The organism is Nonomuraea sp. NPDC023979 (assembly GCF_040639085.1).
Classification (GTDB): domain Bacteria; phylum Actinomycetota; class Actinomycetes; order Streptosporangiales; family Streptosporangiaceae; genus Nonomuraea; species Nonomuraea ceibae.
In genome coordinates, this window is sequence record NZ_JBEZZG010000005.1 from 1 (window position 1) to 417,089 (window position 417,089).

Annotated in this window: 401 protein-coding genes, 1 tRNA gene and 1 riboswitch; of the genes, 210 read left to right on the forward strand and 192 right to left on the reverse strand. The window is 73.3% G+C overall.

The window, feature by feature from the left end:
* Positions 1-95: 95 nt before the first annotated feature.
* The 5 genes from AB0G11_RS11555 to AB0G11_RS11575 form a co-directional block, all read right to left on the reverse strand.
* Complete coding sequence (locus AB0G11_RS11555) at positions 96-716, reverse strand: response regulator transcription factor (protein ID WP_219502830.1); 621 nt, start codon at positions 714-716, stop codon at positions 96-98.
* Positions 713-1,921, reverse strand: a complete 1,209-nt coding sequence (locus AB0G11_RS11560) for a sensor histidine kinase (RefSeq protein ID WP_357585434.1) — start codon at positions 1,919-1,921, stop codon at positions 713-715. Before AB0G11_RS11560 ends, AB0G11_RS11555 begins: the two co-directional genes overlap by 4 nt.
* Before the next feature lie 36 nt (positions 1,922-1,957).
* Complete coding sequence (locus AB0G11_RS11565; protein WP_357585436.1) at positions 1,958-3,778, reverse strand: hypothetical protein; 1,821 nt, start codon at positions 3,776-3,778, stop codon at positions 1,958-1,960.
* Positions 3,763-4,530 (reverse strand): ABC transporter ATP-binding protein, encoded by a 768-nt coding sequence (locus AB0G11_RS11570; RefSeq protein ID WP_219502821.1) that lies wholly within the window; start codon positions 4,528-4,530, stop codon positions 3,763-3,765. Before AB0G11_RS11570 ends, AB0G11_RS11565 begins: the two co-directional genes overlap by 16 nt.
* Positions 4,531-4,628: 98 nt before the next feature.
* Positions 4,629-5,927, reverse strand: a complete 1,299-nt coding sequence (locus AB0G11_RS11575) for a tetratricopeptide repeat protein (protein ID WP_357585438.1) — start codon at positions 5,925-5,927, stop codon at positions 4,629-4,631.
* Between the two features lie 122 nt (positions 5,928-6,049).
* On the opposite strand from AB0G11_RS11575, the gene AB0G11_RS11580 reads away from it, so the two are divergent.
* Positions 6,050-6,646, forward strand: coding sequence for a hypothetical protein (locus AB0G11_RS11580; protein ID WP_219502817.1), 597 nt, complete (start codon positions 6,050-6,052; stop codon positions 6,644-6,646).
* Here the strand turns inward: AB0G11_RS11580 and AB0G11_RS11585 are convergent.
* Positions 6,643-6,930 carry a Fe-S cluster assembly protein HesB gene (locus AB0G11_RS11585; protein ID WP_219502815.1) on the reverse strand — a complete coding sequence of 96 codons (288 nt, stop codon included), beginning with the start codon at positions 6,928-6,930 and terminating at the stop codon, positions 6,643-6,645. The two genes, AB0G11_RS11580 and AB0G11_RS11585, sit on opposite strands and share 4 nt — an antisense overlap.
* A 135-nt stretch (positions 6,931-7,065) precedes the next feature.
* Here AB0G11_RS11585 and AB0G11_RS11590 point away from each other — a divergent pair, with 135 nt between their 5' ends.
* The gene (locus tag AB0G11_RS11590) at positions 7,066-7,278 is read left to right on the forward strand and encodes a hypothetical protein (RefSeq protein WP_357585440.1); all 213 of its coding nucleotides are present in this window, start codon (positions 7,066-7,068) and stop codon (positions 7,276-7,278) included.
* Positions 7,279-7,284: 6 nt separating this feature from the next.
* On the opposite strand, the gene AB0G11_RS11595 is transcribed toward AB0G11_RS11590, so the two are convergent.
* On the reverse strand, positions 7,285-7,902 hold the full coding sequence (locus AB0G11_RS11595; protein WP_357585442.1) for a helix-turn-helix domain-containing protein: 618 nt from the start codon (positions 7,900-7,902) through the stop codon (positions 7,285-7,287).
* A 68-nt stretch (positions 7,903-7,970) separates the two neighbouring features.
* On the opposite strand from AB0G11_RS11595, the gene AB0G11_RS11600 reads away from it, so the two are divergent.
* A complete protein-coding gene (locus tag AB0G11_RS11600; RefSeq protein WP_219502807.1) occupies positions 7,971-8,735 on the forward strand; it encodes an SDR family oxidoreductase in 765 nt (254 codons plus the stop codon).
* A 16-nt stretch (positions 8,736-8,751) separates the two neighbouring features.
* Here AB0G11_RS11600 and AB0G11_RS11605 read toward each other — a convergent pair whose 3' ends face one another.
* Both AB0G11_RS11605 and AB0G11_RS11610 read right to left on the reverse strand, forming a co-directional pair.
* Positions 8,752-9,912, reverse strand: coding sequence for an alpha/beta fold hydrolase (locus AB0G11_RS11605; RefSeq protein WP_357585444.1), 1,161 nt, complete (start codon positions 9,910-9,912; stop codon positions 8,752-8,754).
* A 55-nt stretch (positions 9,913-9,967) separates the two neighbouring features.
* Positions 9,968-10,123: a hypothetical protein gene (locus AB0G11_RS11610; RefSeq protein ID WP_357585446.1), complete on the reverse strand. Its 156-nt coding sequence runs from the start codon at positions 10,121-10,123 to the stop codon at positions 9,968-9,970.
* A gap of 90 nt (positions 10,124-10,213) precedes the next feature.
* Between AB0G11_RS11610 and AB0G11_RS11615 the strand changes: the two genes are divergently transcribed.
* On the forward strand, positions 10,214-10,396 hold the full coding sequence (locus AB0G11_RS11615; RefSeq protein WP_357585448.1) for a hypothetical protein: 183 nt from the start codon (positions 10,214-10,216) through the stop codon (positions 10,394-10,396).
* Here the strand turns inward: AB0G11_RS11615 and AB0G11_RS11620 are convergent.
* A complete protein-coding gene (locus AB0G11_RS11620) occupies positions 10,370-10,852 on the reverse strand; it encodes a carboxymuconolactone decarboxylase family protein (protein WP_308125683.1) in 483 nt (160 codons plus the stop codon). The two genes, AB0G11_RS11615 and AB0G11_RS11620, sit on opposite strands and share 27 nt — an antisense overlap.
* Before the next feature lie 219 nt (positions 10,853-11,071).
* Between AB0G11_RS11620 and AB0G11_RS11625 the strand changes: the two genes are divergently transcribed.
* Positions 11,072-11,506: a hypothetical protein gene (locus AB0G11_RS11625; RefSeq protein WP_357585450.1), complete on the forward strand. Its 435-nt coding sequence runs from the start codon at positions 11,072-11,074 to the stop codon at positions 11,504-11,506.
* Positions 11,507-11,572: 66 nt separating this feature from the next.
* Here AB0G11_RS11625 and AB0G11_RS11630 read toward each other — a convergent pair whose 3' ends face one another.
* From AB0G11_RS11630 to AB0G11_RS11640, 3 genes are all read right to left on the reverse strand, one after another.
* Entirely contained in the window at positions 11,573-12,067 is a 495-nt protein-coding gene (locus AB0G11_RS11630; protein WP_246644403.1) for a GNAT family N-acetyltransferase, read from the reverse strand.
* A 197-nt stretch (positions 12,068-12,264) separates the two neighbouring features.
* Positions 12,265-12,999: a hypothetical protein gene (locus AB0G11_RS11635; protein WP_357585452.1), complete on the reverse strand. Its 735-nt coding sequence runs from the start codon at positions 12,997-12,999 to the stop codon at positions 12,265-12,267.
* A gap of 144 nt (positions 13,000-13,143) precedes the next feature.
* Entirely contained in the window at positions 13,144-13,584 is a 441-nt protein-coding gene (locus tag AB0G11_RS11640) for a MerR family transcriptional regulator (RefSeq protein WP_357585454.1), read from the reverse strand.
* A gap of 70 nt (positions 13,585-13,654) precedes the next feature.
* On the opposite strand from AB0G11_RS11640, the gene AB0G11_RS11645 reads away from it, so the two are divergent.
* The 6 genes from AB0G11_RS11645 (at position 13,655) to AB0G11_RS11670 (ending at position 19,663) form a co-directional block, all read left to right on the forward strand.
* Positions 13,655-14,281: a methyltransferase domain-containing protein gene (locus tag AB0G11_RS11645; protein WP_357585456.1), complete on the forward strand. Its 627-nt coding sequence runs from the start codon at positions 13,655-13,657 to the stop codon at positions 14,279-14,281.
* 257 nt (positions 14,282-14,538) lie between these two features.
* Positions 14,539-15,159 carry a dihydrofolate reductase family protein gene (locus tag AB0G11_RS11650; RefSeq protein WP_219502789.1) on the forward strand — a complete coding sequence of 207 codons (621 nt, stop codon included), beginning with the start codon at positions 14,539-14,541 and terminating at the stop codon, positions 15,157-15,159.
* Positions 15,160-15,202: 43 nt separating this feature from the next.
* On the forward strand, positions 15,203-15,532 hold the full coding sequence (locus tag AB0G11_RS11655; protein WP_357585458.1) for a YciI family protein: 330 nt from the start codon (positions 15,203-15,205) through the stop codon (positions 15,530-15,532).
* Positions 15,529-16,770: a DUF6596 domain-containing protein gene (locus AB0G11_RS11660; protein WP_219502783.1), complete on the forward strand. Its 1,242-nt coding sequence runs from the start codon at positions 15,529-15,531 to the stop codon at positions 16,768-16,770. The genes AB0G11_RS11655 and AB0G11_RS11660 overlap by 4 nt, the downstream gene beginning before the upstream one ends.
* Positions 16,771-16,909: 139 nt before the next feature.
* Positions 16,910-18,799: a sialidase family protein gene (locus tag AB0G11_RS11665; protein ID WP_357585460.1), complete on the forward strand. Its 1,890-nt coding sequence runs from the start codon at positions 16,910-16,912 to the stop codon at positions 18,797-18,799.
* 174 nt (positions 18,800-18,973) lie between these two features.
* On the forward strand, positions 18,974-19,663 hold the full coding sequence (locus AB0G11_RS11670) for an FCD domain-containing protein (protein WP_219502776.1): 690 nt from the start codon (positions 18,974-18,976) through the stop codon (positions 19,661-19,663).
* Between the two features lie 36 nt (positions 19,664-19,699).
* Here the strand turns inward: AB0G11_RS11670 and AB0G11_RS11675 are convergent, their stop codons facing one another.
* The 3 genes from AB0G11_RS11675 to AB0G11_RS11685 are packed head-to-tail and all read right to left on the reverse strand — an operon-like array spanning position 19,700 to position 22,660.
* The gene (locus AB0G11_RS11675; RefSeq protein WP_357585462.1) at positions 19,700-21,280 is read right to left on the reverse strand and encodes a heparinase II/III family protein; all 1,581 of its coding nucleotides are present in this window, start codon (positions 21,278-21,280) and stop codon (positions 19,700-19,702) included.
* Between the two features lie 53 nt (positions 21,281-21,333).
* A complete protein-coding gene (locus tag AB0G11_RS11680) occupies positions 21,334-22,095 on the reverse strand; it encodes a CU044_5270 family protein (RefSeq protein ID WP_219502773.1) in 762 nt (253 codons plus the stop codon).
* Positions 22,088-22,660: an RNA polymerase sigma factor gene (locus tag AB0G11_RS11685; RefSeq protein WP_219502770.1), complete on the reverse strand. Its 573-nt coding sequence runs from the start codon at positions 22,658-22,660 to the stop codon at positions 22,088-22,090. The genes AB0G11_RS11680 and AB0G11_RS11685 overlap by 8 nt, the downstream gene beginning before the upstream one ends.
* A 123-nt stretch (positions 22,661-22,783) precedes the next feature.
* On the opposite strand from AB0G11_RS11685, the gene AB0G11_RS11690 reads away from it, so the two are divergent.
* Entirely contained in the window at positions 22,784-23,740 is a 957-nt protein-coding gene (locus tag AB0G11_RS11690) for a cyclase family protein (protein WP_357585464.1), read from the forward strand.
* A gap of 176 nt (positions 23,741-23,916) precedes the next feature.
* On the opposite strand, the gene AB0G11_RS11695 is transcribed toward AB0G11_RS11690, so the two are convergent.
* The 3 genes from AB0G11_RS11695 to AB0G11_RS11705 form a co-directional block, all read right to left on the reverse strand.
* Positions 23,917-25,191 carry an alpha/beta hydrolase gene (locus AB0G11_RS11695; protein ID WP_357585466.1) on the reverse strand — a complete coding sequence of 425 codons (1,275 nt, stop codon included), beginning with the start codon at positions 25,189-25,191 and terminating at the stop codon, positions 23,917-23,919.
* Between the two features lie 46 nt (positions 25,192-25,237).
* Positions 25,238-25,642, reverse strand: a complete 405-nt coding sequence (locus AB0G11_RS11700; RefSeq protein WP_357585468.1) for a hypothetical protein — start codon at positions 25,640-25,642, stop codon at positions 25,238-25,240.
* A gap of 86 nt (positions 25,643-25,728) precedes the next feature.
* A complete protein-coding gene (locus AB0G11_RS11705) occupies positions 25,729-26,724 on the reverse strand; it encodes a hypothetical protein (RefSeq protein WP_357585470.1) in 996 nt (331 codons plus the stop codon).
* A gap of 214 nt (positions 26,725-26,938) precedes the next feature.
* On the opposite strand from AB0G11_RS11705, the gene AB0G11_RS11710 reads away from it, so the two are divergent.
* On the forward strand, positions 26,939-28,201 hold the full coding sequence (locus tag AB0G11_RS11710) for an FAD-dependent monooxygenase (RefSeq protein WP_357585472.1): 1,263 nt from the start codon (positions 26,939-26,941) through the stop codon (positions 28,199-28,201).
* A 78-nt stretch (positions 28,202-28,279) separates the two neighbouring features.
* Positions 28,280-28,990: a helix-turn-helix domain-containing protein gene (locus tag AB0G11_RS11715; protein ID WP_357585474.1), complete on the forward strand. Its 711-nt coding sequence runs from the start codon at positions 28,280-28,282 to the stop codon at positions 28,988-28,990.
* Here AB0G11_RS11715 and AB0G11_RS11720 read toward each other — a convergent pair.
* From AB0G11_RS11720 to AB0G11_RS11730, 3 genes are read right to left on the reverse strand one after another with little or no spacing between them, the layout of a single operon-like run.
* Positions 28,977-30,248: a SpoIIE family protein phosphatase gene (locus AB0G11_RS11720; protein WP_357585476.1), complete on the reverse strand. Its 1,272-nt coding sequence runs from the start codon at positions 30,246-30,248 to the stop codon at positions 28,977-28,979. The genes AB0G11_RS11715 and AB0G11_RS11720 overlap by 14 nt on opposite strands.
* Positions 30,249-30,254: 6 nt before the next feature.
* Entirely contained in the window at positions 30,255-31,058 is an 804-nt protein-coding gene (locus AB0G11_RS11725; RefSeq protein ID WP_357585478.1) for an alpha/beta hydrolase, read from the reverse strand.
* Positions 31,059-31,084: 26 nt separating this feature from the next.
* On the reverse strand, positions 31,085-32,035 hold the full coding sequence (locus tag AB0G11_RS11730) for a helix-turn-helix domain-containing protein (RefSeq protein ID WP_357585480.1): 951 nt from the start codon (positions 32,033-32,035) through the stop codon (positions 31,085-31,087).
* A 70-nt stretch (positions 32,036-32,105) separates the two neighbouring features.
* On the opposite strand from AB0G11_RS11730, the gene AB0G11_RS11735 reads away from it, so the two are divergent.
* Complete coding sequence (locus tag AB0G11_RS11735) at positions 32,106-32,486, forward strand: cupin domain-containing protein (RefSeq protein WP_219502750.1); 381 nt, start codon at positions 32,106-32,108, stop codon at positions 32,484-32,486.
* Here AB0G11_RS11735 and AB0G11_RS11740 read toward each other — a convergent pair.
* The 3 genes from AB0G11_RS11740 to AB0G11_RS11750 form a co-directional block, all read right to left on the reverse strand.
* Positions 32,435-33,595 carry a hypothetical protein gene (locus tag AB0G11_RS11740; RefSeq protein WP_219502749.1) on the reverse strand — a complete coding sequence of 387 codons (1,161 nt, stop codon included), beginning with the start codon at positions 33,593-33,595 and terminating at the stop codon, positions 32,435-32,437. The genes AB0G11_RS11735 and AB0G11_RS11740 overlap by 52 nt on opposite strands.
* 88 nt (positions 33,596-33,683) lie before the next feature.
* The gene (locus tag AB0G11_RS11745) at positions 33,684-34,778 is read right to left on the reverse strand and encodes a serine hydrolase domain-containing protein (RefSeq protein ID WP_357585482.1); all 1,095 of its coding nucleotides are present in this window, start codon (positions 34,776-34,778) and stop codon (positions 33,684-33,686) included.
* 30 nt (positions 34,779-34,808) lie between these two features.
* A complete protein-coding gene (locus AB0G11_RS11750) occupies positions 34,809-35,213 on the reverse strand; it encodes a hypothetical protein (protein ID WP_219502745.1) in 405 nt (134 codons plus the stop codon).
* Positions 35,214-35,348: 135 nt separating this feature from the next.
* On the opposite strand from AB0G11_RS11750, the gene AB0G11_RS11755 reads away from it, so the two are divergent.
* Together AB0G11_RS11755 and AB0G11_RS11760 are read left to right on the forward strand one after the other, a co-directional pair.
* Positions 35,349-35,828, forward strand: a complete 480-nt coding sequence (locus AB0G11_RS11755) for an ATP-binding protein (RefSeq protein ID WP_357585962.1) — start codon at positions 35,349-35,351, stop codon at positions 35,826-35,828.
* Between the two features lie 109 nt (positions 35,829-35,937).
* Positions 35,938-36,396: a hypothetical protein gene (locus AB0G11_RS11760; protein WP_219502741.1), complete on the forward strand. Its 459-nt coding sequence runs from the start codon at positions 35,938-35,940 to the stop codon at positions 36,394-36,396.
* 6 nt (positions 36,397-36,402) lie between these two features.
* Here the strand turns inward: AB0G11_RS11760 and AB0G11_RS11765 are convergent, their stop codons facing one another.
* Complete coding sequence (locus AB0G11_RS11765) at positions 36,403-36,792, reverse strand: helix-turn-helix domain-containing protein (protein ID WP_219502739.1); 390 nt, start codon at positions 36,790-36,792, stop codon at positions 36,403-36,405.
* A gap of 78 nt (positions 36,793-36,870) precedes the next feature.
* Between AB0G11_RS11765 and AB0G11_RS11770 the strand changes: the two genes are divergently transcribed.
* Complete coding sequence (locus tag AB0G11_RS11770) at positions 36,871-37,245, forward strand: STAS domain-containing protein (RefSeq protein ID WP_219502737.1); 375 nt, start codon at positions 36,871-36,873, stop codon at positions 37,243-37,245.
* Here the strand turns inward: AB0G11_RS11770 and AB0G11_RS11775 are convergent.
* On the reverse strand, positions 37,223-39,364 hold the full coding sequence (locus AB0G11_RS11775) for a GAF domain-containing SpoIIE family protein phosphatase (RefSeq protein ID WP_357585484.1): 2,142 nt from the start codon (positions 39,362-39,364) through the stop codon (positions 37,223-37,225). The two genes, AB0G11_RS11770 and AB0G11_RS11775, sit on opposite strands and share 23 nt — an antisense overlap.
* 201 nt (positions 39,365-39,565) lie before the next feature.
* Here AB0G11_RS11775 and AB0G11_RS11780 point away from each other — a divergent pair, with 201 nt between their 5' ends.
* Entirely contained in the window at positions 39,566-40,795 is a 1,230-nt protein-coding gene (locus tag AB0G11_RS11780) for a cellulose binding domain-containing protein (protein WP_357585486.1), read from the forward strand.
* Positions 40,796-40,843: 48 nt separating this feature from the next.
* Here the strand turns inward: AB0G11_RS11780 and AB0G11_RS11785 are convergent, their stop codons facing one another.
* The 5 genes from AB0G11_RS11785 to AB0G11_RS11805 all read right to left on the reverse strand — a co-directional run bounded on the left by AB0G11_RS11785 (position 40,844) and on the right by AB0G11_RS11805 (position 51,083).
* Positions 40,844-44,890, reverse strand: a complete 4,047-nt coding sequence (locus AB0G11_RS11785; protein ID WP_357585488.1) for a S8 family serine peptidase — start codon at positions 44,888-44,890, stop codon at positions 40,844-40,846.
* A gap of 210 nt (positions 44,891-45,100) precedes the next feature.
* On the reverse strand, positions 45,101-47,968 hold the full coding sequence (locus tag AB0G11_RS11790; RefSeq protein WP_357585490.1) for an AAA family ATPase: 2,868 nt from the start codon (positions 47,966-47,968) through the stop codon (positions 45,101-45,103).
* 61 nt (positions 47,969-48,029) lie between these two features.
* Positions 48,030-48,512 carry a CoA-binding protein gene (locus AB0G11_RS11795; RefSeq protein WP_357585492.1) on the reverse strand — a complete coding sequence of 161 codons (483 nt, stop codon included), beginning with the start codon at positions 48,510-48,512 and terminating at the stop codon, positions 48,030-48,032.
* Positions 48,509-49,846 (reverse strand): O-acetylhomoserine aminocarboxypropyltransferase/cysteine synthase, encoded by a 1,338-nt coding sequence (locus AB0G11_RS11800; RefSeq protein WP_308126191.1) that lies wholly within the window; start codon positions 49,844-49,846, stop codon positions 48,509-48,511. The genes AB0G11_RS11795 and AB0G11_RS11800 overlap by 4 nt, the downstream gene beginning before the upstream one ends.
* A gap of 19 nt (positions 49,847-49,865) precedes the next feature.
* Positions 49,866-51,083 carry a homoserine O-acetyltransferase gene (locus tag AB0G11_RS11805; RefSeq protein WP_357585494.1) on the reverse strand — a complete coding sequence of 406 codons (1,218 nt, stop codon included), beginning with the start codon at positions 51,081-51,083 and terminating at the stop codon, positions 49,866-49,868.
* A 72-nt stretch (positions 51,084-51,155) separates the two neighbouring features.
* Here AB0G11_RS11805 and AB0G11_RS11810 point away from each other — a divergent pair, with 72 nt between their 5' ends.
* From AB0G11_RS11810 to AB0G11_RS11825, 4 genes are all read left to right on the forward strand, one after another.
* On the forward strand, positions 51,156-51,707 hold the full coding sequence (locus AB0G11_RS11810) for an OsmC family protein (protein ID WP_357585496.1): 552 nt from the start codon (positions 51,156-51,158) through the stop codon (positions 51,705-51,707).
* A gap of 36 nt (positions 51,708-51,743) precedes the next feature.
* Complete coding sequence (locus tag AB0G11_RS11815) at positions 51,744-52,961, forward strand: NAD(P)-binding domain-containing protein (protein WP_357585964.1); 1,218 nt, start codon at positions 51,744-51,746, stop codon at positions 52,959-52,961.
* Between the two features lie 76 nt (positions 52,962-53,037).
* On the forward strand, positions 53,038-56,043 hold the full coding sequence (locus AB0G11_RS11820) for a BTAD domain-containing putative transcriptional regulator (protein ID WP_357585498.1): 3,006 nt from the start codon (positions 53,038-53,040) through the stop codon (positions 56,041-56,043).
* A gap of 89 nt (positions 56,044-56,132) precedes the next feature.
* Positions 56,133-56,633 carry a hypothetical protein gene (locus AB0G11_RS11825; protein WP_219517863.1) on the forward strand — a complete coding sequence of 167 codons (501 nt, stop codon included), beginning with the start codon at positions 56,133-56,135 and terminating at the stop codon, positions 56,631-56,633.
* Here AB0G11_RS11825 and AB0G11_RS11830 read toward each other — a convergent pair.
* The 5 genes from AB0G11_RS11830 to AB0G11_RS11850 all read right to left on the reverse strand — a co-directional run bounded on the left by AB0G11_RS11830 (position 56,623) and on the right by AB0G11_RS11850 (position 63,148).
* On the reverse strand, positions 56,623-58,245 hold the full coding sequence (locus tag AB0G11_RS11830; protein WP_357585500.1) for a thiopeptide-type bacteriocin biosynthesis protein: 1,623 nt from the start codon (positions 58,243-58,245) through the stop codon (positions 56,623-56,625). The genes AB0G11_RS11825 and AB0G11_RS11830 overlap by 11 nt on opposite strands.
* Positions 58,246-58,263: 18 nt before the next feature.
* Positions 58,264-60,147, reverse strand: a complete 1,884-nt coding sequence (locus AB0G11_RS11835) for a TOMM precursor leader peptide-binding protein (RefSeq protein WP_357585502.1) — start codon at positions 60,145-60,147, stop codon at positions 58,264-58,266.
* Complete coding sequence (locus tag AB0G11_RS11840) at positions 60,147-61,724, reverse strand: hypothetical protein (RefSeq protein ID WP_357585504.1); 1,578 nt, start codon at positions 61,722-61,724, stop codon at positions 60,147-60,149. Before AB0G11_RS11840 ends, AB0G11_RS11835 begins: the two co-directional genes overlap by 1 nt.
* The gene (locus tag AB0G11_RS11845; protein WP_357585506.1) at positions 61,721-62,881 is read right to left on the reverse strand and encodes a hypothetical protein; all 1,161 of its coding nucleotides are present in this window, start codon (positions 62,879-62,881) and stop codon (positions 61,721-61,723) included. Before AB0G11_RS11845 ends, AB0G11_RS11840 begins: the two co-directional genes overlap by 4 nt.
* Before the next feature lie 90 nt (positions 62,882-62,971).
* Positions 62,972-63,148 carry a thiazolylpeptide-type bacteriocin gene (locus AB0G11_RS11850; protein WP_219519431.1) on the reverse strand — a complete coding sequence of 59 codons (177 nt, stop codon included), beginning with the start codon at positions 63,146-63,148 and terminating at the stop codon, positions 62,972-62,974.
* A 220-nt stretch (positions 63,149-63,368) separates the two neighbouring features.
* Here AB0G11_RS11850 and AB0G11_RS11855 point away from each other — a divergent pair, with 220 nt between their 5' ends.
* From AB0G11_RS11855 to AB0G11_RS11895, 9 genes are all read left to right on the forward strand, one after another.
* Positions 63,369-64,322 carry an ABC transporter ATP-binding protein gene (locus tag AB0G11_RS11855; protein WP_357585508.1) on the forward strand — a complete coding sequence of 318 codons (954 nt, stop codon included), beginning with the start codon at positions 63,369-63,371 and terminating at the stop codon, positions 64,320-64,322.
* Positions 64,319-65,110 (forward strand): ABC transporter permease, encoded by a 792-nt coding sequence (locus tag AB0G11_RS11860; RefSeq protein ID WP_357585510.1) that lies wholly within the window; start codon positions 64,319-64,321, stop codon positions 65,108-65,110. Before AB0G11_RS11855 ends, AB0G11_RS11860 begins: the two co-directional genes overlap by 4 nt.
* A gap of 77 nt (positions 65,111-65,187) precedes the next feature.
* The gene (locus tag AB0G11_RS11865) at positions 65,188-65,349 is read left to right on the forward strand and encodes a thiazolylpeptide-type bacteriocin (RefSeq protein ID WP_219519441.1); all 162 of its coding nucleotides are present in this window, start codon (positions 65,188-65,190) and stop codon (positions 65,347-65,349) included.
* Positions 65,350-65,372: 23 nt separating this feature from the next.
* Complete coding sequence (locus AB0G11_RS11870) at positions 65,373-65,534, forward strand: thiazolylpeptide-type bacteriocin (protein ID WP_219519446.1); 162 nt, start codon at positions 65,373-65,375, stop codon at positions 65,532-65,534.
* 59 nt (positions 65,535-65,593) lie between these two features.
* Entirely contained in the window at positions 65,594-68,143 is a 2,550-nt protein-coding gene (locus tag AB0G11_RS11875) for a lantibiotic dehydratase (RefSeq protein WP_357585512.1), read from the forward strand.
* Positions 68,140-69,252 (forward strand): hypothetical protein, encoded by a 1,113-nt coding sequence (locus AB0G11_RS11880; protein ID WP_357585514.1) that lies wholly within the window; start codon positions 68,140-68,142, stop codon positions 69,250-69,252. The genes AB0G11_RS11875 and AB0G11_RS11880 overlap by 4 nt, the downstream gene beginning before the upstream one ends.
* A 5-nt stretch (positions 69,253-69,257) precedes the next feature.
* Positions 69,258-71,069: a hypothetical protein gene (locus AB0G11_RS11885; protein WP_357585516.1), complete on the forward strand. Its 1,812-nt coding sequence runs from the start codon at positions 69,258-69,260 to the stop codon at positions 71,067-71,069.
* Positions 71,066-72,886, forward strand: a complete 1,821-nt coding sequence (locus tag AB0G11_RS11890; RefSeq protein ID WP_219516694.1) for a TOMM precursor leader peptide-binding protein — start codon at positions 71,066-71,068, stop codon at positions 72,884-72,886. Before AB0G11_RS11885 ends, AB0G11_RS11890 begins: the two co-directional genes overlap by 4 nt.
* A gap of 11 nt (positions 72,887-72,897) precedes the next feature.
* Positions 72,898-74,070 (forward strand): hypothetical protein, encoded by a 1,173-nt coding sequence (locus tag AB0G11_RS11895; protein WP_357585518.1) that lies wholly within the window; start codon positions 72,898-72,900, stop codon positions 74,068-74,070.
* A gap of 43 nt (positions 74,071-74,113) precedes the next feature.
* Here AB0G11_RS11895 and AB0G11_RS11900 read toward each other — a convergent pair whose 3' ends face one another.
* The 5 genes from AB0G11_RS11900 to AB0G11_RS11920 all read right to left on the reverse strand — a co-directional run bounded on the left by AB0G11_RS11900 (position 74,114) and on the right by AB0G11_RS11920 (position 77,472).
* Complete coding sequence (locus AB0G11_RS11900) at positions 74,114-74,554, reverse strand: VOC family protein (protein ID WP_246646630.1); 441 nt, start codon at positions 74,552-74,554, stop codon at positions 74,114-74,116.
* 111 nt (positions 74,555-74,665) lie between these two features.
* Entirely contained in the window at positions 74,666-75,961 is a 1,296-nt protein-coding gene (locus tag AB0G11_RS11905; RefSeq protein WP_357585520.1) for an MFS transporter, read from the reverse strand.
* Positions 75,958-76,530, reverse strand: coding sequence for a helix-turn-helix domain-containing protein (locus tag AB0G11_RS11910; protein ID WP_357585522.1), 573 nt, complete (start codon positions 76,528-76,530; stop codon positions 75,958-75,960). The genes AB0G11_RS11905 and AB0G11_RS11910 overlap by 4 nt, the downstream gene beginning before the upstream one ends.
* 64 nt (positions 76,531-76,594) lie before the next feature.
* Positions 76,595-76,993, reverse strand: coding sequence for an ATP-binding protein (locus AB0G11_RS11915; RefSeq protein WP_219516703.1), 399 nt, complete (start codon positions 76,991-76,993; stop codon positions 76,595-76,597).
* Positions 76,994-77,106: 113 nt separating this feature from the next.
* Complete coding sequence (locus AB0G11_RS11920) at positions 77,107-77,472, reverse strand: DUF4267 domain-containing protein (RefSeq protein ID WP_219516704.1); 366 nt, start codon at positions 77,470-77,472, stop codon at positions 77,107-77,109.
* Between the two features lie 91 nt (positions 77,473-77,563).
* Here AB0G11_RS11920 and AB0G11_RS11925 point away from each other — a divergent pair, with 91 nt between their 5' ends.
* From AB0G11_RS11925 to AB0G11_RS11945, 5 genes are all read left to right on the forward strand, one after another.
* Positions 77,564-78,142, forward strand: a complete 579-nt coding sequence (locus AB0G11_RS11925; RefSeq protein WP_357585524.1) for a TetR/AcrR family transcriptional regulator — start codon at positions 77,564-77,566, stop codon at positions 78,140-78,142.
* 153 nt (positions 78,143-78,295) lie between these two features.
* Complete coding sequence (locus AB0G11_RS11930; protein WP_357585526.1) at positions 78,296-79,210, forward strand: RNA polymerase sigma-70 factor; 915 nt, start codon at positions 78,296-78,298, stop codon at positions 79,208-79,210.
* Positions 79,211-79,221: 11 nt separating this feature from the next.
* Positions 79,222-79,593, forward strand: coding sequence for a hypothetical protein (locus AB0G11_RS11935; protein WP_357585528.1), 372 nt, complete (start codon positions 79,222-79,224; stop codon positions 79,591-79,593).
* Positions 79,594-79,669: 76 nt separating this feature from the next.
* Positions 79,670-80,038 carry a nuclear transport factor 2 family protein gene (locus AB0G11_RS11940; protein WP_219516725.1) on the forward strand — a complete coding sequence of 123 codons (369 nt, stop codon included), beginning with the start codon at positions 79,670-79,672 and terminating at the stop codon, positions 80,036-80,038.
* 37 nt (positions 80,039-80,075) lie between these two features.
* The gene (locus AB0G11_RS11945; RefSeq protein ID WP_219516728.1) at positions 80,076-80,432 is read left to right on the forward strand and encodes a DUF1330 domain-containing protein; all 357 of its coding nucleotides are present in this window, start codon (positions 80,076-80,078) and stop codon (positions 80,430-80,432) included.
* A gap of 8 nt (positions 80,433-80,440) precedes the next feature.
* On the opposite strand, the gene AB0G11_RS11950 is transcribed toward AB0G11_RS11945, so the two are convergent.
* Complete coding sequence (locus AB0G11_RS11950; protein WP_308126144.1) at positions 80,441-80,992, reverse strand: CGNR zinc finger domain-containing protein; 552 nt, start codon at positions 80,990-80,992, stop codon at positions 80,441-80,443.
* 132 nt (positions 80,993-81,124) lie between these two features.
* On the opposite strand from AB0G11_RS11950, the gene AB0G11_RS11955 reads away from it, so the two are divergent.
* Positions 81,125-82,351, forward strand: coding sequence for an MFS transporter (locus AB0G11_RS11955; protein WP_219516736.1), 1,227 nt, complete (start codon positions 81,125-81,127; stop codon positions 82,349-82,351).
* 31 nt (positions 82,352-82,382) lie between these two features.
* Here the strand turns inward: AB0G11_RS11955 and AB0G11_RS11960 are convergent, their stop codons facing one another.
* Entirely contained in the window at positions 82,383-83,027 is a 645-nt protein-coding gene (locus tag AB0G11_RS11960) for a response regulator transcription factor (protein WP_219516749.1), read from the reverse strand.
* Entirely contained in the window at positions 83,024-84,115 is a 1,092-nt protein-coding gene (locus AB0G11_RS11965; RefSeq protein ID WP_357585530.1) for a histidine kinase, read from the reverse strand. Before AB0G11_RS11965 ends, AB0G11_RS11960 begins: the two co-directional genes overlap by 4 nt.
* Positions 84,116-84,336: 221 nt before the next feature.
* On the opposite strand from AB0G11_RS11965, the gene AB0G11_RS11970 reads away from it, so the two are divergent.
* The 11 genes from AB0G11_RS11970 to AB0G11_RS12020 all read left to right on the forward strand — a co-directional run bounded on the left by AB0G11_RS11970 (position 84,337) and on the right by AB0G11_RS12020 (position 96,966).
* On the forward strand, positions 84,337-85,428 hold the full coding sequence (locus tag AB0G11_RS11970) for a hypothetical protein (RefSeq protein ID WP_357585532.1): 1,092 nt from the start codon (positions 84,337-84,339) through the stop codon (positions 85,426-85,428).
* Complete coding sequence (locus tag AB0G11_RS11975) at positions 85,415-86,125, forward strand: ubiquinone/menaquinone biosynthesis methyltransferase (RefSeq protein WP_357585534.1); 711 nt, start codon at positions 85,415-85,417, stop codon at positions 86,123-86,125. The genes AB0G11_RS11970 and AB0G11_RS11975 overlap by 14 nt, the downstream gene beginning before the upstream one ends.
* 34 nt (positions 86,126-86,159) lie before the next feature.
* On the forward strand, positions 86,160-87,155 hold the full coding sequence (locus AB0G11_RS11980; RefSeq protein ID WP_357585536.1) for a hypothetical protein: 996 nt from the start codon (positions 86,160-86,162) through the stop codon (positions 87,153-87,155).
* 13 nt (positions 87,156-87,168) lie between these two features.
* Positions 87,169-87,405: a hypothetical protein gene (locus AB0G11_RS11985; RefSeq protein ID WP_357585537.1), complete on the forward strand. Its 237-nt coding sequence runs from the start codon at positions 87,169-87,171 to the stop codon at positions 87,403-87,405.
* Positions 87,406-87,526: 121 nt separating this feature from the next.
* On the forward strand, positions 87,527-88,663 hold the full coding sequence (locus AB0G11_RS11990; RefSeq protein ID WP_357585539.1) for a hypothetical protein: 1,137 nt from the start codon (positions 87,527-87,529) through the stop codon (positions 88,661-88,663).
* A complete protein-coding gene (locus AB0G11_RS11995; protein WP_357585541.1) occupies positions 88,660-89,931 on the forward strand; it encodes a hypothetical protein in 1,272 nt (423 codons plus the stop codon). The genes AB0G11_RS11990 and AB0G11_RS11995 overlap by 4 nt, the downstream gene beginning before the upstream one ends.
* Positions 89,928-90,314, forward strand: coding sequence for a hypothetical protein (locus AB0G11_RS12000; RefSeq protein ID WP_357585543.1), 387 nt, complete (start codon positions 89,928-89,930; stop codon positions 90,312-90,314). The genes AB0G11_RS11995 and AB0G11_RS12000 overlap by 4 nt, the downstream gene beginning before the upstream one ends.
* A 72-nt stretch (positions 90,315-90,386) precedes the next feature.
* Entirely contained in the window at positions 90,387-92,174 is a 1,788-nt protein-coding gene (locus tag AB0G11_RS12005; RefSeq protein WP_357585545.1) for an ATP-binding protein, read from the forward strand.
* Positions 92,175-92,189: 15 nt separating this feature from the next.
* Positions 92,190-93,329 carry an exonuclease SbcCD subunit D gene (locus AB0G11_RS12010; protein WP_357585547.1) on the forward strand — a complete coding sequence of 380 codons (1,140 nt, stop codon included), beginning with the start codon at positions 92,190-92,192 and terminating at the stop codon, positions 93,327-93,329.
* Positions 93,329-96,025 carry an SMC family ATPase gene (locus tag AB0G11_RS12015; protein WP_357585549.1) on the forward strand — a complete coding sequence of 899 codons (2,697 nt, stop codon included), beginning with the start codon at positions 93,329-93,331 and terminating at the stop codon, positions 96,023-96,025. Before AB0G11_RS12010 ends, AB0G11_RS12015 begins: the two co-directional genes overlap by 1 nt.
* Positions 96,022-96,966, forward strand: a complete 945-nt coding sequence (locus AB0G11_RS12020; protein WP_357585551.1) for a hypothetical protein — start codon at positions 96,022-96,024, stop codon at positions 96,964-96,966. Before AB0G11_RS12015 ends, AB0G11_RS12020 begins: the two co-directional genes overlap by 4 nt.
* Positions 96,967-96,973: 7 nt before the next feature.
* Here the strand turns inward: AB0G11_RS12020 and AB0G11_RS12025 are convergent, their stop codons facing one another.
* Positions 96,974-97,942 carry a rod shape-determining protein gene (locus AB0G11_RS12025; protein WP_357585553.1) on the reverse strand — a complete coding sequence of 323 codons (969 nt, stop codon included), beginning with the start codon at positions 97,940-97,942 and terminating at the stop codon, positions 96,974-96,976.
* A gap of 43 nt (positions 97,943-97,985) precedes the next feature.
* Positions 97,986-98,429: a CBS domain-containing protein gene (locus tag AB0G11_RS12030; protein ID WP_357585555.1), complete on the reverse strand. Its 444-nt coding sequence runs from the start codon at positions 98,427-98,429 to the stop codon at positions 97,986-97,988.
* 95 nt (positions 98,430-98,524) lie between these two features.
* Here AB0G11_RS12030 and AB0G11_RS12035 point away from each other — a divergent pair, with 95 nt between their 5' ends.
* From AB0G11_RS12035 to AB0G11_RS12045, 3 genes are all read left to right on the forward strand, one after another.
* Positions 98,525-98,725: a DUF5302 domain-containing protein gene (locus AB0G11_RS12035; RefSeq protein WP_219513739.1), complete on the forward strand. Its 201-nt coding sequence runs from the start codon at positions 98,525-98,527 to the stop codon at positions 98,723-98,725.
* A 166-nt stretch (positions 98,726-98,891) separates the two neighbouring features.
* A riboswitch (cyclic di-AMP (ydaO/yuaA leader) is annotated at positions 98,892-99,023 on the forward strand.
* A 168-nt stretch (positions 99,024-99,191) separates the two neighbouring features.
* A complete protein-coding gene (locus AB0G11_RS12040) occupies positions 99,192-99,986 on the forward strand; it encodes a hypothetical protein (protein WP_246646451.1) in 795 nt (264 codons plus the stop codon).
* A gap of 130 nt (positions 99,987-100,116) precedes the next feature.
* Positions 100,117-100,965, forward strand: coding sequence for an alpha/beta hydrolase (locus AB0G11_RS12045; protein ID WP_357585557.1), 849 nt, complete (start codon positions 100,117-100,119; stop codon positions 100,963-100,965).
* Positions 100,966-101,009: 44 nt separating this feature from the next.
* Here AB0G11_RS12045 and AB0G11_RS12050 read toward each other — a convergent pair whose 3' ends face one another.
* From AB0G11_RS12050 to AB0G11_RS12065, 4 genes are all read right to left on the reverse strand, one after another.
* Complete coding sequence (locus tag AB0G11_RS12050) at positions 101,010-101,381, reverse strand: hypothetical protein (protein WP_357585559.1); 372 nt, start codon at positions 101,379-101,381, stop codon at positions 101,010-101,012.
* A 42-nt stretch (positions 101,382-101,423) separates the two neighbouring features.
* Positions 101,424-102,203 (reverse strand): hypothetical protein, encoded by a 780-nt coding sequence (locus tag AB0G11_RS12055; RefSeq protein WP_357585561.1) that lies wholly within the window; start codon positions 102,201-102,203, stop codon positions 101,424-101,426.
* Positions 102,204-102,207: 4 nt separating this feature from the next.
* Complete coding sequence (locus AB0G11_RS12060) at positions 102,208-102,585, reverse strand: roadblock/LC7 domain-containing protein (RefSeq protein ID WP_219513725.1); 378 nt, start codon at positions 102,583-102,585, stop codon at positions 102,208-102,210.
* Positions 102,586-102,696: 111 nt separating this feature from the next.
* Positions 102,697-103,911 carry a DUF4032 domain-containing protein gene (locus AB0G11_RS12065; RefSeq protein ID WP_357585563.1) on the reverse strand — a complete coding sequence of 405 codons (1,215 nt, stop codon included), beginning with the start codon at positions 103,909-103,911 and terminating at the stop codon, positions 102,697-102,699.
* A 22-nt stretch (positions 103,912-103,933) separates the two neighbouring features.
* Here AB0G11_RS12065 and AB0G11_RS12070 point away from each other — a divergent pair, with 22 nt between their 5' ends.
* A complete protein-coding gene (locus tag AB0G11_RS12070; protein ID WP_357585565.1) occupies positions 103,934-105,520 on the forward strand; it encodes a DUF885 domain-containing protein in 1,587 nt (528 codons plus the stop codon).
* On the opposite strand, the gene AB0G11_RS12075 is transcribed toward AB0G11_RS12070, so the two are convergent.
* Both AB0G11_RS12075 and AB0G11_RS12080 read right to left on the reverse strand, forming a co-directional pair.
* Positions 105,492-106,124, reverse strand: coding sequence for a class II aldolase/adducin family protein (locus AB0G11_RS12075; protein ID WP_357585567.1), 633 nt, complete (start codon positions 106,122-106,124; stop codon positions 105,492-105,494). The genes AB0G11_RS12070 and AB0G11_RS12075 overlap by 29 nt on opposite strands.
* Positions 106,125-106,157: 33 nt before the next feature.
* Positions 106,158-106,742: a TetR/AcrR family transcriptional regulator gene (locus tag AB0G11_RS12080; protein ID WP_219513712.1), complete on the reverse strand. Its 585-nt coding sequence runs from the start codon at positions 106,740-106,742 to the stop codon at positions 106,158-106,160.
* 65 nt (positions 106,743-106,807) lie between these two features.
* Here AB0G11_RS12080 and AB0G11_RS12085 point away from each other — a divergent pair, with 65 nt between their 5' ends.
* Together AB0G11_RS12085 and AB0G11_RS12090 are read left to right on the forward strand one after the other, a co-directional pair.
* Positions 106,808-107,725 carry a sugar kinase gene (locus AB0G11_RS12085; RefSeq protein WP_357585569.1) on the forward strand — a complete coding sequence of 306 codons (918 nt, stop codon included), beginning with the start codon at positions 106,808-106,810 and terminating at the stop codon, positions 107,723-107,725.
* Between the two features lie 10 nt (positions 107,726-107,735).
* Positions 107,736-108,965, forward strand: a complete 1,230-nt coding sequence (locus AB0G11_RS12090) for an aminotransferase class III-fold pyridoxal phosphate-dependent enzyme (protein WP_357585571.1) — start codon at positions 107,736-107,738, stop codon at positions 108,963-108,965.
* On the opposite strand, the gene AB0G11_RS12095 is transcribed toward AB0G11_RS12090, so the two are convergent.
* Positions 108,942-110,174 (reverse strand): alkyl sulfatase dimerization domain-containing protein, encoded by a 1,233-nt coding sequence (locus tag AB0G11_RS12095; RefSeq protein ID WP_357585573.1) that lies wholly within the window; start codon positions 110,172-110,174, stop codon positions 108,942-108,944. The two genes, AB0G11_RS12090 and AB0G11_RS12095, sit on opposite strands and share 24 nt — an antisense overlap.
* 159 nt (positions 110,175-110,333) lie before the next feature.
* Between AB0G11_RS12095 and ngcE the strand changes: the two genes are divergently transcribed.
* The 5 genes from ngcE to AB0G11_RS12120 all read left to right on the forward strand — a co-directional run bounded on the left by ngcE (position 110,334) and on the right by AB0G11_RS12120 (position 114,453).
* Positions 110,334-111,782, forward strand: coding sequence for an N-acetylglucosamine/diacetylchitobiose ABC transporter substrate-binding protein (gene ngcE, locus AB0G11_RS12100; protein WP_219513692.1), 1,449 nt, complete (start codon positions 110,334-110,336; stop codon positions 111,780-111,782).
* Between the two features lie 4 nt (positions 111,783-111,786).
* Positions 111,787-112,701, forward strand: a complete 915-nt coding sequence (locus tag AB0G11_RS12105) for a sugar ABC transporter permease (RefSeq protein ID WP_357585575.1) — start codon at positions 111,787-111,789, stop codon at positions 112,699-112,701.
* The gene (locus AB0G11_RS12110) at positions 112,701-113,561 is read left to right on the forward strand and encodes a carbohydrate ABC transporter permease (RefSeq protein ID WP_219513688.1); all 861 of its coding nucleotides are present in this window, start codon (positions 112,701-112,703) and stop codon (positions 113,559-113,561) included. The genes AB0G11_RS12105 and AB0G11_RS12110 overlap by 1 nt, the downstream gene beginning before the upstream one ends.
* Positions 113,562-113,570: 9 nt before the next feature.
* A complete protein-coding gene (locus AB0G11_RS12115; RefSeq protein ID WP_219513680.1) occupies positions 113,571-113,846 on the forward strand; it encodes a 4a-hydroxytetrahydrobiopterin dehydratase in 276 nt (91 codons plus the stop codon).
* Positions 113,847-113,919: 73 nt separating this feature from the next.
* The gene (locus AB0G11_RS12120; RefSeq protein ID WP_219513678.1) at positions 113,920-114,453 is read left to right on the forward strand and encodes a superoxide dismutase family protein; all 534 of its coding nucleotides are present in this window, start codon (positions 113,920-113,922) and stop codon (positions 114,451-114,453) included.
* Here AB0G11_RS12120 and AB0G11_RS12125 read toward each other — a convergent pair.
* From AB0G11_RS12125 to AB0G11_RS12135, 3 genes are all read right to left on the reverse strand, one after another.
* The gene (locus tag AB0G11_RS12125) at positions 114,446-114,901 is read right to left on the reverse strand and encodes a hypothetical protein (RefSeq protein WP_357585577.1); all 456 of its coding nucleotides are present in this window, start codon (positions 114,899-114,901) and stop codon (positions 114,446-114,448) included. The genes AB0G11_RS12120 and AB0G11_RS12125 overlap by 8 nt on opposite strands.
* A 66-nt stretch (positions 114,902-114,967) precedes the next feature.
* Entirely contained in the window at positions 114,968-115,933 is a 966-nt protein-coding gene (locus AB0G11_RS12130) for a pirin family protein (protein ID WP_219513668.1), read from the reverse strand.
* Positions 115,934-115,988: 55 nt separating this feature from the next.
* A complete protein-coding gene (locus tag AB0G11_RS12135) occupies positions 115,989-117,344 on the reverse strand; it encodes a serine hydrolase (protein ID WP_357585579.1) in 1,356 nt (451 codons plus the stop codon).
* A 157-nt stretch (positions 117,345-117,501) separates the two neighbouring features.
* On the opposite strand from AB0G11_RS12135, the gene AB0G11_RS12140 reads away from it, so the two are divergent.
* Both AB0G11_RS12140 and AB0G11_RS12145 read left to right on the forward strand, forming a co-directional pair.
* On the forward strand, positions 117,502-119,214 hold the full coding sequence (locus AB0G11_RS12140) for a histidine kinase (RefSeq protein ID WP_357585581.1): 1,713 nt from the start codon (positions 117,502-117,504) through the stop codon (positions 119,212-119,214).
* Positions 119,207-119,875, forward strand: coding sequence for a response regulator transcription factor (locus AB0G11_RS12145; protein ID WP_246646449.1), 669 nt, complete (start codon positions 119,207-119,209; stop codon positions 119,873-119,875). The genes AB0G11_RS12140 and AB0G11_RS12145 overlap by 8 nt, the downstream gene beginning before the upstream one ends.
* Here AB0G11_RS12145 and AB0G11_RS12150 read toward each other — a convergent pair.
* The gene (locus AB0G11_RS12150; protein WP_308126101.1) at positions 119,872-120,720 is read right to left on the reverse strand and encodes a fused MFS/spermidine synthase; all 849 of its coding nucleotides are present in this window, start codon (positions 120,718-120,720) and stop codon (positions 119,872-119,874) included. The two genes, AB0G11_RS12145 and AB0G11_RS12150, sit on opposite strands and share 4 nt — an antisense overlap.
* 25 nt (positions 120,721-120,745) lie before the next feature.
* Between AB0G11_RS12150 and AB0G11_RS12155 the strand changes: the two genes are divergently transcribed.
* The 4 genes from AB0G11_RS12155 to lat all read left to right on the forward strand — a co-directional run bounded on the left by AB0G11_RS12155 (position 120,746) and on the right by lat (position 124,890).
* Positions 120,746-122,278 (forward strand): penicillin-binding transpeptidase domain-containing protein, encoded by a 1,533-nt coding sequence (locus AB0G11_RS12155; protein ID WP_357585583.1) that lies wholly within the window; start codon positions 120,746-120,748, stop codon positions 122,276-122,278.
* Positions 122,279-122,298: 20 nt separating this feature from the next.
* On the forward strand, positions 122,299-122,943 hold the full coding sequence (locus AB0G11_RS12160; protein WP_219513640.1) for a hemolysin III family protein: 645 nt from the start codon (positions 122,299-122,301) through the stop codon (positions 122,941-122,943).
* A gap of 51 nt (positions 122,944-122,994) precedes the next feature.
* A complete protein-coding gene (locus AB0G11_RS12165) occupies positions 122,995-123,537 on the forward strand; it encodes an HdeD family acid-resistance protein (RefSeq protein ID WP_219513632.1) in 543 nt (180 codons plus the stop codon).
* Between the two features lie 66 nt (positions 123,538-123,603).
* Positions 123,604-124,890, forward strand: coding sequence for an L-lysine 6-transaminase (gene lat, locus AB0G11_RS12170; protein ID WP_357585585.1), 1,287 nt, complete (start codon positions 123,604-123,606; stop codon positions 124,888-124,890).
* Here lat and AB0G11_RS12175 read toward each other — a convergent pair.
* From AB0G11_RS12175 to AB0G11_RS12210, 8 genes are all read right to left on the reverse strand, one after another.
* Positions 124,876-125,097, reverse strand: a complete 222-nt coding sequence (locus AB0G11_RS12175) for a LuxR C-terminal-related transcriptional regulator (RefSeq protein ID WP_049556178.1) — start codon at positions 125,095-125,097, stop codon at positions 124,876-124,878. The two genes, lat and AB0G11_RS12175, sit on opposite strands and share 15 nt — an antisense overlap.
* 158 nt (positions 125,098-125,255) lie before the next feature.
* Positions 125,256-125,328 (reverse strand) — tRNA-His (locus AB0G11_RS12180).
* 67 nt (positions 125,329-125,395) lie between these two features.
* A complete protein-coding gene (orn, locus tag AB0G11_RS12185; protein WP_219513622.1) occupies positions 125,396-125,989 on the reverse strand; it encodes an oligoribonuclease in 594 nt (197 codons plus the stop codon).
* A gap of 71 nt (positions 125,990-126,060) precedes the next feature.
* Positions 126,061-127,158, reverse strand: a complete 1,098-nt coding sequence (locus AB0G11_RS12190) for a DUF2510 domain-containing protein (protein WP_219513612.1) — start codon at positions 127,156-127,158, stop codon at positions 126,061-126,063.
* Positions 127,159-127,219: 61 nt separating this feature from the next.
* Entirely contained in the window at positions 127,220-128,764 is a 1,545-nt protein-coding gene (locus AB0G11_RS12195; RefSeq protein WP_357585587.1) for a hypothetical protein, read from the reverse strand.
* A 24-nt stretch (positions 128,765-128,788) separates the two neighbouring features.
* Complete coding sequence (locus tag AB0G11_RS12200; protein ID WP_357585589.1) at positions 128,789-130,450, reverse strand: serine/threonine-protein kinase; 1,662 nt, start codon at positions 130,448-130,450, stop codon at positions 128,789-128,791.
* 113 nt (positions 130,451-130,563) lie between these two features.
* The gene (locus tag AB0G11_RS12205; RefSeq protein WP_357585591.1) at positions 130,564-132,903 is read right to left on the reverse strand and encodes a serine/threonine-protein kinase; all 2,340 of its coding nucleotides are present in this window, start codon (positions 132,901-132,903) and stop codon (positions 130,564-130,566) included.
* Positions 132,904-132,989: 86 nt separating this feature from the next.
* Positions 132,990-133,628, reverse strand: coding sequence for a pyridoxamine 5'-phosphate oxidase family protein (locus AB0G11_RS12210; protein WP_219517422.1), 639 nt, complete (start codon positions 133,626-133,628; stop codon positions 132,990-132,992).
* 71 nt (positions 133,629-133,699) lie between these two features.
* On the opposite strand from AB0G11_RS12210, the gene AB0G11_RS12215 reads away from it, so the two are divergent.
* Complete coding sequence (locus AB0G11_RS12215) at positions 133,700-135,079, forward strand: PLP-dependent aminotransferase family protein (RefSeq protein ID WP_219517421.1); 1,380 nt, start codon at positions 133,700-133,702, stop codon at positions 135,077-135,079.
* Here AB0G11_RS12215 and AB0G11_RS12220 read toward each other — a convergent pair.
* Both AB0G11_RS12220 and AB0G11_RS12225 read right to left on the reverse strand, forming a co-directional pair.
* Positions 135,066-136,172, reverse strand: a complete 1,107-nt coding sequence (locus AB0G11_RS12220) for a DegT/DnrJ/EryC1/StrS family aminotransferase (protein ID WP_219517420.1) — start codon at positions 136,170-136,172, stop codon at positions 135,066-135,068. The two genes, AB0G11_RS12215 and AB0G11_RS12220, sit on opposite strands and share 14 nt — an antisense overlap.
* A complete protein-coding gene (locus AB0G11_RS12225; protein WP_357585593.1) occupies positions 136,169-137,251 on the reverse strand; it encodes a GNAT family N-acetyltransferase in 1,083 nt (360 codons plus the stop codon). The genes AB0G11_RS12220 and AB0G11_RS12225 overlap by 4 nt, the downstream gene beginning before the upstream one ends.
* A 144-nt stretch (positions 137,252-137,395) precedes the next feature.
* On the opposite strand from AB0G11_RS12225, the gene AB0G11_RS12230 reads away from it, so the two are divergent.
* From AB0G11_RS12230 to AB0G11_RS12240, 3 genes are all read left to right on the forward strand, one after another.
* Entirely contained in the window at positions 137,396-138,427 is a 1,032-nt protein-coding gene (locus AB0G11_RS12230; RefSeq protein ID WP_219517416.1) for a phosphotransferase family protein, read from the forward strand.
* A gap of 7 nt (positions 138,428-138,434) precedes the next feature.
* Positions 138,435-139,184, forward strand: coding sequence for an SDR family oxidoreductase (locus tag AB0G11_RS12235; RefSeq protein ID WP_357585595.1), 750 nt, complete (start codon positions 138,435-138,437; stop codon positions 139,182-139,184).
* An 87-nt stretch (positions 139,185-139,271) separates the two neighbouring features.
* Entirely contained in the window at positions 139,272-140,663 is a 1,392-nt protein-coding gene (locus tag AB0G11_RS12240) for a xylan 1,4-beta-xylosidase (RefSeq protein WP_308126174.1), read from the forward strand.
* Here AB0G11_RS12240 and AB0G11_RS12245 read toward each other — a convergent pair.
* The 11 genes from AB0G11_RS12245 to AB0G11_RS12295 all read right to left on the reverse strand — a co-directional run bounded on the left by AB0G11_RS12245 (position 140,620) and on the right by AB0G11_RS12295 (position 154,627).
* A complete protein-coding gene (locus AB0G11_RS12245) occupies positions 140,620-141,840 on the reverse strand; it encodes a DUF418 domain-containing protein (RefSeq protein WP_357585597.1) in 1,221 nt (406 codons plus the stop codon). The genes AB0G11_RS12240 and AB0G11_RS12245 overlap by 44 nt on opposite strands.
* 42 nt (positions 141,841-141,882) lie before the next feature.
* Complete coding sequence (locus AB0G11_RS12250; RefSeq protein ID WP_357585599.1) at positions 141,883-144,633, reverse strand: hypothetical protein; 2,751 nt, start codon at positions 144,631-144,633, stop codon at positions 141,883-141,885.
* Between the two features lie 92 nt (positions 144,634-144,725).
* The gene (locus AB0G11_RS12255) at positions 144,726-146,045 is read right to left on the reverse strand and encodes a hypothetical protein (RefSeq protein WP_219517410.1); all 1,320 of its coding nucleotides are present in this window, start codon (positions 146,043-146,045) and stop codon (positions 144,726-144,728) included.
* A complete protein-coding gene (locus AB0G11_RS12260) occupies positions 146,038-146,841 on the reverse strand; it encodes a polysaccharide deacetylase family protein (RefSeq protein ID WP_357585601.1) in 804 nt (267 codons plus the stop codon). Before AB0G11_RS12260 ends, AB0G11_RS12255 begins: the two co-directional genes overlap by 8 nt.
* On the reverse strand, positions 146,838-147,779 hold the full coding sequence (locus AB0G11_RS12265) for a glycosyltransferase family 2 protein (protein WP_219517406.1): 942 nt from the start codon (positions 147,777-147,779) through the stop codon (positions 146,838-146,840). The genes AB0G11_RS12260 and AB0G11_RS12265 overlap by 4 nt, the downstream gene beginning before the upstream one ends.
* Before the next feature lie 24 nt (positions 147,780-147,803).
* On the reverse strand, positions 147,804-148,637 hold the full coding sequence (locus AB0G11_RS12270) for a glycosyltransferase family 2 protein (RefSeq protein WP_219517404.1): 834 nt from the start codon (positions 148,635-148,637) through the stop codon (positions 147,804-147,806).
* 166 nt (positions 148,638-148,803) lie between these two features.
* A complete protein-coding gene (locus AB0G11_RS12275; RefSeq protein WP_219517403.1) occupies positions 148,804-149,916 on the reverse strand; it encodes a GNAT family N-acetyltransferase in 1,113 nt (370 codons plus the stop codon).
* A complete protein-coding gene (locus AB0G11_RS12280) occupies positions 149,913-150,281 on the reverse strand; it encodes a hypothetical protein (RefSeq protein WP_219517401.1) in 369 nt (122 codons plus the stop codon). Before AB0G11_RS12280 ends, AB0G11_RS12275 begins: the two co-directional genes overlap by 4 nt.
* Before the next feature lie 226 nt (positions 150,282-150,507).
* Complete coding sequence (locus tag AB0G11_RS12285) at positions 150,508-152,058, reverse strand: sigma factor (protein ID WP_357585604.1); 1,551 nt, start codon at positions 152,056-152,058, stop codon at positions 150,508-150,510.
* 101 nt (positions 152,059-152,159) lie between these two features.
* A complete protein-coding gene (locus AB0G11_RS12290) occupies positions 152,160-153,839 on the reverse strand; it encodes a substrate-binding domain-containing protein (RefSeq protein ID WP_357585606.1) in 1,680 nt (559 codons plus the stop codon).
* Positions 153,840-154,072: 233 nt separating this feature from the next.
* Entirely contained in the window at positions 154,073-154,627 is a 555-nt protein-coding gene (locus AB0G11_RS12295; RefSeq protein WP_308126271.1) for a cation transporter, read from the reverse strand.
* 227 nt (positions 154,628-154,854) lie between these two features.
* Between AB0G11_RS12295 and AB0G11_RS12300 the strand changes: the two genes are divergently transcribed.
* Genes AB0G11_RS12300 through AB0G11_RS12310 form a run of 3 tightly spaced genes read left to right on the forward strand, consistent with a single transcriptional unit; the run spans position 154,855 to position 156,725 of the window.
* Positions 154,855-155,637: a DUF4184 family protein gene (locus AB0G11_RS12300; RefSeq protein WP_357585608.1), complete on the forward strand. Its 783-nt coding sequence runs from the start codon at positions 154,855-154,857 to the stop codon at positions 155,635-155,637.
* Positions 155,630-156,439 (forward strand): RNA methyltransferase, encoded by an 810-nt coding sequence (locus AB0G11_RS12305; RefSeq protein WP_219510250.1) that lies wholly within the window; start codon positions 155,630-155,632, stop codon positions 156,437-156,439. The genes AB0G11_RS12300 and AB0G11_RS12305 overlap by 8 nt, the downstream gene beginning before the upstream one ends.
* A gap of 28 nt (positions 156,440-156,467) precedes the next feature.
* Positions 156,468-156,725 carry a DUF4235 domain-containing protein gene (locus AB0G11_RS12310; RefSeq protein ID WP_219510249.1) on the forward strand — a complete coding sequence of 86 codons (258 nt, stop codon included), beginning with the start codon at positions 156,468-156,470 and terminating at the stop codon, positions 156,723-156,725.
* Between the two features lie 9 nt (positions 156,726-156,734).
* On the opposite strand, the gene AB0G11_RS12315 is transcribed toward AB0G11_RS12310, so the two are convergent.
* The 5 genes from AB0G11_RS12315 to AB0G11_RS12335 form a co-directional block, all read right to left on the reverse strand.
* Positions 156,735-157,517, reverse strand: a complete 783-nt coding sequence (locus tag AB0G11_RS12315; protein WP_219510248.1) for a neutral zinc metallopeptidase — start codon at positions 157,515-157,517, stop codon at positions 156,735-156,737.
* Between the two features lie 43 nt (positions 157,518-157,560).
* Positions 157,561-158,286, reverse strand: a complete 726-nt coding sequence (locus AB0G11_RS12320) for a ThuA domain-containing protein (RefSeq protein WP_357585610.1) — start codon at positions 158,284-158,286, stop codon at positions 157,561-157,563.
* Positions 158,287-158,305: 19 nt separating this feature from the next.
* Positions 158,306-159,400 (reverse strand): Gfo/Idh/MocA family oxidoreductase, encoded by a 1,095-nt coding sequence (locus AB0G11_RS12325; RefSeq protein ID WP_357585612.1) that lies wholly within the window; start codon positions 159,398-159,400, stop codon positions 158,306-158,308.
* A gap of 2 nt (positions 159,401-159,402) precedes the next feature.
* Positions 159,403-160,209 (reverse strand): sugar phosphate isomerase/epimerase, encoded by an 807-nt coding sequence (locus tag AB0G11_RS12330; protein ID WP_219510244.1) that lies wholly within the window; start codon positions 160,207-160,209, stop codon positions 159,403-159,405.
* Between the two features lie 135 nt (positions 160,210-160,344).
* Entirely contained in the window at positions 160,345-161,391 is a 1,047-nt protein-coding gene (locus tag AB0G11_RS12335) for a LacI family DNA-binding transcriptional regulator (protein ID WP_357585614.1), read from the reverse strand.
* A 74-nt stretch (positions 161,392-161,465) separates the two neighbouring features.
* Here AB0G11_RS12335 and AB0G11_RS12340 point away from each other — a divergent pair, with 74 nt between their 5' ends.
* On the forward strand, positions 161,466-161,654 hold the full coding sequence (locus tag AB0G11_RS12340; protein ID WP_219510242.1) for a hypothetical protein: 189 nt from the start codon (positions 161,466-161,468) through the stop codon (positions 161,652-161,654).
* Here AB0G11_RS12340 and AB0G11_RS12345 read toward each other — a convergent pair.
* Both AB0G11_RS12345 and AB0G11_RS12350 read right to left on the reverse strand, forming a co-directional pair.
* Complete coding sequence (locus AB0G11_RS12345) at positions 161,647-162,486, reverse strand: serine hydrolase (protein ID WP_357585616.1); 840 nt, start codon at positions 162,484-162,486, stop codon at positions 161,647-161,649. The two genes, AB0G11_RS12340 and AB0G11_RS12345, sit on opposite strands and share 8 nt — an antisense overlap.
* 75 nt (positions 162,487-162,561) lie before the next feature.
* A complete protein-coding gene (locus AB0G11_RS12350) occupies positions 162,562-163,071 on the reverse strand; it encodes a VTT domain-containing protein (RefSeq protein WP_246646103.1) in 510 nt (169 codons plus the stop codon).
* 149 nt (positions 163,072-163,220) lie between these two features.
* On the opposite strand from AB0G11_RS12350, the gene AB0G11_RS12355 reads away from it, so the two are divergent.
* Positions 163,221-163,751, forward strand: a complete 531-nt coding sequence (locus AB0G11_RS12355; RefSeq protein ID WP_357585618.1) for a hypothetical protein — start codon at positions 163,221-163,223, stop codon at positions 163,749-163,751.
* Here the strand turns inward: AB0G11_RS12355 and AB0G11_RS12360 are convergent.
* From AB0G11_RS12360 to AB0G11_RS12370, 3 genes are all read right to left on the reverse strand, one after another.
* Positions 163,720-167,094, reverse strand: a complete 3,375-nt coding sequence (locus AB0G11_RS12360; RefSeq protein WP_357585620.1) for a BTAD domain-containing putative transcriptional regulator — start codon at positions 167,092-167,094, stop codon at positions 163,720-163,722. The genes AB0G11_RS12355 and AB0G11_RS12360 overlap by 32 nt on opposite strands.
* Positions 167,095-167,157: 63 nt before the next feature.
* Positions 167,158-168,216, reverse strand: a complete 1,059-nt coding sequence (locus AB0G11_RS12365; protein ID WP_219510237.1) for a lysylphosphatidylglycerol synthase domain-containing protein — start codon at positions 168,214-168,216, stop codon at positions 167,158-167,160.
* 25 nt (positions 168,217-168,241) lie between these two features.
* Positions 168,242-169,060 (reverse strand): PIG-L family deacetylase, encoded by an 819-nt coding sequence (locus AB0G11_RS12370; protein WP_357585622.1) that lies wholly within the window; start codon positions 169,058-169,060, stop codon positions 168,242-168,244.
* 38 nt (positions 169,061-169,098) lie between these two features.
* Here AB0G11_RS12370 and AB0G11_RS12375 point away from each other — a divergent pair, with 38 nt between their 5' ends.
* From AB0G11_RS12375 to AB0G11_RS12385, 3 genes are read left to right on the forward strand one after another with little or no spacing between them, the layout of a single operon-like run.
* Complete coding sequence (locus AB0G11_RS12375) at positions 169,099-170,205, forward strand: glycosyltransferase family 4 protein (RefSeq protein ID WP_357585624.1); 1,107 nt, start codon at positions 169,099-169,101, stop codon at positions 170,203-170,205.
* A gap of 14 nt (positions 170,206-170,219) precedes the next feature.
* Positions 170,220-170,462: a hypothetical protein gene (locus AB0G11_RS12380; protein ID WP_219510235.1), complete on the forward strand. Its 243-nt coding sequence runs from the start codon at positions 170,220-170,222 to the stop codon at positions 170,460-170,462.
* Positions 170,459-170,920, forward strand: a complete 462-nt coding sequence (locus AB0G11_RS12385; protein WP_357585625.1) for a hypothetical protein — start codon at positions 170,459-170,461, stop codon at positions 170,918-170,920. Before AB0G11_RS12380 ends, AB0G11_RS12385 begins: the two co-directional genes overlap by 4 nt.
* Before the next feature lie 2 nt (positions 170,921-170,922).
* Here AB0G11_RS12385 and AB0G11_RS12390 read toward each other — a convergent pair whose 3' ends face one another.
* Positions 170,923-172,413 carry a DUF2079 domain-containing protein gene (locus AB0G11_RS12390; RefSeq protein ID WP_357585627.1) on the reverse strand — a complete coding sequence of 497 codons (1,491 nt, stop codon included), beginning with the start codon at positions 172,411-172,413 and terminating at the stop codon, positions 170,923-170,925.
* A 37-nt stretch (positions 172,414-172,450) separates the two neighbouring features.
* Positions 172,451-172,828 carry a hypothetical protein gene (locus AB0G11_RS12395; protein ID WP_219510233.1) on the reverse strand — a complete coding sequence of 126 codons (378 nt, stop codon included), beginning with the start codon at positions 172,826-172,828 and terminating at the stop codon, positions 172,451-172,453.
* A 120-nt stretch (positions 172,829-172,948) separates the two neighbouring features.
* Between AB0G11_RS12395 and AB0G11_RS12400 the strand changes: the two genes are divergently transcribed.
* Both AB0G11_RS12400 and AB0G11_RS12405 read left to right on the forward strand, forming a co-directional pair.
* On the forward strand, positions 172,949-174,043 hold the full coding sequence (locus tag AB0G11_RS12400; protein ID WP_357585629.1) for an NAD(P)/FAD-dependent oxidoreductase: 1,095 nt from the start codon (positions 172,949-172,951) through the stop codon (positions 174,041-174,043).
* A 61-nt stretch (positions 174,044-174,104) separates the two neighbouring features.
* Positions 174,105-175,217, forward strand: coding sequence for an aromatic ring-hydroxylating dioxygenase subunit alpha (locus tag AB0G11_RS12405; protein WP_357585631.1), 1,113 nt, complete (start codon positions 174,105-174,107; stop codon positions 175,215-175,217).
* Here AB0G11_RS12405 and AB0G11_RS12410 read toward each other — a convergent pair.
* Positions 175,184-175,741: a DUF1707 domain-containing protein gene (locus AB0G11_RS12410; protein ID WP_246646102.1), complete on the reverse strand. Its 558-nt coding sequence runs from the start codon at positions 175,739-175,741 to the stop codon at positions 175,184-175,186. The two genes, AB0G11_RS12405 and AB0G11_RS12410, sit on opposite strands and share 34 nt — an antisense overlap.
* A gap of 180 nt (positions 175,742-175,921) precedes the next feature.
* Here AB0G11_RS12410 and AB0G11_RS12415 point away from each other — a divergent pair, with 180 nt between their 5' ends.
* Positions 175,922-176,875 carry an anti-sigma factor RsbA family regulatory protein gene (locus tag AB0G11_RS12415; RefSeq protein WP_219510229.1) on the forward strand — a complete coding sequence of 318 codons (954 nt, stop codon included), beginning with the start codon at positions 175,922-175,924 and terminating at the stop codon, positions 176,873-176,875.
* Here AB0G11_RS12415 and AB0G11_RS12420 read toward each other — a convergent pair.
* A complete protein-coding gene (locus AB0G11_RS12420; RefSeq protein WP_219510228.1) occupies positions 176,860-177,834 on the reverse strand; it encodes an aldo/keto reductase in 975 nt (324 codons plus the stop codon). The genes AB0G11_RS12415 and AB0G11_RS12420 overlap by 16 nt on opposite strands.
* A gap of 279 nt (positions 177,835-178,113) precedes the next feature.
* Here AB0G11_RS12420 and AB0G11_RS12425 point away from each other — a divergent pair, with 279 nt between their 5' ends.
* The 9 genes from AB0G11_RS12425 to AB0G11_RS12465 all read left to right on the forward strand — a co-directional run bounded on the left by AB0G11_RS12425 (position 178,114) and on the right by AB0G11_RS12465 (position 184,992).
* On the forward strand, positions 178,114-178,740 hold the full coding sequence (locus tag AB0G11_RS12425; protein WP_357585633.1) for a DUF998 domain-containing protein: 627 nt from the start codon (positions 178,114-178,116) through the stop codon (positions 178,738-178,740).
* Between the two features lie 81 nt (positions 178,741-178,821).
* Positions 178,822-179,280, forward strand: a complete 459-nt coding sequence (locus AB0G11_RS12430; protein WP_219510226.1) for a universal stress protein — start codon at positions 178,822-178,824, stop codon at positions 179,278-179,280.
* 176 nt (positions 179,281-179,456) lie between these two features.
* Positions 179,457-180,734, forward strand: a complete 1,278-nt coding sequence (locus AB0G11_RS12435; protein ID WP_357585635.1) for an APC family permease — start codon at positions 179,457-179,459, stop codon at positions 180,732-180,734.
* Positions 180,735-180,853: 119 nt separating this feature from the next.
* Positions 180,854-181,366 (forward strand): TrmH family RNA methyltransferase, encoded by a 513-nt coding sequence (locus AB0G11_RS12440; protein WP_219510224.1) that lies wholly within the window; start codon positions 180,854-180,856, stop codon positions 181,364-181,366.
* A 45-nt stretch (positions 181,367-181,411) separates the two neighbouring features.
* Positions 181,412-182,035, forward strand: a complete 624-nt coding sequence (locus tag AB0G11_RS12445; RefSeq protein ID WP_357585637.1) for a DsbA family oxidoreductase — start codon at positions 181,412-181,414, stop codon at positions 182,033-182,035.
* A gap of 103 nt (positions 182,036-182,138) precedes the next feature.
* Complete coding sequence (locus AB0G11_RS12450) at positions 182,139-183,116, forward strand: phosphotriesterase-related protein (protein WP_219510222.1); 978 nt, start codon at positions 182,139-182,141, stop codon at positions 183,114-183,116.
* Positions 183,117-183,157: 41 nt separating this feature from the next.
* The gene (locus tag AB0G11_RS12455; RefSeq protein ID WP_219510221.1) at positions 183,158-183,544 is read left to right on the forward strand and encodes an STAS domain-containing protein; all 387 of its coding nucleotides are present in this window, start codon (positions 183,158-183,160) and stop codon (positions 183,542-183,544) included.
* Between the two features lie 10 nt (positions 183,545-183,554).
* Complete coding sequence (locus AB0G11_RS12460; RefSeq protein ID WP_219510253.1) at positions 183,555-184,448, forward strand: sigma-70 family RNA polymerase sigma factor; 894 nt, start codon at positions 183,555-183,557, stop codon at positions 184,446-184,448.
* A gap of 97 nt (positions 184,449-184,545) precedes the next feature.
* Positions 184,546-184,992 (forward strand): hypothetical protein, encoded by a 447-nt coding sequence (locus AB0G11_RS12465; protein WP_219510220.1) that lies wholly within the window; start codon positions 184,546-184,548, stop codon positions 184,990-184,992.
* 650 nt (positions 184,993-185,642) lie between these two features.
* Here the strand turns inward: AB0G11_RS12465 and AB0G11_RS12470 are convergent.
* The 5 genes from AB0G11_RS12470 to AB0G11_RS12490 all read right to left on the reverse strand — a co-directional run bounded on the left by AB0G11_RS12470 (position 185,643) and on the right by AB0G11_RS12490 (position 190,313).
* Entirely contained in the window at positions 185,643-186,701 is a 1,059-nt protein-coding gene (locus tag AB0G11_RS12470; RefSeq protein ID WP_357585639.1) for a hypothetical protein, read from the reverse strand.
* A 113-nt stretch (positions 186,702-186,814) separates the two neighbouring features.
* Complete coding sequence (locus tag AB0G11_RS12475; protein ID WP_357585641.1) at positions 186,815-189,424, reverse strand: Tex family protein; 2,610 nt, start codon at positions 189,422-189,424, stop codon at positions 186,815-186,817.
* A 27-nt stretch (positions 189,425-189,451) separates the two neighbouring features.
* Positions 189,452-189,601: a hypothetical protein gene (locus AB0G11_RS12480; RefSeq protein ID WP_219510218.1), complete on the reverse strand. Its 150-nt coding sequence runs from the start codon at positions 189,599-189,601 to the stop codon at positions 189,452-189,454.
* 39 nt (positions 189,602-189,640) lie between these two features.
* Entirely contained in the window at positions 189,641-189,865 is a 225-nt protein-coding gene (locus AB0G11_RS12485) for a hypothetical protein (protein ID WP_219510217.1), read from the reverse strand.
* Positions 189,858-190,313: an RpiB/LacA/LacB family sugar-phosphate isomerase gene (locus AB0G11_RS12490; protein ID WP_357585643.1), complete on the reverse strand. Its 456-nt coding sequence runs from the start codon at positions 190,311-190,313 to the stop codon at positions 189,858-189,860. The genes AB0G11_RS12485 and AB0G11_RS12490 overlap by 8 nt, the downstream gene beginning before the upstream one ends.
* A gap of 122 nt (positions 190,314-190,435) precedes the next feature.
* Between AB0G11_RS12490 and AB0G11_RS12495 the strand changes: the two genes are divergently transcribed.
* The 7 genes from AB0G11_RS12495 to AB0G11_RS12525 are packed head-to-tail and all read left to right on the forward strand — an operon-like array spanning position 190,436 to position 198,173.
* Positions 190,436-191,509, forward strand: coding sequence for a DUF917 domain-containing protein (locus AB0G11_RS12495; protein ID WP_219510216.1), 1,074 nt, complete (start codon positions 190,436-190,438; stop codon positions 191,507-191,509).
* On the forward strand, positions 191,502-193,049 hold the full coding sequence (locus tag AB0G11_RS12500) for a hydantoinase/oxoprolinase family protein (RefSeq protein ID WP_357585644.1): 1,548 nt from the start codon (positions 191,502-191,504) through the stop codon (positions 193,047-193,049). The genes AB0G11_RS12495 and AB0G11_RS12500 overlap by 8 nt, the downstream gene beginning before the upstream one ends.
* Before the next feature lie 18 nt (positions 193,050-193,067).
* Positions 193,068-194,705 carry an ABC transporter substrate-binding protein gene (locus AB0G11_RS12505; protein WP_357585646.1) on the forward strand — a complete coding sequence of 546 codons (1,638 nt, stop codon included), beginning with the start codon at positions 193,068-193,070 and terminating at the stop codon, positions 194,703-194,705.
* Positions 194,706-194,708: 3 nt separating this feature from the next.
* Positions 194,709-195,725, forward strand: coding sequence for an ABC transporter permease (locus AB0G11_RS12510; RefSeq protein WP_357585648.1), 1,017 nt, complete (start codon positions 194,709-194,711; stop codon positions 195,723-195,725).
* Complete coding sequence (locus tag AB0G11_RS12515) at positions 195,722-196,567, forward strand: ABC transporter permease (RefSeq protein ID WP_357585650.1); 846 nt, start codon at positions 195,722-195,724, stop codon at positions 196,565-196,567. The genes AB0G11_RS12510 and AB0G11_RS12515 overlap by 4 nt, the downstream gene beginning before the upstream one ends.
* Complete coding sequence (locus AB0G11_RS12520) at positions 196,564-197,301, forward strand: ATP-binding cassette domain-containing protein (RefSeq protein ID WP_357585652.1); 738 nt, start codon at positions 196,564-196,566, stop codon at positions 197,299-197,301. Before AB0G11_RS12515 ends, AB0G11_RS12520 begins: the two co-directional genes overlap by 4 nt.
* Positions 197,298-198,173, forward strand: a complete 876-nt coding sequence (locus AB0G11_RS12525; protein WP_219510210.1) for an ABC transporter ATP-binding protein — start codon at positions 197,298-197,300, stop codon at positions 198,171-198,173. Before AB0G11_RS12520 ends, AB0G11_RS12525 begins: the two co-directional genes overlap by 4 nt.
* A gap of 32 nt (positions 198,174-198,205) precedes the next feature.
* Here AB0G11_RS12525 and AB0G11_RS12530 read toward each other — a convergent pair whose 3' ends face one another.
* Positions 198,206-198,562 carry a DUF742 domain-containing protein gene (locus tag AB0G11_RS12530; protein WP_219510209.1) on the reverse strand — a complete coding sequence of 119 codons (357 nt, stop codon included), beginning with the start codon at positions 198,560-198,562 and terminating at the stop codon, positions 198,206-198,208.
* Entirely contained in the window at positions 198,555-200,453 is a 1,899-nt protein-coding gene (locus AB0G11_RS12535) for a nitrate- and nitrite sensing domain-containing protein (RefSeq protein WP_357585654.1), read from the reverse strand. Before AB0G11_RS12535 ends, AB0G11_RS12530 begins: the two co-directional genes overlap by 8 nt.
* A 162-nt stretch (positions 200,454-200,615) precedes the next feature.
* Here AB0G11_RS12535 and AB0G11_RS12540 point away from each other — a divergent pair, with 162 nt between their 5' ends.
* Positions 200,616-202,178 carry an ABC transporter substrate-binding protein gene (locus tag AB0G11_RS12540; protein ID WP_357585656.1) on the forward strand — a complete coding sequence of 521 codons (1,563 nt, stop codon included), beginning with the start codon at positions 200,616-200,618 and terminating at the stop codon, positions 202,176-202,178.
* Here the strand turns inward: AB0G11_RS12540 and AB0G11_RS12545 are convergent.
* Positions 202,154-202,318 carry a hypothetical protein gene (locus AB0G11_RS12545; protein ID WP_219510205.1) on the reverse strand — a complete coding sequence of 55 codons (165 nt, stop codon included), beginning with the start codon at positions 202,316-202,318 and terminating at the stop codon, positions 202,154-202,156. The genes AB0G11_RS12540 and AB0G11_RS12545 overlap by 25 nt on opposite strands.
* Positions 202,319-202,338: 20 nt before the next feature.
* Between AB0G11_RS12545 and AB0G11_RS12550 the strand changes: the two genes are divergently transcribed.
* Complete coding sequence (locus AB0G11_RS12550; protein ID WP_219510251.1) at positions 202,339-202,983, forward strand: hypothetical protein; 645 nt, start codon at positions 202,339-202,341, stop codon at positions 202,981-202,983.
* Here AB0G11_RS12550 and AB0G11_RS12555 read toward each other — a convergent pair.
* Entirely contained in the window at positions 202,937-204,277 is a 1,341-nt protein-coding gene (locus AB0G11_RS12555; RefSeq protein ID WP_219510204.1) for an NAD(P)/FAD-dependent oxidoreductase, read from the reverse strand. The genes AB0G11_RS12550 and AB0G11_RS12555 overlap by 47 nt on opposite strands.
* Positions 204,278-204,336: 59 nt before the next feature.
* Here AB0G11_RS12555 and AB0G11_RS12560 point away from each other — a divergent pair, with 59 nt between their 5' ends.
* Together AB0G11_RS12560 and AB0G11_RS12565 are read left to right on the forward strand one after the other, a co-directional pair.
* A complete protein-coding gene (locus AB0G11_RS12560) occupies positions 204,337-205,239 on the forward strand; it encodes an inositol-3-phosphate synthase (RefSeq protein WP_357585658.1) in 903 nt (300 codons plus the stop codon).
* A 41-nt stretch (positions 205,240-205,280) separates the two neighbouring features.
* The gene (locus AB0G11_RS12565) at positions 205,281-208,622 is read left to right on the forward strand and encodes a BTAD domain-containing putative transcriptional regulator (RefSeq protein WP_357585660.1); all 3,342 of its coding nucleotides are present in this window, start codon (positions 205,281-205,283) and stop codon (positions 208,620-208,622) included.
* A 147-nt stretch (positions 208,623-208,769) separates the two neighbouring features.
* Here the strand turns inward: AB0G11_RS12565 and AB0G11_RS12570 are convergent, their stop codons facing one another.
* Complete coding sequence (locus AB0G11_RS12570; RefSeq protein ID WP_357585662.1) at positions 208,770-209,483, reverse strand: AfsR/SARP family transcriptional regulator; 714 nt, start codon at positions 209,481-209,483, stop codon at positions 208,770-208,772.
* Positions 209,484-209,615: 132 nt separating this feature from the next.
* On the opposite strand from AB0G11_RS12570, the gene AB0G11_RS12575 reads away from it, so the two are divergent.
* Together AB0G11_RS12575 and AB0G11_RS12580 are read left to right on the forward strand one after the other, a co-directional pair.
* A complete protein-coding gene (locus tag AB0G11_RS12575; protein ID WP_357585664.1) occupies positions 209,616-210,413 on the forward strand; it encodes a hypothetical protein in 798 nt (265 codons plus the stop codon).
* Positions 210,414-210,535: 122 nt separating this feature from the next.
* Positions 210,536-211,942, forward strand: a complete 1,407-nt coding sequence (locus AB0G11_RS12580) for an MFS transporter (protein ID WP_357585666.1) — start codon at positions 210,536-210,538, stop codon at positions 211,940-211,942.
* Position 211,943: 1 nt separating this feature from the next.
* Here the strand turns inward: AB0G11_RS12580 and AB0G11_RS12585 are convergent, their stop codons facing one another.
* Positions 211,944-212,957, reverse strand: a complete 1,014-nt coding sequence (locus tag AB0G11_RS12585; RefSeq protein WP_219519780.1) for a LacI family DNA-binding transcriptional regulator — start codon at positions 212,955-212,957, stop codon at positions 211,944-211,946.
* Positions 212,958-213,154: 197 nt separating this feature from the next.
* Between AB0G11_RS12585 and AB0G11_RS12590 the strand changes: the two genes are divergently transcribed.
* The 5 genes from AB0G11_RS12590 to AB0G11_RS12610 are packed head-to-tail and all read left to right on the forward strand — an operon-like array spanning position 213,155 to position 219,642.
* Positions 213,155-215,476: a glycoside hydrolase family 3 N-terminal domain-containing protein gene (locus AB0G11_RS12590; protein WP_357585668.1), complete on the forward strand. Its 2,322-nt coding sequence runs from the start codon at positions 213,155-213,157 to the stop codon at positions 215,474-215,476.
* Complete coding sequence (locus AB0G11_RS12595) at positions 215,473-216,387, forward strand: ABC transporter permease subunit (protein ID WP_219518242.1); 915 nt, start codon at positions 215,473-215,475, stop codon at positions 216,385-216,387. The genes AB0G11_RS12590 and AB0G11_RS12595 overlap by 4 nt, the downstream gene beginning before the upstream one ends.
* Complete coding sequence (locus AB0G11_RS12600) at positions 216,384-217,259, forward strand: carbohydrate ABC transporter permease (protein WP_357585670.1); 876 nt, start codon at positions 216,384-216,386, stop codon at positions 217,257-217,259. Before AB0G11_RS12595 ends, AB0G11_RS12600 begins: the two co-directional genes overlap by 4 nt.
* A 35-nt stretch (positions 217,260-217,294) precedes the next feature.
* Positions 217,295-218,950: an extracellular solute-binding protein gene (locus AB0G11_RS12605; RefSeq protein WP_357585672.1), complete on the forward strand. Its 1,656-nt coding sequence runs from the start codon at positions 217,295-217,297 to the stop codon at positions 218,948-218,950.
* Positions 218,951-218,952: 2 nt separating this feature from the next.
* The gene (locus tag AB0G11_RS12610) at positions 218,953-219,642 is read left to right on the forward strand and encodes a hypothetical protein (RefSeq protein ID WP_357585674.1); all 690 of its coding nucleotides are present in this window, start codon (positions 218,953-218,955) and stop codon (positions 219,640-219,642) included.
* 48 nt (positions 219,643-219,690) lie between these two features.
* Here the strand turns inward: AB0G11_RS12610 and AB0G11_RS12615 are convergent, their stop codons facing one another.
* From AB0G11_RS12615 to AB0G11_RS12635, 5 genes are all read right to left on the reverse strand, one after another.
* The gene (locus AB0G11_RS12615) at positions 219,691-221,658 is read right to left on the reverse strand and encodes an alpha-glucuronidase (RefSeq protein WP_357585676.1); all 1,968 of its coding nucleotides are present in this window, start codon (positions 221,656-221,658) and stop codon (positions 219,691-219,693) included.
* A 64-nt stretch (positions 221,659-221,722) separates the two neighbouring features.
* A complete protein-coding gene (locus AB0G11_RS12620; RefSeq protein ID WP_357585678.1) occupies positions 221,723-222,997 on the reverse strand; it encodes a cytochrome P450 in 1,275 nt (424 codons plus the stop codon).
* A gap of 1 nt (position 222,998) precedes the next feature.
* Positions 222,999-223,190 (reverse strand): ferredoxin, encoded by a 192-nt coding sequence (locus AB0G11_RS12625; protein ID WP_219518247.1) that lies wholly within the window; start codon positions 223,188-223,190, stop codon positions 222,999-223,001.
* Positions 223,187-223,804, reverse strand: coding sequence for a TetR/AcrR family transcriptional regulator (locus AB0G11_RS12630; RefSeq protein ID WP_219518249.1), 618 nt, complete (start codon positions 223,802-223,804; stop codon positions 223,187-223,189). The genes AB0G11_RS12625 and AB0G11_RS12630 overlap by 4 nt, the downstream gene beginning before the upstream one ends.
* A gap of 89 nt (positions 223,805-223,893) precedes the next feature.
* The gene (locus tag AB0G11_RS12635) at positions 223,894-224,937 is read right to left on the reverse strand and encodes a DUF5937 family protein (protein ID WP_357585680.1); all 1,044 of its coding nucleotides are present in this window, start codon (positions 224,935-224,937) and stop codon (positions 223,894-223,896) included.
* 60 nt (positions 224,938-224,997) lie between these two features.
* Here AB0G11_RS12635 and AB0G11_RS12640 point away from each other — a divergent pair, with 60 nt between their 5' ends.
* Together AB0G11_RS12640 and AB0G11_RS12645 are read left to right on the forward strand one after the other, a co-directional pair.
* Entirely contained in the window at positions 224,998-226,215 is a 1,218-nt protein-coding gene (locus AB0G11_RS12640; RefSeq protein WP_357585682.1) for an MFS transporter, read from the forward strand.
* Positions 226,216-226,438: 223 nt separating this feature from the next.
* On the forward strand, positions 226,439-228,082 hold the full coding sequence (locus tag AB0G11_RS12645; protein ID WP_357585684.1) for a GMC family oxidoreductase N-terminal domain-containing protein: 1,644 nt from the start codon (positions 226,439-226,441) through the stop codon (positions 228,080-228,082).
* 9 nt (positions 228,083-228,091) lie between these two features.
* On the opposite strand, the gene AB0G11_RS12650 is transcribed toward AB0G11_RS12645, so the two are convergent.
* Genes AB0G11_RS12650 through AB0G11_RS12660 form a run of 3 tightly spaced genes read right to left on the reverse strand, consistent with a single transcriptional unit; the run spans position 228,092 to position 230,747 of the window.
* Entirely contained in the window at positions 228,092-228,580 is a 489-nt protein-coding gene (locus AB0G11_RS12650) for a hypothetical protein (protein WP_357585686.1), read from the reverse strand.
* The gene (locus AB0G11_RS12655; RefSeq protein ID WP_357585688.1) at positions 228,577-230,076 is read right to left on the reverse strand and encodes a HAMP domain-containing sensor histidine kinase; all 1,500 of its coding nucleotides are present in this window, start codon (positions 230,074-230,076) and stop codon (positions 228,577-228,579) included. The genes AB0G11_RS12650 and AB0G11_RS12655 overlap by 4 nt, the downstream gene beginning before the upstream one ends.
* Positions 230,073-230,747 carry a response regulator transcription factor gene (locus tag AB0G11_RS12660; protein WP_219518256.1) on the reverse strand — a complete coding sequence of 225 codons (675 nt, stop codon included), beginning with the start codon at positions 230,745-230,747 and terminating at the stop codon, positions 230,073-230,075. The genes AB0G11_RS12655 and AB0G11_RS12660 overlap by 4 nt, the downstream gene beginning before the upstream one ends.
* A gap of 202 nt (positions 230,748-230,949) precedes the next feature.
* Between AB0G11_RS12660 and vanY-N the strand changes: the two genes are divergently transcribed.
* Both vanY-N and AB0G11_RS12670 read left to right on the forward strand, forming a co-directional pair.
* On the forward strand, positions 230,950-231,513 hold the full coding sequence (vanY-N, locus tag AB0G11_RS12665) for a D,D-peptidase/D,D-carboxypeptidase VanY-N (RefSeq protein WP_357585690.1): 564 nt from the start codon (positions 230,950-230,952) through the stop codon (positions 231,511-231,513).
* A gap of 129 nt (positions 231,514-231,642) precedes the next feature.
* Positions 231,643-232,305, forward strand: a complete 663-nt coding sequence (locus AB0G11_RS12670) for a hypothetical protein (RefSeq protein ID WP_357585692.1) — start codon at positions 231,643-231,645, stop codon at positions 232,303-232,305.
* Here the strand turns inward: AB0G11_RS12670 and AB0G11_RS12675 are convergent.
* On the reverse strand, positions 232,228-232,842 hold the full coding sequence (locus AB0G11_RS12675) for a DedA family protein (RefSeq protein ID WP_308126244.1): 615 nt from the start codon (positions 232,840-232,842) through the stop codon (positions 232,228-232,230). The two genes, AB0G11_RS12670 and AB0G11_RS12675, sit on opposite strands and share 78 nt — an antisense overlap.
* Positions 232,843-233,012: 170 nt before the next feature.
* Between AB0G11_RS12675 and AB0G11_RS12680 the strand changes: the two genes are divergently transcribed.
* Positions 233,013-233,300, forward strand: coding sequence for a hypothetical protein (locus tag AB0G11_RS12680; protein ID WP_357585694.1), 288 nt, complete (start codon positions 233,013-233,015; stop codon positions 233,298-233,300).
* Positions 233,301-233,326: 26 nt separating this feature from the next.
* On the opposite strand, the gene AB0G11_RS12685 is transcribed toward AB0G11_RS12680, so the two are convergent.
* Complete coding sequence (locus AB0G11_RS12685) at positions 233,327-236,545, reverse strand: BTAD domain-containing putative transcriptional regulator (protein ID WP_357585696.1); 3,219 nt, start codon at positions 236,543-236,545, stop codon at positions 233,327-233,329.
* A gap of 133 nt (positions 236,546-236,678) precedes the next feature.
* Here AB0G11_RS12685 and AB0G11_RS12690 point away from each other — a divergent pair, with 133 nt between their 5' ends.
* Together AB0G11_RS12690 and AB0G11_RS12695 are read left to right on the forward strand one after the other, a co-directional pair.
* The gene (locus tag AB0G11_RS12690; protein ID WP_357585698.1) at positions 236,679-237,557 is read left to right on the forward strand and encodes an alpha/beta hydrolase; all 879 of its coding nucleotides are present in this window, start codon (positions 236,679-236,681) and stop codon (positions 237,555-237,557) included.
* A 31-nt stretch (positions 237,558-237,588) separates the two neighbouring features.
* Entirely contained in the window at positions 237,589-238,479 is an 891-nt protein-coding gene (locus tag AB0G11_RS12695) for a hypothetical protein (RefSeq protein WP_357585700.1), read from the forward strand.
* Here the strand turns inward: AB0G11_RS12695 and AB0G11_RS12700 are convergent.
* From AB0G11_RS12700 to AB0G11_RS12725, 6 genes are all read right to left on the reverse strand, one after another.
* Positions 238,449-238,676 (reverse strand): DUF4276 family protein, encoded by a 228-nt coding sequence (locus AB0G11_RS12700; protein WP_357585702.1) that lies wholly within the window; start codon positions 238,674-238,676, stop codon positions 238,449-238,451. The genes AB0G11_RS12695 and AB0G11_RS12700 overlap by 31 nt on opposite strands.
* Positions 238,607-239,014: a DUF4276 family protein gene (locus tag AB0G11_RS12705; RefSeq protein WP_357585704.1), complete on the reverse strand. Its 408-nt coding sequence runs from the start codon at positions 239,012-239,014 to the stop codon at positions 238,607-238,609. Before AB0G11_RS12705 ends, AB0G11_RS12700 begins: the two co-directional genes overlap by 70 nt.
* A 5-nt stretch (positions 239,015-239,019) precedes the next feature.
* Positions 239,020-240,123: an AAA family ATPase gene (locus tag AB0G11_RS12710; protein ID WP_357585706.1), complete on the reverse strand. Its 1,104-nt coding sequence runs from the start codon at positions 240,121-240,123 to the stop codon at positions 239,020-239,022.
* A 48-nt stretch (positions 240,124-240,171) separates the two neighbouring features.
* Entirely contained in the window at positions 240,172-241,098 is a 927-nt protein-coding gene (locus tag AB0G11_RS12715; protein WP_357585708.1) for a hypothetical protein, read from the reverse strand.
* Complete coding sequence (locus AB0G11_RS12720) at positions 241,095-241,865, reverse strand: hypothetical protein (protein WP_357585710.1); 771 nt, start codon at positions 241,863-241,865, stop codon at positions 241,095-241,097. Before AB0G11_RS12720 ends, AB0G11_RS12715 begins: the two co-directional genes overlap by 4 nt.
* A 78-nt stretch (positions 241,866-241,943) precedes the next feature.
* Positions 241,944-242,687 (reverse strand): SDR family oxidoreductase, encoded by a 744-nt coding sequence (locus AB0G11_RS12725; RefSeq protein ID WP_357585712.1) that lies wholly within the window; start codon positions 242,685-242,687, stop codon positions 241,944-241,946.
* An 81-nt stretch (positions 242,688-242,768) separates the two neighbouring features.
* Between AB0G11_RS12725 and AB0G11_RS12730 the strand changes: the two genes are divergently transcribed.
* From AB0G11_RS12730 to AB0G11_RS12740, 3 genes are read left to right on the forward strand one after another with little or no spacing between them, the layout of a single operon-like run.
* Positions 242,769-243,239: an Rrf2 family transcriptional regulator gene (locus AB0G11_RS12730; RefSeq protein WP_357585714.1), complete on the forward strand. Its 471-nt coding sequence runs from the start codon at positions 242,769-242,771 to the stop codon at positions 243,237-243,239.
* A 46-nt stretch (positions 243,240-243,285) separates the two neighbouring features.
* The gene (locus AB0G11_RS12735; RefSeq protein WP_357585716.1) at positions 243,286-245,373 is read left to right on the forward strand and encodes a molybdopterin-dependent oxidoreductase; all 2,088 of its coding nucleotides are present in this window, start codon (positions 243,286-243,288) and stop codon (positions 245,371-245,373) included.
* Positions 245,370-245,942, forward strand: a complete 573-nt coding sequence (locus AB0G11_RS12740; RefSeq protein WP_219518908.1) for a hypothetical protein — start codon at positions 245,370-245,372, stop codon at positions 245,940-245,942. The genes AB0G11_RS12735 and AB0G11_RS12740 overlap by 4 nt, the downstream gene beginning before the upstream one ends.
* Before the next feature lie 380 nt (positions 245,943-246,322).
* Here AB0G11_RS12740 and AB0G11_RS12745 read toward each other — a convergent pair whose 3' ends face one another.
* The gene (locus tag AB0G11_RS12745; protein ID WP_357585718.1) at positions 246,323-247,099 is read right to left on the reverse strand and encodes an alpha/beta hydrolase; all 777 of its coding nucleotides are present in this window, start codon (positions 247,097-247,099) and stop codon (positions 246,323-246,325) included.
* 49 nt (positions 247,100-247,148) lie between these two features.
* Between AB0G11_RS12745 and AB0G11_RS12750 the strand changes: the two genes are divergently transcribed.
* Entirely contained in the window at positions 247,149-247,607 is a 459-nt protein-coding gene (locus AB0G11_RS12750; RefSeq protein WP_357585720.1) for a MarR family winged helix-turn-helix transcriptional regulator, read from the forward strand.
* A 12-nt stretch (positions 247,608-247,619) separates the two neighbouring features.
* Here the strand turns inward: AB0G11_RS12750 and AB0G11_RS12755 are convergent, their stop codons facing one another.
* Positions 247,620-249,767, reverse strand: coding sequence for a transglycosylase domain-containing protein (locus AB0G11_RS12755; protein ID WP_357585722.1), 2,148 nt, complete (start codon positions 249,765-249,767; stop codon positions 247,620-247,622).
* A 149-nt stretch (positions 249,768-249,916) separates the two neighbouring features.
* Between AB0G11_RS12755 and AB0G11_RS12760 the strand changes: the two genes are divergently transcribed.
* Positions 249,917-250,840, forward strand: coding sequence for an NAD-dependent epimerase/dehydratase family protein (locus tag AB0G11_RS12760; RefSeq protein ID WP_219518897.1), 924 nt, complete (start codon positions 249,917-249,919; stop codon positions 250,838-250,840).
* Positions 250,841-250,872: 32 nt separating this feature from the next.
* Here the strand turns inward: AB0G11_RS12760 and rph are convergent, their stop codons facing one another.
* Positions 250,873-253,509, reverse strand: coding sequence for a rifamycin-inactivating phosphotransferase (gene rph, locus AB0G11_RS12765; protein ID WP_357585724.1), 2,637 nt, complete (start codon positions 253,507-253,509; stop codon positions 250,873-250,875).
* Between the two features lie 83 nt (positions 253,510-253,592).
* Here rph and AB0G11_RS12770 point away from each other — a divergent pair, with 83 nt between their 5' ends.
* The 4 genes from AB0G11_RS12770 to AB0G11_RS12785 all read left to right on the forward strand — a co-directional run bounded on the left by AB0G11_RS12770 (position 253,593) and on the right by AB0G11_RS12785 (position 256,821).
* Positions 253,593-254,402, forward strand: coding sequence for an oxidoreductase (locus tag AB0G11_RS12770; protein ID WP_357585726.1), 810 nt, complete (start codon positions 253,593-253,595; stop codon positions 254,400-254,402).
* Between the two features lie 7 nt (positions 254,403-254,409).
* Complete coding sequence (locus tag AB0G11_RS12775; RefSeq protein ID WP_219518888.1) at positions 254,410-255,018, forward strand: TetR/AcrR family transcriptional regulator; 609 nt, start codon at positions 254,410-254,412, stop codon at positions 255,016-255,018.
* Positions 255,019-255,042: 24 nt separating this feature from the next.
* A complete protein-coding gene (locus AB0G11_RS12780; RefSeq protein WP_357585728.1) occupies positions 255,043-256,347 on the forward strand; it encodes a hypothetical protein in 1,305 nt (434 codons plus the stop codon).
* Between the two features lie 66 nt (positions 256,348-256,413).
* On the forward strand, positions 256,414-256,821 hold the full coding sequence (locus AB0G11_RS12785; RefSeq protein WP_219518882.1) for a hypothetical protein: 408 nt from the start codon (positions 256,414-256,416) through the stop codon (positions 256,819-256,821).
* Here the strand turns inward: AB0G11_RS12785 and AB0G11_RS12790 are convergent.
* Positions 256,804-257,190 carry a hypothetical protein gene (locus AB0G11_RS12790; protein ID WP_357585730.1) on the reverse strand — a complete coding sequence of 129 codons (387 nt, stop codon included), beginning with the start codon at positions 257,188-257,190 and terminating at the stop codon, positions 256,804-256,806. The two genes, AB0G11_RS12785 and AB0G11_RS12790, sit on opposite strands and share 18 nt — an antisense overlap.
* On the reverse strand, positions 257,187-258,119 hold the full coding sequence (locus AB0G11_RS12795; RefSeq protein ID WP_357585732.1) for an NAD(P)-dependent oxidoreductase: 933 nt from the start codon (positions 258,117-258,119) through the stop codon (positions 257,187-257,189). Before AB0G11_RS12795 ends, AB0G11_RS12790 begins: the two co-directional genes overlap by 4 nt.
* 187 nt (positions 258,120-258,306) lie before the next feature.
* On the opposite strand from AB0G11_RS12795, the gene sigJ reads away from it, so the two are divergent.
* The 4 genes from sigJ (at position 258,307) to AB0G11_RS12815 (ending at position 261,315) form a co-directional block, all read left to right on the forward strand.
* Complete coding sequence (sigJ, locus tag AB0G11_RS12800; protein WP_357585734.1) at positions 258,307-259,191, forward strand: RNA polymerase sigma factor SigJ; 885 nt, start codon at positions 258,307-258,309, stop codon at positions 259,189-259,191.
* Positions 259,192-259,210: 19 nt separating this feature from the next.
* Positions 259,211-259,759, forward strand: coding sequence for a hypothetical protein (locus tag AB0G11_RS12805; protein ID WP_219514993.1), 549 nt, complete (start codon positions 259,211-259,213; stop codon positions 259,757-259,759).
* Between the two features lie 65 nt (positions 259,760-259,824).
* Positions 259,825-260,343: a hypothetical protein gene (locus AB0G11_RS12810; protein WP_357585736.1), complete on the forward strand. Its 519-nt coding sequence runs from the start codon at positions 259,825-259,827 to the stop codon at positions 260,341-260,343.
* Between the two features lie 111 nt (positions 260,344-260,454).
* Positions 260,455-261,315, forward strand: coding sequence for an alpha/beta hydrolase (locus AB0G11_RS12815; protein WP_357585738.1), 861 nt, complete (start codon positions 260,455-260,457; stop codon positions 261,313-261,315).
* 6 nt (positions 261,316-261,321) lie between these two features.
* On the opposite strand, the gene AB0G11_RS12820 is transcribed toward AB0G11_RS12815, so the two are convergent.
* Both AB0G11_RS12820 and AB0G11_RS12825 read right to left on the reverse strand, forming a co-directional pair.
* On the reverse strand, positions 261,322-262,488 hold the full coding sequence (locus AB0G11_RS12820; RefSeq protein WP_246646554.1) for a cytochrome P450: 1,167 nt from the start codon (positions 262,486-262,488) through the stop codon (positions 261,322-261,324).
* A complete protein-coding gene (locus AB0G11_RS12825) occupies positions 262,485-263,903 on the reverse strand; it encodes an MFS transporter (RefSeq protein ID WP_357585740.1) in 1,419 nt (472 codons plus the stop codon). Before AB0G11_RS12825 ends, AB0G11_RS12820 begins: the two co-directional genes overlap by 4 nt.
* A 116-nt stretch (positions 263,904-264,019) precedes the next feature.
* Between AB0G11_RS12825 and AB0G11_RS12830 the strand changes: the two genes are divergently transcribed.
* Positions 264,020-264,490: a MarR family transcriptional regulator gene (locus AB0G11_RS12830; protein WP_219515009.1), complete on the forward strand. Its 471-nt coding sequence runs from the start codon at positions 264,020-264,022 to the stop codon at positions 264,488-264,490.
* Between the two features lie 310 nt (positions 264,491-264,800).
* Here AB0G11_RS12830 and AB0G11_RS12835 read toward each other — a convergent pair whose 3' ends face one another.
* From AB0G11_RS12835 to AB0G11_RS12845, 3 genes are read right to left on the reverse strand one after another with little or no spacing between them, the layout of a single operon-like run.
* Positions 264,801-265,172 carry a hypothetical protein gene (locus tag AB0G11_RS12835; protein ID WP_357585742.1) on the reverse strand — a complete coding sequence of 124 codons (372 nt, stop codon included), beginning with the start codon at positions 265,170-265,172 and terminating at the stop codon, positions 264,801-264,803.
* A gap of 5 nt (positions 265,173-265,177) precedes the next feature.
* Positions 265,178-266,968, reverse strand: coding sequence for a discoidin domain-containing protein (locus AB0G11_RS12840; protein WP_357585744.1), 1,791 nt, complete (start codon positions 266,966-266,968; stop codon positions 265,178-265,180).
* 44 nt (positions 266,969-267,012) lie between these two features.
* Complete coding sequence (locus AB0G11_RS12845; RefSeq protein WP_219515024.1) at positions 267,013-268,179, reverse strand: ROK family transcriptional regulator; 1,167 nt, start codon at positions 268,177-268,179, stop codon at positions 267,013-267,015.
* A 141-nt stretch (positions 268,180-268,320) separates the two neighbouring features.
* Here AB0G11_RS12845 and AB0G11_RS12850 point away from each other — a divergent pair, with 141 nt between their 5' ends.
* Genes AB0G11_RS12850 through AB0G11_RS12870 form a run of 5 tightly spaced genes read left to right on the forward strand, consistent with a single transcriptional unit; the run spans position 268,321 to position 274,164 of the window.
* A complete protein-coding gene (locus tag AB0G11_RS12850) occupies positions 268,321-269,565 on the forward strand; it encodes a Gfo/Idh/MocA family oxidoreductase (protein WP_357585746.1) in 1,245 nt (414 codons plus the stop codon).
* Positions 269,562-271,208, forward strand: coding sequence for a beta-N-acetylhexosaminidase (locus AB0G11_RS12855; protein ID WP_357585748.1), 1,647 nt, complete (start codon positions 269,562-269,564; stop codon positions 271,206-271,208). The genes AB0G11_RS12850 and AB0G11_RS12855 overlap by 4 nt, the downstream gene beginning before the upstream one ends.
* A gap of 21 nt (positions 271,209-271,229) precedes the next feature.
* Positions 271,230-272,474: a sugar ABC transporter substrate-binding protein gene (locus tag AB0G11_RS12860; protein WP_357585750.1), complete on the forward strand. Its 1,245-nt coding sequence runs from the start codon at positions 271,230-271,232 to the stop codon at positions 272,472-272,474.
* A gap of 3 nt (positions 272,475-272,477) precedes the next feature.
* On the forward strand, positions 272,478-273,356 hold the full coding sequence (locus AB0G11_RS12865; protein ID WP_357585752.1) for a sugar ABC transporter permease: 879 nt from the start codon (positions 272,478-272,480) through the stop codon (positions 273,354-273,356).
* Positions 273,349-274,164, forward strand: a complete 816-nt coding sequence (locus AB0G11_RS12870) for a carbohydrate ABC transporter permease (RefSeq protein ID WP_219515031.1) — start codon at positions 273,349-273,351, stop codon at positions 274,162-274,164. The genes AB0G11_RS12865 and AB0G11_RS12870 overlap by 8 nt, the downstream gene beginning before the upstream one ends.
* 3 nt (positions 274,165-274,167) lie before the next feature.
* Here the strand turns inward: AB0G11_RS12870 and AB0G11_RS12875 are convergent, their stop codons facing one another.
* Complete coding sequence (locus tag AB0G11_RS12875) at positions 274,168-274,596, reverse strand: VOC family protein (protein ID WP_219515032.1); 429 nt, start codon at positions 274,594-274,596, stop codon at positions 274,168-274,170.
* Between the two features lie 86 nt (positions 274,597-274,682).
* On the opposite strand from AB0G11_RS12875, the gene AB0G11_RS12880 reads away from it, so the two are divergent.
* The 6 genes from AB0G11_RS12880 (at position 274,683) to AB0G11_RS12905 (ending at position 281,823) form a co-directional block, all read left to right on the forward strand.
* Positions 274,683-275,660 carry a WYL domain-containing protein gene (locus AB0G11_RS12880; RefSeq protein WP_219515035.1) on the forward strand — a complete coding sequence of 326 codons (978 nt, stop codon included), beginning with the start codon at positions 274,683-274,685 and terminating at the stop codon, positions 275,658-275,660.
* 27 nt (positions 275,661-275,687) lie between these two features.
* Positions 275,688-277,721 carry a right-handed parallel beta-helix repeat-containing protein gene (locus AB0G11_RS12885; protein ID WP_357585754.1) on the forward strand — a complete coding sequence of 678 codons (2,034 nt, stop codon included), beginning with the start codon at positions 275,688-275,690 and terminating at the stop codon, positions 277,719-277,721.
* Positions 277,718-278,572 carry a hypothetical protein gene (locus AB0G11_RS12890; protein ID WP_357585756.1) on the forward strand — a complete coding sequence of 285 codons (855 nt, stop codon included), beginning with the start codon at positions 277,718-277,720 and terminating at the stop codon, positions 278,570-278,572. The genes AB0G11_RS12885 and AB0G11_RS12890 overlap by 4 nt, the downstream gene beginning before the upstream one ends.
* Positions 278,569-279,888 carry a hypothetical protein gene (locus tag AB0G11_RS12895; RefSeq protein ID WP_219515051.1) on the forward strand — a complete coding sequence of 440 codons (1,320 nt, stop codon included), beginning with the start codon at positions 278,569-278,571 and terminating at the stop codon, positions 279,886-279,888. Before AB0G11_RS12890 ends, AB0G11_RS12895 begins: the two co-directional genes overlap by 4 nt.
* A 98-nt stretch (positions 279,889-279,986) precedes the next feature.
* Complete coding sequence (locus tag AB0G11_RS12900) at positions 279,987-281,156, forward strand: FAD-dependent monooxygenase (RefSeq protein ID WP_246646555.1); 1,170 nt, start codon at positions 279,987-279,989, stop codon at positions 281,154-281,156.
* 88 nt (positions 281,157-281,244) lie between these two features.
* Positions 281,245-281,823: a dihydrofolate reductase family protein gene (locus AB0G11_RS12905; RefSeq protein WP_219515053.1), complete on the forward strand. Its 579-nt coding sequence runs from the start codon at positions 281,245-281,247 to the stop codon at positions 281,821-281,823.
* Here AB0G11_RS12905 and AB0G11_RS12910 read toward each other — a convergent pair.
* Positions 281,820-283,121, reverse strand: coding sequence for a family 43 glycosylhydrolase (locus AB0G11_RS12910; protein ID WP_357585758.1), 1,302 nt, complete (start codon positions 283,119-283,121; stop codon positions 281,820-281,822). The two genes, AB0G11_RS12905 and AB0G11_RS12910, sit on opposite strands and share 4 nt — an antisense overlap.
* Positions 283,118-284,500: a hypothetical protein gene (locus tag AB0G11_RS12915; protein ID WP_357585760.1), complete on the reverse strand. Its 1,383-nt coding sequence runs from the start codon at positions 284,498-284,500 to the stop codon at positions 283,118-283,120. The genes AB0G11_RS12910 and AB0G11_RS12915 overlap by 4 nt, the downstream gene beginning before the upstream one ends.
* Positions 284,501-284,704: 204 nt before the next feature.
* Between AB0G11_RS12915 and AB0G11_RS12920 the strand changes: the two genes are divergently transcribed.
* Positions 284,705-285,058, forward strand: coding sequence for a hypothetical protein (locus AB0G11_RS12920; RefSeq protein ID WP_219510585.1), 354 nt, complete (start codon positions 284,705-284,707; stop codon positions 285,056-285,058).
* Positions 285,059-285,118: 60 nt separating this feature from the next.
* Here AB0G11_RS12920 and AB0G11_RS12925 read toward each other — a convergent pair whose 3' ends face one another.
* Entirely contained in the window at positions 285,119-285,277 is a 159-nt protein-coding gene (locus AB0G11_RS12925; protein WP_357585762.1) for a hypothetical protein, read from the reverse strand.
* A 12-nt stretch (positions 285,278-285,289) separates the two neighbouring features.
* Positions 285,290-285,862: a dihydrofolate reductase family protein gene (locus tag AB0G11_RS12930; RefSeq protein WP_219510589.1), complete on the reverse strand. Its 573-nt coding sequence runs from the start codon at positions 285,860-285,862 to the stop codon at positions 285,290-285,292.
* Positions 285,863-285,934: 72 nt separating this feature from the next.
* On the opposite strand from AB0G11_RS12930, the gene AB0G11_RS12935 reads away from it, so the two are divergent.
* A complete protein-coding gene (locus AB0G11_RS12935) occupies positions 285,935-286,507 on the forward strand; it encodes a TetR/AcrR family transcriptional regulator (RefSeq protein ID WP_219510591.1) in 573 nt (190 codons plus the stop codon).
* A 50-nt stretch (positions 286,508-286,557) separates the two neighbouring features.
* Positions 286,558-287,286 carry a glyoxalase gene (locus tag AB0G11_RS12940; RefSeq protein WP_357585764.1) on the forward strand — a complete coding sequence of 243 codons (729 nt, stop codon included), beginning with the start codon at positions 286,558-286,560 and terminating at the stop codon, positions 287,284-287,286.
* Positions 287,287-287,299: 13 nt separating this feature from the next.
* Here AB0G11_RS12940 and AB0G11_RS12945 read toward each other — a convergent pair whose 3' ends face one another.
* The 4 genes from AB0G11_RS12945 to AB0G11_RS12960 are packed head-to-tail and all read right to left on the reverse strand — an operon-like array spanning position 287,300 to position 291,132.
* Positions 287,300-288,349: an iron chelate uptake ABC transporter family permease subunit gene (locus tag AB0G11_RS12945; protein WP_357585766.1), complete on the reverse strand. Its 1,050-nt coding sequence runs from the start codon at positions 288,347-288,349 to the stop codon at positions 287,300-287,302.
* Positions 288,346-289,329 (reverse strand): iron chelate uptake ABC transporter family permease subunit, encoded by a 984-nt coding sequence (locus tag AB0G11_RS12950; protein ID WP_357585768.1) that lies wholly within the window; start codon positions 289,327-289,329, stop codon positions 288,346-288,348. Before AB0G11_RS12950 ends, AB0G11_RS12945 begins: the two co-directional genes overlap by 4 nt.
* Complete coding sequence (locus AB0G11_RS12955; RefSeq protein ID WP_357585770.1) at positions 289,319-290,134, reverse strand: siderophore-interacting protein; 816 nt, start codon at positions 290,132-290,134, stop codon at positions 289,319-289,321. Before AB0G11_RS12955 ends, AB0G11_RS12950 begins: the two co-directional genes overlap by 11 nt.
* Complete coding sequence (locus tag AB0G11_RS12960; protein ID WP_357585772.1) at positions 290,131-291,132, reverse strand: ABC transporter substrate-binding protein; 1,002 nt, start codon at positions 291,130-291,132, stop codon at positions 290,131-290,133. The genes AB0G11_RS12955 and AB0G11_RS12960 overlap by 4 nt, the downstream gene beginning before the upstream one ends.
* Positions 291,133-291,215: 83 nt before the next feature.
* On the opposite strand from AB0G11_RS12960, the gene AB0G11_RS12965 reads away from it, so the two are divergent.
* The 8 genes from AB0G11_RS12965 to AB0G11_RS13000 all read left to right on the forward strand — a co-directional run bounded on the left by AB0G11_RS12965 (position 291,216) and on the right by AB0G11_RS13000 (position 300,218).
* Entirely contained in the window at positions 291,216-292,028 is an 813-nt protein-coding gene (locus tag AB0G11_RS12965; RefSeq protein ID WP_357585774.1) for a helix-turn-helix transcriptional regulator, read from the forward strand.
* Between the two features lie 53 nt (positions 292,029-292,081).
* Entirely contained in the window at positions 292,082-292,891 is an 810-nt protein-coding gene (locus tag AB0G11_RS12970) for a glutamate ABC transporter substrate-binding protein (RefSeq protein WP_357585776.1), read from the forward strand.
* A gap of 67 nt (positions 292,892-292,958) precedes the next feature.
* Entirely contained in the window at positions 292,959-294,689 is a 1,731-nt protein-coding gene (locus AB0G11_RS12975; RefSeq protein ID WP_357585778.1) for an FAD-binding protein, read from the forward strand.
* Between the two features lie 84 nt (positions 294,690-294,773).
* Positions 294,774-295,514, forward strand: coding sequence for an SDR family oxidoreductase (locus AB0G11_RS12980; RefSeq protein ID WP_357585780.1), 741 nt, complete (start codon positions 294,774-294,776; stop codon positions 295,512-295,514).
* Positions 295,515-295,715: 201 nt separating this feature from the next.
* Entirely contained in the window at positions 295,716-296,741 is a 1,026-nt protein-coding gene (locus tag AB0G11_RS12985) for a sigma-70 family RNA polymerase sigma factor (protein WP_357585782.1), read from the forward strand.
* A gap of 52 nt (positions 296,742-296,793) precedes the next feature.
* The gene (locus AB0G11_RS12990) at positions 296,794-298,191 is read left to right on the forward strand and encodes a DHA2 family efflux MFS transporter permease subunit (protein WP_357585784.1); all 1,398 of its coding nucleotides are present in this window, start codon (positions 296,794-296,796) and stop codon (positions 298,189-298,191) included.
* Positions 298,192-298,209: 18 nt separating this feature from the next.
* On the forward strand, positions 298,210-298,977 hold the full coding sequence (locus tag AB0G11_RS12995) for an isocitrate lyase/phosphoenolpyruvate mutase family protein (RefSeq protein WP_357585786.1): 768 nt from the start codon (positions 298,210-298,212) through the stop codon (positions 298,975-298,977).
* Between the two features lie 53 nt (positions 298,978-299,030).
* Positions 299,031-300,218, forward strand: coding sequence for an MFS transporter (locus AB0G11_RS13000; protein ID WP_357585788.1), 1,188 nt, complete (start codon positions 299,031-299,033; stop codon positions 300,216-300,218).
* On the opposite strand, the gene AB0G11_RS13005 is transcribed toward AB0G11_RS13000, so the two are convergent.
* The 3 genes from AB0G11_RS13005 to AB0G11_RS13015 form a co-directional block, all read right to left on the reverse strand.
* Entirely contained in the window at positions 300,184-300,630 is a 447-nt protein-coding gene (locus AB0G11_RS13005; RefSeq protein WP_357585790.1) for a DUF6463 family protein, read from the reverse strand. The genes AB0G11_RS13000 and AB0G11_RS13005 overlap by 35 nt on opposite strands.
* Positions 300,631-300,712: 82 nt before the next feature.
* A complete protein-coding gene (locus tag AB0G11_RS13010) occupies positions 300,713-300,841 on the reverse strand; it encodes a hypothetical protein (RefSeq protein ID WP_357585792.1) in 129 nt (42 codons plus the stop codon).
* Between the two features lie 60 nt (positions 300,842-300,901).
* Positions 300,902-301,297 carry a hypothetical protein gene (locus AB0G11_RS13015; RefSeq protein WP_357585794.1) on the reverse strand — a complete coding sequence of 132 codons (396 nt, stop codon included), beginning with the start codon at positions 301,295-301,297 and terminating at the stop codon, positions 300,902-300,904.
* An 82-nt stretch (positions 301,298-301,379) separates the two neighbouring features.
* On the opposite strand from AB0G11_RS13015, the gene AB0G11_RS13020 reads away from it, so the two are divergent.
* Positions 301,380-301,808: a MerR family transcriptional regulator gene (locus tag AB0G11_RS13020; RefSeq protein WP_246646204.1), complete on the forward strand. Its 429-nt coding sequence runs from the start codon at positions 301,380-301,382 to the stop codon at positions 301,806-301,808.
* Between the two features lie 7 nt (positions 301,809-301,815).
* On the opposite strand, the gene AB0G11_RS13025 is transcribed toward AB0G11_RS13020, so the two are convergent.
* Positions 301,816-302,748, reverse strand: coding sequence for a VOC family protein (locus tag AB0G11_RS13025; protein ID WP_357585796.1), 933 nt, complete (start codon positions 302,746-302,748; stop codon positions 301,816-301,818).
* Positions 302,749-302,825: 77 nt separating this feature from the next.
* Here AB0G11_RS13025 and AB0G11_RS13030 point away from each other — a divergent pair, with 77 nt between their 5' ends.
* Complete coding sequence (locus AB0G11_RS13030) at positions 302,826-303,404, forward strand: TetR family transcriptional regulator (protein ID WP_219510609.1); 579 nt, start codon at positions 302,826-302,828, stop codon at positions 303,402-303,404.
* A gap of 28 nt (positions 303,405-303,432) precedes the next feature.
* On the opposite strand, the gene AB0G11_RS13035 is transcribed toward AB0G11_RS13030, so the two are convergent.
* Positions 303,433-303,954 carry a GNAT family N-acetyltransferase gene (locus tag AB0G11_RS13035; protein WP_219510610.1) on the reverse strand — a complete coding sequence of 174 codons (522 nt, stop codon included), beginning with the start codon at positions 303,952-303,954 and terminating at the stop codon, positions 303,433-303,435.
* 117 nt (positions 303,955-304,071) lie between these two features.
* Here AB0G11_RS13035 and AB0G11_RS13040 point away from each other — a divergent pair, with 117 nt between their 5' ends.
* Entirely contained in the window at positions 304,072-304,911 is an 840-nt protein-coding gene (locus AB0G11_RS13040) for an alpha/beta hydrolase (RefSeq protein WP_357585798.1), read from the forward strand.
* 9 nt (positions 304,912-304,920) lie between these two features.
* Here the strand turns inward: AB0G11_RS13040 and AB0G11_RS13045 are convergent, their stop codons facing one another.
* Positions 304,921-305,631 carry a DJ-1/PfpI family protein gene (locus AB0G11_RS13045; RefSeq protein WP_219510612.1) on the reverse strand — a complete coding sequence of 237 codons (711 nt, stop codon included), beginning with the start codon at positions 305,629-305,631 and terminating at the stop codon, positions 304,921-304,923.
* Positions 305,632-305,700: 69 nt separating this feature from the next.
* On the reverse strand, positions 305,701-306,657 hold the full coding sequence (locus AB0G11_RS13050; protein WP_357585800.1) for a helix-turn-helix domain-containing protein: 957 nt from the start codon (positions 306,655-306,657) through the stop codon (positions 305,701-305,703).
* Positions 306,658-306,755: 98 nt separating this feature from the next.
* Between AB0G11_RS13050 and AB0G11_RS13055 the strand changes: the two genes are divergently transcribed.
* The 3 genes from AB0G11_RS13055 to AB0G11_RS13065 all read left to right on the forward strand — a co-directional run bounded on the left by AB0G11_RS13055 (position 306,756) and on the right by AB0G11_RS13065 (position 309,999).
* The gene (locus AB0G11_RS13055; RefSeq protein ID WP_357585801.1) at positions 306,756-307,967 is read left to right on the forward strand and encodes an MFS transporter; all 1,212 of its coding nucleotides are present in this window, start codon (positions 306,756-306,758) and stop codon (positions 307,965-307,967) included.
* A 45-nt stretch (positions 307,968-308,012) separates the two neighbouring features.
* Positions 308,013-308,300, forward strand: coding sequence for an antibiotic biosynthesis monooxygenase (locus AB0G11_RS13060; protein ID WP_357585803.1), 288 nt, complete (start codon positions 308,013-308,015; stop codon positions 308,298-308,300).
* Positions 308,301-308,433: 133 nt separating this feature from the next.
* Positions 308,434-309,999, forward strand: coding sequence for a phosphodiester glycosidase family protein (locus AB0G11_RS13065; RefSeq protein WP_357585805.1), 1,566 nt, complete (start codon positions 308,434-308,436; stop codon positions 309,997-309,999).
* Here AB0G11_RS13065 and AB0G11_RS13070 read toward each other — a convergent pair.
* Positions 309,982-310,827, reverse strand: a complete 846-nt coding sequence (locus AB0G11_RS13070; RefSeq protein WP_357585807.1) for an acyl-CoA thioester hydrolase/BAAT C-terminal domain-containing protein — start codon at positions 310,825-310,827, stop codon at positions 309,982-309,984. The genes AB0G11_RS13065 and AB0G11_RS13070 overlap by 18 nt on opposite strands.
* An 88-nt stretch (positions 310,828-310,915) precedes the next feature.
* On the opposite strand from AB0G11_RS13070, the gene AB0G11_RS13075 reads away from it, so the two are divergent.
* The 10 genes from AB0G11_RS13075 to AB0G11_RS13120 all read left to right on the forward strand — a co-directional run bounded on the left by AB0G11_RS13075 (position 310,916) and on the right by AB0G11_RS13120 (position 322,570).
* Positions 310,916-312,196, forward strand: coding sequence for a PQQ-binding-like beta-propeller repeat protein (locus AB0G11_RS13075; RefSeq protein ID WP_357585809.1), 1,281 nt, complete (start codon positions 310,916-310,918; stop codon positions 312,194-312,196).
* A gap of 90 nt (positions 312,197-312,286) precedes the next feature.
* Entirely contained in the window at positions 312,287-313,369 is a 1,083-nt protein-coding gene (locus AB0G11_RS13080; protein ID WP_357585811.1) for a sensor histidine kinase, read from the forward strand.
* Positions 313,366-313,959, forward strand: a complete 594-nt coding sequence (locus AB0G11_RS13085) for a response regulator transcription factor (protein ID WP_219510621.1) — start codon at positions 313,366-313,368, stop codon at positions 313,957-313,959. Before AB0G11_RS13080 ends, AB0G11_RS13085 begins: the two co-directional genes overlap by 4 nt.
* 46 nt (positions 313,960-314,005) lie before the next feature.
* Positions 314,006-314,977 (forward strand): hypothetical protein, encoded by a 972-nt coding sequence (locus tag AB0G11_RS13090; RefSeq protein ID WP_357585813.1) that lies wholly within the window; start codon positions 314,006-314,008, stop codon positions 314,975-314,977.
* 212 nt (positions 314,978-315,189) lie between these two features.
* Complete coding sequence (locus AB0G11_RS13095) at positions 315,190-316,221, forward strand: ABC transporter substrate-binding protein (protein ID WP_357585815.1); 1,032 nt, start codon at positions 315,190-315,192, stop codon at positions 316,219-316,221.
* Positions 316,222-316,230: 9 nt separating this feature from the next.
* A complete protein-coding gene (locus AB0G11_RS13100; RefSeq protein WP_219510627.1) occupies positions 316,231-317,259 on the forward strand; it encodes an iron ABC transporter permease in 1,029 nt (342 codons plus the stop codon).
* 2 nt (positions 317,260-317,261) lie between these two features.
* Positions 317,262-318,311, forward strand: a complete 1,050-nt coding sequence (locus tag AB0G11_RS13105; RefSeq protein ID WP_219510628.1) for an iron chelate uptake ABC transporter family permease subunit — start codon at positions 317,262-317,264, stop codon at positions 318,309-318,311.
* A complete protein-coding gene (locus AB0G11_RS13110; protein WP_219510630.1) occupies positions 318,308-319,081 on the forward strand; it encodes an ABC transporter ATP-binding protein in 774 nt (257 codons plus the stop codon). Before AB0G11_RS13105 ends, AB0G11_RS13110 begins: the two co-directional genes overlap by 4 nt.
* Before the next feature lie 125 nt (positions 319,082-319,206).
* Positions 319,207-320,877 (forward strand): ABC transporter ATP-binding protein, encoded by a 1,671-nt coding sequence (locus tag AB0G11_RS13115; RefSeq protein ID WP_357585817.1) that lies wholly within the window; start codon positions 319,207-319,209, stop codon positions 320,875-320,877.
* A 10-nt stretch (positions 320,878-320,887) separates the two neighbouring features.
* Positions 320,888-322,570: an ABC transporter ATP-binding protein gene (locus AB0G11_RS13120; RefSeq protein ID WP_357585819.1), complete on the forward strand. Its 1,683-nt coding sequence runs from the start codon at positions 320,888-320,890 to the stop codon at positions 322,568-322,570.
* Between the two features lie 54 nt (positions 322,571-322,624).
* Here the strand turns inward: AB0G11_RS13120 and AB0G11_RS13125 are convergent, their stop codons facing one another.
* Together AB0G11_RS13125 and AB0G11_RS13130 are read right to left on the reverse strand one after the other, a co-directional pair.
* Positions 322,625-323,395, reverse strand: a complete 771-nt coding sequence (locus AB0G11_RS13125) for an SAM-dependent methyltransferase (RefSeq protein ID WP_357585821.1) — start codon at positions 323,393-323,395, stop codon at positions 322,625-322,627.
* A 154-nt stretch (positions 323,396-323,549) separates the two neighbouring features.
* Positions 323,550-324,677, reverse strand: a complete 1,128-nt coding sequence (locus AB0G11_RS13130) for an alpha/beta hydrolase (RefSeq protein WP_219510633.1) — start codon at positions 324,675-324,677, stop codon at positions 323,550-323,552.
* A gap of 165 nt (positions 324,678-324,842) precedes the next feature.
* On the opposite strand from AB0G11_RS13130, the gene AB0G11_RS13135 reads away from it, so the two are divergent.
* Together AB0G11_RS13135 and aspT are read left to right on the forward strand one after the other, a co-directional pair.
* On the forward strand, positions 324,843-326,456 hold the full coding sequence (locus tag AB0G11_RS13135) for a bifunctional aspartate transaminase/aspartate 4-decarboxylase (protein WP_357585823.1): 1,614 nt from the start codon (positions 324,843-324,845) through the stop codon (positions 326,454-326,456).
* Positions 326,453-328,147: an aspartate-alanine antiporter gene (gene aspT, locus AB0G11_RS13140; protein WP_357585825.1), complete on the forward strand. Its 1,695-nt coding sequence runs from the start codon at positions 326,453-326,455 to the stop codon at positions 328,145-328,147. Before AB0G11_RS13135 ends, aspT begins: the two co-directional genes overlap by 4 nt.
* On the opposite strand, the gene AB0G11_RS13145 is transcribed toward aspT, so the two are convergent.
* Positions 328,137-330,383, reverse strand: a complete 2,247-nt coding sequence (locus AB0G11_RS13145; RefSeq protein ID WP_357585827.1) for an Orn/Lys/Arg decarboxylase N-terminal domain-containing protein — start codon at positions 330,381-330,383, stop codon at positions 328,137-328,139. The two genes, aspT and AB0G11_RS13145, sit on opposite strands and share 11 nt — an antisense overlap.
* Positions 330,384-330,453: 70 nt before the next feature.
* A complete protein-coding gene (locus AB0G11_RS13150) occupies positions 330,454-330,822 on the reverse strand; it encodes a hypothetical protein (protein WP_357585829.1) in 369 nt (122 codons plus the stop codon).
* A 288-nt stretch (positions 330,823-331,110) separates the two neighbouring features.
* Here AB0G11_RS13150 and AB0G11_RS13155 point away from each other — a divergent pair, with 288 nt between their 5' ends.
* Positions 331,111-332,901, forward strand: coding sequence for a discoidin domain-containing protein (locus AB0G11_RS13155; RefSeq protein ID WP_357585831.1), 1,791 nt, complete (start codon positions 331,111-331,113; stop codon positions 332,899-332,901).
* Position 332,902: 1 nt separating this feature from the next.
* Here the strand turns inward: AB0G11_RS13155 and AB0G11_RS13160 are convergent, their stop codons facing one another.
* On the reverse strand, positions 332,903-333,808 hold the full coding sequence (locus AB0G11_RS13160) for an RNA polymerase sigma-70 factor (protein WP_219514834.1): 906 nt from the start codon (positions 333,806-333,808) through the stop codon (positions 332,903-332,905).
* Positions 333,809-334,024: 216 nt separating this feature from the next.
* Between AB0G11_RS13160 and AB0G11_RS13165 the strand changes: the two genes are divergently transcribed.
* Positions 334,025-335,374: an FAD-binding oxidoreductase gene (locus AB0G11_RS13165; RefSeq protein WP_357585833.1), complete on the forward strand. Its 1,350-nt coding sequence runs from the start codon at positions 334,025-334,027 to the stop codon at positions 335,372-335,374.
* Here the strand turns inward: AB0G11_RS13165 and AB0G11_RS13170 are convergent.
* Positions 335,362-336,285, reverse strand: a complete 924-nt coding sequence (locus AB0G11_RS13170; protein ID WP_357585835.1) for an RNA polymerase sigma factor — start codon at positions 336,283-336,285, stop codon at positions 335,362-335,364. The two genes, AB0G11_RS13165 and AB0G11_RS13170, sit on opposite strands and share 13 nt — an antisense overlap.
* Positions 336,286-336,359: 74 nt before the next feature.
* On the opposite strand from AB0G11_RS13170, the gene AB0G11_RS13175 reads away from it, so the two are divergent.
* Complete coding sequence (locus AB0G11_RS13175; protein ID WP_357585836.1) at positions 336,360-336,992, forward strand: TetR/AcrR family transcriptional regulator; 633 nt, start codon at positions 336,360-336,362, stop codon at positions 336,990-336,992.
* A 64-nt stretch (positions 336,993-337,056) separates the two neighbouring features.
* Positions 337,057-338,067 carry a BtrH N-terminal domain-containing protein gene (locus AB0G11_RS13180; RefSeq protein ID WP_357585838.1) on the forward strand — a complete coding sequence of 337 codons (1,011 nt, stop codon included), beginning with the start codon at positions 337,057-337,059 and terminating at the stop codon, positions 338,065-338,067.
* On the opposite strand, the gene AB0G11_RS13185 is transcribed toward AB0G11_RS13180, so the two are convergent.
* Entirely contained in the window at positions 338,036-338,989 is a 954-nt protein-coding gene (locus AB0G11_RS13185; RefSeq protein ID WP_357585840.1) for an endo alpha-1,4 polygalactosaminidase, read from the reverse strand. The two genes, AB0G11_RS13180 and AB0G11_RS13185, sit on opposite strands and share 32 nt — an antisense overlap.
* Positions 338,990-339,070: 81 nt before the next feature.
* Positions 339,071-339,967, reverse strand: a complete 897-nt coding sequence (locus AB0G11_RS13190) for an LLM class flavin-dependent oxidoreductase (protein WP_357585842.1) — start codon at positions 339,965-339,967, stop codon at positions 339,071-339,073.
* Positions 339,968-340,247: 280 nt separating this feature from the next.
* Between AB0G11_RS13190 and AB0G11_RS13195 the strand changes: the two genes are divergently transcribed.
* From AB0G11_RS13195 to egtD, 6 genes are all read left to right on the forward strand, one after another.
* The gene (locus AB0G11_RS13195) at positions 340,248-341,393 is read left to right on the forward strand and encodes an amidase domain-containing protein (protein ID WP_219514810.1); all 1,146 of its coding nucleotides are present in this window, start codon (positions 340,248-340,250) and stop codon (positions 341,391-341,393) included.
* 108 nt (positions 341,394-341,501) lie between these two features.
* A complete protein-coding gene (locus tag AB0G11_RS13200) occupies positions 341,502-341,912 on the forward strand; it encodes a hypothetical protein (protein WP_357585844.1) in 411 nt (136 codons plus the stop codon).
* Between the two features lie 94 nt (positions 341,913-342,006).
* The gene (gene egtA, locus AB0G11_RS13205; protein ID WP_357585846.1) at positions 342,007-343,188 is read left to right on the forward strand and encodes an ergothioneine biosynthesis glutamate--cysteine ligase EgtA; all 1,182 of its coding nucleotides are present in this window, start codon (positions 342,007-342,009) and stop codon (positions 343,186-343,188) included.
* A complete protein-coding gene (gene egtB / locus AB0G11_RS13210) occupies positions 343,185-344,492 on the forward strand; it encodes an ergothioneine biosynthesis protein EgtB (RefSeq protein ID WP_357585848.1) in 1,308 nt (435 codons plus the stop codon). The genes egtA and egtB overlap by 4 nt, the downstream gene beginning before the upstream one ends.
* Positions 344,493-345,248 carry an ergothioneine biosynthesis protein EgtC gene (egtC, locus tag AB0G11_RS13215; protein ID WP_357585850.1) on the forward strand — a complete coding sequence of 252 codons (756 nt, stop codon included), beginning with the start codon at positions 344,493-344,495 and terminating at the stop codon, positions 345,246-345,248.
* Complete coding sequence (egtD, locus tag AB0G11_RS13220) at positions 345,233-346,228, forward strand: L-histidine N(alpha)-methyltransferase (protein ID WP_219514785.1); 996 nt, start codon at positions 345,233-345,235, stop codon at positions 346,226-346,228. Before egtC ends, egtD begins: the two co-directional genes overlap by 16 nt.
* A gap of 12 nt (positions 346,229-346,240) precedes the next feature.
* Here the strand turns inward: egtD and AB0G11_RS13225 are convergent, their stop codons facing one another.
* From AB0G11_RS13225 to AB0G11_RS13235, 3 genes are all read right to left on the reverse strand, one after another.
* On the reverse strand, positions 346,241-346,858 hold the full coding sequence (locus tag AB0G11_RS13225; protein WP_357585852.1) for a GNAT family protein: 618 nt from the start codon (positions 346,856-346,858) through the stop codon (positions 346,241-346,243).
* Positions 346,859-346,915: 57 nt separating this feature from the next.
* Complete coding sequence (locus AB0G11_RS13230) at positions 346,916-347,056, reverse strand: hypothetical protein (protein WP_219514781.1); 141 nt, start codon at positions 347,054-347,056, stop codon at positions 346,916-346,918.
* Positions 347,057-347,132: 76 nt separating this feature from the next.
* Positions 347,133-348,389 carry a hypothetical protein gene (locus tag AB0G11_RS13235; protein ID WP_357585854.1) on the reverse strand — a complete coding sequence of 419 codons (1,257 nt, stop codon included), beginning with the start codon at positions 348,387-348,389 and terminating at the stop codon, positions 347,133-347,135.
* Between the two features lie 163 nt (positions 348,390-348,552).
* Here AB0G11_RS13235 and AB0G11_RS13240 point away from each other — a divergent pair, with 163 nt between their 5' ends.
* Positions 348,553-349,389 (forward strand): SDR family oxidoreductase, encoded by an 837-nt coding sequence (locus tag AB0G11_RS13240; RefSeq protein WP_357585856.1) that lies wholly within the window; start codon positions 348,553-348,555, stop codon positions 349,387-349,389.
* 25 nt (positions 349,390-349,414) lie between these two features.
* On the opposite strand, the gene AB0G11_RS13245 is transcribed toward AB0G11_RS13240, so the two are convergent.
* Positions 349,415-350,581, reverse strand: coding sequence for an MFS transporter (locus AB0G11_RS13245; protein WP_357585858.1), 1,167 nt, complete (start codon positions 350,579-350,581; stop codon positions 349,415-349,417).
* Between the two features lie 100 nt (positions 350,582-350,681).
* Between AB0G11_RS13245 and AB0G11_RS13250 the strand changes: the two genes are divergently transcribed.
* Complete coding sequence (locus tag AB0G11_RS13250) at positions 350,682-351,263, forward strand: TetR/AcrR family transcriptional regulator (RefSeq protein ID WP_219514773.1); 582 nt, start codon at positions 350,682-350,684, stop codon at positions 351,261-351,263.
* On the opposite strand, the gene AB0G11_RS13255 is transcribed toward AB0G11_RS13250, so the two are convergent.
* Entirely contained in the window at positions 351,264-354,263 is a 3,000-nt protein-coding gene (locus AB0G11_RS13255) for a glycoside hydrolase family 38 C-terminal domain-containing protein (protein WP_357585860.1), read from the reverse strand.
* A gap of 321 nt (positions 354,264-354,584) precedes the next feature.
* On the opposite strand from AB0G11_RS13255, the gene AB0G11_RS13260 reads away from it, so the two are divergent.
* The 8 genes from AB0G11_RS13260 (at position 354,585) to AB0G11_RS13295 (ending at position 362,882) form a co-directional block, all read left to right on the forward strand.
* On the forward strand, positions 354,585-356,189 hold the full coding sequence (locus AB0G11_RS13260) for an ABC-F family ATP-binding cassette domain-containing protein (RefSeq protein WP_219514770.1): 1,605 nt from the start codon (positions 354,585-354,587) through the stop codon (positions 356,187-356,189).
* A gap of 246 nt (positions 356,190-356,435) precedes the next feature.
* Positions 356,436-357,044 carry a hypothetical protein gene (locus AB0G11_RS13265; RefSeq protein WP_308126123.1) on the forward strand — a complete coding sequence of 203 codons (609 nt, stop codon included), beginning with the start codon at positions 356,436-356,438 and terminating at the stop codon, positions 357,042-357,044.
* A 30-nt stretch (positions 357,045-357,074) separates the two neighbouring features.
* Entirely contained in the window at positions 357,075-357,830 is a 756-nt protein-coding gene (locus AB0G11_RS13270; RefSeq protein ID WP_219514768.1) for a glycosyltransferase family 2 protein, read from the forward strand.
* Positions 357,830-358,960, forward strand: a complete 1,131-nt coding sequence (locus tag AB0G11_RS13275) for a 2-phospho-L-lactate transferase CofD family protein (RefSeq protein WP_357585862.1) — start codon at positions 357,830-357,832, stop codon at positions 358,958-358,960. The genes AB0G11_RS13270 and AB0G11_RS13275 overlap by 1 nt, the downstream gene beginning before the upstream one ends.
* Positions 358,957-359,640: an HAD family phosphatase gene (locus AB0G11_RS13280; protein WP_357585864.1), complete on the forward strand. Its 684-nt coding sequence runs from the start codon at positions 358,957-358,959 to the stop codon at positions 359,638-359,640. The genes AB0G11_RS13275 and AB0G11_RS13280 overlap by 4 nt, the downstream gene beginning before the upstream one ends.
* Positions 359,633-360,385, forward strand: a complete 753-nt coding sequence (locus AB0G11_RS13285) for an NTP transferase domain-containing protein (RefSeq protein WP_357585866.1) — start codon at positions 359,633-359,635, stop codon at positions 360,383-360,385. The genes AB0G11_RS13280 and AB0G11_RS13285 overlap by 8 nt, the downstream gene beginning before the upstream one ends.
* The gene (locus tag AB0G11_RS13290; protein WP_357585868.1) at positions 360,373-361,638 is read left to right on the forward strand and encodes a hypothetical protein; all 1,266 of its coding nucleotides are present in this window, start codon (positions 360,373-360,375) and stop codon (positions 361,636-361,638) included. The genes AB0G11_RS13285 and AB0G11_RS13290 overlap by 13 nt, the downstream gene beginning before the upstream one ends.
* Positions 361,635-362,882: a glycosyltransferase family 4 protein gene (locus tag AB0G11_RS13295; protein ID WP_357585870.1), complete on the forward strand. Its 1,248-nt coding sequence runs from the start codon at positions 361,635-361,637 to the stop codon at positions 362,880-362,882. Before AB0G11_RS13290 ends, AB0G11_RS13295 begins: the two co-directional genes overlap by 4 nt.
* On the opposite strand, the gene AB0G11_RS13300 is transcribed toward AB0G11_RS13295, so the two are convergent.
* The 3 genes from AB0G11_RS13300 to AB0G11_RS13310 all read right to left on the reverse strand — a co-directional run bounded on the left by AB0G11_RS13300 (position 362,863) and on the right by AB0G11_RS13310 (position 367,947).
* Entirely contained in the window at positions 362,863-363,843 is a 981-nt protein-coding gene (locus AB0G11_RS13300) for a glycosyltransferase family 2 protein (RefSeq protein WP_357585872.1), read from the reverse strand. The genes AB0G11_RS13295 and AB0G11_RS13300 overlap by 20 nt on opposite strands.
* An 80-nt stretch (positions 363,844-363,923) precedes the next feature.
* A complete protein-coding gene (locus tag AB0G11_RS13305) occupies positions 363,924-366,254 on the reverse strand; it encodes a polysaccharide lyase 8 family protein (RefSeq protein WP_357585874.1) in 2,331 nt (776 codons plus the stop codon).
* A gap of 151 nt (positions 366,255-366,405) precedes the next feature.
* Entirely contained in the window at positions 366,406-367,947 is a 1,542-nt protein-coding gene (locus tag AB0G11_RS13310; RefSeq protein WP_357585876.1) for an amidohydrolase family protein, read from the reverse strand.
* An 85-nt stretch (positions 367,948-368,032) separates the two neighbouring features.
* On the opposite strand from AB0G11_RS13310, the gene AB0G11_RS13315 reads away from it, so the two are divergent.
* Positions 368,033-368,497 (forward strand): MarR family transcriptional regulator, encoded by a 465-nt coding sequence (locus tag AB0G11_RS13315; RefSeq protein WP_357585878.1) that lies wholly within the window; start codon positions 368,033-368,035, stop codon positions 368,495-368,497.
* Between the two features lie 28 nt (positions 368,498-368,525).
* Here AB0G11_RS13315 and AB0G11_RS13320 read toward each other — a convergent pair whose 3' ends face one another.
* Positions 368,526-369,428 (reverse strand): SDR family NAD(P)-dependent oxidoreductase, encoded by a 903-nt coding sequence (locus AB0G11_RS13320; RefSeq protein WP_357585880.1) that lies wholly within the window; start codon positions 369,426-369,428, stop codon positions 368,526-368,528.
* 25 nt (positions 369,429-369,453) lie between these two features.
* Positions 369,454-370,284 carry an SDR family NAD(P)-dependent oxidoreductase gene (locus AB0G11_RS13325; RefSeq protein ID WP_357585883.1) on the reverse strand — a complete coding sequence of 277 codons (831 nt, stop codon included), beginning with the start codon at positions 370,282-370,284 and terminating at the stop codon, positions 369,454-369,456.
* Positions 370,285-370,390: 106 nt separating this feature from the next.
* Between AB0G11_RS13325 and AB0G11_RS13330 the strand changes: the two genes are divergently transcribed.
* Positions 370,391-370,957 carry a helix-turn-helix domain-containing protein gene (locus AB0G11_RS13330; RefSeq protein WP_357585884.1) on the forward strand — a complete coding sequence of 189 codons (567 nt, stop codon included), beginning with the start codon at positions 370,391-370,393 and terminating at the stop codon, positions 370,955-370,957.
* A gap of 9 nt (positions 370,958-370,966) precedes the next feature.
* Here the strand turns inward: AB0G11_RS13330 and AB0G11_RS13335 are convergent, their stop codons facing one another.
* The gene (locus AB0G11_RS13335; protein ID WP_357585886.1) at positions 370,967-371,599 is read right to left on the reverse strand and encodes a DUF1345 domain-containing protein; all 633 of its coding nucleotides are present in this window, start codon (positions 371,597-371,599) and stop codon (positions 370,967-370,969) included.
* A 140-nt stretch (positions 371,600-371,739) separates the two neighbouring features.
* Between AB0G11_RS13335 and AB0G11_RS13340 the strand changes: the two genes are divergently transcribed.
* Both AB0G11_RS13340 and AB0G11_RS13345 read left to right on the forward strand, forming a co-directional pair.
* Positions 371,740-372,111: a DUF1622 domain-containing protein gene (locus AB0G11_RS13340; RefSeq protein ID WP_308126223.1), complete on the forward strand. Its 372-nt coding sequence runs from the start codon at positions 371,740-371,742 to the stop codon at positions 372,109-372,111.
* 73 nt (positions 372,112-372,184) lie between these two features.
* Complete coding sequence (locus AB0G11_RS13345) at positions 372,185-372,562, forward strand: hypothetical protein (protein WP_357585888.1); 378 nt, start codon at positions 372,185-372,187, stop codon at positions 372,560-372,562.
* A 49-nt stretch (positions 372,563-372,611) separates the two neighbouring features.
* Here AB0G11_RS13345 and AB0G11_RS13350 read toward each other — a convergent pair whose 3' ends face one another.
* On the reverse strand, positions 372,612-373,490 hold the full coding sequence (locus AB0G11_RS13350; RefSeq protein ID WP_219518334.1) for an MBL fold metallo-hydrolase: 879 nt from the start codon (positions 373,488-373,490) through the stop codon (positions 372,612-372,614).
* 112 nt (positions 373,491-373,602) lie between these two features.
* Here AB0G11_RS13350 and AB0G11_RS13355 point away from each other — a divergent pair, with 112 nt between their 5' ends.
* Positions 373,603-374,028 carry a MarR family transcriptional regulator gene (locus AB0G11_RS13355; RefSeq protein WP_357585890.1) on the forward strand — a complete coding sequence of 142 codons (426 nt, stop codon included), beginning with the start codon at positions 373,603-373,605 and terminating at the stop codon, positions 374,026-374,028.
* Positions 374,029-374,149: 121 nt separating this feature from the next.
* On the opposite strand, the gene AB0G11_RS13360 is transcribed toward AB0G11_RS13355, so the two are convergent.
* On the reverse strand, positions 374,150-375,025 hold the full coding sequence (locus AB0G11_RS13360; RefSeq protein ID WP_357585892.1) for a hypothetical protein: 876 nt from the start codon (positions 375,023-375,025) through the stop codon (positions 374,150-374,152).
* A 217-nt stretch (positions 375,026-375,242) separates the two neighbouring features.
* Between AB0G11_RS13360 and AB0G11_RS13365 the strand changes: the two genes are divergently transcribed.
* Positions 375,243-378,425, forward strand: a complete 3,183-nt coding sequence (locus AB0G11_RS13365) for a DUF6493 family protein (RefSeq protein ID WP_357585894.1) — start codon at positions 375,243-375,245, stop codon at positions 378,423-378,425.
* 103 nt (positions 378,426-378,528) lie between these two features.
* The gene (locus AB0G11_RS13370) at positions 378,529-378,810 is read left to right on the forward strand and encodes a hypothetical protein (protein WP_357585896.1); all 282 of its coding nucleotides are present in this window, start codon (positions 378,529-378,531) and stop codon (positions 378,808-378,810) included.
* A gap of 27 nt (positions 378,811-378,837) precedes the next feature.
* Here the strand turns inward: AB0G11_RS13370 and AB0G11_RS13375 are convergent, their stop codons facing one another.
* Both AB0G11_RS13375 and AB0G11_RS13380 read right to left on the reverse strand, forming a co-directional pair.
* Complete coding sequence (locus tag AB0G11_RS13375) at positions 378,838-380,247, reverse strand: MFS transporter (protein ID WP_219503633.1); 1,410 nt, start codon at positions 380,245-380,247, stop codon at positions 378,838-378,840.
* 11 nt (positions 380,248-380,258) lie between these two features.
* Positions 380,259-381,401, reverse strand: coding sequence for a serine hydrolase domain-containing protein (locus AB0G11_RS13380; RefSeq protein WP_357585898.1), 1,143 nt, complete (start codon positions 381,399-381,401; stop codon positions 380,259-380,261).
* Between the two features lie 217 nt (positions 381,402-381,618).
* Here AB0G11_RS13380 and AB0G11_RS13385 point away from each other — a divergent pair, with 217 nt between their 5' ends.
* The 3 genes from AB0G11_RS13385 (at position 381,619) to AB0G11_RS13395 (ending at position 384,247) form a co-directional block, all read left to right on the forward strand.
* A complete protein-coding gene (locus AB0G11_RS13385) occupies positions 381,619-382,719 on the forward strand; it encodes a 5'-nucleotidase (protein ID WP_357585900.1) in 1,101 nt (366 codons plus the stop codon).
* Between the two features lie 39 nt (positions 382,720-382,758).
* On the forward strand, positions 382,759-383,331 hold the full coding sequence (locus tag AB0G11_RS13390; protein WP_357585902.1) for a DUF6461 domain-containing protein: 573 nt from the start codon (positions 382,759-382,761) through the stop codon (positions 383,329-383,331).
* Positions 383,332-383,458: 127 nt separating this feature from the next.
* Positions 383,459-384,247: a hypothetical protein gene (locus tag AB0G11_RS13395; RefSeq protein ID WP_357585904.1), complete on the forward strand. Its 789-nt coding sequence runs from the start codon at positions 383,459-383,461 to the stop codon at positions 384,245-384,247.
* Between the two features lie 91 nt (positions 384,248-384,338).
* Here AB0G11_RS13395 and AB0G11_RS13400 read toward each other — a convergent pair whose 3' ends face one another.
* The 3 genes from AB0G11_RS13400 to AB0G11_RS13410 form a co-directional block, all read right to left on the reverse strand.
* Positions 384,339-384,635, reverse strand: a complete 297-nt coding sequence (locus AB0G11_RS13400) for a hypothetical protein (protein WP_357585906.1) — start codon at positions 384,633-384,635, stop codon at positions 384,339-384,341.
* Between the two features lie 92 nt (positions 384,636-384,727).
* On the reverse strand, positions 384,728-385,513 hold the full coding sequence (locus tag AB0G11_RS13405) for an LLM class flavin-dependent oxidoreductase (RefSeq protein WP_357585908.1): 786 nt from the start codon (positions 385,511-385,513) through the stop codon (positions 384,728-384,730).
* 120 nt (positions 385,514-385,633) lie between these two features.
* Positions 385,634-386,236 (reverse strand): NAD(P)H-dependent oxidoreductase, encoded by a 603-nt coding sequence (locus tag AB0G11_RS13410; RefSeq protein ID WP_357585910.1) that lies wholly within the window; start codon positions 386,234-386,236, stop codon positions 385,634-385,636.
* 109 nt (positions 386,237-386,345) lie between these two features.
* Here AB0G11_RS13410 and AB0G11_RS13415 point away from each other — a divergent pair, with 109 nt between their 5' ends.
* Positions 386,346-386,963, forward strand: coding sequence for a TetR/AcrR family transcriptional regulator (locus AB0G11_RS13415; protein ID WP_357585912.1), 618 nt, complete (start codon positions 386,346-386,348; stop codon positions 386,961-386,963).
* 10 nt (positions 386,964-386,973) lie between these two features.
* On the opposite strand, the gene AB0G11_RS13420 is transcribed toward AB0G11_RS13415, so the two are convergent.
* Together AB0G11_RS13420 and AB0G11_RS13425 are read right to left on the reverse strand one after the other, a co-directional pair.
* Positions 386,974-387,513 carry a DUF892 family protein gene (locus AB0G11_RS13420; protein WP_219503665.1) on the reverse strand — a complete coding sequence of 180 codons (540 nt, stop codon included), beginning with the start codon at positions 387,511-387,513 and terminating at the stop codon, positions 386,974-386,976.
* Positions 387,514-387,602: 89 nt separating this feature from the next.
* The gene (locus AB0G11_RS13425; protein ID WP_357585914.1) at positions 387,603-389,321 is read right to left on the reverse strand and encodes a SpoIIE family protein phosphatase; all 1,719 of its coding nucleotides are present in this window, start codon (positions 389,319-389,321) and stop codon (positions 387,603-387,605) included.
* Positions 389,322-389,440: 119 nt separating this feature from the next.
* Between AB0G11_RS13425 and AB0G11_RS13430 the strand changes: the two genes are divergently transcribed.
* Positions 389,441-390,070: a DUF4184 family protein gene (locus AB0G11_RS13430; RefSeq protein WP_357585916.1), complete on the forward strand. Its 630-nt coding sequence runs from the start codon at positions 389,441-389,443 to the stop codon at positions 390,068-390,070.
* Between the two features lie 226 nt (positions 390,071-390,296).
* Positions 390,297-391,199 carry an aminoglycoside phosphotransferase family protein gene (locus AB0G11_RS13435; RefSeq protein ID WP_357585918.1) on the forward strand — a complete coding sequence of 301 codons (903 nt, stop codon included), beginning with the start codon at positions 390,297-390,299 and terminating at the stop codon, positions 391,197-391,199.
* Between the two features lie 16 nt (positions 391,200-391,215).
* Here AB0G11_RS13435 and AB0G11_RS13440 read toward each other — a convergent pair whose 3' ends face one another.
* Positions 391,216-392,139: an RNA polymerase sigma-70 factor gene (locus AB0G11_RS13440; RefSeq protein WP_357585920.1), complete on the reverse strand. Its 924-nt coding sequence runs from the start codon at positions 392,137-392,139 to the stop codon at positions 391,216-391,218.
* A 205-nt stretch (positions 392,140-392,344) separates the two neighbouring features.
* Here AB0G11_RS13440 and AB0G11_RS13445 point away from each other — a divergent pair, with 205 nt between their 5' ends.
* The 3 genes from AB0G11_RS13445 to AB0G11_RS13455 are packed head-to-tail and all read left to right on the forward strand — an operon-like array spanning position 392,345 to position 394,838.
* Positions 392,345-392,842: a carboxymuconolactone decarboxylase family protein gene (locus tag AB0G11_RS13445; protein ID WP_219503680.1), complete on the forward strand. Its 498-nt coding sequence runs from the start codon at positions 392,345-392,347 to the stop codon at positions 392,840-392,842.
* Between the two features lie 14 nt (positions 392,843-392,856).
* Positions 392,857-393,612, forward strand: coding sequence for an NAD(P)H-binding protein (locus AB0G11_RS13450; RefSeq protein ID WP_357585922.1), 756 nt, complete (start codon positions 392,857-392,859; stop codon positions 393,610-393,612).
* Positions 393,613-393,647: 35 nt separating this feature from the next.
* A complete protein-coding gene (locus tag AB0G11_RS13455) occupies positions 393,648-394,838 on the forward strand; it encodes a cytochrome P450 (protein WP_357585924.1) in 1,191 nt (396 codons plus the stop codon).
* Between the two features lie 27 nt (positions 394,839-394,865).
* On the opposite strand, the gene menC is transcribed toward AB0G11_RS13455, so the two are convergent.
* From menC to AB0G11_RS13500, 9 genes are all read right to left on the reverse strand, one after another.
* On the reverse strand, positions 394,866-395,978 hold the full coding sequence (menC, locus tag AB0G11_RS13460; protein WP_357585926.1) for an o-succinylbenzoate synthase: 1,113 nt from the start codon (positions 395,976-395,978) through the stop codon (positions 394,866-394,868).
* Positions 395,975-396,757, reverse strand: a complete 783-nt coding sequence (locus tag AB0G11_RS13465) for a GNAT family N-acetyltransferase (RefSeq protein ID WP_357585928.1) — start codon at positions 396,755-396,757, stop codon at positions 395,975-395,977. The genes menC and AB0G11_RS13465 overlap by 4 nt, the downstream gene beginning before the upstream one ends.
* Before the next feature lie 54 nt (positions 396,758-396,811).
* The gene (locus AB0G11_RS13470) at positions 396,812-398,380 is read right to left on the reverse strand and encodes a helix-turn-helix domain-containing protein (protein ID WP_357585930.1); all 1,569 of its coding nucleotides are present in this window, start codon (positions 398,378-398,380) and stop codon (positions 396,812-396,814) included.
* Positions 398,377-399,921 carry a D-aminoacylase gene (locus tag AB0G11_RS13475; RefSeq protein WP_357585932.1) on the reverse strand — a complete coding sequence of 515 codons (1,545 nt, stop codon included), beginning with the start codon at positions 399,919-399,921 and terminating at the stop codon, positions 398,377-398,379. The genes AB0G11_RS13470 and AB0G11_RS13475 overlap by 4 nt, the downstream gene beginning before the upstream one ends.
* A gap of 14 nt (positions 399,922-399,935) precedes the next feature.
* The gene (locus AB0G11_RS13480; RefSeq protein ID WP_357585934.1) at positions 399,936-401,624 is read right to left on the reverse strand and encodes an ABC transporter ATP-binding protein; all 1,689 of its coding nucleotides are present in this window, start codon (positions 401,622-401,624) and stop codon (positions 399,936-399,938) included.
* Entirely contained in the window at positions 401,621-402,415 is a 795-nt protein-coding gene (locus tag AB0G11_RS13485) for an ABC transporter permease (RefSeq protein WP_219503693.1), read from the reverse strand. The genes AB0G11_RS13480 and AB0G11_RS13485 overlap by 4 nt, the downstream gene beginning before the upstream one ends.
* Positions 402,412-403,365 carry an ABC transporter permease gene (locus AB0G11_RS13490; RefSeq protein ID WP_219503696.1) on the reverse strand — a complete coding sequence of 318 codons (954 nt, stop codon included), beginning with the start codon at positions 403,363-403,365 and terminating at the stop codon, positions 402,412-402,414. Before AB0G11_RS13490 ends, AB0G11_RS13485 begins: the two co-directional genes overlap by 4 nt.
* Before the next feature lies 1 nt (position 403,366).
* Positions 403,367-404,914: an ABC transporter substrate-binding protein gene (locus tag AB0G11_RS13495; RefSeq protein WP_357585936.1), complete on the reverse strand. Its 1,548-nt coding sequence runs from the start codon at positions 404,912-404,914 to the stop codon at positions 403,367-403,369.
* Between the two features lie 123 nt (positions 404,915-405,037).
* Positions 405,038-406,522 (reverse strand): serine hydrolase domain-containing protein, encoded by a 1,485-nt coding sequence (locus AB0G11_RS13500; RefSeq protein WP_357585937.1) that lies wholly within the window; start codon positions 406,520-406,522, stop codon positions 405,038-405,040.
* A 119-nt stretch (positions 406,523-406,641) separates the two neighbouring features.
* On the opposite strand from AB0G11_RS13500, the gene AB0G11_RS13505 reads away from it, so the two are divergent.
* On the forward strand, positions 406,642-407,718 hold the full coding sequence (locus AB0G11_RS13505) for an alpha/beta hydrolase (protein ID WP_357585938.1): 1,077 nt from the start codon (positions 406,642-406,644) through the stop codon (positions 407,716-407,718).
* Between the two features lie 9 nt (positions 407,719-407,727).
* Here AB0G11_RS13505 and AB0G11_RS13510 read toward each other — a convergent pair whose 3' ends face one another.
* Positions 407,728-408,687 carry a GntR family transcriptional regulator gene (locus AB0G11_RS13510; protein ID WP_357585940.1) on the reverse strand — a complete coding sequence of 320 codons (960 nt, stop codon included), beginning with the start codon at positions 408,685-408,687 and terminating at the stop codon, positions 407,728-407,730.
* Between the two features lie 171 nt (positions 408,688-408,858).
* Here AB0G11_RS13510 and AB0G11_RS13515 point away from each other — a divergent pair, with 171 nt between their 5' ends.
* The gene (locus AB0G11_RS13515; RefSeq protein WP_357585942.1) at positions 408,859-410,214 is read left to right on the forward strand and encodes a carotenoid oxygenase family protein; all 1,356 of its coding nucleotides are present in this window, start codon (positions 408,859-408,861) and stop codon (positions 410,212-410,214) included.
* A gap of 17 nt (positions 410,215-410,231) precedes the next feature.
* On the opposite strand, the gene AB0G11_RS13520 is transcribed toward AB0G11_RS13515, so the two are convergent.
* Positions 410,232-411,203: a phosphotransferase gene (locus AB0G11_RS13520; RefSeq protein ID WP_357585944.1), complete on the reverse strand. Its 972-nt coding sequence runs from the start codon at positions 411,201-411,203 to the stop codon at positions 410,232-410,234.
* Positions 411,204-411,276: 73 nt separating this feature from the next.
* Here AB0G11_RS13520 and AB0G11_RS13525 point away from each other — a divergent pair, with 73 nt between their 5' ends.
* On the forward strand, positions 411,277-412,155 hold the full coding sequence (locus AB0G11_RS13525) for an aminoglycoside phosphotransferase family protein (RefSeq protein ID WP_357585946.1): 879 nt from the start codon (positions 411,277-411,279) through the stop codon (positions 412,153-412,155).
* On the opposite strand, the gene AB0G11_RS13530 is transcribed toward AB0G11_RS13525, so the two are convergent.
* Positions 412,146-412,670: a MarR family transcriptional regulator gene (locus AB0G11_RS13530; protein ID WP_357585948.1), complete on the reverse strand. Its 525-nt coding sequence runs from the start codon at positions 412,668-412,670 to the stop codon at positions 412,146-412,148. The two genes, AB0G11_RS13525 and AB0G11_RS13530, sit on opposite strands and share 10 nt — an antisense overlap.
* A 103-nt stretch (positions 412,671-412,773) precedes the next feature.
* On the opposite strand from AB0G11_RS13530, the gene AB0G11_RS13535 reads away from it, so the two are divergent.
* The gene (locus AB0G11_RS13535) at positions 412,774-413,283 is read left to right on the forward strand and encodes a cupin domain-containing protein (protein ID WP_357585950.1); all 510 of its coding nucleotides are present in this window, start codon (positions 412,774-412,776) and stop codon (positions 413,281-413,283) included.
* Between the two features lie 170 nt (positions 413,284-413,453).
* On the opposite strand, the gene AB0G11_RS13540 is transcribed toward AB0G11_RS13535, so the two are convergent.
* The 3 genes from AB0G11_RS13540 to AB0G11_RS13550 all read right to left on the reverse strand — a co-directional run bounded on the left by AB0G11_RS13540 (position 413,454) and on the right by AB0G11_RS13550 (position 415,071).
* The gene (locus AB0G11_RS13540; RefSeq protein WP_357585952.1) at positions 413,454-414,092 is read right to left on the reverse strand and encodes a DsbA family oxidoreductase; all 639 of its coding nucleotides are present in this window, start codon (positions 414,090-414,092) and stop codon (positions 413,454-413,456) included.
* Positions 414,089-414,478 (reverse strand): RidA family protein, encoded by a 390-nt coding sequence (locus AB0G11_RS13545; protein ID WP_357585954.1) that lies wholly within the window; start codon positions 414,476-414,478, stop codon positions 414,089-414,091. Before AB0G11_RS13545 ends, AB0G11_RS13540 begins: the two co-directional genes overlap by 4 nt.
* 146 nt (positions 414,479-414,624) lie before the next feature.
* Positions 414,625-415,071, reverse strand: a complete 447-nt coding sequence (locus AB0G11_RS13550) for a hypothetical protein (protein WP_357585956.1) — start codon at positions 415,069-415,071, stop codon at positions 414,625-414,627.
* 419 nt (positions 415,072-415,490) lie between these two features.
* Here AB0G11_RS13550 and AB0G11_RS13555 point away from each other — a divergent pair, with 419 nt between their 5' ends.
* Positions 415,491-416,528, forward strand: coding sequence for a WD40 repeat domain-containing protein (locus AB0G11_RS13555; protein WP_357585958.1), 1,038 nt, complete (start codon positions 415,491-415,493; stop codon positions 416,526-416,528).
* Between the two features lie 222 nt (positions 416,529-416,750).
* Here AB0G11_RS13555 and AB0G11_RS13560 read toward each other — a convergent pair.
* Positions 416,751-417,089 (reverse strand): glycoside hydrolase family 18 protein (locus AB0G11_RS13560; protein ID WP_357585960.1); only part of this gene is annotated, 339 nt, incomplete at its 5' end.

Sequence of the window (417,089 nt, forward strand, 5' to 3'; positions counted from 1 at the left end):
CGCTGTCATCTGGCACAACTGGAACATCGGCGCACCCGTGAAACGATCCCTGATCGCCTACGATCACTAACCCAAATTTCACATCAGCGATCTAGCTAGCCGAGCAGGCCGCGGCGGTAGCCCTCGCCGACGGCGGCGGCGCGGTCGCGGACGCCGAGCTTGTCGTAGATGTGCAGCAGATGGGTCTTGATGCTGGCCTCGCTGATGAAGAGCTTGGCGGCAGCCTGGCGGTTGGTGGCGCCGTCGGCGACGAGGGTGAGGACCTGGAGTTCGCGGTCGGTGAGCGCGGCCTTGGCCGGTCGGCGTACCTGGCCCATCAGGCGGCCGGCGACCGAGGGGGACAGGACCGGCTCGCCCGCGGCGGCGGCGCGGACGGCGCGCAGGAGCTCGTCGGTGGGGGCGTCCTTGAGGAGGTAGCCGGTGGCGCCGGCTTCGATGGCGGGCAGGACGTCGGAGTCGCCGTCGAAGGTGGTCAGGACGAGGGCCTTGATGTGCGGGTGGGAGCGGCGCAGGGCGGTGATGGCGCTGACGCCGTCCATCTCGGGCATGCGCAGGTCCATGAGGACGATGTCCACGTCGAGGGCGGCGGCGCGTTCGAGTCCTTCGCGGCCGTTGGCGGCCTCGCCGGCGACGTCGATGTCCGGTTCGGCGTCGAAGGCCGCGCGCAGGCCGTCGCGGACGATGGGGTGGTCGTCCACGATGAGGAGGCGGATCATCGCCGATCCCCCTGGATGGCGGGGACGGTGGCGCTGACGGCGGTGCCCTCGCCGGGCGTGGTCTCGAATTCGAGGGAGCCGCCGACGCCGCGTACGCGTTGTCTCATGCTGCTGAGTCCGAATCCTTCGCTGTTGGGGTGGTGGATGCCGGTGCCGTTGTCGCGGATGTCGAGGAGCACGACCGGTCCGGTGTAGGAGAGGGTGAGGCCGGCGCGGGTGGCGCCCGAGTGCTTGGCGACGTTGGTGAGGGCTTCCTGCGCGACGCGGAACAGGGTCACCTCGATGGCGGGGCTGAGGGGGACGCGGTCGCCGGTGACCTCGACGTGGAGGTCGACGCCGGTGCTCTCGGACCAGCCGCGGGCCAGGGTGGTCATGGCCTCGGGCAGGTGGGCGTCCTCTAGCTGGTGGGGCTGGAGGGCGGAGACGGAGCGGCGCGCTTCGGTGAGGCTGTCCTGGGCGAGGGTGAGCGCACGGGCGATGTGGGCGTCGGAATCCTCGACGCGCTGGGCGGCGCGGAGCTGGGTGATGATGCCGGTGAGGCCCTGCGCGAGGGTGTCGTGGATCTCGCGCGCCATGCGCTGGCGCTCGTCGAGTATCCCGGCCTGGTGGGCCTGGGCCAGGAGCTGGGCGTGGAGGTCGGCGTTCTCCGCCATGGCGGTCTGCAGGTCGCTGGCGGCCTTCCGGTACTTGCGCTGCCGCTCCTCGATCTTGAGGCCGGCGATGGAGCCGCCGCCGATGGCGATGGTCTGCACGGCGATGATCACCAGGTAGAAGGCGATGAGCTGGAGGGTGGCCTGGCTCCAGTCGAGCGTCGACCCGTACAGGATGCAGGAGGTGGTGGCGACGGCGGCGAAGGTCCACCTGGAGGGCGCGAAGTGGGCGGCGAGGAAGAAGCCGGAGATGCAGTAGATGACGAAGATGGGGTCGTGGAAGGTCAGCAGCGCGGCGGTGGCCAGGACGCCGAGGAAGTGAACGGTGACGTAAATCCGGCGCCGGCGCACGGCGGCGGGGAGAAGGGTGCGGGTCCCGACGATCCAGGCGAGGGCCAGGGCGGCGAGCCCGAGGGTGCGGGCGATCCCGCCTGGAGGCTGGTCGGGGGAGGCCAGGCTGATGACGAGGGAGACGGCGAGGGTGACGTAGGGGACGATCTCGACGGCGTTCTCGAAGCGTCGTTCCCAAGGGGAGAGCGGGAAGGGGTCGTTCATCCGGAGCATGCCCTCCTCTCGGGAAACGTACGGATTTCAGCTGGTAGGGGCCGTTGAGGAAGAGCTTAGGCGCATGGGGATCAGGAAGGCGTAGCCGTACATGAGCAACCCGGTGGCGATCATGGCGATGATCGTGGGCCACTGCCACATCGACGGGAGATGAAGGGCGAGGAACCATGAGGGGCCCTCGACGCCGAAGATCTTCATGAACAGGGGCGCGACCCCCTGGGGGAACAGGGGAAGCCAGGCGATGAGGTGGCAGATCATGACGCCGATGCGGTGCTGGACGGGGAGGTCCGCGGTGGTGGGCTTGTCGGGCGTGGGCGCCGGGCCGTGCTTCATGAGGTTGAGCAACTCGATCCCGCGGGACTCGAGCCTGCGGTAGGCGATCCTGCCGAATCCCCACATGCTGAGGGCGCCGGTCAGCAGACCGGCGGCGATGCCGGCCAGCGGGTGATACAGGATGGCCCCGGCCGCGGGCAGGGCGGTGGTGGGGACCGCGATGAGCACGAGCCAGGCGATGCCGGTCTCGGCGGATTCGTCGGCGCCGGTGCTGAGCGGGTTGCCGCCGCGCTTGTGCGGGTCGGTGCCGGGGACCAGCGAGGTGACGCCGAGCAGGACGATGAGCCCGGCCCCGCCGCCGAGGAGGGCGGGGAGCAGGCCGAGCACCCACGGCCAGGCCCAGCTCTCGCCGCTGACGAGCGTGCCGGCCAGGGAGAGGAGCACCGCGGGCGGCCCGACGGCGAGGAGCCAGGCGAGCTGGCGTCCGCGGACGTCGGAGCGCTCCGCGCCCGGGGTCATGAGGGTGAGCCAGAGGGCGGTCCCGTCGGCGCCGTAGAGGTTGGCCGAGGACGAGGCGGCCATCACGATCGCGATGAGCCCGGTGAACGGGACCATGATCCACGCGTCGATGGCGAGAAGCAGGAGAGGCGTGACGATCGCGTAGGAGAAGGCGGTGGCGAGGAGCTGGATGCGGACGAGGTCGCGCCACCAGGCGCGCAGTTCCTTGGCGGCGGTGATCCGGGCGCCGCTGGTGGTGGCGGGGAGGGGCCGGGGCGTGCCGCGGCGGGACGGCACACCGCCGCGCACGGCTGAGACGACACGCCGCGACAGCAGCCGGGCCCAGACGGCCAGGAGGAGGCCGATCACGCCGGCGCCCGCGACGAGGATGGCGAGGGCGAGGGGCCACGAGGCTTCGACGGCGGCCACGCCCCATCCGGACGGCAGGACGCGGAAGACGGTCTCGAACCACGCGGCGGTGTCGGTGCCGCCCAGCGCCGCCGCGAGCGCCCAGCCGTTGCTGCACAGGGCGATGGCGGTGCCGATCAGCACGCCGACGGTGGTCGCCGTGAGCCGGGACCTGACGAACAGCCCGATGAGCGCCACGAAGACGCGGGAGATCATCACCATGGTGATCAGTGTGCTGACCGCGGCCACCAGGCCGACGAGCACTCCGACCGGGCCGAAGCGCCACCCGTACACGGGCAGGGACATCAGGGCGAGGAGGTTGACGGCGGGCGCGGGGCCGGCGAAGGCCCCGGCGAGCAGCGCCACCGCGACCTGGCGCGGCGTGGCCGGGAGCATGGAGAAGTACTCGGGGCGGAGAGCCTCGCTGCCGCCCCCGAAGAGGAGGGGGCCGAAGATCCAGCCGGAGAGCCAGCCGGCCAGCGTGAGAGGCAGGTAGGGGGGCCACAGGACGGCGACGGCGATCGTTCCGATGGCCAGGAGCACCCCGAGCGAAACGCCGGCGGTGAGGTTGGCGGCGTCGTCACCGCGCAGGGAGTTGCGCATGATCGCCAGCCGCATGCGGACCATGTGCTGGGCGGCCACCGGGGCCGGGGTCAGGAGGTGAGCCATGCCAGCCCCTCCGCTCCTCCGGTGCGGGCGCCGACGAGATCGACGAAGGCGTCGTCCAGGCTCCCGCCGCCGCGTACGTCGGCCAGCGGCCCGGCGGCCACGACGCGGCCGTCGGAGATGACGCCCACGTGGTCGCAGAGCTGTTCGACGAGGGCCATGACGTGGCTGGAGATGATCACCGAGCCGCCGTTGCCCGCGAACCTGCGCAGAATGGTCCTGATCGTGGCCGCGGAGACGGGGTCGACGGCCTCGAAGGGCTCGTCCAGGACGAGTAGGCGGGGCGCGTGCAGGAGGGCGATGGCCAGGCCGATCTTCTTGCGCATGCCGGTGGAGTACTCGATGACCAGCGTCCGCTCCGCGGAGTCCAGCTCCAGGACCCGGAGCAGCTCGTCGGCGCGCTCGGCGACGACGGCCGGCTCCATGCCCCGCAGCAGCCCGAGGTAGGTGAGGACCTCACGGCCGGTGAGCCGTTCCGGCATGGCGTTGCCGTCGGGCAGCACGCCGATCAGCTCCTTGGCGCGCACGGTGTCACGCCAGACGTCGACGCCGAAGATCTCGGCGCTGCCGGCGTCGGGGCGCAGCAGGCCGACGGACATGGCCAGGGTGGTGGTCTTGCCGGAGCCGTTGGGCCCGACCAGACCGTAGAACGATCCGGCGGGCACGGTGAGGTCGACGTCGTCGACGGCCACGTGGTCGCCGAAGACCTTGCGGAGTCCGGTGGTGCGGAGAGCGGGCTCCCGGGTGGTTGGCATGACTCGAGCTTCGCCCGGATGCCGGGGCGGCGGATCGTCCGGGCGGAGAGCGGGGTGGTGGATTCCGGCATCAACCGATCGGTTGATGCCGGGCCCGTTCACGGTGTGGCGCGGCCCCGGGCGACGTAGGCGGTCATGCCGGTGAAGTCGAGGGTGACGTGGTAGGGCTTGAAGAAGCTGTGCGAGAAGCTTGCGTGCACGTCGAAGCCCTCTCGGCCGAGCGCAGGCCGGTCGTCGGCGTAGCAGTAGACGTCGTGGGCGGCGGCGCTGCCGAGGCGGACCTCCTCCGGGTAGCAGGGATGGCTGACAACCGGCTGCCCGCCGGCGAAAGCCTCCACCGGGCGGTCGTGGTCGGTACGGATCCGCAACCGTTCGACCGTGTCCGCGGGCATGCTCACGGCCATCTCGCCGGTCCCGCCGAGGTTCAGGGCCACCACGCGCGGGCCGGAGCCGATGGCGCCGGTGATGCTGCCCCGGGTGAACAGCAGGTGCTCGGGGGCCAGCCACAGCGGCAGCGGCTCGGCGCCGGACCGTGCGGCGGCGGCGCGGGCCGCCCTGGCCGTTTCGGGGGTCCTGCGGCGCAGGATCAGCGACCGGCCGGCGTAGTCGACGGTGGTCAGGAAGTGGTACAGGATCCACGTGCCGATCAGTCCGTCGCCGATGCCCGGGCCGTCGTCGTCCGACCAGCCCACGGGGATGTTGCGCAGCTCGATGCCGCCCAGCCGGAAGGAGTCCAGGATCCCGGACCAGATCGTCATGGTCCTGCCCTCGTACTCCAGCTTGTCCTCGGTCACGGCGCGGATCCCGGCGTCCTCCGCCGCCTTCTGCGACACGCCCAGTTGCGCGACGCGCGTGTAGAACGACAGGTTGATCGGCGGTCCGCCGTTGAGCGACGCCTGCAGCATCGGCGCCGGGTCGAGCTGCCGCCACGGCACCCGGCCGACGTCGCCGTGGATCTGGTACGGCTCGCCGCGGAACGCCGCGAACAACGTGGCGTAGCCTTCCTCACCGGCGGCCCGCCATCGCGGCACGGCGAGAGAGAACTTGTCCTGCCGGGTGTAACAGTCGGCCAGGAAATGGTTGGCCTCCTTGTCGTCGGGCGCCAGCTCGACGGCTCTCCTGAGATATTTCTCCGCGTCTTGGAACTGGTTGGACAGCAGCGCGACATAACCGCGCCGGCGGGCCGCGTGCACATTCACCGGGTCTTTCTTCAGCATTTCCTCGTACGCGCGGCCGGCCCTTTCGAACTCCCCGGCCCGGAACAGCGCATCCGCGTCACCGCCGTCGGCCAGCGCCGGCGCCGCGCCGCCCGCCAGTGGCGCGGTCGCCGCAGCACCGGCCAGTACGGCGGCGCCCCGCAGCAGCGAACGCCGGTCCCATTCTCGGCCATTGCGCAAGGCATTCTCCTTTTTCGATTCAGGCCCCTTCACTATCGACCGGCCTTGTGCGCGCCGGGTCAGCGCCGTGTCATCGTCATGTCACGGCGCACGCGAAGCCGCACCGCTTGTAGCCTTGCGTCGTGACCGGCGAACTGTTGCGCGAACAGAGGGAGCTGCAGGCCGCGGCGGACGCCGCCTATGACGATCTGGGCCTGGCCGCGGCCCTCGGGAAGATCGGCGCGCCGGCGCGGGTGGGCAGCGCGGCGCTGGGCCTGATGGTCACCCGCGACCTCGACATCGACGTGACCTGCGCGGCACTCGACGAGCACACCATCGCGGACATCTCACGCCTCGGCGCAGGCCTCGTCCTGCACCCCCGGGTACGGCAGGTGCAGATCCGCGACGACACGGGCGCGTGGAACGTCGATCCGCTCTATCCCGACGGGGTCTATCTCGGCGTGCACTACCGGGCCCCGGACGGCAACGACTGGAACCTGGACGTGTGGTTCATCGACCAGCCCGACCGCCAGCCCAGCACCGTCCACCTGCGCACGCTGCGACCCCGCCTCACCGACGAGAGCAGGGCCGCGATCCTGCTGATCAAACGTGCCCTGGCGGCTCGGGGCGGGCCGCGTGTCAGCAGCTACGACATCTACACGGCGGTCCTGGACGACGGCGTCCGCACGCCCGACGAGTTCGACAGGCGCGGGACGGGCTCGCCTGGGCCGCGCTCTTAGGTCCGGGGGATGATCCGGAAGGACGGCCGGTCGTCCTCCATCTCCGCGTCGAGGGTCTTGTCGTCCAGGAACGAGGCGGCGCTCGGTTCGAGGTACACCCGTACGCCCTCCGCCTCGAGGATCTGATCCTCCGGGTGCGGGCCGCCCGAGACCGACAGCTCCAGAGATCTGTCGGAGCCGTTGGTGGAGGAGGCCGCGATGCGCAGCCCGGTGTCCGGCGGAGTTTCGGGTTGTGTGGTCAGATCGCGGATCGCCGCGACCGCGTCGGTGGTCAGCGTGAGCACGGCCACTCCTCCCGGGTTGTCCGCTCGCTACTGCTTCTGAAGCCCTGCCCGCACAGGAGAGCCCAATAACCCCAAGTGGGTGCAAATGGTGTCAATTACGACACGCGAGCCTGGGGCGCCCGCAGGTAGCGGGCCATGCGCCAGGGCCGGCACGGCGGGTGGGTGGTGCTGGCGACCGCCTTCCAATGGCGGTTCGCTGTCGCGGAGATGGAGACCACGCTGGCGGTGACAGCCGTCTATCTGGCCTGGATCAGGTGCGAAGGGCGGGCGGACACCCGGGAGATCGCCCTCGCCCTCCTGCTGGGGACGCTCATCGCCGCCGCGGCGGTCGGCTTCCTGTTCCTGTGAGGCCGGTCATCGTGCTGGGCTGACGACGTCGTCGCCGAAGACGGCCGCGAGGGCCCTGCCGATCAGGGCGGGCAGATCGGTCCGCCCGTCGTCCTCGGCCCAGCGCACCATCGCCGTGTGGAGGGCGGCCAGGCAGGCGCTCGCCGCCGCCTGGGCCCGGAACGCCGCGTCGGGGTCGGCGGGATCGTTCGCCAGGGCGCCGATGATGGCCTGCTGGAGGGCGTACTGGTTGTCCAGGTGCCTGGCCCGCAGGGCGGGCGTGGAGATCATGAGCTGGAGGCGGGCGAGCAGGAACTGCCGGTCCGCTGCCATGTCGTCGCCGGTCAGGGCCGTGGCGGCGTCGACGAGCGCGCCGCCGATGCGGCGGACCAGGGGCAGGCCGGCGGGCGACGCGGCGATCCGCTCGGCGATGAGCCTGCCGTGCTCGTCGACGAGCACGAGGTCTTCCTTGGTGGGGAAGTGCCGGTAGACGGTCATGGGCGAGACTCCGGCCGCGTCGGCGACGTCGTTCATGGTCGTGGCGTCGTAGCCGCGTTCGCTGAACAGCCGTATCGCGTGCCCCTGGATCGTGCGCCGCGTCTGGGCCCGTCGTCGTGCTCGCAGGGTTGAGTGCTGCTCCGGCATGTGTTAGACACTACCATCGTGATAGTCACTACCAAATCGGTAGTCGCTAACAGTCAGGAGTGGTGGACATGAGTGATCTCATCGGCAGGACGGCCCTGGTGACCGGCGCCTCGCGCGGCATCGGCCAGGCGATCGCGACCCGGCTGGCGGGCAGGGGAGCGATGGTGATCGTGCACTACGGCACGGACGCGGACGGCGCGACGGCGACGGCCGGCCGGATCGAGCGCGACGGCGGGACCGCTGTCACCGTCCGGGCCGAGCTGGGCGTGGACGGCGACGTCGACGAGCTCTTCGCGGGAGTCGAGGCCGTTCTGGCCGGGCGGCCCCTCGACATCGTGGTCAACAACGCGGCAGCGCAGCCGGCCGGTCCGCTCGGCGCCACGACGCGGGCCGAGTTCGACCACCTGTTCGCCGTGAACGTACGGGCGCCGTACTTCATCATCCAGCGCGCCCTGCCCCTGATGCGCGACGGCGGCCGGATCGTCACGATCTCGTCCGTCGCGACCCGCATGGCCAACCCCGCCCAGACGTCCTTCGCCATGACCAAGGGCGCGATCGAGACCATGAGCCTGACCCTGGCCAACGAGCTCGGCGTCCGGGGCATCACCGTGAACGCCGTCGCCCCCGGCGCCACCCGCACCCCCGCCAACGCGGCCGTCTTCGACGCGCCCGGCCTGGCCGGCTTCATCGCCGGATCCACGGCCCTCGACCGCCTCGGCAGCGCCGACGACGTCGCCGACGTGGTCGCCTTCCTCGCCTCCGACGCCGCCCGATGGATCACCGGCCAGGTCGTCGACGCCAGCGGCGGCCTGTTCCTGGGGCCGCGCGCCTGACCTCGCCGCGCCGGCCTCAGGCGCTTCCGGCCAGCATGAGGTTCATCAGCGGGCCGGCGAGCGCCGCCTTGCCTCGGCCGGGGAGGGCGGCCAGGCGAGCCGTCCGCGCGGGCAGCAGACGCAGGTCCTCCTCCGTCACCGTGCGGGCGACGGCCAGCGCCGCGGCGGGATGGTTGTCCAGGATGCTGTGCGCCAGCCCGTCGAAGGGCACGAGCACGCCGTGGGGAGTCAGCTCGCTGATCCGCTGCGCGACGGCCGGTATGGACCGCAGGTCCCTGGCTCCGGACACCACGGCGACAGGCCAGGTGAAGCTCCGCAGAGCGGCGGGCGCGTCGACGGGCTCACCGGTGAAGGCGGGGAACCGGCCGGCGATGGAGGCGTACGGCAGGGCGGGGTCCAGGGGCAGGCCGTCCGGCTTCAGCGCGTAGGCCTCACGGAAGTTGATCACCCCGGCGAGGTCGAACTCCATCACGTACGGGCGCACCCGGGTCGTCTCGCCGGTGACCAGGGCGGCCAGCCGGTCCCAGAGCCCGCGCCTGCCCTTGTCCACCGCCATGAGCAGCTTGGACAGCAGCGGAACCCCGCCGAGCTCGTAGGCGAGCGGGACCACGACGGCCGTGTCCTCGTCCGTGACCTTGCCCGACTCCACCAGGGCGCGCAGCGCCGCCGCCACGCCCCTGGTCTCGGGCTCGTCGCCGTCCCACAGCAGCCTTCGCAGGTACGCCCGGCAGAGGTCGAAGTCGTCGGCCGAGGCGTAGGTGGAGTCGAGCACCATGCCGGACACGCGCTCCGGGTGGGTGGCGCCGAGCACCTGCGCGAGATAGCCGCCGTAGGAGGTGCCGTAGACGACGGCCCGGTCCACGCCGCACGCGTCGAGCACCGCCACCAGGTCCTCGACCGCCGCCGTGACGGTGAGATCCTCCCACCGCAGATCCATGCCGGTACGGTCACGCCGGGAGAAGCCGACGCCCCGGTGCTCGACCATGATCACGTCGAATCCCCGGTGGGCGGCCAGGCGCCTGAGCCGGCGATACGGGACGACCGAGCCCAGCCCCGGCCCTCCCGGGATCACCAGCAGCGGCGTCGCCCCCCGCCGCCCCGCACGCACGTAGGCCAGATCGAGGCTGCCCCGCGGGACACGCCGGACGCCGTGGCGCCGATCAGAGCGGATCTTCATGGCCTCATGAAAGACCTTGACGTTACGTCAAGGTCAAGAGCCCCGCGCCCCGGGCTCAGGCGGGCGGGTCCGTGGGGCCGGTGAGGCCGTGGAGGAGCAGGTCGGCGACCAGGCGCATCCTCGACCCCGGCGCCCCCGAGCCGGCGTACGCGGGCCTGTACTCGGCCTCCGGCGTGGCCGACGGCCCCGACGTCGAACCCGGGACGTTCAACCTGGTCTCCTGGCCCGCGCGCTCGAGCGCGCCGACGTCCCCGACGCCCTGGCCGACTACGCCCGGCGGCGCCGGGCCCGCATCGCCAAGATGGTCAGGTCCGCCGCCGCCAACCGCGACGCCAAGATCGCCGGTCCCGTCGCCCGCCGGCTGCGCAACCTCCTCATGCCGGTGGCCCTACGGCACTTCTACGAACGCGGCACCTCCTGGCTGAACACCACGACGTCACCGCCTAGGGTCCGGGCGCTACTGCCGCCACTGCTCCGCCGGTGACACGCCGGGCAGGGGCTTGCCGATGAGGGCGAGCGGGAGGAAGAAGCAGACCTGGCCGATGGCCATGATGAGCGTGGCCAGAGCCTGGTCGTCGTAGTGCTCGGACGCCCTCGCGTACAGCTCGTCGGGGACGCGCTCGCCGGCCGGGTTCGGCGTGAGCACGGCTTCGACCAGCTCCAGCGCGACGCGCTCGGCGTCGGTGAAGTAGGGCGCGTCGCGCCAGGAGGCCACGGCGGTGATGCTCTCCTCGGCGGCGCCGGCCTTGCGGAGGTTGCCGGTGTGCAGGACCGTCAGGTACGTGCTGCCGGCGAGCTGACCGGCGCGCAGCTGGACCAGGCTGATGGTCGTCTGCGGGATCGTGCCGTTGCCGGTGGCCTTGTACAGGGCGCCGCCGATGTCCTTGAGCTCGGGGACGAGCACGGCGGGGTTCGGCAGACGCGACTGGGTGGTGGTCACGGGGTTGTCCCTTCTCGGTTCCAATGCTGGATCACTGCTGCACTGACGGAGCGCAGGGGACGAAGGTGACCGCTCGGCCCAAGAATGTGCGCGCCGCGGCCCCCGCCGCCACCCACCGGGCGTCACGAGGACAAGGGCGCTTTCACGATCGCCGGGATTCCCCCCTCGGCACAGCGGAACTAAAGTCGATCCAAAGCGGTCATCCGTAGCTTCATCCGCATGACTCTTCGACGCATCATCAGCATCGCCGCCGCCGGAGCGACCGCCGCCGCTCTGGGCCTCGCGATGGCGCCCGCCGCAAGCGCGGACGACGCCGGCGACTGCAACTACCGCTACGTCTGCTTCTACAGCGGCTCCGGCCAGACCGGCACGCTCAAGCTGGAGAAGGCGGGCAACTGGAGCGGCAACGTCTCGGGCATCCGCTCCTTCTTCAACAACGGCGAGTCCGAGCCGAACGGCGCCGACCACGTCATCGTCACCTACCAGTACTACACCGACAGCGGCAGCGGCCCCGAGCTCAGCAGCAAGCAGCGCAAGTGCCTGCACTACGGCCTCGCCGACGCCGGCTCGATGCCGGGCGGCTGGCGCAACTGGGGCTCGGTGGTCACCAACATCGAGTGGGTGAACCGCTGGCACAGCCTGTGCGGCGGCTGATCAGCCATCTGGGGGATGCAGGCGAGACCCCGCCGGCAGGCGCCGGCGGGGTCTCGCCCAATCGCTCTACCGGCCCTGGTCAGGGGCGGTGAACGAGATCCACACGTCCGGAGGGACGGCCGCGGGCTCCTCCTTCCACGCGTCACCGGCGATCTCCGTGGCGACGCGACGCCAGAACGCCGCGCCCGCCGTGTTGGCCTCCTGGAAGGCGATCCTCCAAGGCCCCGGATGCCGGGAGATCACGTCTCGCACGACTTCCATCCCGACCCCGGAACGGCGCGCGCCGCGTACCACGAAGAAGCTGTTGAGCACGCGCGCCGGGCCGGACAGCGCGCGCACGAACGCGAACCCGACGGGCCGGTCCCCGCTGGTGAACAGGTACGCCGTCCACTCGTCGTCCTCGAGCGCCGTGCGCAGCCGGTCGCTGTGATAGGTGCCGTCGGGGCTGGGCAGCCCGCCCTGGAAGTCCGCCATGTCGTGGCGGAACATGAGCCAGAGGCGTTCGATGATGGGGCGGTCCGCGGCGTTGATGGGCCGCACGGTTGCCTTGATAGTGGTCATACATAGACCTTCCGGCCGGAATCAACATCCGACCGGAAAGCAGACACTAGCAGATTCGATCATGGCCCGCCCACCGCGGCCGGACCATGACGGACGTGCCTTGGGGGAGATCGGGGCTGGTGCTGGTGATCCCGCCCTGCCTGCTCCTCGTCCCCGGCATGAGCCACCTGCGCGGCACCCGTACGCCGAGGAGAACGTCATGACTGCACGCGAAGCGGCCGGACGGCGACAGAATCGGCGGAGAGCGTCACCTCGATGGTGATGCGGGGATTGTCCGGCCGGGGGAGCCGAAGCCCGCGCTCGAACTCCTCTTCGTCGTCCGGCATCGCCTTTGGCTGGATCGTGACCTTGACCTTGCCGGTCTCCTCATCCGTGTGCGAGGTCATCGTGGCCACCTCGGGCCGGGAACGGAGCCAGCTGACGACCGTGTCGTGGGCCTGCTGGAGGTCGGCGGACGAGAATCCCTTGCCGCCGATCAGCGTGACCTCCGTGGGAAGGGTCCTGGCCAGCTCGATCGCGCGAGCCGGGACGCGCCCCTTGAAGCCGATGCGCAGCCCTCGGTGGTCGTCGACGTACCTGATGCCGGAGAGCTCGCCGGGGAACTCCTTGTGGAGCTTGTCGAGCACCCGGTTGTTGGCCGTCTGTGAGCCGAAGCGGTCGATGGCCTCCTCGTAGGAGATGCCCTGCGATCTGGCGACGTTCACGAGGTCGGCCAGTTCGGCGTAGGGGATGCCGTCGATCGTCACGTCCGGCTCGGTCACCGCGGGGTCGTACCCGTCGAAGTCCGTCGGCCTGGGCGACGAGGTGGCGGCCAGCCGGGTCGCGTACCGTTTGACGACCTCCTCCAGGGGCCGGCCCGACGACGCCGCCTCTCGTTCGAGCCGTTCCAGAGTGGGCCGATGCGGTGCGGGCTGATCGGCCCTCGGTAACACGATCGTCTCGGTCCCGGCCGCCGTGGGCGCCGCGCCGGCACCGGGTTGACCGCAGGCGCACAACGCCGCGAGCAACGCGATGACGGTCCAACGTGATCCCTTCATATCTGAGGGACGCGCCGACGGCCTGAAGGGTTCATCCGGTCAGGGGTGCGAGTGGATCTCGTCGTGTGCCTCTTCGAGCGAGGATCCCGACAGGAGCGCCGCGATCCCGCCGGTGAAGTTGGCGCACGCGAAGAGGTCCTCGTGCGGGCAGGCCAGGCCGTGCGCGATGGCGGTGCGCGCCACCTGGGCCTGGGCGATCCGCCGGTCCAGCTCGGCGAGCTTGCGCCGGTAGAGCTCGCGCCATCCGTCGTCGGACGGTGCGCGTGACGCGACGAACGCCCTGATCTCCCGCAGCGTGAAGCCGGCGTCGCGCAGCAGCAGGACCACGCCGACCAGCTCGACCGCCGACGGCGGGTAACGCCGCCGGCCCGAGATCCGGGCCGGCGCCGGCAGGAGGCCGAACTCCTCCCAGTAGCGCAGGGCGGAGGTGGCGACACCCGTGCGGCTCGCCAGCTCGCCGATCGTCAACTGCTCGCCCATTGACTTCAAGCATACTTGAAGCCATTGACTGGCGATCATGCGAACAGCGGATACGTCTTTCAAGCAGCGCGTGATCAGATACCTGGTGGGCCAGGCCCATCGCCCCCGAGGCGTCGTCGGGTGGGCGACGAGCTGGATGTTCGCCCTTCGCCCCTCCAACCGGCAGCGCAACAGGTGGGCGGTGTCGCTGCTGGACGTGCGGCCCACCGACCGGGTGCTGGAGATCGGGTTCGGTCCCGGCATCGCCATCGCCGAGCTCGCCCGCCGGGCCACCCACGGCCAGGTCTTCGGCGTCGACCACTCCCTGACCATGGTCCGGCAGGCCGCCCGCCGCAACGCCGCCGCCGTCCGCGCCCGCCGGGTGCGCCTCACACAGGCCTCCGTGGAGCGGCTGCCGAGCTTCGGCGACCCGCTCGACGCCGTCCTCGCCGTCAACTCCGCGGGGTTCTGGCCGAACCCGGTGGAGCGGCTCGCCGAGCTGCGCCGCCTGCTCCGCCCCGGAGGCCGCATCGCGCTCGTCAGCCAGCCGCGCAGCCCGGGCGCCAACCGGGACACCACGGCCCGGGCCGCCCAGGAGCTCCAGGACCTGCTCACCCAGGCCGGCTTCACCCGCCTCCGGGTCGAGACCCTCGACCTCGACCCGCCCGTCGCCTGCGTGCTCGCCGACAACCCGGCCGGCGCCGGCCGTCACCCATGACGGCCGCGGCCCGCCGTACGAGGTGGACCAGGGGAGGGACGCCGTGCGGGCGGATGGTCCGCCACTCCACGCCCGAGACCGCGCCCAGCTCGTGATCGCCGCCTACCGGTCCGGCCTCGCCACGGTCACCGCGGAGTGAGAAACCCGGAGATTCAGAGAAACGTCCCTGTCGGATCGGGCCGGGGCTGTTCGTTGAAGGTGTGAGAGGGCGCCCACGAGGGATGTCCCCAGGGCCGAGGAAGAGAAGGATGACGAGCATGAAGCTGACGACCATCACGAACGTATCCGTCGACGGCGTGATGCAGGGACTCGGGCAGTCGGACGAGGACCGCAGGGGCGGGTTCGAGCGCGGCGGCTGGGCCCTGCCGTTGTTCGACGGTGAGGCCGAGGCGTTCCTCGGGCAGATCTACCAGCGCGCCGACGCGTTCCTGTTCGGCCGGCGGACGTACGAGATCTTCGCCGGTTCCTGGGGCGTGATGCCGGATCCGGAGAGCAACCCCATCGGCGGCCCCCTGCACGCGCGGCCCAAGTACGTGGCCTCCGCCACGCTCACCGACCCGGGATGGGCGGGCACGACCGTCCTGTCCGGCGACGCCGTGGACGCCGTGCGGGAGCTGAAGGCCGAGCGGGACGGTGAGCTGCAGGTGCACGGCAGCGGTGCGCTGGTCCGCCGGCTGCTCGACGAGGGCCTGGTCGACGAGATCACCCTGTTCACCTATCCCGTGGTCGTCGGCCAGGGCACGCGGCTGTTCCCCGCCACGGGCCCGGACCTGGCGCTGGACCTGGTCGGCTTCCGGGCGTTCGCGAGCGGCATCACGTGCCAGGTCTACCGCCCTGCCGGGCGCCCGCGGTACGCCGGCCCGGACCTCGCGTCATAGCCGCCCCTCGTACGACCGACCGTCACGCAGGAGATGACCTGAGATGCAGTACCTGGTTTCCGTGATCGACGACAGGACCGCCTCGGCCACGCCGGACGAGATGTCCGCCATCAACGCGTTCAACGACCGGCTGGTGGCCGAGGGCCACTGGGTGTTCGCCGGCGGCCTGGCCTCGCCCGGCACGGCCACCGTGATCGACAACCGGGGCGGGGAGGCGATGCTCACCGACGGGCCCTTCCTGGAGTCGAAGGAGTACCTCGCCGGCCTCTGGATCATCAGGGCTCCCGACCTCGACGTGGCGCTCAAGCTCGCCGCCGAGGGGTCCAAGGCGTGCAACCGGAGGGTCGAGGTACGGCCGTTCCTGGGCGGGTGACCGTGGCCGGCGTCCGTGAGGCGATCACCAGGGCCCACCACGAGGAGTGGTCGCGCGTGGTGGCCGCGCTGGCCAGGCGGTTCGGGGACCTCGATGTCGCCGAGGAGGCGGCGGCGGAGGCGTTCGCGGCCGCTGTCGAGCGGTGGCCGGCCGACGGCGTGCCTCCCAGCCCTGGCGCCTGGCTGGCCACCACGGCCGGCCGCAAGGCCATCGACCGGGTCCGGCGCGAGAGCAAGCGCGCGGACAAGCAGAAGGAGGCCCAGCTGTTGTACGACGACGACCCGGCCGAGCCTCTCGGAGCCATCGACGACGACCGGCTCCGGCTGATCTTCACCTGCTGTCATCCGGCGCTCGCGATGGAGTCCCGCGTGGCGCTGACGCTGCGACTGGTCGGCGGCCTGACCGTCGCCCAGATCGCCCGTGCCTTCCTGGTGCGGGAGACCGCGATGGGGCAGCGGATCACCCGGGCCAAGGCCAAGATCAAGGCGGCTCGCATCCCCTACCGGGTGCCGTCCGCCGAGGACCTGCCGGCACGCGTCTCCGGCGTGCTCGCCGTCCTCTTCCTCGTCTTCAACGAGGGCTACCTGGCGACCGGCCCCGACACCGATCCCGTACGCCCCGACCTGACCGCCGAGGCGATCCGGCTCGGCCGCCTGCTCCGCACCTTCATGCCGGAGGACGGCGAGGTGGCCGGGCTGCTGGCGCTGATGCTCCTCACCGAGGCGCGCCGCACCGCCCGGGTCTCGGCGGGCGGCGAGCTGGTCGCCCTCGACGAGCAGGACCGGGGGGCCTGGGACGCGGCGCTGATCGCCGAGGGCCATCAGCTGGTGCGCGAGCGTCTCGCCGCTGCCGCCGCCGGGGCGGCTCCGGGCCGCTACCAGATCCTCGCGGCGATCAACGCCGTGCACACCTCCGCCAGGGACGTGCGCGACACCGACTGGTCGCAGGTCGTCGCCCTGTACGACCAGCTCGTCCGCCTCGACCCCTCGCCGGTCGTCGCCCTCAACCGGGCCATCGCGGTCGCCGAGCTCGACGGCCCGGAGGTGGCGCTGGCGGCCGTCAACCGTCTTGAGCCCGAGCTGGCCGGCTACCACGCCTACCACGCGACCCGCGCCGACCTGCTGCGCCGGCTGGGCCGGGGCCGGGAGTCGCGCGCGGCGTACGACAGGGCCATCGAGCTGGCGGGCAACACCGCCGAGACCGCGGCCCTGACCCGCCGCCGCGACCGGCTCCGGTAGCGCCCGCGGGCGCTGTGCCGGCGCCTGGAGATCCGGCCCGTTTTCTGGCGGACATTCTACGTTAACCATCTGTTGTGACATCCGACGTTGGACGTAGGATGTCTTCTCCCCCAGCTACTCCAGCCAGAAGGGCGAAGACATGCACGATGGCTATCCCCCGGAGAGCCGTACCGGGCGCTTCCTGCGGCGCCGGGCGGGCGCCGTGATGGCGCTCGCAGGCTTACTCGTCGGCGCGTTCGCCGCGCCGGCCGCCGCGACCGGCGACAGCGCGCCGTTCGTGGACGAGCAGGTGATCTACAACCGGGGCGACTCCGGCTACAGCTGCTTCCGGATCCCCGCCGTGGTGCGGGCGGCGAACGGCATGGTCCTGGCGTTCGCCGAGGGGAGGGTGAAGGACTGCGGCGACGACGAGGACATCGACCTCGTGCTGCGCCGTTCCGCCGACGGCGGCCGGACCTGGGGACCGATCCAGGTGATCTCGGAGGGCAACGGCACGACCCACGGCAACCCGGTGCCGATCGTCGACGGGCGCACCGGCCGGGTCGTGCTCGTGAGCACCCGCAACGGCGCCGAGCCGTGCCCGAACGGCTGTGACCGCGACCCGTGGGTCCAGTTCAGCGACGACCACGGGGCCACCTGGTCGGCCGCCAGGGAGATGACCGAGGGCAAGCGCCCGGAGTGGAACTTCTGGTACGCCACCGGCCCGATGCACGGCATCCAGCTCACCTCCGGCCCGCACGCCGGCCGGCTGGTCGTCGGGGCCAGCTTCGAGAGCTGGGACCGCGTCGGCAAGCACGTGTACGGCACCCACCTGCTCTACAGCGACGACAGCGGGGTGACCTGGAACATCGGCGCCGAGACGGCCCGCGACGACGGCACGGTCATCGCCCAGGAGGTCACCGTCGTCGAGCTCGCCGACGGGCGGATCTACGCCTCGGCCCGCGAGCGCGGCACCGACGAGGGCAGCCGGGCGTACGCGACCAGCAGCGACGGCGGCAGGACGTGGGACGCGCCGTTCCGCACCGTGCCGGCGCTGGCGACGACCGACGTCCAGGGGTCGCTGCTGCGCTTCGACGACGAGCGCATCCTCTTCTCCTCGCCGATGCACCCGGGCGCCCGGGAGGCGATGGGCATCAAGTCGTCCTACGACGAGGCCCGCAGCTTCGAGACGTGGGACGAGGGCAAGGTCTTCCACTGGGGACCGTCGGCGTACTCGGACATGGTGCGGCTGGACGGTGACGAGGCGGCCCTGATGTACGAGGCGGGCAGCGTCTCGCCGTACGAGCAGATCCGGTTCGCGCGGTTCAACGAGGCGTACCTGGAGACGCCGAACGGCACCCCGCCCGGCATCCCCGGCCCGCCGGAGCCCGGCCCGACGACGCCGGACACCTCGCCGCACCGCAACGCGGCGTACGTCCGGGGCGGCGCGCAGCCCGCCGACGGGCGCTTCGGCGGCGGGCTGGCCCTGGACCGGGTGGACGACCGGGTGGAGGTGGCCTTCGACGACTCCATCGACCTGGGCGGCAAGGACTTCACGCTGACCACCTGGGTCCGCTACACGGAGAAGACCGGCTCGCACGCGATCCTCTGGTTCCACCGGGTGGACCGGGGCACCAACCCGCCGGGGCTGTGGCTGCGGGCCGAGCCTGCCAGCAACCGCATCCGGGCGGTGCTCTCCGTCGACCGGTACGACGTGACCGTCCAGTCGCCGAGCGCGTACAACGACGGGCAGTGGCACTTCGTGGCGCTCCAGCGGGCCGGCGGCGAGCTGCGGCTCATGGTGGACGGCGTGCAGGTGTCGGCGGCGGCGGCGCCGGCCGGCTCGCTGACTCTCGGCAAGGAGTTCGGGATCGGCGGAATCCACGTCGGCCAGCGGATGGACGGCGCGGACCGCTTCCGCGGGACGCTGGACGAGCTGCGGGTCTACCGCCGCGCCCTCAGCGGCACGGAGCTGGACCTGATCCGCGAGCGGAACCTGCCGATCGGCGGCCGGCTCGGGCTGCGGCTCCCGTTCGACCACGTGAACTGAGAAAACGAGTCATCGCCCCGCGCAGGACATCCCATGTCCTGCGCGGGTGGTGAACGACCGAGGCTCATCCGGTGGCCAGGCCGTGCAGTCGTCGTAAACTTTCCGTACCGCCTGGCCGTCCGGGACCGAGAGGTGGGATGTTCGACCACAACGTCTTCCGAGCCTGGAGGCAGCATGCCTGCGCGTGACGGCGCGTCGCTTCAGGAGCGCATCGTCGCCCTGATCCACGAACGCGGGCTGGCCCCCGGATCGCCGATGCCGACCGAGGTGCAGCTGATGGAGCTGCTCGGCGCGAGCCGCAACAGCGTCCGCGAGGCCGTACGGGCGCTGCGGGCCCTGGGCATCGTCGAGATCCGGCACGGCCACGGGACGTTCGTCGGGCACGCGTCGCTCGACGTGCTGACGCCGTCGCTCGCCTTCCAGGTGCGCTCGGGGCCGGGCGGCGGGATCGACGCGCTGCGCGATCTGGTCGAGGTCCGCGAGCTGCTGGAGACGGGGCTGATCGGCCAGGTGGCCCGCACCGCCAGCGCCGCCCGGCTCGCCGCGCTGGACGCCCTGGTGAACGGCATGGACCGCGACCGGGAGGCCGATCGGGCCTTCCACGCGCTGCTGTACGAGTCGAGCGGCAACGAGCTGGTGCTGCAGCTGATCGGCCTGTTCTGGGACGTCTACCACGAGGTCGAGCCGACGCTCGGCCCGCCGGAGGAGCGGACCGAGGAGATCGTCGTCAACCATCGCCGGATCGTGACGGCGCTCCGGGCGCGGGACGCCGAGGCCGCCCGGGAGGCGATGCGGCTGCACTTCCGCGACGTGAAGGCGCGCATCGCGCGGGCGAAGGCGCCGCCGTCACCCGCGCCGACCTGACCCCCAAGGCCGCCCGCCGCCCCGCCGCCGGGCGATTCAGCGGATAGCTCGACGAAACGCGAGTCGTCTTCCCCTCCCGCCGTCGATCGTGACCGGGCCGCCGGGCGTCCCGACGGTCAGCTCGGAGCCCGAGATCGTGACCTCGGGGGCGGCGGCGCCCGGCACGATCAGGGTCAGGACGTCGGCCGCCTCCGCCGACTCCACGGTGACGGTCCCGGCGGTGCGCAGATAGCCGGGCGAGACCGTCCCGGTGCGCAGCCGCAGGCCATCGGCGGGGAACTGCAGGAGCGTCACCCGCCAGTCCCCGTCGCCCAGCACCACCGCGCCGCCGGTCCGGGAGACGAGCGTGAGCGCGGGATCGAAGTGCCACAGGCTGCGCAGGGACCTGGCGGGCACGCTGTCGTGCACGGCCAGCAGGTCCGGCGCGTGGCTGACCAGGACCCGCCTGGTTCTGGGCACCCCGTAGGCGTCGTCGGACAGCTCGAAGCACTGGCGGGCGGGCCCGATCGACGACTCCAGGAGATGGGTGCGCGTGCCCGGCCGGAAGACACCGGTGACGACGGGCACGTTGTGCGCCTCCGGCGAGCGCGTCCAGTCCACGTACGGAGTCCGCTCGTAGGAGTGGAAACCGGCCTCCACCAGGATCCGGTGCCCCTGGGCGCTGTAGGTGACGCCCAGGTGGTCCTCGTGCCCGTGCAGCGCGCGTCCCGGCCCGAACCGGATCGAGTAGTAGGCCGACTCTGGATCGTTCCAGGCCGTGCGGCCGAAGACGTACCCGGCGTCGAACACCCGCACCACCGGCCCCTCCTGCGCGAACCCGGTCGCGCGGGCGTCGGCCGGGCTGTCCCCGATGGGGACGAGGCGGCCGTCGGGCTGGGTGGCGTGGGCCACGTACGCCTCCAGCGCGGACCTCCTGGCCACCAGCCGCGGGGGCGGTTCGGCGCCGCTCTCCCTGATGGCCCGCAGCGCCACGCCGAGCCGCCGGTGCACGTACAGGCCGTAGCGGGGAGCCTGCTCGTGCAGCGCGCCCTGGTCGTCGACGGCGAGCTCGGCGGAGGCGGTCATCCTGTGTATGGCGAGGTCCCGCCACTTCGCCCGGCCGAGGCGGCAGCCGACGACCAGGAGCGCGATGTCCTGGTCGAGGCCGTGGTTGTGGCCCGCGCGGTAGAGCGCCGGATCGGCCAGGACCTCGCCGTGCTCGGCCAGGCAGTCCAGGAGCCACCGGGCCCGGACGTGCTCGCTCAGGCAGACGAGCACCGGGGCGCGCAACGCCACCGGATGCTCGGCCCAGGCCCACGGGCTGACCCCGCGGCCGCCGCGCGGGTTCGCCCGCGCCCACTGCCCGGCCAGGTCGGTGGCCCGTCGCAGGTACGCCGCTTCCCCCGAACGCTCGTACTCGGCGATCAGGCGGCCCGCCCAGCGCAACGCGTGCAGGTTCAGCGCCCAAGAGCGGTTGCCGTGCGGGTTCGCCGTCCAGTCGACGACCGCGCCGAGATCGACCGGCGGCTGCCCGGCGAACGTGACGCGCCCGAGCATCACCTCCTCCACGTTGCTCAGCGGGAACTGGTCGCTCAGGCAGATGGCCTTGCCTGAGGTCGTGCGGGCATGCCAGAACACGTCATGGCTCCTGATTTCGGGCACGCGGCAGCCACGCGCCGCGCGGGGATGAGTCAGCGGGGGCCTTGGTCCGTCCAGCCGGCCACCAGGACGATCTCGGAACGTCCCGCCCGGTCGTCCGTGCTCGACAGCACCTGCGAGGTGGCCGGGTCGATGATCAGCGTGCGCCGGGCGCCCGACGGCAGCCCGAAGGAGAACGCCGCACCGCGACGCCCGCGCGCGTCCGCACGCTCGCCCAGGTAGCGGACGCCGGGCAGGTCGGCGAGCGCGCGGTAGGCGGCGGCGCGGACCTGCGGCGGCGACGGCTTGGTCCAGAGCAGCCCGCCGAGCGCGTCGGCGAGCAGCCCCGCGTCCGGCAGCATCGCGGCCACCCGCTCCCGCAGCGCCGCCGGGTCGGCCGGCAGGTCCCGGATCTGCGCGTACGTCATGGCCCGCCCCGCCATGCTGAACGGTGACCCGCCCTCGACCCGGGTCACCCGGCCGCCCTCCGAGATCCACGCCCGGCCGTCCCTGGTCGCCCAGAGCTCGGTCTCCCTCGTGCCGTCGCGCAGCTTCCTGACGTGCCAGTACGTGCCCTCCGCCGACGTGGACGCCGCCGTGGTGGCCGCCGCGAGCAGGATCGACCGGCCGGGCAGCGGCTGCTCGGGCGCGCCAGGGACGATCAGGAACAGCGCGAGCGCCGCCGCCACGACCGGGACCGCCAGCCACGGCAGCCGCCTGCGCCTGCGCCGGGCCGCCAGCTGCCGCCACACCCTGGCCTGGGCCTGCGGGTCCGGGCGAGGCTCGCCGTACAGATCGCGTACGAGGTCATCCACGGTCGGCCACCCCGCCCAGCCGGGCCCGCAGCTTCTTCCTCGCCCGGTTCAGGCGGGAACCGACGGTGCCGTACGGGATGCCGAGCGCGTTGGCGACCTCCTCGTGGCTCAGCCCGGCCAGGGCGACCAGCAGCAGCGCGTCGCGGTCACGCAGAGCCAGCTCGGCCAGGGCGGCGGCCAGCTCCGGGCGCAGGCTCTGGGCGCTGACGCGGACGGCCACGGAGTCCTCGTGCCCCGGGGAGTCGGCCTCGGGACCGAGCCGGCCCAGGGCGCGCAGGGTGCGGGCCTCCAGGCGGCGGTGCTTGCCGATGAGGTTCGTGGCGATGCCGTACAGCCAGGCCCGGACGCTCGCGCGGTCCGGGTCGTACTGCGCCCGCTTGCGGTACGCCGTGAAGAACGTCTCCGCGACGATGTCCTCGGCGTGGTCCTGGCCGAGCCGCTGGGCGACGTACGTGTGGATCTCCCCGTAGTACGTGCCGAACACCTCCTCGAACCGTTCAGCGTCGAGCGCCCCTCGCGCGCGGGCCGCCCAGGGCACAGGGGTCAGGATGGCCTCCGCCGTCATGTGCTGCCTTCCGATGCATCAATGGTCATCGTTTATCACCCGATGCCCCGGGTTCCTTTCACGCGGGTCGCTTCATGTGCCGATCACCGGGACTCGGGAGGACGGGCGGGATAGCCTGCCGGGATGACGGCAGAGCGACCGATGCCCACACAGGACGACGTACTCGGCTACTTCGACACGCTGTCGAACTGGGGCCGGTGGGGCGACGACGACGAGCTCGGCACCCTGAACCACATCACCGACGACGTCCGGCTGGCGGCGGCCCGGGCCGTGCGCCACGGCAGGAGCGTGTCATGCGCATGGGACGTCGCCGTGCCCGAGGACATGGAGCGGGCGACGACCGCGTGCCCGTGCGCCGCCGACATGCCGGGCGCCGAGAACATGCCGGCGCCCGGATTCCGCAACGACCGGCGCTGGGGCTTCTCCACCGAGCGGCTCGGCCTCATGTTCCACGGCAACACCATCACCCACGTCGACTCGCCGTGCCACATCCTCTGGGACGGCACGATGTACAACGGGCGCCCGCACGCGCTGGTCGACGCCGCGACCGGATCGGCGTGGGCGTCCGTCACCGCGGCGGCGAACGGGATCGTCACCCGCGGCGTCCTGCTGGACGTCGCCGCCGTCCGCGACGTGCCCTGGCTCGAACCCGGCCAGGGCGTCTTCCCCGACGACCTCGAGGCGGCCGAGCGTCGCCAGGGCGTGCGCGTACGAGCCGGCGACGCGGTGCTCCTGCGGACCGGCTACGGCCGCCTCCGCCACGAGAGCGGCGTGGCCGGAGGCTTCACGCAGGCCGGATGGCACGCCGCCAGCCTGCCGTGGCTGCACGAACGGGAGGTCGCGCTGATCGGCGCCGACACCCCCCAGGACGTGCAGCCGTCGGGGTACGACGACGTGCTGATGCCGGTTCACGCCGTGAGCCTGGTCGCGATGGGGCTGTGGATGCTCGACAACTGCGACCTGGAGGCGTGCGCGGCCACGGCCGCCGAACTCGGCCAGTGGGACTTCCACCTCGCCGTCGCCCCGGTCCGCTTCGCCGGCACCTCCGGCAGCCCGGTCAACCCGATCGCCACCTTCTGACGCCGCCCTCCCACAGCCCGACGACCACACCACTTCTGCGGGGATGAGCCGTGGGCGGCTACGTCGTCAGCCTCCTGGAACACCCGGTCTACTTCGACGTGCACACCGAGACTTCGGGGACGGGGGATGGTCGCCGCGCGGGGTTCTCGTGCGGGGACGTTCGGCTGTCGCCGGGGTTAGGCGCAGGTCTTCTTTTCCGGGGTGCAGAACGTGACCTCGGGGTAGCTCGCCGAGGGCTTGTCCAGCAAGGGCTGCGGCTTCTTGCGCAGGTGCTGGTCGAAGAAGGCCGCCACGTACTGACGGGTGATGGCCAGGGCGCGGACGCCGGAGATGTCGGAGCCGTCGTCGAAGCCGATCTGGTCCGCCAGCACGCCGAGGTCGGTGAAGGACGTGTGGGCGGCGCCGGTCACGAGCAGCCAGCGCTTCCAGCCGTGCAGCCCCGCCCAGACGCGCTCCCAGCTGGCGGCGGAGCCGGGCTGTCCGGGCGTGAACGTGGCGGGCTTGCCCAGTAGGAGGAACGGCCGGGACAGTCCCGCCTTGGGGAGCACGGTCTCCACGCTGCCGTCGACGTCGATGCCGGCGCGCAGCCGGCGGTCGGCGGCCAGGGCCGCGAGTGCGCTCGCGCCGCCCACGGACTGGCCGGACATGGCGATCCTGGAGGTGTCGATCAGGCGCGCCCTTTTCCACTTCGGGCGTGCCCCGGTCAGCTCGTCGAGGACGAAGGAGACGTCGGCGGCCCGTCCCTTCCCCAGCTTCTGCCAGACGGCCGGGTCCTTCTTCATCTCGCAGGTGACGCAGGTGGTGACCCGCCCGTCGGGGAAGGTCTGGGCGACGTTCTCGTACGTGTGGTCGACGGCGGCCACCACGTACCCCCGGCTGGCCAGGTCCTCGGCCAGGGCCGTCAGCTCGGACCTGGGCTTGCTGTGCCCGGGGGACAGCACGACGAGGGGCAGGCTGCGGGCGCGTCCCGCGGGGCGGGCGTCGGTGAAGGCGTTGGTGCGCACCTTGCTCAGCGTGTCGGCGGGGATGCTGGTGAGGCCCCCGTCCTTGAGAAGCAGTTCGGACTCCTTGGGCGTCATGTACCGCGCGCGATGGCGGCCCGGCGCCTTGGCCGGGTACCACAGCGAGACCATGAGCTCGCGGGCCTTGGCGCTGGGGACCCAGGGGTCGGCGCGCGAGGTGTCCTTGAGGTGCAGGGACGTGGTGCCGACCGGCCGGGAGCCGGTGGGCGCTGGCAGGTGCGGCTCGGCGGCGCTCGCGGCCCTGCCGGCGAAGGCGCTGCCGGCGAAGGCGGGGCCGGTTAGGGCGAAGGCGGGGGCGGGGGCGGCCGGGCCGACTCCGAGACCGGTGGCGGTGATGGCGAGGACGAGCCCGGCGGCAGCGGTGAGCCGCCAGGGCCGGCGCGCCGCGCGGGGGGTGGCCCGGGTCTGGCGGTGGATCATCTGACTCATGCCGAGCGACTATACCTCAGGGTTATACACTCAATGTATAGACCCGCTAGTTGGGCCAGCGGCCGGTGGCCTTGGCGGCCTCGATCGCGGCGCGGCCCGCCGGGCGCATCCGGCCGGCGGCCGTCAGCGCCTCGGCCTTGGCGACGTTGATGCGGGACCACGGGCTGTGGCGGGCGCGCGGCGAGTAGCGCTGCAGGTAGTAGTCGCCGTCGTAGGCCCGGCGGTGGCTGTCGATCCAGCCGTGGCACAGCGCCTCGTCCAGCGCCTCGTCGAGGGTGACGGTCCTGGCGCGGCTGTTCTTCTTGGCGATCAGCAGCCAGACGTCGCGGGCGCTGTCGTGGTGCTCGGCGAGCCAGGCCCGCCAGGCGGCGGCGTCGTCCAGGATCAGGGCGTTCAGCGTCGGGGCGTTCAGCGTCTGGGCGGTGTCGGTCATCGTGGTCAGCCCTTCCATCCCGTGAGGACGTCCGTTCGGCGGCTTGTGAGATCCATGCTTCCAGGCAAAGTGCTCAACGAGTGAGCACTTTGCCTGGGCGAATCTCAGGAGCAGCGCCAGACGGCCGCGGCCGGCAGGTGGTTCGGGCCGGTCGTCGCGCCGCCGATGGTGTCGTCGTCCCCGACCGTCGTGACGGAGGCCGCGCCGGGCAGCTCGCCCACCGGCGTCCCGAACCGCCAGACCTGGTACGGCGTGGCCGTCAGCGCGCTGACGACGAGCCCGTTCCTGTTGATCTGCTCGGCCCGCGCGCCCTCGGGCATCAGGTGCGGCTGCCCGTCCCGGTCCCAGTACGCCGGGCGGTTCGGCTCGGAGCCCACCCGGAGCGACCCGGCCACGAGCCCGTCGGAGATCGTCAGGGCGTACCCGAACTGCAGGTCCGGCGGCTCCGACAGGCGGATGAGCCGGCCGTCACGCCACAGGTGCGGCCACGGATCGGCCGAGCTGCGCTCCATCAGCAGCGTGCCGTCGTGGTCCACGCCGACCACCCTCATGTCCTCGGGCAGGCCCGTCACCTCCTCGACGACGCCGGGCCGGTCGTACGGCCAGCGCACCACCACGTGGGTCATGGTCCTGCCCTCCCAGACCACGGCGCGGCCGTACACGTCGCCGTTGCCGGTGATCCCGAAGGCCCGGCTGTTCAGCTCCGCGCCGGGCAGCGGGGTCAGCCGCTCCCGCCGGCCGTCGCGGATGCGGAAGGAGATCGCCGAGGCCTGCCACAGGCCCGTCACGGACAGTCCCGCGATGGTGCCGTCGCCGTTCTGGGCCACGACCCGGTCGGCGCCGTGGCCTGACGACCCGTAGTCGATGACCTGGCCGTTCTTCCAGGAGATGATGTGCCAGCCGGAGTCGGGGAAGTAGGCGCTGCCGGAGTAGCCGCCGTGGTGGTCGGTGGCCTGGACCTGGTGCTGCGTCGAGCCCGCGGGCGCCGGAAGGGCCTGCATCCGCCAGGTGCACGCCGATCCGGCCGCCGCCGCTGCCTGGGGCGTGGCGACGAACGCGGCGACGACCAGCATCGCCGCCATCACGATTCTGCCTGTCATGACACCAGTCGATCGCGATCGGCGGGGGCGGGCATCTCCCTGAATGCGCCGATCTCGTGGCCGGATGTCGAGAACCCGGCGGCGGCTCCGTCCCTGAGCCGGACGTGGCCGCGGCATCCCGGACGAGGCGCGGGCCCGCGACGCCCGATGGACGTGGCGCACATCACATTCTGACCGAATGAGCGAAATGGTCAGTCGGTCGTACCGTGGAATCATGGACATCACGAAGCAAGATCGCCGGGTCCTGGTCGTCGGGCTGGGCATCAGCGGGATCGCGACCGCGCTGCGGCTGCGGCAGATCGGCTGGAAGCCGGTCATCGTCGAGCGCGCCCGGGAAAGGCGGCAGGGCGGGCACTTCATCGCGCTGTTCGGCGCGGGCCGGGCCGCCGCCGGCCGCCTGGGCGTCCTGGACGCGATGACCGATCGCGGCGCCGACGGCGCCAGCTACGACATCGACCGCTCCGGCAGGCGGCGGCCCGGGCTGAGCTTCAAGGACTTCCCCGGCCGGCCGTGGGTGATGACGCGCGGCGACGTGGAGGAGGCCGCGTTCGCCGCGCTGCCGCCGGACGTGGAGATCCGCTACTCCACCGTCCCAGCGCGGATCGAGCAGGACGCCGGCGGGGTGGACGTGACGCTGACCGACACCGTCACGGACACCTCGACCGTCGAGCGCTTCGACCTGGTCGTCGGCGCGGACGGGCTGCGCTCCACCGTGCGCCGGCTGGTGTTCGGGCCGCACGAGGCGTATCTGCGCCGGATGAACTACATGGCCGTCGCCTTCCAGCTGACCGGCCCGCTCCCGGGGTTCGGCCAGGGCGACTCCGTGGTCCTGACCGAGCCGGGGCGGTCCATGTGGATCTTCCCGTTCCGGCACCGGCCGCCGATGGTGCTGCTGAGCTACCGTACCGACGACGTGGACGCCGAGTTCACCTCGACGGTCGCCGAGCGCGTACGCGCGGCGTTCGGCCCGGAGCCCGCCGGCCCCGCGCTGGGAGCGGCCCTCGACAGGCTGGAGTCGGCCGATCAGGTGCTGTTCGACTCGGTCGAGCAGGTGCGGATGGACCGCTGGCACCGCGGCCGGGTGGTGCTCGTCGGCGACGCGGCCTGGTGCGTGAGCCTGTACGCAGGGATGGGGGCGTCGGCCGGGATGGCGGGGGCCGACCTGCTGGGCACCATGCTGTCCCGCCACCCCGGCAGCGTCACCGAGGCGCTGACCCGCTGGGAACGGCGGCTGCGTCCCACGATCGAGTACTTCCAGGGCAACGGGATGCAGATGCGCAGCCTGTTCGTCCCCGCCACCCGGTACGAGCTGGCGCTGCGCCGCGTGATGCTGCGGGCGAGCAAGCTGCCGGTGACCTCCTCGCTGTTCGTCCTGTGGCAGTCCAGGGGCAAGGCCGCCCGGACGAAGGAGACGGACTTCGCCCACCCCGGCCTCGTCCGGCAGCCCCTCGGCGGGCGACGACCCGCGCGGGTGTGACGCCGATGGCGTGCGAGCGCGTGCCGGCACGGCACAATCGTTCGCACACCCCTTCGGCAGCGGCAACGGGAGCGAACGATGAAACGCCCGGCGGACCACGACTCGGACAAGGCCGCCCGGATCCTGGCCGTCACCCGGGACCTGGTGCTCCGGCGCGGCGTCAAGGGCGTGACCGTGGCCGAGATCGCGGAGAAGGCGCACGTCGGCAAGGGCACCGCGTACCTGTACTGGGCGACCAAGGAAGACCTGCTCATCGACCTGTTCGCCCGGGAGTTCCTGGAGGTGCTGGAGGCCGACATCGCGGCCCTGAGCGCCGATCCGGACCTGGCCCGGCCGCAGCGCTTCTGTCCCCGCCTGATCCGCAACGCCGTCGAACGCCCGTTCATGCGCGCCCTCCAGGCGAACGACGGCGACCTGCTCGGCGTGCTGGCCGGGCATCCGCGTACCAAGGAACTGCTCGTCCACGTGGGCCCGGCCGCGCTGATGTTCACGGTGCTGCCGGTGTGGCGCGAGCACCGCCTGGCCCGCGCCGACTGGGCGCTGGACGCGCAGGCGTACGCGCTGCGGGCGGTCATGGCCGGGTTCCTGGACTCGGCCACCAGCGGGGGCGCCCCGGGCGGCATCACCGTCGCCGACGCCGACGCCGTCATGGCCGCGACGGTGACGGCCCTGCTGGGAGGCGAGCGGGCGAGCGCGGCCGACGTCCACGCGACCGCCGCGGAAGGGCTGCGGCTGCTGCGCGAGAAGCGCGAGATCCTGCTCTCCCTGCTCGCCGTCAAGCGCGAGTAGGCGCGTCCCGGTCCGGCGCCACGCCCAGGGCCAGCAGCGCGGTGTCGTCGTCGACGCCCTCGCCCAGCTCCTCCAGCAGCCCCGTCATGGCCGCGATGGCCGCAGCGGGCGTGGCCGGGGCGATGCGCCCGGCGAAGGCGAGCAGGGCCTGGTCGCCGTAGCGGCCGTCGTCGCCGGAGCCGTCGGCGGTGCGCGCCTCGATCAGCCCGTCGGTGTAGAACAGCAGCGTGTCGCCCGGCCGCAGCTCGGCGTGCACGGTGACCGAGGGCGCCTCGGGCAGCAGGCCGATGAGCACCCCGCCGGTCGTCGGCAGGTAGTCGGCCCCGCCCCCGGCACGCAGCAGGATCGGCGACGGGTGACCGCCGCCCGCGAAGGTCACCGCGAACCCGTCGCCGGTGCGCGTGAGCATGCCCGCGATGACCGTGCAGTAGTACGTCTCCTCGTCGACCTGGCGGTCGTACATGGCGGTGTTGAGGATGGCCAGGAGGCTCGTGGGGTCGGGGTCGTGCATGGCGGAGGCCCGCAGCGTGTAGCGGGCCAGCGACGCGACGGCCGCGGCGCCGGGGCCGTGACCGCTCACGTCGCCGAGGAAGAACCCCCAGCGCCCGTCCCCCAGCGGGTAGAGGTCGTAGAAGTCGCCGCCCAGGTCGTCGGGCGAGGCCGTGTGGTAGTGGGCGACGGCCTCCAGCCCCGGCACGTCCGGCAGCGCCGGCGGCACCAGGCTGCGCCGGAGCGTGGCGAGCACGTCCTGCAGCCGCCGCCGCTCGGCCTGGGCGGCCTCGCGCGCCCGGTCGGCGAGGGCGCGGGCGGTCTCGGCCTCCTCGCGGGCGCGCAACAGCTCGATCTCGTACGCACGCCGGTCGCCCCCGTCGAAGACGGTGCTGCGGATCAGCAGCGGCCTGCCGTCGGGGCCCACCCTGACCTTGGAGGTCACCAGGACCGGCAGCCGCTCCCCGGCCGCGGTCCTGAGCTCCAGCGCGATGCCGCCGATCTCCCCCTGCATGCGCAGCAGCGGGGCGAAATGGGTCTCGTGGTAGAGCTTGCCGCCGACGGTGAGCAGGTCGGCGAAGCGCATCCGGCCGACGACCTCGTCACGGGCGCGGCCGAGCCAGGTCAGCAGCGTTTGGTTGATCTTGACGATCCGGCCGTCCATCAGCGTGGACACGTAGCCGCAGGGGGCGTTCTCGTACAGGTCCACGGGGCTGTCCTCCAGCAGCGCCGCGAACTCCGGTTCTTCCGGATGGTCTTTCGCCGTCACACCGCGTCACATGCTTTCACGGGTGAAGGCGGCGATGGCGGCAGCGGTGGCGTCGGGGGCGCTGAGCTGCGGGCAGTGGCCGGTGGCCGCCAGCGTGACGAGCCGGCTGCCGGTGATCGCCTGGTGCACGTACGCGCCCACCTCGCGCGGGGCGATCATGTCCTCGGCGCAGTCCAGGATCAGCGTCGGCACCTGGACGCCGGCCAGGTCGGCGCGGCTGTCGCTGAGGAACGTGGCGCGCGCGAACGCCCGGGCGATGTTCGGGTCGGTGCGGCAGAAGCTGTTGGTCAGCTCTTCCCCCAGCTCCGGCCGGTCCGGGTTGCCCATGATCAGCGGCGCCATGGTGGCCGACCAGCCCAGGTAGTTGGCCTCCAGGGAGGCGAGCAGCTCGTCGATGTCCTCGGCGCTGAACCCGCCCCGGTAGCCCTCGTCGTCGACGTAGCGGGGTGAAGGGACGAGCAGCACCAGGCCCGCGAACCGGCCGGGCTCACGCGCCGCGCTCATCACGCCGACCATGGCGCTGACCGAGTGGCCGACGAACACCAGGTCGCGCAGGTCGAGATCGCGGCAGATGTCGAGCACGTCGGCGGCGTAGCCGTGGAGGGTGGCGTACCGCTCCTCGCTCCAGGCGGACAGGTCGGAGCGGCCGGAGCCCACGTAGTCGAACAGCACCACCCGGAACTCCTGGGCGAGGACGGGCGCGACCAGCCGCCACAGGTTCTGGTCGCAGCCGAATCCGTGGGCGAGCATGACGACCCGCCCGTCCTGCGGTCCGATGATCCGGACGTTGTTCCTGCTCCGCACGTCCATAACCCGAATTATCACATCCGCGCACGTCAGAGCCCGCGGAAGGAGCGCCGGTAGGCGGCCGGGGTGGTGCGGACCAGGGCGTGGAAGCGCCTGCGGAGGTTGGCGGCCGAGGAGAGGCCGACGCGGGCGGCGATCGTCTCCACGGGCAGGTCGGTCTCCTCCAGCAGCGTCCGGGCGGCCGTGACGCGCTGCTGGAGCAGCCAGCGGCCGGGGCTGACGCCGAGCTGGCCGGCGAACCTGCGGGCCAGCGTCCGGGGCGCGATCCCGGCCTGTCCGGCCAGGTCGTCGAGGGTGAGGGGCTCGTGCAGGCGTTCGGCGGCCCAGTCGAGGACGGGGGCCAGCGACTGCGACGGGGGAGCGGCGGGCGGCACGGTGCTGTACTGGAGCTGCCCGCCTTCGCGGTGCGGGGGCATGACCATGTGCCGGGCGAGGTGCGTCGCGTAGGCGGCGCCGTGGTCGGTCCGCGCCAGGTGCAGGCACAGGTCGATGCCCGCCGCGGTGCCGGCGCTGGTGGCGACGTCGCCCAGGTCGACGTAGAGCGTGTCGGGCTCGACCCGCACGTCGGGGAAGCGGGCGGCGAGCGCGCCGGCGAGCCTCCAGTGCGTGGTCGCCCTGCGGTGGTCCAGCAGCCCGGCCTCGGCCAGGAGGAAGGCGCCCGAGCAGATCGCCACGATCCGGGCGCCACGCCGGTGCGCGCCGCGCAGCGCGTCGAGCACGGCGGGCGGGGCGGGCTCCCGGTGGCGGTGCCAGCCCGGGACCACCACCGTGTCCGCCGCGCCGAGTGCCGACAGGTCCTGGCCGACGACCATGTCGTAGCCCGCCAGGGTCGGCACCGCCCCGGGCCGTTCGGCGCACACGGTGAACGCGTACCGCCCCGGCAGGCCGGGGCGCGACAGGCCGAACACCTCCGCCGCGCACGCCAGCTCGAACGTGGACTGCGGCGGCAGGACCAGCGCCACCACCCGATGCATCCGCATGGCAAGAAAATACCTGTAGGAGACAATCGTGACACTGGCCCCGTACGGTTGCCTTCACCACGATGGGGACATGACGCACGACTCCCCTGACATGCAGGTCCTGAACGTCGACGAGGTCGAACCCGTCGAGGTCGTCCCCGGCATCATCCGGCGGCGGCTCCCGGCGACCGCCTGGGCCCGCGGCTGGATGTACGACTTCGCCCCCGGCGCCGAGTGGCCCGAGGTCGACGTCCACGAGAGCGAGGAACGCTACTACGTGATCTCGGGAGAGTTCGTCGACCGAGGCCGGCGGCTCGGGCCGGGCAGCTACGTGGTGTTCGCGCCGGGCAGCACGCACCGCCCCCGCACCGAGACGGGCGCCCGCATGCTGGGCATCAGCATCCTCGCCGGCCCCCTGGATCAGGCGGGCGTGAGCGGCCTCGACTCCGGCGCCAGCCGGCCTCCGGCGTAGCGGGCGGGCAGGATCAGCAGCGGGTTGTCGTCGAGAAGCACGTCCGGCGGGCCGAACCGGGCGGCGACCTCCCGCAGGTCCGGATCGTCGAGGAGGAGCAGGCGTCCCCGGTCCACGAACGGCTCGCCGTCGAGGTGGACCGTCGGCCGGTCGATCTGGCAGTCGCAGTGCGCGAACCCCGGAGCGGTGGTCTCCGCCACCCCGCCGGTCAGGGCGTCGAGGCCGCAGTAGAACGCGCCCGCGTGCTTCTCGCGCTCGAACTGGGTGCCGCCGGCGATCCGCACCTTCGGGTTGAGGCCGATGAGCGCGTGCCGCATGTAGTAGCCGCCCGGCGCGCGGCGGCGGATCTGCTCGGCCGCCGCCCCGCCCTCGATCGCGCTGACCCGGTTGTCCCGCAGCGTCACCCGTACGGGCTCGTCCGGGACCCCGGTGAAGGTGGAGTCCTCGACGACGAGCACGCCCTCGGTGTGGGTCGGCCAGAAGTTGGCGCCGCCGTACGGGAAGGGCTGCCAGGTGCCCGTCTGGATCGGGCCGCCGTCGGGGGCGAAGGTGAGCCCCGACATGGTCAGGTCCGTGCCCGAGGCGGAGGTCACCCGGATCGTCCCCGCCTCGGTGAGTCGGCTCAGCGCGCGCTGCTTGAGCGCGTAGAAGAGCTCGTTGGGGAACCGGGCCCCGGTGAGGAACGCCCCCGCGGTGGCGGCCATGTGCAGCGACGCGAAGCGCACGGGCATGGCCATGACCTGGTCGAAGAAGAGCGGCGCTGTGTGCACCTCGGCCCACCAGGTGGCGCTGATGACCACGTCGGCCTGGCCGACCGCGGCCACCTCGACCTGCAGCGAGGGCTCGGCGTCCCACCCGCCGGGGCTGAACGGCGGCACCGACAGGATGCGCACGTCCGCGCCCTCGTAGGCGGCGCCGGCGGCGACGGCCTGGATCACGACCGGGTCGGCGGTGTGCTCGGTCAGGATCAGGACCCGGTCGTCCGGCCGGAGCTGGACGTGCCGCAGCAGGTTGCGGACCCCCGGCATCAGCTCCGCGATCGCGTTGGGGGCGGCGGGCGGCTCGGAGACATAGCTGAACGGCGACGATGCGTACGGAGTCGTGGTCACCCGGGTTTCCCCTCTTCGCGGCCGGTCCGGTGGTGGCGGGGGAAGCCCGGCGAAACTACTCTTCGTGGTTGTCATCTTACGGTACGCGTTAGGGAGCCGGGGTGCCGAAGACCTCGGTGACCAGGCGCTGGGTCGCCTGCTGGAAGGCCGGGCCGAGCGACAGGGCGGCGTCGTCCACGTAGTTGAGGGCGGCGGTGAGGGTCGTGCCGCCGTCGGGGGTGCTGTACATCAGCGCCGCGTGCCCGGCCATGCCGCCGTTGTGGGTGATGACGGTGCCGCCGCCCGGCACCTCCTGGACGAACACGCCCAGGCCGTAGCCGGCCTTGGACTCCGGCGTCAGCATCTCGGCCAGCAGCTCGGCGGGCAGGAGCCTGCCGCCGACCAGCGCGGAGATGAACGTGTGCAGGTCGGCGGTGGTGGAGATCATGTCGCCGCCGCTGGAGATCCACGACGGGTTCTGCGCGGTGACGTCGACGGTCCGGGCCTGGCCGTCCTCCTCGTAGCGGTAGTAGGCGTGGGCGTGCGGGGCGGGGACGCCGGTCTCGGCGGTCGGCTGGAGGGTGCCGGTCAGGCCGAGCGGGTCCAGGATCAGCCGCCGCATCTCCTCGGCCACCGGGCGGCCGGTGACCTGCTCGATCAGCAGCCTGGCCAGCACGTAGTTGGTGTTGGAGTAACTCCAGCCGGCGCCCGGCTCGAACCGGGCCGGCTTGGCCAGCGCCACCCGTACCAGCTCCTCGGGCGCGTAGGTGGTGAACCGGCCCTCCACCCACTCCTGGCCTGCGGTGGTGGCGGGGATCCCGGGCACGTACGTGCCGTCGGGGTCGAAGTCGCCGGTGAAGTTGAAGATCCCGCTGGTGTGCTGGAGCAGCATCCGCACCGTGATGCGCCGGTCGAGCCCGAACTCCGGCAGGTGGTCGTCGACCGGGGTGTCGAGGGCGATGCGGCCCTCGGCCACCAGTCCCAGCACCACGGTGGCGGTGAAGGTCTTGGTGTTGCTGCCGATCCGCACGTGTCCGCCGGCGGGCGGCCGGGCGGTGCCGCCCAGCTCGCTCGCTCCGGCGCTGCCGGTCCACGTGCCCCGCTCGTCGTGTACGCGCAGCGACACTCCGACGAATCCGGAATCGACCATCTCCTGGATGACCTTCCGCAGCTCCGGGCGGTCCTGCTGGATGGGGGAAGACATGGCGGTGTGGCTCCTTCGCGTGGGGTGAAGTCAGGCGGCGTCGAGGGCTTGGGTGATCTTGCGGGCCATGTCCGCCAGGGCGGGGCTGGGCGTGCCCTTGTGGATCTGGGCCGCCGCGTCCACGGCGACGAGGACGGTGCCGCGGAAGTTGGCCGCCTCGGCCGGGTCCTGCCGGTCGAGCAGGCGCATCGACTCCGTCAGCGCGGGCAGCACCTGGTCGGCCAGCTCGGCGACGGTCCTGCCGTACTTGACGCCCTTGGGGGCCTTGGCGAGCACGTGCCCGACCGGGCCGGTCGCCGAGGTCAGCGCGATGGAGCCCTCGGTGGCGACCCTGTGGGCCGAACCGGCGGCGCCGGCGGCGGACATCAGCGAGACGGCGCCCCAGGCGGCGACGCGGAGGGTGAGCTGGTCCTGGTCGGTGAGGGTGATCGACATGGTGGCGGGTTCCTTTTCCTGGAGTGGTTCCGGGTGATGGCTCAACCATCGCGGGCCGCCCTGATAGCGGGCCGCCTTCGCGCTGACACGGCCGCTGACACCCGGGATCGCTGCCATGCTGTCGGTGTGGTGCCGATGGACACGGGCCCGGGGCCCAGGCTGATCCTGCTGTGCGGGCTGCCCGGCGCGGGGAAGACGACGCTGGCCAGGCGGCTGGCGCGGGAGATCCCGGCGGTGCGGCTGTGCCCGGACGAATGGCTGGCCGATCTGGGAGTGGACCTGTTCGACGAGGCCGTGCGCGAACGGCTGGAGCGGCGGTTCTCGCGGCACGCCGAGGAGTTGCTGAGGCACGGGCAGACCGTGGTGCTGGAGTTCGGCTTCTGGACGCGGGCCGAACGCGAGGAGAAGCGGCTGCGCGCGCGTGCGCTCGGCGTCCCCGTCGAGCTGCGCTACCTCGCCGCGCCGCTCGACGAGCTGTGCCGCCGCCTGGAGGCCCGCGTCAGGGAGGGCGCGCCGGCGACGGTCCCGATCGGCCGCGAGCTGCTGGAGGCGTACGCGAAGCTCTTCCAGGCCCCCGACGCTGACGAGCTCGCCCTTTACGACCCGGCCGCCTGACGCTTCATGCGGGCTGCAGGCGGCGCGCAAGCGACGGCTGGTCCACTGCCGGTGTCGGATCGGACAGGGCCGGCCCCCGGGCCCCGCCCTTCAACGTGAGGGATGGACGATGGCGTCGACCGTCTTCGGGATGTTCGCCGTGATCGCGGTGATCGTCGCGGTGGTGATGTTCCTCGTGCTGAGGCGGCGTCCGCAGACCCGGGTCGGCGCGTACGTCACGGCCCTGTTCTCGCTGCTGGCCGCGGGGATCCTGGCCCTGGGGCACTTCTCGTTCGCGAGCCTGGAGTCGGCCGCGCTGAGCGCCTTCACGGCGGAGGAGCGCGTGGCGGCGCTGCCGTGCGAGGCGGCGGTGCTGCGGGCCGACCAGACCGACAACAAGCTCAACGGGCGCTACATCTGGTGGCTGCGGCTGCGGGTCACCCCTCGGAACGGCAGCCCGTACGAGATCGACCGGACGGCCCGGCTCACCTCGTCGACGGGGGAGCGCCTGGAACGGGGGAACGTCGTGCTGCCGTGCCTGACGGCGCCCGCCGACCGCACCCGGATCGAGATCGCCGCCCTCGCCTGAACCCCGTCAGGCGGCGCCGGGGGAGAGCGGGCCGGCGACCTGGTGCAGCTCGGAGCGCATCGTCCGCTGGTGGTCGTCGCGCATCGTCCGCTGGTCGTCGTCGCGCTGGGTGAACATGTCGATCAGCGCCTGGACGGGCATGCCTGCCTCGGTGGGGTGCCGGAACTGCCGCTCGGGCCTGAGCCGGTAGTGGTTGCGGCGGCCGACCCGGATGCGCTCCAGGTAGCCGCCGTCCTCCAGGTCGCTCACGATGCCCTGCGCGGCCCGTTCGGTGATGCCGATCCGGGCGGCGATGTCGCGCATGCGAAGCTCTGGGTCCGCCGCTATCGCCAACAGCACGCGGGCGTGGTTGGTGAGGAACGTCCAGGAGGAACGCCTGCCAGCATCGTGGTCCATCGCCAGAACATGGTACAGGAGGAAGCTCCAACGACAGAAGGATGTCTACGGAAAATTTTTTCCGGTAAACTTCTCCCTATGACGGTGAACGGAATCGGCGAGCCAACGCGGTCTGGCGAGTGCGTTGCCGTCCGTTCCCTGGTCCCGCCCGAGCAGGTGCTGTACGTCGACCACCAGCTGCGCATCACGTGCAGCCTGACGCCCGAGTCGACGGTGATCCGGCTCGCCGGCGAGATCGACGTCACCAACAGGCGCGAGGCGATGTCCACGCTGACCCAGGCCCGGCGCATCGACGACCAGCTCATCGTCGACCTCGGCCGGGTGACGTTCGCCGACATCTCGGTCGTCAGGGCCCTGACCGCTTTCGCCGCCGACGGCGCGGCCCACATCCGCAACGTCCCCGCCCAGATAGCCAGGCTGCTGGACCTGCTCAACCTCCCCGCCTTCGACTGACCCCCTCCGGGGCGCTGCGGAGCAGGAGGAGGGCGGTGTCGTCCGTGCGGGGTCTCGTGACCTGGCCGATGAGCGATTCGGCCAGGCTGTGCAGGGGCCGGCCGGGCGCCGGGGTGAAGCGGGCGGCCAGGGCGGCGATGGCGTCGCCGAGGTCCTGGCCGGGCTCCTCGACGAGGCCGTCGGTGTAGAGGGTCAGCGTGGAGCCCGGCGGCACGTGCAGGTCCAGGGTCGTGTACTCGGCGTCGGGGTCGATGCCGAGCAGAAGGCCGGGTGGGGCGTCGATCACCTGGGTGGGGGCGCCGGGGCGGCTGATCAGGGGCGGCGGGTGCCCGGCGCTGGCCAGGCAGGCGATGTGGCGGTCGAGGTCGAGCGTGAGGTAGAGGCAGCTGGTGAAGCGGTCGGGGGCGAGCTCGGTCATCATGCGGTTGGTGTAGGCGAGCACGTCGCCGCAGGTGGCGCCGGCGGTGCCATGGGTGCGGATGGCGGTGCGCACCTGGCCCATGAGGGCGGCGGCGGTCATGTCGTGGCCCTGGACGTCGCCGATGACGGCGGCGGCCTGGGAGTCGCCGAGCCGGATGAGGTCGTAGAAGTCGCCGCCGATGTCCATGCCGGGGGTGGCGGGCACGTACCGGGCGGCCACGTCCAGCCCGGGGATCCTGGGCAGCGCGTGCGGCAGCAGGCTGGCCTGCATCGACTGGGCGAGCTGATGCTTGTTGTCGTAGAGCCAGGCGCGCTCGAACGCCTGGGCGATCAGCCCGCCGAGCGCGGTGAACGCCGCCCGCTCCTCCTCGCTGAACCGGTGCGGACGGTCGAAGGCCAGCACGCAGGTGCCGATGGGGCGGCCCGAGGTGACCAGCGGGAGCACCGCCCAGGCTTCCATGACGGCGGACTCGGGCAGGTCCGGGTACGCCTGGAAGAGCTCGTCCCTGGTCGCGTAGAAGGACGGCCTGCCCGGGTCGGAGCCGCCTGGCGGGCTGACACGGCGCAGCGCCGGGCGGCCGTCGAACTCCTCGATGAGCTGCCGGGTGTAGCCGCGCGCGGCGACCACGCGCATGCGGCCGCTCTCCCAGGTGATGATGGCCAGGCCCTGCGCCCCGTAGACGGGCACGACGTGGTCGGCGACGAGGTCGATCACGTCCTGGGCGCTCGTCGCCTGGGCCAGGCTGGTCGCCAGGTGCAGCAGCTCGTGCAGCCCGGCCGTGCGCAGCGGCTGCCCGCCGCCGGCGGCCGGGGGCAGCGCGGCCGCCGCGGTCGGCGTGATGCGCAGGGTCATGCCCGGCACGCTCGGGAACCACTGCAGCAGCAGTTGCCTGCCGTCGGGGCGGCGGGCGGTGACCCGGGTGGGCTGGTGGCTGACGACCGCGAGGCGGTACTGCTCCTCGTAGACCGGGTCGCCCAGCCAGGGCACGGCCACGCCCAGCCGCCGGCCCACCAGCTCCGACGGGGTCGCGTCGAGCAGTTGCGCGCCCTGCGCGGTGACGAACGCCACGCGCGCCTGGGCGTCGAGGTGGCAGTAGCCCTCGGGCAGGGCGTCGAAGGCCCGCAACGCGGCCTGCGCGGCACGCGGTTCGCGCTGGTGGGCGCGTACCGGGTCGAGGATCCGGGGATGGTCCCCAGCGGTGATCGGACGGCCGCGCTCGCTCGCCCGGCGCAGCAGGTCGCCCATCGCGCCGCAGCAGTCGTCGATGACCTTGAGCTGGCGCACGGTGAGGTCGGCCGGGTGACCGGCGGGCCAGGCGAGGACGATCCCGCCCCACACGGCGCCCCCCGAGCCGAGCGGCGCGGTCGCCATCGCGAACGGGTACGGCAGCGTCAGCGCCACCCCGGGGAACCCCCTGGCCAGCGCCTCCCGGTCGCCGAACCACAGCAGCCGCCGGTCGCGCACCGACACCGAGACCGGCGCCGCGTCGTTGAGCCTGATGCTCGCCCACACGCGGGCGATGGAGACCGGCAGCCCCATGGCCGACACCATCCGCAGGACCTGGCCGTCCTCGTCGAGGACGTACGCGATGCCGATGTGGGCTCCCGCGCCGAAGACCGTCTCGATCAGCACCTCGTCCAGGCGGGACGCCTCGGTCGCCGCACCCGGAGCCGGGCCGTCGCCATCGTGCCGCGTCACGGCCAGCCGGGTTCATTCCACCGCATACCGCCAGGTTAGGAGGATGTGGGCATTGGGCTCTTTAACGCCGGGTTCGGATTCCCCCACGAGCCGGACGGCGAGCACCAACCACACGTCCGCTATCCCCGAAATCGTATCTATGCCCGATGCCGGAAATGCCGCAGAATCACCGCGGGGGGACACGATGCGATAGGGGAAGTCATGCGCACCGGAAGCCGGTCTGCGGGAGCGGTCCTCCTCACCCTCGGGTTCGTCACGCTGGCGCTGCTCGTCGCCTTCCTGGCGATCGGCCCGGCAGGCCAGGCCGCCGCCGCCCCGCCCCACCTGGCCGCTGCCGCACCGGCGCCCACCGGCGCGCAGCCCGGCCCGGCCGCCGGGGAAGCCGCTGACGGGGAGGCCGCCGACGGGGAGGCCACTGGCGGGGGAGCCGCTGACGGGGAGGCCGTCGACACGACGCCGCCGACCCGGCCGGCCGGGGAGCGGCCGTGCCCGGTGCCGCTCGCGCCGTCCCCCACCGGCTACGCCTCCATCTGCTGGAACGCCTCCTCCGACGACGCCGGCGTCGTCGCGTACGACCTCTACCGGCTGGACCCCGACGGGTTCACCCGCGCCGCCACCACGACCGGCACGGTCGGCGGCTTCTCCGGCGAGCTCGGCCGCGCCTACACGATGTACGTCGTCGCCAGGGACGCCGCGGGCAACGTCAGCCGCCCCTCCGGCCTGATCACGGTGACCGCGGTGACCGGCATGTCGCCCACCTCGACGCCCACCCCGCCGCCCGGCGACCGCCTGCCGCCGAGCAAGCCGACCGGCCTGCGTGACGCCTGCCTCCAGGACTACCACGGCGTCACCTTCTGCTGGCAGCCGTCGACCGACAACGTGGCGGTGACCGCGTACGACGTCTACCGCGAGAGCGCCACCGGGTACGTCAAGGCCGGCACGCTCGCCGCCTCGACGTTCCCGAACTTCGCCGAATCCGGCCTCGTCACCGGGCAGCGCTACACGTACGTGGTGGTGGCGAGGGACGCGGCCGGCAACCTCAGCGCGCCGTCCGACCCGCTGTCGGCGCTGGCCAGGCCGGGCCTGCCCTCGCCCACCTCGTCACCCGGCCTGGAGTGCGCGGTGTCCTACCGGGCGGCGACGTGGGGTCCGACGCTGAGCGCCGAGATCACCGTGCGCAACACCGGCACTGCGGTGATCGACGGCTGGACGCTGACCCTGGACTACCCGGAGCCGGCCCCGCGCCTGGTCGCCGGCTGGTCGGCCGACTGGACCCAGAGCGGGGCGCGCTTCTCCGGCGCCGCGCGGTCGTGGAACAAGGTGCTGCGCCCGGGCTCGTCCACCCAGGTCGGCTTCACCGCCTCCCACACCGCCCCGGCCCCGGCCCCGGTGAGCTTCACCCTCAACGGCAGGCCCTGCGCCACGGCCTGACCGCGGCCGCCCGGTCAGGCGGCCGCGGTCAGGCCGCGGGAGGGCTGGTCAGCGCAGGGTGAAGGCGCGGAGGGTGGTCTGCTTGACGCGATTGCCCGCCGCGTCCCACGCCTCCGCCTTCAGGCTCACCGCGCCCTTGGTGGCGTGGTGGGCCGGGTACTTCACCCGGGCGGTGTGGACGCCGTCCCGGCCTCGCTTGAGGTCGGCCGGCTGCCAGGTGGCGCCGTCGTCGGTGCTGGTCCACAGCCGCACGCCCGCGATCGCCGGCATCTTCGCCGCCGACGGCCCGTGGTAGGCCTCCACCTCGAACGTGTGCCTGCGCCCGGCCGCCACCGTGTTGTCAGCGGACAGGCTGTCGCCGAGGTCGTAGCTGACGTAGACCGCCGGGGTGGTGCGGCACTGCTCGAGCGGCCCGTCGACGAACCAGGCGTAGCAGTTGGAGCCCGGCAGCACCTGGTCCCTGGCCGGCGGGGCGGTGAACGTCCACTCGATGTCCTGCAGCTCGTTCTTGGCCGTCAGCCGGTAGCCGCCCTGCCCCTCGGGCAGCGGGTAGCGCGGCAGCTTGTCGAACCCGGCCACCGGGGCGTTCGGGATCTCCTTGCCGTCGCGGTAGAGGTGCAGGTCGTACCGGGGTGCCAGGTCGCCGAACGCGACGCCGTCGTCACGCCGCTCCCCGACCCCGTTGACCATGGACGGGGTCACCCACAGGTTGCCGTCGTGCACGCAGATCGCGCACGGCAGCCCGATCACGAGCTTCTCCAGCGGGACGTCGTCCGGGCCGCCGCCGAGCGCGTACAGCTTGCCGGAGGCGGTCGCGGCCCCGGGCGTGCTCGGGGTGGCGAACCACTGCTGGCGGGTGCTGCCCGGCCGGTCGAACACGTCGGTGCGGTAGCGGGTCTCCTCCACCTCCGCGCCCGGCTCGGACGGCAGGAGCGCGGAGATCCCGGCCTGGCTCACGATCGTGGGGTCCAGCGGCCAGACCCACTGCGGCCTGCGCTCGGGCATCGGGGACGACCAGTGCAGCATGTTGGTGCCGGTGCCCGTGTAGGTGATGTCGTCGGTCCGCCACGTGCTGCGCCAGTTCATGTACTTCGTGTACGGCCCGGCGTGCACGTCGAGGTCGACCCGGTGGAGCTGGCGCTCGGTCACCTTGTAGCGCATCGACGCCGGGATGCGCCCGTCGGCGTACGGCTTGAAGACGTACGAGTACGGGGTGTTCGGCGTGCCCTCGGCCCGTACGGTCACCTCGCCGCGGCCGGCCGCCTCGCGGATCTTCTGGCCTTCGGCGTTGGAGACGTAGGCGACGGGGATGTTGACCGGCTTGAACGGGCCGCTGAACGGCTTCTGCGTGATCGGCAACGGGATCGGGCAGATGGACGCCCGCTCGTTGAAGGCGAGGACGCCGGCGGCGCCCGCGTCCCTGATCGGGCCCACGCGCTCGATCTGGAGGCCGCACGCCGTGCCGAAGATGCCCTCGGCGGGCTCCGCGTCGATCAGCACGAGCGCGCCGCGCAGGTCCTTGCCCGCGAGGTCCTCGGGTCGGCCCTTGCCGGCGTCGACCACCCGCAGGTCCTTGACGCCGTCGAACGGGACGTACCCTCCGTGCACCTCGCCCGCGTCGATCATGTGGACCCGGGAGACCGGGTGCAGGGTCGTGCGCTTCGCCGCCCGCCCGGAGGCGCGCATGGTCATGGTGACCTCGGGGACGCCGAGCTCCCACTGGCCGGTGAACCGGAAGCCGCCCTTGGTGACCTTCTTCGTGGGCAGCGCCCACACCTTCTCCCATCCGCCGAGCGGGCGGCTCGACAGGAGTGAGCCGCCGAAGACCTCGCCGTTCGGCAGCGTGCGCTGGAAGAAGAGGTCGTAGGTGTTGTTCAGCGGCTGCGCGGTCTTGGGAGCGCTGAAGCTGATCTCGGTGGCCTTGCGGGCGTCGAGGGTGACCTCGGTGTCGCCGGTGATGGTCAGCTCGGGCTCGAACAGCCAGGCCCGGTTGGCGCGGTCGTCGCCGTCCACCCAGTCGAGGACCTGCAGCAGGCTGACGGTGCCCGCCGGGACGCGGGTGACGACCAGTCCGACGTCGTCGATGCGGTGCGGGCCGAGCTCGCCCTTGGCGCCGTCGACGTCCACGACGCTCATGGCCGTCGGCGTGCGCGGCTTGCCGTCCCGGTCGAGCGTGCGGATGGCCAGGTCGTACTTGGGAACGTCGCGGACCGCGCCGAGCGGCGTGGTGAGCCGGACGCCGTCGGCCTCGGCCGTCACCGCGCCGCTGTAGGTTCCGATGGGGAGCTCGGCCGGGTCGAGTGTGACGGTGGTGCCGGCCGTGCCTCCGGCGGGGACGGTCAGCGTCGTGTCGGCGAGCACCGGCTCGGCGTCGCCGCTCATCGCCGCCTTGAGCGTGAGCGTGACGGGCGCGTCGCCCAGGTTGCGGTAGGAGATCTGGCCGGTCTTCGGCGCGCTGCCGGTCTCCAGCAGGCCGAAGTCCACGCCGCCGCTGTCGGCGAACACCTGCTGCCGGGTCGCGCGGTCCAGGTCCACCCGGCCGGCGCCCTGCTCGTAGACGGTGAAGCCGTCGTCCTTGGCGGTGGACATCAGCGCGGCCTTGAGCTGCCGCGCCGTCCAGTCCGGGTGCCGCTGCGCCATGATCGCGACGGCGCCGGCGACGTGCGGCGTGGCCATCGAGGTGCCGGAGGAGCCGGTGTAGTGCTCGTCCACCGGGGTGCCCATGGCGGTGCCTGCCGCCCGCGCGGCCACGATGTCCACGCCCGGCGCGGCGATGTCGGGCTTGAGCCCGCCGCCGGGGCGCGGGCCGCGGCTGGAGAACCCGGCGAGCTGGTCCTGCTTGTCCACCGCGCCCACGGTCAGCGCGGCGTCGGCGGCGCCGGGCGTGCTGATCGTCTCGGCCTCGTACAGGTTGCCCGCGGCGATCACGAACAGCGCGCCGGTCTCGGCCGTCAGGTCGTTCACGGCCTGGCTGAGGGGGTCGGTGCCGTCGCTGGGCGCGCCGCCGAGGCTCATGCTGACGGCCTTGGCGCCGCTGCGCGCCGCCCACTCCATGCCTTCGATGATCCACGACTCCTGGCCGGAGCCGCTGTCGTCGAGGACCTTGCCGACGACGAGCTGCGCGCCGGGGGCGACGCCCTTGTGCTTGCCGCCCGAGGCCGCGCCGGTGCCGGCGATGGTCGAGGCGACGTGCGTGCCGTGCCCGTGCCCGTCCTGCACGGCCTGGCCGGGGACGAACGACCGGCTGTCGGCGATCTTCCCGGCCAGGTCGGGGTGGCCGGTGTCGGCGCCGGTGTCGAGAACGGCGATCTTCACGCCGGTCCCGTCCTGGCCGCGCTCCCACGCCTGGTGGGCGCCGATCATCGGGACGCTCACGTCCAGGTCGGCCTTGACCTTGGCGTCCAGCCAGAGCTTGGCGATGCCGCCGCCCAGTGTGGCGGGCGCCTTGGCCAGGCCCTGCCCGGAGTCCTGCCCGGCGCGTACGGCCTGCCAGAACGTGCCCGCCTCGGCCTTGGCGACGTCGAGGGCGGAGGCGTGGATGCTCTCCAGCGTGCGGGTCGGCTCGGCGGCGGGGACGGCGGCGGCCGAGCGCTTGACCTCGGCCTCGGCCTGGGTGCCGGGGTACTGCACGATCACGGGCAGCCGCTTGGCCACGTCGTCGGCGTAGCCGTTCTCGGCCAGGTACTTGACGTCGAACAGCCGCCGGTCGACCAGCCCCGCCTGGACGGCGGCGACCGCGTCGTCCGGCAGCACGAAGACGCCGTCCGGGGTGAACTGGGTGAACAGGTTGATCCGGCGGCCGTCCTGGCGGGTGCCGGGGGCAGGCTCGACGCGGTAGCGGCCGGCGGGGGAGCGGGTGAGCTGGACCTTGTCGCCGGTGATCAGCGTGACGACGAGCTTCCGGGCGCGCACCCCGGACAGGGCGACGTCCTTGGCGGGCTGCGCTTCAGAGGCCGGCGAGCCGGTGGGGGATGCGGCGGGGGTGTCCGGCGGCGTGGCGGTCGCCGGGCCGGCGGTCAGCACGCCGGCGAGCGTGGTGACCGCGGTCAGCAGGACCGCTGTCCGGCGCGCCAGCGGGGGGCGGGGCAGTGCCATGGTGGCCTTTCTGGCGGGGGGAGTGAGGGATCAGACGGGTTCGAAGCCGTCCGGCGGGCGGGGCGGCTCCTGGGGCTCGCCGGTGTCGGAGGGGTCGTCCGGATCCGGCTGCCCGGGTTCGTCGATGGTTTCGGACATGCCGAAAGTGTCGTGCAGCGGGATGGGGTGGGGTATGGGGTGCCCTATGGGGAAAAATCCCCAATTCGTGGGTCAGTCGCTGGGGAGGAGGTGGCGGGCCAGCTCGGTACGCGACCGCGCCCCGACCTTCCGCATGGCCGCGCTCACGTGCTTGTCCACCGTCTTCGGCGACAGGAAGAGCTGCCTGGCGATCTGCTGGTTCGTCAGCCCCTCGGCCGCCAGCCGGGCCACCTGCTCCTGCCTGGCCGACAGCGCGTGGTCGCCGCCGCCCGGCGCGGGCGCGCCCTGCGCCGCCGCCCGGACGCCCCACCTGCGGCCCAGCCCGGTCGCGCGGTCCAGGTCCCAGCGCGCCCCGAGATCCGCGTACGCCGCGACGGCCCGGCCGAGCCGGACGGCGGCCTCGGGGTCGTCGAGGGCGAACAGGCAGGCGGCCGCCTTCTCGTGGGCCTGCGCGGCCTCGTAGCGGGCCGGGACCAGCTCGAAGGCGTCGGCGGCGGCGGCGAACTCCGCGGCGGCCCGCCCCCACTCCTCGCCCGCCTCGGCCAGCAGCCCGCGGGCGTGCGCGAGCGCGGGCGCGGCCAGCGGCGCGTCGAGCCCGGCCAGCCGGGCGGCGTGCCGGGCGACGACGCCGGCCGCCTCGTCCGGACGGCCCGCCGCCAGCAGCGCCTCGGTCAGCGCGGGCAGCGCCCGGACCGCCACCGGCCACAGCTCGCTCGCCTCCCAGTGGTGGCCCGCCTCGACGGCCGCCTCGATCGCCGGCTCCGGCTCGCCCCGTGCGGCGGCCAGCCTGAGCAGCATCGCCAGCGGCACCACGAGGTCGTCGAACTGCCCCCGGGCCCGGGCCTCGGCGGCGGCGTCGAGCAGCGGCGCCAGCGCGGCCTCCTGGCGGCCCTGCACCGCGGCCAGGCAGGCGGTCACGATGTCGACGAGGATGCGCTCGTGCGGCTCGTCGCCGAACTGGTCGCGCAGCTCCTGCATCCGGTCCGGCAGCCCGCGCCAGGAGCCCTCGAAGTAGTCGGCCGCGGCCAGGTTGACCAGGCAGCGCAGTTCGAGCCGCCCGCGCAGGTCGGGCTCGGCGCCCTCCTCGACCGCCGCGGTCAGCAGCCGGCGGCCCTCCCGGTGGTGCCCGCTGAACAGGGCGGCGCCGCCGATCGAGCGGTACGCGTTCACCTCGCGGCGCAGCAGCCGCCGCCCGCCGGTCTCCCGCAGCAGGTCACCGGCCAGCGCGGCCCAGCGCGGGTCGCCCATCACCACGAAGATCATCGCGATCTTGCCGAGCACCAGCATGCGCATGGCCGGATCGGCCACGGCGGGCAGGGTCGCGAGCGCCCGCTCCAGCCACGACCGGCTCTCCTCGGGCGGCAGGCCGCTCGGCGGGCGGCCCACCCCGGCCATCGCCCACGCGGCCAGCCCCGGCTCCCCGGCCAGGTCCTCGGCGGCCCGGGCGAACGCCTCGCCGATGCGGGCGCCGTCGGTGCGGGTCCGCTCCAGGTGCAGCGCCAGCAGCATGCGCAACTGGCCGCGCAGCGGGGGCGGCACGTCCTGCTCCAGCGCGCCGGTGACCAGGTCGGCGACCGGCGGCGGGCGCAACAGCTCCAGGGCGGCCCAGCCGAGCTTCACCGTCAGCTCCGCCCGCCGCGCCGCCGGCAGGTCGGCGTCGCGCAGCACCTCCTCCAGCAGGCGCGCGGCCTCCGCGTCGTCGCCCAGCCGCGATGCCTGCTCGGCCGCCTCGATGGCGGCCTCGACCCACTGCCCGGCCCGGCCCGCCCGGCGCAGGTGGTGGGCCAGCCGGCCCAGCGGCACCGGCCGCAGCCCCCGTACGGTGTCGGCGGCGGCGGCGTGCAGCGCCTGACGGCGGCCCAGCGGGATCGCCTCGTAGACCGCCTGCGCCGCCAGCACGTGACGGAACCCGACCAGCCCGCCGGTGTCGGCGAACAGCCCCGAGCCGAGCACCTCGTCGATCGCCCCGACGTCGTCCGGCCCCGACAGCAGCGCGAGCGGCACCGGGAGCTGCAGCACGGCGGCGCGCTCGGCCACCTCCTTGGCGCCGGGGGACAGCCGGGCCACCCGCTCGCGCACCGAGGCGCGCACGCCGCTCGGCACGTCCAGCTCCTCCAGCGCCCGCCGCGCCCAGCCGCCCTCCCAGCGGATGAGCGTGCCGCGGTCGCGCAGCAGCGCCAGCAACTCCTGCACGGCCAGCGGCAGGCCGGAGGCCCGCAGGCACAGATGCTCGGCGAACTCGGCCGTCACCTCCTCGGCCCCGAGGATCGCCGAGGCCATCACCCGCGTCTGGGCGGCGTCGAGCGGCGGCAGCACCAGATGCTCGGCCCTGATCGTGTCGGGGGCGCGCGCCGTGATCGCCCGCACCGCCTCCGACGCCTCCTCGCCCCGGTACGTCAGCACCACCCGCAACGTGCCGGGCAGCACGGACATCAGGTACGTCAGGAACTCCACCGTCTGCCCGTCGGCCCAGTGCAGGTCCTCCACCACCAGGACGGCCGGACCCAGCGCGGTCAGCACCTCGGCCAGCCCCCGGAACACCCGGTGCCGCTCGGCCGCCCGGTCGTCGAGCGGCGGCGGCGTCGGCGGCAGCTCGGCGGCCAGCTCCGGCAGCAGCTCGCGCAGCGCCCCGGTGACCGGCGACAGCGCCGCCCCGGCCAGCTCGGACGCGCGCCCGCGCAGCGCCTCGACGACGGGGCCCAGCGGGAACGGCTCCCTGATCTGCACGCAGGCCCCGGCCAGCACCCGCAGGCCCGCCACCGCGGGACCGCCCAGCAGCTCGGCCGTCAGCCGCGACTTCCCGATGCCGGCCTCGCCCTCGACGACGGCGACGGCGGGAGCCCCCTCGACCAGCGCGACGAGCCGGGCGAGCTCCTTCTCCCGCGCCACCAGAACAGGGGAGACCACCCGCCCACCACGCACCCGCTCATTCAACTGCACGCCCAGTCATAGATCAACGTCACCCCCGGCCGCTTCCACGTCGGCCGGGCGGGGGCGTGGACTACTGGAGGCCGCCGCGCACGGAGGTGATGCGCCGGGTGTTGAAGCCGAGCCAGTGCATCCGGCCCGCGTAACGCGCGTGCTCGACCTTGAGGCAGCGGTCCATGATCACGGTGACGCCGCCGTCCTCGGCGATCCGCGCGGCCTCCTCGTTGACGACGCCGAACTGGCCCCAGAGGGCCGCGGCGCCGATCTCCACCGTGTCGCGGGCGATCTCCGGCAGGGCGTCCGGCGCGCGGAAGACGTTGACCAGGTCGACCGGGACGGGCACGTCGAGCAGGCTCGGGTAGCTGGGCTCGCCGAGGACCTCCGTCTCGCGCGGGTTCACCGGGACGATCCGGTAGCCGTGCCGCTTGAGGTAGTAGCCGACGAAGTGGCTGGCCCGCAGCTCGTTGCCCGACAGGCCGACGATCGCGATCGTCCGGGTGGCGTGCAGGACACGCTGGATCGTCAGGGCGTCCTGGTAGCGGCCGGGCGCGGTCATGCCGAGGCCGCCTTCACGCCGATCGTGGCCGCCACCTGGGCCAGGCCCTGTTCCAGGTCCCAGATCAGGTCGTCGGCCGACTCGGTGCCGACCGACAGCCGCACGGTGCCTGGGCCGACCCCGGCCGCCCGCAGCTCCTCGTCGCCGAGCTGGCGGTGTGTCGTGCTGGCGGGGTGGATGACGAGGCTCTTGGCGTCGCCGACGTTCGCCAGGTGGGACCAGAGCGTCAGGCCGCGGATGAGGCCCTGCCCGCCCTCCCGGCCGCCGGCGCAGTCGAACGAGAACACCGCGCCGGCGCCGCGCGGCAGGTACTTGTCCGCCAGCGGACGGTAGCGGCTCTCCGGCAGGCCGGGGTAGGTCACGCCGGAGGCCAGCTCGTGCGACTGCAGGAACGCCGCGACCGCCCGCGCGTTGCCGACGTGGCGGTCCATCCGCAGCGACAGCGTCTCCAGGCCTTGCAGCAGCAGGAAGGCGTTGAACGGCGACAGCGCCGCGCCCAGGTCGCGCAGGGTCTCGGCGCGCAGTTTCATCAGGAAGCCGTACTCGCCGAACGTCTCGTGGAAGCGCAGCCCGTGGTAGGCGGGCGACGGCTCCGCGATCACCGGGAAGCGCCCGTTCGACCAGTCGAACGTGCCCGCCTCGACGACGACGCCGCCCATGCTGGTGCCGTGGCCGCCGATGAACTTGGTCGCCGAGTGGATGACGACGTCGGCGCCCCACTCGATCGGCCGGCACAGGTACGGGGTGGCGAACGTGTTGTCCACGATCAGCGGCAGCCCGTGCTCGTGCGCGATGCCGGCCAGCGTCTCGATGTCGAGCACGTTCCCGGCGGGGTTGCCGATCGTCTCGCCGAAGAACGCCTTCGTCCCCGGCCGCACCGCCCGCCGCCAGGCGTCCGGGTCGTCTGGGTCGACCCAGGTCAGGTCCACGTTCATCTTGCGCAGCAGGTGCTTGAGCTGGTTCACCGTCCCGCCGTAGAGGGCCGAGGACGACACGACGTGGTCGCCCGGCTGGAGCAGCGTGAACAGCGTCGCCGCCTGCGCGGCGATCCCGCTGGCGAACGCCACCGCGCCGGACCCGCCCTCCAGGTTCGCCACTCGCTCCTCGAACACGGCGACGGTCGGGTTCATGATGCGCGAGTACGTGTTGCCGTACTCCTGGAGGTTGAAGTACGCCGCCGCGGACTCGGGGTCCTCGAAGACGTAGCTGGTCGTCTGGAAGATCGGCACCGCGCGGGCGCCGGTGTTGGGGTCCGGCCGCTGCCCGGCGTGCAGCTGCCGGGTCTCGAAGCCGAACTCGCGGTCGTGTTCCGTACGGGGGATCCGGTCGTTCACCTGGGCCTCTTCCTAGACATCAAGCGGCCCCTCCGGGGGCCAGGAACCGGCGGATGACGGGCGTCTGCCGCGCCTCCTCCAGCAGGAAGCAGTCGTGGCCGTACGGCGCGTCGATGACCTCGAGCTCGACCGGCTTGCCGAGCGCGCGCAGCGCCTGCTCGATCTCCTGCGACGCCGACGGCGGGTAGAGCCAGTCGGAGCTGAAGGCGATCAGCAGCGTGCGCGCCGACACCCCGTCGAGCGCCCGCGTGAGCTGCCCGCCGTGCTGCCTGGCCAGGTCGAAGTACGTCAGCGCGCGCGAGGTGTAGAGGTAGGTGTTGGCGTCGAAGCGCTTGACGAACGCGTCGGCCTGGTGGCGCAGGTAGCTCTCCACCTCGAACTCCGGCTCGCTGATCGTGTAGCGCAGGTCGTCGGCGAACTGCAGCCGCCGGCCGAACTTGGTCTCCAGCGCGGGCGCGGACAGGTAGGTGACGTGGCCGACCATCCGCGCCACGCCCATGCCGGCGTCGGGCGCGCGGCCGGTGCCGTAGTAGCGGCCGCCCTGCCAGGCCGGGTCGCGCATGATCGAGTCGCGGGCGATCGCGTTCCAGGCGACGCCCTGCGGGTGCAGGGCGTGTGTGCTGGCGATCACCACGACCGCGTCTACCTGGCCGGGGTAGCGGACGGCCCACTCCAGCGCCTGCATGCCGCCGAGCGAGCCCCCGGCCACCGCCGCGAGCCGTTCGACGCCCAGGGCGTCGAGGAACGCGCGCTGCGTGCGCACCATGTCCGCGACCGTGATCACGGGGAAGTCCGGTCCGTACGGCCGCCCGGTCGCCGGGTCGATCGACGACGGCCCGGTCGTCCCCCGGCAGCCGCCGAGCAGGTTGGTGCACACGACGAAGAAGCGGTCGGTGTCGAACGCCTTGCCGGGGCCGATCATGCCGTCCCACCAGCCGAGCCCCTTGCCACCCGCGCTGTCGCGGTCCTGGGCGCCGAACCCGTCGCGCGTGCTCTCCGGCGGCGGCGCCTTGGCCAGGCCCGCCGCGTGGGCGTCACCGCTGAGGGCGTGGCACACGAGGATCACGTTGTCACGCCGGGGCGACAGCACGCCATAGGTCTCGTACGCGACCCGTACGGGATGCAGCTCCCGGCCGCAGTCGAGGGGCACCGGTCGCGGCAGGTCGAGGTACCGGGTCTCCACGGTGCCGACGCTGCCGGCCTGGTCGGCCGCGAACGTCGTGGCTGGCTGCGACATGGGGCTTATCCAACCGCCACCGGGGGTGTATGGTCAAATCCCTACCGGTAATACAGGGAGTGAGGGCGGGACATGACGACCACGGTCGCCAACGGAGTGAACGTGCAGGCACTGCTGGACGCGCGCGAGGCGCTGAAGGACGCGCCCGAGGCCGCGCAGTTCGTCTGGCGGGCCTCGTCCACCTGGCGCAACGGCGTCCACAGCACCACGACTGTCAAGGAGTTCTACGGTCTCGGGCAGGAGCGCGCCCACAAGAGCGAGGCCGTCTTCGACGCCGATCACCCCGAGGTCTTCGCCGCCGAGGACAACGGCGTCACGCCCATCGAATACCTCCTCGTCGGCCTGGCGAGCTGCCTGACGGCCGGCGTCGCGTCCGTCGCTCAGAACCGCGGCATCCAGCTCCGCTCGGTCGAGGCGACGCTCGAAGGCGCGCACGACATCCGCGGCATCCTCGGCGTCGACCCCGACGTCCGCAACGGCTTCAACGACATCAAGGTGACGTTCCACATCGACGCGGACGCCTCGAAGCAGGACATCGAGGCGCTGGTGGCCCAGTCCCAGAAGCGCTCGGCCGTGTTCGACGCCCTGACGAACCCGACGAACGTCACCGTCGACGTCGCCTGAGAGGGCCGAGCCATCGAGCACGTCACCACCGTCGTCATCGGCGCGGGGCACGCGGGCCTCGCGGCGAGCCACTTCCTCGGCGCGCGGTCGATCGACCATCTGGTGATCGAGCGCGGCGAGGTGGCCAACTCCTGGCGGCGCGAACGCTGGGACTCCTTCCGGCTGCTCACCCCCAACTGGCAGAGCCGCCTGCCCGGCCTCGCCTACGAAGGCCCGGACCCCGACGGCTACATGACCGCGAAGGAGGTGACGCAGTTCGTCGAGGGCTTCGCCGCGCTCACCCGGGCTCCCGTGCGGACCGGGACGGACGTCACGTCCGTACGGCAGTCCGATGACGGCTACCGGGTGACGACCAGCCACGGCGAGATCGCCTGCCGGACGGTGGTCATCGCCAGCGGCGCGTGCAACCTGCCGTCGGTGCCGCCGTTCGCCGAGGCGGTGCCGCCGTCCGTCGAGCAGCTCACGCCGTACGACTACCGCGAGCCCGGCCGGCTCCCCGACGGCGGCGTGCTCGTCGTGGGCGCGTCGGCGACCGGCGTGCAACTCGCCGCCGAGCTGCGCCGGTCCGGCCGGCCGGTGATCCTCTCGGTGGGCGAGCACGTACGGCTGCCCCGCACCTACCGGGGGCGCGACGTGCTGTGGTGGATGGACGCCTCGGGAGTGTGGGACCAGCGGCACGACGAGGTGCCGGACCTCGCGCGGGCCAGGCGGCTGCCCTCGCCCCAGCTCGTCGGCGGCCCCGGCCGCACGACGCTCGACCTCAACGCGCTCACCTCGATGGGCGTCGAGCTGGTGGGCCGCTGGGCCGCCGTCCGCGACGGCCACGCGCTGTTCTCCGGCGGGCTGCGGAACGTGTTCTCGCTCGCCGACCTCAAGATGGAACGCCTGCTCGACACGTTCGACGCCTGGGCCGGCGCCCACGGGCCCGACGTCGGCCCGCCCGAACGGTTCGAGCCGACGCGGGTGCCCGAGTCGGCTCGCCTGCGGCTGGACCTGCGCGGCGGCGAGATCGGCGCCATCGTGTGGGCGACCGGCTTCCGCCCCGACTACCGGTGGCTCGACGTCCCGGTGCTCGACGGGAAGGGGCGGCTGCGGCACGACGGCGGCGTCGCCGACAGCCCCGGGCTGTACGCGCTCGGGCTGCCGCTGCTGCGGCGGCGCAGGTCCACGTTCATCCACGGGATCGAGGCCGACGCCCGCGAGGTGATCGACCACCTGGCCGGTCACCTGGCCGGACGGGAGGCGGGCGGCTGAACCCCGGCCCTGGCGGGGCGGACCGATAGGGCCCAGGCATTGGATCTCCGGTGCCGGGCCGCCATACTTGCCTGGCGTGACTCTACGGATGGCGATCCTCGGACCCCTCGTCGCCTCGAGAGCGGGGGTCCCCGTCGATCTGGGCTCCACCCGGCAGCGCTGCGTGCTCGCCAGCCTCGTCCTCGCCGAGGGCAGGCCGGTGCGGATCCAGGAGCTGGCGGGCACCCTGTGGGGCGAGGAGGTCCCGGCGAGCGCCGTCAACGTCGTCCAGACCTACGTCAAACGATTACGCCACGCGCTGGAGCCCGATCGGGCCAGCCGGGCGTCCAGCCCGCTGCTGCCCCGGGTCGGCGACGGCTACGCCCTGGACCCGGGCCTGGTCGAGGTCGACGTGGCGCGGTTCCGTGAGCTCGCCGCGCACCCGGCCGGCTACGACCAGGTGGCGCGGGCGCTGGCGCTCTGGCGGGGCGAACCCCTGGCCGAGCTGCCCCTGCTGGCCGGGCATCCCCGGCTGACCAGCCTGGCGGGGGAGCTGGTCGACGCGCTCGGCCGCTTCGCCGGCGTGGCCGTGCGCGAGGGCAGAGCGGCCGACCTCCTGCCGTTCGCCGAGGACATCGCCCGCATGCTCCCGCTGGACGAGCGCGTCCACAGCGTCCTCATCCGGCTCTGCCTCGAAGGCGGCCGGCGCACCGACGCCCTGCTGCACTACCGGGAGATCAGCCGGCGCCTGGAGCGGGAGCTCGGCGTCCGCCCCGGCCCCGAGCTGACCGCGGTCCACGCCACGGCGCTCCACGACGAGCCGGCCGCCCCGCCCGGCCCCGCCCGGCTCCCCGCGCCCGCCCAGCTCCCTCCCGACATCAGCGACTTCAGCGGCCGGCTGGAACAGGTGTCGGCGCTGACCCGCATGCTCGGCCCGGGGGAGCGGACCGCGATGCCGCTGGTCGTCATCACCGGCATGGGCGGGGTCGGCAAGACCACGCTGGCCGTGCACGCCGGTCACCGGCTGCGCGAGAGCCACCCCGACGGCCAGCTGTACGTGGACCTGCACGGGACCGACGGCAACGCGGTGGACCCCGCGTCCGTGCTGAACCGCATGCTGCTCGCGCTGGGCGTGGACGGCTCGGTGATCCCCGCCGAGCTGGACGAGCGCGCGACGCTCTACCGCAGCCGCCTGGCGGGCCGCCGGGTGCTCGTCGTGCTGGACAACGCCCTCGACGAGGCGCAGGTGCGCCCGCTCCTGCCCGGCGCGCCCACCTGCGCGACCATCGTCACCAGCAGGTCCAGGCTGCGCGGCCTGAGCGGCGGCCACCACGTCGACCTGGACGTCTTCCACCCTCAGGAGGCGCTTGACCTGCTCATCCACCTGGTCGGCGAGTCCAGGGTCCGGACCGACCAGGCGACCGCCCGGGCGATCGTGGAGGCGTGCGGCCACATCCCGCTCGCGGTCCGGGTGACCGGCGCCCGGATCGCCGCCCAGCCCCGGCTCAGCCTGGGCCGGTTCCACCGGGAGCTGGGCGACGAGCGGCGCCGGCTCGACCAGCTCGCCGCAGGAGACCTGGCCGTGCGCGCGTCCTTCCGGCTCAGCTACGCCTCGCTGCCGGCCGCCGCGCGGCGCGGGTTCCGGCTGCTCGGGCTGCTGGACGTGCCCGACTTCGCCGACTGGGTGCTCGCGACCCTCCTCGACGCGCCGCCGGGCGAGACGGCGAAGATCCTCGACCTGCTCGTGGACGCCCACCTGGTGACCGTGGCCGGTGAGGACGAGACGGGCGAGTCGCGCTACCGCATGCACGACCTGATCCGGCTGTACGCCAGGGAGCGCACCGAGGCGGAGGACAGCGCCGAGGACCGCCGGGCCGCGCGGCGGCGCGCCTTCGCCACCTGGCTCGCGCTCGCCGAGGACGCCGACCGGCTGCTCGCCTACCGGACGCTGCTCCCGCTCCAGGGCGAGGCGCCGCGCAGGCGGCTGCCGGGAGGCAGGGCGGAGGCCATGCTCGCCGACCCCGTGCGCTGGTTCCAGAGCGAACGCGCCAACCTGGCGGCGGCGATCGCGCAGTGCGCCGACGACGGCCACCCCGACCTCTGCTGGAACCTCGCCGAAGCCTGCGTCGGCTTCTACGAGATGCGTGACCTGCTCACCGAGTGGCGCGCCGTGCACACCGTGGCGCTGTCCGCGTGCGAGCCGGAGCCGCGCGGGCGGGCGGTCCTGGCCCGCAGCCTCGCCTACCTGTCGTGCCTGCCCGTGGTGCGACCGCAGGTCATGCGCGAGCACGCCGAGCTGTCCTTGCGGCTGTTCAGGGAGGTGGGCGACCGGCACGGGGAGGTCGACGCGCAGGTGCTGCTGGGCACCGCCCTGGTCGCCGGCGGGCTGGGCGAGGAGGGGCTGGAGCAGCTCCGGCGGGCCGAGGCGCTGGCCGTGACCCTCGGGCACGACGCCGAACTGGACTTCCTCCACTCCGCGCTCGGCTTCATCTACCGCGAGCAGGGCAAGCTGGAGCTCGCCTCCCACCACCTGGAGCGCGTGCTGGAGCGGACCGAGGGCCGCCGGCTCAGCCGGTTGCGGCTGATGGCGCTGCGCTCGCTCGGGATGGTCCGCTTCTACCAGGGCCGGACCGAGGAGTCCCGGCACCTGCTGCTGGAGATGCTGAGGCTCGCCCGGCTGCTCGGCGTGCGGGTGAAGGAGCTGCTGGCCCTGCTCGTGCTCGGCGAGAGCGGGGTGCTGCTCGGCAGGCCCGACGCCGCGGGCTACCTCGACCAGGCGGAGGCGCTCGCCACGGACATGGGCGGCGAGTTCGCGCTCGCCCTGGTGCGGCGCGGCAAGGCCACCCGCGACCTGCTGGAGGGGCACGCCGGGCAGGCACGGGACGCGCTGCTGGTCGCGCTGGAGGTCTTCCGCGGCCACGGGGTGCTGCACCTTCAGGCGATGGTGCTGAAGGCGCTCGGGCACGCGCACGCCCTGCTCGGGGAGTCCGGCGCGGCCCTGGCGGCCTGGCGGGAGGCGGAGAGCCTGTTCCGGCGCATGGGCAACCTCAGCGAGGCGGGCGAGCTGGCGAAGCTCGGCGAGAGCGTGTCCGGGCCGGGGTGATCCATTCGCCGTCCAGTCCCCGTCCAATCCGGGCTCCTACCGTGTGACAAGGATTTGTCAGGACACGTATGGAGCTTCGTATGATCTCGGTGTCTCTTGTGATCGACGATCCCGGCACGCTCGTCGCGGCCATGACCTCGCTGGCGGCCGATCCCGGCCTGTGCCTGCTGACCCGCGCCGGCTCCCTGGAGGAGCTGCGCCGCGCCGAGAGCGTCCCGGCCCACGTTGTCGTGGTCCACGCCGCGGCCAGCGGCCCGCCCGGTGGCGCGGAGACCGTACGCCTGCTCCGGGAGGAGGGACGGCTGGTCCTGCCCCTGGGCGACGGCGGGCCGCCGGGGGGCCGGCTCGCCGCCGCCATCCGCGCGATGGCGTCCGCCGGGCCGAGGCTGTCCGGCCAGGAGCGGGCGGTCCTGCTCGGCTACGCCTCCGGGCTGACCCTCGCCGCCGCCGCCCGGCGGGCCGGCATCCGGCCCGCGACGGCCAAGAAGTACCTGGAGAGGATCAAGCAGAAGTACGCCGACTGCGGCCGGAACGCCTACACCAAGCTGGACCTCGCCACCCGGGCCAGGGAGGACGGGCTCATCGGCTGACCTCGTCCGGGACGCCCAGCGGGAGCAGGTAGAGCGCGACCTCGGTGACCCCGTCCACCGCGAACAGCTCGTGCGCCAGATCGTCGTAGAAGCCGCCGACGGGGATCGTGCCCAGCCCGAGGCCGGTCGCGGCCAGGGCCAGGTTCTGGGCGACGTGCCCGGCCTCCAGCAGCGCGAAGCGCAGGGCGCGCAGCCCGTACTTCGCCCGGAGCGCGTCGGTGTGCACGGTGAGCGCCAGCAGGGCGGGCACCCGGGTCAGGTCGACCAGCAGCGGGTGCCGCTCGGGGTGGCCGGTGGTGAACCACATGGAGGTGGCCGCCGCCTCCGCCTGGCCGGGCGCGTCCGCGTACCGGTGCAGGCGGTCCCCCTGCCCGCCCACGCCGTACGCGCCCGGCGCCAGGCCGTCGACGGACCAGGCGATGAGCCGCAGCCGCACGGCGTACTTGCTGCCCGCGCTGGGGAAGTTGCGCGTGGCCCAGCCGCCGGTGCCGGGCCGCGCCGGCCCGCCGAACGCCTCGCGCAGGAGGGCGCCCAGCGTGGCGGCGGCGACCGGGCCGGTGTAGTGGCGGCAGGAGCGGCGCTCCCGCAACGCCCGGCCGAGCGGCATGTCCAGGGCGGGACCCGGGGGCAGCGCCACCGTGGTGGCCCGCCAGCCCGGATGGTCGGCGGCCGGCTCGCCACGCTCGTCGTCGCCCAGCTCGGGCAGTTGCCCGGGCGGGTACTTCGAGGCTTCCAGGTAGCGCTGGTCCAGCCCGGCCTCGGGGGCCAGCGCGCCGGCGACCACCCAGCACAGCGCCCGTTCCTCGTCCGGTTGCACGCCCAGCCGGTTGCACAGCATGTGCAGTTGCGAGGCCCACACCGCCAGGCGGCGCCCGGCCGCGACGCCCCGGTCCGCCAGCTCGGCGTCCGCCCGCGCGACCACCTGAGCCCAGCGGGCGGCGAGCCCGTCGCCGTCGCGCACCGCGGCGCGGGTGCCGGTCAGCACGCTCAGCACCTTGTCCCGCTGCCGGGCGAGCATGGCCTCGGCGCGGGCCAGCGGGACGGCCGGGGGCAGCTTGGGCGTGTCGACGGCCAGCCGCCAGGCCGCGGCGTGCCTTCTCAGCCATGCCGCGCAGGCGCGCTCGTCCAGGCCCAGGCCGAGCGCGGTCGCGTACATCAGCGGGAGCGCGGTGTTCATCCGCGAGGGCGGGGAGCCTCGCAGCGCCTCCAGGACGATCTCGCTGGAGCGGCAGAAGACCTCCTCGGCCACGGAGATCGCCTCCGCCCCGCCGTAGCGCTCGGTCTCGGGCTCGTAGGCGATCTCGGCCACCGTCCCGTGCGGGGTCCAGCCCTCAGCACCCGGGAACTCGGCGCCCGGGAAGCCGGCGTCGCCGACGAGCGAGGCGAGCGCCTGCCGCAGCCCCTCGGGGTCGGCGACGGCGCGGGCGCGCACGCGCAGGTGCGGGCCGCCCTCCCCGTACCTGATGAAGAACCAGTCCTCCAGCAGGCCGTCGGCGCGCAGGCTGTCGAGCAGCGGGCCGGCCGAGCCGGTGAGGAAGGCGTCGTTGCGCTCCGCGTCCCAGTGCAGGAAGCAGTGCAGGCTCGTCCAGAGGTCGACAGCGGGCGTGGTCATCGGCGGGTCCACCTCGGCTCAGGGGAAGGGGTGCGGATGGAACGGCAGGTCCTCGTAACGGGCGGGCGCGGGCAGCCGGCCCAGCCGGGCGGGCACCTCCAGGAGCCGGGGCAGGTTCCTGGTGCGCCGGTAGACGTGACCGAACGTCATGGGCAGGGAGCCCGGCACGATCACCTTGGCGGCGTGCAGCCCGAGCCGTTCGCGCGTGACCGGCTCCGACTGGTCCGCGGCGATCACCTCCAGGCCCGCCGAGGCCAGCCGGTCCACCCACTCCTCCAGGTAGGCGCCCAGATCGCGGCAGGGCGGGGGCTCGGGCCACAGCTCGCGCCACGGCGCGGCCGAGTCGCCGCCGAGCAGGAACTCGTACCGGTCGCGCGCCTCGTCGAGCGCGTTCATGAAGACGTGGTCGTCGAGGGTGCGCACGAGGAACGGATCGTCGATCATGGGCAGCAGCCGGTCCCGGTCGAACGCGGCGATCCGGCTGTCGGCCTTGTTCCGGACGTTGATGTACACCTCGGTCGCGGCCGAGCGCATGGCCTGGACCGGGTGCCGGTTCGCCCCGGCCGCGAACAGTGCGTCGGGCAGGCGCGGGTCGGGGACGCGGCGGCGCGTCATGCTGAGCACCACGGGCACGCCGAAGTCGTTGGAGGCGTCGAACAGCAGCAGGTCGTGGCCCATGCTGCCCAGCCGGTCGATGAGACGGCCGAGCTCCGGGTCGTCCGCGGGCGGCGCGATGCGGCGCAGCGGCGTGCGCGCGTGCCACGCCATCAGGAAGGCGTCGCGCTCGGCCACCTCGAACAGGCCGTGCAGCACGGCCTCGGCCTGGCTGGAGCCGAGCCCGCAGCCGTTGGAGGAGTCGTAGAGCATCCGCTGCCTGCGGCCGTCGAACCAGCCGCGTGAGTCCCAGTAGACGAGCTGCTCGGGGATGAGCCTGTCGCGGGAGTGCGTCAGCGACCAGCCGTACACCCAGTGCACCGGGTTGTCCGGCGAGTACGGCTCCAGGAGGAAGTCCGGGTGGCGTTCCAGCTCGGGCTCGTGCAGGCCCAGCAGGGCCGGGTCCAGCGCTACGGCCGGGTCGAGCTCGGCGCGGGTCGCGTACACGTGGGGGCGGACGCCGCGCGGGCGCATGCCGGTCAGGCGCTCGACCGCCTCGAACAGCGCCACCCGCTCGGCCTCGGCGAAGTCCTCCGCCCTGCCGTAGCCGGTGCCGATCAGGCCCGCGCTGCCCGGTAGCTGGGCGCTGGCCAGCGGCAGGGTGCGGGCCTCCCAGCGATACAGCCGCAGGACGGGGCCGAGCCGCCAGTCCACCAGGGCGTCACGGAGCTGGGCGGCCGTCTCGGTGCGCGGATTGTCCTCACGCAGCGAGGACCCGGAGACCGGATGGCGCCCGGCGCCGACCGGCCTGGGGGCGTCCGCCGGCAGCGGGGCGCACACCGCGCAGCCGCCGAACGGCAGCACCCGATGCGCCGAGACCTCCAGGTCCTCCCCGCGCAGCGCCCACAGCACGCCGGTCGTCCCCGCCGTGACGACGTCGGAGGCCAGCGCCGCCACCAGCCCGGCGGCCTGCGGGGGCACCGTGCCGCCCATCGTCTGCGGCGCGCCCGCCGGGACGCGGCCCGGCAGCGCGTCCAGCCGCGCGCGTTCCGCGCAGGCCAGGCAGCCCGTGGCGGCCGGCCCGGCCAGCGGCCCGACGAGCACCAGGCCGCCGTCGCAGCGCACCGGCAGCACGGTCGCGCCCGCCGCCCTGGCCCGCGCCGCCAGCTCCGTGACGGAAGCGAGGGTCCAGGAGTCCAGCACCACGACGGCGGTCTCCCCGGCGGACAGGCCGTCGCCGTCGCGGACGGTCAGCGCGGCCCCGGCCAGCGCCTCCCGGAGCAGCCGCGCCGCTTCGTTCACGTTCATCACTCTCCTCGCCAGATCTGGAACCCCGCCGCCGCCAGGTCGGTGTCGGAGTCGTCGAGGCGGGGGCGGCAGCCGGTCACCCGGCTCAGCACCTCCTGCAGCGCCTCCTCGTCCCGGGAGATCGGGGCCGGCCACAGCCAGCGGCCCAGGTCCTCGTCCATCTCCTCGCCGGTGATGTCGGGCGGGGGCAGGGCGCCGCAGACGGCCGCCGCCCGCATCGACGGGCCCGCGTACGACGCGCCGGCCGCGGCGAGCGCCGCCATCGCCACCGCGCTGTCGCGCTCCAGCTCCACCGCCCACGCCAGGCGGTCGCCGCCGGTGTCGTGGATCTCCGCGTGCCAGGCGCCGCCGAGGTCGCGGACCTGGAGCCGGACGGGCTCGCGCAGCCGTTCCGCCAGCGTCCGCCACCAGTGCGCGGCGATCGGGTCGTGCGTCACGCAGTCACCCGGCCGCACGCGCCCGGCCGCCCGGTCCGCGCGGTGCCTGAGCAGGACGCCCCGGGCGTGCAGCTCGTCGGCGCCCACCGCCGCCACGGCCGGGTCGGCGCCGAGACGCGCCTGCGCCGCCGCCCGGACCGCCTCCAGGCGCGCGGCCTCCACGGTCGGGCCGATCCCGGCGACCGGCAGCCCGGGCACGTCGCAGACGGCCATCGAGACCGGCAACTGCGCCAGGCCGTCGACGCGGACCTCCGGGAGCAGGCCGAGCTCCGGGTCCGTGACCAGCCCGGCGCGGCGCAGCGCCTCCTCCAGCGTGATCCGCCGGGCGCGGGGCGCGGGATCGGCGGGCGGCCAGGGGCGGTACGCGGCGGTGAGCTGCCCGGGACGTACCAGGAGGATCTCCCCGGGCCTGCCGGGCAGGCCCGCGCAGGCACGCAGCAGCCGGTCGACGGCCGCCGCCGCGAGCAGCTCCGCCGCCGCGGGCGTCCAGGCTCGCGCCGGCAGCCGCCCCAGCCGCTCGGCCACCACCCCCACCAGCGCACCGACCGTCCCTGTGGCGCCGTCCGTCTGTGCGGGCTCGCCGGATTCGATCGGGTACGTGATGAAGCCGGCGCCGGGCAGGTGACCGGCGTGGACCGCGAGACCGGCGGCCCGCAGCCGCAGGTGGCCCGGTGGGACGCCGGGGCGGGTGGTCCGGTGCGCCGACATACGGCAGCGGGCGAGCGCGGCCAGGGCGGCGTCGGCGACGGGGCCCTCGCCGTCCACGCTCACCCACAGGTCGCGCAGGGCGGCCCAGGCGGCGTCGGGATCGGGCGCCGCCGACTCCAGCCAGGACCGCACGGCAGGGGGCGCCGGCTCGCCGGGCGCGACCCGTACCAGCAGGTCGTTCTCCTGGAGCTGACCGACGAGCACGCCCGCGGCGCGGCGGGTGCCCGGGTCCGGGCAGAGGGCGTCCAGGCCCGCATCCGTCACCCCCGCCTCCAAGAGCGGGCGCAGGTGCTCCCACAGTGGCCACAGGCCCGCCGCGCCCTCCAGGCTCACCGACGTGCCCCAGGCCCGCAGGTGGATGCCGTCCGGCAGGCGGCTGGCCCGCACGACCGGCCTGAGCCGCAGCACGGCGGCGTCCGGCGAGCCGTTCACCGGGACCTCACCACGGGCTCCAGGAGCTCACGCCAGCTCATCCCGTTGATCTCCTCCACGGCCCGGCTGAACAGGTAGGCCGCCAGGTAGCGCTCCACGGGCCGCAGATCGCACAGGGCGAGCAGCCGGTAGAGCACGTTCGTGGCGAACCGGTATAGGCCGAACTCCCGGCTGACCGCGATCCGGGGGAAGTTCGACCGGTTGAGCAGCTCGTGGTAGTCGCTGAAGCGGCGGCGGGAGAAGTCCCAGCGGATCTCCGTCTCGCCGCCGAACCCGGCCGCGACCGCCGCGTGGCCGTTGCGGCTGCCGATCAGCGCCCCGGTGTCCAGCGTGGCGTCCGCGTGCCGCCAGGCGGCCGCCGACCAGTCCCGCCAGCTCGCCGCCAGCGCCCGCAGGTCATCGGGCACGGGCTCGGCGGGGCCGGGGGCGGGGTCAGCGTGGTCAAGGGCGGCCACTGCGGGGTCGGGGGCGGCGGCGGCGCGGACGATGGCGCTCACGCCGGGCCCGTGCGCCGACCAGTGCCGGTCGAAGGCGGCCCGCAGCGTCCCGTCCGGGTCGTCGTGGGCGAGGAAGTCCTCGACGTGCGACAGGAACGACTGGTAGCCCCGGCCGAGCCCGGCCGGGTAGTTCGCGCTGTGGGCGGTCATCGCGGCCAGGGCGACCGCGATCCTGGCGCCGGCGGTGTCATCCCGGTCGGCGAGGTAGCTCAGGGAGCCGGCCACGGCGTCGAGCCCCAGCGCGAGCAGCGCACAGCGTCCGGCCACCGCCTGCGGGGAGCCCAGCAGCGCCGTCAGCGCGCCGAGATCGGCCTCGCGCACCAGGACGGTGTTGTCCGGCCGGATCGGCGTGTAGGGCCCGGGGACGAGCTCGGCCCGACCGGCCGCCTCCGCCTCCGCGAGCAGCGCCGCCTCGTCCACGGCCACGGTGGAGGGATGCTCCGCCAGGTGGCGGCGGCACGCGTCGGCCGCCCGCTCCGCCGCCGCCTCGGCCCCCGCCCCGGGCTCGAACCGCAGCAGGACGTGCGGCCCGTTCAGCCAGTGGCGGTCGAGGTGGACGGCGAATCCCCCGGCGGACAGCGAACGCGCCAGCGGAATGAAATGGCGGCGCAGCAACGGCGCCTTTTCCGGGTCGAAATAATGGCACACGACGTCGATCATGTGTGCGCTCCACTGAGTCGTTGCGAACAATGGCGCCCGTGCGGCCAGGCGCCAATGGAAAAGCGCCCGGCCGCAGGACGATGCGGAAAACTACTGCTGCTCGACGGACGAGCAGCACGACGACGACCCGCAGGTCGAGCTGGAGTCGCTGCTCGACGAGCCGGACGTGGCCCCGCCCTCGGGCACGGCCACGGCGTCACGCATCACCGTCACCTGGAGCCCGCTCAGGTCCAGGTCAGCGAGGTCGAACCGGGTGGTCACGGACATGTTCTTCACCTCCTCCGCGTCACGGTGGGCCGAAACGACATCCGCAGTATGGGTGGGCCCGGCCGGCCGCCGCCTGACAGGAGAAAGGCGGTATTGACACGACCCGGCCGCGCGAAGTAAAGGCCGATAAATCGCCGGAATTGCCGTCTTGACGCTGCGAATTGACCATGAATACGCTGCAGCCGTTTTCATCGGGAACCTGACTGGCATGGGCGGGCACATGAATGCCGTAGAGGTCGAGAATCTCACCAAGAAATACCCGGGCGCGCCGCAGCCCGCGGTCGACTCGCTCAGCTTCCGCGTGAATTCCGGCGAGGTGTTCGGCGTGCTCGGGCCCAACGGCGCGGGCAAGACCACGACCGTCGGCGTGCTGACCACCCGGATGCGCCCGACGGGCGGCCTGGCGAGAGTCGGCGGCGTGGACGTGGCGAAGGAGCCCACCCGGGTCCGGCGGCTGCTCGGCGTCGTCCCCCAGCGCAACAACCTGGACCGGTCGCTCAGCATCCGCCAGAACCTGCTCTTCCACGCCGCCTACCACGGCGTGCGGCGGGCCGAGCGGCGGCGGCGCGCCGGCGAGCTGCTGGAGCGCATGGGGCTCGCGGAGCGCGGCGACGACCGGCTCGACAACGTGTCGGGCGGCCAGGCCCAGCGCGTCATGATCGCGCGGGCGCTGATGCACGAGCCGCGGGTGCTCTTCCTGGACGAGCCGTCCACCGGGCTGGACCCGCAGTCGCGCATCTTCGTCCACGCCTGCGTACGGGAGCTCAAGGAGCGGGGCGTCACCGTCGTCCTCACCACCCACCAGATGGAGGAGGCGGCCAAGCTCTGCGACCGGGTCGCCATCGTGGACCGGGGCCGGCTGCTGGCCCTGGACGCCCCCGCCGCCCTGGTCCGCGAGCTGCCGGGCAGCACCACGCTCACGCTCTCGTTCGAGCCCGGCCGGGCCCCGGCCCAGGACGTGGACGCGGCGCTGACGGCCGTCGAGACCGTCGAACGGGTCGAGGCGATGCCCGGCGGGCGCGTCAGGCTCTACACCTCCCGCGAGCCGGGCGAGGTCCTGCCCGCCGTGCTCAAGGCGCTCGCCGGGCACGGCATCGCGCTGACCGGCCTGGACGTGGCCCGGCTCGGCCTGGAGGACGTCTTCCTCCGCCTAACCGGACGGGAGCTGCGATGAGCGTCCTCGACGAGCGCCCGCCCACCGCGCGCGCCTTCGCCGCCGTGCTCGGCCGCGACCTCGTGGTCACCGGCCGGGAGCTGCCGGCCTTCCTGGCGCAGGTCCTGCTCCAGCCGCTGTTCATCCTGTTCGTCTTCGGCAAGGTGCTGGCCGACCTCGGCTACGTCGGCGGCGGGTTCGGCGACGTCCTGCTGCCTGGCGTCATCGCCCTGAACGCCTTCGTCGGCGGGCTGCAGAACACCGCCCTGCCGCTCACCCTCGACTTCTCCTTCAGCAGGGAGATCGAGGACCGGCTCCTGTCGCCCCTGCCGACCCGGCTGGTGGCGATGGAGAAGATCGTGTTCGGCACGATCCGCGGTGTCGTGGCCGGCGCCGTGATGATCCCGCTCGGCCTGCTGATCCTGCCGGACGCCACACTGGCGCCCGCGTCCCTCCTGCCCGCGCTCGCCGTGATGGCGCTCGGCGCCTTCGTCGGCTCGGCCGTCGGCATGGTCGTGGGCACGGCGGTCTCCCCGCGCGGGATCAACGTCGTCTTCACGGTGGTGCTCACACCGCTGATGTTCACCGGCGCCACCCAGTTCCCGTGGCCCGGCCTGGACCGCGTGCCGTGGTTCCAGATCGTGTGCGCGGTCAATCCGCTCACGTACGTCAGCGAGGGGATGCGCGCGGTGATGGTGCCGCGGATCCCGCACATCCCGCTGTGGCTCTGCCTTCTGGTCCTGGCCGTCGCCGGCGCGGTGGCGGCCGAGGCGGGCATGCGCGGCTTCGGCCGCCGTGCCGTCGATTGAGAAGGGAGGCCCGTCCCACTCCGCAGAACCGCATCCGAACAGCACGGAACCATTGATGAAAAGGGAGAAACCCCCCCATGAACGCACTGGCCTTCGATGTCGAAGACCTGGCCCTGGACGAGCTCTCGGTGACGACCGTGCGTGACGGCGTCGCGCTGCCCGACACCGGCGCGTCCTCGTCGAGCTGCATCTCCTGGATGTCCTCGTCCTCGTGCTGCTGCTGCACCGAGCCTCAGTGACCGCCCAGAAGGGAACCCCGCCCATGTCCAGCCTCTCCTTCCAGGTCGAGGACCTCGACCTGAACGAGCTGTCCGTCACCACCATGCGCGACGGCTTCGCGGTGCCCGACACCGGCGCATCGGCCGTGAGCTGCTCCTACCTGACGGACTCGTGCAGCTCCTGCTGCTCGATCAACCCGAGGTAGGTCATCCTCCCGGCCGTCTCACGGCGGCCGGGAGGTCACCCGCGAACGAGGAAACATCGATGACCAGCACTGTCGAGAACCCCGTAGCAGTGGGCGCGGGACAGTTCGAGGCCGCGCCCTTCGCCGTGGTCAGGCGCGCCGCCCTGCCCTACCCCGAACGGCCCGCGGCGGCCGAGCCCTTCCGCGCCGCGGTGCGCGCGCTGACCGAGGCGCTGCGCAGCGCCGCCTCCGCCGCGCCCGCCCTGGCCGACGCGCTGGCCGCCAGCCTGCCCGGCCACCCGGCCGCCTTCCACCGCGGCGTCGTCCTGCCGCTGCGCCGCGACGTGCACAACGGCCGCGTCCCGCGCGAGTCGCTGCTGCGTGAGCTCGGCGACCTGCCCGGCCGGGTCGCCGGGCTGGCGGCCTGGCTGGACGCCGTCCGCGACCGCAAGACCCTGAGCGGCCTGCTCGCCGCGCCGGACGGCCCCTGGGAGGACGCGCTGGCCGCCGAACGCGCCGTGCTCTCGGACCTGTGCCGGGCCGAGCCGCTCCGCCTGGCCGTCACGCTCACCGGCCGTGACCTGCTCCACGGCGTGGACAGGACGGCCGCCCGCCAAGGCCGGCCCGACAAGCGGGCGCGCAAGGCCGAGCCGACCGTCCTGCGGTACGCCCTCCGCGCCACCTCCAAGACCAGCCCGCTCTCCTGGTACACGCTGGTCGGCCTGGGCTGGTGGGACACGGCCCCGGACCCGCGCCCCGCTGTGCCCGCCGTTGGGCCCGCTGCCGCCGTGCAGGCCAACCGGGTGCTCGTCACCCGGCTGATGGCCGCCCTGCTCGGCCAGGCGCAGTGCCCGCACCGCCTCGCGCCCGGCCTGCGGGAGGACGGCGACCGGGTGCTCTTCCACCGCGACGTGCCGCTCCCCGACTCCAGCCACCTCTACGGCACCACGGAAGAGCTCGTCGACGTCGGCCTGACCGGGCCCATCCGCTTCCTGATCGAACGGCTGCGCGACACGCCGGACGGCCTGACCCCCCGGGAGCTGGCCGCCGCGCTGGCCGTCCACATCCAGAGCGCCGACGCCGACGCGATCGCCACCCGCTACGTGCGGAAGATGGCCGAGATGGGACTCCTCGTCCCGGTCTGGCCCGTACACGTCCAGGATCCCGACATCCTGCGCTCCCTTGCCCGCTGGTGCCGCGAGCAGGACCTGACGGACGTGGCCGCGCGCCTCACCGCCATCCGGGACGCCACCCGCTCCTTCACCGGCCTGCCCCCCGCGAGCAGGCGCGACAGGCTAGAAGCCCTCGCCGACGACTGGCGGCTCCTCGGGGAGCGGGCCGGCGCCGACCTGACCGGTGCGCCCGTGCTCACCGAGGACGTCACGCTGCCCGGCCCGCTGAGCCTGCGCGCCCGCCACGGGCGCGACCAGGTCCCGGCCCTCACCCGGCTCACCCCGCTCGTCATGCTGTACGACCACCACCTGGCCATCCGGCGGCTGGTCGCCGACACGTTCACCGCCCGCCACGGCGCCGGCGGACGCGCCCCGATGACCGCCGGCGCGGCCATGATGTCGGAGGTCTGGCGCGACCTCCTCCAAGGCGACCCCCGCGAGCGGCGCGTGCCGGAGGACCTGCGGAGCGCCCGCGAGATCGTGGCCGAGATCATCGCCGCCGCCAACGGCCCGGACGCGGCCGACGTCGTCATCCCCGAGGAAGCCGTCACGGCCGCGCGCGACCTGCTGCCCGGCTGGGCGCGGGCCCGCCCCGCCTCCTACTCCTTCTTCGCCCAGCCCCTCCCCGGCGGCCTGGCGATCAACCACGTCTACGCGGGATTCGCCCGCTTCACCAGCCGGTTCCTGCCCCACCTGGACCCCTCCGCGGCCACCGCCGTGGCCGGCTGGCTGCGCCACCTCCTCGGCGAGGACGTCGCCCAGTTCCGGCCGCTGATGGGGTTCAACGCCAACCTGCACCCGATGGTGCTGCCCGAGGAGGTGGGCGAGGACCCGCGCTGGGCCGGCCTCACCCTCGACGACCTGGAGATGGTCCACGACGAGCACACCGGCCTGGTCCGCATCCGGCATCGCGGCTCCGGCCGCGAGGTCAGCGTGCTCTACCTGGGCTTCCTCGTCCCGTTCGTGCTCCCGTACCGGACTGCTCCGCTGACCGGCGACCTGAGCTGCGGGTTCCCCTCGCTGACCAGGTTCGTCACCAAACGCACCGTGGACGGCGTGACCGCGAGCGGACGCCTCACCTACGACGGCATCGTGCTCAACCGCCGCCGCTGGGCCTTCGACGACGACGCGGCGGCGCGGCTGCGCGAGCAGTGGACGGCCGAGCACCCCGCCGTCGCCGCCGCGCACCTGCGAGCCCGGCACGACCTGCCCGAGCACGTCTTCCTCGAAGCCGGGGGGAGCGCCGCCTCCCTGGAGGGCTTCCTGCGCAGGCTGCGCGCCGCCAAGCCGCAGTACGTCGACCTCGGCAACGCCCTGCACCTGCGGTGCCTGCCCACCTACCTGGCCCGATACCCCCAGGAGCCGGCCTTCGTCGAGGCGCTGCCCGTCCCGGGCGCGGCGGGCGACGGCGAGCCGGTGACCGAGCTCATCATCGAGACCTGCTGGAGACCACAGTGACCGAGCTCGACGTCGTCTGCTACTACCACGACCCGGTCAAGGCGCCGCTGGTCAGGGCGGCGGTCATCCCCGGGCTCCGCGCCGCCCTCGCCGCCCGCCCCGGCGTGCGCGGCCACCTGGAACGCCACTGGCTGCACGGCCCCCACGTACGGGTCCGGCTGCGCGGCCCCGACGGGCCCGTCGCCGCCGCGGCGGACCAGCTCGCCGCACGGCTGCGCGAACACCTGCGCCTGCACCCCTCCACCGGCTCGCCCGGCGCCCCCGAACTCCTCTCCCACGCGCGCAAGGCGGGGCTCCTGGAGCTGGTCCCCCCGCCGTACGAGCCCATCCACGCCGACAACACCGTCACCGTCGGCCCCGCCGAGACCGGCCGCGTCGCCGCCCTGCTCGGCTCGGCCGCATCGGTACGGCTGCGCGCCGACTCCCTCGAAGCCGGGCTCCCGGCGCTGGAACACTCCCTCGACCGGCTGGCCGGAACCGGCGACAGCGCGGCGGGACGCATCGAGCTCGCGGTGACCGCCATGGCCGTCCACGCCGCCCGCTACCCCCGCGGCCAGGCGCTCGGCTACCACTCCTTCCTCTCCCACGTCGAGGACTTCCTGTTCCACCACGACCCCGACGGGCGGCTGCGCCGCGCGTTCGAGGCGGGCTGGACGCGCAACCGTACCCAGGTGCTCGAACTCGTCGGCCGCGTGGCCGACGGTCACCCGACCGACCAGGTGGAAGCCGCCTGGCAGCACTGGACCATCACCGCCCGCCTCCTGGCCGAACCCGCCTTCGACGGCGGCAGCCTGGCCGTGGAGCTCAGCCGCGGCTACACCGAGCAGGCGGCCAGGCTCGGCGACCCCGACACCGCGCGGCGCTGGAACCCCGCCGAACGCACCGCCCTCAGCGACTACCACCGCGCCCTGCGGGTCGTCGACTTCTCCCGGCCGGAGCTCGCCCGCGCGTTCGCCGTCTACCGGTTCGGCACCAACGTGCTGTACCAGCTCCTGGCCGTGTGCGACGTCACGCCCGTCGAGCGCTACCTGGCGGCGAGCATGGTCGCCGCCGCCGTGCAGGAGCTCAACGGCACCACGTGGCGCGCCCAGCTCGGCGAGACGGGATGAGGCCGATGCTGCTCCGCCTGCGCCCCGTCGTCCACGCCACCCCCACCCCCACCGGCCTGCACGTACGCGGCTGGACCTCCAGCTTCACCGCCGAAGGCGGCGCCGGGCTGTGGCGGCTGTGGGAACGCCTGTCCGTCCTGCTCGCCGACGGGGTGCCCGCCGCCGAGCTGACCGCTCCCGCCGGGCTGCCCGAGCCGGTCGCCAAGGCGCTGGAGCTCATCATCGCCCAGCTCCGCGAGCACGACATGCTCGTCGAGGTGCCGCCCGGCTGGGGGAGCCCGGGGCCCGGGCTGCCGCCCGCCCGGGTGGCCGCCTGGCTGGAGTCCGCCGCCGCCGACCCGGCGCGCGCCTGGGAGCGCCTGTCGGGGGCCGCCTACGCGGTCCGCGGCGGCGGCCCCCTGGCCGAGGCGGCCGCCCGCGCCCTCGCCGCCGCCGGCTGCCACCCGGCCACCCTCCCGGGCGCGACCCCCGCCGACCTCGAACTGACCGCCACCCCACCCTCCGGCCCCCCGGTGACGGTAAGGGCCGGCTGCCTCCCGGAAGCCGGTTACGCCCTGCCGCCGACCAGCCCTGGCACCCCGGCTCCCGACCCCGCCGCCATCCGCCACCGCCTCCTCCACGGCCCCACCTCCCTCCTAACCACCCAAACCCCACCGCCCCCAACCACGCCGACCCCGGGTGCGTCGGCCCCGGGCGGGGCGACCGCGCCCCCACCGACCCCGAGCACCCCGGCTCCAGCGGCCACGCCGGCTGCGGGGTCCGGTGGGGCGCGGGTGCCGGAGGTTTTGTGGGCGCTGGTGGGCGGGGCGGCGGCGCATCGGCTGCTGTGTGCCGTGGCGGGTATGCCGGATCCGGTGGAGGAGGCGGCGGCCCGTTCGCCCGAGGGCGTGGGGCGGGGGCTTTCGGTCATGGTGGCGAAAGCCGAGCCGCTGGCGGTCACGCATCACCGGTGGCCCGTCGGCGAGCCTGCCGGTGCGGACCCGTGGGAGCGGGCGGCGGCGATGCTCGAAGTGCTGGGCGATCCGGAGCTGGGCATGGTGGCCCCTCCCGAGGCGGGGGAGCTGCCGCAGGTGCCGGTGAGCCTGGCGGCGTGCGGCGAGGCGGTGGGGTTCGGCACCGGCCTGGAGTCGGCGCGGCTGCACGCGGCGCTGTCCGCCGTGCGGTCCGCGCTTCCGGCCGGGACCGTCGTGGGCGCCGACCGGCTGCACGCGCGCGGCCTCGGCCTGCGCGAGGCCGTGCACCGCGATCTCGCCGATCTCCCGGGCACCGCGGTGGGCGAGGGCGAGTGGGCGGCGGACCCGGCCGCGCGGCGCTGGTGGAAGGCGCTCACGCTGCGGTTCGCCGTACCGGCCGAGGTCGAGGTGGTACGCGTCGCCGAGGGGGTCGCGCACGCCCGGGTCAGCGCGGCGGGCCGTACCCTCGCCTGGGCGGTGGAGCCGGAGGCGGGCACGGCGGCGGCGTTCGCGCTGCTGGCGGCCACGGCGGCGGCGCAGGCGCGGGCGGCGGGCCGGGAGTTCGGCGATCCGGTGGTGCCCTGCGGGGCGGCTCCGGTCTGGGCGCCGCCGGAGGAGCCGCCGGTGCCGTGGGAGACGCGCTCCTGGTTCTGGCCCGCCGGGACGCGGGACGGCGAGGAGCGGTTCCAGGCGGCGATGGAGGCGCTGGTGCCGGGCCCGGAGCCGGCGCCGCTGGGCCCGCTGCTCGCGGCAACCGGCCTGGCCGCAGTGACGGTGCCGCCCGCAGCGAGGGCGCCGGCCGCCGTAGCAGTGCCGGCCGCCGCGAAGGTGCCCGCCGCCGTCCGGGCCGGGAGCGTCGCATGAGGAACGGCATCGGCGAGCTGCGCGACGACCGGGCCGAGGCCGTGCTGATCAGCGGGTACGGGCTCGCGGACCTGGAAGAGGTCGCCCGCCTCGCGCGCGGCCGCCGCCACCCGCTGCTTCCCGTGCTCCTCGACGGCGCGCTCGCCCTGGCCGGCCCGGTGCAGGGGCCGGGGGAGGGCGTCTGCGTGGCCTGCGCGGAGTCGCAGCGGCTGGCGGCGTTCGGCGCGGCGGTGCCCGTGCGGCTGCCGGAGCTGCGGGTGGGCGGGCTCGCGGCTCCGGCCTTCCACGACACGCTGTCCGCGCTGGCCGCGCTGCTGCTGGCCGAGCCGGAGCGGCACGGGGACGTCGTCCTCGCGCTCCGTACCGACCACGGCTCGCTCACCCGGCACCGCGTGATGCCGCGGCCGGAGGGCTGCCGGGTGTGCGGGCCTGGCGAGCCGTACGCGCCGGCCGCCCGGGAGCCCGTGGCCGTGCCGCCCGGGTCGCTGCGCTCGCCGAACCCGCGCACCGACGGCGCCCGGCTGCGCGAGGCCCTGGTGGACGCGCGCTACGGCCCGGTGACCACGGTGCGCCGGAGCGGTCACCTGCCGCTGGCCACCGTCGCCGCCGTCCTGGCGGGCGACCCGGACGGGAACGCGGCAGGCTACGGCCGCACCCCAGCCTTCGCCCAGTCCGAACGCGTCGCGCTCTTCGAGGCGGTGGAGCGGCTCGGCGGGATCGCGGCGAGCGGCCGGCCGGTGACCGAGGCCGCGTTCGAGGCGCTGGGCCCGGACCGGGCACTCGATCCGGCACGACTGGGCCCGCACGAGCCGGACTGCTACGCCGATCCGGGCAGCGGCCTCACCGCCTACGCCCCGGGCGTGCCCACCACCTGGGTGGACGGCTGGTCCTGCACGCGCACGGCCCCGATCCTGGTGCCGGAGCACGTCGCGTACTGGGGGGTCCGCAAGCCGGGCACGCCCCGGTTCGTGGCGGAGACCTCCAGCGGGTGCGGTCTGGGCAACAGCCTGGCCGAGGCGGTGCTGCACGGCCTGTTCGAGGTGGCCGAGCGGGACGCGTTCCTGATGGCCTGGTACGCGGGCACGCCGCTGCGCCGCGTCGCCGTGCCGCCGGACGATCCCGTGCTGCCCCACCTGTCCGACCGGCTGGAGTGCCTGGGCTACGAGCTGCTGTTCTTCGACGCGACCAACGACCTGGGCATCCCGGTCGTGCTCACGCTCGCGTGGCGGGACGACGGTGCGGCCCCGGCGGCCTTCTTCGCGGCGGGGGCGCACCCGGACCCGGTCGCCGCGATGCGGTCGGCCGCCGCCGAGCTGGCCGTGGACGTCGAGTCGTCGGCCGACCGCGCCCGCCGCTCTCCCGCCGGCCACCGCCGCGAACGCCTCCTGCGCCTGCTGGCGGACCCGGATTCGGTACGGGCCATGCACGATCACGTCGCCCTGTACAGCCTGCCCGAGGCCGCGGCGGGCTACCGATTCCTGCTGTCGGGGCAGGCGGGGACCGTGGACCCGGCGGATCTCGGCGGCGACCTCCCGGGGACGGCCACGGACCTGTGGACCGTCCTCGACCACCACGTGGACCGCCTGCGCGGGCTGGGGCTGGAGGTGATCGCGGTCGACCAGAGTGATCGGCGGATCCGCGACCGTCTCGGCCTGCACGCGGCGAAGGTCGTCGTGCCCGGCACGCTCCCCATGACGTTCGGGCACCGCAACCGCCGCGTCCGCGGCCTGCCCCGGCTGTGGGAGGTGCCGCACCGCCTGGGCCGGAGCCCCACGCGTTCCGCCGGCGATCCCGTGCTTCCCCATCCCTTCCCGTGACTGGAGTCGCCGTGGCGCATCACGACGAGGTTGCCCTGGCGCTGGCCGCCGCCTACGCGCACGGGCCGGGCAAGGCCCCGGTCCCGGGCGCGGCCGTGCACCGTGAGCCCGCCCGTGCCGGGGAGGGGACGCGCACCCCGCTGCGCGACCTGGCGGCGTGGGGGGAGTTCGGCGCGGCCGTGGCGGAGCTGCTGATCTCCGCCCTGACCCCGCAGCGCTGGGAGCCGTACAACCCGTACAACGACCACCGCGCCTACCCGTCCCCGCGCGCCGCGTACCTGGTGGACGTGGGGGTGCGGACGGAGCGGGGGCGGTGGCGTCTCGACCCGGTCCGGCGCGAGCTGGTGGGGGCGGCGCCGCCGGCGCCGGCCGGGACCGTGTGGCTGGACCTGGCGCAGCGGCCGGAACGGCTCCGTCCCGGTTACGGCGAGCTCGCCGACGCGCTGGCGGAGCTGGAGACCGGCCACCTGGCCGCCGCGGTGGCCGAGCACGCCGCGGCGCTGCCGCTCACCGTGGCGTACGGGCCGGCCGGCGTCACCCTGGCTCCCGGCGTGCCGGCCAGGCCGGGACAGGCGGTCGCGGGCGGGGCACGGCGCAGCGCCGGGCTCGGTCCCCGGGGTCTTTCCGCCGATCCGCGCCCCCTGCCCGAGGAGGCGGCGCGGGCGTTCGCCGCCGCGGTCGCCGATCCGCCGCCGGGCTCCCCGGCGGCCGGTGGCGGGGTGTGGTGCCGCCTGGCGGTCCGCAACGTGACGGGGCTGGCGGACGGCTGGTACGTGCCGGCCCCGCTGAGCCCCGTGACCGGGCGGGCCGGGGCGGCGATGGCCGCCGTGCAGGCCGCCTACAGCTACCCCCGCACCCAGTTCGACGTCGGCGGGACCAACCTCGCGCTGCTCATCGCCGCCGACGTCGGCTCGGCGGTGCGGGCGAGCGGGCCGGCCGGCTACCGCGCCCTCCTGCGGACGGCCGGCGCGGTCGCCCAGCACGTGTGCTCGGCCGCGGCGGGGGCCGGCCTGTTCTGCCGCCCGGTCCGGGCCATCAGGGAGGGGCTGCTGGAGGCCGCCGCCGGGGCTCCCGCCTCGCACGACGCCCTCTACCTGGTCCTGGCCGGACGCCCCCGCTTCACCTGGTTCGACTACGACCTGACCCCCGTCACAGCAGACCCAGCAGAAGAGGAACGGCGTTGAGCGCGCCGGCGCGACCTGCCCGCACCCCCTCATGCCCGGGAGCTCAGCTGAGTTGCTGGGCCAGGCCGACGATGATGCCCTCGGGGCCGCGGACATAGCAGAGCCGGTAGCTGTCCTCGAACTGCGCCATCTCGCCGACGAGCTCGGCGCCGCGGGCGCGCAGCCGGGACAGGACGTCCTCGATGTCGTCGACGGCGAACATGATGCGGCGGATGCCCAGCGTGTTCGCCGGCGCGATCTTCGGCTCGGCGCTGATCGCCTTCGGCGTGAAGAACATCCCCAGCTCGATCCGCCCGTGACCGTCCGGCGTGCGGAGCATCGCGATCTCCTGCTGGACGTCGTCGAGGCCGAGCACGTTCTCCACCCACGCGCCCCCGATCGGCCCCCTGCCCTCCAGTTCCATGCCGAGTTCGACGAAGAACGCGACGGCGGCGTCGAGATCGTCGACGATGATGAGGACGTTGTCCATCCGCTGGATCGTCATGCTGGGTCTCCTTGGTGGGATACGGGCCGCGGTGGCCGTATGCGCCCCTGGGACGGAGCTGCCAGGCCGTTCTCGACATCGTCTGCGAGCTTGTGACCTGGGAGTGCCCCGTCACGCGCCGGTCGTAACGCTTCCCGCGCAGGTGGGCGCTCCTCCGGCCCAGGTCAGGCGGCCTGTGGGCAGTTCGCGGCGGCGGCCCAGCGTGAGGAGCAGGATCACGCCGCTGGCCACGAACACGGCCAGCATCGCCCACAGCGCGGCCCGTACGCCCGCCAGTTCCGCCAGTGCGCCGGCCAGCAGCGCGCCGAGCGGGATGGCGCCGTAGTTGACGACCTGGACGCTGGTCGTGACCCGGCCCATCAGCTCGCCGGGCACGTAGCTCTGGACGAAACCGGAGAAGATCACGTTGCCGGCCACGATGCCGCCGACGATGACGATGCTGCCGGTGACGAACAGCGCCATCCCGAGCTCCTGGTCGGCGAGCGGGATGAGCAGCCCGAAGGGTGCGAGCCCGGCCTTGGCCGCCAGCACTGCTCTGGCGCTGCCCAGCCTGGCGGCCAGGGGTCTGGCCAGTGCCGCTCCGGCGATCCCGCCCGCGCTGGTGGCGGCGATCAGGACGCCGGTCTGTGCCGGGGCGAGCCCGAGGTCGGTGACGAGGAAGACGACGATCAGCGACTGGTAGCCGGTCAGCGCCAGGTTGGCGGCGCAGCCGTACAGGGTGTTGCCGCGCAGCAGCCGGTCGCGGGCGACCAGGCGCAGGCCCTGGCGGATGTCGTTGCGCAGCCGCCGCCGAGGCGGGCGGGTCACGGTCTCGGCGCGTCTGATCCGCATGAGGCAGATCGCGGAGACGGCGAAGCTGGCCGCGTCCACGAGCAGGCCGCCGATCGCGGAGAACGCCTGGGCGAGCAGTCCGGCGACGCCGGGGCCGGCCAGGTTCGCCACCTGCTCGCTGCCCTGGAGCTTGGCGTTGGCCTCCAGCAGGTCGGGGGCGTCGACCAGGGTGGGCAGGTAGGCGCGGTAGGCGGTGGCGAAGAACACCTTGGCGGTGCCGGCGGCCAGTGCCACGGCGATCAGGTGGCCGACTGTCAGCACGCCGAGCAGTGCCGCGGCCGGGATGCTGAGGAAGGCGGCCAGCGACGCCCAGTCGGCGGCCAGCATGATCCGGCGGCGGGGGAGCCGGTCCACCCAGACCCCGGCGGGCAGGCCGATGAGCAGCCACGGCAGCCAGGCGGCGGCGGCCAGCAGGCTGACCGCGAGCGGGGAGGCGTCCAGGACGGTGACCGCGACCAGCGGCAGCGCGACGGAGGTGACGGAGCTGCCCAGGCTGCTGGCGCTCTCCCCGATCCACAGCAGCCGGAAGTCGCGCTGCGCCAGCAACCCGAGACGGGGACGGCGCGGGATGCTCACGGGCGGGCGGGGACGGCGCGGGCGAAGGTGAACACGGTGGCGCGCTCGCGGCCGTCGTCGGGCACGCTCCGCTCGGACCACCGGGTGATCACCTCGGTGATCTCGGCCGCGAACTCGGCCAGCTCCTCGTCCGTCACCCGCAGCCATCCCTCGGCCGAGAAGGGGCCGAGCGGCCAGCGGGCCTGCACGTCCTGCGGCTGGTCGGCCCAGCGCCGGACGTGGCCGGTCTGGCGGTCGAGGTTGAGCGAGTCGGCGGCCCGCGCGATCGCCTCGCCCGACGCGTCGCCGTCGAAGTCGGCCGAGGACCAGGACAGGGTGGGCACGATGCGGCGCCACCAGCGTTCGCGGCGGTCCCGGGCGAGCTCGGGGGCCTCCTCGATGAGGCCGGCGGCGGCCAGGGCGCGCAGGTGGTGGCTGACGTTGCCGACGGCCTCCCCGGTCTGTTCGGCCAGCACGCTGGCGGTGCTGGGGCCGTCGAGCTTGAGCAGGTCGAGGAGGCGGCGGCGGACGGGGTGCGTCATGGCGGCGAGCACCCGGGCATCCGTGATCGCACGCTGGAATTCGGACATGCCGGTCAAGCTACATGTACAAGAGGTGTTGTGCAACAGTTCTTGTGAATCTTGCCCGTGCTGGTCAGTGGGGCTGGGGGGTGGTGCGCATGCGCAGGTGCAGCCGGGCGCTGCCCGCCTCGTGCTCCACGCGGACCTCGTCGCACAGGGTGCGCACCAGCAGCAACCCGACGCCGCCGCCCCGGTCGGGGTCGGGCCTGGCGTTCCTCAGGTGGGCCTCGGTCAGGGTGCCGGCCGCGTCGACCACGTCCAGGCTGACTCCGTGGGCGTCGCGCCACGCGATCAGGAAGCCACGGCCGCCGCCGTGCCGTAGCACGTTGACGGCGGCCTCGTGGGCGGCGATCACCAGGTCCTGCAGGCGCTGCCCGTACAGCCCGGCGCTCGTCCCGAAGGCGTGCACCCGTTCGCGCAGCACAGCCAGCTCTGAGGTGATCGGCCACTGCATCCGGAATCCGGGAATCATGTCGGGCCTGCCTTTCACCGCGTGATCTTCCCATGCCCGAAACGGTGGCCGGCATGCCCGGTGGCGTGCCGGCCCGCCCTCTTCAGCACGATTCAGCACGGAAGAAGGCGTCATCAGACGGCGAACAGCAGGCCCGCGCAGAGCAGTACGAGCACGGCGGTGGCGAAGTGGATGCCGAACGCGACCGCCTTGGTGCCGCCGTTGCGCAGCACGACGAGGGTGTCGCCGAGCGGCACCAGGGCGACGACCAGCATGAACCAGGCCTCGGCCTGGGGCCCGGCGAAGGCCAGCAGGGCCAGGCCGACCAGTCCGTACGTGCCGTCGCGCAGGCCCTTGATCGTCAGGTAGGCGCGGTCGGTCGTGGCGGGCACCCCGTAGCCCGTGGCGGCGGCGTGCGGCGTGAGCAGGAACCGGGCCCCGATGAGCAGGCACAGCAGGTTGAGAACGATGGCCAGGCCGTACGCGACGGTGGTGAGCATGTCGTGACTCCAGAAAAACTAGCAGCGCTAGGAACGAGGACGACGCTAGCAGAGCATCGACACAAGCGCTAGCGGTGCTAGATTCGGGAGCATGTCCATCCAGAGCCGCAAGGAACGCGAACGCGCCCACCGGGAGCAACTCATCGTCACCGCAGCCCGGGAGCTGGCCGAGGCCGAGGGCTGGGAGGCCGTCACCACCCGGCGGCTCGCCGAGCAGGTCGAATACAGCCAGCCGGTCCTCTACAGCCACTTCAAGGGCAAGGACGCGATCGTGACCGCCGTCGCCCTCGAAGGCATCACCGAGATGGCCGCCGACCTGCGCGCCGCCCGCCTCGCCGCCTCCGGCCCCGAGGCCGCCGTCGCCGCGCTCGCCGCCGCGTACGTGACCTTCGCCGAGGAGCGGCCGGCCCTCTACGACGCCATGTTCAGCCAGCGCGTCGACCTGCCCTTCGCCACCCCCGAGGCCCCGCCCGCCCTGCACGCCGCGTTCGGCGAGTTCGCCGAGGCCGTCCGCCCGTACGCGCACGGCGACGAACCCGCGCTGCTGGCGGAGACACTCTGGGCGGCACTCCACGGCCTGGTGACGCTGATGCGCGGCGGCCGCATCCCCCGCGAGTTCCACGAGCACCGTCTCGCCCTCCTCCTGGCCCGGTTCATGGCGAGCCCGTGACGCCGTCCTTGACGGCCATGAGGCACCGGCGATCCTGGCTGTGTGACAGCGGGGTCCTGTGACGTACGCCACCGGGCCGGGGTGTCACACGGCCGGGAGGACCGGTGTCCTGTGCGCGGAGCAGGACGAGAGACGAACCGGCGGGAGCGAGCGATGAACGAGCACGACGAGGCGACGACGGACCCGGTGGATGCCGCCACCGCGGCCTTCGTCGCCCACCGCAACCTGCTGTTCACGGTCGCGTACGAGATGCTCGGGTCGGCGGCCGACGCCGAGGACGTCCTCCAGGAGACCTGGCTGCGCTGGATCAAGGTGGACCTCGGGCAGGTGTCGGACCGGCGCGCCTACCTCGTCCGGATCGTCACCCGGCAGTCGCTCAACCGGTTGCGCACGATGAAACGCCGCAAGGAGACGTACATCGGCTCGTGGCTGCCCGAGCCGCTGCTCACCACGCCGGACGTGGCCGAGGACGCCGACCTCGCCGAGAGCCTGTCGATGGCGCTGATGCTCGTCCTGGAGAGCCTCTCGCCGACCGAGCGCGCCGTCTTCGTGCTGCGCGAGGTCTTCGACGTCGGCTACGACGAGATCGCCGCCGCCGTCGGCAAGAGCGCCGCGGCCGTCCGCCAGATCGCGCACCGGGCCCGCAAGCACGTCGAGGCCCGCCGCCCGCGCGAGACCGTCTCCCCGGGCCAGGCCCAGGCGGTCCTGGAGACGTTCAAGCGGGCGCTCGAGACCAGGGACCTGCGGATCCTCCTGGACGTGCTCGCCCCCGACGTTGTCCTGGTCAGCGACGGCGGCGGCGTGAAACTGGCCGCGCCCCGGCCGGTCGTCGGCGCGGAGAAGGTGGTCCGCTTCTACCTGGGCGAGGCCGCCGTGGTGCGCGCGGCGATCACCTGCGAGGCCACCGTGGTCAACGGCAACCCGGCGCTGCTCGTCCACCTGGACGGCGCGTTCGACGGCGTGCTCGCGACCCGCGTCGAGGACGGCCGCATCACCGGCCTCTACTACGTCCGCAACCCGCACAAGCTGACCCGGGTCGCCTCCGAGACCTCGCTCACCCTCCGATGAAAGGCCCCGGCATGACCGTGCACGGCCCCGCCATCCTCAAGATCGCAGTCGCGCTGCAGACCCTGAGCATCTTCTTCCAGGCGGCCACCGCCGGGATCCTCATGTCCTCCCGCGGCTCGGAGCTGCACCACATCGGATCACCCGTGATGTACGGCGCGACCGTGCTGTACGTGATCGCCGCGATCCTGGCCTGGCGTCCGGGCGGCGGCACGCCACGCCCCATCCTGTACGCGGCCGGCTTCCTCGTCCTCGCGTCGGCGCAGGTCGCGCTGGGCATCGCGGGCATGACCCCGCTCCACGTCCCGCTGGGCGTCCTGATGTTCGGGCTCAGCCTGCTGACCCTGGCCCGGATGCGTACCGAAAGCAGGGGAGAAAGTACCTAAGCACGTCAGATTCCGCGTCGTCGCCGTCTCCCTAACGTGGTGGTCACAAGAGAGCACGACCACTGAGGAGACGAACATGAGCGACACGAACGAGCTGGTCCAGCGCTACCTGGCCGCCTGGAACGAGACCGACGCCGCCGCCCGCCGGGCCGCCCTGGAGGAGGTCTTCGCCGAGGACGCCGGCTACACCGACCCGCTGGTCTCCGTGCGCGGCATCGACGGGCTGGACGCCACCATCGCCGCGGTGCAGGCGCAGTTCGGCGGGCTCGTCTTCAGCCTCGGCGGCGCCGTGGACGCCCACCACGACATCGCCCGGTTCACCTGGCACCTGGGCCCGGAGGGCGCCGAGCCGGTCGCCGTCGGCTTCGACGTCGCGGTGTTCGGCGCGGACGGGCGGATCAGCCAGGTGCTCGGCTTCCTGGACAAGGTGCCGGCCCAGGCCTGACCCGCTCCCGTCTGAACCGGACAACACAGGAGGAATCATGACCGCGTACGTCATCGCCCACCTTCAGGACGCCGCCCCGCACCCGGAGATCGCCGAGTACATGGAGCGCCTGCCCGGCACCTTCGAGCCGTACGGCGGCCGCTACCTGGTGCACGCAACCGAGCACGAGGTGCTGGACGGCCGGTGGCCGGGAGCGGTCGTGATGCTCGCCTTCCCCGACGCGGCCCGGGCGCGGGCGTGGTGGGACTCGCCCGAGTACCGGGAGATCGCGCCGATGCGCTCGCGGCACATCGAGGGCGACATCATCGTGGTTGAGGGCGTCCCCGACGGCTACCGGCCGGTCGCCGCCGCGAGCGCGGTGCGCGAGGCGGCAGCCGGGGGCGCGGCCACCTGAAGCCCTGCTCAGGGGTGCTGGGGGCGCTGCCGGGCGGCGTAGCGGCGGGCCTTGGTGCGGTTGCCGCACAGGCGCATCGAGCACCAGCGGCGGCTGTGGTTCCTGGAGGAGTCCCAGAAGGCGCCCTGGCAGGTGTGCTCGGCGCACCGTTTGAGCCGGTGGATCTGGCCGGTCAGCACCAGCTCGGCCCACGCCACGGCCAGCCGCGCCAGGGCCGTACGGGCCTCGGGCAGGCCGGGGGCGGGCGCGAGCGGCCGCTCCGGCCCGGCCCGGGTCACGGTGACCAGGAGAGGCACGTCGGCCAGGATCGCGTCGGCCCGCGCCAGGCGGTGCGGGAACACGGGATGGCCGGGATCGAGCGCCTCCCGGAACCCGGCACGCAGCTCCAGGAAGACGGCGTGCTCCTCGTCGGTGAGCCGCAGCGACGCCGGGCCGAGCTGGCGGGCCGCCAGCCAGCGGGCGAGCTCGTCCGGGCTCGCCACGTCGTCCTGCCCGTTCTCCAGGTCGACGGTGTTGACGAACGCCTTGATCAGCTGGGCGGCCGGAGTGGGCTCGATCACGCCGCATCACCTTCCGGGACCCCGCCTGGATAACCTGCTAACCGAATTTACCAGTTATCACCCCTGGTGCCGTCGCCTCATTCCGGGCAAGATAACCACCTATAGCTGATAGGGGGTTACATGGTGGACGGCGTGCTGAAGGCGGATCGCAGCGGGCGCAACACCGCGGTGCTGGTGAGTTTCACGGCGATCACGAACCTGGCCGACGGCGTGACCAAGATGGCGCTGCCCTTGATGGCGGCCCGGCTGACCGACTCCCCGGCACAGGTCGCCGGGGTCGGGCTCACCCTCACCCTGCCGTGGCTGCTGATCGCCCTGCACGTCGGCGTCCTCGTCGACCGCTTCGACCGGCGCCTGCTGCTGTGGCTGGCCGACGCCGCCCGCATCCTCGTCGTCGCCGGGCTGCTCGCCCTCACCCTCACCGGCGGCGTCACCCTGCCCGCCCTCTACGCCGGAGGTCTCGCCCTCGGGATCGCCGAGGTCGTCGCCCTCACCTCGGCCGCGACCCTCGTCCCGGCCGCCGTGGCCCCCGCCGGGCGCGAACGCGCCAACGCCTGGGTCGCCGGGGCCGAGACGGTGTGCAACGAGTTCTGCGGACCCTTCGTCGGCGGCCTCCTCATCGCCGCCGGGTCCGCCGCCGCCCTCGGCTGGACCGGCGCCGGCTACCTGATCGGGACCGTCGTCCTGGTCTTCCTGGCCGGCCGCTTCAGGCCGCGACCGGCCGGCGAACGCCCGGACGCCACCGTCAACCAGCGCATCGCCGAAGGACTCCGCTGCCTGTGGCAGCAGCCGCTGCTCCGCCTGATGGCGCTCGCCCTGAGCGTGCTGTCCGCCTGCTGGGGCGCCTGGCTGGCGCTCATCCCGCTGGTCGCCACCCGGCTCATGGGCCTGGACGCGAGCGAGTACGGCTTCCTGCTGAGCGCCCTCGGCGCGGGCGGACTCGTCGGCGCGCTCACCGTGACCACCGTCAACCGCCTGCTGGGCCGCCGCTGGGCCATGCTCGCCGACCTCATCGGCACCGCCGCGATGGTCGCCGCCCCCGTCCTCACCACCGACCTGTGGATCGTCGGCCTCGGCGCCTTCCTCGGCGGGATGGGCGGCACCCTGTGGACCGTCAACTCCCGCACCCTCAGCCAGCGCCTCGTCGACCCCGGCGTACTCGGCCGCTACAACGCGGCCGCCCGCCTGTTCAGCTGGGGCGCCATGCCGCTGGGCGCCGGGCTCGTGGGGCTCCTCGCCGAATGGCTCGGCATCCGCGCCGCCTTCGCCCTCTTCGCCGTCGCCGCCCTGCTCGTCGTCGTGCCCTTCCTCAAGATCGCCACCCCCGCCGCCCTCGACCCACCCCCGCATCCGGCCTGAACCCCGGGCGGCGGATCGGAGGTCAACCGGGTCACGGGGGATCGACGCCGTGGAGGATCAGGCCGAGTTCGTAGGCCAGCACGGCGGCGTGGGTGCGGTCGCGGGCGCCGAGCTTGTCCAGGACGTTGGTCACGTGGGTCTTGATCGTCTCGCGGGACACGTGCAGGGCGGCGGCGATCTCCGGGTTGGCCTGGCCGAGGGTGATGTGCCGCAGCACCTCCAGCTCGCGGGGCGTCAGCGTGACGGGGCGGCGCGGCCGGGCGCTGCCGTGGTGCGGGGAGGCGATGCGGCGCAGCGCGTCGGGGAAGAGCACCGCGCGCCGCGAGTGCACGAGCCGGACGGCTTCCACGAGCTCGCCGGCCGGGGCGCGTTTGAGCACGTACCCGGCGGCTCCGGCGCGCAGGGCGGCCCACACGAGCTGGTCGTTCTCGAAGGTGGTGACGACGACGACGCGGGTGGCGGGGGAGCGGCGGGTCAGCTCGACGGTGGCGGCGAGGCCGTCCATGCGGGGCATGCGGATGTCCATCAGCACGACGTCGGCGCCCGCGCCGGCCTCGACGGCCTCCTGCCCGTCGGCGGCCTGGCCGACGACCGTGAGGTCGTCGTGGAGGGAGAGCATGGCGGCCCAGCCCTCGCGGATCAGCGGCTCGTCGTCGGCCAGGACGACGCGGATCACAGCGGCAGCCTCGCCTCGACGCGCCAGGTCGTCCCGGCCTGCCCGGTGGTGCACGTCCCGCCGGCGAGGCGGGCGCGCATGCGCATGCCCGTGAGGCCGCGCCGGGGCCCGGCCAGGGGCCCGGTGGTGCCGGGGGCGCCGGTGGTGGCGTTCTCGACGGTCAGCACCAGCTCGCCGGTGGCGTCGGTGCCGACGTCGAGCGTGACGGGGCCGGAGCCGTGGCGCAGGGCGTTGGTGAGCGCCTCGCGGGCGATGGCGTAGGCGGTGCGGGAGGTGGCCGGAGGGACGCGGCCGAGGGGGCCGGTCGTGACCTGTACGTCGAGCCCGCGGGTGAGGGTGTCGAGCGAGTCGAGCGTGGGCGTGCGGGCCGCCTCGCCGTCGCCGAGGACGCCGAGCAGCACGTCGAGGTCCTCCTGGGCGGCACGGGCGGTGTCGAGCAGGTGGTCCAGCGAGCGGGTGGCGTGCTCGGCGCGCGGGCCGGGCCGCTGGAGCGCGGCCTGCGCGGCCATGCCCTGCACCAGGACGACGCTGAGCGCGTGCCCGACGGCGTCGTGCAGCTCCAGCGCGAGGGCCTGGCGGCGGCCGAGCTCCTCCAGCTTGCGGGACGGCTCGGCGCGCAGCAGGCGGCGTGCCGCCCACCGCTGCCCGAACCCGGCCGCGACCATGGCGGCGGCCAGCGCGAGCAGGGCGGCCAGCGGTTCGGCCTGGACGGCGGGGCTGTCGCGCCACAGCGCCGGATCGCCCAGCCGGACCAGTCCCGGCGACAGCATGAGCACGCCCGCGCCCAGCGTCGCGCCCCCGTACAGGTGCAGGCTCGTCAGCGCCACCAGGTAGACGCGGTCGGCCCGCTCGGAGACCCGGACGTCGAGCAGCTCGGCCAGGGCGGCGATCTCGATGCGCCGCACCAGCGGCGCGAGGGCGAGCAGCACCGAGGCGGGCAGGCACGCCGCCCACAGCACCAGGACGCGTGCCGGCGTCGGCTCGCCCAGGACGAGCAGGCCGAGCACCACGGCGACCGGGGTCAGCAGCGCCGCGCCCAGCACCTGGTAGAGGACCGCCCGCACGGCGCGTCCGGCATGTCGGCTCACGTCGGCGATGCTAGCCCGGGACGCCGGGCCGCCCCTTCCCCCACCTGGGGGATGTCCGCCCGCCGCCGGGCTGTGAGCCTCACAGTCATGAAGAGCGCAACCACAAGACCGCACGACACACCGCATGTCCCCGCCCGCACAGATCCCCCCGGCGGGGGATCCGCCGGGCCGGGCCGGTGGACAGACTCGGCCGGTGAGTCCGGGATCGGGGGGAGGTGATCATGCGTCGTCTCACGGCATCGGCGATCTCCGCGGCGACACTCGCGGTGGCCGCCCTGTGGTGGTTCGTCCCCGGCAGCTATCCGTACGGCGCGGCGGCCAAGGTCACGGTGGGCGTCAACCACTGGATCGAACGCGGGCCGGGCGTGGGCCTGATGGCGGCCGCCGGCGTGCTGGGGGTGCTGGTGGCGCTCGGCGTCCGGTCCTGGCCCAGGCTCGCCGGCGCGGTCGCCGGGGTCCTGAGCGCCTTCTTCCTCCTGGTGATGTCCGACGCCTCGGTGCTGTCGTCCGTCGGGTACGCCCTGATCCCCGCCGCCCTGCTGGGGATCGCCGGACTGGTGGCGGTGGGCTGCGTCCGCCGCAGGCCCGTCGCGTACGTGCTGGCGGTGCTGCTCCCGGCCGGGCTCGTCGCGTCGCTCACCATGACCGACGCGGTCGCCCGCTACCTGGTCAACGTGGCCTCCGGGTTCGGCGAGTTCGGCGGGCGGATCGCCTGGTCGTGGGCGATGGCGATCGCCGCGGTCGGCTGGGCGTGGCTGGCCTACGGCTCGTTCGCGCGCGAGCGGAAGGCGGCGGTCCCGGGGTGGGGGAGGGCGGTCACGATCGCGGCCGCCCTCTGTCCCGTGCCGTACGGGGTGACGCGGCTGACGTGGGCGACGCCGTGGCCGCTCGGCGGCTTCGACCCGCGCACCGGCCACATCACGCTGATCGCCGTGGAGGCCGGCGACGCGGCCACCCGCATCCAGGGGTTCCTGATCGGCCTGAGCGCCGTCCTGGCCCTCGTGCTGACGCTCGGCCTGATCAGCCGGTGGGGCGAGACCGTGCCGCGATGGGTGCCCCGGCTGGGCGGGCGGCCCGTCCCCGTGATGCTGGCCGTCGGGCCGGGCGTGTTCGGCGCGGTCGCGCTGTCCGTCTCGGCTCCCGGGGTGCTGGCCGGAGCCGTCCAGATGGGCTCGTGGCTGGACGGCGTCCTGTTCGTCGTGATGTTCCCGTGCCCGATCTGGGGTCCGTTGCTGGGGGCCGCGGTGTTCGCCTACTGGGCGCGCCGCAGAACCGCCGAGAAACCGAGGAGTGCCGCAGTTGCCGTCGCATGAAACGCCGTCGCCCAAGGGCCTGGAGGTCCAGCGGACGTTCGACAGGATCACCGGCTACTACGACCGGATGAACCGGATCATGACGCTCGGGCGGCACGCCGCGTGGTGCCGTGAGGTGGCGGCGGGCGCGCACCTCCCGCCGGGGGGAAGCCTGCTCGACATCGCCACCGGCACCGGCGTCATCGCCCTCGCCGTACGGGACCGGCATCCGGACGCGACCGTCCACGCCGTGGACTTCTCCGGGCGGATGCTCCAGGAGGCGGCCCGCAAACCGGGCGCCGAGGGCGTCACCTGGCAGTACGCGGACGCCAACGACCTGCCGTTCGGCGACGCGAGCTTCGACGCCGTCACGCACGGCTACCTGCTGCGCAACGTGGAGGACGCCGAGCGGGTGCTGAGGGAGCAGCACCGGGTGCTGAGGCCGGGCGGCCGGGTCGTCATCCTGGAGACCTGCCCGCCGCGCGGGCCGCTGCGCTATCCGGTGGAGCTGGGCGTCCGGATGATGATCCCCCTGCTCGGGCAGGCGGTCGCCGGGGACCGCGAGTCGTACGCGTATCTGAAGGAGTCGACGCTCGGCTTCATGACGCCGCAGCAGGTCGCCGCCGTGCTCCGCCGGGCCGGCTTCGAGTCGGTCGCGTGGAGGAAGAAGTTCTTCGGGACCAACATGATCATCTCTGCCCGGAAGCCGCCGGCTTGAGGCTGACACCGTGTCAGGCGGCAAGGTGGCCGGCATGTCGATTCCTTATGTGGGCTCCGGCCCCTACTGTTACGCCAATTCGCTGGCCATGATCCTCGGCGACGAGGCTCCCTCCGCCTCGGTCGTCGAGGTGCTGACCGGCTCCCCGTACGGGATGCAGCTGATCAGCGGGCGGCTGCCGCTGTTCGACCCGTTCGGCTGGGATCCCGAGCAGGGGCTCGACACCGCGATCGAGCTGCTGGGCTGGTCGTGCGCGCGCGAGGACGGCGGCTCGGCGGACGAGGCCGTCGAGCGCCTGCGCCGCGCCTGCGCGGCGGGGCCGGTGCTGGCCGGGCCGCTGGAGCTGGGGCTGCTGCGCTACCAGCCCGGCTCCGGGCAGGCGGTCGGCGCCGACCACTACCTGGTGGTGCTGGAGGTCACGGACGACACCGTGCTCGTGCACGACCCGCAGGGCTACCCGTACGCCACCCTCCCGGTCGCGGAGTTCGCCGAGTCGTGGCGGGGCGAGCTGATCAGCTACCTGCCCCGGCCGTTCGCCATGCGCTCCGCCTTCGTACGGGAGGCCCGGGTGAGCCCCGAGGAGGCGTTGCGCCGCTCGCTGCCCGCGGCGCTCGCCTGGCTGGGCGGCCGGACGGACGTGCCCGTCGCCCCCGGCACGCTGGGCCAGGCGGAGGCCGCGGAACGGACCGCCGAGCTGGTGGCCGAGGGGCGGCTCGACCCGCAGGCGCGGGAGCTCCTGGGGGCGTTCGCCGTGCGCGTCGGCGCCCGCCGGGCGAACGACCTGGCCGCCTGCCTGGCCTCGCTGGGCCTGGCGGAGGGCGCCGCCGTCGCCGCCGAACAGGCCCGCCTCGTGGGCGCGCTGCAACTCCCCGTCGTGACCGGGGACGACGCCGCGCTCGCGGCCGGTCTGCGCGCGCTGGCCCCGGCCTACGAACGGCTGCGCGCGGCCCTGGCCGATGGAGCCTTCGAGGGCATTGCCCGGACCCCGCACCCACGCCCCGGAGGGCATTGCCCGGACCCCGCTAATTAGTTAACTTTCTTTCATGAAGTCGCGTCTGTCAGCCGCGCTCGTCCTGACCGCGGCCGCCCTCGTCGCCACGTCCGCCCCCGCCCAGGCCGCCTCCTACGTCAAGCACGCCTCCTACGGCTGGCCCGACCAGTGCCAGTGGTTCGGCAACCAGGGCACGGCCGACCACACCTGGAGCTCGTACTACTGCGAGACCGTCATCCCCACCAACTGGATGGCGCCCGGCCTCTACAACCTGTGGGTCCAGTACTGACGAACGTACGGCCCGGTGTTCCGGCCGGGCCGTAAACAGGCAGCTCACCGGGCTTTATGCGCGGCTGACCTCCCGTCTGACACGATCTCCGCGCTCGGTGGACGGGAGAAGGGGGCAACAGATGGCCACGACGAACGCCGGCATCAAGCGATTACTGGCGGACTCCGGAGAGGCCCGCACCTGGGTATCGCCCCGGACGGACCTGGTCACGGCGCTGCTCGGCGTCTGGTTCGGCGTCGGGCTGATGATCGACGCCTGGGCCCACACCCAGCTCTCGGCCGAGCTGGAGACGTTCTTCACCCCCTGGCACGCGGTGTTCTACTCGGGGTTCGCGGCGGTGTCCGCCTGGCTCATCTGGCAGGTGCTCCGCAACACCCGCACCGGGCGGCAAGGGGTGGCCGCGGTGCCGATGGGCTACCTGGCCGGGCTGGTGGCGGTGCCCGCGTTCGCCGCGTTCGGGTTCGCCGACATGATGTGGCACACGGTGCTCGGCATCGAGACCTCGCTCGACATCCTGTTCAGCCCCTCGCATCTCGGGCTCATCGTGACGATGCTGCTCATCATCACCACCCCGCTCCGCTCGGCCTGGAAGGCGCCGGACGTGGGGGACCGGCCGTCGCTCGGGCGGCTGCTGCCCGCGCTGATCGGGCTGGCGTTCGCGACCACGCTCGTGTCGCTGTTCCTGTCGTACGGCGACGCGATGCAGTGGGACGGCGAGAGCGTCGTGGCCGCCTTCTCCAACGAGGAGATGCCCGGCCACCTGGCCGCGTCGATGGTCATGACCAACGTGATCATGCTGGCTCCGGTGCTGCTGCTCGTGCGCCGCTGGGAGCTGCCGTTCGGCAGCATGACCGTGATGTACGGGATCGCCGTCCTGATGCCGGGCGCGCAGACGGCGTTCGGCAACGTGCCGATCCTGCTCTCGTTCGTGACGGCCGGGCTGGCCGGTGACGTGCTGATCCGGTTGCTGCGTCCCTCGGCGCGGCGGCGGGGCGCCTACTGGGCGTTCGCCGGGCTGTCGGCGTTCGTGACCTGGTCGCTGTACATGGGGGTGGCCTCGGCGGCGGCCGGGCGGCTGCCCACGGTGCCCGAGCTGTGGACCGGCTCGCCCATCGTCGCCGGGCTGGTCGGCCTGGCGCTCGGCGCGCTGTTCCTGCCCAACGCCGCCGGCGACGACCCCGCCGGTCACAATCCCGCCGGCCACAATGCCGCCGGTGACAGTCCCGCCGCGTCCCGTCCCGGCGTCGCGCGAGGATGATCAGGGCGTTCCTGCTCGCCGCCGTCCTGGTGGTGGTGTTCGCCGCTCCGGCCGCCGCGCACAACGTCACGGCCGGGGCGGACCTGCGGATCGCGCAGACGATCGCGGGCGCCGAGGTCACGCTGGTGATCAAGGGGACGTCGCGCGTGCCCGGCCCGCTGCGCATCGGCGTCGTCGCCTACGAGCGCGCCGACGGGCTGCAGGTGAGCCTGGAGGTCCGCTCGCTGACCGGTGGCCACACGGTCACGGGCACGGCACGGGCCGCGGCGGAGCCCGCGTACACCGAGCTCAGGGTCGAGGAGACGGGCCCGCACCAGCTCACGCTGCGCGCCGGGAGCGAGGTCGCGGTGGTGCCGTTCCGCGTCCTGGTGGAGCGCGGGTCGGCGGGGGACTTCCTCGTCTACGGCGGGCTGTTCGCGGCCGGGCTGCTGCTGGTGGGCGGCCTGCTCACCGGCGCGACCTCGCGGCGCGGCCCGGCGATGCTGCTGTCCGCCGGAGCCGCGGCCGGGGTGACGGTGGCGGCCATGGTCGTCGTCTTCGAGCCGATGCTGCCGCCCGGCCCGCCCGACGGCGCCGCCCCGACCGCCACCGCCCAGCCGGCGGGCGGCCGCCCGTTCGCGCAGGCGCGGATGGAGACCGCCCCGGCCCCCCCGGCCCCGGGTCAGGAGTTCACGCTGCGCGTCGACCTCACCGACGGCTCCACCGGCAGGCCGGTCGACGACCTCGTCTCCCACCACGAGGCGCTCGCCCACCTGGTCGTGACCAGCGAGGACGGCCGCTACTTCCGCCACGTCCACCCGCTGCGCACCGCCCCGGGCCGTCTGGAGGTCAGGCTGCGCGCCGACCGCCCCGGCCGCTACCTCGCCTACGCCGAGCTGGAACGCGAGGACTCCGGCGGCCAGCTCCTCACCGGAGGTTTCGCCGTCGAGGGGGAACCGGCGGTCGCCGCCGTCGAGGAGACCGTCGCCCCCACGCTGCGGCCCGCCGCCCCGGTCGCGGGCCGCCCGGCGACGATCGAGCTGCCCGCCGAGGGCCGGGTGCGGCCCTGGCTCGGCATGGCCGGCCACCTGATCGTACGGAACCAGGACGGATCATTCCTCGGCCACGTCCACGAGATGGGCACGGCCGGGGACCGCCTCCGCTTCACCTTCAGCTTCCCCCGCCCGGGACGGTACCTGGCCTGGGCCCAGCACGCCACGGACGGCCGCATCGTGACCATGCCCTTCACCGTCGACGTGACCGGACCCGGATCGGCGTCCGCCGGATGAGACGCCTGATCGCCCTCGCCGCGCTCGTGGTGGCGGCCGCCGCGCTCTTCGTCGCCGGTCGAGCCCTGGGCGCCGAGCCGCTGACCCTGACCATCGCCGGCTCCCGCTACACCGCCACCGTCGTGATCGACCCGCCCAGGACCGGGGCCGTCGTCGTCGAGACGCGCGTGACCTCGGGCGACGCGGACGGCCTGGCCCTATCGGCGGTCATGCCCGACATGGGCCACGCCATGCCCGAGCTCAGCGCGGCGGAACGGGAGCCGGGCCGGTTCGTCGCCGAGGGCGAGCTGTTCACCATGTCCGGCGTGTGGGACGTGTCCATCCGCCTGACCGGCCCGGCAGGAGAAGAGACCCTCACCGCCAAGGCCCTCATCAGCGGCTAGCCCGGCCGTCCCGGCCAGGCCGGACGCCGAAGCTGTCCGTCATAGTCGGTGGCGCCGGTTACGCTGCGGTGGATGACGACGGTGGGGGTGGAGAGACACGTGACGGTCAACGGGGTGACGAGCGCCGCGGTGGCGGTCCCGGCAGGCGAAGCGGTCGGCCGGGTGCTCGGCACGCAGTCGGCCTCACCGCTGTCGTTCTGGATCGGGCTGGAGCCCGGCAAGGTCGTCCAGCTCGACGACGTGGTCGTGACCAGGCGCGAGGTGCCCGGCCACGGGCCGGTCCTGATGGCGGGCGTGGTCAGCACCGTCGAGGCCCGCCACGAGGGCGCCGCCTACGACTCCGACGTGTTCCTCATCGCCGACGGCGCGCTGCCCGCCGCCGTCGTCGAGGTCGCCGAGGTGCGCGTCACCCGGGTCGAGCCCGAGGTGTTCGTGCCGCCGCTGCCCGGCGCGCAGGTCTACCTGGCCGGCGCCGGCGACCGCGACCAGGCGCTCTACTTCGACGTGATGGACCGCCGCATCCCCATCGGCACCGGCCGCGACGGCCAGCCGCTGTACGTGAACTTCGACTTCCTCGACGGCACCCGCGGCGCCCACGTGTCGATCTCCGGCGTGTCCGGCGTGGCGACCAAGACCTCGTTCGCCACGTTCATGCTCTACTCGATCTTCAACTCGGGCGTGCTCGGCGGCGAGGCGGCCAACACCAAGGCGCTGATCTTCTCCGTCAAGGGCGAGGACCTGCTCTTCCTCGACCACGACAACAGCCGCCTCGACGAGGCCGCCCGCAGCGTCTACGGGCGGCTCGGGCTGCCCGCCAGGCCCTTCTCCAGCGTCCACGTCTTCGCCCCGCCCCGGCCCGGCGACCCCAACGGCGTCCCCCACGTCTCCGCCCGCACCCAGGGGGTCAGCTCGTTCTTCTGGACCCTGGTGGAGTTCTGCCAGGAGGAGCTGCTGCGGTTCGTCTTCGCCGACGCCGACGACGAGCGCGCCGGCTACTCGCTGCTCGTCGGCCAGGTCGCAGCCCGGCTGCACTCCTGGGCCGAGCCCGTCGGCGACGGCGGCGCCGTCCGCATCAGGGGCACCGCCTGCCGCACCTTCTCCGACCTGGTCGAGCTGCTGTCCGACCAGCTCCAGGACGAGGCCTCCCGCCACGAGTGGACCGGCGCGACCACGCCCCTCGGCACCGTCAACGCCTTCCTGCGCCGCCTGCGCAGCGCCGTACGCCCCCTGTCGCCCATCGTCCGCGGCGACCTGCCGTTCTTCCGCGCCCACACCATCCGCACCTCCGACGCCCAGGTGTCCATCGTCGACCTGCACAACCTGCCCGAGCGGGCGCAGCGGTTCGTGGTCGGCGTGGTGCTGCGCGGCGAGTTCCACCGCAAGGAGTCGTCCGGCACCGCCAAGCCGCTGCTGTTCGTGGTGCTCGACGAGCTCAACAAGTACGCCCCGCGCGAGGGCGAGTCGCCCATCAAGGAGATCCTGCTCGACGTCGCCGAGCGCGGCCGCAGCCTCGGCGTCATCCTCATCGGAGCCCAGCAGACCGCCTCCGAGGTCGAACGCCGCATCGTCGCCAACAGCGCCGTGCGCGTCGCCGGCCGCCTCGACTCCGCCGAGGCCACCAGGTCCGAGTACGGCTGGCTGCCCCCGGCCGTGCGCGAGCGCGCCACGATCGCCAAACCCGGCACCATGTTCGTGGCCCAGCCGGAGATCCCGGTGCCGCTGGCCGTCGCGTTCCCCTTCCCCGCCTGGGCCACCCGGCCTTCCGAGGCGGTGGCCGTGACGAGACCCGGGGCCCCCGCGACCCCGGCGGACCCGTTCCAGGGGCTGCCCGGCCCCGAAGACGACATCCCGCCGTTCTGACGAGGAGGTGACCACGTGAAGATCCTGCACACCGCCGACTGGCACGTGGGCAAGGTGCTCAAAGGCCGCTCGCGCGCCGACGAGCACCGGCAGGTGCTGCGTGAGCTGGTCGCCACCGCCCGCGCCGAGGACGTCGACGCCGTCATCGTCGCCGGCGACCTGTTCGACACCTCCGCGCCCACCCCCGAGGCGCAGTCCCTGGTGCTGCCCGCCCTCATGGCGCTGCGCGAGGACGGCCGCGACGTGGTGGTGCTGGCCGGAAACCACGACAGCGCGCCGCTGTTCGAGGTCTACCGGCCGGTGCTCGGCGCGCTCGGCCTGCACGTCGTGGGCGCCTTCCGCCGTCCCGACGCCGGGGGCACGCTCTCCTTCACCGCGCGCTCCGGCGAGCCGGTGCGGCTGGCCGTGCTGCCCTTCCTGTCCCACCGCTACGTGGTGCGCGCCGCCGAGGTGCTGACCGGCACCGCCGCCGAGCACAACCGCGACTACGCCGCCCGCATCGGCGAGCTCATCGGCGCGCTCACCGCGAGCTTCACCGGCGACACCGTCAACCTGATCACCACCCACGGCACCCTGCCCGGCGGCCGGTTCGGCGGCGGCGAACGCGAAGCCCAGTCGATCTTCTCCTACTACTTCGAGCCGACCGCCTTCCCGCCCGCCACCCAGTACGCCGCCCTCGGCCACCTGCACCGCCGCCAGCAGATCCCCGGCCCCTGCCCGATCTGGTACAGCGGCTCGCCCATCGCCGTCGACTTCGGCGAGGAGGGCAACGAGCCCGGCGCGCTGCTCGTCGACGTCGCCCCCGGCCGCCCCGCCGTGGTCCGCGAGGTCGCCTTCCCCGGCGCCCGCCGGCTCCGCACCGTACGGGGCACGCTGGAACAACTGGAGACCGTCGAGGCGGGCGACGACTGGCTCAAGGTGGTCGTCGAGGAGAAACCCCGCGTCGGCCTCGCCGACCAGGTGCGCGAACTGCTGCCCGGCGCCGTCGACGTGGTGATCGACGAACGGTTCCGGCCCGTGCACGCCGTACGCAGGCCGGGCTCCGCCGCCCGCAGCCCGCGCGAGCTGTTCCGCGCCTACCTCGCCGACTCCGGGCGCGAGGACGAGCGCGTGGCCACCCTGTTCGACCGCCTGCACGACGAGGTGACCGGCTGATGCGACCCCTGCTGCTGCACGTCGAAGGCTTCGGCAGCTTCCGCGGCGCGACCGAGATCTCCTTCGCCGACACCGACTACTTCGCCCTCGTCGGTCCCACCGGCGCGGGCAAGAGCACGATCATCGACGCCCTCTGCTTCGCCCTGTACGGGACGGTCCCGCGCTGGGGCAAGGAGAACGTGATCGCCCACGCGCTCGCCCCCTCCGCCGCCGCCGGCAAGGTCGGCCTCGTCTTCGAAAGCGGCGGACGCCGCTACGGCGTCGTGCGCGCCCTGGTCCGCGACAGCAAGGGCACCGTGCGCACCAAGGAGGCCAGGCTCGACGAGCTGGCCCCCGGCGCCACCGGCTTCGACGAGGTCGCCAGGCCCGTCGCCGAAGGCGAGAACGTCACCACCGAGGTCCAGCGCGTCACCGGGCTCGAATACCGGTTCTTCACCCAGTGCGTGGTGCTGCCCCAGGGCCGCTTCGCCGAGTTCCTGCACGCCGCCCCCCGCGAACGCCAGGACCTGCTCGTCCAGCTGCTCGACGCCGACGTCTACGACCGCATCCGGCAGCGCGCGGCGGCCGAGGAGGAGCAGGCCAGGCAGGCGGCCACCTTCGCCCGCAACCAGCTCGCCAAGCTGTCCGGCGCCACCGACGAGGCCGAGCGCGAGGCGCGGGAGCGCGCCGGCTCGCTGCGCGCGCTCGCCGACGGCATCGGCGCCGACCTTGAGCTGCTGCGCGCCAGGGACACCGAACACCAGCGCACCCGCGAGGCGCTCGCCGCGCTCACCGACCGCATCACCGCGCTCCGCTCGCTCACCATGCCGCCCGAGGTGCCCACCCTCGCCGCCACCGCCCGCGAGGCCGCCGACGCCGTCACCGCGCTGGAGGCCGAGGCCGCCACGCTCGCCGCCGACGAACAGGCCGCCGAGGCGGCGCTCGCCGGCCTGGGCGACCGCGCCGCGTTCGTCGCCGCGCTGGCCGCCCTCGACGCCCTCGACCGCGCCGAACGGGCCGCCGCCGCCGCGCACGCCACCGCCGCCGAGACGGCCGCCCGCGTCCCCGCGCTCGCCGCCCGCCTCGCCGAGGCCCGCGACCGGCTCGCCGCCGCCGAGACCGCCCGCGACCGGCTCCGCGACGCCCACGCGGGCGCCGGGCTCGCCGCCCGCCTGACCGCCGGCGACCCCTGCCCCGTCTGCCTGCGCCCCGTCACCGACCCGCCCAGCCACGGCGCCCTGTCCGACCTCGGTACGGCCGAGCGCGCCGTGTCCGTCGCCCGCGGCGACGCCGACCAGGCGCGGGCCGAGCACGGCAAGGCCGAGACGTCCGCCACGATGCTCGCCGACCAGGCCGCCCGCCTCGACGCCGACCTCGCCCACCACCGCGCCGCCTGCGCCGCCGCCCTCCACCCCCTCCGCCCCTACGGCCTCCCCACCCCCACCAACCCCGACGGAACCACCGCGTCCGGTGGGGCCTCCGCGTCCGGCGGGGTGGCCTCCCCGGAGGGCGCCCGCCCCGTAGGCGGCGCCGCCCCTTCGGGCGGTGCCGGCCTGGGGTCCGACGCCGCCACCCCAGAGGACACCGCCCCTTCCGGTGGGGCGGTCTCTTCGGGGGGTGGCCGGTCCGTACGGGGTGCCGTCCCTGTGGAGGGTTCACGGGGGCCGCGTGGCGACGTGGTCCGGGGGTTCATCGAGGCGCGGCTGGCCGACATGGGGAAGGCGGAGAAGGTGGCCGCGGAGGCGCGGGCGGCGGCGCGGGGCTGCCGGACCCGGCTGGAGCAGGCACGGACGCGCGCGGTGCGGGCGGCGCGGCAGGGCGAGGACGCCTGGCGCGCCCTGGAGGCCGCCCGGGACCGGCTGCTCACGCTGGGCGGGCACGCGGAGGCGCCGCCACCGGTGGACCGGGCCGATCTGCATCACGCCTGGAGCGATCTGATCGAGTGGCGCAACCAGGCGGGCATCGCCACCCGGGTGGTCGTCGACGAGACGGAGCGGGCCCTGGCCGAGCTGGCGGCCAGGCGTGACGCCGAACGGGCCGCGCTCCTCGACCGCCTCACCGCCCACGGCGTCCCCGTACCGGGAGGTGGGGCCGGGGGACCGGACCAGCTCGCCGCCGCGGTGGCGGCGGCCGTGACCAGGTCGGAGGCGGCGCTGGAGCGCATCCGCGAGGATCGCGCGAAGGTGGCCGAGCTGACCGCGGAGGTGACCGAGCACGACCAGGCGGCCCAGGTGGCGCACGAGCTGGACCTGCGGCTGCGCGCCAACGCGTTCGAGCGCTGGCTGTGCGCCGAGGCGCTGGCGCTGCTGGTCGCCACCGCGTCCGACACGTTGCGGGAGCTGTCCGACGGGCAGTACGAGCTCGTCCTGGGCAGCCGCAGCGAGATCGAGGTGATCGACCACGCGGAGGCGGGGATGCGGCGCAGCGCCCGCACGCTGTCGGGCGGCGAGACGTTCCAGGCGGCGCTGGCGCTGGCCCTGGCGCTGTCGGGCACGGTCGCCCGGGGGCTGGAGTCGATCTTCCTGGACGAGGGATTCGGCACCCTGGACCCTGCCACGCTCGACACGGTGGCCACCACGCTCGAACGGCTCGCCTCGGGCCAGGAGCGCATGGTGGGCGTCGTCACGCACGTCCCGGCGCTGGCGGAGCGCGTCCCTGTGCGGTTCGAGGTCAGCCGCGACACCGAGGGCTCGCACGTGCGCCGGGTGGGCCCATGACCGGGTTCACCGTCGACCCGTGGGATCCGGGCTATGCGGCGGCGCTGGCCGTGGAGGCCCTGTCGGAGCTGGGCACGACGAGCGCCGAGCTGATCCTGGACGTCGAGCACCCGGCGGCCGACTGGAAGCCCGTCCGGCCGGGCCCCGGCGTGGACGCGCCCGACACGCTGCTGGTGGCCGACGGGGTGCGGCGGATCGACGCCCGCGTGTGGGTGTCGGACGCCGACGCGCCGATGCCGCTGCCGGGCATCGCGGCCTCGTTCGCGGCGGGCATCGTCCGCTGCGGGCCGGGCGGCGCGGATCTGGCGGCGATCGAGATCGGCCGTTCGCTGATCAGCGCGTCGCCGTACGCGCCGGAGGTCAAGACGGCGCACGCCGTCTACCGGCCCGGGCGGGCGGCCGACTCCAGCATGGAGGAGCTGTCGCTGGCGCTCCAGCGCCAGGTGACCCAGCTGGAGGTGGACCTGGCCGTCAGGCACCGGGCCGGCACGAGTGACCTGCTGCTGGTCGACGGGCCGCTGCGCGGGCGCACCCACCTGCCCAACACGGTCGGCTACATCAAGACCCACCACACCGCCTACCTGCCGCCGCCGCAGTCGGCGGTCGTGTCGGCGCTCGCGCCGGGGGAGCGCACGCCGGTGTTCCTCATGGGGACGAGCTGGCGGCGGCACGCCTGGTACGTCCGGCTTCCGGTACGCTCCTCGACCCCGTGGGCGGGGATCGCGCGGTGCGAGGCGAGCGCCGAGCTGGAGCCCGCCCAGGTGACGCGGCTGGCCGACGAGCTCACGCTGGCGCTGCCGCCGCTGGCGGGCGTCGACTACAAGGACCCGCGCGCCCCGCAGAACCTCGTCCCGATCGGCGGCCTGGAGAAGCTGCTGCGCCACCATCTGGGCGATCCGCGCCTGCTCTACCGGGCGTTGCGCACGGCCTCACAGGAGTAGACCCGGCCTAGGGCGTGCGTCCGGGCCATCGGCGGTCGACGTAGCGGGCCAGGCCCAGGGCGACGGTCTCGACCGGCTGGTCGGCGCGGCGGACCGGGATGGCCAGGGCGGTGCGCAGCCGCCGGGCGAGGCCGCGCAGCAGGGAGCCGCCGCCCGCGAGTGTGGCGCCGCGCTCGCCGAGGTCGGCGGCCAGTTCGGGCGGGCAGTGCTCCACGGCTTGGGCGGCGGCCCGGACGATCGCGTCGACCGGCTGCCTGGTCGCCTCGTAGAGGTCGTGCACCGGGACCGCGACCACGCGCTCGCACCCGGTCTCCGGGTCGTGGCCGTGGACGAGGACCTGGCGGTGCAGCGGCTTCCAGGCGGTGCCGGCGTCGCGTTTGACCGCCTCGGCCTCGCTCTCGCTGATGAGGATGCCGTGCCGGTGCTCGACGAGGCGGGTGATGGCGCGGTTCATGTCGTCGCCGCCGACGCCGGTGGACGCGGCCGTCACCACGTCGCCGCCCGCCAGGACGGCGATCCTGGTGAGGCCGGGGCCGATGTCGACGACCATCGCGCCGGCGGGCTCGTCCAGCGCCACTCCGGCCCCGAGGGCCACGGCCAGCGCGTGCGGCACGAGGACCACGCCGCGCGCGTCGGCCTCGTACGCCAGGTCGCCGAGCGTCCGCGCGACGATCGGCGAGCAGCCGTCGGGCAGGGCCATGACCAGGCGCGGCCTGGTGAACTTGTGCACCCTGTGCACGAAGTGGCGGATGAGGAGCCGGGCCAGCTCGGGGTCTCCCGGCATGCCGCCGCGCACCGGCCAGCAGGTGTCGCCGCAGCAGACGGCCTGGGCGCCGAACCTGACGGCCCGGCCCGTCTCGGGACTTCGCGCGACGGCCGTGGGCTCGTTGAGCACGATGCCCCGGCCTCGTGCGTGGATCTGGGTGCTGACACTGCCGAGATCGATCGCGAGATCCCGGCCGAGCGGGCTCACCATGACCGGAATCTGCCCGCCATCGGGTCAAGGCAACACCAAGGAGCTAGTGCGGCAGCGACTGGCCCATCAGCGCCTGGAGCGTGACGCCGCCCAGCAGGGCGCCGTCGTCGACGACGGCGACGAGCGGGCTGTGCGTGCGGGCCATGAGCGCGGCCAGCTCCAGCAGGGTGGCGTCGCCGTCGGCGATGGGCAGCTCGCGCGGCTGCTCGGGCAGGGTCTCGCGGACCGTGCGCTCGCCGAGGCCGCGCATGAACGCGTCGGCGTGCTCCTCGTCGACGACCCTGGCCAGGGCGGGGTCGTCGAGGCAGTAGCGGGGGACGGCCAGGCGCAGCACCTGGGTGCCGGGCAGGATCGTGCGCGGACGGCCGTCGTCGTTGAGCACGATGAGCCCCGGCAGCCCGTGCTCGGCCAGCAGCCGGGCGGCGTCGGCCGCGCGGGTGTCGAGCGTCACGGTCGGGAAGTCGCTGACGAGATCGCGTGCGCGCACAGGCTCACCCTAACCGCTGGGCGGCCGTCCCGGTTTCGCGCCGTGTGGGCGATCGTGCGAAGCTGTGTACGTCCCTCAACACCAGGAGGTCCTCCATGGCGGAAACACCGGAGCCGGAAGTCAGCGAGACTCCCGAGGACGAGATGAAGCGCAAGTTCCGCGAGGCGCTGGAGCGCAAGCGCAACCAGGCCGCGGGCACGAGCGCGGGTGGCAGGGGCGCCGACGCCGCGAAGATTCACGGGGCACACGGGCCGGCTGCCAGCAAGCGATCTTTCAGGCGCAAGAGCGGCGGCTGAGATCCTGGCGTTTCAGGGGGGTACGGCAATGCCGTGCCCCCCTTTTCTTGACCCTCCTAGGTAGATCTTCGCCTGATTCATGGTGTTACCTTTGCGTTTGTCCGGTTTGGCATATACATTGGGTGGCGTTACCAGGTGGTGACCTAGCCCTTCACCAGGAAGAGGCGGCCACCTGGCGCCGAATCCCTCACGGGAACCGGGGACCCAACTTCTGGGGTGAATCCGGCCCTCGCGGCCGGTAGGGCATCTCCACGCCCGAACCCGTCAGCTAACCCGGTAGGCGAGATGGAGAGGACACCCTACCTGTGATGTACCGCTGCGTCGTACCCCCAGCCCGCGCCCACTGAGCGGCACCACTTCCCCGAACTTCTCGCGCTCCGCGTAGCGACCGTTTGGCGTTCTGCCCGGCTACGCCCTTCTGAGTGAGCGCTTTTCCCCATTGCCTAACAGAGGACTTTACTTTTTCATGTCTGCTCGTATCGGCATGCGTTCCTTCGCCCTGCTCACCGCCACCGCCGCCGGCGCCCTCGCCTTCGGGGCCGGCGCCGCCCACGCCGACGTCGACGAGAGCCAGAAGGTGCTGCTGAAGGGCGCGACCACCGCGTCCTACTTCTGGGACGACTCCTCCGGCCGCGCCGGTGACACGGGTCTGCCCGCCAGTGGCAAGCCCATGCAGAAGGGCCTGGCCGCCAGCCCGAGCTGGCCGCTGATGACCGAGGGCTACGTCGTCTACAAGGGCAAGAAGATGCCCTTCTTCGTGGGTGACCGCGGTCCCGGCAACCCGTCCAACAACGGCATCATGCTCGACCTGGACGCCAAGACGTTCGCCGAGCTGACCGGCGGCAAGTTCAACTCCAGCACGCTGATGGTCGACGGCAACGGCGGCAAGGGCCACATCGAGGTCCAGTACGTCATCACCAAGTGGGGCGACGGCGTGGGCAAGAAGAACCACCCCGTGGCCTTCTCGACCGGCGCCTGGTCGCGCGTGGACCGCAACCCGGCGCAGCCGCCGACCATCCTGGCGGAGAAGAAGACCGAGGAGAACAAGCCCCGCGTCGAGGCTCCCGGCAGCGGCGGCGTCGCCCCGGCCGCGTACACCGCGAGCGAGCGCCCCGCGGGCGGCGGCTCCAAGCCCGCCGCCGCGGCGGCCGGCGAGGAGACCGGTGGCGTCGGCGGCGCCGTGCTGGCCGGCGGTCTCGCCCTGGCCGGTGGCGGCGTGATCCTCGGCCGCGACCGTCTCCGCAAGCTGATGGGCCGCTGACCCTGACGGGCAGCTGACCCAGCAAGGAGCTCAGGCGCCCGAGCCGTCCCCCGGCCGGGCGCCTGAGCCTTCCGCATGGGAGGCCGGGCGTGCTTTACGCGGGACGAATTAGAAGGTAATTCTAGTATCCGTGACCACCCACGCCTCGGCGAACGGCATCGACCTCGCCTACGAGAGCTTCGGCTCACCTGACGGGCGCCCGCTCCTGCTCATCATGGGGCTGGGCGCCCAGCTCATCCACTGGGACGACGACCTCTGCACGGCCCTGGCCGACCAGGGGCATCACGTCGTCCGGTTCGACAACCGCGACGCCGGTCTGTCCACGCACTTCCACGAGGCGGGCGTGCCCGACTTCCGGGGCGCCGCCCCGTACCTGCTGGACGACATGGCCGACGACGCCGCCGGGCTCATGGACGCGCTCGGCTGGCCCGCGGCGCACGTCATGGGCGCGTCGATGGGCGGCATGATCGCCCAGACGCTGGCCGTCCGCCATCCGGAACGGGTGCTCACCCTCACCTCGATCATGTCGACCACCGGCCCCGCGGTCGCCCCGCCGACCGAGGCCGCGGGCGCGGTGCTGTTCGGCGCGCCGCCGGCCGACCGGGAGGCGGTCCTGGCGCAGGCGCTCAAGACCTGGTCGGTGATCGGCTCGCCGGGCTACGAGATGGACCGCGAGCGCGTCCTGCGGCTGGCCGGCCTGGCCTTCGACCGCTGCTTCGACCCGCCGGGCACGGCCCGCCAGCTCGCCGCGATCATGGCCTCCGGCGACCGCACCGAGGGCCTGGCGGCCGTCAAGGTGCCGACGCTGGTCGTGCACGGCGAGGACGACCAGCTCGTCCCGGTCGAGGGCGGGCGCGCCACGGCGGCGGCCATCGAGGGGGCCGAGCTGCTGACGTTCCCCGGCATGGGGCACGACCTTCCCCGCCCGCTCTGGCCCGAGATCGTCGCCGCCGTGACGCGGCTCACCTCCCGCGTGTGACGGTGGCTCGTGCCCGCCGCGCCCCGGGCACGAGCCACCGGGTCTCAGACCTCCAGCTTCTCCTCGATGGCCCGGAGCTGGTGCCTGGCCAGGGCCAGATTGGCCCGGCTCCGGTCGAGGGCCAGGTAGAGGAACAGGCCCTTGCCGCCGCGCCCGGTCAGCGGCCGGATGATGTGATACTGGCCGCTGAGCGAGATGAGGATGTCCTCGATCGCGTCCTTGAGCCCGAGCGAGTCCATCGTGCGCAGCTTGGCCTTGACGACCTCGGTGTTGCCGGCCGCCGCCACCTGGAGGTCCAGGTCCTTGGAGCCGCCGAGCGTGCCCAGCGCCATGCCGCTGCCGTGGTCGACGATCGCCGCGCCGATCGAGCCGTCGATCGTCATCATCTCCTTGAGCGAGATGTCCATGCCGGCCATGTCGTCCTCCGTTCGTTGTGATCGTCCCGGCGTGAGCGATCCTCACGCCAGTTCTTCCAGCGCCTTCCTCAGCCGCAGCAGCAGGGCCACGTCCACCTGCTGCCTGGGCTCCGCGGGCTCTGCGGCGTCCTGCGGGCCCGGTTTCGGCAGCCGCTTGGCGCGTCTGGGCAGGGCGGCCCGCTCGTCGGGGAGCAGCAGCCCGGCCGCGGCCAGCCGCCGCACCGCGAGCATGACCGCGTAGCCCGTCCGGCCCAGCCGCCTGGCCAGGTCGAGCGGCGTGGCCTCCTGATCGGCGGCGACCACGACCTCCCACTGCACGTCGGTGAGCGTCACGCCCTGCCCGCGCAGCCGGGGTGAGACCCGTACCGGTGCGGTGTCGACGGCGGCGTCGGGCCAGACGCTCGCCAGGTGGGCGCGGCGGCGCGCGCACTCGCGCACCAGCCCCGCCACGTCGAAGTACCAGCGCCCGCCCAGCCAGTGCCGCTCGCCCGGCCGGAACTTCGGCCGCGGCCCCGCCGCGGGCAGCAGGAAGAACGCCGCGTCCAGCACCGCGCCGAGCACGCAGTACTGCAGCTCGCCGAGCGTGACCGGTCCCTCCCGCAGCAGCCGCTCGCACCCGCCGTCGGCCTGCGTGCGCCGCAGCGCGGCCTCCGACACGCGCCCCCGGGAGGCGAGCAGCCGCTCGGCGCCCGGCGTGCGGGCGCATTCCATGTACGTGATCCGCCCGGCGTCGAGGTAGATCGTGCCGGCCCGGCCGACCCGCAGCGCGCCCGTGGAGCGTTCGCGGGCCAGCCCGGCCAGGTGCGTGTCCAGGGGCGGCATGCCGTCACGCCAGCAGCTCGGCGGAGATGGCGCGCAGCCGGTGCCGCGCCAGGGCGATGTTCGCGCGTTCCAGGTCCAGCCGGACGTAGATCACCAGCGGCCCGTCGAAGAGCGTGTCCAGCGGACGCAGCAGGTGGTGGCCCTTGTCCGTGGTGATGAGCACGTCCTCGACGCGCACGGTGTCGCCCGGGCAGGCGCGCGCCAGCCCGTCGACGGTGGCGCGCAGCGTCTCCGTCAGCGCGGCGGCGGACTTCTCCGCGTCCGCGCCGGGCGGGAAGGCGCTGGCGGCCACCGCCATACCGCTCGTGTGGTCCACGAGCATCGCGTCCAGCGCTCCCGGTATCGCCATGACCTCGGTCAGGCAGCCGTCCAGTCCCAGCACGCGATCAGCTTAGGGAGAGCGGACTGACAGCAATTTCCACAAGATAAGGATCTATATGGCCCGGAGTAAGAAAAACCCAACCGCGACGGATTTATCGTGCCATTGTGGAATTTAATTCATATTCGGAGTCTCGTCCGGCAGTAAAGCCTTCTCGTCAGGCTTGAACACCAGCACGTTGTCCACGTACGACTTGACCGCCGCCGCCAGCCCGACGTCGCCCCCCTCGGCCTCCGACAGGTACCAGCGGTGGTCCAGGATCTCGTGGAAGAGCTGGGCGGTCTCCAGCTTGCCGCGCAGCTCGGCGGGGATGGCCGCGAGCGTGGGCTGGAACACCTCGGCCAGCCACCGGTGCGCCACGATGGCCTCGTCCTCGTGCCGCAGCCCCTTGGCCACGCGGAACCCGTCGAGGTCGTTGAGCAGCCGCCGCGCCTGGTTCTCCTCGGCGTCCAGGCCGGTCAGCCGGAGCAGCCGCCGCTGGTGGTGACCGGCGTCGACGACCTTGGGACGGACGATGAGCCGCCCGGTGCCGACCTTGCGCCGGACCATCATCTCGGCCACGTCGAAGCCGAGCAGGTTGAGCCGCCGGATGCGCTGCTCGACGCGGTGCCAGTCGACCTCCTCGATGATCTCGTCCTGGGTGATCTCCGCCCACAGCCGGTGATAGCGGTTGACCACGTCCTCGGCGGTCTCCATCGGCTCGATCGACGGGTGCAGCAGCCCGCCGGCCTCCAGGTCGAGCATCTCGCCGAAGATGTTCGTGTGCGCCGCGTCGATGTCGCCGAGCCGCTGGCCCTCGCTGATCATCGGGTGCATCTCGCCGGTCTCCGCGTCGACCAGGTAGGCGGCGAACGCGCCCGCGTCCCGGCGGAACAGCGTGTTGGACAGCGAGCAGTCGCCCCAGAAGAACCCGTTCAGGTGCAGCCGCACCAGCAGCACCGCGAGCGCGTCCAGCAGCCGGGTGAGCGTGTCGGGCCGCAGCGTGCCGGACATGACGGCCCGGTAGGGGAGCGAGAACTGCAGGTGCCGGGTGATCAGCGCCGCGTCCAGCCCCTCGTCGCGGCCGGTGACGTACGCGACGGGCTCGACGGCGGGGGCGTCGAGCCGGGCCAGGTCCCACAGGAGCTGGTACTCGCGCTTGGCGTAGCGCTCGCTGATCTCCTTGATCGCGTACACCTTGCCGGAGAGCCGGGCGAAGCGCACCACGTGCCGCGAGATGCCGCGCGGGAGGTCGACGAGATGGTGCTGGGGCCACTGTTCGAGGGGAAGCTCCCAGGGGAGCCTGATCAGGTCGGGATCGCCTAGCGCGCCGGTGATCTGAAGGGGCATTTGTTCAGGATATTGTGCGTTGGTGGACGACTTTCTCAATTGGTACTTTTCCGGACGTCCGGTCGTCGCCAGCACCCTCGGGGCCGACGGCTACGACCACACGCTCGGCGACTTCACCGCCGAGGCTTTCACCGCCCGCGAACGCGAGCAGGTGCTCTGGCTGCAGCGCCTGCGCACCCGCGAGGCGGCCACCCTGGACGACGCGATCGACCGCGACCTGGTCCTGTCCCACCTGAGAGGGTCCATCGCCCTGGCCAACTGGGCCGAGTGGCGCCGCGACCCCGCCGCCTACCTGGCGCCGGTCTTCTCCTCCTTCTTCACGCCCTTCCAGCAGCGGCTCAAGCCCGAGCCCGAGCTGGTGGCCGCGGCGATCTCCCGGCTGGCCGAGGTGCCCGGCGTGCTCGCCGCCTGCCGCGCCAACCTCGACCCCGTCCTGGCCGCGCCCCTGCTCGTCGAGCGCGGGCTCAAGCAGGCGCGCACCGGCCGCGCGTTCCTCACCGAGACCGTCCCCGGCATGGTCGCCGACCCCGACCTGCGCGCCAAGCTGGCCGACGCCGCCGCCCCGGCCGCCGACGCCTTCGACGACCTCGTCGCCTTCCTCGACGGCTTCTCCTGCGGCGGCACCTGGCGCATGGGCGAGCACCTCTACAGCACGCTGCTGCGCGAGCGCGAACTGCTCGGCTACGGCGCCGCCGAGCTGCACGAGAAGGGCAAGGCCGCCTGGGACTCCCTCGACGAGCGGATGCGCGAGGTGTCGGTGCGCGTCAACGGCTCCCAGGACTGGCGGGCCGCCATGGAGACGCTGATGGACGACCACCCGGCGACCCTGGAGGAGATGCGCGCCGAGTACGAGGCCGAGACGCTGCGCGCCCGCGACTTCGTCCGCGACCGCGACCTCGTCACCTTCCCCGAGGGCGAGGAGTGCCTGGTCCTGCCGTCGGCCGTCTACAGCCGGCCCGTCCTGTCGGTGGCCCACTACCTGGCCCCGCCGCCCCTCACCAGCTCACGCACCGGCGTCTTCTTCGTCCCGTACACGCCCGACGGGTTCACCCCCGAGCAGGTACGGCAGCGCCTGCGGACCAACAGCCGGGCCCAGATGCCCTCGATCGCCGTGCACGAGGCGTACCCGGGGCACCACTGGCACCTGTCGCACATGGCGGCCAACCCGCGCGCGGTGCGCAAGGTGTTCAGGACGCCGTACTTCAGCGAGGGGTGGGCGCTCTACGTCGAGAAGCTGCTGCACGAGCAGGGCTACTTCGACACGCCCGCGACCGAGCTGGCCCACCTCGACTGCCGGATCTTCCGCGCCGCCCGCATCGTCGTCGACACCGCGCTGCACTGCGACGACATGACGATCGAGCAGGCCGAGACGTTCATGGCCACCAAGGCGTCGCTGTCGCCCGGCACCGCCCAGGGCGAGGTCAACCGCTACTGCGCCTGGCCCACGCAGGCGCCGTCCTACCTGACCGGGGCAATCGAGATCGACCGCATCCGGGAGTCGTACCAGGGGTCGCTGAAGTCCTTCCACGACCGGATCGCGGGCTCCGGCGGGCTGCCGCTGGGGCTGGCGGAGATCGCGGCTAACGGCGCGGGAACCGCGGCGGGTTGAGCGCGCGCTCGACCACGGCGGCGAGCTGGTCCTCGGTGAGGACGGCGGGCCTGCCCACGCCGAGGCCGCGCACGTAGACCTCGCACAGCCACTCCAGCAGGCGGGCCGCCTCGAACGCCTCCTCCAGGGTCGCGCCGATGGTCACGCCGCCGTGGTTGGCCATCAGTGCGGCCCGCTTGCCCGCCAGCGCGTCGCGCACGCCGGCGGCCAGCTCGGGCGTGCCGTAGGTGGCGTACGGGGCGACCTTGACCGTGCCGCCGAGCGTCAGGGCGTTGTAGTGCACCGGCGGCAGCTCGGTCATCGTCGTGGCCACCACGGTGCCGAACATCGAGTGGGTGTGGACGACGGCCCGCGCGTCGGTCGTCTCGTAGATCGCCAGGTGCATGGGCGTCTCGGAGGACGGCTGCAGCTCGCCCTCCAGCAGGAATCCCTCGACGTCGACGACCGGGCACATGTCGGGGGTGAGCCGGTCGAGCGCCGCCCCGGACGGCGTCACCGCGACCCGGTCGCCGTCGCGCACGCTCAGGTTGCCCGACGTGCCGATGACCAGGCCGAGCTCGACGGCCCTGCGGCCGTAGGCGCACAGCTCCTCGCGCAGGTTCATGCCCGGCAACCTAGTCGGTCGTCCGACTTACGGCTAGAGCTGGTCGACGAACTGCAGGAGCAGCCGCTCCAGGTCCACCCGGCGCAGCCGCTCGGGGTAGAGCAGCAGGTGAAGGCTGAGCCCGTCGACCAGGGCGAGCAGCTGCTCGGTCACGTCGTCGAGGTTGGCCTCCGTGGTCAGCTCGCCCGCGAGCCTGGCCTGGGCGAGCAGGGCGCGCACGGCGGTGCGCAGCTCGGCGGCCTCGGCCCGCTGCACGTCGGCCAGGAGCTCGGAGGCCAGGCTGCGGCTCCAGAAGCTCACCTCCAGGCGCGTCTCCTGGGTGCGCTCGGCGTCCAGCGGCAGGTTGTCGAGCAGCAGCTCGCGCAGCGCGGCCAGCCCGGACACGCCCTCGACCTTGCGCGCCAGGCGCTCGCGGATGCGCTGGTGCGACTGGCGCAGCGCCGAGAGCAGGATCTCGTCCTTGTCGGTGAAGTAGTGCGCCAGGACGCCGTTGGAATAGCCGGCCTCCTTGGCGATCGCGCGGGTGGTGGCGGCGTCGATGCCGTCCCTGACGATCACCCGGCGGGCCGCCGACAGCACCTCGCGGCGGCGCTGCTCATGGTCGACGATCTTCGGCATGGGCCCCTCCTTCGTCCCGTCCCCAGCATATTGACTTTTTATTCGGACGTCTGTCTATTTAGTCCATGACCGTCGTCACGGTCGGCGTGCACATCGTCGACATCCTCGCCAGGCCCGTCGAGCGCATCCCCGACGGGCAGGACACCGTCCTGGTCGACCAGATCAGGCTGACCGCCGCGGGCGCCGCCGCCGGGACCGCCGTCGACCTGGTCAAGCTGGGCCACGAGGTCGTCTCGATGGGCGCCGTCGGCGACGACGAGCTCGGCGACTTCCTGATCGCGACCATGACCAGGCGCGGCGTGGACGTCACCCGGCTGGCGCGCCGGCCCGGCGAGCAGACGGCCGCCTCCATCCTGCCGATCAGGCCCGACGGCGGCCGGCCAAGCTTCCACGTGCCCGGCGCCAACCTCGGTCTCACGCCCGCCGACCTCGACACCGAGGCGCTGCGCGCCGCCCGCGCGATCCATCTCGGCGGCGTGGACGTGACGTTCGGCCTGGGCGACCCGGAGTTCTTCGCGCTGCTCGACGAGGTGCGCGCCAGCGGCACGATCGTCACGATGGACCCGCTGTCGGAGATGGCCGACCTGCTCGGCCCGGCGCGGGCCTTCCTGCCGCACGTCGACTACGTGCTGCCCAACGACGCCCAGGCGCTGCTCATGACCGGCGAGCGCGACGTGCGGGCCGCCGCCGCCGCGCTGCTGGCCGACGGGCCGCGCGGCGTCCTGGTGACGCTGGGGGCGGGCGGCAGCCTCGTCGTCACCGCCGAGGCCGACGAGCTCGTCCCGGCGCTCGACACGCCCGTGGCCGACACCACGGGCTGCGGCGACGCGTACTGCGCGGGCTTCATCACCGGCCTGCTGCACGGGCGGGACGTGCGCACGGCGGCCCGCTGGGGCACCGCGGCGGCGGGCCGCGTCGCCACCGGGCTCGGCTCCGACGCCGGCCTCAAGGACCTCGACTCGACCCTGGCCCTCCTCACCTGAAGGAAGCTCCATGACTGACGCCGAACTCCGGCAGCGGGCGCTGAAGGTCGTCCCCGGAGGCATGTACGGGCACCTCAACGCGGCCATCTTCGCCCCGGGCTACCCGCAGTTCTTCGAGCGCGGCGAGGGTTGCCGGCAGTGGGACGCGGACGGGCGCGAGTACATCGACTTCATGTGCAGCTGGGGCCCCGTCGTGCTGGGCCACCGGCACCCGCGCGTGGAGGAGGCCGCGGCGAGGCAGCTCGCCCGCGGCGACTGCCTCAACGGGCCGGGGCCGATCATGGTGGAGCTGGCGGAGCTGCTGGTCGACACCGTGCCGAGCGCCGACTGGGCGATGTTCTCCAAGAACGGCACCGACGCCACCACCCAGGCGCTCATGGTCGCCAGGGCCGCCACCGGGCGCGCCAAGGTGCTCATGGCGCACGGCGCCTACCACGGCGCCGACCCGTGGTGCACGCCCTCCACCGCGGGCACGACCCCGAACGAGCGGGCCGACCTCGTCGAGTTCGCCTACAACTCGCTGGAGTCGCTGGAGGCCGCCGCGGCCACCGTCGAGGGCGACGTGGCGGCGATCATCGTGACGCCGTTCAAGCACGACTCGTTCGAGGACCAGGAGCTGGTGGAGCCCGCGTTCGCGCGCGGCGCGCGGGCGCTGGCCGACCGGCTCGGGGCCGCGCTGGTGATCGACGACGTGCGGGCCGGGTTCCGGATCGACCTGCGCGGGTCGTGGGAGCCGTACGGGGTCAGGCCCGACCTGACGGCCTGGTCGAAGGCGATGGCCAACGGCTACCCGATCGCCGCCGTGACCGGGACCGACGCGCTGCGCGGCGCGGCGCAGTCGCTGTACTCGACGGGGTCGTTCTGGTTCTCGGCGGTGGCGATGGCGGCGGCCAAGGCCACGATCGAGACGCTGCGCGACACCTCCGGCATCGCCCACATGGAACGGACCGGGACCCTGCTGCGCGAGGGCCTGTACGCGCAGGCCACGGCGCACGGGTTCACCGTGAGGCAGACCGGGCCGGTGACGATCCCGTGGCTGAGCTTCGACGGCGACGCCGACCTGTCCACGGCCCTGTACTGGAGCGACGCCTGCCTGCGCCACGGGGTCTACGTGCACCCGTGGCACAACTGGTTCATGTCGGCCGCCCACACCGACGAGGACGTGGCCCGCGCCCTGGAGGGCACCGACCTGGCCTTCGCCGAGACCCGCGCGCACCTAGAGGCGACCGCGCGACTCTGAGGCGGCCCACTCGAACACGCCCCTGGCCATCAGCGACGCCTCCCGCGCGGCCCTGGCGGCGAAGACCTCGGCGCGCACCCGGTGCACGCCCGTGTCGTCCGGAGCGGCCTGAGCGGCCATCTCGGCCAGATGGCCCGCCAGGCGGTCGTCGCCGTCCGAGAGGGCCTTCAGAGCCGCGTCCGCGAGCACCTGGGGGCCGCCGGACAGCTCCGCCACCGCCTGGGCCAGGACGGCGTCCGGGGCGGGCTTGAGCCGGGCCGGGTTGCCGTCGTACCAGCCGCCGTAGAGCCGCCACAGGTTGCGCACCACGAACTCGGGCTCGTCGTAGCGGGCCCGCAGGTACGGCCGGTCGGCCAGGTGGGCGGGCGGCCGTACGGCCTGGACGATGTCGTCGAGCCGGACGCCCGCGTTGAGCAGGTCGAGCGTCTGGGCGACCAGCGACTCCAGCCACTCGGCGGTCTCCAGCAGCGCCTGCCGGACGCGGCCGCGGCCGAAGACCGGCGCGCCGTGGCCGGGCAGCATGATCTCGGCGTCCAGGGCGGCCATCCGGCGCAGCGCGTGCGCCCACTCGCGCGGGTAGCGCTGCGCCTTCTGCGGGTTGCCGCAGTTGGGCGTCACCCAGACGAACAGGTCGCCGGGCAGCAACAGCCGGTGTTCGGGCACGTAGGCGACGGTGGCGTCGTCGGTCTCGCCCTTGGCGTGGAACAGCTCGAAGGTGAGCCCGCCGAGCCGCACGGTGAGGGCGTCACGGTAGGTGACGTCGGGATGGCGGTAGGCGGTGGGCCAGCGCAGGTTGGTTGCCTGGAACTGCCGCTGATTGATGACCGCATTGTAACCATTAGTGAGCAAATATCGTTGGAATCGGTCCAGCACCGCCTCGTGGGCGTACACCGTCGCCCTGGGGCCCGACTCCTCGAAAGGCCCGGTTCCGAAGACGTGGTCGATGTGCCCGTGGGAGTAGAACACCGCGGACAGCGGCGCCCGGCTCCACGCCCGGACGTCCTCGTGCAGCCTGCCCGCCGAGAACGGGCTGCCGGTGTCGAACAGCGCCAGCGAGCCCTCGGTCTCGAAGGCGGTCACGTTGCCGAAGCCGGACCACCACCCCAGGCCATCGCCTATATTGACGACACCCCGGCCACCCTGTCCCATGTCCACGATGCTGTCGTCGGCGTCGCCGCGCCAGACCCTGTCCGCGTACTCCTCGATCATGCGGACCACTCTGCTTCTAGAATCCGGTTCTAGGCAAGGGATCACGGCAAGGTCACGTCTCGATTGCACCCTCTTGACGCGTATCCAGGTGCGTTCGTACGTTCGGGCGCACGTTTAGGAAACTTTCCTAATTCGGTCCCTTCTCTTCAGGAGCCCCCCATGACCCACCCGGGAGAGATCACGCGGCGCCAGCTTCTGCGCCGGATCGGCCTCACCGCGTTCGTCGCAGGTCCCGGCGCGGGACTGCTGAGCGCTTGCGCGACGGCCGGCGGGGGCGGTACCCCGTCTTCTGCGGCCCCCGCCACGACGCTGGCGGCCTCGGCCGACCCGAAGAACCCCTTCGGCGTCGACCCGAACAAGCCGCTCGAGGTAACGATCTTCAGCGGCGGCTACACCGACGCCTACGCCAAGGAGATCCACGAGCCGCTGTACAAGAAGGCGTTCCCCGGTGCCACGATCAAGCACAACGCCACCCAGCAGATCGGCATCCAGCTCCGCCCGCGCTTCGTCAGCGGCGACGCGCCGGACGTGATCAACAACTCCGGCCCCGAGTCGATGGACCTCGTGGCGCTCGCCGGCCAGGGCCACCTGGCCGACCTCACGGTGCTGTTCGACGCGCCCTCCTACGACGACCCGAGCAAGAAGGTCCGCGACACGGTCACCCCGGCCGTGATCACCAACGCCAAGATCGACGGCAAGGACCTGGTGCTCAACTACACCGTGTCCCACCGGGCCCTGTGGTACAACGCCCGGCTCTTCGAGCAGAAGGGCTGGACCGTGCCGAAGACCTGGGCCGAGTTCACCGCCCTGGGCGAGCAGGCGAAGAAGGAGGGCATCGTCCTGTTCGCCTACCCCGGACAGGTCGGCCCGTACTACCAGACGTGGAACATGCTCTACACGGCCGCCAAGATCGGCGGCAACCAGGTCATCATCGACATCGACAACCTCGTCGACAACGCCTGGCTCGCCGACCCGGTCAAGAAGGCCGTCGCCGCCTGGGTCGACATCCAGGCGAAGTACGGCGACAAGGCGTACTTCGGCCTCGACCACACGCAGACGCAGGTCAAGCAGCTCCAGAACAAGGTGCTGTTCTACCCGACCGGCTCGTGGATCGAGAACGAGATGGTCAAGGACATCCCGGACGACTTCGAGTACGCCATCGCCCCCATCCCCGACGTGACCCCCAGCGACGTCATGCCGTACGGCGCCATCCAGGTCGGCGTGGGCGAGAACTTCGTCGTCGGCGCCAAGGGCAAGAACCCCCAGGGCGGCCTCGAGTACCTGCGCATCATGCTGTCGAAGGAAGGCGCCAAGGGCTTCACCCAGAAGACCCAGAACCTCACCGTCGTCAACGGCGCCGCCGAGGGCGTCGACCTGCCCGCCGCGCTCCGGAGCGCCGCCAAGGCCCAGGACGCCGCCGGTCAGAACATCATCACCGACGCCCGGTTCGAAGGCTGGTACAAGGAGCTCTTCGACTACGCCACCGAGCAGATGAACGTGGTCATGGCCGGGCGCAGCACCCCCGAGGAGTTCTGCGTCAACGTGCAGAAGAAGGCCGACGAGATCAAGAAGGATTCGAAGGTCTCCAAGCAGACGCGGAGCGAATAGTTCGATGGAGCGGCTGCGCAAGTACGGATTCATTGCCGGGTTCCTGATCGTCCCCGTCGTCCTCTACTCGGTCTTCGTGATCAGCCCGTACATCCAGGCATTCCAGATCTCGCTGACCGACTGGGACGGGTACGCGGCGAGCCCGGCCTACGTGGGACTGGAGAACTTCGCCAAGCTCTTTGACGACGACGCGTTCTGGCAGGCGTTGCGCAACCACGGGATCCTGCTGCTGGTGCTGCCGCTCGCGACCACCGTCATCGCGCTGTTCTTCTCCTTCCTCATCAACCTGGGCGGAGGGTCGCACGGCGCGGGGATGCGCGGCATCTGGGGGTCGAAGTTCTACCGCGTCGTGTTCTTCTTCCCCCAGGTGCTGGCCGTGGCCGTGGTCGGCGTGCTCTTCAGGGCCATCTACCGGCCCGACGAGTACGGCGTCGTCAACGGGGTGCTGATCAAGCTGGGCTTCGACCCGGTGGGCTGGCTCGTCGAGCCGAGCATCGCCCTGTGGGCGGTCATCGCGGTGATGGTCTGGCAGGCCGTCGGCTTCTACGTGGTGCTGTTCTCGGCGGGCATGGCGGCCATCCCGAAGGACTACTTCGAGGCGGCCGCCCTCGACGGGGCCGGCCGGTTCCGGCTGTTCTTCTCCATCACGCTGCCCCTGCTGCGCGACACCGTCCAGGTCGGCTGGGTCTACCTGGGCATCGCCGCGTTCGACGGCTTCGCCCTGATCCAGGTGCTCACCGGTGACAAGGGCGAGCCCGACGGCACCACGCACGTGCTGCCCGTGCAGATCTGGAAGACCGCCTTCAACTACAGCGAGTACGGATACGCCTCCGCGATGGGCGTGGCGCTGTTCTTCCTCACGGTCACGTTCGCGGTGCTGACGCTGCGCACCACCCGGCGCGAAAGGATCGAGTTCTGATGGCCACGCGTCGTCGCCGCCTGTCGAGGCCCCGGCCGAGCCTGCTCAGCGGACTGTCCCACGTCGCGCTGGTCATCTGGGCGCTGCTGATCATCCTGCCGCTGCTGTGGACGTTCCTGGCCTCGTTCAAGAACAACGCCGAGATCTTCGGCGACGCGCTGCAACTCCCGCAGGCGCTGCGGTGGGAGGCGTGGGGGCGGGCCTGGGACAAGGCCCACGTCGGGCGCTACCTGCTCAACACGGTGATCGTGGTCTTCTTCAGCACGCTGGGCACGATGGTGTTCGGGTCGATGGCCGCCTACGTGCTGGCGCGCTACCGGTTCCCCGGCAACCGGCTGATCTACTACTTCTTCGTGGCGGGCATGGCGTTCCCGGTGTTCCTGGCGCTCGGGCCGCTGTTCTTCGTGGTGCAGCAGGTCGGTCTGCTCTACACGCACACGGGCCTGGTGCTGGTCTACATCGCCTACTCGCTGCCGTTCACGGTCTTCTTCCTGGCCGCCTTCTTCCGCGGGCTGCCGGAGTCGGTGGCCGAGGCGGCCAGGATCGACGGGGCCTCCCATACGCGGACGTTCTTCCAGATCATGGTGCCGATGGCCAAGCCCGGCCTGATCAGCATCACCATCTTCAACGTGCTCGGCCAGTGGAACCAGTATCTGCTGCCGCTCGTGCTCGTCGCCCGCGACGAGGAGGACTGGGTCATCACCCAGGGCATCGCCAGCATCTCCACGCTGGCGGGCGCCGACGCCGACTGGCCGAGCCTGTTCGCCGCGCTCAGCATGACGATCCTGCCGGTGCTCGTCGTGTACGTCATCTTCCAGCGCCAGATCCAGTCGGGGCTCGGCGCGGGGGCGCTGAAGTAACGTGGCCTCATGGACGTCGAGCAGAAGCTGCGCGAGCTGCCCCGGTGGCGGCGCGAGGGTGACGAGATCAGGCGCACGGTCAGCGCGCCCGACTTCCCCACGGCCATCCGGATCGTCGACGAGATCGCGGTCCGGGCCGAGGAGCTCAACCACCATCCCGACATCGACATCCGCTGGCGCGACCTGCACCTCGCGCTGACCACGCATGATCAGGGCGGCCTCACCGAGCTCGACTTCACGCTGGCCGCCCTGATTGACGACATCGCCGCGAAACACGGTGCGTAGCCGAGTGGCTACTGGTTAGAGTGGTGCCCTCGCCGAGCCCGGACCGTACGGGCTCCCGGACCGGGGGATCTCCATGCGCGTGCCCGCACTCCTGCTCGTCCTGCTCGCGGCCGGTTGCGCGGGCTCCCCGCCGCAGCTCGCGCACGCCCCCGACCCCGGCGACGTGCGCCTGACCGGCGGCGGCGAGCTCACCGACGGCGACACCGCCGCCATCGCCTACGACCGCAAGCTCGTCCCGGCCGGCGCGCAGGCCAGCGTCACCGCCGAGTCCACCGGCGGGCAGACGCTCACCTCCCTCGTCGTCGAGGGGCTGCTGCCGACCCGCCCCTACGGCGCCCACCTGCACACCAAGCCCTGCGGCAAGACCGGCGAGGACGCCGGCCCCCACTACCAGCACGAGCCCGGCCAGGCCAGCGTGCGCAACGAGGTGTGGCTCGACTTCACCACCGACAGCTCGGGGGCAGGCCGCGCCACGGCGCGCAACGCCTGGTCGCTCGACTCCGGCAGGCTGCCCGGCTCCCTGGTGATCCACGCCCGTCACACCACGTCCTCGGGCCCCGACGCGGGCGCGGCGGGCGACCGGCTGGCCTGCGTGACGCTCAAGTGAGCGCGTGACGGCGCCTGATCACGACCGTGACCACGGCGATGAGCGCCACGCCCAGCGGGAGCGCGCCCAGCACCAGCGCCTGACGCCACACGCCGCGCGCCCCGGTCGGCAGCACCCGGTCACCGGCCGGCGTCAGCGCGGCGGGGAAGACCTCGCCCGCCTCGGCGTCCGGCACGGTGGCGACGACGATCGGTGCCTTCGACCGGTCGTCGAACACGAAGGACGCCCGGCAGTCGTAGCGCCCCTGGCCCAGGGCCTGGCACGACACGACCGTCGCGGTGCCGGGCGTCCCGGCGTGGCCGAGCGCCACCTTCAGCTCCGGCAGAGAGACCAGGACGACGGTGGTCGCCAGCCAGATCAGCAGGGCTCCCGGGATCAGCAGCCCCAGCAGCCGCCCGGCGACCGCCGGGGTGGTGGTGGGTTCCGTGGTGAGTTCCGTACGTGACACGCCGCCCACCCTGCCGCCGGGCGCTTGGAATTCACCTGCATACCGCTGACCTCGTCGCGGCCCCGGTCAGGAGTGGCCGGCGGGGATGGTGCCGAGCCGGCCCGCCTGGAAGTCCTCGAAGGCCTGGACGAGCTCGGCGCGGGTGTTCATGACGAACGGGCCGTAGTGGGCGACCGGCTCGCCGATCGGCGCGCCGCCCAGCACGATCACCTCCAGCGTGTCCTTGGCGGTCAGCGTGATGCTCTCGCCGTCGGTGGTGAGGCCGGGCCGGTTGCCGAAGCCGTTGAACACCGCGAGCTGGCCGCCGTGCAGGGGCCGCCGGTCGGCGCCCGCCGTGCCGCGCCCCGACAGGGCGTAGGCCAGCGCGTTGAAGTCCTTGCGCCACGGCAGCGTGAGCCGGCCGCCGGGGCTGATCGTGGCGTGCAGCAGCGTGATCGGCGTCTGCGTGCTGCCGGGGCCGGAGTGACCGGCCAGGTCGCCGGCGATCAGGCGCACCAGCGCGCTGCCGTCGTGGCTGCTGAGCAGCACCACGGACGAGCGCCCGATGTCCTGATATTTCGGCGCGGTCATCTTCTTGGCGCCGGGCAGGTTGACCCACAGCTGGATGCCGTGGAACAGCCCGCCCTGCTGCACCAGCCACTCCGGCGGCGCCTCCTTGTGCAGGATGCCGGCCCCGGCGGTCATCCACTGGGTGTCGCCGTTGGTGATCGAGCCGCCGCCTCCGTTGGAGTCGAGGTGGTCCATCACCCCGTCGATCATGTACGTGACCGTCTCGAAGCCCCGGTGCGGATGCCAGGGGGTGCCCTTGGGCTCACCGGCCGCGTAGTCGACCTCGCCCATCTGGTCCATCATCACGAACGGGTCCAGGTAGGCGGGCTTGATCGCGGCCAGCGCCCGGCGCACCGGGAAGCCCTCGCCCTCGAAGCCGCTGGGCGCCGTCTCGACGGCCAGCACCTTGCGCTGCGGCGTCCCGGCCACCGGTTCGGGCAGGCGGGGGAGGGTGAGGAGGTTGTCGACGGTCACGGCGGGCATCTCGGGCTCCTTACGGCCGGGGATCGTGCTCCGGTCAACCCAGTTTAGTTTTCAACTATTCCACCATGAGCCTGAACGCGCCCCGCGCCAGCGCCAGGAGCTCCTGGCCCGTCCGGTCGTCGTCGAACGGCGCGCCCGGGTTCACCGCCATGAGCGTCACGACGTACGTCCTGCCGTCCCTGGTGGTGGCGCTGAAGCTCATGTCGAGCAGCCCCGGCTCCGAGCCGCCCTTGTACCAGGCCGCCCGCCACCGGTCCGCCGGCAGCCCGAGCCCGGCGTCGTTCGCCGACATGATCTCGCCGATCCGGCCGTCGTCCAGCTTCGCCAGCCCCGCGTGGGCGCGACAGACGTCCATCGGCGAGGCGAACCACTCGATCGTGTCCAGCTCGCGCGGCCGCGGCCACCCGGCGATCTCCCGCAGCGGCACCTTCGCCACCACGTCCGCCAGGAACGCGCGCCTGCCCCGGGTGTCCTCGGCCAGATAGCGCTCGGCCAGCTCCGGATAGCGGGCGCCCTTGAGCGCGAACAGCTCCCTGGTGGTCAGCAGCGGCTCGTTGCGCCGCTCGTGCCCCTTCGTCCAGGCGCGCATCGTCCGCTCGACCGCCCGCCGGCCCGCCCGGTGCACGAGCAGGTCCGTGGCCGTGTTGTCGCTGATCGAGATCATCAGCTTGGCGGCCTCCAGGACCGTCACCTTGCTGCCGTCGGGCAGGTCCTGCAACCGGCCGGTCGGCAGGCTCTTCAGCTCCGGCGTGATCGTCAGCTTCGTGTCCCAGCGGTAGGCGCCCTTCTTGATCTGCGCGGCCACCGTGCCGAGCACGAACAGCTTGACCATCGACCCCAGCGGCCGGCGCACGCCCGTCGCGACGCCCCGCACCGGACGGCAGGACCGGCCGGTGACCTCGGCCGCGACGAACCCGGTGCGCGGCGCGACCGCGCGCAGCCGCCGCTCCAGCTCGCCCCAGCTCGCCGGCGTGGGCCGCGGCTCGGGCGGCTCGGCCAGCAGCAGCCCGCTGATCAGCCCGGCGCCGTTCACGCCGAGCGTCAGCAGGTAGCGCCTGCCGCCCAGGTCCACGGCGGCCACGAGCGCGCCCGCGTGCTGGACGTGCACCGAGCGCACCTGGATGCCCTTGTAGGCGGCCAGCGCCTCGTTGATCCGCTCGGCGGGGACCGCGGCGAGGAACTCGGGGGCGAAGCGCGCCTTCAGCTCGGCCTGCCCGATCGGCGTCCGCGTGGCGGCGTCCAGCACCCAGCGCAGCGCGTCGCCCAGCGGCGTGTCCGGGATCTCGGCGCCCGCGACCCGGGCGATGCCGGCGTAAGAGACGGGCACGGCTTGGGCGGGGACGGTCAGGGCGGGGACGGCCAGGGCGACGGCGCAGGCGACGGCAGCCAGGCTTCGTGCCGGGTGGTTCATGAGGAAGATCCCTTCCGCTCGACGGATCTCCAGCAAAACGCGGACCGGCCCGCCCGGCCCACCGTGCGGGCCACCGTCCCGGCGGTGCGGACGGCCGTACGAAGTGTGCGGTCAACCGGATGGACGCCGTCCGGAAGGCTTGTGACGATGGTCGGATATGCGTACCAACCTGGCGGCGGTCCTGGCGGCCGCGACCGCGGCCGTGACGCTGGTGGCGGCCACCGTCGCGACGGGCGGGCCCCTCGCCTCGCAGGCGGCGTTCGTCGCCGTCGGCCTGATCCTCCCGGCGCTCGGCCTGCTGCTCGCCCTCCGGCGGCCCGACGTGCCCTACGGCAGGCTGCTGCTGGCCGCCGCCGTCTGCTTCGGCGTCGGCCTGTCCGGGGTCGCCCTGGCGGACGTCGCGCCGGGGCTCGCCCGGGCGGCCCTCGCCGCGATGGCCGTCTTCTACGGGCTGAGCTGGGTGTACGTGCCGCTGCTGTTCCCGGAGGGCCGGCTGCCGTCGCGGCGCTGGCGGCCCGTCGCCTGGCTCGCCGGGGTCGCGATCGCCCTGCACGCCGCCGGCAACCTGACGGTGTCGTTCCTGCCCGGCCGGCCCATCGACGTGCACGGCCCCGTCCAGTGGGCCGGCGTCTTCGCCTCCGCGGCCGGGCAGTTCACGGTCTGGGTCCTCGGTCACGTGGTGTTCGCCGGGCTCGTGCTCCGCTGGTGGCGCAGCCGCCCGCCCGAGCGGGCCCAGTACGGCTGGATGGCCGCCGGAGCCGCCGCCAACCAGATCGGGATCGTGCTCGGCTACCTGTTCCTGAGCGGCGGCCAGGCCCCGGCGGTCGGCCTGGTCGGCATGCTGGCCGTGCTCGGCGCGCTGCCCGGCGCGATCGTCGTCGCGGTCGCCCGCCACCACCTGCTCGACATCCGCATCGGCCTGCGCGGCTCGCGTCTGCTCCTGGTGTTCGACGTACGGCCGACCGTGGGGGAGGTGCTGTCCAGCCTCGCCCCCGACCTGGAGGACAGCCGGGAACCCGTGGAGCAGCTCGGCCGGCTCGCCGAGGCCGTACGGACCGGCCTGGAGACGCGCTGGGCGGCCGTCACGCTGGCCGACGGCAGGCGGGTGGTGTCCGGGGCCGAGGACGGCCCCGCGGCCCTCACCCTGCCCGTACGGGGCGGCCAGGGGCGGCTCGAATGCGGCCCCCGCGTCTCCGGCCGCCTGACCCGCGAGGACCGGCGCTTCCTGGAAGCGCTCGCCGTGCCCGCCGGGCTCGCCATCCAGAGCGCCGGGCTGGCCACCCGCCTGGTCAACGCCCAGGAGGCCGAGCGGCGGCGCATCGAGCGCAACATCCACGACGGCGTCCAGCAGCAGCTCGTCGCCCTCATCGCCGGGATCGAGCTGGCCCGCGCCACCGGAGGCGGCGCCGCGACCCTCGCCGGCCTGCGCGAACAGGCCCGCCAGACCCTCGCCGACCTGCGCGAGCTGGCCGCCGGCATCCACCCGTCGGCGCTGAGCCAGGGCGGCCTCGTCGAGGCCGTCGAGGAGCGCTGCGCCCGGCTGCCCGTGCCCGTCCACGTCCACGCCGGGCGCGACCTGCGGGCCGAGCGCTTCCCCGACGAGGTCGAGGGCGCGATGTACTTCACCGTGAGCGAGGCCGTGGCCAACGCGCTCAAGCACGCCGCGGCGGCCAGGATAGAAGTGCGGCTGTCCAGGGACGACGGACGGCTCGGCGTGACCGTGGGCGACGACGGCGCCGGCTTCGAGGCCCGGCCCGGCGTGCTCGGCACGCTGACCGACCGGCTCACCGCGCTGGGCGGCGGGCTGCGGGTCGACAGCGAGCGGGGAAAGGGGACACGGGTGCACGCCTGGGTGCCGGTCGATGGGTGAGCCGATCAGGGCCGTCCTGGCCGACGACCACTACCTGGTGCGCGAGGGCACCCGGCGGCTGCTGGAGACCTCCGCCGAGGTCACCGTCGCCGCCGCCGTCGGCGACGCCGACCAGCTCCTCGACGCCGTCCGCAGGCTCCGGCCCGACGTGGTGGTCACCGACATCCGGATGCCCGGAGGGCGGTGGCGGCAGGGCTTCGAGGGCATCGACGCCGCCCACCGCGTGCGCGCCGCCCACCCGGGCGTCGGCATCGTCGTGCTGTCGCAGTACTCCGACGCGCTGTTCGCCCTGGAGCTGTTCAAGCACGGCACCGAGGGGCTGGCCTACCTGCTGAAGGACCGCGTCGGCGACCTCGACGAGCTGCTGGGCGCGATCAGGGCGGTCGCCTCCGGCGGCTCCGTCATCGACCCGAAGGTGGTCGAGGGCCTGATGGCCAGGCACGACGTGCGCGGCGAGCCGGAGTCGCTCACCCCGCGCGAGCGCGACGTGCTGCGCGAGATGGCCCACGGCAGGTCCAACGGCGCCATCGCCAGGGCGCTGCACCTGTCGGTGTCGTCGGTGGAGAAGAACGTCAACGCCATCTTCACCAAGCTCGGCCTGGAGAACAGCGGCGACGTCCACCGCAGGGTCGCCGCCGTCCTGGCCTACCTGCGCCCCTAGCCGAACACCGCGGGAGGCGGCACCGGTGCGAGCACCGCGTCGCCGTCCCTGATGGGCGCGGCCCCGGCGATGAAGTTGACCAGCGCCTCGCCGTGCACGCACCGCGCCTGCGTGAGGCCGCCCGCCGCGCGGCGGGTGAGCAGCTCGACCGGCAGCTCCGTCCGTGAGGCGGCGACGATGAGGTTGCCGAACCGGCGTCCCCGCATCACCCCCGGCTCGGCCAGCAGCGCCACGTGCCGGAACGCCCCCGTCACCGTGGCCAGCAGCCGCCTGGCGAACGCCAGGCCCTTGCCGTCGGCCAGGTTGACCAGCAGCGTGCCCGAAGGGCGCAGCACCCGGGCGATGTCGCCCAGGTATTCCTCGGTGGCCAGCTCCACGGGCATCGTCGCGCCGCTGAAGGCGTCCAGGACCAGCAGGTCGGCCGTGGCGTCCCACACCTTCGCGGTGCCCTCGCGCCCACCGGCCACGATGACCTTCAGCCGGGGCACCGAGCGCAGCGCGAGCTGCTCGCGCACCAGGTCGACGAGCAGCCCGTCGGGCTCGATGACGATGTGCCGCGACCCCGGCCGGGTCGCCGTGACGTAACGGGGGATCGTGCACGCCCCGCCGCCCACGTGGACGCAGCTCAGCTCCCCTTCAGGAAGCAAATCGATGACGTCCGCCATGAGGCGTACGTACTCGAATTCCAGGAATGTGGGGTCTTGTAGGTCGACATACGACTGCGGTACGCCATCCTTGGACAGCATCCAGCCGTCCTGCCTGTCCAGATCCCGGAGCAGTTCGACCTCGCCGAACGTCACCGAATACTGGCCGGGGGCCGGTTCCCGCTGCTGTCCACGTGCCACGCTGATCCCTCCCTGGGAGAACCGTATGCGACGCAGAAGGCTGATTGTGCTCCTCGGGGCGGTTCTCGCGGTGATGGCCGCGGTGGCCTTCGCCGTCGCCGCCGCCGGCGGGGTCAGAGGCAGCGCCGCCGCCACCGCGAAGGCATATTTCGACGCCTGGCGGGCGGGTGACGTCGGGACGATGAGCCGGCTGGTCGACCGGCCGCCGGGCGACTTCCGGGAGCGGCACCGGGCGATGGACGCCGAGCTCGGCGTCACCGGCCTGGAGTTACGCCCCGCGCCGGTGAAGAGCACCGGCGAGGAGAGCGCGGAGGCGCCGTTCAGCGGGGTGCGGACGCTGGACGAGCTGGGCGAGTGGCCGTTCGACGGGGTGCTGCGGCTGGCCGTGCGCGACGGGGAGTGGAAGGTGCTGTGGGCCCCGGAGACGCTGCACCCGGTGCTCAAGGGCGGCGCCACGGTGGAGCTGACCGACTTCGAGGGGCCGGCGGTCGAGCTGGTCACCCGGGAGGGCGATCCGATCCCGCGCGACAGTCACGTGGAGTCGTACCTGGCCAGGCTGCGGCCCGAGTTCGGGGACGTGAACCTGGGGCTGGCGCTGGTGGCCAAGGAGCCGGGCGGGGCCGAGCGGCGGCTGCTGACCGCCGAGCCGAAGCCGAACGTCGTGCGCCTCACGCTGTCGCGCCCCGTCCAGGCCGCCGCCGCGCGGGCGCTGGACGGCGTGGAGAACTCCTCGATCGTCGTGCTGCGTCCCGGCACCGGGGAGGTGCTGGCGGTGGCCGACCGGCTCAAGGACAACTACAGCGCCTTCCACGACATGTTCCCGCCCGGCTCCACGTTCAAGACGATCGTGGCCGCCGCGCTGCTGAAGTCCGGGCTCCAGCCGGGCTCCCCGGTGCCGTGCCCGGCCAGGTACGCGATCCCGGGCCACCGCGGCTTTGACAACGACGGGGAGAGGGACCGGGGCGTGGTCTCCTTCGCCGACGCGCTCGCGTACTCCTGCAACACCACGTTCGTCCAGCAGGGCACGACCCGGCTCGACGCCGAGGAGCTGCGTGAGACGGCGCTGGAGTGGGGGTTCGGGCGCAGCATGCCGACGGGCGCGCAGGGCGCGTGCGGCTCGATCGAGGACCCGCAGACGCCCGACGACGCCGGCGCGAACATCATCGGCCAGGGCAAGGTGCTGGCCACGCCGCTGTGCATGGCGGCGATCGCCGCCGCCGTGCAGGACGGCACGCTGCGCTCGCCCCGGCTGCTCGCCGAGAAGGAGGTGCGCCGGATCGACGGCCCGCCGCATCCGCCGGCGCCGATGGACTCGACGGTCGTGGCGGGGCTGCAGCAGATGATGCGGGCCGTCGTGGACCACGGCACGGCCAGTGGCGCGGGGCTGCCGCCGGGGGTGGCGGGCAAGACGGGGACGGCCGAGGTGCAGGGTCAGCGGCCGCACGCCTGGTTCATGGGATTCACCGACGACCTGGCGTTCTGCGTCTTCGTCAGGCACGGCGGATCGGGCGGCTCGGCGGCGGTGCCGATCGCGGTCCGCTTTCTCAACGGTCTCTAACCTACGGTACCGTAGGTTTCATGACGACGATCACCGTAAAGCCCCGGTTGCGCGGTTGGTTGCACGCGGGGGCGCTGCCCGTGACCCTGCTGGGCGGGTTCGCGCTCGTGGCGCTCGGCCCCACGCTCCAGGCCCGTCTCGCCGCCGCCGTCTACGCGATCACCTCGGGGCTGCTCTTCGGCATCTCGGCCACCTACCACCGCAGCACGCTCGGCCCCCGGCTGGCGGAGGTGCTGCGGCGCTGCGACCACGCGAACATCTACCTGATCATCGCGGGCACCTACACGCCGTTCGCGCTGCTGGCGCTCGACGGGGCCGCCCGGGTGGCGGTGCTCGGCGTGATCTGGGGCGGGGCGCTGGCCGGGGTGCTGTTCAGGGTGCTGTGGATGGGCGCGCCGCGCTGGCTCTACACCGTGCTCTACCTGGCGCTCGGCTGGACCGCGATCTTCGTGATGCCGCAGCTCCTGGAGGGCGCGGGGGTGGTCGCCGTGGTGCTCGTCGCCGTCGGCGGCGTCTTCTACAGCGCCGGCGCCGTCGTGTACGGGCTGCGCCGGCCCGACCCGTCGCCGCGCTGGTTCGGCTACCACGAGGTCTTCCACGCCTTCACGCTGGCCGCCTACCTGGTGCAGTACATTGCGGTGTCGATCGTGGTCTATTCACAGTGATTTGACCGCATGCGGGGCTATCCGGGAGTCGATTCTGGACAGCAGAGCGGAATGGAACGACTCGCAAGCACCTGGTGGCTGGTGCTCATCCGCGGCATCGCGGCGATCCTCTTCGGCATCCTCGCGCTGATCTGGCCGGGCATCACGCTGCTCGTGCTGGTGGTCTTCTTCGGCGCGTACGCGATCGTCGACGGGATCTTCTCGATCTTCTCCGGGTTCCGGCACGGGGCGCGGTCGCGGGCGTGGCCGATCTTCATCGGCGTCGTCAGCGTCCTGGCCGGCATCGTGGCCCTGGTGTGGCCCGGCATCACCTCGCTGGCACTGCTGTACGTGGTCGCGTTCTGGGCGATCTTCCACGGGATCGCCGAGATCGTGGACGGGATCCAGCTCCGCAAGGTGATCGACAACGAGTGGATGCTCATCGTGGGCGGCATCCTGTCGGTGATCTTCGGCGTCCTGCTGCTGATCTGGCCGGGGGCGGGCCTGCTCACGCTGGCCTGGCTGATCGGGATCTTCGCCATCCTGTACGGCATCGCGATGGTGGCTCTGGCGTTCCGGGTGAAGAACCTCGCGCCGAAGGCCCATCATCCGTAAATCTTACGTATATATCGGGATGAAGGCGGGAAATGTACAGCATGTCCGGCTCATTGTGGAGGAGACATGGACGTACACGCCCGCCTCGCCCGCCACCTGCTCGTCGACGGTTACCGGCTCGTCCTCGACCTGGAGCTCAGCCAGGGCTCCTGGCTGGTCGACGCCCGCGACGGCCGCCGCTACCTGGACTTCTACACGTTCTTCGCATCCGCGCCCCTGGGCGTGAACCCGCCCTTCGACCCGGACTTCACCCGCCTGCTCGGCCAGGTCGCCCGGAACAAACCCGCCAACCCCGACATGTACACCGAACACCTGGCGGACTTCGTCGACACCTTCACCCGCGTGTTCGGCGACCCGGCCCTTCCCCACCTGTTCTTCGTCGAGGGCGGCGCGCTGGCCGTCGAGAACGCGCTGAAGACGGCCTTCGACTACAAGAGCCGCCGCAACGAGGCCGCCGGCCGCTCACCCGCGCTCGGCACCCGCGTCCTGCACCTCACCCAGGCCTTCCACGGCCGCAGCGGCTACACGCTGAGCCTGACCAACACCGACCCGGTCAAGACCGAGCGCTTCCCCGTCTTCGACTGGCCCCGCGTGGACGTGCCCGCCATCCACTTCGGCGACGTCGAGGCGGCCGAGGAACGCGCGCTCGCCCAGGCCCGCGCCGCCTTCGAACGCCACCCGCACGACATCGCCTGCTTCATCGCCGAGCCCATCCAGGGCGAGGGCGGCGACAACCACATGCGCGCCGAGTTCCTCCAGGCGATGCAGCGGCTCTGCCATGCGCACGACGCGCTGTTCGTGCTGGACGAGGTGCAGACCGGCGGCGGCACCACCGGCACCCCGTGGGCCTACCAGCAGCTCGGCCTGGAGCCCGACATCGTGGCTTTCGCCAAGAAGGTCCAGGTGGGCGGCATCATGGCGGGCCGCCGGGTCGACCAGGTCGAGGACAACGTGTTCAGGCGCAGCGGGCGGATCAACTCCACCTGGGGCGGCGGGCTGGTCGACATGGTGCGCAGCCGCGGCCTGATGGAGATCATCGAACGCGACCGGCTGATCCCGCGTGCCGCCACCCTCGGCTCGGTCATCCTCGAACGCCTCACCAAGCTGGAGGCCGAGCACCCGGAGACCGTCGCGAACGTGCGCGGCCGGGGCCTGATGGCCGCCTTCGACCTGCCCGACACGGCGGCGCGCGACGCGATGGTCACCGCGCTGCGCGAGGACGCGGGCGTGCTGGTGCTGCCGTGCGGCACCCGCTCGGTGCGGCTGCGCCCGGCGCTAAACATCCCCGAGCAGGACCTGGAGCACGGGCTCGACGCCCTGGCCACCACCCTGGAGGGGTCACTCACGCGATAGCCACAGGCCGATCGCGGTGACGCGCGAGTCCACGCCCAGCTTGGCGTAGATGCGGTTGACGTGGTTCTTGACCGTCTTCTCGCTGAGGAAAAGCCGTTGCGCGATCTGGCCGTTGGACTCGCCCTTCGCGATCAGGTCCATGACCTCGGCCTCGCGCTTGCTCAATGACGTGAACACGCTCTCGAACGCTGCGTCGTCGACTCTCATCCGGCCTCCGGGGCGCGTAGACAGTCAGGTCGCCGAGGGCCCCCGAGCTTCCGGCGTTGGCGGTAGACAGCGAGCATAACTCGCAATGTCGTGATTTGGGGACGATGCCGGAAGAAAACGGCAACGGCCGGTCCTATCGGACCGGCCGTTCGCGTCAGGGTGAGTGAAGGGACTTGAACCCTCGACATCCAGGACCACAACCTGGCGCTCTGCCAACTGAGCTACACCCACCATCGTGCCGCCCGTGAGAACGGCACAGCAAAAGTGTAGCGGTGTTCGGGAGTCTTCACGCCACCCATTAACCGCTGACACGCTCGGCGAGCGTCCGGGCCGTCGCCGAATCGGGCCCGGGCTGCCCCACGAACACGGCCGCACGGTAGTAGCGCAGCTCGCGGATGCTCTCGGTGATGTCGGCCAGAGCCCGGTGACCGCCCTGCTTCTCGGGCGCGGCGAAATAGACCCGCGGATACCACCGGCGGACCAGCTCCTTGATCGACGACACGTCGATCATCCGATAGTGCAGGTAGGCGTCCACCGCCGGCATGTCACGCGACAGGAACGTGCGGTCCGTGCCGATCGAGTTGCCGCACAGCGGCGCCTTCTTCGGCTCGGCGATGTGCCGCCGCAGGTAGTCGAGCACCATGGACTCCGCCTCGGCCAGCGTCACCCCGCCGGCCAGCTCCGGCAGCAGCCCGGACGCGGTGTGCATCTCCCTGACCACCTGCGACATCTGCTCCAGCGACTCCGGCGGCGGCTTGATGACCACGTCGACGCCCTCGTCCAGCTGGTTGAGCTCGCTGTCGGTGACGATGCACGCCACCTCCACGAGCGCGTCGCGCCCGAGATCGAGCCCGGTCATCTCGCAGTCGATCCAGACCAGCAAGTCACTCATTCGTTCTCCTCGCCGCAGCGGCCCGGAGTGACCCGCCCCGCTTGCCTACCCCACCAGCCTAGTGCCACCGGTCAGGCGGGCTTGATAGAGCTGAGCACGTCACCGACCACGTCGGTGCCCAGGTTGTCCGGGACCGAGATGTAGACCAGCGCCGGGCGCTCGCCCTCGCCCCGGTCCATCAGCACGACCGCGCCGCTCTCCTTCTTCCACTTGAAGTTCTTCTGCTCCGACACCTTGGTGAAGTCGTACTCGAACTGCACCACCCAGGCGTCCCGGTCACCGATCTTCATGGCCTTGTCGGCGACGATCTTGCTCTCGTGGGGGAGGTCGTAGTAGCGGGCGAAGTCCGCCATCACCAGCTTGGCCGTGGTGCCCAGGCTCGCCGCCCCGGCGTACGGGAAGCGCTCGATCAGCTCACCCGCGTAGATGTTGCCCACCCAGTCGCTCTCGCCGTCGAACTTCTCGTGCGCGACCTTGCCCACGCCGCTCGTCCACGACTGGATGGCCGGGTTGGTGCCGTTGATCGAGCTCGCCTCCGGCACCGTCCACCCATCCGGCACCTCGTACGAGAGGCCCGCGATGGGGTCGGTCACCGTGCCGTCCTGCGGCTGCGGGAGCTGGGCCGGGGTCGTCGGCCGATCCGTGGGCTGGTCGGTCGGCGGGTCGGAGGGCCGCTCGCTCGGCGGGTCCTCCGTCTCCGGCAGCGACTGCGTCGGCGAGTCGGTCGGCGCCGCCACCGGCGAGGAGCTGTTGGCCAGGTAGATGCCCGCCACCGCGATCAGCGCCACCACCACCAGCGCCGCCAGGCCGCCGAGCACCCACGGCAGCGGGTTGCTCTGCTTGGGCGGCGGCCCGTAACCGGGACCGGGCAGCGGCGCGCCGCCCCACTGACCGGGCTGCTGCGGGGGCTGCTGGGTCTGCTGGGGCGGTTGCTGCTGCTGCGGCGGGGCCTGCGCGAACTGCGGCTGCTGGCCGTAGGCGAGCGTGGGATTCGCCGGGGCCGACGACCAGTCGGGCTGGCTCTGAGGCTGCTGCGGCCGGCTCTGGGGCTGCTGCGATCCCTGCTCCAGGGGGTGGGTGGCGTCCGTCCACTGGTTGCCGTCCCACCACCGCAACTGAGGGGATCCGTACGGGTCGGGGTACCAGCCCGCGGGGGTCTGCTGGGTCATGCCCGTCAGAGTAGTAAGAACGGCTTTGAGATGCATTGTTGCGCCGTTCGGCACTTGGGCTTCAGCACTTGTACGTGAAAGTCGCCTTGCCGCTGCGCGCCGGGCCCGGCGACAGCACCCGCAGCGTCGACGTCGCCTTCACCGTGCTCTCACCCTGCAACTCCCAGCGCAGCGTCAGGTCGTACGACGTCCTGTCCGCCCGGGTGCGCAGGGTGCCGCGCTCGACCTTCTTCTCCAGGTTCTGGCGCCACTCGTACCGGATCTCGCCCACGCCGCCGTTCGTGGTGATCGTGCCCGTGACGGTCACCACGGTGTCGCAGCCCTGAGTCTTCTTCGGCACGCGCACCGCCACCTCCGACACGGCCAGCTCCGGGCCGCCGCCGTTCAGCCGCAGCCAGGCGAACGCCGCGCCCGCCAGCACCACCGCCAGCACCACCGCCGACAGCGCCGTCCGCCGCCGCCGCGCCCTGCCCCGCCGGCCCGCGCCGCGCCGCCCGCCCGGCCCGTCACGGCCCTCACGCCAGATCCGCTCCGCCGCCGTCTCCGCCGGCGCCCCGACCCCCGGCCCGAACCGCACCTCCCCGTCCCCCTGCCGCCCCGGCCGCGTGGCCACCTCAGCCCCCGGCCGCGTCCCCGCGACGCCGTCCGGGCCTGCGGGAGTACGGGCCTCGGGGACGTGCAGAAGCGTGACGATGTCGCCCTCGTCCCGATCCTCCGGCCCCTGGGCGGCCGGCTGCCGGTACGCCGAGGGCTGGGCGAACACCGAACGGCCGCGCGCCGCCCGGGCCAGGCCGTCCCGGCTGACCGTTCCCGGGGGCAGCTCGGCCAGCAGCAGGTCCCGGGCCGCCGCCAGCCCTCTGGTGACCGCCGTGCCCGCCGCCCGTTCGAACAGCGCCGCCACCTGGGGCGCCTCCCTGGTGCTCGAGGCCGCCAGCCCGCGTGCCAGCGACGCCCACCCGGCGGCGTCCCGCTCCGGAGCGGACACCTGGCCCCGGATGGCGTCGGCCAGGCCGCGCTCCGACAGCAGCGCCTCCCCCTCGGCCGTGATCACCACGGTCCCCGGATGCACGGAGCCGTGAGTCACCCCGGCGGCGTGCAGCCCGAGCAGCGTCCGCGCCGTCTCCACCAGCACCGACGCCGCCCCACCGGCTTCCACACCCCCCAACAACGACACACCCCCATCCCCGTACGGGTGGCCGCCCTGAGCGGGGAAACCCCCGAGGGGCTGCCCGCTTTGGGCGTGAGCGTCGCCGTACGGGTGGCTGCCCCGCCCGGGGGTGTCGCCGGACGGGGGGATGGTGAGGAGGGTGGAGAGGGTGGGGGTGACCGCTTGGGCGGTCAGGAGCCACACCTGGTCGCCGGCCGCCACGACGTCCGCCACCGGGATGAGCCCCGTGAGGCCGCCGAGGACGAGGCGGCGGTCGGTGAGGACGGCGGACACGACGCGCTCCCGCACCCCGGGCAGTTCGATGACGCGCGCGTCGAACAGCAGCGCCCCCGCCCGCCGCCCGTCGGGTGAGATCGCGTCGATCCAGTTGCCCAGCTCGGTGATCCACGTGTGCTCGGTCAGCCGGAACCCGGCAATACCGTTTCTCGGACTGCTCATCGCCGTCGCCCCCCGCCGCGTCTTCTAGCGCTTCCTGCGGTGCCGTCCCGCCATGCGGCGTTTCACCGCAAGTGTGACGGGAAGCGCGCCTGTCGTCACGAGCCCGGCCGCGAGCAGTGCCGCGGGGGCCGCCGCTGCCGTGGAGGGCTCGGGGCCGGGGAGTCCGGGCGTGGTCTCGCCGTCGCCCGTGGGCTCGTCGTCCGGGGTGGGGCTCTGGGACGTCGGGGTTCGGGTGGGCGTGGGGCGGGGCGGCCGGGTGGTCGCCTGGGTGGCGGTGGGGGTGGGGGTCGGCTTGGGGAGCGGCCCGGCGGTGCCGTTGTGAGCGTGGGCCCTGCCGGTGAGCTGCGGGTCGGCGGTCTTCGTGGGCTTGGGGGAGCGGGTCTTGGTGGCCGTGGGGGCGGCGGTGGCCGGCTTGGCCGTCCTGGTGGGGGCGGCGGTCGTGGGGGCCGGGTCCGGCGGTGCGGTGGCGGTCGTGGGGGCGGTGGTGGGGGCGACGGGCGGGCCGGTGTCCGGGAGCTCGGTGGCGGGCGGCTCCGAGGCCGGCGGTTCGGAGGCGGGCGGTTCGGAGAACGGCGGCTCCGAGGTGGCGGGCTCGGCCGGGGCCGAGGGCGACGGGGTGACCTCGGTGCTCTGGGCGGTCAGGGTGCGGTCGCCGTCGAGGGCGTTGGTGAGGACGAGCGCGGCGGTGATCACCGCCCCGGTGCAGACCGCGCCGATGGCGATCTTGCCGGTGAGCTTGGTCATCACCTTGCCCGGCCTGCCGAACCGGGTCCGGGCGAGCGTGGTGTGCACCTCCACGGGCGCGTCGGGCGCGGACGGGAACAGCAGGAGCAGCAGCCCCGCCAGCGCCGACAGCCGCCGCCTGCCGCGTTCCTCCCAGTCGTCGCCGTACGCGCCCGCCGCGACGGCCTCCAGCTCGGCCAGGAACGCCTCGGCGGAGGCGGGACGCGCCTCCGCCCGCTTGGCCAGGCCGCGCTCGACCAGTTCGCGCAGCGCGGCCGGGACCTCCTCGACGGGCGGGGCGGCGGCCTGGTGCTGGTGGGCGAGGGCGGCGACGTTCGAGGCGCGGAACGGCCTTGCGCCGGTGAGGCATTCGAAGAACACCACCGTGGCGGCGTACACGTCGGTGGCGGGCGAGGCGGGCAGCCCGGACCACTGCTCGGGCGCCATGTACGGCGGGGTGCCGGCGGCGCTCGCGCCCTCGCCGGCCATGACCGCGATGCCGAAGTCGACGAGCTTGGTGTCGCCGTCGCCCTGGACGATGACGTTCTCGGGCTTGTAGTCGCGGTGCACGACGCCGATGGCGTGCGCGGCGGCCAGGCCCTGGAGCGAGCCCTTGAGCACGGTCAGCGCGGCCTCCGGCCCGGTCGGGCCCTCCGACCTGAGCAGCTGCCGCAGCGACACGCCGTCGACGAGCTCCATGACGATGGCCGCGCCCCGCCCGGTCTCGACGTAGTCGATCAGGCGGGCGTTGTGCGGGCTGCGCAGCGTGCCGAGCAGCCTGGCCTCGTGACGGAAGCGGGCGACGAAGCTCACGTCGGACCGCAGCTCGTCGGAGAGGTACTTGATGGCGACCTCGGCGTCGTCGCGGTCGCGTCTTGCCAGGACCACGCGGCCGGCGGCGCCGCTGCCGAGTTCGCGAACCTCGGTGTAGCCGGGGACCCCCCACTGCCCATCACCGTACATAACGGTTCTCCTCTGGAGTCTTCTGGGCCCCCACCCTTAACAGACGAGGCGTAGCTTAACGGCCCGGCACCTCACCACGTCACCAGATATCCGTACATGGGGGTACATGCAGGTCAGCCGATGGTTCCCGGCCCCTCCGTCGGCTCCTCGGTGGGCTGCTCCGTGGGTTCCTCCGTCGGCTCCTCCGGCTCACACGCCGGGGTCCGGCCGCCGTCCACCGCCGTGCCGCTGCCCGCCCCGGGCTCGGTGGAGGCGCGCACCTGCCAGGCCGTCCCGCAGGGCACCTGCCCGAACGCCTGCCGCACGGTCCTGACGTACGACGTGTCGCCGGCCAGCTCCAGCACCTGGCTCCCGGCGACCCTGCCGCCGAGCTGGAACGTCACGGTCAGTCGGACCGGCCTGGCGTTCCCGGTGCCCACGGCGACCGTGGCCGTGGCCGTGCCGTCGCCGTAGGCGCTCCGTATGATCGAGACGCTCTTCACCTCCGGCGGGCAGGTCACGCGCGCGCGGGCGGACGCCGTCCGGCCGCCGGCGCGCACGAGCACCGAGACGGTGGAGCCGCACGGGCGGGCGCGGAAGGCGTAGGTGAGGTCGCGGGTGTACGAGGTCCGCCCCGACAGGGTCGCCGAGCGGTCGGCCACCTGGTCGCCGTCGACCGCGAAGGCGGCGGAGACGGGCACCTCGGCGGTGCCGCTGGTGGTCATGAGGAGGCGGGCGCGGGCGGTGGCGCCGTCCATGCGGAGCGTCGCCCGTAACGCGGTGACCTCGGTGGGGCAGGGCGGCACGCTGACCGTGGCCGACCGGGCGCCGCCGGGGGCGGCCGGGGTGGACGCGACGGTGAGCGTGACGTCCTGGCCGCACGGCCGCTCGGGGAAGGTGTGGCGCAGCGTGCGCGTGTAGGCGGTGTCGCCGCGCAGCCCCAGGCGTTCGACGTGCACGATCCGGCCGCCGGCCCGCCAGGTGGCCTCGACGGTGACGGGGGCGGCGCCGGTGGCGGCGAGCGTGAACGTCCCGGCGGCCGTCGCGCCGTCCACGGCGAGCCGCCCCACCCCGAGCCGCGACACCGAGGTCACGGGCGACGGGGTCGGGGTGACGGTGCGGGTCGGGGTGCGGGTCGGGGTGGGGGTGGCCGTCCGCGTGGCCGTGGCCGTGGGCGTCGCCGTGCGCGTCGGGGTCGGGCGGGACGTGCGGGTGGCGCTCGGTCCGGTGGTACGGGTGGCGCTCGGCCCGGCGGTGGCCGTGAACGGCGGGGTGGCGGTGGGCGGCGGGTCGGAGTCGGTGCCGCCGGGCGGGTCCCCGGTGTCCTCAGGGGCCCCGGTGTCCTCGGGGTCGGCGGTGTCCTCGGGCACGAGCTGGGGCGTGGTGCTCGGCGTGGGCGGGAGCGCGACGGGGACGCCGGACTCCGTGGGCGGCGCGGCGGCGACCGGCTCGAACGGCGTCGCCCGGTCCCGGTTGGCGATCACCAGCGCGGCCGACACGGCGACCAGGGCGGCCAGCGTCGCGCCCATCGCGGTCTTGGTGACGTGCCCGCGCACGCCGCGGAAGGTGGTGCGGGCCAGAGTGGTCGACACCTGCGGCTCGGCGGGCGGCGGCTCGGGCATGAGCACGGCGAGCAGCAGCACCAGCGCCGCCAGCCGCCGCCTGCCGCGCTCCTCCCAGTCGTCGCCGTAAGCCGCCGCCGCGACGGCCTCCAGCTCGGCCACGAACGCCTCGGCGCCGGCAGGCCGGGCGGCGGGGTCCTTGGCCAGCCCGCGCTCGACGAGCCCGCGCACCGGCTCGGGCGCGTCCTGGACCGGGATGGGCGCGTGCACGTGCTGGTAGCCGAGCACGACGGGCTCGGTGGACCGGTAGGGCCGCTGCCCGGTCAGGCACTCGAAGAACACCGCCGTGGCCGCGTACACGTCGGTCGCCGCCGAGGACGGCTCCCCGGCCCACAGCTCCGGCGCCATGTACGGCGGCGTGCCCTCGGGGCGGGAGAGCGTCCCCTCCCGGACGGCGATGCCGAAGTCGACGAGCTTGCTGACGCCGTCGTCGCGGACGATGACGTTCTCCGGCTTGTAGTCTCGGTGCACGAGCCCCGTCTCGTGCGCCCTGGCCAGGCCGAGGAGCGAGCCCTTGAGGACGACCAGCGCCGCCTCCGGCCCGGTGGCGCCGTGCTCGCGCAGCAGGGCGCGCAGCGACACGCCGTTGACCAGCTCCATGACGATGGCGGCGCCCTGCGGGTCCTGGATGTACTCCCACAGGGTTGCGATGTTCGGGTGGCGCAGCGTGGTCAGCGTGCGGGCCTCGGCCCGGAAGCGGGCGAGCGCCACCGGGTCGCGCCGCCAGCGGTCGGACAGGTACTTGACGGCGACGTGAATGCCCGTGTCGTCGTGCACGGCGAGGACGACCCGGCCGGCGGCGCCGGTGCCGAGTTGCCTGACTTCCGTATAACCAGGAGCTTCCCAGCCCATGTTGCCTCTCCCATCAGAGGCGGCCCACCTGATTGTGACGCACGATCGAGGCGATTGGTTTGCCGGATCGGTCCTGATTTATGGAACTACCTTCTGCCGCTGATGTGAACAGGTATGTCGATTCCCTCTGGAAGAGCCGGGTCGGGCACCGGCTCGCCCCACGTCGTCACGAGCGGCAGCACCCCGGCCCAGACGGGCAGCGCGTAGTCCTCCTCCTCGTCCGAGGGGGCGCCCCGGCGCATCTTGACCGACGCCTCCTCCAGCGAGAGCGCGAGCACGGCGGTGGCGGCCAGCTCCTTGCGCGTCGGCTGCCGCGTGTAGTCCCACTGGCCGGGGGCGAGCTGCTCGGTCAGGGCGCGCAGTCCGAGCAGCCGCTCGTCCTCGTCGGTCACCAGCCTGGCCCGGCCGTAGATCACGGCGGAGCGGTAGTTGACCGAGTGGTTGAAGGACGAGCGGGCCAGCACGATGCCGTCGAGGTGGGTGACCGTGACGCACACCTCGCTGCCCTCGCCCGCGCGCAGCGACCGGGCACCGGTGGAGCCGTGCAGGTAGAGGGTGTCGCCGACGCGCCCGTAGCCGGTGGGGATCACCATCGGGTGGCCGTCCACGACCACGCCCAGGTGGCACACGAGTCCGGTGTCGAGCACCTCGTACAGGTCGGCGCGGTCGTCGCTGCCGCGATGCTTCTCCCGGCCGAGCCGGGTGCGCGGGGTGGTGGAGAGCATGCTCCGAAGCTAGCGGGAAAGTGGACTTATCCTGTAGAGCCACTGTTTGCCGCTTCCCGGAGACCACTTGCGTGCGTACCCTCGTCGACCTGCCCGTATCGCTGTCCAGGGACGCCGCCGTGCCGCTCACGGCGCAGCTCGCGGCCTGGCTGCGTGACGCCATGCTGTCGGGGGCGCTCGCGCCGGGCGAGCGCCTGCCGTCCTCGCGCGGCCTGGCGGCGCAGCTCGACGTGAGCCGCACCGTGGTGACGGAGGCCTACCAGCAGCTCTACGCCGAGGGCTGGCTGGAGGGCCGCCACGGCTCGGGCACGTTCGTCGCCTCGCTGGAGACGCCGCGCCGCGCCGTCCCCGCGCCGCCCGCGCCACCGCCGCCGCCCGCCGTCGAGCCCGACGAGCGCACGATCAACCTCACGCCCGGCCACCCGTGGGTGCGCGACTACGACCGGGCCGCCTGGAAGCGCGCCTGGCGCCGGGCCGCCGAGCTGCCGCCCGGCGACTACCCCGACCCGTACGGGCTGCCGCACCTGAGGGAGCTGCTGGCCGCCCACCTGCGCCGCACCAGGGCGGTGGCCGTCGGCCCGGAGAACATCCTGGTCACCCGGGGCACCGGCAACGGGCTCGACCTGTGCGCGCTGGCCCTGCTCGGCCCCGGCACCAGGGCGGGCGTCGAGGACCCCGGCTATCGCACCGCGCGGGCCGTGTTCGCCGCCCGGGGCGCGGAGATCGTGCCGTGCCCGGTGGACGAGGACGGGGTGATCGTCGACGGGCTGCCCGACGGCCTGCGCGTCCTCTACACCACCCCGGCACACCAGTTCCCGCTCGGCGGCCGGCTGCCGATCCCGCGCCGGGAGCGGCTGCTTTCGTGGGCCGCGCGGACCGGCGCGACCGTCGTGGAGGACGACTACGACGCCGAGTTCCGCTACGACGTGGCCCCGCTGCCCGCCCTGTACGGGCTGGACCCGTCCCGGGTGGTGCTGCTCGGCACGCTGTCGAAGTCGCTGGCTCCCGACATCGGCGTCGGCTGGCTGGTGGCCGCGCCCGAGACCGTCGACCGGATCGCCCGGGCCCGGCGCGCCATCGCCGACCGCACCAGCGGCCCCGTCCAGCACGCGGTGGCGACGCTGCTCGAACGCGGCGACCTCGACCGGCACCTGCGCCGGATGCGCCTGGAGTACGCGCGCCGCCGCGCCGTCGTGGTGGAGGTCCTCGGCGCGGCCTGCCGGCTGCGCGGCGACACGGCCGGGCTGCACGTGCTGGCCGAGCTGCCGCCCGGCGCCGCCCCGGAGATCGTGGCGCGGGCCGCCGAGCGCGGCGTCCTGCTCGACACCGTCGCCCGCCACCACCACGGCGCCGAACGCCTGCACGGCCTGGTGATCGGGTACGGGTCGGCGTCGCTGCCCGACGTCAGGCGGGGCTGCCGGATCGTCGCGGACCTGATCAGGCGGGTGTGAGCCCGGCGACCACCGGCAGCGCGCGGGCGGCGTGGACCGGGTCGACCGGCAGCACGTGCCGCGCCCACCGGCGGGCCGGCCCCGGGTCGGGCGAGGGCTCGGTGAACGGCCCGGCGTAGTCGTCGTAGGGCGGGTCGTACAGGTAGCCGGTGGCCACGCCGCGCCGCTCCAGCGCGGCGATCGCCGCGTCGCGGTCGCGCACCAGCAGCGGCACGCGGAACAGCGGCCGGCCCGGGTCGTCGCGCACGGCCGGGGCGGCCGAGGGGAGCGCGGCCAGCAACTCGACGCCGGCCAGCCGCCTGGCCCGCTCGCGCGGCACCGCCGCCAGCCGCCTGCGCTGGTACCAGCGCGCCAGCGGCCCCCGTGCGGCACGGTAGTCGTGCAGGTCGGCGCGCACCCACGGGTCGAACGGCGGCAGCGACGGCGCCTGCGGCAGCGCCCGGGCCAGCGCCTCGGCCTCCAGCCGGATGCGGTAGCCCTCGCGCTCCTCCTGCAGCCCGAGCGCCCGCATCAGCCACAGCGCCGGGCGCACCAGGTCGAGCCGGAGCGCCGCCTGCCTGGCCATCGAGGTGGCCACCGCGAACAGCTCCGCCCGGAAGGAGCCGGGCTCCAGCAGCCGGTCGCGGGCGCGCTCCAGGGCCTTGAGGTCGGCGGCGTCCTCGACGGCCAGCACGCCGCCCGAGCCCGCGCCGGGATGCTTGGACAGGCTGAACACGCCCGCCTGCCCGAACGTGCCGAGCGGCCGGCCGCCGACGTCGGTCTCCATCGCGTGGGCCACGTCCTCCACCAGGATCTTCCCGGTGAACGCCGCCACCTGGTCGGGCAGCCCGTACAGGTTGGTGGTCAGGACGGCGTCGACGCGGGAGAGGTCGACCCGGGCGGCGTCGATGTTGCCGTCGCGCGGCGAGAGCGGCGCGATCACCGGGCGCAGCCCGGCCGCCAGCACGAGGAAGAGGATCTCGTCGGCCGAGATCGGCGACATGAGCAGCCGCTGGCCGGGCTCGCACCAGTGGCGTAACGCCAGGTAGAGGCCGAGCCGGTTGGAGGGGAGCAGCAGGCAGTGGCGGCCGGTCCGCTCGGCGATCGGCCTCATCCGGGGAGCGTGGCGCGCAGCCGCCCGTAGGTCTTGAGCGCCTTGTCGGCGGTCCTGAGCAGCACCGGGTTGGCCAGCACGGTCGCGCGGGCCTTACGGGCGGGCACGCGCAGCATCCAGTGGACGCCGGCCGCCGGGCCCGCCCGGGCGACGCGGCCCTCGCAGACGGACAGCTCGCCGGTCTTCAGCTTGTCCTTGTACTCCTTGTCGCCCCGGCCCATGTCGATCGTCTGGATGCCGGTCTCGGCGGCCTTCTCGGCCATCGCCAGGTGGTGGATGAGGCCGGGGGAGTATTTGGCGAAGCGCGGGTCGTAGGCCGGGAACCAGCCGGCCAGCGTGGTGCGGGTGCGGATGCCGAAGTGGCCGGCCATCGGCTCGCCGTCGACGTAGACCATGTCGAGGACGCCGGCGAAGCTCTCGGTGCGGGTGGCCAGCAGCCGCTCGACCAGCTCGACGATCCACTGGTGGGCGAACCTGTCGGTGCGGCCGGTGCGCCGGTACTGGTCGGTCTTCCAGGCGAGCAGCGTGCGCAGCGGCTCCACGTCGGCGATGGCGTAGTCGTGGCGCACCTCGCCGATGTCGCGCCCCAGCTTGCGCGTCTTGGCCAGCGTGGACTTGTACGTCTTGCCGGAGTGGGCGCGCAGGTAGGCGGTGTAGGCGTCGAACCCGTCGCGCAGGCAGATCACCGGCGACGGGTAGGACTCGTGCCGCCTGCCGAGCAGCGGCTGGCCGGCGACGAGATGGTCGAACTCGTAGACCGACAGCCCGCACTGCGCCAGCAGCCACTGGGCGGGGATCAGGCAGTCCTTGGCGTGGATCATGCCCTGGGCGTCGGTCAGGCCGGCGGCCACCGGCTTGCCGATGCCCAGCGGGTGCCGCTCGAACGGGAAGAATCCCACGATGTCGGGCCCGTCGTGGATCACCGCGACCCGGACCCGGTCACGCAGCGCGCCGACCGTGATCGTGAACTCGGGCGACAGGAAGGGATTGTCGAAGGCGGCGTCGGCTTCCTGGAGGGTGCGCCAGCGGCTGACCTCGGTTGCTCCCAGCTCATCGGGGCGAACGATCGTGACGTGCATGGGCTCCTACTGTGGACATGCCTCGGTGGCAGACATGTTCTCCCAGGCTACGGGATGGGGGTCGTGCTCGCAGGCACGGGTCCGTAACGTTACGCAACTCTCATGTGTGGCGTTCGGCACCGAGTGACGTTCTAATAGTTGTCCATGACCGTACCTGGGATTGACCGGCCCCGGCTGTTCGCGTGGATGGGCAGGAACGTGCCCGACGCCGGCGAACCCCTGTCCGTCTCGCTGATCTCCGGCGGGCGGTCGAACCTGACCTACCTCGTCGAGACCCGGGAGCGCCGTGTGGTGCTGCGCCGGCCGCCGCTCGGCCACGTGCTGCCCACCGCCCACGACATGCGCCGCGAGTGGCGGGTCATCTCCGCGCTCGCCCCGACCCCGGTCCCGGTGCCCGAGCCGGTCGCGTTCTGCGCCGACGAGGACGTCGTCGGGGCGCCGTTCTACCTGATGGGGTACGTGGACGGCGCGGCGGTGCGCGGCCGGGACGAGCTCGGGGACACGGACCCGGCCGGGACCAGGCGGCTGGCCGGACGGCTGGCCGAGGTGCTGGCCGCCATCCACGCCGTGGACTACCGGGAGGCGGGCCTGGCGGACTTCGGCCGGCCCGACGGCTACCTGCCCCGGCAGCTCGACCGCTGGTGCCAGCAGTGGGAGCGGTCGAGGACCGCCGACCGGCCCGAGTTCGACCGGCTGGTGGCCCGGCTGCGCGAGCGGCTGCCGGCGCGCTCGGCCGGCACCCTCGTGCACGGCGACTACCGGCTGGACAACACGCTGGTACGGCTCGGCCCCGAGCCGGAGATCCTGGGCGTGGTGGACTGGGAGATGTCCACGCTCGGCGACCCGCTGGCCGACCTGGGACTGACGCTGACCTACTGGCACGAGGCCGGGGACGAGGAGCGGGCGGGCATCCCGGTGGCGGGCGACGTCACGACGGCGCCGGGGTTCCTGAACGCCGCCGAGTTCGCCGCCCACTACGCCGAAGCCTCAGGTCGCGACATTGCAGACCTCGGGTTCTACGTGGCCTTCGGCAGCTTCAAGCTCGCCGTCATCGTGGAAGGCATCCACGCTCGCTTCCGCCAGGGCAAGACCGTGGGGGAGGGCTTCGACCGGATCGGCGCAGCCGTGCCCACCCTGATCGCCCGCGCGCACCGCATGCTCGACCAACCCGCATAGGAGAGCCATGAGCACAGTTGCACTGATCACCGGAGCCGCGAGCGGCATCGGGGCCTCGGTGGCCCGCAGGCTGGCGGCGGGCGGCGCCAAGTGCGTCCTCGTCGACCTCGACGGCGAGGGCGCGGAGCGGCTGGCCAAGGAGGTCGGCGGCGTCTGGCTGGCCGCCGACGTCAGCACCGAGCAGGCCTCGCACGACGCCGTCGAGCTGGCCGAGCGCACCTACGGCCGGCTCGACCTGGTCCACCTCAACGCCGGCGTCGCGGGCGGCCCCGACCTGGCCGCCTTCGACCTGGCGCGCTACCGCAGGATCGTCGGCGTGAACGTCGACGGCGTCGTCTTCGGCGCGGTGGCCGCCGTGCCGCTGCTCAGGCGCTCAGGCGGCGGCGCCATCGTGGTCACCGCCTCGCTGGCCGGGCTCGTCGGCTTCGACGGCGACCCCGTCTACACCATGACCAAGCACGCCGTCGTCGGCCTCGTCAGGGCGCTGGCCGGGCCGCTGGCCAGGGACGGCATCAGGATCGGCGCCGTCTGCCCCGGCTTCACCGACACCCCGCTCGTCGCCGGCGCCAAGGAGATGTTCGTCAACGCCGGATTCCCGCTGCTCACCGCCGACGACGTGGCCGCCGCCGTGGAGTCCGCCTTCTACGCCGAGGAGCCCGGCACGCTCCTCGTCGTGCAGCCCGGCAGGGAACCGGTGTCGTACCGTTATGCCGGAGTTCCTGGACCCGCGACCGGGCAGCGGCCACCATCGTCCTGATTCGTCCACGCAGGCGGGCGGATACGGTGTAAAAAGGCCGGGCCGGAGCGCTCGGCCTTTTGGAACGTTGCGTGAGAGGTGGATTCCGTGATTCCGACGGACGGCCGACATGCCCGCAGGCGGTCCCCGTGGCCGATCGCCGTAGGAGCCGGGGTCCTCGCCGTCCTGCTCGTCGCCGGGATCATGGTGTACGCGGGCTCCCGCTCGTCGGGCGGCGACCCGGCCGTCCAGTTCAACGGCGAGATCGCCCAGCCGGCGCCCACCTCGCCCGCGCCCTCCCTCGACCCGCCGCCCGTCGTGCCCGACTGGCCCCGCTGGGGCGTCACCCACACCCAGTACAGCGCCGACAACGACAACGCCCGGGTGCAGGAGCAGGCCAAGCACATGCTCGGCCGCGTCCCGATGCTGCAGAACCAGCACATCATGGGCTGGGGCGCCAACAACCCCGAGCCCAGCCCCGGCCAGTACAACTTCCGCGACCTCGACCGGCGGCTCAAGCTCATGGCCGACTCCCAGGCCATCCCCGTCATCACGCTGTGCTGCGCCCCCGACTGGATGAAGGGCGGGCAGCCCGGCCGCACCGACTGGAGCAAGAACCACACCGTCGCCCCCGACCCGGAGCACTTCGACGACTTCGCCAAGCTCGCCGCCCGGGTCGCCAAGCAGTACCCGACGGTCAAGCACTACCTGGTGTGGAACGAGTTCAAAGGCTTCTGGAACACCACCACCAACCGGTGGGACGCCGAGGGCTACACCGAGCTCTACAACAAGGTCTACGACGCGCTGAAGAAGGTCGACAGCGAGATCCAGGTCGGCGGCCCGTACGTGCCGATCGAGACCACCGCGCGCGGCGTCTCGGAGCTGTCGGGCCCCTACGGCGTGGTGGACCAGCGCGCGCTCGACGCCATCGAGTACTGGATCGAGCACAAGAAGGGCGCCGACTTCATCGTCGTCGACGGCGGCACGATGACGACCGACGGCGGCAACATCCCCGACGACTTCGGCGCCACCGGCAAGTTCGGCGCGATCACCCAGTGGCTGCGGCAGAAGAGCGGCAACCTGCCCGTGTGGTGGGCCGAGTGGTACGTCGAGCCGGAGGACTCCGGCTGGAGCGAGGAGCGGCGCACCGCCGTGCAGGCCACCGCGATGATGGAGTTCGCCAGGAGCGGCGCCACCACGGCCCTCTACTGGAACCCGCAGGCCAAGGGCGGAGCCGAGTGCCCCGGCTGCCTGTGGACCCCCGGGCGCGGCCAGGAGATGCCGATGGCCGGGCTGCTGAGCGGGTTCACCCGGTGGTTCCCGGCCGGGGTCGAGCTGCAGCAGGTGCCGAGCTCCGACCCGCGCGTCAGGGTGCTGGCCCAGCCGCGCCAGCTCGTCATGGTCAACACCTCCGACGCCGACGTGACCGCCACGGTCGACGGCAGGCAGGTGACGCTCAAACCGTACGAGATCCAGTGGAGCGGCCGGGGCGGGACCTGACCCCGGCGCCGCCGTACGTGAGCCGGCGCAGCAGCCACTCCGCCGGGCCGTAGCGGTGCGCCCGCAGCCACCGGCGGCTGACGACGACCTGCGCGGCGAAGACGGCGGCGGCGATCGCCACCTGGAGCGGCGGGCCCACCCGGTCGACCAGGGCGAGCCCGTACCCGGTGAAGATCAGTGAGCACACCAGCGACTGCGCCAGGTAGTTCGTCAGCGCCATGCGCCCGGCCCAGGCCAGCGCGCGGCCCAGGCGCGGCAGCAGGGGCAGCAGCCGCAGCAGCGTGGCCCCGTAGGCGGCGGCCAGCAGGGGAGCGGTGAGCAGCGTGGCGGCCTCGCCGGCGAAGCGGTGCACCGGGCCGTCCCAGACCGACATCGCGGCCACCACCGCGCCCGCCAGGCCCACCGGGAACCCGATCCACTGCACGCGCCGCAGCGTCGCCGTGCGCGGCCCGGAGCCGGCCAGCAGGCCCGCCCGGCCGGCCGCCAGGCCGAGCAGGCAGGCGGCCAGCACGGCAGGCGCCTGGAAGAGCACCCGCCGGACGGCGATCACCGACAGCTCGCGCAGGTGCTCGCCGACGATCTGGGCCGCCGACCCCGACAGCGACCGGTCGACCTCCGACGCCTGGGCGGGCGGATGCTCGGCGACGCCCGGCAGGTCCACCCCGTGCGCGGCCAGCCACGCCAGCGCCAGGAAGCCCAGCGCGAGCAGGCCGGTCAGCGCCGCCGACAGCGCCAGCGCCGTCCTGATCCGGATCCGGCGCAGCAGGAGCAGCGCCACCCCCACCACCGCGTACGTGGTCAGGATGTCGCCGGGGAACAGCAGCACCGCGTGCGCCGCGCCGATCAGGAAGAGCCCCGCCAGCCGCCGCAGGAACATCGGCGTGAACGCCAGCCCCCGCCCGGCCGCCGACCCGATCTGCAGGGTCAGGCTGTAGCCGAACAGGAACGAGAACAGCAGGTAGAACTTGTTCTCCACGAGCAGCGTGACGCCCCACCGCACCGCCCAGTCGGCGGCGCCGTCGAAGCCCGGCTCCGGCAGCCCGGCCATCCGGTAACCCGAGGCCAGGAAGGCGATGTTCACCACGAGGATGCCCAGCAGGGCGAAACCCCGCAGGGCGTCAATCGCCGCGATCCGTGACGTTCCCTGATTGATGCGAAATGTCCCCTGAATCACCATCAGGGGACATCATCGCGCACAACCTACGAGTTTCCTGTGAATTCAGTTGATTCCTGCGATGTAAACGAAGCGTTCGACGACCACGCCCACCGCCACCACGAACGTCGGCACCGCCACCCACAGCAGCCACCTGCGCGCCCGCGGAGCCCGCCGCGCGCCGTTCAGCCGGATCACCTCGTAGCCGAACAGCGCCGCCCAGCTCACCGCCAGCGCCCCGACCCCGATCGGGGTCCACGGCGAGGTCGGCTCCCCGCGGCCCTGCCACGGCCGAGGCTCCGGGATCTCCGTGCCCCGGACGAACTTGCCCCACGTGTAGAGGGCGGCGTCCTCGTTCGCGTAGACCCGCTTCAGATCCGGCGAGGCGTCCAGCGCCGCCCGGAACCGCTCCCCCCAGTCGGCCGGGAAGCCGTCGTTGAGCTGCAGATAGCTGACCTGGCCCTTGCTGACCACCAGATACGTGTTACGCGGGCTCTCCGGCCCCGGCCGCAGCCGGTCGACCACGTCCTTGATGTTGGCCGGATCCTTGTGCACCAGCGCCTGGCCGGCGAAGTTGACCAGCTCGATGTCGCGCTCGCCCCACGGCAGCGTCGGCGTGACCTCCGGCCCCTCCTTCGGCACCAGGTAGACCACCCGCGCGCTCGGCTTGTCGTGCTCGTACACGTAGTGCATCGCCGCGACCTCGCCCGAGGTCACCCGCTCGAACTTCTCGTTGCCGTAGCGCGCCACCAGGAACGCCATCGAGAACATCACAGCGAAGCAGGCCGCCAGGACCAGCGACACCTTCTTCGTCAGCTCCGGGTTGAACCTCACGTTCAGCCTGCGCACGGGGACGGTCTCCTCGCGCACGTCGGCGCTGTCGGCCGGCAGGTTCGGGAAGAACGCGTACGCCGCCAGCAGACACGCACCCGGCAGCGCGAACATGTAGATGCGCAGCCCGATCTCGCCGCCGTAGCTCTGCAACGCCAGCGCCAGCACCGGCACGCAGAGCAGGATCAGCGCCGCCCGGTCGAACACCCCGCGCCGCAGCCGCCGCAGCAGGCCCACCGCCGCCAGCGCCAGGATCACCACCAGGATGCCCAGCCGCGCCTGCAGCACCATCGCGTGCAGCTCGTCGCTGCCCTCGATCCGGTCGCCCGTGTTGCGCTGCAGGTTGGACACGATGTCGCCCAGGCCGCCGAAGATCGCGTCGATCTGCCCGGCCCAGAAGCCCACCGTCTGGTAGCTGATCCACGCCAGCACCACCAGCCCGAGCCCGAACGGCAGCGCCCACGTCAGCGTCGTCCGCTTGAACAGCAGGAACGCGGTCAGCACGCCCAGCATCATGAACGGCGTGATCTGGTGCGACGCCGTCGCCGCCGCGAACAGCGCCACCATCAGCATGAGCATCAGCAGCTTGTCCGCGCGGAACATGCCGGTGTTGGCGAGCTCGCCCGGCGTCATCGCGTCCAGCCGCCCCAGCAGCCTGCGCAGCCCCTTGGCCGGCACCGGCTTCGTCCGCGGCTCCACCCGCCCGAACCAGCGCAGCAGGATCGCCACGAACACCAGATAGAGCGCGAACGTGAAGCCCTGGGGCGAGAAGTAGTCCTGCCCGATCCACTGCACGAGCACGAACAGCAGCGCCGCGAACCAGCGCGCCCGCGTCGTCGCCACCACCTGGCGCAGGATCAGCACGAACGGCAGCAGGTAGAGCAGGTTCGACAGCAGCGGCGTCCAGTTGAGGATGGGCGACAGATCGGTGATCCCCGCCGTCTTCGTCACGAACGCGAACAACGCGAAGAAGCCCGGCCAGCCCATCCGGCCGTCGATGCTGATCGCCGTGTCGCCGGTTCTCGCGATGAAGTCCACGAAACCGGCATGGATGTACGCGGTCGGGAAGCGTGGCTCCTCGGCCACCAGCGCCCCGGCCCCGTGCAACGCGAACGTGATCGCCGCGATCTGGAAGAGCAACAGGAACTTGCGGTCGGTGCTCTGCGCCACCGTGACGAAGAACGACACGATCATGATCAGGATGGCCGCGAACGCGCTGACCGGCAACGCCGAGATGAGGCCCAGGCCGTTGATGTCCGCCGGGTCGACGCCGCGCAGCGGCCCCGGGCTGACCTTGAGGGCCAGCACGTACATGAGGAGACCTTCGAGCACCAGCACGACCGGCAGCCACTTCGGCGCGCCGGCCACCAGGGCCGCCAGCCGCGACGCCCTCGGCGGGGGCGCGGCCTGACGGACCGGCCCGGGCGCGACCGCCTGCACGGCGGTGGCGGCCTCCACGGGCTCGGCGACCACCCGCTCGAACGGAGCCGTCTCCCCGACATCCACCTCCTCGGGGGCCCCGACCTCCGTGGCGACGTCGACCTGCTCAGAGACGGCGCCCTCCACGGCGGCATCGGACCCCTCGGCGGCGTCGGCCTCCACGGCGGCGGCGGGCTCCTCAGCGGTCCCGACCTCTTCAGAGGCGTCGGCCTCTCCGGAGGTGGTGGTCTCCTCGGGCTTGGTGTCGTCGGCCTCTTCCTCCGTGGGCTGGGGCACCGGGAGGGAGGGGAGCGTGTCGGTCTCCGACGGCGGCGTGGCCGGGGGGCCGCCGATGCGCAGGGTGCTCGGCGTGGTGGGGATGCGGAAGGCGGCGGTGATCTTCACCGCGTCGTCGCCCACCGCGTCCGGGTCCGCCTCCGAGTCCGCGCCCGAGTCGGCGTCCGGGGAGGGGGCCGGGGGCGTGTCGGTCTTCGCGTCCGGGGCCGCCTGCAGGGAGGCGGGGTCCAGGCGCGGGATGACCCCCGTCGCCTCCGGATCGAAAGGCACCTCCTGCTCCTCTCCCGTGTCCCCCCGCACACCGGAAGAGCCGGTGGTCCCCGCTGTCATGCCATCGCCGTCCCGTTGCCTCACGTTGACCATCATGGAGCCCCGGGCGACCCGTGAGCGACGCTCGCGTGTCGTATTTCGTCGTATTTGAGAATTTTACGTAGCTTTCCGAAGATCAAAAGTGCGACCACCGTCTGGCTGAGCAGCATCCCGTACCCCACCGCGTTGACGCCCGCGAACGGGAACAGCGCCAGGATGGACGCCAGCACCAGACCCGCCAGCCCGATCTGCACGGCGGCGAGCTTGCGCGCCTCGCTCTGGGCGCGCAGCGCGCTCAGATAGACCTCGATCAGCACCCGGGGCAGCACCGCCAGCGCCATCAGCCGCAGCAGCAGCGTGCCCTCGTCGGCGAACTTGGCCCCGAAGACCTGGAGGATGAGCGGCGCCGCCACGACGGCCACCACGATGATCGGCACGATGATGGTCAGCGCACGCCGCAACGCGTTGCGGCAGTTGGCCGCGAGCCGGGACCGGTCGAACGAGCCCTCGACGGTCAGCGACACGGCCATGTTCATGGCCAGCAGCTCGATCATGCAGCCGAGCGTGTGCGCCATCGAGAAGCGCCCGAACACGGCCTCGCCGACCTGCGTGGCGACGACCACGGGCACCAGGTAGACGATCGCCAGCACCGACAGCGTGCCGGGGAAGTCGCCCGCCAGGAACCGCCCGACCTCGCGCAGCCTCGGCGCCTCGCGGTGCACGCCGGCGGTCTGCCTGACGTGCCGGGGCACCACCACGCCGAAGATCAGCCAGTTGATCGGGATCAGCGCGATCGCGGTGGGCACGATCCACGAGACGAAGATGCCGCCGTCGGGCAGCGCCCCCGCCAGGGTGACCAGCAGCCCCATCTTGACCAGGCCGAAGACGAGGTTGTTGAACGGCACCCAGGTGGCGTTGCGCAGCCCGGTCAGCACCACGTCCTGGAGGGTGAAGACCGCCCACACCACGACGGCCGCGAGGAAGAACAGCCCGGGGCCGAACCCGGCGAGCACCGAGTACGTCTCGCCCCACAGCGGCAGCGTCAGCAGGAAGCCGACGGCGGCCGCGCCACCGGTGGCGGCGGCGATCCCATACCCGCGCAGGATGAGCTCGGGCGTGCGGCGGCCCGCCACCGGCAGGAAGCGCGCGAACGCGCCCACCAGGCCGAGCGCGGTCAGCGACGCGAACAGCCGCATCAGCGTGATCACCGCCTGGCCGCGGCCGAACTCCTCCTCGGAGAAGTAGTGCGCAGCCAGCAGCCAGTAGCCCGCGCCGAGCACCGCGGTGATGCCCGTGTTGGCCATCAGCGCGTAGCCGTTCCTGAACAGGGGGTTGCGGAGGTCGCGCAGCAGCCTCCGCCAGAGGCTAGACATTGCCGCGGACCCGTCGCAGCCCGTAGCGGGTGCGCCTGACCACCGCGTAGCCCTTGGTCAGGATGCGTTCGCGCAGGTAGATCAGGGGCACGCCGGTGCCTTCGACCGCCCGCTTGAACATGCCGATCGTGGTGTGCCTGGCGACGGTCAGCCGGGGGATGGCGAGCATGTCGTGCCGGTCGGCGGCGATCGTGTTGCCGACGGCGCAGGCGGCGAAGTAGCCGGCCTTGCGCACCTCCCGGCGCACGCGGGCGCTGGAGTAGCCGTAGGGGTAGGCCATGGTGGCCACGGGCGTGCCGAGCGTGTCCTCCAGCAGGCCCTTGTTGCGCCGCAGCTCCTGGCGGAGCTGTTCGGTGGGGAGCTGGTCGAGCTGCGGGTGGCTGTGGCTGTGGCCGCCGATCTCGATGCCGCTCTGCGCGGCCTCGCGGGCCTGGCCCCAGGTGAGCATGTCGTCCAGCGGCCGGCCCGCCGCGTCGTCACCGGCGTCGGCCACCCAGCCGCTGGTCAGGAAGACCGTGGCGGGGTGGCCGTACTTGTCGAGCAGCGGCAGCGCGCGGCTGTGGAAGTCGGCGTAGCCGTCGTCGAAGGTGAGCACGACGGGCTTGGCGGGCAGCGAGCGCCCGTTGTTCTTGTTCAGCGAGGCGACGAGGTCGCCCAGCGTGAGCGGGGTGAACCCGGCCTCCGGCAGGTAGGCGAGCTGCTCGTCCAGGTCGCCGGGGCGTACGGAGTGCGGCCGGGTCTCGTCGTTGGGCCGGTCGTTGACCGAGTGGTACATCAGGATCGGCACCCGGATCATGACCGCACCGCCTTCAGCCGTACCGAGCCCACCAGGTATCCCCAGGCCGTCCAGGCGAGGCCGACGACGATGGCGCCGGCCCTGCCGAGGCCGCCAGGGTCGCCCTTGACGGCCTCGCCGAGGCCGCGCAGCGCGCCGAGCGGCAGCGTCCTGAGCGCGTGCGCCCGTTCGCTGGACAGCCCGTCCTGGGTGCCGACCTCCTGCGTGACCAGGGCCTTCGACAGCCCTTCGGCGTAGCAGCGGGAGCGGAAATAGGCGAACCGCTCCCGTTGCCTGGACACCTTGTGCCCGATGAGCGCCTTCGGCTCGTACAGCATGATCGAGCCGGGCCGGCGCTGGCTCAGGCGGATGCAGAACTCGGTCTCCTCGCACCCCAGGGGGCGCGACTTGCGGCCCTGTACGCGGCGCCCGATGCCGCTGTGGAACCCGCCCACCTCGGACACCACCGTGCGCAGGAAGGCCGCGTTTCCTCCCATGACATTGCGGATCGGCGCCCGTACCGCGGGCATGCCGCGGTACGTGCAGCCGACCGTCCAGTCGAACTCCTGCGGGAACCAGCGCGGCCTGCGCTGGGACGCCCAGATGGGTTCGGTGCGACCGCCCACGCCGACGACTCCGGGATCCTGGAAGCCCTCCTCCAAAGCCTCCAGCCACCCGGGATCGGCGACCGCGTCGTCGTCGAGGAACGCGACGATGTCACCGGTGGCCGTGGCCACCCCGGTGTTCTTGCCGCCGGACAGCCCCTGCTCGTGCGTGTTCTCCACGACGATCGCGTCGGGATAGGCGCGCTTGAGCTTGAGGTGCAGGTCCGGATTGTGATCGACGACCAGGATCAGCTCGTGTGGGCGGCGGCTCTGCTGCTCCACCGACTCGACGGCCTGCCTGATGTCCTCCCAGCGGTCCTCGGTGTAGACGCAGATGACGACAGACGTGTTCACGACGAATCCTTCAGGCGCTCAGGCTTACGCGACGCCCCGGTCGGCGGCGGGCTTCCTGGCGGGTTCGGGGCGGGGCGGGGCGGGCTGGCGGCGCCATTCGCTCAGGATGGTCCTGAGCACCCGCAACCCGTCGCGCACGACGTGCAGGTTGCTCTCGCCGTGGATGCGGTTGCGCTCGTGGCTGGGCACCTCGTGCACCTTGAGCCCGGCCTTGGCGGCGCGGATGTTCATCAGCGTCTCCACCTCGAAACCGTCGCAGTCGAGGTCGAGCACGTCGAGGTGCCTGGCCCAGAAGGCGTTGTAGCCGTAGCACAGGTCGGTGTAGGAGGTGCCGTACATCCGGTTGACGATCCCGGTGAGGATCTTGTTGCCGAGGCGGCGGTTGAAGGTGAGGTCGTCGCTGCCGCCGCCGGCGGCGTAGCGCGAGCCCTTGACGAAGTCGGCGCCCGTCACCAGCGCGCCGACGAACTGGATGATCTCGTGGCCGTCGGTGGAGCCGTCGGCGTCGATCATCACGATGATGTCGCCGGTGCACGCGGCGAACCCGGCGGCCAGGGCGTCGCCCTTGCCCTTGCCGGTCTGCGTTACGATCTTCACATTGGGCCGCAGGCGGCGGGCCACCGCGACGGTGTCGTCGACGGAGTTGCCGTCGACGAGCACGATCTCGTCGATCCACTGCGGCAGGGTGGCGAACACGTGGGGCAGGTTCTCCGCCTCGTTCATCGCCGGCACCACGACACTCACCGTCGGTGAGATGGCCAGATGTGGTGTGACGGGAGTGAAGCGTTCGATAGGCGGCATCGATCGCAAAGGCGTGATCTGCGCCTTGCCGTTGGACTTGACGGACTCGGGACTCATGGCGAGGTTAATCCTTCCGGGACCCGCCTGGCGCAACGCGGTGACAGTTTCTCCCGGGTGCTGCGGGAGTGGCTGCTGGGGCGAACGATGCATCAGTGGGTCCAAGTGAGGGTTGTGCTGGGATCTGCTGCTGCTGCCTTGTGCCGGGGGGTCTTGAGTGCTCGGGTCAGCGTGCTCCGGTCGGTTCCTTGACGTCGTGCTGGATCGATCTGCGCATCCGGCCGAATCCCTTGAGGACGCGGTCGGCTGCCTTATAGAGAGACGGTCGGTCCAGGACAATTGTTCGGGCCTTGTTGAACGGGGTCCGCCCCATCCAGTGCACGGCGGCGGCCGGGGAGGGGCGGGAGACCCGGCCTTCGGCGACGTACAGGGTCCCGCTCTTGAGCCAGTCCTTGTACTCCTTGCCGCCTTTGCCCATGTCGACCATGTGCAGACCGCTGGCCGCGGCCGCCTCGGCCATCTGGAGGTGGTGCACGATTCCGGGGGAGTAGCGCGCGTAGGCGGTGTCGTAGGCGGGGAACCAGCCCACGAGCGTGGTGGCCGTGCGCAGGCCGAAGTGGCCGGCCACGGGCACGTCGCCCGAGTAGAGCATGGTCAGCACGCCGGAGAAGTCAGCGGACCGCTCGGCGTGCATGAGGTCGGTCAGCTCGACGATCCAGGGCTGGGCGAACCGATCGACCCGGCCGGTGCGCTGATACTGGTCGGACTTCCAGGCCAGCAGCGTGCGCAGCGCCTCGGGGTCGGGCGAGGCCCACTCGAACCGGAGCTCGCCCTGCTCCCTGCCGAGCTTGCGCTCCTTGTAGCGGACGGTCTTCAGGTTCTTCGGCGAGTTGGCCCTGACCTGCTCGATCCAGGCGTCGAAGCCGGCGGTGAAGTCCATGACGGGGGCGGGCCGCACGTCGCTCTCGTACGGGGCGAACGTCGGCTGCCCGGCCACCAGGTGGTCGAAGTCGAAGACGGTGAGCTTGCAGGCCCGCAGCAGCGCCCGCGCGTCTGCCTTCAGGCCGGGCTCCGCGATCAGGCCGTGGCACGTGGTGAGGAAGCCGCCGAGCGGCTTGCCGATGCCGAAGCTGTGCCTCTCGTAGGGGAAGAACCCGGCGATCCGGTCACCGTCCTGGAGGACGGCGACGCGCACGTAGTCGCGCAGGCGGTCCATGGCGACGGCGAACTCGACGGAGAGGAAGGGGTTGTCCAGGCTGGGGTCGGCCTTCTGAAGTTCGCGCCAGCGGGCCCGCTCCGGTGGTCCCAGCTCTCCGGGGCGAACGACGTTGATCTTCACCTTTGGCTGGCCCCCTGTTCGGTTTGCATGTTCTTCCCCCGGTAGAGCACGCGAAGCACGTACATGAACCCGCCGAGCACGGCGATCGTCGCCACCCCGGCCCGAGGCGACCACGCGTCGAAGAGCAGCATGGCCTGGGCGAGCAGCACGTTGAGCACGAGGCTCGCGGCGGCCCCTACCGATAGTGCCGCCAGAGGGTCACGATCACGCAACAGCCCGACCACCGCGGCGCCGGGCACGAGCAGAAGGAACATGGAGATCAGGAGCGGGCGCAGGGGAGTGTCGATGTCGAAGAGCGCGATCACCGCCCCCGCGATGCAGGCCAGCGCGAGCAGCCATGTGAGCGCTCTGCGGTGCTTGAGCATCTGCTGTTTCTCTCCCGGTTCCTGACGTGATCGCCAATTTCATGGGATCAATCCGTGCGCGTACGCGTCAACGCCGACGCTTGGCGGCACAGTCAGGTTTACCAGCGCCCATGTGAAGTTCAACACACTGCCAACGAGCCCCGGGTCCCCGACGTGCTCCCCAAGCACACCAGGATGCCTTATTTGTCACAGCAACATCGGCTTGACCCGGGAAATCGGGGCTTTCTCACATAACGGTGGCGAGGGTCGCCTCCGGTGTGCTGGACGGCTCCGGCGACGGGGTGGGCTCCTCCTCCGGCGGGTCGGACGGCGGTTCGGGCTGACCTTCCCAGCTGAGCGCGCAGCGCGCGGCGCCGCCGTTGGAGGTGAACGTCACCGTGCCGCTGCCGGGCAGGCCGGGGTCGTCCACGGTGACCCACACGGCCGCCGACGCACCCGCCTTGATCGTCCCGCTCGCCGGCTTCAGGGTCAGGCCGTCCGTCGTGGTGGATGCCCAGGTGACGGCGGCGTTGCGGGCGCGCAGCGTGACCCGCGCCGCGCCCTGGATCGCCGCCGGGCAGGCGGCGGCGATCCGGGCGGGGCGGGCGGCCCGCCGGCGGGTGGGGGTGGGGGCGGCCGGCGGCCGGGTGGTGGCCACGCCGTCGGCGGGCCGCCGGGTCGGCGGCGTGACCGGCTCGGACGCGCCGGGCTCGGGGTCGGGCTCCGGCTCGACCTCGGGATCGGGCTCGGGCTCGGTGTCCGTGGGCTCCCCGGCGACGGGTCCGGGGTCGTCGGCGGCGTAGTCCTCGTCGGGCGGCGCCGCGGGCGGGGGCGCGCTCAGCGCGGGGTGCGCCTCCTCCTGGAAGGTCAGCGCGATCGTCACGCTCGTCCCCGCCAGGAGCAGCGCGCCCGCCAGCAGCGCCGGGGCCAGCCTGCGCGGCCTGCGCCGCCGCGACCGGTGCCGGGGGGAGAGCGGGAACCCGGACCGGTCGAAGCTGTCGCCCCGGTCGACGATCAGCGTGCGGGTCTCGTTCCGCGCGGGGTCGAGGCAGGTGCCGATCACCCGCTCGCGCAGCGACAGCGGCGGGAAGGCCATCGGCACCAGGTCGAGCAGCCGTTCGGCGGAGATCGCCCGGCCGCGCCGCTCGGCGCACACCTCGCAGCCGCCGATGTGCCCCGACAGGCGGCGGCGCAGCGGCGTCGTGAGCGGGCCCTCCCAGGAGTCCAGCATCGCCGACAGGCCGGGGCAGTGCGCCCGGCCCGTCCTGGCCAGCACCACCGCGGCGGCGGCGTTCTCCAACTGGCCGCGGGCCCTGGCCAGCCGCCCGGCGGCCTGCCGCGCGGTGAGGCCGAGCACCGCGCTCACCTCGGCGGGCGCCAGCCCGTGCCGCAGCGACAGCTCCAGCACCTCGCGCTCGGCCCCGCGCAGCTCGCCGAGCGTCTCGTACACCAGGCCGGTCAGCTCCGGGTCGTCCGGCTCGCCGTCCGTCCGCCGCGCGGGCCGCTCCGCGCCCGGGTGACCCAGCCGCGCCACCGCCTGGAACCTGGTCAGCGCGTACAGCCAGGCCCGCAGCCGGTCGGCGTCGCGCAGCCGCCGCACCCGCCCGTGCGCGGTGACCAGCGCGTCGTGCACCGCGTCCGCCGCGCCGTCCCGCTCGCCCAGTAGCGAGCAGGCGTAGTCGTAGAGCCGCTCGGCGTAGGCGCCGTAGAGCCGGTCGGGGGCGTTCGGGTCGTCGTGGCGCAGCCCCGCCACGAGTCGCTCGTCGTCGTCACGCTCGACTGCCGGCCATCCAGGCACGAATACCCTCCCCGCGGGTTGCAGGACGTCCCCACGGCGGTAGGACGCCCGCCTAGTCCCGGCGGGTTGACGATCGGCCCCTCATTCATGCCGAACAGGCATCAACCATCGCAATTGGGCGAGCAGATGCGGCGCTCCATGCCCTGGAGGAAGAAGTCGCGGACCTGCAGCGGGTCCTTGGCGATGTACGCCTCGCCGCCCGTCGCCTTGGCGACCGCGTCCATCTGCCGCTTGCCCGCCTGCGCCTCCGGCCCGAACGCGATGAGCAGGATGCTCACCGGCCGCTCCGGGTCGTAGGCCGACTTCAGGTAGTCGAGGATCTGCGCGTCGGTGACGCCGCCGTCGGGGTCGTCGTTGCCGGCCCCGTCGGTCAGGATCAGCAGCGTGTTGATCTTGTCCCGCTTGTACGTCTCGGTCATGTGCGCGTAGGCGGCCTTGAGCGAGTCGTTCAGCCCGGTGTCGCCGGTCGCCTTCGCCTCGACGGTGGCGAGCTGCTGGGCCAGCACGTCCTTGCGCAGCGTGCCGCCGATGCTCTCGGTCAGCGGCCCGACGGGGACGACCTCCTGGTAGTCCTTGCCCCGGCCGTCCAGGTGGGTGGAGAAGTTCCACACGCCGATCTCGGAGTCGGGCGGGAACAGCGACAGCCCCTCCGTGGCGATCTTGCTGATGGCCTTCATGCGGGTCAGCCCCGTGCCGGGGTCGGGCAGCGCCATCGTGCCCGACACGTCCAGCAGCGTGAGCAGCCGGGTGCCGAGGTTGAGCCGGGACCAGGTCTGCGTCATGGTGGCGACGGTCTTGACGTCGGGGGCGCGCATGGCCTTGGGCGCCGCCGGGGTGAACCCCTTGTCCTCCGACAGCGTCTCGCCCGCCTTGCCGCCGGGATCGCGGAAGCCCTGGGCGCGCAGCACCTTGAGCGCCGACTCCTTGCCGAGCTCCTGCCGGAAGTCGGCGGCGGCCTTGAGCTTCGCGGCGTCCTTGGTGACGACGGTGAGCGGGTAGTCCAGGCTCAGCGTGCCCTCGCTCGGGTACAGCGCCACCACCGGCGTGTCCGGCTTTTTCGTGTTGTGTACGTGAATCGCCTGCTCGGACGTGACGCCGATCGGCACCCGGTCACCGGACTTCACGGTGAGGCTCGCCAGCAGCGCGGTCGGGTCGGCGACGAGCTGCCCGGACAGTTCCTTGAGCGCGCCCACCAGCGCCTTGTCCTGCTTGGCCGCCTTCGCGGTGCCAGCCGCCGCCAGCAGCGCGGCCAGCCCGGCGGAGTTCTTCTGCGGATCGAGGGCCAGCACGCGGACCTTCCTGCCGGGCCCGTCCACGTTCGCCACGTTGGCAGCCGCGACCATGCCGGACCAGCTCGGCTTGAGCGTGCCCTCCAGCTTGGCCGCCGAGCTCTTGGCCGTGGCCAGCACCACCGGCGAGGACGCGACCGAGCCCGCGGGCTCGGGCAGCGTGACGGACTCCTGGCTGCGCACCCGCTCCACCACGAGGCTGGAGTCGGCCACCCACACGTCGCCCTTGAACTTGCCGGCGACCAGCGCGTTCTCCGTCCGGGCCGCGCTCTCCCTGGCCACCTTGACCTCGACGCACCTGCTGTCGATCGAGTGCAGCGCCTTGTTGTAGGTGCCCGCGATCTTGTTCAGGGCCGGCTGGACGTCCGGCGTCGCGACGACGGTCAGCGGCAGCTTGCCGCTGGAGCAGTCGTGCTCCCGGTTGAAGATGACGAACGCGGCCACACCGAGGAGCACGGCGAGCGCCACTGCTCCCGCGAGCGGGACGAGCACCCGGCCGCGTCCGCCGCGACCGGCCCGCCTTCTGCTGGGGGGTGGATCCTGGGCTCGGTAGCCGCCATCGAACTCGTCTGTGCGGTGTCGCCCCACGATGTCCTCTTGGTGTGTGTTTGGAAGCCTTTCGGAGACCCTAGCCGGTGATGCTCCGCAATACTCGGGAGACGATACTCGGTGTGCTTGCTGTGGCAAAACACCTGTTTTGGTGCGCTAATAACACTCAGTGACGGTCAGTGGCAGCATGCGTGACCGTGCCACGCCCGCCATCCCTCACGCACGGCGACCACCGCCAGAGCGAGCGCCATCGCCGGATCGACCCACCACCACCCGATCGTGCCCGCCCACAGACCGGCCAGCACCCCGGCCGCCATCGCGCCGCAGATCAGGTTCTGCGCGGCCTCCCCGGCCGTCGCCCCCGAGGCCAGCCGCCGGGCCAGCCGCCGCTTGACCAGCCCCAGGATCGGCATGCTGACCAGGCTCACCGCCGTCACCACGATCCCCAGCACGGTCGGCACCGCCCGGTGCCCGGCATCCAGGTCGTGACCCACGTGCACGATCAGATAGGGCGCGAGCAGCCAGAAGCTCACCGCGATCGCCCGCCGCGCCCGATGCTCCGCGCTCGCCGACAGCGTCCGCTTCCCCGTGAACCGCCACACCACGATCAGGCTCGCCGCCACCTCCACCAGAGCCGACAGCCCCCACCCGATCAACGCCACCGAATGCGCCGCCAGCCCCGCCGCCAGCCCGAGCGAGCTCTCCACCGCCAGCCACACGATGGTGACCACGGAGAGTGAACGCGCCAGCCTCGCAGCCCTGATCCAATCGGCTGACGCGGCCGGATGCGCATGAACCCGCTGGTCAGGCACCTTGAACCTCCGCATTCTCGGCTTCCGGCCGTCGACAGCATTATGTGCCGTACCCATTACTTATCGTGACCTTAGAGGCCGGCGGCAAAGAATGTTCAAGCTTCCCGGGTAGTGTGCAGTGATCGTCGACGGGATATGGGGGGCCGATGCCGTTCACGCCCAGTCACATCGCGGCCGTGCTGCCGCTGGTGTCGTCACCGCGCATGCGCAGGTGGACCGACCCCTGGGCGCTCGCGGTCGGAGCGATGGTGCCCGACCTGCCGATCTTCCTGCCGTTCCTGCCCGACTACAGCGACTGGCACTCCTGGCAGGGCGTCGTCACCGTGGACCTGGCGGCGGTGCTGGTGCTGCTCGTGCTCTTCCACGGCCTGCTGCGCGACCCGCTGATCGGGCTGCTGCCGCCCGCGTTCGCCGGCCGCGCCGCGACCCTCCTGCCGACCCGCCGCGAACTGCTGTCCCGCCTGCCCGCCGTGGTCGCGGGCGCGCTGGTCGGCGCGGGCACGCACGTGCTGTGGGACTCCTTCACGCACTCCACCGGGCCGCAGGAGTGGGGCCACTGGCTCGGCGTCTCCGTCCTCGGCGTGCTGCCGCTGTTCCGCGTGCTGCAGTACGTGTCGTCGGCCGTCGGCCTGGCCGTCGTCGTGTGGTGGGCCTGGCGCGGCCTCGCCGCGATGCCGCCCGCGCCGGTGCCCGGCCGCCTGCGCGTCTCCGCCCGCGTGCGCGGCGGCGTCCTCACCGGCGGCGCCGCCGGCATCCTGACCGGCGCGTTCGTCTGGCCGCTGGTCGACGAGCCCAACCCGGCGTACGGGCTGCCCGCCGTGATCACCAAGGTGGGCGCCGGCACCGTCGTCGGCCTGTGCCTGGTGCTCGTCTGCTACGCCGTCGGCTGGCAGCTCAGGCGGCTCGTGGCAGTATCGGAAGGTGCTTGAGTACGTAACCGACGCCGCCGACCCCCGCCTGGCCGACTACACCCGGCTGCGCGACGTGGAGCTCCGCAAGAGCCTCGAAGCCGAGCGCGGCCTGTTCCTGGCGGAAGGCGAGAAGGTGATCAGGCGCGCCATCGCCGCCGGCTACCCCGTCCGGTCCGTCCTGACGACCGGCCGCTGGCTCCAGCCCCTCGCCGACGTCCTCGGCGACGCCACCGTGTACGTCGTCAGCGACGAGATCATGTCGGGCATCGCCGGCTTCCAGGTCCACCGGGGCGCCCTCGCCTCCCTGGCCCGCCTGCCCCTGCCCGCCCTGGACACGGTGCTCGCCCCGGCCGCCCGCGTCGTCGTCCTGGAGGACATCGTCGACCACGCCAACGTCGGCGCGATCTTCCGCTGCGCCGCCGCCCTCGGCGTCGACGGCATCGTCCTGTCGCCCCGCTGCGCCGATCCCCTCTACCGCCGCGCCGTCAAGGTCTCCATGGGAGCCGTCTTCTCGATCCCGTACGCCCGGATGGACAACTGGTTCACCGGCCTGGACGAGCTGCGCGCGGCCGGGTTCCAGACCCTTGCCCTCACCCCCGACCAGTCCGTCACCCCGATCGACCGGGTCAAGCTCGGCGGCCGGGTCGCGCTGCTGCTCGGCGCCGAGGGCGACGGCCTGTCGTCCCGCTGGCTGCACGAGGCCGACGAGGCCGTGTGCATCGCGATGAGCCCGACGGCGATGGCCGCCGGCGTCGACTCGCTGAACGTCGTCGCCGCCGCCGCGATCGCCTGCCATGGACTGATGCGCGAAACCGTTTAGAGCCGCCACACGGGGCACTGACACAGCCATGCATGCTGTGGAGAAGGCTCTTTCGCTCGGGACGGGAATGCTCAGCGGCGCCCTGGCCGCCGCGATGTTCAAGCGGACGTGGAAGCTGGTGTCCGGCGACGACGACGCCCCGGACGCCGGCGACCTGGAACGCGGCTGGACGGAGGTGCTCGTCGCCGCCGCGATCCAGGGAGCCCTGTTCGGCCTGGTCAAGGCCGCCGTGCACCGTGCCGGCGCGCAGACGTTCCGGCATCGCGCCGTGACGGGCAGGACCTGACGGCGGCGGTCAGGCGACCTTCGACGCCGAGGCCGTCCAGGTGTTGCACGACCCGGGGTTCCCGGTGGCGAACCCGCGCTTGGTCCATGCCCGGATGTTGGCCGTCTTGCCGTAGACCCGATCGTCGCCGGGCTCGTCACCCAGGAGCAGGTTCAGCGAGGTCTTCCAGTCCTTGCCGGAGCGGCCCTTGAGCGGCCAGACGCTCTTCATGAACGCGCCGGCGAAGCAGTCGGACTGCAGGCTGTAGCGCCGTACCAGCTCCCGCTCCTCGGCGTCGTCGTCGTAGGACTCCTCGTCCAGGGCGGCGCCGATGCCCACGAGCTCCTGCACGTGGATCCCGTACATCCTGGACGTGATGCTGAACAGCCAGAGGTCGTGCGGGTCGTCGAGCCAGTCCTTGCCGAGCTGGAAGATCAGCGTGCGGTTCTTCTCGCAGTAGTACGCCTGCGCGTTGTAGTTGTCGATCTCCAGGTCGCAGTAGCCCTTGGGCACCTTGGCCAGATACTTCACCCGCGGCTTCTGGAACTCCAGGCCCGCGGCGGTGAGGTGCTTGCCCCAGGTCCTGTCCAGGCAGGCGACGACGGCGTTGATGTAGGCCCTGGCCATCGGCTTGTCGTTGCGCTTGACGGGCTTCTCGGCGCACGTGCTCCTGGGGAGCGGGCCGGCCTCGTAGAGGGCGTTGGCGACGAGGTCGGCGCCCTCGACCGGGTCCTGGCCGGAGGCCGCCGCGGCGGTGCCGGTCAACGGCAGCAGAGCGGCGGCGCTCAGCGCGGCGATCACGCGAATTTTCACAAGGCGTGACACTAGGGCTGGCAAGGTCAACAGGGCAAGGGCGCTACCAGTGGATGGGGGTGTGGGCGTTGTCCAGGGGCGGGCCGACGGGGGCGGACGGCGCGGCCCAGCGCACCGCGTTCGCGAGCACCCGGTGCACGTCCGGATCGTGGTAGACGGGATAGTTCTGGTCGCCGGGGCTGAAGTAGAAGATCCGGCCCAGGCCGCGGGTGTAGCAGCAGCCGCTGCGGAACACCTCGCCGCCGCTGAAGTTGCTGATGAACACCAGCTCGTCCGGCTCCGGGACGCCGAACGGCTCGCCATACGTCTCCTGCTCCCCGATCACCAGCGGGCGCGGCACGCCCTGGGCGATGGGGTGGCCGGGGGCGACGGTCCACACGAGCTCGCGCTCGCCCGCGTCACGCCAGTTGAGCGTGCAGGTGGTGCCCATCAGGCTGCGGAAGATCTTGGAGTAGTGGCCGGAGTGCAGCACCACCAGCCCCATGCCGCCTAGCACCCGCTGCCGCACCCGGGCGACGACCTCGTCGGCGACCTCCTCGTGCGCCATGTGCCCCCACCAGGTGAGCACGTCGGTCTCGGCCAGCTCCTTGTCGGACAGGCCGTGCTCGGGGTCGTCGAGCACGGCGGTGCGCACCCGCGCCTCGCCGCCCAGGTGCGCGTTCAGCCCGGCCGCGATCGCGCCGTGGATGCCGTCCGGGTAGCGGCGGCGTACGTCCTCTTCGCGCTGTTCGTGGTAGTTCTCGCTCCAGACGGTCACTCTGATCCGCATCTTGCTCCCCTCGTCCAGATCAGGCGTACCCATCCAGAGGCGCGGGAGGCTCGAAGACCGACGTCAGCTCCACCGGCCTGCCCTGCTCGTAGGAGGCGCGGGTGGCGCAGAGAATCTCCACCACGTGCGCGGCCTGCCGCCCGGTGGCCCGGTGCGGCCGACCCTCGCGGACGGCCGCCGCCAGGTCCCGCACGGCTCGGCCCCACTCCACGCCCCGGTACGCGGGCCGCAGCGGCTCGACGGGACGCGGCTCCTCCCCGAAGGCGGCGACCTCCAGCGCGGAGTCGAAGTCGTGCCAGGAGCGCAGCAGCAGCGACCCGGTGTCGCCGTGGAACTCCAGCCCGTGCTGCCGCGTGCCGTGACCGGGGACGTAGAAGTCGCAGGTCAGCCGGAGCAGGACGCCGCCGTCGAACTCGACGTTGGCCACCACGTAGTCGGGCGTGGTGATCGTGAACGGCCGCCCGTCGAGCCGCGTCCGCTCGGGGTGCACGACGGAGGCGAACGCGGTCACCCGCCGGGCCGGGCCGAGCGCCGTCGTGACGATCGTCAGCGGGTAGACGCCCACGTCGAACAGCGGCCCGACCTCGTAGAAGCCGACCGGGTCCGGGTGCCAGGTCTCGATGCGCCCCCAGTTGACCTCTCCGTAGACGAGCCTGAGCCGGCCGGTGGCGTTCTCGCGCAGCAGCTTGAGCGCGGTCTGCTGGGCCTCGCCGAGGAACGTGGCGGGCGCCCCGCCCAGGCGCAGCCCCTTCCTGCCGGCCAGCTCGACCAGCTCGGCCGCCTCCTCGTAGCGCAGGGCGAGCGGCTTCTCGCTGTGCACGTGCCGGCCCGCCTCCAGACAGCGGCGGATCACCTCGTAGTGGGCGTGGTGCGCGGTCAGGTTGACCACGATCGAGACGCCCGGGTCGGCCAGCAGTTCGTCCAGCGACGGGTAGGCGCGCACGCCGTGCGCCGCCGCCAGGGTCGCGGCCCGCGCCGGGTCGACGTCCTGGACGCCGCGCAGCTCGATCTCGGAGTAGCCGGCGAGGTCGGCGGCGTAGCGCTGGGCGATGTTGCCGCAGCCGACGATCGCCACGCCGGTGGTCGCGTCGGTGGTCGCGTCGGTGGTCTCCATGCTCACGCCTCCAGCCACTGCCGCAGCCGCTCGCGCGACGTCAGCACCTCGGGGATCGGGTCGCGGTCCTCAGGCTCGTGCTCGATGCTGATCGTGCCCGTGTAGCCGATGCGCCGCAGCTCCTCCACGCACCGCCGCACCGGCACGCAGCCGTCGCCGAGCGCCACCGTGTCGTGGCCGCCGGGCGCCGCCACGTCCTTCAGGTGCACGTGGAAGATCCGGTCACCGAGCGCCTTGATCGCCTCGGCGGCGTCGTAGCCGTGGGTGCCGAACCAGCCGGTGTCGAGCGCCGCGCCGATCCGGCCGCCGGCGTCGTCGCCCATCGCCTCCAGATACTCCCCGGGGGTGCGTTCGGGGTGGTTCTCCACGCCGAGCCGGAGATCGTGCTCCTCCAGCGCGGCCACCACCGCCTCGCGGTCGGTGCGCAGCACGGGCGCCATCCCGCCGATGACGGGCGCCCCGACGGCGCGGGCGATCCGGCACAGGCCGCGGAAGTACGCCACGTCGGCCCCGGCGGACCCGGCCAGGCTCGGTACGGACAGCTCGTGGCCGGCGAGCAGCCCGGCGGCGATCTCCAGGTGCTCGTCGGTGGCCCAGGCCGGGTTCAGGTGGGCGGTCCAGACGTCCATCGAGGTGAAGCCGAGCCCGGCGACCTCGGCGACGATGCCGCCGAACCGCCCGGCGAAGCCGTCGAGCGGGGCGAACCGCTCGTTGGTGACCCGGTCGGCCTCTCCCCAGCCGGGGGCGGGCATGCGGCTGCCGGTCTCCCTGGTGACGAAGTTGGCTCCCATGAACGCGATCGTGTTCACACGTCTCCTCGCGCGATTGCGATTTTCGGAGGCTTTTCAGTGAACTTACGTGCCCGTCAGAGGGGCGTCAATGGGGTGTTCGCGGGGAATTCGTACCTTTTGGTGGCGTGAGGGGGCCATTATTTCACTGAAATTTCAGTGAGGCGCCGCCGTGGACGAGCGGACGATCAGCTCGTGCGGGAAGATCAGCCGCTCCGGCGCGGCCGGCGGGTCGGACAGCAGCAGCCGCCCGGCCTTCTCGCCGATCTCCTGCTTGGCCTGCCGGATCGTCGTCAGCCCGGCCTCCTGCGCCGCGCTGTCGGAGAACCCGACCACCGACAGGTCCTCCGGCACCCGCAGCCCCAGGTCGGCGGCGGCGTCGAGGATGCCGAGCGCCAGCACGTCGGTGTTGGTCAGGACGGCGGTGGGCCGAGGGTCGGCCCGGAGCAGCGCGTGCCCGGCCTCCCGGCCCGCCTCCCGCGAGTTGCGGGACAGCTCGTAGAACGGCACGCCCGCCCAGTCGACCCCGGCGGCCACGCAGGCGCTCTCGTAGCCGCCCCGCCGGCCGCGCATCGCCTCGAACGTCGCCGCCCGCTGCCGCGCCGGGTCGGCCCAGCCGGTGCGGCCGTCGTCGTGCAGGCCCACCATCGCCACCCCGACGCGCCGGTGGCCCAGCTCCAGCACGTGGCGGGCGGCCAGCGCCCCCGCCGCCGGCTCGTCGATCCCGACGAACGGGTGGCCCGGCACGTACGGCTCGTCGACCACCACCATCGGCAGCCTCCTGGCCAGCACCTCCGCCAGCGCGGGGTGCCCGTCGGGCAGCGAGACCACGCAGAAGGCGTCGACCACCGCGTCACGCACCGGCACCGGGCGCTGCTCGCCGCGCGGCAGCGGCAGGATGAGCAGCCCGACGCCCGCGTCCTCGGCGGCGGCGGCCAACCCCTGGAAGAACCCGACCGCGTACGGGTCGGCGAACGCGTAGGGCAGGGTCTCGCTGAACAGCAGGCCGAGCGCGCCGGCCCGGCCGAGCCGCAGGGAGCGCGCGGTCGCGTTGGGCCCGGCGTAGCCCAGCTCGTCGGCCACCTCCAGGATGCGCCGGCGCAGCCCGTCGCTGAGCTGGTCGGGCCGGGAGAAGGCGTAGGACACGGTGGCCCGCGACACGCCCACCCTGTCGGCGATCGTCTGCAGCGTGACCTTGGCCATCGTCCAACGGTATCGGAATCCCTTGCCGGAGCCCTCCTTAATCAATTAAGGTCTTAATTGATTAAGGAGGTGTCATGGACGCCATGCAGGTACTGGCTCATCAGAGCGCGCTGGGACACACGGACACGCTGACCGAGGCGCTGCCGGACGCGCCGGTGAAGCACTCCCGCGACAGGAGACGGGTGCGGGTGCGGCTCGCCTACACGCTCCGGGTGACGGCCGACCGGCTCGACCCCGCCTGTCCGGGCATGCCGGTCAGCTGACCTCGATCTGGCTGCCGGCATGGTCGAGCAGCCGTTCGGCGGTGCTGAAACGGCGCTCGTCCTGGTCGTTCAGCAGCACGCCGATCACCTGCCTGCCGCCCCGCTCGCCCGCGAACAGCAGGCAGAACCCCGCCGCCCGCGTGTAGCCGGTCTTCACCCCCGTCACGCCGTCGGCCCGGGTGAGCAGCTTGTTGGTGTTGCGCCAGGTGTGCGCCCGGTGCGCGGACGTCTTCGGCACCCGGTGCACCTCGCGGCCGACGATCGTGCGGAAGACCGGGTTCTCCAGCGCCCGGCGCGCCAGCTCGGCCTGGTCCACGGCCGTCGAATAGCCGCCGAGCGACGGCTTCGGCAGGCCGTCGGCGTTCGTGTAGCGGGTGTCGTCCAGGCCGAGCGCGCGGGCGGTGGCGTTCATCTTGCGCACGAAGGCGTTCGTGCCCGGCCCGTAGCGGCGGGCCAGCGCGTGGGCCGCGTCGGCGCCCGAGGGCAGCATGAGCCCGTAGAGCAGGTCGCGCACGGTCAGCCGCTCGTCCTTCTTGAGCGCGGCCGAGGTGGCGCCGTTGCGCACCGCGTGACGCACGTCCGCGGCGGTCACGGTGATCGTGTCGCCCAGCCGGGCCTCGCGCAGCACCACGTAGGCGGTCATCACCTTGACCAGGCTGGCGACCGGCACCCGAGCGGTCTCCCGCTTGCCGAAGTGGATCGTTCCCGCCGAGTCGACCACGTAGCCGACCTTCGCCTTGACGGTGGGCGTATCCGCCGCGTACGCCGGAGTCCCGGCTATCAGGACGAGCAGCGCGGAACCTATACAGGCCGCGATTCGCATGACGAACATGACGGACATCGTGGCATCCGAACCACCCGGAGGCGCGCCAAACCCACCCCGAAAGGGGAAAACAACCGGAAAGCGTCAGCCGACGAAGGTCCGCTTCCTCCTGCGCCGCATCACGATCACCACGACCCCGGCCACCGCCGCCACCGCCAGCGCCCCGGCCGTGACAGGCGAGGACGCGGCGATCCGGAACCAGCCCCACACCAGCGCCGTCAGCCCGAACCACCACATCGGCGCCCACGTCAGGCAGCCCAGCGCGCTGGCCACGACGTACCACGGATAGGACACCCGCAGCGCACCGGCCACCCACGGCAGCGTGTGGCGCAGCATCGGCACCCAGAAGCAGCCGTAGACGGCGAACGCCCCCCACCGCTCGACGACGCGCTCGACCTTCTCGATCCGCTCGCGGCCCACCTTGACGCCGATGCGGGAGTCGTACAGCTTCTCGCCGAGCCTGCGGCCCACCCAGTAATAGACCTGGAACGCTCCGAACAGGGCGAGGATCAGGATCGCCCCCACCAGCCAGTAGGGAATCCCGAACAGGAAGGGGTCGGTGGGCGCGGGGACGGCCAGAACGCGTGATGCCATGAGCCGACTCCCCCCACGCCAAACCATTAGGTCAGGCTTACCTTAGTTCACCCCTTACGTTACCGCCACAGGCAGGTTGCAAGCGTGTGACAAGCGACGCTCAATACCCGTGCCCCACGCTGGGCGGTGAGCGAAGAGAGGTGCTGACCGTGTTGACCGGGTTGAGCAAGGCGACGAGAAGCAGCCGTACGGCACTGGCCACCGGCGCGGCGAGCGCGGTGAAGTTCCTCGTGGCGGCCCTCGCCTTCGCCGCCGCCTACGCCGGCCTGACCGCGTACGGCGCCGCGAGCTCCGCGCCGCTGCCCGCGCCCGCCCCCGCCCGGGCTGTCACCCTGCCGGCACGCACAGTGCCCGCCGCGCTGCCCGCCGCGGTGCCCGGCGAGGTCACGGTCACCGCCCTCGACAGCGCGCCGGACTGCCTGAAGACGTTCCTGGCCCGTACGGTGATCGTCAACCCCGACCCCGACGAGGCCGTCTCCTACCGCTGGCGGCTGGCCCGCTGGAATCCCGGCACCAACACCTGGGGCACCTATCTGGTGCACTACTCCGGGTTCGCGGGAGCCGAGGAGAGCGCCGCCTGGGAGCCGGCCGTCTCCGCCAACCCCGGCTGGTATCGCGTCGAGCTCAAGGCCGAGGGGCGCGAGGCGATCAGGAGCGACCGCTTCCAGGTGAGCTGCTGACCGAGCGCTGCGCCGCCTCCACCCAGCGCGGCACCCCGATCCGGTGCGCCACCTCCAGCGCCTTGCCGTAGTGCTCGCGGGCGGCGGCCGGCTGGCCCAGCCGGATCGCCAGGTCGCCCAGCGTCAGCGCCACCGGCCACAGCGCCACGACCCCGGTGCCGGCGCCCGCCACCCGGTCGGCGAACGGCTTGAGCTTGTCGTAGCAGTCGACCATTCGCTCCCGGTCGTCGAGCAGCATCCCGGCCAGCGCCCGCCACGTCATCGCGAGCTCGTACAGGAAGTCGGGCCGCACCGGCGGGCGGACGGCGGCGACCGCCTTGGCGTCGGCCACGTGACCGGCCGAGGCGAGCGCCAGCGCGTAGGCGTCGAGGGTCCACTTCGCGCCGCGCTGGTGGGCCTCGGCCAGGAGCTCGACCGTCTCGGCCGCCCGGCCGTCGACCAGGTGCAGGCAGAACGTGGTGATCAGCGGCAGGTCCTGGCGGCCCTCCAGCATGCCCGCCCGCGCCGTCATCCGGGCCGCGTCGCGATAGGCCCGCTCGGCGCCCGTGTAGTCGCCGGCGATCATCTGCCGCTGCCCGGAATACCAGGCGTGGACGGCGGCCGGGGCCGGCAGGTCGTACTGCCGGGCCAGCCGGTCGGCGGCGGCCGCGTGCTCGTCGGCGACGCCGAACTCGCCGCGCGCCGCCGCGCACTCCAGCAGCACCAGATGGGCCAGCGCCTGGGTGGCGACCTGGCCGGAGCGCTGGGCCACGTCGAGCAGCTCGCGGCCGATGCTCTCGCGGGTGTCGACGGCCGGGATGTCGTAGGACTGGCGCAGCCGCCCGCTCAGCGCGACCGCGATCAGCACCGGGTCGCCGCTCTGCCGGGCCACCTCCAGCGCCTCCAGCGATGCCTGCCGGCCCCGCTCGGGCGAGGAGGAGCCCTCCAGCTCCAGCGCCAGCGTGGTGAGCAGGCTGGCCCGCAGCTGCTGCTCGCCCTCGGGCAGCTCGCTCAGCGCCCGCTCGGTGACGTCGACGATCTCCCACGCAGTGCGGGTGAAGTCACGCGCCATGCCCTTGTGCGGCACCGCGAGCGCCGCCGCGACCCGCGCGGTCAGCTCCAGGTCGCCCAGCGGCAGCGCGGCGTCCATCGCCTCGCGGCGCAGCAGCCGGGCCGTGTGCATGTCGCCGCACAGCGCCAGCGCCTTGATCCGGCGCAGCATGAGCCGCAGCCGCTGCTTGGTGTCGCCGCCAGTGCGGTCGAAGGCGGCGATGGCCTGCTCCCACAGCGTCGCCGCCTCGCGGTGCGCGAAGCGCCGCTCGGCCTGCTCGGCGGCCAGCCCCGAGTAGTGCACCGCCTTGTCGGCGGCGTCGGCCAGGAAGTAATGGTGGGCCAGCGCGGCCACGTCGGACGGCGCCCGCCGCTCGATCACCGCCGCCACGGCCGCGTGCAGCCGGGTGCGGCGCAGCCGCGAGGCGTCGGAGTAGAGCGTGTCGCGCACCAGGTCGTGGTCGAACCGCAGCAGCCCGGGGCCCGGCTCGGTCACCAGCCCGGCCAGCAGCGCCGCCTCGACGGCCTCCACCACGGCGTCCTCGTCGCCGGCCACGTCGACCAGCACGTCCACGTCCACGTCGCGGCCGATCACCGCCGCCTGCAGCAGGATCTGCTGCGCACCGGCGGGCAGCCGGGAGACGCGCCGCCGCAGCACGTCCCGCACCCCCGAGGGCACCCGCGACAGCACCTCGGCCGCGCTCGCCCGGTCGGCCGCGCCCTCGGCGTCGAGCAGCCGGACGGTCTCGCGGACGAAGAACGGGTTGCCGCCGGTGCGCTCGACGATCGACTCGACGGCGTCCTCGTCGATCTCGCGCACGCAGGTGGCCCGGACCAGCTCGGCCACGGCCTTCGGGGCGAGCCCGGACAGGCCCACCCGGACCGGGCCCAGCCTGGCCAGCGCGGCCAGCACGTCGGCCTGCCGGTCGTCGAGCTCGCTCTCGCGGCAGGTGACCACGAGCAGCACCCGGCTGGTGGCCAGCAGGCTCGGCAGCGCGCGCAGCAGCGCCAGCGTCTGGTCGTCGGCCCAGTGCAGGTCCTCCAGCGTGAGCAGCACCGGGGCCCGGCGCGCGACGCCCGCCAGGTAGCCGCCGACGGCCCGGTGCAGCCGGAACCCGCCGGACACCTCGTCGTCGTCGGGCGCGGGCGCGGCGTCGTCCAGCAGCGGGGCCAGGAGCTGGGCGTACTCGCCCGCGCCGGTCGTGCCGACGAGCGCGCGCAGGATCTCCACCCAGGCCCAGCCGGGCGGGGTGGCGCTGGAGTCGGGGCAGGCGCCGGAGGAGGTCATCCAGCCGTCGGCGGTCAGCCTGCTCTGCAACTGGCGCAGCAGCGTCGTCTTGCCCGCCCCGGCGACGCCGGTGACGATCGCCACCTGGAAGCGGCCGGTGCGGGCGGCGGCCGTGGTCAGCCTCGACAGCTCGGCGTCACGGCCGACGAACGGCTCGGGCTCCAGCGGCGGCGGCTCGATCGGGGTGGCGGGCCTGGGCGGCCACGTGTCGGCGGGCGGCACCGGCCGCGACGGGCGGGGCGGCGGGGCCAGCTCCAGCTCGGGCGCCTGGGCGAGGATGTCGGACTCCAGCTTGCGCAGCGCCGGCCCGGGGTCGATGCCGAGCTCGTCGGCCAGGATGTTGCGCGCCCGGCGCAGCGCCGCCAGCGCGTCGCCCTGCCGGCCGCACCGGTAGAGGCCCAGGCCGAGCAGCCGCCAGCCCTCCTCGCGCAGCGGGTGCTCGGTGGTGAGCGCCTCCAGGTCGGGCACGGTCTCGGCGGGCATGCCCAGGCGCAGGCCGGTGTCGGCATGCCGCTCGCGGGCCACCAGCCGCAGCTCGGTCAGCCGGTTGACCTCGGCCTCGGCCCACTGCTGGTCGGCGAAGTCGGAGTAGGGGGTGCCGCGCCACAGGCCCAGCGCCTTCTCCAGGCGGCCGCGCGCGGCCTGCGGGTCGCCGTCGTCGAGGTGCTCGCCCGCCGTCCGGACGAGCTGCTCGAAGCGGAGCGCGTCGACCTGCTCGGGCGCCACCCGCAGCGCGTAGCCCGAGGCGACGGTCACCAGCAGCCGGTTGGGCCCACCGCGCGGGCGGCCCGGCTCCAGCACCCGGCGCAGCCGCGAGATGTAGACCTGCAGCCCCGACTGGGCGCCCTTGGCGGTGTCGTCGTCCCACAGGTCGTACAGCAGCGTGTCGACGGGCACCACCTGGCCCCTGGCCACGAGAAGCCGGGCGAGCACGGCCCGTTGCCGCAACCCGCCGAGGTCGAGTTCGTCGTTTTCGTACGCCTCGACTGGCCCCAGAACTCGGAACGCCACCATGTCAGCCGCCACGCTATGCGCGCTTCCGAATCACGCACAAGGCCCGGGGTTGATTACGTGGAGGGTTCGGGATAGTCACTGGGGGGCCTTCGAGATCGTGGACGGGGGATCCGCTGCGGCGCCTCGGCTGTTGCGCCTGCGCAGGAGCGCCCACGCCCCCAGCGCGAGGCCGCCGAACGGGATCTCGATAGTGTAAGTCCAGAAACCGAAGAGCAGTGCGGCGGCCGTCGCCGGCGGGGCCGCCACGCCGAACGTGGTCAGCAGCACGACCACCCCCGACTCCATGATCCCGGCGCCGCTCGGCGTGACGAGCACCGCCGTGAGCACCCGCGACAGCGCGAAGACGGCGATCGACTCGGCGAGCCCCGGCCAGGCGCCGGTGGCCAGCATGCAGGCGGCCATGATCGCCCACTGGAAGCCGAGGAAGAACACCATGCCGAACGACATGATCGGCCACCGGGTCCGCACGACGGTGGCGGTGTCGTGGCGCAGCCTCTCGAACGCCTGCGACGGGCGGACCTTGAGCCGCACCAGCCTGGCCAGGAAGTCGAGCCCCCGGCCCAGCACGGCGGCGGCCCGGTCCCAGTAGAGGGCGGCGGCGACCACCGCGCACAGGGCCAGGATCGAGATCGCGCCGACCCAGCCGGCGTTGGCCACGGTCGCGTTGGGCGCCTGCCCGGCCAGCAGCAGCGCGATGATCCCGACGGCCGGCAGGATGAACCTGAACAGCGTGTTCCAGATCCCGCTGACGAGCGTCATGACCACGATCGGCCGGTTGGCGAACCCCCAGCCCCTGGTCATCGCGAACGTCAGCGCCACCCCGGCCGCGCCGCCGAACGGCAGCAGGTTGCTGACCGCGCTCCCGGCGGCGTTGAGCGTGAGCGCCTGCGTGTGGCCCAGCCCCGGCAGCGACCCGGTCAGCACGAACGTGTAGGCGAGCAGGCTCAGCAGCCACACGGCCGTCATCAGCGCGATCATGCCGGCGTCGAGCGTGCCGAACACGGCGCCGATCTCCTGCCAGGAGACGGGCTTGCCGGTCAGCGTCTGCACGATCTGCGGCAGATAGACCACCAGCAGCACCGCGAGCCCGAGCGACAGGACGGACAGCGTGATCTGGAGCCACTTGTTCTTCATCGGAGCCCAGTCTGCCGGTAGCCGGCTACTTGGGCCATCGGTCGAAGGGATGACGCAGCCTCGTACCCGGGGGCAGGTCGCGGCGGACGAACCACTCGGTGCCGAACACCAGCCGGTAGAGCGGCCCCGGCACCTTGAGCATCACGGCCAGCGTGCGGTCGGTGTCGCCGCCGGTCGCCTGCGAGGCGTGGGCCTCCATCGACGCCCGCTTCTGCCGGGCGTAGCGGCGCACGTTGACGCGGTGGGTGATGGTCTCGCCGGAGGAGTAGGCGCTCTCGAACGTGCGCACGTCGAACTCCGGCGGGAACCGGTAGACCTTGCCCGCCGCCTTGAGCAGCTTGACCAGCGGGTCGCGGTTGACCGTCGCCTCCAGCACGACCCGCGTGCCGGCGATCTCCGCTGCGCGCCTGCCCACCCGGTGCACCTGCACGTGGTCGGGATGGCCGTAGCCGCCCGCCGGGTCGTAGATCGACAGCAGGTCGGCGTTCTCCTCCTGGAGGATGGCGGCCAGCGCGGTGGCGGCCTTCTCCGTGTCGGCGTCGATGAAGGCGTTGTCGGGCCGCTCCTCGGCGATGCCGCCCTTCGGGCTCAGCCCCGAGTCGCCGTAGCCCAGGCACTCGACGCGGGCGCAGCCGAGCGCGGCGGCCGAGGCGTAGAGCTCCTTCATGCGGGTCTCGCCGAGCGCCTCGCCCGGCCGGATCTCCGCCAGGCCGCGCTCGCCCGCGGTGGCCACCACGAGCACCACGCGGTGCCCTTCGGCCGCGAGCATCGCCATCGTGCCCGCCGTCAGCAGGGCCTCGTCGTCGGGGTGGGCATGGAAGAACACAGCGGTACGTGGAGGCACAGGCCCAGATTAGTCTGGGAGGGGTGCGGATCTTTCACGTGAGTGACTGTTACCTGCCGAGACTCGGGGGAATCGAGGTGCAGGTCGCCGATCTCGTGCGAATGCAGCGCGAGTCCGGACACGAGGTGGAGCTGGCCACCGCCACCCGGGGCGAGGCGCTGCCCGGTGTGCACCGGATCGTGGCGCGTGTCCCGTTCGATCTGCCGGTGCACCCGGCGGGCGTGAGGCATCTCACCCGCCGCCTGGCCGGGTCCCGGCCCGACGTGGTGCACGTGCACACGGGGGCCGTATCGCCGTTCGCCTGGCAGGGCGTGCGCGCCGCCGTCCGGCTCGGGCTGCCGTGCGTGGTGACGGTCCACAGCATGTGGGATCCGGTCACGCGCGCCCTCTACCGGCTGCTCGGCACGGCGTACGGGTGGCAGCGGTGGGGGCTGGTGGCCACCACGGTCAGCAACGCGGCGGCGGTTCCGATCCGCGCGGTCGCCGGGCCCCGGGTGCCGGTGCACGTGGTGTCCAACGGGCTGGACCTGTCGGGCTGGCGCCGCTTCCCCGCCGAGAGCGGCCCCGACGACCGGGGCGAGGTGCACGTCGTGGCCGTCGGCAGGCTGGCCCCGCGCAAGCATCCGGTACGCCTGCTCAAGCTGCTGGAGCTGGCCAGGTCGCGGGTCCCGGCGGAGATTGCGCTGCGCGCGACCGTGGTCGGCGACGGCCCGGCCCGCGCCTCGATGGAGCGCTACCTGGCCCGGCACGGCATGACCGGCTGGGTGTCGCTGCCGGGCCGCCACACCCGCGAGCAGATCGCCAAGGTGCTGGAGTCGGCCGACGTGTTCGTGGCCCCGGCGCCGCGCGAGTCGTTCGGCATCGCCGCCCTGGAGGCGCGCGCGGCCGGGCTGCCGGTGGTGGCGCGGTCGCAGAGCGGGGTGGCCGACTTCGTCAGCGACGGCACCGAGGGCCTGCTCGGCCCTGACGTGAACGCGCTGGCCGACGCCGTGGCCAGGCTCAGCGTGGACCGCGAGCTGCGCGAGCGGATCACCCGGCACAACCGCGCCACACCGCCGGCGGCGGGCTCGTGGCCCGCGGTCCTGGCCGGGTTCGACCGGGCCTACGCCGAGGCGGCCGCCCGCCCGCCAGCCCGCCCGAATTGAGGTATATTGTTACCATGGTAACAGCGGAGCGGACCCAGACCGGCCTCCGGGTGGAGAAGAACCTGCTCAAGGTCCTCAAGGGGCTGGCGGAATACCTGGACATGTCCCTGGGCGACCTCGTCGAGGGCATCACGCTCCACGCCTTCGAGGGGCGGGCGCCGTTCTCGCCCGAGACGCTCGGCAAGATCGACCAGCTCAAGTCCGTCTACGGCCTCACCCTGACCGCCGACGACGCGCACCGGCTGGTCACCCGGTGACGGGGGTGCAGTATTCGCTCAGCGGCCTGGTCGCGGTGCCGCTGCCGCCCGCCGAGGCGCTGCTGCTGTTCACGCCGCGCGGCGAGGAGCGCTGGGTCAAGGGCTGGCGGCCGCGCTTCCCGATGCCCGCCGACGACGACTGCGCGCCCGGCACGGTCTTCGAGACCGACACCCACGGCGAGCGCACCACCTGGATCGTGGTCGACCGCCAGGAGGGCCGCCGCGTCTGCTACGCCCGCGTCACCCCCGGCTCCCGGGCCGGCACGGTCACCGTGACCGTCACCGGCGACACCCGGGGCGGCAGCACGGCCGAGGTCGTCTACGACCTCACCGCCCTGTCCCCGCAGGGCGCCCGCGAGCTGCGCGGGTTCGCTGACGGCTACGCCGACTACCTGCGCGGCTGGCAGACCGCCATCGCCGAGCACCTCAGCGCGCCCGAGGCCGTGACCCCCGGCTGAGGTCATGGAGCCCGGTTGAGCACCACGTAGCCGTCGCGCTCGAACACCTTCGTGTAGCCCTCCGCCATCAGCCTGCCCACCTGGGCGAACTGCTCCTCGGCGGTGCCGAACGGGAACTCCCAGCGGGCCGTGTCGGCCACCACCCAGGGCGCGCCCTGCGGCCGTCCCGTCCACAGCAGGACCGTGGCGCGGCTGCTCAGGGCGGGCCCGACGGAGTTGGCCGCCTCGACCGTCACCCCCGACGGCACGTGCGCGACCGCCGCCTCGGCCGCGGCCGTCTTGACCGGGTCGCCCTTGTAGAAGGCGGGATGGTAGAGCTGGTCCAGGGCGAACCTCGGCACCAGCGTGACCGCCACCGCGCACATCGCCACCGCCCACGCCAGCGTCAGCGACCGGTCGCCGGGCCGCTTGACCCAGCGCAGCAGCCGGGCCAGCCCGTCCACGCCCGCGCAGAACAGGATCGCCACCGTGAAGGCGTTGTACTGGAAGTCCGCCTGCCACCACAGATGACGGTCGGCCAGCATGCGTTCGAGCACGTGCGGCAGCGCCACCAGAGACAGCGGCGACAGCAGGCACAGCAGCAGCGTCGGCCACGCCAGCAGGAACAGCGTGTCGACCTTGGCCTCCTCGCTGAAGGGCAGCAGCAGCGCGGCGAGCGGATCGCGCAGCATCGTCAGCACCGCGCCCGGCACGTCCGGCCCGAGATGGCCGTAGGCCCAGAAGTCGGACGCCTGCCCGCCCAGCATCGGGACGAGCGCGCCCCGGGTCAGCATCACCCCGCCCAGCCCCACGGCCGCGCAGCACACGCCGCGGAAGCGGTCGCCCACGGCGAACAGGTAGGCGCCGAACCCGATCACCATCAGCCCCATGTCCTCCTTGACCAGGAGGAGCGTGAACAGGGCCACGAAGGCGGGCAGGTGCCGGCCGGCCTGGTAGCGCTCGATCGCGACGGCGGTCAGCAGCGGCACGAACATGACCTCGTGCGCGTCGAACGCCACCGCCTGCGCCACCGGCCACGACAGCGCGTAGGCCAGCGCGACCAGGTAGGCGGGGCCGAGACCCAGCACGCGGCGGGTGAACAGCCAGATGAACGGGATCGCCGCCGCGAACAGCAGCGCCTGCGCCACGATCAGCGACCCGGGCCCGTCGTGCACCCAGTAGAAAGGCGCCAGCAGCGCGTAGATGGGCGAGAAGTGGTCGGCGAGCTGGAGGTAGTCCAGCCCCCGGTCGTGGAAGGCGCCGAGGACCGGCGCGTACGGGAGCCGGAAGGACGCGTAGTTGCGCACGGTCTGGTCGAGGATGACCAGGTCGAAGGTGCTGGTGCGGTAGGTGGCCAGCTCCACCAGGCCGATCACGGCGTACGCGACGGCCGACACCAGGCTGAGGAGCCCGACCCGCAGGCGGTCGCCCCTCAGCCAGGGGTTGAACCGGGTCATGAAACCGGAGAGAGTGGCGCCGACCTTGGGCCGCCCCACCAGCGTGTCGCCCGTCACGGGCAGCAAGACTAGACCGGTTTCATGCGGAACGTCATCAGCTGCAGGCGCCCTGGATCTTCGTCGCGGAGCTCTGGAGCTTGGTGACGGCGTCCATGGCGGCGGTCGGGTTCGCAGCGTCGATCTTGATGCTCTCCATGCCGCTGGCCATCTCGTCGAGGGCCGAGCGGAGCTCGCCGTCATAGTCGGCGGCCAGGGTCTTGATCTTGCCGGCGGCCTCCTGGCCGGCCTTCTCCATGGCGGAGGGGTCGGTGGCGGCGCCCGCGACCGAGGTGCTGAAGCCGTTCATGATCGTGGTGACCTCGCTGGCGACCTTGTTGCAGTCGACCGCGGTGCCGATCGCGCCGCACGCGGTGGTGAGGCCGGCAAGGGTGAGCGTCGCGATCGCGATCGCGATGCGGCGAGGGGGAGTCATGGTCTTGCCCTTCGTTGGTGTAGGAACGAGGGGACAGTATGGCGCAAACCTTGACCGACGCTTGCACCCCACTAGCATCATCGATATCAAGCCGACGTAAAGCGGGTATCTGTCCTCTTCGTGAGAGTGGTCGTGATCGGGGCGGGCGTGGCGGGTCTCGCTCTCGCGCGCGCTCTGATGGGCGGCGGGCACGAGGTCGAGGTGTTCGAGGAGGCCCCGGAGCCGCGCACGGCCGGCGGGTCCGTCACGCTCTGGCCGGGCAGCACCGCGATCCTGCGCGAGCTCGGCATCGACGCCGCAGCCGCCGGGCGCCGGCTGGAGACGCTGGAGTCCTGGTCGGCGCGGGGGCGGATGCTCAGCGCCGCCGACCTCACCGACGCCGAGCGCGCCTACGGCCATCCCACCGTGCACGTGGCGCGCGGCGAGCTGGTCGCGCTGCTCGCCGAGGGCGTCCCGGTCACGTACGGCGCCGCCGCCGAGGACGTCGACCCAGGCGGCGCGCGTGCGCGGCTGGCCGGCGGCCGGACGGTCCGCGGCGACGTGCTGGTGGGCGCGGACGGGCGCCGGTCGGCGGTCCGGCACGCCATGCTGGGCGGCGATCCCGCGCGGCTCAGCGGCTGGGCGACCTGGCAGGGGTTCACCACCGAGCCGACCCCGCTCATCTCCGCGGGCCGGGCCGTCCTGATCTCCGGCGAGGGCGGGCTGTGCGGGCTGATCCCGGCGGGCGGCGGGCGGCTGCTGTGGTGGTTCGACGTGCGCACGGCTCCCGGCAGGCCGCTGTGGGGCGACGACCCCGACCCGGTGGGGAAGCTGCGGCGGCTGTTCGGCGACCTGCCCGACCCGGTGCCGCGCATCCTCGCCACGATGACCGCGCCCGAGTTCTTCCCGCACCACACGTGGAAGATCCCGGACGTGTGGGGGCACGGGCCGACCACGCTGGCCGGCGACTCCGCGCACACCATGCCGCCGACCTTGGCGCAGGGCGCCAACCAGGCGCTGGAGGACGCCTGGCTGCTGGCGCGCTCGGTCACCGGCGACCTGCGCGCCTACGAGCGGGCCCGCGCCAGGATGGTGCGCCGCTCGGCCGTGCTCGCCGGGATCGAGATCACCAACCGGCACGAGCCGCTGGCCCGGCTGGTGCCGAAACGGGTCGCGACCGGCCTGTGCACCCGGTGGCTCAGGTGGGCCAGCGGCTACCTCTTGACAGCCTCCTAGGCCGAGCTGACTATTCGCATATAGGGCAACTCGGTGCGTATTACGCAACAAGGAGTGTCTGTTGACCAGCACATCGAGCCTGATCTTCACGCTGCCCGGACGCTCCTACACCGACCCCGAGGTGTTCGCCCGCGAGCAGGCCCTGATCTTCGAATCGCTCTGGTTCTGCGCGGTCAGATCCGCCGAGCTCGCCGCCCCGGGCGCGTTCCGTACCGTCCAGGCCGGGCGCGAGAGCGTCATCGTGGTGCGGGGCCGCGACGGGCTGCTGCGGGCCTTCCTCAACGTCTGCCGGCACCGCGGCGCGCGGCTGTGCCTGGAGGAGGGCGGCGAGGTCAGGCGGACGATCCGGTGCGCCTACCACGCCTGGTCCTACGACCTCGACGGCACGCTGGCGGCGGCGCCCAACCTGGCGAGGATGCCGGACGTCGACCGGGTCGCCTACGGCCTGGTGCCCGTGGCGCTGCGCGAATGGCTCGGCTACGCGTGGATCTGCCTGGCCGACGAGCCGCCACCGTTCGAGGAGAGCGTGACCCACGCCGCCACCGAACGGCTCGGCGACCCGGCCGCCATCGATCGCTACCACGCCGACGAGCTCGCCGTGGGCCGCCGCGTCCGCTACGACGTGCGCGCCAACTGGAAGCTCATCGTCGAGAACTTCATGGAGTGCTACCACTGCGCGACCATCCACCCCGAGCTCACGGCGGTGCTGCCGGAGTTCGCCGGAGGATACGCGGCCCAGTACTACGTCGGGCACGGCGCCGCGTTCGCCGAGCGGGCCGAGGGGTTCACCGTCGACGGCGCCGCCGGGTTCGGCAAGCTGCCCGACGTCGCGCCCGAGCAGGACCGGCGCTACTACGCGGTCACCGTCAAGCCGCAGGTCTTCGTCAATTTGGTGCCCGACCACGTGATCGTGCACCGGATGTTCCCGCTGGCCGCCGACCGCACGATCGTGGAGTGCGACTGGCTCTACCACCCCGACGTGGTCGCCTCGGGGGCCGACCTGTCGCGCTCAGTCGAGCTGTTCCACCGGGTCAACGAGCAGGACTTCGACGCCTGCGAGCGGACCCAGCTCGGCATGTCGTCACGCGCCTACGCCGACGGCGGCGTGCTGGTGCCCAGCGAGCACCACATCTCCGCGTTTCACGACTGGGTGAACCAGCGCTTGCGCGGATAGCGGACCGCGAGCGCGCCGTACTTGGTCTCGCCCGTCACCACCACGTGCAGCACCCCGGGCCGCTGACGCCCGGGCACGTCGGCGGTGGACGTGGTGCCGTACGTGGTGCGGAACCCGTCGACGTTGGCCGAGGCGCCCGGCGGCAGCACGATCTTGGCCGAGCCGTACTTGAGGTCGAGCTCGACCTCCACCACGGGATGGGCGATGACCGCCTGGCTGAAATCGAGGTGGACGCCGCCGTGCTTGGAGACGGCACGCAGCCGGCGCGGCACCGCCCAGTCGCCGGCGCGCTTGAGCTCGTCATGCTTGGTCTCCAGCACGACCACGTCGTCGGCCTGCGGCGTGTCGGCGGGCAGGTCCTCGACGACCTTGACCAGGTCGCTCTGAACCTTGGCACTCAGCGCCCGTTCGAGCCGGTCCTCCAGCTCGAACTGGTCCAGACGCCCCTCGGTGAAGGCGCGCTGCAACTGCTGGGTGACGAGTTCCCGATCCGCGTCGGATGCGCGGATCTGCATTTCCGACATGTCTTGAGCATAGGGTCGCATCGGTCAGAACGGGAGTGGACGGCCTGCGGGGGTACGCAGATCGAGGGGGAGCGGGCGGCGAGGGGGCCGGGGCCGCTGTACGATCTGAAGTCTCTTCACACTGAATAGCTACCCAACACTCGGCCTTGATGACACCAACGCCGGGTAGCGTGAAAGGCGATGTTGGCAGACCCGTTCGTGCACCCGGCACTCTTCTACAGAGGCGATCGGGAATACGTTGCTGCCACGACCCGGTTCATCCGCGAGGGCCTGGACGCCGGCGAGCCCGTGGCCGTCGCCGTTCCGGCGCGTAACCTCGAGCTGATCGAGGCCGTGCTGGGCGCCGATGCCGCCCGTGTGACCATGCTCGACATGCTCAAGGCGGGGCGCAATCCCGGGCGGATCATCCCCGGCGTGCTGCGCGACTTCGCCGACCGCCATCCCGGCGAGCACGTGCGCATCATCGGCGAGCCGATCTGGCCCGGGCGCAGCGCGACAGAATACCCGGCGTGCGCCCAGCACGAGGCGCTGATCAACTACGCGTTCCGGGGCAGGCAGGTCACGATCCTGTGCCCGTACGACCTGGACGGGCTCGATCCCGAGGTCATCCGCGAGGCCGAGCTCACCCACCCCGTGCTGCTCGACGAGGAGGGGGAGCGCATCAGCGACCTCTACGCTCCTCAGGCGGTCGTCGACGGGCACAACCGCCCGCTCGACGAGCCGGGCGAGCACGTCGCGCTCCGCTTCGACCGCCACAACCTGGCGGCGGCCCGCCTGCTCGCCGGTGAGGTGGGCGACAAGCTGGGGTTCACCGGCGAGCGGCTCGACGACATCCGGCTGGTCGTCGCCGAGCTCAGCGCCAACAGCCTCGACCACGGCGGCGGCGCCGGTGTGATCCGCGTGTGGCACGCCGACGGCCGGCTGGTCTGCGAGGTGAGCGACGCCGGGCACATCACCGACCCGCTGGCCGGGCGCGCCCCCGTCGACCCGCGCGTGCCCGGCTCGCGCGGCCTGCTCATCGTCAACCTGCTGAGCGACCTCGTCCGCGTGCACACCCGGGCCGGAGCCACCGCCATCCGGGCCTACTTCGACCTGCCCGGACGGCGCTCCGTGCCCGCTCAGGACTCCAGGTAGGCCATGTCGGCGTAACGGTCGCCGCGCACCGCGTCGGCGGGCACCGCCCGCTCCAGCGCGGCGAGCTGCTCGGAGGTCAGCTCGATGTCCGCCGCCGCCGCGTTCTCCTCCAGGTAGCGCAGCCGCTTGGTGCCCGGGATCGGCACCACGTCGCGTCCCTGGGCGAGCACCCAGGCCAGCGCGAGCTGCGCCGTCGTCACCCCGGCCGCCTCGGCGATCCTGGTGACCTCGGCGACCATGGCGGCGTTGTGCTCGGCGTTCTGTCCCGTGTTGCGCGGCATCCACTTGCGGAAGTCGTCGTCGGGCAGCTCGTCGGCCGGCGGCATGGCGCCGGTGAGGAAGCCCCGGCTGATCGGCGAATAGGCGACCAGCGCCACGCCCAGCTCGCGGGCCGTGGGCAGGATCTCCGCCTCCAGGCCCCGGGTGAACAGCGAGTATTCGCTCTGCAGCGCGGCGATCGGGTGCACGGCCGCCGCCCGGCGCAGCGTCGCCGCGCTCACCTCCGACAGCCCGAGATGGCGGACCTTGCCCTGCTGGACCAGCTCGGCCATCGCGCCGACCGAGTCCTCGACGGGCACGTCCGGGTTGCGGCGGTGCATGTAGTAGAGGTCGATGTGGTCGACGCCGAGCCGGCGCAGCGAGGCGTCGCAGGCCGTCCGGATGTAGTCGGGGCTGTTCTCGATCGTGCGGGCGCCGCCGGCGCGGTTCACGCCGAACTTGGTGGCGAGCACGACCTCGTCCCGGCGGCCCTTGATCGCCCGGCCCACCAGCTCCTCGTTGTGCCCGCTGCCGTACATGTCGGCGGTGTCCAGAAAATTCATGCCCAGGTCGAGGGCGCGATGAATGACCGAGATCGACTCCGCCTCGTCGCCCTTGCCGTAGAACTCCGACATGCCCATGCAGCCCAGCCCCAGAGCCGAGACCTCCGGGCCGTCCGTGCCGAGTGTGCGCCTGTTCATCCGTGTCCCCTGTACATGTCGATCGTGTGGTCCAGGGCCGCTCCCCGACCGCCTCCGGGCCTTCCTGAGCAGCTCATGCATCCAGGGTCGCCCTTTGAGCGCGCTCTAAGTCAAATCCCTACTCCCCCTGAGGGGGCAATCCCTACCAGGGTCTGTATCCCCGCAGGTCATCATGCCCCTGACAGGGGTATTAAGACCGAAGTAGTAGGGGATTCCTCAGGGCCCGCCGAGGGTGATCTCCGATACTCCGCGAAGCCGGATTCCGCCACGTTTGTAGGCATGAAGGGTTTGCTTGTCAGCGGATTCACGGCCATCGGCACCGGCGCGGGCGCCATGTTCACCCTGCACGCCGAGACGGGCCTGGACCCGATGCACACGGTGATCAGCGAGTACGCCTTCCAGGCGGCCGGCTGGCTGCTGCCGCTGTCGCTGACCCTGTTCGCGGTGGGCTCGACGCTGATCGCCGAGGCCGTGCGCCGGGCCGGGGCGGACCGCCGCGTCGTCGCCCTGCTGCTGGTGTGGGGCGCGAGCATGTTCCTCATCGGCGCGTTCCCGACCGACCCGCCCGGCGTCGAGCTGTCGCTGTCGGGCGCCGTCCACCGCTACGCCGCCTTCGTCGCCTTCCTGGTCATGCCCGTCGCGGGACTGCTGCTGGCCAGGGCCCGCGTGCGCCACGCCCGCGCCGTCCGCGTGCTCAGCACCATCGCCCTGGTCGCCCTGGTCGCCGTCGTGATCCCGTACGTGGTCCGGATGTTCGGCATCCCGCTGGCCAACGAGGACTTCCCCGCCGGGCTGATCCAGCGCACCGTGGTCGTCACCGAGCTCGCCGTCCTCGCCCTGGCCGGGATGTCGGCGCTCAACCCCGCCCCCCGCCGCGTGCCCGCCCTCGCCCGCCCCCTTGCCTGAGCCCTTGCCTGAGCAGGAGTGAACGGCTCTCCCTCGGTTAGAGGGGGAGCCTGACACTTTGCTTTGCACGGAGGTACCGGCATGACCATCCTGATCGCCTACGACGGCTCCGACGACGCCAAGGCCGCCATCGCCTTCGCCGGCAAGATGTTCCCCGGCCGGCACGCGGTGGTGCTGACCGTGTGGGAGCGGCTGGCGATGACCTCCGCCCGGGCGTCCGCCGGGCTCATCATGACGATCGACAACTCAGCCGCCGAGGACGAGGCCATCGGCAAGGCCATGCGCGAGCTCGCCGAGCACGGCGCCTCCCTCGCCACCGAGGCCGGCCTGGACGCCACCCCGCGCTGCTCCTCCGACGCCGTGGCCGTCTGGGCCACGATCGTCGACACGGCCGACGAGCTGGACGCCGAGCTGATCGTCACCGGCACCCGGGGGCTCGGCGGTGTGCGCTCGCTCCTGCTGGGCAGCACCTCCGACCGCGTCCTGCACCACTCCCGCCGCCCCGTCCTCGTCGTCCCCGGACCGGAGTCCGGGGCCTGATCTTCCCCGTCCGCTGTCCGGGGGTTGATCGTCCCCGGAGCCCACCGTCCACCCACACCCGCTGGGCTCCGGGGCGCTCGTCGAAACGCCGCCCGCCATTTCCCCCGCGTATCCCGGGCCGATGGGAAAGTGTCGGCCCGATGGTGCAGAGTTGCCTCCTGGAACGAGGAGGGCGCGTGGCCGCAGGGCTGGCGAGAAGGTTGGGCACCGGCGACGCGGTGGTCGTCGGGCTCAGTGCCATGGTGGGCGCCGGCGTGTTCGCGGCCTTCGCCCCCGCTGCGCGGGCGGCCGGCACGTGGCTGCTCGCCGCGCTCGCCCTGGCCGGCCTGGTGGCCTACTGCAACGCGACCTCCTCGGCGCGCCTGGCCGCGCTCTACCCCGAGTCCGGCGGCACGTACGTCTACGGCAGGCGTCGCCTCGGCCCGTTCTGGGGCTACCTCGCGGGCTGGGGCTTCACGATCGGCAAGACCGCCTCCTGCGCCGCGATGGCGCTCACCTTCGGCGCCTATGCGGCCCCCGCGCTCGCCCGCCCGCTGGCCATCGCCGCCGTGGTGGTGCTCACCGCGCTCAACCTGTTCGGGGTGCAGCGCTCCGCCGCCGCGGCCCGGGTGATGGTGGCGTTCGTCCTGCTGGTGCTGGCCGGGGTCGTCGTGGCGGCCTTCGCGGGCGGCACGCCCGGCGCTTCCCAGGTCACGGCCCTGGCCGCCGGGGCGCCCGCCGGCCTGGCCGCCCCCGGGCTCTGGGGAGTGCTCCAGGGCGCCGGGCTGCTGTTCTTCGCGTTCGCCGGATATGCGCGGATCGCCACGCTGGGGGAGGAGGTGCGCGATCCCGCCCGGACCATCCCGCGTGCCATCGGCATCGCGCTGGCCGTCACGTTCGTCGTCTACGCCCTGGTGGCGGTGGCCGCGCTCGGCACGCTGACCGCGTGGGGGCTGGCGGGCTCCGGCGCGCCGCTGGCCGACGTGGTGAGCGCGGCCGGGGCGGAGTGGATGCGGCCGGTGGTCGCCGCCGGCGCGGCGGTGGCGGCCCTCGGCGCGCTGCTCGCGCTCATGCTCGGGGTGTCGCGCACGGTCCTGGCGATGGCCAGGGAGCGTGACCTGCCCGGCGTGTTCGCCGCCGTCCACCCCGGAGCGCAGGTGCCGCGCCGGGCCGAGCTCGCCGTCGCGGCGGCGGTGACCGTCCTGCTGCTGGTCGCCGACCTGCGCGGGGCCATCGGGTTCTCCTCCTTCGGCGTGCTCGTCTACTACGCCGTCGCCAACGCCTCCGCGTTCACCCTGCGCCGCGACGAGGGCGCGCCGCCGAAGGCCGTGCCGGTGCTCGGGCTGGCCCTGTGCCTGCTGCTCGCCGCCACCCTCCCGCTCGCCTCCGTGCTCGCGGGCCTGGCCGTCTTCGCGGCCGGCGCCGTCCTCTGGGCCGTACGGCACCGGCTCCGGCAGGGCCGGCCGTCACCCTGACGCGCCTGGGCCGGGCGGGTCCGGCCGCGTTATGCTGGAGGCTCCCGTCGATGGCTCGGGCGTGCCGCTGAAAGCGCCCATCACATGAAGACCTCCGCGGAGGAGATCCGCCCGCGCGCATGAGCGGGGTCAGGGTCCGTACGAGCAAGGACCTCAAGTCCGCCCGGCGGCGACGGCCACCCCGGTGCCTGGGGCACCTGACCGTCGCGCCGCTGTGGCCGATGCACACCGCCAATCTGGGCACGCTGTTGCGCACCTGCGACGCCGTCGGCGCGTGCCTGGCCGTGCCCCGGCTGCCGTGGGTGCCGGAGGCGCTGGCCAAGGGCAACACGCTGCGCGCCGGGGCCTGCGTCCACTGGGTGCGGCCGCTGCGCTGGCTCGCCGAACGGCGCGAGCGGGGCGAGCAGGTCGTCGGCGTCGAGCTGGCCGAGGAGGCCGTCCGGCTGGCCGACCTGCCCATGGCCAGGCAGCCGACCGTCGTCGTGCTCGGCCACGAGGCCGACGGCATCCCGCCCGAGGCGCTCGACCTGCTCGACCTGGTCGTCGAGATCCCCATGATCGGCACCGGCGCGAGCCTGAACGTGGCCGTCGCCGGGTCGCTCGTCCTCTACAAGCTGGCCGGGTTCAGCTGAGCCGAAGTTGACCCCAACCGTGGTTGAGGTTGCAGGATCGGGCGCATGAAGGTGGAAATCTACGCCGATGTGCTCTGTCCGTGGTGCTACATCGGCAAGAGGAGGCTGGCGGCCGCCCTGGAGACGGTCGCCGGCCGGGAGTCCGTCGAGCTCGTCTGGCGCGCCTACGAGCTGGCGCCGGAGCAGGGCCGCGTCCCCGGCCCGACCGCCGCCGAGGCGATGAGCGAATGGTGGGGCGACCAGGCGCCGGCCAGGGTCGCGCACATCCAGGCCCTGGGCGCGGCCGAGGGCCTGGAGCTCAACCTGGGGCTGGCCAGGCCGGTGAGCACGTTCGACGCGCACCGGCTCAACCTCCTCGCCGCCCGCCACGGGCTGGCCGCCGAGATGATGGAACGGCTGCTGCGCGCCTACCACACCGAGGGCCTGAACGTGGCCGACCTGGACGTGCTGCGCCGCCTCGGCGCGGAGGCGGGCCTGGACGCCGGCGAGGTCGACGCGGTGCTGACCGGCGACGCGCACGCCGACGACGTACGCGCCGACCGGCGCAGCGCGGCCGAGCGGGGCATCACGGGCGTCCCGACCCTGGTGATCGACGGCGGCCCGCCGGTCCCCGGCGTCCAACCCGTCGCCGACCTGCGCCGCCTGCTGGAGCTCGCGCTGGCCAGGTGATCCCCGCCGGGCGCTCGCCGCGGGGTTGCCGGGCGCGTACGTTGACGTGCATGTGAGGCGGCTTTACATTGGCGCGGTCGGCCCAGCAGGCACGGAGGCCCCCATGACCACAGTCAGCACCGTCCGCGGGCCCGTCGAGGCCGACCGGCTCGGCCAGACGCTCATGCACGAGCACGTGTTCGTCACCTCCACCGAGCACCTGGACAACTACGGCAAAGGCGCCTGGTGGGACGAGGAGTACCGGGTCGCCGACGCGATCACGAAGCTCAACGCGGTGGCGGCCAAAGGGGTCAGGACGATCGTCGACCCCACGGTGTGGGGGCTCGGGCGCTACATCCCCCGCATCCAGCGCATAGCGGCTGAAGTGCCCGATCTGCACATCATCGTCGCCACCGGCCTCTACACCTTCGACGAACTGCCCCACCAGTACGAGCACCGGGGGCCGGGGCTGCTCATCGACATGCCGGACCCGATGATCGAGGACTTCGTCCGCGACCTGACCGAAGGCATCGCCGACACGGGCGTCAAGGCGGCGTTCCTCAAGTGCGTCGTCGAGCACAAGGGCCTGACGCCCGGCGTCGAGCGGGTCTGCCGCGCCGTCGCCCAGGCCCACCTGCGCACCGGCGCGCCGATCACCGTCCACACGAACTCGTTCACCCAGAGCGGGCTCCCGGCGCTCGACCTGTTCGCCGAGGAGGGCGTGAACCTGGCCAAGGTCGTGGTCGGCCACGCCGGTGACAGTAACGATTTGGATTACTTGATGAAGCTGGCCGACACCGGCGCCACGCTCGGCATGGACCGGTTCGGGCTCGACCTCTACAACCCGACGGCGCAGCGCGTGGCCACGATCGCCGCGCTGTGCCGCCGCGGCTACGCCGACCGGATGGTGCTCAGCCACGACGCCGCCTGCTTCAACGACTACTTTCCCGAGGCCTGGGACGAGACCCGCGGCGCCCTGGCGCCCAACTGGAGATACGATCACATCCACGACGACGTGCTGGCCGCGCTGACGGAGTCTGGTGTGACCGGCGAGCAGATCGAACGGATGCTGGTGTTCAACCCCCGTCAACTGTTCTCGTAAAGTGGGGGGAAGGTAAGAGCAACGCAGGTAGGTGGAACTGGGTGACTTCGGACCAGGCCTTGTCGATCAGCCTCGGGCTTCAGGGGCCGTGTGTCATCGCAAGGCTGACCGGCGACTTCGATTTCGGCTCCGCGGCCGAGGTCCGTGATCGCGTCACCAAGGCGCTCGACCTGACCCAGCCGCCGATGCTTGTCATCGACATGCAGGCCGTCGCGGTCTGCGACTCCTCGGGCCTGTCCGTCCTGGTCTACCTGCACAAGGCCGTCACCGCGTCCGGCGGACGGCTGCTGCTGTCCGGGCTCAACGGCAGGTGCAAGCACCTGTTCGCGATCACCGCGCTCGACAAGTTCTTCGACATCCGCACCACCGCCGAGCTCGCCATCGCCGAACTCAGCGAAGACGGGAATTCACCGCCGTTTACCGGGTAGTTGCCCCGGCATGCCGGTCCAAGAGCCCGATCTGCTCGGCCTTTACCTGAAGCAGATCGGCACGACCCCCTTGCTCACCGCCGCGGACGAAGTGGAGCTGGCTCAGCGGATCGAAGCCGGGCTGTACGCCGGGCACCTCATCGGCTCCGGCGCGGGCACCGCCGAGCTCGACGTCGTCCGCCGCGATGGCCAGCGTGCCAAGGACCTGCTCATCGGGTCCAACCTCCGGCTGGTGGTCGCCGCCGCCCGACGCTACGCCCACCGCGGGCTGCCGCTCGTCGACGTCATCCAGGAGGGCAACCTCGGGCTGATCAGGGCGGTGGAGAAGTTCGACTACCGGCGCGGCTACAAGTTCTCTACGTACGCGATGTGGTGGATCCGCCAGGCGATCGAACGGGGCATCCACGACAAGAGCCGCACCGTACGGCTGCCCGTCCACGTGGCGGAGGAGCTGGCGCGGCTGCTGCGGGCCGAACGCGCGCTCGCCGCCTCGCTCGGCCGCACACCCGGCGACGACGAGCTGGCCGAGGCCGCCGGGCGCACGCCGGAGCAGGTGGCGGGGCTGCGCGGGCTCGCCAGGGACCCGGTCAGCCTGGACACGCCCGTCGGCGAGAACGGCGAGAGCAGCATCGGCGACCTGCTCGCCGACGAGGACGGGCCGCAGGTGCAGGAGCTGGCCGAGCGGCGGGCGCTGAGCGTCTCGGTGAACGAGGTGATCACGTCGCTGCCGCCGAGGGAGGCGGTGATCCTCAGGCTCAGGTACGGGCTCGCCGGGGAAGAGGTCTGGACATATAGCGATATTGCGCGACAAATGGGGCTGACCCGGGAGCGGATCCGCCAACTGGAGAAACAGGCGCTCAAGCGGCTCAGCAAGGACGGGCCGCTGCTCGCCTGGGCTTCGTAACCGTCCCGCTCCTTGATGTCGCCCGGCTGCCGGTGGTCAATGGAGATGCCGCCTTCAACTGGGGGAGGCGGCTGAACCGGTTCGCCATGGGGGCAACATGATCAGAAGTCTTGCCGGCGCGCTCTTAATCGCCACGGCCGCCGCGGGAGTGCTCGTCCCACCCGCCGAGGCCGCTACCACGCGGGCCGGCGCCGCCGCGTCCGTCACCGAGGCCGCGGCCGCCGTCGCGGCGAAACCGCACCTCATCCGCTACAAGATTTACTTCGGCCGGTGCAAGGACACCTGCCGCATCAAGGTCCGCATCACCAACACATCCAGCAAGCGCCTCTACTCGGTGAGCGTGAACGCTCGCCTCAAGGTCAACAACCGTAAGGTCGGATCCTGCCACGACTACGTCGGCCAGATCCGACCCAAGGGCGTCCGGTGGGGCGGATGCACCGTCCGGACCAGATCGCTGTCGAAGATGTGGAACCGCTGGCTCGACGGTGAGATCCGCTTCGACAAGCAGGTCAACACCGTCGTGCACTACGAGTATTACCGCTGACCCTGCTGCGTCGTCAGGCGGTGATCATCAGGGCGAGACCGATGAGCACCACGATCGGCACGACCCAGACGACAGCCTCGGCGGCGAACTCCTTGTACATGCAGAATCAATCTCCCTGTGCAACGCCCGAGCGGGGGCAGCGTAAACGTCACTGCGCAGCATAGCCGTCCCCGCGCCATGCGCAGAGCCCACCATCCCGGCCACCACCCGCGCCCCACACCCGGTCCCGGCCTTTCGGGAGGGGAAAGGGCGCGACGCCCACCCCATACGGGGCCGCGCACGACGAGCCGACCAACCCCTTCGTGCGGTCGGGCGACGGGCGGTCCGGCCGCCCGCCCTCTCCCGGGAGAGGGGCGTCCGCTCGAACCGGCCGTCCACCCCTCAGGGGGAGGGGTATCCGGCCCGACCGGCTTCCCGCTTCTCCGGAGGCGGGGGCGCCCCGCCCGGTAGGACGTCCGCCGCTCCGGAGGGGGCGTCCGGGAGGGCCCGGCCCTCCGCCCCTCTGGGGAGTGGGCTTCCGGTCGGGTCGGTCCTCTGTCCCTTCGGGGAGAGGGGCTGGGCGTCCGCCCCTTTCCGGTGGGGTGGGTCGGTTCTTCCCTTCCGGAGGGGAGTGTCCGTTTCCGGGCAGGTGCCCGAGGGAAGGGCGGGGCTCAGGGGTGGTGTTGCTGGGCGATGCGCTTGCCGAGGCTCGCGAGGGAGTCGTCGGCCATGAGCGCCGGCAGGTGGGGGGCGTCCTCGTCGATGCGGCGCAGGATCTCCGGGTGGTCGCCGTGGTGGCGGGTCCAGGCGCGGACGACGTCGGGCATCGCCGCGACGGCCGCGTCGGACAGGATCGCCTCACGGGGAAGCCACGAGGTGAGGAACCGCGTCACCCTGGCCGGGCTCCACCACAACGGCCGATCCCCCAGGAACTCGACGAGCTTCTCGAACGCCTCCCGAGCCCCGGGCAGGTCCGGAAGATCGTGGAATCGGGTGATCAGGTCGTCGACCGGGTGGCGTACCGGGTCGGGGACGGCGCGGGCGCGTGACAGCGCGAGCGGGCGGACGGCGGGCAGCGTCTCCGCGACCTCCGCCCCCAGCACCAGGTCCGTCACCTCGAACGCGTCGAGGATCCGCCCGGCCACGACCCCCGGATCGGTGGGGGCGAGGTCGAGGTCGTCGAGGAACTTCGGCTCCTCCACTACCGCGTCGACGGCCAGCCCGCCGTGCACCTGGTCGATGGCCACCACGAGCAGGTGCGGCTCCTTGCCGTCGGCGTAGCGGAAGGCGAGCGCGGCCAGGGTCTGCTCGCCGTAGCGATCTGCCGGGCCGTACCATGCGCCGTCGCAGGTGACCTGCCCCATCCGCGCCACCCAGCCGGCCAGCGACCCCGTCGCCTCGACCCCGGCCTGCCGGTACGGCGCGAAGACGGAGGTGCCGGCGGGGGAGTCAGTGGGGGTGTCGTCGCCGTCTGTGGTCTCGCCTTCGGCGGTGTCCGGTGGCGGTGCGGTGGCCTCGTCCTCGATGGGGTGGAGGGCCGCCAGGGCGGCGAGGGTGAGGCGGGCTTCGGTGCGGTCGTCGCGTACGAGCTGGGCGAGGAGCCCGTCGTCCCCGGCCGCCTCCAGGTCGGCGGTGAGCCGGGCCGCCCACAACTCGGTGCGCAGCGGCGAACGCCACCTGAGCAGGTCGCGAGCCTGGTTGATCGTGGTGTCGAACGCTGTGGTGCTCACCCCTCGACCGTATCGCCCCGCACCTCCACGACAGGGCGTACGGCCTTCCGCTGAGGGCGATCATCCCGGGAGCCCGCCGTTCCGAGCCGGTGGAGGAACGGCGGGCCCTGGGGTCAGCGGGTGGTGTCGCCGCCGAGGCCGGCCTTGCGGAGGGCTTCGGCCATGGCGCCCATCGGCTGCGGGCGGTCCTGGCGGCGCTGGCCGCCACGGTTGCCGTCGCCGCGACCGCGCTGTCCGTCACGTCCGCGCTGCCCGCCGTCGCCGCGACCGTCGCCGCGACCGTCGCCGCGACCGTTGCCGCCCCGGCCGCCGTCGCCACGGGCACCGTCACCACGGGCACTGTCGCCCCGGCCGCCGTTGTTGCCTCGGCCGCCGCGGTTGCCGTCACCGCGCTGGCCGTCGCCGCCGCGGCCACGCTGGGCGCCGTCGCCCCGGCCGCGGGAGCGGCCTTCCCCGCGACCGCCGGTGCCGTTGCCGCCACCGGCCGCGCCGTTGCCGTTGCCGTTGTCGGAGGCGGTGGCTGTGGCGTCGGCGTCGGAGCGGCGGCCGTTGCGACGGCCGTCGGCGCCGGTGGCCGTGGGGAGCTCGTCGTCGAGGCGGAGGGTCAGGCTGATGCGCTTGCGCGGGATGTCGACGTCGAGGACCTTGACGCGGACGATGTTGCCCGGCTTGGCCACCTCGCGGGGATCCTTCACGAAATTGTGGGACATGGCCGAGACGTGGACCAGCCCGTCCTGGTGGACGCCGACGTCCACGAACGCGCCGAACGCCGCGACGTTCGTGACCACGCCCTCCAGGATCATGCCCGGCTCCAGGTCGGACAGCTTCTCCACGCCCTCCTTGAACGTCGCCGTCTTGAAGGCCGGACGCGGGTCGCGGCCGGGCTTCTCCAGCTCGCGCAGGATGTCGGTGACGGTCGGGAGGCCGAAGGTGTCGTCGGTGAACTCCTCGGGCTTCAGCGCCTGCAGCGCCGACGTGTTGCCGATCAGCGACTTGAGGTCGGCGCCCGCCGAGCTGAGGATGCGCCGGACCACCGGGTAGGCCTCGGGGTGCACGCTGGAGGCGTCGAGCGGGTCGTCGCCGTCGGGGATGCGCAGGAAGCCCGCGCACTGCTCGAACGCCTTGGGGCCGAGCCGGGCGACGTCCTTGAGCGCGGTGCGGGTCTTGAACGGCCCGTTGGCGTCGCGGTGGCGCACGATGCTCTCGGCCAGCGTGGCGCCGATGCCCGACACGCGGGTGAGCAGCGGGGCCGAGGCGGTGTTGACGTCGACGCCGACCGCGTTGACACAGTCTTCGACGACGGCGTCGAGCGACCGGGACAGCTTGGTCTCGGCCAGGTCGTGCTGATACTGGCCGACGCCGATCGACTTGGGGTCGATCTTGACCAGCTCGGCGAGCGGGTCCTGCAGCCGGCGGGCGATGGAGACCGCGCCGCGCAGCGACACGTCGAGCTCGGGCAGCTCCTGCGAGGCGTAGGCGGAGGCGGAGTAGACGGACGCGCCCGCCTCCGACACCACGATCTTGGTGACCGACGGCATGAGCTTGACCAGCTCGCCCGCCAGCTTGTCGGTCTCGCGGGAGGCGGTGCCGTTGCCGATGGCGATCAGCTCGACGCCGTGCTTCTGCACCAGAGCGCCGAGCACGGCCAGCGACTGGTCCCACTGCTTCTTCGGCTCGTGCGGGTAGATGGTGGTGGTCTCGACGACCTTGCCGGTGGCGTCGACCACGGCCACCTTGACGCCGGTGCGCAGGCCCGGGTCGAGGCCCATCGTGGCGCGGGTGCCGGCCGGGGCGGCCAGCAGCAGGTCGCGCAGGTTGGCGGCGAACACGCGCACGGCCTCGTCCTCGGCCGCCTGCCAGAGCCGCATGCGCAGGTCGATGCCCAGGTGGACGAGGATGCGGGTGCGCCAGGCCCAGCGGACGGTCTCGGTCAGCCACTTGTCGGCCGGGCGGCCCCGGTCGGCGATGCCGAAGTGGCCGGCGATGCGCAGCTCGTAGGCGGCGGTCTCCTCGGGCTCCAGCGTGACCGTGAGCACTTCTTCCTTCTCGCCCCGGAACATCGCCAGGATCCGGTGCGAGGGCAGCTTGGTGAACGGCTCGCCGAACTCGAAGTAGTCGGAGAACTTGGCCCCCGCCTCCTCCTGCCCCTCGCGCACCTTGGAGACCAGCCGGCCGCGGCTCCACAGCTGCTCGCGCAGGCCGCCGATGAGGTCGGCGTCCTCGGCGAAGCGCTCGATCAGGATCGCCCTGGCGCCTTCGAGCGCCGCCGCGGCGTCGGCGACGCCCTCGGTGACGAACGACTCCGCGAGCTGGGCCGGGTCGAGCGCCGGGTCGCCCAGCAGCTTGTCGGCCAGAGGCTCCAGCCCGAGCTCGCGGGCGATCTGGGCCTTGGTGCGCCGCTTGGGCTTGTAGGGGAGGTAGATGTCCTCCAGGCGGGCCTTGGTCTCGGCCGCCATGACCTGGGCGCGCAGGTCGTCGTCGAGCTTGCCCTGAGACTCGATCGACTCCAGGATCGCCGTCCTGCGCTCTTCGAGCTCGCGCAGGTAGCGCAGCCGCTCTTCGAGCGTGCGCAGCTGGGCGTCGTCGAGGGCGCCCGTGGCCTCCTTGCGGTATCGCGCGATGAACGGCACGGTCGCGCCGCCGTCGAGCAGCTCGATCGCCGCCCGCACCTGCCCCTCGCGCGCGCCGAGCTCTTCCGCGATCCGCTGGTGAATAGAGAGCACTTGCCTGCCTTTCGATGGTCCCGCCGGTCAATTGTGCAGGACGACGCCGTCTTCCATGACCAGGGTGCGCCGAGGGTGAACGGCCGCCTCCCTACCGGGCCGCAGGTCGCGGGGCGGGTCGGCGGCCGGCCCGCCGAGCACCCGCGGGCGGCCGTCGCGCAGGAGGACGTCCGTCATGCCTGCACCCTAAAGCGCCGCACCGACGATTCGGCGCGGTCAGGCGGGGCGGCCGGCGAAGAGTTCGAGGTGGAAGCAGCGGGGGCAACGGTAGGCGTCGATCTCCCACCTCGGGCGGCCGGACAGCTTGGCCCCGCCGAAGACGCCGCGCTCCAGAGCGCCTTCCACCCAGTTGGCGAAGCCCTGGGAGTACTGCCCGCTGTCCATGACGAAGCCTGTCTGCAGCCCTGTCGCGCCGCAGTGGGTGCACCGGAAGTCAGCCATTGCCCGACGATATCGGGATCTCGGAGAGATGAGAGATGTTCGCCTGATCGACGGCATCGGTGCTCGGCCTGCTCGCGAACCAGGCGTCGAGGATCTCGTCGAGCACCACGGCGGAGGTGAGGCGGAGGCTGAGGGCGAGCACGTTGGCGTCGTTCCAGGTGCGGGCGCCGCCCGCGGTGTAGGCGTCGGCGCAGAGGGCGGCGCGGACGCCGGGCACCTTGTTGGCCGCGATCGACGCGCCGGTGCCGGTCCAGCAGCACACGACCGCCTGGTCGGCGCGGCCCTCGGCGACGTCGCGGGCCGCCGCCTCGCAGGCCCAGGCCCAGTCGGCGCGCTCGCCGTGGTTGAGCGCGCCGTGCGGGACGACCTCGTGACCGCGCTCGCGCAGCGCCGTCACCACTCGCTCGGCGATCCCGTCGAGGCTGTCGGCGGCCACCGCGATCCGCATGGCGCTCCTTCCGGGGGTCCAGTTTCAGGCAACGTGTTCAGCTCTATCAGACAACGGAATCAGCGACGAGAGGAGTAACCGGCTGGCGCGATCACCCCGTATGTGCTTGGTTGTGTCGCCATATGGACATCGTTGAAGATGATATTTCCGCTCTTGCGCGGGGATGTGCGGTCCTGGGCACCGGTGGCGGCGGTGACGTGCGGACCGGGGCGCTGGCCGCGCGGCGGGCCATCAGGACGTACGGCCCCGTCCCGCTGGTACGGCTCGCCGAGCTGCCGGAGGACGCGCTGATCGTCCCGCTGTCGGGCATCGGCGCGCCGACCGTCAGCCACGAGATGATCCACGGCGAGGACGAGCCCAGGCGCATCGCCGAGGAGGTTGAGCGGATCTTCGGCCGCCCGCCGGCGGCGGTGATGTCGTCCGAGATCGGCGGCGCGAACGGGGTCGCCCCCGTGGCGTGGGCGGCGCAGCTCGGCCTGCCGCTGCTCGACGCCGACGGGATGGGCCGGGCGTTCCCCGAGGTCCAGATGGTGTCCATGTACGTGGCGGGGCTGCCGGCCGACCTGGTGGTCATGGCGGACGTCGCGGGCAACGTGGTGACGATCCGCCCGGTGGACGGATTGTGGTCGGAGCGGCTGGCGCGGGCGGTGTGCGTGGCCGCCGGGTCGCACGCGCTGATGGCCGACTACGTGATCACCGCCGGGCGGGCGCGCGGGGCGGTGATCGAGGGCACGGTGACGCGGGCGCTGGAGATCGGCCGGGCCACCGAGGGCGCCGCGGACCCGCTGGAGGCGCTGCGGAGCGAGCTGGGCGCGGTCCGGCTGATCACCGGCAAGCTCACCGACGTCGAGCGGCGCACCAGCGGCGGGTTCGTCAGGGGCACGGCCACGATCGAGGGCACCGGCGGCGACCGGGGCCGCACGCTCACGCTGGAGCTGCAGAACGAGAACCTGGTGGCGGTCGAGGACGGCCGGGTCAGGGCCATGGTGCCGGACCTGATCACGGTGGCCGACACCGAGACGGCCGCCGCCGTGCAGACCGAGGGCCTGCGTTACGGCCAGCGCGTGGCGGTGCTCGCCTGGCCGTGCGACCCGCTGTGGCGCACCCCCAGGGGGCTGGAGACGGCCGGGCCCCGGGCGTTCGGCCACGACCTGGAGTACGTGCCCGTCGAAGAACTGGAGACGCGGCATGGCTGACTTGCGTGTCGGGGTCGACGTCGGCGGCACGAACACCGACGCCGTCGTGCTGGACGGCTCCGATCGGGTGATCGCCAAGGCCAAGCGGCCCACGAGCCGGGACGTGACCGAGGGCCTGCGCGCCGCCCTGGACGCCGTGCTCGCCGGGCTGGACCCGTACGCGAGGAAGCGGATCGGCCGGGTCATGCTGGGCACCACGCACGCCACGAACGCGATCCTGGAGCGTCGTGACCTGGGCCGGGTGGCCGTGCTGCGGCTGGGGGCGCCCGCGACCACGTCGGTGCCTCCGCTGTCGGACTGGCCGGGTGAGCTGCGCGAGGTCGTGTCGGCGGGCGAGGCGGTGGTGCCGGGCGGGCACTACGTGGACGGCCGGGAGATCGGGCGGCTGGACCTGGACGCGATCCGGCGGTTCCTGGACGGGACGGACGCCGACGCGGTGGCGGTCACCGGGGTGTTCAGCCCGTCGAGCGCCGGGCACGAGCTGGCCGTGCGGGAGCTGGTCCAGGCCGAGTACGGGCTGCCGGTGTCGGCGAGCCACGAGATCGGCTCGCTGGGGCTGCTGGAGCGCGAGAACGCGACCGTGCTGAACGCGGCGCTGTACCGGGTGGCCGCGCAGGTGACCGGGGCGCTCACCGCGACGCTGGCCGAGCGCGGCCTGGACGCGCTGCCGTACCTGGCGCAGAACGACGGCACGCTGATGACGGTCGAGCAGGCGGCGCGGCTGCCGGTGTCGACCATCGGGTCCGGGCCGGCCAACTCGCTGCGCGGGGCCGCGTTCCTGTCGGGGGTGCCGGACGCGATCGTGGCGGACGTGGGCGGCACGTCGACGGACCTCGGGGTGCTGGCCGGCGGGTTCCCGCGCGAGTCGGCGGCGGCGGTGGAGATCGGCGGCGTGCTCACCAACTTCCGCATGCCGGACATCCTGGCGATCGCGCTCGGCGGCGGGACGGTGGTGCGCGGCCGGGACGTGGGGCCGGACTCGGTCGGCTACCGGATCGCCGAGGAGGCGCTGGTGTTCGGCGGCCGGACCCCGACGCTCACGGACGCCGCCGTGGCCGCGGGCCGCCTGCCCGATGGGTCGGCGGGCTGGGCGGACCGGCTGGCGGCGTCCGGCGCCGATCTCGCGGAGCTGCGCGCCGCGCTCGCGCTCGCCGACGCGGCGGCCGCGGACGCGGTGGACCGGATGGCGCTCGGCCGGGCCGGCCGGCCGCTGGTCGTCGTCGGGGGCGGCGCGTTCCTGCTGCCCGCCGACCTCCCGGGCGTGAGCCGGGTGATCAGGCCCGAGCACGCCGAGGTCGCCAACGCCGTCGGCGCCGCCATCGCCCTGGCGAGCGGCAGAGTCGATACGATCATGCCTGCGCACGAAAGCCGGGCAGAGGCTATCGAAAGGGTTAAAGAGGAGGCGGCTGCCCGAGCCGTCGCCGCGGGCGCGGATCCGGCCGGGGTCGAGATCGTCGACCTGCTGGAGGTGCCGCTGAGCTACCTCGCCGAACCCGCCGTGCGCGTACACGTCAAAGCCGCCGGACCCCTCGCGCGGTGACAGAGAAAGGATCCCCCCATGCGCTGGCACAAGCGCCTGCTGGTCGCCGGAGTCGTCGGAATCCTGTCCCTGGCCGCGTCCGCGTGCGCGGGCGGCCAGGTGCGCGGCGCCGGGGGCACCCCGCAGCCGACGGCGGATGACGGCACGGGCGCCCCGACGGCGGCCCAGGCCGAGCCGGGCGGCAAGGAGAACGACGCCACGTTCGTCTACGCGCCGAACCTGGACGTGGTGACCGACTGGGACCCGGCGTCCTCGTACTCCAACGAGATCATCGCCATGTCCAACATCTACGAGGGCCTGACCCGCTACAACGCCGAGACGAAGAAGCCGGAGCCGCGCCTGGCCACCGAGTGGTCGTCGGCGGACGACGGCAGGCAGTGGACGTTCAAGCTGCGCCAGGGCGTGAAGTTCCACACCGGCGCGCCCATGGACGCCGAGGCGGCCAAGAAGGCCATCGAGCGCACGATCAAGAAGAACGCGGGCGCGGCCTACATCTGGGGGGCCGTCGACACGATCGAGGCGCCGGACGCCTCGACGCTGAAGTTCTCGCTCAAGTACGCGGCGCCGCTCGACCTGGTGGCCTCCTCCGGCTACGCGGCCTACATCTACGACACCGAGGCCGTGGACGCGGTCGCCGACGGCAAGAGCGACGCCGGGACCGGCCCGTACACGATCGACAGCTGGAGGAAGGGCCAGGAGACCGAGCTGACGCTGAAGGCGTTCGAGGACTACTGGGGCGGCTGGAAGCCCGAGCAGTACAAGAAGGTGGCCTTCCGGGTGACGCCGGAGATCACCACGGCCTGGCAGCTGCTCAAGCGGGGCGAGGTGAACTTCGTCCAGCGGCTCAACCCGCAGCTCTTCCAGCAGGCCGGGTCCACCGAGGGCGTGCAGGCGTCGCAGACGCCGTCGTTCCAGAACCTGCTGGTGCTGTTCAACACCGAGAGCGGGCCGACCAAGGACGTGCGGGTGCGGCAGGCGCTGCAGTACGCCATCGACTACGACGGCCTGGTGTCGGCGCTGAAGGGCTCCGGGCAGAAGGCGAGCGGGCTGGTGCCGCCGGGGCTGCTCGGCCACGTGTTCGGCATGGAGCCGGTGCACGACCTGTCCATGGCGCAGGAGCTGATGACGTCCGCCGGGTACGGGCCCGACAACCCCGAGCTCAAGCTGACCATGACCTACGCGCAGGGCGACGACGACCAGAAGCTGTTCGTGACGCTGCTCAGCTCGGCGCTGAAGAAGCTGAACGTGACCCTCCAGGCGCGGCCGATGGCCTGGAACGCGCAGTGGGACCTGGGCAAGAAGAAGGGCCAGGACGTGTTCGTCATGTACTGGTACCCGGACTACGCCGACCCGTACTCGTGGTTCCTCAACGTGTTCAGGAGCTCGGACAAGCCGGAGTTCAACCTGTCGTACCTGAAGGACGCCGGGATCGACGCGGCGATCGACGGGCTGCCGCGGCTCACGGCCACCGACCCGTTCGCCGCCGAGATGGCCTACGACAAGCTGCAGAAGCAGATCGTCAACGACAAGGCGGCGGTGGCCGTGCCGTACGTGCAGACCTACCAGCGGGCGCTGACGGCGGGCGTGCAGGGGTACAAGGACAACCCGGCCTATCCGAACGTGGTCTTCTTCTACGACCTGAAGCCCGCGGCCTGAGCCGTGGCCCGCTACCTGATCCGCCGGCTCGGCCAGGCGCTCCTGGTCGTGGCCGGCGTGATCGTGCTCACGTTCGTCATCATGCGGCTGGTGCCGGGCGATCCGGCGGTGGCGTACGCGGGGCCGAAGGCGACGCCGGAGCAGCTCGCGCAGGCGCGCGAGCGGTTCGGGCTGGACGAGCCGGTCTGGGTGCAGCTCGGGGCCTACGTCCGGGACCTGGTGACGGGCGACTGGGGCACCAGCCTGCGGACCCGGCAGCCGGTGCTGGACGACCTGGCGCTGGCGTTCCCGGCGAGCCTGGAGCTGGTGGGGGCCGCGCTGTTACTGGCCATCGCGGTGGGCGTCCCGGTCGGGGTGCTCGCCGCCCGCTACAAGACGAGATTTCCGGACCTGGGGGTGCGGGTGGCGAGCATGCTCGCCGTCTCCGTCCCCGTCTTCTGGCTTGCCCTCGCCCTCCAGACCGTCTTCGCCAGCAACCTCGGCTGGTTCCCCGTCGCCGGCGAGTACGACGACAGCCTCAACACGACCAGCCCGCTCACCCTCTGGACCAACATCACGATCGTGGACGCGCTCATCACCGGCAACTGGCCGATCTTCACCAGCACCCTGCGCCACCTGGTGCTGCCCGCGCTCGTCGTGGCCGCCTATCCGGCCGGCGTGATCGCCCAGATGGTCCGCGCCACGCTGATCGAGGAGGCGAGCCAGGACCACGCCCGGCTGGAACGCGCGCTCGGCTTCCGCGAGACGTCCATCCTGACCCGGTTCGCGCTGCGGCCCGCGCTCAACCCGGTGCTGTCGCTGATCGCGCTCGTGTTCGCCTACGCGATCGTGAACGGGTTCCTGGTCGAGGCCGTCTTCAACTGGCCGGGCCTGGGCCGCTACGCGGTCGACTCGATCTTCTCCGGCGACACGCCGGCCATCGCGGGCGTCACGCTGCTCGTGGCGCTCGTCTACGTGCTGGCCAACCTGGTCGTCGACCTCCTCCAGGGCGTCGTCGACCCGAGGGCGAGGGCCCGGTGACCGCGCTCGTGACCCGCCGCGCCCTGCCCGGCTCCGTCGACAGGCTCGCCCTCGCGGGCGCGGCGCTCATCGTGCTCGTGGTGCTCGCCGCCCTGCTGGCGCCGTGGATCGCGCCGTACCCGGCCGACGAGGTCGATCCGGTCAACGCCCTGCTGCCGCCGTCGGGCGCGCACTGGTTCGGCACCGACCAGGTCGGCCGCGACGTGCTCACCCGGGTGCTGTACGGAGGCCGCACGTCGCTGTCGATCGCCGTGGCCGTGCTGGCGGTGTCGGCGGCCGTGGGCGTCACGCTGGGCGTGGTCGCCGGGTACGCGGGCGGCTGGGTGCGCGACCTGATCATGCGGGTCACCGACGTGTTCCTGGCCTTCCCGGCGCTGCTGCTGTCGCTGACCCTGGCCGTGGTGCTCCAGCCGAGCGTGACCACGGTCGTCGTGGCCATCGCCGTCACCTGGTGGCCCTGGTACGCGCGGCTGTCGGCCGCCACGGCCGCCTCCATCGCCAACCGCCCGTACGTGGACGCCGCCCGCTGCCTGGGCGTCCCCGCGCCGCTGGTCGTCGTCAGGCACGTGCTGCCCAACTCGCTCACGCCCGTCCTGGTCCAGCTCTCGCTCGATGCGGGCGGGGTGATCCTCACCGCGGCCGCGCTGTCGTACCTGGGGCTGGGCGCGCAGGAGCCGGTCGCCGAGTGGGGGCTGATGGTGCAGCAGGGCCAGACGCTGTTCACCACGAACTGGTGGGTCGTCACGTTCCCCGGGCTGGCGATCCTGGTGACGGCGTTCGCGTTCAACGTGCTGGGCGAGGGGCTGCGCGGCGCGCTCGACCCGCGGAGGATCGTGAAGTGATCGAGGTACGCGACCTTCAGGTCGCCTACGGCGGGCGGGTCGTCGCCCGGGTGCCCGAGCTGGACCTGCGCGCGGGCGAGTGCGTGGCGGTCGTGGGGGAGAGCGGGTCGGGCAAGTCGACCACGCTGCTGTCGCTGCTCGGCCTCACCGAGGGGGCCGACGTCTCCGGCCACGTCAGGGTGTGCGGCGTGGACGTGCTGACGGCCACGCCGCGCGAGCTGCGCGCGATCAGGGGCGCCCGCGTGGCCCTCGTCATGCAGTCGCCGCAGGCCGCGCTCAGCCCCACCACCCGGCTGGGCGTCCTCATGCGGCGCGCGCTCCGCCTGCACGGGCTGCCGTCGGGCGAGCGCGTCCTGGGCGAGGCCGCCGAGGCGGTCATGCTCGACCCCGGCATCCTGCGGCGCTATCCGCACGAGATCTCCGGCGGCCAGGCGCAGCGGTTCGCGATCGCGCTGGCCATCGCGCTCGGCGCGGAGGCGATCCTGGCCGACGAGCCGACCAGCGCCCTGGACGTGACCGTGCAGGCCGAGGTGGTCGGCGTGCTGCGCCGGCTGCGCGAGGAACGCGGGCTGGCCCTGCTCCTCGTCTCGCACGACCTGGCCCTCGTCTCCACGATCGCCGACCGGGTGCTCGTCATGCGGGACGGCACGGTCGTGGAGAGCGGCCCCGCCGCCGAGGTGCTGTCGCGCCCGGCCCACCCCTACACCCGCGAGCTGCTGGAGGCCCTGCCGTGACCCTGCTGCGGGCGGAGGACGTGACGCTGGGCTACGGCCGCACCCCGGTCGTCCACGGCGTGACGCTGGACCTCGCCGAGGGCGGCACCGGCCTGATCGGCGAGAGCGGGTCCGGCAAGACCACGCTGGCGCGCGCCTTCCTCGGCCTCCTCACCCCCATGTCCGGAAACATCTGGTACGGCACGCAGAACCTCAGGAAAGCCGACCGGAAGGCGTTCCGGGCCGACGTCCAGCCCGTCTTCCAGGCCGAGTCGCTCGACCCCCGGATGCGCGTCGGCCGCTCGATCGCCGAGGCGCTGCCCAGGTCCGGCCGCCACCGCGTCCCCGAGTTGCTGGAACAGGTCGGCCTCGCGCCGGACCTGGCCACGCGCAGGCCGCACGAGCTCTCCGGCGGCCAGCGGCAGCGGGTGGTGATCGCCAGGGCGCTCGCCGTCCGGCCCCGGCTGCTCATCCTCGACGAGCCCACCAGCGCGCTGGACGTGACCGTCCAGGCCAGGATTCTCGACCTGCTCGCCGGGCTCGACACCGAACGGCTGCTCATCACGCACAACCTGGCCGTCGTGGAGCGGCTCTGCCGGACCTCGCACGTGCTGTTCGCGGGCCGGGTGGTGGAGTCGGGCCCGACGGCCGACCTGCTCGGCCGGCCCGCGCACCCGTACACGCTGGCCCTGCGCGACGCCGTGCCGAAGCTGGGCGGGCCGCCGCCGGTGGCGCGGGGGCGGGCGGAGGCCAGGCCGGCGCCGTCGGGCTGCCCGTTCCGGCTGCGCTGCCCGCTCGCGGCGCCGCAGTGCGAGCGGGCGCCTGAGCCGCGCGAGGTGGCCGGCCGGAGGGTCGCCTGCCACCGCGCGGAGGACGTGCTCGCGGGCTCCTGAGGAGCCCGGTCACCGGGCCTGCGAGGAGGGGATCACAGGGCCTTGAGGCCCGTGATCACCTCCAGGAGGACCGTGGCGTCCGGCGCCGGGGGCGGCGACTCGACCTGGACGAGCTGCTGTTCGTGCAGGTCGCCGACCAGCACCCGGACCACCCCGATGGGCAGGTTCAGCTCGGCCGCGACGTCCACCAGCCGGGTCGGCCGGGTGCACTTCTGCAGGATGATCAGGTGCTCGGGCCCAAGGCCGGACGGCGGCGCGAGGCCGCCGGAGGTGATGATGACCGCGATGAGGTCGATGGCCTCGCTCGCGGGCACGGTGCGGCCTCGGGTCAGCAGGTAGGCCGGGACGATCGGACCGGCGTCCTCGTCCAGCCAGCGCTCGTCAGTCACCCTGCACCACCCGCATCGGACGGGCCGGCTGCCGGATGGGCTCCTCCGGCTCGTCGGGAGGATCTGTCACATGCTCTGCCGGGATCAGCACGATGGCGGTGGTCCCTCCATATGGTGAACCGCGCAACGTCACGCGGATGTCATGCCTGGCGGCCAGGCGGGAAACGACGAAAAGACCGAGCCGCTCGCTGTCGGCCAGGTCGAACTCGGGCGGGCTGGCCAGCCGTTCGTTGAGGTCGGCCAGCTCCTCGGGGGTCAGGCCGACCCCGCGGTCCTCGACGTGCACGGCGAAGCCTCGGGCGGCCACCTCGCCGCGCACCACGACCGAGGTGTGCGGCGGCGAGTAGACGGTGGCGTTCTCGATGAGCTCGGCGATCAGGTGGATGACGTCGCCGACCACGGGCCCGGCCAGCCGCTGGGCGGGCATCGGCTCGACGACGACCCTCGGGTACTCCTCCACCTCGGCGGTGGCGCCGCGGACCACGTCGAGCAGCGGGACGGGCTTGCTCCAGCCCCGGCCCGGGGTGGCGCCCGACAGGATGATCAGGCCCTCGGCGTGGCGGCGCATGCGGGTCGTCAGGTGGTCCAGGCGGAACAGGTCGTCCAGCGCCTCCGGGTCGGTCGCCCGGTGCTGCATGCCCTCCAGCTGGATGCGCTGGCGGTGCAGCAGCGCCTGGCTGCGCCTGGCCAGGTTGCGGAAGACGTGGCCGACGCCGTCGCGGAGCTGCGCCTGGCCGACGGCGGCCTCGACGGCGGTCTGCTGGACGGTGGAGAACGCCTGGCCCACGTCGTCGATCTCGACGGTGGTGCTGGTCACCGACAGCTCGGGCACCTCCACCGCCTCCCCCCTGCGCAGTTTGGCCACGACCTCGGGCAGCCGCTCCCTGGCGACCTCCAGCGCCGCCTCGCGCAGCGTGCCCAGCTCGCGCGAGAGCCGGTTGCCCATCCGCAGCGAGAACGCGATCGACACGACGATCAGCAGCAGCGCGGTGCCGGCCAGCAGCAGCGCCCGGGTGAGGACCGAGTCGGCCACCGGCTCGGACCGGGCCGACAGCGCCATGCTGGCCTTGAGCTGGGCGTCCTGGAACGACTTGGCCAGCCCTTCGGTGGTGTCGAGCCAGCCGAGCGGCGAGCCGCCCGCGATGATCTGGTCCTCCATCAGCCGCATCCGCTGGTAGTCGGGCGAGGTGATGATGGACACCTGGGCCTCGCGCAGCGCGGGGTCCAGCTCGCCGAGCGCGTGGTCGAGCAGGAAGCGCCGGTTGCCGACGATCTGGGTGAAGACCCGGCGCTCGGCGAGCGTGGTCGGGCCCAGGGCGAGGGCCTGCTCGCGGGTGAGCAGCTCCTTGGCGTAGCCGAGGTCGATGACCACGCGCGCCTGCTCGTAGATCGGGATCTCCTTGATGAACCCCACCCGGCGGTGCAGCCCGAAGAGCGAGTCCATGATCGCGTTGTACGCCTCGACTGCGCGCAGGCGGTCGGCCAGGCCCGTGTCGATCTCGCCCCTGATGGCGTCGAGCCCGTCCAGTTCGGTGTACACCGCGTCCACCTGCTTGCGGATCGCCTCCGACGTGTCCCGGGACCGGCCCGAGAGCATCCTGAATTGCTGCCTTGCCTTGTCGCTGCGGGCGCGCTGCTGGGTGAGGGCCGAACGGTCGGCCGCCCTCCCGGCGCGCAGCAGCTTCACCGAGGCGAGGCGCTCACGCTGCAACTCGGTGCCGAGCTTGTAGGCGGGGTGACGCAGGTTGGTCCAGAGCGTGGTGTACTGGCGCAGCTCCAGGCTTTCGCCCGCGGTGACGACGGTGATGACGCCCCACAGCACCACCATCGAAGCGAGCGGAACCAGCAGCAGGCCGATGATCTTCATGCGGATCGTGCGGCTACGACCCATGACACCTCACTCCGGTCGGTCCCCTGCTGGCAACCCCGGACGGGACAAGCCATGAGAATAGCAATTCGATCTCCGGAATGCCCAATTTTTCGGCACTTTTGGACACTTGGCGTTGATCATGCAGTAGGTTTCGCCAGTAGATCGGTCACAGAGGGAGAAGCGTTGCGCCGTCGTCTCGCCGCGGTCGCCGCGCTGGTGATCACACTGGCGGCCTGCTCGGCTCAGGCGCCCGTCCCGAAGGCGTCACCGGGGGAGTCGGCGTTCGTCTACGTCGAGAACACCGGCGTGATCACGGAGTGGGACCCGTCCCGGTCCTACTCCAACGAGATCATCGCCATGCAGAACATCTACGAGACCCTCACCCTGTGGAACCCGGTCACCAAGAAGACCGGCCCCCGCCTGGCCACCTCGTGGCGCTCCTCCGCCGACGGCCGCACCTGGACGTTCACGCTGCGCCAGGGCGTCACCTTCCACACCGGCAGGCCGCTGGACGCCGCCGCGGTCAAGGCGTCGATCGAGCGCACCCGGCAGCTCAAGGCCGGGGCCTACTACATCTGGGACTCCGTCGCCTCCATCCGGGCCGACGACCCGGCCACGGTCACGTTCTCGCTGCGCTACCCGGTCCCGCTGGACGTCGTGGCCTCCTCCGCCTACGCGGCCTACGTCTACGACACCCAGGCGGCCGGCGACCTGACCGCCTGGTTCGGCGCCGGCCGCGACGCCGGGACCGGGCCGTACACGGTGGCCTCCTGGCGGCGGGGCCAGGAGGACGAGCTCACGCTGAGGTCGTACGACCGCTACTGGGGAGGCTGGGACCGGCCGCACTACCGCTCGGTCAAGTTCCGCGTGGTGCCCGAGCCCGAACGGGCCTTCCAGCTGCTGACGCGCGGCGAGGCGACGTTCGTGCACCGGCTCGCCCCGCGCCTGTACGCGCGGGCCGAGCGCACGCCCGGCCTGCGCACGGTCGAGCGGCCCTCGTTCCAGACGGCGATGATGCTCTTCAACACCGCGACCGGCCCCATGAAGGACGTGCGGGTACGGCGGGCCGTCCAGAAGGCCGTCGACTACGAGGGCGTCGTCAGGGCGTTGCGCGGCGCGGTCACGCCCGCCAGCGGCGTCGTGCCCGAAGGGCTCGTCGGCCACGTGCCCGGCCGGACGCCGCGGCAGGACCTGGCGGGCGCCACCAGGCTGCTGCGCCAGGCCGGCTACGGGCCGGGCGGCAGGCCGCTGCGGCTGCTGCTCACCTACACCGAGGGCGACACCGACCAGCGGCTGCTGGCCCGCAGCCTGCGCACCACGCTCGCCCGGCTCGGCATCACGCTGCGGGTGCGCGCCCTGCCCTGGACCCAGCAGTGGGAGCTGGGCAAGAAACGCGGCCAGGACATCCTCGTCATGTACTGGTGGCCCGACTACGCCGACGGCTACTCCTGGTTCGGCAACGTCTTCCGCAGCGCGAACCCGCCCGTCTTCAACCTGGCCTACCTCAACCACCCGGCGACCGACGCGCTGCTCGACTCGCTGCCCGAGCTCACCGTGACCGACAGGGCGACCGCCCAGCGGATGTTCGCCCGCGCCACCAAGCAGGTCCTCGACGACCAGGCCGCCGCGGCGATGCCGTGGGTGGTCAACTACCGCCGCGCCTACCTGGGCGGTGTGCAGGGCTACGACGACAACCCGGCCTACCCGGACGTCGTCTTCGTCTACGACCTGCGGCCCTCCGGCTGATCCCCGGCCCGCTCGCGCAGCCGCTGCCTGATCTCCTCCGGGGTGTAGGCGCGGCGCCGCCGCTCGGCCCGCGCGATCGCCACCCCGGTCGCGGCCACTCCCGCCATCCCGGCCAGCCCGAGTATCTTCCACCAGCGCATGTGCCTAGGCTAGCCGTGTGCTGACTCTCGACGAGGCCGTTGAGCTGACCAGGACCGGTGACCTGTGGGTCTTCCGCGGGCGCTCGGTGCCCGACCGGGCCATCCAGACGATGACCAACAGCCCGGTCAACCACGTGGGCATGGCGATCGTCATCGAGGACCTGCCGCCCATGATGTGGCACGCCGAGCTCGGCAGGTCGCTGCCCGACCTGTGGGCCGGCGGCCACCACCGGGGCGTGCAACTGCACGACCTGCGCGACGCCGTCACCGTCTGGGCCGCCCGCTACGGCCAGCGGGCCTGGCTGCGCCAGCTCGAACCGCAGGCCACCCGCGAGATGGAGGACGCGGCGCTGCGCGCGGTCGCCAGGCTCGACGGCACGCCGTTCCCCTCGACGGCCCGGCTGGCCGGGCGCTGGCTGCGCGGCCGCGTGCCCAAACTGCGCCGCCGCGAGCGCGAGCACACGCTGGAGCGCGCCTACTGCGCCGAGATCGTGGCCGTCACGTACGAGGAGATGGGGTTGCTGCCCGCGGGCCGGCGCCCCAACTGGTACGACCCCGGCCGGTTCTGGAGCGGCGACGACCTCGGGCTGCTCGGCGAGCACAAGCTCGGCAACGAGATCACCGTGGGGGTGCCCCTGCCCGCTCCCGGCTCTGGCCCCGCCTGATCGGCATGTGCTCCAGGTCGTCGAGCGTGCCCGGCGTGTCCTGGAGGAAGTCGAGCCTGATCAGGTCGTCGCCGGTGATCGCGTTCAGCAGCCAGTCGCCGCCGATGCGCAGCTTGGAACGGCCCGTGGGCGCCGTCAGCAGGTGATAGCCGCGCGTCACGAGCTGCGCGGGCGGGCCCGCCAGGTCGATCCCGAACGGCCTGGCCACCGCGTCCGCGCCGCCGAGGTCCACGACGAAGCCGATGTCGTGGTGCCGGTACTCGCGCAGCGGCCGCCCGCGCAGCGCCGCCACCACGTTGTACGCGGCCGTCGCCGCCTGCCGGTGGGCGTGCTGCGCCGTCGGGGCGCAGGGCAGGCCGGAGGCGCTGGTCAGGTCCGGCACCGCCGCCGCGTCACCCAGCCCGAACACGCCGCCGTGCCCCGGCACCACCAGGTCGGTGCCGACCACCAGCCGTCCCTTGACCGTCTCGGTGCCCAGGCTCGCCACCACCGGCCTCGGCGTCACCCCGGCGGTCCAGACGACCGTACGCGTGGGCAGCGTGGTGCCGTCGGTGAGCGCGGCCGACTCGCCCGTCAGCCGCTCCACCGTGACGCCCAGCCGCACGTCGATGCCGCGATGCCGCAGCAGCCGCATCGCGGCGGCGCCGAGCTGCTCGCCGAGCTCCGGCATCAGCTTGGGCGCGATGTCGATCAGCGTCCAGCGGACCAGCCCCGGGTCCAGGCCGGGGAAGCGGTGCAGCGCCTTGCGGGTGACGAGCTGGAGCGTCGCCGCCGTCTCGACGCCCGAGTAGCCGCCGCCCACCACCAGGAATCCGCACCGCGAGGCCCGCTCCTCGGCGTCGTGGGCGATCGCCGCCAGCTCCAGCTGGGCGATCACCTGGTCGCGCAGGTACACGGCCTCGGCCAGCGTCTTCATGCCGCGCGCGTGCTCGGACAGGCCCGGGATGTCGAACGTGCGCGTCTTGCTGCCCGGAGCCAGCACGATCACGTCGAACGGCACCCGCACGGTCTCCCCGCTGATCTTGAACACCTCGCACGTGCGGGAGTCGAGATCCACGTCCATCGCGACGCCCGGCAGCAGCTTGGCGTGACGCAGCTTGGTGTGCAGCGGCGCCACGATCGAGCGCGGCTGCAGCACCCCGGCGGCGACCTGGGGCAGCAGGGGCAGGTAGAGGCTGTAGTCCTTGGGCGTGATGAGGACGATCTCCGCCTCGCCTGGCCGCAGCCGCCGTTCGAGGAGCCTGGCACAGGCGAAGCCGCCGAATCCGCTGCCCACGATCGCGATACGTGTCACGTGAAAGGCCCTTCCGTGGACTGGGCCACGCGAACCTGCGGATACGGGAAAATCCACGCATGACGACTGTGAACGTGGCCTTGATCGGCGTGGGCAACTGCGCGTCCTCCCTCGTCCAGGGGGTGGAGTACTACCGCGACGGTGACGCCCCCGGCCTGCGGAACCCGATCTGCGCCGGCTACGCCGTCTCCCAGGTGCGCTTCACGGCCGCCTTCGACGCCGACCCCGGCAAGATCGGCCTCGACCTGTCCGAGGCGATCTGGGCGGCGCCCAACAACGCGCGCAAGTTCGCCGACGTGCCCTGCCTCGGCGTCGAGGTGGCCGCCCCGCACGAGGCCGCGGAACGGCTGCGCGGCGCCCACGTCGCGGTCAGCTTCCTGCCGGCCGGCGCCCAGCGCGAGAGCGAGATGTACGCGGAGGCGGCCCTCGCGGCCGGCTGCGCCTACGTCAACTGCATGCCCGCCGTGCTCGCCCGCTCGCCCGAGTGGGCCGCCCGGTTCGCCGCCGCCGGGCTGCCGCTGGTCGGCGACGACCTGAAGAGCTCCTTCGGCGCCACGCTGGTGCACCGCGCGCTCGTCGACGCCCTCACCTCGGGAGGGGTACGGCTCGGCGACGGCTACCAGCTGCTCGGCGGCGGCAACATGGACTTCCTCAACCTGCTCGACCCCGTGAGCATGCAGACCAAGCGGGCCACCAAGGTCGCGGGCGCGGGCACCGCCGCCCACGTCGGCGCCGACTACATCCCGTTCCTGGAGGACCGCAAGGTCGCCTACATCCGCCTCGAAGGCGAGGGGTTCGGCGGGTCGCCGCTGGAGGTCGAGGTGCGCATGAGCGTCGAGGACTCGCCCAGCGCCGCGGGCAACACGCTGGACGCCGTCCGCCACGCCAAGGCCGCCCTGGACCGGGGCGTCGGCGGCGTCCTCGGCGAGGTCTCACACGAGCTGATGAAGGCGCCCGCCTGATCAACTCGCCCGGCTCGCCCGCGTGATTATGCTCGGACGTTGTGGACATCCGCGTGCTCGGCCCGGTGGAGGTGCGGGACGGCGGCGGTTCGGGGGTGCCGCTGGGGGGAGCCCAGCAGAGGTGCGTCGCCGGGCTGCTCGCCGCGCACCTCGGCGGCTACGTGTCCGTGGAGCGGCTGAGCGAGGCCCTGTGGGACGACGAACCGCCCAAGACCGCCAAGACCATCGTGCAGGGGCACGTGTCCCAGCTCCGCAAGGCCGCCGGTGACCTGATCGACAGCGGCGCGGCCGGCTACGCGCTGGCCGTGCCCGCCGACCGGGTCGACCTCGGCCGGTTCCGCCGCCTGGCCGCCGAAGGGCGCGCCGCCGCCCGGCCCGCCGACGCCGCCCGCGCCTGGTCGCGGGCCCTGGACGAGTGGCGCGGCCAGCCGCTCCAGGGCATCGGCGGCGTCTGGGTCGACCAGCGGGTGCGCGGGCCGCTGCTGGAGGAGCGGTGGGCGCTGCTGGAGGAGTACGCCGCCGCGCTGGCCGAGCTGGGCCGCCACCACGAGGTGCCGGTCGTGCTGCGGGAGCTGCGGCACGAGCAGCCGTTCCGCGAACGGCCGCACGAGCTGGCCATGGTCGCGCTGTGGCACGGCGGGCGCGCGCCGGAGGCGCTGGAGCTGTTCCGGGAGGTCCGGCGGCTGTTCGCGCACGAGCTGGGCGTGGACCCCGGGCCCCGCCTGCGCGACCTGCACGCGAGCATCCTGTCCGGCGCCCCGCCGCCGTCGGCCGGGCGCGTGGTGCTGACGACCGGCCACCCGCAGACGACGTCGCCCGGTTCGCGCGCGCCCGGTTCGACTGCGCCTGGCTCGCCCGCGTCCAGCTCGTCCGCGTCTGGTTCGCCCGCTCCGGCGGGCGGGCGGGTGGTGCCGAGGCAGCTCCCCATGGAGACCGCCGGGTTCGCCGGCCGCCGGGCCGAGCTCGACCGGCTCTGCGCGCTGCTCCGCGAGCGCCAGATCGTACTCGTCACCGGGGCCGCCGGGGCCGGGAAGTCGGCGCTGGCCGTGCGGGCCGGGCACCGGCTGGCGGCCGAGTTCCCCGACGGGCAGCTCCACGTCGACCTCAACGGCTACGGCCAGGGCGACCCGGTGCCCCCCGAACGCGCGCTCACCCGCTGCCTGCGGGCGCTCGGCGTCGGCTCCGTCCCCGCGGGCGCGACCGAACAGGCCGACCTCTACCGCTCTCTCACGGCAGGCCGGCGGCTGCTCGTCGTCCTCGACAACGCCGCGAACGCCGGCCAGGTGCGCCCCCTGCTGCCGGGCGGCACCGGCTGCGCCGTGATCGTCACCAGCCGCGACAGCCTGCGCGGCCTGGTCGCCCTGGAGGGCGCCCGCAGCCTGACGCTCGGCACGCTCACCCCCGTCGAGGCCCGCGACCTGCTCGCCGACGTGGCCGGGCCCGACCGGATCGGCGCCGAGCCCGGGGCGGTCGCCGAGATGGCCGGGCTCTGCGGCCACCTGCCGCTCGCCCTGCGCATCGCGGGCGCCAACCTCGCCGCCCGGCCCGGCCTCGGCGTCGAGAGCTACACCGCGGAGCTGCGCGCCGACCGGTGGCGCACGCTCAGCGTCGAAGGCGACCCGCGGGCGGCCGTCGCCACCGCCTTCGGCCGCTCGTACGCCTCGCTCGCCCCCGACGCCGCGCTGCTGTTCCGCCGGTTCGGGCTGGCGCCGGGCTGCGACTTCACCGTGGCCACCGCGTCCCGGCTCGCCGGCGCCGACGCCGCCACGGCCACGCGCCTGCTGGGCGCGCTCGCCTCCGCCCACCTCATCGAGGAGCACGCGCCCGGCCGCTTCCGCCTGCACGACCTGATCCACCTGTACGCGCGCGAGCGGCGGCAGCCGGACGACGAGCCCGCCCGCACCCGCCTGCACGCCTACTACCTGCACACGGCGCGGGCCGCCGCCGCCCTCCTCGCGCCCGCCAACGAGCTGCTGCCGCTCAGCGCCGACGACCCGCCGCTCGACGCCGAGCCGCTCGACGACCCCGCCCGGGCCCGCGCCTGGCTCGACGCCGAACAGCACAACCTGCTCGCCGTCCTCGACCAGGCGATCCAGCTCGGCGCGCACCGGATGCTGTGGCGGCTGATCGAGGTGCTGCGCGCGTTCATGAACGGGCGCGTCCACCTGGAGGTGATCCTCTCCCTGGCCCGCGCCGGGCTGCGCGCCGCCGAACAGGCCGGTGACACCGCCGGGCAGGGCAGCATGCACCACACGCTGGGCAACGCCCGGCTCGTGCTCAACGACCCGCACGCCGCCATCGCCCACTACGAGCGCGCCTCGGCCCACTACGAGGACATCGGCTGGACGCCCGGCGTGCTCATGACGCTGACCAACCTGGCCACGGCGGGCACCAGCCGCGGCGACCTCGCCGGCAGCACCCGCCACTACGAGCGCGTCATCCGCGTCTGGGAGAAGCTCGAACCGTCGGCCAAACTGGCCGCCACCCTGGAGAACCACGCCCTCGCCCTGCTGTGGCAGGGGCGGGCCGGGGAGGCGCTGGAGCAGCAGCGGCGCGCCATCGACCTGTTCCGGGCGCTCGGCGGCAGCCGGTCGTGGCGCGGGCGCGCGTACGCGATCCTGGGGGACGTGCACCTGGCGCTCGGCGACCTGGGCGCGGCCGAGGAGGCGTTCGGGGTGGCGCTCGGCGGCGAGCCGGAGTTCGGCTCCCGCTTCCGGGAGGCGGCGGCCTACGGCAGCGTCGCCATGACCCACTACCTGCGCGGCGACGTCGGCGCCGCCGTGGAGCACGCGCGCCGGGCCGTCGAGGCCACGCGCGGCAGGGGGGTCGCGGGCGAGCACGACGAGGCGCTGTCCACGCTGGCCTGGGTGGACGAGACCGCAGACCTCGACGCCAGGTGCGCGCTCCTGGAGCGGGTGGTCGCCTCCTACGCCGAGCGGGGGGCGCACCCGTACCCCAAGACCCGCGCCCACCTTGTGCTGGCGACGCTGCGGCAGCGCGCGGGGACCTCCGGGGAGGCCGGTCGGCGCGTTTCCGAGGCGCTCGAGCTCGCCCGCGCGCACGGGCTGCGGCGGCTGGAAGGGCAGGCGCTCACGGTGTCGGCCCGCCTCCCGGAGGGGGCGGCCGGAGACGCGCTGCGGGCCGCCGAGCTGCACCGGGAGCTCGGCCACCGGCTCGACGAGGCCGACGCCATGCTGGCGGCGGCCGCCTGCCTCGTCCGCGACGGCCGCCCCGACCAGGCGGCCCCCCTGGCCGCCCGCGCCCGCACCCGCCTCCGCGCCCTCGGCGCCCGCCCGCCCTGGCTCCACCCCACCACCCCCGACCTGAGGGACGGCGCCCCCGCCCTGGAGAGCGGCGGCCTCGACCTGGGGATGACCCCCTGACCCAGGTCCCACCACCCCGCCCTGGTGGACGGCGCCCACCCTGGGAAGACGCCGGGCCCGCCCCGACAGGCCGGCACCCCCGCCGGAGGGGAGGGCACCCCGCTTCCCCGAGGAGGGCGGGTGTCTCCCTGTCTTGGGGATCGGGTGTCAGAGGGTGCGTTGGAGGACGGCTTCGAAGGTGGAGCGGAGTTCGGGGCCGGGGTCGACGCCGAGGTCGGCGGCGAGGCCGGCGCGGGTGCGTTCGTAGAGGTCGAGGGCTTCGGCCTGGCGGCCCAGGCGGTAGAAGGCGGTCATGAGGAGAGCCACCAGCCGTTCCCGGTGAGGACCGGCGGCGACGGCGGTGCGGAGCGCGGCCACGACCCGCTCGGGCTCGCCGAGCCGCAGGCGGCGCCGGGCCAGGTCCTCGACGGCGGCCAGCCTGGCTTCCTCCAGGTCGATGGCGGCGGCCAGCCCCGGTTCGCCGAGGGCGGGGCCGCGCCACAGCGACAGCGCCTCGTCGAGCAGGTCGGCGCCGCGCCGGTCGCCGGCCTGGGCGGCCTCGGCCACGAGCCGGCGGAACCGCAGCGCGTCGACCCGTTCAGGTTCGACGCGCAGCACGTAGCCGGTCGGCGTCGTCTCCAGCAGCTCGTCGCCGAGCAGTTTGCGCAGCCGGTAGACGTGGCCCTGCACGGTGACGCGGGCGCTGTCGGGCGGGCTGCCGTCCCATACGGCGCCGATCAGCCGGTCCACGGCCACGGGCGTGCCGGGCGTCAGCAGCAGCGCGGCGAGCACGTACCGCCGTTTGCGCGGCCCCAGCTCCAGCCTCTGTCCCCCGTTCCAGGCGTCGATGGACCCGAGCAGGCGAAACTCCAGGAGATCCATCCGCCACAGCATGGCGGGGGCCGCTAAGGGCGGGCTAAGGATCGGCTAGGAGCTGCGACGCCAACGAAACGCCAAGCGCGCCTGCGAGGGTTTCCACCCGTTGTTTCGCCTACATGATCGGGGAAGGAAGCAGTGAAGGCTTTCAAGAAGGCGGTCGCGGGGGCGGCGGTCGTCGCGGCGGGTTCGTTGCTGGTCGCGGCGCAGTTCACCACGGCGGCGGCGGCGCAGCCGGCGGCGGCTGTGACCGCCGAGACTGCGGTGGCCGCGAAGGACCGGCTGGGCGCGGGGGAGTGGCTGCTGCCCGGGCAGTCGCTCACGTCGGGCGGCGGCCGGTTCAAGCTGGTCCAGCAGCGTGAGGGCAACCTGGTGTTCTACGACGGCACCAGGGCGCTGTGGAGTTCGCCCACGTCCGGCAACCGGGGTGCGCGCACCACCATGCAGAAGGAGGGGAACCTCGTCATCTACGACGCCGGGAACAAGCCGCTGTGGTCCACGCCCACGGCGGGGAACCCGGGCGCGTACCTGAAGCTGCCCGCGCAGAGCGGCAACCTGGTGATCTACTCGCGGGAGAACACGCCGCTGTGGTCGTCGCACACGTACTTCGGCAAGCTGCCGTCGGGCCACGTGCTGCGGCCGGGGCAGTGGGTGCAGTCGGCCAACGGCCGCTACAAGCTGATCCAGCAGGACGAGGGCAACGCGGTGCTGTACGACGGCACGCGGAGCCTGTGGACGACGCCGACGGCCGGTCACCCCGGCGCCCGCTCGATCATGCAGCGGGAGGGCAACTGGGTGGTCGTCGGCCGTGACGACAAGGCTCTGTGGACGAGCCCGACGGCGGGCAACCCGGGCGCGTGGCTGTCGGTGAGCAACGACGGCCGGGTCATCGTCTACTCGACGGACAACAAGCCGCTCTGGTCCAGCCGCCGATAGGCGTCCCGCTTCACCGCCAAGGCCCCCGGTCGCGTACCGGGGGCCTTGTGGTTGTGGAACCGATCGTTCCGTTCTGCTATTATGGGAATGTAGCGTTCCGTTCCAATCGAAGGGCCGAGCACATGACCGTCCTCGCTCCCCCCGCGCCCGTCGCCGTGGCACCGCCCAGGCGCTGGACCGGGCTGTTCGCGATCCTCGCGGCCGACCTGCTCAACCTGCTCGACGGCACCGTCGGCAACGTGGCCGCCCCCGCCATCCGCGCCGAGCTGGGCGGCTCGGCCGCCACCATGCAGTGGATCGTCGCCGGCTACACGCTCGCCATGGCCGTCGGGCTGCTCACCGGCGGGCGGCTCGGCGACATGTACGGACGCAAGCGGATGATGATGGTCGGGGTGACCGGGTTCGTCGTCGCCTCCCTGGCCTGCGGGCTGGCGTTCTCGCCCGCGACGATGATCGCCGCCCGGGTGCTGCAGGGGCTGTTCGGCGCGCTCATGGTGCCGCAGTCGTTCGGCCTCATCCGCGACCTGTTCGGCGAGCGGACCGGCAAGGCGTTCGCCCTGCTCGGGCCGGTGATCGGGCTGGCCACCATCCTCGGGCCCATCGTGTCCGGGCTGCTCGTCGAGGCAGGCGGCTGGCGGTCGGTGTTCCTGATCAACGTGCCGCTGGGCGCGTTCGCGCTGGCCGTGGGCTGGAAGGTGCTGCCCGCCGTGCCGCCCACCGCCCGGGGCGCCCGGCTCGACACCACCGGCGCGCTGCTGGCGGGCGCGGGGCTGACCATGCTCGTCGTGCCGCTGGTTCAGGGCCACGAGCTCGGCTGGCCGATCTGGACGCTCGTCCTGCTGGCCGCCTCGGTGCCCACGCTCGGCCTGTTCGTCCTGCACCAGCTCCGCCGCCGGGGCCGCGCGCCGCTGGTCGACCTCGGCGTCTTCGCCCGGCGCTCCTACGCCTCAGGGGTCGCGTTCGTGGTCGCCTTCTTCGGCTCGATCACCGGGTTCTCGCTCGTGGTGGCGCTGTTCCTGCAGGTGGGGCTCCGCTACTCGCCGCTGGACGCCAGCCTGGCCATGTCCGGCTGGGCGGTGGGCGCCTTCCTCGGCTCCGCCTTCGGCGGCGCGCTGATGAACCGGCTCGGCCGCCGCATCCTGCACCTCGGCCTCGCCCTGATGACCACCGGCCTCGGCTGGCTGTACGCGGTCTTCACCGGCATCGGCGTCGCGCTCGACGGCTGGGACCTGACCGGGCCCCTGGTCGTGTACGGGATCGGCATGGGAATGATCTTCGTGCCGCTGTTCGACATCATCGTCGGCGGGCTGCGCGACCACGAGGTCGGCTCGGGGTCCGGCATGCTGTCGGCCTTCCAGCAGGTCGGCGCGTCGCTGGGGGTGGCGGTGCTCGGCACCGTGTTCTTCTCCACGGCCGGGACGGCGGGCTTCGCCGAGGCGGCGGCCCGGGTGACGCTGCTCGCTGCCGGGGCCACGGCCGTCACGTTCTGCCTGGGCTTCCTGCTCCCGAAGCGGGCCCGCCTGGAGTAGATCACGCCGGCGGTGGGGCGGTGCTGGCGCGGACGACGAGCTCGTTGACCAGGTCGATGCGGCTGCTGGCGAGCTCCGCGCCGCGCGCCAGGTCGAGCAGCATCTGGGCGGCCATCCCCGACATGTCGCGCAACGGCTGGTTGACGGTGGTCAGCGGCGGATCGATCCATTCGGACATCGGCAGGTTGTCGTACCCGATCACCGACAGCTCCCGGGGCACGTCGATCCCGAGCCGCCGGGCCGCGCGCAGGACGCCGAGCGCCTGCATGTCGGCCCCGGCGAAGATCGCGGTCGGGCGGTCCTGGCGGGACAGCAGCTCCATGCCGTGCTCGTAGCCGGCGTCGATGTAGAAGTTGCCGTAGCGGACCAGCTCGGGGTCGGCCTCCAGCCCGGCCTCCTCGTGCGCCGAGCGGAACCCGGCCACGCGCGCCCGGCTGCACAGCACGTCCTCGGGGCCGGAGACGATCGCGATGCGCTGGTGGCCGAGCTCCAGCAGGTGGCGGGTGGCGAGCAGGCCGCCGTCCCAGTTGTTGGAGCCGACCGTCGGCACGGAGGCGGCGGTCGCGCTGTCGGTGTCGACGACGACGACCGGGATGCCCTGCCGCTGGAGCCGTTCCTGCTGGGCCGGGGTGGGCCCGGACAGCACGAACACCACGCCGAGCGGCCGGCGGGCGAGCACGGCGTTGAGCCATTCGGCGGGCGGCCGGTGCTTGCCGCCGAGCTGGGACAGCACCATCTCGACCTTCGCCGTGGCGGCCACGGCCTCGACCCCGCGGATGATCTCGACGGCCCAGGCCGAGTCGAGCTCGTGGAAGACCAGGTCGAGCTGGCCCGATCCGGACGATCGGCGCCGGGTCCGGCGCCGGTACTGGTGGCGGGCGAGGCTCGCCTCGACGCGGGCCCGGGTCTCGGGCGCGACGTCGGGATGGCCGTTGAGGACCTTGGAGACCGTCGTCACGGAGACGCCGACCTCACCGGCCACGGTGGCGATCGTCGCGGAGCGGGGAGTGGTCATCGCCCGGCATCCTATTTTTTCGGAAACTTTCGGGCAACCCCTGCCGTCAAAGCCCGCAACTTTCGGCCTGACAGTCCCGAACTATACGCATAACGGCAGATGACGCAACTCTTGACACACCACGACGAGCCCCTTAGGTTGCCGCAATTAACGGAATCTTCTCGAAAGTTTCGTATTCCGTCGGCCGAAGGGATGGCATGCCAACCGACACCGCCCCCGAGCCCTGGCGTGATCCCCGGCTGTCCCCTGCGGAGCGCGCCGAGGCGCTGATCCCGCTCATGACGCTGGAGGAGAAGGTCGCCCAGCTCGCCGGGGTGTGGGTGGGCGCCGACGCGTCGGGGGGCGGCGTCGCCCCGCACCAGGAGGACATGGCGGGCGTCGAGTGGAGCGAGGTCATCGCCCACGGCCTGGGCCAGCTCACCCGCCCGTTCGGCACCGCCCCGGTAGACCCGGTCGCCGGCGCCCGCTCGCTGGCCGCCTCCCAGGCCGAGATCGTGGCCGCCGGCCGGTTCGGCATCCCCGCCCAGGTGCACGAGGAGTGCCTGACCGGCTTCGCCGCCTGGCGCGCTACCGTCTACCCCGCCCCGCTGAGCTGGGGCGCGAGCTTCGACCCGGCGCTGGTCGAGGAGATGGCCGGACACATCGGCCGCTCCCTGCGCGCCGCCGGCGTCCACCAGGGCCTGGCCCCGGTGGTGGACGTGACCAGGGACTACCGCTGGGGCCGCACCGAGGAGACGATCGGCGAGGACCCCTACCTCGTCGGCACGCTCGGCGCCGCCTACGTGCGCGGCCTGGAGGGCGCCGGGATCGTCGCCACGCTCAAGCACTTCGCCGGGTACGCCTCCTCCCGGGGCGGGCGCAACCTGGCCCCCGTGCCGATGGGGCCGCGCGAGCTGGCCGACGTGGTGCTGCCGCCGTTCGAGATGGCGCTGCGCCTGGGCGGCCCCCGCTCGGTGATGAACTCCTACTCCGAGATCGACGGCCTGCCCGTGGCCGCCGACGAGAGCCTGCTCACCGGCCTGCTCCGCGACACCTGGGGCTTCACCGGCACGGTCGTCGCCGACTACTTCGCGGTCCGGTTCCTGCAGAAGCTGCACGGCCTGGCCGCCGACGGGGGACAGGCCGCCGGGCTGGCCCTGCGCGCCGGGATCGACGTCGAGCTGCCCACCGTCGACACGTTCGGCGCCCCGCTGATCGACGCGGTCAAGGCGGGCACGGTGAGCGACGCGCTGATCGACCGGGCGCTGCGCCGGGTGCTGGCGCAGAAGGCCGAGCTCGGCCTGCTCGACCCGGACTGGCGGCCCCTGCCGGACGACGTCGAGAACCTGCGCCTGGACGACGACCGGGGCCGCGACATCGCGCTGCGCCTGGCCCGCCAGGCGGTCGTGCTGCTCCGCAACAGCCGCGGCGTCCTCCCGCTTGCCCCCGGCGCGCGGGTCGCGCTGGTCGGGCCGGTGGCCGATGACCCGATGGCGATGCTCGGCTGCTACTCCTTCCCCCTGCACGTCGGCGGCCACCCGGAGCACGGCCTCGGGCTGGAGGTCCCCTCGCTGCGCCAGGCGCTCGACGCCCTCGTCCCCGGCGTCGCGTACGCGCGGGGCTGTGACGTCAGCGGCGACGACACCTCCGGCATCGCGGCGGCGGTCGCCGCCGCCGAGGCCGCCGACGTGTGCGTGCTCGCCGTCGGCGACCGGGCCGGGCTGTTCGGGCGCGGCACCTCAGGCGAGGGCTGCGACGCCGCCGACCTCCGCCTGCCCGGCGTGCAGCCCGAGCTGGTGCGCGCGGTGCTCGCCACCGGCACCCCCGTGGTCCTGGTGCTGCTCGCCGGCCGCCCGTACGCGCTCGGCCCCGGGACGGACGCCGCCGCGGCCGTCGTCTGCGGCTTCTTCCCCGGCCAGCTCGGCGGCCAGGCGCTGGCCGAGGTGCTCACCGGCGCGGTGAACCCGTCCGGCCGGCTGCCGGTCAGCGTCCCGCGCGACGCCGGCGGGCTGCCCGCCACGTACCTGTCGCCGCCGCTCGGCCGCCGCAGCGAGGTGTCGTCGGTCGACCCGACGCCGGCGTTCCCGTTCGGGCACGGGCTCGGCTACAGCGCGTTCGAGTGGAGCGGGGCGCGGGTGGTCGGGCCGGACGTGTGGCCCGTGGACGGCGAGGCGACGGTCGAGATCACCGTGCGCAACACGGGGGAGCGGCCGGGCGCCGAGGTCGTCCAGCTCTACCTGCACGACCCCGTCGCCCAGACGACCAGGCCGGTGGCCCGCCTGCTCGGCTTCGCCCGGGTGCCGCTGGAACCGGGCGACGGCGCGGTGGTGACGTTCACCGTCCCGGCGGACCTCACCGCGTTCACCGGCGTGCGCGGCCGCCGCGTCGTCGAGCCCGGCGACGTCGAGCTGCGGTTCGGGCGCTCGGCGGGCGACCTGGTGGCGGCGCTGCCGCTGCGCCTCGACGGCCGGGAACGCGAGGTGGGGCACGACCGGAAGCTGCGGCCGGTGACGCGGATCGCGCCCGAGGAGCGGTCGTGAAACCCCAGGACCGCACCTGGCGCCGGGCGCTGCGCCGCGACTGGCAGCTCTACACACTGGCGATCCTGCCGCTGCTGTTCTTCCTGATCTTCCGCTACGCGCCGATGCTCGGCAACGTCATCGCCTTCCGCAAGTTCCAGCCCGGCGGCAACCTCTTCGGCGAGGAGTGGGTCGGCCTCCGCTACGTCAACATGTTCCTGTCCGACCCGACGTTCTGGACGGTGTTCACCAACACGCTCGTGCTCGGCGGGCTGACGCTGCTGTTCTGCTTCCCGCTGCCGATCGTGCTGGCGCTGCTGCTGAACGAGATCCGCACCCGCAGGCTCAAGCGGTTCCTGCAGTCGGTGTCCTACCTGCCGCACTTCCTGTCGGTCGTCATCGTGGCCGCGCTCGTCATGCAGATGACGGCCGTCGACGGCCCGATCAACCAGGTGCTCAAGTCGCTCGGCGAGGAGCCCGTCACGTTCCTGCAGCAGCCCGAGTGGTTCCGGACGATCTACGTCTCGTCCGAGGTGTGGCAGACCGTCGGCTGGGGGACCATCCTCTACCTCGCCGCCCTGACCACCATCGACGAGCAGCTGTACGAGGCCGCCCGGATGGACGGCGCCGGCCGGTGGCGGCAGATCTGGCACGTGACGCTGCCGGGCATCCGGCCCACGGCGGTCACCCTGATGATCCTCAACCTCGGCACGTTCCTGGCCGTGGGCTTCGAGAAGATCCTGCTGCTCTACAACCCGCTGACGTACCCCACCGCCGACGTGATCTCCACGTACCTGTTCCGGATGGGCGTGCTGTCCAGCAACTTCAGCTACGCGGCCGCCATCGGCCTGTTCGAGGCGCTCATCGGCCTGGTGCTGGTCGTGTCGGCGAACGTGATCTCCCGCCGCACAGTAGGGACGAGCCTGTGGTGACAGTCGGCACGAGCCGGGGCTACCGGGTCTTCCAGGCGGTCAACGCCGTCGTCCTCACCGGCGTCGTGGCCGTCACGCTCTACCCGTTCTTCAACATCCTGGCCCGCTCGTTCAGCGAGGAGACGTACATCCGCGCGGGCGAGGTGAACCTGATCCCGCGCGGCTTCAACCTGACCACGTACGAGATCGTCGCCTCCGACCCGATGTTCTGGCGCAACTACGGCAACACCGTGTACTACACGGTCGTCGCCACGCTGGTCGCGATCGTGCTGACCACCTGTTACGCCTACGTGCTGTCGAAGAAGCACCTCAAGGGCCGCACGGCGCTCATCTGGATCGCCGTCTTCACCATGATCTTCTCCGGCGGCCTGATCCCGAACTACGTCCTGGTCACCAGCCTCGGCCTGCGCAACTCCGTGTGGGCCATCGCGCTGCCCAACGCGATCAGCGTCTTCAACCTGCTGGTGATGAAGGCGTTCTTCGAGAGCCTGCCGGACGACCTGGAGGAGGCGGCCGCCATCGACGGGCTCAACACCTACGGCATCCTGTGGCGGATCACGCTGCCGCTGTCGAAGGCGGTGGTGGCCACGATGGTGCTCTTCTACGCGGTCTCGTTCTGGAACTCGTGGTTCGCGGCGTTCCTCTACATGAACGAGTCGGAGCTGTTCCCCGTGACGGTCTACCTGCGCAACCTCATCGCCGGAGCCACGGGCGTGGAGAACGCCGGCGCCGTGGCCGGGGAGCTGACGCAGGCCGCCGCCAACATCCAGTCGGTGACCATCGTGCTCACCGTCCTCCCCATCCTGGCCGTCTATCCCTTCGTGCAGCGCTACTTCGTCTCGGGCGTCATGCTCGGAGCCGTCAAGGGATAGGGGCCGCCGTCTCCCCACGGGAAAGGCAACCCCCCATGCACAGAGTCACCCGCCGCGTCACCCGCCGCCAGGCGCTCCTCACGTTCGGCGCGCTCGCCCTGGCCGCCACCGCGTGCAGCGGCGAGGCCCCGGCCGCGCCCGCCGCCGGGAAGCCGGGCCTGGGCAACAAGGCGGGCGCGATGCCCAAGTACGCCGTCGGCGACCAGTTCAAGGCCACCGTGCCGCTGACCTTCTCCGTCCTGTACAACAACCACCCGAACTACGCGCTCAAGAAGGACTGGCTGTTCTGGTCGGAGCTGGAGAAGCGCACCAGCGTGACGTTCGACCCGGTCACGGTGCCGCTCAGCGACTACGAGAAGAAGCGCAGCCTGCTCATCGGCGCGGGAGACGCCCCCCTCATCATCCCCAAGACCTACCCGCACCAGGAGGAGCCGTTCGTCGCCTCCGGCGCGATCCTGCCGGTCAGCGACTACGTCGACCTGATGCCGCACTTCCAGGACAAGGTCGCCAAGTGGAACATGAAGGCCGACCTGGACACCCTCCGCCAGGCCGACGGCCGCTTCTACCTGCTGCCCGGCCTGCACGAGAACATCTGGCTCGACTACTCGCTGGCCGTCAGGGCCGACATCCTCGACAAGCACGGCCTCCAGGTCCCGAAGACCTGGGACGAGCTCCACACGCTGCTCAAGGCCATCAAGCAGGAGTATCCGGACCTCTACCCGATGACCGACCGGTGGGGCGTCCCGACGCCGGGCGGCAACCTGCTCAACATCGTCGGCGCCGCCCACGGCGCGCCCGGCGGCTGGGGCTACCAGCACGCCACCTGGGACGCCGCCGCGGGGAAGTTCGCCTTCACCGGCAGCATGCCGCAGTACAAGGCCGTGCTGGAGTACCTGAACAAGCTGGTGGCCGAGAAGCTGCTCGACCCCGAGTCGTTCACCCAGTCGGACGACGCCGCCATCCAGAAGATCGTCGGCGGCAAGTCGTTCGTCATCAGCACGAACGCGCAGACGCTGGTCAACGACTACCGGCCGCCGCTGAAGAAGTTCGACCCGGACGCGAAGCTCGTCAAGATCCCGACGCCCACGGGCCCGCTCGGCGACGTCAAGGCCGGCAACCGCCTGGAGAACGGCATCATGATCTCCAAGAAGGCGCTGGACAGCGAGAACTTCGTCGCCATGATGCAGTTCATCGACTGGCTCTGGTACTCCGACGCCGGCCAGGAGTTCGCCAAGTGGGGCGTCGAGGGCGTCACCTACACCAAGGCCGGCGAGGGCGAGTACGAGCTGAACGAGGACGTCGACTTCATCGGGCTCAACCCCGACGGCTCCAAGCACCTGCAGAAGGACTTCGGCTTCAGCAACGGCGTGTTCGCCTACGGCGGCCGGACGTCGCTGCTCCAGTCCACCTTCTCCGACGAGGAGAAGGAGTTCCAGGCCGTGATCAACGCCCGTCAGGCGCTCCCGGTGCCGCCGCCGCGCCCGTTCACCGACGAGGAGCGCGAGCAGGCGGCGCTGTGGGAGACCGCGCTGCGCGACCACGTCGACCAGAACACGCTCAAGTTCATCCTGGGCGACCGGCCGCTGTCGGAGTGGGACGCCTACGTCAAGGAGCTGGAGGCCAAGAGCTCCACCAGCTACATCAACCTGGTCAACACCGCCTACGAGCGGTTCAAGAAGGAACACGGCTGAGCGTGACGAAGATCCCGGCGGCGGGCGGGCGGTTCGGCGAGGGGGTGCTCTCCCGGGCCGCCGCGCTCGTCTACACCCTGCTGACGATCGAGCTGCTGTTCCTGGCCGGGGTCGTGCCCGGCCTGGCGGGGCTGACCCTGCTCGACCGCGACCCCGGCAACGTCCCGCTGGCCGTCGCCTGCCTGCTGCCCGTGGGCCCGGCGCTGTCCGCCGCCGTCTACGCGCTGCGCCGCCGCTCCCGCGACCTCGCCGACCTGCGGCCCGCCGCCGCGTTCTGGCGGGGCTACCGGGCCAACGCGGGCGGCGTGCTGAAGATCTGGACGCCGTGGCTGGCCTGGCTGGCCGTCGCGGGCCTCACCCTGGCCAACTTCGGCGCCTCCGGCCTGCCCGGCTGGTGGGCGGCGCTCCTCGTCGTGGTCGCCGTCGCGGCCACCCTGTGGGTCGCCAACGCCCTGGTGATCACCTCCCTGTACGCGTTCCGCACCGCCGACGTGGCGCGGCTGGCGGCGTACTTCCTGGTGCGCGCGCCCGGCGCCACGCTCGGCAACCTGTGCCTGCTGGTGCTGGCGGGCGGCGTCACGCTGGTCGCCTCGGAGGCGGCGCTGGCGCTGCTCGCCTTCGCGGTGGCGGCGGCGCTGCTGCGCAACAGCCGGCCGATGATCGCCGAGATCGAGGAGAGGTTCACCCGCTGAAGCCGCAGGACGCCCGGCGGCGTCCTGGTCCTGCGCGAGGACCGAGCCTCAGGGGATGCGCCGGCCGTGCGCGTCCGGCACCCCCGACTTGCGGAAGAAATAGGCGTTGACCTGGTCGCGCCACTCCTCGGCGCAGCGGACCTGCTCGTCGAGGAGCTCCCGCACCCGGGCGTGCAGCGCCGGGTCCACCAGCCCGGCCGCCTCCGCCCACCGCTCCCGGTAACCGGCCGCCTCCCGCGCCCCGGCGAAGTGCGTGTCGTAGATGTGCTGGATCACCGTCGACCCGCTGCGCAGCACGTGCCCGTACGGGACGTGGTGGAAGAACAGCAGCAGCTCGTCGGGGCACCGGTCGAGCGACTCGTACGTCCCCGCCCACGGTTCCGGGTACTGCCCGGCGAAGCCGGTGCCGGTGGCGCGGGTCCGGTCCACGCCCACGCCGTCACGGTCGGCGAAGTGGTACGTGCCCCACGGCGAGTACTCGTAGCCGTCGACCGACGGGCCGTAGTGGTCGCCCGGGTTGACCATGAACCCGACGCCGAGCGGGGCGGTGTAACGCTCGTACGTCCGCCACGAGCCGTCCATGATCGCGTGCAGCGTCTCCCGCAGCGCGGCCGGGGCCTGCGGGAACGTGAGCCCGATCCACTCGTCCAGGATCGCGGCCGGGTCCGCCCGGGGCGCCCACGCCAGCCTGCCGAACGCGTACAGGTTCGCCTGGGCGAGCGGGTGGCCGGTCCAGTACGGGTCGTCGCCCACGTTGGAGACCGCGACCAGCCCGCCCCCGGCGGCCACGTCCGCGACGCCGGCGAAGGCCAGCACCTCGCTCCACATCGGCGCGAGATAGCACACGTGCCGCTGCTGGCCGGTGTACTCCTGCGTGACCTGGAGCTCCACCGCCAGGCGGGTGCGCGGCATGGCGGTGATCACGGGGGAGACCGGCTCGCGCGGCTGGAAGTCCATCGGCCCGTGCTTGACCTGCACGATCGCGTTGTCCCTGAACTGCCCGTCGAGCGGCGCGAAGTGGTCGTGGGCGGCACGGGCCCGGTCGGTGGAGCGGTCGCGCCAGTCCTGGCGGTGGTTGTAGACGAACGCGCGCCAGTGCACCACGCCGCCGAACGGGGCCAGCGCGTCGGCCAGCATGTTCGCGCCGTCCGCGTGGGTGCGCCCGTAGGCGAACGGGCCCGGCTGCCCCTCGGAGTCGGCCTTGACCACGTAACCGCCGAAGTCCGGGATCGCCTCGTACACGCGTGCGGTCGTGCCCGCCCACCAGGCGCGCACGTCCTCGTCCAGCGGGTCGGCGACCGGCAGCCCGCCCAGCGTGACCGGCGCGGCGAAGTTCACCGACAGGTGCACGCGGATGCCGTACGGGCGCAGCTCGCCGGCGATCGCGGCGACGTCGCCGAGCCGGTCGGTCAGCAGCCGGGCCTCGGCGGCGTGCACGTTCACGTTGTTGACGGCGATGGCGTTGACGCCGATCGCGGCCAGCAGCCGCCCGTAGGCGCGCACCCTGGCCAGGTCGCCCCGCGGGCCGCCGTCCCGCCAGAAGATCGAACCGCCCGCGTAGCCGCGCTCGACCTGGCCCATCACCGGGTGCACGGCGACGTTGTCCCAGTGGTCGAGCATCCTGCGGCGCAGCGCGGGCCGGTGGTGCTCGACCGGCCGGTCCGCGCCGAACGCCGCCTCGCCCAGCCGCACCACGTGGAACAGCCCGTACAGCAGCCCGGCCGGGTCGTCGGCGAGCACGGTGGTGACGCCGTCGCGGCGGCCGAGCGCGTACCCCTCCGGGCCGATCCCGTCGGCGGCGGGAGCTCCCGCCGCCGACGTCAGCGCGAGCACAAGCTCGGCGGCGTCGCCATCGTTCATCCTGCCGCCGAACCGGGCGCAGGCCGTCGCCACCTCGTCATGCACGGTGGCGACGCCGTCGCCGCCCAGCACGAGGGTGCGGCGCGAGCCGATCGCCCGGAACGCCTCCGGAGGCAGCCACGCGGCGTGGACGTCGGCCAGGTCGGAAATGCTCACGGGGGTCCTCCGGCGGGAAAGCGCTTCCTCGCGCCAACCTACCGGAGACCGGCCTCTCCCGGCATTACCGCCCCAGGGTCAGCGGCAGCGTGCGCGGCCCCCGCACCTGGCCGGCCGCCCACGTCACCGCCTCCGGATCGGCCAGGCCGAACACCGGGATGCGCTCCAGCCACACCTCCAGCGCCACCCGCAGCTCCATCCGGGCCAGATGCGAGCCCACGCAGCGGTGGATGCCCAGCCCGAACGCGGCGTGCCGGTTCACCTGACGGTCGATGACGACCTCGCCCGCCCGCTCGAACTGCGCCGGGTCCCGGTTCGCCGCCGGGAACGACAGCAGGACCCAGTCGTCGGCCTTCATGTCGACGCCGTGCCAGTGCATGTCCTCCTTGACCAGCCGCGCCATCGTCACCGGCGCGTAGACGCGCAGCAGCTCCTCCATCGCCGTCGGCAGCAGCCCCGGCTCGGCAACCAGGCGCTCCCGGTCGGCCGGCGTCTTGGCCAGGTGCCACAGCGAGGCGCCGATCGCGCTCCACGTCGTGTCGATCCCCGCGATGAGCAGCAGCGCCATCGTGCCCGCCACGTGCGAGGGGTCCAGCTTCTGGCCGTAGAGCTCGGCGTTGATCAGGTAGGTCGTCAGGTCGTCACGCGGCCGGTCGACGTGGTCGCGGATTTGCTCCAGCAGGTAGTCGAAGAGCTGCTGCATCCGCTCGATCCGCTCCTCCGGCGGATGGTTGACGCCTTCGAGCACGTTCTCGATGAACTCGCGGAACCTCGGCCCGTCCTCGGCCGGGAAGCCGAGCATGGCGGCGATCACCCGCATCGGGATGTGCTGGGCGTAGTCGCGGGCGGCGTCGACCACGTCGCGGCCCTCGAACTCGTCGATGAGCGCGTGGCACAGTGCCCGCGTCGATTCCACCTGCTTGGCGACCGCCGTCTTGGTGAAGGCCGGCAGCAGCAGCTTGCGCGCGTCGTGGTGGAAGGGCGGGTCGGAGGAGATGGGCGGCGAGCCGCCCATCGGCGCCAGCTCGCGCGGCGGCCGGAAGTTGCTCATGATGATCGACCGTGACGAGAACCGCTCGGTGTCGTACGCCACCGCCGCCACGTCCTCGTACCGCGTCGGCAGCCAGCCGCCGCCGAACCGCTCGGTGTGCGCGATCGGGCAGCGCTGCCGCAGGTCGTCCTGGATCGGGTACGGGTCGGCCGCCCACTCCGGTTCCAAGTGGGAGAAATCGGTCGCCCAGTCGGAGACCGGGCCAGTGATGATCTCGTTCCGGGTGCCCAGGGGTTCCTCCCCGTCGGTCTCCCGGAAATCACGGGTGAAGCGGTCGTCAACGGTCATCTCATGCCTCCTCGACGGCCTTCTCGGGACAGTTGGCCATCGCCAGCCGCGCCTCCTGCTCCCGCCCCGGTGGCACCAGGCCGTCGCCGAGCACCGTCCCGTAGCCTTCGCCGTCCTCGCCGAACAGGGCGGGCGCCAGGTCGTAGCACCGGCCGTGGCCCTGGCACCGTTCGGGGTTGATCTGGACTTTCACGGTGTCGCCTCCGTGGCTGAGGTGGATCCGGTACGGGTGATCGCGGCGACGAGACGGGTGAGCAGCGCGACCCACTCCTCGTCGTCCACCGCGTGCTGGTCGGGGGTGACCAGCGCGCTGCCCATCGCGAGCAGGAAGCAGAAGTGCGCGAGCGCGTCGGGGGAGACCGCGGGGTCGAGCTCGCCCGCGTCCTGCCCGGCGCGCACCAGCCGGGTGATCCAGTCGGCGCGTTCGCGCACGTAGTCGCGCATCGGCCCGGCCACGTCCTCGTCGCGCCGGGCGGCCACCAGCGCCTCGACGATCAGGTAGCCGAGCGCGTCCCGCCGCCGGGGCAGCCGCCGCCCGCTCGCCACCAGCAGGTCCGTGATCGGCTCGTCCGGGTGGGCGGCGAACAGGTCCGCCATCAGCGTCGGCCCGTGCGCCCGCAACGCGGCCACCAGCAGCTCCGCCTTCGACCCGAAGTGCGCGTACAGAGCGCCGTTGCTCACGCCCGCGGCGGCGGCGATGTCGGCCACGCGCGTGCCGTCGTAGCCGCGCTCGGCGAACGCGTCGGCCGCCGCGCGCAGCAGCCGCTTCCGCGTCTCCGCGGCGGTGACGCCTGCGATACGCCCCATAGGAGAATTGAAAGAACATTCATTTGATTCGTCAAGGGTTGCGGGCCGGGCAACTGGAATGTCTGACGCGGCGCTTGGGGGCCTGGTCGTCAGTGGGCGCGGGGTGGGTCGAGGACTTCGGCGGTTCCCGCCCGTTCGTACTCGTGACCGCTCGGTATGGGACTCGCGTCGCCGGCGAGCAGCGTCTCGGCGACGGCCGTACGGGCATAGAGCACATATCTCCCCGTGCGGTGCGCGCTGGCCAAGCCAGCCCTGCGGAGAGCGGTGAGGTGCTGGTTCGCGCCTGGTTCCGACAGGTCGAGGCGGGCGGCCAGTTCCCTGGTCGAGGCGGGCTGGTCGAGCTCGGCCAGCAGCCGGGTGCGGGTGCGGCCGAGCACGGCGGCCAGCGCCTGTGGCGGGTCGCTCTCGCGGTGCTCCCAGAGCGTCGCGACGCCGCGCGGGGGGTAGCGGATCGTGGGCTGCCAGGGCGGGGTCGTGATGGAGAAGACCCGCGGCCAGGTGAACACCGACGGCACGAGCAACAGTCCCAGGCCGCCCAGCGGGCGCACGCCTTCGCAGACCGTCTTGGGCAGGCGCAGTGTCTCTCCCTCCCACGTCACGGCGGGGTCGAGGTCGCTGAGCATGCGCCGCAGGCCGCCCTCGGCCAGCAACCTGGCGCGGTAGAGCACGTCGCCTTCGAGCAGGGCCCGTACGCGCGGCCAGTAGGGCGCGATGGCCGCTTCCCAGTAGCCGCGGATCTCCTCGGCCAGCCGTTCGAGGCCACCCACGGGGTCGGCGTAGAGCTCCTGGAGCGCTCGGGTGCGCGGACCGTCCCAGACGTCGAGACCCTCCTGGACCAGGGGTGCCATCGCCGCCATCCCGGCCAGCTCGACCTCCAGGTCGGGCACGGCGGTTGAGGGCGGGGGGCAGACGAAGCCGACGATCGAGACCGTCGGCACCGGCACCAGGTCGGACAGCAGCCGCCAGTCGACATCGGCGAGCCGCCGCCGCACCCGTTCGGCCCAGGGCTTGAGCACGGCATGCGCGGCCGGATTCTTCGCCACCCGCACGCTGGCGACGACCTCCCACAGAGGAGAAACCGCGAAACGGACATTGGCCGCATCCTGTGCGGTGAACGTCAGCTCAAGGCCCATCCGATTCGTCCTCTGCTTAATCAATGGCGCTCGGACGGAGGATTCCATCATCTAGGTGCTATGACAACTGCCGCCGGGCCTCCGCTCCTGCATGACCCCTCCTTCAGAAACTTCTACCTGGCGTCGGCGGTCAGCCAGTTCGGCACCCAGGTCGGCTACGTGGCGATGCCCCTGCTCGCGGTGATCGCCCTCGACGCGGGGCCCGGTGAAGTGGGACTGCTCAGCGCCCTCACTACCATCACCGTGCTCGTGCTCGGCCTGCCCGCCGGAGCATGGGTGGACCGGGTCAGGCGCCGCCCGGTGATGATCGCGACGGACCTGGTCCGCGCCGTGCTTCTGCTGTCGGTGACGGTCACGTGGTGGCTGGACGCTCTCACGATGACCCAGCTGTACGGCGTCGCCATCGCGACGGGAATCGGCACGCTCTTCTTCGACGTCGCCTCGCAGAGCACGCTCCCGCACCTGGTCGGCCGCGACCGGCTCACCGCCGCGAACTCGGTGCTCGTCGGCACGAGCGCGGCGATGGACGTGGGGGGCAGGAGCTCCGCCGGAGTGTTGGTGGCTCTCGCGGGCGCGCCGGTGGCGATCGTGCTCGACGCGCTCACCTACCTGTGGTCGGCCGTGTGGCTACGCCGGATCAGCAAGCCCGAACCCGCGCCCGCCCCCGTACCCGGCGAGCGACTCGGACGGCAGATCGGCGAGGGGGTGCGATTCCTCTTCGGCAACCGGGTCCTCATCGCCATCGCGGCGCAAGGCGGCATGACGAACCTCGCCTTCCCGCTCTGCTCGACGCTGCTGCCCGTGCTGCTCGTCGACGAGCTCGGGCAGCCCGCCTGGGTGCTCGGGGCTTACCTTGCCGTCGGCGGGCTCGGTGTGCTGGCCGGTTCCTCGACGGCTCACCTGATCGGCCGGCGGCTCGGCCGCGGGCGTGCCGTGTGGATCGTCGGCATGACCACTGCGCCGTTCGCGCTTCTGGTGCCGTTCGTCGGCTGGAGCGTCTGGATCTCGGCGGCCGCATGGAGCATCCTGTGCTTCCGGACAGGGGTGAACAACGTGCTGCTCGTCAGCTTCCGGCAGGAAGTCACACCCGACCCGATGCTCGGCCGGATGAACGCCACCATGCGCCTGATCCTTATCGGTGCGGTCGGCGTCGGTGGTCTGCTGGCGGGCCTTCTCGGCGAGGTCTGGGGCATTGGGACGGCAATGTGGACGGGCGCAGCGATCATGGCGCTCAGCTGGATACCGATCTGGTTCAGCCCACTCCGCCACGAGGTCTGACGCAGGCCGCCATCGTCATGACCACCTGGAGTGTCTTCGCCGCGCGGCCCATCCCTTCGACCCCATCCTGCAGTTGGTATGCACTCAGGGCCCGATCCGGCGCCGTTTCGCTTCGTATACTTCTGAACCCTGCCACCGCGACGTCGTCGGCCCCCGTTCGCGCACCAGCCCCCGTTCACGTCATCGGTGGCGCGGGCCGCCATTCCGACGCGAAGGGACGCTGATGCCCGGTAAGGATGGGAAAGCCTGGCAGGACCCGGACGAGATCGCTCGCCGGGTGCGGGACGGAAGCCTCACCAGACGCCATCTGCTCGCGATGTTCGGTGTGTCCGCGGCGTCGGCGGCCTTCGCCTCGGCCGCGGGGACGGCAGCCGCGGCCACGCGCCGCTACGACTACGTGATCGTGGGAGCCGGCTCGGCCGGGTGCACGCTGGCCGCGCGCCTGTTATCGGACTCGCGGGCGAGCGTGCTGCTGATCGAGGCCGGCGGCACGAACGACCTGCCGGTGGTGCGGGACTTCACCAAGTCGGCCCTGGCGGCGGCGCCGAACTCGGGGCTCGTCTGGCCGTACCAGTCGGTTCCGCAGCGGGAGCTGCTGCACGCGCGGCAGTCGTTCGTGTGCGGGAAGCTCGAAGGCGGCAGCAGCTCGGTGAACGGGATGGTGTGGGTCCTCGGCAACCCGGCCGACTACGACAGCTGGGCCGCCCAGGGCGCCACCGGCTGGGACTACGCGAGCGTGCGGCCCTCGCTGGAGGCGCTGTCCGGGCCCATCGAGCCGTCGGACGAGCTGACGCGGCGCAACCTGCTCTCCCAGGCCACGGTGGCAGCGGCCGTCGACCTCGGCTACACGTTCAACCCCGACTACAACGGCGCGACCCAGTTCGGCGTCTCCTACACGCGGCTCAACGTGGTGGACAAGATCCGCCAGGACGCGTTCACCTCGTTCCTGGTCCCGTACCTCACCGACCCGCGCCTGACGATCATGACGGACGCGGAGGTCGCGCGGCTGACGTTCGACCGCCGCGACGCGATCGACGGCGTCGTCATCCACGCCGGTCGCCGCCGGTTCACCGTCCGGGCCGAGCGGGAGGTGATCCTCAGCACGGGCACGGTCAACACGCCTCGCCTGCTCCAGCTGTCCGGCATCGGCGCGGCGCGGGACCTGCGACGGCTCGGCATCCCGGTCGTCGCCGACCTGCCCGGCGTCGGCGCCAACCTGCACGACCACCTGATCTCGGTGGCGTTGAAGAGACTCCGCACCCCCGAGCCCGCGACGCACCTCACTTCGATGGACGTCAGCCTCTTCACCGGCAGCGGCCGGGTGCCCGGGACGCCGGCGTACCAGGGGCAGGTCTACTACATCGGCGCGGGCGGGTATCCGCCCTTCTCCGCGTTCTCGCAGGCGGTCGGCATGATCAACCTGCACCCCACCAGCCGGGGGTACGTCAGGCTGCGGTCGGCCGATCCCGCCGTGCCGCCGATCATCCAGCCGAACTTCCTGCGGACCGGAGAGGATCTCGAGGCGCAGCTCGACGGCTACCGGCTGGCCATCGAGCTGGTCAACGCGAAGGGACTGCGTGACTGGGTCATCGACGACGACGCCATCCCCGGCTCTCACGTCAACACCCGCAAGGAGCTGATCCGAGCGGTGCGCGCCTATTCGCAGGCCGACTTCCACGCGGTCGGCACCTGCCGGATGGGCACGGACGCGCACGCCGTCGTGGACCCCCACCTGCGCGTACGCGGCGTCAGGGGGCTGCGGCTGGCCAGCGCCGCGATCATGCCCAGCATCACCTCCGGCAACACCAACGCCCCGTCGATGATGATCGGCGACCGGTGCGGACGGCTGATCCTGGGCGGCGCCTGACCGCGCGGGTCACACCGGGCAGTCGCGGGGGCCGACGCTCTGCCCGGCGCCGATGATGGTGACCTGGGCGGGGTGGTCCCGTTCCGGGGCGGTGACCGTGCACACGATCTGGTCGACCGCCAGCGGCGACAGCTCACCGGCCGGAGCCGACAGGGTCACCACCAGGTGGCCGGCCTTCACGGGGGTGACCGAGAACGGGCCGGCCCCGGCCGGGATGTCGGTGGTGAAGCCGTTCGCCCGTTCCCCGGCGGTGGGGCCGACGGCCAGCAGCGCCAGGATGTCCGCCCGGAACCACGGGCGGCTGTCGTCGGACCGCTTCACCGGGCTGGGCCGGCCGTCCTTGACCAGGTAGAGGGTGAGCGTCGTGTGCGTGGCGACGCCACCGCTCGGCGGGGCGCCGACGGAGATGGGGTCGCTGGGCCGCACGCCGCAGCCGGCGACGGCGACGAGCGCCGCCACGCCCAGGGCGAGCCCGAGACGGCCGGGTCCGGCTCTCACGCGGGACCTCCAGAGTCGAGGTGCCCGTCCGGATCGTCCATCCGGCGCGGCAGGCGGAGCGTGAACACGGCGCCTCCGTCCGGGGCGTTGGCGACGGTGAGATCGCCCCGGTGCAGCCGCGCGTTCTCCCGCGCGATGGCCAGGCCGAGACCGCTGCCCTCGGACCTGGCCCGGGCCGCGCTGGCCTTGTAGAACCGGTCGAACACGTGCGGCAGCACCGCCTCGTCCAGCCCCGGCCCGTGATCGCGTACCTCCAGGACGATCTCCTCCGCGCCGGCGGACAGCCGTACCGACACGGGCGGCTCGCCGTGTCGCAGGGCGTTGCCGACCAGGTTGGCGAGGACGACGTCCACCCGGCGCGGATCCAGCCGCGCGGTCACCCCGGCGGGCAGCTCGGTGCGTACGGACTCCGACCAGCCACGGGCGTGCAGGGTCGCGCGCACCAGCTCGGCCACGTCGACCTCGTTCAGCGCGAGCGCCGCGACGCCGGAGTCGAACCTGCTGATCTCGATGAGGTCATTCACCAGCCCGGTCAGGCTGAGCGTCTCCTGGCTGACCAGCCGCGCGGCGCGCCCGGCGGTCTCGGGCAGCTCGGCCGCCTCCTCGTCGAGGACGTCGGCGACCGCCGCGAGCGCGGCCAGCGGGGTGCGCAGCTCGTGGGACACGTCCGCCACGAACCGGCGGGCGTCGGCCTCCATCTCGCGCAGCTGCTCGACGTGCCGCTCCAGCTCCGCGGCCGTCTCGTTGAACGTACGCGCCACGTCCGCCAGCTCGTCGGAGCCGCGGACCGCGATCCTGGTCCGCAGATCGCCCTCGCCGAGCAGGCGGGCCGCCCGGCCCAGCTCGCGCACCGGGCGCAGCACGCCACGGGTGGCCAGCGACGCCAGGACGACCGAGAGCACCAGCGCCGCCCCGCCGGCGAGCCACGCCCGCGCGGCGAGGCTGTCGATGCTGAGCTGTTCGGGAGCCAGGCTGCGCGCGGTGTAGACCTCGATGCCCGACACCTGCGCCGTCCGGCCCGGCTCGGCGATCAGCAACGGCGCGCCGATGAGCAGGAGAGGGTGGCCCCTCCACACCACGCGCTGCCACGCCATCTCGCCGCGCGCCACCGTCCCCCGCAGCCCCGCCGGGATCAGCCCCGGGTCCAGGACCGGCGTGTCCTCGCGCCGCAGCCGGGGGCCCGGCGCCGCGAGCAGCGTCGAGTGCGCGTCGCGGTAGACGGCGACCGCGAAGCCGCCCCCGTCGGCCATGACGCGGGCGATCTCGTCGAGATCGGCCTGGCCCGGCGTCGCGGTCCGCAACGGGAAGAGGGCCGCCAGGCGTCCCCGCGTCGCCTCCACCGCGGCATCCTGGGCCCGCTGGAGGATCGCGGTGCGGGCCTCGACGTACATCGCACCGGCCACCGCCGCCGCCGTGACCACGCACAACAGGGCGAACGCGTACAGCAGCCGGTTCCGCAGCCCCAGACTCGGCCGGGACTCCACCAACCGGCTCACACCGGCCCGAACCGGTACCCGAACCCACGCACCGTCTGCACGTAGACCGGCGCCGCCGAGTCGTCCTCGATCTTCGCGCGCAACCGCTGCACACACGCGTCCACCAGCCGCGAATCGCCGAAGTAGCCGTGCTCCCACACCGACTCCAGCAACTGCTGGCGGCTGTGCACCCGGCCCGGCGTGCCCGAGAGCTCCAGCAGCAGGCGCAGCTCGGTCGGCGCGAGGCTGACCGGCTCGCCGCGCCTGGTGACCACCAGCCCGGCCCGGTCGATGACCAGGTCCCCGTGCCGCTCCAGCTCCGCCTGGTCCCGGCCGATCCGCCGCAGCACCGCGCGCATGCGGGCCTCCAGCACCCTCGGCTGCACCGGCTTGACCACGTAGTCGTCGGCGCCCGCCTCCAGCCCCGCCACCACGTCCATGTCGTCACCGCGCGCCGTCAGCATGATGATCGGCGTCTCACCGGCCACCCGGATACGACGGCACACCTCGAAGCCATCCATGCCGGGCAGCATCAGGTCGAGCACCACCACGTCCGGGACGTCCGTACGCAGCCGCTCCAGCCCCTGCTCCCCGGACTCCACCGCGCGCACCCGGTGGCCGTGCCGGGTCAGGGCCAGCTCCAGCCCCTCCCGCACAGCCGGGTCATCCTCGATCAACAACACTCGCGACACGCTGCCGAGCATCTCAGCACGCTCCGTAACTCACCCGCCGGCCGACCCCGTCCACTGTCGACCGGCCGTGTCCGCGCCCTGTGCGCGCCGTGTCATCGTTGTGTCACGATCCCGCCCTCGGGCGCCACGGGTGCGCCGCCGTCGACGAACCATGACATACGGCTGACGACGCGCGCACATCCCCCGCCAATCGTAGTTCGTCATGAGCGAACCACACATCCTCCCGCCCCGGCCCCGCGACCGGCTGTACGCCGTGGTCACGCTGGTGCTCGCCGCGCTCCTGCTGCCCGTGGCCTTCGCCCGCCACCCCGGCCGCGCCCGCGAGCTCGCCTGCGGCTGGGCGCTGCGGCTGCGCTTCCCCGCCGAGGACCTCACCGGCCTCACCGACGGCGCCAAGGCCGCCTTCACCGCGGCGCGCACCGACGCCCTCTGGCGCCACGGCCAGCTCATCGGCCTCACCTCCGGCTACCGCGACCCCGCCGCCCAGCAACGGCTGTTCGACGAGGAGGTACGCCGCTCCGGCTCCCCGGCCTCCGCCCGGATGCTCGTCCTGCCGCCGGCCGAATCGCGCCACGTCAAGGGCACCGCCCTGGATGTACGCCCCTACGAAGGCGCCCGCTGGCTGGAGGACCACGGCCCCCGCTACGCCCTCTACCGCATGTACGACAACGAGTGGTGGCACTTCGAACACCACCCCGCCGGCCCCCCACCCCGCCGCCCCCACCCGAACTGGCACCCCCTCCCCGCACCCGAGAACCACGCCTAGCTCTGGCGCTCGCGGGGGCGTGTCACCGGCGTCGTGATCACTCAGGCGCACCTCGGCCGGCCCGTGCTGGGGGCGGTCGTGCGCGGGTGATCGTGCAATAGCGTGGGTGGGGAGCAGGAGGGACGTGGCATGGGGGCTGCCCGGAGGGTGGACGTGGCGGGGTTGCCCGAGGAGCTCGTGGCGCTCATCGACGGGCTCGAACCCGGTGAGGAGCTGGTCGTCACGCGGGACGGCGGGTCGATCGCGACGATCTCCAGCACCGTGGACGTGGTGCAGGGGGCCGTCGTCGGGCGCGGGACGCCGGACGAGGGGCACGGGCGGGGGCCGGCGAGCTACGAGGGCGTGACCGTGGTGGCGACCGCGATGGAGTTGTCCACCGCGGCCAGGGTGGCGCTGGCCGCGCAGCTCGGGGCCGACTACGTGGTGCTCGACATGCACGCGGCTCCCGTGACGGCCGACGTGCTGCTGGTGCCGGCGGGCAGTCCGCAGTTGATCGGGGCGTTGCGGTCGGCGTTCCCGAAGGCGCGCGTCGTCGTCACCGAGATCGAGGACGACGAGCTCGGGGTGCGGTACGACGGCCCGGTCCGCCGGCTGCTCGACGCCGGGGCCGACGCGTACCTGCCTCCCGCGTCCGTCCCGAACCTGGCCAGGCAGCTCGACCACGCGCTGAACCACGGGCGGGAGCTCGCGGGCGGGACCGCCGCGCCCCTGCAGCTAGCGGCGGCGGCGGAAGCGGCGGACCAGGCTCACCGTGACGACGAGGGCGACCAGCACGCCGAGCAGGGCCCATGACGCCCGCCCGAGGAGCCGTTCCAGATGGGCGGCGGAGGCGCCCGCGAACGCGCCCAGGCTGACGTACACCGCCGACCACAGCAGCGATCCGGCGAGCGAGGCGGGCAGGAAGCGCCCGTAACGCACCTGGGCGGCGCCCGCGGCGGCCGGGGTGAGCGTGCGCACCACGGGGATCAGCCGGGTGACGAACACCGCAGCCGCGCCGTACCTGAGCAGCGCCGTCGTGGCGCGGTCCCAGTGCCGTACGCCGAGCCGCCGCACCACCCGCAGCTCCCGCATCCGCACGCCGTAGCGGCGGCCGAGCAGGTAGCCGACGTGGTCACCCGCGGTCACGCCGAGGGCGACGACGAGGAGCATCACGACGTACCGCACGGGCGTGCCGGCGGCGGCCCCCAGCAGGAGCACGCCCGTCTCCCCGGGCACGATCGACCCGAGGCCCAGGCCGGATTCGGCGAACGCCATGGCCCCGGCCACGACCCCCACCACCGGGAACGGCAGATCGCTGATCGCCTGGACGACATCCGTGATCAGATCCACCGTGCGCCGCCCCCGTACATGTTCGTGAACCACCATGATCCCGGCTTCCCGGGACTGATGGCGCCAATCGCCGCCCGGGACGGGCTCGTCACCTCACAGTCAGTAGTTGAGTCATTGCTGTAAGTGAACAATGGCGTCGTCCCACCCGTTCGAGAACAGGAATCCAGACCATGCGACGCATCACCACAGCCCTCGCCGCCCTGGCCGCCGCCGGAGCGGTCCTGGCCCCGCTCACGCCCGCCCACGCCGCCGACGGCGTGCTCGTCATCAACGACCACCCGTACTTCAACCCCAGCGGCTGCTACTCGAGCGACCGGTGGCCGCTGTCCGTCGCCAACCACACCAACGGGCTCGCGTACGTCTTCAGCTCGCCCGACTGCACCGGCGAGCTGCTCGAACTGGTCGAGCCGGGCGCCTCGACCGTCTCGGAGTTCGGCACGAGCGTGTACATCGACTGACCGAGCCCAGGGCCTGGGCTCGGCGTTCAGCGGCCGGTGACGAGGTCGTCCAGGTAGCCCGCCACCGGGCCGAGGGTGAGCACGCCGCTGCCCGCCCCGGCCAGCTCTCCGGCGGCGGGCGCGAGCTCGCGGCGCAGGCGGGCCATGACGGCGCGCTCGCCGAGCGCGACGGCGGCGCGGGCCGCCAGGCACAGGCGCGCCTCGCGCATCAGGTCGTGGGGCGATTCGGGCAGGCCGCGCAGCGCCGCCGCGGCCTCCTCGCGCCGGCCGGCGTCCAGCAGGATCAGCGGGCGGACCCACGGCTCGTACGGGCCGTAGTCGCGGGCACGCCAGCTCCCCGCGTCCCCGTCCCGGCCGGTCGTCAGGCGCAGCGCCAGCAGGGCGAGCGGCAGCAGGCCCTCCTCCATGCCGGGCATGCCGCTCCCGGCCAGCCGGGCCTGCGCGTCCCGGTAGGCGGCCGCGGCCTCCTCCGGCCGTCCCGCCACCGCGTGCCGCAGCCCCGCGTACCAGGCGGTGAACACCCCCACCAGCGGCAGCTCGTACCGGCTCGCGAGCGCGTCGGCGGCCTCGGCGTGCGCGTCGGCGGCGGCCAGGTCGCCCAGCGCGGCGCGCGCCTGGAGCTGGACGAGCCGCCCCAGCACCTCGAACGTCACCAGCTCGCCGCCGGCTGCCAGCTCGACCAGCTCGGCCCCGATCCGCGCCCGTTCGCCCGCCAGCCCGGCACGTCCGAACGCGTGCATGAACCGGGCGTTGAGCGCGAGCGCCAGCGACGCCCGGTCCCCGGACGCGCGGGCGATCGCCTCCGCCTCGCGGGCCGCCCGCCGGCCGCGATCCGACGTCGTGCCGCGCAGCTCCAGCGCCAGCGCGCTCCACAGCCGGCCCACCACGTCCCGGGGAGCGGACGGGTCGCCGGAGAGCGCGGCCAGCGTGCGCTCGGCGGCGGCGGCGATCCGGGCGGACAGGCGCTCGTCGTCGTTGCGCGTCCACACGGCCGGCACGCCGAAGGCCGTGATCACGGCCGCCGTCAGGTCGGCGTCGCCGAGGCTCTCCGCCGTGTCCACCGCCTCCGCCCGCAGCCGCCGCGCCTCCTCCATCCGCCCCGTCACGGCCAGCGCCCGCCCCAGCCCGAGATCCGCCTCCAGCCGATCCCGTACGGCGTCGCCGCCCGTGTGTGTGATCACCTGGCGCCACAGCCGGGCGGCCTCGTGCGGATCGGAACGGCGTTCGGCCAGCTCGGCAGCCGCGCGGGCATAACGGGCGGCCCTGGGCGAGACAGCGCCGCCCGCGGCCAGGGTGAAATGGTGGGCGAGCGCCGCCACGTCGTCCGGATGCAGCCGCTCCACCGCCTCCCCGACCGCCGCGTGCCACCGGGCCCGGCGCAACGCCGACAGATCCCCGTACAGCGTGTCGCGCACCAGGATGTGCGTGAACCGCAGCCCGCCCCGCTCGGTCAGGAACCCCGCCCGCAGCGCCCGCTCCACCGCGTCCAGCATCGGCCCCTCGCCCGCCAGCTCGGCCAGCACCTCCGGGTCCACGTCCCGCCCCGCGACCGCCGCCTGCATCAGCACGGTCCGCGTCTCCTCGGGCAGTTGCGCCAGGCGGTGCCGGATCACGTCCCGCACCCCCGCCGGAACCGCCTCCAGCCCCGCCTCGCCCTCGGCCGCGAACAGCCGGGCCAGCTCCCGTACGAAGAACGGGTTGCCGCCGCTGCGCCGATGGATCAGCCGCACCACCGGCCCGGCCGGCTCCCGCCCGGTGACCGCCCCGGCCAGCTCGCCCGTCGCCGCCTCGGTCAGCCCGCCCAGGTAGACCCGCACGGGCTCGGTGCGCGCCAGCCTGGCCAGCGCCGAGGTCAGCTCCGGGCCGACCTCCGTGGTCCGGAACGTGCCCACGACCAGCACCGGGCCCATCTCGGGCGCGGTGGCGACGGCGGTCAGCAGGTCGAGGGTGTCGGCGTCGGCCCGGTGCAGGTCGTCCAGCACCACCAGCACCGGCTCCCTGGCCGCCGCCCCCGCGACCCGCGCCACGACCGCCCGATGCCGCCGGAACCTCACCACCGCCGGATCCGCTCCCCGCCCTCCGCCATCCGGCCCGGGCCCGCCCGACCCGCCCGGCTCGGGGGGCGGGGGCAGCGCGCCGGTGACCTGGGTCCACGGCGCGGCGACGGGCGCGCCCTCGTACTCGGGGCTGCGGCCCCACGCCGTCACCCAGCCGCGCGCCGCCAGCCGCGCCGCGACGGCCTCGGCCAGCGCCGTCTTGCCCGCCCCGGCCTCCCCGGACACCAGGACGACCCCCGGCCCGCCCCGCCCGGCCACCTGCCCGGCCGCCTCCTCCAGCCGTGCCAGGTCCCCCTCCCGCCCCACGAACACCCGGCCGCCTGCCGCCGGCTCGGGAGCCCGTACGGGGGCCGGGTCGTCCTGGCTGAGGTGGGGCGCCTGGGTGAGGATGTCGGACTCCAGGCGGCGCAGCCGGGGCCCCGGGTCCACGCCCAGCTCGGTCACCAGCGTCTCGCGGACCCGGCGCAGCGCGGCCAGCGCGTCGGCCTGCCGCCCCGACCGGTAGAGCGCCGTGGCGAGCAGGTGCCAGGCGTCCTCGCGCAACGGCCGGTCACCGGCGTGCGCCTCCAGGTCGGAGACCGCCTCGGCGGAACGCCCCAGCGCCAGCAGCGCCTGCGCCCGCCGCTCCACGGCCAGCGCCAGCAGCTCGTCCAGCCGGTGGATCTCCGAACGGGCCCACTCCTCCCCGGCGTTCTCGGCGTACGCGGGCCCGCGCCACAGCGCCAGCGCCACGTCCAGGCAGGCCAGCGCCCGCTCGGCCTGCTCCCGGCCGCGCACCGGACCCGTGGGCGCCGGGCCCCCGGGCGGCGCGGCCGGCCGCCCGTCGGCCAGCAGCCGCCCCGCCTCGCCGACGGCCGCCTCGAAGCGCCAGGCGTCCACCGCGTCGGCCGCCGCCCGCAGCGCGTAGCCGGGCGCCGCCGTCACCAGCAGCCGCGCGGGCTCACGCGGCGGCCGGTCGGGCTCCAGCGCCCGCCGCAGATCGGACACGAACGTCCGCAGCGCCGAAACCGCCCCCTCGCCCGGCTCCTCCCACAGGTCCTCGACGAGCCGGTCGACCGGCACCACCCGCCCACGGGCGACCAGGAGCCGCGCCAGCACCGCCCGGTGCCGGGGCCCCCTGAGCGAGATCGGCCCGTGCTCGCCCACCGCCTCCAACGGCCCGAGCACGCCGAACGCCACCGTGGTCACGCCCCCAATCTACGCAGCTCCGGCCTCCTGACCCGACCCGCTGACCGGACCGCTGATCCAACACTGACCGGCTGCTGACCCCCGCCGGGCACGCTGGACGGCGTACCACTGGAAGCACCACCGAAAGGCCCTCATGAACCCCCGGATCAGCGGATTCGACCACCACCGCGTCACCGTCGCCGACGGCGTGACGCTGAACGCCGCCGTCGGCGGCTCCGGCAGCCCGATCGTGCTGCTGCACGGCTTCCCGCAGACGCACCTCATGTGGCGGCACGTCGCCGCCGACCTGGCCGCCGACCACACCGTCATCTGCCCCGACCTGCGCGGCTACGGCGCCAGCGACAAGCCCGGCGACCCGGACGGCACCGCGTACGCCAAGCGCACCATGGCCGCCGACATCGTCACGCTGGCCCGCGAACTGGGCCACGACCGGTTCGCCTTGGCGGGGCACGACCGGGGCGCCCTCGTCGCCGTACGCGCCGGGCTCGACCACCCGGACGCCGTCACCCACCTGGCGTCCCTCGACGTCCTGCCCACGCTCGACATGTGGGACGTCATGCGCGGCGCCGGCGCGGCCGTCGGCTGGCACCTGTACCTGATGGCCCAGCCGCCCGGCCTGCCCGAACAGCTCATCTCCGCCGGCGCGGACGCCTTCTTCGGCCACTTCCTCGACGTCTGGACCACCGACCCGGAGGCGATCCCGGCGGACGTACGGGCCGCGTACCTGAAGGCGTCGCGCGAGGCCGTGCCGTCGATCGTCGCCGACTACCGCGCGACGGCCGGCATCGACCTCGACCACGACCGGGCCGACCGCGCGGCCGGCAACCACCTGCGCATGCCCGTCACCGTGCTCCAGCAGGACTGGGGCGCCGCCCTCGGCTACGACGCGGAGGCGCTGTGGCGGGCCTGGGCGCCCGACCTGGTCCACCGCACCGTCACCTGCGGCCACTTCATGGCCGAGGAGGCCCCCGCCGTGGTCGTCAAGGAGCTGCGCGCGCTCCTGGCCAGGTAGACGTGTCGGCCGGGCCGCCTACCATACGGCCATGACCACGCACGGATTCACGCTGACCGCCGAGGGCCCGTTCGACTTCGGCGCGTCGCTGCGGTTCGTCGAGGACTGGCCGGCCACCGCCGCGCTGCCCTCCGACGGGCGGGCGCTGCGCTTCGCCTACTGCGCGGAGTCGGACTGGCGGCCGATCGGCGTGACCGTGACCGCCGCGCCCGGCGGGGTCGCCGTCGCCACCACACGACCGGCCGGGCCGGCGATCCGGGGCGAGGTGGCGCGGATCCTGTCGCTCGACGTCGACGGCACCGGCTTCGCCGAGCTCGGCAAGAGCGACCCGATCCTCGGCGACCTGCAACGGCGCAGCCCCGGCCTGCGCCCGGTGTGCTTCTGGAGCCCCTGGGAGGCGGCCTGCTGGGCGGTGATCGTCCAGCGTTCGTCCATGCTGATCACCTCGCGCATCAAGCAGCGCATCGCCGAGCGCCACGGCTCCCGCGTCACCGTCGACGGCACCGCCTACGCGGCCTTCCCGCCGCCGGTCTCGCTGCTCGACGCGGGCGGGCTGGGCCTGCCCGCGCAGAAGGAGGAGTGGCTGCGCGGCCTGGCCCGCGCCGCGCTCGACGGCGTGCTCACCACCGAGCACCTGCGCGCCCTCGACCCGCGCGACGCCCTGGCCGAGCTGCGCGCCCTCCCTGGCGTGGGCCCGTTCTCGGCCGGCCTCATCCTCATCCGCGGCGCGGGCGCCCCGGACGCCTTCCCGGGCGACGAGCCGCGCCTGTTCGCCATCCTCCGGGAGGCGTACGGGCTGCCGGAGGACGCCCCGGCCGCCGCCTACCGCAAGGTCGCCGACGCCTGGCGCCCGTACCGCTCCTGGGCGTCCTTCCTGTTCCGCGCCTCCACCTACGGCACCCCGGCCGACCAGCCGTCCTGACCGAGCGAGGCTTTCACGGCGGCGAACCAGGCGTCAGCATGCGGGCACCCCTTCCTGACGGCGTCGATCCCGATCTCGGCGATGACGAGCGGGCCGTCGGAGGTTTTGCGATAGCGCGGGTAGAGGTTCAGCAGGCGTTTGGACGGCGCCGTGTCGGCCCCGTCGTTGACGAGTTCGGCGCCGTGGGCGCCCAGCACGATCGCCTCCGCGGCGCGAGCTCGACATGGGTGACCCGGTCGTGTGGCGAACCTGGCGGGCGGGTCGCCATGCCAGGCACGTCGCCGGGCAGCCCGTAGTAGTCGAGCAGGGTCGTGAGCACGGTGATGGAGGAGTCGCGCAGGAGCAGGCGGATCTCGGTGGCGAGCTTGCCCCAGGTGGACAGGCCCCCTTTGTGGCTCATGCCGCCGGCAGGGCGCTTGGTGGTGAAGATGGACCGGGTCACGTAGACGTCGGCGCTGCGCAGATAGGGGTCGATGACCTCGCGTACGACGGTCTCCTCGGTCTGTCCCTCACACAGGACGTGCAGGCGGCGCATCCCGGTCACCGGGGCTCGGCCTGGGGCCTGGCTCCGAGCAGGTTCTTCTCCCAGAGTTCGCCCAGCGAGTAGTCCGTGAGCCAGGCCCGCAACCGTTCGGGGTCGGGGCGGTCGAAGACGGAGGCTCCGCCGGCACGTTCGACGATGATGAGATCGTCGAGGCCGAACTGGTTCATCAGCGTGACCGACTGGGTGGCGATGAGGACCTGGCTGTCGTGGCTGGCCGCGCGCAGCATGTCGGCCAGCTGCACGATGGCGTAGGGGTGCAGGCCGAGCTCCGGCTCGTCGAGGACGACGAGGTTGGGCAGGTCAGGCAGGCTGAGCAAGGTCGTCAGGCAGATGAAGCGGAGCGTTCCGTCGGACAGGGCGTCGGCGGGGAACACCACGTCGGACCCCTCCTGCCGCCAGCGCAGTCGCAGCCGCCCGTTCTCCTCGGCGAGGACGAAGTCACGGAAGAAGGGGGCGACCTGCCTGACGCTGAGCACGATGCGCCGGTAGGTCGCGCCGTCGGTCTGCTGCAGACGGAGAAGGACGGCGGCCAGGTTGCCGGCGTCAGGGTGGAGCGCGATGTTGTCGGATGCGTAGCCGGTCTGCTTCACCGGAGCGTTAGGGCCGGTGTCGTGAAAGTGGAACACCCGGCAGCCGCGCAGCGTGTCGACCACGTGCCCGGCGACGGAGTCCCAGCCGTACCGGCCGATCTCCTCCAGCAGCAGGGTTTCGCGATGCCCTCGCCCGAGAGAGGAGTCGACCGGCTGCGTCCGGCCCTCGCCATGAAATCGGATGCGTTCGTCACTGAAGATCAGTTCGTCGCGGGCGGCGGGGATGAGCGTCGCCTCGTACGCGCTGGGCGAGAAGTCCAGGCCGAGAGAGATCCGCGCATCGCCCTTGGAGCCGCCGTGGAGCAGCGCGGAGGCCCCGCCGGCGCGGCCCACGAACAGGTTGAGCTCGGCGTCGACGATGCGCCCCAGCAGGGCCAGCGCGGAGATGAAGTTGCTCTTGCCGGCGCCGTTGGCGCCGATCAGCACATTGAGATCGCGCAGCTCGACGCGGGCCGAGCGGATCGAGGTGTATCCCTCGACCGTGATCGATCGGAGTCCGCGGCGCGTCATGTGACCAGCTTAGGACGGCTCGGCCCCGCGTGATCTGCGATCGGGCGGTCAGGGGCAGGGTGGGGGTGTGGTGACGTGGAAGAACTCCAGGCGGATCGACGGGTCGTCGTGCAGGGCGATGGCGCGGGCCTGGGGGGTCGTCGCCCAGCAGGACGGCAGCAGGAAGTAGCGCTGGTCGGCCCGGATCAGCAGCCGCAGCCCGGCGTAGCGGTAGCGGAACTTGGCCGTCTCGTCCGGCAGGCGGGTCTCGGTGACGCCGGGGCCCTCCAGGTAGAGGCGGTGGGGCGTGTAGATGACCACGCCGGGCAGCAGCGCCGGGCTGTGGCGGAGCTGCTCCACCGCCCGGAGGCCGCGTAGCTGCGCGTACACGGCGACGGACCACAGCAGCAGGACGGCGAGCAGGGCGACGAAGATGGCCCGCCGGACGACGCGGACCCCGTGGGGTTCGACGGCGTAGCCGGGCGGGCGGGGGAGGCTCCGGGCGCGCAGGGAGGCGGCGTAGCCGAGCGCGAGCACGCCGAGCCCCAGGCAGGCGGGGGCGACCGGGGCTCTGACCTTGTACTCGACCCAGCCGGCCAGCCCGAGCACGCCGGCGACGACGGCGGCGAAGCCGAGCACGTCCAGCACGATCACGAACCTGCGCATGGCGGCCGGCCGGGCGGCCAGGCGGCGGACGAGCACCGCGTGCGCCGGCAGCGCGACGAGGACGGCCAGCAGGAGCACGGCCAGCGGTTCGATGGTGGAGGCGACGCTGCGCAGCGCGTAGTCCTGGATCGACAGGCCGAGCACGCTCTGGTCGACGCCGAGGCTGGCGAAGAAGGTGTTCGTGCGCACCGAGCCGAAGTAGACCATGAGCGCGGCGACGATCGTGGTCGGCGTGACGATGTGGGCCAGGACGCTGCCCAGCCGCGCCAGGTCCTGACTCACGCCGGGGCCGGCGTCGCCCTCGTCGGGGTTCTCGCCGAGCTTCTTCACGTTTCTTCGGGGAGGGGTTCGGGTTCCGGCTCCGGTTCGGGCTCCGGCTCCGGCTCCGGTTCCGTCTCGGGGGCCGTGGGCGGGGTGGTCCCGCCGGTTTCCGTCGGCACGGGGTCGTGGGTGGGCTCCGAGGGGCGCTCCTCCTCGCCGGTGGGGGAGCCGGTCGGGGAGCCGGTGCACGCGGGCAGCGCGCCGGGCTTCTCCGCGCAGGCCTCCTTCAGGTACGGGCCCGTGTCCCGGCCGAGTCCGGCGAGCCGGGCCAGGCTCTCCTGGGCCTTGGCCGTCTCGCCGACGGCCGTGTAGCTGACGAGCTGGGCGTGGTACATGAGCTCCAGGAACTGGGGCCGCGTGCCGGCGGGCAGCTCGGCGTCCAGCCGGTCCGCCGCAGCGAGGCTCTTGATCGCCTCCTCGTACCGGCCCAGGCTGGCCTTGGCCGCCCCCGCGCACACCAGGGCGACGGCCACCGTGCTGGAGTCGCCGCCCACGTTCGCGGGCCGCTGGTTCGCGTGCCGGTCCATGCGCCGCGCCGCGAGCTCGTACTGGCCGGATGCCAGCAGCTTCTGGCACTCGCGGCACACGGCCACGGTCGTGTCGGGCACGTCGCCGCCGCCGGTGGACGGCACGAGCTCGCCGTTCGGCTTGATGGCCGGTTTCGCCGACACGCGCGGTGACGGCGCGGAGTCCTGGGAGCCGCCGCAGCCGCCCGCCAGCGCCACGCCGGCGGCGAGCGCGAGCGCCGTCAGGGCCGCTGACCAGGTTCTCCCCACGGCTCCGGTCATACCGTCGCAGCGTGCCCCGCTCCCATCCGGCGTTGGAAAAACCTGGCCAAATCCGCGCCCCGGAGGTCACCGGACGGTGGCCAGCCACTCCTCGAACGTGGTCGGCGCGATGCGGGCGCCCTCGCCGGGCAGCAGCACGTCACCGGCCATCGACGTGCCGAAGAGGCCCGACCACGTCGGCACCAGCTTGACCTCGCGGCCGCGCGCCTGGTGGGTGCGCCGGGCCATGTCGACGAGGTCCTGCGTCTCGGGCCCGGCGAGGTCGGCGTGGCGGCCCAGCGGCGCGCCGGTGGCGATCTCGGCCAGGACGGCGGCCACGTCGGCGGGCGCGACCGGCTGCACGAGCAGCGGCGCGATCGTGGCCACGCCGTCCTGCTCGGTCCAGCCCGCGACCATCTCGGCGAAGTCGTGGAACTGGGTGGCCGGGACGATCGTCCACGGCACCGGCCCGGCGGCCACCAGGCGCTCCTGCTCCCGCTTGCCGGCGTAGTGGGCGTTGCCCTCGACGCGGTGGATGCCGGCGATCGAGAGCAGCACGTGGTGCCGGACGCCGGCCCGCGCCTCGGCGGCGAGCAGGTTGCCCGTGGTGGTGGTGAAGAACTCCACCGCCTCCTCGCGGCGGCCGGCCGGGCCATTGGTGGCGTCGACGACGGCCTCGACGCCGGTGAGCGCCGCGTCGAGCCCGTCGCCGGTCATGAGGTCGACGCCGAGCGAGCGGCTGATGCGCACGACGTCGTGCCCGTCGCGTTCGAGGGCGGCGACGGTCAGGGATCCGATGTTGCCGGTGGCGCCGGCGACGGCGATCCGCATGATGATCTCTCCTTCTTCCCGTGGGGTCACGACCCTATCTCGGACTAAATGGATCTGCAATATCCGCGATATGCTGGTGGCGTGAAGCTGCCCGTGAGCACCGAATGGCTGTTGCACTGCGCCACCACGCTGGCCCAGCTGGAGCCAGGCGCCACCGCGTCGGCGGCTCAGCTCGCCGACTACTACGATCTGCCCGCCCCCTACCTGGCCAAGCAGTTGCAGGCGCTGGTCCGGGCCGGGGTGCTGGCGGCGACGACCGGCCCGCGCGGTGGGTTCCGGCTCGCCCGCCCGGCCGCCGACATCACGCTGCTGCGGATCGTGGAGGCCGTCGACGGCGCGGCCTCGCCGTACGAATGCCGCGAGATCCGCCGGCAGGGGAGAGGTGCGCTGCCTCCGGAGGACTGCCGGGACGCCTGCGTGCTGGCCGCGAAGATGGCCGACGCGCACCGGGCGTGGCGCGACAGCCTGCGCGGGGTCACGCTGGCCGACATCCTCGGCGAGCTGCCCCCGACGGCCCCGGCCCGCACCCGCTCCCGCCTCATGGCGAAGTGAGGGGTCGCCGCTACAGATGTAGCAATCGGCTGCTACAACTGTAGTCATGACGAAGGCCATCACGTGCACGCTGTGCGAAGCGATGTGCGGCCTGCTGATCACCACCTCCGGCGACCGCGTGACCGGCATCCGCGGCGACGCCGACGACCCCCTGTCGGCCGGGCACCTCTGCCCCAAGGCGCTCGCCCTCGCCGACCTGCGCGACGACCCCGACCGCCTGCGCGCCCCCGTCCGCCGCACCGCCGACGGCTGGCAGGAGATCACCTGGGACGAGGCGTACGACCTCGTCGCCGGCGCGCTGGCCCGCATCCGCCGGCGGCACGGCGCCGACGCCGTCGCCACCTACCTGGGCAACCCCGTCACCCACAGCCTCGGCGGCATGACGCACGCGCCGCCGTTCGTCAACCTGCTCGGCAGCCGCAACCGCTTCACCGCCGGATCGGTCGACCAGCTCCCCCACCAGGTCGTCGCCCGGCTCCTGTACGGCCACCAGTGGCTGCTCCCGGTCCCCGACATCGACCGCACCGCGTACTTCCTGATCTTCGGCGCCAACCCCGCCGTCTCGAACGGCAGCCTGATGACCGCCCCCGGCATGGCCCGCCGCATCCGCGCGCTGCACGAGCGCGGCGGCACGGCCGTGCTGTTCGACCCGCGCCGGACCGAGACCGCCAGACTCGGCGTCGACCACCACTTCATCCGCCCCGGCACCGACGCCGCCCTCATCCTCGGCCTGCTCCGCGTCATCCTCACCGAAGGCGCCGCCACGCCCGCCGCGTACGTGGACGGGCTGGACGAGGTCCGCCACGCCGTCGAGCCCTTCACCCCCGAACGGGTCGAGGCCGCGACCGGCGTCGGACCCGGCACCGTCCGGCGCGTCGCCCTGGAGTTCGCCGCCGCGCCGGCCGCCGCCTGCTACGGCCGGATGGGCGTGTCCACGCAGCGGTACGGCACGCTGTGCCAGTGGGGCATCCAGCTCCTCAACATCGTCACCGGCAACCTCGACCGGCCCGGCGGCACCCTCCTCACCAGGCCCGCCGTGGACGCGATCGGACAGCTCGACCCCGGCCGCCGGGGCCGCTGGCACAGCCGGGTGCGCGGGCTGCCCGAGTTCGGCGGCGAACTGCCGCTCGCCGCCCTCGCCGAGGAGATCCGCACCCCCGGCCCCGGCCAGGTCCGCGCCCTGCTCACCGTCGCCGGCAACCCCGTGCAGTCCGCCCCCGGCGGGCCCGCGCTCGACCAGGCGCTGGCCGGGCTGGAGTTCATGGCCGCCGTCGACTTCTACGTCAACGAGACCACCCGCCACGCCCACGTCATCCTGCCGCCCACGGAACCCCTCGAACGCGACCACTACGACCTGGTCTTCCGCATGCTCGCCGTCCGCGACACCGCCCGCTACTCGGCCGCCGCCTTCCCCAAACCGCCCGGCGCCCGGCACGACTGGGAGATCTTCCGCGACCTCGCCCGCCGCTACCGCCGCCTCGTCCGCACCGGCCGGTGGCGCGACGCCCTCATGCTGCGGCTGCGCCCCGACCGGATCGTCGACCTCGCCCTGCGGACCGGCCCGTACCGGCTGTCACTGGCCCGGCTGCGCCGCCACCCGCACGGGATCGACCTCGGCCCGCTGCGCCCCGGCCTGCCCCGGCGGCTGCGCACCCCGCGCAAGCGGGTGCGCGCCGCCCCGCCGCCGCTCCTCGAAGCCGTCCGGCAGGCCGCCGCCGACCTGCTCACCCCCGCCGAGCCCGGGACACTGCTCCTCATCGGCCGCCGCCACCTGCGCGACAACAACTCGTGGATGCACAACTCGGCCCGGCTCACCAAAGGCCGCCCGCGCCACCACCTGCTGATGCACCCCGCCGACCTCGCCGCCCGCGGCCTCGCCGACGGCGCTCCGGTGCGCGTCCGCTCGACGACCGGCGAGGTGACCGTCGAGGTCGCCGCCAGCGACGACCTCATGCCCGGCACCGTCAGCCTGCCCCACGGCTACGGCCACGACCTGCCCGGCGTACGGCTGGCCCGCGCCCGCCACCTGCCCGGCGCCCCCGTCAACGCCCTTACCGACCCGGCCGCGCTCGACCAGCTCAGCGGCACCGCCGTGCTCAACGGCGTCCCCGTCACCGTGGAGCCCAGCCCATGACCCCCCGCAGCCGGCGGGCCGCCGACGCCGCCATCGAGGTCCTCGCCGACGAAGGCATGCGGGGCCTCACCCACCGCGCCGTCGACGCCCGCGCCGGGCTGCCGCCCGGCAGCACCAGCAGCTGCTTCCGCACCCGCCTCGCCCTGCTCGACGCGCTGCTGGCCCGCATGCTGGAGCTGGACGAGGCGTCGATCGTACGCCTGCCGCCCGACGCGTGGAGCAGCCGCGAACGGGTCGCCGCGACGCTGGCCGGGCTGCTCGCCCACTGGCTCGGACCGGCGCGGACCCGGACCCGGGCCCGCATGGAGCTCTACCTCGACGCCGCCCGCCACGCCGCCCTCCGCGCCCAGCTCGACGCCGCCGGCGCCCGCTTCCTCCACCTCGCCGCCACCGGCCTGCGCGCCGCCGGGGTGCCCGGCGCCGACGACGCGGCCCGCATGCTCGTCGCCCAGCTCGACGGCGTCCTCTTCGACGCCCTCGCCCGGCCCCTTCCGGTGGCCGCCCAACCCGCCTGGCTCGAGTACGCCGCCCGCACCATCGCCCACTCCATCCCCGACCCCACCCCATAACCGAAGCCCCGGCGCTCGCTCCTCCCGAGTGCAGCCCGCACCCGCCCCGGCGTCCCTCCGGGCTTGCCTACGGGGTGGCCGCCTTCCGGGGAGGCCGTTCCCGCTTGTACGGGCGCGCGCCCGCGTCGGGACCGGGGTCCTCCTGGGGTGGCCGCCTTCCGGGGAGGCCGTTCCCGCTTGTACGGGCGCGCCCGCGTCGGGCCAGCGTCCCCCGGCTGGGACCGGCGTCCTCTGGCCGGAGATCGTCCCGTTTCGGGGGCCTCTCGTTTTGGGAGGCCGCCCCGTGGGGTGCGTCCCTTCCGGGGGCGCGCTGGGTGGGGCGCGGGGGGCCACCCCGGGCGGCTCCGGTTCTGGGGCGGGGGCGTTACGCTCTCGGGGGGTCAGAGGGTGTGGAGGAAGGATTCGAGGGTTTTGTTGTAGGCGTCCGGTTGTTCCAGGTTGGGGTAGTGGGCGGTGCCGTCGATGGTGTGGGTGCTGCCGTGGGGGACGGTGGTGGTGAGGCGGTCGGCCATGCCGAGGTGGTCGGGCGAGTCGAGGGAGCCGTTGATCGCCAGGACGGGGACGCGGACGGACGGGAGCCGCTCCCAGGTGTCGTGGACCGGGACGAGGTGGTTCGGCTCGCCGGGGGCGTGTTTGGACATGGTCTCGCGGGCCATGCGGCGCAGGCGGGTGACCACGTCGGGGTCGAGGGTGTCGAGCGCGCGGTGCGGTCCGGCGGCGAAGAGCAGGTGTCCTTCGACGGAGGCGTCCAGGTCGCCGGCGGCCATGGCGGCCTGCCAGCCGGCCCAGGCCCGGGTGGTCCAGGGGTCGGTGAAGTACGGTTCGCTGGTCCCGGCTCCGGTTACGACGACGGCGCTGACGAGGTCGGGGTGTTCGAGCGCGGTGTCGACGGCGGTGGCGGCGCCCATGGAGACGCCGACGAGGATCGCGGGCCCGGTGCCGAGGTGGCGCAGCAGGGCGGCAAGGTCGTCGGTGAGCCGGTAGGGCTCGGTGGCGTTGGGGGAGCGGCCGTGGCCGCGGGCGTCGGGGGCGATGACGCAGAAGCGCTCGGCGAAGGCGGGGATCTGGTCGTCCCACATGCGGTGGTGGAGGAACCCGCCGTGCAGGAGGACGAGGGGACGGCCGGTGCCAGATTCGGTCCAGAACAACTCACTCATGACAACCAAGGTGTCATCTTCCGCTCAACATGGCAACTAAGGTGTCATCATGAGCGAGAGTGGCGACGCGGTGACCGACCGGCTCACCGAGGTGTTCGACCTGGTGGGCCCGCTCTACCGGCGCGCCCAGCGCAAGGTGGAGCTGGACGCCCCGATCGAGGGGTTGTCGGTGGGCGTGCGGGCGGTGCTCAACATGCTGCGCGAGCACGGCCCCATGACCGTCCCCCAGATGGGCCGCGACCAGGCGTTGAGCCGCCAGTTCGTGCAGCGCATGACCAACGACGCGGCGGCGCGCGGGCTGGTCGAGTTCGTGCCGAACCCGGCGCACCGGAGGTCGTCGCTGATCCGGCTGACGGAGGCGGGCCGGGCCGCGATCACCGCCGTGTTCGACCGCGAGCGCGCCATGCTGCGGCAGATCGGCGGCGACCTGACCGAGGCCGAGATCGCCGCCTGCCTGCGCGTGCTGTCACGCCTCCTGAGCCACCTCGACGACGTGGACGTCGACTAGGGGGACGTCGGCTTAGAACGCGGCGTCGTCGTCGGCGGCCGGCTCGGCGGTGGCGTCGTCCGGGTGGTCGGCGGCCGGCGCGCAGCCGAGGTCGCAGCCGCCGAACCGGTCCGCGTCGACCGGCGTGAACGGCGTCGCGGGCACGCCGCGCAGCGCGGCGATCATCGTGTCCTTCCAGATGGGGCCGGGCAGCGAGGCGCCCTGGACCGACCCGTAGTAGCGTCCGCCGATGGTGACGCCGGTCAGCTTGTGGCGCTGGGAGCCGCGCGGGTCGCCGATGCTGACGGCCCCGGCCAGGTCCGGGGTGAACCCGGCGAACCAGGCGCTGGCGTACCCGTCGGTGGTGCCGGTCTTGCCGGCGGCGGGCCGGCCGATGCCGCCGACGCCGCTCATCGTGCCGTGCGTGAACACCCCGGACAGGATGTGCGCGGTGGCGTCGGCGACCCCGGCGTCGAGCACCCGCTCGCAGCGCGGCCGGAACGTGGTGGCCTTGCCGTCCCGGCCGACGACCTTGGTGATGGCCATCGGCGGGCAGTACGTGCCGCGCGCGGCGATGGCGGCGTAGGCGGTGGCCACGGTGACGGGGTCGCTCTCGTTGATGCCGAGCGTGAACGTCTCGAACTCCCGCAGTTCCTCGCCGTCCGCCCGTTTGATGCCGAGCGACCTGGCGGTCTGGACCGTCGGGCACAGGCCGACCCGCTCCTGCAGCTCCATGAAGAACGTGTTGACCGAGCCCCAGGTGCCGGTGGCGAGCGTCTTGAAGCCGGGCGACCCCTCGTCGTTGGTGACGGTCCACGACGGGTCGCCGACCTTGCGGCCCGCGCAGTCGGTGAACGAGGCGGCGGCGGGCGCGGTGTAGCCGGCGCCGGCGGTGATGCCGTCGTCGATCTTCATGCCCTGCTTGAGCGCCTCGATCAGCGTGAACGTCTTGAACGTCGAGCCCGCCTGGAAGCCGATCAGCCCGCCGTGGTCCATGTCGGCCACCGCGTTGTAGGAGATCTCGTTCTTGCGCGCCGAGCCGCCGAAGGGCCGGCTGGCGGCCATCGCCCGGATCGCGCCGGTGCCCGGCTGGACCAGCGCCTCGGCGGCCAGGGCCCGGTCGGAGGCGTGGACGTGCTTCTTGATGGCGGCCTCGGCGGCCTTCTGGGCGGCGGGGTCGAGCGTGGTGTGGACCTTGAGCCCGCCCTGGCTGAAGGCGGCCTCGCGCTGCCGCCGGGTCTTGCCGAAGGCGGGGTCGGACAGCAGCTCGTGCCGGACGTATTCGCAGAAGTACGGGTAGCGGCTCTCCTGGCAGCCGTTGGGCTGTTTGACACCCTTGTAGCCGAGCTTGCGGGCCTTGGCGGCGGCGGCCTGCGCGGGGGTGATCCGGCCCAGCTCGGCCATCCGGTCGAGCACCACGTCGCGCCGCTGCCGCAGCAGCTCGCGGGCCTTGGCGCCGCGGTCGGGCGAGGTCGCCTTGGGGTCCTGGACGGCGCCGGCCAGGGTGGCGGCCTGGGCGAGGTCGAGCCGGGCGGCGGAGACGCCGAAGAAGCGCCTGGCCGCGGCTTCGACGCCGTTGGCGCCCGCGCCGAAGTAGGCGATGTTCAGATATTTCTCCAGGATCTGGTCCTTGGTGTACTTCTGCTCGACGGCCATGGCGTGGCGCAGTTCCTGCAGCTTGCGCGCGTAGCTGGCCTCCAGGGCCGCGTTCTTCTCCGCCTCGGTGCCGGCCGCGTTGAACAGCACCTGCTTGACGTACTGCTGGGTGATGGACGAGCCGCCCTGGCTGATGCCGCCGGAGGTGAGGTTCTTGACCAGCGCGCGGGCGGTGCCCTCGACGTCGATGGCGCCGTGCTCGTAGAAGCGGTCGTCCTCGATGGCGACGATGGCGGTGCGCATCACCTCGGCGATGCGCACCAGCGGGACGACCTTGCGGTCCTGGGCGTAGAACTGGGCGATCCTGCGGCCTTCGGCGTCGTACACCGTGGTCTTCTCCGCCAGCGGCGGTTCCACCAGTTCCTCCGGGCGCAGGTTGAGCGCTTCGGTGCCCGCGACGAGCACCGCGCCCGAGCCGCCCACGGCGGGCAGGGCGAGCGCGGCGGCGACCAGCCCGGCGGCGGTGGCGGCGGCGGCCAGCCGGGCGACGCCGGACATGCGGGTACGGGAATGCGACCTGGACATGGCGGCCATGACAGCACAGGCATCCACAGACTGTCCAAGACCGATATCAATCGCCCTTTGATATCCAAACAGATATCGATGCCGGTGCTGTCACATCCCGGGCCGCTGTCCCGTCCTCCCCGTGCTGTCCAACAGACGAGGAGGTCTTCATGAGGGTGTTGCTGGCCGGGGCGACCGGCGCGATCGGGGTGCCGCTGCTGTCGGCGCTGGCCGGGGCCGGGCACGAGGTGGTCGCCGTCATCCGCGATCCCGCCAAGCGGCGGCTCGTCACCGACGGCGGGGCGGTCGCCGTGATCGCCGACGTGCTCGACCGCGACGCGCTGCTGCGCGCCGTCGACGGGGTGTCGGCCGACGTGGTGATGCACCAGGCCACGGCGCTGCGCAACGCCTCGCGCAGGCTGACTCCCGACGACCCGACGATCGCACTGCGCGGCCGGGGGACCGCCAACCTGCTCGACGCCGCGCGGGTGGTCGGCGCGCACCGGTTCGTCACCCAGTCGCTGATCACCGGCTACGGCTACCGCGACAACGGCGAGCGGCTGCTGACCGAGGAGGACGAGTTCGGCGTGCACGTCGGTACCGTCGCCGACCTGGTGACGGACTCCAGCGTGGCGACCGAGCGGCAGGTGTTCGCCGCCGAGGGCATCGAGGGCATCGCCCTGCGTTACGGCATGTTCTATGGCAAGAACGCCTTCAGCGACATGTTCGCCGACATGATGCGCAAGCGGGCGCCGGTGCTGCCGCGCGGCAGGACGGGCACTACGTCCTTCGTCCACGTGGCCGACGCCGCGGCGGCCGCGGTCGCGGCGATGGAGCGCGGCAGGCCGGGGGAGGCGTACAACATCGTCGACGACGAGCCGATGAGCTGGCGCGACTTCCTGATGACGGTGGCGCGCACGCACGGCACCCCGCGCCCGGTCGTGACGCCGAGGTGGCTGATCCGGCTGGCGGTGCCGTACCTGGGCTGCCTGCTGATCGATACCACGACGCGGGTCTCGCACGCCAAGGCCACCCGCGAACTGGGCTGGGCTCCGGTGCACCGGAGCGTGCCCGAGGGGCTGAAGGCCCGCTGACGACCCGCCGGGGCGGCGCCGCCCCGGCGGTCTCAGAGGATCTCCACGTACCCTTCGCCGCCGTTGACCCGGATGCGCTGCCCGTCCTCGATGCGCCGGGTGGCGCCCTCCACGCCGACGACCGCGGGCAGCCCGTACTCGCGGGCCACCACGGCGCCGTGCGTCATGACCCCGCCGACCTCCATGACGACGCCCTTGACCGAGACGAACAGCGGCGACCAGCTCGGATCGGTGAACACGGTGACGAGGATGTCGCCGTCCTCCAGGTCGGCCTCGGCCATGCTGCGGATGACCCGCGCCCGGCCCTCCACGACGCCCGACGACACGGGGATGCCCGCCAGCGCCCCCTTCGGCAGCGAGCCCGGCTCGTACGCGCCGGAGATCACCTCGCCCTCCGACGTGATCACGCGCGGCGGGGTCAGCTTCTGGAACGTCTCGTGCTCCTCCCGCCGCCGCGTGATGAGCGAGTAGTCCAGCTCGCCGGTGTTGACCGCCTTCCTGAACTCCTCGATGGACAGGAAGTACACGTCCTCGGGCGCCTGGACGACCCCGCGCGCGGCGAGCTTGGCCGCCTCCTCCATGAGCGCCCGCTTGTAGACCTCGTAGCGCAGGAGCAGCGCGTGCTTGGAGTACTCGCGGTAGCCGATGAAGTGCCGGATCAGGCTCATCTTCTTGGCCGCCTTCTTCGCCTTGCCGGCGCAGCCGGGCAGCGCCCGCAGGCGGGCGAGCAGGTCGGCCATCGTGCGCTCGGCGTCGGCGCGGCCCTGCTCCGCCTTGCGGAGGCGCTCCCCGGGCTGGAAGTTGCGGATGTTGCTGAGGATGAGCGGCACGAGCAGCGTCGGGTCCTCGCTCCACCGGGTCCTGGTCAGGTCGATGTCGCCGGCGCAGTGCATCCCGTACGTGTCCAGGTAGCGGCGGATGGCGCCGGCGGCCTCGGCCCCGCCCTCCAGCCCGGCCAGGCCGTCGTAGAAGGTGTCGCGCCGGGCCGTCTCCAGGTAGCGCAGCACCTCGGGGCGGTCGCGGACGGCGTCGGCGACGTCGAGCAGGTCGAGCCCCATCGCGGCCACCACGTTGTGGTCGGCGGACTGGGCGACGGCGTCGGCGGCGTTCTTGACGCCCAGCCAGGACTCCATGTGCTTGTTGACCCAGTTCACCGACTGGATGCCGAGGAAGGCCGCCGCCACGCTGCGCGGGTCGAAGGTGAGCTCGGCGAGCACGTCGTGGTCGTCGACGATGCAGGCGAACAGCTCGTCGCCCGACTTCCCGGCGATCTCGCGCCGCAGCCGCGCCACGGTCGCCTCGGTGTGCGCGATCAGGTCGGGCACGACGCGCGGGTCGTCCTCGCGGGCGAGCTTGAGATACTGCTTGGCGATCGGCAGCACGCCGCCCTCGCCGAAGTCCAGCATCGAGGTCTTGCCGCGGGCCAGCCCGGCGACGAAGTCCTTGCGCGTGAGCACGGCCCGCAGGGCGTTGGCCATCAGCACGTCGACCTGGTCGAGGCTCTTGAGCGTGGCGGGCCTGGCCCAGGCCGAGGTGAGCTCCGCCGAGACGTCCTTGTAGAAGCGGTTGCCGGTCACGACGCCCGCCGTGCGGCCCAGCTTGTCGTGCAGCAGCGCGAAGAACGACAGGCCGAGGGGCGCGAAGGCGTCGGTCATCATCTGCCGGTGCCCGTAGGAGACGTACACGTGGTTCTTGTCGTCGCCGGCGGGCGGCACGGGGTAGAGCGTGGTGACGGGGCGGCTCTGCAGGACGTGGAACGCGCCGTCGTACAGCGCCCACTCGATGTCCTGGGGGCGGCCGAAGTGCGCCTCGATCTCCCGGCCGAGGCGCTCCAGCAGCAGGATCTGCTCGTCGCCGAGCTTCTGCGCGGACTGCCGGGCGGGCTCGACCGGCAGCTCCTCGGTGCCGCCGGACGGCAGCCCGCGCAGCTCCATCGTCTGCGTGGCGATCTTCCTGTCGATGATCCGCCCCGCCCTGACGCGGTAGTTGTCGGCGTTGACCAGCCCCGACACGAACGCCTCGCCGAGCCCGTACCCGGCGTCGATCGACACCACCCGGCGGTTGGCCGAGACCGGGTCGGCGGTGAACATGATGCCCGCCGCCTCGGGGAAGACCATCCGCTGCACGACCACCGACAGCCGGACCAGGCGATGGCCGAAGCCGTTCTGGATGCGGTAGGCCACGGCCCGGTCGGTGAACAGCGACGCCCAGCAGCGCCGCACCGCGTCGACGATCGCCTCGGCGCCGCGCACGTTCAGGTAGGTGTCCTGCTGGCCGGCGAAGGAGCTGGAGGGCAGGTCCTCGGCGGTGGCGCTGGAGCGCACCGCGCAGGGTGCCTCGTCGCCGCCCATCCCGTCGAGGTGGCGGACGATGTCGTGCCGAATCTCCTCGGGCACGGTCAGGCCCTCGATGGCGGCGCGCAGCCGGGCGGCGGCGCCGGCGATGCCGGCCCGGTCGTCGGCCCGCAGCCCGGACAGCCCGTCGATCAGCGCGGCGACCGCCGGGTCTCGCTCGACGACCTGCTCGTACGCGCCGGTGGTGACGCAGAAGCCCGGCGGCACGCGGACCCCGCGGATCGCGGACAGCTCGCCCAGGTTGGCCCCCTTTCCGCCGACCAGGGGGAGGTGCGTCTTGTCGATGTCTTGGAACCCGAGTACGTAGGCACTCATGGCTGATCCCGTCTCTCATCCGATTTCAATACAGCACTGTACTGTATTGAAATCGGGACACGCCAACAGGGAAGGACGTCCCCATGACTGCCAAGATCTGCCTGGTGACCGGAGCCTCCTCGGGCATCGGCCACGCCACCGCGCTGGAGCTGCGCCGGGCCGGCCACATCGTGTACGGGGCCGCGCGCCGCGTCGACCGCATGGCCGGGCTGCGACAGGCCGGGGCCCACCCGCTGGCCATGGACGTCACCAGCGACGACGACCTGGCCCGCGTCGTGGCCGCCGTCCTGGACGAGCACGGCCGGATCGACGTGCTCGTCAACAACGCCGGGACCGGCCTGCACGGCGCCGTCGAGGACGTGCCCGTCGACCGCGCCCGCCGCCTGTTCGAGGTCAACCTCTTCGGCCCGGCCCGGCTCACCCAGCTCGTCCTGCCGCACATGCGCGAGCGCCGCTCCGGCACGATCGTCAACGTCTCCTCGATCGCCGGCGAGATCTCGCTGCCCCTCGTCGCCTGGTACCACGCCTCCAAGCACGCCCTGGAGACCTGGTCCGACTCGCTGCGCCAGGAATGCCTGCCGTTCGGCGTCCGCGTGGTGGTCGTGCAGCCGGGCATCATCCGCACCGAGTTCGAGGAGGACACGCCGCGCGAGCTGCGCGAGACCTCCGGCGGCGGGGCCTACGGCGTGCTCGCCGAGTCGATGGCCAGGCGCGCCGAGGGCAACACCAAGGGCTCCCCGCCCGCCGTGGTCGCCCGGGCCATCAGGACCGCGGCCGAATCGCCCCGGCCCAAGTCCCGCTACCCGGTCGGCTACCTGGCCAGGACGCTCCTGGCGATGCACCGGATCCTGCCCGACCGGGCGTTCGACGCCCTGGTCACGAAGGCAGGCTAGCGCGGCCATGAGACGACCCGGCCGGCCGCGCAGCAGGGAGGTGGACGCGGCGGTCCTGGCCGCCGCGCTCGACCTGCTCATCGAGCGCGGCGCCAGCCAGACCAGCATCGAGCAGATCGCCCAGCGCGCCGGAGTCACCCGCGCCACCGTCTACCGGCGCTTCCCCGGCAAGACGGCCCTGCTCATCCAGGCCATCGAGTCGGTGCACCACGACCACGGCCCCGGGGCGCTCGACTGGCCGGACATCGACCGCATGCTCGACAACTGGGCGGCCTACCTGAGCACCCCCCGCAACCGGCGCATGCTGCGGCGGCTGTACGGGGCCGTGGACGACTACCCCGAGCTGCCGCGCGCGTACCGGAACTCCCACGGCGGGCGGCGGGCGGCGGCCGAGCACGCGGCGCTGCGCCGCTCGCGCGAGCGCGGCCAGCTCCCGCGCGAGAGCGACCCCGACACCGTCCAGCAGCTTCTCAACGGCGCGGTGCTGCACCACCTCGGCGCCTACCCCGACACCGAGAGCGCCGAGGCGGTCAAGGCGTACTTCGTGGCCATCCTGCGGCAGGCCGGATACCGCACGGATGTCACATCGGGCCGCCCGCCGCCGTCTGCTCACTGACGGACGACTGGGGGAGGGGCTGCGGTGATTCTCGCGCACGGGATCGGCGGGCGGTCGGATCTGCCGATCCCGCTCTGGCTGGCGCTCTACGCCGGGGCGGGGGCGGTGCTGATCGCGTTCTTCGCGGTGTCGGTGCTGCGGCCACGGCAGCGGCAGCGATCGGGCGGCGTGCCGCTGCCCCGGGCCGCGCAGCGGATCGCCGCCGCCCCCGCCGTCCGCGCGCTGCTCAGGGCGGCGGGCCTGGCGGCGCTCGCGCTGCTGCTGGCCACCGCCTGGTTCGGCGCCGCCGACCCGGCGCGCAACCCGGCGCCCGCCTGGTTCTACGTGTGGTTCTGGGTCGGCCTGATCCCGGTGTCGCTGCTGTTCGGGCCGCTCTGGCGGCTGGTGAACCCGGTGCGCGCGCTCGCCGCCGCCGTCCGCCGGCTCCTGCCGGAGGCGGCGCGCCGCGAGCCGCCGTCCGGCCGCGCCGGCTCCCTGCCGGCGGTCGCCGGCATGGCCGCCTTCCTCTGGCTCGAACTGGCCTCCCCCGACCCCGGCTCGCCGCGGGCGGTGGCGCTCTTCGTGACCGGGTACGCGCTGGCGCACACGGTGGCCGGAGCCGTGTTCGGGCCGCGCTGGTTCGACCGGGCGGACTCCTTCGAGGTGTACGCCGGGCTGCTCGCCGCCCTGTCGCCGATCGGCAGGGACGAGGCCGGGCGGCTGGTGCTGCGGACGCCCCCGGCCGGGCTGCGCGCCGGTCGCGCCGACGCCGGGCAGACCGCGCTGGCGCTCGTGGTGCTGGGCGGCACCATGTACGACGGTTTCAGCAGGCTGCCGGTGTGGACCGGGATCACCGGCGTGCTCGGCGGCCCGGCCGCGACGCTGCTGACCACGGCCGCGCTCGGCGTCGTGATCGCGCTCAACCACCTGGCCTACCGTGACGCGCTCCGGATGACCAGGCCGTACGCCCGGCCGTCGGCGGGCGTGGCCGACGCGTTCACGCACTCGCTGGTGCCGGTCATGGTCGGCTACAGCGTCGCGCACTACTTCTCCTTCGCCGTCTTCGAGGGGCAGCGGGGCTGGCTGCTGGCCGGTGACCCGTTCGGCCTCGGCTGGGACCTGTTCGGCGTCGGTGACGCGGCCGTCGACTACACGGTGCTGGCGCCGTCGCTGATCGCCGCCGTCCAGGTGGGCGCGATCGTGCTCGGCCACATCGGCGGCGTGGTGGCCGCGCACGACCGGGCGCTGGAGGTGGTGCGCGCCGGGGAGCTGCGGACCGGCCAGTACCCGATGCTCACGCTCATGGTCGTCTACACGGGCCTCGGCATCACGCTGATGTCCGCGGGCTGAGCCGTGTCACACGCCGCCGGGGGCGCTCGTCCTATCACCAGATCAAGCACAGGAAAGGGACAAATCATGATGAACGGCTACAGCAGGCCGGCCAGGATCTTCGTCCAGGTGGCCGTCGTGGTCGGCGCGCTGACGATGCTGGTGTTCGGCGTGTGGATGCGCATCGACCCCGCGGGCTTCGCGGTCTTCGCCCAGTTCCCCAATCACGTGCACTTCCTGCACGACGCCGGGGTCTTCCAGATCGGCATCGGGCTGATGATGCTCTGCGCGCTGGTGTGGCACGACGTGCTCTCGATCGTGCTGGTCGGGTTCTTCGTCACCAACTCGCTGCACGCGGTGAACCACGCGGCCGACCTGGACCTCGGCGGCAGCCCGGACAACTGGTGGCAGCTCGGGCTCGTCTCGCTGCTGGCCCTGGCCGGCCTCGTGGTGCACCGCAGGCAGCTCAGCCGCCGGTCACGGGCTGACGCGTAGCCGGGTCAGCACCAGCCCGCCGCGGTGGAGCTCGACCTCGAAGACGCCCGGGATGTCCGCGACGAGGCTCAGCGTCGAGGCCCGGCCGGGGACGAGCTCCGCCTCGCGGTCGTAGCCGTGCACGTGCAGCTCGTCGGCGGCGTCGGAGGTCACGACCAGCTCGACCGTGTCGCCGGTGCGGGCCTCCACCCGGTCCGGCCCGGTCACCAGCTCGCCGCCGGCCACGACGAACAGGTGCCGCCGCGCGGCGGCGCCCTCGGCCCCCTGCCCCTCGACCTGCCCCCCGACCTGCCCCCCGCCCTGGCCGCACGCCGCCGCCGTCACCAGCAGGGCGACGGCGACGGCCGCGGCGCGGATCGCCCGCCTCACGCGCGGACCTCGCGCATCGCCCGCAGCCCGGCCCGGCAGCTCGGGTACTCCGGCCGCCAGTTCAGCTCCCGCTTGGCCTTGTCGTTCGACAGCCGGATCCGGGTGCCCGCCATCAGCGCGTACATGTAGGGCGCCGGCCGCAGCAGCAGGCTCGGCACGGCGATCGGCGCGGGCGCGCCCGCCGCCTCCGCCAGGGCGGCGACGAACTCGGCGAACGGCAGCGGCGTGTCGTCCACCACGTTGTACGCCTGCCCGGCCCGCCCCCGTTCGAGAGCGGCGACCGTGGCCGCCGCCGCGTCCGCGATGTGGATCGGCGAGGTCACCCCGGACGGCCTCGGCACCGGCAGCATTCGCCGCGACGCCAGCTCCATCAGCTTGCGCGTGCCCGCCTCCGGGCCGTAGAAGAGGCCGTAGCGCAGCGCGACCCCCTCGATGCCCGCCGTGCCGAAGGTCAGCCGCTCGTTCGTCCGCATCGAGCGCATGTGCCGCTCGAAGGCGCCCCGGCCGGTCGGCGCGAACGGGTGCTCCTCGGTCAGCTTCGCCTCACCGTGGGCCAGGTAGCCGTAGCCGAGGAAGAACGACTGCGTGACGAACCGGTGCGCGCCGACCAGCTCGGCCGCCCGCAGCAGGTTCGCCGTGCCCTGCTCGCGCAGGTCGTCGGTGGCGTGCAGGTCCCGGTGGCGCAGCGGCGTGCCGGTGATCGCGGTCGCCTGGTGGATCACCGCGTCGGCGCGGTGCCCGCGCAGCGCGTCCAGCAGCTTCCGCTCGTCCATCACGTCGACCACCCGCGTCTCGACGCCCGCCTCCTCCAGCAGGCGCGCCCGGCGGGACGAGCGGGTCAGGCCGAGCACCGAGTGACCGGCGGCGAGGAGCCTCGGCACGAGTTCGCCGCCGAGGGCGCCCGTCGCACCCGCGAGCACGACCTTCATTCCCCGTCTCCTTCTTGCTGGTGTGTCATCGAACACGTTCCTTCCCGCGGCCTCGGTGTTCCTGCCCGGCCGCTCTACGATCTGACGCCGGCGCGCCGGCGCCTGTGACACGGATTTCCGCCCGGGATGTCACAAGCCGGGCGGCGGGTTCGTCCCAACGAGGGAAGGCAAGTGACCAGGGGGAACAGTGACGGACGACATCACGGACGAGAGGGAAGCCGTCTTCGCCGCGAACCGCAACCTGCTGTTCGCGGCCGCGTACGACATCCTCGGCAGCGTCACCGACGCCGAGGACGTCGTGCAGGACGCGTGGCTGCGCTGGCAGGGGGCCGATCATGAGGCCATCGAGCACCCGCGCGCGTACCTGATGCGCATCGTCGTGCACCGGGCGGTCGACCAGCTCCGCAAGGCGCGCAGGATGCGCGAGGACTACATCGGCCCGTGGCTGCCCGAGCCGCTGTGGACCGACGAGAGCGCCGCCGAGCCGGTGGAGCGCAGCGGCGGCGTGGCGCTCGGCCTGCTGGTCGTGCTGGAGACGCTGTCCCCGCTGGAACGGGCCGCGTTCGTCCTCAGGGAGGCGTTCGCCTACGAGTACGACGAGATCGCCGGCATTCTCGGCCGGTCGCCCGCGGCGGTGCGGCAGCTCGTGCACCGGGCGCGCGGGCACGTGCACGCGCGGCGGCCCCGATTCTCCGCCGACCAGCGCGAGGCCCAGGTCGCGGCCGAGCGGTTCGTGGCGGCGGCGGTCGGGGGCAGCATGACCGGCCTGCTCGACGTGCTGGCCCCCGAGGTCACGCTCTGGAACGACGGCGGCGGCCGGGCCCGCGCCGCGCTGCGGCCGGTGCACGGCGCGGCCAAGGTGGCCCGCCTGCTCGCCGCCGTCGGCCCCTACTACGCCGGGTACCAGGTGCGCTGGGCGGCACCCGGCGGCACCCCGACCGCCCTGATCGTCGACGGCGACCGCCCCGTCGCGGTCGTCACCGTCGAAACCGACCCCGTGGACGGCCGGGTACGCGCCATCTACGGCATGGCGAACCCGGACAAGCTCGCCCACCTGTCGCAGCACAACTGACGAACGAGAGGATGCGCGCATGCCGAAGGTCCTGGAGGACTTCATCCCGTGGCCCCTGGGCACCGAGTGCCACGAGCTGCACATCCGGCAGCGGCCGGAGACCGTGTGGACCGCGCTGAACACGCTGACGCCCGCCGAGCTGCCGGGGGTGCGGCTGCTCATGGGCCTGCGCTCGCTCCCGGCGAACGGGCTGAACCAGGCGCCGACGATGCTCGGCACGATGCGCGGCCGCGGCTGGTTCGAGCTGGCCGGAGAGCCGCAGCGCTACATCGTGCTCGGCTCGATCAGCCAGTTCTGGCGGCTGCGGCCGGGGGAGCACCGCCACACCTGCCCGCCCGGCAGCTTCCGCGACTACCACGCGCCCGGCTTCGCCAAGTCGGCGTCGATCTTCGAGGTGATCCCGACCGAGCACGGCACGCTGCTGCGCACCGAGACCCGGGTCACCGCCGACTCGCCGCGGACCCGGCGCAGGATGCTGGCCTACTGGCGGCTGATCCGCCCCTTCAGCGGGCTGATCCGCCGGATCATGCTGCGCGCCATCGCCAGGAAGGCCGCCGCGAGCGCCTGATCCTGTGGTGCCGTCCCCGGCGGCATCGGTAGGATCGGCGCCCCGCCGCCTGAGGAGGTCCCCCGGTGAAGTGGCGTTCGCGGCTCGTCCCGCTGCTGGTGCTGGCCGGGACGGCGCTGTTCCTGTTCGACCAGGGCGCGCGGCGGGAGCCGGTGGTGCGGGAGGTCAGCGTGCTGGAGGGCACGGCGGCGGGCTACCGCTCCTACACCGACAGCGCCGGGCGGGGCAACCGGACCTCGACGGTCGTGGTGTTCGCGCTGACCCTCTCGGGTTATCCGGCCAACGTGACCTTCCGCCTGCTGCAGCCGCCGCCGGGCGGGGTGCCCGACGGCGCCGCCGTGCGCCTGGAGGTCCCCGCCGACGCCGCCGAGACGCTCGCCCGCGCCGCCCGCTTCCCCGACTCCGACTACCTGATCAAGGCGCTGGGGGCCTCGGTCGACGGCCGGCCGGTCTACTCCGCCGCCGGTGACGCCGAGCGGGCGAGCGGCGCGGCGACCGGCTTCAAGATCGCCTCGGCGGTCTTCGCGCTGCTCGCGCTGGCCTGGGGCCTCCTCCTGGTGCGGCGGTTCCGCAAGGCGGGCTGACGGGACGGCTCCTGCGCACGGCTCCCGGTTCGGGGTACGTTTTCGCCTGCGCCGATGAGTTTCGCCGCTCGCGGCGGTCTGCATCATCAGCATCGACCAGGAGGCGACCGCATGACCGAGCTCACGACACACACCCTGGAAGTGCCCGGGGCCGTCCTTCACTACGACATCCGCCCGGCCGACAGCGCCGACCCGATCCTGCTGCTGATCGGGTCGCCGATGGACGCAGCCGGCTTCGCGTCGCTGGCCGCGCGCTTCCCCGACCGCACGGTCGTCACGTACGATCCGCGCGGCGCCGGGCGGAGCGTGCGCACCGAGGGCGGCGAGTCGACGCCCGACCTGCACGCCGACGACCTGCACCGGCTCATCGACGCGATCGGCGGCGGGCCGGTCGACATCCTGGCCAGCAGCGGCGGCGCCGTCAACGCGCTGGCGCTGGTGGCCAAGCACCCCGAGCAGGTCCGCACGCTGGTGGCGCACGAGCCGCCCGCCGCCCAGGCCCTGCCCGACCGCGAGCAGGCGCTCGCGGCCATCGCCGACATCCGGCAGACCTACGAGCGTGACGGCTTCGGGCCCGCGATGGCCAAGTTCATCGGGATCACCAGCCTGACCGGCGAGATCCCCGCCGACTTCGCCGACCGGCCCATGCCCGACCCCGCCGCGTTCGGCATGCCGACGGAGGACGACGGCTCGCGCGACGACGTGCTGTTCGCCCAGAACCTCATCTCCTGTACGCATTACGAGCACGACTACGAGGCGTTGCGCGCCGCCTCCACCCGGGTGGTCATCGCCGTGGGCGCCGAGTCGGAGGGCCAGATGGCCCGGCGCTCGGGCGAGGGCGTCGCCGCGCGGCTCGGCACCGAAGCGGTGATCTTCCCGAGCAACCACGGCGGCTTCATGGACGGCGAGTTCGGCATGAAGGGCGACCCCGACGGCTTCGCCGCCGCGCTGCGCAAGGTCCTGTCGGAGTAGCGCGGGTCAGCCGTGCGGCCGCATCGGCAGCGCGGTGAGCCTGCTGCCCTGGATGCCGCCGAAGTCCGTCTGCCGCAGCTCGGCGTACGGCACCGCGAGCCGCGCCCGGGGGAAGTCGGTGCGCAGGACCTCGACGAGCGCGCGCAGTTCGAGCCGGGCGAGCTGTGCGCCGGTGCAGTAGTGCGGGCCGGCGCCGAAGGTCAGGTCCGGCCCGATCGCCCGGCGCGGATCGAGGTTGATGCCCTGGATGTCGACGAGCACGGGGGAGCGGGCGGGCAGCCGCACCCCGGCCAGCTCGACCGCCGCCGAGGTGAACCGCCACAGCGTGAACGGCGCGGGCGCGTGCCTGCGCAGCGTCTCGTTGACGAAGTCCTCAGCCTGCGACGGCTCCGGGGCGACGTCGAGCGCGCGGGCCAGCAGGAAGCCGAGCGACGGATCGGTGGTGAGCTGACCGGCGAACACCAGCGTGAAGATCAGGTAGTGCACCTCCGGCTCGCTGAACTCGGGCACCCGTTCGCGCAGCTCGGCGGCCAGGCCGTCCCGGCCCTCGGCCAGCGCCGCGCCGGCCAGCTCCGCGAAGGCGGCCATCGCCGCGCCCACCTCCTCGGGGTCCGGGCTGTACATGCTCCGGCAGGCCGCCATCGCCTGGTCGACGCGCTCCAGCGGCACGCCGAGCACGTCGCAGACCACGGTGAGCGGGTAACGGGTGGCGAAGTCCGCCATCACGTCCACGGTCTCGCCCGTGGCGGCCAGCCGGGCCAGCAGGTCGCGGGCGTGCCCGGTGATCCGGTCCGCGTAGGCGGCCAGGCGGCGCGCGGTGAAGAGGGGCGCGTGCGCCCGGCGCAGCCGTTCGTGCGCGGGCCCGTCGAGCGTGGTGAGCGACGGCTGCGCGGCGGCGGTGGGCTCCAGGCCCGCGGTGCGCGGGTCCCAGCTCTCCGGGGCCCAGGCCGGGTCCTTGACGATGTCGGGGTGGACGAGGACCTGGCGGGCCAGCGCCTCCTCGGTGACGATCCACGCCGGGCCGCCCGCGGGGGCGTCGGCCCGGACGATCGGGCCGGCGGCGCGCAGGGCGGCACGGGCCGGATGCGGCTCGCCGATCGCGCGGACGGTGACGGCGAACGGGTCCACGCCGGCGTACGGGGCTTCGGTCATCGGGATCTCCTCGGGGGTCATCGGGTCTGCTTGGGCAGGAGGAACATCAGCGCGGCAGCGCCCACGTAACAGAGGGCCTGCCAGGGCAGCACCGCGCTCATGGCCCCGGAGTACGCCGCGAGCCCGGGCGTCCCGCCCGCGCCCTCCAGGGCGTCGAAGAAGATCAGGCCGAGGACGGCGACGCCCACCGCGTTGCCGATCTGCGTCACGGTCGTGAGCACGCCGCCCGCGGCCCCGGCGTCACGGGCGGGCACCCCGGCGAGCACCACGTTGATCAGGCCGGGCGCGGTGAGGCCCAGCCCCAGGCCGCCCAGCAGCATCGGCGCGGCCAGCAGCCAGGCGGCCGGCTCGGCGCCGCCGCTGACGACCAGGTGGAGGACGACCTGGGAGGCGGCCAGCGTGAGCGACCCCGCCACCAGGGTGCCGCGGCCGGCCCGTACCCCGAGGCCCGAGGTGATGATCGAGCCGACCGCGTACGGCAGGATCACCAGCCCGGTCTCCAGCGCCGAGTAGCCGGCGCCCGACTGCAGGTAGAGCGAGAGCGCGAGGAAGAACGACCCCAGCGCGCCGAAGAACAGCAGCGAGGCCGCCAGCCCGCCCGCGAACGCCCGCACGCGCAGCAGCGCCGGATCGAGAACCGGCTGCCCGCCGCGCTCGGCCAGCCGCCGCTGCCTGGACAGGAACACCGCCGTCACCGGGACCGCGAGCGCCAGGATCACGTAGCTCCACCAGGGCCGGCCCCACTCGCGCCCCTGCACGAGAGGCAGCAGCAGGAGCACGGCGGCGCAGGCGGCGAGCGCCGCGCCCGGCAGGTCGAGCCGGACGCGGCCGGGCTCGCGCGAGTCGGGCAGGTGCCGGGCCCCGAGGGCGAGCCCGACGGCGGCGATCGGCACGTTCACCCAGAAGATCGCCCGCCAGCCGAGCCCGAACAGGTCGGCCTCGACCAGCACCCCGCCGAGCAGCGGCCCGGCGACCGAGGCCAGGCCCAGCACCGCGCCGTACGCGCCGAGCGCCCTGGCCCGGGCGGCGGGCTCGAACGAGGCCCGGATGACGCCGAACACCTGCGGGATCATCAGGCCGCCCGCCAGGCCCTGCGCGACGCGCGCGCCGACCAGGACGGCGGCGTCCGGTGCCAGCCCGCAGCCCGCCGAGGCCAGCGTGAACGCCGACAGCCCGGCGAGGAACACCCGGCGGCGCCCGTACGCGTCACCGGCGCGGCCCCCGGTGATCAGGCCGGCGCCCACGGCGAGCGTGTAGCCGGCGACCGTCCACTGGAGCGCGGCGTCACCCGCGCCCAGGTCGGCGGCGATCGCCGGGAGGGCGACGCTGACGATGGTGGCGTCAAGGAGCTCCATGAACGACGCGATGAGGACCGCGGCCAGGACGAGAACCGCCGGCCGTCCCGTCAGGAGGGTGGTGGGTGGGGGAGTGGTCATAGCGCGTGGGTGCTCCTCGATCCGCTAGAATGACTGCATAACGCAGTAGCTGCGCGACGCAGCTAATTTATAGCAGAACCTCTGCGTCACGCAGCGAACCGGAGGGCGGTCGGGTGATGGACGAGGAACGGCAGGCGCTGGTCGCCGAGCTGGTCAAGAACGCGATACCGGGCTGGGCCATCGCCGTCGTACGGCTCAACAAGGCCGTCGCCGACCGGCTCGGCGTGGCCGAGAGCGACGTCCAATGCCTGCACGTGCTCGACCGGCTCGGCCCCGCCACCCCCGGCGCCCTCGCCAAACAGGTCGGCCTCACCACCGGCTCGGCCTCCCGCATGATCGACCGCCTCGTCGCCGCCGGCTGCGTACGCCGCGTCGCCGACCCCGGCGACCGGCGGCGCGTGCTCATCGAACCCACCCCGGACGGCATCGCCCGCGTCAGCGCCGCCTACGCCGGGCTCATCACCCGCACCGAGCAGTCCCTGGCGCCCTTCGACGACCGCGCCCTGGAGACCATCCTCGAGTTCGTCCGATCCGCCCACCGCGACACCGCCGCCGAACTCCACCACCTCCCGACCCCCACCGACTAACCCCTGGGCCTTCGGGGTCTCCGAGCCGCCCCGGACCTTCCAGGGGCTGTGGGGGCCGGGGGATCCCGCGCGGCGGTGCCCCCAAGCGGTCCGGGCCACGGGTGCCCGGGCGCCGGGCTGTCGGAGCCGGCCGGGCCACTGGGCCGCCACCGGGCCGCGCCAGGCCGCCGTCGGGTCGCGTGGCACGAAGTGGTCCGAGCCGCCCGCTACGGCGGGGTGCGCGTACGGGCCGGTGCGGGGTGGTGGGGTGGTCGGGACGGCGTGACGCGGCGCGGTCCCGTTGCCGGACGTCCAGGTCGCCGGGCGCGTGTCACCGGGCGGTTCGCGTTGCCGGCTCGTCGGCGCCACCGCGCCGCGTGCTCACGAAGTGGCCTGGGCTGCCCGTGCGGGCCGCCGTCCCCGTGCGGCCGCCGGACCCGTGCGGGAGGTTGGGCCCGTGCGGGCCGCACAGACCCGGGCGGGTCGCCGAATCCGTACGGGGCGTCGGGTCCGTGCGGGGCGTGAATCCGTGCGCGGCCACGGCGGTGGCGACGAGCAGGGCGGAGGCGATGAGGCGGCCGGTCGGGAGGGTGCCGGAGACGACGCGCTGGAACACGGCGTGCCTGGCGAGGAACAGCGCGGGGCCGCCGAGTACGGTGAGCGCGGCCCCGGCCGTGGTGTGGCCGAGCGGGTGGGCGATCATAATCGTCAGCGCGCGACCTCGTACGGGATGATCTCGGCGAGAGCGGTGGCGCCGCCCATGCCGTAGTCGGCGCGCAGCCGGATGTAGCGGGCGGAGACGCCGGTCAGGTCGACGTCGTTGGGCGCGGTCATCATCGGCCATTCGACCCGCTTGACGTCGCGGAACGTCTCGCCGTCGTCGCTCACCTGGACGACGCCCCGGCGGACGGTGCCGTTCATGTCGTAGCGGAGCTTCGGCTGGAAGCGTACGGCGGACAGTTCGCGCACCTTGCCCAGGTCCACGGTGATGTGGTGGGGCTGCGGCGGCGGGCCGGGGTAGTAGGAGTGGAAGTCCGTGGTCAGGTTGCCGTCGACGGCCCGGGCGGGGTCGCCGGCGCCGGGCTTGAACGTGCTCGCCGTGGCGCTGAGCTCGGCCGGGGGCACCCGGGTGCCGGCCGGGACCTCGGGCCAGACGCCGGGCGCGTGCTCGGGCTCGTCGTGGACGACCGGCTGGTCGGGGCCGGTGCCCTTGCCCCGGATCACCACGTCGGTGATGACCGAGCTGTGGTCGGAGTAGAACGGGTAGGGGTCGTCGAGCGGGCTGTCCTGGTGGCGGGGGAGCCGCCGGTCGTCGATGCGCGACCCGAGCACGCGTACGTCCTCGCCGCGCGTGAAGACGTAGTCGATGCGGGCGGGCGCGGACCGCCACCCGCTCAGCGAGCTCCAGGTGCGGCCGGGGTGGCGGCCGGCGTCGGGGTTGGCGTGGCGGAAGGTGTCGGTGAAGCCCGCGTCGGTGAACATCTTGGTGAGCGGCCACGGCAGCACCATGCCCGCGTGGCCGCGCGCGTTCTTGAACTGCTCGGTCCAGTCGAGGTGCGGCCAGGCGTTGAGGTCGCCGCCCATGAGCACGGGGGCGTCGTCGTCGCCGATGAAGGACGGCAGCGCCTTCTCCAGGATGGACTTGCCCATGGCGACGCGGCGGAAGTTGTCGTTCTCGGCGAGCTGCTGGTCGGTCTTGGTCCTGGGCATGCCGTAGAGGTTCTGCACGGCGGCCTCGTGGCCGTCCCAGTTGGACGACAGTTCGTGCCAGGTCCACATGCTGAACGCGTGCACGTGCTTGCCGTTGGGCAGGCCGAGGCGGGCGCCGCCGAGGTTGAAGGAGGAGATGTCCTCGTCGGCGTAACGCGGGTAGACCTGCTGGATGTCCAGCTTCGTGTAGATCCACAGGTTGTCGCCGTTGACGCTGTAGTCCTCGGGCTGGGTGAGCCGGGCGGCGGTGTAGCGGTCGTCCTCGGCGCGTCCGGCGTTGAGCCCGTCGAGGATCTTCTCGCCGGACCCGTACGCCTCGACCACGAAGAGGATGTCCGGGTTGACCTCGTTGAGGTATTCGATGAGCTGGGCGAGGTTCTGGCCCGTCTTCTCCTGGCCGTTGATGGTGCCGCCCACGTACAGGTTCCAGGCCATGAGCCGCAGCGGCGTGCCGGCCTTCTTCTCCGGCATGGAGGTGACGGAGACGTCGACGGTCACGTTCCCGGCGGGCAGGGGGAAGGGGCGGGTGCGGGCCTGGCCCTCGCGCGTGTAGATGGTGTCGCGGGCCCACACCTGCTCGCCGGTCCTGACCGTGGCGACGAACTCCTGCACGTGGTTCGGGCGGCTCTTGCCGCTGGCCACGACCGTGCACGAGCTGCCGGGAGCCTGACCGTCACAGTCGAGGCGGTACGCGGCGGGCCTGGGGCCGGGGTGGGCCGAGGCCGGGCTGGGCACGGTCAGGGCGGCGAGGGCCAGGGCGGCCACCATCGGGGGGATCAACTTGCGCAAGGCACTTTCCTTCTGCGGTGCGCCGGGCGAGCCGGCAGGGGGGATCAGGTGAGGCGTTGCGGGGCCGCGGGCCGGGAGATCGAGCCCTGCGGTGAGAAGAACCGGTCGTCCACGTGGTCCAGGGCCAGGCAGGCCGCGCCCAGCGAGACGCACTCCTCGCCGAGCGTCGAGGGCCGGATCTCGGGGACGCGCAGGCAGTGGGGTTCGAGGGCGCGGCGGAGCGCGGGCAGCAGGACGTCCGCCGAGCGGGAGAAGCCGCCGCCGAGGACGACCAGCTCGGGGTCCAGGGTCAGCACCATGGCGGCGGTGCCGAGCGCGAGCTGATCGGCGTAGGCGTCGACGGCGGCCAGGGCGGCGGGGTCGCCGGTGCGGGCGGAGGCGAAGACGAGCCCGGCGGCGTCCTCCGGGGCGGCGCCCGCGGCGGCGGGGGAGTTCTCCAGGTGGCCGGCCATCGTGCGCCAGCCGGTGATGTCCATGAGGCCGACCTCGCCGGTGGCGCCGCTGAAGCCGTGGTGCAGCAGGCCGTTGAGGATGAGCGCGGCCCCGGGCCGCCGGCCGGCGTGCAGGTAGACCAGGTCGCGGACGCCGGCCGCGACGCCCAGCCGCTGCTCGGCCAGGGCGGCGAGCTTGCTGTCGTTCTCGATGGTGATCGGGCACGACAGGCGGCGGCCGAGATGGCCGATGAGGTCGACGCCGGCCCAGTCGGGCAGCGCGGTGACGCGGGTGACCATGCCTTCCCGGTTGACGACGCCGATGCTCCCGGCGGCGACGCCCCACAGGTCGAGCGTGGTGAGGCCGCCGGCGACGAGCGCGGCGTCGATCGCCCTGTCGACGGCCTCCAGCCGTTCGTCGCGCGTGGTGGCGGGGGTCACGGCGACCCGCCCGCTGGCGACGGCCCGCCCGGCGAGGTCGGTGATGATGGCCAGGACCTTGTGCACCCCTATGTCGATGCCGAGCACGTGTCCCGCGTCGGCGCGGAAGCGGTAGCGCTTGGCGGGGCGGCCCATGCCCCCGGGGGCGGGCTCGACCTCGGCGATCCAGCCGCGGTCCTGGAGGTCGGTGACAACGTCGACCATCGAGCCCCGGGACAGCCCGGTTCTCGCGGCCAGTTCGGTCAGCGTCAGCGGGCCGGTGGCCTCACGCAGCGCGCGGATGCTGCTCAGCAGGTTCAGCTGGCGCAGCCGCTGTAGGTCGCCGCCGTTGACCTGCACGGGCTCTCTCCTCACTATTGATGGTCTCCAGACGATGTCGGTCCGCTGCTAGGGGGATCATCGGCCAAGCGGGTCTTGACTGCAAGACCGGATCCATGAATATCTATGGACTCCACAATAAATCGGGGAGTTCGGGCAGATATGACAGTGACCTTAGCCGTCGTCGGGGCAGGAGCCCGAGGCCAGATCTACGCCCGCGCGGCGACGGCCGGCGGACGGGCGCGGATCGTGGCCGTGGCCGACCCGGACCCGGCCCGGCGCGACAGGCTCGCCGACGAGCACGGCGTGTCCGAGGAGGCCCGCTTCACCGGCTGGGCCGAGCTGGCCGCCGCGCCGAAACTGGCCGACGCCGTGGTCATCGCCACCCAGGACCGCCTGCACGTCGATCCCGCGATCGCCTTCGCCGGGCTGGGCTACGCCATCCTGCTGGAGAAGCCGATGGCGCCCACCGAGCCGGAGGCGCGCCGCATCGTCGAGGCCGTCGAGCGCGCCGGCGTCGTCTTCGCCGTCTGCCACGTGCTGCGCTACACCGCCTACACCCAGGTGTTCAAGGAGCTCGTCGACGGCGGCAGGCTCGGCACGATCTCCAGCGTCCAGCACCTGGAGCCGGTCGGCTGGTGGCACATGGCCCACTCCTTCGTCCGTGGCTCCTGGCGCAACGCCGCCGAGTCCGGGCCGATGCTGCTGACCAAGTCCTGCCACGACATCGACTGGCTGCTCCACCTCGTCGGGGACCGGCCCGTCGGCGTGTCCTCGTTCGGCTCGCTGACCCACTTCCGGCCCGAGAACCGGCCGGAGGGCGCGGGCTCGCGGTGCGTGAGCTGCCCGGTCGAGCCCGCCTGCGCCTACTCGGCCAAGCGCCTCTACCTGGGCTGCCTCGGCGACCCGGACCGGGAGTTCTGGCCGCTCGGCCCGGTCACCACCGACGCAACGACGGCAGGCGTCATGAGCGCGCTGGAGACCGGCCCGTACGGGCGCTGCGTGTACGACTGCGACAACGACGTGGTCGACCAGCAGGTGGTGACGATGGAGTTCGCCCGGGGCGCGACCGTGTCGTTCACCATGACGGCCTTCACGCCGCTGGAGCACCGCAAGACCCGCGTGTTCGGCACGCGCGGCTACGCCGAGGGCGACGGGCGGACGATCCGGGTCGTCGACTTCGTGACCGGGGACGAGGAGATCGTCGACACCGGGACCCGCGCGGGCGCCTCGCTGGCCGACGGCCACGGCGGCGGCGACGCGGGGCTCGTCGCGGCGTTCCTCGACGCCGTCGCCACCGGGGACCAGGCGCCGCTCGGCGCCGGCGCGGCCGACGCGCTGGCCGGGCACCTCGTCGTCTGGGCCGCCGAGCGCGCCCGCGAGACCAGGACGGTGCAGCCCCTGTGACGGCGCCCGCTGCCTCCAGAACGGCCGCCACCGCCGCCGGTGGGGTGGTTCCCGCGCCCGCGCGGGTCATCACCGGGGCGGGGCGGTTCACGTTCGACGCCGCCACGCCGCTGGCCGCCGACCCGGCGCTCGCCAGGGCGGCGGCGTGGCTGCGCGAGACGCTCGGCCCGGCCACCGGCCTGCCGCTGCCCGAAGGCCCCGGCGGCGTCGAGATCCGCCTCACCGACGGGCTCGGCCCCGAGGAGTACCGGCTCACCGTCACCCCCGCGTCGGTGCTGATCGAGGCCACGGCTCCGGCCGGCGCCTTCTACGGGGCCCAGACGCTGCGCCAGCTCCTCGACCCCGCCGCGTTCCGGGCGGGCCGCACCGGCGACCGTACGTGGACGGTCCCCGCCGTCACGATCGCCGACGCCCCCCGCTACGCCTGGCGCGGCTGCCTCATCGACGTGGCCCGCCACTACCTGCCGAAGAACGACCTGCTGCGCTACATCGACCTGCTGGCCACCCACAAGCTGAACGTCCTGCACCTGCACCTGACCGACGACCAGGGCTGGCGGCTGGAGATCAGGAAGTACCCGAGGCTGACCGAGGTCGGAGCCTGGCGGCGCGAGTCGCCGCGCGGCGCCAAGCGGCACGGGCTGTTCGACGGCCGCCCGCACGGCGGCTTCTACAGCCAGGAGGACATCAGGGAGATCGTCTCCTACGCGGCCGACCGGTTCGTCACGGTCGTCCCGGAGATCGACCTGCCGGGCCACACCCAGGCCGCCATCGCCGCCTACCCCCAGCTCGGCAACCTGGACACCCCGCTGGACGTGCGCACCGAGTGGGGCGTCGGCGAGAACGTGCTCAACGTCGCCGACGAGACGATCGCCTTCTTCACCGACGTCCTGGACGAGGTGCTGGAGCTCTTCCCCGGCGACTACGTCTGCGTCGGCGGCGACGAGGTGCCCAAGACCCAGTGGAACGAGAGCGTCCCGGCCAAGGAGCGCATCCGCGAGCTGAACCTGCGCGACGCCGAGGAGCTGCAGACCTGGCTGATGCGGCACTTCACCGACTACCTGCTGGCCCGGGGCCGCAAGCCGCTCGGCTGGGACGAGCTCCTGGAGGGCGGCCTGCCGCCGGGGGTCACGGTCGCGGCCTGGCGCGGGGACAAGTGCGCGACGCTGGCCGCGCGGTCCGGCCACGACGTGGTCGTCTCGCCGTTCGCGGAGACGTACCTGGACTTCCGCCAGGCCGAGGGCGACCAGGAGCCGGTGCCGATCGGCAGCGTGACCTCGCTGGACGCGGTGCACGCCTTCGACCCGGTGCCCGCCGGTCTGACCGGAGAGGAGCGCGGCCGGATCCTCGGCGCGCAGGCGGCGCTGTGGACCGAGCACATCGACTCGCCGCGGCTGCTCGACTACATGGCCTTCCCGCGCCTGGCCGCCTTCGCCGAGGCGGTGTGGAGCGAGGAGCGCGACTTCGGCGGGTTCCTCGCCCGGCTCGCCGTGCACGAGAAGCGGCTCGACGCGCTGGGCGTGGAGTATCGCCCGGCCGGCGGACCGCACCCCTGGCAGCGCCGTCCCGACGCCCCCGGTCACCCCCGGACCAGGGCCGAGATCGACGGCAAGCTCGCCGCCTGGACCGCGAACCTGCGGTTCTGACACCCCCCACCTGGAGAAACCATGCGCCACCGCCTCCCCCTGGCCGGGCTGCTCGCCCTCGCCGTCCTCGCCGCGGGCTGCGGCTCCTCCTCCGAGCCGGCCGCCGACGGCAAGGCCGCGATCACGTACGCCATCTGGGACAAGAACGACCAGGCCAGCGCCGAGAAGATCATCGCCGCCTTCCAGCAGGCCAACCCGAAGGTCACGGTCAAGCTGGAGATCACCCCGTGGGACCAGTACTGGACCAAGCTCCAGACGGCCGCGTCCGGCGGCGCGGCGCCGGACGTCTTCTGGATGAACAGCCTCAACGTCCGCATGTACGCCAAGGGCGGCGTCATCTCCCCGATCGACGCGGCCAAGGCCGAGGGCCTGCCGGACGCGGTCGTCGACGGCTACCGCTACGACGGCAAGCTGTACGCGCTGCCGCACAACGTGAGCATCCCGGCCCTCTGGTACGACAAGAAGATCTTCGACGCCGCCGGGCTGGACTACCCGACCGCCGACTGGACCTGGGACGACGTCAAGTCCGCGGCCAAGAAGCTGACCGACCCGGCCAAGAAGCAGTTCGGCATCCTGGCCCCGATGTGGGACCAGGGCGGCTTCTACCCGACGATGCTCCAGGCGGGCGGCCACGTGCTCTCGCCCGACGGCAAGAAGAGCGGCTTCGACGACCCGGCCTCGATCAAGGGCCTGGAGTTCTGGACCGGCCTGATCAAGGACAAGGTCGCGCCCGTCGCCGAGGTCTACACCGACACCGACCCCATCCAGCTCTTCCAGTCCGGCAAGTACGGCATGTACTACGGCGGCGTCTGGTTCGCCTCCACGTTCTGGGCCAACCCGGAGATCCGCGAGCGCATCGACGTGGCGCCGCTGCCCGCGGGCCCGGCGAAGGAGGCCGTCATCCTGCTCGGCCTGGCCAACGCCGTGTCGGCCAAGAGCGAGCACCCGGCGGAGGCGGCGGCGTTCGCCGAGTTCGTCTCCTCCGAGCAGGCGCAGAAGATCCTCAGTGACAGCGGCGGCGGCGCCCTCTCGCTCCGGCCGGGCACGCAGGACGGCTGGTTCAAGGCGTTCCCGTCCTTCCACCTGAAGGAGACCTACGACGCCTCGATGCCGCACGGCGTGCCGTACCCGGCGACGCTGAACACCGCGCAGTGGCAGGACGTGCAGCAGAGGCTGCTGGCCGACGCCTGGTCGGGCAAGCGGCCGGTCGCCGACGTCGCCAAGGAGATCGCGGCGCAGATGAACGAGATCCTGGCCAAGGAGTAACGGATGCTCTCCAAGCGCGAGTGGGTGTGGGGATACCTCCTCATCGCCCCGATGGCGCTGGGCCTGGGCGTCTTCTACCTGTGGCCCATCGCCCAGACGCTCTATCTCAGCTTCACCGAGTCGGGCGTCTTCGGCGGGCACACCTGGGTGGGGACGGACAACTTCACCGAACTGCTCGGCGACGACCAGATGCGGGGCGCGCTCGGCAACACCCTGCTCTACGCGGTGCTGGTGCTGGCGGGCGTGCCGGTGGCGATCGTCGTGGCGGCACTGCTGAACGTGCCGGGGCTGCGCGGCATGAGCGTCTACCGGACGCTGTACTTCCTGCCCGTCGTCACGATGCCCGCCGCCGTCGGCCTGACCTGGCGCTACCTGTTCAACGGCGACTTCGGCGCGATCAACCACTTCCTGGGCGAGCTGGGCATCGACGGGCCGTACTGGGTGGGCGACCCCGACTTCGCCATCTACGCGATCGCGATCGTCGGGGTCTGGAGCTCGGTCGGCTACAACGCCGTGCTGTTCCTGGCCGGGCTCCAGGGCATCCCGCGCCAGTACTACGAGGCGGCCTCGATGGACGGCGCGGGGCGGCTGCGGCAGTTCTTCCGCATCACGCTCCCGCTGCTCACGCCGACCACGTTCTTCGTCCTCGTGATCACCATGATCAACGCGTTGCAGGTCTTCGACCTGGTCTATCTCATGATCGACCTGAACAGCCCGGCGTTGAACGGCAGTCGCACGATCGTCTACCTCTTCTTCGAGAAGGGCTTCGTGCAGAACCAGCGCGGGCTGGCCGCGGCCATCGCCGTGGTGCTGCTCGGGCTGATCCTCGTGCTGACCGCCATCCAGTTCAGGCTGCAGAAGAAGTGGGTGCACTATGAGTAGGGCCAGGACGTGGCCGGCTCACGTGATCCTGACGGCGGGCGCGCTGGTGATGATCGCGCCGTTCGTCTGGCAGGTCGTGGTCTCGCTCCAGACGCTGCCCGACTCGCTGCGGGTGCCGCCGAAGTTCACGCCCTCGTGGGAGTGGTCCAACTTCCCCGAGGTCTTCCGCTCGGTGCCGCTGGCCAGGCAGTTCGTCAACACGGTGGTGGTCACCGTCGGCGTCACGGCGGGGCAGCTCCTGCTGTGCTCGATGGCGGCCTTCGCCTTCGCCCGGCTGCGCTTCCCCGGCCGGGGCGCGATCTTCATGGTGTTCCTGGCCATGCTCATGGTGCCGGGCGAGCTGTTCATCATCCCGCGCTACGAGATCATGCAGGGGCTCGGCTGGCTGAACACGCTGCAGGCGCTGATCGCGCCGGGCGTCTTCGGGGCGTTCGGCACGTTCCTGCTGCGGCAGTTCTTCCTCACGCTGCCCAAGGAGCTGGACGAGGCGGCGCGGCTCGACGGCGCCAACCCGCTGCAGATCTACTGGCACATCATGCTGCCGCTGGTGCGGCCGGGGCTGCTGGCGCTGGGGCTGCTGACCGTCATGTGGTCGTGGAGCAGCCTGCTCTGGCCGCTGGTGGTCAACACCGATCCGGAGATGATGACGCTGTCGGCCGGGCTCGCCTCGCTGCGCGGGCAGTTCCAGACGAACTTCCCCATCCTGTTCGCCGGTTCGGTGGTGGCCTCGCTGCCCGTGATCGCGCTGTTCGTGGTCATGCAGCGGCAGCTCATCGCGGGGATCGCGTTCACGGGCTCGAAGGGGTGACGCTCACGCGCCGCCCTTGAGCGAGGCCAGGATCTCCAGGTAGTGCGGGTTGTACATCAGGCCCAGGATGTTGCCCCACGGGTCGATGACGCTCGCGGTGATGAAGCCGGTGCCGCGGTCGTGCGGGGAGTCGTGCTCCTTGGCGCCCAGCGCCACCAGCCTCTCCAGGGCCGCGGGCACGTCGTCCACGTGCCAGTAGACGACGGCCCCGGCCGGCTGCCCGACGGTCTGCGGGGAGGGGGTCCTGGCCAGCTCGCTCCCGGCGTAGGCGCTGTTGACGACGCCGAACTCGTGCTGGTAGTCGCCGATGCGCCACTCCAGGTAGCCGGGCGTGTCCATGTAGGGCGGGATGCCGAACACCTCGGTGTACCAGCTCCTGGTGGCCTCGAAGTCGGGGGAGTAGAAGGTGGCGGTGGTGAGTCCTCGCAGCATGTCCGGTGCCTTTCTCGTGGTGATGTCTCCATTCTTCCCTTCAAAGTGCTCATCAACTGAGCACTTTCCTGGAGAGAATGGCGGACATGCGCGCTGACCGTCTCGTTGCCGCCCTGCTGCTGCTCCAGTCCCGTGGCCGGGTGACCGCCGCCGAGCTGGCCGAGGAGTTGGAGACCTCCGTCGCGACCGCCCGCCGCGACCTGGAGGCGCTGTCCGCTGCGGGCATCCCCGTCTACCCGCAGCCCGGACGCGGCGGCGGCTGGCAGCTCGTCGGCGGCGCCAGGACCGACCTGAGCGGGCTCAACGCCGCCGAGTCGCGCGCGCTCTTCCTGGTCCTCGGCCCGGCCGGCTCGGCGACCCCCGAGCTGACCTCCGCCCTGCGCAAGCTCGTGCGCGCCCTGCCCGCCACCTTCCGCGCCGACGCCGAGGCCGCCGCGCGGGCCGTCGTGTCGGACCCGGCGGGCTGGGGGGAGCGAGGCAAGGAGCCGCCCGCCCTGGTCGAGTCGCTGCAGACCGCCGTGGTGCGCAGGCTCAAGGTACGGCTCGCGTACCCGGGGAAGGACGGGCAGGCGGCCGAACGGCTCGTGGACCCGCTCGGCCTGGTCGACAAGGACGGGATCTGGTACCTCGTCGCGGGCACCCCGGCCGGGCGGCGGACGTACCGCGTCGACCGCGTCGCCGGGGCGGAGGTCACCGAGCTGCCCGCCGAGCGGCCCGACGGCTTCGACCTTCAGGAGGAGTGGGAGCGCGTCGCGGCGGAGATGGAGCGGCGGCGCTCGCTCGTCCACGCCGAGGTACTGGTCGGCGCCCGGTTCTTCCCGGTGCTGCGGACGCACTTCGGCCGGCACTGCGAGCTCGTCGCCGAGGAGGACGGCGGGCGGGTCCGGGTGCGTGTCGCGGCGCACATGCCGCGCGCGGTCGCCGAGCAGCTCGCCGGGTGGGGCGCCATGATCGAGGTGGTCGAGCCGGAGGAGGTGCGCGCCGAGCTGGCGAGGATCGGGCGGGAGCTGGTCCGCCAGTACGAACCGGACATCCGTATCGATTCATCGCCGGGCGTGGACTGAACATGAGCTTGGCTCTACTTTTGCCCTATGTCGATGCTGCGGAAGCTGGCGGTGGCCGCCCTCCTCGCCCTGTTATGCCTGGCCCAGGCGGCCCCGGCGCTCGCCCATGAGGAGCGCCCGGTCACGTTCCCCGACGGCTCGGGCACCGTGCCGGTCTACCGGACCACCGGCCCCGAACTGCTCGTCTGCAAGAGCGACCGGGCCGACTTCGAGCGGCGCGTCGCCTCCTTCCCCGCCGCGCTCAAGGAGCAGAACCTCACCCTGTTCGAACGCTGCCAGAAGGACGGCTTCCGCCACCTCCAGGAGGCCGTCGACCAGGTCAAGGGCCCCGGCTACACCATCAAGATCCTCCCCGGCCTCTACCAGGAGGAGCCCAGCCTGCCCGAGCCCACCGGCGCCTGCGCGAACCTCCAGGCCCGCTGGTCCTCCTTCGGCTACCAGATCCTCTCCTTCGAGCAGCAGAAGCAGTGCCCGCACAACCAGAACCTGGTCGCCATCCTCGGCATCCAGGACCTCCAGATCGAGGGCACCGGCGCGTCCCCGCTCGACGTGGTCGTGGACGCCCAGTACAGGAAGCTGAACGCGATCCGCGCCGACATGACCGACGGCGTCTACTTCCGCAACTTCACCGCCCAGCGGACCACGTTCAACTCGCTCTACATCCTGGCCACCGACGGCTTCGTCATCGACCGCATGCTCACCCGGTGGAACGACGAGTACGGCTTCCTGACCTTCGCCTCCGACCACGGCCTCTACACCGACTGCGAGTCCTACGGCAACGGCGACAGCGGCATCTACCCCGGCAGCGCCTCCGACATCAACGCCGGCCGGGGCCACGACGTGCCCCGCTACGCGATCGAGATCCGCCGCTGCAAGAGCCACCACAACATGGTCGGCTACTCCGGCACCGCCGGGAACTCCGTCTGGGCGCACGACAACGACTTCTACGACAACATGGCCGGCGCCTCGATGGACAGCCTGTTCCCCGACCACCCCGGGCTCCCGCAGAACCACGCGCTGTTCGAGAACAACAGGATCTACGACAACAACGAGAACTACTACCGGCACGTCCGCGACGGCACCTGCGCCAAGCCCGCCGGGCAGCGCGGCTACGAGAGCGGCGTGGTCTGCCCCCAGATCGGCGTCGCGCCCGGCACCGGCATCCTGACGGCGGGCGGCAACCACAACGTCTACCGCGGCAACTGGGTCTACGGGCACGACAGGACCGCGTTCATGCTGCTGTGGGCTCCGGCGTTCCTGCGCGGCGAGGAGGCGCTGGGCAAGCAGGCCGACACCTCGCACGACAACTTCTACGGCGGCAACCGGCTCGGCGTCGCCCCCGACGGCTCGGTCCGGCCCAACGCCACCGACGTCTTCTGGGACGGCCAGGGCAGCCGCAACTGCTGGGACACCCGGGCCGCGACCAGCCCGTACGTGGTGCCGGGCTGCGGCGGCAAGGCCGGCGAGCTCGCCGGGCCCGGCTCCCACCGGGTGGTCGGCGAGCCCGCCAAGCTCGCCCACTCGCTGGTGTGCGCCGAGTACAGCGTGACCGAGCGGCGGCTGCCCGCCGGGTGCGACTGGTTCGGCGCGTCCGGCCTGGCCAGGGTCGAGGTGCAGGTGACGCTCGGCACGTCCGTGCTGCTCGGGCTGCTGGTGGCGCTGCTGTGGTGGCGGCGGCTGCGTGGCGCCGGCAGGCTGGGGACGGTGTCGGCGGCGCTCGCGCTGGCCGGGCTGGCGCTCGACGTCCCCGGCGCCGCCCAGGACCACACGCTGCTGCCCGCCGCGGCCCTGCTGCTCCTGGGCGCGGGGCTGACCGGCATGGGACTGGCCCTGCGACGCCCGTACCGCTTCTTCGGCGGCGCCACCGTCGTGTTCGGCGTGCTGACGCTGCTCGACGCGGTGGACAAGTCGCTGATGCTGATCCCGTGGCTGCCGCTCAGCCCGGCCTGGTTGCGGGTGCTGTTCGCGATCGTGTGGGTGCTGTGGGCGGTGGTGCGCCTCGCGCCGCGCCCGCCGGGCAGCAGGGCGCCCGAGCCCGTCGCCGCCGAGGCGGCCGCATGACGCGCCTCCCCCTCGGAGTCCTGGCCGTGGCGGCGGCGCTGCTGCTCGGCGGGTGCGGCGAGCCGGTGACCACGCACCACCGGCCCGGCACCGACCACGCGCCCGCCACCGCCTCGGCCGGCACCCCCGGGCCGCCGCACGCCCACGGCGACCACCGCACCCGCGACGTCCCCGCCGCCGAGGCCCCCTCGGTGCGCCTGGAGGTGCGGCCCGACAGCGACTCGGGCTGGAACCTGCGCCTGGTCACCGAGCGGTTCACGTTCACCCCCGACAGCGTCGGCGGGGCCGCGCTGCCCGGCACCGGGCACGCCCACCTCTACCTCGACGGCAAGAAGATCGCCCGGCTGTACGGCCCCTGGCACCACCTGCCGCGCGAGGCCGTGCCGCCGGGCAGCCACACGCTCGCCGCCCGCCTGAGCGCCGACGACCACACGCTCTGGTCGGTGGCCGGCAAGCCGGTGGAGGGCACCGCCACCGTCGAGGGACCCGCCCCGGAGGCGAACACGACCGGTTCCGCGACAGCCACCGGCCCCGCGACAGCCACCGGCCCCGCGACAGCCACCGGCCCCGCGACAGCCACCGGCCCCGCGCCGGTCACCGTCGCCGTCAGCGTCAGTGGCGGCAAGGTGACGCCGCCACCCGGCCGCGTCGAGGTCGCGAAGGGCGGCCGGGTGCGGCTGGAGGTCACGGGCGACCGGGCCGACACCGTCCACGTGCACGGCTTCGACCTCGAACGCCCCCTCACCCCGGGCACCCCGCTCGTCCTCGAGTTCACCGCCGACCGCAGCGGCCTGTTCGAGGTGGAGACCCACGACTCCCGCCTCGTCCTGACCCAGCTCGTCGTCCGATGAGCGGCATCCTCGCGCACGGCATCGGGTCACGCCACGACCTGCCGATCCCCGCGTTCTACGCGTTCGCGGGGGCGCTGGCCGCGCTCGTCGTGTCGTTCCTCGGGCTGGCCGTGCTCTGGGCCGAGTCGAAGTTCCGCGGCCGGGAGGCCGGCCTGGCGCTGCCGCACGTGATGCAACGGCTCGCCGACGCCCCCGCCACCCGGACGGCGCTGCGCGCGCTCGGCCTGGCCGGAGCCGCGTTCACGGTGTTCCTGGCCGCGTTCGGGCCAGACGACCCGGAGCGCAACGCGGCGGCCACGCTCGTCTACGTCGTCTTCTGGGTCGGCCTGGTGCCCGCGTCGCTGCTGTTCGGGCCGGTGTGGCGGCTGGTCAACCCGCTGCGCGCCGTCCACGCCGCACTCGCCCGGCTGCCGGGGCGGCGCCGCGACCGGGAGCCGCCCGCGTGGCTCGGCCACTGGCCGGCGGCGGCCGGGCTGCTCGCCTTCACCTGGCTGGAGCTCGTCGCCCCCGAGCCCGCCGCCAACTCCTCCATGCTGGCGTTCTTCGGCTGCTACGCCGCCGTGCACCTGACCGGGTCACTCGTGTACGGGCCGCGCTGGTTCGACCGGGCCGACGCGTTCGAGGCGTACTCGGCGCTGATCGGACGGCTGGCCCCGCTCGGCCGCCGCGCCGACGGCAGGATCGTGCTGCGCAACCCGTTCCACGGCCTGGACGCGGTGACGCCCGTCCCCGGGCTGGTGGCGCTGGTGTGCGTCATGCTCGCCTCCACCGCCTACGACGGCTTCTCCGACGCCCCCGTGTGGGTGGACACCCTGCAGAGCGCCGCCGCCGGCCCGACCGCCACCGGCACGCTCGGCCTGCTCGCCGCCGTCGCCGGGGTCGCCCTGCTGTACGGCGCGTGCATCGGCGTCGCCGGCCTGATCGGCGGCTCCCGGCGGCCCGGCGACGGCAACCTGCGGGCCTTCGCCCACTCGCTGGTGCCCATCGCCGTCGGCTACCTCGTCGCCCACTACTTCTCGCTGCTGGTCATCGAGGGGCAGCGGGCGTTCATCCTCGCGTCGGACCCGCTGGACACCGGCCTCGACCTGCTCGGCACCGCCTCGCGCACCGTGGACGAGGCGGTGGTCTCGCCGGGCACGATCGCCACCGTGCAGGTCGTGTCCATCGTCGCCGGGCACGTGCTCGGCGTGATCGCCGCCCACGACCGCTCGGTACGGCTGTTCGCCCCCGCCAAGGCCGTCGCCGGGCAGATCCCGCTGTTCATCCTCATGGTCTGCTACACGCTCGGCGGGCTCACCCTCCTCCTGGCCGCATAGCGACCTTTCTGCCGGTGACCGGATGGAGATGGTCATGAGCCGGTGAAGCTCCGTACTGGCGTGCGCGGTCCGGGGGCGGCCGAGGGAAGGCCACGCTTATGGCAGATGTGCAAATCGCGTGCGTCGGCGGGGGACCGGCCGGCCTGTACTTCTCGATCCTGATGAAGCAGGTCGCCCCGGCGTACGACATCACCGTCTATGAACGGAATCCGGCCGGATCCACGTACGGCTGGGGAGTGACCTTCTGGGGCGAGCTCCTCGACGACCTGCTCAGCGCCGACCCCGAGTCGGCGGAGGCGATCAGGAAGAGCTCGTACCGCTGGGACAGCTGGATCATGAACGTCCACGACCGCGCCAGCCTGGGCGGCGAGAACTGGGACGAGGGCTTCGGCATCGGCCGCCGCGAACTGCTCGGCATCCTCGCCGACCGGGCCCGCTCACTCGGCGTCCGCGTCGAGTACGAGCGCGAGATCACCGGGGAGGACGACGTGGCCGGGGCGGACCTGATCGTCGCCGGCGACGGCGCGGGCAGCGCGCTGCGCGAACGCCACGCCGAACACTTCGGGACCAAGGTGACGACCGGCCGCAACCCGTACGTGTGGCTGGGCACGACGAAGCTGTTCGACGGCTTCACCATCGCCTTCACCGAGACCGAGCACGGCTGGATCTGGTGCTACGGCTACGGCTACGGCGAGAACCGCAGCACCTGCGTCATCGAGTGCTACCCGCAGACCTGGCAGGCGCTTGGCCTGGACCGGGCGAACGAGGCCGAGATGCTGGTGCTGCTGGAGAAGCTGTTCGCCGACATCCTCGACGGGAACCCGCTGATCGGCGGCGCGGGCGCGCGCTGGCAGCGCTTCCGCACCGTGACCAACCGGACCTGGCACCGCGGCAACCTCGTCCTGCTCGGCGACGCCGCCCACACCACGCACTACTCCGTCGGCGCCGGCACCGCGCTCGCCCTGGAGGACGCCACCTACCTGGTCGAGGCGCTGGTCGAGGAGAAGAGCCTGGAGCCCGCCCTGGCCCGCTACGGGCGCGACCGCCGGGGCGCGCTCCGGCTCACCCAGCGCGACGCCCGCTACAGCGCCCGGTGGTACGAGAACCTGACCCGCTACATCGGCCTGCCGCCGGAGCAACTGCACGCGCTGCGCAGCCGGCGGCACTCGCGGCTCCTCCCGCACGTGCCGCCCCGGCTCTACTACCAGGGCGTCAGCCTCGGCTCCAAGGCCGCCCGGCTGCTGCCCGGCCGCCGGTCCGCCACGTAGGAGAAATTTCCGGAAGCCGTGTCGATTCCGGCGCCGCTCGGTCGACGCACAGGCGAGAGGACAGAACGCGACGCACGAAGGAGACCTGATGAGCACCGTGGTGATGCACAACGTGGTGTCGGTCGACGGCTTCATCGCCGACCTGGACGACCAGGTCGGCCCACTGTTCGAGTGGTACGGCAACGGCGACGCCGAGCTCGCCGAAGGCAGCCCGATCAGGGTGTCGCAGGCGTCGGCCGACTACGTCCGCCCGATCTGGGCGGGCATGGGGGCGATGGTGATCGGGCGGCACCTGTTCGACATGACCAACGGCTGGGACGGCTCGCCGCCGGCGGCCGAGCACGTCGTCGTGGTGTCGCACCGGCCCAAGCCCGAAGGCTGGCACCCCGAGGCGTCCTACCACTTCGTCGGCGACGTGGCCGAAGCGGTCGCCAAGGCCAAGGAGCTCGCCGGGGAGCGCACCGTCGCCGTCGCGGCGGGCGACGTCGGCGGGCAGGCGTTCGCGCTCGGCCTGGTGGACGAGGTGGCGATGGACGTCGTGCCCGTCGTCTTCGGCTCCGGCAAGCGCTACTTCGGCTCCGTCGACGCCCAGCACCTGCTGGAGGACCCGCACGTGGTCGTCCGGGGGAACCGGGTGCTGCACCTGCTCTACAAGGTCCGCCGCTAGGCCAGCTCGACGTGGTCGAGCTCGGCCCACCGGCTGTGGTGCCGGAAGCGCAGCGTGTTCCAGCCCTGGACCAGCGTGACCGTGGCCGGGACCTCCTTCCACCGGTCCCAGCCGTGGTCGGGATAGTCCAGTACGAACGCGGACGAACCATTCACGGTCACGGTGTGCTGCGCATGGCCGTACCCCGCCGCGTACGTGACGTACGCGGTGTAGGTCCCGGCCGCCGGCGCGAACACGCGCAGGTCCACCCAGCTGTCGTCATGGTCCAGCCCGGCCACGACGGCGCCCTGCGAAGCCCCGGCCGCGCCCGAGCGGACCCTCGCGTGGTGGATCGTGCCCCGCTCGGCCTCGTACCGGACCCTGCTGCCCCGCACCACCGGGAACCCGTCGGCCCAGCCCAGGCTCGCCGCGTACATCCAGCGGGCCGTGCCCGCCCAGCCGTGGAAGAAGAGGCGGTCGCCGAGCACGTCCGCGCCGCCCGGCCCGCGCACCGCCCCGCCTAGCGTGCGGGTCGTCAGCAACGGCCGGTACGCCTTCGTGAACGGCCCCGCCAGCGTCGGCGCCACGGCGTAACCCGTGAAGTAGCGGTCGTCGCCGTACGGGCCGCCCGAGTAGAACAGCACGTACTGGCCGGGACGCCTGACCAGGACCGGCGCCTCGATCACGCCGTGCTCCTCCGGCGCGTCGTTGCGGATGAGCTCGCGGCGCGGGCCGGTGAACGTGACGCCGTCGTCGAGCACCCGCTGGAGCCAGACGATCGCCGGCCTGCGCACCGCGTTGCCGTCGTTCTTGTAGAGCAGGTAGCGCCTGCCGTCGGCATCGGTGAAGCTCGCCGGGTCGATCGCGCCGCCCTCGCTCGGGTCGCACACCAGCGGGCCGTCACCGAGCGGCCGGAACGGGCCGAGCGGGCCGTCCGCGAGCGCCGCGCCGATGCAGCGACGGCCCGCGGCGGCGCTGGGCGCGGTGAAGTACATGAGGTAGCGGCCGTCCGGGCGGCGCGACACGTCAGGCGCCCACAGGCCGCAGTCGGCGCCGCCCCCGCAGGCCACCGCCCAGGACGGGCGGACGGGCAGCGCGTCGCCGCGCACCGTCCACGGGCCGTCCGCCGCCGGCGCCGTGGCGAAGGGGATGTTCCCCGCGCCGCTGCTCGTGGAGTAGGCGAGGAACGTCCCGCCCGCCTCGATCACGTCCGGGTCCGGGAAGTCCGTGGAGATCACGGCCGCCGGGGGCACGGTGGCCGCCGGGGCGGCGGCCGTCAGGGGCAGGGCCGCTGCCAGCAGGGCACGCAGGAGACTCATTCGACAGTCCAGTCCTCGGGTCGGGGCGGGTAGGCGAACGTCTGCGTGTCGGCCCAGTCCTCGCCGACCGTGCCGTAGTCGTGCGCGGCCTCGCTGGAGGCGTGCGACTCGCCGACGTCCACCGTGTCGGCCGTCTCCCACGCGCCGTCCAGCCGCTGCTCCACGACGTACAGGAACTCGTTGAAGCCGGAGGAGGAGAGCGACGTGTTGACCACCGTCAGCTTGCGCCGCCCGGCCGTCAGCTCCGGTGGCAGTTCGACGACCTGGTTGCGCCACTTGTAGACGTCGTCGCCCATGAGCGGGCGCCACTCGCCGGCGGGCAGGCCGTTCACCGTGATGGAGGCGTGCTGCAGGGCCACCCCCACGTCCAGGCGGCGGATCAGGCGGACGCCGGTGTTGCGCGGCTCCACCGTCACCGTGAACCGGCTCCGGCCGCCACGGGGGAACGCGCGGCCGTCGTCGCTCACGATGTGGCCGGGCACCAGGGTGCGCCGGGACAGCGTGTCCGGCGTGCCACCCCACGGTGCCGCCGTCAACGCGACGCTCACCCCCACCCCCGCCACCACCGTCAACCCGGCGGCCACCAACACCACCTTCCGCCGCCGCCCTGCCCTCCGCCCTACTTCCAGAGAGGCCGGTCGGGAGGGCGCGGCCCCGGAGGGTGCGGCGCCGGACGGCCCGGTGGCGGGCCCGGCCCAGGCTGCGGCCTCGGACGGGCCTGCGCCCGAGGCCCCGGCCCCGGTGCCGGTGCCGGAGGGCGCGGTGCCGGTGGGCCAGGCAGTGGATGGGCCCGCGCCCGAGGCGGCGGCCCCAGGGGGCTCGGCCCTGGAGTTGCCGGCCTCAGGCGTCCACGCCCCTGAGGGCCACGCCCCGGACGGGCCTGCGCCCGAGGGGCTGGGCCCGGAGGGGCTGGGGTCGGAGGGACCGGCCCCGAACGGCCAGGTCCCGGAGGGGGCAGTTCCGGGCGGGGTGGCGGGTGGGGCGGCTCCGGGGGGTGGGGCTGGGGGGTGGGTGGGATCGGGGCCGGGTGGGAGCTGGCCGGTAGGGGACTGGGGGGTCGGGGGGTGGGTGAGGGGGAGGCGGTTGAGGCGGACGCGTTCCCAGGCGCGTTCCCAGGCGGGGATGTGCGGTTCGGGCACCCGGCAGGCTCGCAGGAACGCCACCATCACCGCCTTCTTGGGGAAGCGCCGGCCCGCGAGCATGTCGGCGCAGGTGGCGCGCGGCAGCCGCGCCCCGCCCGCCCGGTCGGCCCGCGCCTGCAGCTCCCGCAGCGACACGTCGGCCCGGGCGAACTGCTCGGCCAGCGCCTTCACCAGGCTCTCGTGGCAGTTCACCCGCTCCAGCGCGGGCCCGGGAGCCTGCGTGAGGTCTTCGCTCATCGCATCCCCTCCTCCTCTTGACGGTCCGTGTGACGTCCAGTGTATGAACCGTGACCGAGAGTGTCCGACGAATGGTCGCCGGCCGTCCGGGTCCGGACGGCTTCGTCCGACGCCCTGTTGGACACCCCGGCGGCCCGGCTTGTCTGGGTGGCGGGGCGCGAACCGGCAGGCGGTGCGCGCATCGGCACGAAGGAGGGACGTCGCATGACGCTCATGAGCGACGAGGACAGGAAGACGGCGCTGCGGGAGCACCCGGCGGTGGCCGAGGTGCTGGCGCAGTTCGGGGACGGCGCGGACGCCGTGCTGGACGAGCTGGCGGCGGGGCTGAACGCCGAGCAGATCCAGGCGATCCCGCAGTCGCCGGCGATGCCGCCGGACGCCTCGGCGGTGGACGGCTTCAGGTGCTGGCGGGCCGGCGCCGTCTATGCCGTCTATCAGCTGTTCGGCATGGCGGTGTGCACGATCGTCGGAGGTTACACGGGCGGGCTGGCCGCCATCGCATGCCGGATGATCAAGGCCGCTGCGGGCAAGGCGATCGACTGGAACAGCCTCTGCTAGATCCTCGTCGGGCCGGCCTCCGGGAGTCTCCGGAGGCCGGCCCGACGGGCGTGGGCGCGGTCAGTAGCCGGTGCGGCGTGGGGCGGCGGACTGGCGGCGGGGGAGCGGAGGGCGAGGGGCGGGCTTGAGGTCGCGCGCCGGGTGCCCGTGCCGGTGCGGCGTGCGGGCCCGGTCGCCGGTCCGGTCGCCGGTGATGGAGTCGGGAAGGCGGATGTGCATGCGTGCTCCTGTCTAGGCTCGGGTGAGCCAGGTGACCTGGGTGCCGTTGTCGAAGGACTTGCGCTGCGCGGGCGTGAACAGGGTGGGCCGGAACGCGCCGGAGAACATCGGGACGCCCGCGCCCGCCACCACGGGATAGCTCTTGAGGATGATCTCGTCGATCTCCGGGAGCAGGGTGGCGGCGAGCTTGCCGCCTCCGCACAGGTAGACGTCCATGCCGGTGTCCTCGGCCTTGAGCCGCTTGACGAGCTCGACGGGGTCGCCGGTCTCCACCGTCACCGTTGGGTCGTCGATCTTCAGCGTGCTGGAGACCACGTACTGGCGCAGGTGGGAGTAGGGGCTGGTGGTGGGGACCTCCAGCGCGGGCTCGTACGTGCCGCGGCCCATCACGAGCGTGTCGAACACCTGGTTGGGCGCGTTCTCCAGGCCGACGAGCTTGCGGATGTGGGTGGGCAGCGTCTCCGGGTAGCGCTCGTTGATCCAGGCGATCATCTGGTCGGACACGGGATAGAAGTCGAACTCGGCGTTGGGGCCGGCGATGTAGCCGTCAAGGGAGACGCCGATGTAGTAGACAAGCTTTCGCATACCGCTCAACTCCGTATGTAGTACTATGTTTGAAGTGGTTTCACCGTAGTACTACAAGTGGAGTGGTGTCAAGTGCGTACGAATCCCGAACGCCGGCTGGCGCTGATCGACGCGGCCATCGAGGTGCTGGCCAGGGAGGGCGCAAGAGGGCTGACGTTCCGGGCCGTCGACGCCGAGGCCGGGGTGCCCGTCGGCACCGCCTCCAACTACTTCCCCACCCGCGACGATCTGTTCACCCAGGTCGGCGGCCGGATCTACGAGCGCCTGCTGCCCGACGCGGCGACCGTCGCCCGTGCCCAGGAGGGCGTCCAGGACCAGGCCCGCTACGCCGCGCTCATGCACGAGCTGGTGGACCGGATCTCCGCCTTCAACACCGGCTACCTGGCCCTGCTGGAGCTGCGGCTGGAGTCGACCCGGCGTCCCGAGCTGCGCGCGGTGCTGACCGAGCGCATCCGCCAGGACATCGACGCCAACGTCGCCTACCACGCCGCCTCCGGGCTGCCCGGCGACCCGACCTCGGTGCTGCTGCTCTACCTGGCGCTCAACTGGCTCATCGTGGAGAAGCTGACGCTGCCGGACATCTTCACCGACGAGCAGGTCCACGACCTGATCGACGCCGCCGTGCGCAGATCGCTGCACCCCTGAGCCGGAACGGTCCATGTGCGAGCCGCGCCGAACGGTGTGAGCATCGGAGGATGAGCGAGCCCGAGGTCAGGCCGAACGAGACGACCGTGCCGCTGATGCCGTGCGCGTCGATGGAGGACACCCTGGCGTTCTACGAGACGCTGGGGTTCAGGGCGGTCTACAGGCAGAGCAAGCCGTACGTGTACCTGGCGCTGGAGTGGAGCGGGTTCCAGCTGCGCTTCGGACCGGCGCCCCGGGGGCTGGACCCGGCCCGGGAGGAGTCCGCCCACTGCCTGGTCCTGGTCGACGAGGTGGCGCCCTACCACGCGGCGTTCGCGGCGGCGATGCGCCGGGCGTACGGGAAGGTGCTGGACAGCGGACTGCCCAGGATCACCCGCTACCGGCCGGGCGCGTCCCGGTTCACGCTGGTCGACCCGTCCGGCAACGTGATCACCTTCGTCCGGCGTGACGAGCCGGACGAGCTGGAGTACGGCGGCTCGAAGAAGCTGACCGGCCTGGCCAAGGTGATCGACAACGCGCGGATCCTGCGCGAGTTCAAGAACGACGACCTTCAGGCGTACCGGGCTCTCAAGTCCGGGATGCGCAGGCACGGCGCGGGCGCCGCCGCGGCCGAGCGGGCCGTCGCCCTCGGGAACCTCGCCGACCTGGCCACGGCGCTCGGGGAGCCCGCCGAGCCGTGGATCGCCGAGCTGCGCGGCCTGACGCTCACCGAGGACGACCGGCGGCGCGTCGAGGCGGAGCTCGGGCATCTGGCCGCGCTCCCCGCCTGGCTGCCGTGAGCCGCGCGGCTCGTCAGCGGGCCCGCCGGACGAGCAGGCCGATCAGGTAGCAGCCGCCGATCACCGTCGTCACCACGCCCACGGGCAGCGCGACCGGCGCCAGCAGGAGTTGCGCGGCCAGGTCGGCGGCCAGCAGGAGCACCGCCCCGGCCAGCGCCGCCGGGGCGAGCGCCACCCCGGCGGCGCCCGTCAGCAGCCGCCCGATCTGCGGCGCGGCCAGCGCGACGAACACGATCGGCCCCGCCACCGCCGTCACCGTGGCCGTGCAGCCGACGCCCGCCAGGACGAGCAGCAGCCGCAGCCGGTTCAGCCGCACGCCGGAGGCGACCGCGAGGTCGTCGCCGAGTGCCGCCTGCCGCAGGCCGGGGGAGAGCACGGCCAGCAGCCCGGCCAGCGCGGCGACCACGGCGAACGGCAGGGCCAGCTCGTCCCAGTCGACGCCGTTGAGCGATCCCGCGCTCCAGCCGGTCGCGGCCATGGCGATCTCCAGCTCGGCGCGCAGCACGATCCACGCGTTGAGCGCGGTCAGCATCGCGTTCACGGCGATGCCGACGACGACCAGGCGCATGCCGCTCAGGCCGGACCTGAGCGACAGCGCGTACACGGCAGCGGCGGCGGCCAGGCCACCGGCGATCGAACCGGCCGCGAGCTGCGCGGACGTGCCGCCCAGCACGGTGATGGCGAACAGCGCCCCGGTGTAGGAGCCCGCGTCGAGGCCGACGACGTCGGGGCTGCCGAGCGCGTTGCGGGTGAGGTTCTGGAAGACCGCGCCCGCCAGGCCGAGCGCCGCGCCGAACACCAGCGCGGCGGCCACCCGGGGCAGCCGCCACTCGCGCACCACCACGACCTCGTCGCCGTGCCCGGCCAGCGCCGCCAGCACCTCCGTCGGCGGCGTCCACGACCCGCCGGCGCACAGCCCCAGCAGCCCGAGCCCGAGCGCCGTGAGCACCAGCGCCAGCGACACCGCGAGCGTCCTGCGCCCGGTCCTGACCGAGTACGGGCCCGCGCGCAGCACCAGGTGGGCGCCCGCACGCCGCGCCGGGGCCGCCGGGGAGCCGGTCATGCCGGCGCCGCCCCGCGCCGCCGTACCGCCCAGATGAGCACCGGCGCGCCCGCGAACGCCGTCACCACGGCCACGGGCACCTCGCCGGTCGGCAGCAGCACGCGCGCCCCGATGTCCGAGGCGAGCAGCAGCACCGGCCCGAGCACCATCGTGTACGCCATCAGCCACGGGATCGACGCGCCCGCCGGCCGCCTGGCCAGGTGGGGCACCATCAGCCCGAGGAACGCGATCGGCCCGGCGGCGGCGGTGGCGGCCCCGGCCAGCAGGGTCACGAGCACCAGCACCGACACGCGGGTGCGCAGCACGTGCCCGCCGAGCGCCCGCGCGACCTCCTCGCCCATCATGAGCGCGTTCAGCGGCCTGGTGACCAGGACGGCGCACACCAGCGCGACGGCGATGGCCCCGGCGGGCAGGGCGAGCGGGAGCTGCTCCTGCCCGGCCAGCGACCCCACGGACCAGAACCTGAACCGGTCGAACACGTCGGGGAACATGAGCCGCAGCCCGAGCGAGACGCCGGAGAGCACGGCGCTGAGCGCCACTCCGGTCAGCACCAGGCGCAGCGGCGCGGCCGAGCCGAGCGCGTACACGAGCAGGGCGGCGAGCACGGCGCCGAGCGAGGCGAGCGCGAGCTGCGCCGCCTGCCCGGACGCCAGGCCCAGCACGCCGCCGACGTTGATCGCGAACCCGGCTCCCGCCGTCACGCCCAGGATGCCCGGCTCGGCGAGCGGGTTGCGCGTCAGCGTCTGGACCAGCGTGCCGGCGGTGCCGAGGGCCGCGCCGACGCAGACGCCCAGGACGGTGCGCGGCACCCGCACCTCGTTCACGATCAGGTACGCGTCGCCGCCGCCGGAGCCGGTGAGCGCCCGCCACACGTCAGCCGGGGTGAGCGCCTGCGCGCCGACGCAGAGGCTGGCGACCGCCACGGCGAGCAGCAGCGCCACCGACGCGGCGAGGACGGCCGGGCGGTACTCAGTCTTCAAGCCCGGCGACTCCGCGCTTCCAGTAGCCGGTGAACAGCGCGTCCAGCCGGCCCTCGCTCCACGGGCGCAGCGGCTTGAGGTCGCCCGTCTCCCCGGCGGCGAACAGGAACGCGGGGACGTCCGGCAGCTTCAGCCCCTGGACGGTCTCAGCCAGCGCCGAGCGCCCGTGCTCGCGGACGAGCCGGACGACCTCCACGCCGGCCCGCTCGGCGAGCGGGTAGCCGTGCTCGACGGCGTCGTCGGTCTCGATCACCAGGTGGGCGGAGACGTCCGGCGGCGACTCCTCCAGCCAGCGGGCCGCCGCCGGCAGCGCGGTCGCGTCGACGGCGAACACGTAGTGGCCGTAGGTGTGCGGGAACGTCTTGGCCCCCGGCGGCCCGGCGACCGTCACCGGGTCGCCGACCGCGACGGAGGCCGCCCATCCGCTCGCCAGGCCGCCGTCGTGCAGCACGATGTCCAGGTCCAGCTCGCGGGCCGCCGCGTCGTGGCGCCGCACGGTGAACTTGCGCGTCGGCGGCATCGGCCGGGGCCAGTCGAGCATCAGCCTGTCGTTGGGCACCGGGACCCGGTGGGCGCCGTCGGGGTCAGGGAAGACGATCCTGACGTGGTCGTCGGCCTGGTAGGTGTGGAAGCCGTCCAGCTCCGGCCCCTTGAGGGTGAGCCGCAGCATGCGCGGCGTCACCAGCTCGCGGGCGGCCACCCGGACGGTGCGCACGCCGATCGGGTACGGGACGCGGATCAGGCCGGTCCCGGCGGCGTGGTGGGCGGCGACCTTGGGGCCGGGGTCGCGGCGGTCGGCGCTCATGACGCCGCCAGCGGCGCGAGCGCCTGGTCGACGGCGTCCAGCGTCATCAGCGCCGAGTCGTACGTGGCCGCCTCGGTGTAGCGGATCGGGAACGCCTTCCCGGCCTTGACCGCCGGGAGGTTCTTCCACAGCGGGGAGTCGAGCACGTACTTCACCGACTCGTTCGGCGTGCCGTCGGGCCGCACCGAGTACGTGATCGCGTCGGCCTCGCCGAGACTGGCCGGCAGCTCCTCGATCGACGGGTACTCCGACACGTCGCTGCTCCCTCCGCCCTTCTTCTTGACCTGTCCGTAGTAGGTGACGCCGACGTCCTGGGCGATGTTGGTGCCCCAGGAGCCGGCGAACTCGCGCTGGAACGTCCCCTTCGCGGCTTCCCCGTACGAGCCGACGTGGCCGAACTTCATGCCCGCCAGCGCCTCCCGGTACTTGGCGGCCAGTTCGGCGGCCTTCTTCTCGTAGGCGGCCTTGGCCTGGCCGAAGTTCGCGGCGCGGCCGGCGGCGTCGGACTGCCGCTGCGACAGCTCGCGCCACGCGGACGGGACGGTCGGGCCGATGGCGACGACGGGGGCGATGGACTCGAGCCGGTCCATGTCCACGTCGGCCAGCACCGGGGCGGGGACGCCGATGACGATGAGGTCCGGCTTGACCTTGGCGATGGCCTCGTAGTTGGTCTCGGCCGCGGTCTCGCCGGCGATCTTCTCCAGCCGGTCGTAGGTGGCCCGGTCCTCCTGCGACATCAGCGGCAGGCCGCGCTTCCACAGGGAGACGCCGACGAGCGCGGCGTCGGCCTCGATGAGCGCGGGCACGGCGTACCCGGTGGCGACGACCCGCTGGGGGTCGGCGGGGATGGTGACCTGGCCGTTGTCGGCGGCGAACACGCGGGTCGCGGCGGCGGCGGCGGCCGGCTGCTCGCCGGACGGGGCCGAGCCGCACCCGGCGACCAGGGCGAGCGCGAGAAGCGGGACTCCGGCGGCACGCCGGAGCTGGGCAGAGTGCATCAGAAGGGGTCCTTCACCAGGGATGAGACCTAGTTAGGTTACCCTTACCAAAGTTGCTTCTGATGTCGCTGGGAGGCCATCCGATGTCGCTGGGACGCCACTCCGTGACGGTCACCGACCCTGTCGGGACCGACCCGCTGCGCTGCGACGAGTTCGGCTACGGGCTCGGCCGCCTCGACGGCGTCCTCGTGCTCAAGTACCGCTCGGCGGCCGTGCTGGAGTTCGCCGAGAGCCGCCAGGACTTCCTGCACCAGCTCTACTGGTCGCCCGACGGCATGCTGGCCACCAGGCACGGCGCGCGCACCCAGTTCGTCGGCCACCGGGAGGCGTTCTGGGCGCACCGGGCCGTCACCCACGAGGTGCGCGCGGCCGACCGGCAGACCGTCTACCGGATCTGCCTGCGCGAGGTGCCCCCGGCGCTCGCCGGGCTGCGCGCGGGGGCCGTCTCCGTCGGGCGGGAGGCCGCCCGGCTCATCGAGGCCATCGCCAGGCCCGGCCTCGACGAGGCCGAGGGGCTGGCCGCCCGCGACGTCATCATGGCCGGGCTGGGCACGAGCACCGCCGAGTTCGTCGGCCACCACGCCACCGGCACCGGTTTCGCGATGACGGTGGCGCGGGCGCTCTCGCACGACCCGGGCGACGCCGCCCGCCTGGAGGAGTGGGCCGAACGGCTGCATGTCAGCGTCAAGACGTTGCAGCGCGACTTCGAGCGCGAGTTCGGCATGCCGTACTCGCGGGTGCGCACCAAGCTGCGGCTCAGCACGTCGCGGGTGCTGCTGGAGACGCAGCCGGTGGCCGAGGTGGCGCGGCGGGTCGGCTACTCCAGCCCGTCGGCGTTCATCAGCGCCTTCACCAAGGAGTACGGCTGCACCCCGGGCCGCTACGCCGCGACGTGACGGCCATCCGGCGTTCACCGGCACGTCACGGGCGCTGCCTACGCTGAGCGCTCATGCGGAAGATGGCCCCGGCCCTGGCCGCGGCAGCGCTGTTGTGCGGATGCGCCACCGGCCTCGACGGCGCCCCGTCGATCCTGGACAAGGACGAGCTGGTCGTCGCCGTGAAGTCGGACCAGCCCGGCCTGGCCGTGCGCACCCCGGGCGGCGCGTTCGAGGGCTTCGACGTCGACGTGGCCGCCTACGTGGCCGCCCGGCTGGGCAAGAAGGTCTCCTTCGTCGAGACCACCTCGGAGGGCCGCGAGGCCAAGCTGCGCGACGGCGTGGCCGACATGGTGGTGGCCACCTACTCCATCAGCCCCGAACGTAAGGCCCAGGTGACGTTCGCCGGGCCGTACTACGTCTCCCACCAGGACATCCTGGTCCGGGCCGGCTACCGGCGGATCCGCGGCGTGCGCGACCTCGAAGGGCGCAGGTTGTGCGAGGCGCAGGGCTCGATCTCCACCTCGCGCATCGTGGACGGCCGCCGGATCGCCGCCGAGCTGGTCCCGGCCAGGACCTACGGCGAGTGCGTCGACCTGCTCAGGGCGGGGGCCGTGGAGGCGGTCTCCACCGGCGACCTGATCCTCGCCGGGTTCGCCGCCCGCGAGCGCGGCGCGTTCGCGATCGTGAACGCGCCCTTCACCGACGAGAGGTACGGCATCGCCCTGCCGCTCGGGGACGTGGCGGCGTGCGAGCAGGTCAACCGCGCGATCACGGACATGTACCAGGACGGCACGGCGGCCCGGCTGCTGGAGAAGTGGTTCGGCGGCAGCGGGCTGCGGCTGACGCCGTACGTGCCGGAGTTCGAGGGCTGCGTGGACTGACCCTGTCACAAAACGCCCCGCTATTCAGTCGTATGTCTGGAACGGTGTCGGGCGGAAGGGAACAGCCATGTACGCGCCAGAGAAGCGGATCGCCACCTCGGTCCTGGTCATCGGCACGGGCGGGGCCGGCCTGCGGGCCGCCATCGAGCTCGCCGAACGCGGGGTCGGCGTCCTGGCCGTCGGCAAGCGGCCCAAGGCGGACGCGCACACCTCGCTCGCGGCCGGGGGCATCAACGCGGCGCTCGCCACGATGGACCCTGACGACACCTGGGAGCAGCACGCCGCCGACACCCTCAAGGAGAGCTACCTGCTCGCCAACCCCGAGACCGTGCGCATCGTCACGGAAGGCGCCGCCCGGGGCATCGAGGACCTGCAGCGTTACGGCATGCCGTTCGCCCGCGAGGCCGACGGCCGCATCTCCCAGCGCTTCTTCGGCGCCCACACCTACCGCCGCACCGCCTACGCCGGCGACTACACCGGCCTGGAGATCCAGCGCACGCTGATCGACCGCGCGGCCCGCCTCGACGTGCCCGTCCTCGACACCGTGTACGTGACCCGCATCCTGGTCCGCGACAACGCGGTCTTCGGCGCGTACGGGTTCGACCTGACCGACGGCAGCCGCTACGTCATCCACGCCGACGCGGTGATCCTGGCGGCCGGCGGCCACACCCGGATCTGGCGGCGCACCTCCTCCAGGCGCGACGAGAACACCGGCGACTCCTTCCGCCTCGCCGTGCTCGCCGGGGGCCGCATCCGCGATCCCGAGCTGGTGCAGTTCCACCCGTCCGGGCTCCTCCACCCGGAGAACGCGGCCGGCACGCTGGTGTCGGAGGCGGCGCGCGGCGAGGGCGGGATGCTGCGCAACGGGCTCGGCGAGCGGTTCATGGCCCGCTACGACGCCGAGCGGATGGAGCTGTCGACCCGCGACCGCGTCGCCCTCGCCGCCTACACCGAGATCAAGCAGGGGCGCGGCACGCCGGACGGCGGCGTCTGGCTCGACGTGTCGCACCTGCCCCGGCAGACGATCATGACGAAGCTGCCGCGCGTCTACCAGACGCTGATGGAGCTGCAGATGCTCGACATCACCAAGCAGCCGATCGAGATCGCGCCGACCGCGCACTACTCCATGGGCGGCGTCTGGGTGCGGCCCGAGGACCACGGCACCGGCGTGGACGGCCTGTACGCGATCGGCGAGGCGGCCAGCGGCCTGCACGGGGCCAACCGCCTCGGCGGCAACTCCCTCATCGAGCTGCTCGTCTTCGGCCGCATCGTCGGGCAGGCGGCGGCCGAGTATTCTGCCGCCCTCGACGCCCAGCGCCGCTCGGCCGACGCGGTCGGCGAGGCGCGGGCCGAGGCCGACGGGCTGCTCGCCGCCGACGGCCCGGAGAACGTCCGCGCGCTGCAACGCGAGCTGCGCGACATCATGACCGAGCACGCCGGCGTCGTGCGTGACGAGGCCGGGCTGCTCAAGGGGCTCGACGCACTCGCCGCCGTCGAGGCGCGCATCGAGGACGTCGGCGTGCACCCGGACATCGCCGGGTTCCAGGACCTGGCGCACGCCTTCGACCTGAAGTCCGCGGCGCTCGCCGCCCGCGCCACGATGGAGGCCGCGCTGGAGCGGCGCGAGACCCGGGGCTGCCACAACCGCTCCGACCACCCCGGGCTGGACCCCGCCCTCCAGGTCAACCTCGTGTGGTCCGGGCCCGGCTCGATCGAGCGGGAGCCGATCCCGCCGATCCCCGCCGGGATCGCGGCGCTCATGCGCGAGGTCTCCACCGACGGCAAGCTCGTCGAGTAGCCGCCCGGGTTCCGCTCCCGCCGTTCGATGGGTAGATGCAGGCCGGGGCCGAAGAGTCGGCAGGGCGGCAGGGAAGGGAACACCATGAAGATCGTCGTAGTGGGCGGAACCGGCCTCATCGGGTCGAAGCTGGTCACGATGCTGGCCGAGCAGGGCCACGAGGTGGTGGCGGCGTCGCCGGGCACCGGCGTGAACACCCTCACCGGCGAAGGGGTCGCCGAGGCGCTGGCGGGCGCGTCGGTGGTCGTCGACGTGTCCAACTCCCCGTCGTTCGAGGAGGACGCCGTACGGGAGTTCTTCGAGACGTCCACCCGCACCCTGCTCGCCGCCGAGGCCGAGGCCGGAGTCGGTCACCATGTCGCGCTGTCGGTCGTGGGCACCGGCCGGCCGCCCGGCAACCCGTACTTCCGGGCGAAGATCGCCCAGGAGCGGCTCATCGAGGAGGGGGCGGTCCCGTACTCGCTCGTGCACGCCACCCAGTTCTACGAGTTCGTCCGCAGGATCGCCGACGACGCCGCCGACGGCGGCAAGGTGCGGATGGCGCCCGTGCTCTTCCAGCCGATCGCCGGCGACGACGTCGCGCGGATCCTCGCCCGCGTCGCGGCCGGCGCGCCGCTGAACGGCCGGGTCGAGATCGCCGGGCCCGAGCGGTACCGGATGGACGCGTTCTTCCGCGACGCGCTGGCCTCCTGGGACGACCCGCGCGAGGTCGTCACCGACCCGCACGCGCACTACTTCGGCGCCGAGCTGGGGGAGCGGTCGCTGGTGCCGGACGACGGCGCCACCCTCGGCGCCGTCCGCTACGGCGACTGGCCCGGCAGGTGAACGCGCCCGCGCGGGCGCCGGCCGGCCGGTCCCTCGACGGCGACCGGCTCGCGGCCGTGGCCAGGCGTTTCCTCGTGCCCATGCTCACCCCGCGCTGACGTCCGCCCGGCGGCCGACCACTTTCCGGCTCCGGCGGTGTCCATCCCTTCGTCAGGCGTCACCGGGCAGTTCGGCGGGCGCCGCCGGAGAGAAGGAGCCACCATGCGAGGGAGTCCGTCGGCGGCCGAGCTGCTGGCGCTGGCGCGCGGCGGCGACGGCGAGGCGTTCCGCGAGCTCGTCGAGCCGTACCGGCGCGAGCTCCAGGTGCACTGCTACCGCATCCTGGGCTCGGTGCAGGACGCCGAGGACCTGGTCCAGGAGACGCTGCTGGCGGCCTGGCGCGGGATGGACGGCTACGAGCAGCGCGCCTCGGTGCGCACCTGGCTCTACCGCATTGCGACCAACCGCTGCCTCAACGCCCTGCGGGCCGGATCGCGGCGTCCGCAGGACCGGCGGGCCTACCGCGTGGAGGTCACGTTGCCCGAGCCGTCGCACCGCCGGGACGAGCCGAGCTGGCTGGAGCCCTACCCTGACGCGCTGCTCGACGAGCTCGCCGACCGGATGCCCGGCCCGGAGGCCCGCTACGAGCTGCGCGAGTCGGTGTCGCTGGCGTTCCTCGCGGCGCTGCAACGGCTGCCGCCCAGACAGCGGGCCGTGCTCGTGCTGCGCGACGTGCTGGGCTTCCGGGCCGGCGAGGTGGCGGGCATGATCGGCGCCACCGAGAACGCCGTCGCGATGGCGCTGAAGCGGGCCAGGACGACCCTCGCGGGTGAGCTGCCCGGGCGGGAGAGCGCCCCGCTGCCCGGCTCGGCGCGCGAGCGGCGGCTGGTCGACGCGTTCGCGCGGGCGTTCCAGGCCGGCGACGTGGACGCTGTCGTGGCGCTGCTGACCGACGACGCGTGGCTGACCATGCCGCCGCTGCCGCTGGAGTATCAGGGCCCGGAGGTCATCCGTCATTTCCTGGCCGCCGTCGCGATGTGCGGAGGCCGCGAGTACGTGTTGATCCCGACGCGGGCCAACGGGCAGCCGGCGTTCGGCTGCTACCAGCGCGACCCGCGCACGCCGATCCTGCACGCGCACGGCGTGCTCGTGCTGACGCTGACCGGCGACCGGATCGCCGTGGTGACGCGCTTCCTGGACAACGCGCTGCTGGCGTCCTTCGGGCTGCCCCGGTCGCTGCGCGACTGACGGCCACACTTTTACCGACATAGGGGGATACGTGCGTGTCGACGGAGGGCGGATGACGCCCGGACAGGCATGGGTGCTGGGCCTGGCCTCGCTGGCGTCGTTCATGATGGCCCTGGACAGCCTGGTCGTGACCACCGCGCTGGGCACGATCCGGCAGGATCTGGCGGCCTCGATCGAGTCGCTCGAATGGACCGTCAACGCCTACAGCCTGACGTTCGCTGTCCTGCTGCTGACGGGGGCGGCGCTGGGGGACCGGTTCGGGCGGCGGCGGGTGTTCGTCACCGGGCTGGCCGTGTTCACGGCGGCCTCGGCGGCGTGCGCGCTGTCGCCGGACATCGGCACGCTGATCGCGGCGCGGGCGCTCCAGGGGGCGGGCGGCGCGATGGTGCTGCCGCTGTCGCTCACGCTGATCACCGTGGCGTTCCCGCCGGAGCGGCGGGGCCGGGCGATGGGGCTGTACCTCGGCCTCACCGGCCTGGCCACGTTCAGCGGGCCGTTCGTCGGCGGGGTCGTCGCCGAAGGGCTCGCCTGGCAGTGGATCTTCTGGCTGAACCTGCCGATCGGGCTGGCCGCGATCGCGCTCACCGTCCGCCGCGTCGAGGAGAGCGCGGGCCCGCGCAACCGGCTCGACCTGGGCGGCGTCGCGCTGGTGACGCTCGGCGCGCTCGGCGTCGTGTGGGGGCTGGTGCGCGGGAACGCGGCGGGCTGGGGGAGCACCGAGGTGCTGGGCACGCTGCTGCTCGGCGTCGCGCTGCTGATCGCCTTCGTGGCCTGGGAACGGCGTGCGGAGGCGCCGATGCTGCCCATGCGGTTCTTCCGGCTGCGCGCGTTCGCCACCGCCGCCTCGGCCAACTTCCTGGTCTTCGCCTCGCTCTACGGCACGATGTTCTTCCTCGCCCAGTACTTCCAGATCGTGCACGGCGACGGGCCGCTCGGCGCGGGGCTGCGGCTCATGCCGTGGACGGCGACGCTCATGGTGTGCGCGCCGATCGCCGGGCGGCTGGCCGACAGGGTGGGCGAGCGGACGTTCGTGGCCGGCGGGCTGCTGCTGCAGAGCGTGAGCATGGGCTGGATCGCCCTCGCCGCCGGGCCCGGCGCAGGCTACCTCGAACTGCTGCCCGCGCTGATCACCAGCGGGGCCGGGCTGACCATGGCCATGCCCGCCGCGCAGAAGGCGGCGGTCGGCGCGGTCCTGCCGCACGAGATCGGCCAGGCGTCCGGCGCGTTCATGACATTGCGGATCTTCGGCGGGGTGCTCGGCGTCGCCGTCTCGGTCGCGGTCTTCGCCGCGACCGGCGGCTACGCCTCGCCCGCGGAGTTCGGCACCGGGTTCGCGGCGGCGATGGGCGCGGTCACCGCGCTCGCCCTCGCCGGGCTGCTCACCGCCCTCGGCATGCCGCGCGGGCGGACCGCCCTGACCTCCGTGCCCAGGCCGGAGACCGTTCGATGACGACCCCGGAGGAACCCCGTGAACCGTGACGCTTCGACACTCCGCGCGCTGCACGTGCCCGGCGCGCCGCTGGTGCTGCCCAATGCCTGGGACGCGGCCTCGGCCCGGCTGGCGGTGGCGGCCGGGTTCCCGGCCGTGGCCACCAGCAGCGCCGCCACCGCCGCGGTGCTCGGCTACGACGACGGCGAGGCGGCCCCCGTCGGCGAGGTGCTGGCCGCCGCCGCGCGGATCGTCCGGGCGGTGGACGCGCCGGTGACCGTCGACTTCGAGCGCGGCTACGGGCTCGCCCCCGCCGAGCTGGCCGAGCGGTTCGCCGCAACCGGCGCGGCCGGGCTGAACCTGGAGGACTCCGACCCCGCCACCGGCGAGCTCGCCGACGCCGCCGAGCAGGCCCGCTTCCTGGCCGCGGTCCGCCAGGCGGCGGCGTCGATCGGCGCGGACCTGGTCGTCAACGCGCGCATCGACGTGTTCCTGCGCCGGTCCGGGCCGCCGGAGGCGCAGCTCGCCGCCGCGCTCGACCGGGCCGCCCGCTACCTGGAGGCCGGGGCCGACTGCGTCTACCCGATCGGCGCCGGCGACCCCGAGGTGATCCGGGCGCTGACGAAGGGCATCCCCGGGCCGGTGAACGTCGCCTACGGGGGCGGCGCGCTTTCACCGGCGGAGCTGGCCGGGCTCGGCGTCGCGCGGGTGACGTTCGGCCCGGCCCTGCAACGGCACCTGTACGACACGTACGGGAGCGCGCTGTTCGCGGCGGTCGCGTCGGGCGGGAACCCGTTCGCCCGCTGACCGGGGGCCCCGGCGGCGGGCGCGGGGCGGTGATCCGGCAGGATCGGCAGCCGATGAACCTCTTCCGCAACCGCAACTTCAACATCTTCCTGGCGGTCCAGGCGCTGTCGGTGGCCGGCGACTCGTTCTCGACGGTGGCCATCCCGCTGCTGGTCCTGCACGCGACCGGCTCCGTCGTGCAGATGGGCCTGCTGACCGGGCTGTCCGGCGCGGCCTCACTGGTGACGGGGGTGTTCGCCGGCCACCTGGTCGACAGGCTGGACCGCCGCCGCCTGCTGATCGGCTGCGACCTGGCCCGCGCCGCCCTCTACGCCGCCATCCCGCTCGTGTGGATGGCCGGCCCGCAGATCTGGCTCCTGTACGTGATCGTCCCGCTCGGGGCGGCGCTGGGCATGGTCTTCCAGGTCGCCTACGTGGCCGTGGTGCCCAGCCTGGTCGAACCCGACCAGATCACCCAGGCCAACGGCCGCCTGTACGCCATCTACGCGGTGGGCGGCATCGGCGGCCCGGCCCTGGTCGGGGTGATCTCCCAGGCGTTCGGGCCGGTGGTCGCGATCGGCGTGGACGCCGTGACGTTCGTGGTGTCCGCGCTCGGCCTCATGCTGATCCGGCTGCGCCCGGCGGCGGCGGCGCCGGCGGACCGGGGCGGCCTGCTCGAAGGCGCCAGGTTCCTGTGGCGGCACCCGGTGATGCGCTCGCTGACGATCCTGCTGACGTTCTTCATCTTCCTGACGGCGGGCGTGGACGACGTGCTCATCTACCACCTCAAGCACGACCTCGGCCAGAACGACGACGCCGTCGGCCTGGTCCTGGCCTGCGCGGCCGTCGGCGCCATCGTGGGCGCGCCGCTCATCGGCCGCATCCGCAAGGCGATCGGGTTCGGCAACACCTGGGTGAGCGCCACCACGCTGTCCGGGCTGGCGATGGGCGGCGTCGGGCTGGCCACGGGCGTGCCCGCGGTGGCGGTGCTGATGGCGCTGTTCGTGCTCGGCACGGCCGTGGCCGGGATCTGCTCGCAGTCGTTCCGCCAGGAGGTGACGCCCAGCCACCTGCTGGGCCGGGTCACCGCAGCCTTCTGGACGGTCCACTACGTGCTGGGCCCGGCCGGCGCCGCGCTCCTCACGCTCGGCGCGGCGGAGTACGGCGTCGCCACCGTGACCGTGGTCGCCGGCGCGGGCTGCGTGCTGGTGTCGCTGTCGGGCCTGCTCACGCCGATGCGCCGCCCGCTCCCGCCCTCCTGAGCCCGGGGCGGGAGGCCCGCCTGGCGATCACGTCGGCCGCTATCAGCAGCCCGGCGGGAACGACCGCCGTCAGGAAGCCGCTCGGCCCGAGCAGCGCGACGGCGAACGCCCCCCAGGCCAGGACGGCCCAGCCGACGTACGCGGGCACGGTGTGCCCCTGCCGCCCGGCCCGCGCCACCAGGAGCCCCAGCAGCACGAGCACCACGACGAAGCCGCCGGGCAGCGCCCAGAACGTGACCAGGGACTCGCTCCCGGCGGAACGGTCGCGCAGCTCCCCGGCGAACCAGCTCGACCAGGGGGCGAGCGGGGCGAACATCAGAGTGTGCGCGGCGGCGATCAGGATCATCGCCCGGCCGGCCCACACGGTGAGCCGGGCGGGCGCGGACGGGCGGGACGCGGATGTGAGGCTCATGGCAGCCATCGTGTCCGCGCCGCCCCCGGCCCGCCTCCCCCCGTGAGAGGAGGCGGCTCCCCCGTGGAGGTGAGGGTGGCCTTCAGCGCCGCCATCCGCTCCGCACCCACCAGCCCGGGAGCGGCGCGGACGTCCAGATGGACGCGGTTCTTGAGGTCGACAGCGCCTTCGGGTCGTGGGCGTCGAAGGTGACCTGGAAGTGGCGGCTCATCGTGGCGCTCCGTTCGTCTCGCCCACCGCCCACTGTGCCACCCCGGGTTCGGGGCGCGGCTCACTCGGTCATCACCCGCCACAGGGCGGCCCGGTCGAGGGTGTCGACCTGCCAGGTGCGGGAGTCCAGCGTGCCCCGGTGGCGGTAGTCGCGCATGATCCGCACGTGCTCCGGGACCCGGACGAATGCCCGGAGATCCTCCTCGCTGCGCCACACCGACAGGGAGCCGACACGGCGGCTGGGCACGTCGGCCCAGAGCCACATGCCGACCGCGCCCGTCAGGCCCGGCCACAGGCGGCTCAGCGACCGGGCGCGGCGGGCGAGGCCGGGCAGGTCGAGCAGCCGCTGCGCCCGGTAGTCGGTCAGGGCCGCCACCAGCGGCCCGGTGCTGCCGCTCGCCGGGCCGGTGATCCAGCGGGACCTGAAGTGCGGCGCCCGCCTGTCGTCGTTCGTCATGCGGCTCAAACTATATTAACGACCGATCGGTTGCATAGTTGGCCACTTGACTCCGGGCATGGCTCTGCAAGTTAATGTGAACATGAAGTCGAGTGAGTGGATGCAGATCGGGGAGCTGGCCGAGCGGTTCGACCTCGCTCCCCACGTCCTGCGGCACTGGGAGGCGATGGGGCTGATCGCGCCCGCCGCCCGGGTCAACGGGCGGCGCCGCTACACCCAGGACCACCTGATCCACGTGATGACGATCATCCGGGCGAAGGCGGCGGGCATGAGCCTGGAGCAGATCCGGGAAATCCTCGGCGTCACCGGCCAGGCGGAACGCCACGCCCTCCTCCAGCGGCACCACGCCGAGCTCGAACGGCGGCTCCAGGAGATCTCGGCGTCCAAGGCGCTGATCGAGCACCTGATGCGGTGCACGGCCGACGACTTCACCCAGTGCCCGACTTATCGGCGGATAGCGGAGAGTGCGGTCGTGCTTCCGGATCCGCACCACGACGGCTGCGTGGTCTGAGGGCGCGTCAGCCGGCCTCCTGCCGGAAGACGATCGTCGTGCCCAGGACGGGCACGGCCGCCTGCCTGCCGGTCCGGGTGAACGCGACGCCGTTGCCGCCCAGGTGCCGCACGGTGGCGTCGAGGTCGCGTACGGACACCGTGAAGCCGGCGAACCCCGGCAGGGCGGGCGGCGCCCCGCCGGACTGCGGCGCCGACGTGACGGTGACGCCCGCGCGGTCCGGCGCGGCGGCCTGAGCGCTGTCCTGCGCGCTGTCCGGCGCGGTGGCCTGTGTGGCGGGGCCGAAGTAGGTGGCGTAGCGGCGGCGGACCTCGGCCAGGTCCGGGGCGGCGACGTGCAGGAGACACCCGGTCAGGGCGGTCGCGCCGTTGGCGTGCTCGGGGTGCCGCTCGTCGTCGACCGGCGCGTTCTGGGCGAAGCCGACCCGGCCTTCCGGCACGCGGCCCGGGGGCAGGCCGGGGTGGGAGAGCTCCAGGTAGCGGGCGGGCTCCATCCGGGTCCCCGTGGCGGTCTCGACGGGCCGCTGGACGGCGTGCACGCCGCCGTGGCCGACCCCGGCCGCCGTCACCCGCGCGGCGACGGCGTCGATGTCCGGCGTGTCGGCGATCACGATGTGCAGGCCCTGGAAGCGCCGGAGGAAGGCGGCGATGTTCGCGGCCGTCGCGCGGACGGCGGCCGTCAGGCCCGGCAGCTTGTCGTCGGGCACCCGCAGCGGGATCGGTCGCGCCCCGGCGGGCACGCGACCGGCGGACACCAGCTCGACGAAGCCGCCCGGGAAGTACACGTGGGTGTTGACCACGCCGACCGGCTCGGCCATGCCCGGCAGGACGGGGTAGGCGGGCTCGGCCACCGTGAAGCCCAGCCGCCGGTAGCGCTCCATCGCCTCGTCCATGTCGCGCACGATGTGCCCCACGTGGTGCAGGCCGTTGACGTCGCCCATGTCGGGCCTCCAGATGCCGATAGTTCACTCTTGTTTGAGAGAAAACTATCATTTGGGGGCGCGGTAAAGTCGGACGCATGACTGACGGCGGGCTCCGCGAGCGCAAGAAGGCCAAGACCAGGGAGGCGATCCTGCGCGAGGCGTTCCGGCTGTTCCGCGAGCGCGGCTACGGCGCCACCACCGTCGAGCAGATCGCAGACGCCGCCGAGATCTCGCCCGCGACCTTCTTCCGCTACTTCCCGACGAAGGAGCACCTGGTCACGCTCGACCGGTTCCCGCCGCTCGTCGAGGCCCTGGCCGCGCAGCCGCCTGGCCCGCCGCTCACCGTGCTGCGCGGCGCGTTCCGCGAGGCGTTCGCCGAGCTGACCGCCGAGGAGCTCGCCGCCGGGCACGCGCGGGAGGTGTTCGCCGCCACCGTGCCCGAGCTGCTGGTGGCCAACCTGCGCAGGAGCCCCGGCCTGGTCGGCGAGGTCCGCGACCTGGTGGCCGCCAAGGCCGGCTGCGACGCCGGCGACCCGCGCGTCCGCGACGCCGTCGGCGCGGTGTTCGGCGTCGTGGCGCTGATCTGGCTGGAGTGGGCCCACGACGCCGGCATGGACGCCCCCGCCGAGGTCGACCGCGCCCTGGCCCGCCTGGAGTCCGGCCTCACCGCGTAGACGTACGCCCCGCTCGGCGGCGTCGTGCTCACGTGCGCAGCGCGAGAGCGTAGCGGACCTCGGTGAGCGGGAAGCCCCGCAGGTCGTCGGGCTTGACCGTCCCGTCGCCGCGCCAGCCGAGCGCCTCGTAGAAGCGCCTGGCACGCGCGTTGGTGTCGAGCACCCAGAGGGTGGCCAGCCCGTAGCCGGCCCCGGTCAGCGCGTCCACGGCCGTGCCCAGGAGCGCGCCGCCGATCCCGCGTCCCCACGCCTCGGGCGCCAGGTAGAGGGTGGTGATCTCGGCCACGGACGCCGGGTCCTGATCCGGGTCGCGGGCCGGCCCGAAGCCGGTGAAGCCGGTGACGCCGCCGTCGTCCTCGGCCACCAGGATCCCGCTCCTCGGCCAGGCGGTCTCGCCCAGCAGGCGCCGCCACCTCGGGAGGCGGGCGGCGGGGTCCAGGCCGTCCAGGTGGTCCTGCGGCATCAGGCCCCGGTAGGCCGCCTGCCAGGAGCGTACGTGGATGCCGGCGATCGCCTCGGCGTCGGCGGGGGTGGCCTGGCGGACGGTCATGTGATCGTCATAGCATCACCGCCCGGTGTGAGCCAGGACACGCCTGGCCTGAGTCACAGACGCAGACGGGCGGTCGTCTCCCCTAGCGGCACACATTCCCGACGCCGAGGAGCATCGATGCGCACTCCGCTGCTGTTCGTTCACGGTTTCTGGCACGGCACCTGGTGCTGGAGCGAGGTCCTGGCCCGCGTGGCCGAGACGGGCCGGCCGGCCCTGGCGGTCGACCTGCCGGGGCACGGGCTGCGCGCCCGGCGGCCCCGGTCGGTGACCGGCCGCCCGTTCGACCCCGCCCATCTGGCGACGGAGCCGTCGCCGGTGGCGGGGGTGACTCTGGACGAGGCGGGCGAGCACCTGGTCGCGCAGCTCAAGCGGCTGGGGCGCGGCGGCCCGGTGACGGTCGTGGCGCACAGCATGGGCGGCACGGTGCTCACCAGGGCCGCCGAGCAGGCCCCCGAGCTGGTGGCGCACGCGGTGTACCTGGCCGCGTTCATGCCCGCCTCCGAGGTGCCCGCGTTCGACTACGCCCTGATGCCGGAGAACGAGGGCGAGCTCATCGGGCCGTCGGTGCGGGCCGACCCGGCGGCGGTCGGGGCGCTGCGGCTGGACGTGGCCTCCTCCGACGACGCCTACCGGCAGCAGCTCCGCGAGACGTTCTACGGCGACATCGACCCGGAGGCCGCCGACGCGGCGATCGCGCTGATGACGCCCGACGCCCCGGCCGGGATCGCGCTCGGCACCACGACGCTGACCCGGCAGGGCTGGGGCTCGGTGCCGCGCACGTACGTCGGCTGCGCGCGCGACATGACGATCAGGCCGCCGTTGCAGCACAAGTTCGTGGCGGAGGCGGACACCGCGTTCCCGGACAACCCGACCGCCACGGTGTGGCTCGACGCCTCGCACTCGCCGTTCCTGTCGCAGCCGGGCCGGGTCGCCGAGATCGTCGGCGGGATCGGCTGAGCCGGGGGCTCAGCCGCCGTCGCCCAGGCGCGCGATCAGCCGGTCGGCGAGCGGGGTCTCGCCGAGCGCGTCGCGCACCCACTTGCGGGTGACGAAGGAGTAGGCCGCGCGGGGCGCCTGGTCCCAGTCCAGCGTGCCCTGCGGCGGCTCCGGGTCGTACTCGATGGCGAACTGCACGGCCCGCGCCGTCTCCGGGCCGGCCAGCTCGCCGGCCAGGTGCAGCGCCATGTCGATGCCGGCCGAGACGCCGGCGGCCGTGAGCACGGGCCCGTCGGCCACCCACCGCTCGCGGGTCGGCACGGCGCCGAACTCCGCCAGCGCGTCCACCATCGACCAGTGCGAGGTGGCCCGCCGCCCGTCGAGCAGCCCGGCCGCGCCGAGGATGAACGAGCCGGTGCACACCGAGACCACCGGCCTGGCGGTCGCGGCGGCGGCGCGCACGTAGGCGAGCAGGGTCTCGTCGGCGGTGGCGCGCATCGTCGCCTCCTCGCCGCCGGGCAGCACGAGCACGTCCGGCGCGGGCACCTGCTCGAACGTGTGCCCGGCGCGTACCTGGAGCGGGGTGTCGGTCTCGACGGTGTCCAGCCGTTCGGCGACCACGACCACCCGGAACTCCGGGCGGATCGCCGCGAGCGTGGAGAGCACCTGGAGCGGGCCCACCAGGTCGAGGATGGTGCAGCCGGGGTAGAGCACGAACGCGATCGTCTTCTCGGTAGCCATACCCGCATCCTGACCCCCGGCGCGCCGCCCGTCGCCGTCCCTGGCCGGATTTCCGCGATACGCGTCCCGTCAGCGCCCGGCGGCCTGCCGCCCGCGCCCGGGGCTGGTCCCGTACCGGTCGCGGAAGGCCTCGCGCAGCGTCTCGGTCGAGCCGAACCCGCAGCGCCGGGCGATCGTGTCCAGCGGCAGGTCGCTGGAGGCCAGCAGGTGCGCGACCGCCTCGGTGCGCGCCGCGCGCACGTACCGGCCGGGCGTGGTGCCGAGCTGCCCGGTGAACAGCCTGCGCAGGTGCCGCACGCTGATCCCGGCGCGGGCGGCGAGCGCCGCCGCCGACAGGTCGGCGTCCAGGTTCCCGGTGATGTACGCGACCAGGTCCCGCACCACCCGGCTGCCGGGCGGCGAGGTGGACAGGAACATGCTGATCTGCGCCTGGTCGCCGGGCCGGTGCAGGTACGTGACCAGTGTCTGGGCGACCTTCCTGGCCAGCGTCGGGCCGTGGTCGTCGGCGATGAGGCTGAGGCTGAGGTCGAGCCCGCTGGTCACCCCGGCCGAGGTGTGCAGCCGGCCGTCGGAGATGTACAGCGGCACCGGGTCGAAGGTGACGGCCGGGAAGCGCGCGGCGATCTCGGCGGCGTGCCGCCAGTGGGTGGCCACCCGCCTGCCGTCGAGGAGCCCGGCGGCGGCGAGCACCGAGACGCCGGTGCAGATCGACACGACGCGCCTGCTGCCGCGCGCGATCCTGCGGACCTCGTCCACCAGGCGCGGGTCCTCGCGGGCGGCCACGTGCCCGTGCCCGCCGGCGACGATCAGCGTGTCGACCGGGCCGGTGACCCGCTCCAGCTCCCGCTGCGCGACCAGCGTGATCCCGCACGAGCTGCGGATGGTGGCCGCCGCGACGGTGGCGAGCTCGACCGTGTACGGAGGCCGCGCGCCCGCCCGGTTGGCCGAGGCGAACGCGTCGCCGGGCGAGGCCACGTCGAGCAGTTCGACGTCGGGATAGCCGACGATGACGACACGGCGGTTCACGCTTCTCCTCTGCCCGGCGTCCCTTTACCGGACCTAACGCCCAGGATTGAGGACATATGCCGCCATCGCCGGGCGGTGGCGCGCCCAGAATGTGCCGCATGTCAGGGGCAGATACACCACGGGCCGGATACCCGCTGCTGGCGGCGCTCTACACCACGCAGTTCCTCGGCACCGCCTTCTTCGGCACCGCCCTCGCCTCGATCCTGCGCGAGCGCGGCGCCGGCCTGGAGGCGCTGGGGCTGCTGCAGGCCGTGTGGATGCTGACCGCGCTGCGGATGCTGTGGGCGCCGCTGGTGGACCGGTTCGGCTCGGCCCGCCGGGGGCACTACCGGTCCTGGCTGCTGGTGCTCCAGCCGGCGCTGGCCTTGACCCTGCTGATGCTGGTCGCCCTCGACCCGGTCGACGACCTCGGCCTCGTCCTGTTCGCCGCCGCTGCCGCCGGGGTGCTCTCGGCCACCCAGGACATCGCCGTCGACGCGCTGGTGGTCCGGCTGCTGCGCCCCGGGCAGCGCGGGATCGCGAACGGCATCCAGGTCGCCGGCGGCTACGTCGGCAGCCTGGTCGGCGGCGGCGTCTCCCTGCTCGTCTACGCCGAGTTCGGCTGGGCCTGCGCGCTGCTCACGCTGGCGGCGCTGACCGTGCTGCCGGCCGTGCAGATCCTGCGGCTGGCCGAGGGGCCGCCGCCCGCCGGGGGTCCCGGCCTGCGGGAACGGTACGCGGCGCTGCTCGGCGTGTTCGCCGACCGCCGCAGGGCGCGGTGGACGCTGCTCGTGCAGCCGTGCTTCCTGGCCGGGATCTTCGCCGCGTACGCCCTGGTCAGCCCCATGCTGGTGGACGCGGGCTGGTCGCTGTCGTCGATCGGCCTGGTCACGAGCCTGCTCGGCGACACGGTGGCGATCGCGGGCGCGCTGCTGGCCGGAAGCCTGGTCGCGCGGTTCGGCACGCGCGCCTGCCTGGCCGGGTCGGGTGCGGCCCTGCTGGTGAGCGTGGTGGCGCTGCTGCCGGTGGCTCGCGGGGCGGGCTGGCCGGTGCTGACCGGGGGCGCGATCCTGCTGTTCAAGGTGGCCTACGCGGCGGCGGCCACGGTGGTCTCGGCCGAGACGATGCGGCTGTCCCGCCCGGCGACGGCGGGCGCGGACTACAGCGCCATGTCGAGCGCGGGGTCCGTGGTGGCGTTCGGCGTGGGGGCGGTGACGCTGACGGTGGCCGCCGCCGTGGGCTACCCGGTCACGCTGGCGGGGGCCGCGGTGCTCGTCGGCGCAGGCATGGTCGCCTGTATAGTCACCAATCTTGACTATCAGAAAGAGTGACTATATGGTCCTCTTCGTACCGGTCGAATCCAGGAGGACACCCCCATGAGCATCACCGTCGAACTCACCCGTTTCAAGGTGTCGCCCGACCGGGAGGAGGAGATGCTGGCCGCGCGGCCCGCGATGCTGGCCGACTTCCGCGCCGACCGGGACGGCTTCCTCGGCGCCCGCCTGATCCGCCTGCCCGGCGGCGAATGGCTGGACGTCGTCGACTGGCGCTCCCCCGAGGACCACGCCGCCTCCCGCGCCAAGGGCGCCAACCTGCCGGGCGTCGCGGCGTTCTTCGCCACCATCGCCGAGCTGGTCAGCGCCGAGGAGGGCACCGTGGCGTAGCCGCGCTATCTGATCGCGGCCTGGCCGCGTTGTTCACCTGGGCGCTGCGCCGCGAGCGCCCGGCGTTCGGTCCCGGGTCACGGGCGGGCCGTTGACTGCCCGGGCACCATCTTGTTCCGGACCGAGGACGTACATGCACCGCAACACTCTCTCCGCCGTGGCCGCCGCCGCGATCATGCTGACCGCGAGCGCGCCCGCCCTGGCGGACACCCGGCCCGACTCCTTCTTCGGCGGACGGCTCCCGCTGAGCGCGCAGCCGGTGACCACCACCGTGGCGCCCGGCGTGACGCTCACGTCGATGTCGCTCGGGGCCAAGGACGAGAACGACTTCTGGACCGTGCACGTCTACCTGCCGCACACCGCCGACGGGCCGCTCGACAAGGCGGCCACCGCCCTGGGTCCGCGCGAGATCGCCGACCGGGTCGCCGCCGCCGTGCGCGGCAAGGGGTACGAGCCGCGTGTCGAGGAGGTCGTCACGCCCGCGTACGCCGACCGTCCCGCGGGCACGCTCGGCTGGACCGTCCGCGTCGGCCGCCACGCCACGAGCGCGGAGGCGGCGGCGGAGCTCGCCCGGCTCCGCGCGGCCGGGTTCGCCGGCGGCACCCGCTACACCGCGCAGGACGGCGCCGACCCCGGCGCGCCGCAGAAGGTGCACGTGCTCCGCGTCGACTTCCGCGCCTTCGGCGGCACGGTCGGCACCGACTTCGGCCCGTCGCTGAACGGCACCGAGAAGCTGACCGACCTCGCCGCCGCCGCGGGCGCGGTGGCAGGGATCAACGCGCAGTGGTTCTACAACAGCGCGCCCGGCGGCATGTACGTCAAGGACGGCAAGCTCATCGGCTCCGCCACCCAGGGCCGGGGCGGCATCAAGATCACCCGGGGCGGCCGCTCGGTCGACGTGGACGCCTACACGGCCCGCGTCACCCTGCGCGCCGGACGTACGAGTGCCGAGATCGACGGCGTCAACCGGGTGCCGGGCGAGATCTGGAACTGCGGCGGCGTGGGCGGCGACCAGCCGACCGAGAAGCCGCAGCACGACCTGAAGTGCACCGACGACAGCGAACTGGTCCTGTTCACGCCCGAATGGGGCACCCCGCCCACCGGCGCCGGCGCCGAGGCCGTCCTCGACGCGCGCGGCACCGTCACCGCCGTCAACGCCTCCCGAGGCGCCGCCGTCCCCGCCGGCGGATCCACCGTCCAGGCCATCGGCGACAGCGCCGCCTGGCTGCTCGCCCACGTCAAGCCGGGCGAGCGGCTGCGGGTGAGCGAGCGGGTCGAGGACAGCCGGGGCCGGCGGGTCCCGCTCACCCGCGACACCACGATCCTCCAGGTCGGCCCCACGCTCGTCCGCGACGGCCGCGTCTCCGTGAACGCCGCCGCCGACGGCCTCGTCCGCGAGGGCGCCGACCAGACCTTCACCTACAACTGGACCGTACGCGCCAACCCCCGATCCATGATCGGCATGGACGATCGGGGCCGGCTCATGCTCGTGGTCGTCGACGGACGCCAGGAGGGCTACAGCGAAGGACTCGGGATCGCGCAGACGGCCGAGCTGATGAAGCTGCTCGGCGCCCGCGAGGCGATGAACCTCGACGGGGGCGGCTCCAGCGTCATGGTCACCCCCGGCGGCATCGTCAACCGGCCCTCCGACGCAGCCGGCCAGCGCTCCCTCGGCAACGTCCTACTGGTCCGCCCGTAACCGACCGGCCGACACCCCGAGCAGGGCGAGGAGGTGCGGCCAGGCGCGGGCGCCCAGGGCGGCGTCCGCTTCGGGGGTTCCGCCGTAGGCGTAGGCGGGTGAGGCGGGGGCGGGGGGCTCGCCGGGGAACCTGGGCCGGTGCCCCGCGTCCGGGTGGGTGATCACCACGGCCGGTCGCCGGGCGGCCAGCTCGCGGGCGAAGCGGAGGGACGGCCACATCCGGTCGTCGCCGCCCGCCACCAGCAGCAGCCGCGCCCTGGCCTCCTCCACCCTGATGGCCGCCTCCGCGTAGCCCTCGCGGCTGCCGCCGTAGAGGCTGGCGAACGCCACCGGCTCCGCGGGCTCGGGCCAGAGGCTGGCGTCGTAGGTCACGTACGGCACCGGCTCGCCCTTCCAGGTCCACGAGGACCGGTACGGCTCCGTGACGCCGTCCGGCCCCGGCCCGACGTTCGCCCACGCGACCGAGGTCGGAGAGACGGCGATCACGGCGTCGAGCCGGGGTTCGACGACGGACAGCAGCAGCGCCGCCTCCGCCCCCTTGGAGACGCCCAGGACGCCGATCCGCCGCGTCCCCGCCTCCGCGAGCAGGTCGACGGCGGCCGTGAAGGTCTCCAGCGGTATCTCGCAGATGCCGGGCGGCTGCCCCGGCCCGCCGAACCATCGGACGGACAGCGCCCTGAGGCCGTGCGCGGCGAGCAGCCGGCACCGCTCGGTCTCCACGCGCCCGCTGGACCCGGCCAGCACCAGGACCCCGGCGGTCGCGCCCGGCGCGGGTTCGGCCAGGAAGCCGGTCCAGGGCGCGGTGAGCTCGCGCTCGACGATCTCCACGGCACCACGTTCTCACGCCTGCTGCTCTGGTGTGGATCTTGGGGAAGCGGTTGCCTTGGCCGGGGATCGACACGAGAATCTCGGACTCATGATTTCCATCCGGATCACGGGCGCCGTCGCGGTGCTCTGTCTTGCGCTCTCGACGGGCTGCGGGGTGCTGCCCGGTTCCCCGAAGGAGCCCGGCCCGGCCGAGGGGCCGCGCCGGGTGCCGGTCGAGGCTCCGGCCGGCGCCGATGACGGGGGAGGGGACGCCTCGCACCACTGGGTGGGGCTGAACCCGGTGTGGAAGGTCGAGCAGATCGACGAGACGCCCCAGCATCACGGCCTGGTGTCCGACGGGACGCGCGTGGTGGCGCTGCGCAAGGAGATCAAGGGCGGCGCGGCGGGCGAGCTGACCGGCTACGACGGCGCGTCGGGCAAGCGGTTGTGGCGGCGGGAGCTGGGCTGGAGCGGTGCGAGCGCGCCGGTGGCCGAGGACGGCACGGTGGTGGTCCCGCTGGGCGCCGAGGTGGACAACCGGGTGGAGCGGCCGGGGCAGTTCGTGGCGCTGGACACCGCGACGGGGGAGGAGCGGTGGCGGGTCAGGGTGCGGCAGCGGGCGTTCATGACGTCGCACCTCTACCTGCCGGCCCCGGCGCAGGGGGCGATCCTGGACGGCGTCTTCTACTACGCCGACGGGCCGCACCTGTACGGGCGCGATCTGGTCTCGGGCAAGGTGGTGCACCGGCGGACGAGCAGGTCGCACCTGGCCGTGGCGGGGCCGGTGCGGGCGGGGGAGCGGCTGGTGGTGCTGGTCAGGCCGGACCCGTTCAAGCACGTCGACGGCGTGGACGGCACCGTTCGCAGCCTGGCGGTGCTGAGCCCGGAGCTCACCCCCGTGCACCAGGCGGACCTGCCGAAGGGCACCGAGGCCACCGAGGTGATCACCGGTGGCGCGATCGCGGTCGTGAGCGAGGGCGGCGGTACGAATCCGCACATGTGGGGCTTCGACACCCGGACGGGCAAGCGGCTGTGGAGCCGGCCGCTGGGGAAGTCGCAGTACGTGGGCCCGCCGGTGCGCGGTGTGGTGCCGGTCCTGGACGGCTCGCGCAACCATGAGCAGCGGTTCGTCGGCCATGACCTGCGCACCGGGGAGCGGCTGTGGACGCTGGAGCCGCGCAAGGCCGAGGCGCGGATCGACCGGGCGCGGACGATGGGCGTGGCGGACGGCACGCTGTTCGGGCTGGGGCACGGGGTGGAGATCGTGGACCCGGCGACCGGGAAGGTCACGTTCGCCCACCAGTTCACGCCGCGCGGCGGCGGCCGGGTGGTGGCGGCGGCGGGGCGCATCGTGATCTACAACCATGACGGCCTGATGGGCTTCGACTGAGCCGCCCCCCGAGGCTGAGCCAGGTCGGCCGCCGCTTGTGTGACATTCGTCAGGGGTGGGCGGGAGGCCGGGGTGGATAGTGTGAAACGCATGAAGGGCCGGCTCTGGACCTCCGTCTACCTCGTCGTCCTGGTGTGGCCGCTGCCCGGGTTCCTGGCGGCCTCCCCGCCGGGGCTCACGATCGGGCTGGTGGCCGCCGGGCTGGCGGGCTTCGTCGCGCTCTACCTGCGGGTCGTGTGGACCGCACTGGACCGGCCGCACCGCAACGCCACCCCGTACGCGCTGATCCTCCTCTACGTGGTCGCCGCGGCGATGACCGTGGCGCTGGGCGAGATGTGGGTGTTCGCGGCGTCGTACTTCCTCATCACCGCGGTCGCCGCGGCGCTGCCCGCGCGGGCGCTGCCGGTGGCGGCCGGGGCCACGGTCGCGGCCGTCACGCTCGCCCTGCCGCTCCTGGGCAGGTCGCTGGCCGAATACTGGTGGCTGCCGCTGCAGGCCGTGGTGTTCACCGCCGCCATCCGCGCCTTCCTGCAGCTCAACGCAGCCAACCGGGCGTTGAGCAAGGCCGGGGCCGAGGTCGAGCGGCTGGCCGTGGACAACGAGCGGCTCCGCTTCGCCCGTGACATGCACGACCTCCTCGGCCACAGCCTGGCCGTGATGACGGTGAAGAGCCAGCTCGCGGCCAGGATCGCCACCGCCGACCCGGACCGGGCCAGGGCCGAGATGGAGCAGGTCGAGGAGCTGTCCCGGCAGGCGCTGTCGGAGGTGCGCGAGGCGATCGCGGGCTACCGGGAGCTGTCGCTGCCCGGCGAGCTGGACGGCGCGCGCCGGGCGCTCGACACCGCGGGCGTGCGGCTGGAGGTGGCCGCCGATCCGCTGCCGGCCGACGCCGAGCCGGTGCTCGCCTGGGTCGTCCGGGAGGCCACCACGAACGTCGTCCGCCACAGCGGCGCCCGCCGCTGCCGCATCCGCCTCGGCGTGACGGGCGGCGAGGCGTACGCGGAGGTCCGCGACGACGGCCGCGGCCCCGCCGATCACACGGGCACGCACGGCAACGGCCTGCGCGGTCTCGCCGAGCGCGTCCACGTCGCGGGCGGCACCCTGTACGGCGGCGCCGCCGAGGGCGGCGGCTTCCTGGTGAGCGCCCGCGTCCCCGTGGCGGAGCGGGCGTGATCCGCGTCCTGCTGGCCGACGACCAGCATCTCGTACGCGAGGCGCTGGCGGCGCTGCTCGGCCTGGAGCCCGACATCGAGGTCGCCGGGCAGGTGGGCCGGGGCGACGAGGTGGCCGGGGCGGTCGCCCGGCTCGATCCGGACGTCGTGCTGCTCGACATCGAGATGCCCGGCTGCGACGGCCTCACCGCGGCGGCCGGGCTCACCGGCGTGCGCGTGATCATCCTGACGACGTTCGGCCGCCCCGGCTACCTGCGCCGGGCGATGGACGCCGGGGTCGACGGCTACGTGGTCAAGGACGCCAGGGCCGGGGAGCTGGCCGACGCGGTGCGGCGGGTGCACGCGGGGGAGCGGGTGTTCGACCGCAAGCTCTCCGCCGCCAGCCTCTCCGCCGGCGCGAACCCGCTCACCGGCCGCGAACGCGACGTGCTGCGCGCCGCGACCGAGGGCGGCACCATCGCCGACATCGCCCGCCGCCTCCACCTGTCCGACGGCACCGTGCGCAACTACCTGTCGTCGGCCATCGGCAAGCTCGGCGCCCGCAACCGGGCCGAGGCGGCGCGCGCCGCGGAGTCCAAGGGCTGGCTCTGACGAACGTCACTACCGGCCGCACCACGCCTCTCGCGAGGCTGGAGGCATGGTGAAACGCATCGCGCCCGCGCTCGGGCTGTTCTTCCTGTCGCCGCTGATCGGCGAGTTCCTGCTGGGCAACCTGCCGGTGACCATGCTGGTCGCGTTGATCACGCTGGCCCCGCTGTACGGGGGCGGCGCGCTGCTCGTCCGCGAGCTGGCCCGGCGCCGGGGGGCGGGCTGGCCGGGCATCGTCCTGCTCGCCGTCGCCTACGGGCTCGTGGAGGAGGGGCTGGTCACCCGGTCCCTGTTCAACCCCGGTTACGCCGGCATGGACCTCGCCTCGTACGCGTGGATCCCGGGTCTGGAGGTGAGCGCCTGGTGGGTGACGTTCGTGCTGGGCGGCGTGCACGCCGTGGGCAGCATCTGCGTGCCGATCGCGGTGATGGAGGCCTTGGTGCCCGCCAGGGCCTCGGAGCCGTGGCTGCGGCTGCCGGGCCTGGTGACGGCGGGGGTGCTGTTCCTGCTGGGGGCGGCGGCGAGCGCGCTGTTCGACCCGGCTCCGTACCAGCCGTCCGTGGCCCGGCTCGCGGGCGTGGTGGCGCTGGCCGGGCTGCTGGTCGTGCTCGGCCTGCGCCGCCGGGGCCCGGCCGCCGCGTCGCCGGGGCGGGCGCCGGGGCCGTGGCCGGTGCTCGGCTTCTCGCTGGTGGCGGGGGCGGTGTTCTGGGGTGCGGCGATGGCCGCCTGGACGGTCGCCGCGTGGCTGCTCGTGGCCGTCAACGTCGCCGTCTACGCCGTGGTCTGCGCCCAGGTGGCGCGCTGGTCCAGGAGGGAGGGCTGGGGCCGCGCCCAGGTGTTCGCGCTGGCCGCGGGCGGTGTGCTCACCTACGCCTGGCACGGCTTCCCGCAGCCGCCGGCCGTGCCCGCCGACCCGGCCGTCGACCTCGCCGGGAACACCGCCTTCGCGCTGGCCGCGCTCGCGCTCCTCGCCGTGGCCGCGGCCCGCCTGCACTCCCGGGAGCCCGCCGCCCCGGCCTGATCGGGCCCGGAACCCTCGCCGAAGGGTGCGAAGTGGATGCGTCCGGCCACGCCCCACCCGCTCGCCTCGCTGTTCCAGCCGCTCCGCCTCACGGGCTCCCCGGTACGGCCCCCGCGCCGCGTGAGTCCGATCACAACCGGGTAGCCAGATGGGCAGACTATGGTTAGCCTTGCCTAACTGTTGAATCCCGGCACGAGAATGGAAGCACCACCATGCGCGCATGGCGTCCGATCCTGGCATTCGCCGCTTTAAGCGTCGTGCTCGCAGGTTGCGGTTCCGCGGAGACCGGCGGCAACGCCGCGGGCACCGGCACGGCGGCGGCCTCCGCCGCGCCCGCCGGTCCCTGGCAGTTCACCGACGGGTCCGGCAAGGTCGTCAAGGCCGACAAGACCCCGACGCGGATCATCGCGCACGCCGGCGAGGCGGCCGCGCTGATGTCGTTCGGCCTCAAGCCCGTCGGCATCTACGCCGACGAATCGGTCAAGACCGACGCGAACCTCAAGGACCTCGACCTGACCGGCATCGAGATCCTCGGCGAGGAATGGGGCAAGATCGACGTCGAGAAGGCCGCGGCCCTGCGCCCCGACCTCATCGTCGGCGACTGGTGGCCCGCCGAGAAGGCCTACAGTGGCCTGGAGGAAGGCGCCGACGAGAAGAGCAAGAAGCTCACCGAGCTCGCCCCCATCGTCGGCGTCGCCCAGGGCAAGTCGATCGTCGCCCTGGCCAAGGGCTACGAGGACCTGGCCAAGAGCCTCGGCGCCAAGGTCGACGCCCCGGAGATCGTCGCGCACAAGAAGCGCTTCGAGGAGGCGGTGACCGCCTTCAAGGAGGCCGTCGCCGCCAAGCCCGGCCTCACCGCGGCCGCCATGCTTCCCGCCGACGACAAGCTGTACGTGGCCAACCCCGAGTACGCGCCCGAGCTGCTGGACTTCCAGAACTGGGGCCTGAAGGTGATCAACCCCGACAGCCCCGACCCCGGCTTCCCCTACTGGGAGAACCTGAGCTGGGAGAACGCCGACAAGTACCAGCCCGACCTCGTCCTGTACGACGGCCGCAGCTACAAGCCGACCTCCAACGAGGAGTGGGGCAAGAAGCAGCCCACCTGGTTCAAGGTCAAGGCGGCCAAGGCGGGCGCCGTCGTGTCGTGGCCGGCGTACTGGCTGCACACGTACGAGGACTTCGCCACCGAGCTGGAGAGCCTGACCGCGGCCGTGAAGGCCGCGGACGAGAACATCGGCGACTGACCGCCGACGATGAGCAGCTCGACCTCTCTCGGACGACGAGCCTCGGCCCTCGGGCCGGGGCTCGCCCTGCTGTGCGTGCTCCTGGCCCTGATCGCCTTCCTCAGCGTCACGCTCGGCTCACGCTCGATCGGCCTGCCCGAGGTGCTGAGCGCGCTGGGCAGCATGGACGCCGACGCGTCGTTCAACAGCACGGTGACGCTGGAGCTGCGCGTGCCCCGCACGCTGATCGGCATCCTGGCGGGCGCCGCGCTCGGCGTGGCCGGCGCCATCCTCCAGGGCGTCACCCGCAACCCGCTGGCCGACACCGGGATCATGGGCATCAACTCCGGCGCGGCCGTCTGCGTGGTCTTCGCCATCACGGTGCTCGGCGTGCGCGGCGCCGGCGTCTACGTGTGGTTCGCCTTCGCCGGGGCGATCGCCGCCCTCGTGCTCGTGTACGCGATCGCGTCGCTCGGCAGGGAGGGCGCCACCCCGGTCAAGCTCGCCCTGGCCGGGGCCGCCGTCACCGCGGGCCTGGCCTCGGTCACCACCGGGGTCGTGATGACCAACGTGGACGCGCTCAACGAGCTGCGCTTCTGGCAGGTGGGCTCGCTCGCCGGCCGCTACGCGCCGATCCTCGCCGGGGTCGCGCCGTTCCTCATCCTCGGCCTGATCGCGTCGCTGGCGTTCGGGCGCACGCTCAACGGGCTCGCGCTCGGCGAGGACCTGGCCCGCGGCCTCGGCCAGCACGTCACCCGGACCCGGGTGGCGGCGTTCGTCGTGGTCGCCGTGCTGGCCGGAGCCGCCACGGCGGCCTGCGGGCCGATCGTCTTCGTCGGGCTGGTCGTCCCGCACGTCGCCCGGTTCCTGTGCGGCCCTGACTACCGGTGGATCCTGCCGTACTCCATGCTGCTCTCGCCCATCGTGCTGCTGCTGGCCGACGTGCTCGGCCGGGTGGTGGTGGCGCCCGACGAGCTGCAGGTCGGCGTGGTCCTCGGCGTGCTCGGGGCGCCGGCGTTCGTGGCCATCGTCCGCTACGGCCGGATGTCGGAGGCGTGAGCATGACCGCGACCACGACCGTCTCGACCACCGGCGCGTTCCGCGCCATCCGCCGCCGCAGGAACGCCCGCGCTCTCGTGGTGACGTGCGCGCTGACCCTGGCCGTCGGCGCGCTGTTCGTGCTCACGATGATGGTGGGCAGCTTCCAGCTCACCGCGGGCGAGGTCATCGCCTCGGTGCTGCACCTGCGGGAGGACCCGAGCGTCGACTTCGTCGTGCGGGGGCTGCGGCTGCCCACGGCGGCGGCGGCGCTGGCCGTCGGCCTCGCCCTCGGCGCCGCCGGGACGATCTTCCAGCAGTTGCTGCGCAACCCGCTCGCCTCGCCCGACTTCGTCGGCATCAACTCGGGCGCCGGGCTCGCCGCCATCACCGGGATCGTGCTGCTCCAGGCCGGCGGCCTGGCCGTGAGCGCACTCGCGCTCGCCGGCGCGATCGTCGCCGCCCTGCTCATGTACGTGCTCGCCTGGCGCGACGGCGTGGCCGGCTACCGGTTCATCCTCATCGGCATCGGCGCCGCGCTCTTCTTCGACGGGCTGATCGGCTACATGCTGACCCGGGCCCGGCTCAACGACGCCCAGCAGGCGATGCACTGGCTGACCGGCTCCGTGGGCCAGGCCGACGCCGCCGAGCTGCGGCTCCTGCTCGCCGCCGTGGCGGTGCTGCTGCCTGTCGCGCTGCTGCTCCAGCGGCAGTTGCGCGGGCTCGAACTCGGCGACGACGCCGCCCGCGCGCTCGGCGTCCGCACCGAGCTCAGCCGCGCCGGGCTGCTCGCCACCGCGGTGGTGCTGACGGCGCTGGCCGTCGCCGTGGCCGGGCCGATGATCTTCGTCGCGCTCGTCGCCGGGCCGATCGCCAACCGGCTGCTCGGCCCGGCCACCGGCGGGATCGTGCCCGCCGCGCTGGTCGGTGCGACGCTGGTGCTCGTCGCCGACCTCGTCGCCGTCCACCTGTTGCCGACGCCGCTGCCCACCGGCGTGGTGACCGGCGCGGTCGGCGCGCCCTACCTGCTGTGGCTGCTGGCCACCACCAACCGGCAAGGAGCGGGTGGATGACCCGACTGCACGCCGAGGGCGTGACCCTCGGATACGACGACCAGCCGATCGTGACCGGCCTCGACGTCCGGATCCCCGACGGCAAGGTCACCGCGATCGTGGGGGCCAACGCGTGCGGCAAGTCCACGCTGCTGCGCGGCCTGGCCCGGCTGCTCAAACCCCGGGCGGGCGCCGTCTTCCTCGACGGCAAGGCGATGAGCGAGCTGGGCACGCACGAGGTCGCCAAGACGCTCGGGCTGCTGCCGCAGACGCCCGTCGCCCCCGACGGCATCACCGTCGCCGACCTGGTCTCGCGCGGACGCTACCCGCACCAGGGCTGGTTCCGCCGCTGGACCGACGGCGACGACGACGCGGTCACCCGCGCCCTGGAGGCCACCGGCACCGCCGCCCTGGTCGACCGGCCGATCCGGCAGCTGTCCGGCGGGCAGCGGCAGCGCGTGTGGGTGGCGATGGCGCTCGCCCAGGACACCGACCTGCTGCTCCTCGACGAGCCCACCACCTACCTGGACATCAACCACCAGGTGGAGCTGCTGCGGCTGCTGCGCAAGCTGAACGCCGAGTCCGGCAAGACGATCGTGGTCGTCCTGCACGACCTCAACCTCGCCTGCCGCTTCTGCGACCACGTGATCGCGATGGCCGACGGGTCCGTCGTCGCCGAGGGCGAGCCCACCGCGGTGATCACCGCCGAGCTGGTCGAGAAGGTCTTCGGCCTGTCCTGCGTCGTGGTGCCCGACCCGGTCGCCGGCACGCCGATGGTGGTGCCGTCCTGACCACGACGACGACGGCGGGACCGGCGACCGCCCCCGCGGCCGCGCTGCGCACGGCGACCGGCCGGGAGGCCACCCGCTGGGTCGCCGCGCACTGCCGCCGCTCGCCCTGGCTCGCGGCCGGGGCCGTGCTCAGCACCGTGGCCGGGGCCGGGCTCGCCGTCCTCCCGGTGCTCCTGCTCGGGCAGGTGGTCGACGGCGTCGTCGGAGGAGAGCCGCAGTCCATCCTGGTCACGATCGGCGTGCTCATGGTGGCCGCCGCGCTGCTGGGCGCCGCCGCCACGGCCGCGTCCACGTACCTGATCGGCAGGCTCGGCGCGGACCTGCTGGCCGGGCTGCGGGAGGCCGCAGTACGGGCCGTGCTGGGGATGCCGAGCGCGCGGGTCGAGCAGGTCGGCCGCGGCGACGTGCTGTCCAGGGTCGGCGACGACGTGGCCGTGCTGTCCAAGGGCATCCGCACGGCCGTGCCCACCGTGTTCTCCGCCGGGGTGCTGGTCGTCATCGCCACCGCCGGCATGTTCGGGCTGGACTGGCGGCTCGGCCTCGCCGGCGCGGGCGCGCTGCCCGCCTACGCGCTGGCGCTGCGCTGGTATCTGCCCCGGTCCGCCCCGCTCTACAAGCGGCAGCGCGAAGCCCAGGCCGACCGCGCGCAGGCGCTGATCAGCGGCCTCAACGGCATCGACACCGTACGCGCCTACCGCCTGGAGGAGGACTTCCGCGAGCAGGTCACGCGCGAGTCGTGGCGGGTGCGCGACCTCGGCATCGAGGTGTTCCGCTTCTTCGGCAGGTTCGTCGGCCGGGAGAACCGCGCCGAGTTCATCGGCCTCACCCTGATCATCGTGGTCGGCTACGCCCTGCTGGAGGCCGACGCCGCCACGCTCGGCGAGGTGTCGGCCGCGCCGCTGCTGTTCCACCGGCTGTTCAACCCGCTGGGCTCCATCATGTTCACCTTCGACGAGGCGCAGAAGTCCGGCGCGAGCCTGACGCGGCTCGTCGGCGTGCTGGGCGAGGCGGCCGAGGACCGGCTCGTGGGCAGCGCCGCCCCCGCATCGGCGGACGTCACCCCGTACCCGGTGACGGTCGAGGGGCTGACGTTCGGCTATCCCGGCGCGAGCGAGCCGGTGCTGCGGGACGTGAGCCTGACGATCCTGGCGGGCGGGTCGCTCGCGCTGGTGGGCGCGACGGGCGCGGGCAAGACCACGCTCGCCGCGCTCGTCGCGGGCATCGGCACCCCGCAGGCCGGGTCGGTGCGCGTCGGTACGGCCGACCTCGCGGACCTGGACGAGGCCGGGGCGCGGGCCCTGGTGAGCATCCTGACGCAGGAGACGCACGTGTTCTCCGGCCCGCTCGCCGAGGACCTGCGGCTGGCCGCGCCCGGCGCGACCGACGAGGAGCTGATGGCCGCGCTGCGGGTCGCCGGCGCCGACGGCTGGGCCGAGGCGCTGCCCGACGGGCTCGCCACCAAGGTCGGCGAGGGCGGCGAGCGTCTGGACGGCACCACGGTCGCCCGGATCGCGCTGGCCAGGCTGGTGCTGGCCCGCTCGCCGGTCGTGGTGCTGGACGAGTCGACCGCCGAGGCGGGCAGCGAAGGCGCCGCCGAACTGGAGCGGGCCGTGCGGGCCGCCTGCCGGGGCCGCACCACGCTGCTCGTGGCGCACCGGCTGACCCAGGCCATGACCGCCGACCGGATCGCCGTCCTGGACGCCGGGCGCGTGGTCGAGCAGGGCACGCACGAGGAGCTGGTGGCCCTGGGCGGACGCTACGCGCGGCTGTGGCGGGCCTGGCGTGCGGGAAGTTAGGAGCGAGCGCATGTCGTCCCTCACGGGGTCCGTCATCCTGCGGACCGCGCTGCGGCGCAACCTCGGCGCCATGACCGGGGGCACCGTTCTCATGGGCCTCTACCAGGCGGGCGAGACCGCGTTCCCCATCGCGCTCGGCCTGATCGTCGAGCACACCATGCGGGACCGCACGCTCGGCTCGCTCGGCCTGTCGATCGCCGCGCTGCTCGTGATCATCACGACCGTGTCGCTGTCGTGGCGCTTCGGGATGCGCATCCTGCAGAAGGCGAACGTCACCGAGGCGCACCGCTGGCGGGTGGAGGTCGCCGCCTGCGGGCTGCAGCCGGTCGCCAGGGACGCCGACCTCAGGTCCGGCGAGGTGCTGACCATCGCCACCGAGGACGCCGACCAGACCGCCGACATCATCGAGGTGGTGCCGCTGCTGGTCAGCTCCCTTGTTGCGGTGCTGATCAGCGCCGTGGCGCTCGGGCTGGCCAGCGTGTGGCTCGGCCTGCTGGTGATCGTCGGGACCGTCGCGATCCTGACGACCCTCAGCGTGCTGTCGCGCCGGATCGGCGCCGGCACCCGCGAGCAGCAGGCCCGGGTCGCGCGGGCGGGCGCGAAGGTCGCCGACCTGATCACCGGCCTGCGCCCGCTGCACGGCTTCGGCGGCAACGCCGCGGCCTTCCTGTCCTACCGGAAGGTCAGCGGGGAGGCCCGCCACCAGTCGATCGTCGTCGCCCGCGCCAACGGCGCGTACGCGGGCGCCGCGCTGGGGCTCAACGCGATCCTCGCCGCCGTCGTCACCCTCGCCGCCGGCTGGCTCGCCTTCCAGGGGCAGATCACGATCGGGCAGCTCGTCATGGCCGTGGGGCTGGCCCAGTTCATCATCGAACCGCTCAAGCTGTTCTCGGAGATGCCCAAGTACGTGATGGTCGCCCGCGCGTCGGCCGATCGGATGGCGCTCGTCCTGGCCGCGCCGCCGGTCATGACGCCCGGCCGGGACCGCCCCGCGCCGGGTGGGGACCTGGAGGTCGACTGCGTTCGCCACGGGGCGCTGCGCAAGCTGAAGTTCCGGGTGGCGCCCGGCGAGTTCGTCGCGATCGCCGCCTACGAGCCGCGCGCCGCCGCCGACCTGGCCGCGGTGCTCTCCCTCCGCGTCCCGCCCGGCGCGTACGAGGGCGTGGTGCGGATCGGCGGGCGCGCGGTGGCGGACCTGTCGGTCGAGGCGGTCCGCGAGCACCTGCTCGTGAACCCGTACGACGGGGAGATCTTCGCCGGGACCCTGCGCAGCAACATCGACCCGTCGGGACGCGGCCGCCTGGTGCCCGAGGCCGTCGCGGCGTCGATGCTGACCGACGTCGTCGCCCTGCACGCCGAGGGCCTCGACCACGGCGTGCGCGACCGGGGCGCGAACCTGTCGGGCGGGCAGCGCCAGCGGCTCTCGCTGGCCCGCGCCCTGGCCGCCGACACCGACGTGCTCGTCCTGCACGACCCGACGACGGCGGTCGACGCGGTCACCGAGCAGCTCATCGCCAGCGGCATCGCGGACCTGCGGCGGGGCCGCACCACCGTGGTGATCACCAGCAGCCCGGCGTTCCTGGACGCGGCCGACCGGGTGCTCGTCCTCGACGGCGGCATGGTCACCGCCGAGGGCGCCCACCGCGACCTGCTGGCCGCCGACGAGCACTACCGCCAGGCCGTGACGCGGTGACCCGCGGCCGGGCTACGGGCCCGCAACTCGGCCCGCGTTCACCCGGGGGCCGCGTTACGGCTTGCGGGCCAGGCCGCCGACGATCACCCACGGCAGGGCGGGCAGGCCGTTCAGCGGGGACCGCCAGCTCCGCACGTCGGTGAGACCGGGCTCGACCAGCTCGAAATCGCCGAAGAAGTCGCCGATCCGGGCGCGGCTGCGCGGCGTCAGCGCCGTGCCCGCCATCCGGAAGCCCCGCTTGGCCGTCGCCATGACGTGCTCCGGCGACTCGTCGGCGGTGTGCGAGACGAGCAGGTGGCTGCCGGGCGCCAGCGCCCGCCGGTACTCGGCGACGATGCCGGCCGCGTTCTCCTCGTCGGAGACGAAGTGCAGGATCGCGGCCATGAGCACCGCGACCGGCTGCCCGAAGTCGATCAGCTCGCGGGTGAGCGGGTGGCCGAGCACGTCGCCCGGGCTGCGCAGGTCGGCCTCGACCACCGCGACGTCGTCGTCGGTGGCCAGCAGCGCCCTGGCGTGGATCGCCACCGTGGGGTCGGAGTCGACGTAGACGACGCGGGTGCCGGGGGCGCCGGAGCGGGCCACCTCGTGCACGTTCTGCTGGGTGGGCAGGCCGGCGCCGATGTCGACGAACTGGCGGATGCCGGCCTCCTCGACCAGGTAGCGGACCGCGCGGCCGAGGAAGGCCCGGTTGTCGCGGGCGGTCTGCGACGCCTGCGGGTTCTGGGCCAGCATGGCCTCGGCGGCCTGGCGGTCCGCCGCGAAGTTGTCCTTGCCGCCCAGCAGGTAGTCGTAGATGCGCGCCCCGTTGGGGATGCTGGTGTCCACCCCAGGCACAGCCGAGCGTCCGTCTTCTCGCACTGAGTCCCCCAGCCATTTCATGATTCTTCAGGAAATGCTGCCATATATCGGCGTCGCGCGATCGATCAAGCCGCCAAGTGGCGCGACTACGGCAGTCGGAGATCTGCTGATCCCCGGCGGCCTACCAGAACCTCACCTCGGGATAATCGGCCGACGGCCGGTCCAGCAGGGGCCGGTGCCGCCCCTTGAGGTGCGTGTCGAGGAACGCCGTGACGTACGCCCGGGTGATCGCGATCCCCCGCTCGCCGTCGATCGGGAACTCCGGCAGCCCGAGCTGCGGCAGCAGCACCCCGTAGTCGACGAAGCTCATGTGCTCGGCGCCGGTCACGGTCAGCCAGCGCTTCCAGTCGCTCTTCACGTGCGGCCAGAACTGGTCCCAGGAGCCGTCCCGGCCGCCGGAGTCCGGCTGGTGCCGGGGGTTGCCGATCATCATGAACGGCTTGTCCAGCGGCTCGGCCGGCGTCTTCGGGTTGTAGGTGCCGTCCAGGTTGACCGCCGCCCGGACCCGGCGCGACCCGGACAGCAGGTGCGCGGCGCTCTGGCCGCCGACCGAGTGGCCCACCATCGCGATCCGCTTCTCGTCGATCAGCCGGTTCCAGCGCTTGTCGGCTTCGAGCCGCCGCAGCACGAACTCGGTGTCGGCCGCCCGCACCCGGGCCACCTTCCGGCCGGTCTCCTCCGTCTGACCGGCCTTCCCGGCCTCGAACGTGGTGGTGCGGCCGTCGGGGAACGTGGTCGCCAGCGACTCGTACGTGTGCTCGATCCCCGCCACCAGGTAGCCGCGGCTGGCGAACTCCTCGGCCAGCGAGGTCAGCGTCGCGCGGGGCATCGTCATCCCGGGCGACATCACCACCAGCGGCCAGCCGCCCTTCCGCTTCAGCGCGGGCGCCCCGGTCCGGGAATGGGTGGGGGTTTTGGCCAGCGTGCCGGGCGGCACGTCCTTGAGCCGGGGCTCGCTCCTGATGAGCAGCTCCGACTCCTTCGGCGTCAGGTAGCGGGACGGCTTTCCGCCGCCCGCGCGTGCCGGGTACCACAGCGACACCATCAGCTCCCGCGCCTTCGCGGTCGGCACCCAGGGGTCGGGCCGGGAGGTGTCGACCAGGTGCAGGTCCTGCTTGCCCACCCGGTGGTCGCCGGTCGGCGCGGGCAGCGAGGTCACCGGCGCGGCGGCTGCGGCCGGGGGAGCGATCAGCGGGGTCGTCAGGGAAGCGGAGAGCGCGAGGACGCTCGCGGCGACGGTCTTCTTCATGGGATCAACCGTGCCGCGTGACCGCCCCGGGGCGTCCCCGGCGAAAGTCCTCGCCTGCCCACGACTTTCGTAGGGGGTGCCGTGCCGCGCTCTCTGCCGGTTTCACCCGTTTCCCGCCAGGGCAGACACCTCACGATCCCCCACCGCACGCGAAGGGGGAGCGTCATGACCGGCCGCGACGAGGAACGACGCTGGGAGTCGCTGAGCCCGTTCGAGCTGAAGGACGAGCTCATCGCCCTGGCAGGCGAGAGCCAGCGCGAGAACGCCGTCACGATGCTGAACGCCGGCCGAGGCAACCCCAACTGGATCGCCACCGAGCCGCGCGAGGCGTTCTTCCTGCTGGGCCAGTTCGCCGTCACCGAGTCCAGGCGCACCTGGTCGGAGTTCCCCGGCCTGGGCGGCCTGCCGGGCCGCGAGGGCATCGCCGGCCGGCTCACCGCCTTCCTCGGCGAGCACGCCGACCGGCCGGGCGCGAGCCTGCTGCGCGACAGCGTCGAGTACGGGACCGGGCGGCTCGGCTTCGACGCCGACGCGTTCGTGTGGGAGCTGACCGACGCCGTCACCGGCGACCACTACCCCGAGCCCGCCCGCATGCTGCGGCACGCCGAGCAGGTCGTGCACGCCTACCTGGTCCAGGAGATGTGCGGCGGCCGGACCCCGCGGCGGCCGTACGACCTGTTCGCCGTCGAGGGTGGCACCGCCGCGATGTGCTACGTCTTCGACACCTGCGTCATCAACGGCCTGCTGCGCCCCGAGGACACGATCGCGCTGATGACGCCGATCTTCTCGCCCTACCTGGAGATTCCGCACCTGGAGCGCTACCGGTTCAAGACCGTCGAGATCCAGGCGGCCAAGACCAACCGCGCCGGCCTGCACACCTGGCAGTACGACCGGTCCGAGCTGGACAAGCTCGCCGATCCGTCGGTGAAGGCGCTGTTCCTCGTCAACCCGTCCAACCCGCCCTCGGTGATGCTGGCCGAGGAGTCGCTGGAGCGCATCGCGGAGATCGTCCGTACCTCCAACCCGGAGCTGGCGATCATCACCGACGACGTCTACGGCACGTTCGTGCCCGGGTTCCGGTCGCTGATGTCGGCGGTGCCGCGCAACACGATCGGCGTCTACTCCTTCAGCAAGTACTTCGGCGCCACCGGCTGGCGGCTCGGCGTCATCGCCGTCAACCAGGACAACGTCTTCGACGAACGGCTCGCCCGGCTGCCCCGGCCGGACCTGGACCGGCTGGCCGACCGCTACGGCACCATCAGCCTGCGGCCCGGCGACATCAGGTTCATCGACCGGCTGGTGGCCGACTCCCGCCAGGTGGCGCTCAACCACACCGCCGGCCTGTCCACGCCGCAGCAGACGATGATGACGCTGTTCGCGCTGTCGTCGCTGCTCGACGCCGACGGCACGTACCGGGACACCTGCCGCGCGGTCATCGCCCGCCGGCTGGACGCGCTCACCGAGGGGATGGGCGTGCCGATCCCCGACGACCCGCTCGCCGCCCACTACTACGTCGAGCTGGACATCCTCAGCTTCGTCCGGCGCACGTACGGCAACGAGTTCGCCGACTGGCTGCAGCTCACGTACGAGCCGGTCGACCCGGTCTTCCGCCTGGCCGAGAAGGGCTCGGTGGTGCTGCTGAACGGCGGCGGCTTCGACGGCCCGCAGTGGAGCGTCCGGGTGAGCCTGGCCAACCTGGACCACGACGCCTACCTGAAGATCGGCGGCTGGCTCAAGGAGATCGTCGACGGCTACAAGGCCGAGTTCGACGCGTCATGACCTGGCTGAAGGAGCTGCTGCGCGGCACGCCGGAGATGGCGCTGTTCGTGTCGCTGGCGCTCGGATACGCGATCGGCAAGGTCAGAGTGGGCGGGCTCTCGCTGGGCGGCATCGCCGGCACGCTCATCGTGGCCATCTTCGTCGGCATGTTCAGCGGCGTCACGCTGAGCGACCAGGTGAAGAACATCGCCTTCGCCCTGTTCATCTTCACGCTCGGCTACATGAGCGGCCCGTCGTTCTTCGCCAGCCTCAACCGCCGGAGCCTGCGCTACGGCTGGTTCACGCTGATCGAGGTCGTCGCCGTGCTGACGGTGACGACGCTGGCGATCCTGCTGCTGCGCCTGGACGTCGGCACCGCCGCCGGGCTGATGGCGGGCGGCGCCACCGAGTCGGCCGTGGTCGGCACGGCCACCGACGCGATCTCGCGGCTGCCGCTCCCCGCTGCCGAGATCCGGGCGCTCCAGGCCAACGTCGGCACCGCCTACTCCATCTCCTACATCTGCGGCCTGATCACGATCGTGCTGCTGACCAGCCAGATCGCCCCCGCCGTGCTGCGGTTCAGCCTCAAGGACGAGGCGGACAAGCTGTGGCGGCGCATCAGCGGCGGGCAACCAGGCGAGGACGCCACGACGGCGCTGCCCGGCGTCGTCGGCCGCGCCCAGCGGGTGACCGCCGCCGCGGGCAGCACCGTCGCCGAGGTGGAGACCGCGCTCGGCGGCAGCGCCACCGTGGAACGCGTGCGGCGCGGCGACCGGAGCATCGACCTGCGGCCCGGCACCGTGCTCGCCGACGGGGACGTGCTCGTGCTGTTCGGGCGGCGCGAGGACCTGGTGCGCGCCGACGACGTGGTCGGCCCGGAGGTGTCCGGCACCGGCGCCCTCGACCTGGAGCTCGACCAGGCCGACGTGCTGCTGACGCGCAAGGACTTCGCCGCCGCCCCGCTCGGCGACCTGCGGCGCGAGATCCCGGCCGAGCAGCGGCACGGCGTCTACGTCACCGGCATCACCCGCATGGAGCAGGGGCTGCCGGTGCAGCCGGGCACCACGATCAACCCCGGCGACGTCATCCGCGTCACGGGGGCCGGCAAGGACGTGCGCGCGTTCGCCGGGCGTTTCGGCGTCCGGCTCGACCAGAGCGTCAAGGCCGACTTCATCTTCATCGCGCTCGGCGTCATCCTCGGCATGCTCATCGGGAAGATCACGGTGCCGCTGGGCGGCATCCCGCTGTCGCTCGGCACCGGCGGCGGCTGCCTGCTGTCGGGGCTGCTGTTCGGCTGGATCCGCGCCAGACGGCCCACCATCGGCCAGTTCGACTCCGCCGCCGCCACGGTGATCAAGAACCTGGGGCTGGCCACGTTCATCTGCGCGGTCGGCCTGTCGTCGGGGCCCGCGGCCGTCGCGCTCGTCGGCAAGTACGGCATCTCGCTGCCGATCGCGGGCGTGCTCGTCACGCTCGTCCCGGCGACGGTGTCGCTGCTGGTGGCGTTCAAGGTGATGAAGCTGGCGCCGCCGCTCGCCCTGGGCGCCGTCGCCGGTCAGCAGTGCTCCACCCCGGCGATCACCGCCGTGCAGGCGCAGGCCGGCAACAGCACGCCGCTGATGTCGTACACGATCGTCTACGCGCTGTCGAACGTCGTGCTGCCCCTGCTCGGCCCCATCGTGGTGGCCCTGGCCCACGCCATCACCGGCTAGCGGCCCTGACGACCTGGACGCGGTAGTGGCCGTCGGCGTCGCGGTGGGCGCCGTGGATGTCCGTGGCCAGGGCGGGGAAGGCGCGGTCGAAGTCCTCCAGGGCGCGCAGGTACGTCATCAGCGGGCCGTCGGCGGGGCCGGTCGCCTCGCCGGGCATCAGCATCGGGATGCCCGGCGGCGTCACCACCACCGTGGCCGCCGCGATCCGGCCCGGCAGCTCGGCCAGCGTCACCGCCTCGGTGCGGGACCGGATCATCGCCTGGTAGCAGTCGGCCGGCGTCATCACCTGCTCGGGCAGCCTGGTGAACACCTCGTCCAGCAGCTTGCCCACCCCGGAGTCGCGCAGCTTCTCGTGGACCAGCGTGCAGAACTTCTGCAGCGACACCGTCGCGGGCCCGAGGCCCGGCAGCACCTCCGCCAGCGGCAGGTCGTCGTCGTAGGCGTTCTTGAAGTCGGTGAGCGCGTCGATGAGCGTGCCCCACTTGCCCTTGGTGATCCCCATGGAGAACAGCACCAGCAGCGTGTGGTCGCCGGTCTTCTCCACCACGATGCCGCGCCGCGCCAGGTAGGCGGCGACGATCCGGGCCGGGATGCCCCAGTCGAGCGTGCCGGTGACGGCGTCGGCGCCCGGGCAGGTGATCGTCACCTTGACCGGGTCGAGCAGGGAGTAGCCCGCCGACATGCCGTCGAACCCGTGCCACGCCGCCCCCGCCTCCATCGTCCAGCAGGACGGCTCGGCGCACAGCAGCGCCGGATCGGCGTCGGCGAAGGAGTGCACCTGGCCGGTGCGCGGGTCGGTGACGGCGGAGGGCTGCCAGACGCCGAAGAACCAGTCGGAGCGCTGCCCGTCCTCGCGGATGCGGTCGGCCAGCCGCACCATCGCCTGCCGGAACCGGACCGCCTCGACGATGGCCTCCCCGGTGAGGAACGGCCCCGCCGGGCCGTCCATCATCGCCGCGGCCACGTCCAGCGAGGCGATCAGCGGGTAGAGCGGCGAGGTGGAGGCGTGCATGAGGTACGTCTCGTTGAACGCGTCGTAGTCGACCGGGGCGCGCTCCGACGGGCGCACGTGCACCATCGCCGCCTGCGACAGCGCGGCCAGCAGCTTGTGCGTCGACTGGGTGGCGAACACGGTGGGCCGGCCGGGTCCGGGCAGCGTGCGCTCGTCGATCGCCATGCCGTAGCGGCCGGCGTAGAGCGGGTGGAACCGGGCGTAGGCGAACCACGCCTCGTCGAAGTGCAGCCGGGGCACGCCGGCGCCGAGCAGTTCGCCGACGCGGACCGCGTCGTAGCAGACCCCGTCGTACGTCGAGTTCGTGATCACCGCGTAGGCCGGGTCGCCGTCGGCGAGCGGGTGGGCGGTGATCCGGGCGCGGATCGCGGGCGGCTCCAGCGCGGCGGGCGGGATCGGGCCGGCCAGCCCGAGGCCGTTGCGCTCGGGCACGAGGTAGACCGGGCGGGCGCCGCTGATGGCGAGCGCGTGCTGGACCGACTTGTGGCAGTTGCGGTCGATCAGGACGGTGTCGTCGCGGGCCATCGCGTGGTGGCCGACGACGCGGTTGGCGGTGGAGTTGCCGTTGACCACGAAGAACGTGCGGTCGGCGCCGAAGACGCGGGCGGCGTTGCGCTCCGCCTCGCCGATGGGGCCGGTGTGGTCGAGCGGTGAGCCCAGCTCGCCCACGGAGATCGACAGGTCGGTGCGCAGCAGCCGTTCGCCGTAGAAGTCGAAGAACGCCCGTCCCACGGGCGACTTGAGGAAGGCGACGCCGCCGGCGTGGGCGGGGGTGTGCCAGGAGTAGCGGTGGTGGTCCTCCAGCCGGCGCAGGGCGGCGAAGAACGGCGGCAGGATCTTCTCGGAGTATTCCTCGGCCGCGTGGGCGATGCGCCCGGCGATGAACTGCGGCGTGTCCTCCAGCGGGAACACGTAGCCCTGGATGACCTCGTACACCCACAGGGGGAGCTCCTGCTCGTGCGTCATCAGGAACACTGGCAGGCCGCGGAAGCGCCTGCCCACCGCGCCGAGCAGCTCCTCCGCGCCGGGCGCGTCCCAGGCGGCGAGCACCGCCGTCAGCGACGCGTCCGAGCTGACGACCGCCAGGGCGTCGGCGGCCCGGTGGGTCCAGCGCACCTGGAGGCCCTCCTCGGCCATGGCGGCGCACACGCGGCGCAGCTGCTCGGCGAGCGCCGAGTCGGCGTCGGGGCGTTCGGTGACGGCGGCGAGGACGGTTCGCTCCATGTGGCACTCCCAGGGGGCTCGGACGGCGGCTCCCGGCCGCCGGGCGGCGGCCGGGAGCGCTCTTACGGGGTCAGTCGGCGCAGATCGCGAAGACGCTGATGCCGACGTCGTTGTAGCCGTCCTGGCGGCCGAGGCCGATCCAGCCGCGTCCGTCGTCGGTCGGGAACGAGCCGACGAGGATCGCCCGGTTGCCGCGGGCCTCGGCGCCGCCGCCGAGAACGCGCTTGGAGCCGGGGCAGTAGAGGGTGCGCCGCTGGAAGTTGGGCACGTTCGCGTTGGGCAGGGTGACGAGCTGGTAGCCCGGCGGCAGCGCCGACGCGGCGGCGGCGGTCTGGGCGGTGGCCGCGGTGACGGTGGCCGTCGCCGGGGCGGCGGAGGCCAGGCAGGCGGTGGTGGCGAGGGCGGCGAGGCCGGTGAGTGCCACTCGGTTGAGCTTCATACGGGCTCCGTTCGGGTTTGCGTCCTCGGCGCACGCGCATGGTGCGGGATGGGGGACCGGGGACGGCGTTCGAGGGTACACGTGCAGTATTGGCGCAACTACGGAGCGTGTCGATGGGAAATCTCGTTCGAGCCCAGGTCGTCCGCTATTTATCTCGGAGTCCATAAATAGTCATCGTTCTTCCTCTTGCGGTGATGATCTCGATATCGGATGATCCAGGTGGCGGCGGCTGAGCCGGGCCGAGATATCGTGCAGACCATTTTTAGTGACCGCGCGGAAGGACCCCCCATGCGCAGACTGATCCCCCCGATGGTGGCCGCCCTGGCCCTCGCGGCATTGACGGCGCCGGCGCCCGCGGCGGCCGACCCCGGCGCCAGGCCCGCCGCGTACCGCCTCGACTGTGACGGTCAGGCTCCCGGCAGCTCGTGCACGGTCGTGGCGAGCGGCAAGAGCCGCCCGAACCACGTGCAGGAGTTCGTCGCCACGGTCAGGACCGGCGAGCAGGTGTGGGCCCGCGACACCATCTACACGCGCGAGGGCCAGGCCCGCACCCGGCCCTTCCCCCTGCCCGCCGGGAACGTGACCGTCGACGTCTCGGTCACCTCCATGCCGGAGAAGAAGGCCGGCACGCCACTGCGCCTGATGGCCTGGAACCTCTTCGTCGGCGGCACCATCAACCGCCAGGAGACGACCGGCGACAACCTCAAGCAGATGATCGAATACCTCAACGAGGTCAACCCGGACATCCTGTTCGTGGTCGAGGGGTACGGCTCGGGCCAGAAGATCCTGGAGGGCCTGAACGCCGGCCGGGCCGAGGACGACCGGTTCTCCGCGGCGCAGCTCACGCACCCCGAGGACTACAGCGTCAACGGCGACAACCTGTGGATCTACACGAAGCTGGACATCCAGAAGGTCTACCCGCGTTACGCCGACGAGGAGATCTCCTCCTTCAACCTGGGCGGCGCCCGCCTCGGCCTGCCCAACGGGCAGCACGTGCACGCGTTCAGCGTGTGGACCTGGCACGACGGCTACGCCTTCGGCGACACCCACGACGCGGCCGTGCAGAACACCCACGGCCTGCCCCGCACCAAGACGACCGAGCAGATCCTCGACGCCGACCGGCTGCGCCGCGTCGCCATGGGCAAGTCCATCCTGGAGAAGGCGATCCCGTCGTTCGTCGGCGACGACGACGCCCCCGTGCTCATGGGCGGCGACCTCAACGCCCAGTCGTACCTGGACTGGACCGACCAGTTCGCCGACGCGCCCGGCCACGGCGGCGTCGTGCTCCCGTGGCCGTACACGAAGATGTACACCGAGGCGGGCTTCGTCGACACCTTCCGCCACGCCAACCCCGACGCCGGCCTGTACCCGGGCCGCACCTGGAGCCCGCTGAGCGGCTTCGGCGCCGTGCCCGCCCGCATCGACTACGTCTTCGCCAAGGGCGAGGACGTGCGCATCCTCGGCTCCCGCTCCGACGTGCGGCGGCTGCCGCGCCACCGCGACAGCTGGCTCGACCGGCCGTACCCGTTCTACTCCGACCACGGCGCGGTGATCACCGACGTGGTGATCCGGGGCAAGGGCACCGGCCCCGACCGGCCGATCGTCAGCGAGGAGCCGGGCAAGGGCCGCGAGATCTGGCCCGCCCCGCCGGCCGGCACCCGCGTCCCGCCGGCCGAGCTCAGCGCCACGGCGAGCACGTTCAAGCCCGGCGCCGGCGACCCGGTCCGCGCGGTCGACGGCAACCTGACCACGGACTTCCACTCCTACTACCCCGGCCCGCCGCCGCAGCCCCACCACATCACCGTGGACCTGGGCAGGGTGCGCGAGCTGTCGGCGGTCCGCTTCCAGCCGAAGCTGCGCGTCAACATGAACGGCACCGTGCTGGAGGGCATGGTCCAGGTGAGCGACGACGGCGAGACGTTCCGCGACGTCAAGCGCGTCGAGTGGCCCAAGATGACCGCGCCCAACGACGTCGACCTGACCGGCGTCTCCGCCCGCTACATCCGGCTGCGCGCCGACTACGGCATGGGCGGCGCCACCGCCATCGCCGAGATCATCCCGTACGAGGTCGCGCGCTGACTCACCGGCTCACCGGGTTCTCCTGCTTCATGTGCGCCAGCTTCGCGGGGTTGCGCACCGCGTAGAGCCCGGTGATCAGGCCGTCGTCGATGCGCACCGCCATGACGGTCTCCAGGCGGCCGTCGACCCGGATGATCAGCGCGGGGTGGCCGTTGACCTGCGCGAGGTCCAGCGTGGCCGTCGCGGGGATGCGGTCCAGCAGGCCGGACACCGCCTCGGCTCCCACGACGGGCGTCAGGGAGGCCCGGACGACGCCGCCCCCGTCGGTCAGGAGGACGACGTCGGGGGAGAGGATGTCGAGCAGCCCCTGCAGGTCGCCCGTCCGGGCCGCGCGCCGGAACGCCTCCAGCGCGCCCCGGATCTCGGCGGGCGAGGTGTCGCCGCGCGGGCGGCGGGCGGCCACGTGGGAGCGGGCCCGGTGGGCGATCTGCCGCACGGCGGCCGCGCTCTTGCCGACGGCGTCGGCGATCTCGTCGTAGCCCACGTCGAACACCTCGCGCAGCACGAACACCGCCCGCTCGGTCGGCGTGAGCGTCTCCAGCACCAGCAGCATCGCCATCGAGACGCTGTCGGCCAGCTCGACGTCCTCGGCCACGTCGGGCGCGGTCAGCAACGGCTCGGGCAGCCACGGCCCGACGTACGACTCCCGGCGGCGGCCCAGCGTGCGCAGCCGCTTCAGCGCCTGCCGGGTGGCGATCCGCACCAGGTAGGCGCGCTGGTCGCGGACCGTGTCAAGATCGACGCCCGCCCAGCGCAGCCAGCTCTCCTGCAGCACGTCCTCGGCGTCGGCGGCCGAGCCCAGCATCTCGTACGCGACCGTGAACAGCAGGTTGCGGTGGGCGACGAACGCCTCGGTGGCGGGATCCGCGCCGGTGCGGCCGGTCGGTTGCTCATTGCGTTCGCTCATCACTGTCCCTGCCCGTTCGTGTGCGGTGCTGCGTCCATACGATCCCGGCCACCACGCCCGTGTGACACCTCCCCGCAGTGACACAGGTCACATCCGCCGGGCTGTCACAACGATCAGCCCGCCGGGATCTCCTGCTCGTCACCACCTGGACCGGCGAGCGGGCCCCCGTGGAACGCCGCCCTGGCCCGCCGGCCCTCACCGGACGAAAGGATCATCATGAACGCAGCACTCGACACCCTCCGCCGCGACTTCGGCGGCGCCGTCATCGAACCCGGAGCGCCTGAATACGCCGCGGCCAGCCGGTCGGTCCTGGTCACGGGCAGCCCCGCCTACGTGTTGCGCCCCGAGAGCACCGGTGACGTGCGGGCCGGTGTCGCGTTCGCCGCCGCCTCCGGGCTGGTGCTGTCGGTGCGGGGCGGCGGCCACGCCTTCGCGGGCTTCGGCACCAACGACGGCGGCGTCGTGCTCGACCTGAGCGGGCTCGACGCCGTCGAGGTCGTCGACAAGGACCGCCACCTGGTCCGCATCGGCGGCGGCGCCACCTGGGGCCAGGTCGTGGACGCGCTCGCCCCGCACGGGCTGGCGATCTCCTCAGGCGACACCAGGAGCGTCGGCGTCGGCGGGCTGACGCTGGCGGGCGGCATCGGGTGGAAGGTCAGAAAGCGCGGCCTCGCGCTGGACAACCTGGTCGCCGCCGAGGTGGTCACCGCCGACGGGCAGATCGTGCGGACCGGCGCCGAAGAGCATCCGGAGCTGTTCTGGGCCATCCGGGGCGGCGGCGGCAACTTCGGCGTCGTGACCGCCTTCGAGTTCGCCGCCCACCCGACGACGGAGGTCTTCTACGGCAAGATCGCCTTTCCTCCGGCGGAGGCGGCCGCCGTCCTCCAGGGATGGGCCGACCACCTGCGCACCGCCCCCGAGGAGCTGACCTCCATCGTGGAGCTCGCCAGCCCGCTCGCGGGCGGCCCGGACGCGCCGGTCGAGGTCCGCGTCGCCGTCGACGGCGACGACCCGGCCCTCGCCGCGCGGGCCCTCGACCCGATCCGGGCGCTCGGCACCGTGATCGCCGACGACGTCACGCTCAGGCCGTACGCCGACACGCTGGTGGAGGGGCTCACCCCGCCGCCGGGCATCCGGCTGGTCACCCGCAACGGGTTCGCCGGCGGGGCGTCGCTGTCGGAGGTGCTGCGCGTCCTCGCCGGCGCCGCGGCCAGGCCGGGATCGCCGTTCATCGCCGTGCGCGCCGTCGGCGGAGCGGTGGCCCGCGTGCCGGCGGACGCCACCGCCTACGCCCACCGGCAGGCGGAGGTGATGGTGGTGACCACCGTCGCGGGCCCGCAGCCGGTCGTCGAGGCCGCCCTGCCGGGCCTGGACGCGCTCTGGGACGAGCTCGGGCCGCACGTCGGCGGGGCCTACGCCGCCTTCCTGGCCTCCGCCGCCGAGGAGGACGTGGCCGCGATCTACCCGGACCGGACGTACGGGCGGCTGGCGGCGGTCAAGCGGCGCTACGACCCCGGCAACCTGTTCTCCCGCAACCACAACGTGCGGCCCGATCAGACGAGGTAGTCGCGCAGCGCCGTGGCGCGGCCCGGGTGGCGCAGCTTGCTCATCGTCTTGGCCTCGATCTGCCGGATGCGCTCCCGGGTGACGCCGTAGACCTTGCCGATCTCGTCCAGGGTCTTCGGCTCGCCGTCGGCCAGGCCGAAGCGCAGCGCGATCACGCCGGCCTCCCTCTCGGTGAGGCCGTCCAGGATCTGCCTGAGCTGGTCGCGCAGCAGGTCGAGGCCGACGGCGTCGGTGGGGTCGAGCGCCCCGGCGTCCTCGATGAGGTCGCCGAGCTCGGTGTCGCCCTCCTCGCCGAGCGGCGTGCTCAGCGAGACGGGCTCGCGGGCGTAGCCGCGGATCTCCTCGACCCGCTCCGCCGTCAGCTCGACCTGCTCGGCGATCTCCTCGTCGGACGGCTCCCGGCCGAGCGACTGGAACAGCTCGCGCCGGGCCCGCGCGACCTTGTTGATCAGCTCGGTCATGTGGACGGGGATGCGGATCGTCCGCGACTGGTCGGCCAGCGCCCGGCCGACGGCCTGCTTGATCCACCAGGTGGCGTAGGTGGAGAACTTCAGCCCGAGCCGGTGGTCGAACTTCTCCACCGCCCGCATCAGCCCCAGGTTGCCCTCCTGGATCAGGTCCAGGAAGGGCAGGCCGCGCCCGGTCTGGCGCTTGGCGATGGACACGACCAGGCGCAGGTTGGCCTCGATCATCCGGTCCTTGGCCAGGCGGCCGTCGGCGGCGATCCACTCCAGGTCGGCGCGGTCCTGCGGGGACAGCGCGTCGCCGTCGCGGTCGAGGCGTTCCTGGGCGAACAGTCCGGCCTCGATGCGCTCGCCGAGCGCGACCTCCTGCTGGGCGTCGAGCAGCCGGACCCTGCCGATGTTCTTGAGGTAGTCCTTGACCTGATCGGTGGTTGCGGCTGCTGTCATACGGGCCTCCTGGAAGTAAACTTGCGACGGTGGTAAGATTACGTTGAAGGCATTCCATCGTCAAGAGGAAATTTATGTCCGACGTAAAAATCTTCGGCCTGCGGGAGCAGAAGAAGCAGGAGACCCGCCAGGAGATCTCCGACCAGGCCACCCGCCTCTTCATCGAGCAGGGCTTCGAGGAGACGACGATCGCCGAGATCGCCGACGCGGCGCGGGTGGCCAAGAAGACCGTCACCAACTACTTCCCGCGCAAGGAGGACATGGCCTTCGACCACCATGAGCGGTTCGTGGCCGCGCTGGCCGAGATCGTGGCGGGCCGGGAGCCGGGCGAGTCGGCGCTCGCCGCGCTCCGGCGGGTCTTCCTCGACGCCGCCGCCCGGCACGACCCGATGCTCGGGTTCACCCACGGCGGGTTCGGGCGGATGATCGTGGACTCGCCGACGCTGGTGGCGCGGCTGCGCGAGCTGATGGAGCAGCGGGAGGAGGCCCTGGCCTGCGCGCTCGCCGAGGAGACGGGCGACACCGGCCCGGTGCCCCGGCTGGTGGCGGCGGCCATCGCGAGCCCGTACCGGGTGCTGCTCGGCCAGATCATGGAGCTCACGCTCGACGGGCTGGACAACGCGCGCATCGCCGAGATCGTGACCGAGTCCGCGCGCGAGGTGTTCGACCTGATGGAGCCGTCGTTCGGCGGCTACGCGGTGCGCTGATGCCCGGCTGGACTCTCCCCCCGGGGGAGACCCCATGCTGCCGGTTGTGAAGGAGAACCCGCATATGACCGTCGTCGAAGGGGTCGAGGCCCGCGGCATGCAGCACTGCGAGACCACGGCGCTCGGGGTGCTGCTGCGCCACCAGGGGATCGACCTGTCCGAGCCGATGCTGTTCGGGCTCGGCTCGGGCCTGTCCTTCGTCTACTGGGACGCCAGGAACATGCCGTTCCCGTTCCTCGGCGGGCGCATCAGGCCCTTCGAGCTCACCCGGAACCTGGCCGCCAGGCTCGGCCTGACCCTGGAGGTCAAGGAGACCGCCTCACCGCGCCGCGCCTGGGCGAACGTGTCCGCGCCGATCGACGCCGGGCAGCCGGTCGGCCTCCAGCTCGACAGCTACCACCTGGACTACTTCCGGACGAAGGTGCACTTCGGCGGTCACGTCGTCGCCATGTACGGCTACGACGAGCGGCAGGCCCACCTGATCGACACCGCCCAGCAGGGCGGCGCCGTCCGCACCGGCCTGGAATCGCTGGCGGCGGCGCGCGCCGAACGCGGCCCGATGACCGCCAGGCACCGGTCCTTCACCATCACCGCGCCGGCGGGCGCGCCCTCCTGGCGGGACGGGATCGTCCCCGCGATCAGGGCCTGCGCCGACGCCTTTCTCGCCGCCCCCATCGCCAACCTCGGCCACCGGGGCATCGAGAAGGCCGCCCGCCAGGTGCCGGGCTGGCTGCGCCGCACCGCCGAGCCCGGGCGCGACCTGCCGCATGCCGCCCTGCTCATGGAGAAGGCCGGCACCGGCGGGGCCCTGTTCCGCGCCCTCTACCGCGACTTCCTCGCCGAGGCCGCCGCGTCCGTCGGCGACGGCCGCCTGCGGACCGGCCACCGGCTCTACGCCGAGGCCGCCACCCTGTGGACCGAGGTCGCCGCGCGCATCGCCGAGGCCGGGGAGCAGCGCGACGCGGCCCGCCTCGAACAGGCCGGCGCCCTCCTCCTCGACCTCTCCCGCATCGAGCGCGACGCCATGCTCGCGCTGCGCGAGGTCACCGGCAGGGCTGGTACGGCCGGTCCTTGAGCGACAGGTCGGCCGCCTTCTTGATCGAGTTGAACGAGGCGGCCACCGCCTTGCGGCAGAACGACGCCGGCGACAGCCCGTACTCCACGTGGAAGACCGGCTTGCCCGCCTTGACGAACGGCTTCAGCTCCCCGCACTCGTCGTAGGAGAAGCACGACTCGTTGACCGCGAAGTCGAAGTACGGCTCCAGCTCGGCGGCCTGGCTGAGGTTGTTCTTCAGGGCCGCCGCCAGGCCGTGCTTGTGCGCGATGGCGGCCAGCGCGCGGTTGTAGGTGAGCTGGGTTGCGGCGCTGATGTTCCAGCCGGTGACCGCGCGGCCCTCCTCGTGGGCGTTGACGACGTCGAACTCCACGCCGTCGAACCCGGCCTGCGCGCACTTGGCGACCCGGGCCTCCATCATCTTGAGCAGGAAGTCGCGCTGGCCCCTGTCGTTGTTGATGTTGGCCCAGCGCTCGTCCGGGAAGTCCTCGCTGAACGGCTTGCCCAGCAGGGAGCCGCCGTTGCGCTTGTGCCAGTCGGCGAACTGCTTGTAGTCGGGCCGGTAGTCCTCGATCGACCCGGCGTCGACGTAGCAGACGGCCTTGGCGCCGCGCGCGTGGATGGCCTTGACGGCGGCGGTGTTGACGGTGGAGTTGTCGCCCGCCACGTCGCCGTCCACGTACAGGTCGATGTCGAAGACCGTCGGCCGCACGCAGGCGCCGCCGCTCTGCGGCTTGACGCAGATGTCGACGTCGATGCCGCCGGTGGCCTTGTGGCGGGGGTTGCCTTCGAGCTGGTACTGCCAGCGGCTCTCCAGCGGCGGACGCCAGATCCCCGCCTCAGCGGAGGCGGCGGCGGCCGGCGGGGCGAAGGCCGCGACGCTCGCCGTCGCCAGCGCGGCGGACGTGGTCAAGCGCGTCAGGAGCGCTCGGGTGCTGACCAAGCTCGTCACCTCTTTCGTGAGACCGACCAAGATCATACGGGTCCACGGAAGAGGAGAACGCGGTCATGCCGGACACCGGGGTCAGGCGAGGGCGGCCTTCACGAGCGGAACGACCTCCTCGGCGAAGCGCCGGACCTGCTCCACGCTCTGCCGCTCCGGCCAGAACACGAAGGCGGTGAACGGTTGCTCCGTGGCGAGCCTGACCAGCTCGGCGGCCCAGCCCTTCGCCCCGGCGCGCAACGGGTCGGCGCCGGTCGTCAGCTTCGGGCCGCCGCCGCCACCGCCCGCCTCGACGGTGCCGACGAGCTGGGCCATGCGCATGATCGACGCGGGGTCGCGGCCGGCCTCCCCGGCGGCCCTGTCGACGATCCGGTTGCACTCGGGCCACCGCTCGTACGGCAGGTAGGAGGGGATCGGCGCCGCCCAGCCGTCACCGACGCGGCCGGTGAGCGCGAGGCTGCGCGGCGCCTGCGCGCCGATCCACACGCCGACCGGCGGCGTGCCCGCCGAGCCGCCTTCGACCCCGTCCACCCGGTAGTGGTCACCGGCGAAGGCGACGCGCTGCCCGGGCGTCCACAGCCCGCGCATGATCGTGACCGCTTCCTCGAGCGCCGCCAGCGCCTCGCCGGGCGAGCGCCTGGGCACGCCCATCGTGGTGATGGCGTCCCAGTAGCCGCCGCTGCCGAGGCCCAGCTCGAACCGGCCGCCGGACAGCACGTTCAGCGTCGCCGCCGTCCGGGCGAGCATGGCGGGCGGGCGCAGCGGCAGGTTGGCCACGTCGGGGAACACGCGCAGGCGCGTCGTGCGGGTCAGCAGGTGCCCGGCGAGCGCGACCGCGTCCAGGAACTGCCCCACGTACGGATGGTCCTGGACGCCGACGAGGTCGAGCCCGCTCCGCTCGGCGGCGTCGGTCACCTCGTGGGTGAGAGAGACGTCATAGGTGGGGGTCAGCGAGACCCCGAAGACATGTTCGCTCATGGTCATCGCACCGTACACCGGCGTCCCGGGGCGGCTCATCCGCTGAAAAGCTCAATGCGCGCCGGGGCCTCGCGCCGGGCCGCCGGGGGCGGGAATTAGGCCCCCGAAAAAACTCTGCATATCGGAATTCGGTGAAGCGATTAACCTGACTGAACGCTTGACTCGCCATTATGCGAAGTGTTCCATTGTCGGTGCGAGATGTGATCTTCCTCGTGTTCCCCGAAATCGAACCAGGCGCTCTCCCGATCGGGGAATGCCGTACGTCGACAGAAAGGCACACATGCGCATCACATTATTACGCAGCGTCAAGGCTTTCGTCGCCGCCTCGGCGACGGCGCTCACCATGGCGGCGGCGCCCGCCGGGGCCTCCTCCGCCGAGGAGCCGCAGTTCGCGGAGATCGCCCGCCAATATCTGCAGGACCGCGCGACGCGGCTGGTCAGCGACGCCCCCGCCCGCACCCTCACCTCGGTGCCCTCGACCGGCGCGCTCGCCGACCGGCTGACGCGGGAGGCCGCCGCGATCGACGAGCGCAGGCGGCTGCTGCGCGAGGCCAACGGCGGGCACAAGCAGGCGGACGTCCAGGTCGCCGAGGTCGCCACCACACGGGACGGCGAGACCGTCGAGCTGCGGGTGGCCGAGCGCACCAAGCTGTACTTCGCCCGCCCCCTCGCCGACGCCCCCGCGTTCGAGGAGTACGCGCTGAACCACCGGTTCGTGTTCGAGCGGCAGGGCGCCCAGTGGGTGATGCGCGACGCCCGGCCCGAGCTGGCGGCGGGCGAGCTCGCCCCCGACACCCAGCCGCAGGCGGCACGCGCGCCGAAGACCTCCCCGAAGGCCACCGCGCCCGCCGGCCGCGAGCCGTCGTCCGTCGACCGGCCCCGCAAGGGCGCCGCCGTGGCCCCGGACAAGCTCGCCCGGTCCACCGAGGCGGCCCTGGCCTGGGATTACACGGCCATGCTGAACTACGCCAACACCTACTGGGACACCTACAACCCTGACTACCGCACCTACGGCGGGGTCGGCGGCGACTGCACCAACTTCATCTCCCAGATCGTCACCGCCGGAGGCTGGACCGAGGTCGGCTCCTGGCCCGACAGCCGCTCCGACAACGCCAACTGGTTCTACGGCGACTACACCTGGACCACCAGCTACACCTGGCCGGCCGCCGAGAACTGGTACTGGTTCGCCCAGCATGAGTCGGCCAGGACCACGTACCTGGGCAATGTCTGGGACATGCTGACCACGGACGTCCTCCAGGTCGACTTCGACCGTGACGACAACATCAGCCACTCGCTGTTCGTGACCGACCGGTCGAGCGACGGCGAGCTCTATCTGACCTATCACTCCAACAACACGCACAACAAACCGCTGAGCAGCTTCCTGGCCGCCAACCCCGACGCCTGGTACTACGCGCACCGCACCTGATCGCCGCTCCCGGGACCCATTTCCAGAATTATGCTCGCCCCGGAGAAGAATCTCCTGAACATGGAAGAATATCGCCGATCAATGCCGGAATCAGGAGGTGGGTCCCGAATGGCATCCCGTCGTGGCGCCATTGTCGCGCTGGCGATTCTGGCCGCCGGATGCGCGGCGGGCGCCGGGCACGGCGCGTCCACGCCGAGGGCCGCGGTCGACGCGTACATCGCCGGGCTCAACGCCGCCGACTCCGCGGCGCTGGCGCGGCTGGCGCCGCCGGGCAACGACGCGCGCGGCGACATCGCCCGGCGGCTCGCCGCGCACGGCGGCCAGGAGATCCGTCTCACGTCGGCCGACCTCGCCGACGACATCAGCCCCGACGTCGTCAACGCCCGCCTGGCCGGGCGCGGCGCCCGGGGGGCGTACCGGGAGCGGCTGACGGTCACCCGATGCGAGGAGTCCTGGTGCGTCGTGCTGGGACAGGCCCCGTCGAGCCGCCCCACATCCGACACATCGCGATATTCCTGACATTTCCTGACTGCTGGGTGAAAGGAACCCAAGCAGCGGGAAGGGAGCATCCCAGAGCGACCCGTGCCGCCTGCAGTGATGGAAGGGAGTGCCGATGCTCGACGAGAACGCCGTCCACGAACACGTCCGCGGCATCTGCTTCAAGACCGGCCCGCCCGGACTGGTCGGGGTCGAGGCCGAATGGCTGATCCACGACCTCGGCGCGGCCGGGACCCGCGTCCCGCTGCGGCGCCTGGCGGCCGCCGTCGAGGCGGCCCACCCGCTGCCCGAAGGCAGCCTCGTCACCTACGAACCCGGGGGCCAGCTCGAACTGAGCACCCCCGCCAGGCCCGGCCCCGCCGCCGCGCACCACGCGCTCGCCGCCGACCTGCGCCACCTCGACCGCCACCTGGCCGACGCGGGGCTGACCCGCGACGGCTGCGCCCTGGACCCGCGTCCCGCCGCCCGGCGGCAGCTCACCGACCAGCGCTACGTCGCCATGGAGTCGTACTTCGACAGCTTCGGACCGGCCGGGCGCGCCATGATGTGCTCCACCGCCTCCCTCCAGGTGTGCCTGGACATCGGCCACGACGAGGAGCAGGCGCGGGCGCGCTGGCGGCTGCTGCACCGGCTGGGCCCCGTGCTGCTGGCCGCGTTCGCCAACTCCCCGCTGTGGCGGGGACGGCTGACGGGCTGGCGCTCCACCCGGCAGGCCATCTGGCAGGCGCTCGACCCCTCGCGGGTCACCCCGGTCGCCTCCGGCGGCGGCGACCCGTGGACCGCGTGGGCGCGCTACGCGCTCGACGGCCGCGTCATGGCCGTCCGCAGGAACGACGGTCCCTGGAAGGTGAACCCCGGGCTGCGCTTCCGCGACTGGCTGCGCGACGGGCTCGACGGCGGCCCCACCCTGGACGACCTGACCTTCCACCTGAGCACGCTGTTCCCGCCGATCCGGCCGCGCGGCTGGCTGGAGCTGCGGATGATCGACGCGCTCCCGGAGCCGTGGTGGCCGGTGCCCGTCGCCGTCGCCGCCACGCTGGCCGACGACCCCGTGGCCGCCGACCGGTGCGCCGAGGCCGTGGAGCAGCTCCCGCCCGGCCGGTGGACCCAGGCGGCCCGCCAGGGGCTGGCCGACCGGGCGCTCGCCGTCGCCGCGCTCGGCTCCTTCACCGCCGCCCGCGACGCGCTGCGGCACGCCGAGCCCGCGCTGGCGTCGCTGGTCGACCGCTACATCGAACGATACGTCGAACCCGGCCGGTGCCCGGCCGACGATCTCATCAGCGAGGTGCGCACGTGACCGAGGAAGACCGGATCAAGGAACGCGTCGCCGTCGAACTGACGTCGGCCCGGCGGCGCAGCCTGGGGCTGACCGTGGACGTCCTGGAGTCGCCGGAGCTGGTGGCCCAGCACTCCCCGCTGATGTCGCCGCTGGTGTGGGACCTCGCCCACATCGGCAACTACGAGGAGCAGTGGCTGGTGCGCGCCGCCGCCGACGACGACCCGCTGCGGCCCGACCTCGACCACCTGTACGACGCGTTCGAACACCCGCGCGCCGACCGGGTGACGCTGCCGCTGCTGCCCCCGGCCGAGGCCAGGACCTACCTCGACGAGGTGCGCTCGCGCGTGCTCGGCTCGCTCGAACGCGTCCGCCTGACCCCCGACAGCCCGCTGCTGACCGGCGGATTCGCGTACGGGATGGTCATCCAGCACGAGCACCAGCACGACGAGACCATGCTCGCCACCCACCAGCTCCGCCAGGGCGCCCCCGTGCTGGAGGTCCCCGGCCAGGCCGCCCCCTTCCTCGCCCCCGAGGCGCCGGAGGTGCTCGTGCCCGGCGGCCCGTTCGAGATGGGCACCACCGACGACCCCTGGGCCTACGACAACGAACGGCCCGCCCACCAGGTGGACCTGCCCCCGTACTGGATCGACGCCCACCCCGTGACCAACGCCGAATATCTGGCCTTCATCGACGCGGGAGGCTACGAGCAGCCCCGCTGGTGGCACGAGAAGGGCCGGAGCCGGCTCGCCAGGACCGGCAAACGCGCCCCGGCGTTCTGGCAGCGGACCGGCGGCCAGTGGGTGCGCCGCCGCTTCGGCCGGATCGAGCCGCTGCCGCCCGACGAGCCGGTCCAGCACGTCTGCTGGTACGAGGCCGACGCCTACGCCCGCTGGGCGGGCAAACGGCTGCCCACCGAGGCCGAATGGGAGAAGGCCGCCCGCCACGACCCCGCCACCGGCGCCTCCCGCCGCTTCCCCTGGGGCGACGGCGAACCCGGCGACCACCACGCCAACCTGGGGCAGCGGCGGCTCGGCCCGGCCCCGGCCGGCTCCTACCCCGCGGGCGCGTCCGCCCACGGCTGCCGCCAGATGATCGGCGACGTGTGGGAGTGGACGTCCACCGACTTCACCGGCTACCCCGGCTTCCGCGTGTTCCCGTACAAGGAGTACTCCCAGGTGTTCTTCGGCGCTGAGTACAAGGTGCTGCGCGGCGGCTCCTGGGCCACCCACCCCACGGTGGCGCGCGGCACGTTCCGCAACTGGGACTACCCGATCCGCAGGCAGATCTTCTGCGGGTTCCGCTGCGCGAGGGACGCCGGCTGAATGTGCCGCCACCTCGCCTACCTCGGGCCGCCCATCGGGCTGCACGAGCTGCTGTACGCGCCGCCGCACTCCCTGCTCACCCAGTCGTACGCTCCGCGCAGGCAACGCCACGGCCGGGTGAACGCCGACGGGTTCGGCGTGGGCTGGTACCACCCCGGCCGCGACAACCCGGTCCGCTACCGCCGCGCCATGCCGATGTGGGCCGACGCCTCCTTCACCGACGTGGCCCAGGTCGTGTCCTCCACCTGCGTCGTGGCCGCCGTCCGCGACGCCACCCCCGGTTTCCCCGTCGACGAGTCCTGCGCCCAGCCCTTCACCAGCGACCGCTGGCTGTTCAGCCACACCGGCGCCGTCACCGGCTACGCCGCCGTGGAGGAACGGCTGTGCCGCGAGGCCGGACGCCAGGCGCCCGACGCCCGCGCGCCGGTCGACTCCGCGCCCCTGTTCGGCCTGGCCGTCCGGCTGTGGCGGCAGGGACGGCCGCTCGACGACGCCCTCGCCGCCGTCACCGCCTACGCCCGCGGCCTCGCGCCCGGCCGTTACAACCTGCTCGCCACGGACGGCGTCCGGCTGGCGGCCACCGCCTGCGGCGACGGCCTCTACCTGCGCCGGACCGGCCAGGCCGTGCTCATCGCGTCCGAACCGTACGACGACGGCCCCGGCTGGACGGAGATCCCCGACGGATCGCTCGTCACCGCCGGCAGCGCCGGAGTCACCGTCCGACCACTTCAGGAGACCTCATGCCTCAACCTGTGATCGAGCGCCACCTGACCGCCCGCGACCTCGTCGAGTCGCTGCGCCGCGACGTCCGCGACGGGCTCACCGGGCCCGTCAGGAGCGTGCCGCCCAAATGGGGGTACGACGAGCGCGGCAGCGAACTGTTCGAGCAGATCACCCGGCTGGGCGAGTATCACCTCACCCGCGCCGAACGCTCCATCCTGACCGCCAGGGCCGCCGAGCTGGCCGCGCTCACCGGCGCCGACACCCTGATCGAGCTCGGCGCCGGATCAGGGGAGAAGACCCGGCTGCTCCTCGACGCGCTCGGCGACGCCGGGCACCTGCGCAGCTACGTCCCGGTCGACGTCAGCGGCGACTTCCTCGCCGACGCCGCCCGCCGGATCGGCGCCGACTACCCCGGCCTCTCGGTACGGGCCATCGTCGCCGACTTCGAGGGCGACCTGGGCGTGCTGCCCGACGAGGGCCGGCGGCTCGTCGCCTTCCTCGGCTCGACCGCCGGCAACATGTCGCCCGTCGAACGGCTGTCCTTCTACTCCCGCCTGCGCACCGCCATGCGCCCCGGCGACGCCCTGCTGCTCGGACTGGACCTGGTGATGGACCCCGACCGGCTGGACGCCGCCTACGACGACGCTCTCGGCCTCAGCGCCGAGTTCAACCGCAACCTGCTGCACGTCATCAACCGGGAGCTGGACGCCGACTTCGTTCCCGACCTGTACGAGCACGTCTCCCTGTGGGACCCGGACGCCGAGTGCGTCCGCAGGCGGCTGCGCGCCAGCACCGACCAGCAGGTCCTCATCCGCGACCTCGACCTGGAGGTGCGCTTCGCCGCCGGGGAGGAGATCGACACCGAGATCTCGGACAAGTTCCGGCGCGGCGAGGTGCGCGAGGAGCTGCGCCTGGCCGGGTTCGACCCGGTCCGCTGGTGGACGGACCTGCCCGGCGACTTCGCCCTCTGCCTCGCCGTCCCCTCCCCGGAGGCCGCGCGTCCGACAGGCTGAGGGCAGGTCAGCTCACGGCCGGGGCGGGCGGGTCGCGGTGAGGCGGGCGCGCAGGGCCGCCTTGACGCCGGGCCAGTCCTCGGCGGTCGCGGCGAACATCGCCGAGTCGCGCAACCTGCCCTCCTCGCCCGGCGCCCACGACACCGACCAGGAGCGCAGCACGCCCTCGAACGGGATGCCGAGCCGTTCGAGGGCCCGGCGGCAGCGGGCGTTGCGGGCGTCGGTCTTGAGGTCGACGCGGGCGACGCCGAGCGTCTCGAAGGCGTACGTCATCAGCAGCAGCTTGGCCTCGGCGTTGATCCCGGTGCCCTGCGCCGAGGCGGCCAGCCAGGTGAACCCGATCTCGATCGCGCGCAGCCCGGGCCGGTCCGGCCGGCCGCGCGGATCCCACAGCCCGGTGCATCCCACCGGCCTGCCGTCGGCGACCCGTACCTGCCCGAACGGGGTCAGCCCGGCGCGGCCGAGCTGGGCCGCCACGTAACCGGCCATCTCCGCCGCCCGCGGCACCAGCGTGAACCCGTACGACGACCGCTCCTCCTCGGCGGCCTCCGCCAGGCCGGCCACGTGCCGCGTGTCGAGCGGCTCCAGCCGTACGAGGTCACCGGCCAGCACGGGGACGTCGAGCCGCATGGGGTCTCCCTTTCCGGGTCAGGGGCGCAGATCATGCCATCGCCGCCCGGGACGCCGTCAATCGGCGGGACGCGGGGTGAGGCCCGCGGTGACCAGGTCGATGAGCAGGTCGAGGACCCTGGTCTGGAGATCGGGGTCGCCGAGCCGGTCGGCGAACATCGGCACCACCAGCACGCACTGGAGCACCCCGATGACCACGGCGGGCTCGGCGGCGACGAGCTCGCCGTCCGCCTGCCTGGCCGTGACGTACGCGCCCAGCGCGGTCGCCGGGTTGCTACCAGGCGGCGTCCGGCGACACGCTGCCGCGCGGGAGGTCGCCGCGGTCGATGCGGACCGAGCTGGTCGTGCCGTCGCGCAGGTCCAGCCGGTGCATCCGCCAGGCGTGCGTGAAGAGCAGGTGGCGGCCGGTGCCGTCGACGTCGAACCGCATGGCGAGCGAGGCGCCCTTGGGCGGCTCCGGCTTGGCGAGCAGCGCCGGGACCCCGCCGTCGGCGGGGATGCGCTCGACCGCGTAGCCGACGGCGTAGACCAGCGCGGCGCCGTCGGGGGTGTACGCCACCGACGTCATGGGCGGCACGCGCGACGCCGGTCTGAGAATCCGGGTGGCGGCGAACAGATCCGTCTCCGGGCTGGTCAGGTCCAGGACGCCGAGCCCCTGGGGCGACGACACGACGGCGAGGCTACGCCCGTCCGGCGCCCACGACAGGCCGGTCACCAAGGCGTCGCCGGAGTGCCAGTCGCGCCGCCTGCCCGTGGTGACCTCCACGACGGACACGACGCTCCCGCCGGGCACCAGGTCGGCGAACGCGAACCGGCTCCCGTCGTGGCTCAGCGCCAGCGCCGGCACGACCCCGGGCACGCGCGCCCCGGTGTCCGGCACCAGCTCGGGCGCGCCGGGCCGGCCGTCGTCGCCGAGCCGGACCCGGAAGAAGCGGGTGCCCGCCGGGCTGGTGCCGGAGAACAGGAACGTCCGGTTGTCGGGCGCCGCAGCCCCCAGCTTCCACGACGACTCGACCCCCGGCGGGAGCGGCACCGCCGCGATGAACCTGCCGGTGGCGGCGTCGTGGACGGACGGGGGCACCGGCGTGATGACCGCCTCCTTGGACCCCTCCGGGAAGCGGGCGGCCGGCAGGTTGGCGGCGACGAAGAAGCGCGGCGGCCCCGTCACCGGCAGCGCCGCACCGGTCGCCGACGCCTCGGCCAGCGACGACACGAGGGCCGGCTTGCCCGGCGGCGTCATCGGGGACGACATCGGCGGCGACCCGGAGGGCCGTACCGGGGGCGACCCGGAGGGCCGTATCGAGGGCGCTTCGGAAGGGGACGCCGCGAGGTGCGGTGTGCCCGAGGGGCCCGTGGGCCCGGTCGGGGGAGTGGGCGGCGCGCTGGGGAGCCCGGCCCCATCCTGTGCGGCCCCGTCCTGCGCGGCGGCGGGCAGGAGGGTGACGCGCCCGGAGCCGGGCTGCTCCCCGCACCCGCCCAGGCACGCCAGCACGAGTAACCCCGACATGGCGACCGCCGCGCGCGAAAGCATGTGTCGATCATCAGCCGCTCCCGCGTGGCCGTCAAATCCCTGGGAGGCGGGAATCGCGACAAGACGAGACGGTTCGTCTTGACGACGGATCCGATGGCCCTTACAGTCATCACATCGAAGGCGAGACGAACCGTCTCGTCGCTGACCGATCGGAGTCCCGTACATGCGCACCTGGTTCATCACCGGAGCCAGCCGCGGCCTCGGCCGCGCATTCGCCCTCGCCGCCCTGGAGCGCGGCGACCGGGTGGCCGCCGCCGCCCGCACCATCGCCCGGCAGGACTTCGACGACCGCTTCGGCGACCGGGTGCTCGCCCTGCCGCTGGACGTGACCGACCGCGATGCCGTGTTCGCCGCCGTGGACACGGCCGCCGCGCACTTCGGCGGGCTCGACATCGTGGTCAACAACGCCGGGATCATGTCCTCGGGCATGGTCGAGGAGTTCACCGAGGCCGAGGCGCGGGCCCAGCTCGACGTCAACCTCTTCGGGGCGATGTGGGTCTGCCAGGCGGTCATGCCGCACCTGCGCGCCCAGGGGTCCGGCCACATCGTGCAGGTCTCCAGCATCGCCGCCCTGGGCGGCTTCCCCAGCACCGGCCTCTACAGCGCGAGCAAGTTCGCGCTGGAGGGCATGAGCGAGGCGCTGGCGATGGAGGCGGCGGCCTTCGGGGTCAAGGTCAGCATCGTCCAGCCCGGCGGCTACTGGACCGACCTCTACACCAGCATGACGGCGACCGCGCCGAAGCCGGAGTACGGCCCGCTCCGCGCCGAGCTGGAGAAGCAGTGGGCCGAGGGCTCGATCGACAGCGAGCCGAGGCTGGCCGCCGAGGCGCTGCTCAAGCTCGTCGACAGCGACGACCCGCCGCTGCGGCTGCTGCTCGGCAGCATGGTGTACGACCTGGCCTTCGACATCTCGCGGCGGCGGATGGACACCTGGAGCGCCTGGGAGCAGGTCAGCCGCGCCGCCGAGCATGCCGTCCCCGCGCCCGGTGGCGACTCCTGACCCGGCCGCGCCCCCTGGGAACGCCTCAGGCCCGTGCCTCACTCGGCCGGGCGCGCCACATCGTCGCCCCCGCGGCCAGGACGAGGGCGGCGGCGAGCCAAAGGACGCCCTGGAGCGGCAGCGCGTCGACGATCGTGCCGCCCGCCAGCGCGCCGAGCCCGATCGCGAGGTTGAACACCGCCACCCACAGGGCGGTGGCCTCCTCGACCGCCTCCGGCGCCGCCTTGATCATCCACGTCTGGAGGCTGGTGGAGACGCCGCCGTAGGACAGGCCCCAGGCGAGGAGCAGCGCCACCCCGCCCACCGCGCCGGCCCCGGCCACCGGGTAGAGCAGCACGGTCGTCCCCAGGGCGGCGGCGATGGCGAGGATCGTCCGGCGCGGCCGCCCGGCCACGGCGGCCCCGGCGACGAAGTTGCCCACGACGCCGGCGACGCCGAAGGCGAACAGCAGCGGCCCGACGAACCGCGCGTCGATGCCCGACAGGTCCCGCAGCACCGGGGTGACGAACGTGTAGGCGGCGAAGTGCCCGGTCACGATCAGGAAGGTGGCCAGGATGCCGGCGCGGACGCCCGGGTTGCGGAACTGGCCGGCCAGCCGCCGGAGCCCGACGGGCCGCGCGGCGGCGAGCGGCGGCAGCACGGCCAGCAGGGCGACGAGCACGACCAGCGCGAGCGCGCTCAGCGCGCCGAAGGCGATCCGCCAGTTCGCCAGCCCGCCGATCACGGTGCCGATGGGGACGCCGAAGACGTTGGCGGCCGCGACGCCGCCGAAGATGACGGCCGTGGCCCGGGGCACGAGCGGCGCGGGCACGAGCCGTACGGCCAGGCCGCCGGCGACGGCCCAGAACCCGCCGATCGCCACGCCGACCAGCACCCGGGAGGCGATCAGGAGCGGGTAGCCGGGGGCCAGCGCGGAGGCCAGGTTGGCCGCCGTCATGAGCCCCATCAGGGCGACCAGCAGGAGCCTGCGGTCCATCCGGCCGACGAGCAGCGGCACCACCGGGGCCGCGACGGCGGCGACGACGCTCGGCACCGTGACCATCAGGCCCGCCGCGCCCTCGGACACCGCCAGCGCCGATCCGACGGGGGCGAGCAGCCCGATCGGCAGTTGTTCGGCCGTCACCAGCAGGAACGTGCCGAGGGACACCGCGGACACCGCGGTCCAGCTCCTCGCCGTGCGCGTCACGGTCATGTCGGGTCTTCCTCTCCTCATTTGGGAGCGATCGCTCCCATATGACCGCAGACCCTAGTACGGGAGCGATCGCTCCACAATTCCGGGTAGGATGACGACCATGGCGCGACCCAGGGAGTTCGACGAGCAAGAGGTGATCGCCAAGGCCACGGACCTGTTCTGGCGTCGCGGCTACAACGCCACGTCGGTCCGCGACCTCGGCGCCGAGCTCGACCTCAAGCAGAGCAGCCTCTACCGCACCTTCACCGACAAGCGCGCACTGTTCCTGCGCACGCTCGACCACTACCGGGCCACCGAGTCCACGCAGGCCGAGGAGCGGCTCAACGCGCCCGGCGCGAGCGTCGAGGTCCTGCGCGACTGGCTCCACTGGATGGTCGGCCACGACGCCGGCCGGGGCTGCTTCGTCGTCAACACGGCCGCCGAGCTCGGCACCACCGACCCCGGCGTGCGGCAGAAGACCGAGGCCGCCTTCGACGTCACCCGCGAGACCCTGGCGTCCCTGCTGCGGCGCGGCGTCCACGACGGCGACCTGCCCGCCGCACTGGACGTCGAGGCCGCTGTGGAGCTGCTGTTCACCACCGTGCTCGGGCTGCGCCTGCGCGAACGCGCCGGGCACGACCCCCGGCGCCTCGCCACGGCCATCGACTACGCCATCAGGACGATCTCCGCCGCCGACCGCTGATCAGCGGCGGGTCAGGCGCAGCGTGACCAGCTCGAACGGGCGCAGAGTCAGCGCGACAGCCCCGTCCTCGTGCGGCAACTCGCGCAGCGGCCGCTCCAGCAGGTCCGTCGCCGTCACCGTGCCGACCGGGAACCCGGCCCTGAGCGTCGTCGCCGCCCGGCCGCCGCGCGACTCGTGGAAGCGGACGACCACGTCGCCGCTGCCGTCGTCGGCCAGCTTCACCGCGGTGACCACCACGGCGTCGTCGCCGACCGTGACGAGCGGCGCCACCGGGACGTCGCCGGGCAGCTCGCGCTCGGGCAGCGTGAGGAAGTAGCCCTCGCGCACCGCGTCGCCGATCGCCGCACCCGGCACCAGCGCGTGGACGAAGGCGTGCGCCCCCTGATCGGTCTCCGGGTCGGGGAAGCGCGGCGCGCGCAGCAGCGACACCCGCACCGTCGTGGTCGTGCCGCCGTCGTCGCGCACCGCCCGGGTCACGTCGTGCCCGTACGTGGACGCGGTCACCACCGCCGCCCCCCAGCCGGTCTCCTCCACGTGGACGAACCGGTGGTTGCACGCCTCGAACCTGGCCGCCTCCCAGCTCGTGTTCGTGTGCGTGGGGCGCTGGACGTGGCCGTACTGGGTCTCGGCGGCGTAGCGGTCGGCGCGCACGTCGAGCGGGAAGGCCAACTTGAGGAACTTCTCCGTCTCGTGCCAGTCCACCTCGGTCCGCACCTCGATCCGGCCCGCGGCCAGCGTATACGTCTGGGTGACGGAGGAGGAGCCGAAGGACCGGGTGACGCGGACGGCCCGGCCGTCGGCCGTGAGGTCGTCCACGCAGGTCAGGTCGGTGACGGTGTTGCGGTAGAACTCGTCCACGTCCCAGGCGTCCCACCTGTTGGGCAGGTCCTGGTGGAGCTGGAGCAGGGCGGCGGCGTCGCCGGGCGGCAGGCTCTCGCGGCGGGCGCGGTGGTCGTAGGCGGAGACGATCAGGCCGCGCCCGTCGATCTCGGCCCGGACCAGCCCGTCGTCGAGCACGTACCCGCCACCGTCGCGCGGGCGCACGGTCGCGGCCGGCGCGGGCTCGGCGGGGGCCGCGCCGCCCGCCGGCACGCCGCGCCGGGCGTGCGGGGCCGCGTTGAACACCAGCCGCCCGCCCGCCGGGGCGTCGCCCGCCAGCGCCCGCTGCGCCGCCAGCACGATCTCCTCCAGCTCGCGCGCCAGCCGCGCGTACGTGTCGCGCGCCTCGCGGTGCACCCAGGCGATGGACGAGCCGGGCAGGATGTCGTGGAACTGGTGCAGCAGCACCGTCTTCCACACGCGGTCGAGCTGCTCGTACGGGTACGGCGCCCCGGTGCGGACGGCGGCCGTGGCCGCCCACAGCTCGGCCTCGCGCAGCAGCGCCTCGCACAGCCGGTTGCCCTGCTTGGTCCCGGCCTGGCTGGTCAGCGTGGCGCGATGCAGCTCCAGGTAGAGCTCGCCCACCCACACGGGCGGGTTCGGGTAGTCGGCCTCGGCCCTGGCGAAGAACGCGGCCGGGCTCTCCCAGGTGACGGTGGGGGAGCCCTCCAGGTCGCGCAGGCGAGCCGCCTTGCCGACCATCTCGCGCGTGGTGCCGCCCCCGCCGTCGCCCCAGCCGGTGGGCGCCAGGGAGTGGCGGGCCGCGCCCTTCTCGCGGAAGTTGCGCGCGGCGTGGGCCAGCTCGCCGCCCTTCATCGAGCAGTTGTAGGTGTCGACCGGCGGGAAGTGCGTGAAGATCCGCGTGCCGTCGATGCCCTCCCACAGGAACGTGTGGTGCGGGAACCTGTTGACCCGGCTCCACGAGATCTTCTGCGTGAGCAGGCGCCTGGCCCCGGCGGCCTTGATGATCTGGGGGAGCCCGGCGGCGAAGCCGAACGTGTCGGGCAGCCAGGCCTCCTCGTTGTCGATGCCGAACTCGTCGATGAAGAAGCGCTTGCCGTGGACGAACTGCCGGGCCATCGCCTCCGAGCCGGGCATGTTCGTGTCGGACTCCACCCACATGCCGCCCGCTGGGACGAACCGCCCCTCGGCCACCGCCTTGACGACCTGGGCCCACACCTGCGGCCGGTGCTCCTTGATCCAGGCCCACTGCTGGGCCTGCGACATGGTGAAGACGAACCCGGGCTCGTCGGCCAGCAGCGCGGTCATGTTCGCGGCGGTGCGGGCGACCTTGCGGACGGTCTCGCGCAGCGGCCACAGCCAGGCCGAGTCGATGTGGGCGTGCCCGACGGCGCTGATCCGGTGCGCGGACGGCGCGGCCGGCACGGCGAGCACCCCGGCCAGCTCGGCGCGGGCGGCGGCGGCCGTGGCGTTGACGTCCTGGAGGTCGATCCGGTCCAGGGCGCGGTCCACGGCACGCAGCACGTCCCAGCGGCGGGCGCCGTCCACCGGCAGCTCCGCCATCAGCTCGCCCAGCACCTCCAGGTCGAGGACGAGGTCCCACACGGTCCGGTCGAAGACCGCCAGGTCCATGCGGCCCAGCCGGTACAGCGGCGCGGTCCCGGCGGTGTCCCGGTCGCCGAGCGCGGTGGGCCGGAACAGGGGGTGGCCGAGGATGACCGGGTTGGAGGCGGCCTCGACGTGCAGCCGCACGCTCTCGCCGCCCCGCGCGGGCGCGGCGACGCGCACCCACTGGTTGCGCGGGTTGAGCCCCTTGACCGGGCTGCCGTCGGGCAGGTGGACGAGCCCCTCGCACTGGAAGCCGGGCATGTTCTCGTCGAAGCCCAGGTCGAGGACGGCCTCCACGATGCGGCCGCGCCAGGCCGCGGGCACGGTGCCGGTGACGGTGAACCAGCTCGTGCCCCACGGCGCGCCCCAGGCGTCGCCGGCGGCGATCGGGGCGGGGACGGCGGCCAGCCCCTCGGCCACGCTCACGGGCTCGCCGGGCGCGTGCCACACGGCCACGTCCAGGGGCACGGACTCCGGGTACACCGCGGGGCGGATGCGCTCGTCGAGCACCCGCTTGAGCCGGGCTTCGACCAGCGCGCGGTCGTCATGCATGGGAACTCCTCGGTGGGGTGACGGGGCTCGGCGCGTACGGTCCCCGGCGGGCAGGGTGACCGCATGGGTTAGCATGGCCGTCATGGAGATCGAGGTCGACAGAATCTAGCCACCGAGCTGCCGGTGGCTTCCATCGGCGCAGGGCGGGTGCCCGCGCCGGTGCATGACCGTTTCTCCCGACGCGGGAGTGTGTGTCCGCCCTGTGGGGTGTCGACCCGCCGCGTCCGGGCTCTCCGGCACGCTCGCACCGGTTCCGGTCCCCGATTCGTGCCCGCGAACGCGCGAATCCCCTCCGTAGCTGACGGGAAGAGCACTTCACCCATGTCCAAGTCTGTCATCACCTTCCGCGACCTGTCCTTCGAGTGGCCGGACGGCGCCGTCGCGCTCTCGGGCGTCAACGGCACGTTCGGCGCCGGGCGCACCGGCCTGATCGGCCGCAACGGGGCCGGGAAGTCGACGCTGCTGCGCCTGATCGCCGGCCTGCTGAAGCCGACCTCGGGACACGTCGAGACCGCCGGCGAGGTCGGTTACCTGCCGCAGACGCTCACGCTCCGGCACGACACGACGATCGCAGAGCTGCTCGGCATCGACGAGGTCATCGCCGCGATCAGGGCCGTCGAGTCCGGCGACGTCGACGAGCGCCACTTCGACACGATCGGCGACGACTGGGACATCGAGTCCCGCGCCGACGAGGCCCTGCACCAGATCGGGTTCACCGCCGCGGACCTCGGCCGCCGCGTGGCCGAGGTCTCCGGCGGGGAGGCGATGCTCATCGCGATCACCGGGCTGCGCGTCCGCCGCACCCCGATCACGCTGCTCGACGAGCCCACCAACAACCTCGACCGGCCGACCCGCGCCAAGCTCGCCGGCTTCGTCGACCAGTGGCCGGGCACGCTCGTCGTGGTCAGCCACGACCTCGAACTGCTGGAGCGCATGGACCACACCGCCGAGCTGCACGCCGGCTCCCTCGACACCTTCGGCGGCCCGTACAGCGCCTGGAAGGAGCACCGGGAGCAGGAGCAGGCGGCGGCTGTCCAGGCGGCGCGGTCGGCCCAGCAGGCGCTCAAGGTCGAGAAGCGGCAGCGGATCGAGGCCGAGACGAAGCTGGCGCGCAGGGAGCGCACCGCGAAGAAGACGCAGAAGGACGGCGGCATCCCGCGCATCCTGGCGGGCAACCGCGCCAGCCGGGCGCAGGCGTCGGCCGGGTCGTTGCGCTCCACGCTCGACGACAAGGTGCAGGCCGCGCAGGCGGCGGCCGACGCCGCCGACGCGCGGGTGCGCGACGAGGAGCACATCAGCCTGGTGCTGCCCGATCCTGGCGTGCCGCGCGGGCGGCGGATCGCCGAGCTGCACGACGGGGACCTGACCGTGGTGATCCAGGGGCCGGAGCGGGTGGCGCTCGTCGGGGCCAACGGCAGCGGCAAGTCGACGCTGGTCGAGCAGCTTCTCCGGGGCTCGGAGCCCGTGCCCGGCAGGCCGTACGGGCGGCTGCTGACCGAGCTGGTCGGCTACCTGCCGCAGCGGCTCGACGGGCTCGACGACGAGGCGAGCGCGATGGCGAACGTGGGCGCGGTCGCCCCCGGGGCGGCGCAGGGCACGATCCGCAACCAGCTCGCCCGGCTGCTGCTGCGGGGCGACAGCGCCGACCGCCCGGTGCGCACGCTGTCGGGCGGCGAGCGGTTCCGCGTCGCGCTCGCGCGGCTCCTGCTGGCGGAGCCGCCCGCCCAGCTCCTGATCCTGGACGAGCCGACGAACAACCTCGACCTCGCCAGCGTCGAGCAGCTCGCCGAGGCGCTCGACGCCTACAGGGGCGCGCTGCTCGTCGTCAGCCACGATGTCGCGTTCCTGGAGCGGATCGGCGCCGGGACGGTCGTGGAGCTCGACGGGGAGGGCCGGATGCGGCAACGCCGCGACCTGACCGGGTGACGACTCACCCGGACCGTTCCATATCCCCACTACCTCCTATTTCCTCTGTTTACTGCAATTCCAGACAATGCCTGACTATTTTCGGAATGCTTAATATCCGATATCTGCGCCCCGAATTCCGCTTGCCGGTGCCATACTGGGCACTGGCAAGCTCGTGGGAGCGCTCCCATGAGGAGGTCTGACGAGAGGCGCGCGATCCGAATGACGGCCTACGACGGGCCCCCGTCACGCCGGTGGGCAGCTCACGTGTGGTGGATCGCCCTGGCCGTGGGCGCCGGCGGCTTCGTGTTCGTCTGGCTCGCCACCCCGCACGCCCGGGAGATCGGCAACACCTGGGACCTCGTCGCCCGGCTCGCCGCCTTCGTCTGCCTGTGCGTCGCGATCGCGTTCTTCCCGTACGTGTCGCCGCGCCTGCACTGGCTGCTCTGCGTGCCGTTCCTGTTCTTCACCGGCTATCTCATTCCGCGCGTCAGCTGGTTCTATTACGGCGACGGCGCACGGCTCCAGGGCGACAGCTTCTACACCCATCTCTATCTGCTGCTCTATCCGGGAATCGTGCTCACCGTCGCCTCCGCCTACCGGCTGGCCGGCGGCAGCCCCGGCCGCACGCTGAAGATCATGGCCAGCGGCGTCGTCATCGTGTTCTCGGGGTTCCTGGACGTCATGTGGCAAGTGGTCAACCCCGTCGAGATCCCCGAGCTGATCGACGCCCCGCACATCAACCTGTTCACCGGCGGTCCCATCTCGTTCGGCGCGGCGATCGTCTTCACGCTCGCGCACGTCCCGATCGTCGTGGTGATCAACCTGCTGCCCCTGGACCGCTGGATCGGCCGCCTGCTCGCGCCCCGGCCCTGAGGCAGGCGTACGACTTCACGGAGGTGACCCTTGCCCCGCACCATCGACGTCTCGGTCGCGGCGCCCGCCTACAACGAGGCGGCCAACATCGCGGCCTCCGTCCGGGAGTGGCGCGACTACCTGCGCGGCCATCCGGCGGTGGGCGCGTGGGAGATCGTCGTGTGCGACGACGGCAGCTCCGACGGGACCGGCGCCATCCTGCGCGACCTGCGCAAGGACGTGCCGGAGCTGGTCGTCGTCACGTTCGGCCGCAACCGGGGCGCCGGGGCGGCGATCGCGGCGGCGATCGCCGCGACCCGCCTGGACTGGGTGGTGCTGCTCGACTCCGACGGCCAGTTCCCGATCGCCGAGCTGGACCGCTTCCTGCCCCGCGCGCTGGCGGGCGACGGCGTGGCGTTCTCCGGGGCCCGGCTCAGGAAGGCCGACAGCCTCCCCTACCGGTGGGGGTCGGCCGCCAGCGGCGCCGTCAGCAACGCCCTGCACGGCACCCGCTTCCGCGACTTCAACTCCATCTTCAAGCTGGTACGCGGCCCGCTGCTGCGCTCGGTGCCGCTCGAATCCGGCGGCATGAACTGCTCCACCGAGATCACCGCCCGCGTCACCGAGCTCGGCCACACCTGGGTGGAGATCCCCATCCGGCACCGCGCACGCGGCGGCGGCCGGCGCGGCTGGCGGTTCGCGCGCGGCGCGCTCGACCGCGCACTGTTCGTCGCCTACCTCGGCTTCCGGCACCGGCTGTTACGCCGCGGGGTGCTGCGCGCGCCGCTGCCCGCCGAGGAGCGCTGATGGCCGGCCCGCAGCAGCAGGCCCCGTGGCGGGTCACGATGTTCGGCGGCGGCCGGGGCGCGGCCAGCATCGCCCGCCGGCTGCTCGCCACGCCCGGCACCGCGCTCACCCTGCTGATCAACGGCTACGACAACGGGCTGTCCACCGGGGCGCTGCGCCGCTACCTGCCGGGCATGCTCGGCCCGTCGGACTTCCGCAAGAACCTGCTGCTCCACCTCGACGCCGGAGACCCGCGCCTGGTCCTGCTGGAGCGCCGGCTGCCCGGCGGCGCCACCCCGGCCGACCTGGGCCGCCTGATCGACGAGCTGGCGGCGGCCGGGCCCGGCATGGAGCCGATCGTGCGCGACCTGAAGGTGTTCGCCGCCCGGCTGGCCGCCCGCCCGGACGGGCTCGACCTGGCCGACTGCGCGCTCGGCAACCTCGTGCTCGCCGGGGCGTACCTGCGCCTGGACCGAGACTTCAACGCGGCCGTGCGCGCCTGCGCCGAGATGTTCGGCTCGCCCGTCGCCCTGGAGAACGTGACCGGCGGCGAGAACGCCTACCTGGCGGCGGTCAAGGCCGACGGCACGCTGCTGGCCGACGAGGCCGACATCGTCGCCCCGCAGAGCGCCGAGCCGATCACCGGGCTGTTCCTCCTGAGAGAGCCGATCACCGGCCCGCTCACCGGCCCCGAACTGGCCCGGCGGGCCGCCTCGATCACGCCGAACCCGCGCGCGCTGGCCGCGCTGCGCGACACCGACCTCATCGTGTACGGGCCGGGCACGCCGCACTCGTCGCTGCTGCCGAGCTACCTGACGCCGGGCGTCGCCCAGGCGATCGCGGGCAGCCGGGCGGCGGCCAAGGTGTTCGTCGTGAACCTGCGCGACGACCACGACAGCCAGGGCCTGACCGCCGCCGACCTGGTCGGCCGCACGCTGACGTACCTGGGCGACCCGGGCAACGAGCGCGGCACCGTCACCCACGTGCTGTGCCACGGCCGGACGCCCCCGCCCCGCGCCGGGCTGGCGGGAGCCCGCTGGGTGGCGGCCGACCTGGAGGACGAGCGCAGGCCGGGCACGCACAGCGGCGCCCGCACGGTGGAGGCGCTGGCGGCGGTGCGGGCCGGGACGAGCCTGGCGCGGGCCGGATGAGCGCCCCGCTGCGAGCCGCCGTCTCCGGACGGCGGGTCTGGCTGTGCGACCTCGACGGGACGCTGGTGGACTCCGGCCCCGCCCACGAGGCCGCGTTCCGGCAGGCGATCGCCGAGCTCGCGCCCGCCGCGCTGGCCTCCTTCCGCTACGCCGCGCACGCCGGGGCGAGCACCGCCGAGGTGGCCGCCCGGCTGGTCGCCGACCCGGACGTGGCCGCCGAGCTGGCCCGGCGCAAGCAGCTCCGCTACCGCGAGCAGGTGGCGGCGGGCCGGGTCGCGGTCTTCCCCGGCGCGCACCGGCTCCTCGGCGCGCTCGCCCGCGCGGGCCTGGCCGCCTACCTGGTGACCAGCGGCAGCCGGGGCTCCGTCGAGCGCGTCCTCGCGGCGAGCGGGCTGGGCCGTCACTTCGCCGGCGTGCTCACCGCCGACGACGCCGCCTCGGCCAAGCCCGACCCGGAGTTCTACGTCCACGCCTGCCGCCTGTGGGGCGTCGACGCGGCCGACGCCGTGGCGGTGGAGGACTCGGGGCACGGGGTGGCGTCCGCGACCGGCGCAGGGCTGGTCACGCTGCACGTCCACACGGCCGCGCCGGCCCCGGGAGCGGTGGCCGTACGCGATCTGCGCGAGCTCGTGACCGTCGTGGAACAGGCCGTCGAACGAGAGGTGAGTGCCGGTGAGTGACCGGATCTGCGCGGTGATCCCGGCGGCCGGCCGGGGGACCAGGCTGGGCCAGGCCATCCCCAAGATCATGATCGAGGTCGCGGACGGCGTCACCGTCTGGCACCTGCTCCACCGGCGGCTGCGGCCGTCCGTGGCGCACGTCCACGTCGTGCTCTCCCCGGACGGGGTGGGGCCGTTCCGGGAGCTGGCTGCCGCCGAGCTCGCCACCGGCGCGGTGTCGGTGAGCGTGCAGCGCGAGCCGACCGGCATGGGCGACGCGATCTTCGGCGCGGCCCCGCACTGGCGCGGCCACGACGCTATCCTCGTCGTCTGGGGCGACCAGGCCAACCTGTCGCCGGTCACCGTCCGCGCCGTGGCCGCCGCCCACACCGGGCCGGGGGTGACGCTCCCGCTGGTGGCGATGGCCGACCCGTACGTGGAGTACGAGTTCGGGCCCGCCGGGCTGACCCGGGTGCTGATGTCACGCGAGGGCGACCGGTGCCGTCCGGGCGGGCTCAGCGACATCGGCGTGTTCTGCCTGGCCACCGCCGGGCTGGAGGAGGCGTGGGCCCGCTACGCGGCGGGGGCCGGGCGCGGCGCGGCGACCGGCGAGGCGAACTTCCTGCCGTTCCTGCCGCACCTGGCGCAGGATCTGGCCTGGCCGGTGCGGGTGGTGCCGGTGGCCGACCCGGACGAGGCGCGGGGCATCAACACGCCCGCCGACCTGGAGTTCGCCCGCCGGGCCCACGCGCGGTGGGCGACCTGACCGCGCCGCGCGCCCGCCTGGCCGGACTGCTCGACCGGCACCGGTGGGCGGCGGGTCCCACGCTGGTGAGCACGGTGGCCAGCGGCACCGCCGCCGCCACCACGCTCGTCATCGCCCGGGGCGCCGGGGCCGCCGCGTTCGGCCACTTCACCGTCGTGCTGACGATCGCGCTGATCGTCACCGTCGCCATGCTCACCAGCCTGCACTACGTCATGCTCCAGGAGCTGCCGCGCGCCGACCCGGCCGACCGGCCCGCGCTGGTCACCACCGCGGTGCTGGCCACGCTGGCGCTGAGCGTCGCGCTGGCGGCGGCGGGCCTGCTGGCCGCGCCGCTGCTGACGGGCCTGCTCGGGGTCGACGTCCGCACGCTCGGGTTCGCGCTGGCGCTGGCGCTGTCGATGACGCTCAACCAGCTCACCGAGAGCCTGCTGCGCGGGCTGGCCCGCTACGCGTTCGTGGCCTGGCTCAAGCTCGGCGTGGCGCTCGCCTACCTGGCGGCGGCCGGCTTCTGCCTGCTCGTGCTCGGCGTGCGCGACGCCGAGCCGTACCTGGTGGCGCTGATCGCCACCAACCTGCTCCTGGCCGCCGTCGCCGTGGCCGCCGCCGGGGTGCGGCCGCGTGCCTGGTCGGCGCCGCTGGCCAGGGCGCTCTACCGGCACGGCGCGTACGTGACGGCCATCGCCGCGCTCACCTCGGTGCTGTTCGGCGTGGACGTGATCTTCCTCAACCACTGGTCGGCCCCGGCCGACGTCGGCGTGTACTCCGTCTACAACGGCTTCCCCAAGCGGCTGCTCGGCGTGGTGTTCACCGACGGGATCGGACTGGTGCTGCTGCCCGCGCTCGCCACCAGCGACAAACCCGCCGTCATGCGGCGCATCGCCCGGATCGCCCCGCTGGTCGGCGCCGCCACGGCGGTGTTCGCGTTCGCGGCGAGCACGGTGTTCTTCCTGCTGATGGGGGCCGAGTACCCGTACGCCGTCGGCCTCATGGCGCTGTCGGCGGCCGGGATCGGCGCCCACATGGTGTTCAACCTCTACGCCGTCGCCCTGCAGATGGACGGGGTGCGCGGCGCGCGGGTGCTCGTCGGCTGCCTGCTGGCCGGGTCGCCGGCGGCGCTGGCCGTCCAGGTGGCGTGCATCGCCTGGTGGGGGCTGACCGGCGGGCTGCTGGCGTTCGCGCTGTCCAATGTCATCCTCGTGGCCGTCGTCGGCGTCGTGGCCGCGCGGCTCTACCGTCGCCCGGAGGCCGAATGATGAGGATCGCCTACATCGTCAACCAGTTCCCGCCCAACATCACCGCCGGGCTGGGCCGCTACGCCGAGCTGATCACCCCGTACCTGGCGCGCGGGCACCGGCTGGCCGTCTTCACGCTGAACGACGGCCGCCAGACGGCCGAGGAGCGGCTGCCGGGCATCACCGTGCACCGGCCGCTGGGCCGCCTCCTCGGCGCGATCGGCCGGCGCAGGCGGCTCAACCGCACCAAGGGCGTGGAGTTCCTGCTGCTGGCGCTGACCGTGGTGGCGAGCAACTGGCGCTACTTCCTGCGGCTGCGCCGGTCGGCGCGCCCCGACCTGGTCGCGGTGCACGACTCGACGAACTTCCTGGCTGCGCTGCTGTGCCACTACGCGCTGCGGCTGCCGGTCGTGCTGCACGTCCACACGACCGAGTACGGGGTCGCCGAGCAGCGCAGCATCCCGGACCCGCTGGGCCTGTTCGCGGCGCTGGAGCGGTGGCTGGCGCGGATCTCGCGCCGGGTGGTGGTGGCCACGCCGGAGGTGCGCGACCAGCTCGTGGCGGCCGGGTGGGACCGCACGCCGATCGACGTGGTGCCGCTGGGCGGCACGTTCGAGCACCTGGTCGCCGATCCGGGCTTCGACCGGGCCGGCCTGGATGAGGCGGCGGCGGGCCTGCGGATGCGGCTGGGGATCGCGGCGGGCGATCCGGTGCTGCTGTTCGTCGGCCGGATCGAACGGCAGAAGGGCGTCTACCAGCTCCTGGAGGCGCTGCCGGAGATCGCCGCCGGGCTGCCGGGCGTGCGGCTGGTGCTGGTGGGCGAGGGAGACGTGGCGGGCGTCGAGCGGATCGCCGCCGCGTCGGGCCTGAGCGTGCTGGCCCCGGGCCGGTTCGTCGGCGGGCGGGAGCTGCTGGAGTTCTACGCGATGGCCGACGCGTGCGTGTTCCCGTCGCTGTTCGAGCCGTTCGGGCTGGTGGCGACCGAGGCGATGGCGCTGGGCAGGCCGGTGGTGCTGGGCGACGGGTTCTCGCGGATCTTCCTCGGCGACCCGGACCGGCCGGCGTGCCGGTTCGTCCGCGCCGGTGATCCGGCCGACATCGCGCGCGGCGTGCTGGCGGTCATGACCGACGCGCGGCTCGCCGGGGAGCTGGCCGAGCGCGGCAGGCGGCTGGTGAGCGAGGGCCTGAGCTGGGAGCGGGCCGCCCGCGAGACCGTGGCGTGCTACGAGGCCGCGCTCGGGCGGCTCACGCGTACCTCTTCCTGAGCCCCGGCAGCACCCGCAGCGACCCGACGGCCAGCCCGGTCACGAGCACCACGTGCACGGCCAGGTGCACGCCCATGAAGTACGCGGTGAACGCCGGGCCGCGCCTGCCGTGCACGAACCGGACCAGCTCCACGTCGGCCAGCACGAACCCGGCCACCAGCGCGGCGGGCACGGCGAGCAGCGCGGGCGACAGCAGGCCGAGCGGCAGGCACGCCAGCGCGAGCGCGCAGGCCAGGATGCCCGTGGGCCGGTTGGCGTGCTCGGGCTTGGCTGCGCCGCGCCGGCTGGTGGCCAGCGCGAGCGGGATCAGCGGCAGCGCGCGCCGCCACTGCTCGCCGAGGATCGGGAGCAGGTCGCTGCCGTCGTCGTGCCTGCCGACCACGGTGTCGGTGAGCACGATCCGGCTGCGGACGGCCAGGCGGCTGCTGTACTCGACGTCCTCGCAGTCGCGCAGGCTCTCGTCGAAGCGGCCGGCGCCGAGCAGGACGTCGCGGCGGATGGCGGCCAGCGCGAACACGACGCTGTTGACCTCGCCCAGGTGGCGGCGCCGCCAGTGGACGGCGTGCAGGATGCGGTACCACTCGGCGGGGCCGTCGTCGATGAGCGGCTCGGTGTCGTACACGCCGTGCACGCAGCCCACGTCCGGGTCGCCGTCGAGGATCGCCAGCGCGTTGGCGACGGCGTCGGGCCGCAGCGCCACGTCGGAGTCCAGGTAGAAGATCACGTCGCCGGTGGTGGCGTCGGCGCCGGTGTTGCGGGCGGCCGACACGCCGCGGTTGACGGGCATCCGCACGACCCGGCAGCCGAGCTTCTCGGCCAGCTCGGCCGAGCCGTCGGTGCTGGCGTCGTCGACGACGACGATCTCGTCGGGCAGCCGGGTCTGCGAGAGCACGGCCTCCAGGCACAGGCGCAGGGTCTTGGCAGCGTTGTAGCAGGGCACGATCAGGGACACGGTGGTCATGGTGGCTCCCGGCCGGGACGCGACTGTCGATCAAGGATGGCACAGGGGCCGCCGCGTACGTCCTGGTTATGTGTGATCTGTCAGGACTTGTCAGGCGGGAAGTGCTGCCCGGCGACGCGCAGCCGCAGCGCCGCCGTACGGGTGTGGCCTCGGGCGCCGCGCAGCTCCACCTTGACCGACTTCCCGGCCCTGCGCACGCCCCGGTCGGCCTCCGCGACCGAACGCACCTCCCACGGCAGCGTGATCCGCACCTCGTCGGCGCTCCGCGACGGGTCCGAGACCGCGAGCCGCAGCCGGTCGTGGTCGCGGCGGAGCACCAGCGCGCACGGACCGTCGGCCTTCAGCGGCCCGTACGGGGTCTCGACCGTCGCCGCTCGCCAGAAGACGGCGGCGAGCAGGTCGTCGCGGGCGATCGCCTGCACCGACCCGGAGTTGGCCAGGACCTCCACCCGGCCCCGGTAGGCCGCGGTCTGCGTGACGCGGGCGCCGGGCAGCACGGCGTAGGCGTACCGCGCCCTGTCCGGGTCCTCGCCGTGGTCGATCACGATCGTCGTGTAGTGCCGGGTGAGCGGGGTGCCGTCGCCGCCCGTGGTGGCGCCCCTGTCGATGTCGCGCCAGCGGCCGGTGCGCTTCTCCCGGACCACCTTCGGCTTCGCGCCGTCGAGCAGCGCGTAACCGCCCACACCGGCCAGGTGCACCCAGCCGTCGCCCCGGGTCAGCGGCGGATGGCGGTCGTGGGTGTTGCGGTTCTCCACGACGGTCTCGACGCGGCGGCCGTCGGAGGCGGCGATGCCCGTGCCGAGCGCGACGACCGCGTCGTCCAGCAGGAACCACGCCTTCTTGGCCCGCAGCGAGGAGCCCTTGGCGACCAGCTTCATCGCCGCCACGCCGTACTCGCCGTCGAGCGCCACCCCGCCCGCCCACGGCGTCGGCGGCAGGCGGCGCTCGCCGTGCCGCAGCTCGCCGCGCCTGCGCCTGTCGACCGTCGTGCCCGGCAGCCGGTACGGGTCGATCGTCGGCCACAGCTCGTCGTTCCAGTGCGTGAGGTCGTCGGTGTAGAGGTACGTCATGCCGTCGCCGGTGTACCAGCCGCGCAGGTTCTCCCGGTTCATGGCCTCGGCCGCGCCGATCCGCTCCGAGCTCATCGCGATCGCGAACGCCCAGGTGGGGCGGTGGTGCACGACCCGGTCCATGTCGGCGAACACGTACGTGCCCGTCAGGCGCGGGCCGACCGGCACCGACGGGTCCTCCAGCAGGGCGCGGGCCTTGGCGATGCTCGCCAGCGGCGCGAGCGACTCGTACGGGATCGCCCGGTTGCGGGTCAGCCAGCCCTTCACCAGCGGCTTCCAGCGCCGGGCGTGACGTTCGGGGGCCGCCTCCAGCAGGGTGAGGACGGCCTCGACGGTCTTCTGGCCCGCGTGGTAGTCGCGGTGGCCCTGCCGCGAGATCGCCCGGCCGCGCACGCAGTCCATCATCAGCCCGTCGACGACGAACGGCAGGAAGGAGCGGTCCACGATGTCGTAGACGTTCCCGATGTCGCGGATCTCCCAGGGGGAGCGGGCCAGCATGGCGATCAGCTTGGCCACGCTCTCCAGGTAGTCCACGCCGTAGCTGCCGTTGTACGGGTACACGTCGTGCTGGATGAACGACCCGTCACGGTAGAAGCCGTCACCCGGGCCCCGGGTCGTCCGCAACAGGTCGGAGACCGCGTCCTTGGCCCGCCTGACCAGGCGCGCGTCGTGGGTGAGCAGACCGCGCATCGCCACCGCCATCGCCTTGCCCGCCCGGTTGGCGCCGGTCTCCACGACGCCGGGATGGCTGACGCGCCGCTCCGGGTCGGGGCACCATCGCCGCACCGGCCGCAGCCAGCGCCTCAGCCGGTCGCCGGGCAGGCCGTCGTACAGCAGGGCGCAGGTGTCGGTCAGCGAGCGCGGCACGCCGATCTCCCACCAGAACCAGTTGCTGCCCCGCCGGTCGAGCCCCTCGTGGTAGGCGTGCTCGTACAGGAAGTCCAGCGCCCTGACCGCGGTCTCGGCGACCCGCTCGTCCCGGTGCATGGCGGTGCCCGGCGTGGCCCAGCCCAGCGCCAGCGTGCGCATGCGGTTGTAGGCGCGGTTGAAGTTGCCCGTGCGGGGGTCGTCCAGCGGCAGGTCGGGCCAGAGGCTGGGGCGGCGGCCGCCCGACGGCTTCAGCTTGCGCAGCACCGCTTTGGCCGAACCCTCGACGGCCCGCGTCTCGGCGGCGTAGTCGGCGTCGAACCGCCCGCCGGCCAGCAGGCTCACCCACCGCTCGCGCGCGGCGTCGAACGCGGCCCGCCGTGCCGCCCCACTGGCCGGTTCGTCCCAGAGGGCGACTCCGGCCACGGCCGCGGCGCCCAGCAGGGCGGCCCGCCGGCTGAGGGGGTGGGACATGGGCGCCTTCCGACAATCGGGCCAAATACCAAACGAAAGGATCATATGTCGACAGGGGAGCGGCCTTCCGGCTCCGCGACCTCCCCTGCCCTGACATCAGCCTCGATCACCTGGTGTCCGACCGCCGCCTTCCGGGCCGCCCGTGCCGGGCTCAGCTGTATGCGAACAGGTCCTGCGGTACGCCGGCCGCCCGGAAGAGGTGGTCGCGTGACGCTTCGAGCTCGCGGCGCAGCCGGCCCAGGTCCGCGCCGAGCAGCCGCCCCCGCCACTTGCGGACCCGGCCGGCGACGATCACGGTCTCCACGTTGGTGCGGTCCATCAGCGACACGACCGCGCCGGGCACGCTGTTGAGCGGGGCGACGTTGAGCGCCGTGGCGTCGAGCAGCACGAGGTCGGCCTGCTTGCCGGGCGTGAGCGTGCCCGTGCGCGCGCCGAGCCCGAGGTGCGCCGCGCCGTTGACGGTGGCGTAACGCAGCACGTCGCGGACCGTGAGCAGCTCCGGCGTGCCCTCGGCCGGGGTCGGCCAGTTGCCGGGCGGCACGAGGTCGCCCTGGTCCAGGACGAGCTGGTTGACGACCATCCGCTGCATGATCATGGCCGAGCGCATGAGCGTGAACGGGTCGGCGGCCATCGTCGTCTCGACGTCGGAGCTCAGCGAGGGCTCCATGCCGAGCTCCTGCATCTTGAGGATCGGCGGGGTGCCGTGCCGCATCACCATCTCGATCGGGAAGGCGAGCGAGACCTGCGCGCCCGCGTCCCGGAACGTCTTCCACGTCCGGTCGGACATGCCGGTCATGTGGATGAAGAGGTTGTCCGGCCCGACCCGCACCCCGGCGGTGCCCGCGGCGATCTCGTCGAAGACCGGCCGCATCCCCCACGAGCCCACCGAATGAGCGGCGATCCGCACGCCGAGCTCGCGGGCGATCGCCCAGGACCGGGTGTACGTCTCCCGGCCGAGGTGCAGCTCGCCGCCCATGACCAGGGTCACGAGCTGGTCGTCGGAGGGGAACCAGCGCTCCCGGATGCGGCGGGCGTCCTCCGGGTAGCGGGCGCCGGGGCGGCCGTCGCCCTCGAAGTAGCCGAACGCGGCCCGCCGCCCGGTGTCGATCAGCGCCTGGACCGCCGCGTCGGAGTGCTCGGGGGAGTGGTGGATCTGCGAGACGTCGAGGACCGTGGTGACCCCCGCGTCGAGCTGCGAGAGCCCGCCGAACAGCGCGTTGACGTACACGTCCTGCGGCCGGTAGACCCGCGCGAACCCTTGCAGGATGTGCTCGCCGTAGTTGGGCCGGGCGCTCGGCGAGCCCGAGCCGTCGTCCAGCAGCAGGCCGTTGGCCAGGAACGCGCGCTCGGCCGTCTCGAACAGATGGTGGTGCGTGTCGACGAACCCCGGCATGACGATGCGCCCGCGCGCGTCGATCACGTCCGCGCCGGGCGCGTCGACGCGGCGCGCGACCGCGGCGATCCTCTCGCCTTCGACCAGGACGTCGGCGGTCTCGAAGTCGCCCACCGCCGGGTCCATCGACATCACGGCCCCGCCCCGGACGACATAGCGGCGCCCCCGGCGGCCGCTGTCCTTCGGCGGCGGCGGCTCGGCGGCGGAGGCGGGGGACGCGGTCAGCAGGCCCGTGCCCGCCACCGCGGCCGAGGTCTTCAGGAAGGCGCGCCGCCCGACGTGGTTCTTCCGGCTCGTCATAAGGCTGCTCCAACAGTGAGTTGATGTATCAACCGGAGCGTACGTCATCGAGTGGACATGTCAACTCACTGGTAGGGTGGACGTCATGGCGCAGCTGGGATTGACCGAACGCGAACTCCGCGCGTGGCGGACCTCGTTCCGGATGGTGGAGCTGCTGCGGGCCCGCATCGAGCAGCAGCTCCAGGCCGTCGGCGGCCTGTCCAACGCCGACTACACCGTGCTCGCGCTGCTCTCGGAGGCGCCCGGCAGGCGCATGCGCTCCTACGAGCTCGCCCGCGTGGCCGGCTGGGAGAAGAGCCGCATGCACCACCAGCTCACCCGGATGAGCGGGCGGGGCCTGGTCGTCCGGGAGCCGTGCGGCTCGCGCGGCATCGAGGCCGTGCTCACCGAGGACGGGCTCGCCGCGCTCCGGAAGGCCGCGCCGGGGCACGCCGAGGAGGTCCGCCGCCTGTTCGTCGACCGTCTCACGCCGGAGGAGCTCGACCGGTTCGCCGCCCTGGCCGCCAAGGTCCTCGACAGCCTGGAGGCCGACCGGCCGCCCCGCCCGTGACGGCGGCGACCGGGGCGACGGGGGCCGGTCAGGTCTGGGCGAGCGCGTCCGCGCTCAGCCGGACGCACAGGTCCCACACCGCGCGCTGGTTGCGCTCGTCGAGCGCGCTCGCCGGCAGCGGCTTGCGGCGGCACCGGTCGTCGAAGTACGCGCCGGTGACGCCCTCGACCTCCCGGCTCGCCGCGGCGTGGACGCTGGAGCGGGCCGAGCGGGTCAGGTCCGACAGGAACAGCGGCGCGATCACCTTCAGCACCAGCGGCGCGATCGGCCGGTAGAGCACCGGGAAGGCGACGATCGGCGTCGACCGGTTCATCGGCGTGTAGCCGTGCCCCGGATAGACCACGTTGGCCGTCACCCCCGTACCGTCCAGTTCCCGGGCGAGCCGGGCCGTCAGCGCCATCGTCATCGTCTTGGTGTGGTTGTAGTGGCTGAACGTCCACCCGAGGAGACGGCGCTCGCCCTGGAGGTTGCCGTGGTCGACGGGGCCGCCGGGGATGCCCCCCGTCAGGTTGACGACCCGGGCCCGGCCGGCCCGCCGCAGCCGGGGCAGCAGCAGGTGGGTGAGGGTGAAGGGGGCCAGGACGTGCGCGGCGAACATCTTCTCCACGCCGTCGGCGGTCAGCTCCCGGCGCGGCGTGTTCACGCCCACGTTGTTGACCAGCACGTCGAGCGCGTCGCAGCGCTCGGCGACCCCGGCCGCGAGCCTGACCAGCCCGTCGAGGGTCGTGACGTCGGCGGTGAGCGCGGTCACCCGGTCGTGCCCGGCCCCGGCGCGCACCTCGCGCTCGGCCCGCCGGGCGCGGCCCTCGTCGAGCCCGGCCAGGATGACGGACGCTCCCCGCGCGGCCAGGCCGCGTGCCGTCTCCAGGCCGATCCCGCCGGTGCTGCCGGTGATCAGCGCGGTCTTCCCCGTCAGGTCGTTCGGTGCCATCGGTGTCCTCCTCGGTAGGGCGGCGTCAGGCCGCGATCAGGTCGCGGGTGAGGTCGTGCAGGCGCAGCGCGTCCTGCCGGTCGAAGGCCCGGCCGTCCGGCGACAGCCGGCGCCTCTGCCAGTGCGCGGTGAAGGGCTCGCCCGGAGGGTCGTCCAGCAGCGCCGCCATGGGCGCGATCGCCTTCGGCACCGAGGTGGCGAACAGCGTGAAGAACGCCTTCGCCACCGCCCGCAGCGGCTGCGGCAGGCTCGCGGGCATGCCGGTGGAGACCACGCCGGGGTTGTAGCCGACGTACGGGACGCCGCCCCCGGCATGACGGACGCCGAACGCGACCCCGAGCAGGTCGTTGGCCCGGAAGGACTGCAGGGTCGCCCTGGCCCCGCTGTAGCGGCGCGCGAGTTGCAGGTCGTCCCAGTGGATCCGGCCCAGCGGCACCCCGGGCGTGCCCACGTTCATGATCACCGGGCGCGGGGCGGCCCGCAGCGCGTCGTGCAGGCCGTGGCTCAGCACGTAACGGCTGAGGTAGGCGAGCGCGAAGCTGTGCTCGAAGCCCTCCGGGGTGACCGCCCGGCCGCCGAAGAGCCGGTAGCGCTGGGCGCAGAGGACGAGCTTGTCCACGACCGGGTGCTCGCCGGTCAGCCGGTTCACCAGGTCCCGGGTGGCGGCCACCGAGGTCAGGTCGGCGCGGACGAAGGCGGCCCGCCCGGCCGGCAGGGCCGCGGCCTCGGCGAGCAGGGCCCGGCCCTTCTCCGGGGTGCTGCCGACGGCGATCACGTGGGCGCCCTGCCGGAGGTAGTGGAGGGCCAGCCCCTTGCCGAGCCCGTCGGTGCCTCCGGTGATGACCACGGTCTGCATGCTTCACCTGCTTCCGCTCGGAAGTGGATACGACATATCCGCTTATGTTCGGCAGCCTAACACGAAGCGGATATGATGTATCCAGTTAGCCGACGGACGGGATGCCATGAGCGAAGAGACACCGCCACTGCGCCGCGACGCCGAGCACAACCGGCGGCGCACGCTGGCGGCGGCACGGGAGGTGTTCGCCGCGCGCGGACTGCAGGCCACGCTCAACGACGTCGCCCACCACGCGGGGCTCGGCGTCGGCACCGTCTACCGGCGCTTCCCCAACAAGGAGGTCCTGGCCGAGGCCGTCTACGCGGGCAAGCTCGACGAGCTGCGCGCCACGGCGCGCGACGCCCTGACCGGCCAGGACGCCGGCCGGGCGCTCACCGCGTTCCTCGAACACGCGCTGGAGCTGGCCGCGACCGACCGGGGGCTGCGTGAGCTGATGCGGCAGGGCGCCGGCGACAGCGAGCAGATCGCCCGCGCCCGCGAGGGCATCGCGGAGTCCTGCGGCCTGCTCATCGCCCGAGCCCGGGAGCAGGGCACGATCCGCGCCGACCTCACGGTGGACGACATCGCGCCCATCGTGACGATGATCGACTCCGTCATGGACCTGCCGTCCACCGGCGGCACGCAGCCCTGGCGCCGCTACCTGGCGCTCGTCCTCGACGGCCTGCGCCCCTGACCCTGACTCTCAGCTTGTCACCATGCCCATGACGAGGTTGATCGCGGTGGCCAGGATGCTGGTGCCGAACACGTACGACAGCAGCGTGTGCCGCAGCACGATCGAGCGGATGGCCGAGCTCGACACGTCGGTGTCCGACACCTGATAGGTCATGCCGAGGTTGTAGCTGAAGTAGAAGAAGTCCCGGTAGGCCGGCGGCTGCTCCGAGTTGAAGTCGATCCCGCCCGACGCCGTGTAGTACACGTACGCGTAGCGGGCCGCGTACATCAGATGCAGCGCCGCCCACGCCAGGAAGACGCCGAACAGCGCGGTCGCGGCGGCGGCGTGGCCGGCGTCGGGCTCCCCGCGCACGAGCAGCAGCACGATCGCGACCAGCCCGCACAGCGCCACCGTGACCACGACGATCTCCTCCACGATGGGCAGGAAGTCCTCGCGCCGCGCGTTGCGGTGCGTGGCCGCCGCGTCCATCGGCCACATCACCGCCCAGCCCGCCAGCACGAAGAGCAGCTCCGTCACGGCGATGCCGGCCAGGATCCCCAGCGGGGCGTCGGCCGGCACCCCGACGGCGACGCCCGCCGCCACCCCGATGACCACCGCGCCCGCGAGCCGGCGCACGGCCCCCAGCGGCAACCAGATGCTCATGCGTCACCACTCTAGCCCGCATCGTCGCAGGTCAGCCGGGGTGCCGCGGCTTGACCGCGAATTTGCGCCCCAAGGCGCGACGGCACCCGGATCCGCCGCCTCCTCGTCCGTACGATGGCGCGTGAACGACGGGGGAGATCGTGGAGCTGCAGCCGGTCAAGCAGTTCATCGAGGCGTCCGGCACGCTGCTCGACCTGCTCGGCGTGCTCGTCATCGTGGCCGGGACGGTCATCGCCAGCGTCTCCTTCTGGCGGCGCGCGGCGCGCCAGCGGGCCGCCACCGCCTACCCCGCCTACCGCCGTGCCGTCGGGCGGACCATCCTGCTCGGCCTGGAGCTGCTGGTCGCCGCCGACATCATCAAGACCGTGGCCATCGCGCCCACGTTCCAGTCGGTGGGCGTCCTGGCCGCCGTCGTCCTCGTGCGGACCTTCCTCAGCCTCTCCCTCCAGGTCGAGCTGGAGGGCCACTGGCCGTGGCGCAACCCGTCACCGCCACGGGACCCCGGGACGTGAGCGGGCCCGTTCCTGTCGGCCCCGGCTGATATCGATGATCTCGCAAGGTTCCCTCGACGCATGGAGCTGCGGGATGGCGACGGTCACCTTTCGCGACGAGACGGCAGCCGGGAGACCGCTGGCCGAGTTCGAGCTGCCCGGCCTGCCGGAGAGCATCCCGGCCCGGGAGCTGCTGCGGCTGCGCGTCAGGGAGGAGGTCGCCCGGCACAACGCCCGCCCGGAGGCCCGCTTCACCGGCCTGGTCCGCCCGTCGGCGGCCGAGACGGAGCTGAACGGGCCGCACCGGCTCGACTGGGAGAAGCAGGCGGACGCCGCCGAGCGGGCCTTCCTGCGCAACGGGTTCGTGCTGCTGATCGGGGACCGCCAGATCGAGGACCTGGCCGAGATCGTCGACCTCACCGCCGACCCGGTGGTGTCGTTCATCAAGCTCGTCCCGCTCGTCGGAGGCTGACCCGCCCGGGCGGCGGGTCAGGCGACGGGGACCCGGCCGAGGCGGCGGGTCAGGCGACGGGGACCCAGCCGAACCGGCCGCCGGGGCCCGGCTCGGCCCGGCCGAAGACCACGTCGGCGAAGTGGCCGCCGTAGCCGATCGTGCCGGGGCGGCTCAGCTCCTCGACGAGGCGGCGGCGGTGCCGGGCGGACTCGACGGGGTCGTGGTCGATCCCGCACGACCATTCGGGGTGGGTGACCTGGACGGGCGCGTGCAGGGCGTCGCCGAACGCGATGAGCCGCCGGTCGCTCCCGGTGATCGTGTAGGCGGTGTGCCCGACGGTGTGCCCGGGGGCGAACGAGGCGCGGACGCCGGGGAAGATCTCCTCGCCGTCCTCGACCGGGCGCACCCGGGGTTCCAGGACGGCGAGCCTGGGGTCGCCGGCGAGGTCGCGCCGCGCCCATTCCGGCGCCGCGACCAGGTGGGCGGCGTGCGCGAACGGAGGCGCGTCCCGGCCGGGCGCGTTGCTCCAGGCCCAGCCCAGATGGTCGCTGTGCAGGTGGGTGATGGCGACGGCCTCGATCCGCTCCGGGTCGCGGCCCAGGCCGCGCAGGCTGTCGAGCAGGCCGCCGCCGTACAGCTTGCCCAGCAGCGGGTTGTCCGGGTCGTCGGGGCGGGACTCGGGCCCGAACCCGGCGTCGACGAGCATCGCGCGGTCGCCGCGCTCGACGAGCAGGGCGCCGATGCCCGCGACGAGGAGGCCGTCGCCGTCGAGGTGGTCGCGGTGGCGGGCCCAGTCGGCGCCGGTGGCGGCGGGCAGCCAGCCGCCCGGCTTGAGCCGGACCAGCCCGTCCGGGACGTACGTGACCGTCAGGCCGCCCAGGTCGAGCGAGCGGACGCGGGGCGCGCGGGTCAGCCGTGCGCGGTCGAAAGCGGTCGTCGTCACCATGATTCCTGCCTCGGTGCTCAGGGGGAACGCCGCCCTGGACGGCGGCGCCGACAGAAAGTTACAACTAGAACGGTTCTAATTGCAATCATTCGAGTTGTAGTAGAGTTGCGCCATGACCGGCGACCCCGAGACGCAGGCCCAGGCCGACCGCGAGCTGTGCGGCCTGATCAGCGGCCTGGCCAAGCAGATCGAGGCGCACGTCCGGGTCCGCGCGGCCACCCTCGGACTGACCGCCTCGCAGGGTGTCGCGCTGCGTGAGCTCACCGGCCCCATGACCCTGCGCGAGCTCGCCGAACGCATGAGCTGCGAGCCCTCCAACGCCACGTTCGTCGCCGACCGCCTCGAAGAACAGGGCCACCTCGAACGCCATCCGCACCCCGGCAACCGCCGCGCCAAGCAGCTCGTCCTGACGCCCTCGGGCGCCGAGCTGCGCGAGCGCCTGCTGGGCCTGCTCGCCGAGGAGTCCCCGCTGGCGCCGCTGTCCGCCGAGGAGCAGGACGCCCTGCAACGCCTTCTGGCCCGCGCCGTCGTCGCCTGACCGGTCAGCGGACGAGCTTCCCCGGTGACCGGTCCGGGAAGGCGACGAGCAGGTGATCCTCGACCGGAGCGCCGGGATCGTCCTCGTCCCGTTCCCGCGTGCGCGCGTGGACGCGCAGCCGCTAGCGCCCGGGACTGCCCGCGTAGGGCCCGATCCGCTCACGGCAGCCCGCACCGGGGCCGGTGAAGCCGTACCGGGCGCCCGCCTCGGCCCCGACCACGACGAGCGGCAGCGCCAGCACCGTGGCGGCGAACAGCCGGGGCACGCGGCCCGTCACGATCCCGCTCCTCACGGCGGGTGCGGCCAGCTCGTGCGCCGTGCGCGCCAGCCACACCGTGTGGCACGCGCCGAGCGGGATCGACCCGAGCCACGGGTAGTGGAACAACAGCTCGCCACCCGGGAGAGCGAGCGCGGACAGGTGAGAGACGGGCCAGAAGAACAGGGCGACCCAGCCGATGCCGACCGTGAGGCCGCTCCACCGCCCGTCGCGGCGCTGCCCGGCGAGGATCATCGCCACGCAGCAGCCGGCTGCCGCCAGGCCCGCCGGCCGCGCATCGGCGGCGTCCAGGAGGAGCCACAGCAGCGGCGCCAGCGCCCCGGCCAGGCCGAGGGTGACGGCGGCCACCCGGAAGCCCGGCGAGACGCCTCGCATGACCCGGACCAGCAGGATCACGGTGGCCGTCCAGACGGCTCCGCTCGCCACGTGGTCCACGGGGCGGGGCAACTCGTCGAGGAGCTCCCAGAGCACCAGGTCACCGGCGACGCCCACGTACAGCAGACGCCGCGGCCACACCACGCCGGCCGGCGGCTGCGCGGCGGCCGGCAGCGCGGGGCCGCGCAGGATCTGCCACAGCATCCACGCGTTGACCCCGCAGCTCCCCAGGAGCAGCGGCAGCCGGAACTCCCGCGGGACGGGCGGCCACGGCAGGCCCGTCGCGGCCACCGACACCGCCCGGTGGTCGCCGGACACGACCGAGACCACCGCGGCGGCGGCCACGGCGGCCAGGTAGAGCGTGACTGCGGCGGCGGCCGGACGCCCGAAGCGGTGGCGCCGGACGCGCGAGAAGGTGCGAATGCGGATGATCTTAACGAGGCCGCGCGGGTTTGTCGGTGCGATGATCTACCGTCCCGGCCATGACTGCAGCGACGCGGGCGTACCCCAACGCCGCGCCCTCCCCCCGCTTCCACCAGGGACGCACCCCGGGCGGCTCCCGATGACCGTCTGGACGGAGATCCGTGACCTGATCACGCGCAACGACGTCACCCGCCTGGCCGACCGGCTGGCCGCGCTCACCGAGGAGGAGCGCGTCGAGCCGGCCGGGCGGCTGCCCGGTCTGGTCAAGGAACTGCGCGCCGCCCGCACCGAACGGCTGCGCGCCCGCCATTCCGGCGACCTCGAGGAGATGATCTCCTGGGAGGTCGGTGACATGCTCGACCGGCTGGCCGGGGCGCTGCTGCTGGCCGGCGTCGGCCTCATCACCGGCCCGGCGGCCGCCGTCGCGTGGATGACCAGCCGCGACGTCAACCGCCGCTGGGCCGACGCCCTCGACGTCGCCGGCGTGTGCCGGGTTGCGGCCTGCCGCCCCGAGCCGTGGCGGAGCGAGGTCGCGGTCCGGCTGGCCCAGCGGATCCGCCGCCCCGCCGACCGCATCGCGCCGCTGGCCGTGGCGCTGCTGCGCGACTCCGGTGCCGCGCCGCCCGGCCACGACCCGCTGGTGGCCGCCTGGCTGACCGCGCCGGGCGTGACCGGCGACCCACTGACCCCCGCGCTGCTGCCCCGCATCTTCACCGCCGAGGGCGCGGGCCGTGCCCTGCGGGAGGAACGGCTGGAGCCCCGGCCGACCCGCTGGCTGGCCGCCGCCGCCCGCGAACTGCCCCGGGACCAGGCGCTCGACGGTTGCGTGAGCCGCTTCCTGCGCGGCGGCGAGGCGCAGGACCTGCGGTTCTTCGTCCGGCTGCACACGCTTCTCGACCCCACGCCCGCCGAGACCGCGCCCCGCCTGCGCGACTACCTGCGCTTGCTGCCGTCGGCCCCGGGCACGGTCGCCGAGCTGGCCGTGGTTCAGGTGCGGCGGGCGATGCCGCTCGACCGCGCCGACCTGGCGGAGGCGGTCGACGCGCTCACGTTCCGGGCCGAGTCCAAGCTCGCCACCACCGGCCTGCGCTGGCTCGACCAGGCGCTCCTGGCCGAGCCCGAGTCCGCCGCCGGGTTCGTCACCGCGCTGACCACGGCCTACGCGCACGCCTCCTTCGACGTGCGCAACCGCGCGGCCGAGCTGACGCTGAAGCACGCCGGCCTGTTCGCCGCCCATGCCGAGACGATCCTCGACGCCGTCCGCCACCTGCCCGCCGACCTGTCCGCCGATCTGGCCGTGAGGGTGGCCGAGCGGTTCGGCGGGGAGATCCCGGCCGAGGAGCCGCAGACGCGCAAGGAGTTCCCGCCGCTGCCCGAGCCGCCGGAGGCGCGGCCGTTCCCCGAGCCGTCGATCTTTCCCGGTCGGCACGAGGGGTGGATCGACGAGGAGCGCTGGCTGGCGGCCTTCGTCGCGGGCGCCGCCGCCGACCGGGCGAAACTGCGCCGTGAGCTCCAGCCCTATGTCGTGAGGCACCAGGGCCACTGGCGCTCCAGGGACGTACGCCTCAATCCCGGCGACTGGCGTTGGGTGCTGTCCGCCGAGCTCGTCAGCCCCGGCAGCGTGCCGGAGCCGCCCCCGATCGGGCCGGAGAAATACTGGGACAGCGCCAGCTTCTCCGTGGGGGTACGCGTCCTCACCCGTGGCGAGGAGCCCGAGCCGGAGCCGCCGTCCATGAGGATGTCCATGAGCTCCCAGCGGCCCGGCCGCCACCTCGCGGACGACGCCCCGCCGCGCGTCTTCACCATCACCTGGACCAGCGACGACGGCCCCGGCAAGGCCGTGGCCCACGAGGACGGCCGGCCGATCCCGTTCGCCGACGGCCGCGTCCGCCTGAACGACCCGCCCACCCGCGTCGGAGAGGAGAGCTTCGAGGGACCGTCCGGCCGCTCGCGGTCGGTGCGGGGGAGACCCGGCGTCCTGTACGACGACTCCGGCGAGGCCATGCCGTCCTTCGTGCTCGACGACGCCTACGAGCGCATGGCCGAGCTCGGCGTGGACCCCGCCCGGATCGCGGCGATGCGGGCGGGTGAGCAGGTGCCCCCGCCGGCCCCGGACGAGCCGCTCGTGGGGGTGTGCGTCGACTTCTTCCCACCCCGGCTGCGCTCGGTCATGCCTCCTGAGCTGTCCGAGGAGGAGGAGTGGCGGCGGCGCAACCGGCTGCCCCACGGTCGCGTCTCCCCGTTCCACGAATTCCTGCTGCACCGTTACGTGGAGGTCGCCGAGGCCCTCCGTGACGACGCCCTCCCGCCGGTGCTGCTGGCCACGCCGACCTGGATGAACGGCCACCTCGACCCTGACGTGCTGGTCGACCGGCTGGAGACCTGCGCCGCGGCGGGAGTGGAGCCACCGCCGGCCGACCTGGCCCAGGCGCTGCTGCGGCTGCCCCGGGGCAGCCATCCGGCCGCGGCCGAGCGGGCCGCCAAGGTCGGCTCCGCCGCGGCCCGCTCGGCCGCCCGCTGGCTCGCCGGCGACGGCCTGGCCGATCCCGCGTGCGGCCACGTGTGGCGCCATCTGGCCGGGGCATCCATGGTCGAGTTCGGCGACGGCGAACCTCGGCACTTCTCCGAGGTCAGGCTCCGGCCCGTGCTGCGGGTGACGGCCCCGACCGGGCACCGGCTGATCGACGAGGTGCTGCTGCGCCCACCCGCCGACCGGAGCGTCGACGAGTCCAGCGGCACGCTGAGGGGCTGGCCCGCCATGCTGCCCTCGCACCGCGAGATCGTGGCCGTCAACCTGCTGCCCTTCCTGCTGCGTGACCGCTGGAGCAGGAGGATCACTCCGGAGGAGGTCACCGGACTGGAGCTCGCCGACGGCCCGGCGGGTGAGTCCACGGCGGTGATCCTCGCCTTCCTCCTCGCCGAGGGCGTGCCCGGCCTGGTCCCGTCGATCCTGCGCATGGCGGCGAGGGGCGGGCTGCCCGCCGAGGCGATCGGCCGGCAGCTCGCGCTGGTGCTGCGCCGCACCTGGCAGGAGACCCGCCCCGCCATCGCGGCCCTCACGGAGCTGGCGGAGGCGGGCGGCCACCACGAGGTGTGGCGCATCCTGACCACCCTGCTGCCCGGGATGCTGCCCGGCGGGGGCCGCACCTCCGTGACCCACGCCGAGCTTGTCGCCTTCGCTGCCGACGTGGCCCGCTGGACCGGTGCGCGCGGGGAGATCCCGGTCGTCGGCGCCTACGCGCGCAGCCGCCGTACGACCCGCATCGTCCACGAGTGCAGGCGCCTGCACGCCCAGCTCACCGGGGCCACGCCCGGACTGTGACGAATCCACGCGCACTGGTGACGGATGCCTCTGGGCGGGCCGCTCCCGGCTGACTACCGTTCCTGGCGGAACAGGAATGGCGGACAGGGAAAGGAGCACCACCATGCGATCAGCCAGCCTGGCGGCCGTCCTGGGCGCGGCGGCCCTCGCCGTGGCGCTGGGGGCCGTGCCCGGCCACGCGGCGGCCGCTGACGCCGTCTGCTTCTCGGGGGGCCGCACGCCGACCGGCGGCGGATACTACGAAGTGTCGGGATACGGGTGCGACGGCCACAGCGGCACGAGCGTCACGATCCGCTTCGGTGAGGCGGCCGGAACGTACGACTGCGGGTGGACGTTCCTGTGGAACAGCCAGCTCGGCGCCGACAACTGCACCCTGACGTCCTGACGTCCCGGCGCCTTCCGGCACGGCGCTTCAGTCCGGCGCGGTACGGGGCCGGAGGAGGAGAGCGGCGGTGAGGATGGCGGCCAGGTAGAAGCCGCCCGCGCCGAGCATCCCGGCCGTGTAGCCGCTGGTCAGCGCGTCGTGCAGGGGAGTGCCCGCCGGCCGGCTCGCGGTCGCGGCGACGGCGACGCCGGCCAGGACGGCCAGGCCGAGGGCGCCGCCGATCTGCTGGCTGGTGTTGACCAGGCCGGAGGCGATGCCCGAATGGCTCGCGGTGACGCCGTGGACGCCGCCGATGGTGGCGGCGACGAAGCCGATGCCCAGGCCGATCCCGGCGACGAGCTGGGCGGGCAGGAGCACCAGGAGCGGGTTCTGGCCAGGGGTCAGCAGGCTGAACCAGCCCATCGCCACGGCGGCCACCGCCATCCCGATGATCAGGACCGTCCGCGTGGACGCACGGGCCTGCAACCGGGGCCCGGCGACGCCGGAGCCGAGGCCGATGCCGATCGCGAACGGCAGGTAAGCCAGCCCGGTGATCATGGGCGAGTACTGGTTGATCGCCTGCATGTAGAGGGTGAGGAAGTAGAACGTGGCCAGCTGCCCGGCGCCCATGAGCAGCATGACCAGGTTGGCGCCGAGCCTGCCCCGGTCGGCGAGCACGCCCGGGGGCAGCATCGGGGCGCGGGCCTTGCGCTGGATGAGCACGAACGCGGCCAGCAGCGCGGCGGTGGCCGCGGCGAAGGCGAGGGTGAGCCCGTCGCCGACGCCGTGGGAGCCGGCCCGGTTGATCGCGTACACCAGGGAGCCGAGGGCGAGCGTCACGGTGGCCGCGCCGGGCAGGTCGAGGCCGCCGCGCTCGCGGGTGCCCGGCATCAGGGCGAACGTGCCGGCCAGGACCAGCAGCGCGATGGGCACGTTGACGAACATGATCCAGCGCCAGCCCAGATACTCCGTCAGCGCGCCGCCGAGCAGCAGGCCGGCGACGGAGCCCAGGCCGCCCATCGCGCCGTAGACGCCGAGCGCCTTGTTGCGCTCCGGCCCGGCGGGGAAGGTGTCGGTGAGCAGGGACAGCGCCGCCGGGGCGACGATCGCGGCGCCGACGCCCTGCAGCACCCGGGCGGCGATCAGCACGGCGGCGTTGCCGGCCAGGCCGCCCAGCAGGGAGGCGGCCAGGAACACGACCAGTCCGGCGCGGAACAGCCTGCGCCGCCCGAACAGGTCACCGGCGCGCCCGCCGGCCAGCAGCAGGCCGCCGAAGGCCAGGGCGTAGGAGGTGAGCACCCAGTCGAGGTCCGTCTCGGCGATGCCGAGCCCGGCCCCGATGACGGGCAGGCCCACGGTCACGATGGTGCCGTCCATCACCATCAGCAGTTGCGCGGCGGCGATGACCAGCAGGGCCAGGCCGCGCGTCTCGGTCCGGGGGGCGGTTCGCGTAGTCATTTCTCGGGACCTCAGGCGGTGACGGCGCGGTGAAGCGCGGCGGCGAGCAGATCATGTTCGGGGTAGGACCAGCCGAAGCCGAAGCGGCGGCGCGTGTAGCCGAAGGCGATGCCGTTCATCGGGTCGGCGAAGGACTCCGAGCCCGCCGAGCCGTCGTGGCCGAACGCGTTCGCGCTGAGGAACCCGTACCGCAGGCCCTTGGCCTGGAAGCCGACCGCGTAGTTGCCCTGGTCGCCGCGGACCAGGTCGGCGCCGACGGAGTGGAGCTGGGCGAACGCGCCGATCGTGTCCGGCTTGAGCAGCGGCGGCCGGCCGTTCAGCCCCCACATCGCCGCCGCGTACAGCCCGGCCAGGCCGCGGGCGCTGCCCACCCCGCCGGCCGACGCCTGGCCGTTCGCGCGCACCGCGCGGGTGTTGACGAAGGCGGCCTGGTCCAGCGGCGGCGTGCTGTTGAGCCCGTACCCGATGCCGAGGATGCTGTGCGGCCCCGGCACGTTCGACCAGAACGCGGCCTCCTGCTCGGGCGTGGCGGTCCACCACTCGATCGGCCGGAACCGGCTCTCCTGCTCCTCGGGCAGCCCCAGGTAGAGGTCCAGCCCGTACGGGGCCCGCACGCGCTCCTCGTAGACCTGCTGCAACGACCGGCCGGTCGCCCGCCGGATCACCTCGTTCACCAGCGCGAACGTGACGAACCCGCCGTAGCCGTAGGCCGAGCCCGGCCGCCAGTACGGGCGCTGCCCGGCCAGGCGTTGCGCGATCACCGCGTCGTCGGCCAGCTCGGCCGCCGACAGCCCGCCGTCCACGCCGATCACGCCGGAACGGTGCGTCAGCACGTCCCGCAGCGTGATCCCGCCCTTCCCGGCGGCGGCGAACTCCGGCCACCGCGCGGCCACCGGCTCGTCCAGGTCCAGGACCCCCTCCTGCACCAGCAGCGCCGCCACCAGCGTCGCGGCTCCCTTGGTGGAGGAGTAGACCGCGGTCAGCGCGTCGCCACCCGCCTCGTCGTCCCCGGCCCACAGATCCACCACCTGCCGGCCGTGCGCGTAAGCGGCGAGCTGCGCGGGGATGTCATGCTCGGCCACGACCCGGGCGAACGTCTCCCGCACCTGCTCGAAGCCGTCGGCGACCGTTCCGTGAACGTCCGTGTTGCTCATGCCAGAACCTTTCGTAGGTGTTCAGTCCCCGGCATGACGGACGGCGCGTGGCAAAGGTGACCGAGCCCCCGTCGCGCTGAAGTATCAGTGGACGTTCAGCGACGGTGACAGGAGCAAGGTCAGGACGTACCGGGTCGGCGGCAAGGGGATCAAGACCGTCCGGCTGTCCACGTCGCTCAAGGTCAGCGGCGACGCCTCCGGCTGGGGCGCCGTCCGGGTGCTCGGCCCGGCGAGGAAGACCTCCGGGAGGGCGCCGTTCGCCGTCACCTGCACCGGCGGCGACACCTACACCGGCGACGTCTGGCACAGCGTGAAGACCTCCGCCGAGTACGAGACGGCCACGCCGGCGCCGACCCCCACGGCCACGCCTGCGCCCACGTCGAGCCCTGCCCCGAGCCCGGCCCCCACCCCGACCGGCACCGAGAGCCCGCTCCCGAACCTGGTGGGCAAGGCCCGCATCGCCTTCGAGCGCACCACCGCGTCCAAGTGCCCCCTGACCTTCAAGCTCCACGGGCGGCTCGAAGGCATTCCCGCGGGCGCGCAGTCGATCCAGTACCGCCTCGTCGGCGCCAAGGAGTGGAAGAAGCTCGACGTCCCGGCCGACCACGGCCCGGTCCACAACGCCGTGCTGGAGACGCTGAGCCTGGACCAGGAGTCGACCACGTACTCGCTGCAGATCGAGTTCAACCAGGCCGACCGGCTCAGGACGAACATCATCTACTACTTCGAGTGCGCCGGGCCGAAGGGCAGCAAGCAGATCGGCGTCGCCGCCGACGACATCAAGCGCGACAGCTGGGGCGGCGGCCCGGTGGCCGAGCTGGTGGCCGACGCCATGCTCGAAGCGGTCCAGCCCGTGTCCGGCGCGCAGATCGCCCTGGTCAGCAAGTACGCGGTCCGCTCGCCCGGCGCCGAGATCAAGAAGGGGCCCGTCACGTACGAGCAGCTGTACGCCACGCAGCCGAACGGCCTCCACGTCGACACCTGGTCCATGAACGGCTCCCAGCTCAAGTGGCTCCTGGGCCACGCGAACAAGGAGCGCGGCGTGCTGACCCCGTCCGCCGGGCTGCGCTACACGCTGGCGAACGGGGAGGTCACGGCGCTCACGCTGAACGGCGCGCCGGTGACCGACACGCAGGTGATCAAGGTCGCCGCCAACTACATCCTGGCCGGCGGCTGGGAGGGCTTCCCGCAGTGGAGGTGGCCCGACAACAGCGTCGCCCACAACGGCCCCGACGACCGGGGCGCGCTGGCGTCGTACTTCGCCGACCACTCACCGGTCCGCGCCCCCAAGGGCGACCGCGTCACCATCCGCGGCTAACCCGCCTCACCGGAGACCGTCAGAGGGACAGGAGAGACCATGGCCGCCGAGCTCATCGCCCTTTACACCGAGATCGCCCAAACCGTCCTGCCCGACGACGTCTGCTGGATCGTGGTCCAGCCCCTGACCGGAACGCTCACCGTGGAGGAGGCGGTCACCAGGCTCGGTGGCCGCCCCGAGGAGCTGCGCCGGATGCCTGCGCTGGACGCGGCCGACGAGGCCCTGTCGCTCGGCCAGGCGGCGGACTGTGTCGCGATCCTCCAGATCGGAGGCTTCGCCGGCCTGCTGCCTGAGCTGATGGAGCCGCTCAGCGCCGGTGCCCGCGTCTGGGTGGCCAGCTGGGACGTCAACGCCGACTTCACGATGCTCCTCTGGGCCGACGGCGAGGTGATCGGCGGCTGGGACCCGTACGAGTCCCGGGAGGGCTGGACCGCCGGGCTGGGGCCGATGGCCCCGTACGCCGGGCTGTTCCACGCCTACGACCTCGACGACGACGCCCAGGATGCCCGGTACCGCCACGCGGTCTGCCTGGCGGTCATCGAGTCGGAGAGCGGGGTGCGACTGGATCAGGAGTGGATCCGCCAGGAGCGTCCCACTCTGCCCGGCCGCTGAAAGTTTCTCCGGCTGCGGCCTCGTCACCAGGGCCGTTGCCCGGGGCGGTCGTGGGGCGCCCGCTTCGGGGCGCCGGATGGCGTACTTTACTCCCGCTCGCCCCACATCCGCGTCAAAGGGAGTCCTCGTGCGTAGCTGGCCGGCCCGCGCCGTTGTGTCCTTGTCGATGGTGCCGCTGACGGCCGCCCTGGTGGCCGCCTCCGCCTCGGCCCACCCGGACGCGCGGACGTGCGCGAAGGCGGACCTGCTGTTTTGCGAGGACTTCCAGGCCATGCCCGTCGGCGGCGCGAGCAGTCTCCGCTGGGGCATCGACACCAGGCACGGCACGCTCACCGTCGAGCGCGCCGGGCGGCGGGGGCAGAAGGTGCTGCGGGTGCACACCGAGGGCAACGGCCGCGCGTTCCTGAAGGTGGACGACTTCGCCGCGCCGGGCAACAGCTTCTACGGGCGCGTGCGGCTGCGGGTCGCCGCGTTCCCGGCCGCGCCCGACTGGGCGCACTACACGCTGGTCGAGGCGACCGGCGACGGGCCGGAGATCGTCCGCCCGCTCGGCGGCCAGTACGCGCCGCCGCCCCACGGAGGAGCCGCGTACTGGGGCGTCGGCGCGGACGGCGGCCCCACCGGGGACTGGACGAACTGGCGGACCACCGCGCCCTCCGTCGCCGGGAGATGGACGTGCGTCGAGTGGCACCTGGACGCCGGCGACAACCGCGTCTCGCTCTGGTTCGACGGGGTGGCCAAGCCGGAGCTCACCGTGTCCACCCGGGAGCACGGCGGCAACCCGGTGGACTTCGTCTTCCCCCGCTTCGACACGGTCAAGCTGGGCTGGCAGCTCTACCAGGCGGACCCGGACCCCTCCGGCTACGACGTGTGGCTCGACGACATCGCGCTGAGCAGCCGGAGGGTGGGCTGCTGACCTGACGGCACGGGCGGCGGGCCTACACGGGGGCGAGCTGGCGGGTGATGCTCGGATCGCTGATCGCGGTGTCGTCCGCCAGCGGGAACGCCTAGGACGACAGCGTGTCGGCGATGTCCCACAGGGCGCGCGTGTCCTCGACCGTCCTGGGGATGTCCCCGCCGGCCACCTCGCGCACCACCCGGCGCACCTCTTCCGGGTGCGCGTGGCCGCCCGTGTCGCCCAGGCTGAGCCGCAGCTGCGCCCAGATCCCGTACGCCCTGCGCCCGGCCTCGTCGGCGCCGGGCCGCCCGCCCGCGTCGTAGCGGGCGAACAGGTCACGCGGCATCCTGAGGTGGTGGTCGATCATGTAGCTGTGGGACCGGGGGAAGTCGTCGAGGACGCCCATGTCAGGCGCTCGCGTCTGTGGAGAGGGTCATGGGGGGCTCCGTCGTGGGTCGGTCAGCGTGACGAGCCATAGCTATCAACGGGCACCGACATTTACGGCCGGCCCGTCTCGATGATCGCCGCCACCTCGTCCGCGGTGCTGACCGCCGGCGCCTGGACCAGCCACCACGTGGCCCCGGCCCGCCGATACGGGTCAGGATCGGCGCCCGGCGGCGCGCTCACCGCCACCTCGAACCCCTCCAGGCTCTGCCGATGCTCCCGGACGACGCCGAGCATCTCCACCAGCCCGTCCGGACCGGTCTCCGGGCACAACCCGTCGAACCGCGCCGCCCTTCGCAGCGGCCCGCGCCGTACCGACTGGGCGGCCACCCAGATCGGCACCCGCGGCCGAGGCGCCGGCCGGAACGTCAGGCCGTCAACCTTGTAGTGCCTTCCCTCGTACGAGACCGGCTCCCCGGACCAGCACCTGCGGATCACCTCCAGGCCCTCGTCCAGCATCGCGGCCCGTACCCGGGGATCGGTCTCTTCCCCGAGCCTGGACAGCTCGCCCGAACGGTCCGACCCGAGGCCCACCCCCAGCACGAACCGCCCGCCGCTGAGCTGGTCGAGCGCCACCCCCTGCCGCGCCACGACCTGGGGCCTGCGCCGCGACAGCGGCGTGATCCTGGTCCCGATGATCACCCGGCGGGTCGCCGCCGCGATCGCCGCCAGCCCGATCCACGCGTCGCCCACCTCCAGCCCGGGACGCTCGGGCCGCACCACGTGATCCCAGAGGAACACCCCGTCGAACCCGGCCGCCTCCGCCTGGGCCCCCAGCTCGGCCAGCACCCGCGGATCGGCCAGTTCCCCGAAGGGCGGCAGGTACAGCCCCCAGCGCATCGGACGGCCCGCCTTCCGCGGCGACGGATGATCTCAGCCGGGATCCTAGCCCCGTCCTGCGCCCGCTTCCCGGAGGACGCGCGGCCGAGGAGCAGGCCAGGGAGCCGGTCAGGGAGCAGGTCAGGCCGCCGTGGCCGGTGCGCGCAGGGTCCTGAGCGCTCCGGACCAGGCGATGACCTCGTCCAGCAGCTCCATCAGCGTGGACTCCTGGTGCGGGCCGGGGGTGATCACGCCGGGGTCGGTAGGGGCGGTGGTCTCGAAGTCGGTGAACGCCGACAGCGCCACCTGGGTGCGCACGTTGGCCGCGCCGAGCTCGGTCATGACCTGCCGCAGGTGCTCGACCGCGCGTACGCCGCCGTGCACGCCGTGGCTGACGAAGCCGGCCGCCTTGTCGGCCCATTCGGCGTACAGGAAGTCGATGGCGTTCTTCAGCGCGGCGGGGGCGGAGTGGTTGTACTCCGGGGTGACGAACACGAACCCGTCGAAGGAGGCGACGGTCTGGGCCCAGCGGTGCGTGTGCGGGTGCCGGTAGTCGCCGAACAGGGCGGGCGCCGGCTCGTCCAGCACCGGCAGGTCGTACTCGGCGAGGTCCACGACCTCGAAGGCGGCCTCGCCCGCCGCGACGGCGGGGTGGTGGGCGACGGCCTCGGCGACCCAGCGGGCGGCGACGGCGGTGCGGCGGTGGGGGCGGGTGCTGCCGACGACGACGGCGATCCTGATCACGTCTGTCTCCTCATGCTCCGGTTCGGCGGTCCGGTGGCCGAACCTCCGGTAAAGTACAACGGGCATGGCAAAAAGTAAAACGTGTATTGCATTTTGGGAAGGGTTCCGGATGAGCCGGGAAGACAAGCGCAGGGCGATCCTGGCCGGTGCGCTGACAGTGTTCGCCCGCGACGGCTACACCCGTGCCGGCATCGACACGATCGCCCGCGCGGCCGGGGTGTCCACGCGCACGATCTACAACCACTTCACCGACAAGGCCGAACTGTTCCAGGCCGTCATCCAGGACAGCGCCGCCCGGGCGGCCGACGCCCAGATCGCCGTCATCGACCGCCACCTGCGCAAGATCACCGACCTGGAGGCCGACCTCGTCGACTTCGGCCGCGAGCTCACCGCGCCCACCGGCGACGGGCAGGCCGGGCACTTCGCCCTGGTCCGGCAGATCAACGCCGAAGCCGGGCACATCCCCCAGGCCGCGATCGACGCCTGGCAGGAAACCGGGCCGCTACGGGTGCGCCGGGTGCTGGCCGCCCACCTGCGGCGCTGGAGCGAGCAGGGGCTCCTGCACGCCGAGGACCCCGACCGGGCAGCCGTCCACCTGCTGCTCCTGATCTCCGTCCACGATCCGTCCTACCGGGGCGCCGAGCCCACCGACGCCGAGATCACCCGGACCGTCACCGCCGGCGTCCGCGCCTTCCTGTACGGCCACCTGCGCGCCCGCCCCGAATGAGCGGGCGCGGCTAGACCCCGAGCAGGTCCGTGAGGTCGTCGGCGTGCTCCTCCTCCTCTTCCAGGATCGACTCCATGAGCCGGCGGGTGGTCGGGTCGCCGTCGCCGAGCCAGCGGATGATCTCCTGGTAGGTGGAGATGACGATGCGTTCGGCCCAGAGATTGGCCTGCAGCAGGGCCCGCAGGTCGGTGTCCTCAGGGACCTGGTAGTCGGTGTGCGAGCGCTGGACCAGCTTGGCCGGGTCGAGATCGGGTTCGCCGCCGAGCTGGCTCACGCGCTCGGCCGCGCGCAGGGCGTGGTTGAGCTCCTCCTTGGCGTGCTCGGTGAACTCCTCCGCCACCTGCGCGCGGTCGATGCCCTTGGCGGAGATGGCATGCCTGGTGTAGCGGAGCCAGCACACCACCTCGGTGGCGATCACGTCGTTGAGGACCTCGACGACCTTGCTCGGGTCATGGCCGAACGTCTGCGTGATCGGCCCCTCGTCCATCTTCTGGCGTACCTGGTCACGAATTCTGGTGACATCCAGTACGAAGTCATCCGTCTGCGTCATGTGCTTCCCCGTTTCCCCCGGTGCCTTCTCGGTTCGAAGGTAACTTCGCCGGGGCCTCCACCTGGGTTGCGACACGTGCCGGCCGGGATTCAGCCCGGCGTGCGCAGGGCCAGCATGGCGACGTCGTCCTCGTTGTTGGCGGGGCGCACGGCGGCCAGGAGCAGGTCGCACAGGCCGGGCAGCGGGTGGTGGGAGAGGGAGACGGCGTGCTGCCGCAGGCGGTCCATGCCCTCGTCGAGGCTGTGGCCGGGCGACTCGATCAGGCCGTCGGTGTAGAACAGCAGGGTGGCGCGGGGCGGCAGGTCGAGGACGGCGTCCTGGCGCTCGGTGCCGATGCCGGTGCCGAGCAGCAGGCCGCCCGCCTCCTCCAGATAGCGGGAGCGGCCGTCGGACTCGATCAGCAGGGGCGGCGGGTGCCCCGCGCTGGACCAGCGCAGGCGCCAGCCGCCGTCCAGGGGCTCGACCCGGGCGAAGACGACGGTGGCCATCGTGGTCTCGGCGATGCGACTCACCGCCTGGTCGAGCCGGTTCAGGATCTTGCTGGGACTCTCCTCCAGGTCGGCGGCGTAGGCGCGCAGCATGTTGCAGACCTGCGCCATGCCCGCCGCGGCGTCCAGGTCGTGGCCGACCACGTCGCCGATCACCAGGCCGATCGCCCCGTCGGGCAGGGCGAACGCGTCGTACCAGTCGCCGCCCACGTCGGAGGCGTGCGGGGCGGGCAGGTAGCAGGCGTCCAGCTCCAGGCCGGGCACCCGGGGGAGCTGCGGCAGCAGGTGGCGCTGCATGGTCTCGGCGACGCGGCGCTGCCGCTCGTACAGGCGGGCGTTGTCCAGAGCGATGCCGGCGCGGCGCGCGATGTCCTCCAGCAGGACCAGGTCGGCGCCGGTGAACGGGGCGGGCCGCTCGGAGCGGCCCAGGGTCATGGCGCCGACGACCTCACGTACGGTGCGCATCGGGGCGATGCACGCCGAGTGCATGCCCGTGGCCTGGAAGAGCTTCCGCTGCATGACCGCGACGTCGGAGTCGGGCTCCCCCTGGTAGGTGCTCGGACCGATGAGCGCGGCCGTTACCCCGCGCAGCGCCCGCGACAGCGGCATGGACGACTCCTGCGGCACCGGCGGCATCGGGACTTCGAGGTCCCTGCGGTGCCGCAGCACGCCGTTCTCGTGGTGGACGACGGCGGCGCGGGTCACGCCGCCCTCCTCGGTGAGCAGGTCGATCACCACCCAGTCGGCCAGCAGCGGCACCACCAGGCGGATCAGCTGGCGCAGCGTCTCGTCGGCGTCCAGCGTGGAGGTGAGCCTCGTGGTGGTCTCGGCCAGCAGGGCCAGGCGGTCCAGCTCCGACATGGCCGGGGACGGGTGCGCGGGCTCGGTGGACGGGGACGCGGTGACCTCGTGGAAGAGCACCAGCGCGCCCCGCTGTTCGGTGCCGGTCCGGCAGGCGGTCACCACCCAGGAGATCGGCATCAGCGAGCCGTCCCCGCGTTCGAACCACTCCTCCTCGCCCTGCGCGGTGCGGCCCGCGACGAACGGCTCCCGCATCACGCACACGCTCGGGGGCAGCGTCTCGCCGCTCCTCCCTCGGTGCAGCAGGTCGTGGGCGTCACGGCCGAGCAGCTCCTCGGCGGGGCGGCGCAGCAGGTTCGCGGCCCGCCGGTTGACCTCGACGATCCGGCCCTGGGCGTCGACCACGAGCGCGCCCGCGTCGGACAGATCGCCCAGGTGGCGGCGGCGCGCGCCGTCCACCGTCACGGACGGCCCGCCGTCTCCGGCGGCCGCGTGACCGGCACTCCTGCCCTCGTTCATGCACCGGCCACTACCCAGAAGAGCCGGGGGTTGACAAACACGTTGTGCGCAAGCCGGGGGAGCGCCGCCGTGGTTGGCGGGCGGGGGGCGTGTGTCGATAATGGCGGGTGCCCTTCACGTTGAGCCATATGGTGGCGATCCTGCCGGTGCGGCGGTGGTTACCCGCGTCGGCGCTGGCGATCGGGGCGGTGGTGCCTGATGCGCCCTACTACCTGCCTCTGCCCTTCTCGTCGGCGAACACGCATACGTGGTGGGGGGCGCTGCTGCTGGGCGTGCCGGTGGGGGTGGCGCTGCTCCTGCTGTTCCACCTGGGGCTGCGCAAGCCGCTGACCGCGCTGGCGCCCGCCGCGCTGCGGGCCCGGCTGCCCGGCGTGGTGCGGCCGGCGCCGGTGGCCGTGGTGGCCGCGTTGCTCGCCGGGATGGCCACGCACCTGGTCTGGGACGCGTTCACGCAGGCCGGCGGCTACGCCGTGGCGCACTGGCAGGCGTTGCGGCAGCCGGTCGCGGGCGCGCACCGGGTGTTCAACGTGCTGATGTACGCCAGCTCGGCGGGCCGGCCTGCTCGTCCTGGGCGGCTGGCTCCTGCGGTGGTACCGGCGGGCGCCGGTCGCCCAGGACGAGCACGCCGACCGGGGGCCGCGGGTCACGGGCCGGGCGCGCGGCGCGGTGCTGGCCGCGGCCGTTCTCGCCACGGCCGTCGGCGCCGTGGCCGGCGCGACGTCGGAGCGTGCCGCGGTGAGCGACTATGACCTGGTACGGAGCACGATCCTGGGCGGCGCCGACGGCGTGGCGCTGGCCCTCGCCTGTTACGTGCTCGCCTGGCACGGCTGGACCGCGTTCAGCCGCCGGTGACACCGGCGCCCCGGCCGCTGATTTCACGGCCCGGCCGGGCGCACCGCCTGGAGCGGTTCGGAGCCGCTGGGAACGGCGGCGCGACGGCGGAACCGATCCGGTGTTTGAGTACTGTGGCTGCGCATGACGGAAACGGAGATCGAGATCACCGCGGACCTGGTCCGCGACCTGCTGCGGGAGCAGCATCCGGACCTGGCGGGGCTGGCCGTGCGCGAGGTGGCGGGCGGCTGGGGCAACCAGATGTGGCGTCTCGGGGACGAGCTGGCCGTGCGCATGCAGCGGATGGACCCCACTCCGGAGCTCCAGCTCAAGGAGCGGCGGTGGCTGCCCGTGCTGGCCCCGCGCCTGCCGCTCCCGGTGCCGGCCCCGGTGCGGTCCGGCGAGCCGTCCGAGCGTTTCCCCAAGCACTGGACCGTGATGACGTGGGTTCCCGGCGAGCCGCTGGACCACGGCACGATCAGCCGCGGCGCCCACGCGGCCGACGCGCTGGCGGGCTTCCTGCGGGCGCTCCACGTGGAGGCGCCCGCCGACGCGCCGATGGCCACGGACCGCCGCGCCCATCCCCGGGACCGCACGGCCGGCTTCGAGGAGTTCCTGCAGGCCCTCGACCCCGATGCCGTCGGTGACGCGAGCGCCGTGCGGGACGTGTGGGCCGACGCCGTCGCGGCCCCGGAGTGGGCGGGCCCGCCGGTGTGGGTGCACGGCGACCTGCATCCCGCGAACGTCGTCGTCACGGACGGCACGCTCTCGGGCGTCATCGACTTCGGTGACCTGTTCGCCGGCGATCCGGCCTGGGACCTCGCCGCCGCGTGGGTGCTGCTGCCCTCGGGCGCCGCCGCACGCTTCTTCGACAGCTACGGGCGTGCCGACGAGGCGGCGATCCGGCGCGCCCGCGGGCTGGCCGCCGCGAAGAGCCTCTTCCTGATGCTCATGGGGCAGAACGGGGACCGGGGCCTGCCCGGCGGCAAGCCGCACTGGGGACCCGCGGGCCGGGCGGCGCTCGACCGCGTCCTGATGGGCGTCTGACGCACGTCGGCCCGGCTCAGCGGCTCACGATCGTCTGCCGCTCGATCCGGGACAGCTTCTCCGGGTTGCGCACGTGGTAGGCGCCGGTGACGTAGCCGTTCTCCAGCCGCACCGCCACCACGCCGTCGATCTCGCCGTTGAGCCGGATGAGCAGCCCCGGGCCGCCGTTGATCTGCACCAGCTCGGCCGTCCTGTCCGCGTCGCGCCGCCACCAGCCGCCGGCCAGCAGGCGGGCCACCTTGCCGGCCCCCACGACGGGGCGCAGCAGGGCGTGCCTGACGCCGCCGCCGTCGCTCAGCGCGACGACGTCCGGCGCGAGGATGTCGAGCAGGCTCTGCAGCTCGCCGGTCTCGACCGCCCGCTGGAAGGCCCGGAGCGCGGCCCGGTGCTCGGCGGGGGAGCCGGTGCCCCGGGGTCGCCGCGCGGCGACGTGCGCCCGCGCCCGGTAGGCGAGCTGCCGGACCGCGGCCGGGCTCTTGCCGACGGCCTCGGCGATCTCGTCGTAGTTCAGGTCGAACACCTCGCGCAGCACGAACACCGCCCGTTCGAGCGGCTGCAGCGTCTCCAGCACCAGCAGCATCGCCATCGAGACGCTGTCGGCCAGCTCGACGTCCTCGGCCACGTCGGGCGCGGTCAGCAACGGCTCGGGCAGCCACGGCCCGACGTAGGACTCCTTGCGCCGCCCGAGCGCGCGCAGCCGGTCCAGCGCCTGCCGGGTGACGATCCGCACCAGGTAGGCGCGCTGCTCCCGCACGCTGTCAAGGTCGACGTCCACCCAGCGCAGCCAGGTCTCCTGGAGGACGTCCTCGGCGTCGGCGGCCGAGCCCAGCATCTCGTACGCGACCGTGAACAGCAGGTTGCGATGGGCGACGAACACCTCGGTGGCGGGCTCCACCCGGTCGGGCCCGCCGGGCTGCCCTGCTGCCGTCCGTCCGCTCATGCCTGGCCCCTGCCTGTCCGCACTCAGCTCTACCACACGCACAGGACGCCGCCGAGGGCCGTTCCGTAACACCCTCGGGCGGTGGTCCAGGTCACAGGCCGGCGCTGTTACGGAGCCCGGGCGGCCGGCGTCTCGTGGTCGTCAGGACGCCGTACGGACGAGCCGTGCGGCACGCGAGCCGAGTCCGCGAAGGGAAAGCCTCACCATGTCCGGACCCACGACGACTGATCTCCGGTCGCGCATGCCCAACCCGCTGCCGTTCGTCCCCGAGCTGGCGGAGGTCGGCGGAGCCCTGCACAAGGTCATCAAGAACGGGTCGATCCCGCAGGTCACCGTCCACCTGCTGCAACTGCGCGCCGGGCAGCTGCTCGGCAGCACGTACTTCACGATCAGGGAGACCGGGAACCTGCGCCGGGAGGGGGAGCCGGAGGAGCGCATCACCGCCGTGGCCACCTGGCGGGACGCCACCTGCTTCACCGACGCCGAGCGGGTCGCGCTGGAGCTGGTCGAGGCCGTGCTCACGCCGAACCCGTCGGGCGAGCGCGTCCCCGACGAGCTGTACGCCAGGGCGGCGGCCCTCTATGACGACAAGGCGCTGTGGACGCTCGTCATGGCGATCGCCCACATCGGCTTCTTCACCCCCGCCGCCCTGATCGCCAAGCCGATCCCCGGCATGCCCCCCGGCCAGAACTACCACGTGTGAGAAAGGCGTACAGCATGAGCATCACCAGGATCGCGGTGGCGGGGGCGACCGGGCGGCTGGGCCGCCACGTCGTCGGCGTGCTCACCGAACGGGGGCACGAGGTCGTGCCGATGTCCCGGGCCACCGGCGTCGACGTGATCACCGGCGCCGGTCTGGCCGACGCGCTCACCGGGGTGGAGGTCGTCGTCGACGTCGCCTCGTGGCACGCCTCCGACGAGGAGGCGGCGACGGAGTTCTTCCGCGCCTCGGCCCGCAACCTGCACGAGTACGGGCGGCAGGCGGGGGTCGCCCGGATCGCCGTGGCGTCCATCATCGGCGTCGACAGGGCCACCGCCGGATTCCTCGCCGCCAAGAAGACGCACGAGGAGCTGCTGCTGTCCGGCCCGCTCCCCGTCCGGATCCTGCGCGCGGCGCAGTTCCACGAGTTCGTCGGCCAACTCCTGGACTGGCAGCAGGGCGACGTCGCCTACGTCCCGGCCCTGCCCAGCCAGCTCGTGGCCTGCCGCGCCGTGGCCGAGGAGCTGGCCGGCCTCGCCCTCGGCCCCGAGCCGGACCCGGGCGCGCCGATCCCCGAGATCGCCGGGCCCCGCAGGGAGATCCTGGCGGAGGCGGCCGCGCTCCTCGGCGCCCGCCGGGGCGTCAAGGTCGTCGGCGTCGACGGCGCGGGCATGCCCGACGCGGAGCTCGCCGCCGAGGGCGCGTTCCTGCCCGGCCCGCACGCCAAGCTCGCCGGGCCCACCTTCCAGGAATGGCTCGGCGCCCAGCCCTGAGCCGCCAGGCGATCATCCGAAGAAGGGGACACACGATGACGCAAGCACCACAACTGCCGCCGCACATGCGGCGGAACGGGTTCGACCCGGCCGAGGAGCTGGCCAAGGCCCGCGACGAGGGCGTGACGCTGGTCGAGACGCCGTTCGGCCCGCCCGCGTACCTGGTCTGCCGTTACGACGACGTCCGCCAGGTGCTGTCGGACCCGGTCCGGTTCAGCAGCGCCCTGACGCCGTTCCCGGGAGCCGGGCAGCTGGACGCCGACGAGCTGGCCAGGATGCGGGCCGGGCAGCTCATCGGGTTCGACCCGCCGGAGCACACGCGGCTGCGGCGGATGCTCACCCCGGAGTTCACGGTGCGCCGCATGCGCAGGCTGGAGCCGCGGATCACCGAGATCGTCCAGGCGGCCCTGGACGACCTGGAGAACGCCGGCAAACCGGCCGACCTGGTGGCGCACTTCGCGCTGCCGGTGCCGTCGCTGGTGATCTGCGAGCTGCTGGGCGTGCCGTACGCCGACCGCGCCGGCTTCCAGGAGCGGTCCGTGCGCATGCTGGACACCTCCCTGCCGATGGCGGAGCGCGTCGCGGCGCAGCGCGAGGACCGCGCGTACATGGCCTCCCTGGTGACCCGCGCGCAGGCGGACCCGGGCGAGGACCTGCTCGGCATGCTGGTGCGCGAGCACGGCGGCGACCTCGGCACCGACGAGCTGGTCGGCATCGCCTCGCTGCTGCTGGTCGCCGGGCACGAGACGACCTCGAACATGCTCGCCCTGGGCACCCTCGCCCTGCTGCGGCACCCGGACCAGCTCGCCCTGGTCCGCGACGATCCCGCGCACGCCGAGCCCGCCGTCGAGGAGCTGCTGCGCTGGCTGTCCATCGTGCAGGCGCTGCCGCCGCGCACGACCACGACGGACGTGGAGATCGCCGGGCAGGTCGTCCCGGCGGGCTCGCTGGTGATCTGCTCGCTGCCCGCCGCCAACCGCGACCCCGCCTTCGCCGGCGACCCCGGCGTCCTCGACGTCACCCGGGGGGCCGCCGGGCACGTCGCCTTCGGGCACGGCGTGCACCACTGCCTCGGGGCTCCGCTGGCGCGGATGGAGATGCGCATCGCCTTCCCTGCCCTGCTGCGCCGCTTCCCCGGTCTCGCCCTGGCCGGGCCGTACGACGGGGTGTCCTTCCGGGCGTTCAGCATCGTGTACGGGCTGAACGCGCTGCCGGTGACCTGGTGAACGGGCGGCGCGGGCCGTCCGGGTGAGTCAGGCGGGCACCGGGATCCACTCCGAGGCCGTGGTGGCGGCGCCGAGGTCGTCCGGGTCGGGCGTGACGCCCAGGCCGGGGCCGGTCGGCACCGCCATCGTCCCGTCGTCGCCGAGCGTGAACGGCGCGGTGATGTCGCGCCGGTAGTAGCGCTCGGTCGCCGAGATGTCGCCCGGCAGCGTGAACCCCGGCAGGCAGGCCAGCGCCAGGTTCCCCGCCCGGCCCAGCCCCGTCTCCAGCATGCCGCCGCACCACACGGGCACCCCGCTCGCGCGGGCCACGTCGTGGACCCGCCGCGCCTCCAGGTAGCCGCCGACCCGGCCGGGCTTGATGTTGATGATCGAGCAGGCGCCCTGCCGGATGGCCTCGGCCGCCTCGGCGGCGCTGGTGATGCTCTCGTCCAGGCAGATCGGGGTGTCCACGCGGGCGGCGAGCGCGGCGTGGCTGCGCAGGTCGCCGGGCGCGAACGGCTGCTCGATGAGCGCGAGCCCGAAGTCGTCCAGCCGGGCCAGGTGCCGCAGGTCGGCGGGGGAGTAGGCGGTGTTGGCGTCGACCGTGAGCATGGTGGCCGGGCCGAACGTCTCGCGGACCGCGCGGACCGGCTCCAGGTCCCAGCCGGGCTCGATCTTCAGCTTGATCCGGGCGTAGCCGCTGGTCAGGTGCTTGTCCACGGTTTCGAGCAGGGTGTCGAGGCCGTCCACGACGCCCACGGAGACGCCGACGGCGACCCGGGAGCGCACCCCGCCCAGGTGGTCGGCGAGCGCGGTGTTGCGGGCGCGCAGCCAGCAGTCGAGCACCGCCATCTCCACGGCGGACTTGGCCATCGGGTGGCCGCGCAGGTGGGCGAGCGCCTCGGCCACGTCCGGGGGCCGCAGGTCGCCCCCGGCCAGGGCGGGGACGACGAAGCGCCGGACGAAGCCGGCCGCGCCGTGCAGGTGTTCGGCGGAGTAGGTGGGGTCGTCCTCGGCCACGCACTCGCCCCAGCCCTCGCCCTCGTCGCTCACCACCCGCAGCACCAGCGCGTTGCGGGTGGTCTGCGTGCCGAGCGAGGTGCGGAACGGGGTGACGAGCGGCAGCGCGACCTGGCGCAGTTCGATGCCGTCGAGCCTCATCGCGTCTCCCCCTCCGCCAGCAGGTACCAGCCGGTGCGGGTGAAGCCGGTGACCCGGTAGCCCAGGTCGAGGGCGCCGCCGAGGCCCGCGTGCAGGGCCTCGCGCCAGCGCCGCGCCCCGGCCGGGTCGTCGGCGCGCAGCCGTTCGACGTCGGGCGGCGTCGCGCAGCGCAGCAGCGGCGCCCCGCCGGGCTCGCGCACGACGCCCGTCTCGTCGACGATCGTCCGGAACGTCGCGCCGGACGGCTCGTGCGGCGCGCCCCCGCTGACGGGCCAGGTGACGAACAGCCGGTGGGACGGGCCGCCGTCGTTGAGCCCGTCGCTCATCGGGCCGTAGAAGTCGGGCAGGTACGCGGTCACGCGGGCGCCGAGCCGGGCCAGGTTGAAGAAGGCGTTGCGGCGCACGAGCGGGTCGAAGGTCCACGAGACGGTGGTCAGGCCGCGGTCGGCGGCCCAGGCGCGCTGGTGCTCCTTGAGCGCCCGGCCGACGCCGTGCCCGCGCGCCGGGGCCGCCACTCCGGCGACGTGGGAGTGCAGGCTGCTCCCGGCGGCCAGGAACCCGGCCGCCACCCCCACGAGCTCGCCGTCGAGGTAGGCGCCGCCCACGTAGCAGCCGGCGTGGGAGAAGGCGCACAGCAGGTCGAGGGCGATCGGCGGGTCGTCGCCGGGCCGGGTCTCCCAGACGCCGCGCAGCAGGCTGGCGGCGCGCTGGAGCTCGGGGGTGCCGTGCAGGGTGCGGACCCGCACCCCGGTGGGGGCGGTGGTCAGAAGTTCGGCCATGACCCACAGCATCGCGCCCGCCGGGGCGGGCGGCGTTGGCGCTGACGCCGAACTTCACGGCACCGGTTTTGTGTCGCCGTTCAGCCGCAGTTGGAGGGCCAGGACCAGGCGGGTGTCGGGCTCGTCGAGCGGGACCAGCTCGCCGATGCGGCGCAGCCGGTACCGCAGCGTGTTGGGGTGCACCGACAGCAGTTCGGCCGCGCGGGGCACGTCGTAGTGGGCGGCGATCCACACCGACAGGCTGTGCACGAACCGGGTGCCGTGCCGGGCGTCGTGCGCGGCGATCAGCGCCAGGGGCTCGCCGCGCAGGCTGCCGTTGGCGCGCAGCACGCCGTCGAGGTCGGTGAGGAACAGCGCCGCCGACAGCTCCTCGTGGGTGCCGACCGGCTCGTCGGCGAAGCGCCCGCACAGCGCGCGCAGCGCCTCCTCGGCCTGGCGGGCGCTGGTCCGCAGCGTGGCGACGCCGTCGGAGGTGCGGCCGATGCCGGCCTTCCAGCCGCCGCCCAGCCGCTCGCCGACGCGAGCCAGCGTGTCGGCGGTGATCCGGCGCAGCAGCGGCGTGCACGCCTCGGCGGCCACCACCGCGTGCGCCCGCCCGTCCACGACGCCGGTGACGGCCCGGATCCGGTACGCCAGGTACGTGGTGCGCAGCAGGTCGGCGGCGTGCGAGGCGGCGAACACGTCGGCGGTGCCGTTGGCCGGGCCGAGCGACACCACGGTCAGCGGCTCGCCCGGCGACAGTCCGAAGGAGGCGGCCAGCTCGTCCACCGCGCCCATGCCGCGCAGCAGCCAGCCCAGGCACTCGTCGCGCCGCCGCCGCGCCTCGTCGGCGGCCAGGTTGATGCGCGCCAGATGGGGGGCCGCGGCGGCGGCGGCCTCGGCCAGCACCACCGCCGCGTCGGAGGTCAGCGGCTCCTCCGCCTGGACGGCCCAGATCGTGCCGAGCGCCTCGCCGTGGGAGCGGACCGCGATGGCCAGGCGGGGGTAGAACTCGCGCGGCTCGTAACTCCAGACGGCGCCGTCGGCGCGCATGACGGCGGCGTACTCCTCGGTGTTGGTGGGGTGCTCGGGCACCCGGCGGCCGAGGATGCCCTCGCGGCGCAGCTCGTCGATCGGCTGGCCCTCGACGGTGGAGTAGGCGAGCACGCGCATGGCCACGTCCTCGATGGCGACCGCGCCGCCGACCCGGATCGCCACCTCGTTGGCCAGCGCGAACAGGTCCCCGGCCCGCGCGCCGCCGGGGTCGCCGGCCGGGGCGACGACGGCCAGCAGCGCGTCGACCAGCGTGTAGAGCTGCCCCCACGACAGCTCGGGCGGCGCGGCCAGCAGCGCGGCCCCCGAGGCGGAGGCGGCGGCGGTCAGCGCCTCCAGGTCGGCGCCGCCGGGCTTGACGACGACGGCGGCCACGCGGCTCTCGCCCGCGCGGGCCACCGTCTCGGCCGACGGGCGGCCCGTCACCAGCAGGACGGCCCCGTCCAGGCCGGCCATCTGCTCCTCCGGCTCGTAGATGACCGGGGCCCCGGCCAGGGGCCGCCGCCCGTTCGGCAGGACGAGCGGCCGGATCACGTCCGGGCCGAGGCTGTCGATCAGCACGCCGAGGGTGACCCGGCCGCGGGCGGTCACGGCCGGCCCCGCCGCAGCACCCGGCCGTGCCGGCCGCCGGTCGGCTCGCCGTCGGCGACGGCCTGGCGCCCGGCCAGGAACACGTGGACGACGCCGGTGGGGCGCACGTCCGGCTGCTCGTACGTGCCGGCGTGGCCGATCGTCTCCGGGTCGAACACGCACACGTCGGCGACGGCGCCGGGGCCCAGCCAGCCGCGTCCCACCAGGCCGAACTGCGCCGCCGCGGCGGAGGTCACCTTGCGCACGGCGGTCTCCAGGGGGACGACCTTCTCCTCGCGGACGTAGCGGCCGAGGAAGGTGGGGAACGTGCCGAACGTGCGCGGATGGTTGGGGCCGACGGGCGGCCCGCCGTCGGAGCCGATCGACACCAGCGGGTCGGCCAGGAAGGCGCGCAGGTCACCCTCGTGCATCGTGTGGAAGACCCCGGCCGCCGCCGGGTCGGCCGCCAGCAGGTCGCACAGCGCGTTCCACGGATCGCCGCCGAGGTCGGCCAGCCGCTTCCCGGCCACGCGCGGGTCGCGGTGGGTGAGGATCTGCACGTCGGCCGGGTGCAGCTCGCGCCAGAGGCCGACGCCGATCCCGGTGCCGGGGCTCTCGGCCAGCGCGCGCAGCCTGACCCGCTCGCCCGGGTCGGCCAGCCGCGCCAGCAGCGCGTCCTCGCCGCCCTCGCAGGCGACCGGCGGCAGCACGGCCACCAGCCCGGTGCCGAACGCCAGGTAGGGGTAGACGTCGGCGCGCACGTCCACCCCGGCGGCGCGGGCCCGGGTGAGCTTCTCCAGCACCAGCGCGGACGCGCCGTGCACGGCCCGGCCCGACGCCTTGCAGTGCGAGACGTGCAGGCGGATGCGCGCCCCGGCGGCCACGGCGATCGCCTCGTCGAGCGCGTCGGCCAGCCCCTCGCTCTCGCTGCGCAGGTGCGTGGCGTAGGTCAGCTCCCACCGCTTGGCCACCAGCGCGAGCGCGACCAGCTCGTCCACCCCGGCGTAGGCCCCGGGCACGTACTCCAGGCCGCTCGACAGGCCGTACGCGCCCGCCTCGAACGCCTCGGCCGCCATCGCGCGCATCCGGTCGAGCTGCGTCGCGGTGATCTCGGCGGACATGCCGGCGGCGGCCAGCCGTAACGTGTTGTGGCCGGTCAGCACGGCGAGGTTGTTGGCCGTCCCGGCGGCCTCGGCGGCGTCCAGGTACTCGCGCATGGTGGAGAACGCCGCCCCGGCCAGCACGGACGGGGTGAAGCCGCTCGCGTCGCCGCGCACCGGGGCGCAGGAGAACCCGCAGTTGCCGATGATCTCCGTGGTGACCCCTTGCAGCAGCTTGAACGGCTGCGGCTCGGACAGGAAGGGGACCGTGTCGGAGTGGCTGTGCGGGTCGACGAAGCCCGGGGCCACGACGAGCCCGGTCACGTCGAGCTCCCGCCGGGCGGGCCCGAGGCCGGTGCCGACGGCGACGACCCGGCCGTCGTGGATGGCGACGTCCGCCGTCCTGGCGCGGCCACCGAGCCCGTCGTGGACCGTTCCGTGGCGAAGCAGCAGGTCATGCATGATCGAAGGCTCCCTTATCCGCCATCGCTGGCGCTAGCTACCGAAGTATGAGAATCCGCAAGAACGGGCACAGATCGCAGAAGCCGGCGCGTGTAGTCGTGCGCGGGCGCGTCCAGCACCGCGCCCGCCTCACCGGCCTCCACCACCTCGCCCCGCGACAGCACCACCAGCCGGTCGGCCATCTGCCGCACCACGGCCAGGTCGTGGGTGATGAACAGCATGGCCGTGCCGATCCGGCGCAGCAGCTCCAGCACGTGCGCCTGCACCGACACGTCCAGCGACGCCACGGGCTCGTCGCAGATCAGCAACGACGGGCGCACGGCCAGCGCGCGGGCGATGGCCACCCGCTGCCGCTCGCCGCCCGACAGCGCCGCCGGCCGGCGCCCGGCGTAGGAGGCCGGCAGCCCGACCTCCTCCAGCAGCTCGGCCACGGTCGGCCGGGTCTCCGGCGCGCCCTGCCCCGCCGCCTCGGCCAGCGCCGCGCCCACCGTCATCGCCGGGTTCAGCGACGTGGACGGGTCCTGGAACACGCACTGCACCAGCCGGTGGCGCGGCCCGTCCCCGGCCAGCTCGACCGTGCCGGAGTCGGGCGTGACCAGCCCCAGCACGCAGCGAGCCAGCGTGGTCTTGCCCGACCCCGAACCGCCCACGACGCCGACCGTCTCGCCCTGGCGCACCTCCAGGCTCACACCGCCGAGCGCCACGTGGGAGCCGTACGCCTTGCTCAGGCCGGACACCCGCAGCACCGGCGGGCCGGCCGCCTGGCGGCGGGCGCCCGTACCGGACGGGGCCGGCCGGGGGCGCACCTGCGTGACGCAGGCGGTCAGCCGCCCCGACGGCAGCGCGCGCAGCGGCGGCCTGGCCTCCACGCAGGCGGCCTCCGCCTGGTCGCACCGGGCGGTGAACGCGCACGCCCCGCTCACCTCCCCGGCCGGGGGCACGCCGCCGGGGATGCCCTCCAGCCGGGCCAGCCGCCGCTCCACCGTCGGCACCGCCGCCAGCAGCCGCGCCGTGTACGGGTGCGCCGCGGCCCGGCCCAGCTCGGCGGCCGGGCCGTGCTCGACGATGCGGCCGGCGTACATGACGGCCACCCGGTCGCACAGCTCGAACGCCACCCGCAGGTCGTGGGTGATGAGCAGCACGCCCATGTCACGCGCCCGCTGCACCCGCCGGACGAGCTGCAGGATCTCGTGCTGGGTGGTGGCGTCGAGCGCGGTCGTCGGCTCGTCGGCGATCAGCAGCTCCGGGTCGCCGGCCAGCGCGGCGGCCAGCGCCACCCGCTGCCGCATGCCGCCCGACAGCTGGAACGGATGCCGCCGCGCCACCGACGGGTCGTCGATGCCGACCTCGGCCAGCCGTTCGGCGATCGGCACGCGCGAGCGCGACGACTCGGCGATGTGCGCGCCCGCCGTCAGCAGCGGGTTGAGCATGGCGAACGGGTCCTGCATGAGCAGCGACAGCCGCCGCCCGCGCACGGTGCGCCACACCCGCTCGGGCGCGCCGATCAGCTCCCTGCCGTCGAGCGTGATGGAGCCCGTCGCCCGCAGCCCCCGGGGCAGCAGCCCGGCCATCGCGCGGGCGGTCAGCGACTTGCCGCTCCCGGACTCGCCGACCAGGCCCACGGTCTCGCCCGGCGAGACCTCCAGGTCCACCCCGTCGACGATCAGCCCGGTCCCGGAGACGCGCAGGCCGGTCACCTTCATCGGCCGGCTCCTTTCGACATCGACTCGAACGCCCGGTCGCCCAGCAGCGTCGCCGCGCAGGCGACCACGGTGATGAGCGCGGCCGGGGCGATCGAGGCCCACGGGTTGAGGTCCAGGAGCTGCCGGTTCTCCTCGACCATGAGCCCCCAGTCCGGGGTGCCGGCCGGCAGGCCGATGCCCAGGAACGACAGCCCGGCCAGCGCGACCAGCGCCCCGGTGAAGCTGAGCAGCGCGTTGGCCACCACGGTCGGCGCCAGGTTGGGCAGCAGGTGGCGGAACATGATCCGGCCCGGCCGCAGCCCGAGCGTGCGCGCCGCCTCGGCGTAGGCCAGCTCCCGCTGGGCCAGCGTCAGGCTGCGCACCACCCGGATGTCGCCCGGCGTGAACAACACGGCCATGGCCAGCACCGCCCACCCGTAGCCGCCGCCGAGCACGCCCACGAGCACGATCAGCACGAGCAGGCCCGGCATGGCGATCGCCAGGTCCACGACCCGCATGAGCACCGCGTCCACCCAGCCCCGGTGGTAGCCGCTCACCAGCCCGAGCGCGGTGCCGAGCACGGTGGTGAACAGCGCGACCAGCACCGGCCAGAACAGCGCCGAGCGGGCCCCGGTCAGCAGCCGCGACAGCACGTCACGGCCCAGGTCGTCGGTGCCCAGCCAGTGGGCGGCGCTCGGCCCGGCCGCGCTCAGCGCCAGGTCCTGCGCGGCCGGGTCGTACGGCGCCAGCCAGGGCCCGGTCAGCGCGGCCACCGCCGCCAGGCCGAGAATCGTCACCAGCACGGCCCTCATGACGCAGCCCCCTGCCGCACGCGCGGGTCGACCACCAGGTAGGCCAGGTCGATCAGCAGGTTGACGACGACCACGATGACGCCGCCGAGCAGCACCAGCGCCTGCACCACCGGGATGTCCTTCTGGCCGACGGCGCCGATCAGCAGCGACCCCAGCCCGTGCAGGCCGAACGCCTGCTCCACGAAGACCGACCCGGTCAGGTTGGCCGCCAGCAGCAGCCCGCCCACGGTCAGCACCGGCAGGGCGGCGTTGCGCAGCGCGTAACTCGTCCACACGCGCCGCCTGGGCAGGCCGCGGGCGCGGGCGAAGGTGAGGAAGTCGGAGGCGGCCAGGTCCAGCGCCGCCGCCCGCATCTGCCGGACCACCAGCGCGGCCTGCGCCGCCGCCAGCGCGATCGCGGGCAGCGTGAGATGCGTGATCCGCTCGGCGAACGTGTCGCCCACGCCGAACACCGGGAACCAGCCGAGCTGGACGGCGAACCCGTACAGCAGCAGGATGCTCAGCGCGAACGACGGGATCGACAGCGCGGCCAGCGCGCCGAGCGTGATGCCCTGGTCGAGCCGCCCGCCGCGGCGCATCGCGGCCAGCAGCCCGGCCGGGACGCCGACGGCGACGGTGAGCGCCAGCGCGTAGGCGGCCAGGCTCGCGGTGACCGGCAGCCGGTCGGCGATGACGCTCACCACCGGCTCCCGGGAGTAGATCGACGTGCCGAAGTCGCCCTGGAGGGCGTCGCCGAGCCAGCGCGCGTACCGGACCGGGAACGGGTCGTCCAGGTGATACTGCTCGCGGATGGCCGCCCGGGTCTCCGGCGTGGACGGCCGCCCGCCGAGCAGCACCTGTTCCGGCCCGCCCGGCGAGGCCAGCAGCAGCCCGTACGTGAGCGTCGACAGCACGCCCAGCAGCAGGACGGCGGCGCCGAGCCGGCGGCCGAGGAGCTTGAGCAGCGCCATGTCAACGGCCCGCCGGGCGGATCGCCGCGAACAGGTTCATGGTCCACGTGTGGAGCGAGGCGGTGTACTTCTCGTTCAGCGCCGCCGCGTTGTCGGTGTGGAACAGCGGCACGTACGGCACCTGGTCGGCGATCTCCTTCAGCAGGTCGGTGACCTGGTCCGTGCGGGCCTCGCCGGTGGCCGAGACGAGCGCGTCGAGCTTCTCGTCGGTGGCGGCCGAGCCGTAGCCGGAGAAGTTGAAGCCCTGCGGCTCGGCGGAGGCGCGGCTGACCATGTCGGGCAGCACCTCGATCGGCTCAGGCGTGCCGTAGGCCAGGGCCACGTAGTGGACGCCGAGCCGGTCGTGCTCCATCATCCGGGCCGCGTACTGGTCGGACGGGGCGGGCTCCAGCTTGAGCGTGATGCCGATCTTGGCGAGGTCGGCGGCGACGGCCTGCATGACGGTGCCCGTGTCGCCGCCGCTGGCGTAGGGCGCGGCGAGCGTGAACCCGTCCGGATGGCCCGACCTGGCCAGCTCCTCCTTGGCCTTGGCCGGGTCGTAGGCGTGGACGGGCACCGGGGGAGGGGCGTCGCCGTAGACGGCGGTGAGGATCGGCTCGGGCAGCAGCGCGTCGGCGGGGCCGCCGTGCCCGGCCGTCATCAGGTCGGAGATCGCCTTGCGGTTGACCGCGTGCGCGATGGCCCGCCGGACGTGCACGTCGGCCAGCGGCCCGTTCTTGACCGCGAGCGACAGGTAGCTGATGTTGTTGCCGGGGTAGAAGATCGTCTTGACGCCGGGGAGCCCGGTCCACTTGCGCGCGTCGCGGGTGTTGAGGTCGGCGGTGCCGTCGATCTCGCCCGACCGCACGGCCAGCCGCAGCGTCTCGGGGTCGCCGATGCTCTTGACCTCGACCCGGCGCAGCGCGGGCTTCGGCCCCCAGTAGTCCTCGTTGCGCTCCAGCAGCACGCCGGAGGTGAGGGAGAACCGGCTCACCTTGTACGGGCCGGTGCCGAGCGTGCCGACCTCGGGGCTGCCCAGGTCCTGGGGATGCGGTTCGGCCAGCTTGCGGGGGACGATCTGCCAGGCGATGGCCGAGACGGCCAGGAACGCCGGGGCCGGGCGGCTCAGCGTCACCTTCACCTGGTCGTCGCCGACCGGCTCGACCTTCTTGACCATGGTGAAGTAGGAGGCCGCCTGGGAGGCCACCTTCGGGTCGAGGTGGCGGCGCAGCGAGAACGCGGCGTCGTCGGCGGTCAGCGGGCTGCCGTCGGTGAAGCGCACCCCCTTGCGCAGCGTGAAAAGGTAGCTGGCCGGGTCGGGCTGGGTCCACCCGGTCGCCAGGTGGGGCGCCGGCCGCCCTCGTTCGTCGAGGGTGACCATGGTGTCGAGGACGGCTGTCTGGACCAGGGTCGACGGGCTGTTGAAGCCGTGCGCGATGTCGAGGCTGCTGGGCGGCGAGGCCGTGGCCCAGACCAGCGTGTCGGCAGGCGGCGGGGTGGCGCCGCCTGCCGAGCAGGCGGTGAGGAGCAGCAGCACGGCTGTCGCGGCGGCGGTCTTCGCAGGAGTCATGTGACCACCTCGGAAGCTGAGTGGCGGGGACAGTCGGACGCTAGAAGCCGGACCGTCCCCGTTCACTGACCGGGCCGCCAAAACCCGCGACCCCCGCCTGGTTGCGCAGGCCAACGAGTGCGCTCAGGCGAACCGGAACCCGCGCAGGCCGCCGCCGCTGATCAGCAGGGCCCCGTCCGCCTCCCGGAGCGTGAACGGCCCGGCCTGCCACAGCCCCGCGGGGGCGGGCTCGACCGGCAGTTCGAGCGTGCGGCCGACGCGCAGCACGCCGTCGCGCACGCTCGCCCGCGCCTCCAGCTCGCCGCTCCACCACTCGCCCTCGGGCGCCGCCTCGCCGGTCGGCGCGGCGGCGGGCCGGAACGTGGTCGGCGGCCGGGCCGCCAGCATCGAGCCCAGGACGAGCGTGTCGCCGGAGCACTCCAGCCACTCCCGGTCCTCCTCGCCCTGCCCGTGCCAGCGGCCGTCGGCGCCCGGGACGAACGTGCCCACGCCGGACACCTCCACCCCGTCGTCGCCGTGCTTGAGCGTCAGCGTCAGGCCGGTGACCGGGTCGTGCCAGTGCTCGTGCGCGGGCGGCGGCAGCGTGCCCGGCTCCCGCCCCGGGTCCGCGAGAGGCTCGCCGAGCAGCAGCTTGGCCAGGCGCTCGGTCAGCGCGAGCGGGTCGATCGCGCGCTGGTTCGACAGCACCGCCACGCCCACGCCCTCGTCCGGCAGCACGAGCAGGTCCGACAGGTAGCCGTGCATGCCGCCCGCGTGCCCGAACGCCGGCCGCCCGGCGACCTCGTAGTGGTAGACGCCGAACGCGTACGGCAGCGTGGTGCCGTCGGCCAGCACGGCACGCTCCAGCAGCGCGTCGCGCAGGTCCGCGCCGAGCACCCGGCCGTCGGTCAGGAAGCCGAACCATGGGGCGAGGTCGCGCACGCTGGTGACCATGCCGCCGTCGCCGACCGCGCTCTCCTGCGTGTCGGCCCGGCGCGTCGGCCCGTCGACGTTGGCGTAGCCGTACGCCATCCGCTCCACGGGCAGCGTCGCGTCGTCGCGGAAGATCGAGTCGTCCATGCCGAGCGGCCCGAACAGCCGCTCCCGGGCGAACTCCGCCAGCGACCTGCCGCTGACCCGGCGCACGACGACCGAGGCCAGCACGTACCCGGTGTTGGAGTAGGTGAAGTCCGTGCCCGGCTCGAACGTCGTCCCGCGGAACCGGGCGATGACCTCCAGCAGGCGCTCCTCGGTCATCTCGGCGAGCGGGTGCCCGGTCAGCGCCATGACCGTGTACCACTCCGGCAGGCCGCCCGTGTGCTGGAGGCACTGCCGCAGCGTGACGGGAACCTCCAGGCTCAGCTCCGGCACGTGCCGCCGCACGTCGTCGTCCAGGCCGAGCGCGCCGTCACGGGCCAGCAGCAGCACGCACGCGGCGGTGAACTGCTTGCTCGCGCTCGCGATGTCGAAGCGGGTGTCGGCGTCGATCGGCACGCCGAACTCGACGCACGCCGTGCCCGCCGCGGCCGTGGCGACCGCCTCGCCGCCGGAGTAGACGGCGACGGCCAGCCCCGGGGTGCCGGGGGTGACGAGCGAGGACACCTCTTTCTTGACCAGTTCGAGATTCATGCCCGACAGTATGGCCAGCGGAGCACGGCCGCCCGTTGGCGTGCGCGACCACGCGCGCGGGCGGATGTTTGGCCAGAAGTCCGACGACCGCGCGGGGCTCGCCGCCTAGTTTCCACCGCATGATCCGAGCCCTGCTCATCACCCTGCTGGCGGCCACGCTGCAGGTCCCCACCGCGGCGTCCGCGTCCGTCCCCCAGCCCGGGTCCACGGCCGTCCCGGTGCTGCCCGCGCCGACCGGGACGCACCCCGTCGGCACCGTCTCCCGGGACCTGCTCGACGCCTCCCGCCCCGACCCCTGGGTGGCCGCCGAACGCCGCCGCCTCATGGTCACCGTGTGGTACCCGGCCACCCGCGCCTCCGGCGCCCGCGCCCGGTACGTCACCCCCGAGGAGTCCGCGCTGCTCCTGGCCGCCCAGGGGCTGCCGCCCGGCGACCTGCTGAGCCGGATCCGCGGCCACGCCCGCACCGGCGCCCCGCCCGTGCCCGGCAGGCGCCCGCTCGTCGTCCTCTCGCCCGGCTTCGGCCTGCCCCGCTCGTCGCTGACCGTCCTCGCCGAGGACCTGGCCAGCCACGGGTACGCCGTCGCCGCCGTCGACCACACCTACGAGTCGGCCGCCACCACCTTCCCCGGCGGGCGCACCACCACCTGCCTGGCCTGCGGGATCGAGGACGCGCCCGGGCTCGTCCCGGACATCCGCGCCGCCGACGTGTCGTTCGTCCTCGACCGCCTGATCCGGGACCGGCGCCTGCCCGTCGACCCGCGCCGGATCGGCATGGCCGGGCACTCCATCGGCGGCAACAGCGCCGCCCACGCCATGACCGCCGACCCCCGCATCGACGCGGGAGCCGTCCTCGACGGGGCGTTCGTCGTCCCGCCGCCGCCCGGCGGCCTCGCCCGGCCGCTCCTGCTGTTCGGCACCCCGGACGTGCCCACCTGGGCGGAGAACTGGCCGCTGCTGACCGGCTGGAAGCGGTGGGCCGAGGTGGCCGGGTCCGAGCACGACTCCTTCACCGACTTCCCGGTGCTCGCCGAGCAGCTCGGCCTGCCCGCCGGCAGCCTGGCCGGGGTGCGGGCCGCCGCGATCACCCGGGCGTACGTGCGCGACTTCTTCGACGTCCACCTGCGCGAGCGCCCCGCCACCCTGCTGAACGGCCCGTCCGCGGCCTACCCGGAAGTGACCTTCCGCACCGGCTGAAGCGGCTCGTCAACGCGGAGGATCAGCGCGCCGGTGCTGCCGTCCGATCTGGACCGCGGCCCCGTCGAGCAGGAGCTGGAGCCCGGCCTCGAAGAACGCGGTCAGGTCGAAGCCCAGCCGGTCGTCGATCGGCGCCGTGCCGGTCGGGAGCGCGGCGCGCAGGGACGGCAGGTGGGCGACGTACCACTGGTCGGGTGACAGCCCGGTGTGCCGCTCCGCGTCGCGTTGCGCCTCGAGGTTCGTGGCCGTCCCCCGGACGTGGTTGGCCACGGCCCACCACACCAGGCGGGCCGCCTCGGGGTCGAGCCCGAGCTCCAGCACGGCGCTCATGCCCCAGGCGCCGAACCTGAGCAGGTGGGGCAGTGGCTGCGGATGGGTGAGCGACATGAGCCGGGGCAGCCAGGGATGCCGCAGGTAGAGACGCCACTGCAGCCGCGCCGCGAGCTCCAGGTGGGCCCGCCAGCCCGGGGGCGGCTCCTCGGGCAGCTCCAGCTCGCCGAACGCGGTGTCGGCCATGAGCGCGGCCAGCTCCTCCTTGCCGCGCAGCAGTCCGTACAGCGACATGGTGGGCATGCCGAGCTTCGCCGCGATGGCGCGCATCGACACCGACTCGAAGCCCTCCGCGTCGGCGAGGGCGATCGCGGCGCGTACGACCCGGTCGCGCTCCCCGTCGGGGCCGGTCGCCGCAGGTCGCGACCGGCGCGTCCGGCCCTCCCCGGACCGGGGCGCGCCCGGCGCGGGGTCGGCCACGACGGTGCCGACGCGGGGGACGGCCACCACCCGGCCCTGCCGGCGCAGGGTGTCGAGCGCCTTGGTGGCGGTCGCGGTGGCCACGCCCCACTCCGCGGCGGCCTGCCTGATGGACGGGACGCGGTCGCCCGGCCGCAGTGCGCCCGTGTCGATGCGCCGCTGGATCTCCCGCACGATCCGCAGGTAGGGCGGCGCGGAGCCGCTCCCCGTTCGCCGCATGCCGATCGCCTCCTGTACTAGGGCAGTTGTGCGCCTGCCGCAGCAGCCGGATTCCGCCTGGTGAACCGCTCGCTCCCTGGCCTAGTGCATTACCGCGGCCTCGGTCGCCGCGTGACGCCCGGCTGTACCGTCTCGCTTCGTACACCGTACAGCCGATCGACCGAGGTGAGCATGGACCGCTACGACCGTTACCTTCACGGGCCCTTCGCCCCCGTCAAGGAGGAGGTCACCGCTTACGACCTGCCCGTGACCGGGCGGCTGCCCGCCGAGCTGAACGGCCGCTACCTGCGGCTGGGCCCGAACCCGCTCGGCGTGGAGGACCCCGTCACGCACTTCTGGGCCTTCGGCGCGGGCATGGTGCACGGCGTGCGGATCCGCGACGGCCGGGCCGAGTGGTACCGCAACCGCTGGGTGCGCTCGGCGGAGGTCGCCGACGCGCTCGACCGGATGGAACGCGGCCTGGAACCGCCCGCCTTCCTGCCGCCCTCCCCGAACATCCACGTGCTCCGCCACGCCGGACGCACCCTCGCCCTGTCGGAGGCGGGCGGGCCGCCCCACGAACTCGGCTACGACCTCGACACCGTCGGCGAGTGCCCCCTGGCCGCCACCCGCGAGGGCTCCAGCGCCAACGCGCACTCCAAGGTCGACCCGCGCACCGGCGACCTGCACTCGCTCGCGTACCTGCTGGGCCGCCCGTTCGCCCAGCACGTCGTCACCGACCCGGCCGGGACGGTCACCCACGTCGCCGACCTCCCGCTGCCCGGCGACCTGCCGTTCCTCCACGACTTCGCGCTGTCGGAGAACTTCGTGGTCGTCTTCGACATCCCGCTGACCTTCGACATGGACGCGATGCGCTTCCGCTGGAACCCCGCGCACCAGGCCCACGTCGGCGTCCTGCCCCGGACCGGCGGCCAGGTCCGCTGGCTGCCCGCCGAGCCCTTCTACGTCAGCCACGTCCTCAACGCCTACGACGACGGCTCGACGATCACCGTCGACCTGATCGCCGCCGACGGTCCCGTGGACGTCGCCGACCCCGGCGGCATCAGCCCCAGGCTCGACCGCTGGCGCATCGACCTGCGCACCGGACGGCTGGAACAGCGGTGCGTGGACGACCGGCCCCAGGACTTCCCGCGCGTGAACGACGCCTACGCCTCCCGGCAGCACCGCTACGGCTACTCCGCCGTCACCCCCGTGTACGGTATGCAGTTCACGCCCAGCGGCCCCCACCCCGACGACGCGTTCACCAACGCGCTGGTCAAACACGACCTGGTACGGGGCACGACGGAGGTGCACGGGTTCGCGCGGGACGCCGCCGTCGGCGAGGCCGCCTTCGCCCCGGACCCGGGCGACACCCAGGGCGCCGAGGACGCCGGCTACCTGATGGCCTACGTCGCCGACCCCGAGCGCGGCGCCTCCGACCTGGTGATCCTGTCCGCGCAGGACTTCACCGGACCGCCCGTGGCCCGCGTCCACCTGCCCGTACGCGTACCGCTCGGATTCCACGGCAACTGGATCCCGGACGCCTGACCACCCGGCCGGCGCCGTCAGGGGCGTAGCCGGCGGAACAGCTCCACCCGCGCGCGGGCGTACGCGATGTCCTCCTCGTCGTGCTTCACCCCCGAGCGCACGGCCTTGGCGAAGTAGGCGTGCTCCCTGCGGAGCTTGTGCCTGACGAGCTGGGCGAGCGACTCCTCGTCCAGGTGGCCCGCCGTGCCGCCCGCCTCGTGGTAGGCGGCCACGAACACCTTGCTCGGCCCGGTCAGGTCGTCACCCCATTCCAGCGCGGCGGCGGCCAGCTCCAGCTCGGGGGCGCCGACGAAGGACTCGTCCCAGTCGTAGACCGCCACGATCCGGCCGTCCCTGACGAGCGTGTTGCCGGTGTAGTAGTCGCCGTGCAGGGGGTGGCGCACGGGGTGCGCGGCATGGAAGGCGACCAGCCACCGGTCCAGCTCGGGATCCTGGAGGTCGGGGTCCCCTGACGGGGGCTCCAGGCCGGGGTTCTTCGGCTCGGGGTCCTTTGACTGGCGCTCCAGGCCGGGCTCTTTCGGCTCGGCTTCGGGCCGGGGCGGGGGGCCGTACAGGCCGGACTCCTGGAAGGCGGGCACCGGGCGGGGGCCGGGGCGGAAGCCGGCGAGTGACTGGTGAAGCCGGGCCAGCAGCCGCGCGCCCGCCTCGCGCTGGGCCGGGACGTCGGAATCCGCCCAGGAGCCCTCGACATACGGCCAGCAGGAGATCGGCCGGCCGGCCACGACGACGACCGTCGCCGTCCCGTCGGCGGTCGGCAGCGGGGCGACGGCCTCGGGGAGGCCGGCGGCGGCGTGCCGGGCGATCGCGTGGCACCATTCCGACTCGGCGGCGGAGCGCCCTGCGGGGCCGACGCGGATGACGTGGCCGTCGAGGCGGTACGCGGCGGACTCCTCACCGCCGTGCAACCGCTCACCCTCTCCCGTGACCCCCCAGGCCAGGGCCACGGCTTCGCGGATCTCGCGGGTCAGCGGCGTCTTGGCGTAGATCATCCCGCCAACCTATACGCTTGCATGTCGCAAGTGCGTCCATGTCGCGAGAGGGCGAGGAGCCCGTGGACAGCCGGTGACGGAAAGGACAGCCCGCGTTCTCATGCAACTCCCGCCGTCGCATCGCGCTCTGCTGAGCCGCCTGCTGCCGGGCGTCACGCCGGAGGACCTCACCGTCCGTCAAGGACAGTTCCACCAGGTGGTGATCGGCGCGGACCGTGTCGTGTGCCTGCCGCGCACCGACGCCGCGGCCACCCGGCTGCCGCACCGGGCCGCCATTCTGCGCCTGCTCGCCGCGCTCGATCTCGGCTTCGCCACGCCTCGGCCGCTGGAGGAAGGCAGCGCAGACGGGCTGCCCTACCTCGTGCTCAGCCGCGTTCCCGGGGCCCCGCTGGAGGCCGAGGCGCTCGAAGATCCCCAGGTGGCCGAGGCCGTGGCGACGCAGTACGTCACGCTGCTGACAGCACTGGCCAGGAACGGCGCCTCGGACCAGGTGCGAGCGGCTCTGCCGGCGCCACGAGACCGATGGCGGCGGTTCGCGGCGGACGTCCGCGCCGAGCTGTTCGGGCTCATGTCCGACGGCGGGCGTCAGCGGGCCGAGCGGGAGCTCGCCGCGCTCGACAGCCTTCCCCATCTCACTGACGCGGTCGTGCACGGCGATCTCGGCGCCGAGAACGTGCTGTGGGAGCGCAAGGACGGGCTGCCGGTGCTCAGCGGCGTGATCGACTGGGACGAGGTCGCGATCGGCGACCCCGCCGAGGACCTGGCGGCCGTCGCGGCCAGTTACGGCGCGAGCTTCCTGAACCGGGTTCTCACCCTGGACGCCCGGCCGGGCAGCACGATGACCGCCCGCATCGCCGTCATCCGTGCCACCTTCGCCCTGCAGCAGGCCCTGTCCGCCCACCGGGACGGCGACGAGGAGGAACTGGCGGACGGCCTGGCCGCCTACCGCTGATCAGCGGGCGGGCCGGTGTCGGCGGGGGTGTCGCCGTGAGACTCCAGCAGCCCGGCGAGCGTGGCCTCCAGGCGCCGGCGTTCGCCGGCGTCGAGGCTCTCCACGAGGCGGGCCTCGTTGGCCAGGTGGAGGGGGAGGACCCGGTCGATCAGCTCAAGACCGTGCGGCGTGAGGCGGATCCTGACCGAACGCCGGTCGTTGGCGTCGGGCGTCCGGGTGACCAGGCCCTTGGCGGCCATCCGGTCGACCCGCAACGTGATCGCCCCGGTGGTGACGAGGGACGCCTTGAGGAAGGCCTTCGCGGTCAGCTCGTACGGCTCTCCTGAGCGTCGCAGCGTGGACAGGACGTCGAATTCGCCGGGCTCCAGGCCGTGCTCGCCCAGGAAGTCCTTGATCTCCTTGTCCCAGAGCCGCGACAGCCGCATGAGCCGCCCCACGATGCCGATCGGCGAGACGTCGAGGTCCGGCCGTTCGCGCCTCCACTGCTCCAGCACCGACTCCACCGCGTCCGCCATGCATCCTCCACCCGCATATAGCCGAGCGCTCATTTAATTGACGCTCACGTAAGTGCTGGTTATCTTAGCACTCACCTAATCTGCCCTCGTGCAAGGAGTGCGCATGTCCTACCCCGATCCTCGCTACTTCGGCGAACACGGCGAGATCAACGCCACCTTCCGTCCCGCGACCAGCGCGCCCGACTTCATCTCCCCGCCGGTCGCCACCGACGGCCCCACCGTCGCGCAGGGCACCGCCTACCACTACCTGTCCACCACCGTCTCCACCAGCAGTGAGTACGGCCTGTACCGGGTGGACATGGGCCCCGAAGTCAGCGGGCCCAGCACCCACTTCCACAAGGCGATGTCGGAGTCGTTCTTCATCCTGTCCGGCACCATGCGGCTGTTCGACGGCCGGCAGTGGATCGACGCCACCTCCGGCGACTACCTGTACGTGCCGGTGGGCGGCCTGCATGCCTTCCGCAACGAATCCGGCGAACCCGCCTCCATGCTCATGCTCTTCGCCCCCGGCGCACCGCGAGAGGGATACTTCGAAGGCGTCACCGAGCTGGGCGGCCTCAGCGAAGAAGAGCGCGCGGAGTTCTTCGTCCGCCATGACAGCTTCTTCGTCTGAAGCCACCGCCTGCTTTCCTTCACCGGCGCCACCCCCGCCCCGGCGAAGGCCGCTCGGGGCCTTGAGAGGCCGCGAGCGCCACGGCCGCCTTGCTCAGCAACCCCTCCGTCGTGGACACCACGGCCGCCTTCCTCAGCAACCCTCCGTCGTGAGCACCACGGCCGCCTTCCTCAGCAACCTTCCACACCGCAGGAGGTCTTCCCGGAAGCCTCCACTGCCTTGATCGCTTCGAGTCTGTCCAGGACCTCGCGGAGCGCGTCAGGCCGGGGAACCCCCTCGATCCGGTACGTGCCGTCGACGATGATCGTCGGGACCGAGCGGATCTGCAGATCCTGCGCCTGCTGAAGCGCGGCCCGATGCGCCTCGCCGTACCGGCCGTCGAGGAGCGCGGCACGGAACTCCGCCGCGTCGAGGCCCAGCCCCGCGGCCAGGTCCGCCAGCACGTCCAGGTCGCCGATGTCGAGGCCGTCCTCGAAGAACGCCCGCAGCAGCCGGTCGTTGTACGCCTCGGCGTCGCCGTGCTCCCTGGCGTACTGGTAGCCCTCGAAGGCCAGTCGCGTGTACGGCTGAGGCGAGACGTCCGGCAGGTGGATGCCGACACCCATCCGTTCGGCCATCGGGTAGATCGTCTGCTTCCAGATGTTCTGGAGGTAGGCGCCCTCGGGCTCCAGCGTCGGAACGGGCTCGGGACGCAGCTCGAACGGCATCCACTCGATCTCGACGTCACGCCCGGCGACGGCCTCCTGAATCGGCCCCTTGGCCAGCAGGCAGAACGGGCAGACGTAGTCGGACCAGATCTGGATCTTCATGACCGTGCCACGGCGGTCGCGTCGACCTCGATCTGCCAGTCGGCCTGGGCGAGGCGGGAGATCTGGATCAGGGTGTCGGCGGGGTAGGGCTGGGTGAAGAACTCTTTGCGCAGTTTGATGATGGTGTCGAGGTTGGGTTCGAGGTCGGTGACGAGGATGGTGACCTTGACGGCGTCGGCGAGGCTGGATCCGGCTTCTTTGAGGACGCGGTCGAGGTTGGTGAAGGCCTGTCGGGCCTGGGTTTCGAAGTCGTGGCTGACGGTGACGCCGTTGTGGTCGAAGCCGGCCTGGCCGGAGGCGAAGACGAGGTCGCCGACTTTGATGGCTTGTGAGATGGCGTAGGGCTCGTACCAGTCGGGGGTGGTGCTGATGCGTTCGCGCTTCATGACATCTCCTTGCATGTACGTACATGTTTTGTCCGTGCAAGAAGATGTTGCATGTACATGTATGCACTTGTCAACCCAGATCGCCTGGGCGGTGGCCGGGAAGCCGGCGTTGCTGAACCCTCGCGCCTACGCCCCGCGCGGACCGGTCAACTGGGCGAAAGCGCCGGACACGGCCGACGTCCCCTGCACTGCTCCTCCGCGCACCCGGGAACCTTCTCCAGCTCATAACCCTGCTCCGGAGTGCCGATCGCGGTGAACACGATCTTGTAGCACCGCTCGTACCACTCGGTGCCGAGCATCATCCCCGCCTCAACCGGAACGGAGGTCGAGATGACCAGGGTCCGCCCATCGGGGCGCGCCGCCTTGGACGCCCACCCACCGGCCGCGGCCTGCCACGAACTCCCCGCCGGATCCCGCCGGAGCGCCTGGCTGACCAGCTCTGCCCGGCTGCTGAGAGCCCGTTCGGCGCGATCCTCGATCTGGGACTCGAGCATCGCGCTGAACACCATCAACGGGGCGACCACGATCAAGAGCGCCGCAACGATCACCCCCAGGCCGACCATACGGCGCCGTACGGGATCCTCGGAACTCATTCCGCCTCGCCATCGATAAGGAAGTGCACCTGTCGAAAACGCCGCCGAAGTCACCCTCTCCCGCCCTGGCAAAGTTTACGGGAGATGCATTCCATTCCGGAACGGCACGAAACCGAGGGCTTGAACTATCCGATGGTGTGCAACGGTTGAGCATGGCAGAGTGATCGTCAACATCTCCGCCGCCTCCAACCTCAATTGCGATCGCCCATAGAAGGCGGCGGATACGACACGAGGTCAAGGAGAACAGAACAGTGACCGATGCCGACCGGCGATTCCCGGCTACGCCATCGGCGCACACCCTGCGGGCTTCAGCGATATCAACCGCCACAGCTTCGCCTCCGACAGCACATAGGGCAACACGCTCACACCGCCGGAGCGTGCTGATAGTGGCCTGCGCAGTGGTCGTAACCCTTGCCGTGATGCTCTCCGTCAACGTCGGCCCCGGTCCTGCCAGCCACGGCGACGCAGTCATATCCATCGCAACCGGCCAGGTAGACGGACGGCCGATCGCCATATCCACCGGCAGGGACGCAGTACGGATATGGGACCTGATCACGAGAAAGCAGGTCGGCGGCTTGACCATAGAAGAAACGGCCGATGAGCCGTTGACCGGCTACGAACGTATCCTCTCGATCGCGGTCGGCCAGATGGATGGCCGGCCGATCGCCCTCTCCGGTGGATTGGACGCCACGATACGGATATGGGACCTGACGACGAGACGACAAATCGGAGACCCGCTGACTGGTCACGAGCGTAGCGTCGTCTCGGTCGCGTTCGGCCAGGTGAACGGTCGCCCGGTCGGCATCTCCGCCGGTAAGGACGCCACGATACGGATATGGGACCTGACCACCAGAAAACAAATGGGAGACCCGCTGACCGGCCACAGCGGCACCATCGCTTCGGTCATGGCGAGTGAGATGAACGGCCGGCCGGTTGTAGTCTCAGGCGGCCGCGACGGCACGGTGCGAATATGGGACCTGGCCACCGGAAAGCAAATCGGCGACTCGTTGACCGGCCACAAAAGCAACGTCACGTCGGTCGCGGTCGGTGACGTGAATGGCCGACAGGTCGTCGTGTCGGGCGGCTGGGAAGGCACAGTGCGGTTATGGGACCTGGCCACCGGAAAGCCGATCGGAGACCCGCTCCTCGCCCACGAACCCGCCGGAGGCCCAGTCGTGATCACACAGATGAGCGGTCGCCCGGTCATCGTCTCCGGAGGCGTGGACCACACGCTGCGAGTATGGGACCCGATCACCAGAGCGCAGATCGGCGAACCACTGACCGGCCACGACTGGGCTATCAACGCCATCGCGGTAACTCAGGTGAACAGCCGCTTGATCGCCGTCTCCGGCGGCGAGGACCGCACGGTGCGAACATGGGACTTGATCACCAGGGAGCAGACCGGAGAACCGCTCGTCGGCCACGAACCCGGCATCACCCCGGCCGGGCTCCAGTAAGCCGAAAGGGCGATCAGCCTTACGCTCCTATCCGCGCACGCGGAGAACGCGCCGTTGCCACCACTGCTCAGAATGAGAAGTGGTCACTGTGGTCGAAATCGCCGCAGTCGCCGTGTCGTTCCGTACGCAACGCAGGAGCCGTGGCTCCTCTCCCTGACCGCGGCCGGATGCCGCGATTAGGGAGAGTCGCCACGAACCAGATCAGAGCTGACGGACGGTCCTCTAGCGCAGGACCCTGTACAAGGCGGAGGTGAGGGAGGCCTTGGCGCCGTCGCCGTCGATGGACCACATCATGTAGCCGCCCAGCTTCTTGTGCCGGATGTAGGCGGCCTTCTGCAGCATCACCGTCGGGTCGTCGTACGTCCAGAACTCGTTGCCGTCGTACAGCCACACGGCGCCGGTCCTGAGGTCGCGGTAGCGCTTGCCGGGCTTGGCGAGGATGTCCTTGTAGTCCTCGGAGCCGGCCTCCCACTTGCCGGGGGCCGCGCCGGTGGCGGGCTGGTACACGCCGTCCCGGGCGGGTCCGGCGGGGACTCCGGTCCAGCCCTTGCCGTAGGCGGG

What these genes read in the sequence shown, in the direction of transcription:
- AB0G11_RS11555 (WP_219502830.1), bottom strand. Translation starts at nt 716, where the DNA reads ATGATCCGCCTCCTCATCGTGGACGACCACCCCATCGTCCGCGACGGC.
- AB0G11_RS11560 (WP_357585434.1), bottom strand. Translation starts at nt 1,921, where the DNA reads ATGAACGACCCCTTCCCGCTCTCCCCTTGGGAACGACGCTTCGAGAAC.
- AB0G11_RS11565 (WP_357585436.1), bottom strand. Translation starts at nt 3,778, where the DNA reads ATGGCTCACCTCCTGACCCCGGCCCCGGTGGCCGCCCAGCACATGGTC.
- AB0G11_RS11570 (WP_219502821.1), bottom strand. Translation starts at nt 4,530, where the DNA reads ATGCCAACCACCCGGGAGCCCGCTCTCCGCACCACCGGACTCCGCAAG.
- AB0G11_RS11590 (WP_357585440.1), top strand. Translation starts at nt 7,066, where the DNA reads ATGCGCCAGGGCCGGCACGGCGGGTGGGTGGTGCTGGCGACCGCCTTC.
- AB0G11_RS11595 (WP_357585442.1), bottom strand. Translation starts at nt 7,902, where the DNA reads ATGCCGGAGCAGCACTCAACCCTGCGAGCACGACGACGGGCCCAGACG.
- AB0G11_RS11600 (WP_219502807.1), top strand. Translation starts at nt 7,971, where the DNA reads ATGAGTGATCTCATCGGCAGGACGGCCCTGGTGACCGGCGCCTCGCGC.
- AB0G11_RS11605 (WP_357585444.1), bottom strand. Translation starts at nt 9,912, where the DNA reads ATGAAGATCCGCTCTGATCGGCGCCACGGCGTCCGGCGTGTCCCGCGG.
- AB0G11_RS11615 (WP_357585448.1), top strand. Translation starts at nt 10,214, where the DNA reads ATGGTCAGGTCCGCCGCCGCCAACCGCGACGCCAAGATCGCCGGTCCC.
- AB0G11_RS11625 (WP_357585450.1), top strand. Translation starts at nt 11,072, where the DNA reads ATGACTCTTCGACGCATCATCAGCATCGCCGCCGCCGGAGCGACCGCC.
- AB0G11_RS11630 (WP_246644403.1), bottom strand. Translation starts at nt 12,067, where the DNA reads ATGACCACTATCAAGGCAACCGTGCGGCCCATCAACGCCGCGGACCGC.
- AB0G11_RS11640 (WP_357585454.1), bottom strand. Translation starts at nt 13,584, where the DNA reads ATGGGCGAGCAGTTGACGATCGGCGAGCTGGCGAGCCGCACGGGTGTC.
- AB0G11_RS11650 (WP_219502789.1), top strand. Translation starts at nt 14,539, where the DNA reads ATGAAGCTGACGACCATCACGAACGTATCCGTCGACGGCGTGATGCAG.
- AB0G11_RS11655 (WP_357585458.1), top strand. Translation starts at nt 15,203, where the DNA reads ATGCAGTACCTGGTTTCCGTGATCGACGACAGGACCGCCTCGGCCACG.
- AB0G11_RS11665 (WP_357585460.1), top strand. Translation starts at nt 16,910, where the DNA reads ATGCACGATGGCTATCCCCCGGAGAGCCGTACCGGGCGCTTCCTGCGG.
- AB0G11_RS11670 (WP_219502776.1), top strand. Translation starts at nt 18,974, where the DNA reads ATGCCTGCGCGTGACGGCGCGTCGCTTCAGGAGCGCATCGTCGCCCTG.
- AB0G11_RS11685 (WP_219502770.1), bottom strand. Translation starts at nt 22,660, where the DNA reads ATGACGGCGGAGGCCATCCTGACCCCTGTGCCCTGGGCGGCCCGCGCG.
- AB0G11_RS11690 (WP_357585464.1), top strand. Translation starts at nt 22,784, where the DNA reads ATGACGGCAGAGCGACCGATGCCCACACAGGACGACGTACTCGGCTAC.
- AB0G11_RS11695 (WP_357585466.1), bottom strand. Translation starts at nt 25,191, where the DNA reads ATGAGTCAGATGATCCACCGCCAGACCCGGGCCACCCCCCGCGCGGCG.
- AB0G11_RS11700 (WP_357585468.1), bottom strand. Translation starts at nt 25,642, where the DNA reads ATGGAAGGGCTGACCACGATGACCGACACCGCCCAGACGCTGAACGCC.
- AB0G11_RS11705 (WP_357585470.1), bottom strand. Translation starts at nt 26,724, where the DNA reads ATGACAGGCAGAATCGTGATGGCGGCGATGCTGGTCGTCGCCGCGTTC.
- AB0G11_RS11710 (WP_357585472.1), top strand. Translation starts at nt 26,939, where the DNA reads ATGGACATCACGAAGCAAGATCGCCGGGTCCTGGTCGTCGGGCTGGGC.
- AB0G11_RS11715 (WP_357585474.1), top strand. Translation starts at nt 28,280, where the DNA reads ATGAAACGCCCGGCGGACCACGACTCGGACAAGGCCGCCCGGATCCTG.
- AB0G11_RS11725 (WP_357585478.1), bottom strand. Translation starts at nt 31,058, where the DNA reads ATGGACGTGCGGAGCAGGAACAACGTCCGGATCATCGGACCGCAGGAC.
- AB0G11_RS11730 (WP_357585480.1), bottom strand. Translation starts at nt 32,035, where the DNA reads ATGCGGATGCATCGGGTGGTGGCGCTGGTCCTGCCGCCGCAGTCCACG.
- AB0G11_RS11735 (WP_219502750.1), top strand. Translation starts at nt 32,106, where the DNA reads ATGACGCACGACTCCCCTGACATGCAGGTCCTGAACGTCGACGAGGTC.
- AB0G11_RS11745 (WP_357585482.1), bottom strand. Translation starts at nt 34,778, where the DNA reads ATGTCTTCCCCCATCCAGCAGGACCGCCCGGAGCTGCGGAAGGTCATC.
- AB0G11_RS11750 (WP_219502745.1), bottom strand. Translation starts at nt 35,213, where the DNA reads ATGTCGATCACCCTCACCGACCAGGACCAGCTCACCCTCCGCGTCGCC.
- AB0G11_RS11755 (WP_357585962.1), top strand. Translation starts at nt 35,349, where the DNA reads ATGGACACGGGCCCGGGGCCCAGGCTGATCCTGCTGTGCGGGCTGCCC.
- AB0G11_RS11760 (WP_219502741.1), top strand. Translation starts at nt 35,938, where the DNA reads ATGGCGTCGACCGTCTTCGGGATGTTCGCCGTGATCGCGGTGATCGTC.
- AB0G11_RS11765 (WP_219502739.1), bottom strand. Translation starts at nt 36,792, where the DNA reads ATGGACCACGATGCTGGCAGGCGTTCCTCCTGGACGTTCCTCACCAAC.
- AB0G11_RS11770 (WP_219502737.1), top strand. Translation starts at nt 36,871, where the DNA reads ATGACGGTGAACGGAATCGGCGAGCCAACGCGGTCTGGCGAGTGCGTT.
- AB0G11_RS11780 (WP_357585486.1), top strand. Translation starts at nt 39,566, where the DNA reads ATGCGCACCGGAAGCCGGTCTGCGGGAGCGGTCCTCCTCACCCTCGGG.
- AB0G11_RS11785 (WP_357585488.1), bottom strand. Translation starts at nt 44,890, where the DNA reads ATGGCACTGCCCCGCCCCCCGCTGGCGCGCCGGACAGCGGTCCTGCTG.
- AB0G11_RS11795 (WP_357585492.1), bottom strand. Translation starts at nt 48,512, where the DNA reads ATGACCGCGCCCGGCCGCTACCAGGACGCCCTGACGATCCAGCGTGTC.
- AB0G11_RS11805 (WP_357585494.1), bottom strand. Translation starts at nt 51,083, where the DNA reads ATGTCGCAGCCAGCCACGACGTTCGCGGCCGACCAGGCCGGCAGCGTC.
- AB0G11_RS11810 (WP_357585496.1), top strand. Translation starts at nt 51,156, where the DNA reads ATGACGACCACGGTCGCCAACGGAGTGAACGTGCAGGCACTGCTGGAC.
- AB0G11_RS11830 (WP_357585500.1), bottom strand. Translation starts at nt 58,245, where the DNA reads ATGACCACGCCCGCTGTCGACCTCTGGACGAGCCTGCACTGCTTCCTG.
- AB0G11_RS11835 (WP_357585502.1), bottom strand. Translation starts at nt 60,147, where the DNA reads ATGAACGTGAACGAAGCGGCGCGGCTGCTCCGGGAGGCGCTGGCCGGG.
- AB0G11_RS11845 (WP_357585506.1), bottom strand. Translation starts at nt 62,881, where the DNA reads ATGATCGACGTCGTGTGCCATTATTTCGACCCGGAAAAGGCGCCGTTG.
- AB0G11_RS11850 (WP_219519431.1), bottom strand. Translation starts at nt 63,148, where the DNA reads ATGTCCGTGACCACCCGGTTCGACCTCGCTGACCTGGACCTGAGCGGG.
- AB0G11_RS11855 (WP_357585508.1), top strand. Translation starts at nt 63,369, where the DNA reads ATGAATGCCGTAGAGGTCGAGAATCTCACCAAGAAATACCCGGGCGCG.
- AB0G11_RS11860 (WP_357585510.1), top strand. Translation starts at nt 64,319, where the DNA reads ATGAGCGTCCTCGACGAGCGCCCGCCCACCGCGCGCGCCTTCGCCGCC.
- AB0G11_RS11865 (WP_219519441.1), top strand. Translation starts at nt 65,188, where the DNA reads ATGAACGCACTGGCCTTCGATGTCGAAGACCTGGCCCTGGACGAGCTC.
- AB0G11_RS11870 (WP_219519446.1), top strand. Translation starts at nt 65,373, where the DNA reads ATGTCCAGCCTCTCCTTCCAGGTCGAGGACCTCGACCTGAACGAGCTG.
- AB0G11_RS11875 (WP_357585512.1), top strand. Translation starts at nt 65,594, where the DNA reads ATGACCAGCACTGTCGAGAACCCCGTAGCAGTGGGCGCGGGACAGTTC.
- AB0G11_RS11885 (WP_357585516.1), top strand. Translation starts at nt 69,258, where the DNA reads ATGCTGCTCCGCCTGCGCCCCGTCGTCCACGCCACCCCCACCCCCACC.
- AB0G11_RS11890 (WP_219516694.1), top strand. Translation starts at nt 71,066, where the DNA reads ATGAGGAACGGCATCGGCGAGCTGCGCGACGACCGGGCCGAGGCCGTG.
- AB0G11_RS11900 (WP_246646630.1), bottom strand. Translation starts at nt 74,554, where the DNA reads ATGACGATCCAGCGGATGGACAACGTCCTCATCATCGTCGACGATCTC.
- AB0G11_RS11910 (WP_357585522.1), bottom strand. Translation starts at nt 76,530, where the DNA reads ATGTCCGAATTCCAGCGTGCGATCACGGATGCCCGGGTGCTCGCCGCC.
- AB0G11_RS11915 (WP_219516703.1), bottom strand. Translation starts at nt 76,993, where the DNA reads ATGATTCCCGGATTCCGGATGCAGTGGCCGATCACCTCAGAGCTGGCT.
- AB0G11_RS11920 (WP_219516704.1), bottom strand. Translation starts at nt 77,472, where the DNA reads ATGCTCACCACCGTCGCGTACGGCCTGGCCATCGTTCTCAACCTGCTG.
- AB0G11_RS11925 (WP_357585524.1), top strand. Translation starts at nt 77,564, where the DNA reads ATGTCCATCCAGAGCCGCAAGGAACGCGAACGCGCCCACCGGGAGCAA.
- AB0G11_RS11930 (WP_357585526.1), top strand. Translation starts at nt 78,296, where the DNA reads ATGAACGAGCACGACGAGGCGACGACGGACCCGGTGGATGCCGCCACC.
- AB0G11_RS11935 (WP_357585528.1), top strand. Translation starts at nt 79,222, where the DNA reads ATGACCGTGCACGGCCCCGCCATCCTCAAGATCGCAGTCGCGCTGCAG.
- AB0G11_RS11940 (WP_219516725.1), top strand. Translation starts at nt 79,670, where the DNA reads ATGAGCGACACGAACGAGCTGGTCCAGCGCTACCTGGCCGCCTGGAAC.
- AB0G11_RS11945 (WP_219516728.1), top strand. Translation starts at nt 80,076, where the DNA reads ATGACCGCGTACGTCATCGCCCACCTTCAGGACGCCGCCCCGCACCCG.
- AB0G11_RS11970 (WP_357585532.1), top strand. Translation starts at nt 84,337, where the DNA reads ATGCGTCGTCTCACGGCATCGGCGATCTCCGCGGCGACACTCGCGGTG.
- AB0G11_RS11980 (WP_357585536.1), top strand. Translation starts at nt 86,160, where the DNA reads ATGTCGATTCCTTATGTGGGCTCCGGCCCCTACTGTTACGCCAATTCG.
- AB0G11_RS11985 (WP_357585537.1), top strand. Translation starts at nt 87,169, where the DNA reads ATGAAGTCGCGTCTGTCAGCCGCGCTCGTCCTGACCGCGGCCGCCCTC.
- AB0G11_RS11990 (WP_357585539.1), top strand. Translation starts at nt 87,527, where the DNA reads ATGGCCACGACGAACGCCGGCATCAAGCGATTACTGGCGGACTCCGGA.
- AB0G11_RS11995 (WP_357585541.1), top strand. Translation starts at nt 88,660, where the DNA reads ATGATCAGGGCGTTCCTGCTCGCCGCCGTCCTGGTGGTGGTGTTCGCC.
- AB0G11_RS12000 (WP_357585543.1), top strand. Translation starts at nt 89,928, where the DNA reads ATGAGACGCCTGATCGCCCTCGCCGCGCTCGTGGTGGCGGCCGCCGCG.
- AB0G11_RS12005 (WP_357585545.1), top strand. Translation starts at nt 90,387, where the DNA reads ATGACGACGGTGGGGGTGGAGAGACACGTGACGGTCAACGGGGTGACG.
- AB0G11_RS12015 (WP_357585549.1), top strand. Translation starts at nt 93,329, where the DNA reads ATGCGACCCCTGCTGCTGCACGTCGAAGGCTTCGGCAGCTTCCGCGGC.
- AB0G11_RS12020 (WP_357585551.1), top strand. Translation starts at nt 96,022, where the DNA reads ATGACCGGGTTCACCGTCGACCCGTGGGATCCGGGCTATGCGGCGGCG.
- AB0G11_RS12025 (WP_357585553.1), bottom strand. Translation starts at nt 97,942, where the DNA reads ATGGTGAGCCCGCTCGGCCGGGATCTCGCGATCGATCTCGGCAGTGTC.
- AB0G11_RS12035 (WP_219513739.1), top strand. Translation starts at nt 98,525, where the DNA reads ATGGCGGAAACACCGGAGCCGGAAGTCAGCGAGACTCCCGAGGACGAG.
- AB0G11_RS12040 (WP_246646451.1), top strand. Translation starts at nt 99,192, where the DNA reads ATGTCTGCTCGTATCGGCATGCGTTCCTTCGCCCTGCTCACCGCCACC.
- AB0G11_RS12050 (WP_357585559.1), bottom strand. Translation starts at nt 101,381, where the DNA reads ATGGCCGGCATGGACATCTCGCTCAAGGAGATGATGACGATCGACGGC.
- AB0G11_RS12055 (WP_357585561.1), bottom strand. Translation starts at nt 102,203, where the DNA reads ATGCCGCCCCTGGACACGCACCTGGCCGGGCTGGCCCGCGAACGCTCC.
- AB0G11_RS12065 (WP_357585563.1), bottom strand. Translation starts at nt 103,911, where the DNA reads ATGCCCCTTCAGATCACCGGCGCGCTAGGCGATCCCGACCTGATCAGG.
- AB0G11_RS12075 (WP_357585567.1), bottom strand. Translation starts at nt 106,124, where the DNA reads ATGAACCTGCGCGAGGAGCTGTGCGCCTACGGCCGCAGGGCCGTCGAG.
- AB0G11_RS12080 (WP_219513712.1), bottom strand. Translation starts at nt 106,742, where the DNA reads ATGCCGAAGATCGTCGACCATGAGCAGCGCCGCCGCGAGGTGCTGTCG.
- AB0G11_RS12085 (WP_357585569.1), top strand. Translation starts at nt 106,808, where the DNA reads ATGACCGTCGTCACGGTCGGCGTGCACATCGTCGACATCCTCGCCAGG.
- AB0G11_RS12090 (WP_357585571.1), top strand. Translation starts at nt 107,736, where the DNA reads ATGACTGACGCCGAACTCCGGCAGCGGGCGCTGAAGGTCGTCCCCGGA.
- AB0G11_RS12095 (WP_357585573.1), bottom strand. Translation starts at nt 110,174, where the DNA reads ATGATCGAGGAGTACGCGGACAGGGTCTGGCGCGGCGACGCCGACGAC.
- ngcE (WP_219513692.1), top strand. Translation starts at nt 110,334, where the DNA reads ATGACCCACCCGGGAGAGATCACGCGGCGCCAGCTTCTGCGCCGGATC.
- AB0G11_RS12105 (WP_357585575.1), top strand. Translation starts at nt 111,787, where the DNA reads ATGGAGCGGCTGCGCAAGTACGGATTCATTGCCGGGTTCCTGATCGTC.
- AB0G11_RS12110 (WP_219513688.1), top strand. Translation starts at nt 112,701, where the DNA reads ATGGCCACGCGTCGTCGCCGCCTGTCGAGGCCCCGGCCGAGCCTGCTC.
- AB0G11_RS12115 (WP_219513680.1), top strand. Translation starts at nt 113,571, where the DNA reads ATGGACGTCGAGCAGAAGCTGCGCGAGCTGCCCCGGTGGCGGCGCGAG.
- AB0G11_RS12120 (WP_219513678.1), top strand. Translation starts at nt 113,920, where the DNA reads ATGCGCGTGCCCGCACTCCTGCTCGTCCTGCTCGCGGCCGGTTGCGCG.
- AB0G11_RS12130 (WP_219513668.1), bottom strand. Translation starts at nt 115,933, where the DNA reads ATGCCCGCCGTGACCGTCGACAACCTCCTCACCCTCCCCCGCCTGCCC.
- AB0G11_RS12135 (WP_357585579.1), bottom strand. Translation starts at nt 117,344, where the DNA reads ATGAACCACCCGGCACGAAGCCTGGCTGCCGTCGCCTGCGCCGTCGCC.
- AB0G11_RS12140 (WP_357585581.1), top strand. Translation starts at nt 117,502, where the DNA reads ATGCGTACCAACCTGGCGGCGGTCCTGGCGGCCGCGACCGCGGCCGTG.
- AB0G11_RS12145 (WP_246646449.1), top strand. Translation starts at nt 119,207, where the DNA reads ATGGGTGAGCCGATCAGGGCCGTCCTGGCCGACGACCACTACCTGGTG.
- AB0G11_RS12155 (WP_357585583.1), top strand. Translation starts at nt 120,746, where the DNA reads ATGCGACGCAGAAGGCTGATTGTGCTCCTCGGGGCGGTTCTCGCGGTG.
- AB0G11_RS12160 (WP_219513640.1), top strand. Translation starts at nt 122,299, where the DNA reads ATGACGACGATCACCGTAAAGCCCCGGTTGCGCGGTTGGTTGCACGCG.
- AB0G11_RS12165 (WP_219513632.1), top strand. Translation starts at nt 122,995, where the DNA reads ATGGAACGACTCGCAAGCACCTGGTGGCTGGTGCTCATCCGCGGCATC.
- lat (WP_357585585.1), top strand. Translation starts at nt 123,604, where the DNA reads ATGGACGTACACGCCCGCCTCGCCCGCCACCTGCTCGTCGACGGTTAC.
- AB0G11_RS12175 (WP_049556178.1), bottom strand. Translation starts at nt 125,097, where the DNA reads ATGAGAGTCGACGACGCAGCGTTCGAGAGCGTGTTCACGTCATTGAGC.
- orn (WP_219513622.1), bottom strand. Translation starts at nt 125,989, where the DNA reads ATGAGTGACTTGCTGGTCTGGATCGACTGCGAGATGACCGGGCTCGAT.
- AB0G11_RS12190 (WP_219513612.1), bottom strand. Translation starts at nt 127,158, where the DNA reads ATGACCCAGCAGACCCCCGCGGGCTGGTACCCCGACCCGTACGGATCC.
- AB0G11_RS12195 (WP_357585587.1), bottom strand. Translation starts at nt 128,764, where the DNA reads ATGAGCAGTCCGAGAAACGGTATTGCCGGGTTCCGGCTGACCGAGCAC.
- AB0G11_RS12200 (WP_357585589.1), bottom strand. Translation starts at nt 130,450, where the DNA reads ATGTACGGTGATGGGCAGTGGGGGGTCCCCGGCTACACCGAGGTTCGC.
- AB0G11_RS12205 (WP_357585591.1), bottom strand. Translation starts at nt 132,903, where the DNA reads ATGGGCTGGGAAGCTCCTGGTTATACGGAAGTCAGGCAACTCGGCACC.
- AB0G11_RS12210 (WP_219517422.1), bottom strand. Translation starts at nt 133,628, where the DNA reads ATGCTCTCCACCACCCCGCGCACCCGGCTCGGCCGGGAGAAGCATCGC.
- AB0G11_RS12220 (WP_219517420.1), bottom strand. Translation starts at nt 136,172, where the DNA reads ATGAGGCCGATCGCCGAGCGGACCGGCCGCCACTGCCTGCTGCTCCCC.
- AB0G11_RS12225 (WP_357585593.1), bottom strand. Translation starts at nt 137,251, where the DNA reads ATGCACGTCACGATCGTTCGCCCCGATGAGCTGGGAGCAACCGAGGTC.
- AB0G11_RS12230 (WP_219517416.1), top strand. Translation starts at nt 137,396, where the DNA reads ATGACCGTACCTGGGATTGACCGGCCCCGGCTGTTCGCGTGGATGGGC.
- AB0G11_RS12235 (WP_357585595.1), top strand. Translation starts at nt 138,435, where the DNA reads ATGAGCACAGTTGCACTGATCACCGGAGCCGCGAGCGGCATCGGGGCC.
- AB0G11_RS12245 (WP_357585597.1), bottom strand. Translation starts at nt 141,840, where the DNA reads ATGGTGATTCAGGGGACATTTCGCATCAATCAGGGAACGTCACGGATC.
- AB0G11_RS12255 (WP_219517410.1), bottom strand. Translation starts at nt 146,045, where the DNA reads ATGTCTAGCCTCTGGCGGAGGCTGCTGCGCGACCTCCGCAACCCCCTG.
- AB0G11_RS12260 (WP_357585601.1), bottom strand. Translation starts at nt 146,841, where the DNA reads ATGATCCGGGTGCCGATCCTGATGTACCACTCGGTCAACGACCGGCCC.
- AB0G11_RS12270 (WP_219517404.1), bottom strand. Translation starts at nt 148,637, where the DNA reads ATGAGTCCCGAGTCCGTCAAGTCCAACGGCAAGGCGCAGATCACGCCT.
- AB0G11_RS12280 (WP_219517401.1), bottom strand. Translation starts at nt 150,281, where the DNA reads ATGCTCAAGCACCGCAGAGCGCTCACATGGCTGCTCGCGCTGGCCTGC.
- AB0G11_RS12300 (WP_357585608.1), top strand. Translation starts at nt 154,855, where the DNA reads ATGCCGTTCACGCCCAGTCACATCGCGGCCGTGCTGCCGCTGGTGTCG.
- AB0G11_RS12310 (WP_219510249.1), top strand. Translation starts at nt 156,468, where the DNA reads ATGCATGCTGTGGAGAAGGCTCTTTCGCTCGGGACGGGAATGCTCAGC.
- AB0G11_RS12320 (WP_357585610.1), bottom strand. Translation starts at nt 158,286, where the DNA reads ATGCGGATCAGAGTGACCGTCTGGAGCGAGAACTACCACGAACAGCGC.
- AB0G11_RS12325 (WP_357585612.1), bottom strand. Translation starts at nt 159,400, where the DNA reads ATGGAGACCACCGACGCGACCACCGACGCGACCACCGGCGTGGCGATC.
- AB0G11_RS12335 (WP_357585614.1), bottom strand. Translation starts at nt 161,391, where the DNA reads ATGGCCAAGGTCACGCTGCAGACGATCGCCGACAGGGTGGGCGTGTCG.
- AB0G11_RS12340 (WP_219510242.1), top strand. Translation starts at nt 161,466, where the DNA reads ATGGACGCCATGCAGGTACTGGCTCATCAGAGCGCGCTGGGACACACG.
- AB0G11_RS12345 (WP_357585616.1), bottom strand. Translation starts at nt 162,486, where the DNA reads ATGTTCGTCATGCGAATCGCGGCCTGTATAGGTTCCGCGCTGCTCGTC.
- AB0G11_RS12350 (WP_246646103.1), bottom strand. Translation starts at nt 163,071, where the DNA reads ATGGCATCACGCGTTCTGGCCGTCCCCGCGCCCACCGACCCCTTCCTG.
- AB0G11_RS12365 (WP_219510237.1), bottom strand. Translation starts at nt 168,216, where the DNA reads ATGAAGAACAAGTGGCTCCAGATCACGCTGTCCGTCCTGTCGCTCGGG.
- AB0G11_RS12380 (WP_219510235.1), top strand. Translation starts at nt 170,220, where the DNA reads ATGGTAACAGCGGAGCGGACCCAGACCGGCCTCCGGGTGGAGAAGAAC.
- AB0G11_RS12395 (WP_219510233.1), bottom strand. Translation starts at nt 172,828, where the DNA reads ATGACTCCCCCTCGCCGCATCGCGATCGCGATCGCGACGCTCACCCTT.
- AB0G11_RS12410 (WP_246646102.1), bottom strand. Translation starts at nt 175,741, where the DNA reads ATGTCGGAAATGCAGATCCGCGCATCCGACGCGGATCGGGAACTCGTC.
- AB0G11_RS12415 (WP_219510229.1), top strand. Translation starts at nt 175,922, where the DNA reads ATGTTGGCAGACCCGTTCGTGCACCCGGCACTCTTCTACAGAGGCGAT.
- AB0G11_RS12420 (WP_219510228.1), bottom strand. Translation starts at nt 177,834, where the DNA reads ATGAACAGGCGCACACTCGGCACGGACGGCCCGGAGGTCTCGGCTCTG.
- AB0G11_RS12425 (WP_357585633.1), top strand. Translation starts at nt 178,114, where the DNA reads ATGAAGGGTTTGCTTGTCAGCGGATTCACGGCCATCGGCACCGGCGCG.
- AB0G11_RS12430 (WP_219510226.1), top strand. Translation starts at nt 178,822, where the DNA reads ATGACCATCCTGATCGCCTACGACGGCTCCGACGACGCCAAGGCCGCC.
- AB0G11_RS12440 (WP_219510224.1), top strand. Translation starts at nt 180,854, where the DNA reads ATGAGCGGGGTCAGGGTCCGTACGAGCAAGGACCTCAAGTCCGCCCGG.
- AB0G11_RS12445 (WP_357585637.1), top strand. Translation starts at nt 181,412, where the DNA reads ATGAAGGTGGAAATCTACGCCGATGTGCTCTGTCCGTGGTGCTACATC.
- AB0G11_RS12450 (WP_219510222.1), top strand. Translation starts at nt 182,139, where the DNA reads ATGACCACAGTCAGCACCGTCCGCGGGCCCGTCGAGGCCGACCGGCTC.
- AB0G11_RS12460 (WP_219510253.1), top strand. Translation starts at nt 183,555, where the DNA reads ATGCCGGTCCAAGAGCCCGATCTGCTCGGCCTTTACCTGAAGCAGATC.
- AB0G11_RS12465 (WP_219510220.1), top strand. Translation starts at nt 184,546, where the DNA reads ATGATCAGAAGTCTTGCCGGCGCGCTCTTAATCGCCACGGCCGCCGCG.
- AB0G11_RS12480 (WP_219510218.1), bottom strand. Translation starts at nt 189,601, where the DNA reads ATGACGGACGTCCTCCTGCGCGACGGCCGCCCGCGGGTGCTCGGCGGG.
- AB0G11_RS12485 (WP_219510217.1), bottom strand. Translation starts at nt 189,865, where the DNA reads ATGGCTGACTTCCGGTGCACCCACTGCGGCGCGACAGGGCTGCAGACA.
- AB0G11_RS12490 (WP_357585643.1), bottom strand. Translation starts at nt 190,313, where the DNA reads ATGCGGATCGCGGTGGCCGCCGACAGCCTCGACGGGATCGCCGAGCGA.
- AB0G11_RS12495 (WP_219510216.1), top strand. Translation starts at nt 190,436, where the DNA reads ATGGACATCGTTGAAGATGATATTTCCGCTCTTGCGCGGGGATGTGCG.
- AB0G11_RS12500 (WP_357585644.1), top strand. Translation starts at nt 191,502, where the DNA reads ATGGCTGACTTGCGTGTCGGGGTCGACGTCGGCGGCACGAACACCGAC.
- AB0G11_RS12505 (WP_357585646.1), top strand. Translation starts at nt 193,068, where the DNA reads ATGCGCTGGCACAAGCGCCTGCTGGTCGCCGGAGTCGTCGGAATCCTG.
- AB0G11_RS12535 (WP_357585654.1), bottom strand. Translation starts at nt 200,453, where the DNA reads ATGGGTCGTAGCCGCACGATCCGCATGAAGATCATCGGCCTGCTGCTG.
- AB0G11_RS12545 (WP_219510205.1), bottom strand. Translation starts at nt 202,318, where the DNA reads ATGCGCTGGTGGAAGATACTCGGGCTGGCCGGGATGGCGGGAGTGGCC.
- AB0G11_RS12560 (WP_357585658.1), top strand. Translation starts at nt 204,337, where the DNA reads ATGACGACTGTGAACGTGGCCTTGATCGGCGTGGGCAACTGCGCGTCC.
- AB0G11_RS12570 (WP_357585662.1), bottom strand. Translation starts at nt 209,483, where the DNA reads ATGGATCTCCTGGAGTTTCGCCTGCTCGGGTCCATCGACGCCTGGAAC.
- AB0G11_RS12580 (WP_357585666.1), top strand. Translation starts at nt 210,536, where the DNA reads ATGACCGTCCTCGCTCCCCCCGCGCCCGTCGCCGTGGCACCGCCCAGG.
- AB0G11_RS12585 (WP_219519780.1), bottom strand. Translation starts at nt 212,957, where the DNA reads ATGACCACTCCCCGCTCCGCGACGATCGCCACCGTGGCCGGTGAGGTC.
- AB0G11_RS12590 (WP_357585668.1), top strand. Translation starts at nt 213,155, where the DNA reads ATGCCAACCGACACCGCCCCCGAGCCCTGGCGTGATCCCCGGCTGTCC.
- AB0G11_RS12605 (WP_357585672.1), top strand. Translation starts at nt 217,295, where the DNA reads ATGCACAGAGTCACCCGCCGCGTCACCCGCCGCCAGGCGCTCCTCACG.
- AB0G11_RS12620 (WP_357585678.1), bottom strand. Translation starts at nt 222,997, where the DNA reads ATGACCGTTGACGACCGCTTCACCCGTGATTTCCGGGAGACCGACGGG.
- AB0G11_RS12630 (WP_219518249.1), bottom strand. Translation starts at nt 223,804, where the DNA reads ATGGGGCGTATCGCAGGCGTCACCGCCGCGGAGACGCGGAAGCGGCTG.
- AB0G11_RS12635 (WP_357585680.1), bottom strand. Translation starts at nt 224,937, where the DNA reads ATGGGCCTTGAGCTGACGTTCACCGCACAGGATGCGGCCAATGTCCGT.
- AB0G11_RS12640 (WP_357585682.1), top strand. Translation starts at nt 224,998, where the DNA reads ATGACAACTGCCGCCGGGCCTCCGCTCCTGCATGACCCCTCCTTCAGA.
- AB0G11_RS12645 (WP_357585684.1), top strand. Translation starts at nt 226,439, where the DNA reads ATGCCCGGTAAGGATGGGAAAGCCTGGCAGGACCCGGACGAGATCGCT.
- vanY-N (WP_357585690.1), top strand. Translation starts at nt 230,950, where the DNA reads ATGAGCGAACCACACATCCTCCCGCCCCGGCCCCGCGACCGGCTGTAC.
- AB0G11_RS12670 (WP_357585692.1), top strand. Translation starts at nt 231,643, where the DNA reads ATGGGGGCTGCCCGGAGGGTGGACGTGGCGGGGTTGCCCGAGGAGCTC.
- AB0G11_RS12680 (WP_357585694.1), top strand. Translation starts at nt 233,013, where the DNA reads ATGCGACGCATCACCACAGCCCTCGCCGCCCTGGCCGCCGCCGGAGCG.
- AB0G11_RS12690 (WP_357585698.1), top strand. Translation starts at nt 236,679, where the DNA reads ATGAACCCCCGGATCAGCGGATTCGACCACCACCGCGTCACCGTCGCC.
- AB0G11_RS12695 (WP_357585700.1), top strand. Translation starts at nt 237,589, where the DNA reads ATGACCACGCACGGATTCACGCTGACCGCCGAGGGCCCGTTCGACTTC.
- AB0G11_RS12705 (WP_357585704.1), bottom strand. Translation starts at nt 239,014, where the DNA reads ATGCGCCGCCTGCACGTCCTGTGTGAGGGACAGACCGAGGAGACCGTC.
- AB0G11_RS12710 (WP_357585706.1), bottom strand. Translation starts at nt 240,123, where the DNA reads ATGACGCGCCGCGGACTCCGATCGATCACGGTCGAGGGATACACCTCG.
- AB0G11_RS12725 (WP_357585712.1), bottom strand. Translation starts at nt 242,687, where the DNA reads ATGCGGATCGCCGTCGCCGGCGCCACCGGCAACATCGGATCCCTGACC.
- AB0G11_RS12735 (WP_357585716.1), top strand. Translation starts at nt 243,286, where the DNA reads ATGACGAAGGCCATCACGTGCACGCTGTGCGAAGCGATGTGCGGCCTG.
- AB0G11_RS12740 (WP_219518908.1), top strand. Translation starts at nt 245,370, where the DNA reads ATGACCCCCCGCAGCCGGCGGGCCGCCGACGCCGCCATCGAGGTCCTC.
- AB0G11_RS12745 (WP_357585718.1), bottom strand. Translation starts at nt 247,099, where the DNA reads ATGAGTGAGTTGTTCTGGACCGAATCTGGCACCGGCCGTCCCCTCGTC.
- AB0G11_RS12750 (WP_357585720.1), top strand. Translation starts at nt 247,149, where the DNA reads ATGAGCGAGAGTGGCGACGCGGTGACCGACCGGCTCACCGAGGTGTTC.
- AB0G11_RS12755 (WP_357585722.1), bottom strand. Translation starts at nt 249,767, where the DNA reads ATGTCCAGGTCGCATTCCCGTACCCGCATGTCCGGCGTCGCCCGGCTG.
- AB0G11_RS12760 (WP_219518897.1), top strand. Translation starts at nt 249,917, where the DNA reads ATGAGGGTGTTGCTGGCCGGGGCGACCGGCGCGATCGGGGTGCCGCTG.
- rph (WP_357585724.1), bottom strand. Translation starts at nt 253,509, where the DNA reads ATGAGTGCCTACGTACTCGGGTTCCAAGACATCGACAAGACGCACCTC.
- AB0G11_RS12770 (WP_357585726.1), top strand. Translation starts at nt 253,593, where the DNA reads ATGACTGCCAAGATCTGCCTGGTGACCGGAGCCTCCTCGGGCATCGGC.
- AB0G11_RS12775 (WP_219518888.1), top strand. Translation starts at nt 254,410, where the DNA reads ATGAGACGACCCGGCCGGCCGCGCAGCAGGGAGGTGGACGCGGCGGTC.
- AB0G11_RS12785 (WP_219518882.1), top strand. Translation starts at nt 256,414, where the DNA reads ATGATGAACGGCTACAGCAGGCCGGCCAGGATCTTCGTCCAGGTGGCC.
- AB0G11_RS12795 (WP_357585732.1), bottom strand. Translation starts at nt 258,119, where the DNA reads ATGAAGGTCGTGCTCGCGGGTGCGACGGGCGCCCTCGGCGGCGAACTC.
- AB0G11_RS12805 (WP_219514993.1), top strand. Translation starts at nt 259,211, where the DNA reads ATGCCGAAGGTCCTGGAGGACTTCATCCCGTGGCCCCTGGGCACCGAG.
- AB0G11_RS12815 (WP_357585738.1), top strand. Translation starts at nt 260,455, where the DNA reads ATGACCGAGCTCACGACACACACCCTGGAAGTGCCCGGGGCCGTCCTT.
- AB0G11_RS12820 (WP_246646554.1), bottom strand. Translation starts at nt 262,488, where the DNA reads ATGACCCCCGAGGAGATCCCGATGACCGAAGCCCCGTACGCCGGCGTG.
- AB0G11_RS12825 (WP_357585740.1), bottom strand. Translation starts at nt 263,903, where the DNA reads ATGACCACTCCCCCACCCACCACCCTCCTGACGGGACGGCCGGCGGTT.
- AB0G11_RS12830 (WP_219515009.1), top strand. Translation starts at nt 264,020, where the DNA reads ATGGACGAGGAACGGCAGGCGCTGGTCGCCGAGCTGGTCAAGAACGCG.
- AB0G11_RS12835 (WP_357585742.1), bottom strand. Translation starts at nt 265,172, where the DNA reads ATGATCGCCCACCCGCTCGGCCACACCACGGCCGGGGCCGCGCTCACC.
- AB0G11_RS12850 (WP_357585746.1), top strand. Translation starts at nt 268,321, where the DNA reads ATGACAGTGACCTTAGCCGTCGTCGGGGCAGGAGCCCGAGGCCAGATC.
- AB0G11_RS12860 (WP_357585750.1), top strand. Translation starts at nt 271,230, where the DNA reads ATGCGCCACCGCCTCCCCCTGGCCGGGCTGCTCGCCCTCGCCGTCCTC.
- AB0G11_RS12865 (WP_357585752.1), top strand. Translation starts at nt 272,478, where the DNA reads ATGCTCTCCAAGCGCGAGTGGGTGTGGGGATACCTCCTCATCGCCCCG.
- AB0G11_RS12870 (WP_219515031.1), top strand. Translation starts at nt 273,349, where the DNA reads ATGAGTAGGGCCAGGACGTGGCCGGCTCACGTGATCCTGACGGCGGGC.
- AB0G11_RS12875 (WP_219515032.1), bottom strand. Translation starts at nt 274,596, where the DNA reads ATGCTGCGAGGACTCACCACCGCCACCTTCTACTCCCCCGACTTCGAG.
- AB0G11_RS12880 (WP_219515035.1), top strand. Translation starts at nt 274,683, where the DNA reads ATGCGCGCTGACCGTCTCGTTGCCGCCCTGCTGCTGCTCCAGTCCCGT.
- AB0G11_RS12885 (WP_357585754.1), top strand. Translation starts at nt 275,688, where the DNA reads ATGTCGATGCTGCGGAAGCTGGCGGTGGCCGCCCTCCTCGCCCTGTTA.
- AB0G11_RS12890 (WP_357585756.1), top strand. Translation starts at nt 277,718, where the DNA reads ATGACGCGCCTCCCCCTCGGAGTCCTGGCCGTGGCGGCGGCGCTGCTG.
- AB0G11_RS12895 (WP_219515051.1), top strand. Translation starts at nt 278,569, where the DNA reads ATGAGCGGCATCCTCGCGCACGGCATCGGGTCACGCCACGACCTGCCG.
- AB0G11_RS12900 (WP_246646555.1), top strand. Translation starts at nt 279,987, where the DNA reads ATGGCAGATGTGCAAATCGCGTGCGTCGGCGGGGGACCGGCCGGCCTG.
- AB0G11_RS12905 (WP_219515053.1), top strand. Translation starts at nt 281,245, where the DNA reads ATGAGCACCGTGGTGATGCACAACGTGGTGTCGGTCGACGGCTTCATC.
- AB0G11_RS12910 (WP_357585758.1), bottom strand. Translation starts at nt 283,121, where the DNA reads ATGAGTCTCCTGCGTGCCCTGCTGGCAGCGGCCCTGCCCCTGACGGCC.
- AB0G11_RS12915 (WP_357585760.1), bottom strand. Translation starts at nt 284,500, where the DNA reads ATGAGCGAAGACCTCACGCAGGCTCCCGGGCCCGCGCTGGAGCGGGTG.
- AB0G11_RS12920 (WP_219510585.1), top strand. Translation starts at nt 284,705, where the DNA reads ATGACGCTCATGAGCGACGAGGACAGGAAGACGGCGCTGCGGGAGCAC.
- AB0G11_RS12925 (WP_357585762.1), bottom strand. Translation starts at nt 285,277, where the DNA reads ATGCACATCCGCCTTCCCGACTCCATCACCGGCGACCGGACCGGCGAC.
- AB0G11_RS12930 (WP_219510589.1), bottom strand. Translation starts at nt 285,862, where the DNA reads ATGCGAAAGCTTGTCTACTACATCGGCGTCTCCCTTGACGGCTACATC.
- AB0G11_RS12940 (WP_357585764.1), top strand. Translation starts at nt 286,558, where the DNA reads ATGAGCGAGCCCGAGGTCAGGCCGAACGAGACGACCGTGCCGCTGATG.
- AB0G11_RS12945 (WP_357585766.1), bottom strand. Translation starts at nt 288,349, where the DNA reads ATGACCGGCTCCCCGGCGGCCCCGGCGCGGCGTGCGGGCGCCCACCTG.
- AB0G11_RS12955 (WP_357585770.1), bottom strand. Translation starts at nt 290,134, where the DNA reads ATGAGCGCCGACCGCCGCGACCCCGGCCCCAAGGTCGCCGCCCACCAC.
- AB0G11_RS12960 (WP_357585772.1), bottom strand. Translation starts at nt 291,132, where the DNA reads ATGCACTCTGCCCAGCTCCGGCGTGCCGCCGGAGTCCCGCTTCTCGCG.
- AB0G11_RS12965 (WP_357585774.1), top strand. Translation starts at nt 291,216, where the DNA reads ATGTCGCTGGGACGCCACTCCGTGACGGTCACCGACCCTGTCGGGACC.
- AB0G11_RS12970 (WP_357585776.1), top strand. Translation starts at nt 292,082, where the DNA reads ATGCGGAAGATGGCCCCGGCCCTGGCCGCGGCAGCGCTGTTGTGCGGA.
- AB0G11_RS12975 (WP_357585778.1), top strand. Translation starts at nt 292,959, where the DNA reads ATGTACGCGCCAGAGAAGCGGATCGCCACCTCGGTCCTGGTCATCGGC.
- AB0G11_RS12980 (WP_357585780.1), top strand. Translation starts at nt 294,774, where the DNA reads ATGAAGATCGTCGTAGTGGGCGGAACCGGCCTCATCGGGTCGAAGCTG.
- AB0G11_RS12985 (WP_357585782.1), top strand. Translation starts at nt 295,716, where the DNA reads ATGCGAGGGAGTCCGTCGGCGGCCGAGCTGCTGGCGCTGGCGCGCGGC.
- AB0G11_RS12990 (WP_357585784.1), top strand. Translation starts at nt 296,794, where the DNA reads ATGACGCCCGGACAGGCATGGGTGCTGGGCCTGGCCTCGCTGGCGTCG.
- AB0G11_RS13000 (WP_357585788.1), top strand. Translation starts at nt 299,031, where the DNA reads ATGAACCTCTTCCGCAACCGCAACTTCAACATCTTCCTGGCGGTCCAG.
- AB0G11_RS13005 (WP_357585790.1), bottom strand. Translation starts at nt 300,630, where the DNA reads ATGAGCCTCACATCCGCGTCCCGCCCGTCCGCGCCCGCCCGGCTCACC.
- AB0G11_RS13010 (WP_357585792.1), bottom strand. Translation starts at nt 300,841, where the DNA reads ATGAGCCGCCACTTCCAGGTCACCTTCGACGCCCACGACCCGAAGGCG.
- AB0G11_RS13015 (WP_357585794.1), bottom strand. Translation starts at nt 301,297, where the DNA reads ATGACGAACGACGACAGGCGGGCGCCGCACTTCAGGTCCCGCTGGATC.
- AB0G11_RS13020 (WP_246646204.1), top strand. Translation starts at nt 301,380, where the DNA reads ATGAAGTCGAGTGAGTGGATGCAGATCGGGGAGCTGGCCGAGCGGTTC.
- AB0G11_RS13025 (WP_357585796.1), bottom strand. Translation starts at nt 302,748, where the DNA reads ATGGGCGACGTCAACGGCCTGCACCACGTGGGGCACATCGTGCGCGAC.
- AB0G11_RS13030 (WP_219510609.1), top strand. Translation starts at nt 302,826, where the DNA reads ATGACTGACGGCGGGCTCCGCGAGCGCAAGAAGGCCAAGACCAGGGAG.
- AB0G11_RS13035 (WP_219510610.1), bottom strand. Translation starts at nt 303,954, where the DNA reads ATGACCGTCCGCCAGGCCACCCCCGCCGACGCCGAGGCGATCGCCGGC.
- AB0G11_RS13040 (WP_357585798.1), top strand. Translation starts at nt 304,072, where the DNA reads ATGCGCACTCCGCTGCTGTTCGTTCACGGTTTCTGGCACGGCACCTGG.
- AB0G11_RS13045 (WP_219510612.1), bottom strand. Translation starts at nt 305,631, where the DNA reads ATGGCTACCGAGAAGACGATCGCGTTCGTGCTCTACCCCGGCTGCACC.
- AB0G11_RS13055 (WP_357585801.1), top strand. Translation starts at nt 306,756, where the DNA reads ATGTCAGGGGCAGATACACCACGGGCCGGATACCCGCTGCTGGCGGCG.
- AB0G11_RS13060 (WP_357585803.1), top strand. Translation starts at nt 308,013, where the DNA reads ATGAGCATCACCGTCGAACTCACCCGTTTCAAGGTGTCGCCCGACCGG.
- AB0G11_RS13065 (WP_357585805.1), top strand. Translation starts at nt 308,434, where the DNA reads ATGCACCGCAACACTCTCTCCGCCGTGGCCGCCGCCGCGATCATGCTG.
- AB0G11_RS13075 (WP_357585809.1), top strand. Translation starts at nt 310,916, where the DNA reads ATGATTTCCATCCGGATCACGGGCGCCGTCGCGGTGCTCTGTCTTGCG.
- AB0G11_RS13080 (WP_357585811.1), top strand. Translation starts at nt 312,287, where the DNA reads ATGAAGGGCCGGCTCTGGACCTCCGTCTACCTCGTCGTCCTGGTGTGG.
- AB0G11_RS13090 (WP_357585813.1), top strand. Translation starts at nt 314,006, where the DNA reads ATGGTGAAACGCATCGCGCCCGCGCTCGGGCTGTTCTTCCTGTCGCCG.
- AB0G11_RS13095 (WP_357585815.1), top strand. Translation starts at nt 315,190, where the DNA reads ATGCGCGCATGGCGTCCGATCCTGGCATTCGCCGCTTTAAGCGTCGTG.
- AB0G11_RS13100 (WP_219510627.1), top strand. Translation starts at nt 316,231, where the DNA reads ATGAGCAGCTCGACCTCTCTCGGACGACGAGCCTCGGCCCTCGGGCCG.
- AB0G11_RS13105 (WP_219510628.1), top strand. Translation starts at nt 317,262, where the DNA reads ATGACCGCGACCACGACCGTCTCGACCACCGGCGCGTTCCGCGCCATC.
- AB0G11_RS13110 (WP_219510630.1), top strand. Translation starts at nt 318,308, where the DNA reads ATGACCCGACTGCACGCCGAGGGCGTGACCCTCGGATACGACGACCAG.
- AB0G11_RS13120 (WP_357585819.1), top strand. Translation starts at nt 320,888, where the DNA reads ATGTCGTCCCTCACGGGGTCCGTCATCCTGCGGACCGCGCTGCGGCGC.
- AB0G11_RS13130 (WP_219510633.1), bottom strand. Translation starts at nt 324,677, where the DNA reads ATGAAGAAGACCGTCGCCGCGAGCGTCCTCGCGCTCTCCGCTTCCCTG.
- AB0G11_RS13135 (WP_357585823.1), top strand. Translation starts at nt 324,843, where the DNA reads ATGACCGGCCGCGACGAGGAACGACGCTGGGAGTCGCTGAGCCCGTTC.
- aspT (WP_357585825.1), top strand. Translation starts at nt 326,453, where the DNA reads ATGACCTGGCTGAAGGAGCTGCTGCGCGGCACGCCGGAGATGGCGCTG.
- AB0G11_RS13145 (WP_357585827.1), bottom strand. Translation starts at nt 330,383, where the DNA reads ATGGAGCGAACCGTCCTCGCCGCCGTCACCGAACGCCCCGACGCCGAC.
- AB0G11_RS13150 (WP_357585829.1), bottom strand. Translation starts at nt 330,822, where the DNA reads ATGAAGCTCAACCGAGTGGCACTCACCGGCCTCGCCGCCCTCGCCACC.
- AB0G11_RS13155 (WP_357585831.1), top strand. Translation starts at nt 331,111, where the DNA reads ATGCGCAGACTGATCCCCCCGATGGTGGCCGCCCTGGCCCTCGCGGCA.
- AB0G11_RS13160 (WP_219514834.1), bottom strand. Translation starts at nt 333,808, where the DNA reads ATGAGCGAACGCAATGAGCAACCGACCGGCCGCACCGGCGCGGATCCC.
- AB0G11_RS13165 (WP_357585833.1), top strand. Translation starts at nt 334,025, where the DNA reads ATGAACGCAGCACTCGACACCCTCCGCCGCGACTTCGGCGGCGCCGTC.
- AB0G11_RS13170 (WP_357585835.1), bottom strand. Translation starts at nt 336,285, where the DNA reads ATGACAGCAGCCGCAACCACCGATCAGGTCAAGGACTACCTCAAGAAC.
- AB0G11_RS13175 (WP_357585836.1), top strand. Translation starts at nt 336,360, where the DNA reads ATGTCCGACGTAAAAATCTTCGGCCTGCGGGAGCAGAAGAAGCAGGAG.
- AB0G11_RS13180 (WP_357585838.1), top strand. Translation starts at nt 337,057, where the DNA reads ATGACCGTCGTCGAAGGGGTCGAGGCCCGCGGCATGCAGCACTGCGAG.
- AB0G11_RS13190 (WP_357585842.1), bottom strand. Translation starts at nt 339,967, where the DNA reads ATGAGCGAACATGTCTTCGGGGTCTCGCTGACCCCCACCTATGACGTC.
- AB0G11_RS13195 (WP_219514810.1), top strand. Translation starts at nt 340,248, where the DNA reads ATGCGCATCACATTATTACGCAGCGTCAAGGCTTTCGTCGCCGCCTCG.
- AB0G11_RS13200 (WP_357585844.1), top strand. Translation starts at nt 341,502, where the DNA reads ATGGCATCCCGTCGTGGCGCCATTGTCGCGCTGGCGATTCTGGCCGCC.
- egtA (WP_357585846.1), top strand. Translation starts at nt 342,007, where the DNA reads ATGCTCGACGAGAACGCCGTCCACGAACACGTCCGCGGCATCTGCTTC.
- egtC (WP_357585850.1), top strand. Translation starts at nt 344,493, where the DNA reads ATGTGCCGCCACCTCGCCTACCTCGGGCCGCCCATCGGGCTGCACGAG.
- egtD (WP_219514785.1), top strand. Translation starts at nt 345,233, where the DNA reads ATGCCTCAACCTGTGATCGAGCGCCACCTGACCGCCCGCGACCTCGTC.
- AB0G11_RS13225 (WP_357585852.1), bottom strand. Translation starts at nt 346,858, where the DNA reads ATGCGGCTCGACGTCCCCGTGCTGGCCGGTGACCTCGTACGGCTGGAG.
- AB0G11_RS13235 (WP_357585854.1), bottom strand. Translation starts at nt 348,389, where the DNA reads ATGCTTTCGCGCGCGGCGGTCGCCATGTCGGGGTTACTCGTGCTGGCG.
- AB0G11_RS13240 (WP_357585856.1), top strand. Translation starts at nt 348,553, where the DNA reads ATGCGCACCTGGTTCATCACCGGAGCCAGCCGCGGCCTCGGCCGCGCA.
- AB0G11_RS13245 (WP_357585858.1), bottom strand. Translation starts at nt 350,581, where the DNA reads ATGACCGTGACGCGCACGGCGAGGAGCTGGACCGCGGTGTCCGCGGTG.
- AB0G11_RS13250 (WP_219514773.1), top strand. Translation starts at nt 350,682, where the DNA reads ATGGCGCGACCCAGGGAGTTCGACGAGCAAGAGGTGATCGCCAAGGCC.
- AB0G11_RS13255 (WP_357585860.1), bottom strand. Translation starts at nt 354,263, where the DNA reads ATGCATGACGACCGCGCGCTGGTCGAAGCCCGGCTCAAGCGGGTGCTC.
- AB0G11_RS13260 (WP_219514770.1), top strand. Translation starts at nt 354,585, where the DNA reads ATGTCCAAGTCTGTCATCACCTTCCGCGACCTGTCCTTCGAGTGGCCG.
- AB0G11_RS13275 (WP_357585862.1), top strand. Translation starts at nt 357,830, where the DNA reads ATGGCCGGCCCGCAGCAGCAGGCCCCGTGGCGGGTCACGATGTTCGGC.
- AB0G11_RS13280 (WP_357585864.1), top strand. Translation starts at nt 358,957, where the DNA reads ATGAGCGCCCCGCTGCGAGCCGCCGTCTCCGGACGGCGGGTCTGGCTG.
- AB0G11_RS13295 (WP_357585870.1), top strand. Translation starts at nt 361,635, where the DNA reads ATGATGAGGATCGCCTACATCGTCAACCAGTTCCCGCCCAACATCACC.
- AB0G11_RS13300 (WP_357585872.1), bottom strand. Translation starts at nt 363,843, where the DNA reads ATGACCACCGTGTCCCTGATCGTGCCCTGCTACAACGCTGCCAAGACC.
- AB0G11_RS13305 (WP_357585874.1), bottom strand. Translation starts at nt 366,254, where the DNA reads ATGTCCCACCCCCTCAGCCGGCGGGCCGCCCTGCTGGGCGCCGCGGCC.
- AB0G11_RS13310 (WP_357585876.1), bottom strand. Translation starts at nt 367,947, where the DNA reads ATGACGAGCCGGAAGAACCACGTCGGGCGGCGCGCCTTCCTGAAGACC.
- AB0G11_RS13315 (WP_357585878.1), top strand. Translation starts at nt 368,033, where the DNA reads ATGGCGCAGCTGGGATTGACCGAACGCGAACTCCGCGCGTGGCGGACC.
- AB0G11_RS13320 (WP_357585880.1), bottom strand. Translation starts at nt 369,428, where the DNA reads ATGGCACCGAACGACCTGACGGGGAAGACCGCGCTGATCACCGGCAGC.
- AB0G11_RS13325 (WP_357585883.1), bottom strand. Translation starts at nt 370,284, where the DNA reads ATGCAGACCGTGGTCATCACCGGAGGCACCGACGGGCTCGGCAAGGGG.
- AB0G11_RS13330 (WP_357585884.1), top strand. Translation starts at nt 370,391, where the DNA reads ATGAGCGAAGAGACACCGCCACTGCGCCGCGACGCCGAGCACAACCGG.
- AB0G11_RS13335 (WP_357585886.1), bottom strand. Translation starts at nt 371,599, where the DNA reads ATGAGCATCTGGTTGCCGCTGGGGGCCGTGCGCCGGCTCGCGGGCGCG.
- AB0G11_RS13345 (WP_357585888.1), top strand. Translation starts at nt 372,185, where the DNA reads ATGGCGACGGTCACCTTTCGCGACGAGACGGCAGCCGGGAGACCGCTG.
- AB0G11_RS13350 (WP_219518334.1), bottom strand. Translation starts at nt 373,490, where the DNA reads ATGGTGACGACGACCGCTTTCGACCGCGCACGGCTGACCCGCGCGCCC.
- AB0G11_RS13355 (WP_357585890.1), top strand. Translation starts at nt 373,603, where the DNA reads ATGACCGGCGACCCCGAGACGCAGGCCCAGGCCGACCGCGAGCTGTGC.
- AB0G11_RS13365 (WP_357585894.1), top strand. Translation starts at nt 375,243, where the DNA reads ATGACCGTCTGGACGGAGATCCGTGACCTGATCACGCGCAACGACGTC.
- AB0G11_RS13370 (WP_357585896.1), top strand. Translation starts at nt 378,529, where the DNA reads ATGCGATCAGCCAGCCTGGCGGCCGTCCTGGGCGCGGCGGCCCTCGCC.
- AB0G11_RS13375 (WP_219503633.1), bottom strand. Translation starts at nt 380,247, where the DNA reads ATGACTACGCGAACCGCCCCCCGGACCGAGACGCGCGGCCTGGCCCTG.
- AB0G11_RS13380 (WP_357585898.1), bottom strand. Translation starts at nt 381,401, where the DNA reads ATGAGCAACACGGACGTTCACGGAACGGTCGCCGACGGCTTCGAGCAG.
- AB0G11_RS13390 (WP_357585902.1), top strand. Translation starts at nt 382,759, where the DNA reads ATGGCCGCCGAGCTCATCGCCCTTTACACCGAGATCGCCCAAACCGTC.
- AB0G11_RS13400 (WP_357585906.1), bottom strand. Translation starts at nt 384,635, where the DNA reads ATGGGCGTCCTCGACGACTTCCCCCGGTCCCACAGCTACATGATCGAC.
- AB0G11_RS13405 (WP_357585908.1), bottom strand. Translation starts at nt 385,513, where the DNA reads ATGCGCTGGGGGCTGTACCTGCCGCCCTTCGGGGAACTGGCCGATCCG.
- AB0G11_RS13415 (WP_357585912.1), top strand. Translation starts at nt 386,346, where the DNA reads ATGAGCCGGGAAGACAAGCGCAGGGCGATCCTGGCCGGTGCGCTGACA.
- AB0G11_RS13420 (WP_219503665.1), bottom strand. Translation starts at nt 387,513, where the DNA reads ATGACGCAGACGGATGACTTCGTACTGGATGTCACCAGAATTCGTGAC.
- AB0G11_RS13425 (WP_357585914.1), bottom strand. Translation starts at nt 389,321, where the DNA reads ATGAACGAGGGCAGGAGTGCCGGTCACGCGGCCGCCGGAGACGGCGGG.
- AB0G11_RS13435 (WP_357585918.1), top strand. Translation starts at nt 390,297, where the DNA reads ATGACGGAAACGGAGATCGAGATCACCGCGGACCTGGTCCGCGACCTG.
- AB0G11_RS13440 (WP_357585920.1), bottom strand. Translation starts at nt 392,139, where the DNA reads ATGAGCGGACGGACGGCAGCAGGGCAGCCCGGCGGGCCCGACCGGGTG.
- AB0G11_RS13445 (WP_219503680.1), top strand. Translation starts at nt 392,345, where the DNA reads ATGTCCGGACCCACGACGACTGATCTCCGGTCGCGCATGCCCAACCCG.
- AB0G11_RS13450 (WP_357585922.1), top strand. Translation starts at nt 392,857, where the DNA reads ATGAGCATCACCAGGATCGCGGTGGCGGGGGCGACCGGGCGGCTGGGC.
- AB0G11_RS13455 (WP_357585924.1), top strand. Translation starts at nt 393,648, where the DNA reads ATGACGCAAGCACCACAACTGCCGCCGCACATGCGGCGGAACGGGTTC.
- menC (WP_357585926.1), bottom strand. Translation starts at nt 395,978, where the DNA reads ATGAGGCTCGACGGCATCGAACTGCGCCAGGTCGCGCTGCCGCTCGTC.
- AB0G11_RS13465 (WP_357585928.1), bottom strand. Translation starts at nt 396,757, where the DNA reads ATGGCCGAACTTCTGACCACCGCCCCCACCGGGGTGCGGGTCCGCACC.
- AB0G11_RS13475 (WP_357585932.1), bottom strand. Translation starts at nt 399,921, where the DNA reads ATGCATGACCTGCTGCTTCGCCACGGAACGGTCCACGACGGGCTCGGT.
- AB0G11_RS13480 (WP_357585934.1), bottom strand. Translation starts at nt 401,624, where the DNA reads ATGAAGGTGACCGGCCTGCGCGTCTCCGGGACCGGGCTGATCGTCGAC.
- AB0G11_RS13485 (WP_219503693.1), bottom strand. Translation starts at nt 402,415, where the DNA reads ATGAGGGCCGTGCTGGTGACGATTCTCGGCCTGGCGGCGGTGGCCGCG.
- AB0G11_RS13490 (WP_219503696.1), bottom strand. Translation starts at nt 403,365, where the DNA reads ATGGCGCTGCTCAAGCTCCTCGGCCGCCGGCTCGGCGCCGCCGTCCTG.
- AB0G11_RS13495 (WP_357585936.1), bottom strand. Translation starts at nt 404,914, where the DNA reads ATGACTCCTGCGAAGACCGCCGCCGCGACAGCCGTGCTGCTGCTCCTC.
- AB0G11_RS13500 (WP_357585937.1), bottom strand. Translation starts at nt 406,522, where the DNA reads ATGAATCTCGAACTGGTCAAGAAAGAGGTGTCCTCGCTCGTCACCCCC.
- AB0G11_RS13505 (WP_357585938.1), top strand. Translation starts at nt 406,642, where the DNA reads ATGATCCGAGCCCTGCTCATCACCCTGCTGGCGGCCACGCTGCAGGTC.
- AB0G11_RS13510 (WP_357585940.1), bottom strand. Translation starts at nt 408,687, where the DNA reads ATGCGGCGAACGGGGAGCGGCTCCGCGCCGCCCTACCTGCGGATCGTG.
- AB0G11_RS13515 (WP_357585942.1), top strand. Translation starts at nt 408,859, where the DNA reads ATGGACCGCTACGACCGTTACCTTCACGGGCCCTTCGCCCCCGTCAAG.
- AB0G11_RS13520 (WP_357585944.1), bottom strand. Translation starts at nt 411,203, where the DNA reads ATGATCTACGCCAAGACGCCGCTGACCCGCGAGATCCGCGAAGCCGTG.
- AB0G11_RS13530 (WP_357585948.1), bottom strand. Translation starts at nt 412,670, where the DNA reads ATGGCGGACGCGGTGGAGTCGGTGCTGGAGCAGTGGAGGCGCGAACGG.
- AB0G11_RS13535 (WP_357585950.1), top strand. Translation starts at nt 412,774, where the DNA reads ATGTCCTACCCCGATCCTCGCTACTTCGGCGAACACGGCGAGATCAAC.
- AB0G11_RS13540 (WP_357585952.1), bottom strand. Translation starts at nt 414,092, where the DNA reads ATGAAGATCCAGATCTGGTCCGACTACGTCTGCCCGTTCTGCCTGCTG.
- AB0G11_RS13545 (WP_357585954.1), bottom strand. Translation starts at nt 414,478, where the DNA reads ATGAAGCGCGAACGCATCAGCACCACCCCCGACTGGTACGAGCCCTAC.
- AB0G11_RS13550 (WP_357585956.1), bottom strand. Translation starts at nt 415,071, where the DNA reads ATGAGTTCCGAGGATCCCGTACGGCGCCGTATGGTCGGCCTGGGGGTG.
- AB0G11_RS13555 (WP_357585958.1), top strand. Translation starts at nt 415,491, where the DNA reads ATGCTCTCCGTCAACGTCGGCCCCGGTCCTGCCAGCCACGGCGACGCA.